394 protein-coding genes, 2 tRNA genes, 4 pseudogenes and 1 riboswitch (1 of these 401 only partly in view) are annotated in these 461373 nt (G+C 45.6%); of the genes and pseudogenes, 155 read left to right on the forward strand and 245 right to left on the reverse strand.

Annotated elements, in window-relative coordinates; all coding sequences use genetic code 11:
• The 10 genes from OCV37_RS17455 to guaD form a co-directional block, all read left to right on the forward strand.
• Positions 1 to 327 carry the 3' end of an ABC transporter ATP-binding protein gene (locus OCV37_RS17455; RefSeq protein ID WP_038185036.1) on the forward strand. 1206 nt of this gene lie to the left of the window's left edge, so the window shows 327 of its 1533 coding nt (coding positions 1207–1533); its start codon lies beyond the left edge, outside the window; its stop codon occupies positions 325 to 327.
• The gene (locus tag OCV37_RS17460) at positions 320 to 1453 is read left to right on the forward strand and encodes an ABC transporter permease (RefSeq protein ID WP_051680823.1); all 1134 of its coding nucleotides are present in this window, start codon (positions 320 to 322) and stop codon (positions 1451 to 1453) included. Before OCV37_RS17455 ends, OCV37_RS17460 begins: the two co-directional genes overlap by 8 nt.
• A complete protein-coding gene (locus tag OCV37_RS17465) occupies positions 1453 to 2385 on the forward strand; it encodes an ABC transporter permease (RefSeq protein WP_038185034.1) in 933 nt (310 codons plus the stop codon). Before OCV37_RS17460 ends, OCV37_RS17465 begins: the two co-directional genes overlap by 1 nt.
• 317 nt (positions 2386 to 2702) lie before the next feature.
• Complete coding sequence (locus tag OCV37_RS17470; RefSeq protein WP_038185032.1) at positions 2703 to 3779, forward strand: BMP family ABC transporter substrate-binding protein; 1077 nt, start codon at positions 2703 to 2705, stop codon at positions 3777 to 3779.
• 92 nt (positions 3780 to 3871) lie between these two features.
• A complete protein-coding gene (gene xdhA / locus OCV37_RS17475) occupies positions 3872 to 5326 on the forward strand; it encodes a xanthine dehydrogenase small subunit (RefSeq protein ID WP_084717528.1) in 1455 nt (484 codons plus the stop codon).
• Positions 5319 to 7868, forward strand: coding sequence for a xanthine dehydrogenase molybdopterin binding subunit (gene xdhB / locus OCV37_RS17480; RefSeq protein WP_051680821.1), 2550 nt, complete (start codon positions 5319 to 5321; stop codon positions 7866 to 7868). Before xdhA ends, xdhB begins: the two co-directional genes overlap by 8 nt.
• Positions 7865 to 8812: a xanthine dehydrogenase accessory protein XdhC gene (gene xdhC, locus OCV37_RS17485; protein ID WP_051680819.1), complete on the forward strand. Its 948-nt coding sequence runs from the start codon at positions 7865 to 7867 to the stop codon at positions 8810 to 8812. Before xdhB ends, xdhC begins: the two co-directional genes overlap by 4 nt.
• Positions 8813 to 8820: 8 nt before the next feature.
• Positions 8821 to 9312, forward strand: a complete 492-nt coding sequence (locus OCV37_RS17490) for a 2-oxo-4-hydroxy-4-carboxy-5-ureidoimidazoline decarboxylase (protein WP_038185030.1) — start codon at positions 8821 to 8823, stop codon at positions 9310 to 9312.
• Complete coding sequence (gene uraH, locus OCV37_RS17495; RefSeq protein WP_038185028.1) at positions 9309 to 9632, forward strand: hydroxyisourate hydrolase; 324 nt, start codon at positions 9309 to 9311, stop codon at positions 9630 to 9632. The genes OCV37_RS17490 and uraH overlap by 4 nt, the downstream gene beginning before the upstream one ends.
• 9 nt (positions 9633 to 9641) lie before the next feature.
• On the forward strand, positions 9642 to 10937 hold the full coding sequence (guaD, locus tag OCV37_RS17500; RefSeq protein ID WP_038185025.1) for a guanine deaminase: 1296 nt from the start codon (positions 9642 to 9644) through the stop codon (positions 10935 to 10937).
• 69 nt (positions 10938 to 11006) lie between these two features.
• Here the strand turns inward: guaD and OCV37_RS17505 are convergent, their stop codons facing one another.
• Positions 11007 to 11471, reverse strand: coding sequence for a hypothetical protein (locus OCV37_RS17505; protein ID WP_157635075.1), 465 nt, complete (start codon positions 11469 to 11471; stop codon positions 11007 to 11009).
• Positions 11472 to 11735: 264 nt separating this feature from the next.
• Here OCV37_RS17505 and OCV37_RS17510 point away from each other — a divergent pair, with 264 nt between their 5' ends.
• The 6 genes from OCV37_RS17510 (at position 11736) to OCV37_RS17535 (ending at position 20438) form a co-directional block, all read left to right on the forward strand.
• On the forward strand, positions 11736 to 12398 hold the full coding sequence (locus tag OCV37_RS17510) for a DUF2057 family protein (RefSeq protein ID WP_038185018.1): 663 nt from the start codon (positions 11736 to 11738) through the stop codon (positions 12396 to 12398).
• A gap of 318 nt (positions 12399 to 12716) precedes the next feature.
• Complete coding sequence (locus OCV37_RS17515; protein WP_038185015.1) at positions 12717 to 13988, forward strand: coiled-coil domain-containing protein; 1272 nt, start codon at positions 12717 to 12719, stop codon at positions 13986 to 13988.
• 411 nt (positions 13989 to 14399) lie between these two features.
• Complete coding sequence (locus OCV37_RS17520; protein ID WP_038185012.1) at positions 14400 to 15347, forward strand: transposase; 948 nt, start codon at positions 14400 to 14402, stop codon at positions 15345 to 15347.
• Between the two features lie 543 nt (positions 15348 to 15890).
• A complete protein-coding gene (locus tag OCV37_RS17525; RefSeq protein ID WP_038185009.1) occupies positions 15891 to 17072 on the forward strand; it encodes an efflux RND transporter periplasmic adaptor subunit in 1182 nt (393 codons plus the stop codon).
• Between the two features lie 3 nt (positions 17073 to 17075).
• On the forward strand, positions 17076 to 19016 hold the full coding sequence (locus OCV37_RS17530) for a MacB family efflux pump subunit (RefSeq protein ID WP_038185004.1): 1941 nt from the start codon (positions 17076 to 17078) through the stop codon (positions 19014 to 19016).
• 18 nt (positions 19017 to 19034) lie between these two features.
• Positions 19035 to 20438 carry an efflux transporter outer membrane subunit gene (locus OCV37_RS17535; protein WP_245609154.1) on the forward strand — a complete coding sequence of 468 codons (1404 nt, stop codon included), beginning with the start codon at positions 19035 to 19037 and terminating at the stop codon, positions 20436 to 20438.
• A 63-nt stretch (positions 20439 to 20501) separates the two neighbouring features.
• On the opposite strand, the gene OCV37_RS17540 is transcribed toward OCV37_RS17535, so the two are convergent.
• From OCV37_RS17540 to OCV37_RS17565, 6 genes are all read right to left on the reverse strand, one after another.
• Positions 20502 to 20855, reverse strand: coding sequence for an SH3 domain-containing protein (locus OCV37_RS17540; protein WP_157635074.1), 354 nt, complete (start codon positions 20853 to 20855; stop codon positions 20502 to 20504).
• Positions 20856 to 21015: 160 nt separating this feature from the next.
• Positions 21016 to 21489 (reverse strand): anaerobic ribonucleoside-triphosphate reductase-activating protein, encoded by a 474-nt coding sequence (nrdG, locus tag OCV37_RS17545; protein ID WP_038184998.1) that lies wholly within the window; start codon positions 21487 to 21489, stop codon positions 21016 to 21018.
• A 5-nt stretch (positions 21490 to 21494) separates the two neighbouring features.
• On the reverse strand, positions 21495 to 23615 hold the full coding sequence (gene nrdD, locus OCV37_RS17550) for an anaerobic ribonucleoside-triphosphate reductase (RefSeq protein ID WP_038184994.1): 2121 nt from the start codon (positions 23613 to 23615) through the stop codon (positions 21495 to 21497).
• Positions 23616 to 23853: 238 nt separating this feature from the next.
• A complete protein-coding gene (locus OCV37_RS17555) occupies positions 23854 to 27003 on the reverse strand; it encodes an efflux RND transporter permease subunit (RefSeq protein ID WP_038184991.1) in 3150 nt (1049 codons plus the stop codon).
• Between the two features lie 12 nt (positions 27004 to 27015).
• On the reverse strand, positions 27016 to 28056 hold the full coding sequence (locus OCV37_RS17560) for an efflux RND transporter periplasmic adaptor subunit (protein WP_084717526.1): 1041 nt from the start codon (positions 28054 to 28056) through the stop codon (positions 27016 to 27018).
• A 151-nt stretch (positions 28057 to 28207) separates the two neighbouring features.
• Positions 28208 to 28558 carry an ArsR/SmtB family transcription factor gene (locus OCV37_RS17565; RefSeq protein ID WP_038184988.1) on the reverse strand — a complete coding sequence of 117 codons (351 nt, stop codon included), beginning with the start codon at positions 28556 to 28558 and terminating at the stop codon, positions 28208 to 28210.
• A 184-nt stretch (positions 28559 to 28742) separates the two neighbouring features.
• On the opposite strand from OCV37_RS17565, the gene OCV37_RS17570 reads away from it, so the two are divergent.
• The 6 genes from OCV37_RS17570 (at position 28743) to OCV37_RS17595 (ending at position 36627) form a co-directional block, all read left to right on the forward strand.
• Positions 28743 to 28931: a YgaP family membrane protein gene (locus OCV37_RS17570; protein WP_038184985.1), complete on the forward strand. Its 189-nt coding sequence runs from the start codon at positions 28743 to 28745 to the stop codon at positions 28929 to 28931.
• 31 nt (positions 28932 to 28962) lie between these two features.
• Entirely contained in the window at positions 28963 to 30663 is a 1701-nt protein-coding gene (locus tag OCV37_RS17575; RefSeq protein WP_038184982.1) for an FAD-dependent oxidoreductase, read from the forward strand.
• 490 nt (positions 30664 to 31153) lie between these two features.
• Positions 31154 to 31711, forward strand: a complete 558-nt coding sequence (gene ahpC / locus OCV37_RS17580) for an alkyl hydroperoxide reductase subunit C (RefSeq protein ID WP_038184980.1) — start codon at positions 31154 to 31156, stop codon at positions 31709 to 31711.
• Between the two features lie 138 nt (positions 31712 to 31849).
• Complete coding sequence (gene ahpF / locus OCV37_RS17585; protein ID WP_038184977.1) at positions 31850 to 33418, forward strand: alkyl hydroperoxide reductase subunit F; 1569 nt, start codon at positions 31850 to 31852, stop codon at positions 33416 to 33418.
• A 350-nt stretch (positions 33419 to 33768) separates the two neighbouring features.
• Positions 33769 to 34299, forward strand: coding sequence for a DUF3750 domain-containing protein (locus tag OCV37_RS17590; protein ID WP_038184972.1), 531 nt, complete (start codon positions 33769 to 33771; stop codon positions 34297 to 34299).
• 441 nt (positions 34300 to 34740) lie between these two features.
• A complete protein-coding gene (locus OCV37_RS17595; RefSeq protein WP_038184967.1) occupies positions 34741 to 36627 on the forward strand; it encodes an FAD-dependent oxidoreductase in 1887 nt (628 codons plus the stop codon).
• A gap of 106 nt (positions 36628 to 36733) precedes the next feature.
• On the opposite strand, the gene OCV37_RS17600 is transcribed toward OCV37_RS17595, so the two are convergent.
• Positions 36734 to 39055, reverse strand: a complete 2322-nt coding sequence (locus tag OCV37_RS17600) for an FdhF/YdeP family oxidoreductase (protein ID WP_038184964.1) — start codon at positions 39053 to 39055, stop codon at positions 36734 to 36736.
• A gap of 660 nt (positions 39056 to 39715) precedes the next feature.
• Here OCV37_RS17600 and OCV37_RS17605 point away from each other — a divergent pair.
• The 4 genes from OCV37_RS17605 to dbpA all read left to right on the forward strand — a co-directional run bounded on the left by OCV37_RS17605 (position 39716) and on the right by dbpA (position 44396).
• Positions 39716 to 40102 (forward strand): YybH family protein, encoded by a 387-nt coding sequence (locus OCV37_RS17605; RefSeq protein ID WP_038184961.1) that lies wholly within the window; start codon positions 39716 to 39718, stop codon positions 40100 to 40102.
• Between the two features lie 809 nt (positions 40103 to 40911).
• The gene (locus OCV37_RS17610) at positions 40912 to 41583 is read left to right on the forward strand and encodes a hypothetical protein (RefSeq protein ID WP_038184958.1); all 672 of its coding nucleotides are present in this window, start codon (positions 40912 to 40914) and stop codon (positions 41581 to 41583) included.
• A gap of 147 nt (positions 41584 to 41730) precedes the next feature.
• Entirely contained in the window at positions 41731 to 42921 is a 1191-nt protein-coding gene (locus OCV37_RS17615; RefSeq protein ID WP_038184955.1) for a DEAD/DEAH box helicase, read from the forward strand.
• Positions 42922 to 43010: 89 nt separating this feature from the next.
• Complete coding sequence (gene dbpA / locus OCV37_RS17620) at positions 43011 to 44396, forward strand: ATP-dependent RNA helicase DbpA (protein WP_038184953.1); 1386 nt, start codon at positions 43011 to 43013, stop codon at positions 44394 to 44396.
• Positions 44397 to 44560: 164 nt separating this feature from the next.
• On the opposite strand, the gene OCV37_RS17625 is transcribed toward dbpA, so the two are convergent.
• Entirely contained in the window at positions 44561 to 44908 is a 348-nt protein-coding gene (locus OCV37_RS17625) for a hypothetical protein (RefSeq protein WP_245609153.1), read from the reverse strand.
• 440 nt (positions 44909 to 45348) lie between these two features.
• On the opposite strand from OCV37_RS17625, the gene OCV37_RS17630 reads away from it, so the two are divergent.
• Positions 45349 to 46887 (forward strand): bifunctional GNAT family N-acetyltransferase/carbon-nitrogen hydrolase family protein, encoded by a 1539-nt coding sequence (locus tag OCV37_RS17630; RefSeq protein WP_038184950.1) that lies wholly within the window; start codon positions 45349 to 45351, stop codon positions 46885 to 46887.
• 393 nt (positions 46888 to 47280) lie between these two features.
• Positions 47281 to 47721, forward strand: a complete 441-nt coding sequence (locus tag OCV37_RS17635) for a DUF3069 domain-containing protein (RefSeq protein WP_038184947.1) — start codon at positions 47281 to 47283, stop codon at positions 47719 to 47721.
• Positions 47722 to 47796: 75 nt separating this feature from the next.
• Here OCV37_RS17635 and OCV37_RS17640 read toward each other — a convergent pair whose 3' ends face one another.
• Positions 47797 to 48567 carry an EAL domain-containing protein gene (locus tag OCV37_RS17640; protein ID WP_038184944.1) on the reverse strand — a complete coding sequence of 257 codons (771 nt, stop codon included), beginning with the start codon at positions 48565 to 48567 and terminating at the stop codon, positions 47797 to 47799.
• 544 nt (positions 48568 to 49111) lie between these two features.
• Here OCV37_RS17640 and OCV37_RS19765 point away from each other — a divergent pair.
• Complete coding sequence (locus OCV37_RS19765) at positions 49112 to 50410, forward strand: methyl-accepting chemotaxis protein (protein WP_281172941.1); 1299 nt, start codon at positions 49112 to 49114, stop codon at positions 50408 to 50410.
• A 224-nt stretch (positions 50411 to 50634) separates the two neighbouring features.
• Positions 50635 to 51222, forward strand: a complete 588-nt coding sequence (locus OCV37_RS17655) for an FMN-dependent NADH-azoreductase (RefSeq protein ID WP_038184939.1) — start codon at positions 50635 to 50637, stop codon at positions 51220 to 51222.
• A gap of 206 nt (positions 51223 to 51428) precedes the next feature.
• On the opposite strand, the gene OCV37_RS17660 is transcribed toward OCV37_RS17655, so the two are convergent.
• The 3 genes from OCV37_RS17660 to OCV37_RS17670 form a co-directional block, all read right to left on the reverse strand.
• Positions 51429 to 52769, reverse strand: a complete 1341-nt coding sequence (locus OCV37_RS17660; RefSeq protein WP_245609152.1) for a diguanylate cyclase — start codon at positions 52767 to 52769, stop codon at positions 51429 to 51431.
• Positions 52770 to 53319: 550 nt separating this feature from the next.
• The gene (gene tdh / locus OCV37_RS17665) at positions 53320 to 54351 is read right to left on the reverse strand and encodes an L-threonine 3-dehydrogenase (RefSeq protein WP_038184934.1); all 1032 of its coding nucleotides are present in this window, start codon (positions 54349 to 54351) and stop codon (positions 53320 to 53322) included.
• A 110-nt stretch (positions 54352 to 54461) separates the two neighbouring features.
• Entirely contained in the window at positions 54462 to 55664 is a 1203-nt protein-coding gene (locus OCV37_RS17670) for a glycine C-acetyltransferase (RefSeq protein WP_038184931.1), read from the reverse strand.
• Between the two features lie 341 nt (positions 55665 to 56005).
• On the opposite strand from OCV37_RS17670, the gene OCV37_RS17675 reads away from it, so the two are divergent.
• Positions 56006 to 57448, forward strand: a complete 1443-nt coding sequence (locus OCV37_RS17675) for a 6-phospho-beta-glucosidase (RefSeq protein WP_038184929.1) — start codon at positions 56006 to 56008, stop codon at positions 57446 to 57448.
• A gap of 365 nt (positions 57449 to 57813) precedes the next feature.
• Positions 57814 to 59355, forward strand: coding sequence for a methyl-accepting chemotaxis protein (locus tag OCV37_RS17680; RefSeq protein ID WP_038184926.1), 1542 nt, complete (start codon positions 57814 to 57816; stop codon positions 59353 to 59355).
• A gap of 113 nt (positions 59356 to 59468) precedes the next feature.
• On the opposite strand, the gene OCV37_RS17685 is transcribed toward OCV37_RS17680, so the two are convergent.
• Positions 59469 to 61313: a DEAD/DEAH box helicase gene (locus tag OCV37_RS17685; RefSeq protein WP_038184922.1), complete on the reverse strand. Its 1845-nt coding sequence runs from the start codon at positions 61311 to 61313 to the stop codon at positions 59469 to 59471.
• Positions 61314 to 61949: 636 nt separating this feature from the next.
• Between OCV37_RS17685 and rnb the strand changes: the two genes are divergently transcribed.
• Positions 61950 to 63947 (forward strand): exoribonuclease II, encoded by a 1998-nt coding sequence (gene rnb, locus OCV37_RS17690; RefSeq protein WP_038184920.1) that lies wholly within the window; start codon positions 61950 to 61952, stop codon positions 63945 to 63947.
• A gap of 219 nt (positions 63948 to 64166) precedes the next feature.
• Here the strand turns inward: rnb and OCV37_RS17695 are convergent, their stop codons facing one another.
• The gene (locus OCV37_RS17695; RefSeq protein WP_038184918.1) at positions 64167 to 64511 is read right to left on the reverse strand and encodes a DUF3024 domain-containing protein; all 345 of its coding nucleotides are present in this window, start codon (positions 64509 to 64511) and stop codon (positions 64167 to 64169) included.
• Positions 64512 to 64872: 361 nt separating this feature from the next.
• Between OCV37_RS17695 and OCV37_RS17700 the strand changes: the two genes are divergently transcribed.
• Positions 64873 to 65691, forward strand: a complete 819-nt coding sequence (locus tag OCV37_RS17700) for a phosphate ABC transporter substrate-binding protein (protein WP_038184916.1) — start codon at positions 64873 to 64875, stop codon at positions 65689 to 65691.
• 81 nt (positions 65692 to 65772) lie between these two features.
• Here the strand turns inward: OCV37_RS17700 and clcA are convergent, their stop codons facing one another.
• Complete coding sequence (gene clcA, locus OCV37_RS17705) at positions 65773 to 67182, reverse strand: H(+)/Cl(-) exchange transporter ClcA (RefSeq protein WP_038184913.1); 1410 nt, start codon at positions 67180 to 67182, stop codon at positions 65773 to 65775.
• Positions 67183 to 67709: 527 nt separating this feature from the next.
• Here clcA and OCV37_RS17710 point away from each other — a divergent pair.
• Positions 67710 to 68702, forward strand: coding sequence for a CobW family GTP-binding protein (locus OCV37_RS17710; RefSeq protein ID WP_038184911.1), 993 nt, complete (start codon positions 67710 to 67712; stop codon positions 68700 to 68702).
• Between the two features lie 112 nt (positions 68703 to 68814).
• On the opposite strand, the gene ylqF is transcribed toward OCV37_RS17710, so the two are convergent.
• The 6 genes from ylqF to OCV37_RS17740 all read right to left on the reverse strand — a co-directional run bounded on the left by ylqF (position 68815) and on the right by OCV37_RS17740 (position 75431).
• Positions 68815 to 69759, reverse strand: a complete 945-nt coding sequence (ylqF, locus tag OCV37_RS17715) for a ribosome biogenesis GTPase YlqF (RefSeq protein ID WP_038184909.1) — start codon at positions 69757 to 69759, stop codon at positions 68815 to 68817.
• A 288-nt stretch (positions 69760 to 70047) separates the two neighbouring features.
• Positions 70048 to 71883 (reverse strand): class I poly(R)-hydroxyalkanoic acid synthase, encoded by a 1836-nt coding sequence (gene phaC, locus OCV37_RS17720; RefSeq protein WP_051680815.1) that lies wholly within the window; start codon positions 71881 to 71883, stop codon positions 70048 to 70050.
• 57 nt (positions 71884 to 71940) lie between these two features.
• Complete coding sequence (locus OCV37_RS17725) at positions 71941 to 72288, reverse strand: phasin family protein (RefSeq protein ID WP_038185226.1); 348 nt, start codon at positions 72286 to 72288, stop codon at positions 71941 to 71943.
• 40 nt (positions 72289 to 72328) lie between these two features.
• Positions 72329 to 73537 (reverse strand): acetyl-CoA C-acetyltransferase, encoded by a 1209-nt coding sequence (locus OCV37_RS17730; RefSeq protein WP_038184907.1) that lies wholly within the window; start codon positions 73535 to 73537, stop codon positions 72329 to 72331.
• Positions 73538 to 73552: 15 nt separating this feature from the next.
• Entirely contained in the window at positions 73553 to 74293 is a 741-nt protein-coding gene (locus tag OCV37_RS17735) for an SDR family oxidoreductase (RefSeq protein ID WP_038184905.1), read from the reverse strand.
• A gap of 469 nt (positions 74294 to 74762) precedes the next feature.
• Positions 74763 to 75431, reverse strand: coding sequence for an SH3 domain-containing protein (locus OCV37_RS17740; RefSeq protein WP_038184902.1), 669 nt, complete (start codon positions 75429 to 75431; stop codon positions 74763 to 74765).
• 291 nt (positions 75432 to 75722) lie between these two features.
• On the opposite strand from OCV37_RS17740, the gene glgC reads away from it, so the two are divergent.
• Positions 75723 to 76943, forward strand: coding sequence for a glucose-1-phosphate adenylyltransferase (glgC, locus tag OCV37_RS17745; protein WP_038184899.1), 1221 nt, complete (start codon positions 75723 to 75725; stop codon positions 76941 to 76943).
• Between the two features lie 364 nt (positions 76944 to 77307).
• The gene (locus OCV37_RS17750) at positions 77308 to 77769 is read left to right on the forward strand and encodes a methylglyoxal synthase (protein WP_038184896.1); all 462 of its coding nucleotides are present in this window, start codon (positions 77308 to 77310) and stop codon (positions 77767 to 77769) included.
• A gap of 13 nt (positions 77770 to 77782) precedes the next feature.
• Here the strand turns inward: OCV37_RS17750 and helD are convergent, their stop codons facing one another.
• The gene (gene helD, locus OCV37_RS17755; protein WP_038184893.1) at positions 77783 to 79849 is read right to left on the reverse strand and encodes a DNA helicase IV; all 2067 of its coding nucleotides are present in this window, start codon (positions 79847 to 79849) and stop codon (positions 77783 to 77785) included.
• Positions 79850 to 80274: 425 nt separating this feature from the next.
• Between helD and yccS the strand changes: the two genes are divergently transcribed.
• Positions 80275 to 82437, forward strand: coding sequence for a YccS family putative transporter (gene yccS / locus OCV37_RS17760; RefSeq protein ID WP_038184890.1), 2163 nt, complete (start codon positions 80275 to 80277; stop codon positions 82435 to 82437).
• Here yccS and OCV37_RS17765 read toward each other — a convergent pair.
• Positions 82418 to 82642: a hypothetical protein gene (locus tag OCV37_RS17765; protein WP_038184888.1), complete on the reverse strand. Its 225-nt coding sequence runs from the start codon at positions 82640 to 82642 to the stop codon at positions 82418 to 82420. The two genes, yccS and OCV37_RS17765, sit on opposite strands and share 20 nt — an antisense overlap.
• A gap of 99 nt (positions 82643 to 82741) precedes the next feature.
• On the opposite strand from OCV37_RS17765, the gene OCV37_RS17770 reads away from it, so the two are divergent.
• On the forward strand, positions 82742 to 82954 hold the full coding sequence (locus OCV37_RS17770; RefSeq protein ID WP_038184887.1) for a hypothetical protein: 213 nt from the start codon (positions 82742 to 82744) through the stop codon (positions 82952 to 82954).
• A 114-nt stretch (positions 82955 to 83068) separates the two neighbouring features.
• Positions 83069 to 83398, forward strand: coding sequence for a hypothetical protein (locus tag OCV37_RS17775; protein WP_038185224.1), 330 nt, complete (start codon positions 83069 to 83071; stop codon positions 83396 to 83398).
• A gap of 45 nt (positions 83399 to 83443) precedes the next feature.
• Here OCV37_RS17775 and OCV37_RS17780 read toward each other — a convergent pair whose 3' ends face one another.
• On the reverse strand, positions 83444 to 84922 hold the full coding sequence (locus tag OCV37_RS17780; protein WP_038185222.1) for a cobyric acid synthase: 1479 nt from the start codon (positions 84920 to 84922) through the stop codon (positions 83444 to 83446).
• A 180-nt stretch (positions 84923 to 85102) separates the two neighbouring features.
• Between OCV37_RS17780 and OCV37_RS17785 the strand changes: the two genes are divergently transcribed.
• Positions 85103 to 85630, forward strand: coding sequence for a hypothetical protein (locus OCV37_RS17785; RefSeq protein ID WP_038184885.1), 528 nt, complete (start codon positions 85103 to 85105; stop codon positions 85628 to 85630).
• A 96-nt stretch (positions 85631 to 85726) separates the two neighbouring features.
• On the opposite strand, the gene OCV37_RS17790 is transcribed toward OCV37_RS17785, so the two are convergent.
• The 5 genes from OCV37_RS17790 to OCV37_RS17810 all read right to left on the reverse strand — a co-directional run bounded on the left by OCV37_RS17790 (position 85727) and on the right by OCV37_RS17810 (position 91675).
• On the reverse strand, positions 85727 to 88309 hold the full coding sequence (locus tag OCV37_RS17790) for a LuxQ periplasmic sensor domain-containing protein (RefSeq protein ID WP_038184884.1): 2583 nt from the start codon (positions 88307 to 88309) through the stop codon (positions 85727 to 85729).
• A gap of 36 nt (positions 88310 to 88345) precedes the next feature.
• Positions 88346 to 89428, reverse strand: a complete 1083-nt coding sequence (locus OCV37_RS17795; RefSeq protein ID WP_038184883.1) for an autoinducer 2-binding periplasmic protein LuxP — start codon at positions 89426 to 89428, stop codon at positions 88346 to 88348.
• 77 nt (positions 89429 to 89505) lie between these two features.
• The gene (traF, locus tag OCV37_RS17800; protein ID WP_038184881.1) at positions 89506 to 90651 is read right to left on the reverse strand and encodes a conjugal transfer protein TraF; all 1146 of its coding nucleotides are present in this window, start codon (positions 90649 to 90651) and stop codon (positions 89506 to 89508) included.
• Between the two features lie 76 nt (positions 90652 to 90727).
• Positions 90728 to 91018 carry a GIY-YIG nuclease family protein gene (locus OCV37_RS17805; RefSeq protein ID WP_038184879.1) on the reverse strand — a complete coding sequence of 97 codons (291 nt, stop codon included), beginning with the start codon at positions 91016 to 91018 and terminating at the stop codon, positions 90728 to 90730.
• A 6-nt stretch (positions 91019 to 91024) separates the two neighbouring features.
• Entirely contained in the window at positions 91025 to 91675 is a 651-nt protein-coding gene (locus OCV37_RS17810) for a YceH family protein (protein WP_038185218.1), read from the reverse strand.
• Positions 91676 to 92154: 479 nt separating this feature from the next.
• On the opposite strand from OCV37_RS17810, the gene OCV37_RS17815 reads away from it, so the two are divergent.
• Positions 92155 to 92472, forward strand: a complete 318-nt coding sequence (locus OCV37_RS17815; RefSeq protein ID WP_021018699.1) for a DUF496 family protein — start codon at positions 92155 to 92157, stop codon at positions 92470 to 92472.
• A 239-nt stretch (positions 92473 to 92711) separates the two neighbouring features.
• The gene (locus tag OCV37_RS17820) at positions 92712 to 93185 is read left to right on the forward strand and encodes a peroxiredoxin (RefSeq protein WP_038184870.1); all 474 of its coding nucleotides are present in this window, start codon (positions 92712 to 92714) and stop codon (positions 93183 to 93185) included.
• A gap of 88 nt (positions 93186 to 93273) precedes the next feature.
• On the opposite strand, the gene OCV37_RS17825 is transcribed toward OCV37_RS17820, so the two are convergent.
• From OCV37_RS17825 to OCV37_RS17835, 3 genes are read right to left on the reverse strand one after another with little or no spacing between them, the layout of a single operon-like run.
• Entirely contained in the window at positions 93274 to 93687 is a 414-nt protein-coding gene (locus tag OCV37_RS17825; RefSeq protein WP_211252096.1) for an NUDIX hydrolase, read from the reverse strand.
• A 45-nt stretch (positions 93688 to 93732) separates the two neighbouring features.
• The gene (gene cbiB / locus OCV37_RS17830) at positions 93733 to 94695 is read right to left on the reverse strand and encodes an adenosylcobinamide-phosphate synthase CbiB (RefSeq protein WP_038184864.1); all 963 of its coding nucleotides are present in this window, start codon (positions 94693 to 94695) and stop codon (positions 93733 to 93735) included.
• Positions 94692 to 96062, reverse strand: coding sequence for a cobyrinate a,c-diamide synthase (locus OCV37_RS17835; RefSeq protein WP_038184860.1), 1371 nt, complete (start codon positions 96060 to 96062; stop codon positions 94692 to 94694). Before OCV37_RS17835 ends, cbiB begins: the two co-directional genes overlap by 4 nt.
• 341 nt (positions 96063 to 96403) lie before the next feature.
• Here OCV37_RS17835 and OCV37_RS17840 point away from each other — a divergent pair, with 341 nt between their 5' ends.
• Positions 96404 to 97192 carry a lipase family protein gene (locus tag OCV37_RS17840; protein WP_038184857.1) on the forward strand — a complete coding sequence of 263 codons (789 nt, stop codon included), beginning with the start codon at positions 96404 to 96406 and terminating at the stop codon, positions 97190 to 97192.
• A 113-nt stretch (positions 97193 to 97305) separates the two neighbouring features.
• Here OCV37_RS17840 and OCV37_RS17845 read toward each other — a convergent pair.
• A tRNA-Cys gene (locus tag OCV37_RS17845) sits at positions 97306 to 97379 on the reverse strand.
• 28 nt (positions 97380 to 97407) lie between these two features.
• Positions 97408 to 97494: transfer RNA gene (locus tag OCV37_RS17850), tRNA-Leu, on the reverse strand.
• Positions 97495 to 97893: 399 nt separating this feature from the next.
• Here OCV37_RS17850 and yghU point away from each other — a divergent pair.
• From yghU to OCV37_RS17865, 3 genes are all read left to right on the forward strand, one after another.
• Complete coding sequence (gene yghU / locus OCV37_RS17855; protein WP_038184851.1) at positions 97894 to 98754, forward strand: glutathione-dependent disulfide-bond oxidoreductase; 861 nt, start codon at positions 97894 to 97896, stop codon at positions 98752 to 98754.
• Positions 98755 to 98992: 238 nt separating this feature from the next.
• A complete protein-coding gene (locus tag OCV37_RS17860) occupies positions 98993 to 99580 on the forward strand; it encodes an acetate uptake transporter (RefSeq protein WP_038184849.1) in 588 nt (195 codons plus the stop codon).
• A gap of 406 nt (positions 99581 to 99986) precedes the next feature.
• The gene (locus tag OCV37_RS17865; RefSeq protein WP_038184847.1) at positions 99987 to 100754 is read left to right on the forward strand and encodes a MipA/OmpV family protein; all 768 of its coding nucleotides are present in this window, start codon (positions 99987 to 99989) and stop codon (positions 100752 to 100754) included.
• Between the two features lie 54 nt (positions 100755 to 100808).
• On the opposite strand, the gene viaA is transcribed toward OCV37_RS17865, so the two are convergent.
• Positions 100809 to 102266 (reverse strand): ATPase RavA stimulator ViaA, encoded by a 1458-nt coding sequence (gene viaA, locus OCV37_RS17870; RefSeq protein WP_038184845.1) that lies wholly within the window; start codon positions 102264 to 102266, stop codon positions 100809 to 100811.
• A gap of 9 nt (positions 102267 to 102275) precedes the next feature.
• On the reverse strand, positions 102276 to 103943 hold the full coding sequence (locus tag OCV37_RS17875; RefSeq protein ID WP_038184844.1) for an ATPase RavA domain-containing protein: 1668 nt from the start codon (positions 103941 to 103943) through the stop codon (positions 102276 to 102278).
• A gap of 326 nt (positions 103944 to 104269) precedes the next feature.
• Here OCV37_RS17875 and OCV37_RS17880 point away from each other — a divergent pair, with 326 nt between their 5' ends.
• Both OCV37_RS17880 and OCV37_RS17885 read left to right on the forward strand, forming a co-directional pair.
• Positions 104270 to 104785, forward strand: coding sequence for an NUDIX hydrolase (locus OCV37_RS17880; RefSeq protein ID WP_038184842.1), 516 nt, complete (start codon positions 104270 to 104272; stop codon positions 104783 to 104785).
• Between the two features lie 118 nt (positions 104786 to 104903).
• Positions 104904 to 105629 (forward strand): TetR/AcrR family transcriptional regulator, encoded by a 726-nt coding sequence (locus OCV37_RS17885; RefSeq protein WP_038184840.1) that lies wholly within the window; start codon positions 104904 to 104906, stop codon positions 105627 to 105629.
• 88 nt (positions 105630 to 105717) lie between these two features.
• Here OCV37_RS17885 and galE read toward each other — a convergent pair whose 3' ends face one another.
• The 5 genes from galE to OCV37_RS17910 form a co-directional block, all read right to left on the reverse strand.
• Positions 105718 to 106734 carry a UDP-glucose 4-epimerase GalE gene (galE, locus tag OCV37_RS17890; RefSeq protein ID WP_038184835.1) on the reverse strand — a complete coding sequence of 339 codons (1017 nt, stop codon included), beginning with the start codon at positions 106732 to 106734 and terminating at the stop codon, positions 105718 to 105720.
• A gap of 151 nt (positions 106735 to 106885) precedes the next feature.
• Positions 106886 to 108328 carry an FAD-dependent oxidoreductase gene (locus tag OCV37_RS17895; RefSeq protein WP_038184833.1) on the reverse strand — a complete coding sequence of 481 codons (1443 nt, stop codon included), beginning with the start codon at positions 108326 to 108328 and terminating at the stop codon, positions 106886 to 106888.
• Positions 108329 to 108672: 344 nt separating this feature from the next.
• A complete protein-coding gene (locus OCV37_RS17900; RefSeq protein WP_038184831.1) occupies positions 108673 to 109080 on the reverse strand; it encodes a hypothetical protein in 408 nt (135 codons plus the stop codon).
• Positions 109081 to 109105: 25 nt separating this feature from the next.
• A complete protein-coding gene (locus OCV37_RS17905; protein ID WP_038184829.1) occupies positions 109106 to 110110 on the reverse strand; it encodes a Gfo/Idh/MocA family protein in 1005 nt (334 codons plus the stop codon).
• Positions 110111 to 110316: 206 nt separating this feature from the next.
• Complete coding sequence (locus OCV37_RS17910) at positions 110317 to 111213, reverse strand: DMT family transporter (protein ID WP_038184826.1); 897 nt, start codon at positions 111211 to 111213, stop codon at positions 110317 to 110319.
• A gap of 108 nt (positions 111214 to 111321) precedes the next feature.
• On the opposite strand from OCV37_RS17910, the gene OCV37_RS17915 reads away from it, so the two are divergent.
• Positions 111322 to 112263, forward strand: a complete 942-nt coding sequence (locus OCV37_RS17915) for a LysR substrate-binding domain-containing protein (RefSeq protein ID WP_038184823.1) — start codon at positions 111322 to 111324, stop codon at positions 112261 to 112263.
• A gap of 242 nt (positions 112264 to 112505) precedes the next feature.
• Here OCV37_RS17915 and OCV37_RS17920 read toward each other — a convergent pair whose 3' ends face one another.
• The 3 genes from OCV37_RS17920 to OCV37_RS17930 all read right to left on the reverse strand — a co-directional run bounded on the left by OCV37_RS17920 (position 112506) and on the right by OCV37_RS17930 (position 114559).
• Positions 112506 to 113447 (reverse strand): hypothetical protein, encoded by a 942-nt coding sequence (locus OCV37_RS17920; protein WP_038184820.1) that lies wholly within the window; start codon positions 113445 to 113447, stop codon positions 112506 to 112508.
• 22 nt (positions 113448 to 113469) lie between these two features.
• Complete coding sequence (locus OCV37_RS17925; protein WP_157635073.1) at positions 113470 to 113691, reverse strand: hypothetical protein; 222 nt, start codon at positions 113689 to 113691, stop codon at positions 113470 to 113472.
• Between the two features lie 466 nt (positions 113692 to 114157).
• Complete coding sequence (locus tag OCV37_RS17930) at positions 114158 to 114559, reverse strand: hypothetical protein (RefSeq protein WP_038184813.1); 402 nt, start codon at positions 114557 to 114559, stop codon at positions 114158 to 114160.
• A gap of 277 nt (positions 114560 to 114836) precedes the next feature.
• Between OCV37_RS17930 and OCV37_RS17935 the strand changes: the two genes are divergently transcribed.
• Positions 114837 to 115928: an arrestin family protein gene (locus OCV37_RS17935; RefSeq protein WP_038184810.1), complete on the forward strand. Its 1092-nt coding sequence runs from the start codon at positions 114837 to 114839 to the stop codon at positions 115926 to 115928.
• 69 nt (positions 115929 to 115997) lie between these two features.
• Here OCV37_RS17935 and OCV37_RS17940 read toward each other — a convergent pair whose 3' ends face one another.
• Positions 115998 to 117566 carry an ATP-binding cassette domain-containing protein gene (locus OCV37_RS17940; RefSeq protein WP_038184807.1) on the reverse strand — a complete coding sequence of 523 codons (1569 nt, stop codon included), beginning with the start codon at positions 117564 to 117566 and terminating at the stop codon, positions 115998 to 116000.
• Between the two features lie 406 nt (positions 117567 to 117972).
• Positions 117973 to 120306, reverse strand: a complete 2334-nt coding sequence (locus OCV37_RS17945) for a glycoside hydrolase family 9 protein (RefSeq protein WP_211252092.1) — start codon at positions 120304 to 120306, stop codon at positions 117973 to 117975.
• A 544-nt stretch (positions 120307 to 120850) separates the two neighbouring features.
• Between OCV37_RS17945 and OCV37_RS17950 the strand changes: the two genes are divergently transcribed.
• Positions 120851 to 121249, forward strand: coding sequence for a hypothetical protein (locus OCV37_RS17950; protein WP_261888141.1), 399 nt, complete (start codon positions 120851 to 120853; stop codon positions 121247 to 121249).
• A gap of 1297 nt (positions 121250 to 122546) precedes the next feature.
• On the opposite strand, the gene OCV37_RS17955 is transcribed toward OCV37_RS17950, so the two are convergent.
• Both OCV37_RS17955 and OCV37_RS17960 read right to left on the reverse strand, forming a co-directional pair.
• Positions 122547 to 125000: an ABC transporter permease gene (locus OCV37_RS17955; protein ID WP_038184804.1), complete on the reverse strand. Its 2454-nt coding sequence runs from the start codon at positions 124998 to 125000 to the stop codon at positions 122547 to 122549.
• Positions 124997 to 125680: an ABC transporter ATP-binding protein gene (locus tag OCV37_RS17960; RefSeq protein ID WP_038184801.1), complete on the reverse strand. Its 684-nt coding sequence runs from the start codon at positions 125678 to 125680 to the stop codon at positions 124997 to 124999. The genes OCV37_RS17955 and OCV37_RS17960 overlap by 4 nt, the downstream gene beginning before the upstream one ends.
• Between OCV37_RS17960 and tesA the strand changes: the two genes are divergently transcribed.
• From tesA to OCV37_RS17975, 3 genes are all read left to right on the forward strand, one after another.
• Positions 125679 to 126323, forward strand: a complete 645-nt coding sequence (gene tesA, locus OCV37_RS17965) for a multifunctional acyl-CoA thioesterase I/protease I/lysophospholipase L1 (protein WP_051680812.1) — start codon at positions 125679 to 125681, stop codon at positions 126321 to 126323. The two genes, OCV37_RS17960 and tesA, sit on opposite strands and share 2 nt — an antisense overlap.
• Positions 126324 to 126460: 137 nt before the next feature.
• Positions 126461 to 127669 carry a trans-2-enoyl-CoA reductase family protein gene (locus OCV37_RS17970; protein ID WP_038184798.1) on the forward strand — a complete coding sequence of 403 codons (1209 nt, stop codon included), beginning with the start codon at positions 126461 to 126463 and terminating at the stop codon, positions 127667 to 127669.
• 123 nt (positions 127670 to 127792) lie between these two features.
• Positions 127793 to 129688 (forward strand): sensor domain-containing phosphodiesterase, encoded by a 1896-nt coding sequence (locus OCV37_RS17975; protein ID WP_038184796.1) that lies wholly within the window; start codon positions 127793 to 127795, stop codon positions 129686 to 129688.
• A gap of 176 nt (positions 129689 to 129864) precedes the next feature.
• On the opposite strand, the gene OCV37_RS17980 is transcribed toward OCV37_RS17975, so the two are convergent.
• The 5 genes from OCV37_RS17980 to OCV37_RS18000 form a co-directional block, all read right to left on the reverse strand.
• Positions 129865 to 130509, reverse strand: a complete 645-nt coding sequence (locus OCV37_RS17980) for a DNA-J related domain-containing protein (protein WP_038184793.1) — start codon at positions 130507 to 130509, stop codon at positions 129865 to 129867.
• 270 nt (positions 130510 to 130779) lie between these two features.
• Positions 130780 to 131118 (reverse strand): divalent-cation tolerance protein CutA, encoded by a 339-nt coding sequence (gene cutA, locus OCV37_RS17985; protein ID WP_038184790.1) that lies wholly within the window; start codon positions 131116 to 131118, stop codon positions 130780 to 130782.
• Positions 131119 to 131435: 317 nt separating this feature from the next.
• Positions 131436 to 132578 carry a carbohydrate porin gene (locus OCV37_RS17990; RefSeq protein WP_390902296.1) on the reverse strand — a complete coding sequence of 381 codons (1143 nt, stop codon included), beginning with the start codon at positions 132576 to 132578 and terminating at the stop codon, positions 131436 to 131438.
• A gap of 172 nt (positions 132579 to 132750) precedes the next feature.
• Positions 132751 to 133965 (reverse strand): putative glycoside hydrolase, encoded by a 1215-nt coding sequence (locus OCV37_RS17995; RefSeq protein WP_157635071.1) that lies wholly within the window; start codon positions 133963 to 133965, stop codon positions 132751 to 132753.
• A gap of 345 nt (positions 133966 to 134310) precedes the next feature.
• Positions 134311 to 134922: a family 16 glycosylhydrolase gene (locus OCV37_RS18000; protein WP_169739382.1), complete on the reverse strand. Its 612-nt coding sequence runs from the start codon at positions 134920 to 134922 to the stop codon at positions 134311 to 134313.
• A gap of 543 nt (positions 134923 to 135465) precedes the next feature.
• Here OCV37_RS18000 and OCV37_RS18005 point away from each other — a divergent pair.
• Positions 135466 to 137808: a glycoside hydrolase family 9 protein gene (locus OCV37_RS18005; protein WP_038184780.1), complete on the forward strand. Its 2343-nt coding sequence runs from the start codon at positions 135466 to 135468 to the stop codon at positions 137806 to 137808.
• A gap of 121 nt (positions 137809 to 137929) precedes the next feature.
• Here OCV37_RS18005 and OCV37_RS18010 read toward each other — a convergent pair whose 3' ends face one another.
• The 13 genes from OCV37_RS18010 to OCV37_RS18070 form a co-directional block, all read right to left on the reverse strand.
• Entirely contained in the window at positions 137930 to 138949 is a 1020-nt protein-coding gene (locus tag OCV37_RS18010) for a LacI family DNA-binding transcriptional regulator (RefSeq protein WP_038184776.1), read from the reverse strand.
• A 213-nt stretch (positions 138950 to 139162) separates the two neighbouring features.
• The gene (locus OCV37_RS18015) at positions 139163 to 142246 is read right to left on the reverse strand and encodes a glycoside hydrolase family 116 protein (protein ID WP_261888142.1); all 3084 of its coding nucleotides are present in this window, start codon (positions 142244 to 142246) and stop codon (positions 139163 to 139165) included.
• 106 nt (positions 142247 to 142352) lie between these two features.
• Positions 142353 to 144767: a GH36-type glycosyl hydrolase domain-containing protein gene (locus OCV37_RS18020; protein WP_051680808.1), complete on the reverse strand. Its 2415-nt coding sequence runs from the start codon at positions 144765 to 144767 to the stop codon at positions 142353 to 142355.
• 94 nt (positions 144768 to 144861) lie between these two features.
• Positions 144862 to 145953, reverse strand: a complete 1092-nt coding sequence (locus OCV37_RS18025) for an ABC transporter ATP-binding protein (RefSeq protein WP_038184767.1) — start codon at positions 145951 to 145953, stop codon at positions 144862 to 144864.
• Positions 145953 to 147302 (reverse strand): GH1 family beta-glucosidase, encoded by a 1350-nt coding sequence (locus tag OCV37_RS18030; RefSeq protein WP_038184764.1) that lies wholly within the window; start codon positions 147300 to 147302, stop codon positions 145953 to 145955. Before OCV37_RS18030 ends, OCV37_RS18025 begins: the two co-directional genes overlap by 1 nt.
• Positions 147303 to 147321: 19 nt before the next feature.
• The gene (locus OCV37_RS18035) at positions 147322 to 148143 is read right to left on the reverse strand and encodes a carbohydrate ABC transporter permease (RefSeq protein ID WP_390902305.1); all 822 of its coding nucleotides are present in this window, start codon (positions 148141 to 148143) and stop codon (positions 147322 to 147324) included.
• Between the two features lie 76 nt (positions 148144 to 148219).
• Positions 148220 to 149206 carry a carbohydrate ABC transporter permease gene (locus OCV37_RS18040; protein WP_038184758.1) on the reverse strand — a complete coding sequence of 329 codons (987 nt, stop codon included), beginning with the start codon at positions 149204 to 149206 and terminating at the stop codon, positions 148220 to 148222.
• A 60-nt stretch (positions 149207 to 149266) separates the two neighbouring features.
• Positions 149267 to 150520, reverse strand: a complete 1254-nt coding sequence (locus OCV37_RS18045) for an ABC transporter substrate-binding protein (protein ID WP_038184755.1) — start codon at positions 150518 to 150520, stop codon at positions 149267 to 149269.
• An 18-nt stretch (positions 150521 to 150538) separates the two neighbouring features.
• Complete coding sequence (locus OCV37_RS18050; RefSeq protein WP_038184752.1) at positions 150539 to 151546, reverse strand: LacI family DNA-binding transcriptional regulator; 1008 nt, start codon at positions 151544 to 151546, stop codon at positions 150539 to 150541.
• A 246-nt stretch (positions 151547 to 151792) separates the two neighbouring features.
• Positions 151793 to 153664, reverse strand: coding sequence for a methyl-accepting chemotaxis protein (locus tag OCV37_RS18055; RefSeq protein ID WP_169739381.1), 1872 nt, complete (start codon positions 153662 to 153664; stop codon positions 151793 to 151795).
• Between the two features lie 702 nt (positions 153665 to 154366).
• Entirely contained in the window at positions 154367 to 154828 is a 462-nt protein-coding gene (gene tnpA / locus OCV37_RS18060) for an IS200/IS605 family transposase (RefSeq protein ID WP_261855926.1), read from the reverse strand.
• Positions 154829 to 155018: 190 nt separating this feature from the next.
• Positions 155019 to 156215: an acetate/propionate family kinase gene (locus OCV37_RS18065; RefSeq protein WP_038181429.1), complete on the reverse strand. Its 1197-nt coding sequence runs from the start codon at positions 156213 to 156215 to the stop codon at positions 155019 to 155021.
• 196 nt (positions 156216 to 156411) lie between these two features.
• A complete protein-coding gene (locus OCV37_RS18070; protein WP_038181426.1) occupies positions 156412 to 156906 on the reverse strand; it encodes a hypothetical protein in 495 nt (164 codons plus the stop codon).
• 244 nt (positions 156907 to 157150) lie between these two features.
• Between OCV37_RS18070 and OCV37_RS18075 the strand changes: the two genes are divergently transcribed.
• Together OCV37_RS18075 and OCV37_RS18080 are read left to right on the forward strand one after the other, a co-directional pair.
• Positions 157151 to 157627: a CreA family protein gene (locus OCV37_RS18075; protein ID WP_038181423.1), complete on the forward strand. Its 477-nt coding sequence runs from the start codon at positions 157151 to 157153 to the stop codon at positions 157625 to 157627.
• Positions 157628 to 157696: 69 nt separating this feature from the next.
• A complete protein-coding gene (locus OCV37_RS18080; RefSeq protein WP_051680551.1) occupies positions 157697 to 159457 on the forward strand; it encodes an EAL domain-containing protein in 1761 nt (586 codons plus the stop codon).
• On the opposite strand, the gene OCV37_RS18085 is transcribed toward OCV37_RS18080, so the two are convergent.
• From OCV37_RS18085 to OCV37_RS18095, 3 genes are all read right to left on the reverse strand, one after another.
• On the reverse strand, positions 159416 to 160441 hold the full coding sequence (locus tag OCV37_RS18085) for a S1 family peptidase (protein ID WP_084717467.1): 1026 nt from the start codon (positions 160439 to 160441) through the stop codon (positions 159416 to 159418). The genes OCV37_RS18080 and OCV37_RS18085 overlap by 42 nt on opposite strands.
• A gap of 101 nt (positions 160442 to 160542) precedes the next feature.
• Positions 160543 to 161679 carry a glycine cleavage system aminomethyltransferase GcvT gene (gene gcvT / locus OCV37_RS18090; protein ID WP_038181419.1) on the reverse strand — a complete coding sequence of 379 codons (1137 nt, stop codon included), beginning with the start codon at positions 161677 to 161679 and terminating at the stop codon, positions 160543 to 160545.
• A 106-nt stretch (positions 161680 to 161785) separates the two neighbouring features.
• On the reverse strand, positions 161786 to 162409 hold the full coding sequence (locus tag OCV37_RS18095; protein ID WP_038181417.1) for a helix-turn-helix domain-containing protein: 624 nt from the start codon (positions 162407 to 162409) through the stop codon (positions 161786 to 161788).
• A 476-nt stretch (positions 162410 to 162885) separates the two neighbouring features.
• Here OCV37_RS18095 and gcvH point away from each other — a divergent pair, with 476 nt between their 5' ends.
• From gcvH to OCV37_RS18110, 3 genes and pseudogenes are all read left to right on the forward strand, one after another.
• Complete coding sequence (gene gcvH, locus OCV37_RS18100) at positions 162886 to 163263, forward strand: glycine cleavage system protein GcvH (protein ID WP_038181414.1); 378 nt, start codon at positions 162886 to 162888, stop codon at positions 163261 to 163263.
• Positions 163264 to 163363: 100 nt separating this feature from the next.
• Positions 163364 to 166228: an aminomethyl-transferring glycine dehydrogenase gene (gene gcvP, locus OCV37_RS18105; RefSeq protein WP_038181412.1), complete on the forward strand. Its 2865-nt coding sequence runs from the start codon at positions 163364 to 163366 to the stop codon at positions 166226 to 166228.
• A gap of 167 nt (positions 166229 to 166395) precedes the next feature.
• Positions 166396 to 166665 (forward strand): annotated as a pseudogene (locus tag OCV37_RS18110) (transposase); the annotation flags it as partial.
• Between the two features lie 31 nt (positions 166666 to 166696).
• Here the strand turns inward: OCV37_RS18110 and OCV37_RS18115 are convergent.
• From OCV37_RS18115 to OCV37_RS18155, 9 genes are all read right to left on the reverse strand, one after another.
• Positions 166697 to 167746 carry an SAVED domain-containing protein gene (locus OCV37_RS18115; RefSeq protein ID WP_038181411.1) on the reverse strand — a complete coding sequence of 350 codons (1050 nt, stop codon included), beginning with the start codon at positions 167744 to 167746 and terminating at the stop codon, positions 166697 to 166699.
• 2 nt (positions 167747 to 167748) lie between these two features.
• Positions 167749 to 169962, reverse strand: a complete 2214-nt coding sequence (locus tag OCV37_RS18120; protein WP_051680549.1) for a ThiF family adenylyltransferase — start codon at positions 169960 to 169962, stop codon at positions 167749 to 167751.
• A gap of 2 nt (positions 169963 to 169964) precedes the next feature.
• Entirely contained in the window at positions 169965 to 171071 is a 1107-nt protein-coding gene (locus tag OCV37_RS18125; RefSeq protein WP_038181408.1) for a nucleotidyltransferase domain-containing protein, read from the reverse strand.
• Positions 171072 to 171085: 14 nt separating this feature from the next.
• Positions 171086 to 171238: a hypothetical protein gene (locus OCV37_RS18130; protein ID WP_157634974.1), complete on the reverse strand. Its 153-nt coding sequence runs from the start codon at positions 171236 to 171238 to the stop codon at positions 171086 to 171088.
• Positions 171239 to 171906: 668 nt separating this feature from the next.
• On the reverse strand, positions 171907 to 172104 hold the full coding sequence (locus OCV37_RS18135; protein WP_038181404.1) for a hypothetical protein: 198 nt from the start codon (positions 172102 to 172104) through the stop codon (positions 171907 to 171909).
• A gap of 415 nt (positions 172105 to 172519) precedes the next feature.
• On the reverse strand, positions 172520 to 172954 hold the full coding sequence (locus tag OCV37_RS18140; RefSeq protein WP_038181401.1) for a GNAT family N-acetyltransferase: 435 nt from the start codon (positions 172952 to 172954) through the stop codon (positions 172520 to 172522).
• Between the two features lie 90 nt (positions 172955 to 173044).
• Positions 173045 to 174115 (reverse strand): NAD(P)H-dependent flavin oxidoreductase, encoded by a 1071-nt coding sequence (locus tag OCV37_RS18145; RefSeq protein ID WP_038181397.1) that lies wholly within the window; start codon positions 174113 to 174115, stop codon positions 173045 to 173047.
• A gap of 211 nt (positions 174116 to 174326) precedes the next feature.
• Positions 174327 to 175259 carry an FAD:protein FMN transferase gene (locus OCV37_RS18150; protein ID WP_038181394.1) on the reverse strand — a complete coding sequence of 311 codons (933 nt, stop codon included), beginning with the start codon at positions 175257 to 175259 and terminating at the stop codon, positions 174327 to 174329.
• A gap of 20 nt (positions 175260 to 175279) precedes the next feature.
• On the reverse strand, positions 175280 to 176242 hold the full coding sequence (locus OCV37_RS18155) for a LysR family transcriptional regulator (protein ID WP_261888144.1): 963 nt from the start codon (positions 176240 to 176242) through the stop codon (positions 175280 to 175282).
• A 117-nt stretch (positions 176243 to 176359) separates the two neighbouring features.
• On the opposite strand from OCV37_RS18155, the gene OCV37_RS18160 reads away from it, so the two are divergent.
• The 7 genes from OCV37_RS18160 (at position 176360) to OCV37_RS18190 (ending at position 184478) form a co-directional block, all read left to right on the forward strand.
• Entirely contained in the window at positions 176360 to 176968 is a 609-nt protein-coding gene (locus OCV37_RS18160) for an NADPH-dependent FMN reductase (protein WP_038181391.1), read from the forward strand.
• A 5-nt stretch (positions 176969 to 176973) separates the two neighbouring features.
• Positions 176974 to 179394 carry a flavocytochrome c gene (locus tag OCV37_RS18165; protein ID WP_038181389.1) on the forward strand — a complete coding sequence of 807 codons (2421 nt, stop codon included), beginning with the start codon at positions 176974 to 176976 and terminating at the stop codon, positions 179392 to 179394.
• A 379-nt stretch (positions 179395 to 179773) separates the two neighbouring features.
• Complete coding sequence (locus tag OCV37_RS18170) at positions 179774 to 180751, forward strand: ABC transporter substrate-binding protein (protein ID WP_211252053.1); 978 nt, start codon at positions 179774 to 179776, stop codon at positions 180749 to 180751.
• Between the two features lie 9 nt (positions 180752 to 180760).
• Entirely contained in the window at positions 180761 to 181774 is a 1014-nt protein-coding gene (locus OCV37_RS18175) for a FecCD family ABC transporter permease (protein WP_038181386.1), read from the forward strand.
• Positions 181767 to 182795 (forward strand): FecCD family ABC transporter permease, encoded by a 1029-nt coding sequence (locus OCV37_RS18180; RefSeq protein ID WP_038181383.1) that lies wholly within the window; start codon positions 181767 to 181769, stop codon positions 182793 to 182795. The genes OCV37_RS18175 and OCV37_RS18180 overlap by 8 nt, the downstream gene beginning before the upstream one ends.
• A gap of 32 nt (positions 182796 to 182827) precedes the next feature.
• Entirely contained in the window at positions 182828 to 183649 is an 822-nt protein-coding gene (locus OCV37_RS18185) for an ABC transporter ATP-binding protein (protein ID WP_038181433.1), read from the forward strand.
• Positions 183642 to 184478, forward strand: coding sequence for a ferric iron reductase (locus OCV37_RS18190; RefSeq protein ID WP_051680547.1), 837 nt, complete (start codon positions 183642 to 183644; stop codon positions 184476 to 184478). The genes OCV37_RS18185 and OCV37_RS18190 overlap by 8 nt, the downstream gene beginning before the upstream one ends.
• Positions 184479 to 184558: 80 nt before the next feature.
• Here the strand turns inward: OCV37_RS18190 and OCV37_RS18195 are convergent, their stop codons facing one another.
• From OCV37_RS18195 to OCV37_RS18245, 11 genes are all read right to left on the reverse strand, one after another.
• Positions 184559 to 186658 (reverse strand): TonB-dependent receptor, encoded by a 2100-nt coding sequence (locus OCV37_RS18195; RefSeq protein ID WP_038181381.1) that lies wholly within the window; start codon positions 186656 to 186658, stop codon positions 184559 to 184561.
• Positions 186659 to 186885: 227 nt separating this feature from the next.
• Positions 186886 to 187404, reverse strand: coding sequence for a GNAT family N-acetyltransferase (locus tag OCV37_RS18200; RefSeq protein WP_169739366.1), 519 nt, complete (start codon positions 187402 to 187404; stop codon positions 186886 to 186888).
• Between the two features lie 177 nt (positions 187405 to 187581).
• Positions 187582 to 187944, reverse strand: coding sequence for a hypothetical protein (locus tag OCV37_RS18205; RefSeq protein WP_261888145.1), 363 nt, complete (start codon positions 187942 to 187944; stop codon positions 187582 to 187584).
• Positions 187945 to 188186: 242 nt separating this feature from the next.
• A protein-coding gene (locus tag OCV37_RS18210; protein ID WP_261888146.1) for an IS3 family transposase occupies positions 188187 to 189364 on the reverse strand; the annotation gives its coding sequence in 2 pieces (ribosomal slippage) (positions 188187 to 189097 and positions 189097 to 189364; 1179 coding nt in all).
• A gap of 68 nt (positions 189365 to 189432) precedes the next feature.
• Positions 189433 to 189636 carry a hypothetical protein gene (locus OCV37_RS18215; RefSeq protein WP_261888147.1) on the reverse strand — a complete coding sequence of 68 codons (204 nt, stop codon included), beginning with the start codon at positions 189634 to 189636 and terminating at the stop codon, positions 189433 to 189435.
• A gap of 57 nt (positions 189637 to 189693) precedes the next feature.
• Positions 189694 to 190056: a hypothetical protein gene (locus OCV37_RS18220; protein ID WP_261888148.1), complete on the reverse strand. Its 363-nt coding sequence runs from the start codon at positions 190054 to 190056 to the stop codon at positions 189694 to 189696.
• 57 nt (positions 190057 to 190113) lie between these two features.
• A complete protein-coding gene (locus tag OCV37_RS18225) occupies positions 190114 to 190476 on the reverse strand; it encodes a hypothetical protein (protein WP_261888149.1) in 363 nt (120 codons plus the stop codon).
• Positions 190477 to 190593: 117 nt separating this feature from the next.
• On the reverse strand, positions 190594 to 190998 hold the full coding sequence (locus OCV37_RS18230; RefSeq protein WP_261888150.1) for a hypothetical protein: 405 nt from the start codon (positions 190996 to 190998) through the stop codon (positions 190594 to 190596).
• Positions 190999 to 191192: 194 nt separating this feature from the next.
• Complete coding sequence (locus OCV37_RS18235; RefSeq protein WP_261888151.1) at positions 191193 to 191555, reverse strand: hypothetical protein; 363 nt, start codon at positions 191553 to 191555, stop codon at positions 191193 to 191195.
• Between the two features lie 293 nt (positions 191556 to 191848).
• On the reverse strand, positions 191849 to 194692 hold the full coding sequence (locus OCV37_RS18240; RefSeq protein WP_038177962.1) for a DUF637 domain-containing protein: 2844 nt from the start codon (positions 194690 to 194692) through the stop codon (positions 191849 to 191851).
• A gap of 69 nt (positions 194693 to 194761) precedes the next feature.
• Positions 194762 to 197074 (reverse strand): two-partner secretion domain-containing protein, encoded by a 2313-nt coding sequence (locus tag OCV37_RS18245; protein ID WP_038177961.1) that lies wholly within the window; start codon positions 197072 to 197074, stop codon positions 194762 to 194764.
• 687 nt (positions 197075 to 197761) lie between these two features.
• On the opposite strand from OCV37_RS18245, the gene OCV37_RS18250 reads away from it, so the two are divergent.
• A complete protein-coding gene (locus tag OCV37_RS18250; protein ID WP_038178030.1) occupies positions 197762 to 198502 on the forward strand; it encodes a FadR/GntR family transcriptional regulator in 741 nt (246 codons plus the stop codon).
• A gap of 173 nt (positions 198503 to 198675) precedes the next feature.
• Positions 198676 to 200337 (forward strand): choline dehydrogenase, encoded by a 1662-nt coding sequence (betA, locus tag OCV37_RS18255; RefSeq protein ID WP_038177959.1) that lies wholly within the window; start codon positions 198676 to 198678, stop codon positions 200335 to 200337.
• Positions 200338 to 200675: 338 nt separating this feature from the next.
• Here the strand turns inward: betA and OCV37_RS18260 are convergent, their stop codons facing one another.
• Positions 200676 to 201668, reverse strand: a complete 993-nt coding sequence (locus tag OCV37_RS18260; RefSeq protein ID WP_281172929.1) for a 2-hydroxyacid dehydrogenase — start codon at positions 201666 to 201668, stop codon at positions 200676 to 200678.
• Positions 201669 to 201843: 175 nt separating this feature from the next.
• Between OCV37_RS18260 and OCV37_RS18265 the strand changes: the two genes are divergently transcribed.
• A complete protein-coding gene (locus OCV37_RS18265; protein ID WP_038178029.1) occupies positions 201844 to 203517 on the forward strand; it encodes a SulP family inorganic anion transporter in 1674 nt (557 codons plus the stop codon).
• A gap of 213 nt (positions 203518 to 203730) precedes the next feature.
• On the opposite strand, the gene OCV37_RS18270 is transcribed toward OCV37_RS18265, so the two are convergent.
• The 3 genes from OCV37_RS18270 to OCV37_RS18280 all read right to left on the reverse strand — a co-directional run bounded on the left by OCV37_RS18270 (position 203731) and on the right by OCV37_RS18280 (position 207204).
• The gene (locus OCV37_RS18270; protein ID WP_157634832.1) at positions 203731 to 203952 is read right to left on the reverse strand and encodes a hypothetical protein; all 222 of its coding nucleotides are present in this window, start codon (positions 203950 to 203952) and stop codon (positions 203731 to 203733) included.
• A 339-nt stretch (positions 203953 to 204291) separates the two neighbouring features.
• The gene (locus OCV37_RS18275; protein WP_169739337.1) at positions 204292 to 206247 is read right to left on the reverse strand and encodes a sensor domain-containing diguanylate cyclase; all 1956 of its coding nucleotides are present in this window, start codon (positions 206245 to 206247) and stop codon (positions 204292 to 204294) included.
• A gap of 183 nt (positions 206248 to 206430) precedes the next feature.
• On the reverse strand, positions 206431 to 207204 hold the full coding sequence (locus tag OCV37_RS18280; RefSeq protein WP_157634830.1) for a hypothetical protein: 774 nt from the start codon (positions 207202 to 207204) through the stop codon (positions 206431 to 206433).
• Between the two features lie 356 nt (positions 207205 to 207560).
• Between OCV37_RS18280 and OCV37_RS18285 the strand changes: the two genes are divergently transcribed.
• Positions 207561 to 208223, forward strand: a complete 663-nt coding sequence (locus OCV37_RS18285) for a phage repressor protein CI (protein WP_051680238.1) — start codon at positions 207561 to 207563, stop codon at positions 208221 to 208223.
• On the opposite strand, the gene OCV37_RS18290 is transcribed toward OCV37_RS18285, so the two are convergent.
• Complete coding sequence (locus OCV37_RS18290; protein WP_038177954.1) at positions 208220 to 208654, reverse strand: GNAT family N-acetyltransferase; 435 nt, start codon at positions 208652 to 208654, stop codon at positions 208220 to 208222. The two genes, OCV37_RS18285 and OCV37_RS18290, sit on opposite strands and share 4 nt — an antisense overlap.
• 370 nt (positions 208655 to 209024) lie before the next feature.
• On the opposite strand from OCV37_RS18290, the gene OCV37_RS18295 reads away from it, so the two are divergent.
• Positions 209025 to 209651, forward strand: a complete 627-nt coding sequence (locus OCV37_RS18295) for a helix-turn-helix domain-containing protein (RefSeq protein WP_038177953.1) — start codon at positions 209025 to 209027, stop codon at positions 209649 to 209651.
• Between the two features lie 223 nt (positions 209652 to 209874).
• Here OCV37_RS18295 and OCV37_RS18300 read toward each other — a convergent pair whose 3' ends face one another.
• Positions 209875 to 210288: a GFA family protein gene (locus OCV37_RS18300; RefSeq protein ID WP_038177952.1), complete on the reverse strand. Its 414-nt coding sequence runs from the start codon at positions 210286 to 210288 to the stop codon at positions 209875 to 209877.
• Between the two features lie 366 nt (positions 210289 to 210654).
• Here OCV37_RS18300 and OCV37_RS18305 point away from each other — a divergent pair, with 366 nt between their 5' ends.
• The gene (locus OCV37_RS18305) at positions 210655 to 211080 is read left to right on the forward strand and encodes a VOC family protein (RefSeq protein ID WP_038177950.1); all 426 of its coding nucleotides are present in this window, start codon (positions 210655 to 210657) and stop codon (positions 211078 to 211080) included.
• A 133-nt stretch (positions 211081 to 211213) separates the two neighbouring features.
• Here the strand turns inward: OCV37_RS18305 and OCV37_RS18310 are convergent, their stop codons facing one another.
• From OCV37_RS18310 to OCV37_RS18330, 5 genes are all read right to left on the reverse strand, one after another.
• A complete protein-coding gene (locus OCV37_RS18310) occupies positions 211214 to 211927 on the reverse strand; it encodes a substrate-binding periplasmic protein (protein WP_051680236.1) in 714 nt (237 codons plus the stop codon).
• Between the two features lie 329 nt (positions 211928 to 212256).
• A complete protein-coding gene (locus OCV37_RS18315; RefSeq protein WP_038177949.1) occupies positions 212257 to 212736 on the reverse strand; it encodes an AAA family ATPase in 480 nt (159 codons plus the stop codon).
• 259 nt (positions 212737 to 212995) lie between these two features.
• Complete coding sequence (galM, locus tag OCV37_RS18320) at positions 212996 to 214048, reverse strand: galactose-1-epimerase (protein ID WP_038177947.1); 1053 nt, start codon at positions 214046 to 214048, stop codon at positions 212996 to 212998.
• Positions 214049 to 214058: 10 nt separating this feature from the next.
• Positions 214059 to 215219 carry a galactokinase gene (gene galK, locus OCV37_RS18325; RefSeq protein ID WP_038177946.1) on the reverse strand — a complete coding sequence of 387 codons (1161 nt, stop codon included), beginning with the start codon at positions 215217 to 215219 and terminating at the stop codon, positions 214059 to 214061.
• An 11-nt stretch (positions 215220 to 215230) separates the two neighbouring features.
• Complete coding sequence (locus tag OCV37_RS18330) at positions 215231 to 216283, reverse strand: UDP-glucose--hexose-1-phosphate uridylyltransferase (protein ID WP_038177944.1); 1053 nt, start codon at positions 216281 to 216283, stop codon at positions 215231 to 215233.
• 542 nt (positions 216284 to 216825) lie between these two features.
• Here OCV37_RS18330 and OCV37_RS18335 point away from each other — a divergent pair.
• The 3 genes from OCV37_RS18335 to OCV37_RS18345 are packed head-to-tail and all read left to right on the forward strand — an operon-like array spanning position 216826 to position 219933.
• The gene (locus OCV37_RS18335; protein WP_038177943.1) at positions 216826 to 217026 is read left to right on the forward strand and encodes a DUF1656 domain-containing protein; all 201 of its coding nucleotides are present in this window, start codon (positions 216826 to 216828) and stop codon (positions 217024 to 217026) included.
• Positions 217027 to 217030: 4 nt separating this feature from the next.
• Entirely contained in the window at positions 217031 to 217885 is an 855-nt protein-coding gene (locus tag OCV37_RS18340) for an efflux RND transporter periplasmic adaptor subunit (RefSeq protein ID WP_038177942.1), read from the forward strand.
• Positions 217882 to 219933, forward strand: a complete 2052-nt coding sequence (locus OCV37_RS18345; protein ID WP_038177940.1) for an FUSC family protein — start codon at positions 217882 to 217884, stop codon at positions 219931 to 219933. The genes OCV37_RS18340 and OCV37_RS18345 overlap by 4 nt, the downstream gene beginning before the upstream one ends.
• Positions 219934 to 219945: 12 nt before the next feature.
• Here OCV37_RS18345 and OCV37_RS18350 read toward each other — a convergent pair whose 3' ends face one another.
• The 3 genes from OCV37_RS18350 to OCV37_RS18360 all read right to left on the reverse strand — a co-directional run bounded on the left by OCV37_RS18350 (position 219946) and on the right by OCV37_RS18360 (position 223822).
• Complete coding sequence (locus OCV37_RS18350) at positions 219946 to 220482, reverse strand: thioesterase family protein (RefSeq protein WP_038177939.1); 537 nt, start codon at positions 220480 to 220482, stop codon at positions 219946 to 219948.
• Positions 220483 to 220717: 235 nt separating this feature from the next.
• Positions 220718 to 223477: an immune inhibitor A domain-containing protein gene (locus tag OCV37_RS18355; protein WP_038177938.1), complete on the reverse strand. Its 2760-nt coding sequence runs from the start codon at positions 223475 to 223477 to the stop codon at positions 220718 to 220720.
• Between the two features lie 99 nt (positions 223478 to 223576).
• A complete protein-coding gene (locus tag OCV37_RS18360) occupies positions 223577 to 223822 on the reverse strand; it encodes a hypothetical protein (protein ID WP_038177936.1) in 246 nt (81 codons plus the stop codon).
• Between the two features lie 759 nt (positions 223823 to 224581).
• On the opposite strand from OCV37_RS18360, the gene OCV37_RS18365 reads away from it, so the two are divergent.
• Complete coding sequence (locus tag OCV37_RS18365; protein ID WP_051680234.1) at positions 224582 to 225991, forward strand: glycoside-pentoside-hexuronide (GPH):cation symporter; 1410 nt, start codon at positions 224582 to 224584, stop codon at positions 225989 to 225991.
• Between the two features lie 116 nt (positions 225992 to 226107).
• Here the strand turns inward: OCV37_RS18365 and OCV37_RS18370 are convergent, their stop codons facing one another.
• From OCV37_RS18370 to OCV37_RS18385, 4 genes are all read right to left on the reverse strand, one after another.
• Entirely contained in the window at positions 226108 to 226635 is a 528-nt protein-coding gene (locus OCV37_RS18370; RefSeq protein WP_038177935.1) for a hypothetical protein, read from the reverse strand.
• A 154-nt stretch (positions 226636 to 226789) separates the two neighbouring features.
• Positions 226790 to 227488: a gamma-glutamyl-gamma-aminobutyrate hydrolase family protein gene (locus tag OCV37_RS18375; RefSeq protein ID WP_038177934.1), complete on the reverse strand. Its 699-nt coding sequence runs from the start codon at positions 227486 to 227488 to the stop codon at positions 226790 to 226792.
• A complete protein-coding gene (locus OCV37_RS18380; protein WP_038177932.1) occupies positions 227461 to 228435 on the reverse strand; it encodes an amidoligase family protein in 975 nt (324 codons plus the stop codon). The genes OCV37_RS18375 and OCV37_RS18380 overlap by 28 nt, the downstream gene beginning before the upstream one ends.
• Positions 228436 to 228735: 300 nt before the next feature.
• Positions 228736 to 229353, reverse strand: a complete 618-nt coding sequence (locus OCV37_RS18385) for a YagU family protein (protein WP_038177931.1) — start codon at positions 229351 to 229353, stop codon at positions 228736 to 228738.
• A gap of 369 nt (positions 229354 to 229722) precedes the next feature.
• On the opposite strand from OCV37_RS18385, the gene OCV37_RS18390 reads away from it, so the two are divergent.
• Positions 229723 to 230199 carry a hypothetical protein gene (locus tag OCV37_RS18390; RefSeq protein ID WP_038177929.1) on the forward strand — a complete coding sequence of 159 codons (477 nt, stop codon included), beginning with the start codon at positions 229723 to 229725 and terminating at the stop codon, positions 230197 to 230199.
• A 193-nt stretch (positions 230200 to 230392) separates the two neighbouring features.
• Here the strand turns inward: OCV37_RS18390 and exaC are convergent, their stop codons facing one another.
• The gene (gene exaC, locus OCV37_RS18395; RefSeq protein WP_038177928.1) at positions 230393 to 231913 is read right to left on the reverse strand and encodes an acetaldehyde dehydrogenase ExaC; all 1521 of its coding nucleotides are present in this window, start codon (positions 231911 to 231913) and stop codon (positions 230393 to 230395) included.
• Between the two features lie 309 nt (positions 231914 to 232222).
• On the opposite strand from exaC, the gene OCV37_RS18400 reads away from it, so the two are divergent.
• The gene (locus OCV37_RS18400; protein ID WP_038178024.1) at positions 232223 to 234037 is read left to right on the forward strand and encodes a sigma-54-dependent Fis family transcriptional regulator; all 1815 of its coding nucleotides are present in this window, start codon (positions 232223 to 232225) and stop codon (positions 234035 to 234037) included.
• 13 nt (positions 234038 to 234050) lie between these two features.
• Here OCV37_RS18400 and OCV37_RS18405 read toward each other — a convergent pair whose 3' ends face one another.
• Positions 234051 to 234923, reverse strand: coding sequence for a prephenate dehydratase (locus OCV37_RS18405; protein WP_038178023.1), 873 nt, complete (start codon positions 234921 to 234923; stop codon positions 234051 to 234053).
• A gap of 148 nt (positions 234924 to 235071) precedes the next feature.
• Between OCV37_RS18405 and OCV37_RS18410 the strand changes: the two genes are divergently transcribed.
• Positions 235072 to 235998, forward strand: coding sequence for a LysR family transcriptional regulator (locus OCV37_RS18410; protein WP_038177926.1), 927 nt, complete (start codon positions 235072 to 235074; stop codon positions 235996 to 235998).
• A gap of 64 nt (positions 235999 to 236062) precedes the next feature.
• Here OCV37_RS18410 and OCV37_RS18415 read toward each other — a convergent pair whose 3' ends face one another.
• Both OCV37_RS18415 and OCV37_RS18420 read right to left on the reverse strand, forming a co-directional pair.
• Complete coding sequence (locus OCV37_RS18415; RefSeq protein ID WP_038177925.1) at positions 236063 to 236812, reverse strand: DeoR/GlpR family DNA-binding transcription regulator; 750 nt, start codon at positions 236810 to 236812, stop codon at positions 236063 to 236065.
• Between the two features lie 53 nt (positions 236813 to 236865).
• Entirely contained in the window at positions 236866 to 237636 is a 771-nt protein-coding gene (locus OCV37_RS18420; protein ID WP_038177923.1) for a glycerophosphoryl diester phosphodiesterase, read from the reverse strand.
• A gap of 220 nt (positions 237637 to 237856) precedes the next feature.
• On the opposite strand from OCV37_RS18420, the gene ugpB reads away from it, so the two are divergent.
• The 5 genes from ugpB to OCV37_RS18445 all read left to right on the forward strand — a co-directional run bounded on the left by ugpB (position 237857) and on the right by OCV37_RS18445 (position 242871).
• Entirely contained in the window at positions 237857 to 239164 is a 1308-nt protein-coding gene (ugpB, locus tag OCV37_RS18425; protein ID WP_038177922.1) for a sn-glycerol-3-phosphate ABC transporter substrate-binding protein UgpB, read from the forward strand.
• A 61-nt stretch (positions 239165 to 239225) separates the two neighbouring features.
• Positions 239226 to 240107, forward strand: coding sequence for a sn-glycerol-3-phosphate ABC transporter permease UgpA (ugpA, locus tag OCV37_RS18430; RefSeq protein ID WP_038177920.1), 882 nt, complete (start codon positions 239226 to 239228; stop codon positions 240105 to 240107).
• Positions 240107 to 240955 (forward strand): sn-glycerol-3-phosphate ABC transporter permease UgpE, encoded by an 849-nt coding sequence (gene ugpE / locus OCV37_RS18435; protein WP_038177919.1) that lies wholly within the window; start codon positions 240107 to 240109, stop codon positions 240953 to 240955. The genes ugpA and ugpE overlap by 1 nt, the downstream gene beginning before the upstream one ends.
• A gap of 7 nt (positions 240956 to 240962) precedes the next feature.
• Positions 240963 to 242069 carry a sn-glycerol-3-phosphate import ATP-binding protein UgpC gene (locus tag OCV37_RS18440; protein WP_038177917.1) on the forward strand — a complete coding sequence of 369 codons (1107 nt, stop codon included), beginning with the start codon at positions 240963 to 240965 and terminating at the stop codon, positions 242067 to 242069.
• On the forward strand, positions 242062 to 242871 hold the full coding sequence (locus tag OCV37_RS18445) for an HAD-IIB family hydrolase (RefSeq protein ID WP_038177916.1): 810 nt from the start codon (positions 242062 to 242064) through the stop codon (positions 242869 to 242871). Before OCV37_RS18440 ends, OCV37_RS18445 begins: the two co-directional genes overlap by 8 nt.
• Positions 242872 to 243032: 161 nt before the next feature.
• Here the strand turns inward: OCV37_RS18445 and OCV37_RS18450 are convergent, their stop codons facing one another.
• The 17 genes and pseudogenes from OCV37_RS18450 to OCV37_RS18525 form a co-directional block, all read right to left on the reverse strand.
• Positions 243033 to 243350 carry a hypothetical protein gene (locus OCV37_RS18450; protein ID WP_038177914.1) on the reverse strand — a complete coding sequence of 106 codons (318 nt, stop codon included), beginning with the start codon at positions 243348 to 243350 and terminating at the stop codon, positions 243033 to 243035.
• 279 nt (positions 243351 to 243629) lie between these two features.
• Positions 243630 to 244127 carry a hypothetical protein gene (locus OCV37_RS18455; protein ID WP_038177913.1) on the reverse strand — a complete coding sequence of 166 codons (498 nt, stop codon included), beginning with the start codon at positions 244125 to 244127 and terminating at the stop codon, positions 243630 to 243632.
• Positions 244128 to 244353: 226 nt separating this feature from the next.
• Complete coding sequence (locus OCV37_RS18460; protein WP_038177912.1) at positions 244354 to 245199, reverse strand: aminoglycoside phosphotransferase family protein; 846 nt, start codon at positions 245197 to 245199, stop codon at positions 244354 to 244356.
• Positions 245200 to 245279: 80 nt separating this feature from the next.
• Positions 245280 to 246170, reverse strand: coding sequence for a 2-hydroxyacid dehydrogenase (locus OCV37_RS18465; protein WP_038177910.1), 891 nt, complete (start codon positions 246168 to 246170; stop codon positions 245280 to 245282).
• 4 nt (positions 246171 to 246174) lie between these two features.
• Positions 246175 to 246906 carry a class II aldolase/adducin family protein gene (locus tag OCV37_RS18470; RefSeq protein WP_038177909.1) on the reverse strand — a complete coding sequence of 244 codons (732 nt, stop codon included), beginning with the start codon at positions 246904 to 246906 and terminating at the stop codon, positions 246175 to 246177.
• Complete coding sequence (locus OCV37_RS19845; RefSeq protein WP_390902306.1) at positions 246906 to 247709, reverse strand: amino acid ABC transporter ATP-binding protein; 804 nt, start codon at positions 247707 to 247709, stop codon at positions 246906 to 246908. The genes OCV37_RS18470 and OCV37_RS19845 overlap by 1 nt, the downstream gene beginning before the upstream one ends.
• A 78-nt stretch (positions 247710 to 247787) precedes the next feature.
• Positions 247788 to 248435 (reverse strand): annotated as a pseudogene (locus OCV37_RS19850) (amino acid ABC transporter permease); the annotation flags it as partial.
• A gap of 109 nt (positions 248436 to 248544) precedes the next feature.
• A complete protein-coding gene (locus tag OCV37_RS18480) occupies positions 248545 to 249339 on the reverse strand; it encodes a transporter substrate-binding domain-containing protein (protein WP_038177906.1) in 795 nt (264 codons plus the stop codon).
• A 105-nt stretch (positions 249340 to 249444) separates the two neighbouring features.
• Positions 249445 to 250515 carry an isopenicillin N synthase family dioxygenase gene (locus tag OCV37_RS18485; protein WP_038177905.1) on the reverse strand — a complete coding sequence of 357 codons (1071 nt, stop codon included), beginning with the start codon at positions 250513 to 250515 and terminating at the stop codon, positions 249445 to 249447.
• Positions 250516 to 250630: 115 nt separating this feature from the next.
• A complete protein-coding gene (locus OCV37_RS18490) occupies positions 250631 to 251557 on the reverse strand; it encodes a sugar phosphate isomerase/epimerase family protein (RefSeq protein WP_211252019.1) in 927 nt (308 codons plus the stop codon).
• Complete coding sequence (locus OCV37_RS18495) at positions 251547 to 252455, reverse strand: dimethylarginine dimethylaminohydrolase family protein (protein ID WP_038177902.1); 909 nt, start codon at positions 252453 to 252455, stop codon at positions 251547 to 251549. Before OCV37_RS18495 ends, OCV37_RS18490 begins: the two co-directional genes overlap by 11 nt.
• 15 nt (positions 252456 to 252470) lie before the next feature.
• On the reverse strand, positions 252471 to 253715 hold the full coding sequence (locus OCV37_RS18500) for a Zn-dependent hydrolase (RefSeq protein ID WP_038177901.1): 1245 nt from the start codon (positions 253713 to 253715) through the stop codon (positions 252471 to 252473).
• Between the two features lie 84 nt (positions 253716 to 253799).
• Positions 253800 to 254609: a helix-turn-helix transcriptional regulator gene (locus tag OCV37_RS18505; RefSeq protein ID WP_038177899.1), complete on the reverse strand. Its 810-nt coding sequence runs from the start codon at positions 254607 to 254609 to the stop codon at positions 253800 to 253802.
• A 117-nt stretch (positions 254610 to 254726) separates the two neighbouring features.
• Entirely contained in the window at positions 254727 to 255563 is an 837-nt protein-coding gene (lepB, locus tag OCV37_RS18510) for a signal peptidase I (RefSeq protein WP_051680232.1), read from the reverse strand.
• Positions 255564 to 255771: 208 nt separating this feature from the next.
• Entirely contained in the window at positions 255772 to 256410 is a 639-nt protein-coding gene (locus OCV37_RS18515) for a LysE family translocator (protein WP_038177898.1), read from the reverse strand.
• A gap of 174 nt (positions 256411 to 256584) precedes the next feature.
• On the reverse strand, positions 256585 to 256935 hold the full coding sequence (locus tag OCV37_RS18520) for a DMT family protein (RefSeq protein WP_038177896.1): 351 nt from the start codon (positions 256933 to 256935) through the stop codon (positions 256585 to 256587).
• Between the two features lie 320 nt (positions 256936 to 257255).
• On the reverse strand, positions 257256 to 257789 hold the full coding sequence (locus OCV37_RS18525; RefSeq protein WP_038177895.1) for a cysteine hydrolase family protein: 534 nt from the start codon (positions 257787 to 257789) through the stop codon (positions 257256 to 257258).
• Between the two features lie 697 nt (positions 257790 to 258486).
• Here OCV37_RS18525 and OCV37_RS18530 point away from each other — a divergent pair.
• Positions 258487 to 260109: a methyl-accepting chemotaxis protein gene (locus tag OCV37_RS18530; protein ID WP_038177894.1), complete on the forward strand. Its 1623-nt coding sequence runs from the start codon at positions 258487 to 258489 to the stop codon at positions 260107 to 260109.
• A 631-nt stretch (positions 260110 to 260740) separates the two neighbouring features.
• A complete protein-coding gene (locus tag OCV37_RS18535) occupies positions 260741 to 261337 on the forward strand; it encodes a Fic/DOC family protein (protein ID WP_038177893.1) in 597 nt (198 codons plus the stop codon).
• A gap of 308 nt (positions 261338 to 261645) precedes the next feature.
• Here OCV37_RS18535 and OCV37_RS18540 read toward each other — a convergent pair whose 3' ends face one another.
• Complete coding sequence (locus tag OCV37_RS18540; protein ID WP_038177891.1) at positions 261646 to 262704, reverse strand: bifunctional transcriptional activator/DNA repair enzyme AdaA; 1059 nt, start codon at positions 262702 to 262704, stop codon at positions 261646 to 261648.
• A 202-nt stretch (positions 262705 to 262906) separates the two neighbouring features.
• On the opposite strand from OCV37_RS18540, the gene OCV37_RS18545 reads away from it, so the two are divergent.
• Positions 262907 to 263380 (forward strand): DUF1203 domain-containing protein, encoded by a 474-nt coding sequence (locus OCV37_RS18545; RefSeq protein ID WP_038177890.1) that lies wholly within the window; start codon positions 262907 to 262909, stop codon positions 263378 to 263380.
• Positions 263381 to 263571: 191 nt separating this feature from the next.
• Here OCV37_RS18545 and OCV37_RS18550 read toward each other — a convergent pair whose 3' ends face one another.
• On the reverse strand, positions 263572 to 263970 hold the full coding sequence (locus OCV37_RS18550; protein WP_038177889.1) for a GFA family protein: 399 nt from the start codon (positions 263968 to 263970) through the stop codon (positions 263572 to 263574).
• A 171-nt stretch (positions 263971 to 264141) separates the two neighbouring features.
• On the reverse strand, positions 264142 to 264561 hold the full coding sequence (locus tag OCV37_RS18555; RefSeq protein ID WP_038177888.1) for a DUF2267 domain-containing protein: 420 nt from the start codon (positions 264559 to 264561) through the stop codon (positions 264142 to 264144).
• Between the two features lie 63 nt (positions 264562 to 264624).
• Between OCV37_RS18555 and OCV37_RS18560 the strand changes: the two genes are divergently transcribed.
• On the forward strand, positions 264625 to 264888 hold the full coding sequence (locus tag OCV37_RS18560) for a MerR family DNA-binding protein (RefSeq protein ID WP_084717383.1): 264 nt from the start codon (positions 264625 to 264627) through the stop codon (positions 264886 to 264888).
• 132 nt (positions 264889 to 265020) lie between these two features.
• Here the strand turns inward: OCV37_RS18560 and OCV37_RS18565 are convergent, their stop codons facing one another.
• The 6 genes from OCV37_RS18565 to OCV37_RS19770 form a co-directional block, all read right to left on the reverse strand.
• Complete coding sequence (locus OCV37_RS18565) at positions 265021 to 265977, reverse strand: HEPN domain-containing protein (protein ID WP_084717382.1); 957 nt, start codon at positions 265975 to 265977, stop codon at positions 265021 to 265023.
• A 299-nt stretch (positions 265978 to 266276) separates the two neighbouring features.
• Complete coding sequence (locus tag OCV37_RS18570) at positions 266277 to 266816, reverse strand: hypothetical protein (protein WP_038177886.1); 540 nt, start codon at positions 266814 to 266816, stop codon at positions 266277 to 266279.
• A gap of 79 nt (positions 266817 to 266895) precedes the next feature.
• Positions 266896 to 268023, reverse strand: a complete 1128-nt coding sequence (locus OCV37_RS18575; protein WP_261888152.1) for a topoisomerase II — start codon at positions 268021 to 268023, stop codon at positions 266896 to 266898.
• Positions 268024 to 268140: 117 nt separating this feature from the next.
• A complete protein-coding gene (locus tag OCV37_RS18580; protein WP_038177885.1) occupies positions 268141 to 268863 on the reverse strand; it encodes a hypothetical protein in 723 nt (240 codons plus the stop codon).
• Positions 268864 to 269706: 843 nt separating this feature from the next.
• Positions 269707 to 270018, reverse strand: a complete 312-nt coding sequence (locus tag OCV37_RS18585) for a hypothetical protein (RefSeq protein ID WP_038177884.1) — start codon at positions 270016 to 270018, stop codon at positions 269707 to 269709.
• 383 nt (positions 270019 to 270401) lie between these two features.
• On the reverse strand, positions 270402 to 272087 hold the full coding sequence (locus tag OCV37_RS19770; RefSeq protein ID WP_084717381.1) for a glycoside hydrolase family 11 protein: 1686 nt from the start codon (positions 272085 to 272087) through the stop codon (positions 270402 to 270404).
• A 1406-nt stretch (positions 272088 to 273493) separates the two neighbouring features.
• On the opposite strand from OCV37_RS19770, the gene OCV37_RS18600 reads away from it, so the two are divergent.
• Positions 273494 to 274417, forward strand: a complete 924-nt coding sequence (locus OCV37_RS18600; protein WP_038177882.1) for an ABC transporter substrate-binding protein — start codon at positions 273494 to 273496, stop codon at positions 274415 to 274417.
• Positions 274418 to 274800: 383 nt separating this feature from the next.
• Here the strand turns inward: OCV37_RS18600 and OCV37_RS18605 are convergent, their stop codons facing one another.
• From OCV37_RS18605 to OCV37_RS18620, 4 genes are read right to left on the reverse strand one after another with little or no spacing between them, the layout of a single operon-like run.
• Positions 274801 to 275946, reverse strand: a complete 1146-nt coding sequence (locus OCV37_RS18605) for an MFS transporter (protein WP_038177881.1) — start codon at positions 275944 to 275946, stop codon at positions 274801 to 274803.
• Complete coding sequence (locus tag OCV37_RS18610; RefSeq protein ID WP_051680230.1) at positions 275943 to 277391, reverse strand: PDC sensor domain-containing protein; 1449 nt, start codon at positions 277389 to 277391, stop codon at positions 275943 to 275945. The genes OCV37_RS18605 and OCV37_RS18610 overlap by 4 nt, the downstream gene beginning before the upstream one ends.
• Positions 277388 to 278392 carry a ligand-gated ion channel gene (locus OCV37_RS18615; RefSeq protein ID WP_084717379.1) on the reverse strand — a complete coding sequence of 335 codons (1005 nt, stop codon included), beginning with the start codon at positions 278390 to 278392 and terminating at the stop codon, positions 277388 to 277390. The genes OCV37_RS18610 and OCV37_RS18615 overlap by 4 nt, the downstream gene beginning before the upstream one ends.
• The gene (locus tag OCV37_RS18620) at positions 278389 to 279846 is read right to left on the reverse strand and encodes a pyridoxal-dependent decarboxylase (RefSeq protein WP_051680228.1); all 1458 of its coding nucleotides are present in this window, start codon (positions 279844 to 279846) and stop codon (positions 278389 to 278391) included. Before OCV37_RS18620 ends, OCV37_RS18615 begins: the two co-directional genes overlap by 4 nt.
• A gap of 249 nt (positions 279847 to 280095) precedes the next feature.
• Between OCV37_RS18620 and OCV37_RS18625 the strand changes: the two genes are divergently transcribed.
• Entirely contained in the window at positions 280096 to 280704 is a 609-nt protein-coding gene (locus OCV37_RS18625; RefSeq protein WP_038178014.1) for a Yip1 family protein, read from the forward strand.
• Between the two features lie 108 nt (positions 280705 to 280812).
• Here the strand turns inward: OCV37_RS18625 and OCV37_RS18630 are convergent, their stop codons facing one another.
• Together OCV37_RS18630 and OCV37_RS18635 are read right to left on the reverse strand one after the other, a co-directional pair.
• On the reverse strand, positions 280813 to 281859 hold the full coding sequence (locus tag OCV37_RS18630; RefSeq protein WP_051680226.1) for a helix-turn-helix domain-containing protein: 1047 nt from the start codon (positions 281857 to 281859) through the stop codon (positions 280813 to 280815).
• 272 nt (positions 281860 to 282131) lie between these two features.
• Positions 282132 to 284588, reverse strand: a complete 2457-nt coding sequence (locus OCV37_RS18635; RefSeq protein WP_084717388.1) for a beta-glucosidase — start codon at positions 284586 to 284588, stop codon at positions 282132 to 282134.
• A gap of 822 nt (positions 284589 to 285410) precedes the next feature.
• On the opposite strand from OCV37_RS18635, the gene OCV37_RS18640 reads away from it, so the two are divergent.
• The 9 genes from OCV37_RS18640 to OCV37_RS18680 all read left to right on the forward strand — a co-directional run bounded on the left by OCV37_RS18640 (position 285411) and on the right by OCV37_RS18680 (position 295709).
• Positions 285411 to 287195 carry an ABC transporter substrate-binding protein gene (locus tag OCV37_RS18640; protein ID WP_038177880.1) on the forward strand — a complete coding sequence of 595 codons (1785 nt, stop codon included), beginning with the start codon at positions 285411 to 285413 and terminating at the stop codon, positions 287193 to 287195.
• An 11-nt stretch (positions 287196 to 287206) separates the two neighbouring features.
• Positions 287207 to 288160: an ABC transporter permease gene (locus OCV37_RS18645; RefSeq protein WP_038177879.1), complete on the forward strand. Its 954-nt coding sequence runs from the start codon at positions 287207 to 287209 to the stop codon at positions 288158 to 288160.
• Between the two features lie 10 nt (positions 288161 to 288170).
• Positions 288171 to 289061 carry an ABC transporter permease gene (locus OCV37_RS18650; protein ID WP_051680221.1) on the forward strand — a complete coding sequence of 297 codons (891 nt, stop codon included), beginning with the start codon at positions 288171 to 288173 and terminating at the stop codon, positions 289059 to 289061.
• Entirely contained in the window at positions 289058 to 290062 is a 1005-nt protein-coding gene (locus OCV37_RS18655; RefSeq protein ID WP_038177877.1) for an ABC transporter ATP-binding protein, read from the forward strand. The genes OCV37_RS18650 and OCV37_RS18655 overlap by 4 nt, the downstream gene beginning before the upstream one ends.
• Positions 290059 to 291039 carry an ABC transporter ATP-binding protein gene (locus tag OCV37_RS18660; protein WP_038177876.1) on the forward strand — a complete coding sequence of 327 codons (981 nt, stop codon included), beginning with the start codon at positions 290059 to 290061 and terminating at the stop codon, positions 291037 to 291039. The genes OCV37_RS18655 and OCV37_RS18660 overlap by 4 nt, the downstream gene beginning before the upstream one ends.
• 665 nt (positions 291040 to 291704) lie before the next feature.
• Positions 291705 to 293531 carry a M4 family metallopeptidase gene (locus tag OCV37_RS18665; protein ID WP_038177875.1) on the forward strand — a complete coding sequence of 609 codons (1827 nt, stop codon included), beginning with the start codon at positions 291705 to 291707 and terminating at the stop codon, positions 293529 to 293531.
• A gap of 246 nt (positions 293532 to 293777) precedes the next feature.
• Positions 293778 to 294014 carry a hypothetical protein gene (locus OCV37_RS18670; RefSeq protein WP_038177874.1) on the forward strand — a complete coding sequence of 79 codons (237 nt, stop codon included), beginning with the start codon at positions 293778 to 293780 and terminating at the stop codon, positions 294012 to 294014.
• 74 nt (positions 294015 to 294088) lie between these two features.
• Positions 294089 to 294850: an alpha/beta fold hydrolase gene (locus OCV37_RS18675; RefSeq protein ID WP_038177873.1), complete on the forward strand. Its 762-nt coding sequence runs from the start codon at positions 294089 to 294091 to the stop codon at positions 294848 to 294850.
• A gap of 106 nt (positions 294851 to 294956) precedes the next feature.
• On the forward strand, positions 294957 to 295709 hold the full coding sequence (locus OCV37_RS18680; protein WP_038177871.1) for an SDR family oxidoreductase: 753 nt from the start codon (positions 294957 to 294959) through the stop codon (positions 295707 to 295709).
• A 115-nt stretch (positions 295710 to 295824) separates the two neighbouring features.
• Here OCV37_RS18680 and OCV37_RS18685 read toward each other — a convergent pair whose 3' ends face one another.
• Positions 295825 to 296028: a hypothetical protein gene (locus OCV37_RS18685; protein WP_038177870.1), complete on the reverse strand. Its 204-nt coding sequence runs from the start codon at positions 296026 to 296028 to the stop codon at positions 295825 to 295827.
• A 766-nt stretch (positions 296029 to 296794) separates the two neighbouring features.
• Between OCV37_RS18685 and OCV37_RS18690 the strand changes: the two genes are divergently transcribed.
• From OCV37_RS18690 to OCV37_RS18710, 5 genes are all read left to right on the forward strand, one after another.
• Positions 296795 to 297007 carry a cold-shock protein gene (locus OCV37_RS18690; protein ID WP_038177868.1) on the forward strand — a complete coding sequence of 71 codons (213 nt, stop codon included), beginning with the start codon at positions 296795 to 296797 and terminating at the stop codon, positions 297005 to 297007.
• 244 nt (positions 297008 to 297251) lie between these two features.
• A complete protein-coding gene (locus tag OCV37_RS18695) occupies positions 297252 to 297611 on the forward strand; it encodes a MerR family transcriptional regulator (protein ID WP_038178010.1) in 360 nt (119 codons plus the stop codon).
• Positions 297612 to 297659: 48 nt separating this feature from the next.
• On the forward strand, positions 297660 to 298235 hold the full coding sequence (locus tag OCV37_RS18700; RefSeq protein WP_038177867.1) for an NAD(P)H-dependent oxidoreductase: 576 nt from the start codon (positions 297660 to 297662) through the stop codon (positions 298233 to 298235).
• A gap of 381 nt (positions 298236 to 298616) precedes the next feature.
• On the forward strand, positions 298617 to 300248 hold the full coding sequence (locus tag OCV37_RS18705) for a phosphoethanolamine transferase (RefSeq protein WP_038177866.1): 1632 nt from the start codon (positions 298617 to 298619) through the stop codon (positions 300246 to 300248).
• Between the two features lie 348 nt (positions 300249 to 300596).
• A complete protein-coding gene (locus OCV37_RS18710; RefSeq protein ID WP_038177865.1) occupies positions 300597 to 301337 on the forward strand; it encodes a hypothetical protein in 741 nt (246 codons plus the stop codon).
• A 205-nt stretch (positions 301338 to 301542) separates the two neighbouring features.
• On the opposite strand, the gene OCV37_RS18715 is transcribed toward OCV37_RS18710, so the two are convergent.
• Genes OCV37_RS18715 through OCV37_RS18780 form a run of 14 tightly spaced genes read right to left on the reverse strand, consistent with a single transcriptional unit; the run spans position 301543 to position 312062 of the window.
• Positions 301543 to 302310 (reverse strand): ATP-binding cassette domain-containing protein, encoded by a 768-nt coding sequence (locus OCV37_RS18715; RefSeq protein ID WP_051680216.1) that lies wholly within the window; start codon positions 302308 to 302310, stop codon positions 301543 to 301545.
• Positions 302310 to 302984: a cobalt ECF transporter T component CbiQ gene (gene cbiQ, locus OCV37_RS18720; RefSeq protein WP_038177864.1), complete on the reverse strand. Its 675-nt coding sequence runs from the start codon at positions 302982 to 302984 to the stop codon at positions 302310 to 302312. Before cbiQ ends, OCV37_RS18715 begins: the two co-directional genes overlap by 1 nt.
• Complete coding sequence (locus OCV37_RS18725; protein ID WP_038177863.1) at positions 302968 to 303252, reverse strand: energy-coupling factor ABC transporter substrate-binding protein; 285 nt, start codon at positions 303250 to 303252, stop codon at positions 302968 to 302970. Before OCV37_RS18725 ends, cbiQ begins: the two co-directional genes overlap by 17 nt.
• Positions 303249 to 303989, reverse strand: a complete 741-nt coding sequence (locus OCV37_RS18730; protein WP_051680215.1) for an energy-coupling factor ABC transporter permease — start codon at positions 303987 to 303989, stop codon at positions 303249 to 303251. Before OCV37_RS18730 ends, OCV37_RS18725 begins: the two co-directional genes overlap by 4 nt.
• Positions 303990 to 304000: 11 nt before the next feature.
• Positions 304001 to 304798 carry a cobalt-factor II C(20)-methyltransferase gene (locus OCV37_RS18735; RefSeq protein WP_211252017.1) on the reverse strand — a complete coding sequence of 266 codons (798 nt, stop codon included), beginning with the start codon at positions 304796 to 304798 and terminating at the stop codon, positions 304001 to 304003.
• Entirely contained in the window at positions 304795 to 305667 is an 873-nt protein-coding gene (gene cbiK, locus OCV37_RS18740) for a sirohydrochlorin cobaltochelatase (RefSeq protein ID WP_084717377.1), read from the reverse strand. Before cbiK ends, OCV37_RS18735 begins: the two co-directional genes overlap by 4 nt.
• Before the next feature lie 4 nt (positions 305668 to 305671).
• Complete coding sequence (gene cobK, locus OCV37_RS18745; protein WP_038177861.1) at positions 305672 to 306463, reverse strand: precorrin-6A reductase; 792 nt, start codon at positions 306461 to 306463, stop codon at positions 305672 to 305674.
• Complete coding sequence (locus tag OCV37_RS18750; protein ID WP_038177860.1) at positions 306460 to 307185, reverse strand: precorrin-3B C(17)-methyltransferase; 726 nt, start codon at positions 307183 to 307185, stop codon at positions 306460 to 306462. The genes cobK and OCV37_RS18750 overlap by 4 nt, the downstream gene beginning before the upstream one ends.
• Positions 307170 to 308264, reverse strand: a complete 1095-nt coding sequence (locus OCV37_RS18755) for a cobalt-precorrin 5A hydrolase (RefSeq protein ID WP_038177859.1) — start codon at positions 308262 to 308264, stop codon at positions 307170 to 307172. Before OCV37_RS18755 ends, OCV37_RS18750 begins: the two co-directional genes overlap by 16 nt.
• A complete protein-coding gene (locus tag OCV37_RS18760) occupies positions 308251 to 309018 on the reverse strand; it encodes a cobalt-precorrin-4 methyltransferase (RefSeq protein WP_038177857.1) in 768 nt (255 codons plus the stop codon). The genes OCV37_RS18755 and OCV37_RS18760 overlap by 14 nt, the downstream gene beginning before the upstream one ends.
• The gene (locus tag OCV37_RS18765; protein ID WP_038177856.1) at positions 309015 to 309590 is read right to left on the reverse strand and encodes a decarboxylating cobalt-precorrin-6B (C(15))-methyltransferase; all 576 of its coding nucleotides are present in this window, start codon (positions 309588 to 309590) and stop codon (positions 309015 to 309017) included. The genes OCV37_RS18760 and OCV37_RS18765 overlap by 4 nt, the downstream gene beginning before the upstream one ends.
• A 44-nt stretch (positions 309591 to 309634) precedes the next feature.
• Positions 309635 to 310252 (reverse strand): cobalt-precorrin-7 (C(5))-methyltransferase, encoded by a 618-nt coding sequence (locus OCV37_RS18770; RefSeq protein ID WP_038177854.1) that lies wholly within the window; start codon positions 310250 to 310252, stop codon positions 309635 to 309637.
• Positions 310249 to 311385: a cobalt-precorrin-5B (C(1))-methyltransferase CbiD gene (gene cbiD / locus OCV37_RS18775; RefSeq protein ID WP_038177853.1), complete on the reverse strand. Its 1137-nt coding sequence runs from the start codon at positions 311383 to 311385 to the stop codon at positions 310249 to 310251. The genes OCV37_RS18770 and cbiD overlap by 4 nt, the downstream gene beginning before the upstream one ends.
• Positions 311385 to 312062 (reverse strand): cobalt-precorrin-8 methylmutase, encoded by a 678-nt coding sequence (locus OCV37_RS18780; RefSeq protein ID WP_051680213.1) that lies wholly within the window; start codon positions 312060 to 312062, stop codon positions 311385 to 311387. The genes cbiD and OCV37_RS18780 overlap by 1 nt, the downstream gene beginning before the upstream one ends.
• A 158-nt stretch (positions 312063 to 312220) precedes the next feature.
• Positions 312221 to 312391: riboswitch (cobalamin riboswitch) on the reverse strand.
• Positions 312392 to 312743: 352 nt separating this feature from the next.
• Between OCV37_RS18780 and cobA the strand changes: the two genes are divergently transcribed.
• Positions 312744 to 313520 carry a uroporphyrinogen-III C-methyltransferase gene (cobA, locus tag OCV37_RS18785; protein WP_038177850.1) on the forward strand — a complete coding sequence of 259 codons (777 nt, stop codon included), beginning with the start codon at positions 312744 to 312746 and terminating at the stop codon, positions 313518 to 313520.
• A gap of 16 nt (positions 313521 to 313536) precedes the next feature.
• Here the strand turns inward: cobA and OCV37_RS18790 are convergent, their stop codons facing one another.
• Positions 313537 to 314145: a histidine phosphatase family protein gene (locus tag OCV37_RS18790; protein WP_038177848.1), complete on the reverse strand. Its 609-nt coding sequence runs from the start codon at positions 314143 to 314145 to the stop codon at positions 313537 to 313539.
• Positions 314146 to 314543: 398 nt separating this feature from the next.
• Between OCV37_RS18790 and OCV37_RS18795 the strand changes: the two genes are divergently transcribed.
• Positions 314544 to 316583: a starch-binding protein gene (locus OCV37_RS18795; protein WP_051680211.1), complete on the forward strand. Its 2040-nt coding sequence runs from the start codon at positions 314544 to 314546 to the stop codon at positions 316581 to 316583.
• A 181-nt stretch (positions 316584 to 316764) separates the two neighbouring features.
• Here OCV37_RS18795 and OCV37_RS18800 read toward each other — a convergent pair whose 3' ends face one another.
• Positions 316765 to 317547 carry an NAD(P)H-dependent oxidoreductase gene (locus OCV37_RS18800; protein ID WP_038177847.1) on the reverse strand — a complete coding sequence of 261 codons (783 nt, stop codon included), beginning with the start codon at positions 317545 to 317547 and terminating at the stop codon, positions 316765 to 316767.
• 88 nt (positions 317548 to 317635) lie between these two features.
• Between OCV37_RS18800 and OCV37_RS18805 the strand changes: the two genes are divergently transcribed.
• The gene (locus OCV37_RS18805; RefSeq protein ID WP_038177845.1) at positions 317636 to 318541 is read left to right on the forward strand and encodes a LysR family transcriptional regulator; all 906 of its coding nucleotides are present in this window, start codon (positions 317636 to 317638) and stop codon (positions 318539 to 318541) included.
• Between the two features lie 87 nt (positions 318542 to 318628).
• On the opposite strand, the gene OCV37_RS18810 is transcribed toward OCV37_RS18805, so the two are convergent.
• The gene (locus OCV37_RS18810) at positions 318629 to 319516 is read right to left on the reverse strand and encodes a PhzF family phenazine biosynthesis protein (protein WP_315973428.1); all 888 of its coding nucleotides are present in this window, start codon (positions 319514 to 319516) and stop codon (positions 318629 to 318631) included.
• Positions 319517 to 320646: 1130 nt separating this feature from the next.
• Between OCV37_RS18810 and OCV37_RS18815 the strand changes: the two genes are divergently transcribed.
• Complete coding sequence (locus OCV37_RS18815; protein WP_084717376.1) at positions 320647 to 323886, forward strand: non-reducing end alpha-L-arabinofuranosidase family hydrolase; 3240 nt, start codon at positions 320647 to 320649, stop codon at positions 323884 to 323886.
• A 117-nt stretch (positions 323887 to 324003) separates the two neighbouring features.
• A complete protein-coding gene (locus tag OCV37_RS18820; RefSeq protein WP_051680209.1) occupies positions 324004 to 325152 on the forward strand; it encodes a sialate O-acetylesterase in 1149 nt (382 codons plus the stop codon).
• A gap of 454 nt (positions 325153 to 325606) precedes the next feature.
• On the opposite strand, the gene OCV37_RS18825 is transcribed toward OCV37_RS18820, so the two are convergent.
• Positions 325607 to 325867 (reverse strand): hypothetical protein, encoded by a 261-nt coding sequence (locus OCV37_RS18825; RefSeq protein WP_038177842.1) that lies wholly within the window; start codon positions 325865 to 325867, stop codon positions 325607 to 325609.
• Positions 325868 to 326436: 569 nt separating this feature from the next.
• Positions 326437 to 326799: a hypothetical protein gene (locus tag OCV37_RS18830; RefSeq protein WP_038177839.1), complete on the reverse strand. Its 363-nt coding sequence runs from the start codon at positions 326797 to 326799 to the stop codon at positions 326437 to 326439.
• A gap of 1052 nt (positions 326800 to 327851) precedes the next feature.
• Between OCV37_RS18830 and OCV37_RS18835 the strand changes: the two genes are divergently transcribed.
• The gene (locus OCV37_RS18835; RefSeq protein ID WP_038177838.1) at positions 327852 to 328049 is read left to right on the forward strand and encodes a hypothetical protein; all 198 of its coding nucleotides are present in this window, start codon (positions 327852 to 327854) and stop codon (positions 328047 to 328049) included.
• 75 nt (positions 328050 to 328124) lie between these two features.
• On the opposite strand, the gene OCV37_RS18840 is transcribed toward OCV37_RS18835, so the two are convergent.
• Positions 328125 to 328496, reverse strand: coding sequence for a hypothetical protein (locus OCV37_RS18840; RefSeq protein WP_038177837.1), 372 nt, complete (start codon positions 328494 to 328496; stop codon positions 328125 to 328127).
• Between the two features lie 549 nt (positions 328497 to 329045).
• Positions 329046 to 329231: a hypothetical protein gene (locus OCV37_RS18845; RefSeq protein ID WP_157634826.1), complete on the reverse strand. Its 186-nt coding sequence runs from the start codon at positions 329229 to 329231 to the stop codon at positions 329046 to 329048.
• A gap of 351 nt (positions 329232 to 329582) precedes the next feature.
• Between OCV37_RS18845 and OCV37_RS18850 the strand changes: the two genes are divergently transcribed.
• The gene (locus OCV37_RS18850) at positions 329583 to 329777 is read left to right on the forward strand and encodes a hypothetical protein (RefSeq protein ID WP_038177834.1); all 195 of its coding nucleotides are present in this window, start codon (positions 329583 to 329585) and stop codon (positions 329775 to 329777) included.
• Positions 329778 to 329994: 217 nt separating this feature from the next.
• On the opposite strand, the gene OCV37_RS18855 is transcribed toward OCV37_RS18850, so the two are convergent.
• The 3 genes from OCV37_RS18855 to OCV37_RS18865 are packed head-to-tail and all read right to left on the reverse strand — an operon-like array spanning position 329995 to position 333546.
• The gene (locus OCV37_RS18855) at positions 329995 to 330318 is read right to left on the reverse strand and encodes a hypothetical protein (RefSeq protein ID WP_245609084.1); all 324 of its coding nucleotides are present in this window, start codon (positions 330316 to 330318) and stop codon (positions 329995 to 329997) included.
• A 56-nt stretch (positions 330319 to 330374) separates the two neighbouring features.
• The gene (locus OCV37_RS18860) at positions 330375 to 331580 is read right to left on the reverse strand and encodes a pesticin C-terminus-like muramidase (protein WP_084717374.1); all 1206 of its coding nucleotides are present in this window, start codon (positions 331578 to 331580) and stop codon (positions 330375 to 330377) included.
• A complete protein-coding gene (locus OCV37_RS18865) occupies positions 331573 to 333546 on the reverse strand; it encodes a type VI secretion system Vgr family protein (RefSeq protein WP_051680206.1) in 1974 nt (657 codons plus the stop codon). Before OCV37_RS18865 ends, OCV37_RS18860 begins: the two co-directional genes overlap by 8 nt.
• Positions 333547 to 334008: 462 nt before the next feature.
• Between OCV37_RS18865 and acuI the strand changes: the two genes are divergently transcribed.
• Positions 334009 to 334989, forward strand: coding sequence for an acrylyl-CoA reductase (NADPH) (acuI, locus tag OCV37_RS18870; protein WP_038177832.1), 981 nt, complete (start codon positions 334009 to 334011; stop codon positions 334987 to 334989).
• Positions 334990 to 335008: 19 nt separating this feature from the next.
• Here the strand turns inward: acuI and OCV37_RS18875 are convergent, their stop codons facing one another.
• Complete coding sequence (locus OCV37_RS18875) at positions 335009 to 335965, reverse strand: LysR family transcriptional regulator (protein ID WP_038177831.1); 957 nt, start codon at positions 335963 to 335965, stop codon at positions 335009 to 335011.
• Between the two features lie 461 nt (positions 335966 to 336426).
• Positions 336427 to 337473: a GMP reductase gene (locus tag OCV37_RS18880; RefSeq protein ID WP_038177830.1), complete on the reverse strand. Its 1047-nt coding sequence runs from the start codon at positions 337471 to 337473 to the stop codon at positions 336427 to 336429.
• Between the two features lie 506 nt (positions 337474 to 337979).
• Between OCV37_RS18880 and OCV37_RS18885 the strand changes: the two genes are divergently transcribed.
• On the forward strand, positions 337980 to 338549 hold the full coding sequence (locus OCV37_RS18885) for an outer membrane beta-barrel protein (RefSeq protein ID WP_038177829.1): 570 nt from the start codon (positions 337980 to 337982) through the stop codon (positions 338547 to 338549).
• Positions 338550 to 338640: 91 nt separating this feature from the next.
• Here the strand turns inward: OCV37_RS18885 and OCV37_RS18890 are convergent, their stop codons facing one another.
• From OCV37_RS18890 to OCV37_RS18910, 5 genes are all read right to left on the reverse strand, one after another.
• Positions 338641 to 340116 (reverse strand): bifunctional ADP-dependent NAD(P)H-hydrate dehydratase/NAD(P)H-hydrate epimerase, encoded by a 1476-nt coding sequence (locus tag OCV37_RS18890; RefSeq protein WP_038177827.1) that lies wholly within the window; start codon positions 340114 to 340116, stop codon positions 338641 to 338643.
• A gap of 30 nt (positions 340117 to 340146) precedes the next feature.
• Positions 340147 to 340587 (reverse strand): PAS domain-containing protein, encoded by a 441-nt coding sequence (locus OCV37_RS18895; RefSeq protein ID WP_038177826.1) that lies wholly within the window; start codon positions 340585 to 340587, stop codon positions 340147 to 340149.
• A 2-nt stretch (positions 340588 to 340589) separates the two neighbouring features.
• Positions 340590 to 341597: a response regulator gene (locus tag OCV37_RS18900; protein WP_038177825.1), complete on the reverse strand. Its 1008-nt coding sequence runs from the start codon at positions 341595 to 341597 to the stop codon at positions 340590 to 340592.
• Positions 341598 to 341716: 119 nt separating this feature from the next.
• On the reverse strand, positions 341717 to 341956 hold the full coding sequence (locus OCV37_RS18905; RefSeq protein WP_038177824.1) for a hypothetical protein: 240 nt from the start codon (positions 341954 to 341956) through the stop codon (positions 341717 to 341719).
• Positions 341957 to 342142: 186 nt separating this feature from the next.
• Positions 342143 to 342346 (reverse strand): alternative ribosome-rescue factor A, encoded by a 204-nt coding sequence (locus OCV37_RS18910; protein ID WP_038177994.1) that lies wholly within the window; start codon positions 342344 to 342346, stop codon positions 342143 to 342145.
• 380 nt (positions 342347 to 342726) lie between these two features.
• On the opposite strand from OCV37_RS18910, the gene OCV37_RS18915 reads away from it, so the two are divergent.
• Both OCV37_RS18915 and norR read left to right on the forward strand, forming a co-directional pair.
• Positions 342727 to 342936 carry a cold-shock protein gene (locus OCV37_RS18915; protein WP_027694422.1) on the forward strand — a complete coding sequence of 70 codons (210 nt, stop codon included), beginning with the start codon at positions 342727 to 342729 and terminating at the stop codon, positions 342934 to 342936.
• Positions 342937 to 343173: 237 nt separating this feature from the next.
• Entirely contained in the window at positions 343174 to 344778 is a 1605-nt protein-coding gene (norR, locus tag OCV37_RS18920) for a nitric oxide reductase transcriptional regulator NorR (RefSeq protein ID WP_038177821.1), read from the forward strand.
• A 3-nt stretch (positions 344779 to 344781) separates the two neighbouring features.
• Here the strand turns inward: norR and OCV37_RS18925 are convergent, their stop codons facing one another.
• Both OCV37_RS18925 and pepT read right to left on the reverse strand, forming a co-directional pair.
• Entirely contained in the window at positions 344782 to 345663 is an 882-nt protein-coding gene (locus tag OCV37_RS18925; protein ID WP_051680204.1) for a mechanosensitive ion channel family protein, read from the reverse strand.
• Between the two features lie 281 nt (positions 345664 to 345944).
• Positions 345945 to 347177, reverse strand: coding sequence for a peptidase T (gene pepT / locus OCV37_RS18930; protein ID WP_038177992.1), 1233 nt, complete (start codon positions 347175 to 347177; stop codon positions 345945 to 345947).
• Positions 347178 to 347755: 578 nt separating this feature from the next.
• Here pepT and OCV37_RS18935 point away from each other — a divergent pair.
• Positions 347756 to 348418 (forward strand): DsbA family oxidoreductase, encoded by a 663-nt coding sequence (locus OCV37_RS18935; RefSeq protein WP_084717372.1) that lies wholly within the window; start codon positions 347756 to 347758, stop codon positions 348416 to 348418.
• Between the two features lie 30 nt (positions 348419 to 348448).
• Here the strand turns inward: OCV37_RS18935 and OCV37_RS18940 are convergent, their stop codons facing one another.
• The 3 genes from OCV37_RS18940 to OCV37_RS18950 all read right to left on the reverse strand — a co-directional run bounded on the left by OCV37_RS18940 (position 348449) and on the right by OCV37_RS18950 (position 352120).
• Entirely contained in the window at positions 348449 to 349660 is a 1212-nt protein-coding gene (locus OCV37_RS18940; RefSeq protein WP_038177820.1) for an amino acid aminotransferase, read from the reverse strand.
• A gap of 140 nt (positions 349661 to 349800) precedes the next feature.
• Positions 349801 to 350001, reverse strand: a complete 201-nt coding sequence (locus tag OCV37_RS18945) for a chromosome partitioning protein ParA (protein WP_038177819.1) — start codon at positions 349999 to 350001, stop codon at positions 349801 to 349803.
• A gap of 205 nt (positions 350002 to 350206) precedes the next feature.
• A complete protein-coding gene (locus OCV37_RS18950) occupies positions 350207 to 352120 on the reverse strand; it encodes a methyl-accepting chemotaxis protein (protein ID WP_038177817.1) in 1914 nt (637 codons plus the stop codon).
• Between the two features lie 450 nt (positions 352121 to 352570).
• Here OCV37_RS18950 and OCV37_RS18955 point away from each other — a divergent pair, with 450 nt between their 5' ends.
• From OCV37_RS18955 to OCV37_RS18985, 7 genes are all read left to right on the forward strand, one after another.
• The gene (locus OCV37_RS18955; protein ID WP_038177816.1) at positions 352571 to 353530 is read left to right on the forward strand and encodes an AAA family ATPase; all 960 of its coding nucleotides are present in this window, start codon (positions 352571 to 352573) and stop codon (positions 353528 to 353530) included.
• Positions 353531 to 353569: 39 nt separating this feature from the next.
• Positions 353570 to 354517 carry a DUF58 domain-containing protein gene (locus tag OCV37_RS18960; RefSeq protein WP_038177815.1) on the forward strand — a complete coding sequence of 316 codons (948 nt, stop codon included), beginning with the start codon at positions 353570 to 353572 and terminating at the stop codon, positions 354515 to 354517.
• On the forward strand, positions 354518 to 354994 hold the full coding sequence (locus tag OCV37_RS18965; RefSeq protein ID WP_038177814.1) for a DUF4381 domain-containing protein: 477 nt from the start codon (positions 354518 to 354520) through the stop codon (positions 354992 to 354994).
• A 3-nt stretch (positions 354995 to 354997) separates the two neighbouring features.
• Positions 354998 to 355966 (forward strand): vWA domain-containing protein, encoded by a 969-nt coding sequence (locus OCV37_RS18970; protein ID WP_038177812.1) that lies wholly within the window; start codon positions 354998 to 355000, stop codon positions 355964 to 355966.
• A complete protein-coding gene (locus OCV37_RS18975) occupies positions 355959 to 357803 on the forward strand; it encodes a vWA domain-containing protein (protein WP_038177811.1) in 1845 nt (614 codons plus the stop codon). The genes OCV37_RS18970 and OCV37_RS18975 overlap by 8 nt, the downstream gene beginning before the upstream one ends.
• The gene (locus tag OCV37_RS18980; RefSeq protein WP_038177810.1) at positions 357797 to 359449 is read left to right on the forward strand and encodes a BatD family protein; all 1653 of its coding nucleotides are present in this window, start codon (positions 357797 to 357799) and stop codon (positions 359447 to 359449) included. Before OCV37_RS18975 ends, OCV37_RS18980 begins: the two co-directional genes overlap by 7 nt.
• Positions 359450 to 359698: 249 nt before the next feature.
• On the forward strand, positions 359699 to 360190 hold the full coding sequence (locus OCV37_RS18985) for a L,D-transpeptidase family protein (protein ID WP_038177808.1): 492 nt from the start codon (positions 359699 to 359701) through the stop codon (positions 360188 to 360190).
• Between the two features lie 64 nt (positions 360191 to 360254).
• Here the strand turns inward: OCV37_RS18985 and OCV37_RS18990 are convergent, their stop codons facing one another.
• The 3 genes from OCV37_RS18990 to OCV37_RS19000 form a co-directional block, all read right to left on the reverse strand.
• The gene (locus OCV37_RS18990; RefSeq protein ID WP_038177807.1) at positions 360255 to 363332 is read right to left on the reverse strand and encodes a beta-galactosidase; all 3078 of its coding nucleotides are present in this window, start codon (positions 363330 to 363332) and stop codon (positions 360255 to 360257) included.
• Between the two features lie 90 nt (positions 363333 to 363422).
• Positions 363423 to 364808, reverse strand: a complete 1386-nt coding sequence (gene melB, locus OCV37_RS18995) for a melibiose:sodium transporter MelB (protein WP_051680202.1) — start codon at positions 364806 to 364808, stop codon at positions 363423 to 363425.
• A 361-nt stretch (positions 364809 to 365169) separates the two neighbouring features.
• Positions 365170 to 365643 (reverse strand): Lrp/AsnC family transcriptional regulator, encoded by a 474-nt coding sequence (locus OCV37_RS19000; protein WP_038177805.1) that lies wholly within the window; start codon positions 365641 to 365643, stop codon positions 365170 to 365172.
• A 189-nt stretch (positions 365644 to 365832) separates the two neighbouring features.
• Here OCV37_RS19000 and OCV37_RS19005 point away from each other — a divergent pair, with 189 nt between their 5' ends.
• From OCV37_RS19005 to OCV37_RS19040, 8 genes are all read left to right on the forward strand, one after another.
• A complete protein-coding gene (locus OCV37_RS19005) occupies positions 365833 to 366177 on the forward strand; it encodes a Dabb family protein (protein ID WP_038177804.1) in 345 nt (114 codons plus the stop codon).
• Between the two features lie 28 nt (positions 366178 to 366205).
• Positions 366206 to 366628 (forward strand): DUF2000 domain-containing protein, encoded by a 423-nt coding sequence (locus OCV37_RS19010; protein WP_038177802.1) that lies wholly within the window; start codon positions 366206 to 366208, stop codon positions 366626 to 366628.
• Positions 366629 to 366688: 60 nt separating this feature from the next.
• Positions 366689 to 368098: a phenylacetate--CoA ligase family protein gene (locus tag OCV37_RS19015; RefSeq protein ID WP_038177801.1), complete on the forward strand. Its 1410-nt coding sequence runs from the start codon at positions 366689 to 366691 to the stop codon at positions 368096 to 368098.
• The gene (locus OCV37_RS19020; protein ID WP_038177799.1) at positions 368098 to 369072 is read left to right on the forward strand and encodes a branched-chain amino acid transaminase; all 975 of its coding nucleotides are present in this window, start codon (positions 368098 to 368100) and stop codon (positions 369070 to 369072) included. Before OCV37_RS19015 ends, OCV37_RS19020 begins: the two co-directional genes overlap by 1 nt.
• 24 nt (positions 369073 to 369096) lie before the next feature.
• On the forward strand, positions 369097 to 369681 hold the full coding sequence (locus OCV37_RS19025) for a type 2 periplasmic-binding domain-containing protein (protein WP_038177798.1): 585 nt from the start codon (positions 369097 to 369099) through the stop codon (positions 369679 to 369681).
• A gap of 66 nt (positions 369682 to 369747) precedes the next feature.
• Complete coding sequence (locus OCV37_RS19030; protein WP_038177796.1) at positions 369748 to 370293, forward strand: carboxymuconolactone decarboxylase family protein; 546 nt, start codon at positions 369748 to 369750, stop codon at positions 370291 to 370293.
• Between the two features lie 9 nt (positions 370294 to 370302).
• Positions 370303 to 371250, forward strand: a complete 948-nt coding sequence (locus tag OCV37_RS19035; protein WP_038177795.1) for an ornithine cyclodeaminase family protein — start codon at positions 370303 to 370305, stop codon at positions 371248 to 371250.
• Between the two features lie 87 nt (positions 371251 to 371337).
• Positions 371338 to 371964 (forward strand): LysE family translocator, encoded by a 627-nt coding sequence (locus OCV37_RS19040; RefSeq protein WP_038177793.1) that lies wholly within the window; start codon positions 371338 to 371340, stop codon positions 371962 to 371964.
• Positions 371965 to 372050: 86 nt separating this feature from the next.
• On the opposite strand, the gene OCV37_RS19045 is transcribed toward OCV37_RS19040, so the two are convergent.
• From OCV37_RS19045 to OCV37_RS19085, 9 genes are all read right to left on the reverse strand, one after another.
• The gene (locus OCV37_RS19045) at positions 372051 to 373010 is read right to left on the reverse strand and encodes a GlxA family transcriptional regulator (protein ID WP_051680200.1); all 960 of its coding nucleotides are present in this window, start codon (positions 373008 to 373010) and stop codon (positions 372051 to 372053) included.
• Between the two features lie 64 nt (positions 373011 to 373074).
• The gene (hisP, locus tag OCV37_RS19050) at positions 373075 to 373848 is read right to left on the reverse strand and encodes a histidine ABC transporter ATP-binding protein HisP (protein WP_038177789.1); all 774 of its coding nucleotides are present in this window, start codon (positions 373846 to 373848) and stop codon (positions 373075 to 373077) included.
• A 119-nt stretch (positions 373849 to 373967) separates the two neighbouring features.
• A complete protein-coding gene (locus OCV37_RS19055; RefSeq protein ID WP_038177786.1) occupies positions 373968 to 374687 on the reverse strand; it encodes an ABC transporter permease in 720 nt (239 codons plus the stop codon).
• On the reverse strand, positions 374684 to 375370 hold the full coding sequence (locus OCV37_RS19060) for an ABC transporter permease (RefSeq protein ID WP_038177785.1): 687 nt from the start codon (positions 375368 to 375370) through the stop codon (positions 374684 to 374686). The genes OCV37_RS19055 and OCV37_RS19060 overlap by 4 nt, the downstream gene beginning before the upstream one ends.
• Positions 375371 to 375443: 73 nt before the next feature.
• Positions 375444 to 376223 (reverse strand): ABC transporter substrate-binding protein, encoded by a 780-nt coding sequence (locus OCV37_RS19065; RefSeq protein ID WP_038177784.1) that lies wholly within the window; start codon positions 376221 to 376223, stop codon positions 375444 to 375446.
• Between the two features lie 430 nt (positions 376224 to 376653).
• On the reverse strand, positions 376654 to 377313 hold the full coding sequence (locus OCV37_RS19070) for a glutathione S-transferase family protein (protein ID WP_038177782.1): 660 nt from the start codon (positions 377311 to 377313) through the stop codon (positions 376654 to 376656).
• Positions 377314 to 377414: 101 nt separating this feature from the next.
• On the reverse strand, positions 377415 to 379160 hold the full coding sequence (locus OCV37_RS19075; protein WP_038177781.1) for a methyl-accepting chemotaxis protein: 1746 nt from the start codon (positions 379158 to 379160) through the stop codon (positions 377415 to 377417).
• 484 nt (positions 379161 to 379644) lie between these two features.
• On the reverse strand, positions 379645 to 381276 hold the full coding sequence (locus tag OCV37_RS19080) for a methyl-accepting chemotaxis protein (RefSeq protein WP_084717371.1): 1632 nt from the start codon (positions 381274 to 381276) through the stop codon (positions 379645 to 379647).
• A 304-nt stretch (positions 381277 to 381580) separates the two neighbouring features.
• Entirely contained in the window at positions 381581 to 381961 is a 381-nt protein-coding gene (locus OCV37_RS19085) for a SpoIIAA family protein (RefSeq protein ID WP_038177778.1), read from the reverse strand.
• 503 nt (positions 381962 to 382464) lie between these two features.
• Here OCV37_RS19085 and trxC point away from each other — a divergent pair.
• A complete protein-coding gene (gene trxC / locus OCV37_RS19090; RefSeq protein WP_038177986.1) occupies positions 382465 to 382902 on the forward strand; it encodes a thioredoxin TrxC in 438 nt (145 codons plus the stop codon).
• Between the two features lie 71 nt (positions 382903 to 382973).
• Here the strand turns inward: trxC and OCV37_RS19095 are convergent, their stop codons facing one another.
• The 4 genes from OCV37_RS19095 to sbmA all read right to left on the reverse strand — a co-directional run bounded on the left by OCV37_RS19095 (position 382974) and on the right by sbmA (position 385925).
• Positions 382974 to 383396, reverse strand: coding sequence for an organic hydroperoxide resistance protein (locus OCV37_RS19095; protein ID WP_038177777.1), 423 nt, complete (start codon positions 383394 to 383396; stop codon positions 382974 to 382976).
• Between the two features lie 124 nt (positions 383397 to 383520).
• The gene (locus tag OCV37_RS19100; RefSeq protein WP_038177776.1) at positions 383521 to 383967 is read right to left on the reverse strand and encodes a MarR family winged helix-turn-helix transcriptional regulator; all 447 of its coding nucleotides are present in this window, start codon (positions 383965 to 383967) and stop codon (positions 383521 to 383523) included.
• Positions 383968 to 384181: 214 nt separating this feature from the next.
• Complete coding sequence (locus tag OCV37_RS19105; RefSeq protein WP_211252016.1) at positions 384182 to 384349, reverse strand: entericidin EcnAB; 168 nt, start codon at positions 384347 to 384349, stop codon at positions 384182 to 384184.
• Positions 384350 to 384650: 301 nt separating this feature from the next.
• On the reverse strand, positions 384651 to 385925 hold the full coding sequence (sbmA, locus tag OCV37_RS19110) for a peptide antibiotic transporter SbmA (RefSeq protein ID WP_038177774.1): 1275 nt from the start codon (positions 385923 to 385925) through the stop codon (positions 384651 to 384653).
• Between the two features lie 549 nt (positions 385926 to 386474).
• Between sbmA and OCV37_RS19115 the strand changes: the two genes are divergently transcribed.
• Positions 386475 to 387041 carry a porin family protein gene (locus OCV37_RS19115; RefSeq protein ID WP_038177773.1) on the forward strand — a complete coding sequence of 189 codons (567 nt, stop codon included), beginning with the start codon at positions 386475 to 386477 and terminating at the stop codon, positions 387039 to 387041.
• Positions 387042 to 387374: 333 nt separating this feature from the next.
• On the opposite strand, the gene OCV37_RS19120 is transcribed toward OCV37_RS19115, so the two are convergent.
• Both OCV37_RS19120 and OCV37_RS19125 read right to left on the reverse strand, forming a co-directional pair.
• On the reverse strand, positions 387375 to 387536 hold the full coding sequence (locus OCV37_RS19120; protein ID WP_157634824.1) for a hypothetical protein: 162 nt from the start codon (positions 387534 to 387536) through the stop codon (positions 387375 to 387377).
• Positions 387537 to 387826: 290 nt separating this feature from the next.
• Positions 387827 to 389041 carry a type III PLP-dependent enzyme gene (locus OCV37_RS19125; protein WP_038177772.1) on the reverse strand — a complete coding sequence of 405 codons (1215 nt, stop codon included), beginning with the start codon at positions 389039 to 389041 and terminating at the stop codon, positions 387827 to 387829.
• Positions 389042 to 389941: 900 nt separating this feature from the next.
• On the opposite strand from OCV37_RS19125, the gene OCV37_RS19130 reads away from it, so the two are divergent.
• Positions 389942 to 391018, forward strand: coding sequence for a M35 family metallo-endopeptidase (locus OCV37_RS19130; protein ID WP_038177771.1), 1077 nt, complete (start codon positions 389942 to 389944; stop codon positions 391016 to 391018).
• A gap of 131 nt (positions 391019 to 391149) precedes the next feature.
• Here OCV37_RS19130 and OCV37_RS19135 read toward each other — a convergent pair whose 3' ends face one another.
• Positions 391150 to 391371 (reverse strand): DUF3820 family protein, encoded by a 222-nt coding sequence (locus tag OCV37_RS19135; protein WP_038177985.1) that lies wholly within the window; start codon positions 391369 to 391371, stop codon positions 391150 to 391152.
• A 66-nt stretch (positions 391372 to 391437) separates the two neighbouring features.
• Positions 391438 to 392790, reverse strand: a complete 1353-nt coding sequence (locus OCV37_RS19140; RefSeq protein WP_051680198.1) for a 6-phospho-beta-glucosidase — start codon at positions 392788 to 392790, stop codon at positions 391438 to 391440.
• A 120-nt stretch (positions 392791 to 392910) separates the two neighbouring features.
• Between OCV37_RS19140 and OCV37_RS19145 the strand changes: the two genes are divergently transcribed.
• Complete coding sequence (locus OCV37_RS19145) at positions 392911 to 393831, forward strand: LysR substrate-binding domain-containing protein (RefSeq protein ID WP_038177769.1); 921 nt, start codon at positions 392911 to 392913, stop codon at positions 393829 to 393831.
• Positions 393832 to 394039: 208 nt separating this feature from the next.
• On the opposite strand, the gene OCV37_RS19150 is transcribed toward OCV37_RS19145, so the two are convergent.
• Positions 394040 to 396193, reverse strand: coding sequence for a TonB-dependent siderophore receptor (locus OCV37_RS19150; RefSeq protein ID WP_084717370.1), 2154 nt, complete (start codon positions 396191 to 396193; stop codon positions 394040 to 394042).
• A gap of 132 nt (positions 396194 to 396325) precedes the next feature.
• Between OCV37_RS19150 and OCV37_RS19155 the strand changes: the two genes are divergently transcribed.
• Positions 396326 to 397204, forward strand: coding sequence for a LysR family transcriptional regulator (locus tag OCV37_RS19155; protein WP_038177768.1), 879 nt, complete (start codon positions 396326 to 396328; stop codon positions 397202 to 397204).
• A 33-nt stretch (positions 397205 to 397237) separates the two neighbouring features.
• Here OCV37_RS19155 and OCV37_RS19160 read toward each other — a convergent pair whose 3' ends face one another.
• Genes OCV37_RS19160 through OCV37_RS19175 form a run of 4 tightly spaced genes read right to left on the reverse strand, consistent with a single transcriptional unit; the run spans position 397238 to position 401050 of the window.
• Positions 397238 to 398068 (reverse strand): ABC transporter ATP-binding protein, encoded by an 831-nt coding sequence (locus OCV37_RS19160; protein ID WP_038177767.1) that lies wholly within the window; start codon positions 398066 to 398068, stop codon positions 397238 to 397240.
• The gene (locus OCV37_RS19165) at positions 398065 to 399108 is read right to left on the reverse strand and encodes a FecCD family ABC transporter permease (protein ID WP_038177765.1); all 1044 of its coding nucleotides are present in this window, start codon (positions 399106 to 399108) and stop codon (positions 398065 to 398067) included. Before OCV37_RS19165 ends, OCV37_RS19160 begins: the two co-directional genes overlap by 4 nt.
• Positions 399105 to 400142, reverse strand: a complete 1038-nt coding sequence (locus tag OCV37_RS19170) for a FecCD family ABC transporter permease (RefSeq protein ID WP_038177764.1) — start codon at positions 400140 to 400142, stop codon at positions 399105 to 399107. Before OCV37_RS19170 ends, OCV37_RS19165 begins: the two co-directional genes overlap by 4 nt.
• Positions 400139 to 401050: an iron-siderophore ABC transporter substrate-binding protein gene (locus OCV37_RS19175; protein ID WP_245609082.1), complete on the reverse strand. Its 912-nt coding sequence runs from the start codon at positions 401048 to 401050 to the stop codon at positions 400139 to 400141. Before OCV37_RS19175 ends, OCV37_RS19170 begins: the two co-directional genes overlap by 4 nt.
• A 274-nt stretch (positions 401051 to 401324) precedes the next feature.
• On the opposite strand from OCV37_RS19175, the gene OCV37_RS19180 reads away from it, so the two are divergent.
• The 3 genes from OCV37_RS19180 to speG all read left to right on the forward strand — a co-directional run bounded on the left by OCV37_RS19180 (position 401325) and on the right by speG (position 403487).
• Entirely contained in the window at positions 401325 to 401900 is a 576-nt protein-coding gene (locus OCV37_RS19180) for an MSMEG_1061 family FMN-dependent PPOX-type flavoprotein (RefSeq protein WP_038177761.1), read from the forward strand.
• A gap of 152 nt (positions 401901 to 402052) precedes the next feature.
• Positions 402053 to 402538 carry an acyl-CoA thioesterase gene (locus tag OCV37_RS19185; RefSeq protein ID WP_038177981.1) on the forward strand — a complete coding sequence of 162 codons (486 nt, stop codon included), beginning with the start codon at positions 402053 to 402055 and terminating at the stop codon, positions 402536 to 402538.
• Between the two features lie 406 nt (positions 402539 to 402944).
• Complete coding sequence (gene speG / locus OCV37_RS19190) at positions 402945 to 403487, forward strand: spermidine N1-acetyltransferase (protein ID WP_038177979.1); 543 nt, start codon at positions 402945 to 402947, stop codon at positions 403485 to 403487.
• Between the two features lie 132 nt (positions 403488 to 403619).
• On the opposite strand, the gene ppiC is transcribed toward speG, so the two are convergent.
• Positions 403620 to 403898, reverse strand: a complete 279-nt coding sequence (gene ppiC, locus OCV37_RS19195) for a peptidylprolyl isomerase PpiC (protein ID WP_038177759.1) — start codon at positions 403896 to 403898, stop codon at positions 403620 to 403622.
• A 110-nt stretch (positions 403899 to 404008) separates the two neighbouring features.
• Positions 404009 to 405322: a methyl-accepting chemotaxis protein gene (locus OCV37_RS19200; RefSeq protein WP_038177757.1), complete on the reverse strand. Its 1314-nt coding sequence runs from the start codon at positions 405320 to 405322 to the stop codon at positions 404009 to 404011.
• Positions 405323 to 405715: 393 nt separating this feature from the next.
• On the opposite strand from OCV37_RS19200, the gene OCV37_RS19205 reads away from it, so the two are divergent.
• On the forward strand, positions 405716 to 406633 hold the full coding sequence (locus tag OCV37_RS19205; RefSeq protein WP_038177756.1) for a chemotaxis protein: 918 nt from the start codon (positions 405716 to 405718) through the stop codon (positions 406631 to 406633).
• A 225-nt stretch (positions 406634 to 406858) separates the two neighbouring features.
• On the opposite strand, the gene OCV37_RS19210 is transcribed toward OCV37_RS19205, so the two are convergent.
• Positions 406859 to 407482, reverse strand: coding sequence for an aldolase/citrate lyase/malate synthase family protein (locus OCV37_RS19210; RefSeq protein WP_084717387.1), 624 nt, complete (start codon positions 407480 to 407482; stop codon positions 406859 to 406861).
• A gap of 174 nt (positions 407483 to 407656) precedes the next feature.
• On the opposite strand from OCV37_RS19210, the gene OCV37_RS19215 reads away from it, so the two are divergent.
• Positions 407657 to 409204: a DUF3612 domain-containing protein gene (locus OCV37_RS19215; RefSeq protein ID WP_084717369.1), complete on the forward strand. Its 1548-nt coding sequence runs from the start codon at positions 407657 to 407659 to the stop codon at positions 409202 to 409204.
• Positions 409205 to 409245: 41 nt separating this feature from the next.
• Here the strand turns inward: OCV37_RS19215 and OCV37_RS19220 are convergent, their stop codons facing one another.
• Positions 409246 to 410607 (reverse strand): diguanylate cyclase, encoded by a 1362-nt coding sequence (locus OCV37_RS19220; RefSeq protein WP_038177755.1) that lies wholly within the window; start codon positions 410605 to 410607, stop codon positions 409246 to 409248.
• Positions 410608 to 410979: 372 nt separating this feature from the next.
• On the opposite strand from OCV37_RS19220, the gene OCV37_RS19225 reads away from it, so the two are divergent.
• Positions 410980 to 412110: a DUF3541 domain-containing protein gene (locus OCV37_RS19225; protein WP_084717368.1), complete on the forward strand. Its 1131-nt coding sequence runs from the start codon at positions 410980 to 410982 to the stop codon at positions 412108 to 412110.
• A 62-nt stretch (positions 412111 to 412172) separates the two neighbouring features.
• Here the strand turns inward: OCV37_RS19225 and OCV37_RS19230 are convergent, their stop codons facing one another.
• On the reverse strand, positions 412173 to 412895 hold the full coding sequence (locus tag OCV37_RS19230) for an NUDIX hydrolase (protein ID WP_038177753.1): 723 nt from the start codon (positions 412893 to 412895) through the stop codon (positions 412173 to 412175).
• 292 nt (positions 412896 to 413187) lie between these two features.
• On the opposite strand from OCV37_RS19230, the gene pncB reads away from it, so the two are divergent.
• A complete protein-coding gene (pncB, locus tag OCV37_RS19235; RefSeq protein ID WP_038177752.1) occupies positions 413188 to 414495 on the forward strand; it encodes a nicotinate phosphoribosyltransferase in 1308 nt (435 codons plus the stop codon).
• Between the two features lie 185 nt (positions 414496 to 414680).
• Here the strand turns inward: pncB and OCV37_RS19240 are convergent, their stop codons facing one another.
• From OCV37_RS19240 to ectA, 11 genes are all read right to left on the reverse strand, one after another.
• Positions 414681 to 414941 carry a transporter associated domain-containing protein gene (locus OCV37_RS19240; RefSeq protein WP_038177751.1) on the reverse strand — a complete coding sequence of 87 codons (261 nt, stop codon included), beginning with the start codon at positions 414939 to 414941 and terminating at the stop codon, positions 414681 to 414683.
• 273 nt (positions 414942 to 415214) lie between these two features.
• Entirely contained in the window at positions 415215 to 416315 is a 1101-nt protein-coding gene (locus OCV37_RS19245) for a mechanosensitive ion channel family protein (RefSeq protein WP_038177749.1), read from the reverse strand.
• A gap of 124 nt (positions 416316 to 416439) precedes the next feature.
• Entirely contained in the window at positions 416440 to 416868 is a 429-nt protein-coding gene (locus tag OCV37_RS19250; RefSeq protein ID WP_038177748.1) for a DUF2850 domain-containing protein, read from the reverse strand.
• 189 nt (positions 416869 to 417057) lie between these two features.
• Positions 417058 to 417909, reverse strand: a complete 852-nt coding sequence (locus tag OCV37_RS19255) for a pirin family protein (protein ID WP_038177747.1) — start codon at positions 417907 to 417909, stop codon at positions 417058 to 417060.
• Positions 417910 to 418022: 113 nt separating this feature from the next.
• Positions 418023 to 419669, reverse strand: coding sequence for a methyl-accepting chemotaxis protein (locus OCV37_RS19260; protein WP_038177745.1), 1647 nt, complete (start codon positions 419667 to 419669; stop codon positions 418023 to 418025).
• 139 nt (positions 419670 to 419808) lie between these two features.
• On the reverse strand, positions 419809 to 420387 hold the full coding sequence (locus OCV37_RS19265) for a PDC sensor domain-containing protein (protein ID WP_211252015.1): 579 nt from the start codon (positions 420385 to 420387) through the stop codon (positions 419809 to 419811).
• 348 nt (positions 420388 to 420735) lie between these two features.
• Positions 420736 to 421776, reverse strand: coding sequence for a type II asparaginase (locus OCV37_RS19270; RefSeq protein WP_038177744.1), 1041 nt, complete (start codon positions 421774 to 421776; stop codon positions 420736 to 420738).
• Between the two features lie 685 nt (positions 421777 to 422461).
• A complete protein-coding gene (locus tag OCV37_RS19275) occupies positions 422462 to 423889 on the reverse strand; it encodes an aspartate kinase (RefSeq protein ID WP_038177743.1) in 1428 nt (475 codons plus the stop codon).
• Positions 423890 to 423976: 87 nt separating this feature from the next.
• Complete coding sequence (locus tag OCV37_RS19280) at positions 423977 to 424360, reverse strand: ectoine synthase (protein ID WP_038177741.1); 384 nt, start codon at positions 424358 to 424360, stop codon at positions 423977 to 423979.
• Between the two features lie 15 nt (positions 424361 to 424375).
• A complete protein-coding gene (ectB, locus tag OCV37_RS19285; RefSeq protein WP_038177740.1) occupies positions 424376 to 425641 on the reverse strand; it encodes a diaminobutyrate--2-oxoglutarate transaminase in 1266 nt (421 codons plus the stop codon).
• A 120-nt stretch (positions 425642 to 425761) separates the two neighbouring features.
• Positions 425762 to 426313: a diaminobutyrate acetyltransferase gene (gene ectA, locus OCV37_RS19290; protein WP_038177739.1), complete on the reverse strand. Its 552-nt coding sequence runs from the start codon at positions 426311 to 426313 to the stop codon at positions 425762 to 425764.
• A gap of 702 nt (positions 426314 to 427015) precedes the next feature.
• Here ectA and OCV37_RS19295 point away from each other — a divergent pair.
• Positions 427016 to 428542 carry an AMP-binding protein gene (locus tag OCV37_RS19295; protein ID WP_051680192.1) on the forward strand — a complete coding sequence of 509 codons (1527 nt, stop codon included), beginning with the start codon at positions 427016 to 427018 and terminating at the stop codon, positions 428540 to 428542.
• A 299-nt stretch (positions 428543 to 428841) separates the two neighbouring features.
• On the opposite strand, the gene OCV37_RS19300 is transcribed toward OCV37_RS19295, so the two are convergent.
• From OCV37_RS19300 to OCV37_RS19340, 9 genes are all read right to left on the reverse strand, one after another.
• Positions 428842 to 429654 (reverse strand): SDR family oxidoreductase, encoded by an 813-nt coding sequence (locus OCV37_RS19300; protein ID WP_038177736.1) that lies wholly within the window; start codon positions 429652 to 429654, stop codon positions 428842 to 428844.
• A gap of 71 nt (positions 429655 to 429725) precedes the next feature.
• On the reverse strand, positions 429726 to 431150 hold the full coding sequence (locus OCV37_RS19305) for a sensor histidine kinase (RefSeq protein ID WP_038177735.1): 1425 nt from the start codon (positions 431148 to 431150) through the stop codon (positions 429726 to 429728).
• A complete protein-coding gene (locus OCV37_RS19310; RefSeq protein ID WP_038177733.1) occupies positions 431140 to 431796 on the reverse strand; it encodes a response regulator in 657 nt (218 codons plus the stop codon). The genes OCV37_RS19305 and OCV37_RS19310 overlap by 11 nt, the downstream gene beginning before the upstream one ends.
• Positions 431793 to 432440 (reverse strand): tetratricopeptide repeat protein, encoded by a 648-nt coding sequence (locus tag OCV37_RS19315; protein WP_084717367.1) that lies wholly within the window; start codon positions 432438 to 432440, stop codon positions 431793 to 431795. The genes OCV37_RS19310 and OCV37_RS19315 overlap by 4 nt, the downstream gene beginning before the upstream one ends.
• Before the next feature lie 36 nt (positions 432441 to 432476).
• Complete coding sequence (locus tag OCV37_RS19320) at positions 432477 to 433139, reverse strand: TenA family transcriptional regulator (RefSeq protein WP_038177730.1); 663 nt, start codon at positions 433137 to 433139, stop codon at positions 432477 to 432479.
• A 68-nt stretch (positions 433140 to 433207) separates the two neighbouring features.
• Entirely contained in the window at positions 433208 to 434719 is a 1512-nt protein-coding gene (locus OCV37_RS19325; protein WP_051680190.1) for an AMP-binding protein, read from the reverse strand.
• A gap of 10 nt (positions 434720 to 434729) precedes the next feature.
• Positions 434730 to 435335, reverse strand: coding sequence for a thermostable hemolysin (locus OCV37_RS19330; RefSeq protein WP_038177969.1), 606 nt, complete (start codon positions 435333 to 435335; stop codon positions 434730 to 434732).
• A 179-nt stretch (positions 435336 to 435514) separates the two neighbouring features.
• On the reverse strand, positions 435515 to 436096 hold the full coding sequence (locus tag OCV37_RS19335) for a class I SAM-dependent DNA methyltransferase (RefSeq protein WP_038177729.1): 582 nt from the start codon (positions 436094 to 436096) through the stop codon (positions 435515 to 435517).
• A gap of 237 nt (positions 436097 to 436333) precedes the next feature.
• Positions 436334 to 436855, reverse strand: coding sequence for a DUF3299 domain-containing protein (locus OCV37_RS19340; RefSeq protein ID WP_084717366.1), 522 nt, complete (start codon positions 436853 to 436855; stop codon positions 436334 to 436336).
• A gap of 195 nt (positions 436856 to 437050) precedes the next feature.
• Here OCV37_RS19340 and OCV37_RS19345 point away from each other — a divergent pair, with 195 nt between their 5' ends.
• Positions 437051 to 438532, forward strand: a complete 1482-nt coding sequence (locus tag OCV37_RS19345; RefSeq protein WP_038177728.1) for an alkaline phosphatase — start codon at positions 437051 to 437053, stop codon at positions 438530 to 438532.
• Positions 438533 to 438932: 400 nt separating this feature from the next.
• Here the strand turns inward: OCV37_RS19345 and OCV37_RS19350 are convergent, their stop codons facing one another.
• Together OCV37_RS19350 and OCV37_RS19355 are read right to left on the reverse strand one after the other, a co-directional pair.
• Positions 438933 to 439889: a transposase gene (locus OCV37_RS19350; protein ID WP_038177726.1), complete on the reverse strand. Its 957-nt coding sequence runs from the start codon at positions 439887 to 439889 to the stop codon at positions 438933 to 438935.
• A 329-nt stretch (positions 439890 to 440218) separates the two neighbouring features.
• Positions 440219 to 441190 carry a DMT family transporter gene (locus OCV37_RS19355; protein WP_211252014.1) on the reverse strand — a complete coding sequence of 324 codons (972 nt, stop codon included), beginning with the start codon at positions 441188 to 441190 and terminating at the stop codon, positions 440219 to 440221.
• Between the two features lie 143 nt (positions 441191 to 441333).
• Here OCV37_RS19355 and OCV37_RS19360 point away from each other — a divergent pair, with 143 nt between their 5' ends.
• Entirely contained in the window at positions 441334 to 442242 is a 909-nt protein-coding gene (locus tag OCV37_RS19360; RefSeq protein ID WP_211252013.1) for a LysR family transcriptional regulator, read from the forward strand.
• Positions 442243 to 442259: 17 nt separating this feature from the next.
• On the opposite strand, the gene OCV37_RS19365 is transcribed toward OCV37_RS19360, so the two are convergent.
• Complete coding sequence (locus OCV37_RS19365; protein WP_038177967.1) at positions 442260 to 442700, reverse strand: Lrp/AsnC family transcriptional regulator; 441 nt, start codon at positions 442698 to 442700, stop codon at positions 442260 to 442262.
• 594 nt (positions 442701 to 443294) lie between these two features.
• Between OCV37_RS19365 and OCV37_RS19370 the strand changes: the two genes are divergently transcribed.
• Both OCV37_RS19370 and OCV37_RS19375 read left to right on the forward strand, forming a co-directional pair.
• Complete coding sequence (locus OCV37_RS19370; protein ID WP_038177723.1) at positions 443295 to 444269, forward strand: DUF1852 domain-containing protein; 975 nt, start codon at positions 443295 to 443297, stop codon at positions 444267 to 444269.
• Positions 444270 to 444300: 31 nt separating this feature from the next.
• On the forward strand, positions 444301 to 445329 hold the full coding sequence (locus OCV37_RS19375) for a methionine synthase (RefSeq protein ID WP_038177965.1): 1029 nt from the start codon (positions 444301 to 444303) through the stop codon (positions 445327 to 445329).
• A gap of 236 nt (positions 445330 to 445565) precedes the next feature.
• Here the strand turns inward: OCV37_RS19375 and OCV37_RS19380 are convergent, their stop codons facing one another.
• The 3 genes from OCV37_RS19380 to OCV37_RS19390 form a co-directional block, all read right to left on the reverse strand.
• Complete coding sequence (locus OCV37_RS19380; protein WP_038177721.1) at positions 445566 to 446246, reverse strand: DUF1826 domain-containing protein; 681 nt, start codon at positions 446244 to 446246, stop codon at positions 445566 to 445568.
• The gene (gene zigA / locus OCV37_RS19385; RefSeq protein ID WP_038177720.1) at positions 446243 to 447448 is read right to left on the reverse strand and encodes a zinc metallochaperone GTPase ZigA; all 1206 of its coding nucleotides are present in this window, start codon (positions 447446 to 447448) and stop codon (positions 446243 to 446245) included. The genes OCV37_RS19380 and zigA overlap by 4 nt, the downstream gene beginning before the upstream one ends.
• 247 nt (positions 447449 to 447695) lie before the next feature.
• The gene (locus tag OCV37_RS19390) at positions 447696 to 448271 is read right to left on the reverse strand and encodes a DUF6630 family protein (protein WP_051680188.1); all 576 of its coding nucleotides are present in this window, start codon (positions 448269 to 448271) and stop codon (positions 447696 to 447698) included.
• Between the two features lie 296 nt (positions 448272 to 448567).
• On the opposite strand from OCV37_RS19390, the gene OCV37_RS19395 reads away from it, so the two are divergent.
• Positions 448568 to 450115 carry a hypothetical protein gene (locus tag OCV37_RS19395; RefSeq protein WP_038177718.1) on the forward strand — a complete coding sequence of 516 codons (1548 nt, stop codon included), beginning with the start codon at positions 448568 to 448570 and terminating at the stop codon, positions 450113 to 450115.
• A 98-nt stretch (positions 450116 to 450213) separates the two neighbouring features.
• Here the strand turns inward: OCV37_RS19395 and OCV37_RS19400 are convergent, their stop codons facing one another.
• Positions 450214 to 450645, reverse strand: coding sequence for a hypothetical protein (locus OCV37_RS19400; protein WP_038177717.1), 432 nt, complete (start codon positions 450643 to 450645; stop codon positions 450214 to 450216).
• Positions 450646 to 450894: 249 nt separating this feature from the next.
• Between OCV37_RS19400 and OCV37_RS19405 the strand changes: the two genes are divergently transcribed.
• The 3 genes and pseudogenes from OCV37_RS19405 to OCV37_RS19415 all read left to right on the forward strand — a co-directional run bounded on the left by OCV37_RS19405 (position 450895) and on the right by OCV37_RS19415 (position 451561).
• Positions 450895 to 451095: a hypothetical protein gene (locus OCV37_RS19405; protein ID WP_038177715.1), complete on the forward strand. Its 201-nt coding sequence runs from the start codon at positions 450895 to 450897 to the stop codon at positions 451093 to 451095.
• 76 nt (positions 451096 to 451171) lie between these two features.
• A pseudogene (locus tag OCV37_RS19410) lies at positions 451172 to 451297 on the forward strand (IS3 family transposase); the annotation flags it as partial.
• Between the two features lie 63 nt (positions 451298 to 451360).
• On the forward strand, positions 451361 to 451561 hold the full coding sequence (locus tag OCV37_RS19415; protein WP_157634820.1) for a hypothetical protein: 201 nt from the start codon (positions 451361 to 451363) through the stop codon (positions 451559 to 451561).
• A gap of 75 nt (positions 451562 to 451636) precedes the next feature.
• On the opposite strand, the gene OCV37_RS19420 is transcribed toward OCV37_RS19415, so the two are convergent.
• The 6 genes and pseudogenes from OCV37_RS19420 to OCV37_RS19440 form a co-directional block, all read right to left on the reverse strand.
• The gene (locus tag OCV37_RS19420) at positions 451637 to 451876 is read right to left on the reverse strand and encodes a hypothetical protein (RefSeq protein ID WP_038177713.1); all 240 of its coding nucleotides are present in this window, start codon (positions 451874 to 451876) and stop codon (positions 451637 to 451639) included.
• Positions 451877 to 451883: 7 nt separating this feature from the next.
• A pseudogene (locus OCV37_RS19855) lies at positions 451884 to 452177 on the reverse strand (RHS repeat-associated core domain-containing protein); the annotation flags it as partial.
• 40 nt (positions 452178 to 452217) lie between these two features.
• A complete protein-coding gene (locus tag OCV37_RS19425) occupies positions 452218 to 452649 on the reverse strand; it encodes a hypothetical protein (protein ID WP_038177710.1) in 432 nt (143 codons plus the stop codon).
• Between the two features lie 10 nt (positions 452650 to 452659).
• Complete coding sequence (locus OCV37_RS19430; RefSeq protein ID WP_261888153.1) at positions 452660 to 457474, reverse strand: RHS repeat-associated core domain-containing protein; 4815 nt, start codon at positions 457472 to 457474, stop codon at positions 452660 to 452662.
• Positions 457471 to 458223: a DUF4123 domain-containing protein gene (locus OCV37_RS19435; RefSeq protein ID WP_261888154.1), complete on the reverse strand. Its 753-nt coding sequence runs from the start codon at positions 458221 to 458223 to the stop codon at positions 457471 to 457473. Before OCV37_RS19435 ends, OCV37_RS19430 begins: the two co-directional genes overlap by 4 nt.
• The gene (locus OCV37_RS19440; protein ID WP_261888155.1) at positions 458211 to 460268 is read right to left on the reverse strand and encodes a type VI secretion system Vgr family protein; all 2058 of its coding nucleotides are present in this window, start codon (positions 460266 to 460268) and stop codon (positions 458211 to 458213) included. Before OCV37_RS19440 ends, OCV37_RS19435 begins: the two co-directional genes overlap by 13 nt.
• Positions 460269 to 460612: 344 nt before the next feature.
• On the opposite strand from OCV37_RS19440, the gene OCV37_RS19445 reads away from it, so the two are divergent.
• Positions 460613 to 460897, forward strand: a complete 285-nt coding sequence (locus OCV37_RS19445) for a DUF1289 domain-containing protein (RefSeq protein ID WP_390902297.1) — start codon at positions 460613 to 460615, stop codon at positions 460895 to 460897.
• An 11-nt stretch (positions 460898 to 460908) separates the two neighbouring features.
• Here the strand turns inward: OCV37_RS19445 and OCV37_RS19450 are convergent, their stop codons facing one another.
• Positions 460909 to 461268 carry a HopJ type III effector protein gene (locus OCV37_RS19450; protein ID WP_038184599.1) on the reverse strand — a complete coding sequence of 120 codons (360 nt, stop codon included), beginning with the start codon at positions 461266 to 461268 and terminating at the stop codon, positions 460909 to 460911.
• Positions 461269 to 461373 lie beyond the last annotated feature (105 nt).

Consider the following 461373-nt stretch of genomic DNA (forward strand, 5'->3'; position numbering starts at 1 on the left):
TCCGGCGGTAATCTGCAAAAATTTATTATAGGTCGTGAAGTGAATCAACAGCCGACTATTTTGATTTGCGCCCACCCGACTTGGGGGGTTGATATCGGTGCAGCCAGCGCGATTCATCGTCAGTTGATCGCTTTGAGGGATGCCGGTGCTGCAATTATCGTCATCTCGGAAGACATTGATGAACTGTTTGTTATTAGTGATCGCCTTGCGGCTATTTATGAAGGACACGTTTCTCCGATCGTCCAAACCAGTGAAACCAATATCGAGCAAATCGGCCAATGGATCGCGGGTGGTTTTTTGAAAGATGAGGAGATCGTTCATGCTTAAAGTCCAACCGCGTGTCGAAAGTTCACGCATGATGGCATGGTTTTCTCCGCTGATTGCCATTGCACTGACATTACTGATTTCCAGCCTGATGCTACTCTGGCTGCATGTCAGCCCAGTCAAATCTTTCAACGTATTCTTACTACAACCATTCAGCGATAGTTACAATCTTGGCGAATTAATGGTGAAAGCCACGCCTTTGCTGCTTTGTGCCATCGGTCTGGCAATCTGCTATCGGGCAAATATCTGGAACATTGGTGCGGAAGGACAACTGCTGATCGGAGCCGTGGCCAGCAGTGCTGTCGCCGTACATGTCAGTGAAGATGTCGGCGCTGCCATGCTAGTGCCCGTCCTGTTGGCCGGTGTTATCGCGGGTATGTGCTGGTCTGCCATTCCGACATTACTTAATCGTCTATTTCATACCAATATTATTCTGACCACGATCATGCTCAACTATATTGGGTTGTATGTTTTACTTTGGGCCGTTCACGGGCCACTGAGCGATCCGGATGGTTTTGGCTTCCCTGAATCGATTATGTTCCCTGATGGTGTGATGCTGCCGCTCTTGTCTGACAGCGGACGCGCATCAATCAGTATTGTTGCTGCAATTCTGATTGCTTTGATCACCGCAATCGTTCTGTTCAAAACATTGCCGGGATTTAAAATCCGTGTGTTCGGTGAAGATACGACCGCAGCACAGTATGCCGGATTTAACCAAAATAAAATTATCTGGGGCGTCATGCTATTTGCCGGTGCGTTAGCCGGATTCGCCGGCGCAGCTGAAGTCACAGGGCCAATTGGACAGTTGATCCCTTCCGTCTCTCCCGGATATGGCTATGCTGCAATTATTGTCGCTTATCTGGGCCGACTGCATCCGGTTGGTATTATTGTGTCATCCTTTTTCATGGGCGCTTTATACATGGGAAGCGATCTTGCTCAGATTGAGCTAGGCCTGCCGACTGCAGTGACCGGTCTCTTTCAAGGCATTCTGCTGTTTTCGCTGCTCGCGTGTGATTTCCTGATTCATTACCAAATTAAAGTTCGCAGAAAAAGACCAGCACCTACAGTGTCTGTCCCTGCAATGGCACCTCACATCAGCCACCAGAAAAATGACAACGGAGCGGCTTAATGGACATACTTTTCATTCAGCAAATCTTGATTGCTGCCTTAAAAACAGGGACCCCATTACTGCTCATTGCGTTGGGAGAACTGGTCTGTGAAAAATCAGGCGTCTTAAATCTCGGTCAGGAAGGCATGATGCTTATGGGTGCCATGGCGGGATTTGCCGGTGCCTACTTCAGTGGTAGTCTCGGCTTAGGATTGCTCATCGCAATGTTTGCCGGCACCATGATGGCCCTGCTGTTTGCCATACTGACTCAAACCCTGAGTACCAATCAGGTCGCAACCGGTTTAGCCCTGACAATATTCGGTACCGGGCTGAGTGCATTTCTCGGCAGTCAATTGGTAGGAAATACGATTGAAGGATTTCAGGACATCGCCATTCCCGGGCTCAGCCATATTCCCTTTATCGGGCCGATCTTGTTTCAACACGATATATTGGTCTACCTCAGCTTTATGATTGTCGGTCTGACTTGGTGGGTGATGCACCGTACTCGCTTAGGATTGACCATTCGTGCAGTGGGAGAAAATCCACATGCAGCAAATGCACTGGGGATTCATGTGATTCGGCTGCGTTATGGAACCATTGCATTTGGCGGGGCGATGGCCGGACTTGCCGGCGCTTACATGTCACTCGCCTACACCCCGATGTGGATGGAAAATATGACTGCTGGCCGGGGATGGATAGCGCTGGCACTGGTTGTCTTTGCATCCTGGCGCATTGGCTATCTCATGCTCGGCGCCTACTTGTTTGGGTGCAGTTCAATCATGCATTTGGTGATGCAAGGGTTAGGCATTGATATTTCACCCAATTTATTAGCAATGATTCCCTATCTGGCAACGGTGATTGTTATGGTGTTGATCAGCTCTGACGCGTTACGCCAAAAATTGGCAACCCCGATGAGTCTGGGAAAACCATTTGATCCCAAACGACATTCTTAGCCGATGACGCGGTCATCTCAGTAACCCATCATGGTGCGCATTTTGCACCATAATGGTTCACTTTATTACACGAACTTTGCATTCTCTGTTCGCTTATGAACGCATCGCTGAACAATTTTAAGTCGTTCAATCGATAGTTAAACTAAATTAAACCACGATGAGATTGGATTTTGTCAAAACACCATCATGTGGTCAGTTTTTTGCAAGCCTGCTTTTGATCAACGGTTTGGCAAAATCTGGTTTGATGAAAACAGCCCCTCACCGTTAATGTCTATACCCAATGAAGCATCATAATAAACAATGAAATGGAGTATTTCATGAAAATAAATCAGTGGTTGTCCGTCGCGGCCTTGTCGCTGTCAGCGTTGTTTTCCACTTCTACACTTGCTAAAGAACCACTTAAAGTTGGATTTGTGTATGTCGGTCCGGTTGGTGACCATGGCTGGAGTTATGAACACGATCAGGCTCGTCAGGAAATGGAAGCTCATTTCGGTGGTCAGGTCAAAACAACATTTGTTGAGAATGTATCTGAAGGCGCGGATGCGGAACGCGTCATTACTCAATTGGCAAAAGCGGGCAATGACATTATTTTCACAACCTCTTTTGGATTTATGAATCCGACGCTCAAAGTTGCCAAACGTTTTCCTAAAGTCGTGTTTGAACATGCAACTGGCTATAAACGCAGTAAAAATGTGGGCACTTATGCCCTGCGCACTTATGAAAGCCGCTATGTCTCTGGTGTTGCCGCCGGAATGACAACCAAATCGAATGTGATTGGCTATATTGCAACGTTCCCGATTCCAGAAGTGATTCGAGATATCAATGCGGTTTATCTCGGTGCTAAAAGTGTCAATCCGGACGTAAAAATTAAAATTGTCTGGGTCAATACTTGGTATGATCCCGGTAAAGAATCTGATGCAGCGAATGCCTTGATCGATCAAGGTGTTGATGTGCTGTTACAACATACAGATAGCCCAGCCCCACTGATTGCCGCAGAAAAACGGGGGGTGATGGGTATCGGACAATCATCAGACATGCAGCACTTTGCCCCCAAATCACATATGTTCTCTGTGAGAGATTATTGGGCACCTTATTATATTAAAACCGTTCAAGAAGTCATGGATGGAACGTGGAAGTCGACAGATTACTGGGGCGGTCTCAAAGATGATGTCATTCATATTACTTCCATCAATCCGGCTCTGCCGACCGATGTTAAAACGGCCATCCAGGACACGCAGGATAAGATCAAATCCGGTGTTATCGTCCCATTTGCCGGCCCGTTAAAAGATAATCAGGGTCATCTGAAAGTTGCAGCAGGAAGTACAGCATCAGATAAGGAACTGGTCGGGATGCATTGGTACGTCGAAGGAATTGACGCCAGTATTCCAAAATAATGTCTTCACTCACTTCGTGACCTTGTCGGTACGAAGTGAGTTTTTTTTCGACATAACTTGACCAAATGGACAGCTTTTCAGGGAAGAAAAATATGCTCGAAATGATGATCAATAACCAAACCGTCAGAATTTCATCGGTATCTGCCGATATGATGCTCCTGACTTATCTCCGGGAGCTGCGTGGATTAAAAGGCACAAAAGAAGGCTGTGCCAGCGGTGACTGTGGCGCATGTACCGTGGTGATGGTTGATCAAGATGAACACCATGCACTGCGTTACCGTCAAATCAACGCATGTATTACCCCGTTACATGCCGTACACGGCAAACAGATCATGACCGTGGAATTTCTTAAACAGGACGAACAACTCCACCCGGTGCAGCAAGCCATCATCAATCGGCATGGCAGTCAGTGTGGGTTCTGTACCCCCGGTTTTGTGATGTCGCTCTATGCGCTTTCAAAACAGATCATCCGGCCAAAGAACCCCGCCGATTTTCTGGCTGGCAACCTATGCCGCTGCACCGGATATGGGCCACTGATCGAGGCCGCCCATGATATCGTTCAAACCAATCCCCCGGATCCCCTTGATGCCCATCAACAAACAGTCCGACACTGGTTGACTCAAGTCCCGCCTCTCCAGTCTGAGCACTACTTTATGCCGGAGACTCGTCAGCAATTAGCCCAGTTACGCCAAACTTATCCAACAGCAAAATTAATTGCCGGTGGAACGGATCTCTCTTTGGAAGTGACACAACGTTATCAGCCTCTCCCTCGCCTGATCGATGTTTCCAAAGTCGACGATCTGCTCACCATCACTGAAAGCAGCGACGGGTGGCGATTAGGGGCGGCGATCCCCATGTATCGTATTCATCAGTTTATGCAACAACACTTCCCATCAACCGATGAAATTATTGAACGTCTGGGGAGTATTACCATCCGCCACCGAGCCACCTTAGGTGGCAGTTTGGGCCATGCCTCTCCCATCGGGGATATTGCCCCTTTACTGATCAGCTTAAATGGTCAGATTGAAGTGGATAACGGCAAACAGCGCATCCGATATGCACCCGAAGATTATATTACCGGTTATCGTCAAACCCGCTTGCAGGATGATGAATGGATCAGTGCAATCCATCTGCCCAAGATGACCGAACCGCAACGACATGCGATCTATAAAGTCAGCAAACGTTATGAAGATGATATTGCCACCGTGGTCCTCGCCTTAAATTTCACGTTTGATGATCAGCGGCATATCAGTCACTGCATTATCGCTGCGGGAGGGGTTGCGGAAAAATCTGTTCGCCTGACAGCACTGGAAGCGCTCTTTATCGGCCAGCCCTTAACCCAGTCGCTGATCCGCCACGTTCAGACACAGGTCCCTCAGGTTATTCATCCCCTGAGTGATATTCGGGGTTCAGCCCAATACCGGATTCATCTGGTGCAAAATCTACTGCAACGCTATTTCTTTGAGTATCAGAGCATTGCCGTCCAGCAGGAGCAGACCGAGACACAGTATTCACCGATTAAAACGAGGTTGACTTATCATGCGTAAACTTATCAGTCAGCCCTATACGGGACAGCCAACCGACTCACAACATTGTTCCGACGTCGTGGGTCAATCCTTACCACATGAAAGTGCAGCCAAGCAGGTCTCCGGTGAGGCACTGTTTGTTGATGATTATCCGGAACCGCACGGATGCTTACATGGGGCATTAATCACCAGTACCATCGCCAAAGGCACCATCAAGCACCTCGATCTTTCTGAAGTACAGCGTTCTCCGGGCGTCATTCGCGTCATCACTCATCACGACATTCCCGGTCATAATGACATTGGCACCATCCACAAAGGTGATCCGCTCCTGTGTCAGCAGGAAATCCGTTATTTTCGTCAACCCATCGCTTTTGTCATCGCACAAAACCACCGACTCGCCTGTCAGGCTGCACAGAAAGCATTGATTGAATATGAAGAAGCCAAAGAGCCCGTCATCTCATATCAACAAGCGTCACAGCAAGCACATTTACTCCCGTCCCACCGAATGGGAACCTACCAAGGACAGACGCCAGTACAGAACCTACCGCAGAATCTACAGAGGACAGACGTTCTTGGGAACCTACCAAGGACAGACGCCCGTAAAGCGTTCCGGGGACAGACACTTTTAGAAGCAAGCCCCATCAACCTCAGCGGCACGCTGGCGGTCGGCGGACAAGAACATTTTTATCTCGAGGGTCAAATCAGTCTTGCAGAAGTGACGGAAGACGGCGGTATTTTTATCCGGGCATCAACTCAGCATCCAACTGAGGTGCAAAATCTGATTGCAGAAGTGCTGAACATTCCATTCAATCGCGTCACGGTTGATATGCGCCGCATGGGTGGAGGGTTCGGCGGCAAAGAAACTCAAGCGGCCGCATGGGCTTGCCTTGCCAGTCTGGGGGCAAAACTCACCGGTAAAGCCGTAAAATTCAGACTCCCGCGGGCAATCGACATGTCTACGACCGGAAAACGCCATCCCTTTTTTAATCGTTATGAACTCACGACTACCGACGATGGGGAAATTTTAGCAGCAACCATCGAAGTTAACGGATTATGTGGCCATTCAGCCGACTTGTCTGATGCCATTGTCGATCGAGCCATGTTCCATGCCGACAACGCTTATTTTCTCGGTCAGGCCAGTATCATTGGCAATCGCCTCAAAACCGATACGGTTTCACATACGGCATTCCGAGGATTTGGTGGACCACAAGGGATGATCGTGATTGAAAAAGCAATTCAGGACTTAGCGATTCAATTGCAGCAGGATCCATATGATCTTCGCTTAAAAAATCTTTATCGTCCGGGAAAATCTGTCACACCCTATGGGATGGAAGTCGAACAAACCGCGGAACTTCATGATGTATTCACCCGGCTGGAAACTTCCTGTGATTACCGCCGGCGACGTCAGGAAATTCACGCATGGAATAAGCATCATCCGGTCCTCAAAAAAGGATTGTCCCTCACCCCCGTCAAGTTTGGAATTTCTTTCACAGCAACGCACCTCAATCAAGCCGGTGCACTTATCCATATTTACACCGATGGAACGGTACAGGTTTCACACGGCGGTACCGAAATGGGCCAGGGACTACATACCAAAATTCAACAAATTGTAGCTCAGACATTCGGTATCCCAACCGATTGGATCTTAGTCACATCGACGAGAACCGATAAAGTACCGAATACCTCGCCGACTGCAGCTTCTTCTGGCGCGGATCTCAATGGCATGGCAGCGCATAACGCAGCCGTGACGCTCAAGGAGCGACTGCTTGAATTTGCATTAAACCACCACGCGTGTCTGTCCCCGCAGTCACCTCAGCCACAGCAAGAAGTTTACGAACGTCTGTCCTCACAACTGGATCCACCTGAAATTAAAGATGGCATCCTCTATCTCGATGGTGCAAAAATCGAATGGGCGACCTTAATTCAGCAAGCTTATTTAAATCGTGTGTCCCTTTCTGCAACGGGTTATTACAGTACGCCTAAAATTGGTTATGACCGTTCGCAAGCCTGCGGGCGTCCCTTTTTCTATTTTGCCATCGGTGCATCTTGCTCAGAGGTGATGATCGATACACTGACCGGAGAAATGACGGTTGAGCGAGTAGATATCTTGCATGATGTTGGCCGTAGCTTGAATCCGGCCATTGATATCGGACAGATTGAGGGAGGTTACATGCAGGGATTAGGTTGGCTGACAACAGAAGAGCTGATCTGGAATGACCAAGGCCATCTTTTGAGCCATAGTCCGATGAATTATAAAATTCCAAGTATCTGTGACTACCCGAAACAGATGAATATTGAACTCTACGACGTTCCCAATCCAGAACATAGTATTTACCGTTCAAAAGCCGTCGGTGAGCCCCCTTTCATGCACGCTATCAGTACCTGGTGTGCAATTTATGATGCCATTACTGCAATTTCAGAACATCAATGTATTGCCGATCTGGATACGCCGGCCACTGGTGAAAGAATCCTCATGGCTTGCCAGCAACAGTATGAGTGGCTGGCACACCGAACACAGACCGCTACGTCCCATAACGAAGCAGACAGAGAGGCATCAAGATGACTGTCCTGACAACCGTTCATACATCCATCAACACAGCAATGCACTGGCTCGATGCTTGTCACATGTTACAGCAGCAAGGCAACGACTACTGTCTGGCGACCCTTGTTGCAACAGTCGGCTCAACACCCCGCGCTTGTGGGGCAAAAATGGTGATCACCAAGCTGGGACAATATGACTCTCTCGGAGGCGGAAATTTAGAGCAACAAGTGATAGAAACGGCCAGAATTGAACTGCAACGTCGTTGTCAGCAATCCAGTCAAGAAGCAACGATATCGATCGAGCGATATAGCCTGACTGCCGATCTGCAACAATGTTGTGGAGGGGCTGTTCAGGTTTTATTTGAATATTTCAACACGAACCAACCGCATGTGGCTATTTTGGGGGCGGGTCACATTGGTCAGGCGCTTGCTCCGATGATTAACAAGTTACAATGTCACCTAACTGTTTTTGATTCTCGCCCGCACTGGCTGGCGCCACTGGATGAACAGGGAATTTCAACGCAATGTTTTAACTCTGCTGAAACTGTGATTCAAGCGTTACTCCCTCAGACACATCTGGTGATCATGACGCACGACCACCACCTAGATTATGACTTAACCCGGCTGGCCCTTGAACGACAATGCTTTCCATATATTGGCCTCATCGGCTCTGAAGGTAAAAAACAGCGTTTCACTTATCGGCTCAAAGAACAGTTGAGCCAGTCCGAACTCGTCTCCCAGTTAACCTGTCCCATCGGACACCCCGACATCAAAGGCAAACGCCCCATGCAAGTTGCACTTTCCATTGCGGCTCAGCTGAATGTGCTATTTGAACAGCGACAAGCGCCAGTTCAGCCCTCAGTCAACATCGAACCAACGTTGGCTAATTCAGGTCAAGAACAGCCACAACGCCTCTGGCAACAAGCTAATATGTTGCATAAAAACGCATCCAAATCTCCCCAGTGAGGAAATTGATGAACGCTGCACCCCGAACGATTGATTTAACTCCGTCTCAATTGGCTCAAATCTGTACCAGTACGTCATGGCAGCAGTTTATGCTCGAGCATATGCCAATTTCCGACTATGCGGCATTTTGTCATCATGCTGATGTAGCATTTGCACAACTTTCAGAACCTGACTGGCTGGAAGCGTTTGCCGGTCATCCAATGATTGGCGATCTTGATACGTTGCAAAAGAAATACAGTCAGGGAAAACATCTCAGTGAACAGGAACAGGGTAAAGTCAAACTGGCATCGAAAGCTGTACTGCACGATCTTTTGTATTACAATCAGGCCTATCTGAAAAAATTCGGCTTTATTTTTATTCTTTGTGCAAGTCAACAATCGGCAGAACAGGTCTTAGAGCAGATAAAAGCCAGGATCAACAATAATCGCAGCGATGAATTGATGAATGCGGCCATAGAGCAACAAAAAATTAGTCGCCTGCGCATGGAGTCTTATCAATGAGTACATTAAGTTGTCATATTCTCGATACCAGCTCCGGTATGCCTGCAGCCGATGTCCCCGTGACACTTTATCGTTATCAGTCCGGAGAATCACTTGCATCAGCAACAACTGATGCCGATGGTCGTCTCCGCTTTACTGATCTCACTTTAACATCCAATAACTATACGCTCTCATTTGATGTGGCATCCTACTGTGAAAATGCCTTCGGTCAGGTATTTTTTCCCAAAATCGATGTACATTTTCATATGGCGGAACAAAAGCATTACCACATACCATTACTACTCTCGCCCTACGCCTATTCAACCTATCGTGGAAGTTAAGAGTCAAGTATGCAGAAAACATTTCACCGGGGCGAGATTTTACATTTCCCCACAAGGACAGACAGTCCTGAGCAAAACTACCAATATCTAAATGACGGTATCCTCGTTATCGAACAAGGAAAAATTATTGATTTACTCGATGCCGATGTTTTTTTTCGGCACCACCCTATTGCACCGGAACAGGTAGAAACACATTCGGGATTATTGATTCCGGGCATGATCGACAGTCATGTTCACTACCCGCAAATGGAAATGATTGCCAGCTACGGTCGCCAACTGTTGGAATGGCTCAATGACTATACATTCCCAGTTGAAACAAAATATGCAGACTCATCCTATGCCGCGTTGCAAGCAGACGCTTTTATCAAGCAATTGTTTGCACACGGCACAACAACAGCCAGTGTCTTCGCGACCGTTCACCCGCAATCCGTCGATGCTTTCTTTAATGCAGCAGCAACTTATCAGGCCCGAATGATCTGCGGCAAGGTCCTGATGGATCGACATAGTCCTGAGAATCTACGTGATACTGCAGATTCAGGCTATCGAGAGAGTAAAGATTTGCTGGAAAGATGGCATCATCAGGGACGAGCCTTGTACGCGATTACGCCGCGATTTGCACCGACAAGCACACCGGAACAACTGGCGCTGGCGGGACAGTTAGCCCAAGAGCACCCAGATGCTTTCATTCAGACACACTTAAGTGAAAATACTGACGAGATTGATTGGGTTAAAAGTCTATTCCCGGATGCCAAAGACTACTTAGACGTTTATGAACGCTATGGATTAGTGCGCGACAGAGCCTTATTCGGTCACGGAATTCACCTTGAGCCAAGAGAGTACCAAGCACTGGCCAGCAGCCATAGCAGTGTAATCTTCTGTCCGACTTCAAATCTCTTTATCGGTAGTGGTCTATTCCCCTATTTTTCTGTCAAAGAACATGGGATACCGGTGGCGATTGCCAGTGATGTCGGAGGCGGCACCAGTCTCAATCTACTGGTAAATCAGGCAGAAGCTTACAAAATCCTGCAATTACAGCACCAGAATCTCAACCCTTTTGAGTCGTTATATCTATGTACACAAGGGGCTGCGGTTGCAATGCAGTTGGAGCACCAAATTGGCAATTTAAATCCCGGTACAGAAGCTGATTTTATTGAGCTTGATATCAATGGCACACCGATGCTTAAACAGCGCATGGCGCAAGCAAAAACATTGGAAGAAAAACTATTTGCTTTAATTATGCTGGCTGATGAACGTGTGATCCGTCAGACCTATGTGAATGGACAACGGGTGTATTCCCGTCAATGAATGACACCATATTCGGGACATCATACTGATGTCCCGGAAGCTTTCCCAAAGGATCGATAAGCCAACTACTTAGCTTCGATGACACTGAATATTATCGGGTAAGTTTTTGGCTTTTAACGATAAATGTTGTTGATCCAAGCGAATAATATCGAGTGTCCCGCCCGCATGTTTAGGAATATATTGCTTAAGATTGAGTATTGCTTCCCATTCAGGATGAGTGAGATTTTCCACTTTCAGGTCATTGGCCTCAAGGATCAGCTTATCTCCTGCTACTTTCCAAGTACCATTCCCGGCAACAGAGTACGACACTTCAATCGGCTGTCCCGGTAAACGAGCAATCAATGTTCCTTTGGTCACATACTGATGAGATGCAAGGTAATGTTCCTGAGTGGTTAGATTCAACTGATACAAAGGCTGGCGAAGAGCAGCAGTGCAATCCCACTTTCCCTGCAATAAAGACATATTTTCAGCGGCCTGAGTTGCTACCGAAAATCCACTGCATAAACAGCAGCATAGCAAATAAAAATAACGCATCACAATCATCACTTCATCTGAACAAGTTATCGAATCATAACGAATTTTAAGCTGAAAGTGTCAGAGTTAGGTTGAAACTCTTACAGGGACAGACGCTTTTGTTACAAGGACAGACACTTTTAACTGTTATACATCTATAAGGACAGACACTAAATCGTTCATGAGAGACAAACGGGTTAAATTCTTCAAATTGTCACTTGTAATTCAGGCTAGAACCATGCATCTTTGGTCAGAATAAATATTTGATAAAAAAGGATAATATAAGTGAATATATCTAAGACACTATCATTCACCAGCATGATTTTATTAAGTGGTTCTGCAATGGCAGCGGTCACCATTGACCTCCCTGAATCCGTTGATATTCTGGTTGTCAATGGTGGTAAAGCAGATATATCAAGTGGTGGTTTTTTTAGTTCACAAAGAAAACTACAACTGGAAGATGGACTGCAGCAGATTGTCTTTCGTTATGAGCCTTTTTTTCAAGAAGGTAAAGACAATGTTGGCGTAGAAAGTGACGTGACAGTCGCTGTTTTTAATGCGGCAGATGCAGAGCTGACCCTTCAGGTGCCTGAATACAGAAATTCACGCGAAGCTCGGGAGCAGATCAGTCATATGCAATGGTCACTCACCAATCAGGATGGACAAAAAGTCCCAGTAACCCAAGATAAACTACTCAAAGACGGGATCCAATTCGGACGTAATTATTATACCGAAATGTCTGTTTACAATCAGTCTGATAAAGTCGCATCCGTTCCTGAGTATGCTCCTCAATCAGGGTTATCAGCCAAAACCATTCCGACCCGTTCTACAGCTGCTTCTCAAACTAAAGCTTCGGCATCTACTGCGGAAACGATGCTGCATTATTGGTATGAACAAGCGGATGAACAAACCCGGGCTCGCTTCAAACAATTTATCAATCAGCAATAATTTTTTATCACTTACCGTTAAGCTTTCAGGTCGGTATCGAACATATTAGATCTATCCGTGAATGCCACCGTCTCTGCTTCAGAACGGTGGCATTCACTTAGCTGACATTGGTTATGCAACAAACATTCACTTCTCGCAACTCAGCAACTCAAATCTGAAGCAACTGTAACTCTTATAGTCACGATTATCCGATGGTGATCACTAAACTGGTATAAAAGATAATGCTATGGCAAGGTACTTATCATAAAAACAAGCCATGCTATAAAAACAAACCATCAAAATTGCTAAGTAGATCGATTGAACATAAGGATAAGCAACATGAAACCGATAGCATCCGCAGTCGCTTTATGCCTACTGATTGGCATAGCGGGTTGTCAGAGTACACCGCATCAAACATCATCGGATAATCCAACCGACGAACAAACCCAGTCTTATGCACTGTTCACTCATATTCAAACCACTTATCAGCAATGGGAACAAACTCTGAAAAATGCTGAATCGTTCAAAATCTACTCCGAATCTCATTACAGAAAACTCCAAGAGTCATGGCAAGATGCTCAAGCGTTATACCAAGATATTCAGGCCGACCCGGCGAAAACAACCGAGAGCACATCGATTTTCTCCAGTCAAACATATGCAGACAAATTCAACCAATATATTGACATCATTGAGCAACAACTAAACCAACTTCAGGCTTTAAAGGAAAAAGCGGATCATTTTCTTGCCGATGCGATTGCTGAGATGGATTATCTGGCGCGGATCGATGCACAACACTATGATGTCAGAGGATATAAACAAGTAAATGGTATGTACCATGACCTGTTCGAATATGTTGCTGACGATAAACTAGAAAAAGCACAGACAAAGCAGGTTGAGTTTCTGAATATCGCCAGAGGTCTTGAAGTCAAAATAATGCACCTCAAATATGTCCAGCCATTACAGAAAAAACTCACGCTATTAAAACAGGAAGATTTTAACGAGGTAGCGCCTATCACCTTTGCTAAAGCCAATCACCAGATCCAATTAGTCGAGGCAACGGTTCAGTCCAATCCCAGAGATATTGAAGTCATCGAAAAAGCAGCGCAACTTGGTCAGTTTGAAATTGCTCATCTAGAACAAGTCACACATATGGTGAAACAATTGCATAGTATTGAGAATGGTCAATTTGAACCATTTGTTCTGGAAATCGAGAATAAACTACTGGCTATTTCACAAGCTATCAACAATTCAGACTACCGAGATCAAGTGCTGAGAGAACAGACGAACCGTATTCTAGAGAGTGTCGCCGCCCTTCAACAGCTGGCACAAACGCAACAAGAAAGTTGGCAGGCCAAAAGCACGGCCCAACAACAAAACAACCAGAAGCTACAAACCGCACTGACAGAAGCCAACCAACAACAGCAAAAACTACGAGAACAATTGCTTCAAGAACAAACCCATGTAAAAAATCTAGAGACTTTAGTGGCACTCCTGAAATCACAACAATCCACCTCAAAAATAACGCCTCAATCAGAGCAAAAAGAGTTGAAGAAAGCAGAGCAAAACCAATCCTCCCAACAAACAGAGTCGGAAGAAATAGAGGCACAATAAATCACATTTCAACCTAACCAATTGATTTTATTATAACAGGGATGACAATTTGTCATCCCTGTGTCTTCTGGGGACAGACATCCTTGCCTTCTGAGGACAGACATCCTAACGACATACCATGTTTACTTTATGTGCCTCTTCTTGCGTTCAGTGTTCGCAGCTATTCGCAGAGCTATTCGCAGGACAGACACTTTAAGAATTATCTTCATAGTTATGGCACGTTCTTAGTTTTCTGAGAGTTTTCTGAGGACAGGCATCGTAGGGTGAAGGACACATCCAGTATGTCATTCTTTATCAACATAATAATTACATTAAAAAAGCAGACATTACTCGTACCATGGGAATTCACCTCTTCTCCCTTCTTCTTGAATTCGACATACTTCCGGCATTACTCACTGACAATTTATCCTGATGACCATTGCAAGAGCACAGTTAGTTTCTCCTGAGATCACCGCCTACTATCATTGCGTCTCACGTTGTGTCCGACGTGCCTTCTTGTGCGGTGAAGACCAACTCACTGGTAAATCCTACGAACACCGACGTTATTGGGTTGAGCAACGTATTTTGACTTTAGCCCAAGTATTCTGTATCGATATCTGCGCCTATGCCGTAATGAGCAACCATTATCATTTGGTTGTTCATATTAATCAGAAAAAAGCAGAACATTTATCAGATCGCGAAGTCGTTGAGCGTTGGGGGAAAGAGCATCGATTACCACTTTTGCTCCTTAAATATCTAAAAAATCAGCTCACGACAGCTGAAATACATACCTGTCGAAAGATCATCCACGTCTGGCGACAACGACTTTACTCTCTCAGCTGGCTGATGAAAGAGCTCAACTTCAGTATTGCAAAACAAGCGAATCAGGAAGATCAGTGTCGTGGGCATTTCTGGGAAGGCCGATTCAAATCTCAGGCATTACTGGATGAGAAAGCACTGCTGGCAGCAATGGCCTATACAGATCTCAACCCAGTTCGAGCTGGTATCGCTCAAACACCTGAAAGTTCAGAATATACATCAATCAAAAGACGGCTTGATTTACGAAATACAGGTCAATCCTCATCATTAGGACTCTTTTCATTTGTTGGTGAATCAAAGCCTGATGGTATTCCATTCCGCCTGATTGATTATATTGAGTGGGTTGATTGGATTGGACGACAAGTCCGAGAAGGAAAACCCGGCCATATTGACAACAAACAGCCAACCATTCTTATCCGATTATCTGTCAGTAATACCAACGGCTTTGACTTATGTACCCGACTAGAGCGAAAACGATGTTTATGGGTTGGTTCATCGACGCAACTTCAAGCCGTTAAAAATCAATTAAAACGCCAACGGTTACATGGTGTATCAATATAAATATCGATTCAAAAAACTCTGCGCTGTATCCATCCCCTTCCCACAAATCGCTAAGTCAGTCGCCATAACATTAGCCCATAAAGGGCGCTTATCTATCAGTCAATTTTCTTAATTCATCTCAGAAGCGGCCTTATCTCATCCTGCTAGGGAATCAATATAATTTTCAGATATGATGTCTTTCACTGTATTCCGTTAAAGTGCTGTCCCTTGTATTGTTGGACTTAAAATGTGTGTCCTCGTAATTACTACGGAATTCCGGTGTCTGTCCTCATAATTCTGGAATCAATATAATTTTCAGATATGATGTCTTTCACTGTATTCCGTTAAAGTGCTGTCCCTTGTATTGGTCCCTTGTATTGTGATATGGACTTAAAATGTGTCCTTGTAATTAATTAATCATCTCCTCGTAATTAGAATTCCGGTGTCTGTCCTCATAATTCTTCCTCTTGTGACTTCCCAGCGGTTATGGCAGATTAGCTATTCAAATATGTCTGAGCTACATGTTGTTTATCCATTTCAACTTATTATGGTCTCCCATCCTTTATGAAAAAGCTTTCAAAACCATGGCTGTTATTCGCTATCATATTATTTCTCGCACTCTCCATCGGTATCGTCTATTGGTGGCAGCAGCCTGAGCCGCAACCGGTTTATGCGACACAAACAGTCAAAAGAGGACACATTGAAAATAATGTCCTTGCAAACGGGATGTTACAAGCATCTAAACTTGTCAATGTGGGGGCTCAGGTTTCCGGTCAGGTTGTCAATTTACCCGTCAAGCTGGGGGAACAAGTTAAACAAGGGCAGCTCATCGCACAAATCGATAGCTTGACACAACAGAATAGTCTCAAAGAGTCTCTCGCTTCTCTCGCGAGTTTGAGAGCACAATATCGTGCCAAACAAGCACAAATTCGTCAGGCTCAACTGGCCTATGCCCGTCAAAAGGCGATGCTGGCAGACAATGCCAGCTCTAAAGCCGATTATGAATTAGCCGAGTCGAATCTTGCTGTCTATCAAGCAGAATTAGATCAACTCAATGCGGGTATCGAACAAGCTGAGATCAATGTGGATTCGGCTAAAGTTGATCTGGGTTATACAACCATTTCAGCGCCGATGGATGGCACGGTTGTATATACCGCAGTCGAAGTAGGTCAAACCGTCAATGCTAACCAGACAACACCGACAATTGTTGAATTGGCAGACTTGAAACAAATGACCGTGAAAGCCGAAATATCCGAAGCCGATGTCATACACGTTCATCCGGGGCAACCTGTCTATTTCACGATCCTCGGCCAGCCTCATCATCGTTATCACGCGATATTACGGGCCATTGAACCCGGTCCGACGGTGATGGATGGTGATGATAGTGATATGAAATCGAACGATTCTGAAGCGATCTACTATAACGGTCTGTTTGATGTTGAGAATCCCGATGGTGTGCTACGTATCGGGATGACTGCACAAGTAACCATCGTCCTCAATCAATCGGATAATGTGTTGATAATTCCTGCTCAAATCTTACGCCCCAGCGATAAAGATCCCAATGGTTACCAAGTTCCGGTATTGGTGAATGGTGAAGTCGAATTTCGTGATGTCACGATTGGTATTAATAATAAAGTTCGTGCGGAAGTCCTCAGCGGCCTGAATGAAGGTGATAAAGTGATTCTCAGTTTACCAAGCGGTGAGTCATATACACCCCGTCGTTTCCGCCGCTCAATGGGGATGTAAGACATGAAGGCTCCATTACTTCATTTGTCCGGCGTATCACGGACGTTTCCCGCCGGGGAGCAAACGCTGACCGTCCTGAAAGATATTGATCTCACGATTGAACGCGGTGAAATGGTCGCGATTGTCGGTGCCTCCGGTTCGGGGAAATCAACACTGATGAACATTCTTGGTTGTCTTGATAAACCTTCACAAGGCAACTATCTGATCAACGGCCAAGATACCTCAATCATGCGAGGGGATGAATTGGCCCAACTGCGCCGGGAGTATTTTGGATTTATCTTCCAGCGTTATCATTTATTAGGTGACTTAACTGCGGTTGATAACGTGGAAGTCCCTGCGGTTTATGCAGGAAAAGCACGTAAAAGCCGACGGGAAAGAGCGCGTCAACTGTTGGCACGTCTTGGATTGGGCGAACGTCTCGATCACAAACCCAGCCAGCTCAGTGGAGGACAACAACAGCGGGTCAGCGTTGCCCGGGCGCTCATCAACGGAGGCGATGTCATCTTAGCCGATGAGCCCACTGGCGCATTGGACAGCCATAGCGGCGAAGAAATGCTCAAGCTGTTACAAGAGCTGCATCAAGATGGTCACACGATTATTATCGTGACACACGATATGCACGTTGCCCAATTTGCGGATCGGATCATTGAGATTAAAGACGGTGAAATCATTCGTGATCAACAGCATCATAAACAACGAGGCAACACACCCCGAGAAAATCCCGCACCGCAGGCACGACGCTGGTTCAACGGGGATCGCTATATTGAGGCATTCAAAATGGCCTTGCTCGCGATGTCGAGCCATCGTCTCCGAACTTTTTTGACTATGTTGGGCATTATTATCGGCATTGCGTCGGTCGTCTCCGTGGTGGCCTTAGGGACCGGATCACGACAAGCCATTCTGAAAAATATCAGTTCAATGGGGACCAATACCATTGATATCCGGCCGGGAAGCGGATTTGGAGACCGACGCGCCAACCGAATCAGAACGCTAAGTGCCAGTGATGGCAATGCGCTGAAAACACTACCTTTTGTCGACAGTGTCACCCCGTCGATCAGTAGTAGTGTCACCATTCGCTATACCAATCAGGCCGTGACAGCAAGTATTGAAGGCGTCGGTCCTGAATATTTCCGAGTCAGAGGCTATGAGATTGCGAATGGGCAATACTGGGATCGCAACAGTGTTCAGTCGCTCGCTCAGGAAGCAGTCATTGATCATAATACCAAACAGGAACTCTTCCCGAACAGCGACCCGATTGGTCAGGTTATTTTTCTCAATACATTGCCTGTGAGAATTATTGGTGTTACGCAGCCAAGAGAAAGTGCATTCGGCAATAATGATTCACTGAAAGTCTGGGTGCCCTATACCACGGTATCCGGCCGAATGTTGGGTCGCCCTCATCTGGACAGGCTCACGGTCAGGATCAATGATACAGCCCCCAGTCAGGCTGCTGAACAGGCAATCATTGCATTGCTGAAAATGCGCCACGGTACGCAAGATTTCTTCACGATTAATACGGACACCATCCGCCAGAATATTGAAAGAACAACGGCAACCATGACCCTGCTTATTTCCGCAATTGCCGTGATCTCACTGATTGTCGGTGGTATCGGTGTGATGAATATTATGCTGGTTTCCGTCACAGAAAGAACCCGGGAAATCGGCGTGCGCATGGCCGTCGGGGCACGGCAAAGTGATATCTTACGTCAGTTTCTGATCGAAGCGGTGCTGGTTTGTCTTAGTGGAGGTGTATTAGGAATTTTACTCGCCTTTTTGATCGGCGTGTTATTTTCGTATGGCGGTGGAAATTTCCAGATGATTTACTCCACCACATCCATTATTACCGCATTTCTCTGCTCGACACTCATCGGTGTCCTGTTCGGATTTTTGCCCGCACGTAATGCTGCACGTCTGGATCCAATCGAAGCGCTGGCAAGGGATTAATGACCAATGAATTCAACAATGCTTAAACCATTTTTGGGTATAACAATATCGACGCTCCTGCTTGCGGGATGTACCGCAACCCGCACTGAGTTCAAACCACCGCAAGTCGAAATCCCCGCGGCATGGCAAACTCAGCAGGTCAGCGATCAAGTTAGCCTCAATCCATGGTGGGAACGCTTTAACGACCCGGAACTCAACCAGCTCATTCAACAGATGTTACATATCAATAATGATCTGGCACTGGCCACCCTCACCCTGCAAAAAGCACGTCTGGAAGCCGGCTTGAGTGAAACCGAACAGTACCCTCAATTATCATCAACGCTGACAACTTCACACTCGAAACGGCTGGACTCTGGCAACAATAGTCAAAGTTACTCCGCCAATCTTGCTGTTCGCTATGAATTAGATCTCTGGGGGCGTGTCGCATCATCCGTCAATGCCACACAATGGACAGCGATTGCCAGTGAAGCCGACCGGGAAAGTACGGCACAAAGTCTTGTTGCAACAACAGCATCCCTCTATTGGCAAATGGGATATCTCAAAGATCGGATCGCCCTGAGCAACAAGAGCATCGCCTACGCCAAACAGATTCTGGCGCTGGCACAACGACAATATCGCAGTGGCGCGGTTTCCGAATTAGATGTGCTGGAAGCCAAACGCAGTTTAGCCGGACAACAAGCCGCCCATAGTGATTTGCTGCAATCTTTAACCGAAGCAGAGAACGCGATGGCGATTCTCTTCAATCAACCACCGAGGGAAAGTCGGTTACAAATTCAGTCACTTCCTCAAGGGCCGATTCCTGAGATCGCCGCTGGTGTTCCGGCGGATCTGTTAGTCAGACGGCCGGATGTCAAAGCGGCACTTTATGAACTGAAATCAGCGCTGGCAACCCAAGATGCTACCGTAGCAGGGTATTTACCAACCCTGACATTGACTGGCTCTGTTGGTGACTCTTCCTCGCAATTGCGCGATCTTCTGACCGATCCGCTCGGAACACTGGGGGCAGAACTGATCCTGCCTTTTTTACAATGGGATAAAATGTCACTGAACCGAAAAATCGCTCAGACCAATTACCAAACGGCCATCGTCAACTATCGTCAAACGCTCTATACCGCCATGAAGGATGTTGATAATGCCCTTTCAGCCAAAAAGCACTATCAATATCAGGGATTGAGACTTCAGGAGCAATATGATGCAGCGACAGCTGCAGAGCAGATTTATGCCAGTCAGTACCATCACGGTGCAGTCAGTATTCGAGACTGGCTGGATGCACAAGAGACTCAGCGCAATGCTCAGGAATCGTTACTGGAAAATCGCTACAACCAGTATCAAATTCAGGCCACGGTGTATCAGGCGCTGGGAGGGAGTGATATTGCGCCGCCACTCACGGCTCGCAAGCTTAACTTGCCAGTGGAGAAATAAAGATCATAAAAGGCCAGTGTACACTGGCCTTTTTATACTCGCATCACAGCTTCAGTACACGCCTCAAAAATTAGAGGGCTGATATTTCAGATATCGTCCACTTACCCAAGCCACTTCATTGCGGAACTGAATCATCGCCCAGCCTTGTGAAAACCGATAAACATAAATGTTTTCACCATACGCCAACTGACCAACCGGGCGCCCATCCAATAAGTTATCCCCTCGCACATTCAACCGTTTTGCGGTCACTACATAATGACCCGCTCCCCGGTAAAGCTTTTTCCGGCTCATTTTCTGCGCGGACGACTGATGAGCGTTTTTCTGAACTTGATAACATGCCTGTCCCTTCAAACAGCTATTGGCCTGAGCGGTCAATGTGAAAGACAATCCCAGACAGCACAACATTATTATTTTCATACGTTTTTTCATCATTCTTATACTTTTTTGATATACATCCAGCGATATCGACAAAATGAAACATGTCGCACTGACACATATTCTATACACAACTGTTCTCAATATACAGTTGCCTGACAACAATTACATTGCCTAATTCAGTATATGAATTATTCAACGCTCAACACGACACTTTAAAACGATGAATGATCTGGTTGGCACTACCGCGCCATAACAGTGCCGGGTCATATTGCGCCTGTTCAAATTTGCCATCGATCAATACATCGATCATCTCGACAATAGCACGCTGTTGCTCTGATAAGTCACCCAGTGTATATCCGGTCCACATCCAGATATCCTTACCGGGACACTCATCTCTAACCCTTTTCACGAGTTGATAAATAGCCGTTAAATTGGCGGGGTGAAGCGGATCGCCCCCCGATAACGACAACCCACGGCGCTTGATACGGGTGTCTTGTAAATCGGCGATAATCTGATCTTCCAGTGCTTGCGTAAATGGATGACCAGAATCGGGAGACCATGTACATTGGTTATAACAGCCCCGGCATTGATGCTCGCACCCTGATACAAACAGGGTGCAACGCGTGCCCTCACCGTTGACCACATCAACCTGATGATATTGATGATAATTCATAGCAATTACAGATGTTTGACCCGGCGTTTGACTTCTTCCTGCTTACCGAAATTGAACGGACGCGCATCCGGGCTGCCTAAATAACCGCACACCCGACGAATCACAGAGACTTTAGCCGGATCATGGTTACCACATTTCGGACACACAAATCCTTTACTGGTACAGGAAAACTCTCCGGTATAACCGCACGTATAACATTCATCGATTGGGGTATTGGTACCGTAGTAAGGCACCCGGCTGTAGCTGTAATCCCAGACATTCTCCAACGCTTCCACATTACGCTGCATATTCGGGAACTCGCCGTAACAGATAAAGCCACCGCTAGAAATCGCCGGATATGGCATCTCAAAGTCAATCTTGTCGTACGGATTCACTTTTTTCTCAACATCAAGATGGAAACTGTTGGTGTAGTAGCCCTTATCTGTCACGCCATCGATCACACCAAACTCTTTGGCATCAATCCGGCAGAAACGATTACACAGGTTTTCACTCGGTGTCCCGTACAAACTGAAACCATAACCGGTCTCTTCTGCCCAGCGGTTGGTGGCGGCTTTGAGATAACCGATAATCTTGATCGCTTCATCCCGGAGTTGTTGATGATCATAAACATGCTGTTGATCACCAAATAGTGCATTAATCGTTTCATGCACACCAATATATCCCAGTGAAATCGAAGCCCGACCGTTTTTAAAAATATGTGCAATCGGCTCGTCGGCTTTCAGTCTGACACCACAAGCACCTTCCATATATAGAATTGGTGCCACCCGTGCCCGGACTTTCTCTAACCGGCTGATTCGGGTTTCTAACGCCCGACGTGCCAGCAACAAACGTTCATCGAGAATTTGATAGAAACGGGTCAAATCCCCTTTGGCCTGCAATGCAATCCGCGGCAGATTGAGACTCACAACACCGAGATTATTTCGGCCATCATGAATGAGCTGGCCATCTTCTTCATAAGGACTGAGGAAACTCCGACACCCCATCGGGGTTTTAAAGGAACCGGTCACTTCAACCACGCGATCGTAGTTCAGAATATCCGGATACATCCGCTTAGTCGCACAATCGAGCGCCAGTTGCTTAATATCATAATTGGGATCACCCACTTGATAATTTAAGCCGTCTTTAATAGCAAAAACGAGCTTCGGAAAAACAGCTGTTTTATGATTTTTGCCTAAACCGGCAATCCGGTTTTTCAGAATAGAGATTTGAATCAACCGCGATGCCCAACTGGTTCCTAACCCAAAACCGAAAGTCACAAAAGGCGTCTGTCCATTTGCTGTGTGCAAGGTGTTGACCTCATACTCCAGCGACTGGAATGCGTCATAACACTCTTTTTCTGTCCGAGCCATCGCAAAGGATTCGGGATCGTGAATATCCCATTCGTGGGCAATCGCGAGATGTTTCTGATAACTGGCCTGAACGTAGGGTGCCAATATTTCATCAATGCGATTGATGGTTGTCCCCCCGTAAATATGACTGGCAACCTGAGCTATAATCTGGGCCGTCACAGCAGTGGCCGTCGAGATCGATTTCGGTGTGTCGATTTCTGCATTGCCCATTTTAAAGCCGTGCGTCAACATCCCTTTCAAATCAATCAACATGCAGTTGAACATCGGGAAGAAAGGCGCGTAATCCAAATCATGATAGTGAATATCACCGACTTCATGAGCTTGAACGATATCACGAGGCAGAATACGAGTCTTCGCGTAGTGTTTTGCAACAATTCCAGCCAGCAAGTCACGCTGAGTCGGAATGACTTTGCCATCTTTATTGGCGTTCTCATTCAGCAGATCGGCATTACTCTCATTGATTAAGCCTTCGATTTCTCGGGTCAGCGCACTCTGTTTTTCCCGGGCAATATCACGATCATGACGATATTCGATATAAGAACGAGCCAGCGATTTATACGGCCCCTGCATCAGCTCGTTTTCGACTAACGTTTGAATTTCTGCAATATGAACTTCTTTGTAATCCTTGAGCTTCAGCTCAACAGCCAGCGCAACATTTAAGGCATAGATGGCCAGTTCTTGATCAGCATGTTCGGCTGCGGCTTCGACCGCAGCCTGAATTCTGTCGCGATGAAACGCAGCTCTAGAACCATCACGTTTGATTACAATCGGTTTCACTTTATCTCCTTACCCCTTCATCGTTCACCTTGGGTGAAACACACGATATAGGGTTTCATATCGTTACATCAACACTACATATTGTAGTGCATTTAACGAAAAGCCCTCTGCACATGTATTGATCAGGATCAACAAAGCACAGTGAACGGATAAGATAAACACGATTATTATCAGCAGATCTCATTTATGAAAGAACATCGCTGAAAACAGAAATTTTTTCGCCACCCAGGTGGATTTTTCACTCAAAACGATTTTTCATCACCGCAAAATACAGCACCGGAATCACGATCAATGTTAGTAATGTGGAGACAAAAACCCCGAAAATCAGACTAATCGCGAGACCATTGAAAATCGGATCATCCAGAATAAACAGTGAACCAATCATCGCAGCCAATGCCGTCAACAGAATCGGTTTTGCCCGCACTCTGACAGAGTTGATCACAGCTTCGGAAAAAGCCATCCCCTGTGCATGCTCCTGACGGATAAAATCCACCAGCAAAATCGAGTTCCGAACAATGATCCCGGCCAGCGCTATCATGCCGATCATTGAAGTTGCCGTAAATTGAGCCTGTAAAAGTGCATGTCCCGGCATCACACCAATCATGGTCAGCGGAATCGGAGCCATGATAATCAGTGGCGTCAGATAGGATTTAAAATGCGCGACAACCAACAGATAGATCAAGATCATCCCCACGGCATAGGCAATCCCCATATCACGAAAGGTTTCGTAGGTGATTTTCCACTCACCATCCCATAACACGGCAATCTGGCTCAGACCGGAAGGCTGATGGATATAATTTTGCTCAACTGAAAACGGTAGTGTCTTCATCCGGTTGGCAATCTCAAACATCCCATAGAGCGGACTGTCAGTGTGACCGGACATGTCTCCGACCACCATCACCATCGGAACCAGATTCTTGTGCATAATATAATCATCTGCCGCGACTTGACGCACCCGCACTAAATCAGACAGCGGATACGCGATCCCATCCTGACTGGTGACGCGCATTTCCAGCAGTTGTGCCAGATTTGCCTTATCCCCTTCACTCGCCTGAATCTGAATCGGAACCGGATACTTACTATAATCGGTGTGCAAATAGCTGACCGGTTTACCGCCAATCGCCGTTGCCAACGTCTGCACAATCGCGGCATAAGGGACTTGAACAAGAGCCGCTTTATGGCGATCAATCATCACCTGCCACTGTTGGTGTGGTTCCGGCAGATAAATGTCCACATCGACAATATCGGCGCTGGTTTGAAATAAGTGCCGTATCTGACGCGCCGCTTCCGAGCGCACTTCAGCTGTCGGCCCATAAACCTCAGCCAGAATCGGAGACCAGACCGGTGGTCCCGGCGGTACTTCAACCACTTTTACTTTACCGCCAAATGCACTGGCGACAGCAACCAGCTTGGGCCGGAGTTCGCCGGCAATCTGATGGCTGTCTTTGTCCCGCTCCCCCTTCGGCAGTAAATTGACCTGAATATCCCCCTGATAAGAGCCAGAGCGGTTAAAGTAATGCCGGACCAGACCATTAAAGTTCATCGGTGCCGCCGTCCCGGCATAAATCTGATAGTCATGCACTTCCGGGGACTGATCCAGTACGGTCGCCATATCGAATAACACCCGCTGCGTACGTTCCAACGATGTATTATCCGGCATATCCAGTATCACCTGAAATTCAGATTTATTATCAAACGGCAACATCTTCAGAACCACAGCCTGATATACGGGGAGCAATAGAGAACCGATAATCAGCATCACGATGCCACCACCGAGTAACCACCGATTCCGCCGCTGATGAGGTGATAAAACAAACGGCGCCATGATTCGCTGCACCATCACCCGATTCGGTTCTTTGGGCTGAGCATGAGAGCGATGATGCAATAATTTCATCGCTAGCCAAGGTGTTAATACAAAGGCTACGGCCAGCGAGATAAACATCCCCATCGATGCATTGATCGGAATCGGGCTCATGTACGGCCCCATCAGCCCGGTGACAAACGCCATCGGCAATAGTGCGGCGATCACCGTAAACGTTGCCAGAATCGTCGGCCCCCCGACTTCATCGACGGCATGGGGCAACGAAAACTGCTGACCTTTTAATGCCATATGCCGATGAATATTTTCCACCACCACAATGGCATCATCCACCAAAATACCGATAGAAAAGATCAACGCAAACAGAGAGACCCGGTTGATGGTAAATCCCCATGCCCATGATGCAAACAGCGTCATCATCAGGGTAATCATAACCGCGATCCCAACCACAATGGCTTCCCGCCATCCCATCGTGATCAACACCAGAATCACCACCGCACAAGTTGCAAACATCAGTTTACCGATCAGGGTGTGACTCTTTTCCGCAGCCGTATTGCCATAGTTACGTGTGACATCGACTTTTACATCCGCAGGGATCAACTGATTCTCAAGAACCTGTAATCGCGCTTCAATATCCTCGGCAACCGCCACTGCATTTTCACCGGACTTTTTCGCAATGGCGATGGTCACCGCCGGGATCAGCGTCGATTTATCACTGGTCCAGACGTGCTGAGTCGGCGTATTGGCACCTAAATTAACGGTTGCAATGTCACTGAGGTAGACAGGAGCCTGATTATGCATCCCTACCAAAAGTTGTCTGACATCCGCCACGCGATGGAGAAACTGCCCGATTCGCACTGGGATCGCCTGATTCTGATCCGTGATGATCAACTGCGGGGAATGGACGTTGGCAGACTGAAAAACCTGATTCAGTTGATCAATGGTGATACCAAAACTGTTCATCCGTACCGGATCGAGCCGGACATCAACGATCATGTCATGTCCTCCGACGGTATAAATATCCCGCGTCCCGTCAATGGTTTTCAGCGCCGTTTCGAGACCATGTGCCACTTCCGTCAGTTGCTGTTGCGTCATCTGACCGTTGGGATTACTGAGGGTAAGGCTGACAATCGGCACATCTTCAATGCCTCGCGGTTTGATCACCGGCTCGCCGACACCCACACCGTTCGGCATCCAGTCCTTATTTGAATACAACTTGTTATAAGTGCGCACCACGGCATCATTGCGCGACACACCGACTTTAAAAATCGCGACGATCAAAGCACCGTCCGGCTGTGAAAAAGAATAAATATTATCAATCCCCTGAATCTCGGAGATGATTTGCTCGGCCGGGTTGGTGACCAAATGTTCGACTTCTGCCGGAGACGCTCCGGGGAAAGGAATGTAAATATCGGCAAACGTGACATCAATTTGTGGCTCTTCCTCCTTCGGTGTCACCAGCACCGCGAACACCCCCATGAGTAAACCCACCAATGCTAATAACGGCGTAATCGCTGAATGTTGGAACAGTGCGGCAATCCGCCCGGAAATGCCCAGTTTTTTTTCCATGACACGCCCCTCTTACTGTGCATCGATTGGAAAAACATGGGTCACAATCTGATCCCCGATTTCCAGTCCGGATAATATTTCAACCGAGTCCCCATAATCCTGCCCGATCCGGACCGGATTCAGTCGCTGTGTTTTGCCTTCCCCCTGCACGCGAAATACCGCACTCAGCTCGCCTCGTCTGATCACCGCCGTTTTCGGCACCAAGACAACTTGTCTGTCCCCGGTATGAAATGACGCTTTCACCCACATGCCCGGCGCAAGTTCAGCATCACTCGTTTCCGGTAATCTTAAGCGAATCGTAAAAGTATGAGATTGCGGATCAGCATAACGAAATAACGTATATTGAGTCGGTTGTACCTGTCGGCCATCCGGTAGTTCAATCAAAAACTGTTGCACCTGCGTCACCAAAGTACGATATCGTTGTGGCATTTGAAATTCGACCCGCAAGGGTGACATCCCATAACCGCTCAATAATGGCATACCGGGCGTCACCGTTTCTCCCAATTCGACGTGACGCTGAGTCACAATCCCTGCATAAGGCGCTTTAATACTGGTATAGCCTAATGCATCTTTCGCTTGTACCACTGCCGCCTTCGCTGCCTGAACCGCGGCAGATGTGGTTCGGGCACGCGCTTCTGCACTATCCAGTTGCCCTTGAGACACCGCACCTCGCGAAATTAACTGCCGAAAGCGCTTCACCTGTGTCTGAGCTTCATTATTCTGTGCAACAGCCTGATTCAGCTGTGCCATCGCAGCATCGTAAGATGCCGTTTGTTGGGTCGCACTGATTTCAAGTAATACGTCACCTTGCTGTACCACATCATTCACATCCACCGACATACCCACCACTCGCCCGGAGGTTTGCGCGGCTACCGTACCTTGATTAACAGGCTGAATAATCCCATCGAAAGTGACTTGTTCCGGTACCGTTTCACGCGTGACGGTTTGTGTCTGTCCCGCCAACAATTCTCCTGCCTGTGCCTCTAAAACCGTCTGTCCCGCTAAGACGGTCACCAGACCGAATAAGGACAGTTGCCGTATGTGCTGCTTCATCAGATTCCCCTCCTTTGGCGAACCTCTTGTCGTTTTATTAATGATATGCCGGATTGAAGTTCACCGTCTCAATCACTCACTGCATCCAATACAAAAATTATTGTTTTTCCATAAAAATTGCTTTTCATAACCTTGCTCGTCACTAACTCATTTACGTCTTGCCACTCCGAGATTCAGGCGCTTCACAAAACAACATCTGCAAATTGACAATAATCTGTGCAGCCCGACTATCAGCCAGTGAATAAAACACTTGCTGTGAAGACTTGCGGCACTCGACCAAGTGATGTTTACGCAGCACTGTCAAATGCTGAGAGAGTGCAGACTGGCTTAAAGTTGAGTTCTGCTGGAGCTGTCCGACGCCGACTTCTCCCTGTATCAATTGGCACAAGACCATCAATCGCTCAGGGTGTGCCATCATTTTCAGAAAATCAGCCGCTTCCTGTGCATGGGCTTTGATTCCCTCAATCTCAGTGACTTGGTTAATATCATGGTTGACTTGCATGAACACTCCACGAAAAAGGTCGCAATGATTTTAATATATTAGACAAATCTCATTTAGAAATACAAATATTAGATTATATTAAATTAGACTTCACTAATTTTTAGATCTATAGTCTTCTTTATCAAGATAGAGAGTTACTTTTATAGACTGACTGTCACAAGTCATCCCCAACAAGGAGCATGTCATGACCATTGAAAATGGCGTTCGAATCATGGCCGGAAGCATGGTATTGCTATCCGTCATATTGACTTATTTCGTCCATCCTTATTTTGTCTGGTTGACCGTCTTTGTCGGACTCAACCTGATTCAAAGCGCATTGACCGGTATTTGTCCGGCTGTGTTTATTCTCAAAAAACTTGGCTTAAAAGCGTAGAATCAACCGCAAACGTGAAAAGGCTTAATCTATGACAAAAATTGTAATTATCGGCGGTGTTGCCGGCGGCGCTTCGGCAGCCGCACGGGCCCGTCGTCTCAGCGAAACAGCACACATTCTCATGTTTGAACGAGGACCGTTTATCTCTTTTGCGAATTGTGGACTGCCCTATCATATCGGGGGAGAAATTACCGAGCGCAGTAAACTGCTGTTACAGACACCGGAAAGCTTTCTCGCCCGTTTTAATGTCGATGTCAGGGTAATGAGCGAAGTCATCCACATTGATCGTCAGGCAAAAACAGTTACGGTCAGAAACTTAGTCGATCAGCAAGAGTATCAAGAAGACTATGACTTCCTGTTGCTCAGCCCCGGCGCTTCTCCGGTCGTTCCGTCGATTCAAGGTATTGATAATCCGCTGACGCATACGCTGCGTAACATTCCCGATATGGATCGCATCATTCAAACCATCCAAATGAATAAACCTGAACATGCGACAGTTGTCGGTGGTGGGTTTATTGGCTTGGAAGTGATGGAAGCGTTCCACCGGTTAGGTATCAAAACCACGTTGATCGAGATGGCTGATCAGGTGATGACACCGATTGACCGTGAAATGGCAGGTTTTGCACATGCCGAAATCCGGGCAAAAGGGATCGATCTGAAATTGGGCGTTGCACTGGAGTCGGTTGAATATATCTCAACCGATCACATCGCAAATGTTGATTCAGGAGAGAGCGAAGATCATCAACATATTGCAGGTGAACTAAAACTATCTTTGAACAACGGAGCATCCCTGACAACCGATATCTTGATTATGGCGATTGGTGTACGCCCTGAAATCAAACTGGCTGCACAAGCGGGTCTACAGATTGGTGAGTCTGGCGGTATTTATACCAATGAATACATGCAAACCAGCGATCCCGCCATCTACGCGGTGGGTGATGCCGTTGAAGAGCAAGACTTTGTTACCGGCAAACAAACTTTGGTTCCTCTAGCCGGGCCGGCCAATCGTCAAGGTCGTATGGCTGCAGACAATATGCTGGGGCGCCATGAAACTTACCAAGGGACTCAAGGGACTGCGATTTGTAAGATATTCGACTTAGCAGTCGCTTCAACCGGTAAGAACGAGAAGCAGCTAAAACGTGAAGGTGTAGCGTATGAAAAAGTGTATGTCCACACAGCCAGCCACGCGAGCTATTACCCGGGCGCGGAAGTTGTTTCGTTCAAAATGCTGTTCGATCCTCAAACCGGTAAAATATTCGGTGCTCAGGCTGTCGGAAAAGAAGGAATCGACAAGCGTATCGACGTGATGGCTGTTGCTCAGCGTGCGGGTATGACAGTAGCGCAACTTCAACATCTCGAGCTCACCTACGCACCGCCTTATGGCAGTGCCAAAGATGTGATTAACCAAGCTGCATTTGTGGCAACCAATTTAATCAAAGGTGATGCCGTCGCGATTCATTATGATCAAATCGACCAACTAACTGCCGATCAAGTGCTGCTTGATGTCCGTAATCCCGGAGAGTTACAAAACGGTTATCTGGAAGGTGCTATCAATATTCCGGTGGATCAATTGCGTCAACGGCTGAATGAGTTACCAAAAGACAAAGAGATCATCATTTACTGTCAGGTCGGGTTACGCGGTAACGTCGCATATCGGCAACTGGTCAACAATGGCTTTAAAGCGCGCAACCTGATTGGGGGATATCGCACTTACCTGTTTGCGAAGGCTTGACGTATCAACCGAATGTTCCGGTGTAGAACGATATGCTGATGTGAGCGAATGATAAGCGCTCATCAAGTCATGTTTGACACGGGGAATAGCGGATAGTCATAAATAAATCGTCTTAAATCACGCGCAGCATGTTTCGACAGACTGCGCGTTTTCTTTTATTCATGGATGCGTATTCTCGACCGGGCTGATGGTATTTCAAGCCGAACCCATCGCATCGTCGTATTCATAAGCACACAATGTCCCGCGAAGCCCCAAAGGTGTGTGTCCCGCTAAGCCACATCCCGCTAAGCCAAAGAAGTCTAAAAGTGTCTGTCCTTTAAGAGTTATTCCAAAACAAAATAACAACGTCTGTCCCCGCAAGAATAGTTTTTCCCTATTGAATGAATAGCTACAAGTGATTTTCTTTTGAGTCGAGGCGATGCGAATATGTTTTCCGAAGGCAAGATATTGCAAATGCAAAGCTAACTAACTGAAAGGAAAGTAAAAGATTATGATCAACACAAAAATCAAACCATTTAGTGCAACCGCGTATAAAAACGGTGAATTTGTTGAAGTCACAGAAAAAAGTGTCGAAGGCAAATGGGCAGTATTTTTCTTCTATCCTGCAGACTTTACATTTGTTTGTCCGACAGAGTTAGGTGATCTTGCCGATCATTATGCTGAGCTTCAAGAGCGTGGTGTTGAAGTATTTTCTGTTTCAACAGACACACATTTCACGCACAAAGCATGGCATGACAGCTCTGATACCATCGGCAAAATTCAATATTACATGGTTGGCGACCAAACCGGTAACATCACCAATAACTTCGGCGTGATGCGTGAAGGTCAGGGTCTGGCAGACCGTGCAACATTCCTGATTGATCCTGAAGGTGTCATTCAGGCGATGGAAATCACTGCTGAAGGTATTGGCCGTGACGCTGAAGATCTGCTGAGAAAAGTGAAAGCAGCACAATACGTTGCAGCTCACCCAGGTGAAGTTTGCCCGGCAAAATGGAAAGAAGGTGAAGAAACACTGGCACCTTCACTGGATCTTGTCGGCAAAATCTAAGGATTTTCTGATTTGAGAGCGGGCTGGATGTCCATACGACCAACACATCCGGCTTGCTCTCCCCCATCTTCAATTATCTAGAGTGGTCACTCTCTTTATCTAAAGACGTTTTTATCTAAAGACAAGGTGTAATCAAAGATGCTAGACCAAGCGATCAAACAACAATTAAAACAATATCTCACAAACTTAAAAGAAGATGTCCGCTTAGTGGTCAGTCTAGATGAAAGTAAAGCATCCCAAGAAATTCTTTCACTGGCTGAAGAGATTGAAACACTAAGCGACCATGTCTCAGTGGTGCGTGATAATGCAGCCAGTGAACGTAAACCCGTTATGGCCGTCACCAATCCGGAAAAAGGCACACAACTGCGTTTCGCCGGGGTGCCGATGGGACACGAATTTACCTCATTGGTGTTAGCGCTGCTCCATTCGGGTGGTCACCCGATGAAACTCGAAGACGAAACCATCACACAGATTGCCAGCCTGCATAAAAAGCTGGATGTAGAGATCTTCATTTCACTCTCTTGCCAGAATTGTCCTGATGTAGTTCAGGCTTTCAACATGATGGCAGCAATCAACCCGGACATCCGTGTCACGATGATCGATGGTGCACTGTTTCAGGATGAAGTCAAACAACGTGATATTCTGGCCGTGCCAAGCGTGTTTGTGAATGGTGAATTATTCGGTCAAGGCCGGATGTCACTCGCAGAAATCCTGACCAAACTTGATGACGGTGCCGCCGAAAGAGCAGCCGCCAGTCTGAATGAAAAAGACCCATACGATGTATTAGTCGTCGGTGGTGGTCCGGCTGGTGGTGCAGCAGCTGTTTATGCAGCCCGTAAAGGCATCCGTACCGGGATTGTAGCGAAACGCCTCGGTGGACAGGTGATGGACACAATGGCGATTGAGAACTTTATCTCGGTCAAAAGAACCGAAGGGCCGAAACTGGCAGCCGATCTGGGTGAACATCTGAAAGAATATGATGTCGATGTCATCACTGATCAGCAGGCAGATCGGTTAATGGGAGCAGCTTATACCGAGGATGGCTATATTCACGTCAATCTTGAAAGCGGTGCGACACTTAAAAGTAAAAGTGTCATTCTCAGCCCGGGAGCTCGCTGGAGAGAAATGAATGTCCCCGGAGAACACGAATATCGTAATAAAGGGGTTGCTTACTGCCCACACTGTGACGGCCCACTGTTTAAAGGCAAGAAAACCGCGGTTATCGGTGGCGGCAACTCTGGGATTGAAGCTGCTATTGATTTGGCTGGCATTGTTGAACATGTCACAGTGCTTGAATTTGCCGATGTGCTGCGTGCAGACCAAGTACTGATTGATAAAGCTAACTCTCTGCCGAATATCGATATCATCACCATGGCACAGACAACCGAAGTCATCGGAGACGGTAAACGGGTGACCGGCCTGAAGTATAAAGATCGTCATACCGATGAAGTTCATACCATACTGTTGTCCGGCATTTTCGTACAGATTGGTTTAGTCCCGAACACCGAGTGGCTGAAAGATTCAGATGTGACCCTCTCACCAAGAGGCGAAATCGAAATCGGTAGCCGGGGAGATACCAGTATGTCGGGTGTATTTGCTGCCGGTGATGCGACGACAGTCCCGTATAAACAGATCATCATTGCTATGGGCGAAGGTGCTAAGGCCAGTCTCGGAGCATTCGATTACCTGATTCGTCATCAGGGCTGATCATCTGAACGAATACAGGGAATCGTCAACGAGTGAGCTGTGAATCATCCGGCGTTACTTATGACACGGATGCGCAAGACGCAAAGCGGGCACGGAATACCAGTGCCCGCTTTTTCATGGTTGCCTCAAACAGCACCTTCTGTTGTCTGTCCCCTCAATCTGGTGTCTGTCCCTTTAATTTCGTGAATTTAAAAACGGATGTCTGCCCTTTCAATTCCGGTTACTTTTCGGGTGTCTGTCCTTTCAATGATTCAATACAGACCGAAAAAGATGCCAGTTATGTCTTTTGCGCCTGAATTGTCTATAGTTGCGTAAGAATCCGTTATATCGTGTATTAAGGACGTTCAACCATGCTTAGATATCTCTTGATAGTATTTGTGATGCTCGGTGCTATCAGCTGCAGTGGTGGAGACTGGCGTACCGCGAGCCGTGAACCTGCTGGCATCGCGCCGGAACCGGAGCAAGAAAAAGAAGCCGTGATTGAAGTGTATGCCGCCGATGCATTCGGCTGGCGAGGCTGGTTTGCTGTACACACTTGGATTGCACTAAAGCCGGTCAATGCCCCCGAATATACGGTCTATGAGGTGATTGGCTGGCGACTCAAGCAAGGACGCCCGGTTCTGACCCAATATCAGACAAAACACCCGGATCGCTACTGGTATGGCTCTAAACCAACAAAAGTGTTGTCAGTCCAAGGTGAGAAAGCGAGTCAATTGATCCCTGAAATTAAGGCTGCCATTCAATACTATCCATGGGCAGATGAATACAGCCTGTTCCCGGGACCAAACAGTAATACATTTCCGGCATGGGTTGGTTTACAAGTCCCCGCTCTGGGATTAAAAATGCCTTTTCGTGCCATTGGTAGTGGTTATGCGAATTAGCTGAGTTCTGATCACCGGCAGATATTTTTCACCCGATTCTTTTTGCTGTGATCAATGTACTGAGCGCGCGGCTGGCAGTATATCCATATGCTCATCGGGCCTATTCATGCTTGTGCACACAATTGAAATGAAATAGCATACGTAAAAACAGACGAATAGTGTGGTTTTTGTCTATTTCATGAATATTTTCAGATAGATATTATTATTCTGATGAATAGTTTCAGTGAATCAATTGATTGAGTTTCGCTCATTTCAATTCAAAATCATCACCGATACTCATCTCAAAAATACACCAAAATACGAGCATATCTGGATTGATTCCGTCATACTGAATCTTGATAGTAATGAGAAGTGCATCAGGACGATCACACTGTTTATGAGCTGGATATCAGAAGCTCTGATGATCAGAAATTTGGTTATCAGAAACAATGGAGAGTCATCATGATGAATATTATGATCGATGGATCAGCTTACACAGTCGATCCGAATCAGACACTGCTCAGTGCGACAAGAACCTGTGGGATTGACCTGCCGTCACTCTGCGATACCGATGATGCTAACGCGATTCATCAACACTGTGAACTCTGTGAGGTTGACATTCTCGGCCGGGGAATCGTCTCCGCTTGTCAGGAAATGCCCGTCGAAGGCATGGTGATCACCACAACATCCAGTCACCTCTCAGAACGCAGAAAAAAACATCTTCAGGACATTCTTTCTCAACCCAATATCATCTGTAGTGAACCGCCTTGTCAAACCGCCTGCCCTGCCCATGTCGATATTCAACAATATTTGGCACTTATTGCACAGGGTCACTATCAGCAAGCGATTGCCGTCATCAAAAAGACACTCCCAATGCCCTTGTCCATTGGCCGGGTATGTCCGGCTTTTTGTGAGTCCGGATGTCAGCGCCAGCAATTAGATGAACCACTGGCCATCCGTCAGTTAAAACGCCATGCAGCCGATCATGATCTGGCCGCATCTCAGTCTTATCTGCCAGAAAAAAAAGCAGAAAAACAGAAGAAAATCGCCATTGTCGGCGCCGGACCGGGCGGGCTCAGCTGTGGCTATTTCCTGACCAATGAAGGTTATGATGTCACTCTATTCGAGGCCATGCCCCAAGCAGGTGGATGGCTCCGCTATGGCATCCCTGAATACCGGCTGCCGAAAGCAATTCTTGATCAGGAAATTGACTTGTTGTGTCGTCATGGCATGACCATCAAAACCAATCAGCGACTCGGTAAGGATTTTCGGCTTTCAACACTGAGCGACCATTATGATGCGGTCTGTCTCGCGATTGGTGCCTCGCAAGCCAGCGGTATGGTCTATCCCGGCAGTGATCTCGACGGCTGCTATCTGGGTGTGGATTTCCTGAAAGATCACATGCTCGATCAACAGTGTACCGTCGGTCAGAATGTTGCTGTTATCGGGGGCGGTAATACGGCCATTGACTGCGCCCGGACCGCGCTACGCCTCGGAGCACAAACCTCGATTATTTACCGTCGCTCCCGGGAAGAAATGCCGGCAGAGGAGTATGAAATCGAAGCAGCAGAAGATGAAGGTGTCCAATTTTATTTTCTGACCAACCCTGTCGAAAATATCGCTGATCAAAATGGCCGGGTCTGTCAGGTCAAACTGGAACGGATGGCTTTGGGAGAACCAGATGCATCCGGGCGCAGACGTCCTCAACCAACGGGAGAGTATATGACAGAATCCTTTGATACCGTCATTTCAGCGATTTCCCAACAAACCGATGTCAGTTTCCTCGATGGCGACAATATCACGCTACCGCTTAACCGTTATCAGACTATCGATGTGAATGAGGACAATATGTTCTCCGGTTCACACAATATTTTTGCTATCGGCGATTTTCGTCGGGGTCCGGCAACCGCGGTCGAAGCCATCGCCGATGGTCGCAAAGCTGCGTATGGTATTGATCGTTTTCTCGGAGGAGATATGGAAACGCTCTACACCGAATCTTTCCGGGAAAGAAATATCACCAGAAGTCATCTGATCCGGCCCGAGCATGTTCAAAAACTGAAAGACGAACTTCGCACAATCGTACATGGCGATACACCGGAACAACTTGATCAGGCACTGACACAGGCCATGCAACATATTCTGCGGGCAAAAATGCCGGAACTGACATTAGCAGAACGCCAGCACAACTTTAAAGAAGTCGAAACAGGTTTTACGGATCAGATTGCGATGAACGAAGCCCGTCGCTGTTTAAGTTGTGGTTGTCCGGATGGTAATGATTGTAAACTCCGCCATTACGCAACAGAGTATCATGTCGATAAGTCTTTGTTGCCTCATTCAGATTGTGCTTAAGTGAATCACGTGGTTCAGAAAAATCCATGATGAAACACACGATCCAAATACAACAAGGGGCAGATATCTGCCCCTTGTTTCGTTGCCATCAATCAACATCAGTGTTCTAGAGCGTTGCATGACGATCACTGATTAATACAGACGCGCTCTGCGTCGGAACCAGCACCACCGCCACCATCTTCGATGTTGGTGTATCGCTCCAGTCTCCTTTACTTTCCAAAGGGATCAACGCATTCGCTTCAGGAAAATACGCAGCCACATTGCCCTGTGGGATTTGATACGGTACAACCTTAAAGTTATAAATTTTCCGCTGGACGTCATCGGTCCAGATCGTCTCGATATCGACGCGCTCTTCCGGCTTTAGGCCCAGTAACTCAATATCCTTTGGATTGAGGAAAATCACCTGACGCTCTCCCTGAATTCCCCGATAGCGGTCATCATACCCATAAACCGTGGTATTGTACTGATCATGTGAACGCATGGTCTGGAGAATAAAGACTGGCTGATCAGTCATACGCTGCGGATCAAACGACAAGATATGTTCCGGTAGTGCATTGGCTGCCATCACCGCCTTTCCCGAAGCGGTTTTCCAATTCAGCTCTCTGGCACTATTCCCCAGGTAAAACCCACCGGGTATATCGAGGCGCTGATTGAAGTTGTCAAAACCGGGAATGGTCTGCTCAATCAAGTCACGGATGCGATCATAATTATCCGCCAGCGATTGCCAGTCGACCGGATTGTGCGCGCCCAGTGTGGCTTTGGCAATCCCGACCAAAATCGCCACTTCTGAACGAATCGATTCTTCACTCATATCTACTCGCCCGGACGAAGCATGCACCATAGAGAACGAATCCTCGACTGTCACTCGTTGTTCGCCACTGGCCTGCATATCAATATCGGTACGGCCCAGACATGGCAGAATCAACGATGCCTTACCGGGATTGACATGGCTCCGGTTCAGCTTGGTTGCAATATGAACCGTCAATTCACACTGACGCATCGCTTGTGTCACTCGCTCAGTATCCGGTGCCGCCGCAACCAGATTCCCGCCCAAACCGATAAAAACTTTACTGTCACCACGCGCCATCGCCTGTAATGCATGATGCACATTATGTCCATGGGCTTGCGGCGGACGGAATCCGAATACTTTTTCAATATTATTGAGCAGTGCCTGCGGCGGATGGTCGTTGATACCGACGGTCCGATCCCCCTGCACATTCGAGTGACCACGAACAGGACACAATCCCGCTCCCGGCTTGCCAATTTGTCCGAACAACAATTGTAAATTGACCAGCTCTTCGATAATGGCAACTGAGTGTTTGTGCTGCGTAATCCCCATTGCCCAAGTCACAATCCGTCTTTCTGCATGAAGATAAATATCAGCCACCTGCACGATTTCATCCTGAGTCAAACCGGATTGCTGAATGATCATCGACCACGGGGTCGCTTCAACCTGTTCAAGGTATTCGGACAATCCTTGTGTATGCTGCTCGATAAATGCTAAGTCAAACACGGATTCGCCACGTTGTATTGCAGCCTGATGATATCCCAGCAGGACTTTGACGATACCGCGGACAACCGCCATATCGCCCCCCAGTTTCGGCATGAAATAGTGACTGGTTGTCGGTGTCGAACTGTTACTGATCATTTCCAGTGAGTGTTGCGGGTTGGTAAAACGCTCTAAACCCCGTTCTTTCAGATTGTTGAAAGCAACAACTTTGGCACCACGTCGATAGGCATCGCTCAACGTTTCAAGCATTCGGGGATGGTTGGTCCCCGGATTTTGTCCGAATAAAAAAATTGCATCGGCTTTTTCAAAATCATCAATGGTGACCGTACCTTTACCGATCCCGATACTTTTCCCTAGCGCGTAACTGGTCGCTTCATGACACATATTGGAACAGTCAGGAAAATTATTGGTACCAAAGCGACGGACAAACAGTTGATAAACAAAAGCAGCCTCGTTGCTGGCCCGGCCTGAGGTATAAAATTCGGCCTGATTAGGATCATCAAGCAAATTCAGATAATTGGCGATCATGTCGTAGGCATCTTCCCAGCAGATCGGCTCATAGTGATCTGTATCCGGGTTATAACTCATCGGTTCGTTGAGACGCCCCTGATATTCGAGAAAATAGTCTGTCTGCTTATTCAGCCAGTCGACAGAGTATTGTGCAAAAAATTCCCGTCCGACCCGACGAGATGTTGCTTCCCAGTTCACGGCCTTCGCACCGTTTTCACAAAAACGAAAACGTCCCGGAACCCCTTTCTCACCCCAGGCACATCCCGGACAGTCAAAACCGTGATCCTGGTTCGTGCGCAAAAGGTTAGATATATTTTTTGCGACATTTTCACTTTTAAACAAATGTTGAGTTGTTGCTTTTAAAGCACCCCACCCACCGGCAGAACCTGAATATTTTTTATAACTCATTTGCTTCTCTTCTTATTCTTGATGTTCAGAAAACATCCGCCAATGCAATGCCATCATACGAATCATGTATCCGTATCCAGTCACTCAATCAGGCCTCTCTCCCGCCACATAAATCGTCAAAAGATGACATCTACATCCTCTTTTAACGCACCAATCAACACACTCAAAAACCTTCAAATGAATAAAAATGACAATGTCAGCTCAGTTTCACCGAAAACGATGCAGGAATTAGTTAGGAAGTCGAAAGCATGTTGAAAAGAAAGAAACCTGATTTGGATACCGCAAAAATACCTCTTAGCAATGATTGAGGTCAATAAACGGCAGTTCATTATCACCTCGATCCAAATACCACTTTTGCCATATTGAATGCCAACTGTTGAATATTAACCAATGTTTTATGTGATTTCGCCTCAATATTAATAATAAAAACAAAAATAAAATCATATTTTCCATAAATGATAGAATCACTTAACATTGAATCTCTGCCGTGTCTTTTAACTTTGAACAAGAAACCGCTCAAGCACGTATTCTGTGTTTATGAACAGAATTTTTGGATGACACAAACCATATAATGATGTCATCTTATTCATCTGTATGACGCCAATATTACCAAGACTATCTATGGAAAATTTCGGTTATCAAATAACTAACGGAGAAATCATGAACCATCCAGTCATTGAACAAATCAAAAAAGCGGATCAAGCCATTATTGCAGAGGATTTTGATACCTTACTTAATATCTATACTGATGATGCTGTTTTAGTGATAGAGCCCGGCAACAATGCTGTGGGGAAAATGGCCATTCGAAAGGCCTTTGAAGCCATCGCCGTTTATTTTAAAAACGGCTTACAAGTCAAACAGCAAGGGTTAGAAGTACTCGAATCGGGAAATACGGCACTAGTTCTGGCAAATACCGTTGTTTCTGCTCCCAATTATCCCGAAATAATCCGTAAAGCAACTTATGTTTTTACTAAAAATTCTCAAGGAGTTTGGTTGTGCTCAATCGATAATTCGTATGGTCATGAGATTATTGGTCATTCTATATAATTTGATGGTTCTTCATCTGAATGCATCAATTTTAATATCTATGGGTCGAGGTACCGAAGACATGGCGAACATATAACATAGCCACTTAATAATAATGAAGATTATTGGTTAAAATATATGACTGGACCGCTTTAATTCACGTTGATAGACTCAAATCGGATCATCCGGGTGAGATTATTTACCAATTGTCGCCCTGCCAGATGCTTATTCAGCCAAATCCTTGAAGCCGTCGCAAGAGACAAATACTCAGGCTCAGAGGACAACACAACACTCATTGTCTTAATACTTGGTATGGTCAGCTGAGATATACCGAGGATATAGTCAAGATTGACTACATACGGTCTATATCATCACTTTCGCCCCATATACATGCATATCATTATTATAGGGTATATCTAATGACCGACCACCTGTGCATGACATTCTCCGCATTTTTATCGATTACTAATGACGTTTAGTTGATAAATCATACGATTATCGTCATGTTATTCTATACCTGCGGCGTGAAGCATTGTGAACGTCGCTTATCGATAAATATCATTAGGTCATAGATGTTTGCTGAGATTATTTACAAGTTGTCGCCCTTCCAAATAATGATTCAACCGAACCATCGGCTGTCATTACCCCATTGGTCGCTGAGCACGAACACAACGAACAAAAGAGGAAGTTAATAAAAATAGCTCACGTGACGCACTTCCAGAAGAAAAGTCAGCACATGTTGCTGACATATTGCACGAAAAACGATACAAAACATTTTAGAAAATGTAGCACGCACTCTATGTTTCATAACATTCAGGCTAAGGGAAGTTATGTATAAAAAATTAAGCATTATTTTATTGTCTGCACTCATCACTGCATGTTCCAGTGGATCAATCGGTGGATTGCTACCTGCACCCAAAATCGTGCATGGAAAACTGGAAGGCTTGACCTATACCTCACCACAGGGTGACTTAACGATTACAGCACCCGCCACAGAAGCTCATGGCGAGTGGACCTACACGCAAGTGAAAGAACATTCTGAAAATACTCCCGATCAACAAGATACTTTCGTCGGATTCAAAACACCTTACGATAACCATTTTTACACTGCCGAAGTGGTGAACTATAAACATGACAAGGCACTCACTGAAAAGCAGTTTTTACAACTCAAAAAAGGCAACTTAGAGCGTATGATAAGCGCTACCGAAACACGTTGGGGAAGTAAAGTTGAAAAGCTCAATGAGACCCGTATTGATTGTCCTGACAATCAATCATTTACCTATACAATATTGAAACAAAAAATCACATCATACGAACTTAATTTTGTAAAATACTATTTAGTTTCTCAATCTTTTCAAGGAAATAGTCTCGCCATTGTTACCAGTGAATTGAATTTTGATTTAAGAAACACACGGATTCCCGAAATCGATATTAAGAACGCAAAATATACAAAACATCGCGCATTTACATGTTCTTTAGAATATGGTGCTTCTGCCACCTGACACGTCACAAAAAATTGCCGCTTGGGGCGTTCCCTAATGCGGCAACTTTCTTTCGCTTCCCATAGATAAAGCTCTCATCAAAACCGAGTTCGTGCTAGAATCGCGCGCTTTGTTCATTTAGCCGCGCCAAAATCACCAGAGGTCATTATGTCATTTGAGAAACTCGGACTCCGTACGCCCCTCCTTCAAGCAATGAGTGAGCTTGGGTATCATCAACCGACGACGATTCAGAGTCAGGCTATCCCGATCATTCTACAGGCACATGACCTCATTGCTGCGGCACAAACCGGCACAGGTAAAACCGCTGGATTTGTCCTCCCGATCCTGAACAGGCTCGCACAAGGACAAACTCAGCGTAAAAAACGCATTCGGGCTTTGATATTAGTCCCCACTCGAGAGCTGGCAATTCAGGTTGCGGAGAAAATCAGCCAATATGGCAAATATCTTCCCCTGACATCTCTCGCAATTTATGGTGGCGTTGATGACAAATCCCAGAAACAAACCCTGATTGATGGTATTGATATACTGGTCGCAACCCCGGGACGACTACTCGATCTTCACCATCAACGGGCCGTTTACTTTGAAGAAGTTGAGGTTCTCGTCCTTGATGAAGCAGACCGAATGCTGGATATGGGATTTATCGATGATCTGAATAAAATTCTTGATCGGCTGCCGGAAAATATTCAACACTTATTATTCTCTGCGACGTTATCCAACAAAGTACGTGATTTGGCCAAAACAGCCGTCCACAATCCACGTGAAATTACCATTGCAGCGAATCAGGCTTCCAAACCCAATATCGAACAATGGCTGATCCCTGTTGATAAGGATAAAAAATCTGCTCTGCTCGCTCATTTGATTCAAGAGAACCAATGGGATCAAGCACTCATCTTCATTGAAACCAAACATGGTGCGGCCAAGCTGGTTAGTCAGTTGGAGAAACGCGGTATTCAGGCCGAAGCCTTTCATAGTGGTCGTAGTCAGGTTGTCCGGGCTAAATTACTGGAAGATTTTAAACACGGTCACATCAAATATATGGTCGCAACCGGTGTAGCAGCCCGAGGTATCGATATTGATTCACTACCACGTGTGATCAACTACGATCTGCCTTTTCCTGCGGATGAATATGTGCACCGCATCGGCCGGACCGGAAGAGCCAATGCATCCGGTGAAGCTATCTCCTTTGTTTCTAAAGATAATTTTAAAAATTTGTGCATGATTGAAAGCCGCCTCGGCCATTTAATCGAACGCAGAAACGTTGCCGGATTCGAACCAAAAAAACCGGTCCCAATCTCTATTCTGAACTATGTCCCCAAACATAAACGAACGCATTCTTGAACCGTTCAATTGACATTCGGTTTGAAATATCAGCAGACCATGACATAACTATCAGCAACCCAATTTCAACTTATATAAGGAATGCCCTCGTGAGCCAGTTACCTTTTTCATCCCTGCCTTTATCTGCGGAACTGCTACAAAGCCTTGATGCTCTTGGCTATACATACATGACGCCAATTCAAGCACAAAGCCTGCCTTTTCTGCTTCAGGGAAAAGATATTATCGGGCAGGGAAAAACCGGTTCGGGCAAAACCGCAGCATTTGGCCTCGGCTTATTACATAATCTCAACGTAAAACGCTTTCGGGTCCAGTCACTGGTCCTGTGTCCAACCCGAGAACTGGCGGATCAGGTCGCCAATGAGATCCGTTCGCTGGCAAGAACCGTACACAATATAAAAGTGCTCACGCTCTGTGGTGGGATGCCAATGGGCCCGCAAATCGGCTCTTTGGCTCATGGTGCACATATTTTAGTTGGTACACCGGGACGTATTCTTGACCACTTACAGAAAGGTCGAATTGATTTATCCGAATTAAATACATTGGTCTTGGACGAAGCCGATCGCATGTTAGAGATGGGCTTTCAAGACGCACTGGATGCCATTATCGAACAGGTCCCTTCACAACGACAGACATTACTGTTCAGTGCCACGTTTCCGAATCAAATCCAGTCCATTGCACAGCGGATCATGCACCAACCTGAGTGGATTAAAGTCGAATCAACTCATGATAATGCCTCCATTCAACAAGCATTCTATCAAGTTGGCGGAGATGATGATCGCTTACTCGCATTGAAAAAACTACTGCTTGCTTACCAACCAGAATCAACCGTTATTTTCTGCAATACCAAACGTGAAGTTCAAAGTGTCGCCGATGCGCTCTACCATGATGGCTTCAGTGTGATCGATTTACACGGTGATCTGGAACAACGGGAGCGAAACCAAGCGCTGGTTCAGTTTGCCAATAAAAGTGTCTCCATTCTCATTGCAACCGACGTTGCTGCTCGTGGTCTGGATGTTGATCAACTCGATATGGTCATTAACTATCACCTCTCACGCGATCCAGAAGTACATGTGCACCGAATCGGTCGGACAGGCCGGGCTGGCAGTAAGGGCATGGCGTGCAGCCTGTTCAGTGCCAACGAAGGGATTCGGGTCGCTCAAATCGATGAATATATGAACACGCCGATTGATCCGGTTGCCCTACCGGCTGATGACGTACTCAATCGCTCACCATTTCAACCTCAGATGGTGACTATTGAAATCTCCGGCGGTAAAAAGCAAAAAGTCCGGGCCGGTGATATTCTTGGTGCCATCACAGGTGAACATGGTATCGAAGGAAAACAAGTCGGAAAGATTAATCTATTTGATATGCGAGCTTATGTCGCCGTCCACAAAAGTGTCGGGAAAAAAGCGGTGAAAAAGCTGGAAAATGGGAAAATAAAAGGCCGCTCTTTCAGAGCTCGACTTATCAAATAAAATATGAAGAGAATATAAATGACCTGATATTATTAACATATAGGTCATTTATCTATATAAGATATCTGTAAAGTCGTTAAACAAAAATATCCCAGTATTATTCGCGCTGGGATATTTGACCGCCCATCACCTGATGTTTTTATACCAGACAATCGTTATTCAGATCAGTCAGAAATTTGAAACTCAATAATATGACACATATGTCCGACTGGCGTATCAACCCCTTGTGTAACCACTTTTACAGTTTTCTTCGCAACATATGCAGCCATTAATGCGGACATCATCCCCTTACTGCCCGGATCATTTTCATTAATATATGACCAAGATGGATTTTTCGGTCCACCATGGCAATGCCAAGCTCCGGGATTATTCGAAATAACCCGAAAATGAAAATTTGTCGGACCCGACATAAAAATAGAACTAATCTTAAATGCTGCCGGATATTCTGCAGCCTGAAGAGAACCACTCAGCGCAATTCCCATAACAATTAAACTTCTAAAAAAGTTTTTCATTGCTGTTCCTATATAATGTCAAAAGAATGATCACTCCTGAACGGATAAATGAAATTTTTGGAGTCATCGAGAAGGTTCGAAATTGTATCAATCTCATGAAATGTTGCAATCTTTCTGTTATTGAAGCATTGGAAGTATAGATTTAATTTGAAATAGCAGCCGAAAGTACTAATCCTCAGAAAGAGCGAAAACCTATGCTGACGTATCTGTCCTCACAACGCTTATTGCTATTGCGATCATAAAAGTCTTTCAGGCGTCTGTCCTCATAACTTTGTTGGACAGAACAGCCGCTTTATGAGTAAAGTAATTGATAACAAAAGCCTAACCAATACCCGACTATTCTACTAGGTTAATTATGGTATACTCGTGAAAACTTCCCACCGTAAAACTACGTTAGGCAAGACCAGTACATAATCAAATCAAAGCATCCAGAGGTACTTATGAAAACGTCCAACCCGCGACTAACACTGCGTGTGATTGAAAAGAGTGATTACGATGAGCTCGCTGAGCTCATGGATCTCGTCTTTCCTGATGTAGGTGGGGCATGGCCAAGAATGACCATCATGGATCTGATTCGCCAATTTCCAGATGGGCAGATCTGTATCGAAGATAATGGAAAAATTGTTGCTGCGGCACTCACGATCAAAGTGGATTACAATCGTTACTCCCTACCCCATGTTTATACCGATATTGTTGATGAAAACAATGTCATTCAACATAACCCACATGGTGATGCGATGTATGGTCTTGATGTCTTCGTGCATCCTGACTATCGCGGAATGCGTTTAGGGCGGCGTTTATACCATGCGCGTAAAGAACTTTGTCAGAGTGAAAATTTAAAAGCCATTCTGGCTGGCGGCAGAATCACCGGTTATCACAAACTCTCTGATGAATTAAAAGTCGCTGAATACATTGAACAGGTAAAACGTAAAACCATTCACGACCCGATCCTCTCCTTCCAGCTTGCCAATGACTTCGATGTCAAACGGATTATGCGTCACTATCTGCCGGAAGATGATAAATCTCAGGGCTACGCGACACTGCTTGAGTGGGATAACTTCTTTTATGAAGAAGATCAATCGTCAATCCATGAACTCGATAAAACCCTCGTCCGTATTGGCATTGTACAATGGCAGATGCGTCAGGTGACCAGTCTGGAAGACTTACTTGAGCAATCTGAGTTCTTTATTCGCTCATTATCAAACTATAAGGCTGACTTTGCACTCTTCCCTGAGTTTTTCAATGCACCACTCATGGGGCTTCAGCAAGACCAAACCTCCGTCGAAGCGATTCGCTATCTTGCATCCTTTAGTGAAGCGATTAAACAGCGTTTTTCTGAACTAGCCATCACATACAACATCAATATTATCGCTGGTAGTATGCCCGAAGAACGGGATGATAAGCTGTACAATGTCTCTTACTTGCTTCATCGCGATGGTATGATTGATGAGCAGTTGAAGATTCACATCACCCCCCATGAACAACGTGACTGGGTTATCGATGGCGGAAACGAAATCGGCGTATTTGAAACCGATGCGGGACGTGTTGGTATCCTGATTTGTTACGATAGCGAGTTCCCGGAACTTGGACGGATGATGGCAGAAAAGGACGTGCAAATCATGTTTGTTCCGTTTTGGACCGACACCAAAAATGGCTATCAGCGCGTCCGCCTCTGCTCACAAGCCAGAGCCATTGAAAATGAATGCTATGTCGCGATCGGTGGTAGTGTTGGCAACTTACCCCGCGTGGATAATGTGGATATTCAATACGCGCAGTCCGCCGTATTTTCACCATCCGATATTTTCTTCCCGCACGATGCAACGATCGCAGAAGCCAGCCCGAACACTGAGATGATTATTTTTGCCGATGTTGATCTAGATAAATTGAAGCAGCTAAATACCGAAGGTTCTGTGACCAACTTACGTCACCGCCGTCTCGATGTTTACGGTGGATTTACGCAACCGAAATCAGGTAAATAGTCATCGTCAATACGAAAAGGAGGGCCCCCCTCCTTTTTTCTTATCGGTTTAAAGTGACTGTCCTTGTAACTATATTGCTTCTCCCACCACAACGCTGAGACTCACTTTTCCATATATCAATATGACTTAAAGTGCCTGTCCCCAGAACTGCACCTGTCCCCAGAACTGCAGAGGAGGAAACAACAAAACATCTTTGAGTGATTATTTTGCCGGTTGTGACAACCATTGTCGGGATCGGTTGATTAACTTATGACCCAATATCAACCTCAAATAAGACGACAATCTCTCCAATTTGCTCAGAATACTGACAACCGTCTCATTCTGCATACAGAATGAATTGACAAGGAAAAACTTCCTTTTAGCATGGGGGTTTTAACCCGATGAGTGCCTTTTATGTCCGATATGACACAATCTCAAGAACCGCAGGTTCAGCTTGACGAACTCTCTCCTGAACTGCGTCAGGTCATTTTATTTGATGATGTTCCCCAGGAAATGTTTACGATGATTGCTTCGATCCATGAAGTATCGGAAGAAGCGGTTAGAGAGGCATGGAATAGTCTGCCAGCGAGTGCACAGAACATTTTAGATAATTTTGAACAGTTTCATGCACTAATCTCTGTGAGTCAGGCATTTGCAGGCATTGACACGATGGAAGGAATTGCAGGCATGGACTTACCGGCCTCTATGGATGACCAAGCCAAAGAAGATTATCGAGCACAAATGTTGGATCAGGTGTTGTTCCAATGCGTGAAAGATATGGTTAAGCAACTGAAAAAAGCGCGTCGGGATCCAATTCTGAAACGTGAATTTATCGAAGTATTTCAATCGAAATAAATTGTCGATTGAATCGATGCCAGCAGAACGGCAGGTCAACACACAATGTTGCCCTGCCGTCAGTTTATCGAACTTTTATGTACAAGCAAAAACCTGAGAATCCACTAACGGTAGTCGATTGATTTCTGGTTCAGCAAAATAAAAGCCTTGCATAAATCGGATTCCCGCACGCTTTAACCAAAGCATTTCTTCTTTAGATTCAATACCTTCGGCTATCACATCGATATTGAGTTCATTCATCATACTCAACGAATGCTTCAAAATACACTGACGAACCGGATCTTGATGGATACGCCGGATCAAAGACATATCTAGCTTGACGATATCGGTTTGCAGGTCAGCAAGCAGTCCCAGCCCCGAGTAGCCGGAACCAAAATCATCAATTGCCGTTTTAAAACCTAGATTCTGGTACGTTCGGATAATTTCAAGCATCCCGGTAATATCTTCAATCGCCTCAACTTCGGTAAACTCAAAGATGATATTCTCGGTCGGAAATTTAAATCGTTCTGCAACTTCCAGCGTCGCTTGTAAACACTGTTCAGGATGTAAGATTGCATTCGGCAGAAAGTTAATACTCAAGAGTAGGTCTAAGCCAAGCCGTGATGCATTCTCAATTGCCCGAACCCGACACATTTGGTCAAATGCGTAACGACTGTCTTTTTTTACCGAAGCAATGACCGTATCGGCATCTTCATCATTCTGACCCCGTACCAATGCTTCATAGCCAACTATTACATTTTCCTGACAATCCACGATCGGTTGAAATGCCGTTAAAAAGTGTCCCATACGTTCTTCACGATGAGATGCACAGCAGTTCAGCAGATGTTCTGAGGACTTTGTTTTCATCAATTATCGCCTGCGTCAAAAAATATTCTCACTTTAACCCTAACCTGCTCTTACCACTTACACAAGTCCCTTTGTTAATACAAAATAATTAACTACATGATAAGTATAATAATGCATATATTTTATGATCAATCGTGTTCCCTGTTTCATAAGAGTGTGATTTGGATGTTACCGGAACGTCAATATATTGACTGGGTAGCATATTCATGGGCTATTGCGTGAAAAATAAATACCCGGCGACCAAATATAAAGGATGATCAAGTCAGATGCTAACAACTAATTTATATTTCTGATATTATTAAAAACGTAACAATTTCAAATATTTTTCTCTATTTTGCATCATCGCTCATATCATTCTTTTCAACCCATTTGACTGATACATAACGTTAAAATGCAATAAAGTGATAGCGAGCATATAATTTTTATTTATAACCGTACTTCCACCCATAAACTTCTATAATTATTCATGTCAGTAATTGATATGCATGACTGAACGATTTGCTAATTTTTTAATCCATGATTATTAAGGATTTTTCTCATGTTTATGAGCCGAAAGCTAAAATCTGATTTACAAAAAACACAACAACAATTACATACATTGCAAAGCACGACAACATCGATTGAAAAGCATGTTGCTGTGGTTGAATTTGATGTCGATGGCAAGATAATAAATATCAATGACATTTTTTTAAATACGCTAGGCTACAAACGAGAAGAAATCCTTGGTAAACACCATTCAATGCTTTGTTTCGATGATTACAGTCGCAGTCAAAAATATACCCAGTTTTGGAAAAGTCTGGCTGCCGGCCAGTCACAACAAGGAACATTCAGACGCAAGAGTAAAAGTGGTCAGAATATCTGGTTAGAGGCAACCTACTTTCCGATTGTCATTGATAATAAAGTGGTCCAGATCATGAAAATCGCCAATGACGTCACTGATAGATATGAGCAGAATCAGTCTCGAGAGAATATCCTGGAGGCATTGAACCGCTCTCTGGCAATCATTGAGTTTGAACCTGACGGGCATATTATCAGCGCAAATAAGAACTTTATGCAGACTATGGGCTATACCCAAGAGCAACTGAAAGGTAAACATCATCGGATGTTCTGTGATGAGGCTTTTATCTGCAATCATCCGAATTTTTGGCAAGAGCTGGGGAAAGGCCAATTTAAATCCGGCAAATTCCTCCGGATTTCAAGCCATGGAGAACATATCTGGTTAGAGGCAACCTACAACCCGATTATTGATGCCGATGGCAAAGTGACGAAAGTCATTAAGTTTGCATCTGATATTACCCAGCAAGAAAAACGAAATATTGCGATTGCCGAGTCCACCGATTTAGCTTTCAGTACTGCAGTGGAGACTTCTCAAATTGCAAGGCAAGGGGCTGATCAACTTGATGATGCTGTCGCAGTCTCTAAAAAAATCACCAACCAGGTGCAGGAAACCTCAGAAAAAATTCAATCTCTGAATGATAAATCTAAAAACATTGAAGAGATTGTTGACACCATCCGAGGCATTGCCGAACAAACCAACCTTCTGGCCCTCAATGCTGCAATTGAGGCGGCCCGAGCCGGTGAACAAGGGCGTGGGTTTGCGGTCGTTGCCGATGAAGTCCGTAAACTCGCGTCCCGGACAGCGCAGTCCACGGAAGAAATTGCCAAAGTTGTGAGTGAGACCCATCAACTGATGCTTTCGGCAACGACCGCCATGTCAGAAGTCAATCAGATTGCCGGCGAAGGGATGGATAAAATATCTCAGGTCGCAACCGTGATTGATGAAATCTATCAGGGTGCAGAGAATATTTCCCGCTCCGTCAGTGAGTTAAACGAGAAGCTTTAATCCAGTCACATTTTTGATTACACCAACGCTCCTGTTAACCGTCACCTCGTTCAACGAGGTGACTCTCATCCAAACAGTCATACATCGCTTCAACCTGAATCGTGTATCAATTCAATATTTTCGAATAGGTTAAGCGAATATTCCTACTTCTTTATTTTGATCTGCATCACTAGAATGTTTTCTGTTTACAATTCACATGTTTCCAACTAAACAAGGAATTTATTATGTCTCATGTTCTTGCTCTGAAATCTAGTATTCTTGGTGAATATTCTCAATCCAGTAAACTGCTTGATGCATATCTGGAAAAATTCAGCGACGCGCAGGTGACACTCCGTGACCTAGCGGCTAGCCCACTTCCCGTACTCGATTTCTCGGTTGCCACAGCATTACGTGCCACTGAAGACCTGAGTGATGAACAACAAGCCATTGTTAATCTTTCTGACCAACTGATTGCTGAAATTAAAGCAGCGGATACTATCGTCATTGCAGCGCCAATGTATAACTTCACCATCCCAACTCAGTTGAAAAACTGGTTCGATCTGATTGCACGTGCAGGCGTGACTTTCCAATACACAGAAACCGGTGTTCAAGGTTTACTTGAGAACAAAAAAGTCGTGGTGATCACCACACGTGGTGGTATTCATCAAGGTAGTGCAACCGACAATGTCACACCATACCTCAAAACAATTCTGGGCTTCCTCGGTCTGACTGATGTTGAGTTTGCTTATGCAGAAGCACTGAACATGGGTGAAGAGTCTGCAGCACAAGGTATTGCAGCGGCAAAAGATCAATTAAAAGCCATTGCGGTTTAATTTTCTGAGCTGTCATTTTGGCGTCGAAAAACAGCGCAATTCGCGCTGTTTTTTTATTTATATAACGAAACAAAGTCCAAGACTCTCATTTCAATGACAGAAGATGTCTATCTATCCCACTCAATCTATCAAATACAATCTATGATTGAATGGCTGAGCGACTCTCACAGGGACGATTCTTGCGAGAAAAGGAGCCAACGCTCTAGTCATTGACTCCGGTTCATTTTCTCATTCTGCTTATGAAATAATTTATCACGATACATACTTTTATCCGCCTCTGACAATATATCGTTGATCACCAGCTCTTTTGACTGACCTTGAAAACGATAGTATCCGATACTGAGAGAGAGCTGTATTTCATGATTTCGCCAACGGAACGGGTTAGATTCGAAGAACAAATGTATCTTGTGAATCATCTGTTCAATATCTTCCATTCTTGCGGTGCGCTGTAAAATAATCACGAATTCATCACCACCAATTCTAGAAATGAAATCGGATGATCTCAAACACTCGGTTAATGACGATGCGGTATACTTCAATACTTCATCACCGGCCTCATGCCCTAATGAATCATTGATTTTTTTAAACCGATTTAAATCAATATTCAATACCGTCAGCTCAAGTACGGTTTCATTTCTTAATTTTATTCTTTCAAATTCATTGAATAAATAGCGTCGATTAGGCAGTTTAGTCAGTTCATCATGCAGCGATAATTCATGAACACGCAAATAATTATTCATTAAAAATAATATGAGAAAATAACCGATAAAAAATGTTATAGCACCAAGCGTATAGAAAATATTTTTAAGACTTTTTACGCTTTCAATCTCATGCAAATTTTTATATTTCGCAAATAAAGTCCAATTAACATTGGGGAGGTATACCGGATAGCTAATATCAAAATTATTGATGACTGTTTCATCACCTTCGAGGAATTTACTGGTTATGTCATTGCTGTTATTGGCAACTAAAGCAACGTCCACATCTTTCAACTGATGGAAATTAGACAGTTCAATCAGCTTATCATAATTAATCACTACGCTGAGCCCACCCCAATAGTTGGTGTTATGCGGAGCGTCCGAAAATACAGGATACCGGGCAATCAGTGCCGTACCGCCTTGCACGAGTTCAAGTGGGCCCGCAATAAACACCTTTTGCGTCTCTCTGGCAATCTGAACCGTTTGATACTGTTTCGGTACTGTACGAAAATCTAACCCAACTGCTTTTTCATTCCCTTTTAAAGGATAGACATGAGATATGATATCATTGGGAGCCAGCCCGATGTTTCTCACCAGAGCTGCCTTCGATAAGAATTGCTCGGATACGTACTTCCAATTCTCCATTGCGAACTTAGGATTCAAAGCCACAACAGAAGCAAAACTATCAGCAAGATATGTATCACGAAAGATATTCGCTTCAATACTATATCGAACTAACGCCAGTTCATGCTGTATCACTTCTTTAACCGCTTGACTCTGTTTATCAACAAAACGCTCCGTTACCAACGTCACGGTCATGAAAGCAAATAAAATATACCCGATTGTCAATAAACAAAATATCCATGGATTAAATTGATATTTTTTGATAATTCATTCTCCGAATGTTAAATACCTATGAGAAACTATCTATATAATCATACACTAGATATATAAAATCGGTTGATATTTTAGCCAATATATAGCTTGGGCTTTCCAATTTCGGAATTGATATTCTAAAAATAATAACCACCAACTGCCTAATGAAGTCGGAGGTTTAAGACAGGAAATAAAAAGTCACTGAAAAAGTTGGCGATCAATCCGGCAAATACAAGTTATGTCATAATCTTAAATTTTCCTACTTGAGCAGTCAGATTCTCTGACATCTCATTTAAGTGCTGCGCTGACTTACCCCCTTAAATAGAAAGACTTGGCTAAGACCACTGATTGAAGATTGATACATAAACTGGACGAAACTCATTTTGGGACAAAAGAATGTTAGTGCTAACAAAGTTTCTTGGGGCTTTTTTTGGGGCTAAAAAGGGCTTTATTTTCCACTTTACTGTTTATACACCCAGTGGTATCAGAAATAAAAAGCGCCCCTTTCGGAGCGCTACCAATCTTACTGCCAATCGAGGATGACTTTCCCGGAAGCCCCGCTACGCATGGTGTCAAAGCCTTGCTGGAAATCATCAATCTTGTAATGATGCGTGATAATCGGGGTCAGATCGAGGCCGGATTGGATCAGGCTCGCCATCTTATACCAAGTCTCAAACATCTCCCTTCCGTAAATCCCTTTAATCACCAGACCTTTAAAAATCACCTGATTCCAGTCAATAGCCATATCCGATGGCGGAATACCCAATAATGCAATTCGTCCGCCGTGGTTCATGGTTTCCAACATGCTCTGAAATGCAGCCGGAACACCAGACATTTCTAAACCGACATCAAATCCTTCGGTCATCCTCAATTCTGTCATCACATCATTCAGGCGCTCTTCGGCAATATTCACTGCCCGTGTCACACCCATTTTTTCAGCCAACTGCAAACGATATGGATTCACATCAGTGATCACCACATGGCGTGCACCAACATGCTTTGCAACCGCCGCTGCCATAATGCCAATCGGCCCTGCACCAGTGATCAATACATCTTCACCGACCATATCAAACGACAACGCGGTATGAACGGCATTACCGAATGGATCAAAAATCGCAGCCAGATCATCTGAGATACCTTCCGGTATTTTGAACGCATTGTAAGCCGGGATGACCAAATACTCGGCAAATGCACCGGTTCGATTGACCCCGACACCAATCGTATTGCGACACAAATGTGTTCGGCCACCACGGCAGTTCCGGCAATGCCCGCAGGTAATATGCCCTTCTCCGGACACGCGGTCACCAATAGAGAAACCACGAACTTCCTGCCCGATACCCACGACTTCTCCCACATATTCATGGCCGACCACCATCGGAACCGGGATGGTTTTTTGTGACCATTCGTCCCAGTTATAAATGTGGACATCAGTACCACAAATTGCGGTCTTCTTAATTTTGATCAGCAGATCATTATGACCCATGACAGGCATGTCGACCGAGGTCATCCAGATGCCCTGCTCAGCTTTTAGCTTTGATAATGCTTTAATTTTCATATGACGGTCTCTGCCACAATTCTCTCAACCATCACCACGGTCTCTGCGACGGTCATGGTTCACTCTCTAAACATGTGAACGGAAATATTACCACGTCCGTTCACTGCAAATTATTCGCCGTGAATAACGCCCATCTCTCGGCCAACCTGAATGAATACATCAATCGCCCGGTCCAATTGCGCTTTTGAATGCGCCGCAGACATCTGAGTACGGATCCGCGCCTGTCCTTTCGGCACAACAGGATACGAAAATCCAACCACATAAATACCTTGAGCTAAAGCTCGTTCAGCAAACTCAGCCGCTACTTTGGCATCACCCAGCATGATAGGAATAATGGCATGATCAGCCCCTGCCAATGTAAATCCCGCATCACTCATACGCTGACGGAAATGCGCTGCGTTCTCCCACAGTCGCGTTCTCAGTTCGCTGCTTTCAGCCAATAAATCCAGGACTCGAATCGATGCGGCAACAATCGCTGGTGCAACGGAGTTAGAGAACAGATAAGGTCGGGAGCGCTGTCGCAACCAGTCAATCACTTCTTTTTTCCCGGCAGTATAACCACCGGAAGCCCCGCCCATTGCTTTACCGAGCGTACCGGTAATCAGATCAACCCGGTCAATTACTTGATGATATTCATGCGTGCCGCGGCCATTATCACCCATAAAACCGACCGCATGAGAGTCGTCCACCATCACCAAAGCATCATATTGGTCTGCCAGATCACAGATAGCCGGAAGATTTGCAACCACCCCATCCATAGAGAATACGCCATCAGTGACTATCATCTTATGTCGTGCGCCGGCTTGATCAGCAGCAATCAATTGCTGCTCCAGCTCCGCCATATTGTTATTGCTATAACGAAAACGCATCGCTTTACATAACCGGACACCATCAATAATCGATGCATGATTCAACGCATCGGAAATGATGGCATCTTCTTTATCTAGCAAGGTTTCAAACAATCCGGCATTGGCATCGAAACACGAGGTATACAGGATGGTGTCTTCTTTCCCCAGAAAGGCAGAAAGCTTCTGTTCTAATGTTTTATGGATATCTTGCGTACCACAAATAAACCGTACCGAAGCCATCCCGAACCCATGGCTGTCCATCCCATCTTTTGCCGCCTGAATCAGGGCCGGATGGTCAGCCAGACCCAAGTAGTTATTGGCACAAAAGTTCAGGACTTCATCACCGGTATTGATATGAACAGCGGCTTGCTGCGCAGAAGTAATGATGCGCTCTGACTTGTACAGACCTTCTTCTTTAGTGGATTCGATCTGATGTTGAATGTGTTCGTAGAATACAGAAGACATAATGATTCCCTTGATATTTTTAGTTCACTGTCGTTGATAATGCAGCAATATTTACAGTGTAAAGATCGGTGATAAGTTCAGTGTAATCGATGTAATGAAAAGCGATTATCCCTTATGAGGGAAAATCATTATTGAATTTAATTCACAAATAGAACGTATTCTTATTTGTCCGCATCAGCGAAGTGTTATGCCATGCGATAGCCTTATTTTTGTAATCAATATCACAGAATGGGATGAATGACACAGTTTCACAGTGATCTCATTGATCTTAATTTCACCGGGAACTTATCATTGGAACCGGTTCCAAAATTACAATTTAATCAAAATCCTGGAGGAATGAAATGAACCCGAAATTTCCGGAAAATTTTCTATGGGGAGGCGCTGTTGCAGCTCACCAACTTGAAGGAGGCTGGGACAAAGACGGCAAAGGGATGAGTATTATCGATGTGGTCACCGCGGGTGCCTATGGCAAACAACGTAAGATTACTGACGGTATTCAGCCCGGTGAGTTCTATCCGAACCATGAGGCTGTCGATTTTCACGGACGTTATCAAGAAGATATCAAACTCTTTGCCGAAATGGGTTTCAAATGCTTCAGAACCAGTATTGCCTGGACACGCATTTTTCCGACCGGCGAAGAGGATGCACCATGTGAAGCGGGATTGCAGTTCTACGACGATATGTTCGATGAACTACTGAAATACAATATTGAGCCGGTCATAACCCTCAGCCATTTCGAAATGCCCTACCATCTCGCTCAAAAGTATGATGGCTGGATGAGTCGGGAAGTCATTGATCTATTTGTTAAATATGCAATGACTGTCATTGAGCGTTATCAGCATAAAGTGAAATATTGGATGACATTCAATGAAATCAATAATCAGAAAAATGTTGCCCTCGATATTTTTGGCTGGACCTGTTCAGGCGTCAAATTCACGCAAAAAGAGAAGCCTGAAGAGGCGATGTATCAAGCCGCTCACCACCAATTCGTTGCCAGTGCCAAAGTCGTGGCTCAAGCGCATGCCCTGAATCCGGGATTGAAAATCGGGTGCATGGTCGCGATGGTGCCATTCTATCCATATTCTTCCCACCCAGACGATGTGATGCTGGCACAAGTCGCGATGCGGGATCGTTTTATTTTTGCAGATGTCATGGCGAAAGGTCACTATCCGACTTATGCCTACAAAGAATGGGAAAGTAAGGGATATCACATTCACATTGATGAAGGTGATGCGGCGATTCTGGAAGCCGGCGCGGTTGACTACATTGGGTTTAGTTATTACATGTCGAATACGGTCAATGCTCAGGCAACTGAAAGTAATCAGGAAGAACTGGTTGATGGTAGCCGTAAACACGCTGTCCGTAATCCGTTCTTGAAAGCCAGTGACTGGGGATGGCAGATTGATCCTGTAGGTCTGCGGTATAGTCTGACAGCCCTCTATGAACGTTACGAGAAACCGCTGTTCATTGTTGAAAATGGCTTGGGTGCCGTTGATAAAGTCGAAGCAAACGGTGAAATTAACGATGACTATCGTATCGACTATCTACGTGCCCATATTCAGGAAATAGCGAAAGCCATCCATATCGATGGTGTTGAATTGATGGGGTATACCCCTTGGGGATGTATTGATCTGGTCTCTTTTACGACCGGAGAAATGAAAAAACGCTATGGCTTTATCTATGTTGATAAGCATGACGACAATACCGGGACGTTGCAACGCTCACGGAAAAAATCATTTTATTGGTATAAGAATGTCATTGCGTCTAACGGCTCAGAGCTCTAATCAAGCCGAAAAATTCTTATCAAGATGCTAAACAAGACTCATCACGTCTTTGAGATGCAAAGGCGTGATTTTTCTTTAATCTGATAATATCCGTTCTATCATCGGCCCCGCCACCAGTGACTGAATTGTCAGCATAACACACAGAAAATATAGCTGAATTTTATCCGTACATTTCTCTCTCACCCAAAACACCGGTTGAACGTCACTCTCTCCTTAAGCAACGGTCGGATAAATACACCAAATTTATGAGATTCATTCAATAAAATATCATTACATTGAATCATTAGACCACTCTAATATACGTATTGACTACTATGTATAAACGTACGGATTCAGCATCTTGTTTTAAAGGAATAGCATACATAATGAGTCAATCTAAACATCACGAAAATGAGGTTACGTTTGAACCTGACCAACTGTTAGTTTCAGCAACCGATTTAGATAGCTATATCACTTATGTGAACGATGAGTTCTGTAAAGTTTCAGGCTATAGTGCAACAGAACTGATTGGTCAGCCACATAATATGGTACGTCACCCCGATATGCCTAAAGCTGCATTCAAAGATATGTGGACACAGCTAAAACAGGGGCGAAGCTGGCACGGGATGGTGAAAAATCGTTGCAAAGATGGTCGTTTTTACTGGGTTGATGCGTTTGTAACACCGCTATATGAAGGCGATAAAATCATCGGTTATCAGTCTGTCAGACGCTGTCCCCGACGTGAACATGTTCAAGCGGCTGAAATGCTCTACGCCCGGGTCAACCGGGGGAAACGCTCTTTTTCACTCCGGGAGAACCAAACCGTTAAGCAACTGTTCTCCATCATCTCCGCTTTAGGACTGATCACGGCAGCATTCACTTTCTCAGGTCTCTTGGCAGCAACGCTGTTATCGCTCTTCATCCTCGTATTTAGCTACTTATATTATGATGAGTTAGTCAGACTTCCCAAATATCTCAAACAGCGGCAGTCTGTGATGGATAGTCCGTCACGCATTGTTTTCGGCGGTTCGGGGCTGATTGGAAAACTTCGTTATGATATCCAATTTCAAGATGCAAAAATAAAAACAATCCTCGGCAGGAGTGCTGATAACGGAACTTATCTGATTACCTTGTCACAAAAGATGAAAGAACTCAGCCAGCACTCTCTGAATAGTATTGAAGCGGAGACGAATGAACTGACTCATCTGGCTAGCGCCGCGACGCAAGTCACACAGACGATTCATGACGTCAACTCTAATCTGAGTTCAACCCATGATTATGTTCAACAAGTGAAAAACGAATGTAGTCAGGCGGTGCAAACGCTTCACGCTAACGGACTCTCTTTAGGTAATCTGCATCAAGGTATCGGAGAAGCTGCAGAAACGCTGCGCAAGCTCACTGAAGATACCAACAATATTTCCAAAGTCATGGAAGAAATTCAGGGAGTCGCGGATCAAACCAATCTTCTGGCACTCAATGCAGCAATTGAAGCGGCAAGAGCGGGTGAGCAAGGCAGAGGATTTGCCGTCGTCGCCGGAGAAGTTCGTAACCTTGCCAGCAGAACGCAAAATGCAACGCTCAGTATTCAGCAATCGGTCACTGATTTACAAACATCGATGCATAACTGGCAGAAAACCATGTTAAACAATCAGGAAACCGCAGATCATTGCAATCAAGAATCACAAACCGTGCGGCACATGATGAATGCAGTCCAGGAACAGATATCAATACTTGAAGAGAAATCGGCTCAGATTGCAGTTGCAATGGAAGAACAAGGAACTGTAATTGCCGATATGACGCAGAATATGAATGATGCGCAGCAACACGCGGTTAAGAACTATAAACTCGTGACACAAGTCAGTGAATATGCGACACAAACCGACGAACAGGCAATTTCTATCGCCCAACTGAGCAGTACTTTTCGATAAATAGAGGCTTGCCACTAAATAAGGACTTTGCACAAAAAAGAACTGAACTACTCGCAAAAAAGAGGGAAGCGCCCAAGCGCTTCCCTCTTTTCATTTCATTCAGCATCACGGACTTATGCTTCAGTATGACGACGGCTATGCCCACGTTCACCACGATGAGCACCACGATGGTCCCCGCCACGGTTACGGTCAAAACGTCGTTCACCTTCACGACGACCGTTGTCACGGAAACCACGACCTTCGCCACGGCTGTCACGGTTTGGCCGGCCACCTTCACGGCGACCACGAGACTCACGGAAGTCATCAAAGTCACAGACCACAGCGCCGACATCTTTCTGACGAATCCGCAGTTTACGCAATTTACGAGTCACATCAGAGGACATGCTTTTCGGCAATTGAACAAATGTATGCCCCTGAGCCAGCTTAATTGCACCAATGGAGTTCTTACCCAAGCCAAGTTCGTTCGCCAGTGCACCAACGATGTCTTTAACCTGTACACCTTGTTCACGACCCACTTGTAGCTGGTAAGTATCCCAGTCCTGACTACCCTGACCATAACTCCGGCGACCATCATTCCCACCTTCACGACGCTCACGACGACGTGATTTCTCACGCTCAATCTCAGCAATCATCGGATCTTCACCGACGTAGAATAATGGACGTTTACCCTGCTGACGCTTCAGTAACATTGCTGCCAGAGTTGTCGTATCGATGTCCAGAGAGTCTCTGAGGCTTTCAATCAGCTCGGAAAATTTTTCCAATGCTTTGTGTTCTTTTTCAGTTTCCAGTTCTTGGCTCAACTGAACCAAACGAGCCTGGGCAACTTTATCACGATGCGGCAACTGAATTTCTTCCATAGAAGAACGGGTCACACGCTCAATCGTACGCAACATGCGAATTTGATTGGTACGAACCAACAAGATCGCTTTGCCTTTCCGTCCGGCACGGCCTGTACGACCAATACGGTGGATATAAGATTCCACATCAAATGGAATATCATAGTTAAATACGTGAGTGATCCGTGGCACATCGAGTCCACGCGCCACAACATCTGTAGCAACCAGAATGTCAGTCACACCTTTTTTGATATGCTCAACTGTTCTTTCCCGTAAAGACTGCGGGATATCGCCATGCAATGCTGTTGCTTTAAATCCACGAGAAGAAAGCCAGTCAGCCAGACGTTCGGTGTCCTGACGGGTACGAACGAAAACAATTGATGCGTCCGTTTCTTCGGTTTCAAGCAGACGAACCATTGCTTCGTCTTTCTCAACACCTTTAACGACCCAGAATTGTTGTTCAACTTTCTCCACGGTCTGGTTTGAGCCAGCCACGTCAACCCGAGCCGGATCACGTAAGAAACGATCCACGATATTTTTAACCATGGGCGGCATCGTTGCTGAGAACAAGACGCGCTGAGCACTTTCAGGAGCTTGTTCCATAATCCAGGTAACATCATCGACAAAGCCCATTTTCAGCATTTCATCAGCTTCATCGAGGATGAAAGTGTGGCACTCATCCAAATGGAGTCGATCACGGGAGATTAAATCTTTCACCCGTCCTGGCGTACCAACAACAATATGAGCACCAGCTCTTAGTGCGCGCATCTGATCAACAATTGATGCGCCACCATAAATTTCTAATACTTTCAGGCCAGCAATATTTTGACCTAACGTTTTGATTTCTGCTGCAACCTGAATCGCCAGCTCACGCGTCGGTGCCATTACGATCGCCTGAGGTTTGCGCTGATCCATGATCAGTTTGTTGAGCAGAGGTAGAGAGAATGCTGCAGTTTTACCAGTACCGGTCTGTGCTTTACCTAAAGCATCACGACCTTCTAGTAAAAATGGAATTGCAGCAGCCTGAATGGGTGTAGGAGAAACGAAGCCCATATTTTCCAGAGCAGAGAGGATTTCGTTTTTGAGTTCTAATTCTTTGAATTGAATTACATTATCTTGCATGGGGTTCCCACTAATTTAGATGAATAACAAGGCCCCATGCGCTTTACCATTTCTAATCCAGTCAAGGATAGATTCCTTTCCGTGCGGTATTAACTAAGGTCCGCTTTAAAGCGACGAGGGACATAACAAAGGAGGCGGATTATTCCTTAAATGCATAAAAAAATCTAGAAAAAATTGAAATTCATCACATATTTTTCTCAATCCGAACAAAAACCGCCTTTTTATTCCGCGACATAGCATATTTTCAACGACGCAGCCATATTGCCGTAATTTTTTTACCTCATCACTTCAGAGACCCGATGTCGTATCTCAACAGATGTCGTATCTCAACATAAGGTAAGCAGGCAATATAACCACTACTCTATCACGTTCTGAGATGATCTCTGAATGCCAGCAAGCAGGATAATGTCTACTGATACGCATTCTCTCAAAAATCGATATCAATACACAGTTTCAGTACGGTTTGCTCATGATGGAATCGTATACTTTCCCCCGATTACCGAGTACCATGTGGGGGTATTATAATATTTACGGATATTTCGCAGATATTCGACGCCATGTCCGGGAGAATACTTCGCGAAATGAAGGAGAGCCCACTCTCCTGAGCCAAAAGATGAAAGGTTAAAATAATCTCTGATGTTTCAAGATAATCCATTACTTGCCCAGTTAAAACAACAGATTCAGGAGAATCTGCCGAAGAAAGAAGGGACCATCAAAGCAACTGATAAAGGTTTCGGCTTTTTAGAAATCGACAGCAAAAACAGCGTCTTTATCCCGCCGCCTTACATGAAAAAATCGATGCATGGCGATAAAGTTGTTGCGATAATCCGCACAGAAAACGAACGTGAAGTGGCTGAACCACAAGAGTTAATCGAACCGTCCCTCTCTCGCTTTATCGGTCGCGTCAAACTACACAAAGGCAAACTGAATGTCGCACCAGATCACCCACAACTCAAAAAATACCCCCTCAAAGCGAAAGTTAAAAAAGGACTGGATCCCAATACGATTGCAGAAAATGACTGGGTAGTGGCACAACTCACCCGTCACCCGCTCAAAGGTGATAACGGATTTTTCGTTGAGATTACCCATAAAATTACTGATGCCGATGATAAGATTGCGCCTTGGTGGGTTACTTTGGCTGAAAATGATTTACCGAATCAAGAGCCGGCAGGGATTGATAACTGGGAACAAAAAGATGACCCGGCACTCGTGCGGGTCGATTTAACCAATGTGCCGTTTGTTACGATTGATGGCGCTTCAACTCAAGATATGGATGATGCGCTATTCGCTAAACGCACCGAGTCGGGTGATTTTGAATTAACCATCGCCATTGCGGATCCAACCGCTTACATCACACCAGATGATCCGATGGACAAGGTTGCCCGTGAACGTGGTTTTACGATCTACCTGCCGGGTCGCAATATCCCAATGCTCCCAAGAGAATTGGCTGACAACTTATGTTCACTCCGGGAAGGTGAAGTCCGCCCTGCCTTGTGTTGTACAGTCACGGTGGCTCAGGATGGGACGATTCAGGACGATATCCGCTTTTTCTCCGCACAGATTCAATCCCATGCACGTCTGGTTTATGATCATGTGTCAGACTGGCTGGAACTCGGCACGTCAAGTGACTGGAACCCTTCTGATGAAATTGCTCAGGTTGTTCACGATCTGTATGCCTTTTCGCAGGCGCGTATCTCATGGCGGGAAACACACGCCGTAGTCTTCCCTGATCGGCCGGATTATCGTTTTGAACTGAGCGAAGATAATGATGTGATCGCCATTCACGCCGATCTGCGCCGCAGTGCTAATCGTCTGGTTGAAGAAGCAATGGTGACGGCCAACGTATGTGCCGGTAAAGTGCTCCAGCAACAATTCGGCACAGGCGTATTTAATGTCCATGATGGTTTTAAAACGGAACGCATTGCTGATGTAATTGCACTGATTACTGAACACGGTATGAGTGAACACAACGATGAAACAGTCAAAACACTGGCAGGTTTTTCCTCCCTGCGGCGTTGGCTTGCCACTCAGGACACCAGCTATTTAGATAATCGGATTCGTAAGTTCCAAAGCTATAGTGAAATCAGTAACCAGCCAGCGCCACATTTTGCGATGGGGCTGGATGTCTATGCGACATGGACATCCCCGATTCGTAAATATGGCGATATGATCAATCACCGCTTACTGAAAGCTTATATTGTGGGTAAACCCCCGGTGCAATTACCAGATGAACAGGTTGGTGAAGAGCTCGCAATTCATCGGAAACATCATAAAATTGCAGAAAGAAATGTCAGTGACTGGCTTTATGCCCGAACCTTGGCTGAAGAACCACAGAAGCAAACACGCTATCAGGCAGAGATTTTTGATATTAACCGTGCCGGGATGCGGATCCGATTACTCGAAAATGGTGCGACAGCGTTTGTTCCTGCCCCACTGATTATGGATAACAAAGAGCGTATCGAATGCCATGCAGACCAAGGCTATATCTATATCGATAAAGCATTGGTGTATAAACTGGGAGATACACTTGAAGTGACACTCAATGAAGTGAATCAAGAAAACCGGAATATCATTGCCAAACCGACAGCAGTTTTTGCTGAGCCACCTCAAAGCGATATCTCAGAAACGGCTTGATTCAGGGCCCATACTGACGGCCATCATTGACGTCGCCGTCAGCCGGGTCTTATCGACAGAGCCAAGGTTCTCTGAGATCAAGATATTCTGCATCAAAAAAGGTATTCATATCTGAATACCTTTTTTATTTTTACGCGAAGCGGGCGTCCAAAAGATGGTGATACTCTCGGGAGCGCATTCACTTGGCTCAGTCTCAATAAACCCCAACATACACATCAATTAAGACCAGAATAAGGATTTAGGGTCTTTCTCAACTTCACGGATTAATGCCGTTAGATCTTCACTTCGTCCCAAAAAAGGATAAGGCATCCAAGCATTTTTATCATCCGGGACGTAGAGTCCCCAGGCTTGTGCTTGCTGATCCCACTGGATCTTTGCTACTGGCGTAGAATAATCGTAATGGCTGGAATCAAGCTTATAATGGTGTTTGACAAATTTGACACCATCCACAATCGGCTCAAAGCATGATTTACCAATACCAACCGGCAATCCCTGATTGCGATTTTGGCATAATAGTTCAGCTCGGTGTTCGATCTGACGTTGTAATAGGTTAACGACCGTCATTTATATCTCAATAAGCCTCTGAATCAACTAAGATAAGCAACCATGACATACTTTTTATTCCGATTGCATTGATCTCACGATGTACAGAGTATAAACCATTCCCCCCTTCAGGACGATACACAAAGCTGAATTCTGCGCCACCACATCAAGAGCGACTTTCAATACACAACTCTTTGGTCGGCACACCGATTCATGTTCTCACCGCCGCTACTTTCTGGTAAATATTGATATCGGGCTGAGTCAATGGGTTAAATCCCGGATCGAAACGTCGTATTTACCGCTGATTCAGTCACCGACAGTCACAAAAGTGTCATCAAAATCTCATAGTATCGTGCCTTTATCAGATAACGTGGAGTGGATTATGTTGCGGGTTGTTATCGGCCTATTTCTCAGTGTATGGGTCATGTCATCGCAGGCGGTTGCCAAAGAAATCAATGTGTCAGGGTCAACTTCGGTCGCGCGAATTATGGATGTTCTGGCTGAGGACTACAATAAAACGCATCCGGAGACCTTTGTTGCCGTTCAGGGGGTGGGCTCAACTGCGGGCATTACCTTGTTGAAAAAAGGTGTTGCTGATATTGCCATGAGCTCTCGCTATCTGACCGAAGGTGAGCTGGAAGAGAATTTAGAAATACGTCTCATCGCATATGACGGTCTAGCCATCGTGGTCAATCTCGCGAATCCGATCAAAAACCTGACCCGAGAGCAACTCTACCAAATCTATAAAGGTCAAATTACCAACTGGAAAGCGTTGGGTGGCAATGATCAAAGAATTGCCGTCGTCACACGAGAAGCGTCATCCGGCTCCAGATTCAGTTTTGAAAGTCTGTTGGGATTAACCCGGGTTGTCAACAATCGTCTGGTTTCCGATATCAATCCAAGTAACCTTGTCGTCAATAGTAACAGCATGGTCAAAACATTGGTCAATCACAATCCACGGGCCATTGGCTTTATTTCAACCGGCTCAGTTGATCAATCGATTAAAGCGGTTCCATTTGAAGGTGTAGTCGCTTCAACGAAAACGATCTCTGATGGCTCATATCAGCTTTCAAGACCATTTTTAGTCGTTGATTATTCAAATAAAGCCAGTCAGGAAACGCAAGATTTTATCAAATATCTTCAATCAGATCGTGCGCGGGAACTGATCGACAGTTATGGATATATTCCATCGATCAAATAAGTCTTTCGCAATCTCATCCAAAAAGGACTGGCACTGCCAGTCCTTTTTTAATGGCGCAGATCGCCTGATCATCATTTACGATCAGATAATGGGTTGCTCTTGCGGTGGTAAATCCTGCTGACGCAACTTTTCGTTTTTCAGCGTCCGATGGAGTAACTGACTGTATAGTGGTTCTCCGCCGAACAACTGAGCGAAAATAACCGCACCCAATACAGTAATGATAAGCGGTAAAATCAAGTAATAGTTATTGGTCATCTCAATCACCAATAGAATGCCGGTAATCGGTGCCCGAACCGTTGCCGCAAATAATGCGCCCATCCCTGCAATTGCAAACATCCCCGGCTCGAATGCCAGTTCAGGTAAAAAATTATGTGAGATTAAACCAAACGCATAACCAAACAAGGTCCCTAAAGCCAACATCGGAGCAAAAATACCACCGGGAGCCCCAGAACCAAAACAGAGCATTGTGGTTAAGATGCGCCCTAAAAATAGCAGCATCAATAAACTTGCTGTATACCCGCCATTGGTAATGACGGGGATAAGCGCGATACCGCCACCGGTTAAATCAGGAAGGTACAACAACAGGATGCCAAAACATCCACCAAGAAACGATCCAACCAATAAATAACGCTTGCGATCATTGCGGTGGAGTTTGACAAAGATATCCTGAAAAAATGTCACCAGACGATTAAAGAACACCCCGAAAATACCAAAGAGAATACCCAGCAGTAAAAAAAGCCATAATGAGCGAATTTCTGGTGCCTGATACTGAGGCATACTAATCACAGCGGCCTGACCATTAATCATCCGAAATACGATGTTGGCAAAAACAGACGAAATGATGACCGCTTTGATCGAAATTAGTGTGTAACGAAACTGAGGCCGCATCTCTTCGACCACAAACATAATCCCAGCCAATGGGGCATTAAACGCGGCAGATAAACCACCGGCGGCACCGGCGGCCAACAATGAGTGCCGGGCATCATCATTTTTAACCCGGAACAGACTTGAGATCATGCGTCCTATCGCCCCCCCCATCTGAACCGTTGGCCCTTCCCGGCCAAGTACCATCCCCGATCCCAGCGCACCGAGCCCACCAAAGAATTTTACCGGCAATACCCGCCACCAACGGACCTGTCGCATCCCGTCCATCGCGCCTTCAATTTCAGGAATCCCAGAGCCTGCCGCTTCGGGTGCAAAACGGTGCACCAGAAAGTAACCGATAAAAGCCAGACTCGCACTGATCAAAAAGGCGGCAAGCCAAAGGGGTAATAGATTACCAATCTCACTGATTAACCAACTAGTCCGGGTTTCTGAAACAAAGTGAATGCCTAACTCAAAATAGGTTCCGACCAAGCCAGATAAGATCCCGACCAGAATAGAAAGCAGTAAAACAGAGACCGGAGTCTTATCTTTTGAGAGAAACTGATTAATGGCATCTTTAGGAACTTTAGCAAGCAGGGAAGGTTTGAATCTCTCTTTAGATCTCATTGAGTTAAGGCCTCACAAATGAAAGTATCAGTATCAACGAGCGTGAATTATACGCATCCTTATCATCTTCTATAGTTGCAATAATGCAATGTTGTATTTCATATTTATACTCAGATCACTTTTCCAATGCTACTTCATACGCAAATTGAAAGAATCCCGATCTCTGATGATAACCACAGTTGCCAGTGAAAAACAAATCTGTGAACCACATAAAAAAACGGTACAAGAAATGGATATCACACTTGAAATACCAGCATATCAGACCATAATCAAAGTGTAAGGCAATTGAAATAATCTCAACCGGAGGAACGATTCAGTCTTACATACAATTTGGATCAAGGAATAAAAATCCTAAGACCATTCCCGCCATTAGCTGGTTCATTCACAACCAGATCGCAAGCTCACGATATGAGTCGCGGGAAATAAGGCGCGCTTTTACAAGTGCGCCTTTTACATTTTATCCACTCGTCGAATCTTTGTATACTAGCGCCCTGCATCCTGAACGATCTTCAATTTGGAGTTGAAGTATGACTCAACGAATTCCTGCCAATATCATCACCGGGTTTCTGGGGACAGGTAAAACTACAGCTATTCTGAATCTACTTAAAAATAAACCGGCTGACCAAAACTGGGCAGTTTTAGTGAATGAGTTTGGTGAAATCGGCATTGATGGCACCCTCTTGGCTCAACAAAGTGCTTTGGTCAAAGAAATTCCCGGTGGGTGTATGTGCTGTACTGCCGGTGTGCCGATGTCTGTTGGAATTACGGCACTACTTCGGCAAAAGCCGGATCGGCTGCTGATTGAACCGACGGGACTGGGACATCCCCGGCAAATCGTCTCAACACTGACCGCTGCGCAATATCAACCCTATCTGGATCTAAAAGCAACCATTGCGCTGGTGGATCCCCGCAACCTCAGCAACCGCAAATATACAACTCATCAAAACTTCAACGACCAACTGGCCAGCGCTGATGTCATTATCGGTAATAAAGTCGATCAGTGTCATGCCCGTGATATCGACACATTCAATAACTGGGTCACCGACCAGCAACCCGCCAAAATTTTTCATAAACTGACCCGGTTTGGTGATATTCCATTAGAAGTATTAGATCTCCCCCGTCGGGAAGTGCCACAACAAACATCACACCAATCTTCTCATGAACATCAGCATAATCATCCTGAGCCAGTCTTTCAGCTCCCCCCCGGGGAACAGTATCTGAGAAAAGAAAATCAGGGTGATGGCTACTACAGCTGTGGCTGGGTGTTCGGCGCTGAGATTCATTTTCCTTTCGATGCGTTGTTTGCACTATTCAGTGAGCTGACCGCAGAACGGATCAAAGCGGTAATCAATACTGACCGGGGCTGCTATGCATTCAACGTCAACCACCGCGTGGTCTCCGTACATGAGATATCACTGGATGGATTTGAGTCAAAAATAGAGGTCATCGATTCCCAACTGATGCCTTGGGATGAACTGGAACAGATTCTGCTTCAATTGGGGCAACTGACTGAAAAATGAATCGCCAGGCTGTAAAGCGGCTATTGATGCTATTTTTGCCCGGCCATATCCATCAAAAACAAAAATGACAGCGTCACGCTGTCATTTTTGTCTGATGAATCATGGAGAGGAATTAACGTTTATTACGTAGGTAGCGTTTACGCCGTTCCTCTTTATGCTTTGCTTTTTCCTCCGCTTTTCTGGTCGCTTCCAGTTCAGCGTCAACCAACTCCTGATCGATCATTTCCGGCCGCTCTAGCGTTATGGCTCCAATCGTCCCCGCACGTAACTCATGCAACAGAATCTCTGACGCTTTGTGCAGATCAATCCGGCCACCCGCACGTAAAGCACCGCGTTTACGGCCAATGGCTTCCATCCATTCCAGATCCGATTGTGGATCTTCATCAATCTGATAACGCGCTTTCAATAAATCCGGATAAGCCTGCGCCAGATATTCAACGGTATAAAATGCGACTTCATCATATTCCATAGCAGTATCTTTTACCGCTCCGGTGGCAGCAAGACGAAAACCAGAATGTGGATTCTCCACTTTTGGCCAGAGAATTCCCGGAGTATCGGATAAAACAATCCCATTTTGCAGATTAATCCGCTGCTGACGGCGTGTTACCGCAGGCTGGTTTCCGGTCTGGGCGATCGTCCGTCCGGCTAACGTATTAATGATGGTTGATTTCCCGACATTAGGAATCCCCATGATCATGGTCCGAATATTCTTCCCGATCTCTTCCCTGTGCGGCGCCAGCTTACGACATAGGTCCATGATCTGATTGACTTCCTGAGAATGCTGAGTCGTAATTGCCAATGCTTTTACCCCCTTCTCTTGCTCAAGGTGTTCAATCCAGAGTGCGGTTGTAACCGGATCAGCCAGATCGCGTTTATTCAACACTTTCACACAAGGCTTATCCCCTCTGAGCTCGGCAATCATCGGATTTTCGCTACTAAATGGAATACGCGCATCCAGTACTTCAATAATCACATCAATCTGGGGGATGACTTCTTCGATTTCCTTGCGTGCTTTATGCATGTGTCCCGGAAACCATTGGATTGTATTATTTACCATTTGAAACGAACCTTTCACCGATATCCGTTTATCCTGTTACACCGGCACACATCTGGTGTATAGATGCCTCTTCAGGACAGGCAAACGGACGGATTTAATCAAATGACGGCATTCTAACATGCTCTGTAAAAAATGGGGGATTGTTCTTTATCGTCGCTATTGTGGACAACACGGCAGCAGCGCGTCACAGCAAACGGTTTACCAGCCACCGTCTCCGTTCAGCCTAAATAAAAAAGTGCCGCCTAAAGGTAGGGACGGCACAAGAGGTATAGCTATCGTTGAGATAGACTATTTTTTTGCAGATTGGAGATCTTCTGCCACATTTACAGATGAATCATGCTCTGCTGGAGAAACCGGTGAGACAGGTAAAACCTGACGAACATACTCTCCCGGCGCCTCATCGAGTACCGGATAGTTATCACTACCGACTGCAAACGGTTCAATTTTCTCTTTTGCACAGAAACCACACAGCCATTCATTCCAGTGAGTCCACCACGAGCCTTCCTGACGTTGTGCATTTGCCAGCCACTCATCGGCGTTTTCTTCCTGTTCATCATTCAGCCAGAAGCCATATTTCTTCTTATCCGGATGATTAATAATACCGGCAATATGACCAGACTCGCCCAACACGAACGTTTTGTTCCCACCGGTTTTCATTGCACCATCATAAGTGCCTTGCCATAACGCAATATGATCGTCTTTGGTTGAAATGAAATAACTCGGTATCTTAATCTTATCCAAGTCAATCCAGACACCACCGACTTTCACACCTTTATCCTGAATCAGTTTGTTCTCCAGATAGAGTTCTCTGAGCAAGAAATTATGGCACGCAGCCGTTACATTGGTGCTGTCACTATTCCAGTACAACAAATCAAAATCGACCGGACTAGAACCTTTCAGATAATTATCGACATAGTAGTTCCAGTAGAGATTATTCTCCCGCAATAAGCTGAATGTCACACTCAGTGAACGACCATCCATATAGCCACGAGCTAAGTTTTGCATCTCAATCGCACTAATCACAGGATCATTAATATAAGCACCGACTTCACCCGGCTGAGAGAAATCCAGCAAAGTTGTAAAGAAGGATGCCGATTTAATCCGTTTTTTCATGCGTTTTGCAGCATAATAAGCAATGGTCGTTGCCAGTAAAGTCCCGCCAATACAATAGCCTGCCGCGTTAATCTGTTCCTGCCCGGTGATATCTTCCACGACAGAAACGGCCTTCACCACCCCATCGATCACATAGCTTTCATAACCCAATTCAGCCTGTTCTTGACCCGGATTCCGCCAAGACATCATAAAGACACTATGGCCTTGTTCCAGCAGCCAGCGAACCATTGAGTTCTTTTCGCGAAGATCGAGGATGTAGTACTTATTAATAAATGGCGGCACAATCAGTAACGGTGTGTTGTAGACTTGTTCAGTCATCGGTGTGTACTGAATCAGTTCAAACAATTCGTTTCTGAAGACCACTTTGCCCGGCGTTGTTGCAACATTCTGACCGACTCGGAACGCATTGTTATTGGTCATCCGAATTTTCAAAATATCGGCACTGGAGGCAACATCCTCTTTCAAGGCTTCCATCCCATCAACCAGATTCTTACCGTTGGACTCCAGTGTCAATTTCAATAATTCTGGGTTTGTCGCGATAAAGTTACTGGGTGACATGGCATTGATTGTCTGACGTGAAAAGAAGCGTAAACGTTCTTTCACTTTGTCATCCAAACCTTCAATGGCATCAATGGTGTCAAGGTATGTTTTGCCAAACAATAAATAGGATTGCATGATGAAGTTGTACATGGCGTCATCTTTCCATGACTCATCCGCAAAGCGCTTATCACCATGCTCAGCTTCGATCAGTAAATCTTTATTACCGGCAAGGGCAACATTTTGCCAAATTTCCAACTGCTTTTGCCACCACGCCATCTGAAGATCGAGTAATGCAGCCGGTTGGTTGGCAGCCCTTTCAAAAAGTTTTGCAGTATCCTCAAAATTCACTTCCTGCATCGCTTTATTCAAGGGCGAACGAAAGACTTCCTGCTGTGCTTCAAAATCAGTCCACCATTTTTGATTGGTTTCCTGAATTTTCATCAGGTAGTCTGAGAAGAAGTGTTGATTCATAACCTACTCCCTAGTTCAGAAAAAAGCCGCCCGCGAAGGCGGCCAAAAGACACGGAGTTACGCAGGAGTGACTGTTGAAATGTTGTCTGAAGTTAATTTCTCAACATCATCTTTAAACTCTTTGGCAATCGCCTGAAGCTTGTTGCTGTCATCAACCATTTGTTGTGACAGTTTAGCAAGCGTACTCATTTGCTGAGTGTTGAAAGCGGTGAATGACGCGACATCTTTCACATCACTCGCAGCTTTGATCTGAGCAAGACCGATATCACTATAGGTTTTCATTGAGTTCAACTGAAGCTGAGTCAATACTTCAACATTTTTAGTCAGTAACTTGTTGAATTTAAAATAAGGTTCTAATGTTTTTTCTGTTTGATCAGTAAATGATTTAAAGAAATCCGTATACATATTTTTCATCTCCAATTGTGGGTCAAATCTTCATTTTTATTTAGCCAACGGCTTTCACTATGACAGCGGTTCCCATTCCCCCGCCAATACATAATGATGCCACCCCATACTGGTCACCTCTCCGCTTCAGTTCATGGATAAGCGTCACCAATATACGGTTTCCTGATGCACCAAGTGGATGACCAAGCGCGATCGCTCCACCGTTTACATTCGCTTTTTGCAGAATCATATCTTCAGAAACTGCGTGCTCTCTTGATAAGCCTTTGACAACGCCTAATGCCTGCGCCGCAAATGCTTCGTTCAATTCCAACAAATCTATCTCATCGAGTGTTTTACCCGCTCGCTTGAGTGCTTTCGTGACGGCAGGAACCGGCCCGAGTCCCATCACTTTCGGGTCAACACCAGCCTGTGCATAACTGACAATCTCAACCAATGGTGTTAAGCCCAATTTCTGGACGGCACTTTCCGAGGCAACAATCACAGCACTGGCACCATCATTTAAACCAGATGCGTTCCCGGCGGTCACCGTACCATCTTTGATAAAGGCGGAACGCAAACGAGCCAAACGTTCGATTGACGTGTCCGACTTAGGGTGCTCATCGGTATCGAACATGACGCTATCACGCTTGATCTTCACCTCAACCGGCACAATTTCATCAACAAACTTACCAGCCTGAATGGCGGCAACTGCTTTTTGTTGACTATTCAGTGCAAACTGATCTTGTGCTTCCCGGGAAATATCATATTCTCTGGCAATATTTTCTGCGGTACATCCCATATGATATTGATTGAATACATCCGTTAATCCGTCCCGAATTAACAAATCAACCAAGGTCATATCACCCATTTTATGGCCGTCACGAATACTGCCTGATAAGGCGTAAGGGATTTGAGACATCACCTCGACACCGGCAGCAACCACAACTTGAGCATCGCCACTACGAATGTGACTGACACCGTCCATGACCGCTTTCATCCCGCTACCGCAAACCATATTGATGTTATAAGCCGGGGTAGTTTCAGGAATGCCAGCAAACAGTGATGCCTGCCGACCGACACTCATCCCCTGCCCCGCACCGATAACATTACCCATGATCACTTCATCAATCGCTTCGGGAGCAAGTGACGCAGCATTTAATGCACCTTGAATCGCAATCGCCCCCAGATGTCCGGCATCGACATCTTTCAGACTGCCGCCAAACGAGCCGACAGGCGTGCGCTTTGCCGCAACAATAAATACTTTTTCCATGATTTTGCTCCCCGATTAGCTCATGTACAGTCCACCGTTGACAGATAAGGTGGCCCCTGTCATATAGGCGGCACCATCGCTCACTAAGAAGCTCACTGTCTGGGCGATTTCTTCGGGTTTGGCAAGACGTTTCATTGGCACTTGTCCAACAATAGATTCGAGCACCTCAGGTTTCATTTCCTCTACCATCGGTGTGGCTGTATATCCGGGAGCGATGACATTGACGGTCACACCAAAGCGGGCGCCTTCAGCGGCTAAAGCTTTGCTAAAACCAATCATGCCGGCTTTCGCAGCAGAATAGTTTGTTTGACCGAACTGGCCTTTCAGGCCGTTCACTGACGAAATATTGATCACGCGACCGTAACCTTTATCGCACATCGCTCCGAATAAAGGTTGAGTCACATTGAACACACTGTTTAAATTTGTATCGATAACATCTTTCCAGTTTTGAGCGGTCATTTTTTTGAATACACCATCTCGTGTAATACCAGCATTGTTGATGACCACATCAACACTTCCTTCCTCCTCAAGGAGCAACGACAATCGTTCTGCACACTGCGCGGTGTCGGTAACATCCAACTCCAGCAGACGCACCTGATCTTCAGTAAATCCTTTTTCATTAAACCAATCGATAGCGCACTGATATGCCCCGGTATAATATGTTGCAACCACACGGAATCCTTCCGCGACAAGCTGACTAGAAATAGCAGAACCAATACCGCCCTTTGAACCGGTAATCAAAGCGATTCTTTTCATTCAAGACTCCATCCTAAAATAATCAATTCAATATGTTTGATAATGAAAGGTGTCAAATAGGAAATGGACACCAACCGACGAATGTTAAAATAATGTAACAACCTCAAAGACTTTGAAATCAAATAAAATTATTTTCTTCACTATTTAAGCTAATATAAGCTTCCGAGTTTTCAAATAAATGAGAGGATAAATTTACCAACAATGATGAACATCACAAAAATAGCCATTGTTATTTTATAAAAATAACAATTAAATTTAAGTGATTGATTTGTAGAGTAATTTTTAAAGTGATTTTTGTGAACTTGATGGGGGTTTTACAGTGCAATCAACAGGTTAAACATGACAAAAGTAATAATTAGCAAAATCAAATCATCATGAATATAAATTATTTTCCGTTTTTTATTTCAAAAACAATTATTCACATCGCTATAAATAAAATCCAATTTATTTTTATTTAATATTCTATTTACTAATAAAATATCTCTCCACTATCTGCATCAAAATAAATTTTATCGATTGATTTCAGACCACCACAATAAATAAAATAGACGTGACGTTCTTGGTAACGAACGGAACGAACCCAACCTTTTAGCTCATCAAAATCTTCCGGAGCACACATTTTTTCATCGATTAACTGGCCTGTGATTTGAAGAAATTTCTCTTTATAAATCAGTAAATCATCTGATTTGTTAATATAACTCATCAGAATCTCTTCTTTTTCCTCTTTGGAAATGATAGGAACCTGTTCACTCAATTGATCCATCGCGACCCATTCTGCGATTTCCGGCCCCCCTTGCTGATAAACAAAATATCTGGAAATTCTTCCCCAGCCTTGCTTTTGCTCCAGAACGGTAATGGGATCACCTTTGTACAAATATCGAACAGGAAAGGACTCCGGATCGGGGGCATTCCTGATCGCCAATTTGTGTTCATTCACATAGAAATGCGTATTCACGTTTACCGCAGCCGTTTCATCAGGTTGCGCTGTTGAAGTGTTCGCCAATACCGGTTTCTTTTTCTTTTTGGCGGAGTCTTGCTCTGTAGCATCTTGGTGAGGCTTCATATAAAACAGATAATACCCCGCACCGGCACCACCGACACCAAGCAATAAGATCAAAATCATCAGTATTTTTTTCATATAAATCAGAGCCTCTTTGTATCTACTTTGTTATCGGCAACGGGGTGGTTCACTTAACAAATAAACTGTATCGATTGTAGCGTATATAAACTGGCGTAAAAACCACATGCCTCTATGTTGTGAATTGCACCAAAATTGTTCATTCAGAACCATTCTATGCACCAGCGTACGCCATCTGGAACCTGTCATACATCTGAATCACTGAACATAGAAACACTTACTTGTTGGCTCAAAACTTGTACGGCTCACTACAATTGAAGTGAATTGCACATATATAGGGAGATAATAAAGATGCAAGAAACACTGACAGTTGTGCTTGCTGGTGGAATCGGCTCACGTCTTTCCCCGTTAACGGATCACCGGGCAAAACCGGCGGTTCCTTTTGGCGGTAAATATCGAATTATTGATTTTACCCTCACCAATTGCCTGCGTTCCGGTTTGAGACGGATTCTGGTATTAACTCAATATAAATCTCATTCGTTGCAGAAACATCTCCGGGATGGATGGTCAATCTTCAATCCGGAATTGGGGGAATATATTACGGCAGTCCCACCCCAGATGAGAAAAGGCGGCAAATGGTATGAGGGAACAGCTGATGCCATTTTTCATAATCTGTGGTTACTTTCGAGAAGCGATGCAAAGTATGTCGTTGTTCTATCCGGTGACCATATTTACAAGATGGATTATGCCGCAATGTTAGAAGAGCATATTGCCAATCAGGCAAAACTCACCATTGCCTGCATGGATGTTCCCCGCAATGAAGCAAGTGCATTCGGGGTAGTCTGTACCGACGACAATGCAAAAATTACCGGATTCATTGAAAAACCACTCGACCCGCCGGGTATGCTCACACAACCTGAACGTAGCCTTGTGTCGATGGGCGTCTATATTTTTAACATGGACGTCTTGCAAGAAGCATTAGTTGATGACTCAGAACGCGAACATTCGAGCCATGATTTCGGCAAAGATGTCATTCCGGAGCTGATCAAAACCAATGCTGTATTCGCTTATAACTTTTATGGTGATAAAGGACGAGTCGCCAAAGATTGCTACTGGCGCGATGTGGGGACGATTGACTCTTATTACGAAGCCAACATGGACCTGCTCGAGCCACTCCCACCAATGAACATTTATCAGAAAGACTGGGCCATCCGCACTTATGAGCCACAATTTCCACCAGCCCGAACCGTTTCATCAGCAACCGGTAATGAAGGGATCTTTATTAATTCCATGATCGCCAACGGCGTCGTCAATTCCGGCGGATCAGTACAGCACTCGATTATTTCTTCCAATGTGCGAATCGATGACAGTGCCACCATTGTAGATAGTATTATTTTCGATGATGTCGAAGTCGGAGAAGGATGCCAGTTGGTTAATTGTATTATCGATAAGCATGTTCGAATTCCGCCTTACACGCAAATCGGCGTTGATTCCGCACAGGATAAAAAACGCTTTCATATATCCGAAAAAGGTATCGTTGTGGTTCCGGAAAGTTATCATTTCACCAGTTAAGCCGGCTCAAAAAACCCAAACATAAAAAAAACCGTATTTCTCTTGAAATACGGTCAAACGTTCAGGCGCACAGGCTCTCAAAGGGAACATCAATCAGGGGGTAACCTTTAAGAGAGCACCGATCAATATGTACGAGTATGAAATATTTTTGCCGGGGGAAAAACAGTAAAAACTCCAGTGGTTCAATTCCCCTTTTACAATCCATTGGTTTCATTCCGTTTTCTTAAAAGAGAAATAATCACACCTCAATTATCAATAAAAATAATTGATTTATATAGAATATTTCGTATATAAAATGATCATCACGTTATGACTTCAAGACAGACCTTTGACGAGAGTCATCCATGAGCATGGAGCAAAATTAATGCAAACGATTCACCGAAAATTATCAGAAAACAAACACATTGCCCTTGTGGCGCACGATCACCGTAAGGCTGATCTGTTAGCATGGACCAAGCAAAACCAAGCACAGCTCGCCAATCATACGCTTTACGCGACCGGCACAACGGGCCATCTTCTGAATCAAGAGACCGGGCTGAACATCATTCAAATGATTAGTGGTCCAATGGGGGGCGATCAGCAGATCGGTGCTTTAATTTCTGAATGTAAAATCGATGTTTTAGTCTTTTTCTGGGATCCGCTCAATGCCGTCCCGCATGACCCGGATGTCAAAGCACTGCTACGTATTGCCAGTGTCTGGAACATTCCCATGGCACTCAATCGTGCCACGGCTGATTTCATTTTTTCATCCGAATTAATTGCACAAAGCAGCGATATTGAGATCCCTGACTATCAGTCCTATATCAATGCCCGGAAAATGCCCTGATCAGTCGAATTGATCATTTTGAAACTGCGTATGGCCCCTCAAGTAATTCTTTGACGAAAGTCGAACCGCCGGCATTGTAGGCAATCCAGACTTTTTCTCTTGCCCGGGTCATCGCAACATAGAATAAACGACGCTCTTCTGCATCCGGGAAAGTCTCATCGGATAAGGTCAATACATCATCCAAGTGTAAGGTCTTGGTTTTGGTCGGAAACTGCCCTTCATCGACATTGACAATCATGACAAAATCGGCTTCTTTCCCCTTACTGGCATGGCAGGTCATGAACTGGATGTCGAGCTGACGGTATTGTTTTTGCCATGCCGTCAGCAATTCAGGTTTGTGATAGTGATTTCGGCCAAGAATTAATAATGATTTGACTTCATTCTTGCCAGCACTTTTGCGATTCAGTTGTTCAATAATCTTTTCCATCCGTGCCTGAGGCAGCAATACCACAGCATTACTTTTCTGTATTTTCAGACTATTCAGCGACTTCGATATCTGCTGTGGATTCGCCTGCACAAAGGCATTTGCCACCTCTGCCAGCTTGTTGTTAAACCGATACGTGGTATCGAGATGTGTCACTGTTGATGCAGGAAAACGCTGTCTGAAACCCGTCGTTAAATCAACATCAGACCCGGCAAACTGATAAATCGATTGCCAGTCATCGCCAACAGCAAAGAGATTCCCATTTGACTGATGTTGTGCGCAGAGCGCCTCCAACAATGCGAGGCGCGGTGGCGAAATATCCTGATATTCATCAACCATGATAAACGCCCAACGGGACTGATACTTTTTCTTTCTGACATAAGCCGTTGCCCGGCTAATCATCAGATTAAAATCCAGTTGTCCTTGCGTTTTAAGCATGTCATTCCAAGCCTGATAACATGGCCAACATAATGCAAGTTCACTATTCAGACGCGGATAATCGTCCCGCTCGACCATTTTCTGCTGAATCTCTTTTTTACTGAAACCCAACAACGATAATTGTTCAACTTGCTGCGTCAGCCAAGAAATCAATTTCGGGTTCTCAACATGGCTTCCCAGCTCTTCATCCCCTTTGATATAAGCAATCGGCCACTGATTCAAATGTTTCTGCCAGCGTTTAAAGTTGGTCGGGGTCATCCAGTGTTTTTTGAGCCAGTCAGTCATCCAGGCTTCTTTCAGCTTGGGTTCACTCACGATCGGGGACAGTTGCACGTCTTGTCCTTCAACCTCATGAATAATCCGTAACCCGAGTTGATGGAAGGTATGTACGGTAACCTGTTCCGCTGCAGGCCCGACCCGATCTTTCAATCGTTGCTCCATTTCCAATGCCGCATCTTTACCAAATGAAAGCAACAGGATTTGCGACGCATCGGCCAGTCCGCTTTCAATCAGATAGGCAACCCGGGCAGAAAGCACGCTGGTTTTCCCCGACCCGGCACCGGCTAACACCAGATTGTAATCATCATTCAAAAGAACGGCAGACTGCTGCGATGGATTTAAAGGCGAGGATTCCAATGTGTTGAATAACGTTTCCCAGCGTGCACGCTCAGCCTCAATCCATGCTTCATTTCGTTGTGACAGCATCACCGAAGGTTGATGGTACCAGACGACCATGTCTGAAATCAGACCGGGAACCCGTTGTTCGATCTCTTCAATAGACATCCCCAACGTTGTCAAATCACGACTCACCTGACGATGCCATTCTTTAAGCTTGGAGTGAGCAAGAAAAGCGGGGGCATTCTGATGTTGATTCAGCGTCTGCTGCCAAGCCGGTAAGTAAGTGGATAGTTGAGCACACTGTAACTGATGCCATTGACGGTAAGCAGCAACAGCTTGATCGGCAAACTTCCGGCACTGGGGCCAAGGCAGCCCTCGGATCAACCAACTATAGCGCTGGCCGTCATGTTCGTGGGCAAAAAATTCAAGTTCCCCCCACAAGATTCCGCGCCGGACACGGACTGAACCATTCCAGACTGCAAATGGAATTCTTTCTTCTGCAACACTGGAACGCACGATGAGTTTCTCGCTATCGATGGCGACTTGGTAAAACTCATCATTCATAAAGTATTTTGCAGTATTACTGGCTTTCAGCTGCATCGGTTATGCTCATTGACTTGAAGTTCAACGTATAAAATCAGTTACACGCGTAAGAATATCTGAAGTATGCCGTCAGTGCAGTTTAAATCCTGCTCGAAGGCAACGCGGGTCTATTTATATATAAAATGGCTACTTATCTCAATGATTCTGAAGCATCATCGTCATATCAGGGACATCTCATTGTTTCACGGATATGCACAGACATCACAAATATCACAACCGGATAGGTCGATACGTCAACGGCTTGTGATTTCCTGACAGGCGATCTATGTCTTATTTTCTACTGCCCTTTCTATTTGCTATGTTATGCCTTGCTGTTGCTATGCCGATGACTGAAACGATGTATAAAAAGTTCAATACGTTACAGTACAGTTCTGATATCATTCACGATAGTGACACAACATGAATAGAATGGTTGAAATCCTGTGAAATCCCTCAGTCAGATTCGTGGTTATTGGGCGAATAAAACGTTCCATTATTCTGTCTTAATTTTAATCGCACTGTTAGGTGTGGTGGTGCCGACCTGGCATTATCAACTCTCAACCTGGATCACCCCGTTGATTCTGGGAATTATTGCGGCCGCCCTGACCGAACAGGATGACAGTATCATCGGAAGACTTAAGACCATCGGACTGGCACTGATCTGTTTTGCGATTGCGACATTTTCAATCGAAATCCTGTTTCATCATCCCGTTTTATTTGCTATCGGCTTATCAATCTCCACATTTGGTTTCATTATGCTCGGCGCGATTAGCTCTCGCTATGCCAGTATTGCATTCGGATCATTGTTGATCGCCGTATATACCATGATTGGTGAACATCAGAGCCCCGGATTCTGGTTTCAACCGACATTACTGCTTGCCGGTGCCTTATGGTATTTTCTCATTTCAATCGTATGGCTGATTCTATTTCCGAATCGTCCGGTACAACATAATCTCGCGGTCGTCTTTCTCAATCTGGCGGATTACTTTGCACTAAAAAGCGAACTGTTCCATCCGGTCTCACAAGTGCAGATCCAGTCCTATCGGATCCGTGAAGCCAACTTCAACGCACTGATTGTCACGGCGCTGAATCAATGTAAGGCGACCTTACTTTCCTATAGCAAGAAAGGCCAGATACATACCACCAGTCATCATTTTTTGAACACTTATTTTCTCGCACAAGATATTCATGAGCGGATAAGTTCAACGCACTCCCGATATCAAGAGCTGGCGGAACACTTCGGACGCAGTGATATTCTGTTCCGTTTCCGGCATTTGTTAGAAACGCAAGCCCGGGCATGCCGCGAAATCGCGGCCAGCATCAAAGAAAATCGAGATTATCATCACCCCAATGCATCCGCTCTGGCACTGGATGAACTGCATCTCTCGATGCAGTATTTACACACCCATGCCCGCCCCGAGTGGAAATCGTTATTCGCCCAGCTGAATTATCTGTTTAACAATCTATCCACCATCGAAAAACAGCTATGCAATATCGGACATCCGGAAAGTCTCCAGTTTGATGAAAACCAACTTTCAGATACCAACCCTTATGGGTTGAGAAGTATGTGGCAGCGAGTCTGGAATAATATGAACCGGGACTCTTTGTTGTTCCGTCATGCGATTCGAATGTCCGTAGCATTCACCACCGGCTATGTCATTTTACAAACACTCGGTCTGGAACTGGGGTACTGGATTCTATTGACAACGCTGTTCGTCTGTCAGCCCAATTTTTCCTCAACCCGGCAAAGAATTACGCTCCGAGTGATCGGCACCATCTCGGGGTTATTTATTGGTGTTTTACTGCTCACTCTGTTTCCTTCACAGGCAAGCCAAGTCACAATGATCGTCATTTCGGGAGTGATGTTTTTTGCATTCAGGAACAATAATTACGGCTACGCCACCGGATTTATCACCGTCTTGGTCCTGTTTTGCTTCAATCAGATGGGGGCCGGATATGCCGTCGTTCTGCCCCGGTTACTTGATACACTCATTGGATGTGGTCTTGCCGTGCTGGCCGTCTCTTTTATCCTACCGGACTGGCACGCGAAAAGGCTTCACCGGGTCATGGCTGAAGCTATCCGGAGTAACAAAAATTATCTGGATCAAATGATGGTGCAATACCGCATCGGTAAGAAAGATAGCTTAAGCTACCGCGTCGCCAGAAGAGAAGCACATGACCAAGATGCTGCGCTCACGACAGCCATCAATAATATGCTGTCTGAGCCGGGTAAATACAGAAAAGCCGAAGAAGATTGTTTCCGCTTTTTGACGTTAAATCATGCCCTGCTCAGCTATATTTCAACGATTGGTGCGCACCGGACCCAGTTGGGGGATGAATCGGTCCTCCATTTAGTTCTTAACGGACACCGAGTCATTCACCAGCATCTGCAACAACTCCATGAACAACTAGAACATCAAAACAGTCAGGATATTGACCCAATAGAAGAGACGGGATTAGAAAAGCAACTGGCAGAATGGCATGAGGAAGATAAAGGCTCGGTCCGTTTGGTACTACAACAACTACACCTGATTCACCGGATTCTTCCCGAATTGCACTCACTGGCGGACAAATTGTCTGCCCGGGTCAAACAGGAAGCACGCTAAGCGCAGCCTCCGGTACATTGCCTTCAACCAGCATACAACCACGCTGTCTGCCCCCACAACTACCGATAGAAAAATCGTCATTCAAACTCGGTTTACATAAATCATATTTATCAAACGCACTTAAACTGACGTTTCGTTGCAAAAATAAACGATTCTGTGCAGCATTCTTGCTTTTGTCTGACATTACACGGACAAAAGCATTCATCGAACCCCCTAGACTCTAAAACTGAGCCGTACGAGAAACATACAAAATCAGAACATCGTGGCCTTACTGAATCAAGTAATGGAGAAATGGAGTATAACGATGCAGGCACAACTCAATCACACTCATCATTCTTTTCCGGTATCCGAAGCTAGTTTGTCAAGCTACCAGTTTGAATCGCTAAAAGCACAACTCAAACAGTTGACACCAGCGCAACTACGTCATCTTCAGAGCGAAATCGACGCCAGCTTATCTTCGGAAAGTTCGTCACTCCTGACGCATGAAGAGCTGGACTTACTCTCCAGCCTGTTTTGAGAGCGACCTGACATGCGTCAGTTTACAAACCCAAATCACACCAATCGCATTCAAGAAAAAAATGTACCTGAGTCATATTTTGGCTATAATGTAACCACGACCAAGGGAGTTTTTATGTCTGTATCTGCACTTCAGTCCGGTTATCAAATGATCGATCATGCAACTCAAATGACCAATGAGGCAAGTCGTGATCTGAATCGTGCCCAACGTCGTTCCGATGAACAAATGCAGCAAGACCCAAACGTGGTCGATCCTTCACTCGCTCCTCAGCAAAATACCAATCCCCTGCGCCAACAAAAAGAAATGGCCGACAAACATCCGGATCAAACCCAAGTTGACGCCCTGATGAAACTCAATCAAGCAACACAATATAACCGTGTTGGCGCGAACGTGATTCAGCGTGAACAGGATATGATTGGCTCTTTACTCGATATTCAAGTCTGATCGTTACCGTTACACTGCATGGTCATATCAATAGAATGGCAATGCTTATTTAGCGAGTTCCGGCCACAGTAGCGACAAATTCAGATGTGTTTCAATCGCATCAGCAACCCGATTGAGGGCATCATCTTTGCGTTGTGTGTGATCAAGAATCTGAAGCTCACCGCTACCGGCCCACTGACACAAACATTGCATGACGTCTGTCTGATCAAAAATGCCATGCAGGTAAGTCCCCAACACCTGACCGGCGTGATCTACCAAACCATCCTCCCGGCCATCCTGTAATCGAATGACGGGTCGATCACGGTTGCCATCGCGCCGACGGGAGTGTCCGGCATGGATTTCATACCCTTTTACCGACACATGATGCCCTTCGGCAAAGCTGAGTGAGCCCCGAACATTCGTCAAATGTTTGTGTGCCATTAATTCAGTATCAATATCGAGCAACCCCAGCCCCTGACTCACCCCCGGTGTCCCTTCAATTCCCAGTGGATCACTGACAGTCTGACCAAGCATTTGGTATCCGCCACAAATGCCGATGACCTTACCGCCATAACGCAAATGCTGCATGATATCTTTATCCCACCCCTGTGATTTCAAAAACGCCAAATCTGCACGGGTTGATTTACTGCCGGGAAGAATAATCAAATCGGCATGACAGAGTCTTTCTCCTTTTCTGACATAACGAAATGAAATTTCGGGGTGATGGCGCAAGGCATCAAAATCGGTATGGTTACTGATACGAGAGAAGACTGGCACCACGACTTTCAGCTTCTCATCGCCCTCGCGAACTTCGGTCGCGACAATTGCATCTTCGGCTTCGATATCCAATCCATGTAAATAGGGCAACACTCCGATTACCGGCTTTCCGGTCTTCTGCTCCAGCCAGTCAAGTCCTGACTGAAGTAAACGAATATCCCCGCGAAACCGATTAATGACGAAACCAATCACTCGCGCCTGTTCAGACTCGGAAAGCAACGCCAACGTGCCATACAAATGCGCAAAAACACCGCCGCGATCAATATCTGCCACAATAATAACCGGTACATCGGCTGCCTCAGCGAATCCCATATTGGCAATATCATTGGCACGCAAATTAATTTCGGCCGGGCTGCCTGCCCCTTCAATCATAATACTGTCGTATGTATCGCTGAGATGCCGAAAGGAATCCATCACCACATGATGCGCCGTCTTTTTATAATCATGGTAACAATCGGCCTCCATATTGGTGACCGCTTTACCCTGCAAAATAATTTGCGCACCGGTATCAGAATTTGGTTTGAGCAACACCGGGTTCATATGAACAGTGGGTTCAATCCCGGCGGCAAAAGCCTGTACCGCCTGAGCACGACCGATTTCTCCTCCGTCTGGCGTCACGGCACTATTCAATGCCATATTCTGCGGCTTAAAAGGCGCAACCCTGACTCCGCGACGATAAAGCACCCGGCACAGCCCGGCGACAAGGACGCTTTTCCCCGCATCCGATGTGGTACCCTGTACCATCAGTGCATTTAACGCAGATTTCATCATCGAACGGCTCCATCAGAAAGAAATAAGCAACTGTTACTATCAGAATTTTGGAATGCACTCAAAGAATCATCACCAGCTGCCAGGTAACACTTGAATATCTGTCTTAATCGTTTAAATTAAAAATCAATATATTATACTTCTCTATATATAAAGGGAATCAAACCGATAGGACCATTTATGCTAAGACAGGCTTTCAGTCTCTCCATTACAGGCCTTGCTTTTATCTTTGCGCCGCTGGCAGCTCACGCTGCAAATTTTAATTATAACTATCTTGAAGTCCGAGTCGGTGGTGGGCCTGAATCTATCGGTTCTGAATTCAGTATGAGTCTTGTGGACAATTTTCATGTACTTGGCCATGCCGACACTCAGATGGATAACGATTGGGATCTCGCGGGAGGCATTGGTTTTAACGGGCCGATAACACAATTTGCTGATATATACGGTGCCGTCCTGCTACATCAAATCAAACGCCCCCGGGATGAAGGGGGTAAGTCAGACACTCTGGGAGAAATCAACATCGGTGCCCGGCTATGGATTGGTGAAAAACTCGAAGTCTATAGCAAACTTGGTAAGCTTGATAAACGTTCTGTCGTGAGCTTCGGTGCGCGCTTCCACTCGACCGATCAACTCTCTTTAAATATGGGATTTGATAATAACGGACTGTGGGGACCACGAACTATACTTGGAGTCCGCTACGAATATTAATCACCTGTGACTGGTTTTCGCCGGAAGCCAGTCACAATGCACATCATCGAATCCCCCTATATTCCCTCAAATAGTGAACAGACTGGCCAACCATCTCTAATGAGACTGAAGTACACTCGACGTCACTGGCGTCCAATAATGATCCCGGAAATGAAGCAGTGCCTTATATAGATTCTCTTCGCGAATCGGTTTGACCAGAATGTATTCTGCCCCGGCATGTAAGAAATCATTCTTGGTTTTTTCAGTATCATCGGCAGTACATGCATAAATGGGTGTATCCAGCCTGAGTTGATGTTTGACGAAGTCGGTGACTTCAACCCCATCCATGCCCGGCAACTGGTTATCCATCAGAATCAAATCAAAACCAATTTTTTTCAGTGTTTCCACGGCCGCTGTGCCGTCTTCAACCCATGTCACCCGCAAGCCAAAACGATCACAAAATGCCTTGGCGATATAAGCATTGGTCTTGTTATCTTCAACTAATAAAACGTGAGGAGATTGCTCAAATAGCTGGTCTGAGGAACTTTGTTCAACGGGTTCTTCTGCTTGTTTAACGTGATATTGTTCAACCTCAATCGGAATGGTGAACTCAAAGCAGCTGCCTTTGCCGACCTGAGAAGAGACCGACACCGATCCCCCCATCAGTTCTACCAAATTTTTCACAATCGATAGCCCTAAACCACTCCCACCGAACTCACGGTTCGATGTTGTTCCCCCTTGAATAAAGGGTTCAAAAATCAACAAAAGTTCATCATGTCCAATGCCAATACCGGTATCGGAGACGGAAACATGGAACATCGCGCCTTCTTCCGAATGGTTTAAATTAATCAGGACACAGATCTCACCCGCTCGGGTAAATTTAATCGCGTTGTTCAGCAAATTAAAGATGATTTGATTCAAACGGATTTGGTCAATAACAACGATGGTCTCTTCCTGAATATTGGTCATCACATCCAGCTCAAGTTCCTTTTCCTGACATAATGGCTGATAGATTCGTTCAATCACACGGACCGTCTCAATCAAGTGGAAATGAACCGGATTTAGTTTGAACTTATTCTGTTCAATCTTGGAGAAATCAAGAATATCATTCAAAACGGCAAGCAGATGCTCGCTACATAAACTGAGGACACCGACCTGTTCACGCTGCTTTTCATCCGTCACACTCTCCTTCAATAACTGTGAGACCCCCAAAATCCCATTTAAAGGCGTTCTGACCTCATGGCTCATCCGAGCCAGAAAATCAGCTCTGGCACCAGCCGCTCTTTCTGCTTCACTCCTCGCTAAATGGCTTTGTTTCTCAGCCTCAGCAATTGTCGTGACATCCTGCCCTTGCGTCAGAACAGACTCGATACGGCTTTCGGTCACAATCGGAGAAATCGTCCAGCGGAAGATTTGATTGTCAAATTCTGTCGCAACTTCTTTTAGCGTCTCACCATTGGACGCCTTTTTGATGCTGGGAATTAACCGCTCTTTCAATTCATAAAACGCTGAAACCTCACTTTCCTTGGAAAATTGCTTCACTGCAGCGGGATTCATCCGCAGTAGACGGCCATCAGCCCCCCATAAAATCGTTGGTGCAATTGAGAAGTTGAACAAATTCTCAAATTGCTTTTCTTGTTCGGATAAACGCTTAAAGGTGTGTTCAAGTGCTCGCCCGAACAGGTCAAATTCCTCGATCTTTGAACCATGGAAAACATGTTCCCCGCCACGGTCCACAATTGAGCGACTAAACTGCACTAACTTTTCAATCTCAGCCCGAATTCGCTTATGTAACCATCGCCATAAGATAAAAGAAAACAACGCGGTCGCAACAAGAATGAATACGACACCGTAATAAAAATTACGCTTCAGTTTGACCACATTCTGATTGTCCTGAACGGCATACATGATCAGTTGGGTCGGATTCTCATCGACATTCAGCTCCGTGGTATTGACCGTATAGGATTCAAGCCGATCAGAGTGTTGCGGGTGAGCCAGAACATCCTGTTCTGAGTATGACTCTTCGCCGTTGAGAGTCGTCGAAAGCACATTCGACCCGATAGCAAGAATCAGATTCTGCGAATGACTGCGAGCGCGAATCTGTTCGATAAGATTGTAATTATTATTAATCACAAACATCACATACAAGTAACCGATCAGTTCACCCGAATGGCTCACAAGTGGCGTTCTTCTGGCCAGTGCATAAACCGTCTCCAGCAAAGATGGTATTTTCACCAACATCCATGCATTGTTCACCGCCATCCGGTGTGAAACAGATTCCAATTCATTCGGTACAATGCCGTAGAACTGAGCATTTCCGTCATCCCACAGCATATGATTTAAACCCGCGATAAAACGGACATCCGGTGTATTATCGGGATCAAGCTGATCTACAGAACGAAAATATTGATCAATATACTGCGACTTGCCAGAGCTTACCGCATGTAATAAATCAGCATTGGTCGCACTGCTGTCTTGATGGATTTTGAGTAAAGAAAGACGGAAGTTGAGCATCCCCTGAACTAATCCTGAGGTCTGATTTGCCGTTCGCTGCACTTCCTGAGCGATTAACTGACTACTGATCTGATAGTTCTGAAACAGGACACTAAATGTCAGAATGACAATAATAATGGTAATTGCCCGAGTAAAATAGGTTGCTATTTTCTGTTTCTGACGAATAGGGCTCGGTCTGACGTTCATAAAGCATGATCTCTTTCTTTATCATTTCGGATCGGATCAGTGCCGATCCGAATAGCGGAATGCACGTTGTTTTAATGCCTCAAGTCTCTCGGGTTTATCCGTACTGGAAACCACCTCAAAGTCCCCGGAATAAACCGTTGGCACTTTTTTACCTTCCAGATCCCACTTGATGGCCTCCGCCATTGCGACACCGGTGTCATCATTCATCCGCATGACCGTGACATCCAAATCATGATGCTGCAAAGCTTCCAGTTCGGCAGAACCGCCGCCCCAGCCATTGATGAGGACATCCTCTCTGCCCAGCTCTTTCAACGCTTTGACTGCCCCGAGCGCAACATCGGTTGAACAGGCATACAATAATTTAATCTCCGGATTTTCCCTCATATTCTCAAGCGTAATTTTATAAGCACTTTCCTGATTGGCCTGCGTATAAAATGAGGATACGAGTGGGTAATCGGTCATCGCTTGAATAAACGTATCGCCTCGTGCTTCACTCACATAGCCTTGTGAGAAATACAAAACAGAATAAGGGGAATGGGGTGGCAATTTTTGCTTAAAATAGTCCACCAACAAACTGGTGCCTATTTCATGGTCGAAGCCGATATACATCCACGGTTGTCGGTGAGCCCAATCTTTCACCGGTGTGGTGACATTTTGCAGAATCAGTTTGGTTTCTCTGCCTCTTAACACATGTTCAATGAATTTTTTGTGTCGGGTGGTATCAAGGGTAAAAATCAAATAATCGGATTTATTCTTTAAGGCTTCCATCAGAGAAAGACTTTGTTGGCGGATATCCAGATTGGGACGGGTAAACACCTGATGAATTTCATACTTAATCCCCAACTCGTTTAAACGTAATTCAAACGCCCGGATATTACGGCTCCAATAATCCGACACTTGCTGGCCGGGATAAATAACGGATATTTTTACTGGATGTTTCTGAGCCGTCGTTAATGGCTTGGGGTCAAGCCGAACCGCATTTGCCAAAGAAAGTGTCAGTTGTTTTTGTTCGGGGTTTAAATCCAGAAATTCGTTGTAATGCCAATAGCCACTCAACGCATATGCCGCTGAATGATAAATAAGAAAGCAGGCACTTAAAATAACTCCAAAAAGTCTCATTGTCGTCTTCTCATTGATTGAGTATGTTCCACATAAACAAAAGAAAGAGCGCTGGTGTAATCGCGCTCTGTGATAAATCAAAACGTAAAGGCAAGATTTGCCGAACCGCCCAATTGATGCTCTCCGGCATAACTGCCAGCAATATCAAGGCTGACTGCATCGCCGGGGCTGATGCCTAAACCAACCGTCATTGCATTATCGACTGTATTTTCTATATCAATTTCATAACCGGCCCTTAATTGCCCCCAGCCCCAGGCGTTCCCTTCAATACCAAACCGGATAAACTGAGTATCATCATTTTTGCCGGTAAAACGTTCTTGTTTGGTCATATCAACATCCACGGCGGCACTCAAGAATTCGCCGACATAACCGACCGACATCGTGACTTGCGTGTCCAACTTATAATGGTTCTGCCCATCAAAAGTCGCAATTGAATGATTAAACAAATCTTTCACACTGATACCGACCCGATACGCATTTTTGAGCCATACAGCCCCCAAATCCAGATTGAAGGCACCATCTTTGACTTCACTTTTATCGTAATCATCCCAGTCAAAGTCCTTCACAGCTTCACTCTGTTTATAGGTTCTCATCCACTGATATTTAGGTGTAATACCCAACGAAAATTCCTGTTGTAATATTTCATATTTTTTCGCGAAAGCCACTCCGAATTCGGTATAGCCAAAAGCGAGTAAATCAATGCTGGATGTCTCATAACGGGCCTTCACAGCAGCAAATGAATTTCCTGTATTTGCTGCAATCTTCGGTTCAGTAAACAGTTCAACATATCCTCGGGCATACACATTCACAGCAAGTGTTTGGTGAGGAATTGCCACCGCGACCCCGACTCCGCCAGATGCCTTTAATGGCGCATTATCAGAAAGATCATCTAAATAACCATTCATTTTTGCGATGGTTTCAGCATCAATACTCCCGCCAGAAGATTCAAACCGACGTATATCATCTTGCAGATCATCGACGATTGAAATGGTGTCATCTTCGTCGCGAACATTCAGGTTGACAGATGGAAGCAATAATCCGAAATCATCATGATCACGGTATACTGCAGTGAGTGCAGGATTATAGAAAGGTGCTAACAGAAAATCCGCGGTCGTTACCCCGGTATTCCCCATACCATTCCCCCTCGCATCGGCAACCCATGATGCTGCCTCTACAGGAGTCACAAAAGAACATACCACTGCTAACAATCGATAATGATTCATTTGATACCCACCTTATCTCATAAGTGATCAATTTAAGATTAGTACAAAATGAACGTTCTACAGATAGTTATGTCCCTTAGTGATCAAAAATTTGCGACGGTAATAAATTTTCGAGTACTATTTTTTCTTTGCGGGTTTTGGAAAAACGTTTGACCTTCGCTTCCATCCGTAACGCTTCGCGATGGGTGCCGACCGGATGACTCCACACCAGCACCAGAGGAGACTTGCCCCGCAATGCTTTTGCTCCCTGACCACGCTGGTGTTGTTGAAAGCGTCGTGCAATGTTGGTTGTAATACCGCAATAAAGCGCATTTTGGGGCGTTCTGATCAAATAAATCCACCATTGCGCGGTTTGTTTGTCAGTCATTCGATGTTATTCACCGGAAGCAAGGAGCGTCTCCATTTGTGTGCGTAACCACTGAACTTCCTGCTTTAACGCATCCACTTCCTGTTCGAGAATCTCAAGTCGTGCTGGTTGTGCCGGGGTCTCCGTTACCGCCGCAGTAATCTCGTCACTGGCATCATAAGGTGTGAACGTTTGACGATAGCGAATTTCTCGTTTTCCCGGCTCTCGCGGCAACCGGGCGACTAATTCTCTTTCAATCAGTGTTTCCAGAACCAGTTCCGTCGTTTTCATATCCGGCAAAACACATAGACGATTGGTTCGGGTCCGTAACTCTCCCGGCGTTTGTGGGCCACGCAACAACAAACAACATATGATTCCCAGCTCTTGTTCTGTCAGTTGCAAATCACCAAACTCCGTATTGCAAAAACGATGTTGGTATTTACTGGTCCGACTGTTAAAACCACTTTCATCACTGACGAACCGGCGGGAGATTAAATCCTCTACGGTTTCAAGCACTTGAGATTCAGATAAGTTCATCACCGGTTCTCGGTTGCTTTTCTGATTGCAGGCGGTGACCAGACTATTGAGACTCAGCGGATAGTAATCCGGTGTGGTAATCGATTTTTCAATTAAACTGCCGATAATCCGCGCCTCATGCGCACTAAGCTCATACTTCATCACGATTTCCTTCATGCTCTATTCAATTGAATTCGGTATACACAGCATTCAATATCATTAATGTTCAACAACAAAAGTACATTTAACAAGATGACCCTGTTCATCCAGCACAAATATTTGTGAACGATGCAATTCAATATCTGTAAAACTATACGATTTTCTTGCGGCGACGTAGCCAGTTCGGAGTTTATCCTGACGTGGGTTCTCGAGGGGTTCCGCAAAAAGAGGAACAATAATCTCTGATGATAATGACATGACTTTTGATGAGTGATAATAGGAATGTCATTATCATATAGCGACTGACTGAGAAAATAAATCATGTTCAGACAAGGAATCATGTTTCCAGCCGCATCATATACTGATCGTCCGGTAATTCAGCAGATAAAGCCACTTTTGATTGATCTCAGGGCTGTTCCCCAAGCGATGGATATGATTTAATTCTGATAGACCCATTTAATAAGACAATAGGAAAGGAACCGATGAGCAGCGTATTTGAAATTGTCTCGCTAGCACGCCGTAAAAACAAACTAAAACGGGAGTTGATCGATAACGAGAAAAAAGTTCGGGATAATCGTAAACGTGTTGACCTGCTTGAGAACCTGCTGGATTACATCAAACCCGAAATGACACACGATGAGTTCATTGCCATCGTCAAAAATATGAAAGCAGACTATGAAGATCGGGTTGATGATCATATCATCAAAAGTGCTGAAATCTCCAAAGAGCGTCGGGAAATGAGCCGTCGCATTAAAGAGTTAACCGAACAAGACAAACTTCAGACTCAGGGTAAAAAATAATCCCCGCAGCACTATGATTGATACCGATAAACCCACAGCGATGTGGGTTTTTTTATATGACTATTTTTTACATGACCATTTTTACATGGTCATATCGTTCTCAACGATATGACGGCCCGCGCCGCACCACCAGAAAAGACTCTTTTTTCATCACAATCCCCTAATATTTTTATGTTTTTATTGAACTGATTTCAAGCTAGACTCAATGCAAGCCCTCATATCAATAAAAGGAAAACATCATGATCGAACAAGGTCAGAAACTCCCTGCAGCAACGTTAAATCAACTGACAGCAGATGGCATGGTCAACCATCAGGTTCAAGAACTCTTTGCCGGTAAAAAAGCGGTTTTATTTGCCGTCCCGGGTGCATTTACCCCAACCTGCTCTGAAGCGCATCTCCCCGGCTATGTTGTGCTGGCCGACCAGCTAAAAGCGAAAGGCATTGATATCATCGCGTGCGTTTCCGTCAATGATGCATTTGTAATGAAAGCCTGGGGTGAAGCACAGAATGCTTCAGAAATCATGATGCTGGCGGATGGCGATGCCAGTTTCACCAAAGCGCTCGGCCTGGAAATGGACACAGAACAGTTCGGTGGTATTCGCTCACAACGCTATGCCATGATCATTGAAGATGGTGTGGTCAAGCAGTTAAACGTAGAACCACCGAAATCATTTGAAGTCAGCAACGCTGAAACCATTCTTGCCAGTCTATAAATCACATCGGCAGAACTCAAAAAACGGAAACCTCGGTTTCCGTTTTTCATTGGCAGAAAAGAAAATCCTACACAACAAAACACTCTATTTATGTGGTTAAAGTCGGTAATACCGGGCTACCTTTTAAACGATGGTATTCAGACAAAGCCACTTTATCTGCCAGCGTGTCAACGTGTGCTTCAGATAAGTCACACCAAAAAACCTCCTCGGCTTCGAAAGACGACACACTGCCATCCCAGCAACTGACCACATAATAATGCAGCAATTGTAATTCTGTTGTCGGATGATAAAGCGAACAAAGGTAATGATAACTTTTCGGGAGAACCCCAAGCTCTTCCTGAATTTCACGGAGCAGTGCTTCTTTTTGTGACTCCCCCGCTTCCATATGACCACCGGGAATAGCAACAATATCAGGATCACACGTTTTATCTTTTGCACGCTTTTCCAGCAGGACCTGATCATCATCAACCAATAGAAAAGACACACATTCATGCACTTTCATCATCTTATCCTCCTCCGGGGCCATGCGACAAACATCGGCATCACATCATGACTGACCGATTCCTACTATCCAGCATACACCGATGTAAACCAACAGTGCTAATATAGAGACCAGATACATCAGCCGAATCGTGCGCTGGATATCATCTCGTTCAATCAGGCGGTGATGGTCGCCAATCCAAGGCTTTTCTACCCGCTGACCGAAATAATCATTTGCACCGCCGAGCTGTATCCCGAGTGCCCCGGCAACAGCCGCTTCCGACCACGCACAATTCGGGCTTTTATGCTGATAACGATCCCGCCAGCCGATCAGGAGTGCACCACGCGCATCGTAACGCAGTAACAAAGCCGCCAAAGCAAACAGTAACCAGCTCAACCGTGCAGGTAACCAGTTTGCCAAATCGTCCATTTTGGCAGAGACATAGCCTAACGCCCGGTATTTTTCGTTGCGATACCCCACCATCGAATCCAACGTATTGATCGCTTTATATGCCATCGCTAACGGAACTCCGCCGAGAAACAGATAGAACATCGGTGCAATCACACCGTCAACCGTATTTTCCGCAACGGTTTCGACCACTGCCCGGGAAATCTGAGTATCATCGAGGTTGCGGGTATCCCGTCCGACAATGTAAGACAATTGTCGGCGGCTCTCTTCAAGATCGCCCTGCTCCTGCGCCCGATAGACCACATTGGCACAATCCGCCAAACATCGTCCTGCCAATGTGGTGTAAGCCAGCCACACAGTCACGACAACACCCACCCAAGGGTGCACGGCCGACGCCACTTGCAACACCCCCCAAGTCACACCACCGCTCAACGCGACAATAACGATCCATAATATGCCTCCGCCGATATAAAGCCCCGATTCTCGATGACTCAAACGACGAATCAACTTCTCTGTGCGAGAAATCGCTGTTCCAATCCATCGAATCGGATGCGGCCAATGAGGCGGGTCACCGAGGATTAAGTCAAGGATAAAAGCACAACCATAAATCAACAGACTCATTGGCGCACGCGTCCCCGTCGGATCCAATTCAACAGTAAATCAGGATTCTGACCGAAGTGAACATGCAGATAACTCGCCAGAGTATTGTTGATTTGATAGCCGCCTTGCCACTGCTGTAAAACCTGTCCATCCCGTTCTTTGGTGCAGGTAAATACGGGGGTCAGCTCAGTGGTGAACTCAGAGTAATGAAATTCATGACCGCGAATGACCTGCCCTTGGGGAGCGATCAACACATCGTGGTTCGCAGAGACCTGACAATAGCCAAAGCGTTTCAGAGAGGTGGTCATCGTGCTATACCCGGGGAAAATGCCACACATCGGATACTTTTGCCCGGATTGATCGAACAAACTTTCACCTAAATACATCAGACCACCACACTCGGCATAGATCGCAACCCCTTGCTCATGAGCTCGCTTGAATGCTGCCAACATCGGTTGGTTAGCGGATAACCGTTCAGCATACAATTCAGGAAAACCACCGCCAATATAAATCAGATCGGCCTCAGGCAATACCTGATCCTGTAACGGGCTAAAACGGACAATCCGCACGCCGCTTGATGCCAACAGATCAAGGTTATCCTGATAGTAGAAGTTAAAAGCTTCGTCATAAGCCATTGCTAACGTCAACCCATCTCCTTGTCCCTTCAATGCCAGAGCCAATGTGTTATCAGCTACAGGCGCCGGGGGCAATACTGAGCATTGCAGCAGTAAATCGAGATCAAGATGCTGTTCAATCTCTACCGCCAGCTGATCCCAGACCTCATCATAGGCAGCTTGTTCCTGAGCTGTAACCAACCCGAGATGACGAGACGGCAATTCAATCTCTTTGAGATTGGGTAAACGCCCAATCACAGGGATACCGGTATAACGTTCTATGGCGGTTTTCAGTAAATCAAAGTGGTTGTCTGAGTTGACCTGATTGAGAATCACACCGGCAATATTTAACGTCGGATCAAATTGCTGAAATCCCAACACGGTTGCTGCTGCCGAGGTCGAGACGGCTTTGCCGTCAATCACCAGAATCACCGGACAAGCCAGTTGTTTTGCCATCCCGGCACTACTGCAATAATGAGGGTCGGTACCATAACCATCATACAATCCCATCACCCCTTCGATGATAGCAACATCAACCTGTGCCACACGTGGGTAAAACGTATTCAATAACACCGCTTGCGGTAACATGAATTCGTCCAGATTTCTGGATAAGGTCCCGGAAACTCGCGAATGCCATGCCGTATCAATGTAGTCCGGGCCGACTTTAAACGGCTGAACCGCCAATCCCCGTCGTCGAAACGCACGTAATAAACCTAAGGTGAGGGTTGTCTTGCCACAGCCACTACTGGTGCCGCCAATTAAAAATGCATGCATGTCGGTTTAGTTCTCATATCGGTTTAACATTTATCTCGGTTTAACGTTTATGTCGGTTTAAAACGGATTCTTAATCAAAAACAGCACCATAGCAGATGTGACCAATCCTATTCACCACAAAGTTATCAATTTATCTTACTTTGTCTACAAAAGGCGTTCCCATCACTGAACCGACTCGAATTTCTTAAGAATAATCGAAGCAAATCAATGAACCTCGTCGCATCATATATAAATGTTCAGCATGAGATGAATGGTCCGGAATGATCACAGCCAGCTTCATCAAATTTTCACATTGATGACAGATAATCCGAAGATCAGACGACCAGACATCCACCACCGGCTTGAAACCACTCAAACGATATCAGTACGAACATTATGCCGTACTCTGTAGACTTGCCTACCCTCGCATATTTCGGCATACCCGTTATGGCTTTGACCCTAACGGACAACGCATCATCCGGGATCGATACGGTAAGACAATGATTCGGGTGCTGTGGAGCCGCAAAAAAGATGAAGTGGTGGTTGTATTCAAAGGCTCTCATTCTGTCAGTGACTGGATATTGAATCTTGCTTTATGGATGAAAGACTGTCGGTCGATCGGACTGCCTTATCATATTCATGCCGGCTTATACTATCTGTTACTTCAGGAAAGCCAGCCGGCTCGTAATGAAGATAAACTCGGCATCAGTGTACTGGAAAGACTGGAAACCATTCTGTTACCGCTAATTGAGCAAGGAAAGCGCGTCGTATTGACCGGTCATTCGTCCGGCGGTTCAATGGCATGTGTCGTTGCAGACTATCTCGAACGCAGAGCCCCCAAAAGTATTAAACGTGTGGTCACTTTTGGCCAGCCCGCTGTCGGCAACTGGCACTTCTACAGGCGATATACCCTAAAGCATAAAACTTATCGTATCTGCTGCGACATCGATATTGTGACCTTTCTACCGCCACTCCCGTTCATCTACTGGCACGTCGGTAAATTGCTCTGGCTCTATAACGGGCGAATTTACGAAAATACACCGACCTTAATTCGACTCGGTCGTTCACTGCTCAGTTGGTTGATCCGTCCGTTTTCTTATCATTTGATGAGTAAGTATATCCGCAATAAAGATTTTTTTGACGAACGCTGAATATGTTCGCATGACATCACTGAAAGGACAGACGGATAAGGTTGTGCAGGGAGATATGAAATAGACTGGAGATATAAAAAAAGACGCCATAAGCGTCTTTTTTTATCAGGATATGGAGGCGCGTCCCGGAGTCGAACCGAGGTCCACGGATTTGCAATCCGCTGCATAGCCACTCTGCCAACGCGCCAAATGATTTCGTTCTCAATCAATGTAGATGGTGCCCCGGGCCGGACTTGAACCGGCACAGCGCGAACGCCGAGGGATTTTAAATCCCTTGTGTCTACCAATTCCACCACCAGGGCAACGCTATCAAGCGATGGTAACACCACCTCTCATCGGCATGAACCGTGAGAACGAGGCATACTTTATCGGATTAAAATTCGAGGTCAACAAAAATTTCTCTATTATCAATCAAATGGCTAATAAACATGCGCATCCGTACAGACAACATACAATCAGGATAAAAACCAGCCATGAACTGATTGACTCTAGGTGTATAGCTGGCAACAGCGCTTGGTTTGAATGGTCAGTGCTCAGATCACCGCCTTTTCATATTTTTATGTCATGTCACATGATTTTTGAATCTATCGGATTGTTCATAAACTGATTCCCCTTCGATATTCAACAGATTATCATGACCTATCGTGAACGTTCGGCCACTCGGCTTACCCAAAAAGCAAAATCAGAGAAGGGGAATTTAGATGAGCGACAAACAATATGTACCGCCAAAAGTCTGGAAGAATGAGCCAAGTTCAGGCAATCAATGGGCGAATATTAATCGTCCGGAAGCTGGCGCAAGATTTGACAGAGAGCTGCCTGTTGGGGAGCATCCGTTTCAACTTTATTCACTCGGGACACCCAACGGCCAAAAAGTGACAATCTTGTTTGAAGAACTTTTAGCATTGGGAATCAAAGACGCTGAATACGACGCTCATCTCATTAATATTGGAGATTCTGATCAATTTTCATCAGGATTTGTTGCGGTAAATCCCAACTCAAAAATTCCTGCTTTAGTTGATCAATCTGGAGATGCACCGATCAACGTGTTTGAATCGGCGTCAATTCTGGTTCATTTGGCTGAAAAGTTTGGCCATTTCTTACCGGCCAGTGGCCCGGCAAGAACCCAAACCTTTAACTGGTTGTTCTGGGCGCAGGGCTCAGCACCATTTTTAGGCGGTGGTTTTGGTCATTTCTACGCTTATGCCGATGAAAAGCAAGAATACCCGATTAACCGTTTCGCAATGGAAGTGAAACGTCAGCTAGATGTGTTAGATAAGCAACTCGCCAAGAACAGCTACGTGGCAGGTGAAGCATATACAATTGCGGATATGGCCATCTGGCCTTGGTATGGCAACCTTGTCCTTGGTCGGGCATACGACGCCGCTGAGTTTTTACAGGTTCATACCTACGAGCATGTTGTCCGTTGGGCAAAACAGATTGAAGCGCGTGAACCCGTACAACGAGGTCGCATCGTCAATCGTACGATGGGTGAAGCATGGGAACAGGTCGCAGAAAGACACAGCGCTGAAGATATCGACAAAGCACTTAAACTAAAACCATAAAAACGATGTTAACAAGCGCACCCTTACAAGTGCGCTTGTTAAAAAATCTGATGCAGAGTCTGAGCCTCTCCTCCCCCGTAAAACCGCCCTTCTGGTCAAACCATTCCTAGTTTCCACCGTTCTCTTGACAAATAGATTGCTTTTATCCAATGAGGCATTAGAATCCGCGTCGTTTTGATGCTGTCAGACAACCAACATCGACAGCTTATTCCTCATCTATTGTTAAAGGTAAGTATTCATGTCAATGAAATTAGCCAACCCTGCCCCTCTCGGTTTAATGGGGTTTGGGATGACCACTGTATTGCTCAATATCCACAATGCCGGTTTTTTTCCTCTCGATTCAATGATTCTCGCCATGGGGATATTTTACGGCGGTCTCAGTCAAGTGATTGTCGGCATCATGTGTTTTAAACGCGGCGATACATTCGGTACCACCGCTTTCACATCTTATGGCTTATTCTGGTTAACCTTGGTTGGCCTGATAGTGATGCCGAAGATGGGCCTGCCGGCCAGTCCTGCTCATTTTATGGGATGCTATCTCGCATTATGGGGAATCTTCACCGGATTTATGTTTATTGGCTCGTTATGCTATCCAGTCGCCAAGCAAGTGGTATTCGGCTCTCTGACCGTTCTGTTTGCACTGCTGGCAATCCGCGATTTCTCAGGGAATGAAACCATTGGGATCATCGCCGGTTTTGAAGGTATCTTCTGTGGTGCAAGCGCCATCTACTTTGCGATGGCACAAGTGCTGAACCATGAATATGGTCGCGTTATTTTACCCGTCGGTGATAAGCGCAAAGTCAGTGTTCAACCCGCCGTTGCTTAAGATGATGTAAACCTCTTTTCTGCAGAATAACGGTAAAAGACTCACCATCAATATCAGCCTGTTTCAACAGGCTGATCCTAATTATAATGCCCCTTCATCTTAATGTTCAGAACGACTGAGTGAGAAGAGTTAGTTGTGTGAAGAACGAATCGTTCATCTCAATACAAATAAACTGCAACACAATATTCAATGTCACAAAATGTCACATGTATGAAGAATTTATGAAGTAAAATATTATCAGAAACATGCTTTTGAACCCTCATACAGACTGTGATATTCTCGATGAGCGTTTTTTTTGTATGTGTTAATCCCTTTACTTAAATTATCTATAAAGCAATCAATTACACTTTATCTATATATCGGGTCAATAAATAAAAACAACTTTGTTAGGTGATCAGGAGCTTTCATGTCAAACTCATGTTTAAAAAAGGTTTTATGCATTATCCCAGCGTCATGCTTAATTGCTTTTCCGGGATATTCTGCCGCAGAAGATGGACTTTCACTCGGCCTTGGTGTCGCATATTCAAAATCAGTATATAAAGATTATGATGAAAACGTCGTTCCGCTACCGCTAGTCAACTACGATAACAATGTTTTCTTTGTTCATGGTCTGTCAGCCGGGGCTTATTTATATCAGGATGAATGGAATGTGGTACAAGCCTCTGTTTCTTACTATGCTCAGTCATTCGATCCTGATGATGCCAACAACAGTCAAATGAAGTTGTTGGATAAAAGAGACGGCACGGCGATGGGCTCAATTGCTTATACCTATCGTTCACCGTTCGGAAATATCACTTCCTCTCTTGCAATTGATATTCTTGATGAAACCGACGGCGGCATGCTTGCTTCTGCACAATATAATTATCCAATACCGTTCACCCAACAATTAGTCGTTATTCCTGAAGCGGGTATCACATATACTAATAGTGACTTAAATCAGCATTATTATGGCGTGAGTGCGAGCGAATCGGCACGGAGTGGATTAACAGCTTATAATCCCGGCAGTGCTATAACGCCTTATTTCGGGGTAACATTAAAATATAGTGTCTCTGATACGTTAGGCGCATTTATTTCCAGCCGCTATCAGATGCAACCAGACGAAGTTCAAGATAGTCCGATGGTCGCCTCTAGCCACTCGGTTCTAACGACAGCCGGTATTTCTTATCAGTTTTAATGACATCAAAAATAACAGAGAGCCAATCGGCTCTCTGTTTATTTTTAAATTGAATTATCGAACCGACGAACGACTTTTTATTAATCGCCCGAGGATACCGGGATAATAACGCCAGCTATAATCAAATATTTCCATTAATTGTGGGTTCCCGTAACGAGACAGGCTAATGGCATGAAAACGGTTATGCTGCGCTTTCAGTGTATTGATCGCTTCATTTAATTCTTGCGAAGGCTTGGGAGCCATAAAATCAGATATAACCACTAAATCCGCATTTTTATACCGATCAGTGTGCATCATTTGAATCGATTCCGATAATGCCAGTTCCAGATCTGTTCCGCCTTTAAAGGTATAACTTAGAAAATCACAGACTTCTCTTAACCCATCTTGCTTAGTTAATTGATAGGTAATGATCTGTGTTGAGAAAATAACAACGTAGCAGTCGCGGTTATCTGCCAGAGCAATCTGCATTAAAGCGTAGGCAACCGCTTTGGCACACTGCTCCGGAAACCCATTCATAGAACCGGATGCATCAATACAGACCACAAAAGGTCCTTTTTCAATATCCACCTGCGCATTGGCTGGTTTTGACGTGGTCACTTTAGATAAGGTCCGTGATTTACCCTGCATGCGATAGTTCAACAGCCGTTTATCAATTAAATGCTTATAAAAAATGACTTCGAGCTCAGGATGTGCCAGAAACAACATCTCATTTGGAAGAATTTTATTCAGGTCATCACTCTGGTGCACTCCGACAATATCATCTGTCGCCTGATCGGACTGCTCTTCAACCAACTGTGGTGTTTCAACACTGGCCTGTTGAAGGTCGGGATCATCCACCTCACTGGCCATACGACCGAGACTTTCAGCAATTTGTTGAATTTCCTTATGCTTTTTAAGAAATTCGGCATGTTTTTTCATCACCGTCAGGTCAACTTTACTGAGTTTGGCCGCAGCCATATTCCACAGACGGTGGATACTTTGCACATCGTCGGTATCCGCGACTTGATCCATTGAACGCAGAGTTTCAATCCGCTGATATAAGTCGTCCAATACCTTATCTTTATTGGCTTCCAGCTCCATCACTTGCGCTTGTTTGAGCGCATTGGATAAACTGTTATACCATTGATCGCAAAAGTAACGCGGGAACATTGGATTACTGAAATTTTTCTTTTGCTCACATAACTGACGGGCAGTTGTATAAAATGCAGAATGCCATTCTAGTCGTTGTAACACTTCCGGGATTTTCTGAAAAAATGTCTTTTCATCCCAATGAATCACTTCCTGATATAACGCCAGCTCCTGCTGAAATCGATCCGTTTCACAAACATTGGTCATTCTCTTCTTCACCTGACCACGCCACTTGAGCAAATGATTCTGGACCGAAGTGTTCACCCCCCGGTTTTCAACGGCGATCAGCAATTGAATGTTGTCCATCAGTTCATTCACCGCTGTATCAATTAACCCGGAATCGGCAATCATCATCGCGAGATTTAGTCCGTCAACACCTAACATAACAATTCCCTAAGTGAAATACTGACTGAAATGATTCATCTGCTGAGCGGCTTCTTCGCACGCAGTTATTGCATTCTCCAACTGTTGTTGTAATTGCTGTAATGAACTTTCCATCGCAACCGGAAGCTCAGGATCGATAAAATGATGTGGCAACGCATCGTGAAACTGTCGGGACGACTGACGTAAATGAGATGCAGCTTGCTCTAACTGATGATGGATCTGTTCAATTCGTGTCTGCCATGCCTGAAATAGTTGAAGCTGGTTCTGATGCTGTGTTGTCACAACAGAAACCAAGACTGAACGGTTGGCAATATCTTTGATAACGAATAAGCCCTCAGAATCGACACTAAACTGAAAAGAACAGAGGGTGGAATTCTGATTCACATAACCGAACAGCTCACCTCCCCCCTCACGAATCACCTTATCAAACTCGATTTTAGGCACATAAACCCAATGGCAATATTTATCCGTATTCTCTGCATCGGTGACAGTGGCATTGCCTTGCAGCAACACGACTTTCAGAAGGTCTTTCCGGTTACCGGATTGATATGTCTTCGCATGTGTCAAATCATAGCTATAGACCTGTTTTTTTATCAGCCCTGCGGTTTTCTCAACCGCCAACTGCATCGCATACTGTTGCTCCAGCTCTTGTTCAATATCGGTTAACGCTTCCTGACAGATCTCAATTTGATGTTCGACATCCTGCTGATCAAAAGCATACTTTAATGCAAACTCTCGGATCACATCTTTCACAATGGCAAGAGAGTCAGGGCTGTTCCACAAACAATCCTGTAACAGAAACAGATCCAGCGGATTAATCCGGTCACGACCATTAAAAAAAGCGCTGGCTTTAAGCAATTTGACTGCTTTTTTCCAGCGCCGGTCAGAAACGTACATTTCATCAGAGGTTGTCAATGTACTGTTTTCAGCAGCGGTATCCAGCATTGACTTGAGCTGATAAAGTTTTTCAAACACCTCATTACCCAGCGTTAATTGATCCAATGCCTGCTGCCATTCGTGGTACTCCTGATCGGTAATCGCCAACCCATCCGGAATATGCGCTTCTTGCGGTGTCCCGACCGTCAGCATTGATTTAAAGTTTTGCTTGTTCTGAATACGATTGACGAAAATACGCACTAAAATGCGATCAAACAGGGCTTCCAGACCACTGTCTTTATCCGGCAACTCATTCGATGCCGACACCAGCAGACGCATGGGAACCCGCTCAACATCGCTACCGTTATTAAAGGTTTTTTCATTCACGACCGTCAGCAGTGTGTTCAAGATCGCGGGGCCGGCTTTCCAAATTTCATCTAAGAATACGACTTGGGCCGTCGGTAGATAACCTTTCGTTAACCGCAGATAACGTCCGTTATCCTTCAATTCTTGAATACTCAACGGCCCGAACACTTCTTCAGGCGTTGAAAAGCGTGTCATAAGATATTCGAAATAGGAGCTATTTTCGAAGGCTTGAATCAGACGTTTTGCAATCAGACTCTTCGCAATACCGGGAGGCCCGAGCAGAAACACACTCTCACCGGCAAGGGCAGAAAGCAAACAGATTTTAATTGCGTGTTCCCGTTCATAGACACCATCAGCCAGTGCACCGGCTAATTTATTGATCCTTTCCGACAGCAACGCCTTCTGCGAATGACTCGCAGGAATTGAACTTACCATGAAAATGACTCACTAGATTCACAAAGAGACTGAACAATTGTTGTAATTATTTTTATACAACTTCAGTTTATTATAAGTTTATCGATCCGTTAACTAAATGTTACAAAAAATTTAATTTGTACTTCTGATTTTATATCAGATCCACAATTCGTGCGATTGGTTGAAACCTATGTTTCCAAATATGAGTTTTGTATCATTATCAACCGCACTGCTGAGATTGACTCAAACTAAAAACCTTTATTTTTGCGTGCCGTAACGGTATCGTCTGTCAAAATTACCCTATCACAATGTCGGGCAATCACAGGCCGGACAAGTCAAAGGACAGTATGCATAAAACAATACATCAGTGGAAAAAGATTGCTTTGGTTGAAGAAGAAATCATGCTGCCAACTCAACGTCCTATTCTGCATACGACGATTATTCATCCCGGAGCCGCCGTAATCCTGCCGGTCAATCAGTACGGAGAAATTGTCATGCTACGGCAATTTCGTCCCTCGATTCGAAAATGGCTCCTTGAATTACCAGCCGGAACCCGTGAAGATTCGGAGACACCGCTCGCATGTGCACAGCGAGAGCTCGCCGAAGAAACCGGCTATCTTGCCAGTGAATGGGCCGATTTGGGTCAACTGACGCCTCTTGCCGGTTTCTGTGATGAAATTCAGCACCTGTTTGTCGCGAAAGGCCTTTCTGTCACGCGTGATTACCAACGCGACGACGATGAAGTGATCGAGGTGTTCTGTCTGTCGGTTGCCGCACTGGAACAAAAGATCATTGATGGTGAAATTACCGATACTAAAACCATTGCCTGCCTGAGCAAGGCCAAACTGTGCGGGTATCTATGATATCAACTTATCAGTGTCCCGGCTGATAAATCGGAATACCATCAAAACAGCACGTTCAAAATTTGGATACAATCAGAGCATGCTCAACATTGGAATCCTGTAACAACAAAACATCGAAATGGCCATAAAAAGACAAGGGCGCAGAAGCGCCCAGGATGCAGAACAGACCCGTCAGCAAATTTTACAGATTGCGACTGAGCTGTTTTGTGAATTGGGTTATGCACAAGTCTCTCTTCGCACTATCAGCGAAAAAGTAGGGATTTCACATAGCCTGATTCGTCATCACTTCGGCAGTAAAGAGCAAATTTGGTATAACATCAGTGACAATATGCACCGGTACATTACTCATTATTGTCAAACCATACTCATGCATTTACCGAAAGACATGCCGGTCAACGAACTTCTTTACCAATTTATTGTTCGTATGTTGGCTTTCACTCTCATTAATAAACAACCGATTCAGTTGATGGCGGATGTGGTGCGTCAGAAAGGCAAACGCTTCGACTATTTTATTGATCAATCGGGTGAAGTAGAGAAACTGATTTTTCATCTGGCTGAAGATTACAACCAACGATTCCCGGAACACGCCATTAAAATTTGGGAAATCAAATGGCACATGATCATGTTTGCACATGGCGCGGCTTCACTCGAACCGTTCTTGCATGAAACTTGGTCACAGGAATGTGAGACGGAAAACGAATGTCTGCTGAAACATTGGCAGATGTGCAATGAAATCATGGCAAAAAAATTGATGATCCCCGCATCATCCCGTTTACAGCCACTGCGGCTTGAAGAGCTGGTGATTCAACTGGACGCCTCCTGTCTCACGGCCCAATCAATTTGATTGAACGGCAATCAGTCATCCTTTTTCAATTCATGTCCGTATTGGGACCTTCGTCGTGGTACAAGGATGACTGATTTTTCAGAAGGTGCTACATATCTGGATAGCCATCCGGATTATTGGACTGCCAACGCCAGCTATCCTGAACCATATCATCTAATGAGCGGGTGGCACGCCATCCCAGTTCCTGAATGGCTTTAGCGGGGTTAGCCCAACACGCCGCAATATCCCCCGGACGACGTTCAACCAATTGATAAGGAATCGGTTGGCCACATGCTTTTTCAAATGCATGCACCATATCCAGCACACTATAACCCACCCCTGTTCCGAGGTTGTAGACATGTAATCCGCCTTTAGTACCGACGTTTTGCAGCGCAGCAATATGTCCGTCGGCAAGATCCATCACATGAATATAGTCCCGAACTCCGGTCCCATCTTTCGTCGGATAGTCGTTTCCAAAGATAGAAAGGCACTCGCGGCGTCCTACCGCAACTTGTGCTACAAATGGCATCAGGTTGTTTGGAATTCCCTGCGGATCTTCCCCGATGTCACCCGAAGGGTGTGAACCGACCGGATTAAAATAACGCAGTAAAGTAATACTCCAGTCCGGATTCGCGTGTTGAAAGTCCGTGAGACATTCCTCAACGATTAATTTACTTCTGCCATACGGGTTAGTCGCCTGGGTCGGAAAGTCTTCGAGGATAGGCACGGAAGCCGGATCGCCATAAACCGTTGCCGATGAACTGAAAATTAACGTTTTGACATTCGCAATCCGCATCGCGTCAACCAGTACCAGAGTGCCACTCACATTATTTTCATAATATTCCAGAGGTTTCTGAACCGATTCGCCAACCGCTTTTAAACCCGCAAAGTGAATCACCGCATCAATCTGGTACTCATTCATCACTTCAATCAATAAACTGCGGTCTCGAACATCGCCACGGACAAAAACAGGTCGATAACCTGCAATTTTCTCAATACGTTCCAAAACGGCCGGTTTGCTATTGTAGAGATTGTCTAAAATCACAGGCGTCATGCCTGCCTCAATCATTTGAATACAAGTATGGCTGCCAATATAGCCCATACCGCCGGTAATCAATACATTCATTGCCTAGCCTCTCCCATATAAAACGGACATGGGCGTATGTTACTACACCCATGTCATCGTAAAGTCATTCTAGCCTGAAATTTCTGCGACATCTGTCCGGATTATAAGAATCATCTTGCAAATTCAGACAGATGTCACGAAGGGAATGGCACTAGCAACCAATAATCTTTGCAAGTTCAATGGGATAACCACGTGCCAGAGCCAAATCAATCGCAAACTGTTCGATTTTATCTGCTTCGAGCGAAAGACTCACGGGATGCTGTTGCTCAATCGAAACTGATGTGGTGTGATCGGCGAACTGCCAGTGCAACATCAACTTTCTCGCAGCTTCCAAAGCCGATGAACCTTTGACGATTTCAATCCGGGCATAATGGTAACCACTAAACGACACATCGGCAGCGCGCAACGTCTCATCTTCACCCGGAATCTGCTGAGCACCAAACAGCGGCTTGCCATCAGGATAAGCGCGACAATAGTCAGGTATAAACTTACCGATATGTGCAATCGCCTGACGCGTTCTCGCTTCCACCACCTCATCCGGCCAACCATCGGTCAGCTTGAGCTGCAACACCTCCGGCAAAACCGGTTGTGATGACTGCACGGAGCTCCGTGTTAGTCCGTCATCAAATAAGGTGATCGCTTTTGTCATACCATGCAACTGGAAAACCCCGTCAGCATACGGTGTAAGCTGAGCCATTCCCTGCGGCGTGCCACGCTGACCATGAAAGATCACCTCGGGCCAGAGACCCTGCTCATCCGGCCATTTGGCAATATAAGCCGCTTTGAATTCAGCCATTCGGTATTGAGGATTTTGAGTCAGATCATCCAACTTACCGGTCTCATATCCACAGGCATTGACCAAATAATCCACAACCATTGTATGGGATTGTAACGCTTGATCATGATAGGTCAAATGCCACTGCCCCTCGTGCAACTGCGCATCAACCAACGTACTATTGGTTAACAATTGACAATGAGGTAACTGCTGAAGCGTCAACATCGCGGTTGCAGCAAGACGGAAAACGCTCCAACCATATTCTTGGACCGCAATCACAGGGTACTGAATCAGATCCAAATCCACCCGTTGGGCAAAAGGAATCAGCCAGTCATCCATCCCGGCCGGCTCACTGGGCTGGGAACACAAACGGAGCCGTTCTAAATCCACCCGTTCATAAAGGCGATAATATTCCTCCGGCGGCCCCAACACCTCATTGTGGGGGTCCTGCCGAACCATAGCCTGATAAGCCTGCCTGACCGCTTCTAATCGGGGTATTAATGCTTGAGGATGTTCGGGATCCGAGGTTGGTGTCGCGATCACAGTCGGACGCTTATTGATGGTATGCCGATAGAGTCGAATGGTCTCAACAGACTGTCGTAACAATTCCAGACACTGTTGTTGAGAGATCTCTCGGTATAGATTTCCCCCGGCATGCAGATGACAGATTGGCGGGCCATTGACCAAACTCGGGCCACGTTCCATCAGAACGACGTCTAAGCCCTGTTCACCTAAATGAACCGCAGCCGTCGCTCCCGCAACGCCACCACCAATAATCGCAATCCGAGGTTTTTGGCGATTCGATGAATTATTCTGCATCATTACTCTATCTTGTCTGACGTGTCCACATTGTATATGCACAAAAACTTAATTTAAATCACATTTTTGCTAGGGTTTTCCTTGAATCATCCATTCACCTGCAAGAATAATTTTTTCAAAAAAAATACTTGACGAGAACTCTATATCCCTCGAATTTAGTGTTTCTAACCCGGCAAAACTCACGGTAACATATTGAATGTACACATGTGATGTCTTAAATCATCACTCGGGTTTGTCCACTTATCCCAAACTTTATCCACTGTTTTTGTGGATAACTGCTCTGACAACCCAACATTCAATCCCCAGTCCGGTGAGTCCAACAATCAGGCGGTGAACAGATATTTTTACCAAGGCATCCATGACGACTGACATGAGGCCTGATAATTACCTTGCGACGTACTTAAGTAGTAGTGATTGTCACGCAACACATACGCCACACCGATAACCCGATATTGATCTTCGGCCGTAGGGAATATCACATATTCAGCCGCGTCCTGCCCATAATACGGCGGTTGATATTGCACAAAGATATTGGTCTTGACTCCGTAAGGCTGATGCTCTCGCACGAGTGTGACTTTCCCCTCATGAATATCATTGGAATATTCCGTGATTTTTGCAGCCCGCGTTGTACTATCCCATGCGATGGTTTTTATCCCAAATTCACTCGCTTCTAACTGGCAAACCGTCGATTTGGCGACAACCACAGGGCTAAGAAAAATCAACAGACTGGTGAACATCGGTTTTTGCATCATTTGCCTCTGAAATCTAACATTCGGTTCATCCGACTGAATGCACTAAATGTGCAAAGCCGTTTGCTACTAAACTCGTTTCCATAATTGAAAGCACGTGTCGGCTCGTGTCCGCAGCGATCAGATCAGATTGCGTTTTCTGCCCGAGAATTAACGCAGACATATGTTCGATCTCATATTCAAATCCACCCCCGCTCGCAGGTGCAGTGATTTGATGGTTTTTGCCTTGATAATAAAGGTCAATCGTTTGTGGATTCCACCATTTGTCATGGATGATGATTTCCACCTCAGGCCCTTGAATGATAGCTTCGCGCTTGAGATCTCGCGTAATTGAAGCCCCGATGCGCCCATGAATCTCACCATCAAATATGAATTCAACACTTTCATCGACTTCAGACTGAACATTATCTTGTATATATTTCACTGTCGGTTGAAGCACCGTGCTTTGCGTAAGTTGGCATAAATCAACATAGAGCCATAACGCATATACGCCGACATCCAGCGTTGCGCCACCACATAAATCAGGATCGAATATTCTCAGTTGACGATCGAAATCATGGTGATTACCAAAAGCCGCTTCAACCGAATTGATTTTGATATGATTATCCTGAATAAACCGGCGCAGTCGCTGATAAGCCGGGAACACGACTGATTTCATCGCTTCAACTAACAATAACCCTTGCTCTTGCGCCAGCAAGAACATGGCATCCCAATCCGCAACATTGGTAAAGGCTGGCTTTTCAACCAATACGTGTTTGCCGTGTTTGAGGAACAGTTCCACCATACTGCGATGACAAGGATGAATGGTTGCGATATAAACGACCTCAACGTTCGGGTCTTGTGCAAGGGCGAGATAGGAGCCATAACTTCTCGGACACCTGTATTGATTGGCGAATGCGTCCGCCCGCGATTGTTCTTGTGCTGCGACTGCATATAACTCACCGTTCGCGACGTGCTGCGTCAGGTCTTTGACAAAACGATGGGCGATTTGACCTAATCCCGCAATTCCCCAACGAACCTTCCTATGAATCATGGACATCCCTCACCAAGCGACCATTCAAAATGAGCCACAATACTACCGTGACCATTCCGAGTATCAAGTATAACGACTTGAATTGGCGTGAAGGTTTGGCTGAAAACGTTCGGGACAGAGCAAAATGAGGGCGGTGTTACATCAGCCCTCGATTCGACTGGTCATCGACCGGGAAGGGATGGAAATCAGCATCAAGCCCGAGACATTTAGCCTGCATCCAGTTGAGACCGAACCACAGACAAACATTCCTCGGCTCTACGTTTACGCCGGTCACGATGACTCAAATATGCCAATGGCACAATAATGAACAAAGCACCAATCACTAAGAAGAAATCAATTGACTCATGGAAGACCACCCAGCCCAGAATAACCGCAAACAGTAAACCGGAGTATTCGGCACTACTCACTTGGCTGGACGCGACATAGCGATAACCTTGCAGACACGCCAAGCTATATATCATTGAGCATACCGCAGATGCCGCCGCGTAAAGTAAGCCACTAAAATGCCAGGGGTCGTTTTCCCAGAACGCCAGAGCCGCCGTCAGTGGCAAGGCTGACACATGCGTAATGAGTAGCCCAAAGAACAAATTTTGGTTTTTCGGCAGCTTGCGGATCAATAAACTGTTTGTCGCCAGCAGCACAGAAAATACCACCGCACTGATCATCCCCCAGCTCACTTCCGAAGGGCGTAGAATAATTAACACCCCGACAAAACCAGAGCAGGCCGCAATCACGATGCCTGTGGTAATTTTCTCCTTAAAGAAAATTCCGGCAAATAAAACAATCAGAATCGGGGCGATATAAAACACCGCATTGGCTGTTGCAAGGGGTAACTGGGACAAAGAAATGATCAACAAAATACTCGCCAATACCCAAAGATTGCCTCTTAATACGTGTAATTTCAGGCCGACCTCCGCCTTAAAATTGATATGCTTATAGGCCAATGGCAGCAGGATCAGACAAATCATCACCAGACGCATCAACGTAAACTGATACGCTGACATACTACTGCCCGCCATCTTGATAAACACATCACACAAAGTCGCGAACAAGTTTCCGATCACCAGAATCAAAATAGCGCTACTCACCGTTTTCCCAGACATTTCCCCTGCCCATATCGATAAAAGCCTCAAGAATGACAGTCTAATCTCGACTTCAGTGACGATAAAATGATATATCCTGACTTAGTATTCATTTTTTGGATAATAAAAATGCTGCCACCACTAAAAGCCTTACCCGTATTTGAAGCGGTTGCCCGATTAAACAGTTTTTCGCTTGCTGCGCAGGAGCTTAATCTCAGCCAAAGTGCGGTGTCTCATCAGATCCGCGTCTTGGAAAACCACTTGGGCGAAAGTCTCTTCCACCGTCAAGGCCGTTATCTCAGCCTGACACCAGAGGGAAAACATTATCTGGATGCGATCAGCAGCTCTTTATCACAAATTGCTCACGCAAGCAGCCTGATACGCGGGGAAAGTGAAACCAAAGTCAGAATTGCCGTCTATAGTTCTTTTGCCGTTTGCTGGTTAATGCCACGCCTGCCCGATCTGATGAGGTTGCATCCGAATTTGGATATCAGCATCACAATGTCACACAGCTTGCTCGAACTTTCTGACAAAACAGCGGATTGTTTCATCACTACAGACCACGAAAAACGCGGGTTTGACTTTAAGCACATCTACAGAGAGCGGCTCTTTCCTGTTTGCAGCCCCGCATTTTATGAGTCGATGAAAAATGCCCTCAACATCCGCTCAGACAAAGATATGGCCGACTTGCTGAAAAAACATCCCGAGACATTGGGCGAATTCCCTCTCGCGACCTCTTTTGGTATCTACAACGAATATACCGAAGACTGGCGCAGATGGTTTGCCGAAGCAGGCCACCCGCTCCCCGACGACCTGCAACTCCATAAATTCAGTCACTTACTGCTCGCCTATGAAGCAGCCAAATATTCGCTTGGTATCGGTTTAATCAATGACTATATGTTTAATGAGGATAGAACCAGAGACGATCTGATCCGCCTGCCGACCCACCATATTGAAACCGGCGACGAATTTTACTTTGCTTATAAGTATTCAAGGCGAAATGAACCGGGCATTGCGGAAGTCAAACGATGGTTAATCCATGAAGCCGCAGGGCTGCAGTCAGACGACTGAGGGAGGCACCCTCACGCCCTCAATGACTCCCCCGAATGAACAATGGATACCATTGTTACTGGTCTACGAATAATACTCATTATTCGTCAATTATCTTAAAGCACCACTCATTCTCCTTGCGCTGAATGAACTCTATTTTTTCATGCAGAAGAATTGTTTTCAAAATCTCGGAGAGACGTTGGTTGATCTCTTCATTCGATGTATATGTCTTATCGTCTTCAATAATCATAATATGCATTCTCCTATTGAGTCATGATTAGACTATTGTTTACATAATGAAGCATTTCTATCACTGACTCGTGGTTTGAAAGTTTTTCTCTACCGCTTGCCAATCTTGGGGAATAGTCAACTATTGCAGCTAACATGGCTTCTTTTTCCTCAGCTGTATCGATTAATTCTTCTGATAAAATAGCTTTACGGCAGACACGAATCGATTCATCTAATCGACTTAAATATGTCGTGATATTCTTAAATGATTTGTTTTCGCTAAATTTTTCAGCTTTATGGTTTACCTTTTTTTTCCCATTAACATCATCAATATAGTAATAAATAAATTTTTTCCTGTATTCTCCACGATCAAGTGCATCGACTTTCTGTTTAATTCTCATCGCTTCATGATCACCTGATTCAGCAGCCTTTTTTAAAATACTGTAAATATCAACCAAATAGGCATATCGTGATAAATCATGATCATGGAGACCCAAGTCGATGCCTGACCCGACAGGATATCCGGATAGCGCACTCGTCACACCCGGTAATTTTGCGAGAGATTCTGCAGCAAGACCAGTGGCAAACCATTGAGATGCAGCAGCTCCGGTCCCGCCACCCGTCGCGCCAAAATTCATCTTGGCCAATACAGAATGAGGAAGGGTCTCTGAGCCTTTCGGTACTGCAACCCCCGCAGGTGTTAATACGATATGTGTATTGCCATTTTGGGGTTTCGATAGCGTATTCGGAACTTCGGCTTTCGAATCACTGGAATAGAAGTAATAATTGGGTATCAAGGGATCGATGACTCCCTCCTGACGTTTATAACCCAGTACAAATTTTGCAGGTGTTCCAGAGGAAGGTTCAGAGCCAACCTCTAACCCGATGGTTGTATTGGTAAAAAAAACCAAATGCTGATTTGAAGCACAGGCAGTTAATATTCCAGAAAGAAGTAATACACAGAGTTCACCTTTCATAATAACCCCCTAATAATATGATTTATTTAAAGGTGACACTTCCTTCTGATCTCTTTTTATCGACTACAAAAATTTCACCTATTTTACTTTCACAATGACTTGACAGTTTTTCATCGATTTCCATTTTTTTGTTACTAAAATAACCCAAACCAAATGTGACTACGCCAATTTTTATGCCACTGCCTTCAAGCGATGAATAAATACAGCCAGGTGTCTGTTTATTTTCATAATTAAATGCTCCCAAATAGACATCACCATCATATATAACCAAATATTTATGGGAACATCCGCTCAGTAGCACGAATAACGCGAATAACAAAGATTTACCCACAAATACCATTATCTTTTACCTAAATAAATCAGCATAAAAATGCGAATGCATAATATAAAATTAGTTGCAATGGGTGGGTGTGAGCATATTTTTTTTACAAACTGACATTATTATCACAAAGCCGACACTGAATATGACATCCCTTTCAATCAAAACATTGTCTGTCTAACAAAAATATCGAATCTATCGCTCAATATCTCTGTCAGAGAACGAGCCCTATCATTGGATGGCAAACAAAAGCTTTTGGCCATTCACCGGCCAAAAGCTTTCGTGACGACATGACAAGGAATGTCTCGTGTGCGCAAGCTTCACGAACAAAATCATGATGATAACGAATCAGAATGAAGCCGCAGGTTGCAGTCATACGACGGAGGGAACGTTATTTTTTATATCGGTGATATAAAGCCTCGACCGAGTATTCAAACAGTTCTTTAATATGATGCTTTGCCTCTGCAATCGAAACCACTTCAAAATCAGCCGACACCGATTTGCGGCCAAATATCCGCATCACACCGCGTTGATAAACCACATCTAAATCTAAAAACCCGCGATCAGTTTCTACCGGGGTAAATTGATAACTGGCATATTGCCCCTCAGCATCGCCAAGAATAAAAAAGAAACCACCGCCTTCACCAAGCGTCTCAAATAGCGCCAATTCCTGAGCCCAAGGATAGTTATCAATGACTTCGCAAGCTTCACGATGAGATTTCAACGTTCTTTCATGATCCACCAGCTCGGTTCCGCCTTCACGATGTTGATAAAAAACTTTTACTATACTCACAGAATAAAACCTTCCCTATTCAGACTGATAAATGCCAGAAATGGCCTCAATGACAATTCCCGCTCAGTCATATCACAATATAAATTTGGGGAAAAGTAATCACTCTCATAGTTTGGCATGTCATTCCATTTCTCCCACAAATCACTTCTTAGAAACATCCGGACAGCGCCCCAACAAGTCAAAAGCAGACCGTACAGGCCCGATTTTATGACTTTTGAATATGTTGATATATCTGATACTCTGCTATAAATTTTTGATTACAATAAGTCAGTTATTTATGGAATTACATTTATCTCTTGAACAAAAAAACTATTCCCTCGGAGACATCTTGAGAGGAAAGGTTGAGATTACACTCAATTCGCCAAAAACATTTTACGAAATTTATGTTAACTGCTATTGCGAATTACGGAGTCGCTATACTCACGAAAAATTCGAGTCATATAAAATCGTCCTTCGCTCCGATGAGTCTCCCCTACCGGCAGGCAAACACAGCTTTTCTTTTGAGTTTGAGGTGAATACCTATCCGATCAGCTGGCAAGGCGAGAATTTATCGACCAACTGGTACGTCATGGCATATGCAGATATTCCCCTCGGGCGGGATAAAAAAGTCATCAGAGGCATCACGATTGATTATGCACCATCAGAAAAATCAATCCCCTTCAATCCGGTTTTCGTGGCGGATAACCTCTTGGGAGGCGTGCGTCAATATGATATTTTCCACAAAAAATCCAATCAGTTATTCCGCCGCATCTTACCCGAAGAAGTCAAAGTCTATCAAGGAGAAGGCAATCATGAGTCATTTAAGCCTCATATTCGCTTAACACTATTTTCAATTTTTTTAAGTTTGTTGGCTATCCCCAGTCTATGGGCGCACTCCACCTTAGGTTGGATATGTATTGCCTTGTGGTTATTTTTCGTCCCTAAAACCTATTTTTACTATCGAAAGGAATTAGAACGCACTCGCTGTGGCCCTCTATCCGTCATCGTGGAAAAGCAAGACTTTAAACGTGGGCAAACCATCAATATCCAATACAATTTATCGCCTAAAAAAGCGGTGAACATTAAAAAATTCACGGTTCAACTCGAAATAATGGAAGTGTTTTACAAACGATATAACGATTATGACGATCGGAACAAAATGAAAATTGTCACTCACACGATCCCCATTCAAGAGATCATGAGTCGGGAAGATTTCATCCTGAAGCCCGGCGAATATCATGAACAAACGCTGGCGATTCCTTTACCACCGGATCTGATGCACAAAGTGCATACAGAGTGCCATCAAATATTGCCTCAGATAGGCCTGCACCTAGAAACAAAGCACGGTAATACCATCAGTGCATCGTTACCACTCAACATCACACCTTAGGTTCTTTCATTTGATGACAAACAAAAGGCTTTTGGCCTCATTCACCGACCAAAGCCTTTTGTGATAACATTACAAAGAAATATCTCGCTGTACGCCTGATTCACGAGCAAAATCATGATCATGACTAATCAGAATGAAACCGCCACGATAGTTGCACAAAGCTTGTGCCAAGATGACTTTTGATTCGAGATCGAGGTGATTATCAGGCTCATCAAGTAATAACAAAGGTTGTTCAGGTTGATGGCTGACGATCAACATCGCTAACTTCATTTTCTCGCCGCCACTCAGCGTATAACCCAAACGAAAAACACTGTCACGACGAAAACCAATCCCGGCCAGCAATGTTCTGGCATCGCTTTCTTTGAGCCCACCACACTGTTGCATCAAATTATCCATTATCGATAACTTGGGTTGAACCGTCCCAAAATGCTGATCAAGATAATACAATGGCGTGTTCAAACGCAGTTCCCCTTGTTGAAGAGCAACCTCGCCGAATAACGTTTTCAACAACGTTGATTTCCCACTGCCATTGTTACCTGTCAGATGAATCTTTTCATTGGCACAGACTTGGAACGAGATGGGCTGAGTCCGGCCAAACGACAATACACCGTCAAGCATCGAAACCACCTTACCTGCGTGGCTTTGGCTATCTTCAAGATAGAGCTTTTGCCCTTTCAGTTGCTCTTTTCTCACCTTTAATAACTGCGTTTTATTTTGGAGGTGAGCCTGACGAAGTTGCTCGTTTTTACTGCGACTTGAACCACTTGCGGTGGCTTTATCTTTTTTCGCATCGAGCAAGCTTTTTCCGTGGCTACCTGTCTGACGTAATTTGTTCCCTTGCGCCGCTCTTTGCTCTGCCTTTTCTCGATTGCGCTGAGCTTGTACTGCCAGCTTTTTTCTCTGTTTATCCACGCTTGCGAGCTGCCGCTCTACTGCTTGCAACTCGGTACGTTTCTGTTCAGCGTAAACATCGTAGTTACCACCAAATACTTGTAATCCAAGCCCGGACAGCTCCCAAATTTCTTCCATGTCACGCAGCAGTACCCGGTCATGACTAATGAGTAAAATCGCACCGTTGAACGCTCGCATCGATGCCAACAACCATTGCTTGGCCTGAACATCAAGATGGTTAGACGGTTCATCGAGAATCAGCAGCTCAACGTCACTGACAAAAATCTGCCAAAGCTGTAGTCGCGCTAATTGTCCCCCACTCAAACGGGCGCAGGGAAAGTCGGCATCTGGTGGTAATCCCAGCACTTCAAGTTGCTGAATGAGTTGTATGGGTAAATCCCACTGATCCCCAATCACATCAAACCAATGTTCTGAACAATCGCCGGCTTCAACCTGCTTTAACGCTTCAAGTATATGGTGTTTGCCCAAGAACTGCGCAATAGAAAGCTCACCGGATAGTAAATCCGACGGTTGCTGACGATACACTAAAAATGACTTGGGTAACGTCACCGTTCCACTCGATGGCTGTTGTTCGCCACTTAAAATTGAAGCGAGTATCGATTTACCCACCCCATTGCGACCAACCAAGCCGACACGATTTTTAATCATGGAACATGATAATTGTTGAAACAGCTTTTCACCGTTATCAAATTGATGACTGATGTTGTAAGCCTGTAATACTGGCATAGTTGCCTCCTGTAATGACAGGGACATCAGCCGTAGCTAGACAGTGACAAAGGATGACATCAATACAAATACCCAGTAAATACACGCGATTATCCGAGCAATTAGAGATTCAAAATGTATTTGTAAAGAAATATCGGAAAGTGAGCTACGCCGACTAACCCTGTAGATCCAAAAATAAAATGAGTAATGGATGACAGGTTTAGTTGTTCATATTGGCGTAATCTCCTCAAGAAGTGATGGGGAAAAGATACTGGATTCATACTCGTTTCGTCAAGGAACAGCGGCCTGAAAAGGCAAACTCAGGTTGAAATTGCGAGCTGTCTTTAAACTTTACTCAACGTAAAATCATCGATTCGAACCGATAAAAGGCTACCCGCGGGTAGCCTTTGGTTTAGTTGTGCCTTTTCTACCAAGATGCATGTTCATCCAAGAAACTAGTCACCCAGAACAAAGGCGCGTTCCAGTTGACTGTCACTTCATTCATTGTCCATGCACCGATATCATCGATCCAGCAGGTTTGCCCGGTACAATTGCCTTTCAGCGTCGCCGCAACCGGATCACTGAAATCCATAGAGTTCGGACCGCCTGAGATCACGCCGGGTGGAACAATCGGGAGATCAGGATTTTCAGAATGCGCCCAGAACCGATGATGAGGATTTTGCAGCGGATAAGTGCCATAGCCTGAAATATAAGAATGATCCATCGGGTTACGTCCTAACATATAGTCCATTGCATCAGACATTGCCTGTAAATACTTCTGGGTTTTCGTCCAGTCAAAAGCAAGTCCGAGGAAGATACTGCGGTTCATCAGATTCGAGTTTGAACCCCAAGGATATTGATCGCTCTGATAAGGAATCAGGTACCCTTGAGTCTTCACACTGGCCTCGTAGATATCCGCTGTTTTGAGAAGATTTGCACGCGCCTTCTCAATCGTGCTTTTATCGAGGCTATTGGGGACGAGCGCTAACGAAACCGTACCGGCGCTGCCCATATTTGCCCATGACAGGTCATCGCTGGTCGTCGGTGTAGTCAGATAATAAGGAGACTGCTCAAGCGCGGTTTTGTATTCACCCTTACCTGTCGTGACAAACAACTCAGCAGCAGCCCAGTAGAATTCATCCGCCAGATGGGTATCGCCATAAGGGCCGGAGCCGTTAAAGTTATCGTAGGCATACACATTGTTGTGAACATTAGCCGCCTGCCATGCTCTTTCAGCAGCAGATAAACATTTGTCTGCATAAGCTGCATCCAGAGGACGCCAGATCCGGGCGCATTGTGCCGCTGTCGCAGCCAGATTTAAGGTTGCCGCGGTGCTTGGATAGCTCAGGAAGCGTGGTTGAGGATCTTCATAAGGCGGCAGAGGCACACCGGTCCATTCTGCATCGGCAATTTTATGGAAAACCATGCCACCGGCATCGATTTCTGTCAGTTTTAACGCAGACAGATGACCGGACTGATCGCCAACCGGCACTGAAACTTTTTTATGTTCCGGGACTTGCATGGCCAGCATGAAATCCATCATCCACTTGGCTTCATCCAGTAAATCATTGTAGTGGTTGGACTGCTCAGGGATCTGAACCATACCATCCGCAAATGCACTGGTATGATCGGTTTTATAGAGATTCTCACGCTCGTAATAATTCATCAGAGTCCAGACCGAGATCCCGCCATTCACGACATATTTGCCGTGATCGCCGGCATCGTACCATCCCCCGGTGACATCCAGAGAGAAATCACAGCCGGGCCACTGATTCCCTTTGGCATCGATTTGATTAAAGCAGGTCACGATTTCTTGCGGATGACCGGCTGGCCGGGCTAAATCAGCACGCTGAACGTAGGCATTTTCAATCGCAATACCGCTGCGTTGTTGGTAGAAGAAAGACAGCGCATCATATTTCATTGTCTTGTAAACATCATGGCTGATATCAAACGGATGACTTTTCTGGCCGTTCACATCAAGCGTGACCTGCGCTTCCGGTGTCTGTACCTGACTGAAATCAGCAATCTGCACCTGCTCTCCTGAAGCACTGTTAAGACCAAATGGAATCGTCTGACCTTCAGCAATCACCTCTCCCTGAGCATCCAGCAACTGCCACGGCAACGGTGTCTGAGTATCGGTCTGAATGGTCGCCCGTTTTTTCGCATTTAACAGATAACCCACCTGATTGAGACGGACAGCGGAGCGCCGGTCTTCTTCTTGGTATCTCGGACCATACAAAGATATATCACTCAGGCACACGGTATTCCCCGGCTGTGCCCCGACCTGAAAAGCCAACTGTGCTTTTTTATCTCTGGCAGACGGTTTAATCTCAAATTCAAATGATTGCACCGTGTTATTTAAAGAGAGCAACTTATTCATATAGTTGGTGTAAGGTTCACCATCGTGCTGCAGCACCGCGGTTAAATTGGCGGTATTTTGAGCCATCGCATTAAATCGGAGGGTATACACTTCATCTTTGAGTAATTTCAGATTCGACTGACCTAAAACGACATCCCAAGGATTCTCTCCGCCATCAGTGAAGGTAATACATCCCCGTTGATCCTGCGTGTTAAAGGTACCGCCCGATGCCCACCAACCGGTATCTCCCTGAAAATTACCATTGATCAGAATATCGACTATGGAACTTTGTTGATTTTGTACCTTGTCCTGATGCTGTGAACTTTGCGCTGCATAACTGCCATTCACACCAATCAGGCTGCAAACAATCGCAGCCAATACTGTTGATTGAATATTTTTCATCTAAGCCTCTTGTTGTGTATCAATGTCACTGTAAAAATAAATTCGCCAGCTTATTGATCGTTATTAGTGTTTGAACCAATGTTAAATCATAGTCAATGGATTGATTTTGCTCCGCTCGTTCAGGATGCATCTTTAATCTTTATGAACAAGGTTCAATATATTTACAGATTAGTTATCTGTAATAACAATAAGGAGTTAGGGTGGGGATTGGTGTCAATTTGGGGGCCGGAGGCTGGGAAGATAAGATTGTGGTGCCGGTGTTTGGGAGTGAGAAATGGTGATTCTGCGGTTTGGTGCGCAATCCCGTTCCTCTGTTTCATTAGTATTTTCGACTGCGCCCCAGGTACTTTTTCATGGCCGAAAAAGTACCCCAAAAGGCCTAGGTTTTGAGTTCAGCGCACCAAATCAGGGTCGGATTGATTCGCATCCTGCTCAAGCAATCCTGAAAAATCGTCCTGATTTTTCACCCTGAGCTCATCGAGCAAACGGGCTTTCGCTATGTTTCACTTCACTCAAATCAACTACCCAACCAAGAAAACCATTCATGGAAGAATGGTTAGGCTTTTCCGGGCAGGACGCCCGTAAAAGCTGGTTCTGGACAACGTGCGATTCAGCCAAACAAAAAAGATCTTCTGGTTACTCTTGCATCTTGGCAAGAGTGACTGGCGCACTGAGCACTGATGCCTCTGAAATCGGGAAAGCGGATTGTGCGTCAAATTTCGGTGCCGGAGGCTGGGAAAGTAAAAATGATAGGCTGCTGGTTTGGGACGCAATCACGTCCCCCGATTTCAATCACATCTCCGCCTGCGCCCCAGGTACTTTTTCACGGCAGAAAAAGTACCCCAAAATGCCTAGGTTTAAGTTCAGCGCGCGTCATCAGGGTCGGATTGATTCGCATCCTGCTCAAGCAATCCTGAAAAATCGTCCTGATTTTTCACCCTGAGAGCATCGATCAATTGAGCTTTGTTGATTCAATGTTTCACGCTATTCAAATCAACCACTCAACAAAGAAAACCATTCAAGGAAGAATGGTTAGGCTTTTCCGGGCAGGACGCCCGTAAAAGCTGGTTCTGGAACGCGTGTGACTCCGTCAAACAAAAAAGATTTTCTGGTTCGTCTTTCATCTCTGAAAGATGAACTGGCGCACTGAGCACCGATGCTTTTGAAATCGGAAAAGCGGATTGTGCGTCAAATTTCGGTGCCGGAGGCTGGGAAAGTAAAAATGATAGGCTGCTGGTTTGGGACGCAATCATGTTCCCCGATTTCAATCACATCTCCGCCTGCGCCCCAGGTACTTTTTCATGGCCGAAAAAGTACCCCAAAAGGCCTAGGTTTTGAGTTCAGCGCACCAAATCAGGGTCGGATTGATTCGCATCCTGCTCAAGCAATCCTGAAAAATCATCCGTGATTTTTCACCCTGAGAGCATCGATCAATTGAGCTTTGTTGATTCAATGTTTCACGCTATTCAAATCAACCACTCAACAAAGAAAACCATTCAAGGAAGAATGGTTAGGCTTTTCCGGGCAGGACGCCCGTAAAAGGCGGTTCTGGACAACGTGTGACCAAGCCCAACAAAAAAGATTTTCTGGTTCGTCTTTCATCTCTGAAAGATGAACTGGCGCACAGAGCATCAATGCCTCTGAAATTGATGAACACAATTGTGCGTCAAATTTCGGTGCCAAAGGCTGGGAAGGTAAAAATGATAGGCTGCTGGTTTGGGACGCAATCAAGTCCCTCGATTTCAATCACATCTCCGCCTGCGCCCCAGGTACTTTTTCAAGGCCGAAAAAGTACCCCAAAAGGCCTAAAGTTTAAGTTCAGCGCACTGAATCAGGGTCGGATTGATTCGCATCCTGCTCAGGCAATCCTGAAAAATCGTCCTGATTTTTCACCCTGAGAGCATCGATCAATTTAGCTTCGTTCTAAACAGGTTTCACTTCACTCAAATCAGCCACCCAACCAAGAAAACCATTCTGGGAGAATGGTTAGGCTTTTCCGGGCAGGACGCCCGTAAAAGCCGGTTCTGGACAACGTGCGACCAAGCCAAACAAAAAAAGATCTTCTGGTTACTCTTGCATCTCTGCAAGAGTGACTGGCGCACTGAGTACCGATGCCTCTGAAATCGGAGAACCGATTGTGCGTCAGATTTCGGTGCTAAAGGCTGGAAAAATAAAACTGTAATGCGGCGGTTCAGGACGCAAAACATCCATACCTCTGAAACCCCAAAAAACACCCCCGATTACTCAACATTCAAGCCACTCATCAAAGACCGACGCGAATGCGTCAATTGCCGGATTAAACGCCCGACCACAACCATCACCATGACCAGCGCAAACACAGGCTGAACACCCCACAACAGCGGATGGATCCGTGGCGTCAGTTCAAACCCGTAGTCAATCATGGCAGCAACCAAAGCGTCTGCGCCAAAACCAGAGACCGTACCGGCCACCACCGCAATCAGGCCGAATTCTGCAAGTACCGTCCATCTCAGCCTCCGTCGGCTCATGCCCAAAGTCCGGTATAATTTCATCTCTTCCTGACGCTGCATCAAGCTTAATTTCAGTAAGGTATAGATCAGCAGCAAACCGGCAACCACACCCACGACAGCGAGAATAGAAATCGCATTAACGATCTGGGATAACAACCCCTGAATTTTTTGGGTGATTTCACGCAGATCAAGCAAACTGACGGTCGGATAAGCATGCCCCAACTGTGATAACTGATGTGATGCATCGGCACCCAGACGGAAACTGACCATCCATGTTGCCGGCAACTGAGCTAACCGATCGGGCGTAAATATAAAATAAAAATTCGGTTTCATCTCACGCCATTCGACCTGCCGGATCGAGTTAACGGTTGCGGTGACAGACTGGCTGTTAATCGTAAAGGTTAATTGATCACCGACCTTCACACCTAACTCACGTGCGACACTTTCTTCGACCGACACTCCGTTATTGGGCTGCCACTGCCCTGCCACGATTTGATTGTAGTCGGGTAACTGTTCCGCCCATGTGAAGTTGACCTCCCGACGCAACACATTGCTGGCTTCCCGCCCGCCGGCGTATTCAATCGCATCAGTGCCATTAATGCGCGATAAGCGGCCGCGGACGATCGGAAAAATCGGTGAATGAACAATATTCAGTTGCTCAAGTTGATGCTGATAATCATCTTTCTCATGAGTCGCGATATTCAGCGCAAATACATCCGGTGCATTGTCAGGAAAAACACTGGACCAGTCTGACAGTAAATCGGTTCGTACTAACCATAACGCAGCAAACAGCATTAATGACAACGATAACGCCCCAAGCTGCATTCCGGTGGCCGGGCGGGTTCGATTGACACGTTTCAGCGCCAGTTTGAACGCTGCATTTAACGGTAACGCCTGTAACCCACGAAACAGTAATAGTCCAGTCGCGGCCAACACGGCAGACACCAAAACAATACCGCCTAAGGCCAGCCAGACCATCAACTGATTGCCCCAGTACAACGCAGCCCCGACACAAGGTACCAGCCACAGCCCCCATAAATAGAGAGATTGAGACTGACCAGCGGTATGACTTTGGAGACTCGTTACCGCGGCCGTGTCAACGAGCCGATAGAGAGGAATGCCTAACCCCGGAACCGCAACCAACAGGCAACTGAGCAGCGCCATCACAAATGGTGTCATCCCAAGTGCGGGTAAGGGGGAAGGCAACAGACCGATCAGCGGTAATCTTAATAATCGTTCGAGGCCGTACCCCAGCGGCAAACCGATCAGAAGTGAGATCCCTAACAGCATCAAGACTTGAATCACCAGCCAATGCCGAACCCAGCGTTTAGAAGCCCCGAGACTTTTCAGCATCGCGACGGTCTGACGGCGAGAAGCGACATAATGCTGGCAGGTCAGCAAGAGCGTCATGGTTGACATCAACACCACAATAATGACAACCAGCGACAGATACTGCTCTGATTTATTAAAAATATCCTGTGTTCTGGAACGCTGCCCGACATCGCGCCATTCATCGCTGGGGGTTAGTTTAACCTGTTGTTTTAACTGTTGAATGGCGGCAGGTGTGGCATTGATAAATAAGTGGTATTCCACCCGGCTGCCGACTTGCAGCGCACCGGTTTTGGCGACCTGTGAGCGATGAATAAACACGCTCGACATCTGACGAAAAGGGTTAAAGCTCAAACCCGGCTCAGCGCTAATCGTGCCGGAAACCACATGCTCCATATCACCGAGACTGACGCTGTCACCCACTTTGATCCCAAGGTCAGACAATAACTGAGGATCGAGCCAGACTTGGTCTGGTTTGACGTGTGTCTGGCTGGTCTGGCCATCGGATAACTGTAATGATCCCCGCAACGGAAACGCATCATCCACTGCTTTGACCATGACCAGCTTCATGCCCTGCCCGCCAAACATCATGGTGGAAAATTGCGTCATCTCTGATGTGGTCCCACCCAGTTGCCGGGCTTGGTTGATCAACGATTGAGGAATCGGATTGGCACTGATAAACACCGTATCGGCCATTAACGCATCTTTGCCCTGTTTGACAATCACCTGATCCATACGTTGAGCGATAGCGGATAACGCAAAAACACTGGCAATGATCAGTACAAATGCCATCACCACAAGCCACAGTTGCCCCTGACGCAGCTCTTGCCAACACCATCGCACCAGTGAGCGATTGACCAAGTACGATCTATTCATGACTCAATCTCCTCGAGCTGTCCGGCATTCATTTGTAATCGACGCTGACAGCGCTCGGCCAGATGATGGTCATGAGTGACGAGGACCAAGGTCGTCCCTGATTCTTCATTGAGCTGGAACAGTAACTCGATCACCATGGCTGCGGTTTGTTGATCGAGGTTACCGGTCGGTTCGTCCGCAAACAAAATCTTCGGATGAATCATAAACGCCCGAGCGATCGCAACCCGTTGTTGCTCACCGCCGGAAAGCTGAGCAGGAGTGTGATGAAGCCGCTCCCCCAGCCCGACCGCATTTAACAGCGATGTGGCACGCTCCCGGTCTTCGGGTTCACCGCGCAGCAGGCAAGGCAACGTCACATTATCTAATGCTGACAGGCTCGGAATCAGTAAGAAGTTCTGAAAAATAAACCCTACCGATTCACTGCGCATCGCGGCCCGCTGCTCATCGTCGAGTGCCTTCAATGACTGTCCGAACAGCTCAACATCCCCTGAAGAGGCGATATCCAAACCCGATAACAGGGCCATCAGTGTTGATTTCCCGGCCCCGGATGTGCCGACAATAGCGACACTTTCTGCGGGATAAATATCAAAGTGAGCCTCTTTAACAATTGTCAAATTCTGCTGATTCGTAGACACTGTTTTACTCAGATATTTTGCAGAAATCACAGGTGTGTTCGTCATGCGATGGTTATCCTTTCTTCTGGTTTTGACTTTTTCATTACAGGCTCATTCATTACAGGCTCATAATGTGCGGTTACTGATTGTCGGTGATAGTTTGAGTGCCGGATATCAAATGTCTGCCGATCAGGCATGGCCGAGTTTACTCCCGCAAGCTTTACAAAAGTACAATCGCTCGGTCACTGTCGTCAATGCCAGTATCTCCGGAGACACAACTGGTAACAGTTTGGCGCGTTTACCACAGCTATTGCAGCAACATACCCCCGATTACGTACTGCTTGAACTGGGGGCCAACGACGGGCTGCGCGGTTTTTCACCTCAGATTCCTGAGCAAAATCTGGCACAGATGATTGATCGTGTCACCCAGTCCGGTGCCAAGGCAATTCTGATGCAGATCCGCATCCCGCCTAATTATGGGAAGCGCTATAGCCAAGCTTTCTCGTCTATCTATCCGAAACTCTCCGAGGAAAAACAGATCCCGCTGCTGCCCTTCTTTCTGGAACAGGTCATTGTGCGCGATGAGTGGATGCAGTCCGACGGGCTTCACCCCAATGAAAAGGCACAACCGTGGATTGCTGAATGGATGGCACAACAGTTGAGCCCTATTCTGGCGTCAGCCGCGGATACCGGCCTGTCCTCATCCTGACTAGTTCGGCTTTTACTGCCCTAGCTCAATAAACCTCAGACAGTTTTGCGTTAATGTAACCGGCGTGTTAATTGAAAAATTCAACACGTTTACATTGTTTATCGTTCATCATGAGATTTCATCATAGGGTAACCGACATGCACATAACCCCAAAGATCAATGGCGTTGTTGCACAAAGCGCACATCCTTACGGTTGCGAGCAATCGATTAGACAACAAATTCAGTACGCAAAAACTGCAACACCCATTTTGAACGGCCCCAAACGCGTGCTCATCTTAGGCGCATCTTCCGGACTGGGGCTGGCGGCACGGATCGCCCTTACCTTTGGCGGCGCTGAAGCAGACACGATTGGTGTCTCTCTCGATACGCCACCGCAAGCGAATCACTCCGGCAGCGCCGGTTTCTACAATAACTACTATTTCAAACAGTATGCACAACGTGAAGGCCGGACCGCGATTCATATTCAGGGGGACGTGTTTGCTCGCCAAACAAAAGAAGCGGTCATTGAAGCGATTGAGACTTACTTTGAAGGCGAAGTCGATCTGATCATTTACAGTGTTGCCTCCGGTAAACGGAGAAAAGCAGAAGGCAGTGATCACTTCTGGCATTCCGCCATTAAACCCATTGGCCAGCCGCTGCAAAGTGTCTTGCTCGATTTAGGGCAGGATCAATGGCACGATGTGATACTGGAACCTGCTTTAGAAGAAGAGATCGACGCCACGCTGAAAGTCATGGGTGGCGAAGACTGGGAAGCGTGGATCGATGCATTGATTAACTCAGAATCGATTGCCGATGGCTGTCAGTCTGTGGCGTTCTCTTATATCGGCGCTGAGTTCACTCATCCGATTTATCTTGACGGGACGCTGGGCCGGGCAAAGGTCGATGTACATCAAACCAGTCATTCCCTCAACCTGAAGCTTGCACATTATGGCGGGCGAGCTTATGCGGCAGTCTGTCAGGCGTTAATCACCCGGGCCAGCATCTTTATTCCCGGCCTGAGTCCTTATTTGATTGCGTTGAATCAGGCCATGCACACATTGGGAATCCACGAAAACTGCAACAGTCAGATGCAGCGTCTGTTCACGGAAAAACTATATGGCCCGGAGACGGTTCCGGTCGATGGCGAACGTTTGATCCGGCTGGATGAACACGAGCTTACCCCTGAAGTTCAGCACCAAACACAGCAATTACTCGCGGAAATGAATGCCGAGAATTTTTCACGATCCGATGCTTATCAGGCGTTCAAAACAGCCTTCATGCAATTAAACGGGTTTCAATGGCCAACCATTGATGAGCGCGCCCCGATCGATCTCCGGCCTTTTATCAAATTCGCAACAAAAGGATAACGATGATATCGTGCTCTCCTTGATGTTTTTATAGCTTCGAGTATGTGCTCGAAGCTTTTTTTTGCTAGATTATAAAAAGAGTGCTGACCTTCATGAAACAGCTGAGCTCAGGAATATCACAACATGCCAAATAATCACCCGAACCATTTGATCATTCCGGAACACATTCTGGATAACTGGCAAAATATTGTGGATCTCGCGGCTGGGATTCTCTCTTCTCCAACGGTGATGCTGCTCCGCTGTCGTGAAGGCATGAACGAACAAATATGCCATAACCACCACACGACAGCCACGCTAAACCTTGATGAACTCAGTGCAAGTCAACTTCATCAGATTGTTCTCGAATCCGGACAGCCAATTTGGGTCTCTGATATCGAAGAAGAGCCGACCCTATCGACTTATTTACCGGATACGGTGATGTCCTATGCCGGGTTGCCCCTTTATTTCCCTAATCGAATCCCATTTGGGATGCTGGTGGTTATCGATAGCCAGATCCATCATTTTCATGAACTTGAATTTCAGTTACTGGAAAATTTTCAGTCCGCCATTGAGTCCCATTTGAAAATATTGACACAACAATCTGAAATTAACCGACTCAATCACTACATTGAAAATACGCTGTCTCACGACACAGTCGATTATGTCAATCTGACTCAGACACTCAACCAAGAAATAGATCGCCGTAAAGTGGTCGAACGCCAATTGCAATACAACAAGCGTCATGACCCCAGCACAGGGTTTCTCAACCGCTTCGCACTTGAAGATGAACTTAAAAATCGTCTGGAAAAATGCGCGGCCTGCGGAGAAAAATTTGCGGTGATCCATATCGGTTTCAGTAATGCCCGTCATCTGCAAACCCGTTTCGGTTATCAGGAATGGGAAAATGTCCTGAAACACTATCATGCACAATTCGAATCGCTGGAATTGGAAAATATTGAGCTGTTAACCGCCCGACCGAACTCCACCGATCTGGCCCTGATTGTGCAATCCAGTCAGCTAAAACGGGATGTCGACATTCTATGTGAGAAGTTAGTCCTGATGAGCAAAGCGGTCTTTCATATTCATCATCAGTCGATTCACTTACATGCTTATATTGGCATCGCAATTTCCGGTGAGGACACGACTGTCACCGGACTTCTGGAGCAAGCTTCCACCGCGATGATTTCCTGCAAAGACTCAGGTCATTTGTATTACTATCATTCAGAAGCGCTCGCCCAATCTCAACTCCGTCTTCACCAGCTGGAAAATTACCTGCTTCATGCCGTAAGAAATGGCGATCTAATGCTCTATTTTCAGCCAAAAGTCTGCCCGACCACCCGACTTTGGACAGGCGCAGAAGCGCTGTTACGCTGGCGTCATCCGGTTCTGGGAGAAATCTCCAGTGAAACCCTGATCCATCTGGCAGAAAAAAATGGGTTGATCTTTGAAGTGGGCAACTTTGTGCTGAAAACTGCAATTGAAAAAGCCAGCCAATGGACTCGCTATCTGAACGACTTTAAAATTGCGGTCAATGTTTCAGCCAAGCAGTTACGGGACATTCGCTTTGTCGAGCAAGTGAAACAGTTTTTACAAGCCTACCAACTACCGGCCCATCATCTGGAAATAGAAGTCACTGAAAGCGGTTTGATCACCGATGAAAAAGTGGCTGGCGATATTCTTCAGATTCTTCATGAACTCGGAATTACCCTGTCTCTTGACGATTTCGGAACTGGTTATGCATCCTTCAGCTACCTGAAAAAGTTTCCTTTCGATTGCATTAAGATCGACAAGAGTTTTGTGCATGCACTGGAAGAAAGTGACGAGGACAAAGAAATTGTGCGCTCGATTATTCAAGTCGCCAAAAAGCTCAAATTGCAAATCATCATTGAAGGGGTAGAAACGGAAGCACAAGAGCAATTTATCATTGCGGAAGGGTGTGATTATGGACAAGGCTTTTTGTATGGACGCCCGGTCCCTGCGGATGTGTTTGAAGACAGTCTGGCGCAGCAAATGCAATCTCAATTACGGCAGATCAATTAATACAACCAAACAGACGATGATTCTCACAAACACGCCCCGGCAACGATACGTGACTATTGAGGAGCACGACTGATTCGGAGCACAACTGACCGAACTCTCTTCAGTGGATAAATCGGACTTCAGGGATAAATCGGAGAAAATAGTTGGATTCTGTTTAAACAGAAAAGGTGACAACGTCACCCTATCATTTTGTCCGCTGCCGTCTGGCGCAAAATATGCCATGCTTCACACAAGGTTCGAAACCTTTCCGAATCGCCGTTATCTCGATCCGGATGCCAGCGCAATGCCAACTTACGCCATGTTTTGCGGATTTCTGTATCACTGGCATCAACCGGCAATTCAAATAGTCGCAACGCTCTGGCCCGATCCATATCAGTCACATTGTCATCCTGACCAATATACTGGCGATAGCGACTCCAGAACTCATTCAGCAGACGTTTGACTTCTCCTTCGCTCGCTTCGTAATTACTCCAGTCGGTGTAATACATGCGTAACGGATCAGCCTGATCAATAAAATACGCGACATGACTACTGACCAAACGTAGCTCAATATCCATTGCCTCCACCTGAAGCCAACGTTCGGGATAAAGCATCTCTTGCAATTGATAGAGTGCATTCATAATCAAAAAATTGCGTTTGAAGATATCCTTTCCCGGTGATGAATCTAACTCAGGGACATACCCTAATTCACTCAGTCGGGTTGAAAGCGTATGGACTTTCCAGCCCGAACATTCACGTTTCAACACTTCCAAAATAGGCCAAATCAGTGGATTTTCCATCTGTGTATGGAATACCGTTTGTAAGCTCTGATTTCCTGACATTACTGCACTCCTTGAGAGCATTCTCACTGCCGTCTATCTATTGAAGGATACTCGCTACAGACTATCCTGTTCTTCCCTATTTTCCTATACCCGTATCAGCATTGGGTCTGCTTTCTGTGACGCTATTGCCAATGCCACGCAACATCGATCACTTTTACATCCATCCGTAACGTTTTATATGCATCGTTCTTACCAATGGCTGATATACAGCCCCCATCCGCCTCTTTCACCGTCAGATTCAGTTCAAACGGCAAACGGGGACAAACTGACTTATCCCCGCTCTTCCGGATGTAGTGTGACCGTTTCAACCCAATGCAGGTAAGCCTGAAATCCATCCATTACCGGGATTTGAATAATTTGTGGTATTTCGTACGAATGAACTTCCCGAATCGCCGATTCAACGGCCTGATAATGGCGGCTCTGAGTTTTCATCAGCAACAAGATCTCTTGGTCGGTACAAATTTCTCCTTCCCAGCGATAGTGGCTATTGATCGGGAATGTCTGAATACAAGCAACCAACTGTGCAGACAATAGACGCGAAACTATCGCCTGACAACCAGCCTGACTATTCGTCGTTGTCAGCACCATACAGAACGGTGTTTCAGTCATCTGGCTTATTCCTTTGTCCTCTGAGCATGTCCTGATTATAGCCCAGCCGCCAAAAACATGACCAGTCATCCCACACGATGAGAGGTTGACCCCATAAAATCGTAGTATCTATCAAGTCAATCGTCACTGATGGAGAGTACCGATTGTATAAAAGGAGGGTAACACCACTGAGAATGATGGCATTCAGGATAATTGATGAGAGCAAAAGAGCAGATAATCGGTGGTATAGTTTGAGACTGCCGATACAAAAATATCAACCTTACTGAATGATCAATAAGGTTGATATCAATTAGTGTTCAATATACTGGTTGGTTAACTTACCACCAAGCTTCAAACATCGCACCAAATGTCAGGGTATCTAAACGATTTGACTGCATATTACCTGTTTTAGAATCGAAGCCAATAAACTCATTGTCTGCTTTACCGAGTGTGGTATAGAAACGCAACATCGGACGGGCAGCCATTTGAGAGCCAATCACAATATTTTGTGAGAATGTTACCTTCCACGAGCTGTTTTTGGCGTTAATGTCTTTATAATCGACAACGCTATAACCGGCTTCTAACCACGTTGAGTTAATGCTGTCCCAATTATAAGTGGGACGTACAATCACGTTATAGTTTGCCCGGTCTTGATTCCCTGCCACATCTAAGAACTGATATGCTGCCAGATACTCAACCGCGGCCTGATCAGAAATAGTGCTGGCGCCGTTGAAACTGACTAACCATGCGCGTTGATCTTTAGTCAACTCAAATACGCTATCTTTCGCATTGTCAGCATAGCGGAAAAGGAGATGATGACCAGACATCGAGAAGTCAGCCGCTAACTGATATGCCTTAGTACTATAATAGGGTTGATCTTGTACTTTTTTCGATGCGAAGCCATAGTTGGCATAAAACTCAACCGATGCATCGTCAAACAGATTGATGTTGTGAAGTTTCGACGTTATCGCATATCTGCCGTTGTCGTCGACCAGATCACTTTGGACTTGACCGACCGCACCAAAGTCGAGTTTGACACCGCCCAGATTCAGATTATAAAAACCGGCACCTTGTCCGTCGTGAGTCATCCAAAAATAGTCATTCAGACCCGTTTGCGGACGTTGATGAAAATCTCGTCCCGCCCAGACCTTTAATTCGGGTTGAGAATCAACAAAATTAGTCACACTCGCATATGCTTTTTTGACTTTAACCCCACCGGTACCACTTTTCGCCCAAGATTCCTGAGAATAGTGGTCAAACATCACCACAATATCCCACTGGTCACCAAGATCACTGGTATAACCTTTTGTTAAGCCGAATTCTCCGCCATTATCTTCGTTACCTAACCGACCGGTTGCGTTGCCATTTAATGCGCCTGCGGTCGTAACACGCTTTTCATCACTATCCTGAAAAGCCGCGCCGTAGCGTGCATATCCAAAGAATCTCAGATTATCATCAGCAAAAGCTGAATTAGAAATCATGGGTAAACCCACTGCTATACAAACAGAAATTAATTTCAATGTTCTCATGTTTATGTCCCTATTTATTGGAATTTAAAACAACATAAATTATTTTTTATAGATGTTTTTCTAATATCACCACTGAATAAAAATACGAATGAAGTAATTTAAAAATCCTCCTTAATTAAAATATCTACAGAGCAATACACGGTTCACTTGCTTTGTAATCTTTTCTCGGTTTTGTCACGGCCACATTAGCGAATGAAAACGCAAGGTTATTCATTTGATCCCAGACGCCGCCAACAACGAATGCTTTTTTCACAGAACTCAGACTTGAGGTATTAATCATTGAAGCCACTTCTATCTGGCACCGATACCACTTATTGTCCGCAGGTAACGAACTGTTATCTAGCGAGAAAAATGTACCACCATCAAGGACTTGACCATCGATTCGGGTTTGAATACTTCCTGAATCCCCATAACTTGTCACTTTCATATCGACAGTAACGACATCCGTTGAATGTGCAGAGAGATCACGGTTAGATTTATCATTACCTAAGAACGCCCCTCCATTCCCATTAAATGCTAAGGTGACGATATTATTCACATTCTTAATATCAACATCGAAGCTATTCAGTGGATAAGCACTCCTCAGATCCTGTGCCTGCGTTATATCGCCTGAATAAAATAATGCAGTGTCTCCTGAGACTAAATCCGGGGCATTATTGACTTGATTGGACGCTGCAATATCACCACATGTTACCGGGTCAACAACTGGTGTTTGATCGGTTGATTCCCGATAGAAAATATCGGAAATCTCATAATTAAATGCTTCTTTCACATCCAGATGAAAAGGATTTTTCACCTGACTCATATCAACAGCTTTCGCCCCGTCAAAAGGTTTCATACACGGAATTGGTACCGCGAGCGTTTGCCAGTTGCGGTCATCCGTCAACTTACCGGAGAGCACCAGGCTGCTTCTGACCGGCCACTCATTATCAATCGAGACTGTGATTGCAGATGGGGGGGTACTTTTCGGCCGAATTTTAAATTCGACATAACCAGATTTATATTGACTCAAATCTACGCCAGAAGCGGACTGCATCATCAATATACTACTGCCGGTCCCTGACACCTGAACATCCACAGTATTACCGTTTAATGCAGCCTCGATACTCGCCAGACTGGTTTGGCTTGCAGTGACAGCCGACAATTTCCAGCCATCTTTTTCAGACTGAATCCAAGGTGTGATATCACTGCTGGCATCAGCGCTTAATATTGCTAAACCACTACTGCCACTTTTCTTGCTCACATCGATATGATCGATATTTTTTTCAAAATTACACCCGGCAATAATCATCGGCGTGAGCGATATAATCAGGGATTTTACGGTTATTTGTTTCATCATTTTTCAAACGCTCTAAAATAAGTGTGAATTAGATATATTAAACTTGTTGCCCTTGCTTAATATAAAATAAGTTTCTCATAGCGTTAACGTTGCATATTCTGAATTGATTATTTTCGATATTATATTTGTTTCTTATTATTTTTATTTATTAATTAATTTTATTTAATATTTCTTATTTCAACTGGTAAATGACTTTTAATATTAATAGATAAATATGAGGTATTGATAAAGGTCCGCTGCGCGGGGGATGCGCTGCGGAAACCTGATATTAAAATTATATAGACTATTATTTGATCAATTATTCAACAGCCAGCAATAACATCATCTCTGGAAATAAAATAATGATCAATCATAACGATTTACTCTGACATATCCGTATTTAGCATAAGCTGGACGGCCATCATAACGGCTTGGTGGAAAATTAGGGTTGGCACTAATCCAGTTGTTCATAAATAGTTGCATATAACTAGAAACACGTTGATTCACACGTCTCACAGTGACCCACGAATTGTTATAGCGACTAAATACTTCCCATGTTACGCCATTCGCATCAATGGTAAATGCGTATTTACCCATACTCCAGACCGACATTCCATACTGACCTAAGTCAATATCTAACGGGAATTGTCGACCACCGATCCAGACATTGGTATGGAGTAAATTTGTCCCACCCATTAACTCAATATCAACTTCATAATGACTGGATGTCCCTGACTGACCGGTGTATGTGAAAAAGGAACTGATCGTGCCGGGTACTGCGCCTGCCTGCATTTCAACTTCATAGCGGCCACGACGGTAATACTCTGTTGTTCTTACTTCTCCACAACTTTTGTAACTGCCTTCATTCTTCGCATGCAAGATTAAAACACCGGATTCTTGCCATACGTTTTTAGCAGCCCATGTACAGTCAAACTCACTGCCGCCATTTTTCCAGCCGTCTGATACAGACCAATTCAAACCGCTCCAACCGAGCGCAAAACTGGAAGAAACAAATAAGATATTTAAAAAAACTACCTTAAGAATCAATCGGATCGTTGTCATCACGTTAAACCTCATATTTTTTGTTATGGCAGATGTATTTTGATGCTTAGACATAAAAATGCATAGACATCAAACCTCTTTGCTTCTCGGAACCGTGAATTGACTTTAATGACATTTATAAAAATTTGTCTATAACTAGATTTGAAAACTGAATTTCAAATAACCACAAAAAATAAAAATGAAGGCTTTAGTCACAATTTATTCATCATCCATGAAATGTTTCTTTTCATTAATTCTGATGAATTATTTGATATGAAAAAACAAAAAAACAATAAGCTTCACAATTTAAAAACTAACACTTGCATTATTATTTTAACTGTCGTTTTATCAATAAAATCGAATGTCTCGATTCTGAATACTATCTAACCCAAATTATCAAGGGAAGGCAACCGTACAGAAGAAATTTATTTATTTAACAATAAACATCTACCTGTATTCTTTAAAAATAAAGAGGTTAAAATGAATCAAAAGCGGTTAACTATCGCGACTATTATTAGTTGCGGTGTTATTGGATTGAGTGGTTGTTCGGTGAAGTCCGCTTCATCTGATAATCATCCGAGTGTCCATTCAGAAAACTTACTCACCAATGGCCATTTTTCTCAGGGAACCGATGGATGGTGGGCCGCTGGCGCAACGCTGAAATCAAGCGATCAAATGGGATGTATTACCTTTGATAAAAAAGGAGCCAACCCATGGGATGTCATTTTAGGTCAATCCGGTCTTGCTCTGAAAAAAGGAGAAGTCTACCAAATTCAATTTCAGGCGAAAGCTTACCAACCCATCAGTGTGAAAACACTGGTTCAACATGATGGTGCCCCCTACACCAGCTATTTCCTCAAAGATACAGCACTGAATCCAGAACTGCAGTCATTCCACTATACCTTTAAACCCTCAGCCAATGACGATAAAGTGCAACTTCAGTTTCAAATGGGAACGGCAAAACCAACCACGGTTTGTGTCAAAGATATCTCTCTGTCCGGTCCAAAATATGCCAAAAAGGTAAATCTCTCGAAGGTTCAGGTCAATCAAGTCGGCTACTTCGTCGATGGGCCGAAGCGTGCTGTGATTGTCACAAAGAAAACATCGCCTTTAGCGTGGAAACTGTTAGACGCGAACAATCATGAAGTTGCTCAGGGAAAAACGACCCCGTTTGGTCTCAATAAAGCCTCCGGTCAACCGGTTCAAATCATCGATTTCAGCGCAGTTCGCCAACCGGTCAGCAACGCAGTGCTCGAAGTCGACGGTCAACGTAGCCATCCTTTTACAATCGATAACTCGATTTACCGGAAAATGAAGTACGATGCGTTGTCCTTCTTCTACCAACAGCGAAGCGGCATTGATATTTTACCTGAGTACGTCCAGCGTAAAGATCTGGCCCGCCCGGCCGGACACCGTCCTGAGATCGTCACTTGTTTCAACCAAACGGATGCCAAAGGCAACGATTGGCCGGGATGTGACTTTTCTTTAGATGTGACTGGCGGATGGTATGACGCAGGCGATCAAGGTAAGTACGTCGTCAACGGTGGTATTTCGGTCTGGACATTGATGAACTACTACGAGCGAGAACAACTTGCCCATCCCAAACAGACCAGTGCATTTGCTGACGGTCAAGTGAAAATTCCTGAGAATCATAACAAATACAATGATTTGTTAGATGAATCCCGTTGGATGCTGAGCTTTATGATGGCCATGCAAGCACCTGATCATGCAAAAGTCTGGGTTCCGGTCGGCGACCAGTCCAAACAACTGAATCATCTGAAACTGACCCAGATTGATGCCGGAGGCATGGTCTTCCACAAAGTTGCGGATGATGCATGGACAGGTATGCCACTCCCACCACACAAAGATCCGAGAAAACGTTTCTTAAGCTATCCGACCACGGCTGCAACACTGAACCTTGCAGCAACAGCGGCACAGTGTGCCCGCGTCTGGAAAGATTCAGATCCGACTTTTGCCAAACAGTGTCTTGTTTCAGCAGAAAGAGCCTGGAAAGCCGCGAACTTGCATAAAAATGTATTTGCTTATGACAACTTTGTAGGATCCGGCCCATATGATGACACACAATTAGGTGATGAATTCTACTGGGCAGCCGCTGAGTTGTTTACCACCACAGGTAAAAAAGAGTATCGGGATGTTATCAAAGCTTCACCTTACTATCTGACCACACCCAAAGGTGATGACAATGCAACCGGAGACCTTTATTGGCAAGGGATGAGCGCTGCGGGAACATTAACGCTGGCGCTGGTTCCCAATCAATTACCCAAAGCAGACAAAGCAAAAGCACGGGCGAATGTGATTCATACTGCCGATATGTACCTGAGCGCCATTGCGAAAGAAGGTTATCACATCCCTTACAGTGCCACAGAGTACACATGGGGATCGAACTCTAATTTCATGAACCGGAGTATCTTCTTAGGCGTCGCGTATGACTTTACGCATGATCCGAAATACGCTGACGCGGTTATTGATGCAATGGACTATATTTTAGGCCGCAATCCACTTGATCAGTCTTATGTATCCGGTTATGGCAGTCGTCCTCTGATGAATCCGCACCATCGTTTCTGGGCACATTCGATCGACAATCAGTCACCTCTCGTCCCACCGGGTGTGATTTCTGGTGGTCCGAACTCGATCAACTTCAGTGATCCGGTGGCATCTGCCATGAAAGGAAAATGTACCGGACAAATGTGTTGGAAAGATGATATCGGAGCATGGACCATGAACGAAGTCACGGTCAACTGGAACGCACCATTCTTCTGGACCGTCAGCTTCCTTGATGATGTGCGCGCTGCCAATCAATAAGGAACAAGACAGATAAATCATTAGTCTGACAATATATAAAAGGCCGGAAATATGATCTATTTCCGGCCTTTTATTGTCTGCAAAGATAATGGGATTGGCAGATATCATGCCAACAGCAGTGTTACTGATAACGAGACTTGGTCGATTCGCGGCTAATTAAGCTAATCGGTGGCAGCCGGACGACTTCGGTCTCCCCACTTAACAATTTCAAAATCGAGCGGGCACTAATTGCACCGAGTTCATCTAAAGGCTGGCGTAAAGTCGTCAGCGAAGGCGTGAAGTATGGCGACGTCGGAAGATCATCGAAACCGATCACCGACACATCTTCAGGAACTTTAAACCCGTGATCATTCAATGCCTTAATCACACCATAAGCCGTTAAGTCGTTCGCAGCAAAGACCGCTGAAAAATAAGCTTTGGATTCAATCAGTTCTACCATCTTTTCATAACCGGTCTTAATGCTGAAATCACCCTCTAATACGAGTTTATCTTTGAATCCAATCCCTGCCTCATCGAGTGCCTTTTTGTATCCTGCAAACCGTGAAATGGCATCATCATGGTCTGCCAATCCTTTAATATGGGCTATATTCACATGGCCGAGCTGGATTAAATGTAAAGTCGCTAAATAACCGCCCAGCGTATTATCCAGCCGGATCGACTGAATGTTTTCTCCCTCAATGTTATATCCAACCGCGACGACCGGAATTTTTTCTGCACACTTCTGAATCAATTTTTTATCGACATTGCCGGAGATAATAATAATCGCATCGACATTACTCTTGAGCAGATAATCTAAAGAATGAGAAATCAGTGTCGCCTGCCAGCTATTCACAGAGATCAGAATCGAATAACCATGATCAGCTAAAACCTTTTCCATATCAATGAGTAGACTACTGGCATACGGGCTATCAGGGTTTTGCACTAACACCCCAATCGTCATCGAACGCGTCTTTTCGAGCCGATCGACATGAATATGAGGTTTATACCCGAGAGCCCGAATCGCTTCTTCTATTTTGGCAGTCTTATCGTTGGAAACATAAGATGTTCGGTTAAAGTACCGGGAAACAGTACTGGGGGATACATTCGCGAGCTTCGCCACTTCATAAGCGGTAGGTGCCATGTTCTTATTAGTCTTATCCATAATCAACCTGTTTAATATTATTCTATCTACTCACATCAAACATATTTAGCATAAGTCACATACTCAAGTCACCTTAAGCTGTGTCAGATTATGCGTATATTCAACTTGCTTCATTTAAGAAATATTCCGGACGGAATATTCCTGAATCACTTGAGGATATCAATCAGTGAGAATAAGGGCTGTGTTTGCGCAGCCCTTATAATGACGACAGGATTAACGATAAATATAAGAAAAAATCATTCCCGGCCTGAAATAACGACCCGCGGTATATTTCATACTTTGTCTGATGAGCCATGAATAAAGTGTTTCCACTTGTCTCTCATCTAAACCCTGACTGACAAATCCACGCATGAATTCCTCTTTCTCAGCGCGAAGGGTCGGACTCACACGTCCGTCTTCAAGCATTGCATGAACCGATTTTAAAGCCTGCAAACACCGGGCGGCTTCTGTCTCATTCAATCCCAGTAATTGCTGTAAATCACTGGTGGTCACGTGGGCCGAGCCATTGAAACCTTCCGGTGCGGCAAACGGAATTTTTGCTGAATGATACAACGTATTATAAACCGTATTCAGTAATGTTTCGGCTTGCTGGTATTTCCCGGCTAGTTTCAAGGCACTGGCAACACTAAACTGAACACCGCCCCAGACATCCTGAGCCTGAAAAGCCTCATGCGGTGCGCCATCCGCCAGCGTCATATTTGCAACACCCAAATGAGGGCTATTTTTCAAGTAATTGGTTTCATAGATAAAATCAAGTGTCCGCTTGACGCGTTCCGGACTGAATAACCCATCCATTCCGATGAGTTTCAGATAAGTATCTGCAACTAACGCATCCCCGAAACTATTATCAGAATCTATCGCCATGCGCTGATATTCTTGGCTAAACGCCAGCGGAGCAGCGGTTAACAGTTGCGTTTTCTTTTGCACCCGCTGTTCAAACCGAGACAGCTCACTGTGTCGATCAACTTGGTTAAGATAGTCATTCAAGATCCGCGCATCGGTAATACGGTCACCGGACAGCGTCAGTCCTAACTGTTGGAGTGGCTGGTAGTCGTGACCAGTCAAGTGTTTCACTTGAATCGGCGTTGCTGAGAAATGGTAATACCCTTGCTGTTCATCCCACAAACTCTGCTCTAATGTTTCCAGAGCCGCATCCGCACGCTGCTGATATTCGTTTGACAGTTGCTCTTTTCCCATCATTTGGGCCAGTTGACTCGCAACCTGCAACCCGGCAACCCATAAACTCGCACAGTAGATCGCCACACCATGGGAAGAAAGATTATCAAATGTATCATCGGTACCATGCACTAACGGTAAGGTGTCACCGGCTTCGATCATCGCAGATAAATAATTGATACTTTCTTGCACCGCAGGCCAGCAAGCCTCAACGACTGCAAGATTGCCCGTTTCCTGATAATGGCGATAAACCATTAGAATAAATTTAGGTGCAAGGTCTTTCCATTCTTTGACATTGTGCCAGCTATAAGCATCTGGCTGGATATCAAACGGACTGCCCAAATCATGAATTACGGCACCGTAAACAGCACGGACACCTACATATTTATCATCACTTACATCGGCAAAAGGCCGTTCGGCATATTCCCAATAACGCCGTGGTGTCTCATCCTCGGACAAGATAGCTTGCGCAAATGCTTCCATGACTTTGCCGTCTAAGCGAGGCAACAAATAAAGAATGGCAAACGACCCATAGAAATAAACGTCCAATGAATTGAAGAACGGATAATCCACACATTCTTTGACTAAAAACCGATCCTGACAATCCCACACCGTTGACTCAGCAAGAAACGACAAGGTATTCATGGCCATAGTGGAGAAATTGACAGCGGTTTCCCGCGCTTTCATTTGTTGAGCAACCGTGTCATAAAGTGCAATTTGCTGCCGGATAATACGCTCTTCAACGGACTCAAGTTGAGAAAGCATTTCTGTCACCATGCGTGTGGCTCTGTCCCGGGCCGGGAAAAAGCGACTGTAGGCTTTTTCAGAATGCCAGTCATCCAGCCAGATTTTACTGTGATCCATCACTTGTAAAAATCTTAAATCCAGCGACTCTCCGGGCTGTAATTCGACCTGAACAACCACCAGAGAAGACAACGGCTCACGCCCCGTATAAGTACCACAATCAAAATAAGTATTGGTGCGCCCGATATTCAAGGCCGCCAGCAATGCTTCATCCAACTGTGAATCATACAAAGTCGGCTTCACGGTAATCGTCACTTTCCCCGAATCGAGGTCCGCATGATTTGTCACGACCCCATATAGAACTTCGCCTTCAATATCAGCATGATATGGCGAGTCGCTGGTGAGACTGACCCCGATAAACTGCCGCTGTTGATCCCCTATCTTTGCAACACGGTGTCGCTGTTGAATCGCATTCCGCACCAGTGAACAGGATGAGTCCTGCACGCCTTGGCGACTTTTCCGATACGTTGAGCCAATCAGGTTGTCCAATGGCTGCGCCAACGTAATCAACTTGGTAACCCCGGAGCGGTTTTCTAAATGAAAGTGATTCCAGTGCAGCGGTAAAGCGCAAAGTTTTTCATCCTCTTTGACAATTGGAGAGACCACTTTCCGACTCACTTTCACATCATCAAAACCGCTATATTCATACTGAGCCATCGGATAAAGCGCCTGATAGTGAATCGCTTCAGGTGCCATCCCGTCAATTTCAGCCGTATGACTCGATGTCAGAGATGACACCACGGCTGACCCATTCACCAGTAACCCGTTAAAAAACTCCATCGCCACCCACAGTTGGGTTTCCAGCGCCTGTGGTGCCTGACGAATTAAATGCTGTGTTTTCTCGGTAAATTCAATCTGCCAGCGTTCAAACCGTGCCTGATTTTCCAGATAGAAATTTAAACCGCATAGCCCCTGTCGGATTCTTGATAAGGTGTTCTGTTCATCATCAACTTTGAGCTCAACACCGGAAAAAGTGACAGGATAAAAGGTCAGAAAGCGTGCTAAATCGTCGAGATGACGAATCCGAAGATTATCGATATGCAGGTCATCCATGACCGATATATAAAAATCATTAAAATTAATCTGTTCTTGTGAACAATCAATATAAATACCGGGAATAAAACTAAAATTAGGCGTTTCGCCTTTTGGGGTCAGCGTAAATGTTGAACCAATACCCCCGACTGCCATTCCCGTATTTTCTGGCGTGGTAGAGACCGGCGTATACCACGGCTGAAGAAATTCAACCGCCTCGCCTTGACTACAGAGTTCACTCGCAAGTCCATAATAACTTGTATACGGTATTTTGTTATTCATCATTCATATCCATCGTAATTTTATATTCCACGCGATTGAAAAATATTTATTATGTATTTTGAGATGGAAGGGCACATCGATGTGCCCTTTATTTATCATTCGCCTGATATCATTGGCCTAAAGTAATCTCAATGTGATGTACGCCATCGGTAAATATCGGTGCTTTATTGCCGTCAATCACAGTCCCATCGACACGCATCTCTGTGACACCGCGGCTGACTTGATGCGGATTGGCAACATGAATCTGGTAAATCGCCCCGCGGAATTTCCGCTGTACGGAAAATTCAGGCCAGTCTTTCGGGATACAGGGATCCACCACTAAACCATCGATTTCAGGCCGCACCCCTAAGATCCACTGTGTCCCTGCGACGTAGGTCCATGACGAAGTACCGGATAGCCATGCATTACGACCTAAGCCAAACTGTGGATGCTCGTCTCCCAATATATTTTGCGGATAACAGTAGGGCTCAGACTCAAACACCTCGATCTGATCATTCTTAGAGGCAGGATTGATTTGACGGTAATACTGATACGCACGATCCCCATGACCGACTTTGGTTTCCGCAATCATCATCCATGGATTCGCGTGCAAGAAGATACCGCCATTCTCTTTTGCGCCGGGTGGATAGGTAGAAACGCCACCCAATTCAGGTGAAAATCCGTTATACCCGGGCGTAGAAAGCTTAATGCCATTCGCGGTATTTAATTTGCGATGGACAGAATCCAGCGCTTGCGTCGCCCGCTCAGGGGTTGCAAATCCAGAAATCACCGACCAGCTTTGCCCATTGGTATAGATCTGCCCTTGAGCATTGGTATGCGATCCGATTGGTGTGCCCTTCTCATCAAAGTAACGGACGAACCACTCCCCGTCCCAACCATGCTGATTGACAATCTGTTGCATCTGTTCATATTGACGTTGATAACGCTGTGCGAGTGATGTCTCACCCCGCAGTTGACACAGGTCGAGCATGTCCAACAGCGCTTTACCGTACATATTGGCGACCATCAGTGACTCAGCGCCCGTCGGCAAATTCACCGTATCATTCCAGTCGGCAAACCCGAGTAGCGGTAAACCATGCTGACCGGTATGGGTTTCCGTAAACTGGATGGCCCGGCACAAATGATCCCATACGGTGCCTGACTCAATCGGCTTGCCCTGCTTATCTTTTTGATAGTAAGGAATCTCTTGATTGAGGAAATCCGCATTGCCTGTTTCTTTGATGTATTGAGTGACCGCATAGATGATCCACAGATGGTCATCGCCGTAGTAATCCGGGCGATCTTCTTCTTCACGTGAGTCACCGGCATTGGCTTCCATTGTCGAAGGAAAGAACTGATGCATCGCGGAACCATCGGTATTCTGCACCGAGAGTAGCCGCTCGATAAACTCCCGGGCTTCTTCCGGCATGTGGGCCATCACACCGAGAATATCCTGTGATGAATCGCGGAACCCGATTCCACGCGCACCATAGCCCAGTTGATACAACGATAAATAACGAGACCAGTTTTTGGTGGTATGACACTGACGTGGATTATGCACATTCAACATCGAGTTCATCGCCGCATCCGGTGTCGTTACTTGAATCGCCGATAGATAGTCATCCCAGAACTCGCCCAGTTCGGCAAAAGCCTGATCAACCACTTGATGATCGCGATATTTATCTAACATCGGTTGTGCAGCCTCAAGACTTGCCATTTGCGTTAGCTGCACCACCGTCCGCTCGCTTTGCTGAGGCTTCAGCCAGCCTAAACGTAAATTCAGCGCACCAATATTGTCGCCGCGTAAGCACTCGCTGTTGGTCAGTTCAGCACCATTGAGAGCTTCAGGAGCGGCCCAGCTCCCATATCCGTGATTCCCCAAGAACTTCTGGCGATCACCATCAAATGATGTTGCTGGTCGATCAGCGGTTAATAAATTCACCGCGTAGTCTCGCTTCATGAAAGCATACTGTTCCAGAACAGTATGTCCCTGCGCTTGCTGATGCGCTTTCAGAATCATTGTCTGAGGAACCCAATCGGCATTGACCAGTTGCTTTAATGCATCAAAGTGGGTGAATTCAACAACCGGAATCACATCGACATGTAAATCAGCACCGGAAATATTGGTGATTTTAATATCTTGCAGTAAGACCGGATCTTGTTTCGGTACAAAGAAAGTACACTCGCAGCGTACTCCATAAGCTTCTGCAGTAATGGTGGTGTAAGACAGACCGGTATGATTTTCAAATTGATCCAACGGCTTCAGTGTCGGGGTATAAAAAGGCGAGAAGATCGTGACCTCCCCGTCTTGATTACGAACTTTTAAATAGATCGTCGAGCCTTTAAAATCGGCATTGGGCATCTGGGCAATATATTTGGTGATTCGATTCAGTGCGGGATCACCTTTACAAAGTAAAATACCGCCATTGCTATCGACTAAACCACCGAAATTTAAAGTTCCTACATAATTACACCATTTAATGGGTGTACAAGGTGTTGTGGCCACATATTCTTTATTTTTATCGTCAAAATATCCGAATTTCATGATGACTATCCCTAGCTTCCTTTATTGATAAAGGAAGCAATTGATTTAAATATATTGTAATTTTTAAAGCTAATTAATATTTAAAATAGCGGCACTAACTGGCTAAAGAATTTTCACTCAATGCATCAAATAAATGAATTGAATCCAGATCCAAATATAGTTGTAATTCACTGGTACTCACTTCAGCAGCCTGTGTTTCTACCGTCAGTGGCTGACCCGCAATTTCAGTTTTTAGCAGAATGCTGGCACCCAATAATTCTTTGTCTTTAATCTTGACTGAGAATGGGAAAACACGTTCATGATCGATATGTTGTGCCCGTAAATGAATATCAGTCGGACGAACGCCTAAATGTAAGGCTAAGTTTCTCGACGCTAATGCTTTAAACCGTTCAGGCAGCGGGATTAAATTATCCCCCAATTGAATATAGAACTCGTTTTCCTGAAGAATCAACTTAGCATCCAACATATTCATCGACGGGCTGCCGATAAACTGGGCAACGAATTTATTCGCCGGCCGCTGGAAGACATCCGTTGGTGTCCCGACCTGCGCAACATAACCATCTTTCAGGATCACAATCCGATCCGCGAGTGTCATTGCTTCAATTTGGTCATGGGTGACGTAAATGGTCGTGGTTTTCAGCTCGCGGTGCAGTTGTTTAATCTCTTCACGCATCACCCCCCGTAATTTTGCATCAAGGTTAGAGAGCGGCTCATCGAATAAAAAGACTTTGGGTGTCCGAACCATCGCACGGCCCATGGCGACCCGCTGACGCTGGCCTCCCGATAACTCTTTCGGTTTACGATCCAGTAATGGCTCCAGTTCCAACATTTTTGCCGCTTTACGGACTTCGGTATCAATGTCTTTTTTAGCCATGCCTTTGAGTTTCAGAGCAAACGCAATATTTTCGTAAACCGTCATATGCGGATAAAGTGCGTAGCTTTGGAATACCATGGCTAAGTCGCGATCTTTGGCATCAACTTTATTGATCAGCTTATCGCCGACATAAATATCACCGGAGGTAATGTCTTCAAGCCCGGCCAACATCCGCAATGTCGTTGATTTACCACAACCTGACGGCCCAAGGAACACCACGAACTCACCATCATTCACCGTGAAATCAAAGTGTTTCACGACATCAACATCACCAAACGATTTCTTGATGTTTTTGAATTCAACTTTAGCCATTACTTGTTCTCCTCAGCTCGCTCTAACAACATATTTTTATAAGCAATAGCGCTTTGTTTCAGTGTTCTCTCTTGGGTCTGATAATCCACATAGACCAAACCGAACCGCTGACGATAACCAAATGCCCACTCGAAATTATCCATTAAACTCCAGGCAAAATAGCCATCAATCCGTACACCGGATTTAATCGCCTGATCGATGGCTTCAAGATGCATTTGAAAATAACGGACCCGTTGTTCATCATTGACATGACCATCAACACAAGTGTCATTGGTCGCTGCCCCATTTTCAGTCACATATACTGGCGGCAGATTGTCATAACGTTCATTTAAACGCACAAGCAAGTCCGTCAGTCCCTGAGGATAAATTTCCCAGCCGATAAAAGTATGTTCACTCTCGGGCTGCGGAACGGTTTTGATATCACCGTTCTCATCGTAACGAACCACATTCCGGGTGTAATAATTAATGCCGATATAATCGACCGGTGCAGAAATAATATCGAGGTCCCCTTCCAGAATCATCGGCATATTCGCAGCTTGTCGCTCGGTAATTAAAGTTGGGTATTCCCCTTTGAGAACCGGGTCGATAAACCATTGATAGTTTTCAGCATCGGAATAATTGGCCGCACCGATGTCTTGCTCATCCAACGGATATGCAGGTGATGCACTGAATACCACGCCATGTTTCGCATTCGGGGCATTTTTACGCAGGACCGGCATGGCTAAACCATGGCCGAGCATCAGGTGGTGCGAGGCCAATAAACCTTCCCGCTCACCCACAATACCAGGTGCATGTTTACCCCAACGATAGCCTAAGAAAGCAGCGACAAACGGTTCGTTTAATGTGGTGTACACTTCGATTTTATCGCCGAAATAACGGCTGACGACATCCGCATACTCAGCAAACTTGTAGGCGGTTTCACGATTAAGCCAGCCGCCTTTATCTTCAAGATATTGTGGCAGATCCCAGTGATACAGAGTGACGTATACCGCCATCCCCCGGGCATGACAGGCATCGATAATCTGCTCATAAAACGCCAGTCCTTGCGGATTTACCACGCCGTCTTCAGGCAGAATCCGCGGCCAGGCAATCGATAAGCGATAGGCATCAACACCCAAATCACTAATCATTTCAATATCTTGTTGCCAGAGATGGTAGTGGTCACACGCCACATCACCATTATCACCATTGTCCACTTTACCCGGCTTGTTACAGAACGTATCCCATATCGACGGAGTCCGTCCGCCTTCGTTTACGCCCCCTTCAATCTGATAGGAAGAGGTAGCCACACCAAAAACAAAGTCTTTATGACGTAATTGAGAATTTTGAGGAAGTTCGTATTTATTCATGTTCATAACCTTTAAAACCTTAACCTTTGACTGCACCGGATGTGAGCCCGCTGATCATCTGTTTAGACGCAAATAAGTAAGTCACGACAAGGGGCAGAATCGAAATTGTTGTGCCTAGCATCACCGCGCCCCAAGGGGTATTCGGGATCCCCTGAACACTACGCAGCGCTTGTGTAATGACATAATGATCGGGCGTTGTCAGGACCACCAGCGGCTGCATAAACATATTCCAGAAGAAGACAAACTGGACGATAGCTAATGTCGCTAAAGCAGGCTTCATCAGCGGTAAAACAACGCTCCAGTACGTTCTGAGCTGACCGGAACCATCGAGCTTCGCGGCTTCTAATAGTTCTTTCGGCACAGAAGCAACAATATGCTGACGCATCAGGAAAATCCCGAACGGGGTGGTCGTAAACGGCAGCCAGACTGCGATATGGTTATCTAACAAACCAAGAAACTTAATAATCATGAAGTAAGGAATCAGACTCAGAGCCGGTGGAATCATCATCGAACCGACTAACATGCCGAACAGGAGTTTTTTACCTTTAAACTGAAACACGCCGAACGCATACCCACCCATGCTACAAAATAGCAGTGAGATTGCGGTCCCCAGAAAGGCGACATAGATCGAGTTAAACATCGCCTGCCAAAATGGCATGATTTCTTGGAGCTTGGCATAGTTGAACGCCAAACTATCCCCAATCGCAAAACTAATTCCCGAGCCAAAAATTTCAGTCCGGTCACGGGTTGATAACAGCGCCGACCAAACAAACGGAAACACCGTCACAATGGCAGAGATAATTAAAATAACCGCTAAGATGACAATGACGAATTTCGTCATGATCGCAATGGTTCTGTCACTCGGTTTTAAAGCACTCAGGCCCGAAGGTTTCGTCTCTAATGAGTTCATCAACATTTTATTGTTCCCCCAGTCCTTTCTTGCCGAAGAAGAAAAATTGAATCAAAGTACATGTCGCAATCAGGGCAAACAGCAGCCATGAGATTGCTGAGGCGGTGCCCATTTGTAACCATTCCCAGCCCACTTTGTAGAGATACATTGAAATCGTTAAACCTGACTGTCCGGTTCCGCCGGTACCACGGGTTAACACAAACGGTTCTTCAAATAGCTGTAAGTTACCGATAATCGTCATGGTGACAGCAAAGAAGATAAAAGGGCGAATCATGGGTAGTGAAATACTCCAGAAACGACGTATAGCATTGGCGCCATCCATGCGTGCCGCTTCTAAAATATCTTTCGGAATGGTCATCAGACCCGTGGTATATAAAACAATATTGAAACCGGTATATTTCCAGAACACCATAATGGCAATCGACGGTTTCACCATCGTGGCATCGTCAAGCCAGCGAATTGGCTGGAATTGTTTCACCCACTCAAAAGCCCAACCGAATAAAGAACTATCAGCAAGTGACATCAGCGTCTGGTTAATTATCCCCGAATTGGGTGAATACATATTAAAGAAGATCAGTGATGCAGCAACGGTGGACGTAATATAAGGCAGAAAATAAGCAGACGTTAACCAATGGCGTAATCGATCAGCCATTGAGACTAAAATATAAGCCACAGGAATTGCGACTAAGTGCTGCGCAACACCGGAAGTAATTGCGAGCCAGAATGTGTTTTTAAGTGAACGCCAAAGCCATGGGTCGGTTAAAGCCACTGAATAGTTTTCAAACCCGGCATATTTCATCGCGTCCAAACCTTCAACGGGGTTCCATGTGTGAAATGAAAGATAGACAGAGAAAACGAGTGGAAAGATACCAAACACTGAGAAAATACATAAAAATGGGAATAAAAAACCATAGGGTGTAAGCGCTTTCAAACATTTATTTAAAAAACGCTCATCCGATGGGCATTTACTTTCATCTCTTGACGAATGCTTCATAATTACAACCTCTTTACAAGGAAGTCATCAGACTTCCTTGTATACCTACAGATACATAAATTAAAGATTACGAGTACGACGCTTAATTAGGCGCTCCGCCTCTTGAAGAGCAGTTTTGATATCTTTATTTTCATCAAGGACTTCCATCAATGCATTTTCAAAAATGATCGAGCGAGCAATGTGGTCGCCTTTTGATGGTTGAACCGGTTTGATATTGCGTGCCACTTCAGCAAATAACAGACGTGCCTGTTGACCACCAAGAAAAGCAATGTGCTCTTTGAACATGTCGTCATCATAGGTGGTGATATTGGCAGGGAATGCCGCAATCGTGGCAAAGTGCTTCAACTGGATATCACGATTCGTGGTCATGTATTTGATCAGTTCCCACGCTTCATCCTGATGTTTAGATTGCTTAGGAATCGATAAGAACGATCCGCCCCAGCTACCGTAAATCCCATCCGGTAAATGGGAAACGGCCCACTTTCCTGAAGTTTCCGGAGCGATCCAGTTCTGCAAATGACCCAGCAACCAAGCACCTGACAATTGCGTCGCAAAAGTCCCTTTACGGAAACCTTCATACCACTCGTTTGACCATGCCAGAATGTGGCCGTCTAAACCCTTATCACGAATTTCTTTGGCTACCTGAAACGCATGAACAAAGCGTTCGGATGTCACAACCGATTTACCGTTTTTATCGAAATAGATGCCTTCGCCTTCTGGTACCGTGGTAAAAATAATGGTTTGCGCAACATCAGCCGCAGAAGGAATTAACTGGATACCCATTTTTTTCAGTTTTTCACCGGCAGCAATGTATGAGTCCCAACTTTTAATGACATCATCCACTTTCAGGCCGGCTTTTTTGAAGATATCGGTACGGTAATACATCACACCCGGGCCTAAATCGACGGGCATCCCGTAGATATCCCCATCACTCCCTTTACCTTGAGACCAGGCATAAGGCGCGAAACGGTCTGCGTATTGATCGGCACCATATTGTTTAGACAGATCAACCAGCCCGCCGGACGCCACGAAGGGGCCAATTTTCTCAACATCAACCACAATGACATCACCAGCCCCCGAGCCTGTCGCCAGGTTGGTGGTGAGTTTGGTATGATGGTCACCGTGGTTATTCATCAGGGTATCGACATGAATCCCTGTCTTTTTTTCAAAATCGGGTAATATCACTTTCAGGCTGCTATCAAAATCCGGAAATCCATCAAAACGAATATTCTTATCCGCATCAGCAGAAAAAGAGGGCGCAGACACGATTCCCATCAGTACAGCCGAGGTGAGTGCTAAGGCTTTTATTTTCATCATTTATCCTTAAATAACTTATAGGGTATTTATTACGTTCTTGACTGAATCTCTAATCACTAGAGAAGGTACAAGTTTAAGATTCACATCTGATTTATTTTTATTGAGTTTATGAATCGCGAGTTTTACTGCTTCTTTGCTCATTTTCTCAATCGGGAAATCAATCGTCGTTAACCCCGGAGTAAGATAACGAGCAAAAAGAATATTATCAAAACCAACTAACGAAATATCATCCGGTACAGAAAGACCAATCGATGTCAGCACTTCACGCGCCCCGAATGCCATGTGATCATTGGCGGCAAATACAGCGGAAAACGGGCAGCCTCGGTTGAGCAACTTTTTCATGGCACTCATCCCTGTTTCTTCAGTAAATCCGGCTTCAGAAACAAGCATTTCGTTATATTCCAACCCTGCATTTTCCAACGCTTTTCTATAACCTTGTAAGCGACCTCTGGCATCCGATTTATTCAGTGGACCGGTAATACAGGCAATATTTTTATGCCCCATTTTGATTAAATATTGTGTAGCTAATAAACCACCGGCTTCATTATCGATATCAATGCAACTGGTCAACATTTCAGGCACAACCCGATTAATCAAAATAATCGGAAGCCCTCGTTCTTCTAACATGATTAAATAATCGTCATCGAGTTGTTGTGTGTGAAGAATTAAAGCATCAACCCGGCGGCCCAAGAGAAATTCAACCGCTTCTTTTTGACTCTGCTCGGTATTAGAACCGGCAGTAATCACCGCATGATAACCAAGTTGACGTAGCTGCCCTTCAATACTCTGCAATATGCCTGAATAAAATGGACCACCCAATTCCGGGACGACAATACCAACACTTTCCGTGCGGCTGGAAGCCAATGCTTGCGCAATAGAATTAGGACGATATCCTAATTCTTTAATTGCATTTTCAACTTTCAACTGTTTTTCCCGACTGACACGGGTCGATCCATTGATAACACGGGAAACAGTTGCTTGTGAGACACCTGCACGTTCAGATACATGTTTAATCGTGACCAAATGAACCTCTGCTTGAAATCGCTTACAACCTGAGTATTCAAGATTATTGGCCGCGTAAGCGTGACGCTAATCACGGTAAACCCGATATTTATTTGGCGATTAAGAAAAAATTGAAAGGCTTTACAGTTTTCCAATCTGTCATGAAACCATTTCACATCTGAACGATGACCATTATCTGTGCCATAAAAAGTCTTACAGATTGATTCCTTTTATTTTATTCACCACCAATACCAACGGAATTGCTTATCATAATTTAAATGAGGATGTGAGTTTCGATTGATGTTCCGCCATCTGTTCCAATGTTTTACTTTGTTCGGCTAAGTTTTCGGAGCGAACCATATTTTGATGAGACAAGGTCTGAATCTTATTAATATTTTCCTTTACTTGCATTGCAGCAAACTGATGTTGCTCAGTCGAAGCCGATATTTTATGGCTTCTTTCTTCAATTTTATTCAGATTGACATGGACCTGAGTTAAAGAGGCATCCACATCTTGAGTCTGCGTGATGCAATTTTCCATATCATCAACACATTCTGATATTTGTTTCACCGCTAAAACCGAGCTTTGTTGCAACTGTTCAATTTTGGTCTGTATTTCTTGGGTACTTGCCGTTGTTTTTTCCGCCAGCCCTCTCACTTCATCCGCGACGACAGAAAAACCGCGACCTTGCTCCCCTGCTCTTGCCGCTTCAATAGCCGCATTGAGTGCTAACAAATTCGTTTGTGAAGAAATATTAGAAATAATATCCAGAATTGACTCGATACCGGCACAATAACTTTCTAACTGATAAATGGTTTGGGTCGAATCTCTCAGGCGTTGAGACAAATGATTTAATAGCTCCACATTCTTTTTCATCAACACCTGTCCGGAATTGGAATCGTTCACAGCAACCGTTGCAATCGATAATGTCTCGCTGACCGACTCTGAAATATCTCTCACGGTATACTCAATTTCTTCCATTGCCTTCGCTGTCAATGCGGTTTGTGAATTTTGTTCGACAATGGCAAGACTGAGCGCTTCACTAGTCTGTTGATTATCGAGAGATGCATGATTCAGTTGCTTCGCGGTCGAGCGGATTTGATGAATAATATGGGATAAATCATCAATGACCATATTGACGGTTTTAGACAACATGCCGAACTCATTATTGGTTTGGTCATCGACTCGTGAGCTCAGGTCTTTTTCCGCAACCTGACCCAGCACGCGTTGCAGACGTCGACTCGGTCTGCGAATCATTGTCGCGATCACAATGCCGATCGACAGTGCTATCACGATGGATACAATCGACAATATCACCAGCGTGATCACCGACTCTTTGGCCTGAGCCGTTGAGTCAGCATAGCGCTGCCCGGCAATTTGAGTGGCATATGCAGAAAAGGCATCAATATTTTTCAACTGGGTATCAATATCGACTTTCACAGCTTCTTTTTGTGCTGTCAGTTGATCATAAATTTCAACCATCGCAATATGCTTTGACACAGCACCTTCCGCGGAGAAAGCTTGTTGACCAAGCAGCTTCAGTGATGTTTCGCTTTGACGAAAGAACGCTGACGATGCCGACTGGAAGGTTGTCATCGCACTGTCCAAACGAGTTTTGCGGATTTTAAAGCGTCGCTCTAATGCGCGTGTTTCAATCACATCTTGTAAAGAAAATGCTTCATTGACTTCACCAACCAATAACCCAATTTGGGTCAACAGCGCTTCAATTGACTGACGTGCATCAGACTGATTTGCCGCGGCAAGATTTTCTAACAAATTATTATTAATTTGCATAATCAGCGATTGAAGTAATGCCCGCTGCTTTATATTCTTATCTTTCGTTTCTAAATAGGTTTTATACCCATTCAATATCATATTAATATCTTTAAATGTCTTCATGGCAGTCGATTCTATTTGTTCGACAAACTGACCAATATGATGATCGGGATCGGGGAGTTTTTTAAACCATGCGAGTTTGGTTTGAAAATCTTGCATCGACTGATGGATGGACTGGCTTAAAGGCTCCAGATCTTCTGGGTATAGTGTTGATAAATATGACATCATGCTACGATCAATATCCAAATAGTTGATCGTCAGCTCCCCCGAACGTAATATAAATGGCGTTGATTGTTTCAACATAAATTCCATGTTGCCAGAAACCTTATGATTACTATTTAATAATGCTCCTGCTGAAATCAACATCATTAAAATAATAGTAAAAAACCCCAGATAAACTCTAGAAACAATCAAATTAAGGTTCATATTATGCTCTTCAATATCTGTAAACAAAAAGACTGTGAACAAAAAAGACTGTAAGTAAAAAATCCATGAGTAAAAAAAAGGCACAAGCGTGCCTTAAAATAATTAGAATAAACAGTCTTGAAAAAAACTCGCCAAGATAATATTCAAATCACTTGACTGTTCAAAATATTAAACAATGAAACACCTGAAAACATCGTTAGAATTCACATTAATTTATAAAATTCAACATTCATCAGACAAGTTAATGTAATTCAAACAGTTATCAAAACAGGCTTGATGATATTGGATGAAGAAAGTTGAAAACAATCACAGAATCTGAGGTTTGTGGTAAGGTTAAATATCTATTATTTGAAAATGTTTTCATGTTTCTGAAAACGTTTCATAAACCTGAGCACCGTTATCCAGATGTCTTGAGGCCGGGTTAGGCAGGGGCGAAAGGTGGTGGATATAAGAAGTGATGAGTATAAAAATAAAAAAAAGTATCCACCGGCATAGCCGGTGGTTTTTCATATGCGCCTATAAGGCTCTCCTACTAGCAGCGCCCTAGCAGGCGCGTAGTGATCTGACATTTGCATATGACTACTTCCTGCGGCCCGTAAACGGGCTACCTGAATACGGGATCGACAATTGCTCTCCCATTTTATCCTGCTCTAGTTGCTGCTTGATGTAATTTTGTATCTTGCTCGTATTTTTACCTACCGTATCTACATAATAACCTCGGCACCAAAATTCTCGATTTCTATATTTAAACTTCAAATCACCGAATCGTTCATAAAGCATTAGGCTACTTTTACCTTTCAAATACCCCATAAACCCTGAAACACTCATTTTGGGCGGTATTTCTAAAAGCATGTGGATATGATCCGCGCAACATTCCGCTTCAAGAATGTTCACATTTTTCCATTCACATAGTTTCCTCAATATTTCACCTATTGCTCTACGTTTTTCTCCGTAGAACACTTGTCTTCTATATTTCGGTGCAAACACTATGTGGTATTTACAGTTCCAGCGCGTGTGCGCTAAGCTCTTTTCGTCCCCCATTGGGACCCCCTTTCAATTCTTAATTAACTCTTGTAGTTGCCAGACCACAAGACGTTTTTATCAAATTGAAAGGGGTTATATAACTGACTTATAGCTGTAAGCTTTACGGAACCCCCAGCCTAGCTGGGGGTTTTCTCTATACAAAAAGGCCAACCGGATTCACAGTTGGCCTTCCCGACTTGAAGATCAATTAATCTAACAATGCGACGGACTGCTGTACAATCACCAACTCTTCATTGGTTGGAATGACCATCGCAACCGCATCATGTATTTCAGAATGCGCAATCACGCCGGAATGACCAAACCGGGCGGCTTCATTCGCAGCTTCATCTTCTACGAAGCCGAATACACGTAGATAATTCAGAATCTCGCGACGAATCGGCAGTGAGTTTTCACCGATCCCACCGGTGAATATAATCGCGTCAACCCGCTGTAGCGGAATCATGTACGAAGCAATATATTTTGCAACGCGATAGGTAAACACTTCAAATGCGAGTCTGGCATCTTCATGACCTTGTTCCATGGCTTCTAATACCCCACGGGCATCGGAAGTCAGACCGGACAGCCCCAGAAAACCCGACTTTTTATACAAAGTGTCGAACACCTGTTCTTGTGTCCAGCCTTTATTTAGTAAAAACTCAATGATGCCCGGATCAATGTCACCGCACCGCGTTCCCATCATCAAGCCGGCTTGTGGGGTGAATCCCATCGAGGTATCGACACTCTGACCATCCCGAATGGCACAGACCGATGCGCCATTCCCCAAATGGACAGAAATCACATTGGTGTCATTGATATCTTTATCCAGCATTTTTGCCGCTTCACGACTGACATAAAAATGGCTGGTGCCATGGAAACCATAGCGGCGAATCGCATATTGGTCGTAAAGCTCAGTCGGAATGGCATCTCTGTAGGCTTTTTTCGGCATGGTTTGGTGAAATGCGGTATCAAACACCACAAACTGCGGTAGCGAAGGAAATGCTTTAATCGCAGCACGAATTCCTTTGACATGGGCCAGATTGTGTAGAGGTGCAAGTTCTGCCAGTTGCTCAATTTCAGTAATGACCTGTTCATTGATTCGCACTGTTGACGTGAATTTTTCACCCCCATGAACGACCCGGTGGCCGACGGCGATGATTTTGTCATTGAATCCAAGCGCATCAATCAGTTTGACAATCCGATCCACCGCATGTTGGTGATGATTATCAGGATAATCGATCGTCTCCTCTGTTTTTTCCCCCTGATATTTCCAGCTGATAACCGCCTCGGACAATCCGAAACACTCACCCAAACCACTGACAATAGCGTCACCGCTTTGAGAGTCGATCACCGCGAATTTAAGGGATGAACTACCTGAATTAACGACCAACACATACGAGTTCGACATAAGGCTTTATCCTGTATTCAAATCAATATTGAAGCAAATGCTTCTCCTAACAATCAACGCATCCATTATTCAATATTTTTTGAATGTTTCAACTTTATTTTAATCCACATAATTCTTAAGCCATTTTTTTATGATCAAGAACAAGGAATAATTTATTTTCGGACTCAAAAAATATGAATAAACTCAATCCGTCAGTCTATGCCTTGAACGCCACATAAACATCAGCGGCCTCGTCCACTTGAGCATGCTTTAAGATCTGGCAGGCAAAATCGAGCGGCGCATCGTAAGCCGAACAGGCCTCCGCAATCACTAAATCAGAGACTAAAACCGTCGCTTCCGCCTGAGTTAAAATCCCCGCTGCCACAGGCTCACCGCCTTCAAAGCCAAGAAACAACTCACAAGGCGGAGAATAGATAATTTGTGTAAAGAACTCGATGATCGCTTCTTTTTCTGCCGCTGCACGGTATTGTTCCGCCTGGAGCTGAGCAAACATGACGGTCAAACGATGAAAGTCAACGTGATAGACCTCCTGAGTTTTCAATTCAGCAACACGCTTGAATTCGATAGGTTGATAGGTGCACTGCCGGACTGATGCCAGATAAAGATCGCGACCGACCAAACTGAGGGGAGTTGGATATGCAACATCAACTTGCGCCGATAACCACTGGTTTTTTATTTGTGCAATATTCATAAAACCCTATGATTTGAGTATTAGGGAGAGAGATGGCCATCTTACTCGAATCTGTCCCGAAAAGGGGATAAAAGTCGTCTTTATGTTGATGACATGGTAGAAACGTCCCCGATAAGTCAACATTATTTAGCCATAGAGTTGATCAACAAGGCGACGGTAATGCCTTATTCTAGCTCGCTTTATTTGGGAATCCTTAAATATCTTGATATGATGGACACACTCATTTGACGGCTGGAAACCAAACATGAGACTCAAGAATATATTCATTGCATCACTACTTTCTCTGGGGCTCACCGCCTGTGATAACAGCGAGGTAGGTGATGTCAGTTTAGGCCTGTTCACAACTCAAGATATCAAAATCAATCAGCTTATTGACCCTATCGTCACCGGAGTAACCTGTCATATTGCCAGTATTGAAGCTGATCTCAGTCTATCCGATCCCTCAGATTCATCGATCGCCTGTCGACAGACAGGGGAAATCACCCCTGAAATGATCGCAAAAATTGACAAGTCCGATTCGGGTGAAGTGATTTTTAAAAAATCCAAAAGTATTTTCTTTAAGTCAATGAAAATGCGAAGAATATATGATCCGAAGACACAAACGCTGATCTATATTTCTTACTCAACCAAAGAGACTTCCGGCAGCTTCAAACACAGTATCTCCACGGTTCCGCTGTGGGGCACAAAAGCATATCAAATACCTTCAGAGCCGAATCATTAATGCAATACACGAATATGGGCGAATAATATTGATGAGCATATAGACTGGCTGCAGGGAGCCTTCAATTTCATGCAAAAAGACTTGAGGGAAGCGGTATCACAAGTTCAGCCGCCCGACAATGAATATAAAACACGCCTCATCCATATTTTTGATGTATTCAGTGAGGGGATATTTCATATGGATGCGGAAGGTCTTCTGACATTCTATAATCCTAATTTCTATGTCCAGTTTGGTATTCAGTCCCCGACAATTCATCTCTCTGAGTGGTATGCACTGGTTCATCCTGACGAGCAGGCATTATTAATCAGCCGGGTCAATGAGCATGTCGGCACGACTGCACAACGCATGCTGACGCAGTACCGGGTCAAAAAAACAGACGGTGAGTATTTGTGGATCGAGGGCAGTGCTGTCAGTTTAACCGAGAATGGTGAAACCTACATCGTCGGCAGTCACCGGGATATCTCGGACAAAAAAATGATGGAGAACTATCTCAAAGAAGCCGCTTTCTATGATGACAGTTCTGCCCTGTTCAATCTGAGAAAACTCCTGTTGGATCTGGATTTACTCGTTCAATCAGCACCGAGCAGTTTCTCGGTCATTTATATTCAGATTCATGAATTACAATCCTATCTGATCGAATATGGGTCCGACCTGCTTAAAAATGTGATTACCAATGTCAAACTAGCCGCCAAAATTTTCCCGCAGGACAATGCAACGCTTTACCGGGTCAGTTTAGATACATACGCAGTACTGTTTAGAGATTCTGTACCACACCATTCTCTCAGGATGATGTGTACCCGATTCATTCTCGGGTATCAGGATTGTATGGCACAACAAAATACCCTGTTTGCCAATGGGATGAGTATCGGGATCTACCCCGATTGTGACCCTCAATTACAGGGGGAAGAAATCCTGAGTATTGCCTTCCGCACATGTGCATTCGCCAATGAACAAAGTCAGTCTCAGATCGAAGTTTATGAAGGGAATACCCAGAAGAAAGTTGACCGTTATTTTTATATCGAAAGCGGTTTAAAAAATGCGTTAAGAAACCGTAGCCTCTCGGTGAAATACCAACCGATCATTGATACCAAGACTGGAAAAGTCTCCAGCTTCGAAGCTTTAGTCAGATGGAATTCCAAAGATTACGGCCATATTTATCCCGATGAATTCATCCCTGTGGCTGAAAATAAAGGGCTCATCGTTGAGCTGGGTTATCAGGTGTTTGAAAAGGCGTGCCAGTTCATCAGTCACTATAATGTCAAAAATCACGCAAGCGCCCGGGTAAACGTCAATGTGTCGGTATTACAGTTATTGAACAGTAATTTTCCCGATGAAATGTTACGAATCACATTAGAATCAGGCCTGACCCCTGATTCGATCATTCTTGAATTGACTGAAACCGTCATTCTGGATGAGCATAAATATGCGCTGCAACAGATCAACCGGCTCAATGATCTGGGCTTTTTGCTGTCTCTGGATGATTTCGGGGCAGGTTTCAGCTCTATCCACAGCTTTTTTGATCTGCCATTTGCTCAAATCAAAATAGACCGATATTTCTCCATGAAGACCATGGAAAATCATAACTCTTGCCAGTTTTTGGAATTCTTAATCGAACTGTGCAGGAAAGAACATATCAGTGTCGTCATTGAAGGCATTGAAAACAGTGATATGTTACGTCAATTCCATGCAATGGGCGCTTCTCACCTGCAAGGTTACTGGTTTGCAAAACCATTATCGATTGCAGCCGCCATCAATTACAACCCATCGAACATGATGGGTCTGCCTGCCTCATCGAATGGCAGACGCCAACCCCTTCCATCGATATCCTAAAATAGCAAGAAGTAACCCCAACACAGACCATCCGATCGAACCACCGCCGCCACCGGAGCCACGACTCGCTGTGACACTATCAGGCTGAGATAAAATCCGCGTCTGATAATACGCCAGACGTTTTGCATCTGTTGCAATATAATTGGGAGCGGTACTGCCATTCAAAACACTGGTGATCCAACCGTTATAATCGGCAACCTCAGTAAAAACACCGGTCACCGAGCCAGCACCACAGATCGTCGGCCCGAAGCTGGTAATCCCGATTTGACGCAGTGTCCCACTGTCATCCCAGTAGATCGGGCCGCCGGAGTCGCCGGAACAAACGCCATTATTCATCGTGGGTGATGTCCCGCCGGAAAAACAAATTTGAGAATCATGTAACCCGGAATTTTTTGCAGCGCAGGTTGTTTGATCCACATAACTCATGGATGTTTTTAACAATTTATAGGTGGTGGTATTGGTGGTGGTATTACCATGCCCAATGGCGGTAAAACTCTCGGTATTGCTACGATAAGATTCATTCGTTGGAAGATTGACCGTGCCGCTCGTATTGAGCGGTGATGTCAGTTTAATGATCGCAATATCGTTTTTCCATAGGTCACTTTCCGAATCGCTGAATGAACTGAAATAGTAAAACTCAGCCGGTCTGACTGGGGTAATGTTGTAAATCCAGTCCGTTTCATCACTAGTCTGCCCGACGGTCATAAACAGCATGAACTCTTCATTGATACTGCCGCCGCTGAAAATACAGTGTGCGGCCGTCAATACATACTGATTAGTCAGCAGGGTGCCACCACAGAAACTATGCCCGCCATACATCCCATCATACGCAGTCCGGTCATAAAACAGACTGACAAAGTCAGGGTAAGAGGCCACCGATGTTTCCGTGCCGTTGACAATATAAGGAGAGATATCACTCGAAAAGACAGGTGAAGAGATTAAACTACAACAGCATAGAACTGTGCGCATCCACTTTGAAAACATTATAATATTTCACCATTAACAAAAGTATGATTTATCATAACGACATCAAAAAAAAAGGAAAATACTTTCTGTATTTTCCTTTCCAATCTGATGTACTGATATCATTTGCCACGATAATAACGCTGCGGAACAAACGGCATTTTAGTCACCGTCATCGGCAGCATCTTACCGCGCACATCAGCGAAAACCGCCGTGCCGAGAGCCGCATACTCACTGGCGATATATCCCATCGAAACCGGCTGCCCCGCGGTTGGCCCGGACGTCCCACTGGTCACAATACCAATTTGCCGCTCGTGCTGATCAAATAACACGGTGCCTTCCCGAACCGGTGCTTTAGTCTGGCCGACCAGCCCGACGCGCTTACGCTGTGCGGATTGTTGTTCAATCTGTGCCAGAATCACTGCCGCCCCGGGAAATCCTCCGGCTCTGGCACCACCGGTCCGGCGCACCGGACTGATCGCCCACAGCAAACTAGCTTCTACCGGTGTTGTGGTTTCATCCAGATCATGGCCATACAAGCACAACCCACATTCCAATCGCAGCGAATCCCGCGCACCGAGGCCAATCAAAGCGACCTCATCGAATGTTAAAAGATGATGCGCCAGTCGCTCCGCCTGATCGGCCGGAACAGAAATTTCATAGCCATCTTCCCCGGTATAACCACTGCGACTGACAATACATTCAACGTCCAACAACGGCACACGGCGGATATCCATAAAATGCATCTCTGCCACTTCAGGTGCCAATTGCGATAATACACTGGCAGCCTTCGGACCTTGTAATGCCAGCAAAGCCCGATCCGCCATCTCTTCCAGCATCAGATGGGAAGGCAGATGCTGCTGCAAATGTGCGATATCTTGCTGTTTACAGGCAGCATTGATCACCACGAACAGACAATCGCCAAGATTAGCGATCATTAAATCATCAAGGATCCCGCCATTTTCGTTCGTCAAAAAGCCATAACGCTGTTTCCCAACCGGCAGATCAACCACATCGACAGGAACCAGTGATTCCAGCGCCAGTGCCGCGCCCTCACCCTTCAGGCAGATCTGCCCCATATGCGACACATCAAACAGACCGGCCGCATCACGGGTATGTAAATGCTCTTTCTTGACCCCTAAAGAATACTGAACCGGCATCTCATACCCGGCAAACGGTACCATCTTTGCGCCAAACGCTTGGTGTAAAGCATATAACGGCGTTCTCAAAAGCAACTGGTTTTCTTGTTCAGATGACATGTGGTTCTCCCTTTTCATACGTCCGATCGTCCGGCAAAGCAGACCTTATTTCTGATTTTATAAATGTGTTTCCTATAATAAACACCCTGAAACACACATCGATTGATTATTTCGCCGTCACCCATAAAATCAGTGCATCATCATCACTGACAGAAACGAGTGCATGTCCCATGCTGGCATCATAATAGACACTGTCACCGACACTCAGTGTGATCGGCTCATAAAACTCGGTATACAACATTACCGATCCTTCCAGCACCAGCAAAAACTCTTCTCCGTCATGGCGGACCCAATCACCGAATTCTTCAAACTGTCTGGCACGAACCCGGGTCTTAAACGGTGTCATTTTTTTACCGGACAACTGCGTCGCCAGCAGTTCATGTTCATAAGTTGATGTCGGATGCGGCTTGCCTCGTCCGGCTAACGTAATATCTCTTCGCCCTGTCGCAAGCACTCTCTTCGGCGGCTCAAATATCTGGGGCATCCCGATTTCCAAGCCATGCGCCAGTTTTTGCATCGCCTGAAATGTCGGAGAAATTTGCTCATTCTCAATTTTACTCAGCGTCGATCTTGCCAAACCGGTCTTCTGACTCGCTTCTTCTAAGGTCAGGCCGAGCTCAAGACGAATATCCTTAATACGCTGTCCTAATCGAAGTGGATCGATATTGCTTTCCTGAGATTCCTGCGTGATAACCGAAGCAGGATTATCATCCAGCGTACTTTTTTCCATGATGTTCCCCTTCAATAAAACCCAATGACACCCCACCAAAATCGGGGCATTGGGATCAATATGGCCGCCTTTGAATCCGGTGTCATTTTTCTCACCGTCATCGATTCAATCAGACACACAATCGCATCATTGTGCCCGATGAATCGACGCCAAATAAACAATAACCGACATACTAGCAAGAAAATAAGTTTCCTATAAGAAATTTTTATTGCCTACCGCTGCTTCAGCGGTTAAGTTAGGCATATCATCGTTCGAATTTTGCTAAAGATGTCTTAGTAACATCATTGAAATTGGCTACGCTATGGAAAGAGTCGGACAACCCATGATTCAGAATGAATGCCCCAACAGAACTAATGTTCCTTTTTGATAATGTTTTGTTGCCATTCACTGATTTTTTAACGCCCCGCTGCAATGAAATCATGAATCTGGTGACGCTCTGAGCACGAGTTACAATCGATTTTTTTGGAGATAAATGCATGGATAACACGCTGAAGTTTACCGACAGTCACGAATGGGTTCTTAATCACGGCGACGGGACGGTTACCGTTGGCATTTCAGAACACGCACAACAAATGTTAGGTGATGTCGTATATGTGGAGCTCCCTGATGTTGACAGTGACGTGGATGCCGGTGATAACTTTTCATTGGTTGAATCCGTAAAAGCAGCATCGGACATCTATTCACCGGTGAGCGGCATTATTATTGAAGTCAATGAAGATCTCAGTGATCGTCCTGAACTGATTAATGAAGAACCGTATGAAGGGGGATGGATTGCCAAAATCCGCATGACCGATCCGACTGAACTGGATGATCTGAAAGACGAAGCAGAATATCTCAACACACTGGAAGACTGAATCAATTAAAGCTGTTTACATCGCTTGGTGTGCAGCTTTTTTTACGTCTTGAATTCAGCTTATATCAACGGACACCTTGTGTGGTCACGGTAAGGAAATTATGACTCAACTACTGCGCAATCTCTCTTCTCAAACAGAATTCGCCACGCGTCACAACGGTCCGCGTCAGCGGGAGCAAGCCATGATGCTTGAAACCATTGGTGCTGAAAGTCTGGCAACCCTGATCAACGAAACCGTGCCGGCCGGCATCCGTCTGGAATCTCCCCTCTCACTCCCTGAAGCGATGAGTGAATCCGAGATGCTCGCGGCATTGAAACGCATCGCAGGCAAAAACCAAATTGCCCGCAGTTTTATCGGTCAGGGTTACTACGACACGTTCACACCCAGTGTCATTCAACGCAATGTGTTGGAAAACCCCGGCTGGTATACGGCATACACCCCTTACCAACCTGAGATTTCGCAAGGTCGTTTAGAGTCACTGCTGAATTTCCAGCAGATGGTGATTGACTTAACCGGTATGGACATCGCCAATGCTTCGCTTTTGGATGAAGCAACCGCCGCAGCGGAAGCAATGGCCTTATGTAAAAGAGCCGGTAAAAGTAAAAGCCAACGCTTTTTCATCGCGGATCATGTCCATCCACAAACTATCGCAGTGGTCAAAAATCGCGCTGAATTCATGAATTTTGAAGTGGTGGTGTTGCCGGTCAGCGAGCTGCCGCAGCAAGATGTCTTCGGCGCTTTACTGCAATATCCGACCACCACCGGTGAAGTCACTGATTTAACCCCGGTGATCGAGGCGGCCCATCAGAATAAAACTTTGGTTGCGGTTGCTACCGATTTGCTTGCCAGCACATTAGTTAAACCGGCCGGAGAAATGGGTGCCGATATTGTGATTGGTTCTTCCCAACGCTTTGGCGTACCGATGGGATATGGCGGCCCCCACGCAGCCTTTATGGCAACCCGCGATCAATACAAACGCACCATGCCGGGCAGAATCATCGGTGTCTCGGTGGATGCCAAAGGCCAGCCCGCGCTGCGTATGGCGATGCAAACCCGGGAGCAACATATCCGGCGCGAGAAGGCGACTTCGAATATCTGTACCGCACAGGCACTACTGGCCAACATGGCTGTTTTCTATGCCATCTATCATGGTCCGGAAGGGCTCAAAACCATTGCCCGGCGAACCCACCATCTGACCGCAATCATGGCGGCCGGACTCACGTTACAGGGTTACAAACTGCGTCATCAGACATTCTTTGACACCCTGACCATTGAGACCGGCGACCAGACCGATGCGCTGTATCAAAAAGCACAGCAAGCCGGGCTCAATCTGCGTCGCTATGAGCAAGCCCTTGGCATCAGTTTCGATGAAACCAAAACGCCGGATGATCTGCAGACTCTGTTTACGGTCTTCGCCATCCAAGCCGATCCGGAAAAAATTGCCGCTGAAATTGAACATGATGAATATGCGGCGATTCCTGAATCCTGCCGCAGAGCATCCGCTTATCTGACTCACCCGGTTTTCCATCGTTATCACAGTGAAACGCTGATGATGCGTTATCTGAAAACGCTGGAGAATAAAGACTTCTCGCTGACCCATGGCATGATTCCGCTGGGCAGTTGCACCATGAAACTCAATGCTGCCTCTGAGATGATTCCGGTGACATGGCCTGAATTCGGCCAAATCCATCCGTTTGCCCCAAAAAGTCAGGCTGCCGGATATACTGAGCTGGCCGAAGATTTAAAAACCAAACTATGCACGATTACCGGTTATGATGCGTTCTCGTTGCAACCGAACTCCGGTGCATCCGGTGAATATGCCGGGCTGATTGCGATTCAGCGCTATCATCAGAGCCGCGGTGAAGGCAACCGCCATATTTGTTTGATTCCAAGCTCAGCACACGGCACCAACCCAGCGTCAGCCGCAATGGTGTCACTGGATGTTGTCGTCGTCGCCTGTGATTCAAACGGGAATATTGATCTTGCCGACCTCAAAGCCAAGATCGAAAAGTATCAGCAAGAAATCTCCTGCATCATGATTACTTACCCGTCCACCCACGGCGTGTACGAAACGCATGTCCGGCAGGTATGTGAACTGATCCACGCGATTGGCGCACAGGTTTATCTGGACGGCGCGAATATGAACGCACAGGTCGGACTGACCAGCCCCGGCTTTATCGGCTCGGATGTCTCCCACCTGAATCTGCATAAAACGTTCTGTATCCCGCACGGCGGCGGTGGCCCGGGCGTCGGCCCTATCGGAGTGAAATCTCATCTGGCGCCATTTTTACCCGGCCACATTGAGTCCGGCGTCGAAGGCAACGACCATGCAGTTGCGGCCGCAGATTTAGGCAGTGCCTCGATTCTGCCGATATCCTGGGCTTATATTACGATGATGGGCACCGCCGGATTAACCGAAGCGACTCAACTGGCGATTCTGAATGCCAACTACGTGATGGAGCGGCTCCGCGCCCATTATCCGATTCTCTACCGAGGCGATAACGGCCGTGTTGCGCACGAATGTATTATCGATATTCGGCCCATTAAAGAGGCGTCCGGCATTTCCGAAGAAGATATCGCCAAGCGGCTGATGGACTATGGCTTCCACGCGCCGACGATGTCCTTCCCGGTGGCCGGTACATTGATGATCGAACCGACCGAATCGGAAGATCTGGCCGAGTTAGATCGCTTCTGCGACGCGATGATCGCCATTCGTGAAGAGATCGACCAAGTCGTTGCCGGTGTGTGGCCGCTTACGGATAATCCGCTGGTGAATGCCCCGCACACACAGGCTGATCTGGCCGCCGACGACTGGCAACATCCATACAGCCGTGCACTCGCCTGCTTCCCGACCCCACATACTCAGTCAGCAAAATACTGGCCAACCGTCAATCGGGTCGATAATGTTTATGGCGACAGAAACCTGATCTGTAGCTGCCCGCCGGTCAGTGATTATGAGGGTTAGGTGATTACGGATAACTGAGTTGATAACTCACTTGAATGGCAAAAGGCGAACGGTTTGGTTCGCCTTTTTGTTATGCTGTAAAACGTTTTTGGACAAAAGCGTTTTAGGTTTGTTGAACTCATATTCTGACTTCAAATTACTAGAAGTCATTTAGTTCTCATTGACCTGCAGATAAAGGTTATGACAGCGAAGCCTTGAGAGCATACGTGAAGTTAAAAGGTGGTGAAACCGTCATACCCAAACGAAACTATGGGCAAGATATCGACAAGGAAAGCGTTGATTGGTGCCTGTATAAGTATCGACATTTGGTTGAGAATGCTTTCGCAAGGATTAAACATTTTCGTTCAATATCAACGAGATATGATAAGTTAGCAAGAAATTACGCAAGTATGGTATCACTGGCGTTTACTATAATGTGGCTGCCGATATATTGCTGAATAAATTATGTACAGCAAAGATCAACAGCCCCTAGGAGTAAACAGAAATCCCCGAACGTGATAATTCCACTGCCCATGTATAGGACTGTGATGATGGGTCAAAGTTATGTATCACCCAATTCTGCTGTGTCCCTTCCTGATAACGACGCCCGATTTCAATTGCTAAGGCTGACTGGACAGACAAGAATAAGTGTATTTTTTTGCAACCTGGTATTGCAGATAACCTATCAATAATTTCACCGATCTTAGCTGACATCTCTTGTAAGTTACGCTGATTCTTTATCAGGTTCCTCGAAGCATCTTGTTCGGAATCCAACATAGTAATTGAGTTTTGGAACTCTTCAGGAATTTGACAGAAGTTTATAGGGGTACTAAGACCTATAGCTATTGCGGCATCACCTGAATCGCTGACCCTATCCACAAGGGGTGATTCCTTTAATTTGATCCCAGTGTACTCATCACACAATAGCGCATAACCTCCATTACTATGAAACTTATCAAAATATAAGATCTCCGCAGAAAGGTTTCTTAACATCGCACCATAAGCAACTAAAAATGGAATCCGGGCTAGCCCTCCTATATAAAGTTTTTGGCCTTTATCTTGAAGTATATGGCGCTTAAAAATATCAACTTCTAATTCGGCATTATATCGCCGGATTTGCTGCTCTATATTTTCAGACATAGTCTGGGGTACGCCTAGATGCACTGGCTCCCTGCAAAATGCTTTCTCGGATGGTTCCAGCACCTCATCAGGGAAGTCCGTAGAGACGCCAGGCATTGCTGAAATAATAACCCTAGCGGTATGGCGAAGTTTTTGGTTCCACTCAGAGAAAATTAGCATTGCACCCAAAATGAACAAAGCAACACTAAGGTACATCGCATATAAAGAAGGTTCTGTACCAGCCAGACTCAGAGTGTCGACAATATAGCCACTTTCAAGTTTCATGTTAAGTACACCAACCGAGAATAGGCCGGTTCCCAAAGAGGCGATGCAGGCTCTAACTCCCCATTTTGTTCGCGGATAAGATGTGCGTTTGAATTTTAATGCTGTAACAAACAACCATTTGAAGCGTTCCCACATAGTCAGCAATCTTCCTCAGAATTGATAGATAATTCGATTGTCTTTCCCTTATCGATGGTGTAAACGGATGTTTTCTTTCTGCCTACAACAATAAAAAACAATGGGCGGTCGGGATTGTCGCACTCATGGGTTCGCCAGTCAGTTTTATCCGGGATTGAGGGAATCGGAAAATCCTGAGGATGTGTATGCCAAGTTCCAACATAGCCTAACAGCTGATCTGAAGCGATATAGGCTTCGTCAATTTCTGTCTGGTGAGCCTGCGCATCTAGCTTGAACGTCGTTCTGGTTCTTTGATCAGATCCTTTTGGGGTGGTAAAAGTATCTATTAGTACTTCACCGCTCTGTCCATAATAACCAATGAGGAGTCCGGCAGACTCAACAGATGTAGATTTTTCCTGTCGATAGGAACACAGTTTTTCATTCAGAGTCAGTGGAAGGTGGAGAACTTTTCCACACTTGCTTTTATAGGTGAGAAATTTTTTAGGTCGACAAACGTCACATAAAGGATGTCGTAAAGACAGCTTTTTTAAAGAAGATGTAAAATTTCGATATCTTGTACTAAGATTGATCCCTTCACGCTCAGCGTCTGCGCTATCGCCTTTCCAGCTAACTTTTTTTGACTCACTGAGCTTTCCTTCTAGATATCCCACAGCTAGATCTGCAGCCAGAAGAGCTGTTTGTGTGGAGCTAATTGCACCATATGGAATAAACATCTCACCGCAACCAGCATAGTTTTTTACTATATTCTGTCCTGGTTCTATAAAGTTAAGGTTGGATGCTAAACCACGAACTCCACTGCTCGGTTCAACATACGCACAACGCAAGCATCCAAGTTGATGCGGAATATCTAAGACTGCATGTCCACCAATTCCATACCCTTCAAGCCAGCTGTATATTACAGGAGCTTTAACATCCGATTTCACCACATAATCATGAAACAAGCGTTCATGAGTAGGCCCCCCAATAGCTATGATAACGAGATCATACGCGTTTAAAATCTCTCGTTTTCTACAATTGAGCAAAGAGTTGCCATAACCGTAAGATTTTAGCCACGGAAACTTATGTTTCAGTTGAAAGGCCACAGCTAAAGCCTTAGGCCAGTTTATACTACCACCATCTAAAGTGTGACGGTAAAGATTAGACGTACTAAAATGATCAGGATCGACAATATCAATACGGCCAATTCCGGCAGATCCCAGCTTATGCGCTATTTCACTTCCCACGGAACCACTGCCAAATAAAATCACTTTCTTGCTATCAAGAGATGGGTTAGCACCGCTACGTGGTAGCATTAGTTCCTTGTTAAAGGCTTCAACAAAAATAGGTTCAACCTTCCACTGTTTGATCTTATCAAAGGTCAGAGGAAATGCCCGCTTTTTGTCTAAAGAAAGTTTTACCCCAACCCATGCTTTACCTGATGGCGTTACCACGTTTAGCACTAACCAGTACTCTTTAGCTCGAATAGGAAACAACTCCTTTTCTGCTCTAACTTTGATTTCAGGAGCTAAATTCTGAATAGCTTCCAACAACCACGCTTTCAATCCATCACCATCACGAGGAATATTCAGAACTACAGGTTGCAGAGAAAGAATACACCCTACAGCATCTTTTCGTCGTTGACGGGATTCAATTTTTAAAAATCGAGCTACATCTTGATCACTGCATTCATGTGGCAAGGCAGTGAAAGATGCAGGAATACTCATAACACTATTGGTTTGAATGGGTTGATAAATATCAAGTTGTGTAAAATGAGTAACTCGTGATGTGCAGTAAAGCGTCTTAGGCGATGAACTTAGTAAACTTTTGGTGTTCGCATACCAATTTGTACTAAACTCCCTAAGCAACTCACTCTGATTAAATTCAGAATCAGTTATAAGCATACTTAGCAGTTTGATATGACGCCTTATGGACTCTTCGAAAGCCAATTCTGGCCTTTCAAAATTGACGGATACAGAGTCCAGTTGGTTAACACAAATGTTCCCAAGCCCTTCAAAATTCGATGAAGGGAGAACATGAGCTAAAACACCAAAAGATGCATAGTCTTCCAAATAAAATTGTGGCAATTGCTGGAGTTCATTGATGCAAAAATGCACCAAAGTCATTAAGCGGCCTTTAATTTCAAAGTTTACAGAAATTGTCTCCAGCTCTGAATAACTCGAAGGCTGGACCTCAAATTCACTATCGAGGAAATACTCTAGAACAGTTTCGTAGTTCACATTTATGCACCTTGCGATGTACCGGACGCCCCTGCCGTGCTGAGGGGAGCGGCCCCAGCAGTCAGAAGTATTGATGTGGCCTTAGAAGATGATTGCTTTTCTTCTTTGGGTACTTCAAAATCGTCGCCAAACACTTTATTTAAGATCTCGCACTGTTTTCTTTCGTCCGTCTCATCCAAGGCTTTCTTAAGCTCTTCTTGAAGCTTAAGTAGCTTATTTCTAAGTTGGCCACCAACAGCTAGATCACTGCCATCAGCATTCCCTCCTCCTACCTTGTGTTGAAAAATATCGCGCTTAGGCGCCATGGGTAACCTAACAGAGACACGGTAATCGCTTGTGCCCCATGGAGCTGAAATATAATCAGCATCAAGAATCGCATCAACAGTGTTTTTCAAAGCCTGTAGATCGTTATCCACCTCTGCAGAAAATGGATTAGGATGGTATTGCTCTTTGACCATGATGGTTAGGCCAATCGAAAAAACCTTTTTCCTTACTCCTTCAGAATTAAAGTTCACATCTCGCCAGCGTTTAATATAGCGGATCAAACGCTTGAGTTGTTTGCGTTTTGCAGTAGCTCCAAAAACAAAATTATCAACACTATCAATCCATTCGATAAGGCCTTTTTGATCGGCTTCTGACCACTCTTTGTGTTCATTACTAGCCCCATTTTTACCGACAGCTAGATAATAAGTATCATTACTAAATAGAGATGTCTCTTTTTTGTATACCGTATAGTCAATATGCAGATTGATAGATTTGTAGTCAGCTGTCACGCACGGTTTCTTGATTCTAGGTTCTTTAAAATTTCGCTTATCCAGAATTTCTTTGATGGTTTTCTTTGGAGTAATCGGATCTTCAGGTGCATTTTCTGCATCAATAACGATTGCACGATCTATATCAAAATCACCGTCCAGACTATTAATAGCTGTGTTGACAGCAAATGATCCTTGCATAAAAGTATCGACCACGGGATAGCCTGCATCTTTAAAAGCGCTTTTGATTTCCTCGAGAATGCTTTTATCCTTTTCCTTTGCCTTTTTAAATCCTTCTGAATGGCTAGTTAGGTAGATTTTCTTATTAAACTTGTCGAAATAAGCTTGAATAGGCATTGAACACGATCTCCTTAACAATGGAATGAGCCAATATATTTACATGGGTATACGGACTGCGAAAGTACCGACCCAGTAAGAGACTTTTCTGTTTTAAATGCAGATGAATCCTGCAACGTTGCTACCACTAAAGAGGCAACCTGATTCGAAGTTTTCTTAGTGTTCATGAGTATTCCTCTCTTTAGTATCAGGTCAAAATCTAAACTCGCCATGCAATTAAAGCTCAAGGCGAATAATACGTTTTGATTTATATCAATCAATTTTACCCAGTGATAAGAATTGAACCATTCATAGATCTAGAACTCAAAAAATCAGCAAAAAAACACAATATATGGTAGTTAAATTTAAAACTCAATACAACATAATGCTATGTACAATGGATTTCAAGTTGCAATTTAGGGGGAAGTTTATGAATAACTTAAGAAATGAAAAAAATCGTTAGTAGCTACTTACGAGCTAATAGATAAAGGAACTGAGCTGAAAAAACGTACAATATAAAATTGGTATATTTATAAACCAGTCAAAAAATAAATTCCTTGACATTTTAGTAAAAACCAGAATCAGATTCATATATTTCAATATGAAACAATTTCCACAAAATTTATGCATAACTTGTTTATAAACAACCTTTTATTTTGCGCACTAAAAATATTAGAAAGTGACATATCAGTCTTCGTTAAGGCATGACCATAATTTAGTCAAAATTGTGGATATCATTCGAGGTCAAGGTGCTAGTATGGGACACAATCTAACTGACTCAATTCTGAACCAGAACCGGGCTGACACCCTTCTAAAACGAGCCGCAATTGCGGCTCGAAATCTAAATCACCAATAACTACACCATATGTTCCCCGTCAATCTCTTGATGGTAGCGCACGTAATGGGTGGTAATCAGGTTATTCAGATACAACAGCACATTGCGCAGCTCTTGACTATTGTGCCGCTGTTCGGCTTCAAAGATTTCTTCTAACTGACGCAGATATTCACGGGATTTCTGGGCAAATTCGTGGTTGTAAGGAATGGTTTCGTACATAGGTTGTCACCTCTTCTTGTGATGGATGATATCTCACCACACAAAGGTCTCAAACTTTGGGTGGCGAACTGGACAGGTTTGAGACAGCCGCTCACAAGAAACGGTGCGCCAAAGCGCCCCTATCCAGCCCACCATAATTCAGGTGTGCTGAAGTTACATGAAAACCTCAGCAAAGCTGGAGTTTTACATGTCTTGTGAAGAAAATACAGGGGTCTCAATCCCGGCACTGAATTTTGCCAGTGCATTCACAGGCTATCAGGTTTTATTTCGATAAAAGTATGAAAAAAGTATGAGATTTTGCGAGCTGGGAAGCATTGACTAGCTGACGTAGACGGAAGCGTGCCAGTACTTAGAACGCTTCCGTCAGATGAGGAAAAGGATGTCGATGCCTTGATCGGTTGTGATACCCAGTGCACTAGACGTTGCTATTACTCGAACTGTTGAATGAGTACATTCGAACTTCATCTCTGGCGAACCAACCTAGCCTCTCATAAAACTGTTGGGCATTGATATTGTCGTTATACACAAATAAATGAGTCTTCGGGATATCAATCTTAGCGAGAGAATTGATGGCTTGGTTTACTAATTCACGACCTAACTTTTTCCCCCGAAAATGCGGTGATACCGCCAGATGTTGTAGATAGCCTCTACGTCCATCTGTACCAACCAATACAGCACCAACAATTTCATGATTAATTTCTGCAACAAAGCTTAAATCAGGATTGCGCTCTAAATAGCGTGCAATATTTTCTCTTGAGTCCACATCCCGAATGCTCATGCCTTCCGTTTGCTCCCAAAGAGCGATTACTTCGTCATAGTCCGCGATTTTCATTTCACGAATTTTTACCACTTTATTTTCCTTACGTATCACGCCAGAACCGTTATCAAACAAACAACGTCTGGCAACCCTTGTCCATCTAAAATACCTTGGGTAACCCTTTCAGCCGTTCATTTCTAAAATAAGAACTTCTACGAGTTGTTTGGCGGTGAGTTCCCGAATCAAAGGGGCGCCCTGCCCGGCCCAATAGGCGGTATATTCATCTGTTCCTTGGTTGAGTGCGGCAAGCGATAGCTTTTTGGCGACATCGTATGCCAATGGGTAGTCCGGCACACTAGGCGCATGAGCAGATTCCAGAAATGAAGTAAACTTGTTGCACAGGCCTCTGGCCGCTCTGCCTGATATCCCCTCAATTAAAATAGTTTCTTGATTCCGCTCACTGAGTAGCATATCGCGATTCTTTTGGCTTGCAGCGGATTCCGGGCAGGTGATAAATGCTGTACCGAGCTGTGCAGCAGAAGCGCCCAGCGTCATAAAATGGTTGATATGTTTGCCGTTCATGATGCCACCGGCAGCAATGATCGGTACAGAAACATTGGCGACTAAAAGACTGACCAAATCAGCCGTGCTCAGTTTGTCGTCTTCGATGTCGGTATCCAATAGGGTGGAATCAAACGTTCCCCGGTGCCCTCCGGCTTCAATGCCTTGCGCGACTATCGCGTTTACACCGAGTGTTTCAATGTGTTTTGCTTCTTGCAGGTTGGTGGCCGTCGCTATCAGAAAGATACCTTCTTCCTTCAATCTCTTAATCCACTCTGCTGGCGGCAGCCCAAAGTGAAAACTAACCACCCGGGGTTTATGTTTGAGTAGTAGCAAAAACATCTCTGTATCGAGTATGAAGCTTTGATATATCTCATTTAAAGCGCTGGGTGGTTCAGCGCCTAACGCTTTGAAAAGAGGACTGATAAAATCTAACCATCGTGCTTCTTTGTGCTGATCCCGCTCCGGCTGTTTGTGACAGAATAGATTGACATTGAATGGTTGAGTCGTCAGTTTTTTCGTCTCTTTGAGCAGGATATCGGCTTGGTGAACATCGCTTGCACCCAGCGCAATAGAGCCCAAAGCACCGGCATTTGAGACAGCGGCGGCTAATGAAGGCGTAGAGATTCCCGCCATCGGTGCCTGAATGATTGGATGTATATTGAAACGGGAGGTCAGAGGGTTCTGTTTCATGGCGATTCACCTCAGGGTAAGTTGATCACTTGGCGCTGTAATTTGCTTTGAATATATCAGAATTGCTTGTGTGATTGCTGCCCCATGCTGTGCCGTTTTCCTTTCACGCCTGCGGCAATAGGCTCGATAGTAACATAGCCGCATATTTTAACTATCCCATTTGTAACGATGTCATTTGTAACGATGTCATGTTTAACTATGTCATTTGTAACTACGCCATAGTAACCTTGTCTCTCAGATTCGGCGTCGTGGCAAATTGCCCGTCTCCGGTGATCACGATTGCTTCCATGCCGTCAATCTGGTTAACGGTGGTTAAAATACGTCTGGCATCTAAGCCAAAAAGTTTGGTGGTATAGATGTCACAGTCCAACGAGTGATCCGAAATAATGCTTAAAGAAGCCACATTGTTATCGACCGGATAACCACTGTGACTGTCAAAAATATGGTGGTAACGATTGCCATGATATTGAAAGGTTCTCTCGTAGATCCCGGAAGTGACGACGGACTGATTTCTGATCTTCACCGTGGCGACACAGTGACCCCGGGGTAAAAAGGGATTCTGGATACCCACATCCCAATCGAGATGATGCTTCGGGGATTCACCATACACCAGCAGATTGCCACCAATATCAATCATGGCGGAGACGGGCTGCTTTTCTTTGAAGAAAGCCATGATTTGATCGCTGAAATATCCCTTCGCAATCGCACCCAGATCGATTTCCAGACCGGGCTTGGTAAAACAGACCGATCGTTGTGCATCGTTCAGCACAATATCCGCAGGATTTAAGCGCTCCAATACCTGCTGTATTTCGGTTGGGTCAGGCACCCTTGCCCCGGCAAAACCAATCCGCCACAGCTTAATCAACGGGCCAATCGCAATGTTTAAAAAGCTATCGGCATCAAGGCTGTGCTGCTTACCGATCTTGATTAATTCATACAAATCATGGTCAACGACGACGGGTTGATTCACGGCGGCGTTTTTCAACGCAAACAGTTGAGACTGCTCGCTGTTAGCGCTAAACACCGACTCATAGCGCCTCAACATGGAAACCGCCTGATTTAACCACTGTTCCGCCTGATGACCTTTAAAGTAAAGGCGAATGGTGGTGCCCATCAGCTTGATTTCTTGTGAGCCTTCAGTCATGTCTTTTCCTTTTCATCCCGTCAGTATGTCGCGGTGTCTTTGTAACGTAAAAATGAATCCACCAGCCCTTGCTCCATCACAGAAAGCGCCCTGCTGCTGTGATGTGCGATGAAATAATCTAAGTTCAATTGGTCAATCGGCAACGGATAAATATTGTACTGCTCAGGGCAAGGCGCGATGGTCAGGCTTTCAGGCACGAACGTGATCCCGCAGCCGGCCATGGCAAGATGTTTGACGGTGGCAATTTCTCTGCTTTCTAACACAATATCGGGCTTGATTTTGTAAATACTGAATAGATGATCCACCTGCGCTCTGATGGCTGACCCTTTCGCGGTTAAGACAAACTTTTGCCGCAATAAATCGTCCATCTCAATACTGCCCGGAGCAATCGTGGCCATACCGGCCTGATAGAGATCGCAGGATTTGGGAATCACGGCAAAATAACCATGCTTGCCCCATGACACAGCAAGCAGATTGGGCGCAATACTGCTTGCGTTCTGCCCGATCCAAAAGTCCACTTCACCTTTTTGCAGTCGCTTCTCATTGTTTTCCGGGATATCTTCCACCAGCTCGATTTGACAATCAGGATAGCGTTCCAGAAATTTGGGTAAAAACAGCGGGATCAGGTAGGTCCCAATACTGGTTAAGATCCCGATTTTGATGGTTTGCTTATCCTTGTCAGTGATGGCGGCAATTTGCCTGCGCATATTGGCGTGCACCGTATCGAGCGAGCCAAGATAGTCATAGTAAATCTTTCCCTGCTCGGTTAAACGGTAAGGCAGCTCACTGCGATTGATGATCTGACAATTCAATTCACTTTCGATCCGTTTAATCACTTGCGTCAGATAGGGTTGAGAGATGTAAAGGGACTCTGCTGCCTTGCTGTAATTGCTAAATTTAAGCAAGGCATCAATATAATATAAGGTGTGTTGATTGTGATATTTTGACATCTCATCCCCGGTTCTGCGCAACAACCCAGCCATGATAACAAATTACTTATTAAGGATGAATATATAGCTATTAGATAGATTTTTCATACTGTGTTAAAACAATATCCAGATATTAAATATGGTTTTTAACAGTATAGGAATCCACCGGATATGAACTACTTAGCTATCGTTGGCACGAATTCAGAAGTGTCAACAAACCGTATGCTACTGCAATTCATGCAACGGCACTTTCAAGCACAAGCACAACTGGAACTCTATGAGATCAGAGATTTGCCTGCTTTTTATGAAGCGGACGATGACCAAGTGCCTCAAGAAGTCACCAGCTTATCTGACAAGATTCGTCAGGCAGATGGCGTGATTATTGCGACCCCGGAGTATGATCACGCCATTCCGGCGGTGTTAAAAAGTGCATTGGAATGGATCAGTTATACCAGTCAGGCACTCACCGACAAGCCGGTTTTAATCGTCGGCGCGTCTCACGGCGCACTCGGCTCTTCACGCGCTCAAGCCCACCTTCGCCAGATTCTTGACTCCCCGGAACTCGCCGCACGCCTGATGCCCAGCAGCGAATTTCTGCTCGGAAAATCACAAGCCGCCTTTAATGACAGCGGCCAATTAATCGATGAACATAAGCTGGCTGAACTGGATGAGATTTTCAGAGAGTTTGTGCTGTTTACCGAGATGATAACCAAACTCTTATCAGAGAGAACCCTCATCAAAAAAGATAAAAAATACGCTTGGCAAACCCGGGAGGCATGAGAGCAATGAAATTTACAGCAATCGTCGGCACGACATCGCCAAAGTCCTACAACCGGACACTGCTGCAGTTTATGCAAGCGCATTTCAAGGACAAAGCAGACATTGAACTGTTGGAAATCGACCAAGTCCCCATGTTCAACCAAGACCAGCCGTCGACCAACCCACAACTCTTGGAAATCAATCAAAAAATTATCGCCAGTGACGGTGTAATTATTGCGACCCCCGAATATAACCACTCGATTCCTTCAAGCCTGAAAAGCGTGCTTGAATGGCTCAGCTACGAACTTCACCCGCTGGATGGCAAGCCAGTCATGATTCTCGGCGCGTCAATTGATGCTCAGGGCTCCTCCCGGGCGCAGTTGCACCTGCGTCAGATATTGGATGCCCCGGGCGTCAACGCTAATGTGATGCCGGGTTACGAATTCTTACTGGGCAATGCTCATCAAGCCTTTGATGACAAGGGGCAGTTGAACAACGAAGCAACCATCGACTTCTTAGAAATCTGTTTTTTACGATTTATGCGCTTTGCCAAGATCTCAAACCAACTGAATGTAGAAGAAGACTTCTCTTTCGCGCCGGGGACTTATGAAGTCCATGCCCTCGGTCACGGTGGTGCGCTGCCGATGCAGGTTTCCTTTAGCGAGAAGAAAATCGAAAGTATTCATATCGACACTGCCGGTGAGACAGAAGGATTGGCCGATGTAGTATTTGTCCGCATCCCGGACAAGATCATCGAGGGGCAAACGCTGAACGTGGATGCCCTGTCAGGCGCATCTGAAACCAGTCATGCCGTGATTGATGGGGTTGCCAAAGCCGTGAAACTGGCGGGCGTGAACCCGGATATCCTGAAAAAACGGCCCAAACCGGCCAGCAGCCTGAACCGTGACGATGAAGAATACAGCTGTGATGTGGTGGTGATTGGCGGCGGCGGTGCTGGTTTGAGTGCCGCAGCAACGGTTTTACAGGCCGGTAAAAATGCGATTGTGCTGGAAAAATTCCCGGCCGTTGGTGGCAACACCATTCGTACCGGTGGGCCGATTAATGCTGCCGACCCGGAATGGCAGCGTACTTTCGACGAGAACCCGGGGGAAAGACATACCATTGAAGCGCTGTTAAGCACCGATGAAAGCGAGATTCACCCGGAATATCTGGCTGATTTCAGAGCGCTGAAAGAAGAATTCGCGGCCTATCAGCAGCAGTTCGGTGATCAAAAAGGCTATCTGTTTGATTCACCACTACTGCACAGAATGCAGACTTATTTCGGCGGGAAGCGGACTGACCTTGAAGGCAACAGCATCTATGGACAATACGATCTGGTGAAAATCTTAACCGACCATGCGCTGGAAAGTGTGCAGTGGCTGGAAGAGATCGGAGTTGAGTATGACAAAGAGGTGGTGTTTGCACCGGTCGGAGCCCTGTGGCGACGCGGACACAAGCCCGTCAAGCGATACGGAACGGCCTTTATTCTTGCCTTAAGCCGCTATATTGAATCGATGTCAGGCACCATCCTGACCGATAGTCCGGCCAAAGAATTTCTCATCGAAGACGGTGAAATCAAAGGGGTGATTGCGACCGGTGTCAACGGCCAGAAGATCACAATTCATGCTAAAGCGGTTGTGCTGGCCAGTGGCGGTTTTGGTGCCAATACCAAGATGCTTCAACAATACAACACATACTGGAGCCACATTGCTGACGATATCAAGACCACCAACTCCTATGCGATGACCGGAGACGGCATTGTGCTGGGTCAGTCCGTCGGTGCAGGTTTAACCGGTATGGGCTTCACGCAGATGATGCCCGTCGCAGATCCGAATACCGGTGAACTCTTCAGCGGCCTTCAGGTGCCACCGGAGAACTTCGTCATTGTCAATCAACAAGGGAAACGGTTCGTTAATGAATTTGCCGGACGAGATGTATTAACCAAAGCAGCATTGGCAGAAGGCGGGCTCTTCTACCTGATTGCAGATGATGAGATTAAGAAAACCGCGGCGAACACCAGTCAGGAGAAAATTGACCGTCAAGTCGAAGCGGGAACGCTGTTCAGAGCCGATACCCTTGAAGAACTGGCCGTTCAGGTGGGCATGGAGCCCGATGTATTAGTCGAGACCATCAACAAATACAATCGCTATGTCGAGGCAGGACACGATCCTGAATTCCACAAGGATACCTTTAGCCTGAAAGTGGAAAAAGCGCCGTTCTATGCCACACCCAGACAACCGGCCGTTCACCATACAATGGGCGGGCTTAAGATTGATACCGCCACGCGAGTTCTGGATGAAAACAACCGACCAATCAAGCACCTGTATGCTGCGGGTGAAGTCGCCGGTGGGATTCATGCGGGCAACCGTCTTGGTGGTAATGCACTGGCAGATATCTTTACTTTCGGCCGCATTGCCGGAAAGACAGCCATGAGTGAAATGGACTAAGCAGTAAATTGAACTCAGCCGCGCGGCGTTCAAACAACGCGCTCAGGCAACCCAGAGAGAGCGAGTATTCCTCGCTCTCTTATTTCATCACTCTCAGGCACCCCTGCCTCAGACAAACCCCTGCCTCAGACAATGCACCGCCCTCCTTTCCGCCTTTAGAATGCCTCCCCGTCGCGCCTGCCCCATATTTGTTGAGTGCCTGTCCTGCATTTCGTTGGCATTATCCATCAGTTGGCAATTCCTCTCTCGGATCATGACAACGAGTCGTGATAAACAAGTCATGATAAACAAGTCGTGACAAATTTGACTCCGGGACAGAAAAACTGTAAATAAGAATACTTATCACTATCATAACCATAACGTTAACCAAGGCCTCTGAATGTGTATTCGCAGTGTTGCTGTCGTGAATAAAATTATTTTGAATTGTGCGCGCCTGCTTCCCCTCTGTCTGTTTGCCAGTTTTTTTTCCTATTCAGGAGAGATGACACCTCAATCAACACCTCGCTCTGTCACTCATGCGATGGGCGTCACGGAAGTGCCTCAGCGTGCGATGCGTGTCATCACTTTATTTCAGGGTGCAACAGACTCTGCTGTTGCATTGGGAATTCATCCGATCGGTGTTGTGGACGCTTGGGCCGAAAAGCCAACTTACCGCTATTTACGGGAGCCGTTAAAAGAGGCCGTACATGTGGGGCTGGAAACACAACCGAATCTGGAAACCATCGCGGCGCTGCATCCTGACTTGATTATCGGGTCGACATTTCGTCATGAGAAAATTTATGCGCAACTGTCACAAATTGCACCGACTGTTTTTACGGATAATGTTTCCGATTTTCAACAGACGCTGGCCCTGACCGCTCAGGCAACCGGACGTGAATCAGAAGGGAAAAAACGGTTAGAACAGTGGCAACACCGGGTCACCCGGATTCGAGCCGAGCTACAAAAGAGTGTTCCAGACTGGCCAATTACAGCGTCGATCATCAATGTCCGATCCGACCATTTACGTTTATATCTCCAAGAGAGTTTTCCGGGCATGGTTCTCAGTGCGATTGGCTTTCAATTACCCAAGATAAAGAATGCCGCTGGCTGGGGCATCAAACTGAAATCTAAAGAAGCATTACCTGCTATCAATGCCGATGTGTTTTTCATCATACCCCATGCCGACAATGCAGCGGTGAAACAGAACTTCGAAAGCTGGCGTCACCATCCGCTATGGCGGATTCTCAATGCCCCTAAAAATAATGCGGTGTACACCGTAGAAAGGACCAGTTGGTTATTGTCGGGCGGTATTTTGGGCGCGAATCAGATCCTCGATCAAATCGCGAATCGTTATCACCTGCAATCTGCCGTGAGATAGCGTGATTCTATGAGATTCAATCCATCGCATTATGGCTATTGCGCAGGTCTCGTTACCTTATCGCTCCTGCTACTTTTCATTGCATTCACCGCCAGTATGGCCGTGGGACAATATCCTATCCCACTCACCAACGTCTGGGGAGCACTCTGGTCAACCGATCCCAACGATATTGATCACATCATTCTCACCACCACCCGGTTATCCCGCAGCGTTATTGCCTGTTCAGTCGGGGCCGGGCTTGCGGTATCCGGCGTGTTGATGCAGTCATTGACCCGCAATCCATTAGCTTCTCCCGCTATTTTTGGTGTGAATGGTGGAGCGGTGTTCTTTATTGTTTTATTTACAGTGTATTTTGGCGTGGGGTCACTGGATGATTATATCTGGATCGCTTTTGCCGGTGCGGCATTCGCCGGATTACTCGTGTATGGATTAGGGTGTATGGGCCGTGATGGTTTGTCGCCAGTGAGGGTGGTGATTGCCGGTGCTGCCATTTCAGCCCTGTTTATGGCCTTTACTCAAGGGATTCTGATCATCGGGCAAGAAGGTTTGGACAGTGTGTTGTTTTGGGTTGCCGGCTCGGTTTCCGGGCGTGAATTATCCACGGTATCCCCCTTTTTACCTTATATTGCTGTCGCGATAATTTGCGCCATCTTACTGTCACCGCATATCAATATTTTGCTGTCCGGAGACGATATCGCAACAGGGCTGGGGCAAAATACCTTATTGCTGAAAATCGCCCTGAGTCTGTTGATCGTCAGTCTTGCCGGGATGTGTGTCTCCATCGCAGGAAACATTGGCTTTATTGGTTTGATTGTCCCGCATATGGTACGCGCACTGGTGGGAAATCATCATCAATGGTTACTGACGCTGAGCGCGATTTGGGGGGCGGTTTTATTGCTGCTGGCCGACGTCGTTGGTCGGTTCATTCTGGCACCGCAAGAGATCCCTATTGGCGTAATGACAGCATTACTTGGCGCACCTTTCTTTATTGTTCTCGCCCGGAAAGGTTATCGACATGAATAAAACATTCACGCTACGTCATCGTTGGCTGTCTTTTTCTGTGGCGTATTCAGATCTCATTGTCCTGTGTCTTTCGCTGCTACTCACTTTATTGGTGATGGGGTGCTCTTTATCCATCGGAACGTTAAATATCAACGTCAGTCATGCCTTGTTGAAATTGCTGCATCCTGACTCTGCTGAGCCATTTGTGATCGAAACCTTGCGATTACCTCGCATGCTGATGGCCGCATTGGTTGGCGCGGCACTCGGATGTTCCGGGCTGGTGCTTCAATCGATGATCCGAAACCCGCTTGCTTCCCCGGATATTATCGGCATTACCAGTGGCGCATCTGCCGCAGCAGTATGCTTTTTATCTTTTTTCCAAACGGTACTGAGCATCGAATGGTTACCCGTCTTTGCTATTTGTGGCGCGTTCTCTGCCAGCTTGCTGATCTATGTTTTGTCGTGGCGTCATGGGGTTACACCCATGCGCCTGATTTTAGTCGGTATCGGTGTATCGGCTGCGATGGGTGCGATTGTGACCTTACTGATTGCGGTCAGCTCAGAGTCAACCAGTCTCACGGCCTATGTCTGGCTGACCGGCAGTGTTTATGGTGCCAGTTGGCATGAGGTAAAAGCACTCTTGGTATGGGTATTGGTCAGTCTGAGTCTGTCTCTGTTTTTCGCTCGCCGAATCAATGCACAGGAGCTGGGGGATCAAACCGCGGTCGGCTTGGGGATTCCGTTGCAATCAACCCGGCTCAGCTTGTTATTTTTAAGTGTTTTAATGGCTGCGCCGGCTATCGCTTATGCGGGTGCGGTTAGCTTTGTGGGTTTAATCGCACCACATATTGCCCGTCGTTTTATCACCCGCAGTTTTGCGTTATTGATGCCAACGACGGCCTTCACCGGGGCATGTCTGGTGATGCTGGCTGATTTATGTGGCCGGACTTTATTTCAACCGTTAGACATACCTGCTGGTGTATTTGTCTCGGCTATCGGTGCGCCATTCTTTATTTATTTACTCTTCCGTCAACGTTTTTAAAACGAGATATCCAACAGAAATAGGTGGCTTCTTTGCAAACAACATCGCCATTAACCACAAAAAGCCTGTTACTTGGCTATGGAAAAAAACCAATTATCAACGGGCTTGATTTCGCGGTTCAACCTCATCAGATCACCGTTCTGGTCGGGGGAAATGGTTGTGGTAAATCGACCCTACTCAAGTCACTGGCACGTCTGCTCAAACCACAAGCAGGCGACATCTTTCTCTATGATAAGCACCTGAACAAACAGTCCGGTAAAGAGGTGGCTCGACGACTGGCGATTCTGCCACAAGGTCCCGTAGCGCCGGAAGGGCTATCTGTCGAACAATTAGTCAGACAAGGACGCTACCCCCATCAAAACTGGTTACAAAACTGGCGTGAAGCAGATGAACGGCTGGTACATCAGGCCTTGGTCGATACCCATATGCTGTCATTCGCCCAACGCCCCGTCGCTTCTCTGTCCGGCGGTCAGCGTCAACGAGCGTGGATAGCCATGGCTTTGGCACAAGATACCGATATCTTGTTACTTGATGAGCCGACAACTTATTTAGATCTCACCCATCAAATCGAAATTTTGGATCTGTTGTATGAACTGAACCAGAAACAACAGACAACCATTGTGATGGTCCTGCATGATCTCAACTTAGCCTGCCGTTATGCCCACCAAATGATTGCGATAAAGGATGGGGCAATTTTTCGTCAGGGCGCTCCCGAAGAGATTCTCGATGTCCATCTGGTTGAAACGGTGTTTGGTATGAAATGCCATATCATGCAGGATCCTCTGTTTGGTACCCCGATGTGTATCCCATATGGTAAAGGACGCTGTATTTCAAATGACATCAATCATGCATAGCAACAACCCGGCCTTCAGCCGTGATGAATGGGATAAATTGGGCGGACTCGGTCTAAGAGACAGTCACAGTGCGGCTTTACCATCGATTGATACCTGCGCGCTCTTGAACGATGACACATGCCTTGACGTGCTCAAACAAATCCAGCCTGAAATTGGTGCACCAGACTTAAAGGTGACCGCTTCTCTGGTTATCAAACGCATCGCTTTTCTCACCTTAGCGCCCATGCTTTATGCAATGTCTTGTTACAACAAGGGATTAGATGTCTCGATTGAGAATTGCATTTTTGAATACCCGTTAGAAAACCGATTGTGGCGTTCCAACATGCCACTTAAACATATCCAGGTCAGCTTGCCGTCTGACTTCCCATCGCCTATTCAATCGCCAGAGCGAGACACTTGGCGTCAAAGATTGTTAACGCAAGCCTTGCAAGGCAATTTGTCCTTATTAGTCAGTCAATTCCACCGCTTAACCCGTGTGCCGCAAGCCGTCTTGTGGGAGAACGTTGCCGTGCGTATTTTCGGCATTTATGAAAGACGCATCATGCCCAGCCTTTGCCACAACCAACAAATGACGCTCGCACAAGCTGATTTGTCCTATTTACTCAATCAGAGCACCACGGAAATATACAATACGCCGACCAATCCGATCGCCCGCTATTACGCGGATAAATCCATTCCCGACCACCAATCAGAACCAGTCAGGATTCGGCGGACGTGTTGCTATTACTATAAGGCAACCGAGCCCAAGATATTCTGTGGTAATTGCCCGCTGCTGTGTAAAGGAAAGGCAAAAGAAAGGTCAAAGAAAACCGGTCAAGAAAAGCAGTGATCAAAAGCAGTGATCAGCGATAAAACGTAACAACACGCCATCTCCGTTGAGTGAAGATAGCGTGTCAGACGATGCAATGCTTAGAAGTTTAGACCATATCCAATCGTGAGCGTCCGACCCCGACCTTTAAAATAAAAATCATCATTCTTATAAGCACTTTGTGAATAGTAAGTATAATAATCTTCGTTGAGCAGGTTAGCCACAGACACTTTTAACGTCCCGACTGGTAGCGTGTATCCCATTGAGGCATCCACTAGTGTGTAACCATCAAAATTGAGCGCCTCGTCATCAAAGGTTCTGTCAAAATTATGATTCGCCTGTAGCATGGTTGAAAGATCGTCGGTCCACTGTGCCGTCCAGGCCACTCGTAAACGATTCGGTGGGATGTCAGCCCCCGTCAGTCTGGTATCAACGCTGCCATCACCATCCGTGTCTGATTTTCCTTCAATATAAGAATAACCTGTCACAAATTTATGCTGCGCGTTGAACTGATAGCCCAATGTTGCTTCAACACCTTTGATTTCTTTCCTTTCTCGGCTGACCGTGTATAAACCGTCATTTTCAACAATACGGCTCCCTAGTTTTGATATTGACTCATAGTAACTGATTTCAAAATCAACCCGGTTGTGATGGAGACGCAAACCACCTTCATAGTTATCAGTGATGATCGGAGAGAGGTCTATCAAATGATCGACATCTTGCCCGGTTTTATTGACACCACGAAGTACTCGCCCGACATCCGGCATACCAAACCCTTGAGAGTAGTTGGCAAAGACACTGACACTTGGCGTCAACTTCAACACAGCGCCGGCGTTATATACCGTCTTGTCAAAGCTCGGTGAGCCACCGTTAACGGTTACGCCATTTTGAGCAGCAACTGTCTGATAAGTCGGAACTTTCAGTTTTGCATGCTCATATCGCGCACCGGCCTGAAGCACCAAACGCTCGAACGGTTTATATTCTAGCTGTAGGAAAGGCGCATAATTGTAATATGTAGTCTCTGGCACATACGTCCGTCCCGTCAAAATGAGATTCTGACTCGTGGTGTCTCTTAAAAGGTCGATTCCCCCGGTCAGATTCACGGTTTGATCAAATAACCCTTCCCTTGACAGACTGAACTTGGCACCCACCTTATCCGATTCATTTTGGGACTGGTCGTAAATCTTTTCCGTTGTGCTTGGATCTTGGAAACTGGATGATTTTGTTGCCCCGTAACGTCCTTCAAAGCTTTGATAAAATGTTTGGGCGGTTAAAGACATACCAGAAAAGTCAGTGTCGGTATAAACCAAACTGTAGGTTTGTACGTCGTTAAAGGGCGCTTCGCCAACCGGGGTCTTTTTCACAGAAGACGTCGCAATTCCTTTTTCCCGATCTCCAGACACACCGGTATAGTTCATTTGTCCTTTGATTTGATACCGGTTCACAGCCAATTGCAGGTTTTGACTGTCGCTAAACCAATAGCCTAATTTGACAAATCCGTCATAGCTACGAGAGTCCATCATGTCCCCGCGAACTGTCGCCGAGCCGACATCCCGACCATTAGCGTCTTCGTAAATCCCCTGAATATCGCCAGTGAGTCCGACTAAGTAGTCCCAATTATCTTGAGCGCCTTTCGCGTTATAACTTGCACGATAAGCGAGTGAATCCGTATCTGAGTGGTTCGTTGGCGTTGTTAATTGCACATCAAAATGCTGTTTCAGGGGTTCACTGACATTATTAGATTTAGTGATAAAGTTAATAATGGCCCCTGTCGCCCCCAGTCCGTGAATCGCAGTCGCACCATGAATGACTTCAATTCTTTCGACCATCGACAAATCAATCGTATGCGCTGAACGACTCCCCTCCCGTAATGGGTTCGACTGAGGCACACCATCAATCATATACAGAACTGACCGTCCTCTGAATGTCTGACTACTATTGTTGAGTTTCTGGGTATTTGGTGAATAGGCTGGCAATAGGCTGGATAATACCTGAGAACTATCACTGGTAATGGCGAGTTGCTGTTCAATTTGTTCTGACGTGATAATCGTGACAACTTGTGAAAAGTCTTCCTGAGCCAAGTGAGTCCGGCTCGACGTCACGACCATCGTTTCCGCCTGTTGCTCTTGAGCGACTGCATCAATGGGGATAAAGGCGGCAACCGATATCGGTAACCAAAGCTTTGTATTCAATGTGTTCATTTCAGACTGCCTTGTTCTTTTTTATTTACAATGCGCATTATAATGATAATTATTATCATTTCTATAAATAATATTAAAAAAGAACATCCCCTTCCCCGCTTTTGTCTTTTCTGACCTCGTGCTTGATCTTGAATGAAATGTGCTAATTACACAGCAAATGGTGTCCGTCAGGAGCGCGGCTGCCTACCAAGTCGCCCCTTCTGAATTGACCCGGACCCGCGGCATAATCAGCCACTACTCACTTTTCTATAAATCAGGTCGTCATACAGCGCGCCACCGATTTCGACATCTTTCTCGACGACTTCGTCACAGTGAAAACCGCATTTTAACAATACCCGTTCAGAGGCATGATTCCCCGCGGTGACATTGGCTTGAAAACGGTAAATCCCACAGTAGTCGGCAAATTCCAGCAAACCATTTAAAGACTCGGTTGCATACCCCTTCCCCGTATCGTGCGGCGCAATCATATAACCCAACTCAGCTACACCATCATTCAAATAAAATCCGGTGAGTCCGACAAGCCGATCGGTGGCGATTTCTTGCAACATCAGGCATAGCCAAAACTCAGATGTCGGTGTCCACAGCGGTAAACGAGATTCGAATCGCTGCCGAATGTGCGCCTCTGTACGGCGGTTAAAGCTGTATTGAATTGTTGCCGGGTCGGTTTGCAGGAAGTAAAAAAAATCCCAATCGGTGGCATTGATTTGTCTCATGTTCAACCGTTGGGTTTGCCATTCAATCGTCACGTTGATAATGCCTTGATTTTAAATGTGAACAATATTTCTACTGGGAACGAGGGTCGGATGTCAATAGGGTTTGTGATGATTGCAGTCGGAAGGTTTACAAAACCTTCAGTGACAGGTGTAAAAAAAGCCAACCACAAAATTGGGTAGTGCTCAAAATTGTGATTGGCTTTTTGCACATTACTGCAACGATGCCCGGCCTTCTTTAATCATCTGCTTCGTCAGCCATTGCTCATACTCTTCACGCGTCATTGGTGAAAAGCTTTCTCTGTCTTTGTACCAACTATAATGAGATTCAGCGAAATCTTGATATGTCCAGTCTTCACATTCTAAGGCATATTTGATACAGCAGTCTAAAGGAACAATGTCGATAATAATCAGGTATAAAACTTCCATATTCTCCGGCTCTGATGCCAGCTTCTGTACAAAGAAATCCACATAAGAAGGATGCTCTTGTAGAAAGTTCTCGATAACCCTATAGGAAGCTTCATCAAAATACTCACTCCGGTATAGCTTCTCAAGCCTCAATTCGAAATGATCCATTGGTTCTCCTTATTGATCCCAAGTCGGATGGATCAAGATAAAACGCGCTTTGCCCATCAATGTAACGATGCCCGACCTTCTTTAATCATCTGCTTTGTCAGCCATTGCTCATACGCTTCACGCGTCATTGGTGAAAAGCTTTCTCTGTCTTTGTACCAACTAAATTTACATTCAACAAAGTCTTCATATGTCCAGTCTTCACACTCTAAGGCATGTTTGATACAGCAGTCTAAATGTAGTGGTCAACTAAAATTGGCCACGGTTTTAGAGTTTTTCCAATACAGTCGCTCAGACTCATTGGGTGTCAGCCCACCATTATATTGATGGGGCCTAAGTTGGCTGTAATAACCTGTGATGTAACGAGTTATATGCTGTCTTGCTTCGCTAAAACTCCTATAACCCGACACCGGTATCCATTCTGTCTTTAGACTTCTGAAGAACCGCTCCATCGGGCTATTGTCCCAACAATTACCTCGCCTAGATAAGCTTTGCTTAATTTGATAACGCCACAACAGTTGCCGATAAGAACGACTGGTGTAATGACTTCCTTGGTCGCTGTGGAACATCACGCCTTTGGGCTTACCTCGTGATTCAAACGCCATAGAGAGTGCTTTCCCTGTCAACTTACTATCAGGCGATACTGACATCGCCCAACCAATTGGCTTTCTCGCGAACAGGTCGATGACAACAGCAAGATACATCCAGCGTTGTCCCGTCCAGACATACGTCACATCACCGACCCAGACTTGGTTGGGAGTGGTAACGGCAAATTGTCGAGACAGATGGTTTGGGATCTCTACGTGCTCTTGTGATGCCTTTCGATATCGGTGCTTCGGTGTTTGGCAGCTGAACAACCCTAATAATTTCATTATCTTAGAAGCTCGATAACGTGTCAGTTTTACACCTTGGGCCGTCACCATGTCGGCAATGCTTCTCGCACCAGCAGAGCCGTTGCTTGCCGTATGAACTTCTTTAATGAGACTCTTTAGTTTCACCAACTCTGGAGAAACCCTCTTAGGGCGACAACGCCAGTATTTGTAACTGCTGCGGTGGACACTGAACACATGACACAGGGTTGTTACGCTAAAGCTCTGCTTGAGTTTCTCGATTATCGAGAGTTGTTCAGTGAGTCCGACATCAAGAGAGCGGTAGCCTTTTTTAATATTTCATTGTGCTCTTCAAGACGTGCAAGTTTCTTCTTTAGCTCTCGTATCTCAATTTGCTCTGGTGTCATTGGTGAGGCTTGAGGAGTCATTCCCTTTTTTTCTTGCTTGAGCTGCCTTACCCACTTATCCATTGTCGATTTACCAACACCCATGGCTTTTGCAGCTTCAACAACGGTGTAGTTTTGATCGAGAACAAGTTGCGCTGCTTCGAGTTTGAATTCCGCACTGAAAGTGCGTCTGGTACGCTTGGTCATAGTTTCACCTGTCATGCTATGAGGTGTATTTTAACACCTCTAATCAGGTGGCCAAATTCACCGTACCACTACAGTACCACTACAAAAGGAACGATTTGGATAATAATCAGGTATAAAACCTCCATATTCTCCGGCTCTGATGCCAGCTTCTGTACAAATAAATCCACATAAGAAGGATGCTCTTGTAGAAAGTCATCGATAACCATATAGGAGGCTTCATCAAAATATTCACTCCTGTATAGCTGCTCAAGATCCCATTCGAAATGATCCATTGGTTCCCCCTTATTGATCCCAAGTCGGATGGATCAAGATAAAACGCGCTTTGCCCATCAATGCAACGATGCCCGGCCTTCTTTAATCATCTGCTTCGTCAGCCATTGCTCATATTCTTCACGCGTCATTGGTGAAAAGCTTTCTCTGTCTTTGTACCAACTAAATTTACATTCAACAAAGTCTTCATATGTCCAGTCTTCACACTCTAAGGCATGTTTGATACAGCAGTCTAAAGGAACGATTTGGATAATAATCAGGTATAAAACCTCCATATTCTCCGGCTCTGATGCCAGCTTCTGTACAAATAAATCCACATAGGAAGGATGCTCTTGTAGAAAGTCATCGATATTAACATAGGAGGCTTCATCAAAATATTCATTCCTGTATATCTTCTCAAGCTTCCATTCGAAATGATCCATTGGTTCCCCCTTATTGATCCCAAGTCGGATGGATCAAGATAAAACGCGCTTTGCCCATCAATGCAACGATGCCCGGCCTTCTTTAATCATCTGCTTCGTCAGCCATTGCTCATACGCTTCACGCGTCATTGGTGAAAAGCTTTCTCTGTCTTTGTACCAACTATAATGAGATTCAGCGAACTCTTCATATGTCCAGCCTACACATTCTAAGGCATATTTGATACAGCAGTCTAAAGGAACAATGTCGATAATAATCAGGTATAAAACTTCCATATTCTCCGGCTCTGATGCCAGCTTCTGTACAAAGAAATCCACATAAGAAGGTCGCTCCTGTAGCAAATCCTCAATAAGCGCATAGGAACCCTCATCAAAATATTCACTACGGTATAGATTCTCAAGCCTCAATTCGAAATGATCCATTGGTTCTCCTTATTGATCCCAAGTCGGATGGATCAAGATAAAACGCGCTTTGCCCATCAATGTAACGATGCCCGACCTTCTTTAATCATCTGCTTTGTCAGCCATTGCTCATACGCTTCACGCGTCATTGGGCAAAAATCCCCCCATCAGCCTTAATCCATTTTGATCTCTCACTGCATATAGAGACTCAAAATGCAAAGATAAAGCAAACAAAATAGGTGTCATATTTGACAAGTTAATTATAAATTTTTTTACATCATCCAAAGCATGATGATGGCCTAGGTCAATATAAAAAAAGATTCTCATAGCAACTTGCCAATTAAGATCCTCCGTGTCCTCTGCCATTATATTTTTTCTAGTCGGTTCCATCTCAATAAAAATATTTGTATTGGTGTGAGTAAAATATAGACTAGAGGATTTTTCATTTTTACCCCATTCAACACCATCAATTGTTTCAAAAACTTGAAAAACATCTTTGGCATGGAAACCTTCGGCTATTTCTAAGTTCAATGATACTGACATTTTTAATACCTTATTAAAGTAACTTTATTACCTTTTATTAAATAAATGTGTTCTAAGCCATGAACAGGATAACGCTGTAGATATTTTATCATATCAGCGGGTGTAAGAACCGAATCATTTAAGTTCAGTACAATCCATTGATTCTCCTTATTGATTCCAAGTCGGATGGATCAAGATAAAACGCGCTTTGCCCATCAATGCAACGATGCCCGGCCTTCTTTAATCATCTGCTTCGTCAGCCATTGCTCATACGCTTCACGCGTCATTGGTGAAAAGCTTTCTCTGTCTTTGTACCAACTATAATGAGATTCAGCGAACTCTTCATATGTCCAGCCTACACATTCTAAGGCATATTTGATACAGCAGTCTAAAGGAACAATGTCGATAATAATCAGGTATAAAACTTCCATATTCTCCGGCTCTGATGCCAGCTTCTGTACAAAGAAATCCACATAAGAAGGATGCTCTTGTAGAAAGTTCTCGATATTAATATAGGAGGCTTCATCAAAATATTCATTCCTGTATATCTTCTCAAGCTCCCATTCGAAATGATCCATTGGTCCCCCCTTATTGATCCCAAGTCGGATGGATTGTCCTAATCTCTCCTGTATTCACATCTTGCACTAAGCGAATATCAATACCTTTATAGACGCCATACAGATCCTTCCCTGTCACCTTAATTTCTGACTTACTACACATCTTCATGTATATCCTATGCCTTCACTGAATATCACAGAAACGAAAAATCTCAAGTTAGGATACAAAATAAGATAATGCCTATGTAAAAAGAGAGGGATCAATGAATATTCATGACCCCTCTCTCTCATTATTAGCGTATGCACGCTGTCAACTAGAACTCTATTATGCAAGAATCATCGTCATCACCGCTTGTCTCAATCTTACCAGCATCTCCATCAGATGCGAGTGCAAGAAGGTACAATGCATTTTTTTGAATGGCATTATTTGCGGTTTGCTCTGCAATACTGCTATCAATATTAAAAGCCCAAAAAGCCGCAGCTGCACTATATTTTGGAAGATCAATTGCTTGCTCGTGCATTAAATCAACTAGTTTCTCAATATTTTTAGGACAGAAAGTCATAAAACCAAATACACTTCTCGTCCATTTTTTTAACATTTGATCCGTTTTAACAATAGCACCAGTATAGTGATCAGCAATATATTCGCTAATAACCCCACCAGCCATGCCTGTAGCACATCCTTCCGCATATTCAGAGTGATCAAAAGCGCCATTAATCCCTTTAGACATTAATCCTATCCCACAACCCAAACCAGCATGAGCAACATACTCCACAGCAGCATCTATTTGTGGTTTACCTGTTGGGTTAGTAGGAGTAATACCTTTATGGCCAGCCGCATCACTTATTTTATCTGCTAAGGAAGCACCGACAATTGACACCATTGAAGAGTTAGTATTAGTAATGAATGTATCCGCAAAATCATCCAAATTTCCTCCCTCAATAACAGTCTTAACACTAGCATTGACTACCGAGTGAACAATAGCCTGAATAGCCTGAGCTTCAATACTATTACTGGCAATATTTACCGTAGTAGCATCCTGAAAGACTTTTGCAGCATTTGTCCCCTCAGTAAACAGATGCGCGTCAACTTCTTTGATTACACCTGCAGAAACCATTGTTATCGCTAGCGAAACAATTGTCTTTCTTGATGACAGATCCTTCAATGTTGCGGTGAAATCAAAACCATTATCCACAAGACTAGTCATCGCCTGATTTGCCAGTGCATGGATTCCGGCATTTATCGCTGTATAAAGGGGCCCTTCCCCAGCAATCACAGGAGAACTAGCCCCTCCCGTTGCTATTGCCATTGCAATAGCAATAACTGCCATTCCTGCCGGAGTCAGCCCAGATTGGTCATAATCCCATTCTTCCATGACCAACTGCACTTCTTGCCAGTTCACATTCAAAGAAGGATCATTACGGATATCTTGCATCCACGCTAGCTCTGGTGACTGGGCCAGTGTTGCTAATGTCGAATCTAAATTATGTTTATCTCCAGCATATTGAATCCGGACACCATTATAAGCATCAAGCATAATGCCGCCGGAATTAATAAACTCGGAATAGTAAGCAACTTCACGTTGATGACCGTGTGCCCGATGACGGAACGCTAATGCCCCATCGTAGGAGTGCTCATAACTATAAGTATCAAGCAGCTTCGCCAGTTCGAAGTCAATTTCGCCATTATCAGCAATAATTTTGGAAATACCTAGACTATCAACCGTAACAGCTTCAAGCAAAACATTACCCTGTAAGGTCCGTAACACCAGACTCTGCCCGGCTTTCAATAAAGTTCTGACGATCTCAGCTTCATTGCGACTCTCGGACTCACTTTCTTTGGTTCCGAACATACCACCGCTTTCAGCTTGAAAACGGCTGTCAAAAGAATGCATATCCGCCGCACTTTTTAGAGTAATACCGTGTGCTGCGAGAATTTCTAATAACCCCTGACTTTCTAGTACGGCACCTTCAATGTAAACTTCTCCACCGGAGATCAACGACAATGTATCAATAGCAGAAAGGTGGGTTTGCAGGTTAACCAGTGACGATTCGCTTTCTGACCAATGCTGGCCAGATTCTTTACGATCACTTTTCGTCACTTGAGGTACAAGAATAATGTTGCCTTCAGAGCGGATCTTTAAATCACCCTGCGCAGAGAATTGACCGCCGTGACTGAGCACATCAGAAGAAGTCCGAATATTCAGATCACCCAGTGAAACAATCGAACCAATCTGGTCAAAACTTTCTGCATAACCATGACCATAATCGAGGCGAGTGACTAAAGTGTCATTGACCAGTCGGTTAGCAATCAGAGAAACATCATCCCCGGTAATAGTGCCAGAAAGATTTTGTAAATCACGTCCCGTACGAATGGTCAGTTGTCCACCCGAAATTGTTCCTTTGGTATTAATAAAATCATGGGTGATATCCAGAAGTGCCTTATGTTTAATATCAACATGTGCACCATTAACTACGAATGAGTTGGTATGAATATCCGCCGATCCGGCTGTCAATGTAGACTCAGTCAACCGCTGCTGTTCAATGGTTTTGGGTACCAGATACACAAACGGAACGAGATATTCATGCCCGTTCACAACTCGGATTTCAGGCCAGATCATATCCGCAGGAAGCTGGGAAATTTGTTCTTCGCTCAGTAGTTCACCGAGTTTCTTGCCTGCAGATTTTGCGTAACTGACAGCATTCTCATACAGTTTTTTGGTCTGTTCGTTATAGCTTGAATAGCCGGGCGCTGAAATCCAGCTCTTATTCAACAGTTGAATTAGCTGATCCCGGATGATTCCCCGTTCAACATAAGGTGTACCAAAACGGGTCGGAATATCATCTAAAGTAGTATTTGCACCTTGGTAGGCAGACAACATCTCGGGATAAGAAGCTTTAATTTGAGTAAAGAAGAATTCAAATCCGTCAAAAATTGCCAGCTCATCTTTTTCTATCGCCCCTGCATACAGGTAATCCCGTACTTGTTCTTGTAGTCGATAGCGTGCTGACGCGGCAACAGAATTGGTGATCGATTCCAGAGCAACATGCTGCTGCGCTGCCGCATAAACCGGAAAAGCCATGTGTGTCAGAAGTACCGGCAATAGAACACTAGAGGTCAGGCTTTGCCATAATGGTATTTTTTTATTTTTCATCATTTTACTTACCAAATTCTAAACCATTGAATATATGAATCATGCTTGTAAAAACAGGATGACAACTGGCCATCATTGGCCCTCCTGATAGGAAGGATTAGGAATGAAAATGGTGGTCTCTCCATTAAATATCGGCACATATTTACTTGGCTTAGGTGTTGGTGAAGGTGGTGGCATATAAGCTGTTGCGTAAGGACCGAATGTCACATCCTGTAATGAATACGAATCACGGCCAAAACCTTCATGGATATGCCCATCGACATAAAAAATAAATGGAAATTCAGCTGTAACTTCATTTTTAGTTAATTTAGTGCTTGAAGTTTTCCAATATTCCGTATTGTGTCTGATACAATGCCTGAAAAAACGTTTAGTACAATATCTTCTTGAGTGATACTGAGCTGTTGTTTGTTCAAAAATATCCCGAAGCTTCAATCCTTCCATCCATACATTAAAAACCGATCCAGAAATATCTTTCCTGACTTCAACACTACTATGTTCATTGCTAAACATATTACTTTTTAATACAAGGTTGCCGCCGACATTCAATCGAGCCGGTGGAGATAATACTTTAATATACTGAATAAATTGGTCTGTGTGGGTACCATTTGGATCACCGATAACCTTTTTATAGGTATCAGCCCAGATATGGTATCGTTCATTGTCAATCAGCGGTGCATCTAAAATGACATTTCCTGTCCAAGATTCTGCAATCGCTGACATATTCCAAAGCCGCTCCTTAAGATGAAACTCCAGAATGGACTCCGCTGAAATAACAACCTGAGAACTTTTGATAAAATCTAATTTCAGTTCGGGATCTGTATAACCATTTCTTGAGACTTCATAAGGATTGGCATTGGTGAAATTTTGAGCTTCGATCTTAATGTTCTGCCCCAATATATAAGCACTAAGAGAATCAACATCAACTTTGCCACATCCTTTAAATGGTGGAACAGATATTTTGCCACCTGTTTCTAGTGAATGATCCGATATAATGAGTCTTCGGCTATAGGCACAAAAATTTGAGGCTTTGAACGGATAAAGCTGACCGTTCATTACATCCTTTTCAGATGTCAGCTCAATGTTTTCACCAAGAATCACACCACCATACTGGTTTACCACTCCAGATTTACCATTGAGATATAAATCCCGTGTCGACTCAATATCGCCTTCATTGGTTATTTCTTGTGCTGAAACATAGACTGATTCTGCAACAATCGCCCCTGCATTTTTCATCGCGCCAACAGCTGCAATATTCACCTCAGCGGCAGAAATGCTATCCAATAAATAGTTATTTCCCGCTGATAAAGCTTTAACCTCAATAGGTCCTGTTGACTCAATATCAACCCGGTTGGCAGCAATAATTTGATCGGAAAGATAAATACTACCGTTCGATCTGACTTTTACCGATTCCAGCGGAACAATACTTTGATCATTATATCGCCCGACATAAGCCCAAGCGCCCTGAGCCTTGATCTGACCACCGACGAAAAGCGAACCGTTATCATAAGTTGATTCAAGATGAAGGTTACCAACAGCAAATTTTCCTTTATTGGTAATTTCTAATGGATATATCGAACCATACTCTTTAACAGAGAAATTCTTATAATACGCATCCGATTGCCTGTCTGAATAACGGAAGTGATTCTGCCCGACGATAATTTGTACATCACCGTTCGAAACTTCTAATTCTCCGGCCACGTCAATTTCTTTGACCTGCTGATGATTCCGGGTCGAGACGATACCTTTCATATTGGTTCTGAATGGCGCATCCACCAGTACACGGCCCGCTGCAATATCGAGTAAAGATAAATCGGTAGCTGTCAATCCACTCCCGGTAATTTCCATACTGCCATTGGTGATCTTAATTGTTTCCAGTTCACCGTAATCTGACTTAATTGTGCCGGTCGCGAGTGTTACGCGCTCAGCATTAGCGATTGAACAACCGTCACAACGAATTCCTTTCGGAGCAGCAAGCACAATATCAGCGGCATGACCTTCCACCCGAATATTTTTGATACTGGCAAGCTGACTATCATTAACAATCAATACAATTGTTTGTGCTGGTGCCTGAGCCACCTTAACATTCATGACAGGAGAATTAAGTAGAACAATATCTTTTCCCTGAGTATCAAAGCTATCGAAATAGTTCAATGACACACCATAGTCGTTTGCTTTTGCAATTTGGATATAATATTGATTGGAACGTTGACTCACCGATACTTGTTCGGCACCACTCTTCTCGTTTCCTGCGACAACCTGACCAAAAGCTGGTCTAAAAATAGATAGCAACAGTACACAGATAAATAATTGAACACTTTGCAAGGAACACATATAACCAGCACTGACCCCGGAATTGAATAAACCCAGAAAAATCGAAACGACCAATACATTATCAATTGTGAATATATTGAGTTATATCAACTTTCCATAACGATTAAAAAACAGACAAATGTCATGAAAATGACAAATATAGGTCGGGAATGATATCATTGATATAAATGTAAACAAATATTTATTATTATTTTTGAGTAGAACGGTCATATTTTTTATATATTTGATACAAGACTCACAAATGACGAATGTTTATATTCACCTTTTAATAATCCCCAAGTTATCGAATCAACAACAATGACAGACATTGAGGACTGAATGTTACTCCTGCATCGATTCGGGATACCACAGACTATTTTGATAGCGTCTTCATCAGCTCAGCTTCAAGGTCTTGTGCAATATCCACAATGTTTAATACTCGAACACTCAGCTCAACAGCACTTCAATTGAATAAATGTTTAATCATACCGACAAACACATCAAAAATATTTTCAATTCATTGATTTTAAAAATAAATACCAAAATTTTTAACAGCATCGACTCTTCAGCCACAACGCATAAGAGAAAGGAATGGCTTGAGATATTAACCATGAAAATCAGATGGTTATATGCATAACTCTTATGGTAGTACCAAACGAGCATTTTTTTACTTAAATTGAGCTAGTTTGCAAAGTAACCCTTAAAATTGCTAGCATATTGGTCGTACCAATAAAAACACAACAACATCATATGGGTGGAAATTTGGCAGCAGATAGATCGACAACAGACAATTTATTCACGCCAGCTCAGGTCGGGCGGGCAAGTGAAGATATCGCGCTTCAGATCGAATCAGCCATTCTGAATGAGGCTTTACTTCCCGGTGATTCTCTTCCCAGTGAGCGGGAATTACAGATCCAGTTTGGTACCGGACGCGGTGTGATCAGAGAAGCGATCAGAGCGCTGAAACAAAAAGGGTTGATTGAAATACGCAAAGGCCCTAAAGGTGGCGCATTTATTAAACAGGTCGATGTTTCGAACATCAGCGAGTCCTTGGCTTTGTTTCTCAAACAAAAACATATCGATGCTTATGAGATAGCCGAGTTCCGGGAAAGTGTCGATCAGAGCATTGCCCTGTTCGCGGTATCGCGAGCGACAGAAAAGCAGAAGTCGCAGATGCTAGCATGCGTCGAGCATCTGGAAAATATCGCGGCCCGGCCTTGTCTGGATTTTGGCGAACTGGCAGAAGCCGATCGCAGACTGAATGTACTGATGGCTGAAATGGCCAATAACGCCATTTTTGAATGGGTCATGCATGCGATGCAACAAGGGTTTGGTTCTTATGATAACAACCTCTACAACGATCCTGATTTTCTGCGTAAGACGGTAGAGAACTGGCGTCATACCGTCGAGCATATTATCAACCGGGAACCGCTCAAGCTTCAGGCATCGATTAGCCGCCACTACTTATTGTTGCAGGAATGTCTGGATCGACATTCAAGCTAAGAAATGAATAGGATCCCAAGTCGATAACGTTGGGTAATGATTGCTCTGAGTGAATCATGCTCTGAATCAGTAATATTCTGACTCAAGAGCGTCCGAATCAATCAGACTCCGGGCAAATATGACCCTGACAAATCACGCTTGGAGAACACAAATAAAGCGATGGAGGATACTTAATGGCACAGACTTACGATTATATTATCGTGGGCGGTGGCTCAGCAGGTTGTGTATTGGCAAACAGGTTGAGTGCAAATCCTAAGCACAAGGTTTTGGTCTTAGAAGCAGGTCGTCCGGATCACCGATTCGATTTTCGCATTCATATGCCGGCAGCCCTGACTTACTTACTGACCGATGGGACATATAACTGGTTATATGAATCAGCGCCTGAACCATACATGCATAACCGTAAGATTGCTCAGCCGAGAGGGAAAGTCCTGGGTGGCAGCAGCTGTATTAACGGTATGATCTACATCCGCGGTAATGCCATGGATTACGAAAAATGGGCCACCGCTGAAGGTATGGAAAACTGGAGCTATAAACACTGTTTACCTTATTTTCGGAAATGTGAAACCCGTCTGCAAGGTGCTGACGAGTATCATGGCTCAAACGGGCCGCTAAAAGTCACCACGGCAAATTGTGACAACCCGCTGTTTAACGCTTTTTTTGAAGCAACGCAACAGGCCGGATACCCACTGACTGATGATGTAAACGGCTATCAGCAGGAAGGTTTTGGGATCTTCGATCAGAATATTTATCGGGGACGTCGTTATAGTGCGGCACGCGCTTACCTGCATCCGGTCATGCACCGGGAAAACTTAACGGTGGTGACGGGAGCAGCTGCCAACCGCATCCTGTTTGACGGAAAAACGGCGATTGGTGTCGAATATACCAAGCGGGGCTCGACCAAAACGGTGTATGGCGGTGAGATCATTTCTTGTGGCGGCGCGATTAATTCGCCTCAGTTACTACAACTGTCCGGTATTGGTCATGAAGAAGAGCTAAAAACGCTGGGCATTTCACCGGTACACCATTTGCCCGGCGTCGGTGAAAATCTTCAGGATCACCTAGAGTTATATGTTCAGTACGCCTGTAAAAAGCCAGTGAGTCTGTATCCGGCGCTGAAATGGTATAACCAGCCGAAAATTGGGTTTGACTGGTTGTTCCAACGCAAAGGGGCTGCGGCAACCAACCATTTTGAAGCCGGTGGTTTTGTCCGTGGCAATGAAGAAGTTGCCTATCCCAACTTACAGTTCCACTTCCTCCCGCTGGCGATTCGTTACGATGGTAGCGCGCCACGTTCCGGACACGGGTTCCAACTGCATGTCGGCCCGATGAACACTGACGTACGCGGTCATGTGAAAATTAAGTCGAAGGATCCGAAGCAAAAACCGGAAATTTGTTTCAACTATCTGTCGACTGAGCAGGAAAGAAAAGAGTGGGTTGAGGCGATTCGGGTCTCCCGCCATATCATCGCCCAGCCGGCGTTTGATGATCTGCGCGGTGAAGAGCTGGCCCCCGGCGCCAGTGCGCAGACAGATGAAGAGATTCTGGATTTCGTTGCCCGCGAAGGTGAAAGTGCTTATCACCCAAGTTGTACCTGTAAAATGGGGTACGACGACATGGCAGTCGTCGATGCGACACTCAAGGTACATGGTGTGCATAATCTTCGTGTTGTTGATGCGTCTGTCTTCCCGGCGATAACAAACGGTAACCTGTATGCGCCAACCATTATGGTTGCAGAAAAAGCCGCAGATATCATTCTCGGGAATGCGCTGGAGCCCGCGACAGACGCTGACTTTTACCGACATCAGAGACAGGAAGAAGAACATGCCGCCTAGCATTGCAATGCGATAGCGAATTGGTGTTATCAATACAGCCAGTCACAAAAGTTGTGACTGGCTGTATTCATTTGCTCTTCATCCCATAAAAAAAGCCAACCACAAAGATTGTGATTGGCTATCAATATGAACAAATTAGGTTCACTAACAACGTCAGTTGGCTAGGTGACCCTCGGCTTAATAAGGGTCATTACAACTAATGCAGTATGTGTGCCAATTTTTCAAGTTTAAATTAACTATTTGATTTTAAAAAATTCGTATAATTATCAACCTATTCGCAATACAGTAAAACTCATATGCCATTCTTAAAATGCAAATCTGTTTTTATTTTGCAAAAACTACTCAACCTCATTGCCACTAAGCACACCTTGCTCAAAGCAATGCACATTATCAAATGTGGTGTTGGCAATGGAGAGTAGCGCTTCCTTGGTCAGAAATGCCTGATGGCCGGTGAACAGCACATTATGGCACGCCGATAATCGGCGAAACACATCATCCGTAATCACAATGTTGGATTTGTCTTCAAAGAACAGCTCTTGCTCTTCTTCGTACACATCCAGCCCCAGAGAGCCAATAACGCCTTGTTTGAGGGCTTCAATCGCATCCAGTGCATTGAGTAACGCGCCCCGGCTGGTGTTGATGATCATCACGCCCTTTTTCATTTTGGCAAAGGCCTGAGCATCCAGCATATGGTGGTTCTCTTTGAACAGCGGGCAGTGCAGACTAATCACATCAGATGCTTGCAGTAAGGTGTCTAAATCGACGTATTCAGCACCAAGCTCAAGAGCCGCGGGGTTTTCATAAGGATCATGCACCAATAACCGCATGCCGAATCCTTTCAGAATTCTCAGTGTCGCCACACCGATCTTCCCCGTCCCGATAATTCCGGCGGTTTTACCATGCATATTGAACCCGACTAATCCATCGAGTGAAAAATTGGCATCACGGGTGCGCTGATATGCTTTATGAATCCGTCGATTGAGGGTCATCATTAAACCAACAGTATGCTCTGCCACTGCTTCAGGAGAATATGCCGGTACACGTACCACGGTGATGTTATATTTTTTGGCGGCTTCCAGATCGACATTGTTATAACCGGCACAACGCATCGCCAATAATCGGGTGCCATTGGCAGCTAAAGTCTGTAACACAGGCTCAGACAGATCATCATTGACAAATGCACAGACGACCGGGCTGTTGTGCGCGAGCCGGGCGGTCTTTTTATCTAACCGGACTTCGTAAAACTCAAGCTCGAATCCATGCGCCTGATTGGCTTGGGTAAAATAGGCTTGGTCATAAGCTTTTGAGCTAAAAACGGATATTTTCATCACTTCATTCCTCAGACTGAACAATCAACGGCAGCAGTTGTTATTGTGTTTATGTTGAGACTCGTTTACTGCCCGCTCTGGTTTTATACCGAAATCATAAAATTATTACTAGTTACTCTTTACAGTGTAAAACATCGTTGTAAGATCAGTTCTCCTTTCTTTTTTAATGGTTATTGTCATGATTGCCTGCTATGAGTCCTATAAAGCCGGACTCTTTCATCCTTCTCAATGGTTACGAAATATCAGTGCCGGTGTGATTGTCGGCGTGGTCGCTTTACCCTTAGCAATGGCGTTTGCCATTGCATCCGGCGTCAAACCGGAACAAGGCCTGTATACAGCTATCATTGCCGGTATTCTTGTCTCGCTGTTCGGCGGATCCCGGATTCAAATTGCAGGGCCGACCGGGGCTTTTATCGTGCTGTTATCCGGCATTGTTCACAACTATGGGGTCAATGGCTTACAAATCGCAACCATGATGGCAGGCGTTTTCCTGTTGCTGTTGGGGATCACCAAACTCGGCAGCATCATTCGGTTTATCCCCGATCCGGTCATTATTGGCTTTACCAGCGGCATTGGCGTCATCATCTGGGTCGGACAATGGCAGGAGTTTTTCGGCTTACCGCAAATTCATGGTGAACACTTTCATCAGAAACTACTGTCGATCTATCACGCTTTCCCTCAGTTGAACTGGCAAACAACCGGACTTGCCCTGTTATCTCTGGTGATTGTTATTTACGGGCCGAAGATTCCTAAACTGACCAAAGTTCCCGGTCCGCTCTTGGCGTTGGTGATCGTGACACTGTTACAAAATACCCTGCATCTGGATGGGATCCGCACCATCGGGACGGCGTTTGGTGGTATTCCTCAGGGATTACCGTCAGTGACACTGCCACAGGCAAGCCTTGCCGACTTGATCCCGTTAATCGGCCCTGCCTTTGCGATTGCGATGCTGGGGGCGATCGAATCGCTGTTGTCCGCCGTAGTCGCTGACGGGATGACGGGGACACGGCACAATTCAAATCAGGAGCTGATTGGTCAGGGGATTGCGAATATGGTGTCACCACTATTTGGTGGGATTGCCGCAACAGGGGCTATCGCCCGGACCGCCACCAATATTCGTAACGGTGGCAACAGCCCGCTGGCCGGGTTAGTCCATACCGCGACCCTGATTATTATCCTGCTGCTGCTCGCACCGCTGGCGGTGAACATTCCACTGGCAACATTGAGTGCGATTCTGTTCGTAGTGGCATGGAATATGAGTGAAGCCCGACATTTTATTAAACTGCTCAAACGCGCCCCGAGAGCGGATGTTATGATCCTGCTGATCACCTTCTTCCTGACGGTTTTTGCCGATCTGGTTGTCGCGGTCAATATCGGGGTAATTATTGCAGTGCTGCACTTTGTCAAACGCATGGCGACAAGTGTCGAAGTCAAAGCCAGTACCAATGTTGAACTGGCTGACGAGCTGGGTCGTCAGGGGATCACTCAATTACCACCGGAACTGGCGGTTTACGCGCTGGAAGGTCCATTTTTCTTTGCCGCTGCCGATGCCTTTGAACGAGTCATGCACAGCATTCCGGAAAAGCCGCAAATACTGATTTTACGCCTGAAATGGGTGCCGTTTATGGACATGACCGGCCTACAGACACTGGAAGAAATGATTCAGGATTTCAGTCGCCGCAATATTCGCGTGATGATCTCCGGTGCCAACGCCCGTGTCACCTATAAACTGCAAAAAGTCGGCATCATCCAACAGATTGGCGAAGATTACTATTTCGCTGAATTTCAGGCAGCACTAAAAGCCGCATTACAACAGATTGAATCGACATCACGCCCGGCAACACCAGCATAGTTTTATGCAAGCATTTTGTTGGCAGACATTGTTCGGTTCAACATTGTTCGTGTCAACATTGTTTGAATAAACATTGTTTGGATGAACATAGTCAGGGTGAATCTTGTTTAGGTAGATATTGCTTGGCCGAACATGGTGTTCGGTCAACATCGGACAAGCAAGATTCAGTGGTTCAGAAAGACTTCAGGATATGCCATCCTGAAGTCTTGACACTCAACCGGTACACTCAGAAGATTCTTGTTCCTTAAGCGCAACAAGCTGGGGTTTATAGACGCCTTCAAAAGAGAGCAAGCGGATTTCGATAGTTCCGCCGAAGAACTCCAGCTCAACACGGGGATCCTGACTCTTCTTCAGTTGTGAATCAAACGTTTCGAACAGATCAGCCATAAAGTTCCTGACTGCCTGTTCGGAATATTCCGAATAATTTTTTTTCATGTTTATACCTGCCAACATTTTTGTGAACTGTTTTTTGTGAACTGATCGTATCGCCAGTTTCATCATCAATGATAGATGTGAATGCATGACTCATCACGCAGACAAGATAAGCCAAGGGACAAAACTCTGGTGGTTTCGTTTTTCAAATGAAATCATTTTTATATTTTAAAGTCACGATGGTCAACCGATCACACGGTGTTTTTTATCCTCTTCATGTTCATTCTGACGCGATCACTCACAAATATGTAACCTTTAAATGACAATAAAATTGATATATGCCGCAAGAGTCTCATCAACATTCAGCAACGACAAACCAGGACACCGCATCCTGTATATCACCTACCGTAGTCGCTTATTATCCCGATGCGTCTGAATCGCGAGATCATTGCCTGATTCGACGCGGTTTTTCCCTCGGGCTTTAGCGGTATACAGCGCAATATCAGCACGTTCGATCATTTGTTCGATCGTTTCATCATTCATGCGACTCACCACACCGAAACTACAGGTACAGCGCCCCACGACATTAAAATCATGGTTCATAAACGCTTGGCGAAGTTTCTCGGCCAGAATATGCACACCATGAAGATCGGTTTCCGGGCAAACAATCAGAAACTCCTCCCCGCCCCACCGTCCGGGAATATCAGTTTTTCTCACATGCTGTTTTAAGAGCCCGGCAATTTTACATAACACTTCATCACCGGCCTGATGACCAAAGGTATCATTCACCACTTTAAAATCATCAATGTCCAGCATAATAATCGATAAAGGATGTTGATGACGGTCTGCCCGAGAGACTTCTTTCTCCAGCGTTTCATCCAGTTTCAGACGATTATGCAGACAAGTCAGTCGATCCGTAATGGACAGCACTTCCAGATGCTTACGATCGGTAATATTTTGCTCGACCGCCGTATATCCAACCAAATGTGCATTCAGGTCATGGGTTGGTTCAATATAAGCAAGTACCCAGTAAACTTCACCCGTTTTACTGCGTTTTTTAATCTCTCCACGCCAGGGCTGTTCTGCCAGAATACAATCTTTTATGTCAGCCGGAAGATTCTCAGATATATCCGGGTGACAGAGTCGATAATATGACTGCCCTTGTAACTCTTCAGCACGATATCCGGAGACTTGGCAGAAAGCTTCTGATACAGACTCAAGATGATCATCCAAATCTGCGGTCGCATAAATAACATAATTATCGATAATTTTATTGGCGACCAATAACTTATTAATCATCTTCTGTGATTTGAAATACATTGAGAAAATATAATAGCCAAAGAAAATGAAGAAAATAAAGAAGCCTCCAATCATCACAATATGATAATGATGGATCGATCGCTTGAGGTAGTTTAATTTATCCTTATCAATGTAATAGATGATTTTCCATGGATAATGTGGTGACAAACGTTCTGAATTGCTGACATAAAATCTCGTCCCTTGGAGCTTGCCACTCTCTTCCACTGTCAATAACGTATCAAAAACCCCAAATTCATCATCATCAACAAATATTCCTGATGTATTTTTATTGATCTCTTTCCAGACTTGAGCATGATCGATTGGCATTTTAACTTGGTATTTCAGCTGATATTTTTTCTCAAGTGAATCGTTCGAAGCAATTTTAAACCATTGACCTATATGGTTTGAAATCCAGAGATCCTCATTAATATTGTATAAACGACTTAACAGATCATCAATTTTATAACTAATAATCAAAACGCCTTGTAAAGCCTTATTTTTCTCTATCTGTGCAACTTTTTCTCCGAAGATCAAAACCGGAACATCATCAATCGCATTAACACTATCTTTCATATCAATACTGAGTGATGAGATAAATATTTTCTTATGGGGAAATGCCATGATATCTTTAAAGTAAGGTGTTCGATGAATATTCGTCAGATTTGCATCTTGGGCAACTGAAACTTTGCCATGTTTATAATTGATTTTAATTTTTTCTTGCCCGGAAAAATCAACCCATTTGACTTCAGTATAGACGCGGCGGGATTGAATAAATGTTCGCCACAATGCGGTCAATTTTGCAGTATTCAGCTGCCCGGATGAATCGAACTCTGCACGCGTCAGTGTTCTTTCAAAAAAATTCAAATCACTTACCCGCCATCTCAGGGCATTTTTCAGCGCTTTTTCAGCGCTAGAGACCTGACTGGTAGCATTGCTTACCAGACTCGTATCCACTTCATGTAACTCAACCCGATAAAGCGTTAGTAGCAACGACAGGAACAACCCGACCAATAAACTATAAATCAAAAATAGTTTGGGAAATTTTTTACTTTGTATCACTTCAGAGCTTCCCATCCGAATAAATGGCTATGAATCACGATTCACAAATTTCCTAGCACTGAAATCTCATCTTGATTGTTTTTAGTATGACTTTAAAGTTTAAGTATGGTGCATCATTGCAATAACACAATATCTGATTCATTTTTGAAGCAGATAGTCCCGGTCAGGTATCTCTGATTGCGATTACTCGGCTTCACTCATCACAAGCTCTGACATTTTATCTATCATTGCCTGTGAAAAAATCGTTTTACGATCGGTTTCCCATATAGATGAAGCGATACTGACCAACACCAGCCCCAAACCAACGCAGAGTGACACTGGGAAAGATGCTTCCAGAGAAAGTGAAGCCCCGGCAGTAATAATCGACTGAGTCAGCAGTGAGACGTGCTCAAGCCCTAACTGACTTAGCAGTTGCTCATCGTTAATCAGGTATTGCAAGATATGGAGCGACTCCCCGATTAATATTTCTACGGATGAGATGACATGGGTTGCCAGAGAAATATCGGCTTCAATACTCAGCGCCCCCAAACCTAATGTCAAAATCTGTGGATGCCGATAACGAAAATCATCACCAGAGAGTAAAGTTGTGAGATATTGCCGATATCCCGGTAACACCAAATAAGTTTCATGATTATAGGTTCTGACGTAAGCGGTAATATCTAATTCCGCACATAGCGCAAGCGGATCGCTGGTTGGTATTTGAGGCGGTTCAGACAGCTCTCGTTGCTGATGCTTTCGCTGATACAACCGGGCTAAAAATTCTCCCCATTCGTCCGGTGATAAGATGGTGATATCAACCTTATCGGCGACGTACTTCAGCGGAATCTCTCGTGCTGCCTGTTGTGAAGACAGTGCCGGCCAGTATATGGGAGAGTGTTTCCAGTAAACCGGACGCTTTCGAGACTTCTCAGTGACGCACGCAGAGATCGCTGTCTCCAAATCGAATTCATTGCTCATCTTTATTTCCAATTCAAAAATATGCTTCAACCATTGAACACTGAAACCGAACTGAAGAAAAAAGCCCTCAAATGAGGGCAAAGCAACGACCGGGATAGACGAAAGAGCTCCGCCATCGCCCGATTCAGCATAGTTTCGCGTAAAATGGGTTGTGAGTTTCCCCATCAAGGGAAATCGCAATTGAACATTCTATTGATTCAAATACGTAGATTATGGAGTGACTTCATAAAAAGTGTATTTAAGGCTATTTGCAGCAAACTCATCATGTTATCCTGTTAAGTCATTGTTTATTCAGCATGTAATGCAGGCTTGCCTTTCTACATAACATGCTCATTTGAGGATATTATTGATCGCATATGAGTAAAAAACAAGTTTCATTGCCGCCTTTTGACTATCTTGCTGGGAAGCAGGTCACAGAAAAACTATGCAACATATTAAACGTCAAAAGTACGCGAGCGTTATCCGAGCAACTCAACGTCCCGACATCGACTTTCGCCACATGGCATAAACGGAATGTCTGCCCTTATGAGCTAGCCATAAGGCTACATCTGCATAAGGGGATCTCTTTAAAGTGGTTACTACTCAATGAAGGCGATCCTTACCCGAATGCGGCAGCTCATAAATATCATGTCAATGATGAGCCCAAACGTCTGGTACATATTGATTTGTTTGCGTTGAAGAATGGACAACTGAATCATCGTGGGACCATGACGTTGGATCAGTTCTTTTTAGACGAATTGGAGATTTCCAATGTGATTGCGGTTCGTGAGGGGGATATGACTTATCTGGTCGATCAGGAATCGACCCGAGCAGTCAGTGGGACTTACCTGCTTAACGTTGATGGCCTGTTGTCGATCAATACACTCCAACGTCTGCCGGGTAAACAACTGGCGCTGAATTTTGATGGCTCGGCTTTGACCGTGAACGAATCCGACGTCAAAATCGCCGGACAAGTTGTTTTATTTATGTCCCGCAGACCATCACAGACTGACATACACCACGAGACGAGTGACGCTTAATGTCCGCAAGTTGAGTATATGTTGGGGTGCCAGATGTGCATCAGCCTTTCAGGGTGTTCAACTGGCACAAAACCATATTGTGCATAAAGGCCATGCGCGTCTTTTGTTGCAAGCAGCATGCGCCGCAACCCCTGTAAGTTAGGGTCCTCAAGGAGTGTGGCCATCAACCATTTACTCAACCCTTTGCCGCGATGCGCTTCCAGAATAAAGACATCCGCCAGATAAGCGAAAGTGGCGTGATCTGTAATCACTCTGGCAAAACCGACCTGCTCTCCTGAATCTAAATACCCCCCAAAACACAAAGCATGCTCAATCGCTTTATGAAGTACCGATTCCGGAATCCCTTCAGCCCAATAACTGGTTGATAGATAGGCATAGATCATCTCAAAGTTGAGATCTTTCTTATCTGAGCTGATGTAATATCCCTGCATGATTTTCTCCTTGCAAAACATCAGATAACGGCGCACTGACATTGCTGCCGCGAAGCAGTAATGAGTAAAAAGACATCAACGCATCATCCCATTTTCTGACGAAAGATCAAGGCCGGAAAACCAAGCAAATCTCATCACTTTCACATCACTTTCACATCACTTTCACATCACTTTCACATCACTTTCACATCACTTTGAGTGAAGAAATTTTGTCACTGATCGCAGAACATATTTGCATATGAAATAAATTAAGCCCGATACTACGTCCCTCCTACAAACGATGGTATTCTGATTCGCACTGTTTGTTCAGCATGGATAACAGGCTTGCCCTTCTGCATTCATGCTCAATTGAGTTCATTATTGATCGCATATGAATAAAAAACAAGTTTTATTACCACCAATCGACTATCAGGTCGGTAAAAAAGTCACCGATAGAATCCGGGAAGTCTTAGATATCAAGAGCGTACGGGCTCTGGCAGACCATGCGGAGATGTCTTATTCAACCATTACAACTTGGCATCAGCGCAAAAGTTGCCCTTTTGATTTGGCGATCCGGTCTCATTTGCATAAAGGTATTTCTTTAAAATGGCTGTTACTGGGAGAAGGTACCCCCTATCCCAATGCGGCAACCCACGCCTATCAGGGAGAAAACAGCGAGGTTAAAAAGCTGATTGATATGGATCTCTTTTGGCTGAGAAATGGCAAACTGGCTCAGAATGGAACGCTGACACTGGAGCAGTTTTTGTTAGACGAATTATCAATTACCAATGTGATTGCGGTTCGCGACGAAGGCCATACTTATATTATCGATCAGGAGGCACAACAAGCGGTTTCCGGAAGTTATCTCATCGATTTCGACGGTCTGTATTCGGTCAATGATATTCAGCGACTCCCTGAAAAGCAGTTGGCCATTGATTTTAAAGGCTCCCCATTGATTGTGGGAGAACATGAGTTGAAAGTGTCCGGAAAAGTCGTCCTTCGGATGTCTCGCGATTGATTCGCAGCCGGAGCGATGGGCAAGGCCAAGTCAGATCCGACAGCTACCCGTGAATCAACATGGACTGAACCGGACTGATTTCAGCAACCTTTTTATTTTGAGGCACTGTCTTATTCAATCACAAAGGCAGCCAAAACAGGCTGCCTTTCATGGGTGCTCTTCGATAGAAATCAGGATCATCTTTCGCGGTACAATCTCGGTTCGCTCAAGATTATTGTCTCTATCAAGATTGCTTTTCGGCGGTTGACATACCTTCCGGAATTGTATCCCAGCTCAGCTTTTCACTGACCCACAGATGGTGTGACGGTGCAAACAAACTGTCATCGGCTAATCCTGTAGGCTTCAGCTTCAATTTAATCGCATCCGGTTGTGCCGGATTGACATGATAAATTCGAACCCCACAATCGGGACAAAATTTCGCAATATTGGTATTGCCACTTTCAGCAATCCGCGACCATTGTTTCATTTCCCCAGAGAAACGAATATTTTCAGCAGAGACCATCACGGTCACACTAAAAGGCGCACCGGACAGTTTTTGACACTCTTGACAATGACAAGCAACCACTCGTTGTGGTGCGGCAAGTAATTCATAAGTGACCTGACCACACTGGCAGGCACCATGGATAGGAAATTCCATATAAATTGCTCCTCGATTCGCTTATATTTTCTGGTACAGACGGATATAACGCCGCTATTGAAGCAGGGACTGATCGAAACCAGACTGGGAATCATCATCGCAGAACCGTGCATTGGGCTCAATCACATTATATTCGCCTGCTCAAAATAGGCTGAGCCCGGGCACGCTCTCAAAAGCAGCAGTTCTTTCAATCTTTCAATCTTTCAATCTTTCAATCAAAAGATTTAAAAAAACACTTTACCTCAAGCTAACTTGAGGTTTTATATTCCCATACGGATTAGCAATAATGGAAAATGGGACAGACTGATGCCAAGCTGCCAACCCGGATTTGGCAATCATTTCTCAAAATAACATAAGGAGTTCATGATGATTCATTTAGAGCACGTTAATCTGGTGGTCCGAAAAGACGATATTCCTGCCATGCTCAAGTTCTATCAGGCAGTTTTCCCTCACTGGCATATCAGAGATCAGGGCGTGTCGGACTGGTACGGTAAAACCCGGACATGGCTCCACTTTGGCGACGACTATCAGTATCTGGCGATCAGTGATAATGGCGAAGGAGAAAACCGTGATTTGACCGGTCATCAGGTTGGGTTAGCACATTTTGCTTATGTTACGAATAATCTTGATGCTGTCATCACCCGGCTGACTGATGCCGGCTTTGAAATCGCAAAAGATGGGATGCCCCACCCGCACCGGAAAAATATCTACTTTATTGATCCGGCAGGATTCGAAGTTGAATTTGTTGAGTACATGAGTGACATTGTCAGCGAAAGAAACAGTACCATTTAACGGATTTAACTGATTGTGTGATAGGTAATATACCGAACACCGCCGTTCGGTATATTGCCAGAAAAATCAAATCGGTAGTATAAGCCGTATGCCGAAAATGATTACTCAGGAAAGATGACTTCTATTTTTTATGTTAATACTCATCGGTTGGTCTATATTTCCTGACAAAATAATTAAATTTTTCCAGAAAATCAGGATTTTCAGTTAAATATTGATTTGACCAATAAACACCAAGTGGTTTATCCATATTTGGATAGATTTCAAATATATCTGAAGATAAACCATGTTCCTCTAAATAATTATTAATTGCTAATTCATTGGCAAGTATGGCATCACAACGCTTCGCTAACAGGGCCTTAACTAATGCATCGGTATTTTTAAAACTCCCGACCGCTTTATAATGATTTGCCTGAAGCCAATACTGCATATTTGAACCAAACCTGACTAATATACAGGCCTTATCTTTAAATGATTCATCCGTCGGGTTAAGCGGATTTCCCCGTAATAGATACCAATTCCATTTCTGTGGAAAGATCACTTCTGAAAATGTTGCATAAGCATCCCGTTTATTATTTTTTGAGGCGAGGAAAAATCCCTGCGCAGCCCCAACCTTTACCATAAACTGGGCTCTTTCCCAAGGATAGACATTGATTTCATAAGGGACTTCCATTTTTTCAAGTATATTTTTAACGACCGTCACCGCCGGACCATCTAAAATATTATCGTGATACACTTGATAAGGTGGCCAGATTTGTGTGGTCAACAATATTTTTTCTGCTGCATACAGTTTTGCACAAAATATCAATGATAATATGCAAACAACAGCATTCGAGATACACTTTCTCATCAATATAGTCCAAATAATTATATTAACAACATCAACCGCTTGGATTCTTTATACCGATCCATTAATGTTTGCGGTCTAATATAATATTTAGCATAGTACATCCTCATCAATATTATCCAGATCACCGATAAAAATAGAATGTAACTTTACATGACAAGATTTAACCATATTAAATATATTGCTTAATCACATTTAAAATAAATTGTTCAAAAACATACCCATATATTGGCATCCGATTCACCGCGCACTGGCTCAGTGAGACATGCTATCCAGAGATACTCATACTGACTTCACGACCCAGCAGTCTCAACGCTCTTTGCTGTGTCGTACTAGATCTCATTCCTAATCCGGGTCATTTCTTCGTCTGGATCTGGTCTTTCAAACTTGGACCAGAATAATGCCAGCATTTCAGGGGTCATTTCGTATGCGTGCTCACCACGCACTGCGTTACGTTGAAGCGCTCTTCTTTGACATTCTTCATAACTGACATCAAGGTAAATAAATTCAAAGTCCAAATCGTGCTCTTTTGCCCACTTGGTCAACGCCAGACGTTCCGATTTTGTCCAGAAACCAAAATCAAATATGACTGAAACATTCAGGTTTATCATTTGAATCGCCGAGGATTGGAACAGCGATTTCAGGGTCAATAAACGAGCATCAAACACTTCACGCGCCATATGTTCACCAAAAAGCGGGATCATCCATTCATCAGCGTTAAACCGAAATGCCTTTCGCTCTTGTTCCAGCTTTTTAGCGTAAGTGGTTTTACCTGAGCCAATAAAGCCACATATAAAGTAAATTTTTGCCATCTTTACCTCAGCATCATTATCTTGATTGCAGCAACCGATTGATGTCCGACAGCAGGTTAGGAGGGGGTCATATTGGTGATCCTTCACCCCGGAGACTTTGAGACATCTTTCGATAAAAAAAGAGAACCACCGCGCCTGATGATAAACCGGTGATTCTCTCATGCTTATGTTTTACCAGACTCTCAGAAAAACAGCGGATCAATCGCTCTTTATGGCTGGTTCGTCGGTGTTATCCGTTTTAATAATTACCGGGATATCCTTAAAAATCAAACTGATAACAAGTCGTATGATGGTAGGTCTCACCTGGCTGAAGAATACAGTTTGGTTGCTGCCATTCAGGATGGTTGGGTGAATCCGGCAAGAACTGAGTTTCTAAAGCAATACCGGCATATTGAGAATAGACATGATCACCACGTCCCGGAGTGCCTGCCAGCCAATTCCCGGTATAAAGCTGAATCGCAGGCATCGTCGTGATGACATGCATTTGCACCCGCTCATCCGCACTGGTTAATGATGCCACGGGACGGGACGCATCACGGGCAGCCGAGAATAGATAGGCATGATCGTAACCTTGTACGGTCATTTGCTGTTGATCCTGCATTAAATCAGCGCGTACCGGTTTTTTCCGGCGGAAATCAAATCCGGATCCGGTCACATCTTGCAAGGCCCCGAGCGGAATCCCGACATCGTTAATCGGCAAAAACGCATCGGCATCGAGCCAGAGTGCATGATCGAGACAAGAATGACCGCGGTCTGCACCGTGCAGATTAAAATAAGCGTGATTGGTCAGACTAACCGGTGTCGGTTGATCCGTCGTGGCATGATATTCAATCAAGACTTGGTTGGCTTCTGTCACGGTATAGGTTACCGACACATCCAAATCACCGGGAAATCCCATCTCACCATCCGGAGACGTCGTAGTAAAGCGGACTTGGTTATCGGTCCGTTCAGCAACATCCCAGCGACGATTGTGGAATGCCTGTTTACCGCTATGCAGACAATTGCCATTTTCATTGGCATCCAGCGTATATTGCTTACCATCAAGGGTAAAACTGGCATTGGCAATCCGGTTGGCATAAGGCCCGATGGTCATCCCCAGATAGCTTGCCTGAGTCAATAACACCTGTTCAGAATCAACGCCCAGCAAAACCTCCCGCATCTCACCCTGTGCGAGCGGTAGCTGACAACTGACCCATGTCGCTCCCATCGGGGTAAATGCAGCACGCATTCCTCGCGAGTTCTGTAAAATAATCAACTCTTTCCATTGTGTTTGATTCTCTGCCGACGTTTGTTCGGCAAATGATTTTTGCATTATTATTCCCTCATGATTCAGAAATCAGGCCTGCCCCTTGTGTTGCCTGGCAGACATAGATAGATGCTTGTAAACCCGTCGCGGCCTGATACTGCCTCTCAACGGCTGCCCGGACTCTTTCCACGAGTGCTGGCGGCACCAGTGCGACCACACATCCACCGAATCCACCGCCGGTCATGCGTACACCACCTTGTGCGCCGATCTCCGTTTTTATCAAATCAACCAGTATATCGATTTCTGGTACTGTTATTTCAAAATCATCCCGCATCGAAATATGGGATTGCGCCATCAATTGCGCGACGGTGTGGATATCGCCGGCAGCCAGCGCCTGAGCTGCTTTACAAGTCCGGTCATTTTCAGTAATCACATGCCGTGCTCTGCGGGCAACGACCGCATCGAGCTCACTGAACCGGGCGTTAAGCTGTGCCAGTGTCACATCCCGCAGTGCTTGAACACCAAACTGACGTGCAGCGGCCTCGCACTGTTCACGACGCGTGTTATATTCGCTGTCAACCAAACCACGCTGTTTATTCGAATTGACGATCATGACAACCATCTCAGCAGGAATCGATACCGCCTGAGTCGTTAAGTCCCGGCAGTCGATTAACAGTGCGTGATTTTCATAGCCTTGCGATGAGATTAACTGGTCCATAATGCCACAGTTACAGCCGACAAACTCATTCTCTGCCTGTTGTGCATTCAGTGCAATCTCTTGCTGGCTAATATCAAGGTTCAGTAACACTTTAAATGTTTGTCCGATCACGACTTCCAGTGCAGCAGAGGAACTTAACCCGGCCCCTTGCGGCACATTGCCGCTGACCGTCATATCCACCCCGCACAATGAGTAACCGCGGGCAATTAAGCACTTCACTACCCCGCGAATATAATTGGCCCACATTTTATCGGGCTGAAATTCGATGGGTGCATTCAAATCAAACTCATCAACGGCGTTCTGGTAATCACAAGCGATGACCCGAATCCGGCTATCCTGACGTTTGGCCGCAGCCACCACAGTCTGATAATTAATCGCACAAGGCAAGACAAACCCATCATTGTAATCGGTATGTTCACCAATCAGATTGACGCGCCCGGGAGCCTGAATCAGGTGGCTCGGCTGATATCCGAAAATTTCGGAGAATGATGTTGTTACATTTTCAACTGGATTAGACATCTGACTTCTCTTTATTGTTCTTTGTAATGAATTTCACTGACCTCACGCAAATACTGCGCCGCCTGCTCTGCCGTCAGGTCGCGCTGCGTTTCAGCCAACATTTCATAGCCCACCATAAACTTGCGTATTGAAGCACTACGCAATAACGGCGGATAAAACAAAGCATGCAGTTGCCAGTGGTCAATCTCCGTTCCTGATTCAAAAAATGGCGCATAATGCCACCCCATCGAATAAGGGAAGGAACACTGGAACAAATTGTCATACCGACAGGTGAGTTTTTTGATCGCCAGCGCCAAATCATCCCGCTGTTCATCGGTGAGCTCGTTCATGCGACGCACATGCGTTTTCGGCAGCAAGAGGGTTTCATAGGGCCATACCGCCCAAAAAGGAACCACCGCCAGCCAGTGTTGCGTTTCGACCACCGTTCGCGCGCCATCATTCAGTTCGGTCTGAACATAATCAACCAACAGATTGGATCCGTGTTGCTCAAAATAGGCTTTCAGCTGTTGATCTTTGCGCTCAATCTCATTCGGCAGAAAGCTGTTGGCCCAAATCTGACCATGCGGGTGCGGTTGCGAGCACCCCATCAGCTCACCTTTGTTTTCAAACGCCTGAACCCAGACATATGACTGTCCCAGCGCTTCAATCTGTTCGTTCCATGTGTCAATCACATGACGAATCTGCTGGCACGTCAGCTCAGGTAACGTTTTGCTGTGATCGGGAGAAAAACAGATCACCCGGCTTAATCCCTGCACGCCTTGTACTTGCAACAGCGGATTGTCAGATTCAGGCGCGGCGGGAGAATCCGGCATCAACGCGGCGAAATCATTACCAAACACATAAGTGTCTGTATAATCAGGATTTATCTCTCCCGAGACCCGAGTGTTACCCGGACACAAAAAACAAGACTCGTCATAACAAGGTATCTCTTGATGATGAGGCGGTTCATTGAGTCCGCTCCACGGACGTTTTGCCCGATGGGGCGAAACCAACACCCATTGTCCGGTCAGCGGATTGTAACGGCGATGGGGATGGGCACTTGGATCAAACAATTGCTTTATCATCTTCACTTACTCTTCATACGTGAATACATCTCATACGTGAATACATCATGGCATACACCGGTAACCATTCGGGCGACGACCAAGTATCTTGCTGTATGTTCAGCACCCGCTCGGTGTCTGACGGTCTTCTGCCCCGAATAAAATGGGAGTCTAACAGCTCCGCTATCTCTGTTTCTGTGATTAAAACCACACAGTGGAAACGTTTACACTAAGACGAATGTCACCGCGATAAGCTGGTTATTTTCTCCGCTATTCAGCGAATTCTGAGAGTGAAACCAACCGGTTGTAATGCTTTTCTTGTTAATACTTTTCTTGTTAATAGGAATGCGCTAGCATAAATCAATACAGCCCAAACCGCTCAGCACAGCTTCAGTGCGAGCCGCTGGTCAGGATGTCATCACCATCCATGCTGTTCTTTTCTACGAAAGATAAATGCCATACCATGGCCGGGTCCTCCCTCCGGGGGCTCAAAACAATAACCTGACCTCATCGATCAAATGACTGTCATGAAGCACATGATTGCTTAAATTAAGGAAGCACAGGTGTTACACGAAATTCCGTTTTTAGGGCTGCTCTTTAGCCCACTGGTTGTTTATATACCCCTTGCAATTGGGATCACTTACCTTATTCGGATCGTGCTATTCCACACGGGACTCTATGGCAAACTCTGGAAACCGGCCTGGATGCTGGTCAGTCTTTTTGTCTGTATCTTATCTCTCACTGTTAAATTCTACGGAGCATAACCCGATGAAAAAATTTTCGACGATCATCATGATTCTAATCGCAGTCTGCTCCGGTTACTGGCTCTGGAACCATTACATGCTGACACCGTGGACCCGAGATGCCAGAGTCAATGCACATGTCATCACTATCTCACCGGATGTTTCCGGTTTTGTCACCCAGGTTGCGGTTCGTGATAACCAATCCGTTCGTCAGGGAGAAACCCTGTTCCAAATCGACCCCAAACGTTACGAGATAGCCGTCGCTCAGGCCAATGCAACCCTGAACAACCGCCTTGCTGCCTGGGAGTTATCGAAACACAAATATGAACGCCGTAAAAATCTTCCCAGTCAGGATTCCATCAGTAGTGAAGATCTGGAAACTGCCCGCATTAACATGGATATCGCCAAAGCCAATTACCAACTGGCACAGGCTCAGTTAGATGAAGCCCAACTCAATTTGGCGCGAACCAAGATAACGGCACCGTTTGACGGTACGGTGATCAATTTAAGTCTGCGTTCCGGCAATTATGTCCGTCAGGGAACATCGGTGCTGGCGTTGGTCGAAAAGCACTCTTTTTACATCACCGGCTATTTTGAAGAAACGAAAATTGCCAGTATTCAGCTCGGCCAGCCAGTCACCATCCAACTGATGAACCACCAACCGCCGCTGACCGGTAAAGTACTGAGCATCGGCCGTGCGATAGCCAACAGCAACACCAATACCAACAGTCAGTTACTGCCACAAATTCAACAAACCTTTAACTGGGTAAGACTCGCCCAGCGCATTCCGGTCAATGTTCAGCTCGATGAGCAAGTGGATCAGCAGCAACTCAGTGCCGGGATGACCGCCTCAATCACCATACAGGAGCCAACGGAGTGAGTGCATCGGTCCTCGCCAAGGCGATCTTTTTTCCGCAGCGGTCGGCCGTCATTTTTGCCACCAAAGGAATTATCGCCATGGCACTGTCGCTGTACGTGGCGATGTACTGTCAGTTAGATCGCCCGTATTGGGCGCTGGTTTCTGCGGTATTTCTGCAAATCAGACCTGAAAGCGGACTCGTCATTGAAAAAGGTATCAGTCAAATTGGCGGTACTTTGGTCGGAGGCATCATCGGCATTGCCATTCTCAATGGGTTGATGCCCTTTCCTGAACTGGCACTGACATCACTGGGACTATGGTTAGGCGTGATGGCTTATTTTTCAGCGATGGTCCGCAATCCGAATGCCATTTATGCCTATACCATGGCGGGAGTGACCCCGATTCTGATCGTAGTACTGACCATGGCGCAGCCCTCGGCGACGATTTCAAGTCATACGGTATTTGATGTTGCTCAGGCACGGATGAGTGAGCTGATCGTCGGTTCAGTCTGTGCCACGCTGATCAGCCTGTTTTTCTGGCCAACCCATGTCAAAGATGGTCTGCACGCCCTGTCTCGTATCGTCGTTAATCAAACGCTGGATTATCTGGTTCATGAGCTGGATGAAGGCAAAACCCATCAGGAACGACATCAGGCACTGGATAAGATTTTAGAAACACTGGCACAGCTCAATGAAAGTACCAGTGCGGTTCAGTATGAAGGACCACAAGGCCCCAGTATTTACCGGGCAATCTCGCTGCTGAATAACAAAATCATGTCGTTGTTGGCTGTGATTCAAATCTTTGGCCGGGTCAAACGTTATCACCCGGAGCTGGATAGTCCGTTCCTCAATACGATGGTGCAGTATATCCGCGAATCCGTCGGTCAAATGCAAACAGAAACCGACCGGCAAGTGTGTAATCGAATTGCCAAAAATCTGCGCCAGAAACTGCTCATGCTCAAGCAGTCCACGGAACACCCTGCACCGATAGAGTTACGGCTGGTCAAAGTTGCCATGGAAATGTCCGCAGATCTGATCGTGGTCTTAACCACCTATCAGGCGATTTTTCACCGTGAAGGGACACGACTGCATGCCCCGAAGTTTCGGCCACACCGCGATCCGTGGATCGGTTTTTCCGTCGCACTGAGAACGGTGAGTATTTTCGCTATTTCTTCTGCATTATGGATGTCTACCGGCGCATCAGCAGTCATCATGATGATGATTCTGCCCGTCATTTTCTCGATGATGATGGCCCGTTTACCACTCAATATCGTGACCATTGTCCTGAAACGACTGACGATCAGTGCGATCGGTGCGGTCTGCGTTGCGATTTTTTATGCGCTCAATTTGCTGTCACAAAGCTCACCGGATTATATTTTGTTATTGATCATCCTGGCCGGGCCTTATTTTCTTGGCTTGCTGGCGCTGGCAAATCGTCCGACCCTGCCTTACGGCCTCGGCTTTTGTATTCCCTTCACCATTTTAACTCGCCCCGGACCGGATATGAGTCTGTCATTTTCGATCGACTTTGCGATTAGCAGCGGACTTGGCATCATCAGTGGCAGTTATCTGTTGTACTGGCTCTTTCAACTGATCACCGGCCCGAGTCTGAAACTGATCCAAAAAGGCGTTTTGAAAGCAACGATCAACGACCTGAAATCTCTTTCGATCGAACAGGACAATGGCGAAACACGTTTTAACGCCCGAATGACCGATCGCCTGCTCCGTTCAATCACCGGAGAACCGACGCCAGACCGCCAGCGCATGACGGATATTGTGTTGACCGGCCTGAACCTCGGCCACATTATTCTGCGTTTTGGCCGGATGTTGAATACGCTCGGCTTAGACCGGCAAGCCTCATCTTATCAACATTGGCAGGCCATGCTCGCGGAAGCTTACGGACTGGCGGCTCAGGGCCAGTTGAGTGAACCATTTCAAAGCGCTTGTGAACAGTTACTGGCCGATCTGCATGCCACCGGGGTCAGTGAAGCTCAGGTACTGATGATCGAAGGGATGATTCAGCGTATCGGATTAACGTTTGAAAGAACCGCGAAGAGCATCAACGACTGATTCCGATTCGGTTCAAATTGCATTCAGCTCCTTCTTCAACTGAAGTAACGACTTCCAGTTCTCAATATCTTGTGGCAACGCCGGCGTATGATGAAGTTCGAAATCTGCCGCCTGTAATAACTCAGCGGTTTCCACTTTATGACCTTTACAGACAAACAGGGCACGAATATTGGCGATCGCATGTAACCCGGATTCACTGGTAAACCGTTGTTCCAGATAAAAATATTTTTCATCCCAGCCGAGAATCCGGCTTTCAATCGCGAATTTTTGCCACGGTTTAATGGCGCGGATAAAGGTAAATTCAGACGCATTGACGACAGGCAACCAGTTGCGTTTCAGGAAAGGTTTCAACAATCCCATTTCTGCCAGCATATAGGTCCGGCCTAAATCCATCAGTGCCGGGTAACGGGCATTGGTCAGGTGCAAATTGATATCACAATCCGTCGGCCAGGCGCGAAATGTTAATCGGGAGAGATCCAATAAACCGAGCCGCCGACAAAAACGCATCCGCCAGATCAAAAGCCAGATAAAACGAAAATAAAGATCCATGAGCAGCTCCCTGTATGTTGCATCCAATCCTTCCGTCGATTCCTTCTGTCGATAAAGATCAGCGTAATCCAAAACTGGTCATACCACAATAAACATATGGGGGACAACCGGACTGCATCGGTTTCGCGTGGATGTAAAAAGTGCAACCTTTCGGTTGCACTTGATCTGCGTGACAATGGCTATCCGGCGATATCAACCATCAAACGATCCGCTGATATCAACCATCAGCTGACCGTTATAGATTAACATGAATTGTTTTGGTTGTGACTTTTCCACCATCATCCGTCACCGTCAATAACACTGCATACTGACCGCGTTTGGGGAAAGTATAGATGAGCGACACCCCATGTTTCTCTTCTCCGTTGGGAAGCGTCCACTTCGTATCAACAATGCGTCCGTCCTCATCCCGGCTTGTTGACCACATCACCACCGTCCGCAGGAAGTTAAAATGCCAGACGCTTGCAATCGGTGCCTGATTCGGTTCAAGCACGGTGACCGATTTACTGATACTACCGGTTGCCCCTTGATCGTCAGTCACGGTCAGGGAAACACGATAAGTGCCTTGTTTTTGATACGTCCACGACGGAGCAGCTGCGGTACTTGTCTGACCGTTACCAAAATCCCAGAAATAACTGACAATATTGCCGTCGGTATCCTGACTATGGTTGATGGCTGAAACGGTCAGGTCATTCACTGTGACATCAAAATCAGCCTGCGGCGCGGTATTGGGTGTCGATGCTTTGGCGATCTTAATCAAACCATATTGATTATTTTCACCATGCTCTAACACATCAATTTGTAACCCCAGTTCAGTCAATAACCGTCCGGCATCCGGTTGGCCGGGATTGCTATAATCCTGATCATCGCTAAAGTTCGCATTGGCAATCAGGCTACTGTCTTCCAGGACGTCACCGTCATTGTTGACCAGACGCAGCGGGGCCTGATCTTGCAATGAAAACGCTGCATCACGAACCTGAAAGCGGGTTTGTGCTGCCGAGCCTGTGTTGGCCCAGACTAACGTATTCTGGTCGGCATCCACCACACCGAGCCAGCCCTGACCGGGATGATTGCCCACCCAGTTATCAGTTAAGGATTCATCGACATACCAAACCAACAGACCCGGTTCAAACGACATCAGGGCATTGAAACGCCGCAAATGTCCTAAACCGGCATCAACTCCTTCATGACTACGCCACTGGAGCAGGTAGTAGTGATCGGCGGTATGGAAACCGTTATTGAGCCGGAATCCGGCAAAGGTAAATGTCGGTGTGCCTTCGGCATCATCGATCAGTGTGGTAACACCATCGGCTTCAAGTTGTAGGTTATCCAGATAGAGGCCAGCCATTGCGAGACCGCCGTCTGTAATATACTCAAACCCTAGATCAATGTCCTGACCGGCCCATTTCGACAGGTCAAATTCAGCATCAACCCACCCTTGTGACTCACCGGAAATTGCCGGCACTAAACCAGTATTCTGCGGATCATCCATGGTGGTGATATTCCCGGCAATCGACTCACCATTGACCGTCACCCGGGCAAAATCATAGTCCTTCTCGATTTGATACCAAGCTTTAAATTTCAGCACGACATTCGATGCATCCGGCACCGTCAAAGTGCGGTGCATGTTGTGCTTCAGATTGTCGCCTTTATCGGAATAAAAATCATAACGGCCTTCATACGGCGCCAGATCTTCAACTTGTTTCGGGGGTAAAGGAATTTTGACCAGATTCTGCTGCACGGTGTCGGTTGTCTCGCGCAGCTTAATCACCTTGGCTTGTTGTGCCAGCTCATCCAGTGTGACTTCGGTGGCATTCACCCACTTGCCACCGATCGCGTCTTGCAGGAACTGCTTCGACCAGGCTGAAAACGCGGTCGGTTCGGTGCCCGGTACCTTGCCGGCCCAACTGCCTGAAGACATAATCGACCAGTAAGAAACCGGCTCACCTTTCCCGGTATACTGCGTATCATATTCATCCGGTAGCCCCAAATCATGCCCGTATTCATGCGCACAAACTCCGGCAGCGGCATCAATGGGCTGCATGGTATAATCATAAGCGGCATACTGGCCGTTGAACCGGCCCGGGACGTTACTTTGCGTGCCCTTCAAAACATAAAACTGTCCCAGATTATGTCGGTGTGACCAAATCGCATCATCCCCCAACACACCACCACCAGCCTCTTCACCGACCGATGAGTGGAAAACCATCAGATGATCGATAACACCATCCGGTTCACGGTAGTCCCCGTCATTGTCATAGTCATAGCGATCTTCAATATCAAAATCGGCAAGGTTGATATTAGGGTCTTTGGCCAGTTGATCCAGCGCTTCGCGAACCAGCTGCTGTGGGTTGATATCATTGCCGCCGGATGCCGAATGACCGCCATAATAAGCAGCTTTATGCTCAGCACGATACCAGCCCATAACCTGACCGGAAACGCCGTAACTATCGCCGGATTCCTGATGATAATATTGGCGCATTGAAATCAGATTTTGCCCGCCCGGGCCGTCATAGCCGGTATCAGAGAACAGTAACGACTGATAATGTTCAGGCGGATAATTGTCATAAAACATATCCGTCAGTTCGGGGGTAAGCCGGTTGTCATTCCATGGCAAATCAGGGAAATCAATCAACAGAACCAGAATTTTATCATTCCGCTTCTGGCTGACATCCAACGCAAAAACATTGTGTTGCTGACTTCCGCCGGTTTTCATCGCTTTCAGCACTTTTGCCCGGTTGAGCAGTGCTTTCTTACCAAGCTGATCATCACCGCTAAAACCATGATCGATTTTTTTGGCTAAATAGGCTTTGAGCGCACGCTGTTTCACGGCTTCCGATGCGTCGCGCTCAACCACGCCTTTACGAATCAACATTTCGATCAGCTTTTCTTCATTGACCACCCCCATATCAACCGGGGCATGTGCATACGTCTGACTGCTGATCCCAATACAGCTCATCACTGCCGTTACAAGCAAGGTTTTCCTTATTTTTATCATTGGATCATCCTTTTTATTTTTGATGTTACAAATAGCCAACTATTCCTGAAATTTGATGAAGGATAACCATCAAAATGAACAGGTTTGTTGTGAGTGAAATTATTGTTTAGGTGGTGCAATGCACGACTGTGAAGCCGTTGTTTCAGGTGATTTATCTGGATGTTTTTTTGCCTTTTTATTCAGATAAATACGAAGTGCTTCTTGCTGTTCTTCGTAGGTTAAATCCTGACAGATAACACCACGTTGAATCAGCGACTGAAGTAATTTTTCGTCTTGAGGCGGAGAGCCGGAATAAGCTTGGGCTGAGCAGCCCAACATCAATAAAAATGCGATCCTTGCTTTCATATTGAGTCTGTTTTCTGTAATTGATTTTTACAAAATATATTTATATTTACATTATTTCAACAAATAATTTCGCAATGTATTTTATTCGTCTGAATCGTTTAAAAATATAATGAATAGTCATCATGGACAATCATGATTAATTGATAAAAAAGAAGATATGACCAGCATGAACATCATCTTTGAATAACATTTACCGATTAAAAATCCATATTATGGATATGAAAAATTATGACAATTAAATAACTTATATCTGGATATATTGGAGTAAATATCACAGATAAAATTCAATCATGATGAAGGAGATAAATTGATTTCAATCATACCAGACCCTATCTATTTTATCCTGAGAATGAATGAACGCATGAACAATAGAGACTGAATGGGGAGGCGAACATAGGGCTATTTATTTTCCCTGTCTGTTTTCAAATATGATTCATCTGTAATTGATTAAATTATATATCCACAATGATACAACTAAAATTGTCATTGATAACTTTTCCACAGTTACGTTTTTTTGTTCTTGCTCCTTGCTATTGTTTAATTGTGCTTTATGTCTCAAATATCATAAAAAAACTGGTCAGACAACAAATATAACCCATTGATTAATAATGATTAATATATTTGATAATTTGCTCTTTTTGTAATATTTGTCACATTAATAAAATATCATAAATCCATTGTTAATTTAGACAAATTGATTATATTCCATGACCACACACAATAAATATTGGTAAAACTGTACCCTGGAGAATAAATAAAATGACAACGACGACTACCAATAAATTGTCGGTCAAGGAGAAAATCGCGTATGGCTTAGGCGATACCGGTTGTAACTTTGTCTGGCAGACCGTCATGCTTTTTTTGGCTTACTTTTATACGGACATTTATGGGCTCTCTCCCGCACACATGGGAACCATGTTTTTACTTGTCCGTTTCATTGATGCCGTAACCGATCCGATAATGGGATCAATTGTCGATAGAACACATTCAAAACATGGTCGCTACAGACCTTACCTACTGTGGATTGCGATCCCTTTTGGGGTCGCCTGTATGCTCGCTTTCTTCACCCCGAATTTTGGCGAAACCGGCAAACTGATCTATGCCTACGCCTCTTATATTTTCTTAACACTCATGTATACAGCCATTAATGTACCTTACTGTGCGATGGCCAATGCACTGACCAATGATTCGAGTGAACGGACATCACTACAATCGTATCGCTTCGCATTAAGTACCGCTGGCGGGCTGATTGTTGCGATGGTTGCACTCCCGCTGGTGGATGTGATCGGTCAGGGAAATACGCAAAAAGGTTATTTGGGCGCAATGGCCGTGATGGGACTCGGTGCTATCGCGTTATTCTTTTTCAGTTTTGCGAACACCAAAGAGCGCCATGTTCCGACCGAAGAGAGACAATCTGCACTACAAGACTTAAAACGACTGATGAAAAACAGCCAATGGCGAATCTTGTTTACTGTCAACGTGGTGCTGCTCACAGGGGTGGTCTTTAAAGGGGCATCCACGATGTACTATGTCAAAGTCGTGATGGGCCGTGCAGATCTTGCCACCATTTTTATGGTTTCCGGGATGTTGGCCAATATCGTCGGGGCAATGTTGTCCTCACCTTTATTCGGCAAATATAACAAACCCACCATGTACCGGATTCTGACCGTGATTTCCGGGATTCTCGCCGCCTTGCTCTATCTGGTCGATCCTGCAAACGTCCCGGCAGTCTTTGCATTAGTCGTCCTGCTGGGTATCGTGCAAATGAGTACCACTCCGATTTTATGGAGTATGATGTCCGATGTCGTTGACTACGAAAAAACCCGCAGTAACCGTTCACTCAGCGGCATGGTCTTTTCCACCAATCTGTTTGCCATCAAACTGGGGATTGCCATCGGTGGTGCCGGTGTCGGTTGGATTCTGGCATGGGCTGGATATGAAGGTGGCGCAGCGGTACAAACACCGGAAGCAATCAACGCGATCAACTTACTGTTTACCGTGATTCCCGGATTGTTTTTTGCCTCACTTGCGATATTCATGCTGTTCTACAGACTGGATAATGACAAGCTGGCTCAAATCAAATCCGATCTGGCAGAGCTGGAACTACCGCATGATCCCCGCTCAGCAGAGCCCGTTCCGGCTCAGAAAGATCGCGAAGCGTTAATATAAAATATGTGGATTGAACAGAAGATATTCGGGAAACCGGAAAGATGTTTCATGAGAGGTTGATATTCACTGTTGGTTGCCTGAGGCAACCAACAGTATCCAATCTCTGTGAGATTGGCTTAGAAAGAATACGATGTCTTAACATATCCTTCGCCAACTTCAGACGAGCTTTGGTTGGCAACAAACAAATGATAAATCCCAACCGGCAACCTAACAGAAATCCTGCTACTGAATCCTTCAACAACATATCCATCTGTATCAACCAGATATAAGCTTAATGAACCATGAGAACTATTGGTTAGGTCCGCTGTGATGTATTTATCATCACAGGTTTGCTCAAAGGTTTTGATTAACTTGGTACTCTGCGGTGAAAGATTTCTGAAATTATATGTCTGAGTCGAGCTCCCTTTACATCTGAAATCAATTCCAAAAGCAGCATTCGCAAAACCTTGCTGTTCAATTTGCTCACTTTCTTCTTTGGTTAAATCAAACGACATTGTTCGCTTGACGACCGTCGCAGGTTCCTCTGCATTCACGGTATAAGAAACGCCATCAATCACCATTTCTGATGGCAATTGAGCAGCCTGCGTCACAAACGACAGCGCGCTGAGGGAGAGGATCACAACTGACTTGATGAGATTCATCATAATAAGACTTCCTTTTACTGTTATTCACACTTTATATAAAACCAAGTGAATATAAATAACATGCATAAAATTCAGTCTCAACCCACTGTATATAGCACATTCAATCCATGCCACAGAATTGATAATCCCTTTATTTTTCAGTCAAAAATGCGAGTCAAATCCTTGAATTTGCTTTATCCGTCTGATGGGAAGCCCCCTGGACACATAGCCAGCGGAAAATGGCGAGTTGAGCCGGTAGGTAAAAGAGGTATTCGGGATGCCACTGCACTCCGAGTATTGGCATGTGATTAGTGCTTTCCACCGCCTGCGTAAACTGGTCTAAATCCGTACCGACCACTTGTAAATCCTGACCAACATCCTGAACCGCCTGATGGTGCAAACTATTCACCCGTAAGTGTGTCTTTTGACACACTCTCGCCAGTTGCGATTTCGGGCTCAGTTGCACCTGTTTGGTCGGCAGTAATCCTGAACGGTTATATGTCTGTCGGCGCAGCTCACTGATATCGGCATATAAAGAGCCGCCTTTGACCACATTAATTAATTGTAAGCCGCGGCATATACCGAGCAACGGCTTCCGATGTTCAAGTGCCCATTCGATCCAATCAATTTCCAACTGGTCACGGTCCGGATCAATGCGTACCTGTTGATTCACATCACCGCCATAATGCTCGGGGCTGATATCATCTCCGCCTCCGATGATCAAAGCATCCAACGGTTCCCCCGACCATGAATGGCGGACACTTAAACGGATTGCCCGTGCCCCGGCCAGCCATAATGCAATTCGCGTACACCACCACGAAGGCGACCAGCGTTTGCCATTGCCCGTTACGCCCACCCTCGGTCGTTGAGCCATTGTGAAATCTCCTTTATCCAAACTTTGCGATCAACACCAATCAACGGGCGATCTAATTGAAGAAAACGCATACTCAGCGTCTCAATAGCTTGCGGATCAGACGCCAGTTTTTCGACAACACACCATAAATCCCAGCTCTTGGTCAGATCCCAGTTGGCATCTTCAATACGACAATCCGGCAGACGGTAGTGGAATGTCGGCCGGGCTTTGATTTTTGGATCATCGACTACCTGACGCACCCGGTCTGCATCGATTTCCGCCAACAAAGGCAATAAATCCAGCGCACGATTACGGGTAGCATTGTGTTTGAGATAACAATCAAACAGCTGATCCAAATCAGTCGCTTGCGCCTTGAGCAAGACTTTCACATAAGCGTCAGGATAAAGTGCGATATAGGGACTGAGCCGACGGGTCGGATCGACATCATGGGCTTCGACCAGCCACCATTGAAGTAAAGCAAATGCTTTGAGGTAGTGATGAATCGTAGTCGCCGTCAAATCCGGTAATTCAGGGTTAATATGCACACCAAAGGCTGCGATGACAGAATCTTCGGTGCCTTTTGCCCCGGCTTTACGGAGTGCAGGAATCAACTGATTCAAGGGGTCGAGTTGGTCCAGCGGGATCGGCGGACTGACAATCTCCAGTGGCACAACCGGCAAAGCGGCTTGGTGTAACAGATCGACCAACTGATGACCATCATCTTTCTGCCACGCTGTTTTGGCTTTACGTTTGAGGAAATCCCAGTCTAATTCAATGTTGAACGTTCCTAAGTCATCGGTACGCACACGAAACTCAACTGCGGAGCGCTGTTCGACTTGGCCCCCCAAGCTCGAACACAAAGGTTCAATCGCTTGTTCAAGCGTGAGACCGGTAAATTCTAGTTCGAATCCTACCTTTCTGACATCGCCATTGGCGGTCTCAGTGATAGGCGGCATCTTAAATGACATTGATAAATCACCGTTTTTATAGATTATTTTATCAGTCTAGCATATTGACCTTGGGATTTTGCAAGATGGCCAGATGTCTGAGGCGGGGTTCTGACATTGACTTGATAATGAGGCGGAGCCAAACAGAGACCCATTCAGCTCAACCACCACACCCATCAAGAAGGTGCCGTGGTATGGGGCAACATCGCCGCGACAGTGGCATTGTTTAACCCGTCAATCCCAGTGATCCAATGGGTTCACCGTCGGGGCTGGCGATGCAGCATGAACGCAACCGAGTTGCGTTCAGCTACTCAGGTTAAATTAAGATGCACGCGTTGCGAGTGGCATCTCGGGATCCGGTTCATGAGTGATCCGATTGCGTAAATCACGACGAATAATTTCAATCGACCAGAACCAGATCAGATGACCGACGATTTCAGACACATGTTCATACCAAGGCAAATCAAAAAGCGGTGGCGTCAATCCCATCAGTGGGAAAGAAATCATATGAACAAACAGTTGTGCTAAGGCACCGGCCAACAGCCCCTGCCAGAGTTTAAAAACAGGGAAGCGTTCTGTGACCACGCAATAACCAACCGCAAACACAATGGAGAAAATAATGTGTGTGACACCAACCCAGTTAAACGCATGTCCCGCAAAGGTATACACGGCGCTGTTCGGATCCGCGATTCCGAGCCAGTCACGCAGAAACACATAAGGCGGATTTAAGAAATTACGTGAACAGTCAACCTGTCCGGCAATCCGATGAAGTAACTCGGGCGAACAGGCAGCACTGAAAATATCATCGGGGCTACGAGGCGGTAACGGATGTTCAGCACCCCACTTAACGAATGCAGAGACAATGCCTGCGATAAGGCCAATGAATGCAGCCAGACCATAGCGGCGGCGGGCAGGATCAGATTGTTGAAAAATATTCATAACACCATCTCAAATTTGACTGAAAATTATTTACAAAACAAAAAGTTAAAAAACAACAATGCGGGAAGGGTTATAACACCAATGCATAGAGATGTACATCACAATTCTGTGCTAAAGCACTGGACAGATGAGATGAAAAGACGGACATAAAAAAGCGCCTCTGAAACCAGAGGCGCTGCGTAAGCGTGCCAAACCTTCCCTCAAATTACAGGGACAAAATTACAGGGACAGGCACTATCACCATGATTAATATTTTCTTCTTGAGATCACTTGGTCTATATACAATAAGTGATATATTAATTAAAGTTAGAGTCTGATTTTAAATATAAAAAAATCAACGTTCTGATTTAATTCTACGAATAAAACCAGATGACTTGGATCACCAATACAACAATCAAAATAGAGAAAAGCAATATGAAAAAATTTATTATTTCAAGTATCTTATCTTGTATCGCACTTCCGGCTTTCGCAGGTACAGCCAATATTACAGGGTGGTATGCCGATGCAAGCCCTTCTGGGGGTCATTCTTGTTTTACAGTTTCAAATACTTCCGGTGTACCTGCTGATGTGACAGTTCATTTATATAATCAAAACGGTGAAGAATATACAGAAAAACTATCATCAACGATTTACATCACTGCAGTTGGAGAGACATATACCTTACCTGCACTGGCAACAAGTCGGTTTTGTACACCACCGACGTCTCAAGGCGGTCTGGGATTCGGAACAATAGAAGCACATGCTGCGAGTGGCTATCAGGGGCAAGTCAAAGTCGTTGCGAATGGTTGGTACCATAACAACGCTGTTGGTTTCTCAATTCCGGTCAACAATGGTCAGCCTTTCTAATCATTTTCTTCAATAAAATCCGCAAGCATATGAGACCCACCTCATTCACTGCTAGCCTCTGGTAGACAAACAAGTCTAACACCATAAAAAAGCGCCTCTGAAACCAGAGGCGCTGCGTAAGCGTGCCAAACCTTCCCTAGATCAGCACAATAGGCTTCACAACATCATGTCGGTGAAGCGGGGAGACAAAACCCTAGAAGAATCCCAGCGGGTTAGTGCTGTAACTCACCAAGATATTCTTCGTATTCTGATAGTGACCGAGCATCATTTTGTGCGTTTCCCGGCCAATGCCCGATTTTTTATAGCCACCGAAAGCAGCATGTGCCGGATACGCGTGGTAACAGTTGACCCAAACCCGGCCGGCTTCAATATTTCTTGCCATGCGATATGCCAGATTGGTATCGCGCGTCCAGACCCCGGCACCCAGTCCGTACTCAGTGTCATTGGCTATCGCCAGCGCTTCCGCTTCATCTTTAAACGTCGTAACAGCAATTACCGGGCCGAAAATCTCTTCCTGAAATACCCGCATTTTGTTATGGCCGAATAGCATCGTGGGCTGAATGTAGTAACCATTTTCGATGCCATCACTCTGCTGCGACACATCTCCGCCAAATAACACTTTCGCCCCTTCGTTACGACCAATTTCAAGATAGCTGAGAATCTTGTCGAACTGTTCCTGTGACACCTGCGAACCGACCTGCGTTTCGGTATCGAGCGGATTCCCCTGTTTGATGGTTTTCGCCCGTTCGATCACTTTCTCAATAAACCGCTCGTAGACCGATTCATGCACCAACACCCGAGACGGACACGTACAGACTTCCCCTTGGTTGAAGAATCCCAGTAAAATCCCTTCGATACACTTATCCAGATATTCATCTTCGTAATCAAATATGTCAGAGAAATAGATATTCGGTGATTTCCCGCCCAGCTCCACGGTCGATGGAATCAGGTTATCTGCGGCACATTTCAGGATATGGTTCCCCACTTGGGTTGAACCGGTAAAGGCCAGTTTGGCAATCCGGTTACTGACGGCTAATGCCTGCCCGGCTTCAGCACCATATCCGTTGACAACATTGACAACTCCCGGCGGCAACAGGTCACCAATTTTTTCCATTAATACCAGTATAGACGTTGGTGTCTGTTCTGCTGGTTTTAATACCACACAACAACCAGCCGCCAGTGCCGGTGCCAGTTTCCATGCCGCCATCAGCATCGGGAAGTTCCACGGGATGATCTGCCCGACCACGCCGATCGGTTCAGGGAAATGGTAACTTGCGGTGGTACTATCCAGCTCCGCCGCCGAACCTTCCTGCGCACGAATACAACCGGCAAAATAACGGAAGTGATCGACCACCAACGGCAGATCCGCTGCCAGTGTTTCGCGGACCGGCTTACCGTTTTCCCATGCTTCAGCAACTGCCAGCTCTTCCAGATGCGCTTCAATACGGTCGGCAACTTTGAGCAGAATGTTGGCACGCTCAGCCACTGACGTCGCCGCCCATTTGGCACGGATCGCGTGGGCTGCATCCAAAGCAAGGTTGATATCCGCTTCCCCGGAGCGGGCAACCTGGCAATAAGGCTGGCCGTTCACCGGAGAAATATTGTCAAAGTAGGTTCCACCGACCGGTTTGACCCACTCGCCACCGATATAATTGTCGTAATGGGATTTAAAGTTGATGATCGCATCTGCTGTTCCGGGTTGCGCATAAATCATATGTCGTTCCTTCTGGCCTATTTTACTTTCACACATTCGTTTTCACGTATTGGTTTTCACGTATGGGTTTTCACGTTCATGTCATTGTTTGTTTTGACATTGTTCAGGCGTTATTTTTTGCCTGTATTTTTCTGTGTAACGCAAATCACAGGCCAGTATCGAAATCCTTGTTGTTACCTTTGTGTAACACTATGATTAACAAAAAATAACAACCATAACCTGTTAGCATCGGGATAACCTGATGATTCTCTCCAAATTGTTCCAGTGTTACAAAATGGAACACGGTTGATGTGAAAGAGTGAAACAATGATGCAACATGTTCAATTTTCTGCCGGAGACTGGCTGACATCATCTTGGGATCGATGTCATCAGGCTGGTTTAAAACAACGTCGACAGCCTGAAAACATCATCCTGTCCAATGCCGAGCTCAAAGCGCGAAAATGGTCGGTCAATGCTTTACTACAAGCGGTTGAAACTTATGCGGTGCCACTGTTTAATCAGATGTTTGCCCATAGTGACAGTCGCCTGATCCTCACTGACCGGGATGGGGTCATTCTGGCCAGTTGGGGACAACCGCGATTTAAAGAACGACTCACTCAGATTGCTCTGGATAATGGTGTCTGCTGGCAGGAAAACCTCAAAGGCACCAATGCCATCGGCACCGCCATTGTTGAAGCCCGGCCATTAACCATCATCGGCAAGCAACACTATGTTCATCAACACCAGTTTATCAGTTGCTCCGCCAGCCCGGTCTTTAACCATCAGGGGCAACTCATCGGGGTTTTGGATATTACCAGCGAACAAACACAGCACGATCTGTCGACCCAGATGCTGGTGCAGAATATGGTACAACAGGTAGAGAATCACCTGCTGTGCGCCATGCCCGACAGTGCCGTTCAAATCAACCTCGCCTGTGAAGAAAAGCTGCTCAATAGCGGCTGGCAAGGCGTGCTGGTTACCGATGAGTCGGGGCAAGTGCTCGCCCATAACCATATCGCGTCTCAGTTACTCGAGTGTCCCCATATGATTGGCCTCCCGGTCGAGCACTTATTACATCAGCAAAACCGCTCACTGGTTTTTGAAAAACACCCGCTGCAACCCGCCGCCAAAAAATCCAGTGCCTTTCGCTCGGCCAGTCCATTGACGACTTCCTGTGATCTCCATTTCGGTGATGCCCGCATTGAACAAGCATGGCAACAGGCGCATAAACTGATTGATAAAGAAATACCGCTGCTGATTCTGGGTGAAACCGGCGTCGGTAAAAATGAATTCGTCAAAGCACTGCATCAACACAGTTCACGGCAACATCGTCCGTTAGTGATCGTCAACTGCGGGGCGATTCCCAAAGATCTGATTGAATCCGAACTGTTCGGTTACGTTGCCGGCGCCTTCACCGGTGCGAGTCCCAAAGGTTATCGGGGGAAAATCCGTCAGGCGCATCAGGGGATGCTGTTTCTGGATGAAATTGCAGATATGCCGCTGGACGCTCAGTGCCGCCTGCTACATGTATTACAAGAGAAAGAAGTGATTCCGGTGGGGTCGGGTCAGAGTGAATCCGTCGATATTCAAGTCATTGCGGCCACCCATAAAGATTTAACCGCAGAAGTCGAAGCCGGACGGTTTCGTCAGGATCTCTATTATCGTCTCAACGGTCTGGTCCTTGAGCTTCCCCCATTGCGGGAGCGGCAAGATCAAGCCCAACTGATTGCGCATATTCACCGCCAATATCGCCTGAATCAGCAACACATCTGTCCGCAACTGCTGCAAATTCTGCAAGCTTATCGCTGGCCGGGTAATATCCGTGAGCTGGATAACATGCTGAAAGTCACTTGCCTGCTCACCAGCGACGAACCACTGCTGACGCTGGCGCATATCCCCGGTCATATTCTGAAATCATTGACGGCAACGGCACCATCTCAATCACCGTCATCATCGGGGACTGAACTGCCGCCATCGCTGCGCGTCAGTGAAGCGCAGCCGGATTTGAAAACGACGGTGGAGACTCGCTTACTGCAAACCTATCAGGCAACACAAGGGAATATCAGTCAAACCTCGCGGTTACTGGGGGTCAGCCGGAATACCATTTACCGCAAACTCAAAATGCTCGGTATTTTGAGTTGCTAACCGGTTCAGACATTCAAAAACTCGACCGATCCAGAACCCGGGCTTTCAAATAAGAACCAAGGCACTTCACTTTACTGATCGCCTCAATTTCGGCCAAAGCCGCTGCGATGACCGGGTCTTGATAGTGCCCGTCTAAATCGATAAAAAAGTGATATTTACCGAATTGCGTGCAGGTCGGGCGGGAAATAATCGACGTCAAATTGATTTTACGGCGGGAAAAAGAGGTCAGAATCTCGCCGAGAAAACCGGGATGATCATGCTCATCAACGACAATCAGGCTGGTTTTATAGTCGGCTTCAGCATAATAAGTCTCCGAATAATGCTGGGCAGCAAATACCCAGAACCGAGTCTGATTATTCTCGTAGTCATTGACGTTCTCAATCACCGTATGAAAGGTCTCTTGGTTCGCGCTGTCAGCCGGAACAATGGCAGCACAGGGCTGTGAGGATTGACGGGCCAATGCCAGTGATTCGGTGTTACTCTCGGTCAGGATAATCTGACATGTCCCCAGAGATTCAATGAAACGACTACACTGCCCTTTTGCGACAAACTGAACAAATAATTGCTGAATATCTTGCAACGCCACCGCGCTCACACAAGCAAAACGAATCGGCAGAATCACTTCCCCGATCACTTTGAGATCCGCGTGAATCAATTGATCAAGCACCGAAGGAATAAATCCCTCAGAGAAGTTTTCAATCGGTAACACCCCGACCTCGCAAACCGCGCCAATCGCATCCAGTGCGCGTTCGATTGAAGAAAAATACGCCAACTCATACGGGAACATGGGAGCATCAGCGGGCAGTGCTGACTGCTCCGTGATGTAGCGAAGTGTCGCTGTTTCTGAAAATGTTCCCCGCGGCCCTAATGTTGCAATTTTTTTCATGTCTGTCCCTAACTCATAACCAGCCGGAAAAAGCAGCCGGTAGTCTAACATAAAAATAAAATCAACAGATGCGTCTCATCAGGCTATCTGCACCGACGCGCTCTCCGGTATGATAGGCGGCAACCTTTTGACGAGATGATCGCTCCCGATGCTTCAGACCCAATTAATCAGCTTACTACCGGATTTAGCAACCTTTATTCTGATTGTGAACGAAGGCAGTTTCACCGCCGCAGCGGCAAAACTCGGTGTCACGCCTTCGGCGCTGAGTAAACTGGTCACCCGGTTAGAGCAGTCGCTGCACGTCAAATTACTGGAAAGAACCACCCGAAAACTGATGATTACTCAATCCGGCCAACAGATTTATGATCAGTGTCTGGTGATGATGAAAGCCGCCCAACAAGCGGTTGATTTGTCAACTTCAGAGCATACTCATCCGTCGGGAACACTGACGGTTGCCGCGCCGGAAGCCTTTCTTAATTCGGTTTTGCAGCCGTTGGTCGTGCCCTTTCTCAAACAGTATCCGGATATTCAGTTACGTTTACGCTCGGTAGACGGACACATTGATCTGTTTAAAAGCAATATTGATGTTGCGATTCGTTTAACCGATAAACCGGATGAGAATCTGGTGATGAAAGAAATTGGTAAAACCAACCTCGTTCTGTGTGCCAGCCCCGACTATCTGGCTGAGCGAGGCCAGCCCGGCCACCCGTTCGACCTAAAACACCACGACTGTCTCTACCTTGCCGAACATAATAAAGACAATATCTGGACGTTTATGAATACTCAGGAAACCCACACGGTCACCGTCACCGGACGCTATGCGGTCAATCACTCGCAGATGCGACTCAATGGGGTCAAACACGGGTTAGGGATCGGCATTTTTCACGACTTTGTCGTGCGGGACGCATTGGCCACTGGTGAGATTGTCCGGTTATTACCCGACTGGACGATCAAAAGCAGCTATCACGGGGCGATTGTGATGCAATACGCCCAAACCCAATATATGCCTGCCCGCGTGCGGGTGTTTATTGATGAAATCACCCAGCAACTCACCGCAACACTTCGATTTGACTGACGATTGATGCATCCCGGCGGGATTTGCATTCGCCAGCCCATTCACCATGTCTCAACCAAACGGTTCAATCGTGCGATGATTCGGCGGTAAAAATACGATCAAACTGATTTAACTCAATCACTTTGGCATTGGCTTTTCGTTGCCATTTTGCCTGACTCGCGACCAGCCAGCGTTGCTGTGAATGTTGAATTATCGCCTGACTGACGCTTGCCTCCCGGAGTTCATATTCCATCGCAAACTCTACCGGCTCTGCCTCGGCCAATCTGCAAGACTGATTCAAACGACTGACGGCAGCACAGCCGACAATGCCAATATCGGCTGAAAAACGACTAAAAAACTGGCTGACATTTTCACCGACAATATCGCCGTCATGACTGCGCAGCCGTCCCTCCGGAAGCCAGATTTCGACCTGCTCATTTTGTGAAAGAATATGCGCCGCTTCAAAGTTATTCGTCACCACTCGTAGTTCCTGATGATGCACTAAACGCTCGGCAATCAGCGCGATCGTGGTCCCAATGCCCAGAAAAACAGTACTACCGTCAGGGATCAGCGGTGCCACCTGTTCGGCAATCAAACGCTTTTCGTCCTGATCGGTTGCCTGCCGTGATAAATAGCTCCGATTCGACAAAGTTGCCGGTAAACCGACGCCGCCATGATGTCGCCTTGCCAGCCCCATCGCACAGAGTGCATTAATATCCCGGCGAATCGTCTGTGTGGTCACAGCAAAATGCTGCGACAACACATCGATAGCACAATATTCATCACGATGGACCAACGCCAGAATCTGCTCCTGACGGACGGTTAACTCTTCCATCAATCACCTGTCATTTGTTGTCAATTGAGTCTTCATTTCTTATATCTTCGTTATTACGATTCGTTACGACTGATCGCGTCTTTACTGATCGCGTCTTGACTGACGGTTTCCTCAATGACATAGCAATGCGGTTTATCGGTAATCATCATATCCACGCCCCAGCGCCAGTGCGCTTCAACCTCGAGCGGCTGGTTGGGCGTATAACAATAGAGCGCATAGCCACGCTGTTTGATGGCCGCGGCCTGCTGCTCATCGAGATACCGGTAATGACAATGCACACTAAAAGCATCTAAATTTTCCAATATCTCAAAAGCATCTACGGGCATGGTTTCCCATAAAAGGCCGCGCCGGATCTCTGGCATTATATGCTGCATCACAGCCAGTGCCGTAACGCTGAAACTAGAGAATAACAGTTGATCTTTGGCTATTCCGGCCGCATCGATCACCGCCGCAACCCGCTGACAGAGTAATGTTTCGTCATCTCCGGGATAAATCTTCAACTCAATATTGAGATTGACAGAGTGCTGTTTGGCCAGTTGTAAAGTCGCGGCCAGACTGGGGACGGTTTCATCACGGAATTCAGGGCCGAACCAATTGCCGGCAGAATACCGGGTCAATTCACTGAAAGTCAGCTCCGTCAGTTGGCCCGCCCCATCCGTACAGCGTTCTAAAGTCTTGTCATGCATCACCACCGGTACTTGATCTGCGGTTAACTGAACATCCAGTTCGATCCATTGGCAGCCAAAATCAATCGCTTGTTTAAATGCGGCTAAAGTATTTTCCGGGGCTTGGCTTGAATAGCCACGGTGCGCCATCAATTGCATAAACATGTTCCTCACTCGGGGTCGTGAAGGAAGAATTCCAAACCAATATGACGGTAAGATTGCATTCAGATGACAGTCCTGTCGTTCAAATAAATTCACTTATCTGTCATTTAAGCGTCATTTTGCTTGCGTAGCGTTCATATGAACATCAACAGCGTGATTTTCACCCCCAGTGAATGTTCGCTTGAATCTTAAAATGAGAATGATAGGGAAAATTAGCATGACGCTTAAAAAACTCATTGGTTTAACGCTCGCTACGACACTTGTCAGCGCTCCTGTGTTTGCCAAAACCGAAATTCAATGGTGGCACGCCATGGGCGGTGCTTTAGGAAAAAAAGTGGACCAGATTGCGGCTGATTTTAATGCGAGTCAGGATCAATACGAAATCAAGCCGGTTTACAAAGGGACATATGCCGAAACCATGACCAGTGCGATCGCCGCCTTCCGCGCCAAAGAACAGCCTGCGATTGTTCAGGTCTTCGAAGTCGGCACGGCAACCATGATGGGCGCAAAAAAAGCGATTTACCCCGTTTACCAACTGATGAAAGATACCCAAGAACCGTTTAACCCCAATGATTATCTTTCTGCAGTGACCGGTTACTACACCACCAATGATGGCAAGATGTTGTCTATGCCGTTCAACAGCTCAACGCCGGTGCTTTACTACAACAAAGACATGTTTAAAAAAGCCGGGATTACTGCGCCACCGAAAACATGGGATGACATGGGTGAAGTCTCGAAAAAACTGATGCAATCCGGCGCAACCTGTGGGTTCACGACAACGTGGCAATCCTGGACGCAAATCGAAAACTTCGCGGCCCGCAATAACATTCCGATGGCCACGGAAAACAACGGCTTTGGCGGCCTGAAAACCAAATTTGAATTTAATACCAAACCGTTTGTCAATCATATCAATCAGATGGCTCAGTGGTCGAAAAGCGGCGTCTTTAAATATGGCGGTCGCCAGTCTGATGCCATGCCACTGTTCTATACCCAAGAGTGTGCGATGAGCATGGGCTCTTCCGCCGGTCTCGCCGGGATTCAAGAAAACATGAAAGGCATCGATGTCGGAGTCGCTCAGCTCCCTTACGACTCACATGTGATCAAATCACCGCAAAATACCATTATCGGCGGAGCATCGCTCTGGGTTCTCCGGGGTCACTCAAAAGCCGAATACAAAGGGGTTGCCAAGTTCTTTAAATATCTGTCCAGCGCCAAAGTTCAGGCTGACTGGCACCAGTTTACCGGCTACCTGCCGATCACCCGGCAAGCCTATGCGCTAACCAAACAACAAGGGTTCTACGCGAAAAATCCGGGGGCAGAAGTGGCAGTCATTCAAATGACATCGAAGAAACCGACTGCAAACTCAAAAGGGATTCGCTTCGGTAACTTCCTGCAAACGCGTGACATCATCAACGAAGAGCTTGAGGCGGTGTGGGCTGGCAAAGAATCGGCCCAAGTTGCACTCAACAATGCCGTCAAACGCGGTAATGCTCAACTGCGCCGCTTTGAGCGGACCCAGAAATAACATGTTCCACCAAAGCGGATCGACGCGATCCGCTTTCACCTGAATAAGTTTACGGATTATGATGTCATCTCAAGTGGTGTTTAAGCATCGGTGGTTACCGCTGCTGCTGATCGCCCCCCAACTGTTTATTACCTTCGTATTTTTTCTCTGGCCGGCCGGGCAAGCCATTGTCCAGTCCACCCAGCTGGAAGATGCCTTTGGCATGTCTACCGAATTTGTCGGTGCTGAAAATTTCCTGCGGTTATTTACCGATAGTCATTACCTTGAGTCACTCGGAACCACTTTCATCTTTAGCAGTGCGGTCGCCTGTCTGGCATTAATCAGTGCGCTGGTGTTGGCCGGTGTGGCAGAAAATGTCGTCCGCGGCGCGCTGGCCTACCGAACCATGCTGATCTGGCCGTATGCGGTCGCCCCGGTGGTTGCAGGCTCCCTGTGGTTGTTTCTGTTCGATCCGACCATCGGGATTATCAGTGACTGGCTGGGCCAGCTCGGTATTGACTGGAACCCCAAATTAAACGGCACTCAAGCCCTGATCATGGTGGTGATTGCCGCAACCTGGAAACAGGTCAGCTATAACTTTCTGTTCTTTCTTGCGGCCTTACAGTCCGTGCCGAAATCACTGCATGAAGCAGCGGCTATCGATGGCAGCGGCCCCATTAAACGCTTTGTGACTATCAGCTTCCCGTTGATTACCCCGACCAGTTTCTTTCTCTTGGTGGTGAACTTCGTATATGCCTTCTTTGATACCTTCGCCATCATTCACGCCATGACCCAAGGCGGCCCGAGCAACAGCACCTCAACGCTGGTGTACAAAGTGTATAACGATGGTTTCATCGGGCTGGATATGGGCTCGTCGGCGGCCCAGTCGGTAATTCTGATGATCATTGTCGCCCTGCTCACGGTGGTTCAGTTTAAATATGTCGAGAAAAAGGTGACGTACTGATGGTTGAAAAAAGACCCTTATTCAAATTGTTCTGCCACCTGACGCTGATTCTCGGCATTGCTTCGGTGGCATTTCCGGTCTGGCTGGCGATTGTCGCCACCACACACAGTAACGGCGAGTTTGCCACCGGTACTCCGTTATGGTTCGGCGATCTGGGGCTGGATGTCTTCAAAGCGCTGTTTGCCTCGCACGACAAAGTCAATGGCTCCGAATTTCCGCTCGGCCTGATGCTGACCAATTCGTTAATCATGGCGCTCTGTATCACCGGCGGCAAACTGGTGATCTCGATTTTATCAGCTTATGCAGTGGTATTTTTCCGCTTTCCGGGAAGAATGCTGGCTTTCTGGGTGATTTTTTTCACGCTCATGTTGCCGGTTGAAGTGCGGATCATGCCCACTTTCGAAGTGATTACTGACTTACACATGCTGAATTCGTTTTACGGCCTGACGATTCCGCTGATTGCCAGTGCCACGGCGACTTTCCTGTTCCGCCAGTTTTTCATGACCGTACCGCACGAGCTGGTTGAAGCGGCACGAATTGACGGCGCGGGACCGTGGCGATTTTTCTTTGACATTTTGCTGCCCTTGTCACGCACCAATATTGCAGCGTTGTTTGTCATTACCTTTATCTATGGCTGGAACCAATATCTCTGGCCATTACTGATTACCACAGATATCAAATACTACACCATCGTGATGGGCATCAAGCAGCTCCTCAACGTCAATGATGGCCTTGTGGAATGGAACAAAATTATGGCGATTACCCTCATTGCAATGCTGCCACCGGTTCTGGTGGTCATCGGCATGCAGAAAGCTTTCGTGAAGGGTTTGGTCGATTCGGAGAAATAAATTCATTATGGCAACGCTAACATTAACAGATATTCAAAAATCTTATCCAAACGGATTTCAGGCAATCCACGGCGTGGATCTGGCAATTGATGACGGGGAAATGGTGGTTTTAGTCGGGCCAAGCGGCTGTGGCAAATCGACCCTGCTCCGGATGATCGCCGGCCTTGAAGAAATCAGCGCCGGACAATTAATGATCGATGAGCAACCGGTCAACGATCTCGAACCGGGACAACGCGATATCGCGATGGTATTCCAAAACTACGCGCTTTATCCTCATATGTCGGTATTTGACAACATGGCTTACGGCCTGAAAAACCGTAAAGTCCCCAAAGAGCAGATTCGTGAGATGGTGACAGAAACCGCCACCCTGTTAGAACTGGATCATCTGCTGGAACGTAAACCGAAACAACTGTCAGGCGGTCAGCGTCAGCGCGTCGCGATGGGACGCGCTATCGTACGCTCACCCAAAGTGTTCTTATTTGATGAGCCGCTGTCGAACCTTGACGCCAAGCTCCGGGTACAAATGCGTCTGGAGATCAAAAAGCTCCAGCGCCGTTTGCAAACCACCGCCGTTTATGTCACCCATGATCAAGTCGAAGCCATGACATTAGGCGATAAGCTGGTGGTGCTCAACAAAGGCAATATTGAACAGGTCGGTACCCCGATGGAGATATACCAGCAACCGGCCTCATTATTTGTCGCGACATTTATCGGCGCTCCCGCGATGAATATTCTCAATGGGCTGGTCACAACCAACGGGCTTGAACTGGGATCGTATGAACTGAAGACCGACACCACATGCTGGGAACTGGGGCAAATAAAGCTGGGAATGCGCCCGGAGCATATTCAGATCGTCGAAAACAATCCGATGTTTGAGGCAACCATCGAGATGATCGAAGTCTTAGGTGCAGATCTGCTGTTGTATTGCCATATCTGCGGTCATGCCGAGCAAAAATTGATCATTCGGATCCATGAAGAACAGCAATACCGTATCGGTGATACGCTGGGACTGACCATCGCGCTGGAGAATCTTCACTTGTTCGATGCGACCAGTGAACAGCGCCTGCCCTCGCCTTTACCCGCCACCGAACAGAGCGAGCTGATGCATGGTTAGTCTGATGAAACAATTGACGGCGGAACACGCCAAAAAAATAGAATGGTTGCTCACTGATGTCGATGACACCTTAACGTGGCGGGGCCGGCTGCCGCCAGAAACACTGGCTTCACTTGAACGGCTGCATCGTTCAGGGGTCAAAGTGGTTGCCGTGACCGGCGCTTGTGCCGGCTGGTGTGATCATATCGCGAAGTTGTGGCCGCTGTACGGGGTGATTGGCGAAAATGGTGCCTTCTGGATGACCAAGAACCGCCATGGTTTTCAAACCCACTACACGCAACCGCTGGAAACCATGCGCTTACGTCAGGCGCAGCTCCGGGATGAAGTCAGCGCCATTCTGGCAGATTATCCGGGCGTCGATTTTGCCGCAGACCAAGGCTACCGAATCTGCGATGTTGCGGTCAATTTAAGTCAGGATCGCATCCCGGTAGAGAAGTCCATTGCTCAGGATATTGCCCGGCGAATTCGCGAAGTCAATATCGATGGCGAGCCGGTGAATGTGATGCTGAGTTCCATCCATATCAACGCATGGGTGGGAAAACATACCAAGCAAAGCAGTGGTCAATCGTTTCTCCACAGCATGACCGCACAAGATGAGATTGATTTGGCAACCGTGACCTACGTCGGGGATTCACACAATGACGAAGGCATGTTTGCATGGCTGCCTCTGACTTTTGGCGTCAATAATATTCTCGCCATCATGGACGATTTAACCCACCAGCCCAGCTTTATCACCGAACGTAATGGTGGCTATGGGTTCTCGGAACTGGCTGATAACTTATTGCAACTGCGGCAGATGTGACGAGGCCGCTCGCCGTATAAAAACAAAGCTAACCCCGCTTTCAGGACGTTAGCTTTGTTATTGGCTCCTCATCCGGCCACGGAGATAGGGTGACTGAAAAGAACAGCACAACCCGATTCAGGCACTGTTTGAGATAAAATGGTGCCATTCGCTGGGTAAATTTAGTTGGCCGGATCAAACTGGTTAATCAAACAGTAACCTTGATTTCCTTCTCGCCCGGACGTATAAACTGTGCCTGTTTTTCTACCCGATGTCCAAGCGGCAAGTACCATAGACGTCAACGCGGTATTCTCTTGTTTAATCAACATCCAGCCATACGGTGTCCCCTTGCAATTTCCGGGCAATCCTTTATCCATCATGATCATAATTCCATTGGTCGTGGCTGTAATATTGCTGATACTACCACTTTGATAGCCTTCGGCACTCCAGACACTGACTGACGTTAACGATAACAGTAAACCTACGATTAATTTTTTCATTTTCTTTTCTCATCATATTCACAATACTATCTCTATCACTGCTCAACCCAAGCTCACTTACGTCACCTGAGATGCCAACAGCTGTGGCCGATTATGCTCGGTTTGCCAAATTCTAGCTACTATTTCTCTGCATCGGATTAATGGGATTACCTGAATCAAATCAATGATGCGGGGCGGTATAAATGTTGATGCAATTCATCACTCGCCCGAAGCGACACTGCGTTCGTGAAGATTCGTATACGTTGTGAAGATTGAGCGCATGCGGCATCACGAATGGTTTTAATATGTAAACTTAACAATATAATGTGTAATCGTAGCGCCACCTCGATAGGTATGGACAAGCTTGCCATCTAAATAAAGCTCGGCGATACAGCCGGTTACTTTTTCGTCACCGCGTTGACGTTCTAAGATGAATCTCAATTTAAGATCTGCATTTTCTGGTGGATTCATCTCAAGGTGTAAAGCACAGACACTGTCAAAACCACCACCGCCCTGTAACAGGCTAAGCGAGTCGTTCAATGTTTTCTCAGCAGGAATCATAAATGTATGGACCGGCTCATCCGATTTAATGACTTGCTGACCACCCCAGCTTTCATCGGGTGTGGCGATGTTAAACCAGACGCTTTCATTCATTAAAATACTCTGCTTTTCTGCAAAGTTCGGCACTTCAACGGTGAGCTTTGCCGTCGAACCGGAAGTCGGGGCTGTAATCTTTGACACACAGCCAAATACACTAAAGGCAAGTGCAAAAACGATAAGCAAATTGGTGAATTTCATTGATACTCCTTTGTCGGACGGTGATCACGCTGCGCTCATGAGTGACCGACGCTACCACAGTTGTGAGTTTTGATATGCCTGGTTCCACGAAAAGCGACAACAAGACACAATCTGTCACATTTAAATATCTTGTCTGAGATTGGTCACTGGCGACGCGAGATATTTCCTGTCCATTCAGGCATGAATATCCTCAGGAATGAATATCTGCTGGATTGAATAACGACATCTATTTTTCATTGATGGGCAGAACATCGCACAATGCGCGCTGAATGTTGTGCTGATGAGCATCAATATATTCGATATCATTTAAGTAGGCCTGAAGATGCCCTTGCTCGATATTTTCAGCAAAGGATGGATGACCATCCCTTGCCGCCTGACGCATGAAATCAACCAAAGCTGCCAGCCGCTTCACCATCATCTCAGCAAGCTGCTCTCTTTCGGGGCCTGTTGCACCATAGCTATCACAAAAAAGTTTTGCTCTGGCAATTTGTTCTGTGATGGTCCCTAACCGATCAGCCCGGTTGGTTTTAAACGGTGCCCAGCAATACACTGAGTATGCTAAATCCCAGACTCTTGGCGCAGGATGTGCTGTATCGAAGTCGAAAACACCAACCACAGTGCAATTTTCAAGCGTGACATTATAGGGCGTAAAGTCGCCATGACAGATCACCTCAAATGGCTCTCTAGGCGCAAGCATCCATGGCTGTTTGACGATGTTCGTTGTAGAGATAATGTGAGTTGCAGAGGTGATGTCAGTGATAGACGGGTCAGTTGCAAACAATAAGGAAACCGTCGCATCATGGATTTTTCGGAGTAATGTCGCGGCGGACATGAGCGCTTCCGCTGAAGCAATCGGGCCGACTAAAGGGTAATTGTAAGTGTCGCCGGCAACAAAACTTAAAAGCTCTTGATCGTCGGTAACACCAAGCACTCTGGGACACTCATGAACATTCAAGCGCTCCAGATGTGTCAATAATTGATGCACCGTCGCGCTCCAGGGCTGAAGCGGCCGGTAAACAACGTCGCCGTCCCGATAGATCGATGATGCCCTGCCGCCGGTTAATTCTTCCATGATTCTCCTTCTTCTGTCACCAACATCTGGCTCGGCAGCGGTACACATGCCCATGCCATCGTCTCAGACAACCGATCAAATCAACCTGCAGAATACCGCTTGGCGACAGCAGAAATCTGCCTCACCATCGCCTCAAAACTGACGCTCGATGCAATATGTGGCGTAACCACAACCTGTGTCATCTGCCAAAGCCGGCTATCCTCCGGCAGTGGTTCGGTAGCAAACACATCAAGCAGAGCACCACGCAGGTGCTGATTCTCAAGTGCGGCAATGAAATCTGCTTCCACCAGATGCGCACCGCGGCCACAGTGAATCAGCGCAGCATGATCCGGCAGTTTAGCGAATACTTGTGCATTGAGCAGTCCTTCAGTTTCAGCATTGAGCGGCAACAGGTTAACCAAAATATCCAGCCCGTCAAGCACCGGTGTCAGTGCGTCAGCGCCCGCGAAACAGGTCACGCCCGCCAGTGACTTCTCTGAGCGCGACCACCCGCGCACAGCATACCCCATCTGCGCCAGATGAGTCGCGACATACGCGCCAATTTCACCAAGACCCAGAACACCGACGGTGATCTCTCTGGCAGCGCGTTGCGGTAATTCTTGCCAGAGACTCTGCCGCTGAAAGCTTTGGTAGCGATCCATATCACGCTGGTAATAAAGCACGCCCCACAGCACGTATTCAAACATACCGTGTTTTTGCTCGGCATCGACCATGCGTTCAACCGTCAGTCCCGAGCTCAGCAATGCCCCCAAATTATCGGCACCGGCCCCCAGAGAATGCAGGCATTTCAGCGCAGGAAAATCATGGGGCAAAGCCGGGCTGGGATACCAACACGCCGCGACCTGCGCCGTTGCAGCGCGAGGATCGTCGTTTAGCACCCAGTCCACATCGCTTTGAGACTTCGCGGCACATGCCAGCAAAACCTTGCTGAAGCGGGGGTTGTTGGTTGCTACGAGTACCACAGGTTTCACACACTTACTCCTTATACGAGGGGTCTGAACGTTCAAGTTTACGCAGCCAGGCCTGCCATACCAGATGCCGCTCATGGGCAACGTTCTTAAACTGACCGCAAACGTGCTCAGCCAGCTTGTCAGGGATCACGTCGATGTCGGACAGCCCCGCCATCTGACCCGCAGCCAGCTGAATTTCACATGCTTTGTTGAGATAAAACATCACCTGAAACGCATCGGCAACGGTTTCCCCGACACTCAGCAAACCATGATTACGCAGAATCAGCGCCATATTGTCACCCAGCGACGTTTGAATGCGGCTGCGCTCTTCCAAGTTAAACGCCACACCTTCATAATCATGATAACCGACTTGATTGTGAAATTCGGCACTGATCTGGTTGAGATTCAACAAACCGTGATGACACGCGGCAACGGCCATACCCGCCAGTGTATGTGTATGCATGACACAATGCGCATCGTCACGCGCCATATGTACCGCACTGTGGATCGTAAAGCCTGCCGGATTATATTTGGCATCGCCGCTGATAATTTCACCGTTGGCATCGACTACGATTAAATCACTGGCGGTCACTTCCTCAAACATCAAACCAAATGGATTGATCAAAAAGCGTGGCTCCCCGGCTCCGGGTAAACGCACCGAGAAATGGGTATAAAGGGTATCTTCCCAGCCCAGCATCGCCGCCAACCGATAAGCGGCGGCTAAATCTTGACGCAACTGTTTTTCATGGCTATCCATCAAGCGACTCTCCCCATAAACGCTTTGACACGTTCAAAGCTTTGACTATCGTTGGCTTGATTGAGAATCTCACCCGGCGGTGCATCAATCGCGACCACACCGTTCTCCATCATAATCACGCGATCGGAGACCGACAACGCAAAGTCCATTTCGTGCGTGACGATGATCATCGTCATGCCCTCTTTGGCTAAGTCTTGAATCACTTTCAGGACCTCACCGACCATTTCAGGGTCAAGCGCCGAAGTGGGTTCATCAAACAGCATAATTTCAGGTGACATCGCCAGCGAACGAGCAATTGCCACCCGCTGTTGCTGCCCACCCGATAACTGATGCGGATATTTATTCGCATGGGCCAGCAAGCCGACCCGGTCGAGCAAAAACAGCGCTTGTTTTCTGGCATCATCATACGATGCGGCTTTACCGTGATAACGCGGTGCCATCATCACATTTTGCAACGCGGTTTTATGCGGAAACAGGTTAAACGACTGGAATACCATCCCAATGCGTTTGATCCCTTCACGAATACGGCGTTTGTTGTTGACGACTCCGCCTTTGATGTAGTCCTCACCATACAACACGATCTCGCCGCCATCGATCTTTTCGAGATCGTTAATGGTGCGAATCAAGGTGGTTTTACCCGACCCCGACGGGCCGATAATGCTCAACACTTCACCGGGTCTGACCTTGAGGTTAATCGATTTCAACACCTGATGACGACCATAAGATTTGGTAATCCCTTGCAGCTCCAGCGCATTCGGCTGACCTTTCCCGATGGTTGGTAACACCGAACGGCTGACCGTCATGGTTTGACTGCGCAATTCATCACACTGCGGGGCTGAGAGGGTTTCCGGTGAGCGTGAGGGAATATCCATTTTCTTTTCAGCCCAGTGCAGCACCGCGCCAAAAATCGTCACAATCGCCACGTAATACACCGCCACCGCAAGCAAGGTTTCCATCACCAGAAAATTTTGAGAATAGAGGCGCTGGCCGGTTTGCAATAGTTCAGGCAATGAGATAGCCGACACCAGCGAGCTCAGTTTGATGATGGTGACAAACTCATTGATCATCGCCGGCATCGAGACACGAATCGCCTGCGGAATGACGACCATTCGCTGTACACCTAAAAATCCGATGCTGAGTGCATGACCTGCTTCACGCTGCCCTTTAGCGACTGACAACAAACCGCTCCGGTGAATTTCTGCCATGTAAGCGGCTTCGGTCACCACCAGACTCACCAGCCCGGCGATAAACGGCACCCCAAGATAGGCCCCTGTGGATGGAAATAACTGCGGCATATTGTAGACAAACACTAATACGACCAACAGCGGCACACTGCGGAAGAACCAGACAAACAGCGAGGTTGGCAAAGATAACCATTTTTTATCTGACAATTTGCCGCATGCAACCACAAATCCCAACACGGCGCCCAACGCCCACGACAGTGTACTTAACACGATGACGGTCACGCACGCGTGATAAAACGCGGACATGGTGAATAACGAAAAGAAATATTCCCAATCTAAACTCATGATAACTCCGACAACTTTCTGGCTTCTCAGCTTGAATATGAATCAATCATGCTTACGCCCCGGGGCCTGCGGTCATCTCGACCATGCAAGCCAGCCAAGGCGCACCGAATTAATTCTCCACAGGAGAGAGATCGTATTTCTTGAGCAAATTGTCATACGACCCGTCGGCCTTAATCCCGGCCATTGCGGTCTCAAGCTGCGCTTTCAGCGCGGCATTGTCTTGTTTGACATAGATCCCCAGCGTTTGTGGAAACACTAAGTCATCTGAGCTGATTTGTATCCGGCCTTTGGTGCGCTCAACAAACATTTGTGCCGCACCGGCAATCTCAAGTTGCGCCTGAACATTGCGTGACATCAGCGCTTGGGTCACTTCTGGCGCGGTGGGAAATTCCTGAATGTGAATCGGTGCCAGTCCTTTGGGCTCACAGTAAGATTTAGATAACTCATCGAGCGCTTTGACCCAAGTTGTCCCTTGCTGCAAACCGACGTTCACGCCGCACAAATCATTTTTGGTTTTAGGTGAGACATCACTGCCTTTCACGACCATGATCGATGCCCCCGTACGCGCATAAGGAATCGCATCGGCTTTTTTCAGACGGTCAGGAATGATGTACATCCCGGAAATGACCGCATCAAATTTGTTTGAGTTCAGGCCTAAAATGAGCCCGGTAAACTTATTATCGCTAAAACTGTAATCAAGACCCATTTTGCCCGCCAACAGCGCGGTTAGTTCCGGGTCAAACCCAACAACTTGACCGTTATCGTACGACTCAAACGGGGGATAGGAAATTTCCATTCCGACGACAAATTTGCCCGCGTTGAGGGTATTGGCGGCCGTCGCCGTCGCTGAACTCAACGTCGTCGCTAACATCGCGCCAACCAACAGTGATTTGATTCTTTCCATGATTTATCTTCCTTGTGACTGTAATGTAAAACTGGCTTTTTGTATGACTGAATAACCGTATCCTGACGGGTCAAATCATCCTTTCTCAGGCCTGTCGAACAGGTGTCAGACCTGTTGGGTTTCAACCGGTGAGCTTTTATGCTTTTTGAGATGACCAAAGGTCGCAACGCCAGTGGCACGCGGCGGTAAACTCAATTCACCTTTGGCCACTTTCTCCCGCAAATAGCGATACGTTTGCAGCGCCTGACTATACATATGCTCACCGATACTCAATTCCTTATACTCGCTTTGACCATCATCAAACTGAGGCAATGGCCTGACTAACGTATCGTAATCGCAGGCAAAAAACAGAGGAAACGAGTAACGCTCATGTGCCACTTTCCGCACACGGTGCGACGTCGCAACAAACTGGCCCGATGTGAATACTTCTAACATATCGCCAATGTTGATCACCAGCGCTTCTTCATCACCCACCTGAATAGGTGGCGCATCAATCCAGTCGCCGTCATCATTCATCACTTCCAGACCGGGCTGATCGGGAAGCAACATCGTAAAACACTCGTAATCAGTGTGCGCACCGATCCCCGGGCGATCCTCAGCATCACCATTGTAGGGATAATGAATCAGACGCAGCTTGGCAGGCGGGCACGTCACCATCGCGTCGAAGTAATCTTCACGAAGACCAAGCGCTAACGCAAACCCTGAAAACAGCTTGCGTCCCAGCGCAAATACCGTGGTGTAATAATCAAGAACCGGTTCGCGAAATTCGCTCAGTGCCGGCCACTCATTTTCACCAATCAATGGCGTCTGATTCAGGACATACGGGTTGTCTTTCGGGGCGGGAAAACCGACATCATAAGCTTCTTTGTGATCCGGTTTGCCACTGCCGTAGATCTCCTCACCTTCCGGTACAAAACCCTTATGAGTTTTCGAATGACCAATGTAGTAACGCATTTTTTCTTCAAACGACTGCGCAAAAAAGCGTTTTGCCGCCTGACGCAACCCGGCAATGGTTTCCGCAGGAATACCGTGGCCGGTAACATATAAAAAACCCACTTCACGGGCAGCTTTGCCCATCTCAGCGGCGACGCGCTGACGCTCACTCAGGACATCGCTCAATAATCCCCGCACATTAACGACCGGTATTTCGGTAAACGATTTAGTTGTCTCTGTCATGATTCAATCCTTTGTTCATCCGCTTGACACTGTTGTGGTACAAGACTTGTTCTGGTCCAAAATTTGTCGTGGTGCAACATATGACGGTGGTAAAAAATATGATTGCAGTGCCTCATTATGTGTGTGCTGCAAAGCGCTGAAAATGCGCACGTTCTTCCTTGGCAATCCAGTCATTGAGCGACCACAAATCCGCAACCGGTACATCGGTAAACGGCAAATGGTGAAGATAGCCATCCGGGCCAAACTCCGCAGTCATGGTGGTTGCAGAGCGTCCGCTGTCTAAATGATGTTGCCATACTTGCTGCCACAAGCTTTGGTGGAACGCCAGAGCCGCTTGATACTCAGGTGCAGCAGGGTGAGGTACTTGGGCCCCCTGGTCATAGCCAACCCGTGCTTGAATGTGAAACACGCGTGGTAAGAACTCGCTTAAGTCATCTTCCGGGCGGTCCAGCAAACGTTCGCAGACTAAAAACCAGTGACTGATATCCATGGTAAAAACCAGCTCCGGTACACGCGCCATCAGCTCAAGCGTGACCCAAGGGCTATACAGAGAGGAACCGCGATGAGTCTCAAAGCTACATGTCATCCCGGCCTGACTTGCAATCTCGACGGCACGACGAAAAAAGCGCACTTGCGTCTCCATCGGCCAACGGTCATTACCGGCCAACACATTGACGAATCTGGCATTGAGCGCTTTAGCATACTCAAGCTGGGTTTCGAGTGTGTTTAAATGATCATCCGGTGTTTGACTCTGATCCGGAATTACATCGCCGCCGGTAAAGATAATCGCAATGTAGCTCAGGCCGGTTTGTGCTAGCTGATGTTTAAACGCAGCGCGCTTGTGGTCATCGAGAATGACCCGTCCTTCGACGCCATCAAACCCCGCTTGTTTGAGCTGAGGTGCAATGGCATTTAATGGCTCGCTGACGCCCCACAATGTTCGGTACAACTCAAGTTCCATCCCGATTTCCCCTGTTGCTGACAATGGCTTACTGCCCGGTAGTTCCCTTTCCAGAAGTGACTGAAATACGCTATTTTTCACTGCGTTTGAGCGCCTGACACATACAGTGCACGCCGCCGCCACCTTTGGTGATCATCGCAATATCCGGGTCAAACACGGTCAGACCGCGGGCATGGCACTGCTGTTTGAGGGTCAGGCTTTCTTCAGGAATCAACACCCGCTCATCCCCCAACGAAACAATGTTGCAGCCAAGCTCCATCGCCTGTTTATACGGAATATCAATGATGTCGATCTGTTTGCTTTTCAGCCATGCAAGCAGTTCATCGGGCACCACTGCCGTACAGACCGCCGCCAGTTTTTCAGCGACCATCACGCACTGCACATCCATGTGTAAGAAATGTGAGTCAAATGGGACAGCGAAGAACTCCCAGCCTTCTTTTTCAAACCAACTTTTCACCTGAGCCAGCCCGGCTTCGCTGGTACGCTCCCCGGAGTAACCACACAGCACCACACCGGGTTCAATCAGCATAAAATCGCCACCTTCAAAACAACCGGCAGTCACGATATCGTAAATCGGAATTCCGGCTTGCTGGTAAAACGTCAGCGCAGTCACCCATTCGCTGCGCCGCCACGGACTGAACATCTGGCTGATGATCGGCCCCCACGGCGTCATCACCGAGGAGTCACGGGCAAAAAGACTATACGGCTGCTCCGCTTTGGCACTCAGAAAATGGACATTCACATCCGCCTGACGATAAACATCGAGCATCTCATTGTATTGGGCTTTCGCAACCGCTAAGTCATAGCGTGCCCCCGCATTCACGTGGCGACGCGACGTTGAGTTACCGGTCCGCCACTCATAAAAATCAATCGGCCCCACCAATACTTCTTGTAAACGACCGGTTTCAGAATAAATGCCCCAATCCGATAACGGCTCAGTGCCCCCTTCAGGCTGGCGTCGACGCAATGGAAAAGTCATATTCAATAAATCCTTTTAGGCTGAAAGTTGAATTAAGCTATGAAGCAGAACATTGGCACCGGCGACCAGTTGTGCAGGCTCGGTGTGCTCTTTTTCATTATGAGAAATGCCGTCTTTGCACGGCACGAAAATCATGGCGGTCGGCCCGACGCCTGACAAATACACAGAGTCGTGCCCGGCACCGGAAACAATCGGCATCGAATCGAGTGCCAATTGATCCGCCGCAGTCTGAATGGCGGCAATACACGGAGAGTCAAATGCCACCGCCGGCGATTGCCATAACACCTCAATGTCACAGCTCAGACGATGGGGTTCTGCCGCACGCTGGCACAGCGTTAACAGCGCCTGAGAGAGTGCATCCAAGCAGGCTTGATCCGGGTGACGGACATCCAGAGTAAACGTGACACGTTCCGGCACCGTGTTGGGCGACGACGGATGCGTGGCGATTTTGCCCACGGTTAACCGCGCTGCTTCGCCATATTCAGCCGTTTTGCTGAATAATTGACTCAGGACATTCACCATCCCTTGTACGGGATCCTGACGCATCTGCATCGGGGTCGGCCCGGCATGAACCGATGCACCGCTGAGCGTAATCTGATACCAGTTCATGCCCTGCACGCCAGACACCACGCCAATCGTTTTTCGTTGTGCTTCAAGAATGGGGCCCTGCTCAATATGCAGTTCAAGCGCGGCTTTAAATGGAAATGCCTGACAAGGGATCGTGCCAAGCTGCTGACTTCGGGTGAGCGCATCTAAATAACTCACACCATCGTCATCTGACGAGCGATAGATATCGGCTTGCTTGAGTTTGCCGGCAAACACACCAGATCCAGACATGGCCGGGCTGAATCGTGCTCCCTCTTCATTGCTCCAGACCACAATCTCAACCGGACGCGGTAAGGTGATGTTGCTGTCCGCCAGCGTGGTCATCACTTCCAGCGCAGCGAGTACGCCATACACGCCGTCATATTTACCGCCGGTGGGTTGTGTGTCTAAATGCGATCCCATCAAAATCGGGTCAAGCGCATCATTGTCACCGCGAAAACGCACAAACAGGTTACCCATGCTATCAAGGCGCGGCTGCCCGCCGATGGCCTCACACCAATCGAGAAATAGCGCACGCCCCTGGCGATCTAAGTCGGTCAGCGCCTGACGGTTACAACCGCCATTTGGGGTTGCGCCGATTTGCGCCATATCACGGATGAACTGGCAGAGTCGGGATGAGTTAATACGCAGTGAATTGAGATATATGGTATTCATACACGTGTCGCTGTTGTGGTCGGTTCACCACAGATTAGCGACAAGTGACTTGGCAATGCTATTACCCGATTGAGGTATAGACGCTTAACGAGAGAAGTGCGAAGCTGGTTCGAGGTTGACTAAGTCATCAAAGATCTTGGCCAGCAATTCATGTTGAGAGCTGACTTCGAGTTTGCTGTAGATGTTTTTGCGGTGCACCCGCTCAGTTTCGTATGAAATTTCCAACAGCCGGGCGGCTTCTTTGCTGGAATAACCGCGAATCAACAGTTGCATCACTTGATTTTCACGCGGTGTCAGCACCCCGGCGCCAAAATTATAGATGTACTCCTTGACCTGCATGTTCGAGTCACGTTCCGGCGGCATTTTCTGATTATCATGCATTTTTACCGTCGAACTTAAAATCGGATACAGCGCCCGCAGCCGGGTCAGTACACGCGGATTAAACTTGGCTAACGTCTCGGTACGGCCAAGCGAGAGCAAATAGACGTTGTTGTTTCGCCCCTGCACGCAAAAACAGGTTTCATCAATCAGCTGTGACGGGCGAAAATACTCTTCATAGTAGGCACTGTGATAAAAATCATCCGGCGCGATTTCATCTAAAGTCACTAACCCTTCATTGCCCTGATTGGCACAATAATCGTAAAACGGGCTCAGCAGATACGCCCCTTGCAGGTATTTATCCCACACCGCAATTTCATCGACTGCAAATGAAGAGCACAACACGGTCGGCGCTTTGGACGGGTGATAGATCAGCATGACATAATCATCAAAGCTTGCCGCAGTACGCAATAAATAGGTGAGTTTGTCGAAAAACTCCGGCTCACCAATTGCAAGGATCAGATCGGCAATTCCATGAATCGTCGCGTTATTGGCATCAGAGTGGTGATAGAACATGAATCAGTTGGCTGTTGTGTTGCTGGTTTGATGCGGTTCAAGGTATCAGAAATCATACACGCTGTCTTAGGATTTATAAGACAGGCGTATGATTTACCCAGTTAAACGCCTGTCAGATCACGGCTTAAAAATATAGCTCACTTCACCGACGATGTTATCACTGGTGATATACCCCAAATGTCGGCTATCCACTGAGTTGTCACGGTTATCGCCCATGAAGAAATAACTCTTTGCCGGCACGACGACTGTTTGCATATCTCCAGATGCTCTCATCCGGAGGTGTCGGATCGTGTATGTCACCCCATCTAACACTTGTTGATAGACTGTATACCCCTCTTGCTGAGAGAGCTTTTCAGTTGTTAATACCGAGCCGTTGAGTATGACTTGGTTACCGGTAATCGCCAGAGTATCCCCCGGCAGTGCAATTAATCGTTTCACATAAATGATATCTTTCCCCGGTAGATAAAAGGCATATAACTTCCCTCGTTGCATTAAATCAGCAGACGAAACGTCATCATTGCTGAGTTTGATGCCATAGGTTCCGTATGTGCCATAGCCAAACTTTTTGACCAGCACAAAATCTCCCGCATTGATTGTCGGTGCCATTGAAACAGAGGGAACGACAAACGGCTCATACAAGAAAGCGCGAACGAGGAAAACGCTTGTGAGAAATACACCATAAATGGTCGGGATCCCCCACCATTTTGAATACCACGCCCGTTCACAAGAGAGATGAAAATGTCTGACCACCAGATAAGCATGAATCGGGCAGATCAGGGAAAACATGGCGACATATGATGTTTGATATCGCCAATCCAATATAGACACAAGTACAGAGAGCAGAAAATAAACCCAAAAGAGTTTAGGCCGGTTTAAATATAGAAATGTAAACGCCTGTAAAAATACACCGAAAAGAATTGCCACCCATGTTTTAGGCTTCCAATCAATATCCAAAGTGTTCTCCTCGATAAGAAGATGAATCGCTCTCGCAGTGATATATCCATCGAATGGATCTCAACCATGACTCTGTAAATACAAAATAGCAAATCACACTGACACAATTTATACCGCGACACAACGTTGCATGATATGTTGCGGACCAGCGGGACCACCGAGAGACAACTCGCCGGCTCTGAACAGAAGGGCCTCACCTACTATCGCTTTATTTGGTACTCGCCGCCAGACGCACGCCCAAGGCAACGAATAAAGCGCCAAGGCTTCTATCCATCCATAAACCGACTCGCTTATTTGCTCGCAGAAAAGAGCCCAGTTTTGAGGCCACAATAATAAGCGGAGGTTCGATAAAAGCCGCAACCACAATAATCAAACTGCCGTGCAATAATAGCTGAGCACTTGTGGAACCTGCACCTTCAACAACAAACTGCGGCAAGAAAGCAAGGAAAAACAGGGCAACTTTCGGATTCAGTGCTGAAACAAGGATCCCCTGCCAATAAACTGACCGGATCCGTAAACTGTCGCTTTGGTTGTCATCAGAGATAAAAGCGTCACCTTGCGAAAAGAGCATTTTGATACCCAACCAGACCAAATACACCGCCCCAATCCACTTGACCACTGAAAATGCTAAAGCAGATGTTGCCAGAACAGCCGACAACCCCACCCCGGCCATCACAACATGCAATAACGCGCCAGACCATATGCCAAGCATCGCGGCAACACCATATCGACGACCACGACGCAAGGTCTGCCCGAGAATGAAGGCCATGTCCGGGCCAGGAGAAAGGTTGAGCAACACCGCCGCAGATAAAAATGTCATCCAATGGATAATAGAGTAGTCAAACATACAGAACCTTCATCATCTTGAATTGATCGCTCAGAAAGCTGAGACCCATATAATATTGCCCCCCGATGATTGAGGGGCAAGCATTTCATTAAAAAAAACAGAGCGGCACAAAATAAACCATTCAATACGTCATTTTATGCTCCCGCCGGGCGGCAAAACGATAGGATGCATTGATTATGCAAACCGACTCCTAAACATAAAATAGACCGCGCCGACAAGACACAGCCCCGCCCATAAATAATCAAGTTTGAGCGGCTCTTTGAGGTACATCACTGAAAACGGCACAAACACCGATAACGTAATCACCTCTTGAATAATTTTCAGCTGACCGACGGTTAACACCGTGTAGCCGATACGGTTAGCCGGAACCTGAAATAAATACTCTAACAGCGCAATGCCCCAGCTGATTAATGCTGCGATAATCCAAGGCTTATTACTCAGCTCTTTCAGATGCGCGTACCAAGCAAAAGTCATAAAGACATTGCTACAAACCAGTAAACCGATTGAAATAAATATTGGATGCATAATTTCTCTTATTTTCCATAACGCTGACATGAGTGCGTTTTTATGTAAACAATGAACAAACCATTTGTGGAAACAAATTTGTGTACCAAAGTAAATATCAATGACATTTAATTGTTATCCGATCATACATCCTCTCTATTCAGCATCTGATATACTCAATAAAAAATGAATTACCTTCTGAGTTGACTGACTCTGTTGTGCAATAAAATCTATATAGGCCCCGCTTTTATTCCCACAAACCGGGCGGCCAACTGTATACACCTTTGTCTGATGGTCAATCCATGATACAGATGGCTGATTTTCTTATTGATACGTCATGTCTATGACACCAGAATTTCAGCGGTTATGGCCTCTAACTTGACACCGAAGCTCGATATATTCGGCAATGTCGCATTATGATGAGCCCGAATTTGTTCACCGGTCGCGTGCGCTTTGTCATGAGTGGTATGTGCGTTTGCCACCAGAGTGACTGGATAACCCAGACCTGCGGCCCGCCGGGTCGTTGTATCGACACAGAATTCTGTGGCATAGCCGCAGATATAAAGATGCGCAACACCGAGCTCTTGTAACAACGCCGTCAGGCTTGTACGTAAAAATGAATCCGGCGTGGTTTTGCGTACCAAATGATCGCGGTCTTCCACATGTAATGATGACTGCAACTGCCAGCCTTCACAGCCATACTCCATAGGCGTTCCCGCTTGTTCGTGTTGAATGAAAATGACCGGAATATGCTGATGGCGCGCCCAATTTGTGATTTGATTAATTCGGGTTAAAACTTCATTTTTTTCAAACGGTTGAGGCGTTGATTCAAATAAAAAATTCTGAACATCAATCACAAGTACTGCCGATTTCATAAAATTTCCTTTGTAAGCCGGTAAACGCCTTTCCGCACCCGAAAGGTCCCTATCAACACCAATAAAACTGGCATTTATTTATAGCAAACTGCGACCGTAATTCCCACGCTCAATTGTGTATCCACCATAAAAAAATACAGCCAATCCAACCGATAAATGACAGGCATAAAAAAAGCCAATCACAAAGTAGTGATTGGCTATCAATATGAACAAATTAGGTTCACTAACAACGTCAGTTGGCTAGGTGACCCTCGGCTTAATAAGGGTCAATGCATATAAAGCACAATACGTGCCAATTTTTCATAACCTATTAAGATAATGATTTTATTATACTTTTATTTAAACAACTTAGTTTTATTGCATACACAGACATAACTAAAATGCAAAATAAAAATCAATTCCCATTTTGCAAAAAAACAGACTGAACGGTCCACACCACTTCGGTACACCAACTCGCCCCCACAAATGCACTCAATTGCAAAACAACTATACTCATTGAATGGCACGCAATCATTTTATCGATATGCTTTTTGACTTTTTTGATTGGTTATTCTGATGTAATGCTTTTATCTGGCAGAGAGATTCTCGTAATATACTGACTCAAAAAGAAATATGCCGAGTCATTCCAAATTTCGGCATGATAAAAAACACTTATCCGGACCGTGGTCAATATGGCCACTCATTACATGGAGCTTGTATGAATATTCAGAGTTTACGCTCACAACTACTGATATTAGCTGTACTCATCAATTTACTCATTAGCTGTTTTTTTACTTACTTCTCTTACAGTAATGAGAAAGAGCTTTTACTGAAAAGCATTGACGCACAACTCACCATCAGCGCAACCGCATTACCGACCATTCTCGGGGCCGACTACCAAGACCGAACCAGCGTCAGTGATGATGAATACCTGCAACGTGTGAAAGAGATTTCTGCGTTTGCCAAACGAGCCCACATGACTTATGTGTACACCATGGTCGAAAAGAACGGCAAAATATTTCAGAGTTTTACCAGCGCACCGGATACCACGATTGCCGATGGCACATACGAGCGTTATATGAGCGAATATGAAGATGCGAGCGATCTGCTGCAAAGCGTCTTTCAAAACCCACGCGTGACCTACGAAGACTATGCCGATGACCAAGGCAATTTTCGGTCGGTGTTTATTCCTTTTCACTCCCCGAATGGCAAATTATATATCGCGGGTGCTGATGTACCGATTGACCACATTAACAAAACCCTCAATGGGTATTTGATGACCAACGCTGAAATTGCCTTATTGGGCTTTGTATTATCTACCATGGCTTTCTGGTTTTTCTGTACTCCCTTACTACGCCATCTACAAAGAATTCGCGCCCAGCTTGCTGCCGCTGCGGAGCATCTCGATTTAACACACCAATTTGATAGCAAAATCAAAAATGAACTCGGTGCGATCAGTGAGGATATGAACCGGCTGTTCACTCGTTTTGCTGCCGGTATCAATCAGGTCAGTGAGGCCGCGAACCATAACGTGCAGCTCTCTGACCAAGTGTCTGAAAACGCACACAGCATCCAGCGCAATCTGACCCATAGTCAGGAACAAGTCGGCAGTACCAACCATCGTAGTCATGCCATGTATGATCAACTGGCAGCCAATGCCGATCAGAGCACTCAGCTTTCAACAGAGCTGAGCAACGCTGTCGCGGAACTCCATAATATTGAAGCAACCTTCTCCAATCTCGATCAAGCTGTGAATCGTAATCTCAAAAATGAACTGACCCTGTCAGAGCAGTTAACCGCACTCAGTAAAGACACCAAAGAGATTAATTCAATTCTCGATATGATCCATTCTCTGGCCGATCAAACTAATCTGCTGGCGCTGAATGCAGCCATTGAAGCTGCCCGGGCCGGAGAAGCGGGACGCGGGTTCGCGGTAGTTGCAGATGAGGTACGTTCACTCTCTGTACATACCGAAAAAAATCTGGGACTGATTCAAGAAACGCTTTCCCGGATCACCACCAGCATCAGCGATGCATGTCATCAGATGGACAATTCAGTCAATGAAATGACGGCACTGACAGAAGCGTCGCAGTCAGGCTATGAGCAATTAAAACATTGCGCCAGAACGATTCTTAATCAACAGGAAAAAATCACCCTTTGGGTGGAAGACAGCCAGCAGACACAGCAGCAAGCGAATGAGATTCAGAAAGACATGGATCTCACCGTCACTCAAATCACGCAGGCCTATGCCGATACCGAACGAGTCTCCGGGGCGGCGGCTGAGCTGGAAAGCAGTGCGAGACAGCTCCTGAATCTGAGCCATCAGTTTAAAACCAACTGATTGAAACGGATGTGATGATTCTTCCAGCCTATCGCGCAAGACAGCCGAAATCATCAATTCGTGCTGTCTACGTTCGGGCAGGTGGTCGAGTGAAGTCTTCATATCTGAATGATTTGCATCGGTTAGTGAACAATGCCCCCAGTGTGGTGAGCTGCCGTGCAAAAGTCTATGGGTTTTCATCGGTTTAAATCTATATCACTGCCTTTTCCCGAGTCACTTCACATCACTTTATTTTTTATGCTGCAATGTTGAGGTGCCGGTGCGAGTGAGGCGTCAGAATGGAAAAGGTCTCAATCTCTACTCAAGCTTATTTTTGGACAATTTCGCGTTAGCAGTGAAATTAAATCACCTTATGTTGGATGAAACAATGTATGGAAAGCTTCTGAATTTATGGGTGATTTATGTCAACCACTGTACAAATCTTGGATCAAAGCTAATGAATACGTTAAAATGTAATCAAGTAAAGGCAAGAGGCTAATCAACATGAAAAAAACAGAAGCGCCAAAGAAAACACAAGTAGCTTCCCGTAATTTCTCTCCGCAATTGAGAAACTTGGAGATTAGTATGTCTTATGAAGGGTTAAGTTTGAAGAGAAAGCAGCCACAGTCTCTGGAAGCACTGAAACGCCAATATGCGAGATAAATACGGAGTAAACCAAGACCCTTACTGCTACCCCGATTCAGATGTACTGATAAACCTGCTAAATCTTCGTGATGCAGATGCTCTTGCTGAAGCTGAATCTCAGTTTGTGCGCTTCAGATATATGGAATATGTTTGTAAAATAAATGTTTTAGAAGATTTCACTCTAGAGCATTTTTTGCAGTCACATCATGTGCTTTTTCAAGATATATACGCCTGGGCTGGACAATTCCGTAATATTGATATTTCCAAAGGCGAAACTCACTTTTGTAATTGTCAGTTTATAGGTCGTGAACTTGCTAAACAGCTTAAACGGCTTCCTACATTGCGCGAGTGTGAAGATAGAGAAGCGGTTGTGGCACTCACTACGGATATTTTCTGCGAGATAAATGTCATTCATCCTTTTCGTGAAGGCAATGGCCGCTCCACTCGCTTCTTCTTTGAAGAGTTATTGTTTGTAGCTGGTTACGAGATAGCGTGGCCCGCAATCTCGAAGGAAACATGGATAAAAGCAAACATTGATGGCTTCTATGGCGATCTTAAAGGGCTTAATGTTATCTTTGATCAAGCTATTCAACACCGCATGTAAGGCTTAAGATTCTAGCCCATATACCAAGCCACTCACCACTCAAAATACCCATACCAATTGCTTCAGGCAATTCACGTCCACTATAGGCACTGAGAACTACAGATACTGTATTAGGAAAAGTAGGTCAATCTATCGACAAGACTTTGCTGACGGTCTTAGCTCAAAATCATTTTGGCATTTCTGAGCTAGAAGTGCCTACCTTGAAGGTTCTGGACAGAAACGATTCTCCATCAACACGATTAGATTTATTCTATGCAGGGTTTATCAGTGAGTATTCAATCTTTCATTTATCCTGCTGGTCAGGTGAATTAGCGCCTTGCTCTCTCCATACCCAACAATGTTTTTTTGCGCTCGAGCCCCCAGCGGTAACCGCCTAAAGAACCGTCATTACGCAATACCCGGTGGCAGGGGATAAGAATCCCAACCGGATTTTTGCCACAAGCGGTTCCTACAGCGCGAACCGCCTTCGGATTATCAATATGCTCTGCAACCTCACCATAGCTCATCACGTCCCCTTCTTTGATACTTAATAAAAACTGCCACACCTTAATTTGGAACGCCGTTCCTCTGATATCAAGAGGGACATCGGGTCTGGGAGCGCCCTGACTAATATGCTGATCTAAAGCCAATATCCAGCTATCCAGCTCTGGTTTGTCTTGTGCCGCAGAAAGTACCAGCCGAGCCTCAGGAAACTCATCCCTTAATAGCGTTAGCAAAGAATTTTTGTCATCACCAAACTGTACTGAGCATACCCCCTTATCTGTCGCAGCCATTATCATGTCCCCAAGCACCGTCTCTCGACACGCATAATGGATAATTTCACCTTTACCGCCAGCTCTGTATGCTTTTGGCGTCATGCCTATATTTCTGGTTGCTTCACCATATACCCGACTGATTGAGCCATAACCTGACGAATAAATCGCACCAGTGATACTCTCTCCCTCTTTTAACGAACGCTTAAATTTTCGCATTCGTACTGCATCCTGATAATGCTTGGGAGATACACCAAACATGTCTTTAAATGAGCGTTGTAATCTGGAAGGTGAAAGCCTTGCAATATTGCCTAACTGAGTTAGTGTTATTTTGTCTTCGGCATGCATTTCTATATAGCGAGCCACATCGATTAGCTGATGAGTACGCTCGCCCTGTCCTGTTGGATTGCAACGCTTACAAGGACGAAAACCTGCTCGCATTGCAGATTCAATATCTAAGAAAAATCTCAGATTTTCTGGATTTGCCGCTTTGGTTGAACAGGAAGGCAAACAGAATACACCGGTGGTGATGACGCCATAGTAAAAATGTCCGTCAAAAGATCCATCTCTCTGCGCGACCGCATTTTTCATTTCATTATCAGATAACTTTGGCATAGCTACGCTCACTGTTTCGCGTGATTCATCAGTATCTCATCACACAAAGTTTGATGATACCATCCGATTCTTGCTGGTTAATTCGAGTATGTTGATTAATCCCTTAATTTGAATATGGCGCAATTTTCGGATGTTTAAGAGCGGTTCACATCGCTAACATGAGTATTCATTAAAACCCAAACGACCAATCAGGTATCACCTAATGAATACAAACTTTATTATAAAACCAATTGAAAAGAGCATGTTTAGTGAATACTTGAACCTCAATGATCAACAACTTGAAAAATTCAGCGCAAAATGGTTGATTGCAGACTCAAAGCCGGGTTTCCCATGTCGGGTATCTTTAAAAGAAGCCGAGATTGGTGAGAGGATTTTACTCATCCCGTACAAATATCATGACGTAAACTCACCGTATAAAGCTTCTGGCCCTATTTTCATTCGTGAAGATGCCGTAGAGGCAAAATTGAACATCAATGAAATTCCCGAAATATTAACTCAACGACTACTGTCTGTAAGAGCATATAGTGAAGATAGTCTGATGATTCATGCTGAAACGACTTTGGGCTCTGGTTTGGAAAAGATTATTTGCAATATGTTGACCGACGCCAATGTTAAATACCTACAGGTTCATAATGCGAATCCTGGTTGTTTCAACTGTACTGTTTACAGAGCCTAGATAGATCAAATCCGGTATGAGACACGCAGACTGGAAAATCGTCCAAACGAATTATTATTATGCAAATATAAAATCGAGAGTAACGATGTTAAATCGTAATGGTTTGGGGGAGATTTTGATCATCGCCCCTCAAGCGTTTTTTACAGATTAGGGAAAATAATTAAGGCGGGATGCCATTTTCTTGTTTTGTCTTAACTCATGTGTTGCTCAAAATTTGGTATCTCACCCAAGTTGTCCAGCCAATTGAGCTTTGACTCGCAGAAAACATTTACCTGTGGCTCGGGTAAATGATCAGAATCAAGGCTGTACAAGTAAACTAACGCTAAACCCGGCAGACGAGGGTTTTTGTTGTAAATAGCGGTTCCACAATGACCGCAGAAATGCTTCACTGCGTTTTCTTTTAACGTAAAGGCGCTTAATTCACCCGTGGTTAATGCAAATTCATTTTCTAATACAACGCCGTATGTGGACACTGGCATACTATTCATTTTCCGGCACTGATTGCAATGGCAGTTGACAACTTTTTTAATATCACCAGTCAACTGAAATTGAATCTCCCCACACTTACAACTTCCACTATAGTGGTTCATATTTTTCTCCTAAAGCAAAGCATAGCACTTATTAGTCGGCCAAAAACCGTTTTTGGCGCCCCTTGTAGTGGCACAGTAAAAATTAGTGGCACAGTAAAAATTAGTGGCACAGTAAAAATGCCACGCGTTGCGAATCACTCTTAAAAAGTTTGTATGGCTCTGGTGAAAAAATTAAGGTTTCCAGAATTCCAACGCACCGTCTGGCAGTTGTGAGAGTAACCGATCAAAAGCTTCTTCATTCACATGGCGCCTCAACGCTTGCGCTATATCGCGAATCGCATTTTCTGTTGAAAAATTATGTTCTGCTCGTAATAGTTTCACTTCCTCTGTCATTTTCTCACGAGATTCAAAAGCTTCTCTTTTCTCATCAACATCCCAGTCGGTAACGAATAAGGCTTTGAGACATGTTGGAAGGACATTAGCAAAAGCAATTGCTTCTTGTATGGATATTCTTCGGCGAAAAACTTGAAATACACTTTGCGTCATCGTGTATGTGACATGAGTACTCCATAGTCCTGATGTATCTCTTGCATCAACAAGGTATTCATAAAATTTTGCTGAAGCTTGTTCATATTCAAGTGGCACTGTCATGATTAATTCTCCCGTAGTCAAAGATGCTAGCCTAACGCCGCGTTAAGGGGCGCGTCAAATGTATTGAATAAATTGAATATTATCTCTTTAGGGCGTTTGGCTGGATTATCACTCAGTGAAATCTCAACGATGTTTAATGAAAACGATGAATTGGCTATTGACCGAGCTTTGCTTACTCAAAAAACGATAGAGATTGATGCGCAAATTAAACGGCTAAAAGCGGTACGAGATAGCCTAAATCATGTAGCAACTTGCCCTCAACCATCTCACTTAGAGTGCCCGTCATTCCAAAAAATGATGAAATCAGTTAAGCACTATATGTCTTAGGAGCCGCATAGAAAGCCCTTATTCTCCAGTCGTTAAGGCCATCAATCAACACGCCGATCAGCTTCTGTAACACCCAAGCTTCCAGCGTAGCTTTCTAGATACGATTTAAACTCGTTATCGGTGGAAAAACCACTACGCTTCCAGCTTCCGCAGACAAACTGCTTCCACCAGCGTTTTTAGTTTTTCCACTTCACCTTGCAGATACGCCAACTCTTCTTCAGTGATTTCATAATGCATTGAGTAACGCGCGTCGATATAAGCGCGTTGCAGGCGGCGAAAGCTGCGGCGGTGGAATTTGTCATCCATCGGGAAAATATCGGCAAAGGCACGGTCTTGCTCTGCGCAGTATTTTTTCAGCTTTTCGATATTATGGGTTTTCGGCAGGTAGTTGGTCAGAACCAGCAAGGTGCAGGCGAAAAACCGCTCTGCGGCTTGGTGTAATTCAAAAGCCGCTTTATTCACATAACCTTTGTCTATCGCAATCTGTGAAAATTCTAAAAACTCTCCTGCACTTTGAAACCACTGCTCAAAATGCCCTTGTGCAATGTCACGGCGTTCTTCATCGGTCAGATCGCCCGGCTCGGCCAGTTCCTTCGGGGTAGCGGCAAAGATTTCGATGCCCTCTTCGCGGATATCCTTAAAAAAATAATGACCTTGTCTGAGCTGTTCATTCACTTCTGCCAAGGTATGCACAATCAAGCCCAGCGGTGCACTTGTGACTTTGCGGTCGATCTGCTCTTCCGCTCGACGCCAGACCAGATCGTCTTCCACCAGTGAGGATTGGTTAACGATCACCAGAATGTCGTAGTCACTGACATAGCCGTTGGGAATATCCCTCACCCAACCGCCTTTGGCATGGCTGCCGAACAGAATGATTTTCAGGATCCGAAACTCGGCTTTACTCCCCTGCTTACCGACGATGTATTCTTCCAGCGTATCGCGCAAAATAGTGGAAATCAGCGCCAACTCATGCTGTTTACGTTCGGGCAGATGATCGAGTGAAGTCTTCATATCTGAATGATTTGCATCGGTTAATGAACAATGCCCCCAGTGTGGCGAGCTGCCGCACAAAAGTCTATGGGTTTTCATCGGTTTAAATCCATATCGCTGCCTTTTCCCGAGTCACTTCACATCACTTTATTTTTTATGCTGCAATGTTGAGGGGCTGGTGCGAGTGAGGCGTCAGAATAATGGAAAAGGTCTCAATCTCTACTCAAACTTATTTTTTGGGCAGAAACGTGTTAGATTTTCAACTCTATTCGGTGAGTTTCGGATTAAATTTTCTATGGCTTAACGTTAAGCTAAATGGTACCTCCACAATAGTTACCACAAACTCATAATTTCAAAATACAAGTGGCAATTTTAAATGCATTCATTGGAGCATGTTGTTAGCATAATTTCTTAAAGCGAGTATGAAAGTGACTTAAATGCGCTCTTGCGGTAGTGATGTCATTTATAATGCTCTGTAATTTTTCAACATCAAACTGCTCATGGGTTTTAGAAAGACCTTTGTTATTTGACTTCAGTGATACTGGAGTACCCTTGCTTGGACTGGAGAATAACCAACCACCATGAGTAACACTATTTCTCTGTGTCGCGGTATCTTTTAGTTTTTTATCCAAGTCTTTGAGGACATCTTGGAAGTCTAAACCTCTGCTACGACATTCGATGTGATAAAGCTGTAGAAGCTTCATTGCTTTTTTCTTAAACATCATTTCACCGATAAACGCATATATTTTTTCAGCGTCATCAGCAGAAAATAAGTCACAAATATAGTATGAGATCTCGTCTTCTAGTGCATTGAACTCTATGATTACACGTGACAAGTTCATACCTACGCTATCTAAATATTTAATAAGCTCATCGCTAGAACTGTAAGGCTCAGGAGCCCCAAAAATTAGGCTTTGTTTTATTCTGTAATCGCTCATTTTTGCTCCATCATGCGAACGCCTGCGTACTGGGCCGATTGTGGTGCCCCGGAACAAATCGGTCCCGTTGACGAATTTGTTAGACTGACACAGAGGCATAAGCAGCTTGTAGCTCGCGTTCAGCACCTTCTACCGTTAATGGGCCAGCAGACCTTTCCTCAAGGATGCCTTTTATATGCTCCCAACACTGATCTACGTCAGTTAAATCCCTGTCAGTAAAAGTGACAGTTGTTATGCCATATTTTTCAAAATAAGCGTTACGTTTGTCTGCTTCTTTACTCCACTTCACCGAAAGCTCTTCGTTAAGTGTCTTTTGAGTTTTTTTAGTACTCCCTGCAATAGACATATGCGAAGATGCGGGGCTTATTTCAAAACCAACCATTCTCATGGCGTATGGGTTAAGTACTGAAAAATCCAAACGATAAAGGTGTTTGACCTCTTTACCTGCATACCGAAGCTCTGGGATTAACAAAGGCACAGACTCTGGGGCGTCGCTTTCCCTGATGTAGTCCAAATATCGCGTTGAAATCGCTTGCTCATACTCAGAATTAGAGACACGAGCCAATACCGTTTGATAAAAGGTCAGGAACGCCTGAATATCTGGAAATATCACAGGATCTTCACTTTCTGGCGCTATCAAGCCAGTCTCCAAAACATGTTCGACGGTCCAGTATGCATAATTTTCACGTCGCATCTGGCTCTTATCATTTGTCCATTCGCCAAAACGATGTGTCGGTGAGATCAAAAGCCCCCAGACCAGCTTCCCGGAACCAAACCAGACTTGCCAAAGGTTTTGGTCGGGTTTTGCTCTCACTCGAGCTTCAAAATTACGGTAGAAATTCCTCTCTAAAAATCGATGAATGTAGTCATGGAGAAGCTCGTCCTGAAGCATCTCTGGAATTATTTCTTCTGTTCGCTTTCGATCCCCGAAATGGCGACGACGGGCGATATGCGCTTTTTTCTCAATCACTTGTTGTGTAAGCCCATTAAGCCACCGCGCGATAAAGTCTTCTGGAGAGTGAAATTGCATCCGAACACTATCTACAAAGGTGTTGTTATTTCTACCAATGTGAGCGTGCATTTGATGAACATTCGATTTGCGACCAAGGATCCGGGAAAAGCGAACCAACGCTTCCTCGCGCATATGCTCAAGTCGTGAAGAAAGCTCTTCTTCTTTCCTTTGAATGTCTTTAGTTAGTGTCATCATATTCTCATTGATTAAACTTCGTCTAACGCCTGCAATAATGTGCCCCACACTGAGCCATCGAACTTCATACCAAAACCGCAGAGTGTAACGGGTCACCTTGATTGCTTGTTAGCCCTTTTACTCAGGTAAGCTAAATGTCATCGTATCGCAGTCAGGCTCTGATGTAATTGATGGAACTACCGAACCAAACAAGTCTAAAAATGATGTCGCCTCTACAGATTGTGGCGTTACATGTGCTTCAATATAACTGTGTAGTTTGATACCAGCATTCATAGCCAATGGAACGAAGTTAATAAAAATATCGTTCTCACCAACCCCTGCTTCCTTGGCAGAAAACTCAATTAAATCAGCGTTAACATAATTGCGAATGATATCTGAAGCTGACGCGCGAAGCCTTGACTCCGCTCTTGGGAGTTCTAAAAGCTCTTTTATATCTCCCCATGAGATCGGAATGTCAAAGAAGCGGCCCCCTTTTTCCTCTGGGTTAGCAAGAAAGTTAGCATAATAATACGTATGTTCTGTGTTAGGTGTCGCTGCAGTTTGAACATGATAATTGTATATGCTTCTTATTCTGTTTGCTTTGTTGAGATGGCGAGCATTTCTGATTGCTAATACCACACAAAGCTCCGGTGTGTCATACCAATCAACTGGAGCATCAAGCTCTTGTTGCATTAAATCGTACAAATTGTGAAACGCATTTAGCATTGCATTTACTGCTGTTTCCACGTTCCCAATAGCTTCTGGACGATCAATTGAAATAAGCTTCTTGTAACGAAAATTAGCTTCAACTAATACTCTAAATGTTTGAGCAAGATCTTCAAAAGAATGACTTAAAGGCATGTTTATTCTCCAGTGAATAAATTTGTCCCAATATAACAAACTATTTGCTTATTGGATTTGTACTCCATCAACTTATGGTGAATTGAGTGCTAACGCCGCCTAATGAGCAAGATTCTGGACATAAACGTGTTACGGTTGACCAGCGCAAAGCGTCGTTGAGCAAAGCTAGATACGAAATTACAGTCTAGAATTGACTAAAAGGTATCTGTCAAGTCGGTAAATATTTTATTATGACACTTACTACATAATATATTGGATTGTCATTATGGGGCCATAAATGCAGAAAAAAATAGGTATATTTATCATTATCGCTAGTGTACTTGGTTCTTTAGCCCTTTTCTTCAACATACACTGGTGGGATGGTTATAGCTTCTTTTACAATATAACCCGAGGATATGTATATGCGTTGTGCGAAGATTCAGTGTCAATATGTAGTTCAGGACCAATAGTCACTCCATATGGAGTCACTTTAATTTATTTTAAACATGTAATTATTTTTCCAATTATTACATTTCTATTAGGGCTAGCTATGTATTTAGAAATTCTTCCAAAATTCATATATAAATCATAGACTAACGATAAATATTTACATTAACTATGCGAGAAAAACGATCTTACCTAGCTTGTTAGATCGATGTTTTTTGCAAAACCCTAATTGCCGCCAACATTACATTTTTTGCGTTATTTTCGAAGTCTATAGATTTAGGATTTGGTGCAAAAATATTTTTAACATTTAATTCATCATTTGATGGATTTTGAAAATGCATAACGTAATTTCTTATATTTTTTAATCTCTTAAGGAGAGATACACTCTTCTTCAGTTATCCAGCCCCTACAAGCAGCCTATTCTAACAATTTATCACTTCTTTCCTTTGACATTTTTCGTTCACCCAGAAACCATAGTCTCCCAGCAATAGTTCGTTCTATAAATGAGAAACCAAGTGCTATGGCTGAAATAAACTGCCCATTGATATATATTTCTACCGCCTCTTGAAAAACTACCTTTGAACGTTTCCCATCCTGAAGGAAATAGAGATCTCCCTTTTTCATTTTTGATAAAAGAATTAATAAACGATCCAATTTCCCAGAACCTACCAGCAACTCTTCCAAATTAATAGTATGCGTAAGGTCGAAATCCAACTCATCATGGCTCATATCTAACTCGTAATCTCTAACAGTATATTTTTGGCTACTAGCTCGCTCCTGCGTATTCTACCCAAGAGGATTTACAGCCCCGCTTGTCTCTTTATTTTGTTTACCTACCCAATTTTTAAATCTTTCTTGATATGTGAAACAATGATCACATCATCATAGCCTGAATCAAATCCATATCGCTGCTTTTTCCGAGTCACTTCACATCACTTTATTTTTATGCTGCAACGTTGAGGTGCTGGTACGAGTGAGGCGTCAGAATAGCAAAGGCCGCAGACGAATATCTGCGGCCTTGAATAGCGCGAGAAGTATCAGATTGAAATGCCTCCTCGCGAATGTGTTGCTTCATTGTGGGCAAAAAATATTTCGCCCACGCTGATGAAGGCCTATGGCGCGACGGCTTTACCACTGTATGGGTCGATCCGGCCGGGGCATAACCCTTTCGCTTTCAAATTACGGGCAATTTGTGCAATGGCGTTGTTGGTGTTTCTGTAGCCATCGTGCATTAAAATCACCTGTCCGTTTTGTAGTCGGTTGGCGGCATTGACAATGGCGCTGGTGCTGGCGTTGTTCCAGTCTTGGGAATCCACATCCCAGGTAATCACGCGCATTCCAAGATTTTGTGCTGCCTGCTGGATGGTTGAGTTCACCTCACCATATGGCGGACGGTACAAAGTCGGTGCCGGTGCGCCAGCATTTTGGATGGCCTGATTGGTCCGGCTAAGCTCGTTGATAACTTGCTGATAACTGTAACGAGTCATGTGGGGATGGGTATAGCTGTGGTTTTGTGGCTGACCCACCTCTTTCATGCGAGAGATCAGCGACGGATTATTACTGGCGCGCTGCCCCCAGACAAACCATGTGACCGGTTTAAGATTGTTTTGCTTCAGCAGGTTGACCAGTGTACTGGTATTGCTGGTCGGGCCGTCATCAAAGGTGATACCGACATAACCGTTACACTGGCTATTATTACCACCGTTGTTGCTTCCGCCGTTGGCAGAGCAGTTGCCGCTAAAACAAGCATCGGTATTCCCAAAGCCAATCACACCGTTACAGTCCATATTGCCAGAGTAGGAGCCGCCACCGCACTTACCATTGTCATAAGTAGAGGTGTTGTATTCCATATCTGTGGCTTTGCGGGTTTCACCGTTAACATAGACCGAGTCTAATACGACATCACGACCAGTCGCATCGTTGTCATATTGAACCTGAATATCGCCGGCGGCTCTGCCGCGGTAGGTATACTCTTGGAAACTGTTGCTGAGGTTCCAGTCGGCGACTACAGTTCCGTTAATCAATAGGTTGATGTGTTCTTGACCGCTGATACCCATTGCGCGAACCACAATGTCGGTACTGCTCGGGCCGACGCTGCCACCACCGTTGTCACCGTTATTACTGCCACTACCCAGAACGATGTTCGAGCTACCACTGCTTTGATAGCCTTCAGTCGCCATAATCATGTAGTTGAATTTGCCGAGGTTCAGGCCCTTGCTCGCCCATGCATCAAAGTGATTGCCGGTGGTAATGGTTCCGCCGGTGCGTTTTTGCTGGCGCACACTCCAGTATTGATAGAATGTAGATTTATTCCCCTCAATCGAAGGTTTGTCGACCCGCAGGGTGCGATAAATATCATAGGTGCCGCCGTCGGTATTCACGGTGCCGTAATAGGTTCCGCCAGTGCCGGGACGATAGCTGCCCCAGTTATCGACAATGTAATACTCAATCAGCGGATTAGTTGTCCAGCCGTACAGTGCCAGATAGCCGTTGCCGGATGGGTTAAAGGTTCCTGAATAGTTCACGGAGCGGCGTCCGCCGGGGTTCCAGCCTTTACCGCCAACCCAGTTGCCAGTGTTGCGCCATTGCGAACTGTAATTACCGCCGTTTCCTAACGTCATCGAGACGGTGCCCGGGGCGTCAGTCCAGAAAGAATAGTAGTAACCGTTATGGGTCCCCGTTTCGTTCGAGGTGAGTGTTTTTGCTTCACTGACAGTTGCTGACAAAGCGGCCGCAGTGACGGTCAGAATCGTCAAAAGTTTTTTTGTGCGACTGGCAGTGGTTTTCATTATGGCCATTCTAATTCTCCAGTTTGGCCTCTCAACCAATACCACTTACAGAGGTGGGGCCGTTAAGTTCAATTTGTTTTTAAGAACAATTTGTTTTTAAGCACAATTTGTTGGTTTTAAGTACAAGTTGGTTTTTAAGTACAAGTTGTTTTTTAAGCGCAGTCCGTTTTTTAAGGACAATTTGCTTTCTTACAAACAAACTTTTTTGACTTAACACACTACTTTATGATGAAAAGAGTTAAGTGGTAAATATTGTAGAAGCCACAACCAGAATGAACAATATAATTATTGCCGAAGGTGAACATACTTAAAATAAAAATTAATTTGATAATCCTACTATGAAAAATAATAAAAATTTCACTTTATAAGAACCAACCGTGATAACAATCCAATATTTAACACCATTTAATGTTAGATTTAAAAACAGCTTTTATTTCATTATGTTAAATAATACATCAATACCAAATCCAATATATAAATGTTAAACACCACACCCAAAATATATCATCAAACTCCAAAAAATCACTATTTACAACCATTTAAAAAACCTTACATGATGGAACCCATTTCAATTTTATTTATCGGTAATTATATATTTCAACCAATTCATATTGAGTTTGCCATTTCCTTTATTCAAACTTCACCAAATTTCAGACAGATATATTCTCAACGCTTGCTCTTCGACAATATAGCCGCACCCGCAGTTAGCCGGATGAGCGTACTGAGTATCCAGAGATCCCCTCCCCTTACCGATATAACAATGACCACGGGATGCCTGCAAAAAATGGGAAGCTGATGATGACCACGACCATCAGGCGCATCACACAGAGCAGATAAACAGACCGGCATAAAAAAAGCCAATCACAAAGTGGTGATTGGCTATCAATATGAACAAATTAGGTTCACTAACAACGTCAGTTGGCTAGGTGACCCTCGGCTTAATAAGGGTCAATATAAATAAAGCACAATGTGTGCCAACTTTTTAAAATAAAGTTAACTAATTGATTTTATTTACTTTGTGATTGACACTCTTTCAATTGCGCGAGGTTTTATTGCATACACCGACATAGTTAAAATGCAAAATGAAAACCGAGTCTCATTTTGCAAAAAATCCATGTCACCCAGCTACATTGCTATGAGATACATCGCGATAAGGCACATGTCCTCAGAGCAATTCATATCCTCAGGACCATTCATATGCTCAGAACCATTCACCGCACATGACCTCGAAAACTGGCCCCAAAGTGAACGAAGACCGCCTTCCGGCGCATACGAATAAAACCAATTGACGTGACATTGGCGGCAAGTTTGCGTTTCTTTCCTCTCAGTTATGAAATCACACTTATACTGATCAGGATGATGTCACGAGCAGAAGAAGAGGGAAAATGATGAATTTTAAGATGATATCACTTTTCATGACTGGTTTTATTCTCACGCTGATGATTCCCCTGAGCGCCCAATCAGCCCCCGAAGAAAGACAAAATTGTGTCACCGTGATTACCTCCGGTAGTACCAACCGACCGTTTTGGTCAAAGGTGATTGAAGGCGCGACTCAGGCAGGTAAAGAATTGGGAATGAAAGTTTACGCCAGAGGAACCGTTGAAGATTCCGATTCTGCCGGACAAAAATTTGTCTTAGAAAATACGATGAAGCTGTTTCACTGCCGTGGTCTGGTCATTGCCCCTTCAGATGTCAGTCGCAATCAGGATATGACCCGCTTCAAAGCAGAGGGCATTCCGGTCATTTATATTGATCGGGATACCGGCGGTGACCGACTGGCTTCCGTGACAACAGATAACTATGCAGCGGGACAACTGGCCGCTCAAAAAATGGGGGAAGCATTAGGGAATCAGGGAAAAGTCCTGCTTTTTCGTCTGAAAAAAGGGGTGGCTTCAACCGATGCCCGAGAACGCGGTTTTGCTGATGAGGCCCGAAAAATTGGGCTGACAATTATCGCCGATACTTATCTGGGCACTCAAGTCGGTGATGCGCGGTCAAAGGCTGCGAAACTCCTGAATCAATTCTCGCATGTCGATGGCATTTTCACCCCCAATGACACCACGACAATCGGAGTGCTGATAGCACGAGAAAATCATCCCACCCAATCGGACATCATTCACATCGGCTTTGATGAACAAGAAATGATGGTTGAAAGCCTCAAAGATGGCACACTGTACGGCTATATCATTCAGCTTCCGTTTAAGATGGGCTATCAGGGGGTGTGGTTAATTCATGAAGCCCTGCAGGGAAAAACCGTTGAAGGTCAGTTACACACACCGATTAAGTTTATTTCCCGGCCTCAACCCAACCCGACACCATCAAAGGCAGCCTTAAAATAGTCAGGCATACAAGCGGATATGTATCAATCATATCGAAGGCTCTGATAAACGCGGCTCACCGATCCCCCATAGGCAATCACCCATAAAAAAAGCCAATCACAAAATGGTGATTGGCTATCAATATGAACAAATAAGGTTCACTAACAACGTCAGTTGGCTAGGTGATCCTTCGGCTTAAAAAGGATCACTTAGATTAATGCAGTATACATGCCAACTTTATTTATCATTTTAACTAATTGTTTTTATTGAAAATTATTTATTAATAAATCCATTCATAGCATATTGACACATAGTATTCTCTCAAAATGAAAATATTTTCTCATTTTGCAACACGCTATGTTGAAAGCGTTTTCTTCCCGGTCATGCGTATCCGCCCGCCCGATTTACTCGTACGTTCGCCGCGGGGCTAACATTTCATACACTGCGAACATCAGCAGCAAACAGCCAAAGACAATCAATACGGTCGTCATCCCTTCAGAGCCAAATGTATCGAGCATCGCGCCAATGAGCAGTAAACCGATAATCCCGCCGGAAGAATCCATCAAGGTGTAGCTCATATTGGCTGACATCTGATCCTGTTGGCAAAAACGCTCTCCCATCACCGTGAGACCGATGCCGTAAATGCCGCCCATGCATCCCCCCCAGACAAATAGTAATACCAGCGCCACCCAATATTTTGCATAGACCGCCATAGATAAAAAAACCGCACAGACCACGGAGCCAAAAATACAACACAGCACCACCGTCCGCCGGTTCAGAATCGAGGCAAAAGCACTCATGAGAATCCCCAGACTGACACTGCCAATCATAAACATCGTGAGCAAGAGCTGAGCCTGTGGTTCAGACAGACCATTATGCAACCCGTACAGGGTCAAAAATCCCGGCAGTCCAAAAAAGCTAATGCCGCCGACAAAGGCAGCCACCAGAATAATTTTGGCGTGTCGGAATGCAAAGCTGAACCGGACAACACCCAAACGATGCATCGCCTGCCCCCGCGCTTTCAGACCGAGACAGAGCAGTAACGGCAATAATGTAATCAATGCGCCGGTCTCAAACCGCCAGTTTATGGTGAGATGAACCAGTTGGACGATAATCGGCCCCAAAGCGATCCCGCAAGAGAGCGCCGAAGAGTACAGCCCCATCGTTAAGCCTTTCGCTTTGCCTTGCACGCTGATATTCAACCACGTTTGCAGTAATACCAGCAGCATCCCGGTTGATAAGCCGTAGCTAAAAATGCCGATCAACCATAAACCATAGTAGCCGGCGTGGGCCATCAGCAACAGACTCAGGGCTCTGGATAACGTTAATATCAGTAGCGATACCAAAATACCAAAATGGCCGAGATACCGGCTCAACGGGCGGTAAAAGAGTAAAACACCGATAATCTCAAATGCCATGGCGATGCCGATAGCCGTGTTGCCAATCCCTTGTGCATCCATCACCACCGGTATCGTGACATAGTTGATCCCCGAAGAGAGCTGAACCAGTAGCGTGGCCATAATCAGTAAGATCGGTGCATACGTTTTCATTCGCTTCTCTCCTTGCTGACTTGCCAAGAGATACTCAGCACACCGTCATCGGTCAGGGTCAGTTCGCTGCTTAACTGTTGCAGCAAATAAATGACTTTTAAGAGATGTAACTCCATTGCTGACAACGCAGCCAGACGATGGGTCATATTTTGTGCGGCTGAAATCTTGAACAGCCGTCGGCATCGGGTCCACTGCCTTTCATCCTGGATGGAAATCACGGTGAGTAATTGCCAGTGATCAAGGCATTCCCGCTCAATCTGAGTTTGTGCGCTGACAGGCTGATGTAGAATCTGACTGAGGCTGCTGTAAAATTCACAAAACGTATCCAATAAAATTTGGCAGTCCCCTTGCACCGGATGCTCGATCTCACCGAGCCATTGATGCGACCCATACGCTTCCTGTCGGATGTATGTATTCAGCTTGTCGAACCAATCCGTCAGGTAGAACGACTCAATCACTGTCGTCATATCACCAAAGCTCAGCGCATAGCCATACACGGCCTGATGATGGGGTTCTGCGGTATGAAGCTGAGGCACAGTTTCGACCCGATCCGTTGCATCGGTCTGTCCGGCGGCTCCGGTGCTGATGTTGTCAGAGTCAGATTGTCGCTCACGGTCAGTCGGTTGCTCCCGGTACGATTCGGGTAACAAATGAAAGCAATATCGCACGACTTCCAGCAAGACATCCCGGCGATAACGCATTTGGGCCAGCGTCTGATCTGCGTGCATCCTTGTGGTTTCGAGCGCGTTCAGGTTGTTGACATGTGCACGACGCATCCACCAGACCACCATGCCTGTAATCAGCCCGATAAACAAAATAATGATCTTGGCTTTGCTGAACACCTGCTGAATATGACTCAGTCGCTTATAAAAACCGCTTAATTCCAAGTCCATTGCCAGCACGCCGACAAATTCTCCCTGCGCATCATAAAACGGTGCATAGGCACTGATAAATGTGCCCCACTGATCCTGATAAGGCACGCTGGAAACACTGACCTGCTGATGCTGCAATGCCGTGACCAGTTCCTGCGGGGCGTCATCATACAGCGTCATTAATGCCGGTGGCGGGTCGGGTAATCCGTCTCCGTCCCCATCATTCTGCGGGCTGGGGTTGACGACAAAATAGACGCCATCCGGCTGGAGAATACAGGTGTAGATATACCGCACATCGGTCGCGGCCTGCCGGATTCGCTCCATATGCATCGCCATAGTGTGATATTGGGGGTCATCCGGTGAGGTATCGGCCTGAAAATGGCGATGGATGTCCCCGTCTAAAGTGGTTGCCGAGGCACTGACGGTGGATATCAGCCCGGCTTTAATCTGATCTTCCAGAGCGCTGACCGATTTGGCATATAACAGATAAGTGGTCATGCCTAACAGCCCGATAAAAACCGTCGCGGCAAGGGTGGCATCAAACCATGTCCGTGTTGATTGAGAGAATTTCATAAGTCGCTGTTCACCCCGATTAAGACACTCATAGCAATGAGAAATAAAGCTGGGAAAATGATCCGGCAGCGCGGGATCACCGACTCGACAGGCCGTCCTTTTTCAGCCCGGATTTTGACAAAGACGATCACGACAATCGCCGCAAAAATACTGACATATCCCATGATGACCATCCGCTCGATCAACGTGGTATACGGCAGTCTCGGCAATAAGCTGCTGGTATAGAAGGTGTAGGCCACCACCGTCAGCATCATGGTAAACGAGGTCATCAGACGTTCAGAAAAACCTTCAATCCAAAAGACCGCCCATGACGCCACTAAAATGAGAGACAGCGGCAAAATGAAGCGCCAGAGATAGTAGTCCGGTTTGCGTAATGCCGGAATGCTAATCGTTAAGCGAGAAAAATGACTCAAGGTGCCGCTGTGTAAGTGGGCATAATCGGAGCGACTCACACGGGCCTGAGGCGCACCTTCCATTTGCCACTCACTGAGCGCTTGATTCTCCAGCGCTTCCACATTAATCCGGGCGGAGCCAAAGATGAGTTGTTTCTGTTCATAAGAGAAGGGTTCCATCATCAGCACAAAGATCTGATGGTCAAAAGGAAATTGGCGAAAGTCCATCGTGGTCGTGAATAACCCCTGAAAGCGCTCATTGTAAGTCACGCGCCCATCCGCCGTAATCACCACCCGTCGGTTCGCCGTCTGACGCTGGCCGATAATGTTGATAAACTCAAATGCCGGAACCCACAGCCCGTCATTCATCAGTTGCTCGGCATGGCGATTCTCATACACCCGCTCACCGCTGGCGGGCCGGTAAGTCGGGTCGGGTTCATCCCAAGACGTCACCAGATAGCCGTCAACTTTATACGTCTGATCGACCGTATTCACCCCATAGATTTTGTTGATCGAAACTGAGGTATCCACCACATATTGCGCGTATAGCGCAGGGGAACAGAGCCAGATGAAGCTGGCAACGATTGCTCGTATGCTTTGATACCTCATCTCTGATACTCCGTACAAAAACCATCACGATGACGCATCGAGCACAGATCGGTCAGCGGATTTTTGGATCGGGACGGCGTAAAAAAAGCACCGGGCTGAGCAAGGGCATCCAGTAATCGTTCAATCATGGCTTGGGTCACATGGCTTAAAATGACGACATGACACATGCGTTGTGGTCGCCCGCCGATCACCACATCATTCTGTGCTAAAGAAAATTGTTCGATCACCGTAGGATTGGGCGTAGTAAAACGGACAATATTGCTGTGATGCGGCCGCGGCATCACCCGTAACCGTTTGCTGCCCGGATCCAAGTGTTGAAATAACTGCTCAAGACGACGCTGGGTCTCATTTGCCAGAGATTCATTGGCTCTGGCCAACTGTTGTAAGCCAGTCTGCCCCAACTGGGTGAGAATATCCCAGAGGTTGAGAGCAAAGATGCCCTGACGGGAACCCGAGACGGTAGAATCGCGGCTGCCGATATACACCGGCCGCGCCGATGAGCCGACTTTGTAGCGCTCCTGCATCAGATAAACCCCGCAAGCCCACGGCATTCCCAGCCATTTGTAAGGGCTGGTACACAAGGACATCACTTCCGGATGGCGAAATTCATGGGGCTCATCGGTAAGAGACGAAGGGGCGGTACCGGTACGCAAATAGGGAGAAAAGTTAGCAGCTAACGCGCCGTCAACATGAATCCAATAACGCCGCTGCTGCGGGGTATTCTGGCCCAAAAGCGGCTTGAGACGCGTCAGAATGGTATAAATCGCATCACTGCCACCACTGAAGGTGGTGCCATGATTCAACACTAAAATAATCGGATGCTGCATCGCGACGAAAAATTCAACCAACGCATATAAATCGTCCACGATCACCGCATCATATTCATCAACCGCCAGCGGTTGCTGCCAGTCCCCCTGATTAATCGGGCATGTGCCCAGTTGCGGCCCGATCTCATGGAATAAGCTGACGCCGACCATCTGACTGACTTTATGCATCGAATAATGCGTCGCGCCCGAGCAAATTAATACGGGGGGATGCTCAGTCGTGACGGCCTCCGCATAACCTTCAACCGGATAGCCCCGCAAGAAATCCCGCGCATTCCAGAGTGCATACAGATTCCCTTCGGTTGACCCCATTGCAGTGAGGTATCCCCAGTACCGGCGCTGGGTGTGTGCTCCGGCAAAACCAAAGAGCTGTGCATAATAGTCCAGTACCGCCCGCTCAAATTGTTTGGCGTTGATCCGGTAACTGCCCTCTTCAAATCCGTCACCGAGATTAAGCAAATTCAAGGAAAGAAAAGGCAATAGCCTTGCGGGGAAATCAACCCGTTGATTGGTCTGATATCCCAAAAAAGATGCCTTCTGCTGATTGAGTGTGATGAAATAGTCTGACAGGATCGCTTCTTTTTCAGTCCCGCTCAGACAACTTTCCCCGATCGCTAATTTCTGCTGCATTGCTCTCATTCATTACCTCATTCTGATGCTGACCGATCACATCAATTACACATGATGCATATAGCGATAGATTAGAGAGGTAGCCACGTAATTTCGCGGTGAAACAGCAAGGTTAAACGGGGAGAAAAATGTAAATGATTCTTATGGTGTATCCTGAGAAGGTTCGATCTATAATAAACAAATGATTAACATTTAATCATAATGTTTAACAAAATGGCCGTACTGACAACCGCAAATAAGGGGCTAACGATGAGTAATCATGTCTGGGGATTATTACACCATCCGGAACGCGAATGGCGTAACATTAATGCTGAACACGAAACGATCAGTCACCTCTATTTACATCATGTATTGTGGATGGCGGCGATCCCGGTGGTCTGTTCCTTGATCGGAACCACACAAGTGGGCTGGACATTTGGAGGAGAAGAGACCTACAAAGTGTCGCTGATGAACGGACTTGCGCTTGGCGTGGCATTTTATGCTTTAATTTTGCTCGCTGTCAGCCTTGTCGGAAGCCTGATCTACTGGCTCGCCCGTAAGATCCCGAATCGCCCGACCCAGCGAGACTGTATTATCTTTGCCGGATATGTCGCCACTCCCATGTTCCTGAGTGGTATTTTTGCCATTTATCCGGTGTTCTGGCTGTGTCTGCTTGCCCTGATCGGCGGCGTGATTTATACCGCTTATCTGCTCTATAAAGGGACCCCCAGCTTTCTGGGTATCAGCCATAAACGCGGCTTCATTCTCTCGGGGGCCACGCTCGGAGCGGGTGTGTTGATTTTGGAAGCCTTACTGGCCGTGGTGGTACTTCTCTGGAGTATGGGCTCTGAGCATAGTGTCGTTTGGCAGTTCTTTTAGCCAATCTTTTCGCCACACACGACACACTGAAGACTCGGCCGACAGACCGCACGAACTGATGACGAACAACCCGATCAGCTCGTGTGGTCATGTCTCCTGCATCTCGTGTTAAAACGCTTCCATCGCTGAAGGTGAGCGGTTTGCCAACTTTTTCCGGTATTGGATCGGTGACATGTTGGCATGCAGCCGAAAAAATCTTGAAAACACCGCCTGTGAAGAGAAGTAAACTAAGTCGCTAATTTCTTTGATACTTTTTTGAGTTTCAACCAGCAATTCACACGCTTTCTTCAGCCGCACCCGGTTCAACACATCGGTAAAAGACTGCTGCTCTTCCCGGAGCTTATTGTTCAGTGTCCAACGGCTCATTTTTAACTGACCGCATACACACTGGAGCAAGGAATTTTCATTATGAATGTGTTGTTGCAACAGCAGTGACTCAATCAGTTCTTCCACCACCACCACAAATGTTTGCTGTTCATCGATCTGACGGCATAGTCCCGCTAAGTGCACTTGTTGTAGCTGATTAAGTTGTGGGTTGAAATGGTGATGGGTCTTGTGCAGATCAGGGCTTTCGATCATCAAGTAATTTTCGCGCTGATGTAATAAACACTGTGTTTCCAGACAATCATTGACGACTTGTCGGGAGAGCGATCCGACATGTGTCAGGCTGGCCTGTACAGACATCACCGGTAAATAAACTTTCAGCAGTTCCCGGCAGATAATGAAATTTCCGAGTGCACTGGTCGACAACTCTTCGGGGCCGTCATCAATATAGGTTAACTTAATCCGGTTACCTTCAATTTTCAGATCACAGCGATCACAATTGCCAATCAGCATCCGGTAGCGGATAAAATTCGCGATCGCCTCAACCGCTGAAGATTGATTCATGCATAAGCCAATCAATTCCGGAAACCGGTTAAATAATGACTGAATCGACGATGACTCATAGATATAGCGGTTATATTTCATCGTTTCGAGCATAAACCGATAATGGGTTCGCTCAGCCAGCCTGCCATTGGGTCGGTTGAGTTCATACTCGCTGATGCCACTGCGTCTTAAAATCGGGTGAATATCAATATCGTGTTGCGATAACTGTTGAATCATATTGCGAGCTAATAGATTCGAGACACTTTTTTCATATCTGCCATTGATCATGATGCTTGCTCTGAAACGTGAAAAAATCTGGTGTCAATTTAACAAACATCATGACCAGCCAAGAAATCGAGTGGTGATAAAGTGATGCAACACAACCACAAAATATAAATGTGCCATATGAATCATAATCTCCATCACTATTAATAACTTCATTGTTATTAGCGATGACTTTCTGCCTCAGACAACCGGGCTTCTTCCATCCGTAACTGAGCCAGTACCATATTCAACGCATAAAAAAGGCGGGCTGGGCCCGCCAAAGGATGAAAAAAACATTATTCCGCAACAGTCACGAATGAAGCTGCCGTCACGCCTTCTTCTAAAGCCAGTGCGCCCGGCGTGGTGTTCTCAACCACAATTTCTTTGTGCACGACAAACGAAACCGGTGTGACCGAACTGATATCGGATGACTGGCTGACATAGACCTGATAAGTGCCGGGTTCAACAATCCATTGATTTTTATCCGGATCGAAACTCGCCAACGTTTCCGGTGATATTTCCAGAAGTACCCGTTGTGATCTTCCGGGGGCCAGTTTGCGCGTTTTCGCAAATGCTTTCAGTTCAATGTCAGGCTTTTTCAGTTTGACTTCCGGTGCAGTAACATAAACCTGAACCACTTCTTTACCGGCCATATCTCCCGTATTCGTCACAACCGTTTTGAGCAACAACCCTTTTCTCGGATGACGGTGATTCAAATCATTCATGAGCACTTTTGTGCGCGATAAGTTGAATGATGTGTATGACAATCCGTAACCGAACGGATAAGCGACTTCTTTGTGAAACGTCTGGTAATAACGATATCCGACGTAAATGTCTTCGTTGTAATATTGATGGTCCAGTTCACCGTCATTATTTTCATCGACACCGGGGAACGTTGCCGCAGACGGAACATCGGCATAAGACAATGGAATAGTTTGTGCCAGTTTACCGCTTGGATTCGCCTGACCGGAGAGGATATCGGCAATGGCGTCACCGGATTCTTGCCCCGGCATATAAGCCAGTACGATACCGTCGACCTGATCCTGCCATTCACTCATATCAATCACACCGGCAATATTCAGCACCACGACGACTTTTTTATTCTGCGCATGGAACGCTTTGGATACTGAGGAGATCAGCCCCAGTTCAGTGTCAGACAGCAAATAGTCACCCCGTTCAGCCTTACGATCAGCGGCTTCACCGGCAACCCGTCCGAGGGTGATCACGGCGACATTGCTGTTTTGCGCTGCATCGCTGATTTGAGCGCCCAGATCAGCAGCCGAAGGTTCGGTACAACTGACGATTTTCGACACACCAAGGCCGCCAGTGGTGATCACTTTGTTGGCTTCAAAATAGTCGCTGTAGAATGACGCCAGTGTCTGATTGACCGGAAACTGCTTCGCCAGCCCGTCAATCATAGTCGTCACATGATCCGGGTGGACATCACCGCTGCCCGTCCCCCCTTTCAGGGTATTAATCTGGGTAATCCCAAAAGAAGCGATCGATTGTGATGTTGCAAGCGGTAAAGCCGAGTCCTGATTTTTCAGCAGAATAATCCCTTCATCGGCCACTTGTTTCGCCAACGTCGCATGGGCTTGCAGATCCGGCTGATTCGAGATGGGATAATGTCTGGCAGATGGTGTTTTTAAAGCCTGAGCGACAATATGCTGGACATTACGATCAAGGGTTGCTTTGGTTAACTCACCGTTTTTATAGCCTGCAACCACATACTCACTCCAATCGCCTAAATCGGGAACAAACGGGTTTTTACCCCCCGGTTGAATCACATCCACCCCAGCGTTCAGGAGCGTGATCGGGTTATAACCGGCGAACCAGTCACTCATCGCTAATCCATCGAATCCCCACTCATGACGTAGGATATCCGTCATCAGATCAGCGCGTTCACCGCTGTTGACACCATTGATCTGATTATATGATGACATAATGCCCCACGGGTGAGATTCTTTGACCGCATACTCGAACCCGCGCAGATAAATTTCCCGAAGTGCACGCGGGGTAACCACGGCATTGATAAATAAGCGATTGGTTTCGGAGTTATTGGCGACAAAATGTTTAATCGTGGTTGCCAGACCTTTACTCTGTACCCCTTGAACCATCGCAGCAGCAATCATACCGCTCACCAACGGATCTTCTGAATAATACTCAAAATTACGACCATTGAGCGGGTTGCGTTGAATATTCATCCCCGGGGCCAACCAGAAATCGACGCCATATTCTTTGCCTTCATTGGCAACCGCTTCACCGACGTCATGAATTAAATCGGGGTTCCAGGTTGATGCCATCAAGGCTCCATTGGGAAAGGCGGTGGCATAATAGGTCTGATTGTCACCATCACGGGTCGGATCAATCCGAATCCCCGCCGGGCCATCCGCAAGTTTCAATGCCGGCACATCTAACAGCCGTTTGGGGTCATAAACGCCGTGGATATATCCGGCCACACCATTGACGGATGCTTTTAAATTAACCACGTCGTCTTTATCAGGGTCCATCCCTGCACCGACTAACATTTTTAGCTTTTCTTCATCGGTCATTCTGGCAACGATAGCCTTAGCCAAAATATCGTACAAATTAATATGCTGATGCCAATTTGCCTGAATCTGTTCTGATTTTAGTCGTTCACTACTGGCTGATGTTTGCACAGGTTCAGTTTTTGCCAAAGCGCTAGCCGAATATAATCCATAACTGACGAACAGCGTTGATGAAATAATTGTCGCAATTATTTTTTTCTTCATTTGAAATTCCATCCTAAAGTTATCCCTATCAGATACCTATATTTCCCGATAACCTCAGATACAGATTAGGGGGCAGGTTTATGGTGACTTTAAGCCTCACCATACAAGGAAAATCAGGATAAAGACTGAATTTCCCATAGGTCATATCATGTTCGATAATATGTTAATTGATTTTAATAAATAATGTTTTTGCCTATCGGGGATTTTTTTTGCATAGGAGAGAATTAGTGAAAAATGTGATTATAATCAGAGTTACAAAATGTGTAATCCATACATGATAACGGCTAAAAATCACTCAACACATATTATCATCAGCCATTTCATTGATTAGAAATTAACAACCATAATAACGATACGATTATAATTAAAATAAAGTGATTTCATCTTTAACTGAAATATAAAAACCGCACGACCATAAATAGATTCGTATCAATAAAACAGATCTGAAATGATGGTTATTTTTACTTGTTTGTTTCAAATCGGTGATTACTCCGCTCACCTGATAAACCACATATGAATATAATGGCATAATAATGCAATCTTTAAACTTTCACTTCGTCATTCACATTATTTCTGTGATGAGATAAAGCACATTTTTACCCGATCCTATTTGAGTACAACTTTTTAATATCGCCATTTTTTGTGATCAAACACAATTTTTAATCCGGTCTAATTCATATTTTGCATACAATTATTGACATAGTGCAGATTAGTTGTGTTTTATAGTCGTTTAGCAACCGCTTACTCACATAGCGTTGCGCAGTGAAATTTATCCATGACTGGTTTCTCCCGACACAACCATAAAATACAAAAGGAATTTGTATGTCACGATTGAGATTACGCCCTCTGGCCGTAGTGCTTGCGGCTTCGCTTGTTTATATTGGCACCCCGGCATTGGCAGAGACCGCCTCTGCGGCCACCAAAGTGTTACGCTTTTCTGAAGACGGTACTCCGACAAACTTTGATTCAGTCCAATCCGGAACGACCTATAGCAACACCATTGTCACTGCGGTATATGACACCTTATACGAATATAAATATCTGAAGAGCCCGTATGAATTAAAACCGAATCTCGCGACCGCGATGCCGGAAGTCTCCGGTGATGGGCTGACATATACCATTCATATCAAGCAGGGCGTGCATTTTGTCGATGATCCAGCATTTCCCGATGGCAAAGGCAGAGAAGTCACGGCTGACGATTTTATCTATTCAATGAAACGTCACTTTGATCCGGCCAACCGTTCACAAGGCGCTTGGTTGTGGACGAATAAAATTGTGGGTATCGAAGCATGGAAAGAAGCCGGTGCGGATTATAGTAAACCGCTTGAAGGTCTGAGTGCCCCGGATAAGTACACGATTCAAATCAAGCTGGAACAGCCCTATCCGCAACTGGTTTATACGTTGGCAATGGGTTATTCCGCGCTCGTCCCGCATGAAGCCGTCGAAAAGTATGGCCGTGAATTTGCCACCCATCCGGTCGGCAGCGGCCCGTTCAAACTGATTTCACACGATTCAACTAAAACCGTACTGGAGAGAAATCCAAACTATCGCCATGAAGTTTTCCATCTTGCTGAAGCAGGTTACGATCCGAAAGTTCACGGCGAAACGGGCGTTGCGGCGCTGGACGGGAAAACTCTCCCACGCGTTGATCGTGTCGAAGTCAACTGGGTCAAACAACTGTCTGCACGGTGGAATTCATTCAGCAAAGGCAATGAAATCGTTAATACCACTTTGCAAAATGAACAGCTCGATACCGTGTTGGCATCTAAACATCCGGTCACACTCAAACCGGAATATGCCGCAAAATATAACTTCCGTGCTCAGCGTGAAGCCGGCATGGTGTATAACGTCTTCAACTTTGATGATGAATATTTGGGTCACTCGGATGATCCGAAAACCAATGCACAGAATAAAGCGCTGCGGTGTGCCATCATCAAGTCGTTTGACTGGCCGCAGCGTGTTTCACGCTTTTATTTAGGACTCGGTGAAGCTTATCCGGGATTCATTGTTCCCGGAACCGATGCGTTTGATCCGAATCTGGACAAAAGTTCGATTGCGCAGGATATAGCTGGGGCGAAGAAACTGCTGAAAGAAAATGGCTGGAACGCGCGTAATTTACCGGTGCTTTACTATCCGGCAACCTCCACCGTTCGCTATAAACAGTTCTTCGAACAGTTCCGGGGCAATTTGATGAAAATCGGCTATCCGAAGAATAAGATCAAATTTAAACCCTATGCGACCTTCGGCGACTTCAACCGGGATATCAAGAACAGCCGCACTCAGATGGTTCCGATGGGTTGGGGGCTGGACTATCCCGATGCAGAAAACACCCTGCAACTCTTCTACGGGCCAAACCGCTCTCCCGGTTCGAACAGTGCCAACTACAATAACCCGCAATACAACGCGTTATTTGAGAAAGCGGCGGTCATGCAACCGGGGCCAGAACGGACGGCTATCTATCATCAGCTCAACCAAATCTTAATCGATGACTGTGTGGGCATCGGCAGCTTCTCCCGTACCCGGGTTCGTCTATGGCACAAAGATGTCACGATGTGGCCACAACGAGAGATTCTCGGTAACTACCTCAAATATATTGACGTTCAGTAAAGGTGTGACACATGGATACGCTCCGTTATTGTCTGCGGAAACTGATCTATAGTCTGCCGCTGCTCTTTGGCGTCACCTTGATTAGTTTTGTGCTGATGGTCTATTTCGGCCCGGATAAGACTTATGATCTGTTGGGCCGGAATCCAACGGTTGAAGAGATCAACGCGATTCGCCATCAACTCGGCTATGACCAGCCGTTTTGGACCCGCTATCTGCACTATATCTATCAAGTGGTCACGTTTGATTTTGGTTATTCCGACTCCAGTGGTGAGTCGGTAACGACCATCCTTGAACGGACGATCCCGATCTCATTAGTGCTGGCGCTGCCGGGATTTATTTTAGGCCATTTGATCAGTATCGCGATGGGGCTGTTTGCGGCACATCACCGCGGACGCTGGGCCGATAAATTAGTGATGTCTTCTTCGGTGATCGGGATGAGCATTTCTTACCTCATTATCATCATCGTGATGCAGTTGATTTTCTGCTCCAGTTACGGGCTCAATTTGTTTCCGGTGTATGGATGGGAAGTCAACTCCCTGAGTAGCTATTTGTACTATGTCACAGTGCCGACTCTGTGCTCGATTTTGGTCTCGGTGGGATACAGCACCCGGTTTTACCGCGCTCTTTTTGTCGAAGAGATGACCCGGGATCATATCCGTACTGTCCGGGCATTCGGCCATTCTCATCTGCAAGTCTTATTCAAACACGTCTTGAAGAACGCCCTGATTCCGATCCTGACCCGTATCGTATTTTCAATCCCCTTCGTGATGATCGGCGGTTCGCTATTACTGGAGAGTTACTTTGGCATTCCGGGGGTCGGACTGATTACCTACAACGCCATCACCACCGGCGATCTGCCCGTCCTCAAAGCGGTGATCGTGCTCCTGACGCTGGTGTTTATCGTCATCGTCAGTACGGTGGATATTCTTTACAAACTCGTCGATCCGCGGATCTCACTCAGATAGGGCGCTTCCGATGACTGAAACAATTGATACATTGACTCAAGATACATCGCAAAAGCGAGAGTCGCTCTGGTCCAAAGCTATTCAGAAATTCCGCAAAGATCGCATCGGGATGATCAGCCTGTCAGTGGTGCTGGTTTACTTTGTCATTGCGGTGTTGGTCTGGTTCGGCCTGATTGCCCAGCAATGGGATGTTCTCCAGACAGCCGGGCAAAGTGGCCCCAGTGCCGAACACTGGTTTGGAACGACCATCAACGGCCAGGATATTTTTCAGCGGGCGATCTACAGTACCAAAACGGCCTTTGAGGTCGGGCTGGTGGTGGCGCTCTTAGCGACCACGATTGGCGCGCTGACCGGCTCGCTGATGGGCTACTATGCCGGCTCGCTCCTCGATGAATTCATTCTGTGGGTGATGAACTGTATCGACTGTATTCCCTATTTTCTGCTGGTGGCTGCGATTGCCGTCGCGATGGCGGGCAATCCTTATGCGATGCATACCGCCATGACACTGGCATTCTGGACCGGTACTGCCCGAGTGGTTCGGGGAGAAGTGATCAAACTGAAAAATATGGAATTTACCGAAGCCGCTCATGCACTGGGCGTGCCGACCTACCGCATTATCTTCCGCCATTTAATGCCCAATACCAGCCATATTCTGTTGGTTGAAATGACATTACTGTTTATCACGGCCATCAAAAGTGAAGTGATTCTGAGCTTTCTCGGATTAGGCGTCAAAGAAAGTATCAGCTGGGGGCTGATGATCGCGGAAGCCAGTACCGAAGTGACATCAGGCCATTTCTGTAACTTTTTCGCCGCATCAGGCATGTTATTTGTGCTGGTACTGGCGTTCAATTTATTTTCAGATTCGCTTCAGGATGCGTTAGATCCAAGGAAGGTGTCATGAACGCAACAGACAATATCGTTCCCACGGAACCCTTACTCAAAGTCGACGGTCTGACCGTTGATTTTCAGACCGATAAAGGCATCGCCCGGGCCATCAATGGCATTAGCTTTGAAGTCATGCCCGGTGAAAGTGTCGCGATTGTCGGAGAATCCGGCTGCGGCAAATCTGTCAGTTCGCTGGCGATTATGGGACTGATCCCCAACCCGCCGGGAAAAATTGTCTCCGGCAGTATTCGTTTTCAGGGGCAAGAGCTGGTTGGCATGGATGAAAAAGCCTATCGACGCTTGCGCGGCAATGATATCTCAATGATTTTTCAAGAGCCGATGACCGCCCTGAACCCGGTGCTGAGAATCGCAACCCAGATGGTGGATGTGATCCGTAACCATCAGAAAATATCGCGTAAACAGGCCGCCGTTCAGGCGACTGAAATGCTGCGCATGGTTGGGATTCCCTCTCCCGAAAAACGTATCCGGGAGTATCCGCATCAGCTTTCCGGCGGGATGCGCCAACGGGTCATGATTGCGATGGCGCTCTCCTGCCGTCCGGCCTTACTTTTGGCCGATGAGCCGACCACCGCGCTGGATGTAACCATTCAGGCGCAGGTGATGTATGAAATTAAACAGTTAAAACAATCCCTCAATATGGCCGTCGTACTGGTGACGCATGACTTAGGCGTCGTCGCCGAATCCTGTCAGCGCGTGGTGGTGATGTACTGCGGAGAAGTGGTGGAACAAGGGCCGGTTGAAGCGATTTTTAGTGACCCGAAACATCCGTATACCCAAGGATTGCTTCAGTCGATTCCCGTTGTACGACAGCAAAAAATTGCTCGTCTGCCGACCATCGAAGGTATGGTGCCAGATTTATTCCACTTACCGACCGGCTGTCGATTTGCTGACCGCTGTGACCGGGTGACTCAGACCTGCCGGCAAAATAAGCCGATCCTGACCGGGCCGCCAGACCATCAGGCGGCATGTTTTCACATAGCAGAGGCATCCCGATGAGCGATATATTGTTAGAAGTCAAAGGATTAGAAAAGCATTTCTATGCCGGGAAATCGTTGTTCAAAAGAACCCGCCCGGTCTGTAAAGCGGTCGATCAAGTCAGTTTTAAAATTCATCGGGGAAAAACGCTCGGACTGGTTGGCGAGTCCGGATGCGGAAAATCCACCTTAGGACGTTGTATTCTCCGTCTGATCGAACCTTCCGCCGGAGAAATTACGCTATCCGGCCAAGATATTACCCGGATGAATCCCCGGGAACTCAAAGCCATGCGTAGAGAAATGCAGATGATTTTTCAGGACCCATTTGCCTCTCTGAGTCCGCGGATGACAATCCATGACATTCTTCGCGAGCCGCTGGATATTCATCAAATCGGAACCGTCGCGCAACGTGAAGCAAAAATTGCCGAGGTGATGCATACCGTCGGGCTGCGTCCTCAGGCACTCAATCGCTATCCACATGAATTTTCCGGCGGCCAACGGCAGCGTGTCGGTATCGCCCGGGCTCTGGTATTAGAACCAAAGCTGATTATCGCCGATGAACCGGTCTCCGCACTGGATGTTTCAGTTCAGGCACAGGTTCTCAACTTGATTGCGGAACTTCAGGAAACCAAGGGGATCTCGTTTCTGTTCATTGCCCATGATCTGGCCGTTGTACAACATACCTGCGATGAAGTCGGCGTGATGTATCTGGGCAGAATCGTAGAAAGAGCACCTGCGGAAGTGCTCTATCGTCAGCCGAAACATCCCTACACACAAGCGTTGTTATCGGCAATCCCGGTGCCGGATCCGACCCACAACAGCGAGCATATACCGCTTACCGGTGATATCCCCTCACCATTGAATCCGCCCGGCGGTTGTACCTTCCATACGCGCTGTCCACATGCCACTGCACGCTGTTCCCGCGAGGCGCCGACACTGACACAAATGCAAGATGAGCACTGGGTTTCGTGCCATCTTTATCCGGCAAGTGGATCATAAGCCCCCCCCCTTTCCACCCCCCGCTTAAACACACCACCATACTCACATATTGCCAATTGTGGGTATGGTTTCTGCTCTGATACGCCCACATCGCCGGTCGATCCGATCCAGAGACCCGGCCACATTCACAGCAAAACAACACCACTACATTTCACACAAAAAATATACAATCGCTCTCAAAATTTAACATTTCCTAATAATTACAAGGTGTTAAGAGAAATTTTCTTTCATTGATGAAAAATACGTCTATAGTATATTTTGAAGTGTGCCAAATATTACATCACAAATTTTTCTTTGTGATAAAAATATAAATAATACATCTATAAGTAAAAGTATGAATAAACATCCCTTCATCATTACTGATATATTTATGTTCTGATTAATTGTCACAAAACTATTAATTAACCCAAATACAATGTGCGGACTAACCTCAAGAAAACCCTCAATTTTATTTACTCAAATATTTAATCGATTACATCTGCTAATATGTAAATTTTAATAAACATAGATAAAAATTTTTTGCTTTTTTTTTGCTTTAAAGACTAGACGAATTTAAAAATGTTCAGCATTGTTATTATGCGTTTTATCGCATGAGCGATCGCATAGGGTTAATTGCTGACATTTCAGAAATTAATGAATAAAGAACAAATCTCTAGGATTGAGAAATGAATAAATTACAACGTCACATTCATTGGGTATTCGCTGCAGGCCTGACTGCTGCATTACCAGTCTCCGCTGCAGAAATGGTCACGATGAACGACAGTTCACAGCTTGATCAAGTTCTGAACACGCAAGCTCACAGTGTTGCACCTCTCGAAACCGGCTTCAAAGAAGTTAAACAAGTCACATTGCCAAATGGTAAAGTGAAAGTGCGTTATCAACAGACTTATATGGGTATTCCGGTCTATGATACCTCAGTCGCTGCGACGGTAACGAAAGGTGTGGTCTCAGATACAACCGATGTTTATGGTGTGGTCGCTCAAGGGATTGCAGACGATCTTTCCAACGCATCACCAGCAATTGAACTCAAAGAAGCCATTTCACTGGCAAAATCTTACTATCAACAGCAAACTGTCGTTGCCAGTGCTGCTGAATTTGAAAATGAAAAAGCAGAACTGTTGGTACGGTTAGATGAAAATAATCATGCCCAGCTCGTTTATCAGGTTGATTTCTTCGTCGCCGACGATCACCCAGCTCGTCCATTTTTCTTTATCGATGCTCTCACCGGTGATGTCATTAAAACTTGGGATGGTCTGAACCATGCTGAAGCGGTCGGCACCGGCCCTGGCGGAAATACTAAGACCGGTAAATATAACTACGGGTCAGATTTTCCGGGCTTCATCGTCAATAAGTCAGGCTCAACCTGTACCATGAATAACAGCAAAGTGAAGACGGTCAACCTCAATGGGGCCAAGTCAGGTAGCACCGCTTATAGCTACCGCTGTGCCACTTCATCGAACTACAACGATTACAAAGCGATTAACGGTGCCTATTCACCCCTGAACGATGCGCACTATTTCGGTAAAGTTGTGTTCGATATGTATCAAAGCTGGCTGAACACCGCTCCGCTATCTTTCCAGCTCACCATGCGCGTTCACTATGGTTCGAACTATGAAAATGCATTCTGGAACGGCTCAAGTATGACTTATGGTGACGGTGCCTCAAGATTCTACCCGCTGGTGGATCTGAACGTCAGTGCCCACGAAGTCAGCCACGGCTTTACAGAGCAAAACTCCGGTCTGGTCTATGAAGGCATGTCTGGCGGGATTAACGAAGCGTTCTCTGATATTGCTGGTGAAGCTGCTGAATACTTCATGAAAGGCAGTGTGGACTGGAAAATCGGTGCGGACATTACCAAAGGTTCTGGTGCACTGCGTTATTTTGACAAACCCTCTCGCGATGGCCAGTCAATTGACAACGCATCTCAATACTACAATGGTCTGAACGTCCACTATTCCAGTGGTGTTTTTAACCGTGCATATTACCTGTTGGCTAACAAATCAGGCTGGAACGCTCGTAAAGGTTTCGAAGTCTTCGCGGTCGCAAACCAACTGTACTGGACACCGACTGTCACATTTGACCAAGCCGCTTGTGGTGTTTCCAAAGCAGCGAAAGATCTCGGTTACAGTACTGCAGATGTTACCAGTGCATTTAAGACCGTTGGTGTGAATGCTTCATGTAGCTCAGCTTCAACAGGCACCGTCCTGAAGAAAGGTGACTCAATCTCCGTCTCTGGTACCAGTGGCTCACAAAAATTCTATACCTTTGCGGGTAACGGTTCGAACATGACCGTTCAAATCTCTGGTGGCACTGGTGATGCAGACCTTTATGTCAGAGCAGGCAGCCGTCCACAGTCCAATGCATATGACTGTCGTCCGTACAAAACAGGCAACAACGAGTCATGCACCATCAATACTCGGAGCGGGACAACCTACCATGTCATGCTGAATGCTTACAAAGCTTATTCTGGTGTGACTCTGAGTCTGAGATAATGTCCGATTAAAAGTTGATTGAATATCACTGTTAATCATCAAAGCGCATGGGGAACACTCTATGCGCTTTTTTATTCTCCGGACGCATTCACGAATCTGACAGTTACCGACATGGGTAATCCAATGCTAAGCTTTGTTACCCGTTATTTGTCATCCGCTATTTGTTATCAATGAAACGTAACGCCCCGGAGAACTGCTAGACCAATTCAGATCCCCTGAGATCCACTGACCGATTGGAGGTAATTTATGGCATTTTCTGAACCAGAGAGGGCCGCACTTTTAGCAGTTAAAGGTGTCGGCCCGATAGTCATACAGCGGTTTGAGGAAGTGGGAATCGATACCCTGTCTGCGCTGGCAACTGATCAAGTCGATGAAATCGCAGAGAGCATTGCCGCAATTTGTCACACAACGTGTTGGAAAAACAGCCCACAGGCAAAGTCAGCGATTCACGCGGCTATCCAACGGGCAAAAGCCGGGTTGTGATTCAGGCTTCACAGCCCTCACAAAAGACTGTATATTTAAACAGTTCATACATCAGTAAATCACAAGGAGATGGCATGGGTAGTCAACCGGGTTATATCGAAATCAATGGCACTTCTCTCTATTACGAATGTTCAGGAAACCCGAATGGTGAGCCATTAGTGATGTTACATGGTGGTCTGGGTTCCCAACACGATCTGTTACCCCTCCACCCATATCTTGCGCCGGACTATCACTTGATCAGCATTGATTTCCGGGGACATGGCAAATCTCTTCTCGGTGATCAGCCGCTCAGTTACTTACAATATCAGCGGGATATCCAAGGCGTCCTCGACGCTCTCGGGATCGAACGCTATTCAATTTTTGGTTTTAGTGACGGTGGTATTGTCGGTTATCGCATCGCAGCACAAGCGCCGGACAACGTCTCGAGTCTGATCACTCTGGGGGCTCATTGGCGGTTAGAAGCAGACGACCCATCGATTGATCTCTTTAACGGCCTGACAGCAGATTTTTGGACAGAACGATTTGCTGACGATGTGGCAGATTACCATGCATCGAATCCGGAGCCGGATTTCCCGAAACTCGTGAATGCCGTAAAAAACGTGTGGCTTGATACCACCCCATCCGGCTATCCGTTTGATCTGGTGAAACAAATTCGTTGCCCAACCTTAATCATGCGTGGTGACAATGACTTCTTATTTTCACTGGATGAAGCCGTTGCATTAAAATCGCAAATGACAGAAGCGGCATTTGCGAATATTCCCATGACGGCTCATGCCGCCCATCAGGAAAGCCCCGAGTTGGTTGGCAACATTTTGTTCCGCTTTTTATCGCAATAGCATCAATTTATTGTAATAGAATCAATCGTTTCATTAGTGGTCGTATCATAGCCACGAACGCTTCCATGTGCTCAACTTATTCTTCAGCTTGAAAGGAATCAACAATATGAACCATCCGAATGTTGCCATTATTACCGGCGGTGGCCGGGGGATTGGCGCTGCGACGGCAAAACTTTTTGCCCGGCATGGCTACGCTGTCTGTATCAACTATAAATCGAATACCAAGGCAGCCAGTCATGTGGTACAAGAGATTACGGCTCAGGGCGGACAATGTATCGCCGTACAAGCTGATGTGTCTCTCGAAGCGGATGTCCTGCGTTTATTTGCAACGGTTGACCAACAGCTTGGTACGGTCTCAGCACTGGTCAATAATGCCGGTATATTGCAAACCCAAATGCGTTTAGAAGAGATGAACGCAGACAGAATCAATACCATCCTGACCAATAATGTCACCAGTTACTTTTTATGCTGCCGGGAAGCCGTGAAACGCATGTCCACCCGACACGGCGGACAAGGTGGCGTCATTATCAATGTTTCTTCAGGTGCCGCACGTTCAGGCTCACCGCATGAGTATATCGATTATGCCGCATCAAAAGGCGCCATTGACACCTTAACCAAAGGGTTGTCGTTAGAGGTTGCTGCCGAAGGGATCCGGGTCAATTGTGTGCGTCCCGGTGTTATCGACACCGACATGCATGCTGACGGTGGAGAACCCGGACGCATTGAAAGGCTGAAAAATGTGATTCCGTTACAAAGAGGCGGTCTGCCTGAAGAAGTGGCCGAAGCCATTTATTGGTTAGCCTCTGAAAAATCATCATTCTCTACGGGTAACTATTTGGATTTAACCGGAGGCTTATAACGCCCTCTCTCTTCTCACATCACTGACAGCATTCGCCATGCTATTGTGTTTTGCCCACCGTACAAGGCGATTGCTGTCAATCAGGTTCAGTCAGTTTATGAGGAGAAGTTGGAGATTATTGATTTTGCTTGAAGAAGCGCTCTGCGCTGGCAAAGAGAGATTCACAGTGTTTTTTCTGCTTTTCGTAGTCAGCAGAATCCTTGGGCATACCATCCAGAATTTCTTGGGCATTGTGGTATTCTTTGACCATTAGTTCGAATTTAGCTTCATAGCCACTTTTCTTATGCTTTTTGGGTGATTTATCGCGTTTCTTTCTCATGCTCGTTCCTTTCTAAAAATCTTGCAAAGGTAATGGGTAAAAATTAAATTTAGAGCCATTTTATTTTTATTAAAATCACCGACACTCAGTGCAATTGAATACGTAATTCATCCCCTCTGAGTATCAACATCCATTTTTATTTAAACACTAAATTTATATACATATACTGTCATTTTTGGTGACAGCCACATCCCAAACATTCATCTTTTCAGGATGAATCATTCACCTAAACAGATAAAAATGAGACTATTTAATGGAAGATAAAGAAGAAGTTGCTACAGGCGTTGTATAACGAAATGACTCGAAAGAAAACTAAGAAGATACTCGAACTATATGTTTCATTAATAGCCCACGTTTAGGAGCTGGAAGCACTATACACTCATTACAGCAAATAGATAGTGATTTTCTGCTTTTTCTAATGGCAGCCAATTTTTTTCTGAAGCGAGAGAATAACGCCGAACACAAGTAATAATAAAAGCCCATGTATATCAACTCATTAGGCTTCACGGTGTTGTAAATCTGAGCATATTGAAAGGCAATAAAAAATAAAACGAGAAAAAGATAGCCTTTGGTCATTTTATCTGTATACTGCTTATCAGCTCTTAAGAAAAGAGCTATTTATTTACTTTAAGATCAAATTTCTCTCGGTTCTACATCGATTTTTTCGTTTGCGTACCTACGATAAAATATATATCTCTAAAATAGATAATAGCGCTTATTAGCTAACAACATTTAACATTAAAAATTATCAAATATAGAGGTATCTATGTCTAATAAAACAACTGGTTCAGTCAAATGGTTCAACGAAACGAAAGGCTTTGGTTTTATTTCTCCAGATAACGGTGGTGATGACGTATTTGTTCATTTCCAATCAATCGTATCGACTGGTTTCAAAACACTGAACGAAGGCCAAAAAGTATCGTTCGTTGTTGAACAAGGTCAAAAAGGATTACAAGCAGCACAAGTGACTGTAATGTAATACTTGATGTGGCATCAGCGTTTGTTGATGCCACAAAATTTAAACCTAGTTTTTCTCTTAACTCCTTCTTCACTTCCTTTAGCAAAATAATTCATTTCACAGATCGATTCTCTCACAAGTAAAAAACTATCGTATAAAACACTCGCGCTCCAGCGCATTTTTGCAATGATTTGACTTGCCTTTCCATTATGATATGCAACAATTCTTATCAGTCATTAAATGTTTAGAGAACAAGGAGATAGATGTGTTCATCAATGAAGCATCAAAACAATCTGGCGCAACTCAGCGAGCAATAAGATTGTATGAATCTCTCGGACTATTGAATGTTTCCAGATCAGGGAAATATCGTGTTTACAACCAACAGCACATTAGCCTGATCAAAATCATTAAAGAGGCACAAACTCTTGGGATTCAGCTCTCCGACCTAGTCGCCTTAAAAAGTGAGCAAGAAGACTTAGATTGGTCATTAGTGAGCGACTTTCTCGTTCAGCAGCAAGAAATCGTTGAAGAAAAAATAAAAGCGTTAGAGATACAGAAACAGCGAATTGCAGATTATCGTATTTCGATTAATCAATGTATACGAGGGGTTGACTCTGACCTTTAGGTCAGAGTTTAAACTACCGCCCTTGACCCAACAAGGAGCAATCAGATTATGAAAAAAGTTCTAGTCATCAATGCGAACCCCAAATCTAGCAGTTTTTGTAAGTCTTTAGCTGAAAAATATACATCCATTGCGGCAGATAAACATGACGTTGAACAAGTCCACATTGGTGATTTGAATTTCGAAACCAGTTTAAACGAAGGATATGATCAAATAGCGACATTAGAGCCTGATTTGTTAGATTTTCAGAAAAAAGTTCAATGGGCAGAACATATTGTCATTATTAGCCCGGTTTGGTGGGGAACAATACCGGCAAAATTCAAAGGTGCAATTGATCGAACCTTTTTACCCAGTTTCGCATTCAAATATTCAGAGGGAAAATCAATTCCTCAAAAGTTATTAAAAGGGCGCACATCTGAATTGATCATTACTCTCGATACCCCATCTTTTTGGTACAAATTTATCTATGGCAACCCGATATATAAGCAGTTAAAGCATGCTATTTTGGACTTTTGCGGAATTAAAAATACGACTTCAACGTATTTTGGTCCGATGATGAGCTCGAGTCACAAGCACCGGGAAGCTTGGCTGAATAAAACAGCACAGTTAGCAAGCAAAATTAAGTGACTGTCCTCGTGCACTAACCTTTAACAACACCATGCCATGATTGCGAATCGAGTCTTCATGGCGCGGTGGTTATTTTATATCCATACCGTCGAATACACCACATCACCTCACCCAGCCATTCGGAACCCCTTACTATTTCTCCCTAAAAATCAATATGATTGTGACACCTTTAGTCTCATCAAAATGGCGATAACCGAGTCATACCAATACGACTCCAAGTGAATATCATTCTCAGTTATGTGTAATTTTTGCGTGACATATCACACTTTTAGATATACCGTTACGCAACTTTTCATCTGGAATCGACTCATAGGTAACTGAGCCGTGCCAATGAGTGCTGCAGAAATTTCTCAGTGATCCTGACTAACAAGCCATGACAAAATGAAAATAATAAATAATATTAAACAATTTAAGTTCTCTTATCATGCAATCACAATCATCATTGCTATTTATTTCGCTGTTATTTTAAATTTACCAGTTTATAAAGCACTGCATGAGATATTTAATCAACTGGATGCAGTCGATACTGGATTCATTATTTCGATTCCATTCTTTTTCACCTTCGCTTTAACCATTATTTTTAGTCTGTTTTCATGGCCCAAAATAACAAAGTTGTTCTTTTCCATTCTGCTTTTGACCTCAAGTCTTGTCAGTTATGCCACCTATAATTATGGCACGATATTCAGCGCAGAAATGATAGAAAACTTTATTGAAACTAACGTCGGTGAGGCCTCTTCTTACCTTAGTTTCAGGTCGGTGTTCTGGTTTATCGGTCTGGGCGTACTGCCAACCGTATTGTTAATTTTAACGCCCATCAAACACGAAAAAATACTGCCTTTGATTGCGAAAAAATTAGGGGTTATGTTTATATCCGGGCTGGGTATTATCCTGATTGCCTCCGCATATTATCAAGATTATGCATCGATCGGCCGCAATAATGGATATATCAAACGGATGATTATTCCGACGTATTACATTAATGGTATTGTCGAATATATTCATCAAAACTATTTTTATAAACCATTACCTTATGTCCATATTGGACTGGATGCCAAACAAACAGTAGTCCCCGGACAAAAGCCGTCACTGGTTGTATTTATTTTGGGTGAAACCGCCAGAACATACAATTATCATGCAAATGGCTACCCAAGGCCAACCACCCCATTCACCGATGCACTGAACGTTATCTCCTACCAACACGTCGCTTCTTGCGGTACGGCAACTGCGGTTTCGGTTCCCTGCATGTTTTCCCGGCTCGACAGGAAAAATTATAATGAGCAACGAGCCTACCATCAGGACAATCTGCTCGACGTATTGAAAAGAGCGGGTATCGATATTTTCTGGAAAGAGAATGATGGTGCCAGCAAAGGGATCCCGAAACATGTGAAATATCAGGAACTGAAACGGAATTCTCACGATCCGCTATGCAGTCTCGCCGGGTGTAAAGATATGGCTTTGCTCAATGATTTCGAGCAGGATGTCAATGCATTGCATGGCAACCGCTTAGTGGTGCTCCACTTAATCGGCAGTCACGGGCCCGCCTATTTTCAACGTTACCCAAAAACGTTTGCTTACTTTAAGCCGGATTGTCAGCGGGATGATATCGAAAACTGTACGCCTGATCAGCTCATGAATACTTACGATAACACCATTCGCTACACGGACTACGTTGTTGCTCAAACGATCACCCGGTTAAAGCAGCTCTCTGATCGATATAATACCGCCCTGATTTATCTCTCCGATCATGGCGAATCACTCGGGGAAAATGGTATCTACCTGCATGGTTTACCCTACTCAATCGCACCGAAGGAACAAAAACACGTCCCGTTGATGGTGTGGCTGTCAGAGGGATATCGGACCGCGCAGCATCTTGATGAATCCTGCCTGAAAAAACAGGCTCAGACTGCTCAGGTATCACAAGATAATCTGTTTGATTCACTGCTTGGTGCACTCAATGTATCCACGCAACTTTATCGCCCCGGAAAAGATATTTTTACCGCTTGTCGCGGATAAGCCCGGGCCATTCAAGTTCAGTCACCCCCAAATCAGAGCAGGTTACAACCCTGCTCTGAACATTCATGGTCGCCTGAACCTCATCTGTCATCATTTTCCAGTGGCTGTCAATGAGGTCATGTCTCTCGGCTCACAGACAGAAATCTCGCTGACCACTACATATACAATAAAAGCATCATCGAATGTGTCTCACTGCATCGTCCGGACTCACACCCGGACTCACGAATGTTGTTAATGCATTGTTATTTTAATTATTGTTAGAAATGATTAGATTAAAATTTATATGGTATAGTGTGTCGGCACTAACATATTTCAAGTTTTCAATCATGAGCAGGTAGAAGAACTGTTATGTCTAAAGATACATTTAAAACCAGTCATAAGTTTACATTCAAAACCAAAACGATTGAGGGTGATAACTCTTCATATTCATCGTTTAATTCTCAGAACGGTGAGCCTTCTGCTCTTCAGGATTCATATCAGTTTCAATGGCAGGGTGATAAACCTTCAACAAAAGAAGAAGCAATCGCGCTTGTCAAAGAACAATTCAGAGCGCAGGGGGTGCATGATGCCCCGCCAGAACTGGTTGAGGTCATGGCTTCCAGCATACTTGGTGACCAGGTTTCTCAAAATATTATGGGTGACTTTTATAACCAATTAATGAATGAAGCCGAAGAAGGGAAAGTCAGAATTATCTCTGATCCCAATAAACAATATTCAGAAGAGGAAGCCCGACAATTAGTCGAACAACAGTTGGCTCAGCAAGAGATTTCAATATCGGATGGAGACTTCAATCGGCTGATCTATGCCCTTGTGAATAAGCCAGCTGATGCGGACTTTTCGTCAGATATGCACACGACTCATGATGCCAATGACAGAAGCAGATTCCGTTATGATGGTCATAGCGACAACAGCAGTGCATGGTTTGAACCCAGCCCAAGAAAAAGTCAGACTAAAGCACCCAAAACCGCTTCACATTCAATGAGGAAAAAAAGGAAAGCCGGGACAAACCGACTCTCCGATAAAATCCTGAAAATTATCGTGGTGATTTTTGTTATAGTAGGTGCACTCAAGCTCATTTCTATCATGTAACAGGTTGATTTTAAATTTTATCTTCCCCCTTACAAATAGCACGAAATGGCAAAACACCTGCTCTGTTTTACGGTCTGCTAAACGCCGTGCCAGATCCGTCGGCTTCACCGCTATATCGTGAGCTTCACCGCTATACCGTGAAAAGCCTGATTCGAAAAATGTCGATTCAGGCTTTTTGATTTTAGTGGCGATGTTCAGGGGAAACTCACTCTTCTAAAGGAATTCCCCACTCCTGATACATTTTGATCCGCCACGGCTGCGTCAGGCCGATCCTCTCCATCTCGGCCTGATCAAGGAAAACGGTGGCAGGTTTTCCTGCGTTCACCACCTTGCCCTCAGCCATCACATACACGTAATCACACAGCTCATATATCAGATTGATATCATGACTGGACATCACCACATGTTTACCGAGTGCCGCAAATGTCTCAATCAGAGATTTCATCTGACGCATCCCGGCGGGATCCAATCCGGCGGTGGGTTCATCCAGCAACAGATACTGACTGTCCAGCACCAGTGCTCCGGCAATCGCGACCCGTTTTTTTTGTCCGTAGCTGAGAGACTGAACCGGCTGATGGATCAGACGCTGTCCATCCACCAGTGACAGGGCTTGGTGAACACGTCGCTGAATCTCCGTTTCATCCACTCCCAGATTTCTTAAGCTAAATGCAATATCATCAAACACATCGGTATAAAAGATTTGCTGATCCGGCTCCTGAAACACCAAAGTGACACGCTGACGATGTTCAAACAGCGCTTTTTTAGTGTATGTCAAAGGCTGCCCCTGCCATAAAACCTGACCGTGAGCGGGCTGATATAAGCCAAGTAACAGTTTAAATAACGTTGATTTGCCACAGCCATTGGCCCCGACCACCCCGACGACAGCATGTGCCGCGAAATCCATCGTCACCTGCTTGAGCACCGGCGAATCATCTTCATAAGCAAAACCCATCGCCTGAACCGATAACGTCATCAGAAAAACTCTCCTTGATATAGCTTCACCGCAAGGGATACTTTCATTTGCTGATGGCGCAGCAACACGCGTTGCAAAAGCATCCCCGCCAACAGCGCCAGAGATTTCAGCCAATGACGATAGCGGATATAACCAAAACGCAGCGTCTGGGCGGTAAAAATAGCGTGCGCTTCTTCAATCAGGATAAAAATGAACCGGTAAGTCAGCAGTACCTGTTCAATCACCACCAAGGGCAAGCGAGTGGCTTTCAGCAGCCGGATACACTGATTGAATGGCGTCGAGACCACAAAACAGCAAGTGGCCGCCATTGAACATAAACAGCGCATCAAAGTCTGTTCAGCCATCCCCCACAGTTCACGGCTGACCCCGACAAACCCGTCAGCCACTGGCAGACTGATGATCAACCCGTCCGGGCTTGGATGATAGGTCAGCACCATTGCCATGATGCTGAGCAGCACAAAACCAACCGGCAACCGCAGCCAGCGCAGGTACTGCCTGAGCGGGATCCGGCCACCGATACAGGTTAAGCCTGTCAGCAACGACCATAGCCCCCATTGATAGACGACCGGCAGTGTCAGGGCCAACAACAACGAGAGAAGGTAAAGCCCGCCTTTGTAGATTGGTGACACACCAACCCACCGACTCCGATAGGCATATTTATCGATCAGTAGCATGACGACGCCGACGCCCTTGATAAAAGCCAAGAATGTAAAAAATCACCGCCGAGCCAAGCGAGCCTTGTAATGTAAACAGCAAGCTTTCAATCTCACCACTGGCCGGTTCAAATATCGGTTCAATCCACGGCTGATAATCCGGCGCAATCTCACTAATCACCGAGGCCGCCTGACCATCTGAGCCACCAAAGTCACCCGTAACGCCAAACACGAACGGCATGATAACCAGCAAGCCGACCAACAACAGTATCAATCCATTCTTTTTCATCTCAGCGCACCTTGTGTTGCTCCGAGCAATCCTCGTTGATTGAGTTGCTCATAAATCAATACCGTCAGTAACCCTTCGGCAATCGCAATGGGCAGTTGTGTCAGCAGAAAAACTCCCATGAATTTACTCACCGAGGCCATCAGCCCGAGCTGCGGATCCGGGAATGCCAGTCCGAGCTGAACAGAAGTCACCCCATATGTGGCAAGATCCGCTCCGGCAGCACACAGAAACACCGCAATCTCTTTTCGGCAGTGAAGTCGGTTCGCCGCCACCCACACCCCATAACCAACCAAAGGCCCGATGACAGCCATCGACATACCATTGGCCCCCAGCGTAGACAGCCCACCATGCGCCAGTAACAAAGCCTGAAACAGCAGTACAATGCCACCGAGCAGCGGCACCACCATCAAGCCGAACAGAATCACCGCCAGACCGACACCGGTCGGGTGAGAGCAACTGCCCGTCACCGAAGGCAGCTTTAACGCTGACAGGACAAAAATGAATGCGCCGCACAACGCCAGCAGTACCTTTTTATCGCTGTCATTGGCGACCAGATGCTTGACTTTTCTGATACTCAACATCAAACAGGGTAAAAAGAATACCCACCAGCTCAACGCCCATACCGGTGGCAGAAAGCCTTCCATGATATGCATGGCATTGGCATTGTTCGGAAACATCAACAACGTCATCGCCCCGAGCAATATCCCGGCAGGAATGCGGAAAAATGAAGAAAACATACCTTTGTTCCTTATGTGTCGTTTGATACCAGAGTGAACGAGCGTCGCCGATTGACGAGAATGGTTGAAAAATAAGGGAGTCGGCTCCCCGTCCCGTCCCCCGGTTCAATCGCGCTCAGGTCAGGGTAATAGCTCTCGTTGTCCATTGACGCATTGGCCATCAGAATCGCGCATGACAGCAATCCCAACTCAGCCAATAAGGTGCGGATGGTTTCAAATCGCCCGTAGACTTTCATCAACACCACACATTCATGCTCATTCAGAGCACGACGCAACACGTCTTCATCAGCGGTACAAGACACAACCGCCATCGATTGTTGTTCCATACACAGCGGGAACTGCGCCCGGGCAGCAATTGCAGCAAACGATGTAATCCCCGGCACCACTTCAATCTCAACATGCGGGGCAAGGCGCTCCAGTAAAAACACCCAAGTACTGAACAGCATGCTGTCACCCAGCGTGATAAAACCAACCTGCTTGCCTGCGGTAACATCTTCGGCCATCTCTGCGGCAATGTGATCCCAGACCTGACGCTTCGCCGCGTCATCACGAGTCATCGGGAAATGACGCGCTTTGATGACCACTTGCTCCCCCAGATACTCACGCACAATGGACAGCGCAAGGCTATCCCCCTCCCGACGGCCAGCCGGGGCGTACAACACATCAAGATGCCCCAGAATCCGGGCCGCACGGACAGTGATTAAGTCACTTGCGCCCGGGCCGGTGCCCATTGCAAATAGCTTTCCACGATTGTTTAACATCCCGCCATTGTTTAACGTCCCACCATTGTTTAACTTTCCATCACTCATGCGACTGACTCCTTAACAGGTCGTGACGTCATGACGGATGGTTGAACCGTTTGCGGCGTCTGGCTTGCTGCTCCCGATGCCTGTGCAGTCATCTCTGAAGATGAAACCGCCGCTAAATGGTCAATAAATAACTGACGAATCAGCGGATTTTCACCCAAACCCTGCACAATCGGCTCGGCGACAATGCCGGCTTGCTGGATCTGAACTTTCCATGAATCCGGGTCATCGGATGCCATATCATGAATGGCGTGATCTCCGGCAACCAGCATCAGCGGCATCAGATACACTTTGCGCACCTGCGCCTGCTGTAGCCGGGCAATCAGGGTATCGATGCCCGGATAACTTTCCACCGCGCCGACCATAAAAGGTCGCTGACGTGCCTGCAGCATATGATCGAGGCAGGCATAGGCCGCAAAGGCATGGTGAGTGGTGCCATGCCCCATCAACACCAAGCGTTCATCCGCGGCAAGTGGTGGCGACTGATGTTCAAGCGCATCAATCAAGCGCTGATAGTCATCTTCATGGCTGAGCAGCGGCACACCAACTTCGAGACGCGCAAACTGATCTTTGCAATCTGCCACTTCCCGGACGATTTTTTCATATTCGTCTCCGTTGATAATATGCAGTGACTGAATCAATACATCCTGATATCCGGCCCGTTGCAGCGCCGCCAATGCCTGACGCGGCTGATCAATGACCAGACCGTCCCGCTGCGATAACTTCTTGATGATCATCGATGAAGTAAAAGCCCGGAAGAAATCCCGGTCGGGAAATGCATTGGCCAAAGCTTGTTCACACGCCTCAATATTTTTTTGCCGTGCTTGCGGATAACTGGTTCCGAAACTAATCACTAGCAGTGCTTTTTTCATCACATCATTCCTTCTGTTGCCACGAGCAAAACAGCGCTTCGCACGCATCAAGATCGTGTAACGTTTCAATATAGTGGGAGACAAAACGCTGGGGCGGTCGTCGAATCACAATACAAGGGATACCGAGCGCAAGACACGGTTGCACTTTTTCGGCAAAACCACCGGCCTGACCGGACTCTTTGGTGATGACCACATCAGGCTGAATCATCTCGTACAGCGCGTGATTCATCGCCGCAGGGAAAGGGCCTTTCATCGCGATAATTTGTGCATAATTCAACCCGAGGGATTCACATTCCGCCACCACGGCTGCGGTCGGCAAAACGCGGGCATACACCGTTTTATCACTGAGTTGCTGACAAAACCGGGCGAGGTCTTTACTGCCGGTGGTCAGCAAAACTTTCTGCTGTGTCGGGGTGATCTGGTCACAGGCGTCCGCAATACTGTTGACCTTGATAAGTAACGGATGCGTGCCAAACTCAACCGGCATCGGTCGCTCATAACGAATCACCGGACACCCGGTTTTCAGACTGGCCGCAACGATGGTTTCCCGCAGTTGCTGCGCATAAGGATGGGCGGCATCAATCACACAATCGACCTGATGTTCGCATATCCAGCGACGCATTGTGTCGGCATCCAGCCGGCCCTGAATCACCGGTGCTGTCAACGACTGCACCGCAGCCAGACCGGTCGGAGTTGCCACCGATAAGGTATAGCGGATCCGGGCTTGTTCCAGCATCCGGCACAGTGTCACTGCATCGGACGTACCACCGAACACCAGCACATGCGCAGGGCTCATAATGTATACCCTCGCGGGGTAATCATCAGGCCTTGTTCAATGTAGGTTGACTGATTGCCGACAATCACCATGGTACGCATATCAACCCGTTCAAAATCCATTTCGGCAAAGGTGGTCAGCCATTGGGTTTGTTTGCGTCGCCCGGCTTCTTTGACGACACCGACCGGCGTATCCGCTGTTTTGTGGGGCGACATTAATTCAAACGCATGACGCAAGTGCCCTTCCCGTCCGCGGCTCCGCGGGTTATAAAAACAGATCACGAAGTCTGCTTCAGCGGCAGCACGGATGCGCTTCTCAATCACCGGCCACGGTGTCAGCAAGTCACTCAGACTGATATGACAGAAATCATGCATCAGCGGTGCGCCCAGTGCTGCACCGGCGGCGATACTTGCGGTCATACCCGGGACAATTTTCACTTCAACATGCCACGTCTGTTTGGTCACCATTTCCAGAATCAAACCCGCCATGCCATAAATCCCGGCATCACCACTGCTGATCAAAGCGACGATTTTGCCCGATTGGGCGATTTCAAGAGCCACCTGACACCGCTCAATCTCTTTACACATCCCGGTTTTAATCACCGGTTTGTCACCGACCAAGGCTTTAACAAGATGGGTATAGGTTTTATATCCGACAATCACGTCTGCCGCTTCAATGGCAGCGCGGGCTTCTGCGGTCATCATTTCCTGACCACCGGGGCCAATTCCTACGACATATAACATGTTTTTATGACTCCATAGGTCAGCGTAATACCTTGTTGTTTAAAGGGGTCGCCCAATAGACAGCCGTCACTGAGCAGCCAGGCGACCGGTTGAGACACACAGCCGACACCCACCGTCTGCCGGACAAATTCCGATTGGGTAAAGCGCCCCGCACAGGTGCTTAAATCGGCGGCACTGAACACTTTAAATGGCACCTGATATTGCTGCGTCAGCTGTACAATCGCCGGTTCATCGGCTTTATGGTCAATACTGCCAATCGCGGCCAGCGCAAGCGGATGCATGTTGAGATGTTGCAGTTGTTGCTGAAAGCACGCGGATAGTCGTTCAGAAGCGATGTTTTTTCGACAACCAATACCGGCCACCAGCCGTTTCGGGATCAACTGAAAACTGGGGATCGGCCAGTCAGGCCGCGTGTGTTGCATCGATACATCGATCAAGGCGGACAATTGACCCCGGCCAACCTCTTGCTCAGTCACCACGGTTAAGCCGCGAATATCAAACTGCTGAATCTCAAAGCCGAGGGTAGCTTCAAGCCACGGGTCAATATAAATTCCGACATCATGACCGCTAACCAGCAGTTGGTTGATGGTTTTGCTTGCCACCCGAAACTGCGCACAGGCCGCATTGAGCTGCTGCGCCAACACATCAAAAGCACAGGTTTGATTGACATCGGTTGCCGTCGAGATCACCGGCTGTGCGCCAATGCTTCCGGCCACCGTCCGGGCCAGTTCATTCGCGCCCCCGATATGCCCCGACAAGACACTGATGACATGTTGCCCTTGTTCATCGATCACCAACACAGCCGGGTCGGTAAATTTGTCTTTCAGGAGCGGCGCGATCATACGCACCGCGATGCCACAGGCACCGACAAAAATCAGGGCGCTGTCACAGTCAAACCGCTGTGCCACGGTCTGCTTTAGTGTGCCGTCAAAGGGCAGAAAATCGCTCTGAAGATACTTTTCAGCGCAGTAACAAGTTATCGACAGTGTCGGCAGAGCCTGACGCAGACGCCGGGCAATACGCTGTCCGCCCGGGGTCAGGCTAAACAGTGAGACGACGTGACCATTAACGGTATTCATGACTAAACGCCGCATCATAAAGTTTGGAGTAGTGGTATTCTTCTCCCAAGAAGCGGCCGACCAGAATCAGCGCTGTTTTTTGAATCCCGGCATCGTTCACCGTTTGCGCAATATCGGCCAGTGTACCTTTGAGAATCTGACAGTCAGGCCAAGTGGCTTTATATACCACCGAGACCGGTGTCTGTACCGGATACCCGCCCAGCACCAGTTGCTCAACCACCGCATCAATGCCTTTAACTGACAAGAAAATTGCCATAGATGTCTGATGACCGGCAAAGCGTATCAGCGATTCCAGTTCAGGGGTCGGCGTCCGCCCAGCCATGCGGGTTATAATAAGGCTCTGCGACACTTCCGGCACCGTGTATTCGACGCCAAGTTCCGCCGCCGCACCGAGAAAAGAAGACACCCCGGCAATACAGCAAAAACCAATCTGCTGTTTTGCAAGTTCTTCGCCCTGTTCGCGAACCGAGCCATACAAAGATAAATCACCGGTTTGCAGTCTCACCACCAGCTGATTGTGGCGAATGCCATCCACCATCAGTTGAATAATCTGTTGCAAATGTAAGGACGCACTATCATGGCATGCGGCTTCCGGTTTACAGTAGTCGAGCAACGCCGGATTAATCAGTGAACCGGCATAAATCACCACATCCGCCTGCTGCAACAAACGATAACCTTTGAGGGTCATCAGTTCAGGGTCACCGGGACCGGCCCCCACAAAGTAGACTTTACTTTTGTCCGGTATCTCGGTCATTGTTGACTCCCTTTGGTAGACTTAGTACACGAAATCACAAACGTGGGATTATTGGGTTTGAAGTAGTAACTGCTCCCCAGCGGGGTCAGCGGGGACACCATGATCTGCGTACAGTCCAGCTCCCGGATCGGGCAGTGATTGAGGTGTTCTAACGCCTGATGCAGATTGCCTTGCAGAATAAATGTCATCACCAACCGGCCTTGCTCCGTCAAATGAGCCAGTGCCCAGTCAATAATCGCCGTGAGATTCCCCCCACTGCCCCCGATAAACATCGCATCGGCCACTATCGGGAGTTCACAAGGCGCCGTAGCCTGCACCAGCGCAACCCGCCCGACATCGTGGTGCCTGAGATTTTGCTGCATAACTGCAATGGCATGGCTATGCTTTTCAATCGCGGTCACCATCAATTGAGGAAAACGCAGCGCCGCTTCAATAGCAACACTTCCGGTTCCGGCACCGACATCGACAAACCGCTGCGCCTGACCGAGTGCTAAACGATCCAACACCACAGCACGGACTTCCTGCTTGGTCATCGGTACTTTATCGGCCCTTAGAAATTGACTATCTTTCATCGTTTCCTCTTACATTCAGTCACTTTGATTCAACCTGTTTTTGTTCAGAACATGCGTTCAGGGGATTCATTGAGAACAACGAGCACATTCATGTCATAGTTCCGCTGCACCTGCGCTGCCTGCAACATCGAAATCCGCTGGTCGGCATAACCCAGATTTTCACCAATAATGAATGTCCGTTTCAGCTGGCGGACCAGCGCTTGCTGCGCGATGCGATACGGCCCGAGATATTGGTCGGTCACTAACGCAACTTTGTCGTGTGCGAACAGAAAGTCAAAATCCGGTGACTGACCATGACTGCTGGTGATGTAGAGATCGTTCATATCCATGCCGATTTCAGCAAACAGCATCTGAATCGAACTGATCCCGGGGACGACTTGCCTTTCATCGGGCGAAAAATGCTGGCAGATCCGTTTGCCGATCCCAAATAACATCGGATCCCCAGAAGCGAGCACCACGACCTGACGCGAAGCAAGTGCCGCCAGAGATTGCATCATGGCGTCGATACTGCCCGACATCGCTATCCGCTCCCCCTGAAAATCAGGGAATAGGCGCAATAATCTCGGCCAGCCGACCAACACCTCAGCCCGTGTAATCAACTGACGTGCCGCAAGCGTTAACATGTCCTCCCGCCCGGGGCCGGTGCCGACGACATAAATCATTGGTAATCCTCCAGAATGGCATCAATCGGTCGCTGCGAGCCTAAGATCTGATGGTCATAAGAAAACAGCACCACATCACACTTCAACGGATGACTGGCATAGCGCAGCATGTCTGCGATCCGCGTGCAGATCCGCTGCGCCAGCGCGGTATACACCGCCTGATAGCCATCCTGTTCAATCAATGCCAGCGCTTCTTCGGTGGTCGGACAGGCATAAACCTGTTGCAACAAAGCATTCGGTGCCCCCAGCAACGCCAGATGAGTGACCAGCGTTTCCATCCGGGCATCGGCAATATGCGAATGGGTATGAAAAACACCGGCGGCAATCTTAATCAGTTTGCCGATATGCCCGACCAGCAAAACTTGTTCAAATTCGAGACGATTGGCCTCTTGCAGCATGTAGCCGACAAAATTACTCATGGTCACGACCATTTCATGATTCAGATGCAGTTGCTGACGCACGAACCGCTCGCCATGATTGCCCGGGACCAAAATGACCCGGCGGTGTCCCTGTGCTTTTTTCTGCTCCAGCGCAATGGCTAACGAACGTTTCCAGCTCTCTTCAGACATCGGCGTCACAATCCCGGTAGTGCCGATGATCGAAATCCCGTTTTCAATCCCCAGCTTGGCATTGTAGGTTTGCCGGGCTCGCTCAATCCCTTCCGGGGCGAAAATCTCGACCGTTACGCCTTGATTCGGCCCGATGACCTCACGAACCGCCTGTTCAATGGTATGCCGCGGGGTTTTATTGATTGCCGCACTGCCGACCGGTAAACCAACCCCTTGCCGTGTCACGGTGCCGATACCTGCCCCGCCGATAATCTCAATCGCGGTTCCGGGATGGCGGCTCACCCGGGCGAAGATCAACATCCCGTGGGTGGCATCGACATCATCCCCGCCATCTTTGCGAATCGCGGCAACCGCTTCGGACTCGGCAACAGAGGCTTGTTCCACGCTCAGATGCAGAGACACACCGGAAGGTGTCACAATAGAGACTTGATGAATCAGTTGCTGACGCAGCAACATCAGCGCTGCCACTTTCGCTGCCGCGGTCGCACACGAGCCGGTGGTATAGCCCTTGCGATAAGCTTTCCCACGGTGCCAGATAAGATCCTGAAGTGCAGGTTCGGTCATCACGCCTCCTGCATGTGATACAACACCGCATTGACAATCGCGGCAGCGACATTGCTGCCGCCTTTGCGTCCGAGGGCTGTAATGAAAGGAAAATCGCTGTCGTACAGGGCTTGTTTCGATTCAGCCGCGCCGACAAAGCCTACCGGGACACCGATGGTCACAGGCCGGTTTGCACCGGCACTCTGCAGCAGCTGAAACAGTGCGGTCGGGGCATTACCGAACACAAACACCGCGTTTTCAGTTTCCGCCAATGCCTTGTCAACTGCGACCATCGAACGGGTTTTACCTTGTGCCTTGGCCGTCGCTGCCACATCCGGGTCGGCAATATAGCAACGCACCTCACAGCCAAACTGACGTAACAGGGATTTATTCATCCCGGCCAGCACCATGGTCGTGTCGGTATAAAACACACATCCGGCGGCAATCTGACCCGGTAAATCCGTCAACACCGTAGGGGAAAATTTCAGTATCTCCAGCCAGTCAAAATCGGCGGTCGTGTGAATCGCCCGGGTCATGATTTTTTTCTCAAGCGGATGATGAAAACGATAGGCCGGAAAATCGGTTTCAATGATCTGATCAATGATCTCGAAACTGGTCGCTTCAATTTGCTGCGGCTGTTGAATAAAAGGTTGCGGGGGCTGACTTGTTGTCTGACCTGAGTTGGCGTTCGCTTTCATAAACCATCAATCACTCTTAACTAAGAACCGTTGAACCCAGTCTTATTGCACCAAGACGGGTTGAACCAAGTTCGTTTTACGGGTGAATTGCGGGTATGAAGCAACTGTCTTCAAATCGACGATTTGAAGACTGCACCTTACTCGCTTCCCACCGAAGGAGTTACGGCATTGCTTCGACTCGTCTTCTGACTTAGCGTCAACCTTCCTGATCCCTTCCCGTTTACACAGTGGTTTGATCAGGTCGTCAGCATTACAGCAGCGGGGGCTGTGGAGGAATTGCACCTCACTTCCGATTTGATATCCCAATCACCGCCACATCGCATGAACCATGCGAGTCGAACACAGGCGGCAAGCCCTGACAGCCAGCACTTTCGCGCTGTATTTTCCAGGGGCTGAATATCAAATCATCATCAAAGCAATGATATTTATTCGTATGAACACACTGACAGAACAGGCTCAGATTGCATTGATAATCATCAATGTATCGTCACATAATCGCAGTAGTGCCGATTGTTCACAGATCGATTTCCCTTCGCCCAAAAATATTCATCTGTAGCCGATAAACCCCTGTCTGGATCAACGATCTTTTCTGACGGGCAGTGTTCAATAAACGAAAAGTTCAATAAACGAACGTTTAATAAGCGTAACGGTCACTCCGACCAATGAATATGAGGTAAAACGATGAAAGGCAAAGTATGGTTGGTGGGCGCCGGGCCGGGCGATCCGACATTGCTGACCGTGAAAGCACTTTACTGCATTCGTCAGGCCGAAGTGATCGTCTATGACCGTCTGGTCAGTGATGAGATTTTGCAGGAAGCGCCATCCCACTGCAAAATGGTTAATGTCGGCAAATTGCCTCATTATCATCCCATTCCTCAGGATGATATCAACGACTGCCTGATCCAGTTTGCGTTGCAGGGCCACAATGTGGTGCGTTTGAAAGGCGGCGATCCTTATGTGTTCGGTCGCGGCGGCGAAGAAGCCGAAGCACTGGCAGCATTCGATATTGCGTTTGAAGTCATTCCCGGCATCAGTTCAGCGATTGGCGGACTCGCCTATGCCGGGATTCCGGTCACGCATCGTGATTGTGCGTCGTCTTTTCATGTGGTCACCGGCCATTTGCAACAGGGCAAAGATCCGCTCGACTGGACACAGTTTTCCAGACTGGACGGGACGCTGGTGATTCTGATGGGCATGAGCCAAATCAAACACATCTGTCAACGGCTGATGGATGGCGGTAAACCGCTCAGTACCCCGGCGGCTGTGGTTCGTTATGCCAGCCGGGACAATCAGCAAGTGGTCACCGGCACTGTTGCCAATATTGCCCAGCGTGTAGAAGAAGCTCAGATCAAATCTCCCGCATTGATTGTGATTGGCGGTGTTGCGGCAAAACATGCCACGCTTTCGTTTCAGGCGACTTGTCGCCACATCAGCGAGCTGGCTGAGTTGATAGAATAAGGGGAAGCCGCCCTCTTCATACCGTTAGCGGACATGCGATGCTGTTCACGGTCAGATAGGCCTGTCCCTGATAGCGGTTGAGGGTGAGATGCGTCACACTCTGGTTCGGAATCGCCAGCCCGGTGTACCACTGCGGGTTGCGCCAGTCCAGCCCGAGTACATGCGCCAGTATGTAGCGAATCGGCCCGCCATGGGCAATGATCAAAGTATCATGCTGGCACTGTTCAAGCAGGGCTTCCCACGCTTCAGTCACTCGAGCCACGCCGTGGGCCAATGGTTCAGCCTCCGGCAAAGGGGCATGCGCCGGATCCGCCCAGAACTGTTCTAAGGTCTCCCATTCGTCTTGCAACGCATCAAACGGCACCCCGTCAAACCGACCGAAATGCTGCTCTTTGAACCGTTCATCTACCGTTAAATTCAGGGCCGGATTCAATGCCGTTAATTGTTCTGCCAAATCGCGGCAACGTGATAACGGCGAGCTATAGATGGTCTGAAACGGATACTGGCTCAGTAAAGCCCGTGCCATCGTTTGTTGGGTCACTTCATCGACACGGGCATCCGTATGTCCGTTCAGCGCCGGTTTGCCTTCGGTTTTCCCGTGTCGCAGCAAATATAAGTGAATCATCTGGTTTCCTTGAATCTCCGAGGATCCCAGCATAGCAATTTCTGCAAAAAGTACACTCGATTTTCAGAATGGAACAGCGCAGCTATTGTTGCAACAACCAACCTTCCTGAAATGAATTTGTGATCAGTTCAATAGTTCGGATGAATATTTCATCCGGTTGCATGATTCTCATCCCTAATTCGGTGACGATTCGCACAGAACAGACGGATCATACCATTCTACGCCTGCCGCATTCCTCCCGGTCATTTGAACAGGTGGAGGAGCACTCCGCCATGATTTGTTTCTATGCTAATGCGTGTTGATGTGTCGCCCCGTGAATTTTCAAACGATTGCGAGGCATGTTGACGAAACATGTTCACGAAACAATAAATACAAACTGAAATGGTTAGGATGAGAATATGAACAACAAATTATCGACCGGAATCATGCTATGCGGCTGCCTGTGGGGGCTCTCTCCCGCCTATGCACAAGATGCACCTAAAACCGCTTTTGTTCATTTATTTGAATGGCATTGGTCTGACATTGCGACCGAGTGCGAAGACTTTCTGGGGCCGAAAGGGTTTGCGGCCGTCCAGATTTCGCCGCCTCAGAAAAGCATCGATAAAGCGGCATGGTGGTCTCGCTATCAGCCCGTGAGTTACCAGTTTGATAACCGCAGTGGTAACCGCGAGCAGTTCAAAGATATGGTCAGTCGCTGTAAAGCGGCAGGCGTTGATATTTATCTCGATGCCGTGATCAATCATATGGCCGCGTTAAACCGTAGCTTCCCCGATGTGCCTTATGGCCCCAACGATTTCCACACCTGTACCGACAATATTAATTACGGGAATCGCTGGCAAGTGCAAAACTGCGATTTGGTCGGCCTGAATGACTTAAAAACCGAATCAGACGATGTGCGGCAAAAAATTGCGGACTATATGAATGATGCCATCAGTATGGGGGTTGCCGGTTTCCGAATTGATGCTGCCAAACATATTCCGGCAGGCGATATTGCTGCGATAAAAAGTAAACTCAACGGCAATCCATATATCTTTCAGGAGGTGATTGGCGCAGGCGGTGAGCCGATCCAGCCCTCAGAATATATTGGCAATGGGGATGTCACAGAGTTTAACTTTGCCCGTACCCTTGGCAGCAAATTTAAAAACGGCCACATCAATGAGCTGAAAGCGTTGAATCATTGGAGCGGCTGGCTCCCCAGCGAAGATGCCGTTGTATTTGTCACCAATCATGATGATGAACGCACCAATGCCAGCAACGAGCTGACCTATAAAGACCAAGGCAATTTATACATGCTCGGCAATGTGTTCATGTTGGCCTACCCTTATGGCTATCCGAAAATTATGTCCGGCTATCAGTTTAATCACAGTGATGATGCACCGCCGGCGACTGGTGTCCACTCAGGAAATGCCTGCCGCTTGAATGGCGGTGACTGGATCTGTACCCATCAATGGCGCGGTGTTGCCAATATGGTTGCCTTTCGCAACGTTACCGCCACGCAGCAACAAGTTACTCACTGGTGGGACAACGGTAGCAATCAGATCGCGTTCGGCCGTGGCGGACTTGGGTTTGTGGTCATTAATCGCAGTGATACCGCGGCACTGGACAAAACGCTGAATACCGGCATGCCTGAAGGGGACTACTGCGATATTATCTCCGGTAATTTTGACCCGAATCATGGTGCGTGCAGCGGCAATATCATTCACGTCGATAGTCAGGGTAACGCCACATTCCATGTCCCTTTGCAAAATGCAGCAGCGATTCACATGGGGACGAAAATCGATGGCGGAACACCACCACCGCAACCGAATGAACCCGTTCCTGCAACAGCAGTGAGTGCTCAGGCGATCTGCTACTACGACCACAATACCGCGTTGAATAGCCCCACCCTTTATTATTGGAACGTCGAGCCGATCGGCGCATTACAAGCCACCACTTGGCCCGGGGTCGCGATGACGAAAAATGGTGACTTTGCTTGCTTTGAACCCGGAGTCAGGCTCACAGCCGTGAATGTCATTTTCTCGGATCAGGGTGCCTCTAAAACTGTTGATCTCACCACACAGTCCGGTACTTGTTACTTCAACGGCAACTGGCAATCGCTGAGTGAATGTGGCTTCACCATTCAATCCGGAGATAACGGCAATCCTACGGTGCAGAATAACAAAATTTGTTATGACAACCGGCAGCACTTTAATCAGCCTTATCTCTATTTCTGGAATGTCAAAGCAGCCTCTCCTGTCAATGCGGTATCGTGGCCGGGTGTCGCCATGACGAAGGAAAACAACAGCTATTGCTATGATTTTCATCAGGAACTCACTTCCCTGAATGTAATTTTCAGTGACAATGGCAGCCGCCAGACCAGCGATTTATCGGCAACACCACCGAAGCTCTGTTATCAAGCCAGTCAGTGGCAGGATATGACGGTATGTAGTACCAATTAAGCCACACGCACTATCGGTCCGGGAGAAAATGAAGCCGCTGTCAGGGCTGTTTGCAAATGATGATCCGTATGGGTGATCCGCGAGCCGCGTTTGCGGCTCGTTTTGGGTTGGGGAATTTAAACTTAAATGACAACCTGCGAGCCGGGTGACACAAGGAGCGTAACCGGCACGCATCCCCCAGTTAACGCTGATCGATATGAGCAGAAAAACCGCTTAATTGTGGATTCATCTCTGATTTCAACGTTAAGGACGGAATATCATAAGCCCCGCCATTTTGAGTAAGGTAAGCAATCGGATCGGCTGTTGCTAAGCTATCCAAACGCGCCTCTAACTCCGCACAGGTTTGTTGAAACCGAGCCTCATTCATGGCTCCGACCCGGTACATCACATAAGGGGGTAAGACTTGAAAGCCGGGATAAAATAATATCCCGTGATGGATCGGAAACAAAATGTCATCAATCGGTCCGTTGACGCCCCGTGCGCTGTAGTGGGATTCCCAACCACCGGCTGTCACAACTAACATCGCGCGCTTGCCAGATAAGCGCCCTTCTCCGTAGCGATCGCCCCAATGGGTGTCAGAGTGCTCGCCATATCCATAAGCAAAACCATAGGCATAGACTCGTTCAAACCAGCCCTTCATGATCGCCGGCATGGAAAACCACCACAACGGAAACTGGAAGATGACATGGTCAGCCCATAATAATTTTTCTTGTTCATTAGCAATATCAAGCGATTGAGTGCCACTTTCATAAGCATGTTTCGAATCGAGTGACGGGTGAAATGGTTCCGATGGGTCTTTGGATAACACATCGTGCCGGTCCAGAACTGCTTTCCAGTTCATCTCATATAAGTCTGATACTTGTACCGAATGGCCGGTGGCTCGTAAGTGATCAACCATGTGAACTTTTAACGCATGATTCAGGGACTGGGACTCCGGGTGTGCATAAACAATCAAGATGTTCATCGAATAACTTCCTCAGATAAGTAGGTGATTCATCTTAGGAATACATCTGCTATAGTTGAAATTAATTTCTACAATAGCTGTTATTAATATGGTTAATGTCAATACTCTCGATCTGAACTTACTCCGAACATTAGATGTGCTGTTAGCAGAGCATAATGTGACTCGTGCGGCTGAACGACTCAATTTATCACAGCCATCTGTCAGCGTTCATTTGAATAAATTGAGAACGCTATTTCACGATCAATTGCTGATCCCAAGCTCAAGAGGTATGCGGCCAACCGCCTTTGCAGAAGAGATACGGCTCCCGCTTCGAGAGGCGTTATCTGCGATAGAAACAGCATTACATCACTCGTTAACCTTTCATCCTGAACAATTCGACAAAACATGGAAACTCGCCGCTGCTGACTACGCAGAACAGGTTGCGATTCAGCCGATGATGAACCGGATTTTAGGGATGTCATCACATTGCCGTTTATCGATCAGTCATATGATCCCCGAACGCCTGCCGCAACAGTTAGAACGGGGGGAAATCGACCTTGCTTTTCACTTACGGGAGGATTCATTGAGCACCCTGAAAAGTCGGACTGTGCTGAAAGAAACATATGTTTTAACCGGAAGACGCAATCACCCGATGTTGCAAGACACCATTGATTTACCTTGCTTTTGCCAACTCTCTCACGCGATTGTTTCACCGAATGGCGGGGGTTTTGTAGGAGTAACCGATGAGATTCTCAGGCAACAGGGACAGCACCGGAATGTGGTTCTTTCGGTGCCGAATTTTCAGTCGCTTATCACGGCGTTAAAACAATCAGATTTAGTCGCTTTAGTTCCTGCAAGGTTAGCCGTGAATGATCCCGAACTGACAACCATTGCAGCCCCGATTGATTTACCGGCATTTGAACTCGTCATGCTGTGGCATGCGCGTTCGCACCATGACCCGGCACATCAATGGCTAAGAAATCAATTTTTATCCAGTCACATTCCCTCTGACTGATGAGCGAATATTTAACAGCGGGGATGTTCATTCTGGGTGAAGCTGGTTCACAATGAATGATGACATCTTCACGACAGACAAAACAGGTTATACAGAGATTGTTTGTACCCCAAATGCTTGCGCAAACCCACCGACCAGCACCTGAGTAATCCCTGACTCGTCTGACTCAACAAGCGCTGTAATTCTTGAGCAACTGCCCATTGCCCGGCCTTGTTCGAAAGTAAAAGCGCAAGAATGTCCCGCATATACGTGTTTGGTTAAATAACATGCCAGTGCACCACTGGCACTCCCCGTCGCTGACTCTTCTGGGATCCCGACAGCAGGCGCAAAATTTCTGCACTTTGCGGTAAATTCACTATTTGCCTCACATAACTCAAACACATGTATCCCGGTAACCTGATGCTGCTGTGAGAAATCGCAGAGTAAAGCGTGATTGACTTGGATGTGATTGAGGTAACCGTGCGGGAGCGGCACAATAATATCCGGCAACCCGGTCGAGAGAATTTCAATGGGTAATCCGGTTGATGCTAACCGTGCCGCATCAATACCGATTAACGGAGAGATGTCCTCGTAATCAAGCAATTTGATATATTCAGGTAAATTCTGCTGCATCACAACGTGACCATCCGGTTCGATCATCACACCGAGCAATCCCGCTTTTGTTTTTTGCGTGTATTGCCCTGCGCTCAGTAATCCTCTTTGATACATCGTTGAAAACGTGGCTAACGTGGCATGCCCGCAAAAGTCGACTTCTTCGGTTGGAGTAAAGAACGATACTTCAAAATCGGCTTCACGCGCTTGTGAATGACCTTGTGAAGATACAACTTGCGAAACAAATGCCGTCTCGGAATAGCCGACAGCTTGTGCGATGGTTAACTTTGCTTGATCCGACAGGCCATCAGCATCCAAGACCACACCCGCAGGGTTCCCACCGCTGCCATTTTCAATAAAAGCGTTCACCAAAATCACTTCCACGTTATTCAAAACATCTCTCCTTACACTGGCTGATCGAAGTACCCACCCTCTCGCTCAACACAAACTAGCCGAATTGCATCTCAAAGCCAACTCCAAAAAGTGAACTGACTCGAAGAAGTTCATAGTTTTTCAATAGTTATGGCTATTATTCCAGCGGGGGATGTTCATGCCCCCGACCCAGAACCGGAAATATTCGGGGAGCAGGATGATCCCCTGTCCGTGACGCAACATCCTTATCGATTTGACTCGGAGTAAAAGTCACTCATATAAAAAATATGATGGGTGTTTATAAGATCGTTTTGAGTAATACTGAGTCATAAAAAGATATCATTTACTTATTTTGGAATAACCGACACGTTTAATAAAAAATGGTAAACAGATAATAAAAAATAGTAAACCAACAACCATCACAATATTATCCAAAAACCGAAATTAGAAATAAAAATCACAGTAGTGATATAACCATTAACAAAAACAAATATTTATAATGCTCATATCACATATATACGCCTCACTTGTTAATAATAATTTCAACTCATTGGGATGTATTTATATTCAGACTAAAACAATCAACAAACACATTTAATTTGTCTGTCATACAGCTATTTACCATCGTTTACGACAAATACACAGAGCAGCTCTTTCACTGCGGTACCAGAACAGCCAATATCAATTTAACCGTTTGAAATAAATAACAAAAAATTCATTTCCATGATGAACCCTGCTTTGAGAGATGGTGACAAAAAACTCAAGCTCAGGCACTACATACTCACTGAGTCTAAATTTTATTTAAGCTGAAAACAATTTTGTTAATTGTATTAATAGTGCACCTCAAAGTAGTGGTAAAGATCAAAAAATAATCAGGAAAATAATCTATACACAATTTCTTAACTTTGCACTTTCAAAGTTAAAGACTATGTTTTAGGTGAACATGAATACCTAAATTATATTTGACAACACAGTCAAAATAACCACTCTAAAATTATTCAATTACGTGACATATTTAACTGATGTTTATTATTTTTTCAATGATGATAACGAAGTGATTATCCTTATTTTAATTAGGTCTCTGAATTGAGAATCATCACAACATCTAACCAGACATTATTAATTTGTAAAAGGAATACACAATGAATATAAAATGTCTCTCTAAGAACATGTATGCCAAGGCGTCGGCAGCTATAGTTCTTGGAGTACTGGCAGGCAGTGTGACTGTACCTGAAGCTGCGCTTGCTGCGAACCCTATCGTATCACATGTATATACTGCTGATCCTGCTGCCCGTGTTTTTAATGGGCGGGTCTATGTCGTAACCACGCACGATCAGGATACCCAAACCGATTATAGCCAATTGCAAGATTACTATCTGTTTTCTTCCGACGACATGGTGAACTGGCAAGATCACGGCATTATTTGGAATTCTAAAACGAATACTAGCTGGGCCAATTTGGCTTACGCACCTGATTTTATCGAGCGTAATGGCAAATATTATTTATATTTCCCTGATGGTGGCGGTTCAATCGGTGTAGCCGTGGCTGATAAGCCAGAAGGTCCTTATGTTGACCCACTCGGTCACCCACTGGTGGATAGCAGTACACCAAATGGTAGTGTGCAGTGGATCTTTGATCCCGGCGTGTTTATTGATGACGATGGTCAAGCTTATTTGTATTTTGGTGGCGGCGGTCCGGGCAATGCCCGTGTGATCAAATTAAATGATGACATGATTAGCACCAGTGGTAGTGCCATCTCCATCGACGTTCCAAACTTCTTTGAAGCGCTTTACATGCATAAGCATAACGGCACTTATTACTTATCATATTCTTCCGACACCAGTTCGGGCATGAAAATTAATTATATGACCAGTAATAATCCGACCACAGGATTTACCTACCGGGGTACGATTTTACCCAATCCATGGGAAAATAACTCCAATAACAATCATGCTTCAATTGTTGACTATAAAGGTAAAAGTTACATCTTTTATCATAATCGGGCTGTGGCTAATGCACGTGGCGCGAGTACTTTTCAGCGTTCAGTCAATGTTGACCTTTTAGAGTACAACGCTGACGGTAGCATAAAACAAGTGAATGCCGGGCGCGCTGGCGCACCACAGCTTAAAACGGTTAATGCATTTAATATCAATCAGGCCGAAATGTTTGATGAAGAAAATGGCATCGAAACGGAGAACACGGCTGATGGTACCCTAAATATCATGATGGGAACCGGCGATTGGATAAAAGTATCTGGTGTTAATTTTGGCAATGGTGCTCAGGCGCTAAAACTACGTGCAGCAACAGAGACCGGCTCTAGTTTAGACATTATTCTGGACAATCTGAATAACGCGCCGGTGGCTACGATTGATATTGAAGACACAGGTGGCTGGCAAACGTGGCAAACTCAATCAACTGCATTAAACACCACGATAAGCGGTGTGCATGATGTGTATTTGCGCGCCAATGGATGGCATAACCTGAACTGGTATCAGTTTATCGGCAGTGGCGGAGATGCAGGCAGTAGTACCTTGTCCGTGGAATTAGAGTCTTTATCCGGACAAAACAACTTTAGCCCGTTGACGGTGAAATCAGATAGTGGCGCTTCTAACGGCAAATATATTGAATGGCCGAACAACGGCAGTCATCAAGTCTTAAGTAGTCCTTCCAATTCTGCCAGCGGGCAGGTGGCCATAAACTTCCATGTTTCTCAAACCACGAATGTCAGCTTTGAAATCAGAGCGTTATTGGCTAACGGCAACGATGATTCATTTTATTATCAGTTAGATTCGGCGGGTTGGGTCACGCAAAACAACACCCCGACAAATGGCTGGGGTAACCTGACGCTTCAGACGTTCAATAACGTTGCTGCCGGCGACCATACGCTGAGGATTTTACGACGCGAAGATGGCGCTAAGTTAGATAAAGTTACACTCAATGCTGCACAAGGTAACATTCGTTTAATTGCTGATAACAGTGGCGGTGATAGCGGTGATGACGGTGATTACCAAGTTCCCGGTGATAACTTTGCTGACAACGGCGGTGCAGAAGGCAGCTTAATGAATTGGTCGACAACGGCCGGCTCGATCAGTTTAAGCAATACCCAAAGTCACAGTGGTTCATCAAGTGTATTGATTACTGGGCGCACTGCAAAATGGCACGGTATTACCTTTAATGTCGGCTCTTTAGTGGATGGGAATCAATATGACGTGGCAGTTTGGGTTAAACTAGCCGCAGGCTCAGCTGATGTACCCATTACGTTAACAGCCAAACGCCAGGAAGACGGTGATAGCTCAACGTTCAATGAGTATGAACAGATTGCAACTGCTGTTGCATCGGCAAATCACTGGACGCTATTACACGGCTTTTATACACAAAGCGGTACACCGTTTGAGCACTTCATTATCGAATCTGACAATGAAACCGTAAGTTTTTATGCGGATGATTTTTCAATTGGAGGTGAAGCCGGCGGTGGCAATCAAACCTGTGGGCTGAAATCAAACTACAGCTGGACATCAACTGGTCCGTTAATTGCGCCTCAAAGATCGAATTGGGCATCAATTAAAGATCCAACGATTGTTAGATACAACAATAAGTATCACGTATTTGCGACGGTATTTGATACGGCCAGAAACACTTGGGGTGGCGTTTACTTAAACTTCAGTGACTGGAGACAAGCCGGTTCTGCAAATCAAGTAGATATGAGCACCACAAGAGCAGGCAATACAGTTGCACCGCAAGTATTCTATTTTGAACCAGAAAAAAGATGGTACATGATTTACCAATGGGGTGCTAAATATTCGACTAACACCGATATTAGTAATCCAGCAGGTTGGACATCGCCTAAACCGTTATTAAGAAATGGGTTAAGCAATGGTATCGATTATTGGGTGATCTGTGACAGTAACTATTGTCATTTATTCTTCTCTGGTGACGACGGTAAGTTGTATCGTTCAAAAGTCTCGATTGGTAACTTCCCGAACTTTTCCGGTTATGAAGTTGTGATGCAGGATAGCGTTGCGAAACTGTTTGAAGCCTCGAACGTTTATAAAGTGGAAGGCACTAATAAATATTTATTATTAGTAGAAGCATATTCGCCACGTTATTTCCGCTCTTGGACTTCGACAAGTTTAGATGGTCCTTGGACACCTTTAGCGGATACCAAATCAAATCCTTTCGCAGGCGCGGCAAATGTTTCTTTCCCAGGCGGAAAATGGACAGATGATATTAGCCACGGTGAGATGATACGTTCAGGATATGATCAAACCCTTACGATTAATGCATGTAATATGCAGTATTTGTATCAAGGGCAAAATCCAAATTCAGGTGTATCAGACTACAATCGCTTACCTTATCGACTTGGTTTAATCAGCGAAAAATAGTCATGCAGTCAGCTATCGCCACCCGATAACGGGTGGCGATATGAATAAAATCATAATGTGGAAGTGCATGTTTGACTGCCACATTAAACCTTACAACACCAAATTAAGGTGATGATCATGAAATATATAATAACGGCACTGGTTGCTTTGATGTCGATGTCAGCGATGGCAGATCCTGATCCAAACTTTCATATTTACTTAATGGTCGGGCAATCAAATATGGAAGGCGCTTCACCGGTTGAATCGCAAGACCGTATCACGAATCCCAGAGTCATGGTTTTACAAGACGAATCATGTGGGGGTATCGGATATTACGGTCAATGGCGTGTCGCATCACCGCCTTTAGTTCGTTGTTCCGGTGCTTTAGGCCCCGGCGATAATTTTGGCAAAGTCATGGCAAACAATTCTGATCCGAAGGTAACGATTGGTTTAGTCGGTGCTGCACATGGCGGTCAAAAAATAGAATATTTTCTAAAAAATTGTCGTGATTTTAACGCATGTACACCAACCTTTGGTTCAACACCCAATAATTTTAAGGGTGGCTATCAATGGCTAATCGATCTTGCACGCAGAGCGCAGCAGAGAGGTGTCATAAAAGGTATTATTTTCCATCAAGGTGAAAGTAATACGGGTGATCCGGCTTGGCCAGGACGTGTAAAACAATTAGTGACCGATATGCGTAACGACTTGGGTCTTGGTAATATTCCTTTCATTGCAGGTGAACTGCCTTATCCGGCCTGTTGTTCTAGCCATAATCGTTTAATCGCACAATTGCCATCACTGATTACCAACGCACATGTTGTCAGTGCAGCGGGTTTGAATATTCACGATCAATATCATTTTGATTCTGCAGGCGCACGTGAAATGGGTCGGCGCTATGCAACCAAAATGTTGCAATTGGTAGATACCGGTGCTGATGATGGCACGGGAAGTAACACCATCGTTGTTCGGTTAAGTGGCGTTGTTGGCGATGAGAGCGTTAACCTGCAAATAGGAGGAAACACTATCAAGCAGTGGACAGCGACAAATTATATGGCTGACTATACTGTCAATACGAATGCGACCGGTGAAATTCGTGTTGGCTTTACAAATGATGGCGGGAATCGTGATGTTCAGGTGGATTACATCATCGTCAATGGTGTGATCCGCCAAGCTGAAGATCAAGACGATAATACAGGCGCATGGGGCGATGGTAAGTGTGGCGGTGGTACATTCTCAGAATGGCTGCATTGCAATGGCTCGATAGGATTTGGGCCATTAAGATAAGCCCCCAGACAACGCAAACTCGCAATGTTCGGGCTCTATCGCCGCTACATAATTCTCCATCGAAAAACCTAGCTACAGGCGGGAATCGACACCGTGATTAACAACGGAGAACGCTGGGAGTTGGATTCAATCCTGTAATGGTTCACGGTGGTATAAGTGGGAGTGGTCACATGAGTGTGGACGATAACGGTCATGACTCAGCTTACACGGCCACATCCTAAACACCTCGGCTGTTCGTCAAAAGTTACCATGACGAACAGCCGCCTTATTGATGATCATCTATTTCGGGAGTTAGTCAGTACTTTTCTCAATCCCTCATCAGTTAACCTCTTCTGGATACTTTCTTTTTTACCTATATATTTTTTCTTCTTCAGAAAGGGAGGCTTCGAAAATGAATTGAATTTATCCCCCTCCACTTCACAACAATATTAAATATAGAAAATGGCATAAAAAATTAATCTGTATCACGCTTTTCTATATTCCTAATTTTTGTTACATGTTCATATTCTTCATCAGTAAAAAATCCGTGAGCCTCTATGCCACTCAATGTCTTTAATATTTTATCTAATAATTCATTAAACTCATCTGTACTTTTTATTTCTCCAATTTTGTCTAAAGTATATTCATAAACTTTTACACCTTGTGGCGAGTTTCTTGATACTGTTAACTCATTTAATTTTCTGAGATTATATTCTAATTCTTTAATTTTGAGCATAGAAAAACCTTATAGTAATCGAGTTGTTGTTTCTTCAACCGAATCAGTCATATCAATAAAACCTTGGAATCATATATTCTTGCTCACTTCATATGGATAGTCCTGTGATGTACGGCTAAACATTCGTATATCCAAGCTCTTTTATTATGATGACAGCATAAATATTGCATGAAAAATGTTCTCTAATAATTTAATAAATGAGCCCTTCTACGGCTCAGATTGAGTGCTAATGAGTCACAAAAAGGATATCATTTACTATTTTTTGAGTGACCTGTATATTTAATAAAAAATATGAAACAAGTGACCATAAACAACATCACCCAAAAAAACCGATTCCAGATATTCTATGTAGTATATAGTGTAAGTTTCACCAACATACTTCTGCCCGTCCAGTACAAACCGTTCATACAACGGATATAATTCTTTAGCAATTGTCATCAGATATAACAGGAATAACATTGATGATATGGCCATTGACAGTAATAAATTCTTTAGAATATTCATTTTAATTTTCACATAGTCACATTGAAAAATCAGGTAATATCCCATTGTAAAAAAACAATAAATGATTAATCACATTTTACATTGCAATATTCTAAATATTCATTGTTTTTAAGGTGGATATACTTACCATCAAATCCTATTATATCTGGTAAATGTAATTCATTCATCTTATGACCCTTATATAAAAACTCGCCACTAGCCAACACCATTTTTTCTCTATTAAATATCACCATCTTATACATAGGATGTTCAGATGATAATATTTTGAAACCATTGCTATCATCTGGTGCATGAATCCACAGGATACCACTCACAATTTCCTTTTCAAAAGAATTAGTATTATCAACTTTCACAACTGATAAGAAAAGCAATGAAAGACAGCCTATAAATGCTAATGAATATAATATTATATTCTTTAATAACCTCATCGAATTACCTCAAAAACACCTAACTTACCTTTACATATCGATTCTTTTCATTAACCACGTAAATAAATAAGGATGAGACAGTTATACAAAAAATAATAAGCAGTGTTCTATATGGATTGCTACCTCCCCAACTATAAATGAAATAAAATGATATGGAAGAATAAATAAACCATCGGCATGAGTTTTTAATAAAAGGAAACAATAGGAGATATGGAATAACTATATATAAGAAAGAAAATGTAACAAAAGACAATCCAACACCTCTAGACACAGAACTAAAGTAATACATATATACTTGAGAAATCATTTCATGAAACATGAAATAAATAACACAAGCTATCATTGATATAAATATTTTTTTAATTATTCTCATGGAAGTTTTTTCTTTCTGAACATATATACAAAGATTATCTTATCCGAAGATGTCTTCGAAGCAAACAAAACACCAGTCAACTACCCCTGCTATTTTTTATCATTAGCCTAATTATTTAAAGAAAAACGACACGTCCAGTTACAAAAGATCCGCCTGTTATGGCGCAGCGACAGACTTTCCATTGATGGCACCAAGGTGAGTAAAAGGTATGATGGTGAGCCTGAACCCTAACGTTGCCATAATAAATTGGGTTGTATTGTACGCTGAATAACCTTCATCCAATTCTCATCTGGCTGATTGTATACCCGTCTTAATCATCAATAGCGCTTCTCTTTTAGATTCCATCAGAAAAGTGAACTGACTCGAAGAACCTCATACTTTTTCCATACTTGCGTCTATTGTACCAGTGTCCGACGTTCATTAATCTAACCCTGTACCGGAAACATTCCGGGACGGGATTGGTCCCCCGTTTTAACCAGTCTAGGCGCATATTGGCGGTTCTCAGTGAACTGTTTTTATGCGACTATCAGTGCCGCCTGCAAATTATGGTGGACTGATTGGGCAGCCTCTGGGCTGGCCGTTTTCCTAGACACGGTAGGACCAAACCCGACTCAGTCCACCACCCAAAGATTGGTCCCTTTAGATGATGGAAAAATTTAACTCAGTCTAGGAGACAACTATGTTCGAAACCATCCACTATGATCCACAACTATCACAAAAAGCCCGTGAATATTTACGCCAACTGGAAGAAATTTTTCTGGCGGAACAGTGGGAAAGACGGCAGGAAATGTGTGAAGTTTTACTCTATCTCAATAACTTAATCACCACCCACTATTGTCAGTATCATGAAGACGGGGATGAACGTTATAAAACATGATTGATGTTTGTGATCAGCGAGCCGCTTTTACGGCTCGCATATATTGTAACTCTTAGATATAGAGAACTAGAAAATTTAGTCATTTGAATTTATCAACGTATTTATGACTTTTAAATGATCATTATTTTTCAAAAAGAATGCATTCCCATCAAAAGCTATGATACTAGTAACATCTAGCTTCTTAAAATTTTTACCTATATATTTAGATTTTGTATCAACATACACATCATCTAAATTATAATAAACTCGTATATTATATATTGGTGGTTCTGAACTAATAATTTTAAACCCAGTTCGTCCATCTAAACCATTATGCCAAAAAATCTCATCGATAATTTCTGCACGAGGCGTATCTTGTTCTACATCAATCACACTCACTGCATAAATAACAGTCCCTAACACGATGAATATAAAAACAAAAAATATATACTTAAATATCTTAATCATTCAAACACTTCCATGACTTTTATCATAAAAAATATTTTTAATTTGAAGTTCAGTCGATATAACAGCAAGAGTTCTTCAAAATGTGTCAATATATTACAGAATATTATTTTCTTAGCAAAATTAACATTACTAATAATAGTAACCCAGTAATCCATAAATTGATCAAAAAATTAAGTATTTTGTAAAATTTATAGTCATCACCATAAATTTTTTTGATACTACAATGCCAATTATGAATTTCTGATGCGGGTATTTTCCATGTAAATCGGAGCATTAAGTACGAAAACCATGTATGACCCGCAGAACTCGCAAAGATCCAAGATATGTTACTATTCATGAGTAACCTTGCTCTTTCCTTAAATTTATCTGGTGCACTATTTGATATCCTATCGATAAAATCATACTTTTCCTTTCTTAATTTTACAGATAAATAAGCATTCATAATTAACCAAGAAAACATTCCAATAAGAAATATTATAAGTGTAAACTTTGCAAGGTAATCAATCAAAAAATAATTCCTCCACTGAATGTCCAATATAATCTGAAGCCTCATTTTTTACTGACATTCAGATAGCTGTTAATTCGCTCAGCTTGTACATTTTTAATATAACCGGGTTTACCAATCTCAGAGAGAACGCCTTTCATTTGTTGTTGGAAACGTCGAGCCTCTTTCCGCCACTCTTTATAAGCAGGGTGAGAATATAGAGCCTGACCAGATAATCCTATAGATAGCACGTCTCTTTTAGATTCCATCAGAAAAGTGAACTGACTCGAAGAACTTCATACTTTTTCCATACTTGCGTCTATTGTACCAGTGCCCGACCTTCATTAATCTAACCCTGTACCGGAAACACACCGGGACGGGATTGGTCCCCCGTTGTTAAATACTTGGATAGATAAATACGGTTCTAACCGAGCTGTTTTTATGCGATTATCAGTGCGCCTAAATCACGGTGGGCTGAATCGGGCAGCTTCGGCTGGCCGTCATCCAAGTAGCGGTAGGACCAAACCCGGCTCAGTCCACCACCCAAAGATTGGTCCCTTTCCGTGGTGGAATAACATCATCTATTTTTACTTGGAGTTTATATGTTCGAAACCATCCACTATGATCCACAACTATCACAAAAATCCCGTGAATATTTACGCCAGCTGGAAGAAATTTTTCTGGCGGAACAGTGGGAAAGACGACAGGAAATGTGTGAAGTTTTACTCTATCTCAATAACTTAATCACCACCCACTATTGTCAGTATCATGAAGACGGGGATGAAAGTCTTTTATAAAAACTGATCGTATAAAAAACATGATTGGTGTTTGTGATCAGCGAGCCGCATTTGCGGCTCGATTTGAACATGATTTATTGGCTCTTGAGCAATTTGCATTAACAATAAAACATGAGTAATTTCATATTTCATTACCGTTTATCGGATTACATGTAACCACTGGCGTTTACACAGAATCTTTACAGTCTCAATAAAATCCAGAAGAACACTTTATCATCTATTTAGCAAAGTTTTCACAGACATCAGTTCTCATAGCTATTGCAACATAATCATTCCCATACTTCCTCAAAATTAAAGGAAATTGAGTGTTGTAACTACCTTGCTTTGCTTTATCAACAAAACAAGCATAAAATCCCATTTTATTTTTCTTCAATACAGTAATTGAGTATGTCCAACTATCATCATCTATTGTTATATTATTATCATTTACTTTTGCTTTTGATAGTTCAAAATCAGAAAAATGTTTCTCATTACCAACTCTCATAGGCATTAATGAACTATTGAAAGAAGTGACATCTAAATGATTATAAATATCTTTCATAGGATAAGACCAACAAGAATAACTAACCATAAATAGTAAAAATGATATGATACATTTCATATTAACCCCTTAATTTTATTTGCTTCTTTGTGTCGTCTTGTTTTATAACTATCTTTGAAATCCATAAGATTATCATACATGGATTTCCAATCTTGAGTTATAGCTTGATTCCAAAAACCTTTTGCTCTTGTTGACAAATTACCATATTGATAAGAAACAGATGCAATAACAGTTTGAGCTTCTTTTGGTAAACAACCAAATTTTATTTTACTTACTGAATTATTATATGCCTTTACAACTTTATCTGTTTCTGTTTTTTTAACTTTTTCTTCCAAAGAAGACAACTCATCATCAGTTATAGATAATGGATGTTTTTTTAAGTAATCTTGAGCTGTTTTCTTTTTCTTTCCTAAATATGGAGTAAACTTCGTAACTAAATTATCTGAAAGGCCAAGAGATTTTAGATCTGCTAATGAACGAGCCCCAAGATCAAATCCAGAACCAATAGTAACGCCACTCTTACTATTTTCTGGATCCGGAACATAACCATTTTTCTTACTACCTTCAAGTTGTTTGATGAAATCAAAATCAATATTTACTTCACACTTATCTGGATTATGAGTCCACGATTCTTTCAATGACTCATCTAATGCCAGTATTGTATTCTGATCCACAATTCCATTAGCTGATTCTAGTTTGTATGATAAATGTACTTTATGACTAGGAACATAAACGTGCTGAAAGTGCTCCAATGAACCTTTTGTTTTCTTTCCAAAATCACCATCAGCACCGGCAGCACCTAAATCAAACCCAATCTGAATCAAAGCCTTCTGAATTAATTTAACTTCCTCATTTTTTTTAATCCCTTTCTTATATCCTTTGCTTCTTTTAACTGCGAGCTTATTCAATACCTTAGAATCTTTAAACAGATCAGACTTTAGGATCATTGGGATAACTTCAACTGTTGTCCTTTCGTTTTTTTGAAAAACTTTGTCATTATCTACATCAATTGAAGCCATTAGCTTATAAATATCTTTAACAGAAACTTTATTCTGTTTAGCTAAATCTTCCACTTTTACTTTAGTAGAGACTTTCTTGTCCTTAATTTTTAAATTTTTCGGGATTTCTTTTCCTAAAAGCTTTCCATTTTTATCTTGTAACTGAAAGCTTGCCATAACCGATGTATTGTTGTCTAAGTTGATATTTTCTTTAAAAGTATATTCTTTATTCGTCAATATTTCTTTTAGTGCAATACTACTCATCGTAAAACCCCTGATTTGTTCTGTGACCTTCAGCCAAAGGCAATTCTGCCATCTCCCCCGCAAACCCACTGCCACTCCCGGCACTACCACCGGAGTTCAGGTTCACCCCGGCACCGCTGAGGGAGACGCCTGACGGGTCAACTTTGACGAAGCTGCCACCGGCTTTGAGGGTGATTTCATTCCCGGCTTCGATGATGACTTGCTCACCGGCTTTGATGTGGATTTCTGTACCCGCTTCATTGACCCACACTTTGCCTGCTTTGACATGCAACTCGCCTTCAATCATCAGCGTCTGGCTTTTGGCGATTTTGGTGCGCGCTTCACCGCTGACCGTGTGATGGTCATTGACCTTGATATGGCTGTAGCGGTCATTATCGATGGTGGTACTTTGGTTATGTTTGATATGCGTGGTTGCATCGTTTTCAACCAGCATGTCGGTATCTTTTTGCGCGTGCAGATAGATTTTCTCACTGCCCGACTGGTCTTCAAAACTCAGCTCGTTGTAACCGTCACCTTGGTGAGTCTCGGTGCGGATCACCGTCTTGGTTTTGTGCTCCGGCAGCGTATATGGCGTGACGTTATTGGCATTGTATGTTCGCCCGGTGATAATCGGTTGATCCGGGTCGCCATTAAGGAAATGCACCACCACTTCATGCCCGATGCGCGGAATAGCCATCATGCCGTACTGCGCACCAGCCCAACCTTGTGTGACACGCAACCAGCAAGAGCTTTGCTCATTTGAGCTGCCGTATCTGTCCCAAGGGAACTGTACTTTCACCCGGCCATGCTCATCACAGTAGATCTCTTCCCCTTCGGGGCCGACCACCGTCCCCATCGTCGGGAACTTGAGGATCGGTTTACTGCGCGGTGTCATCTGCCACACTTGATCACCGAGAATGGCAGCAAACTGGTTGGCGTATGTAGTGGCACCGCTGCCTCCGGATTCTTCCAGTGCCTGCGGCTGGCTGCCCTGATGGGCGACCTGAATCAGCAGATAATTGCGATTCATCTCACTGTCGAAGTGCTCCATCAAATCAAACCGCTGACCGGCCTGAAGCTGTGCGTCGTTACTTTTACCGCTGAAAGTATGTGCTTGTCGGCGCAGCGCTTCAAGACGGATCTGCGTAAATGCCTGACCCGTGGTGTCGTCTTTAAACCGCCCCGGGTGGTCAAAATGTTCATAGTCACCGCGCTGGTAACTCATATCCGAAGCGGTGGCCGAGTGCGTAATATTGTAAGACGGCTTTTTAAAACTGTAATCGCTCAGCTGCACATCACTGACTTGTGTCTGTTTGTGCTCGGTCAAAGTTGAGACGTAGGGTTGCTCAAACACGCCACCGGACAAGGCATTGTACGGCACTGGCATGGCAAGACGGCCGAACCCTTCGGGATTGTCGGTGATGACTAAAACATGCTTGTCTTGCAGATGCTCAAAGCGGTACATCAGCCCTTCTTCAGCCGCCAGACGGTGGAAGAATTCTAAATCGGTTTCACGGTACTGAACGCAATATTCACGTTTGGCGCACTCACGCCATACCGAAAATGCATAATCATTGATATTCATTTCCTGAAACAGCACCGAGAGAATTTCCGGCACGTCCAGTTGCTGGAAGATCCGGCTGTTATGGCGCAGCGACAGTCTTTCCAGTGACGGCACCAAGGTAAGTGAGTAAAAGGTATGATGGTGACCGGTATCGCCCCGGCTGAAGTTACGGACAATGCCGTGCACTTTTTGCACGACCTCATGATCGCGCAGCACTTCAAGCAGTGCGGTGCTATCGACCATTTGCTCGAAACTCAGGTCGCTGTTGCGACTGGCGATATCGATGGTATAGCGATAGCCATTAACCGGCTCGCCTTGATCATCGACTGAATCTGAGATGGACTCGATCCCCTGATAGTCACGGACCACCAATGTTTCGTCATTGACACCATCGATGGTGAGCCTGAACCCTAACGTTGCCATGTAAACATCCTTTATATTGCTTTCTTTATGATTGTTGGAACATGGTGACTGGTATTATCAATTCAGCCTTTCCTGATTCACCACGCTACCGCAGTCAGATGATTTATATGAAATAAAAATGGATCTGCAAGTCGGACCATTATATGCAACTTGCAGGGCAGGATTCACGCATTATCAAGTCAGTTTGATTTTGGGAAGGCTGTTTTTTGAATGAAGATAACATTTTTGCGTTCAATTTGATGGCATGAGAACCGATACGTTTATCGAACAACAGCAGTATATAGATGATAGCAAGCACAATTGATATCTGATTATCATCAAATAAAGAACAGGAATGAGGCCAATCCCGACAAGGGCTATGACAGTTACACATAGATACAATGCTAAAGTTTCATTTAAATCATACCGGGATAAGCACTAGACTGTCGTTAGTTTGCAATCACCCAATTCGTGGAGAACTTTATGTTTAATGCTTTAATCCTTAATCAGGAAGATAAAAAAACATTCGCAACGATAGAACAGATTGATGAATCACAACTTCCCGAAGGGGACGTATTAGTCGCTGTCGATTACTCATCGTTGAACTATAAAGATGGTCTGGCGATCACAGGAAAAGGAAAAATCATCCGTAATTTCCCGATGGTGCCCGGCATCGATTTAGCAGGGCAAGTTCTCCATTCAGATGACCCTCGCTATCAGGCAGGTGATTCTGTTGTATTAACCGGTTGGGGCGTCGGAGAAAACCACTGGGGCGGCATGGCGCAAAAAGCAAGTCTAAAAGCCGATTGGCTTGTCCCTCTGCCACAAGGTCTCACACCCAAACAAGCAATGATCGTCGGTACCGCTGGCTTTACCGCAATGCTTTGTGTTCAGGCATTGCTCGACGCAGACATAAAACCCGAAGACGGCAGTATTTTGGTAACCGGCGCAAGTGGCGGTGTGGGTTCTGTTGCGGTGACGCTGTTGTCGCAACTGGGCTACAAAGTGGCAGCAGTCACTGGCCGGGTTGAACAAAATGGGCCCTTACTGGAAAAGTTAGGCGCAAGCCAAATCATTGATCGTTGTGAATTTGAAGAACCGTCCCGCCCGTTAGAAAAACAAATCTGGGCCGGTGCGGTTGATACCGTCGGTAGTAAAGTGCTCGCCAAAGTTCTCTCACAAATGGATTATGATAGTGCTGTCGCGGCTTGTGGCCTTGCGGGTGGATTTGACCTGCCAACCACGGTGATGCCGTTTATTTTGCGCAATGTCCGTTTGCAGGGAATTGACTCCGTTAACTGTCCACAAGACAGACGGATTGCCGCATGGAAAAAAATTGCTGAATTATTACCGGCCAGTTATTTTGAGCAAGCCTGTACTGAAATTACGTTAGATGAAGCGCCTCAATATGCTGAGGATATCACCAATGGTCAGACGACTGGCCGTGTCGTGATCAAGCTTTAATATGCCAATGGCGTAAGGCTCATTCAGGCTTTACGTCATCTAACCCCATATCTTCGACCCGCTTGGCGATTAGCTTGCCACATTCTTCTTTCACGATACTTCTCAACCACTCTTGTGCGGGTGAATGTTCGCAGCGAGGATGCCAGATCATTGAATAATCAAACGGCGTAAAATGAAATGGTAACGGCTTTACGGTCAGCTCATAACGGTCAGAGACTAAGTAGGCTAAATCGGCAGGTACAGTAATAATTAACGGCATCATATCGACGATGGCTAATGCCGCTTCTAAATGATACGCCCGCAAAACCATCCGCCGTTTAGGTTTATCTGCCAAAGCTTGTTCAATCAGAGATTTAACGCCATCGCTAATCGCAATCATGGCATGCGGGAAGCACAAATAATCGTCCAGACACATGGGTTGATTGGCTAAAGGATGCTGCTTCGACAATAAACACAGCACCCCGACTCGCCCTAATGTTTGATGCTGTAGCGGCTCAAGAGAGTGAGTCGGACGACAAATTGCTAAATCTGCTCTGCCATATGTGAGCTGCTCTTTCAAATGCTCATGTTGTAATGGCAAAAACTCAAACGCAACGTTAGGCGCTTCCTGATAAATACGAGGCAAAGCAAAGGGTAAAATGGTTTGCATGGCATAATCAGTCGTTGCAATGGTGAATGTCTGATCACAGGACTTGGGGTCAAAATCGATTGGCGATAAGAGCTGACGGAGAGACTCAAGCGGTTCACCCAAAGCCCGATTGACTGACAATGCTTTTTCAGTCGGGATAAGATGCTGCCCTTGGCGAGTAAATAGCGGATCCGCTAATAAACTGCGTAGACGTCCCAACACCCGGCTCATTGCTGATTGGCTCAGGTTTAAACGCTCAGCGGCTCTGCTGACACTGCGCTCTTCAACTAAAATTCGCAGCGCCACTAACAGATTTAAATCCCGACGGTAAATCTCTTCTACTTCCATATCCAGTCTTAAGTGATCGAACAAGATTGACAGTGTAACCAATAAATGACGAAAAATATTTTTTAGAACCGAAGAAAGCCTTCATTTATAACTGCTACGGGTTTGGATGGGAGGCCAACAGGCTGAAAACTCTGATTATGAGTGCATTGCTCAAGGATTGTTTAGTCGAGCGGTAATAAACGTGGCAAATCGGCTTTAAGCCATTGATTTACGGCATGACTGGTGCTGAGTTGTAATTGCATAAAAATAAGCCTTAACCTGTGAGCGAAACGAAGACCTCTGCAAAAGCCTCTGAGATTTAAATGAGCTTTGAAATCAATATCGGCAGTGATTTCAAACTCAAAAGACTGATTCCGTCATTTAGACGGAATCAGTCTTTCAGTTAATCAGTCGTACAATGGACGCTGTCTTGAAGTCATTTCAACACAATATTGATTGACTACTCAATCAACAAGCCGGTTTCACGACTCCTTGCCAAACACGTTATTCTCTTGTTCCCGAACGCGGATAAATGTGGTGCGCTTGGTGAGTTCTTTCAGATTGGCGGCACCGACGTAGGTACAGGTGGAGCGCACGCCACCGAGAATATCCTGAATGGTATCTTCAACACTGCCCCGGTAAGGGAGTAACACGGTTTTGCCTTCTGCGGCGCGATACTGTGCAACGCCTCCGGCATATTTGTCCATCGCACTTTTCGAGGACATGCCGTAAAATTTTACATAACTTTCCCCGTCTTTGACGACAAGGTCGCCACCGGATTCTTTGTGTCCGGCCAGCATGCCGCCGAGCATCACGAAATCAGCACCGCCACCGAATGCTTTTGACACATCTCCCGGGCAGGTACAGCCACCATCACCGATAATCTGACCACCTAAACCATGAGCAGCATCCGCACATTCAATAATGGCCGATAATTGCGGATAACCGACACCGGTTTTGACCCGGGTGGTACAGACTGAACCGGGGCCGATACCGACTTTGACAATATCTGCACCGGCCAGAATCAGTTCTTCGGTCATATCACCGGTCACGACATTTCCGGCGACAATGACTTTGTCCGGTAAGGCACTGCGAACCCGTTCCACAAACTCGACCAAATGCTCCGAATAGCCGTTGGCAATATCGATACAAACAAACATCAAGTCGTCACTTAAAGCGAGCGTCGCCTGCATTTTGGTGAAATCGGCATCCGATGTCCCGGTGGAAACCATGACATGTTTGAGTGTCTCGGCATCTGCGGCCTGCACGAACGTTTGCCACTCCTGTAGCGAGTAGTGTTTGTGAATCGCAGTAAGCACATCATATTTCGCCAACGCTTCGGCCATGCCGAAACTGCCGACAGAGTCCATATTAGCAGCAATGACAGGGACACCGGCCCATTGACGCCCACTATGCTTGAAGGTAAACTCACGGGTTAAATTAACTTGGGAACGACTTTTCAGGGTAGAACGTTTCGGCCGAAACAATACATCTTTAAAGCCCAATTTTAATTCTTGTTCGATACGCATTTATCTTTTCCTTAATTGATTCAACTTGTGTCTCAATTTCGCAGTGCGATGATTCTGACGTTGGCAGACATCAGTCTCTTTCATGATCGGACACAAAAAAACCGGAGCGTTGGCAGACGCTCCGGTTTTCAACATTATAGGTATCACTTTATTTCCTGCAAGACTGATATTGTGCTTTTTTTTATGCTACCATCCGGTAGATTGCATACCTGAAAAACAGTCGGTATCATTTCAAATTTACATTGATAATCAATTGTTTAATTCTGTTTTAACAGAGATCCTTCACCGACGATTCCTATTGCTATCAAGCCATTACATCATTGACATTGACTTTTGTGCGCCCAGTGTAAAAAACATACGAAATCCCGCCATCAACGCAGCATATCGCATTCGAATTTGCTATAGTTAGAAAACGCTGGCAGGTTTTCCCCTCTTTGACTTTCTCATAACCGCCTCACAAAAATAAATACCAATAAAATCACCTCAGAGATCGCATGGAGTGCAGGATGGAATCGACCATTTCTCTGACCATTGCAGTGTTGCTTCTACTCAGTATGATACCGGTTCAGGCTGTTGCGGGACCGGATGTGAACTATTTTTATCAAAGTGCCGGCATCACAAAAGCCAAGCACTCAGGTGCGGAAGATGCATGGGTCACTCAATACGGCTATAACTATAATCTGACGCCAACCATCGGCTTTGATTTAGGTTATGCCAAAAATTCAGATCATCTGGATCAAATGGCCTCGCTGTCGTCACAGTTTCCTCATCAACCGACCTTGTACTATCAGGAAGTTTTTGGCGGTGCCGTCATTCAACACACCGTATTCAATGTTGCTTGGGTATACGCGAAAGGCGGGTTGAGTTATACAAGGGCAGGCAATGATCCGGCCATTCAGACATCACTCCCTGATCTGGAATCTAAAAACATTGCCCCTTATTTTACGCTCGGAGCGACGATTCCCTCAGGGATCACCTCAGGGTTAGAACTGAATTTTGAGATTTCTTATCAGGAACAGGAACAAGATGCTGTCACAAGCCCGGTTTTCCTGCTGGGAACTCACTACCGCTTCTGACGTGATCGTCATTGAGGTGAACAGATATAACCAGATGACGATGGTTTTCGATAAGATAAAGTTGATATTTTAGTGCGCCGGATATGATTATTCAGTGGTTCACTAACTGACGTAAATGAGGGAGTAAATCACTGGCCAATAACCCCCGTTCACCGTACGACTCTGAGTTTTGATCCGCAGCCATACTGTGAATAAGAACGCCCAATTGCGTCGCTTCGACCAACGGCAACCCCTGTGCGATGAGTGACGTGATCACCCCCGTCAGAACATCACCCATTCCGGCACTCGCCATTCCCGGATTTCCTGCCATGCAGACCGAGATCTGCTCACCGTCATACACCAAAGTACCGGCACCTTTCAGAACGACGACACCACCATACTGGCGATGGAGTGCCTGCACACTGGCATATCGATCGGCTTCAATCTCTTCAACCGAAACCTGCAACAATTGTGCAGCTTCTGCCGGATGTGGCGTAATCACCCGTAGTGGATCTTGATTCGGTTGCTGCATCAAAAAGTACAGACCATCGGCGTCAACAACTTTCGGTTTTGCAATGCTCTGAACCGCCTGATAAATGGCAAAAGCGGTTTCATCTCGCCCCAGCCCCGGCCCGACAGCCAATACATCACACCAGTGTAGTCGCCGTTCAATTGCCTGAGATTTATCCCAACACGCACTCATGACCTCCGGAGCGCTCACCAATAACGGCGTCACATTATGCGGATGACATAACACGGCTGTCATCCCCGTTCCACATCTGGCTGCCGCCATTGCAGACAGAATAATCGCACCGCCCATACCATCATTACCCCCGATGAGTAATGCTTTACCATGTGTACCTTTATGCGATGTGGCGAAGCGTTTGGGCAACATTTGTCCCGGCATTTTGGTGTGGATCGCCATAACGGTCGGGTGATTTTGTTGATCGAAAGCGTCTTCCACGCCTAAACCGGCAAAATGAAGTTCTCCGACATACTCACGCGCCTTTCCGGTGACCAACCCTTGTTTCAAACCTATGAAACTGACCGTGTGTTGCGCAATGATCGCACCACCAAGGACACTACCGGTATCCCCACACAGACCGGAGGGAATATCTACGGCAATCACCGGTTTCATACTTTGATTGAGCGTTTCAATTAATGAGAGCATTCCCGGCCGGACCGGACCGCTCAGCCCGGTGCCGAGTAAAGCATCAATCACTACATCGACACTATCTGGCACTCGCTCTTGAGGTTCTGAGACATTTCCCCCATGATTTTGCCAATGCTCGTAGGCCATGCGGGCATCGCCGGTCAGCGTCTCGGGATCACCGACTTGCCAGACCGTCACATACAATCCAATCGACTTTGCCAAACTCGCGACAATATAACCGTCACCACCATTGTTGCCGCCACCACAACAAATCAACCAGTGCTCAGAGCTGGGATATTGTGCCATCCCAATCGCAAAAACTGCCTGTCCGGCACGTTCCATCAGGCTGTACATCTCCAGTCCTTTGGCACTGGCTGCTTTCTGTTCACCAATACGGACCTGTTGGGTCGAATAAAAAACATTCGTCATCGTCATGGGAGAATCTTTCTCTTTTGAGTGGAGAATCTAACACTCACATCGCCGGGCTATCAGTGCTTCTGCAGTTGCATCCTGAATGGATAGAAAAACCGAATTCACTGCACCAGTTGGCGTTCTCATTGGATTAAGCGTCACATTCTGATACATAAACTCGCACTGTTGCGTCACAGGACGAACATTGCGGCATTTAAATAAATAAGGCCGTTGTTGCCAAGTAATAAAACTACGACAACCAAGATGGTAAACTGGTTTCGTTTTTAGTTTGAACCAATCCGGCGGAATTTCAGGAAATACCTCAAACAACGAATGACCAATCACTTCGTGCGGCTGTTTGCCACTATGATGGGTCATAAAACCATTCCAAACCTGAATCTGATAATCTTTATCAATGACGATCAGTCCGAGATCAACGTTTTGAACCATATCCACCATCCAGTGGAACTGTTCAAATTCAGCAGGCAGACTCATGACTAAAACTCCTCCTCCATCAGGTAGGCTAGTTTGTTGTCCAGAAGCGGTAGAGACTCATCGACAAACATAAAGAGCAGATCACAACGAATGGCCGTGCCTTCAATGTTATAACTCACCTCAAAGGTCATCGTTTTCTGGAACGACCCCGCCGTCGAGCGGATCACGGATTCAATCGGAATATGTTGCCCGAGTAATACGGGGGAACTTTGGAAAAAACGGATTTCTGCCTGTTCACCAAGCCCGTTCAGGAAAGAGCCGACCAGAATGTTGGACACATCCATCAGGAGCTCGAGCTCTTCCAGATCATCACTTTCAGCCGGAATATTCATCAATCGTTTTAGTTCAGAAACACTGGAATCACTTAAAAGCACCAATGCTTCACCGGCAATCCCTTCTCCGCTGAATCCCTGACAAACCCCGGAAACCTGATCATTATCGACCAAATCCCGTAATGCCATATGCAGTTCACTGACTTCAAAAATATTGACATTCGGCAGGGGCAATTCGACAAACACATCAAAATAACGCGCCAGCGCATCAGCGGCTCGTCCGATTGACACATTCGCGACTTCCATATAGATATCGCGCCGTTTCAGGATCGGATATTCAATTCGACTCGGTGTCACAACCGTCGGTTGCGTTGGCGGTTTCACTAACTCACTCAGCACTTTTTTCAGCACATTCGCTGCAATCGGCTTTTGGATAAAGGCTTTCGCGCCCAAACCCATCACACGTTCTTGTGCTTTAGGCTGAATGTCACCGGAAACAACAATAACCGGTGTTGGGTCAGCCGTCTTTTGCATCGCCTCTAAAGTACCAAAACCATCCAGTTCCGGCATCGTCAGATCTAAAAACATCAACTGAAACGATTGCTGTTTGAGCTGCTCCAACGCATCTAAGCCGTGAACCGCAAAATGCACATCGGCATTCAGGAAGGCTGGTAATGCTCTCGCAATCTGCTTTCTTGCTAATGCAGAGTCATCACATATTAATACTGAAAACGCCATAATCGGCCTTACCTTTTTTCTTTCATCATTCAAGTGTATACGGGAATTCAACATCTACCGACGCAAAGCAATAAAGAATGAACCAATCTTCATGCGTTTTGTGACATGACGGGCACGACTTACATGGACGGCCATAATGTCAGCGTAACAATCCGGAGGAGTACTGCTAGCACAACCAATACCACGCCAAAACGATAACGACGGTATTCTTCAATCGTCATTGGAATCCGTTTAAAGAACATTGTAGCAACGCCACGCCAATCCTGACTTCTTTTACCGTAACGAATCATACTCATCACAATCAGAATGATTCCCAGTGTCAGCAGTGATTTTTCCAGCCAAAAGAGTGTAACGACCATGGTGACCCCTTGTCGGATATGGAAGGTAGCGAATACGAAGTACGACAGAAACACGGGCAACATTTGATGTTCTTCACACGACTGCCCTTTTCTCAACTATAGCCTATTGAAATATAGTCTATTGAAAGAATTCACCATACAAACTGTGTATCAACAGCGATGAAGAAACCCTATTCGAAAGCAACCTTACGCAGCTTTTGAATAGGGCTCCCGCACCTGATGTTTTGCTTTACGCTGAAAGCTTCCCTTCCCTTTTTTCGGTTTTTCGACTCGCATCTTAAACATCGGGCTGGTCACCAGTGCTTTCAGTGCATTATCGGTAATCGTGCCGCGCTGAATCTCAACATCATCAGACGGGTCGACATGCTTATTTCTCTTTTCTCTTTTCATTTGAAACATATCTCTTATAGTGGTGAATAAAAAAGCAACGTATTGTGAGTCATTGTATTGACATGTCAATTTGTTAAAAGTAAAAAAATGTTTTTTATGACGTCATTAAAAATAATGATGTAACAATGAAAATAAAATCTCAGTAAAATCTAAAACGATCAAAAATATCAGGCACATTGACGTTTAACTGTAATATTTGATTGACAACCCCCACGATTACTCTACACTCACATAAGGCTAGGAAGCAGTTCTTTGTTTACCATAACGTCTTGTTGGATTTTGTAACTCCCCGGTCGTTCTGTACGCAATAGCAATCTACTTTTCCACGCTAGAATGGCCGGTATCGGCTTAGTTTTACTTTGATTTACCAGGAATATATTATGTCTAACACAGTGACTGGCACTGTAAAGTGGTTCAACGAAACTAAAGGTTTTGGTTTCATCCAACAAGAAAATGGTCCCGATGTTTTTGCTCACTTCAGCGCTATCCAAGGTGACGGTTTCCGTACCCTAGCTGAAGGTCAAACTGTTGAGTTTGTGATTTCGCAAGGACAGAAAGGCCCTCAAGCTGAAAACATCAAAGTCCTATAATTAAATATATAGGCAAGAATCTTTAAAAATAGCCAGCGTTGTATGCTGGCTAATTTTTTGTCTCCAGCTTTTAGTTTCAACAACAGTCCGACTCTATCTCGCGATGAGATTTTCATGCAGTGCCGTCTCTGTTAATGTCTTCGCTGTTCATATCCCATTCACTCACAGTTCACAGGGCTCGCACTTCTCATCGACTTGTTTCGTGATTAGAATGGACAACAAAACAGCCTTCATCTTATGCAAAATTTTTCGATCACAACCCTGTCAACGCTCGCTGAAATGACCATAGATCTTGCCAGTGGTCTCAATGATGAAAATCGGTTTAACCGTCTGTTGGAAACCATTCGCAAAATCATTCCCTGTGATTGTGTTGCCCTGATGTCCCGCCAAGGAGATACTCTGATTCCCTTGGCCATGCAAGGCTTAACCAAAGATACTTTCGGACGGCGCTTTATTATCGAAGAACACCCGCGTTTTCAGAAAATCTGTAGTGCCCGCAAGGCGGTCCGGTTTGATGCCGATTGTACACTTCCCGATCCGTTTGATGGATTACTACTCCACCACGACGGGGATGTCCCGATTCACTCTTGCATGGGATTACCGCTGATTTTTGATGAGAAGTTACTTGGGGTACTCACTTTAGACAGTTTGAAAACCGGGGTATTTACTCATATCCCGGCACGCCATTTGGAAGTGCTTTCAGCGATTGCCGCGTCAACTCTGAAAATGGCGCTGACCTTTTCCCAATTAGAAACGCAAGCCCGCCAGACTCAACAACGGTTGCAAGAACTAAATGAAGAAGGCTGGGAAAGAGACCGCAGTGATATCATCGGCACCAGTCGTGTAATGCAGTCAATGCATGATGAAATAGACGTTGTTGCTTCATCCGATTTTAATATCCTGATTTTTGGTGAAACCGGTGTCGGTAAAGAGCTGGTTGCCAGACGAATCCACCATCTATCCCCCAGAAAACGGCAGCCGCTGGTCTATGTTAACTGTGCCGCAATCCCAGAAAATCTCATTGAAAGTGAATTGTTCGGTCACATCAAAGGCGCTTTTACCGGTGCAGACAGAAACAGGCTCGGTAAGTTTGCACTGGCCCATGAAGGCACGCTCTTTCTTGATGAAATCGGAGAACTTCCGCTGGCAGCTCAAAGCAAGCTACTCAGAGCACTACAAAATAATGAGATTCAGCCCGTTGGTCAGGATCGTGTTCAGCATATTGATGTCCGGGTACTTGCAGCAACAAACCGCGATTTAAAACAAGAAGTTGAAGCCGGTCGTTTTCGGGCAGATTTATATCATCGCCTGAGTGTTTACCCGATACACGTTCCGCCACTACGAGACCGAACAGGTGATGTCAGTCTACTGGCAGGATACTTTCTTGAACAGGCCAGAAGAAAACTCGGTATGACTCATCTGAAACTGGCGCAAGATGTTCTCGATTATTTGATTCAGTACAACTGGCCGGGAAATGTCCGCGAAATGGAGCATGTAATCAATCGGGCCGCTCTCAAAGCCAAAGCCAGTCAACCGCAACAAGCACTGATCACCATTACATTAACAGATGTGGGCGTTTTAGAAAGCTTACCCATCCATACCTGTACGCCGGAGACACAAGACAATACCGAAGCAACACCAGCCTCACCTATCTCGATCAATGTCGGACTCAGACAAGCAACCGATGATTTTCAGCGACAACTGGTGAAAGATGCATTAATTCAGTCCGATTATAACTGGTCTCAGGCAGGAAGATTACTCCAGACTGACCGGGCCAATCTGACCCGGTTAGCAAAGCGCTTAGGCATTCAGGTGAAGAAAACGCATAAACTGGAAATGTAGATTCTAGCTAATATCCACCGCATGATGTGGTGGCTGAGGTCGTTCAGCGCGATTGGAGAAGTATTCATCATAGACGGCCATAAAGTCAGCCCGGATCAACTGCTCAAGTTCATGAGCACGCTCTGTCGGACAGAAAATCATCACATGGACTTTCTGTTCGCCAGTCCCGGTACTGCTAATGTGAATCACCGGATCAGCCCCCGGCAAATCCACCCCGGCATGTTTCTCAATCATCAGATTGTAACGGCGTGCAACTTCAATAAAATGCTCAAAATGGACTTCGATTCGCTTCCGGAATAGAGGCAGTACCGTATATAAGTTCACAAAGTCACGCACCACGATTTCAAAATTATGAAAGACATAGCGCTTCATAAAGTTCAGGTTTTTTACCGGATAGGTAAAAAACATGCTATTTGGTAGTGTTGCCGTTTTCCCGGTGTAATGGTAGAGGCCACCGCCTAAGTCAATCTCTTGAATCACGGTTGCCATCATATTGTGTTCAATGACTTCACCACATAACGAACCGACTTCAATCCAGTCACCAATACGAAAAGAGCGAGAACTTGCCCGTTGGATCGAACCAGTAAAACACAGAATGATCTCTTTTGATGCCACAACAATCGCAACCGCAATTGCAGTCACTGACAAGGCAAACTCATTGATTTCTTCTTTCCATAAGAAAAAACCGATAATCAACAGCGTGGCAAACGTACCGTTTTTGGTCTGAGACATCCACTTACGCTGTTTTTCGGTAATAAATGCACCATCGCCCCGAATCAAGGCAAGCGCACTGCGGCGAATCAGTAAAATAAAACTGATAATAATAATACTAAACAGTAGCTTATGGGATAACAGATAATCCAGCACGTTGTTTACATAGTCCATGCATCTCTCTCACAACCAAATATCACAAAAACAGAATTGATTCTCTGTTTGCGTATCCCCAATCATCAGTCAGCTTTCAACTGAGTTGAATTTGAAGCAATCCACGTAACCTGTGCAGATTGCTCACTCTTCACGATGATTCGGATAGATATAATGACTGCAAGTTTATCCGAGTTTTTTCATAATGTAGAGCAATAAACCCCAAACAACTGACACACTTCAAAAGCCGAAGGCATGCCAAAGAGTCAGTAAATCATTATGATATCGTACGTTAAGGCCCATCATCCACGATAAGCCAGTGCCGTTTTCTCCGCGATTTTCACAATAACTTTTACCGCTTGTTCCATCCCCTCAATGGTGACAAATTCATGGATTCCGTGAAAATTATAACCGCCGGTAAACAGATTCGGACAAGGTAACCCTTTGAAAGAAAGCTGCGCACCATCCGTCCCACCCCGAATCGGCTTGATTTGCGGCTCAATCCCCAAATCGATCATCGCACCTTTGGCGATCTCAATAATGTGAGGATTGGATGCGATCACTTGCTTCATATTGGCATAACCATCTGTAATCTCGAGCTCGACTCGCCCCCGGTGTAATTGATGGTTAAGGGTCTCCACCCGGTCTTTCACCTGTGCTTTTCTGCGTGCGAGCCCCTGTTGGTCAAAATCGCGCAACAGATAAGTCAACTCACTACGGGCAATGCCCATATTCGCTGAAGATAAATGATAAAAACCTTCATACCCTTCGGTATTCTCCGGTGTCTCATCCCCGGGCATCATCATCTGAAATTGCGCTGCAATATTCATGGCATTGACCAGTTTGCCTTTTGCAGTTCCGGTATGAACGGAGACACCATAACAAGTGACATGCGCCGTTGCTGCATTAAAATTCTCATATTCCAGATCGCCAACGGGTCCGCCATCAACGGTATATGCCCACTGAGCGCCGAACTTTTCGACATCAAACAGATCCGCTCCCCGGCCAATTTCTTCATCGGGCGTAAAGGCAATACAAATCTCGCCGTGAGGAATATCCGGATGCTCCAACAACACCTTCATAGCGGTGACGATCTCAGCGACACCAGCCTTATCATCAGCACCCAGCAGCGTGTTTCCATCGGTGGTGATTAAATTGTATCCATGCAGTTGGTGTAATTCTTGATACTGAATCGGAGACAGAACTTCATCGCCTCGCCCCAACGCAATATCGCCCCCCTGATAGTTTTCAACAATCTGAGGCACCACTTTTTTACCTGAAGCATCCGGCGACGTGTCCAGATGCGCAATAAATCCGATTGATGGGATTTCACCGTCAATATTTGCCGGCAGTTTGGCCATCACATAGCCATGAGAATCCAGTGTCACCTCACTGAGACCCAGAGCTTGCAATTCCTCATATATTGCCTGCGCCAATTTTTTCTGCCCGGACGTACTGGGACAGCGATTCCGGTATGGGTTGGATTGTGTATCAAATGATACATAATGCAGAAAGCGATCTATCAGACTTTCCATAACATAACTCTCACTGGTTAAAGAACGAACACCCCACAGTGTTGTCATCAAATACGGCGACTTTCATACTAGGGCGCTCCGTCAAGCAAGATGTTGTTGTAAATCAGTTTTTACGCATTCAATCTCATCAATATCATTAATACCCGACCTGACTCAAACTCTCGGTTCAATTGGCATGGTGGCTGGCGTCAAAATATGATTAAAAATTATTCATGAATAACAGTATGTTAGATAAAAAACACAAATATTCGGCCCGTAAATTTGCCGAATTCACAATCGTCAACTAAAGTTAAAGGTACTCAAAGTTCCCTTCACTTAACACATATAAACGCGCCATTTATGCCTCTTGTTGCTTATCGCCCGAGAGGCATTTTTCTTTAGTCTTTTTGTGATCTCTTCTGCCGGGAACAAACCGATTACTCATGCTCAATCATTTAAAAAATTACATTATGATCACTTTTTTGCATCATTTTCATATCATCTTGTTAAGTCGATGACTCGATTTGAATGCAGAACCATCGGTATACTAATGCTTATCCCGGCAAGAAAAGCCATCGGTAGGATTGTGGAGAGTCTCAATGAAGAAGCTGCGTATCGATATTTTATCGGATCTTGTCTGTCCTTGGTGCTTCATTGGTTATACACGATTGGAGAAGGTTCTCGGACAACTCAGTGTGGATAAACAGCTGCAGCCTGAAATCCACTGGCATCCTTTCGAACTCAACCCAACCTTGCCTGCGGGTGGTGAAGTGCTCAATCAGTATCTACAGACAAAGTACCAGATGACCGCAAAACAGCGGCAGTTGAACCAGCAAAAAATCACTGCGCTTGGCAATGAGGTGGGGATTGATTTTCAATTTACCGCAGACATGCGCATCTACAATACACGCAAAGCTCACCAGTTACTGATGTGGGCTGCACGTAGTCAGCAACAGACACCGTTACAGAAAGCACTCTTCTTGGCATATTTTCAGGAAGGGAAAGTGATGGATGATACCGACACCTTACTCGATATTGCAGTTGCTCAAGGGTTAGATCGCAGAGATTGTCGGCAGGTACTCACGGATCCGGGATGGTCATCCGCAGTGGTTCAGACTGAAAAACAGTGGTTAGAAGCCGGTATTCAGGCTGTCCCGGCCATGATTATCGAGCAGCATATCTTGCTGTGTGGTGCCCGGCCGATGACCGAGCTCCACGACACTCTCGACGGATTATTAGATACGCTTCCGTCACTTCACTGAGCGTTAATGCATTGAGGGTAAAGCGCCATCTTACCTGTCATGATTCACGGGAACAGCAGCAAATGCCTGTGCGACCTGCTCCAGGTTATGTTCATTCAATCCAGCCACACACATCCGCCCACTATCAATCAGATAGATGCCATGTTGCTGCCGTAATGTGTGCACACTCTCGACCGAGAAACCGGTATAACTGAACATCCCTTTTTGCTGAATCAGAAAATCAAAATCCCGCGCCGGACACAATGTCTGTAAACGCTGATGTAATTGCTGACGCATCGCTGAGATTCGTTCACGCATTGCACTTACTTCAGCGAGCCATTGAGAGTTTAACTCCGGATTATTGAGTACCCGCGACACCAAGACCGCACCGTGTTTTGCCGGGCTTGAATAGTTACGCCGAACCGTAGCTTTTAGTTGTCCCAGAACATTGACCGCTTCGTGCTCGTCGTGACAAACAACCGATAAACCACCCACTCGCTCGCCATACAGAGAAAATATCTTTGAAAACGAGTTACTGACAAAAAATGAAACCGATGTCCGCTCAGCCAATGCTCTGATGACATAAGCATCCTGATCGGTATCTTCACCAAACCCCTGATAGGCCATGTCAAAAAATGGAATCAACTGACGCGCTTCAAGAATGTCGATCACCTGATCCCATTGTTCCGGCGTTAAGTCAACACCGGTCGGGTTATGGCAGCAGGGATGTAACAGGACAATATCTTTTGCTGGCAACTGTGATAACGCCTGAATCATCCCGTTAAAATCCAACATCCGCGTTGCAGGATCAAAATACGGGTAACTGCCGACGGCAAAACCTGCGCCTTCAAAAATGGCATTATGATTTTCCCATGTCGGTGCGCTCACCCACACTTTTGACTCAGGAAAATAATGATGTAAGAAGTCTGCGCCAATCATCAGTGCGCCGGATCCACCCAATGTCTGAATAGTGGCCACTCTCTTTTGATGAATGACCGGATGTTGTGCACCAAACACCAAGGTTTGGACAGCCTGACGATAATCGGCAAGCCCTTCCATCGGTAAATAGATACAAGGTTCTTTCTCGGCGGCAAACCACGCTTGTTCTGCCAGACGAACGCTCGGTAGCGTCGGGATCAGACCGGCTTCATCATAATAAAGACCAATACTCAAGTTCACTTTGTCAGGACGGCTGTCCGCCATAAACGCTTCCATAAGGGACAAAATTGGATCCCCTGCATACGGGGTAATATGATGAAACACGTAACTTCTCCTGTATTGGCAATCAAACGGACAGCCAGACTTGATGTTCTGTACTGTCCGTATTTTTTAATGATGTTGATTCTCTTTGATTGATGATGAAACCGATTGAACCATCTGTTTCATCAACGGGTTGCGCTCATCTAATGAACCGGCACACCCGCATCCGCGGCATACTGACCGAAATAGGCTTCTAATACTTCCGGGGTCAGCTCCCCTCTGGCTTCTAATTCTTTCAGCTTTGCCACAATGGCTTTCTGTTCATCCAGAGAAGGAAGTTTGGTTTCTTCCTGACCTCCCTCCTGTTCCGCCAATGCAGCGAGTTCTTGTTCAAAATCGTTCATACATCACCTCTGTTGATTGTCTTAACAGGCTAACTTTTGCGAGTGTACACTGCTCTCGATAAATGCTCCAGCGACAGACCGATAGGATTCACACCGCACGATCCGACACACTGAATAATCGCACCATGCTCGCGTTGGCGGTTGCACTGACTGAACCGTTTCAACCGCCCTTGCCTGTCCTGTTAATATTGAATTCCGGCAACCATTAGAGTCTGAAACCACCGACTAAATGATCCAAACGTTCAGAAAGAGTTTTCAGCTCGCGACTGGCTCCTGCCAGCTCCTCTGCGGTCGTCGTTGTCAGTTCGTTGATCGCATTAATTTCTTCAATATTCTGGTTGATACTCTGAACCGCGACTGATTGCTCTTCCGTAGCGGTAGCTACCTGAGTATTCCTGTCGGAGATTTCGTAAATGCGTTCTGAGATTTGACGTAATTGGTCGACCGTATTTTCAGCAGCGGTGACCCCTTCCTGAGAGCGCGTTTGTCCGGCCGTCATTGCCTGCACAGCATGGCTCGAATCGTTTCTCAACTGAGTCATCATGGTTTGAATCTGTTCCGTTGAAGCCGCTGTCCGACCGGCCAGATTACGCACCTCTTCAGCGACAACCGCGAATCCTCGTCCCTGCTCTCCGGCACGTGCAGCCTCAATCGCAGCATTCAACGCCAGTAAGTTAGTCTGATCAGAAATCTCATGAATAACCGTCAGAATCGAGCCAATCTCCTCCGTTGTTGCCGCCAGTTTCTCAACGACCTGAGCTGAATTCTGCATATCTTCAGCCAAACGATGGATGGCATCTTTGGCCTGATTCACAACGGCCAGACCGGCATTACTGCTGACCGAAGCATCATTCGCAGTTGAAGCCGCGACAGCAGCATTGGATGCGATTTCACTGATCGTCGCTCCCATTTCATTCATCGCCGTCACCACTTGAATGGTCTGATCCCGCTGGCTCTGACTGTTATCGTGAGTCAGATGGGCTTTCTCTGCGACCACCTGAGATTCATGTGACAAACTCCGGCTGGTTGATGCCACTTCCTGCATGGACTGATGGATTTTCTCGATAAAATCATTAAAGCCGACGGACAGTTGAGTAATTTCATCATTGCCGACAATCTCAATACGCTGAGAGAGATCGCCATCGCCTTTCCCTAGCGCTGTAAAGCGTGCAGCGATCTGGCGAATAGGCCGGGTAATGCTATTTGCCAGCAAAACACTCATGAAAATAAAGAGTGCCGCAATCACGGCAGTGCTAATCATCATATTTCTGGCTGCATGATTCATTTCTGCATACACTTCGCTGACCGGCACAGAAGCCACAACATACCAGTCCATTGATGCAATATATTCACTGGCCACGAACACCTTTTTGCCTTGATACTGTGCGGTGATGAGATGAAAACCGGTTTTATCCAGTAACGAAGCAGCCTCAGAACCATATAAATCCATAAGTGATTTCGCAGATTGCGCTTTGTCAGGATGAATTTTTACGGCACCTTTGGCATCGGTTAAAAACACAAAACCCGAGTCTTCGATCCGAAACCCATTCAACCGGCGAACCATTTCATCCATTGACTTTGACATCCCGGATAACGTCCCGCTCTCCACCGACTGATAATTGGCAAACATTTTCACATCACCATTCGGCTCTTGAAAAATACTGACCATCGTTGGTTTTCCGGAGGCTACAAACTGATAAAACCATTGATCTTGTTGACGGTTGAGCTGACGTAAGAAACCATTCTGGTTCCAGTAATACGCTGTTTTGCGATTCGCAACAGAGGCATCATTGAGATGATATTGTTGTTTAAGATTGTTCAATTGCTGGATCAATACTTTTTCTGACTGTGGGTCAATATTAGTCGTATCAATCGCAGCTTTAATAAATTCATTGTTTGCTAACTGTTCAGCAGCTAACAATAACTCCGAAACATCCCGGTCAATTTGATGGCGGATCCCATCTAAAAACGCGGGTAATTCAATATCCACTAAACGATGTTCCAAAACGTCTCTGGACTGATACTGAGCTATTCCGCCGACGATCATCGTAGATGCGAGCACAGCAAATGCCATACTCCATATCACTTTTTTCTTAATACTCACTGCATTGAAAAACATAACTTACTGCCTTCATTATTCTCACGGCTGCCCGCTGCCACTTAGAATGGGTGTACAAACACCCGCCACTAGGTTGATACAATGATTGCCAAACATTGCCAGCACATTGCAAGGGCCGAGGGTCTATTCATCATTCAGACTTTGAGGTTGAAATTATCAGCAACATACGGTGCAATACGACCTCAGAGCACATCGATTCTGGCTGAGATTGTGTGGTGCGGCGTTCGCCCCGACAAATATCAGCCAAGTAGTATACTTCATCGCCGAAGCAATAGTGAATGGCAACGTAATACTTTTATCATTTGCTTTCAGTCACGATTCAGAAATAACGAAACTGAGGCCATCCATCGGTAAAAGTGAACTTTTCTGAATTTTGTTAAACTAATCGAAAAGTCGTTGAACCATCACAATAAATTTTTATCAATCCCAAGAATTGGAGCAATACGGGTCATGCAATCAGCAACCGCTTTTCAACAGTTACAACACTACTTAAACAGTCAGGTTATTGGTCAGGAAGCACTGGTGAGGCAGGTGTTGGTCGCTTTGCTGGCCGATGGACATATTTTGGTCGAAGGCCCACCGGGACTGGCGAAAACAAGAGCGATCAAATCACTGGCGGATAGTATCGAAGGCTCTTTTCACCGTGTTCAGTTCACTCCGGATCTGCTGCCGGCCGACTTAACCGGGACCGATATCTTTCGCCCGGAAACGGGAGAGTTTCAGTTTCAGCCCGGTCCCGTGTTTCACTCACTGCTGTTAGCCGATGAAATTAACCGGGCGCCGGCCAAGGTACAAGCAGCGATGCTTGAAGCGATGGCAGAGCGTCAGGTAACTGCGGGCCGGAAAACCTACGCGCTCCCCAAACTGTTTTTGGTGATGGCGACCCAAAACCCGATAGAACAAGAAGGCACCTACCCGCTACCCGAAGCGCAGCTAGACCGCTTTTTACTGCATCTCCATGTCGATTATCCCGATGCTGAAAGTGAACTGTCGATTCTGCGTCTCAACCGCGGTGAAGCACAAGGCGTCAAACCCCAGCAACCGAATAAACTGTCTCAGGAAGCAATTTTCAGTGCCCGACAAGCGGTGCTGGACATTCATATGGCAGAAAGTATCGAGCAATATATCGTCCGTCTGGTCATGGCAACACGACAGCCTGAAAAGTATGACGATAAACTCAAACAGTGGCTTGAAATGGGTGTCAGTCCCCGGGCAACTATCGCGCTGGATCGCTGTGCCCGCGCAAGTGCCTGGCTTGCCGGACGTGATTTCGTCAGCCCTGAAGATGTCCAAAGCATGGCTTTCCCGGTACTACGACACCGTCTGCTGCTGAGCTATCAGGCGCAAGCGGAAGGTATTCATCCGAATCAGATTATCAACCATATTCTGTCTCTGGTTGGCAGTGCCTGATGGCACCAAGACATCATGATTCAGCAGAAACGATGAGGGATGGGGATGGAACTGCCAGCTTATAGTAATGGCGTCACATTATGCTTAGAAGAGTTACTGGTTTATAAACAGCACTGTGCCGCTTGGCTGCCACCCGCCAGAAGCCTGTGGTCAACCATGTCAGGACAATATCAAAGCCGTCAGTTGGGCCGCGGCATGGATTTTTCTGAAGTGCGCCGCTACCAGCCCGGTGATGATATCCGCACCATTGACTGGCGGGTGACCGCACGAACCGGAAAGACGCACACCAAGCTTTTCAGTGAAGAACGAGAAAAGCCGGTGATTCTCTACATTGATTTGAGCGCAACCATGCACATGGGATCACGTTTACTGCTGAAGTCTGTTCAAGCAGGTCATATGGCAGCGCTTCTGGCATGGATGTCTCTCGCCCAGAAAGATCGGTGTGGTGCCTTGATTGATTTGGGACATCGCTTGATCGATATTAAACCCAAGAGTCATCAACCCAGTGTACTGGCACTGCTGCAGAAAATTATCGACAGTCACGAAGAACAATTACAGTTCCGTCAAACTCAGATCTCAAGCAACAATGCCGGAGAAACCGTTGCTTCGATGTCAGATAGCCTGACCGCCTTGAACCGCTTATCGCCTAAAGGCAGTGAAGTCATCATGATCAGTGATTACACCCGTTATCACGATGACCTCAAACCGCAATTTAATCAGCTTCGTCGACATAATCAGGTGCGATTGATCCATATTTATGATCCGCTCGAACAAGGTGATACTGAGTTTCGTGGTATTGAATTCGTCGCTGATCAACAACAAAGCCGGTGGCTTAATTTTTCAGCAAAGCAGACCCGGGCAGGAATCAGAAAAGCCTTTGAATCTCAGAAAGATAGGCTAGAATTACTCAGTCGGTCTTTAGGAATTCCCTATACCCGGCTTTCAAGTGATTCACCTTTGCTGAAACAACTATCCGGAAGTAATTAAATGGCACAATCGATCTCAGATTTACTTGACCTTCAGCCCCTGCACCTACCGGACGCCCCTTCATGGTGGCCGCTTGCCTGGGGCTGGCTGAGCCTCATCGGATGCGTGAGTGTGATGATCCTGCTGATCACTTGGCTCATTCTTTGGAAACGGAAACGAATTGCTCCGAAAAAAGTCGCGCTACGCTTACTGCAACCTTCACATGGTTCTGTGACACCATCCGACGCGATGGAATTGGTCAGACAAGCGTGTCTGAGTTACTTCCCTCGTCAGGAAATCGCCCATTTAACCGGACATGACTGGTATGCCTTTTTAGATGAGCAAATCAGTAAGCCCTTGTTTATTCCCAATGAATCCCTGTGGCAAAAGGTGCTGTATCAAAAATTAAAATCAGAACCATCCCAACAACATCTGATTGATGATTGTCTGACTTGGGTACAGGAAGCCTTGCCGCCAAAGAGAAGAAGAAGGAGATAATCTTTGGCACATATTGAATTCATCTGGTGGTGGATGTTCTTGCTCTTACCACTACCCTTGCTGGTCATCAAATTACTGCCACCGCATCGACAACCGGCTGCGATTCAGCTCACTTATCTCCCGACAGACGGCAGCCTGACCAAACCCAGCCACTGGTTGAGCCAATTGATAGCCGCTGTGATTTGGGTAGCGTTAATCGTTGCCTGTGCGCGTCCGGCTTGGTTTGGTGACCCGATTACCGTTCAGCCCAAGCACCGGGATCTGATGCTGGTCGTCGATTTGTCCTATTCGATGAGCCAGAAAGATATGCAAAACGGGGACGAGTTTATCGATCGTCTTACCGCAGTGAAACAAGTACTCGATCAGTTTATTGAAAAGCGTCAGGGAGATCGGCTGGGGCTGGTTCTCTTTGCCGATCATGCCTATCTGCAAACCCCGCTGACTTTTGACCGGGAAACCGTCCGCAGACAGTTGAATCAGACCGTGTTGAAACTCATCGGTACGGAAACCGCGATTGGAGAAGGTATCGGGCTGGCAACCAAAACCTTTATTGACGGACAGGCACCGCAAAGAGTGATGATTCTGCTCAGTGACGGTACCAATACCGCCGGGGTTCTCGATCCGATCGAAGCGGCACAGATCGCGAAAAAATATCATGCGGTTATCTACACCGTCGGGATTGGCGCCGGTGAAATGGTTGTCAAAGATTTTGTGTTTACACGTAAGGTCAATACCGCTCGTGATTTGGATGAGAAAACCCTCAAACAGATAGCACAAATCACCGGAGGAAAGTATTTCCGAGCCCGCAACAGTCAGGATCTGGAAAATATCTACACAACCATTAATCAGCTCGAACCGGTTCAACAAGCCAGTCAGACCTGGCGTCCCCAGAGTGAATGGTTCATTTATCCGCTGGTATTGGCCTTAGTCCTTTCATTTGTTTTGGTGATCGTCAGGAGAAATCATGTCTGATTTTGTATTTCTCAATCCGGTCTGGTTGATCGGACTCCTTCCTGTCGCCCTGCTGCTTGCATGGCTGGCCCTGCGCAAAAAACAGCAATCCCTGATTGCGCCACACATTGCGCAGGCTCTCGGGATGTATCATGAAGCAACCGCCACATATAAACTGATACTCTTGGCGCTGTGTTGGACGATAGCGATCGTGGCTCTTTCCGGCCCGAGCTTTGATCGTCAGCTCCGCCCGACCTATAGTCCTACCGCCGCCCGGGTACTCGTGATGGATATGTCCCGCTCGATGTACGCCACCGATAATCAGCCCAGCCGCCTGATCCAAGCCCGCTATAAAGCGGTTGATCTGCTCAACCACTGGAAAGAAGGCGTTACCGGGCTGGTGGCTTATGCAGGCGATGCCTACACCATCAGTCCGATGACGACCGACACCGCGACCATTCGTAATCTGCTTCCCAATCTGACGCCGGAGATCATGCCGTATCAAGGTGCCGATGCGGCTCGCGGTGTCAAACAAGCGATTCAGATGATGAAGGATGCCGGACTCGCTCAGGGGGCGATCATTTTAATCACTGACGAATTAGATACCCATGAGCGTCAAGAGATAACCGACTTGCTGTCCGGTACGCGCTGGCAGTTGGCAATATTAGGGATGGGCTCACGAGCCGGTGCACCGATTCCAACCGAAAATGGCGCGTTGCTCAAAACCACACAAGGTCAAACCGTCATTGCCAAAGCCAATTTCGACGACATGAAATCATTAGCGCAATCGCTACACGGTACCTTTATTTCGGTGCAGCTTAATAATCAGGATGTTGATACCTTGGTCAGTGCGACGCAAATCAATACAGCCAAACATCAGATCTCCGGTAAACAACAAGTCTCCAATCGAATTAACCAAGGGTATTGGCTGATTCCGTTGTTGCTGATTCCGGCCTTGATACTGTTCCGTAAAGGGTTAATTTTTGGTTGTGTCCTCTGCGTGCTCTCAACCGGGATGATGCCCCGGGTACAGGCGTCACCGTGGCTCAATCACAATCAAGAAGCCAAACGTCTTTTCGATGCCAAAGATTATCAGCAATCAGCCAAACAGTTTTCTGATCCGGACTGGAAGGCAGCGGCCTATTATCGCTCCGGAGATTATCAGCAGGCAATTGAGGCCCTCTCATCGATCAAGTCTCCGACACCCCGACAGCAATATAATCTGGCCAATGCATACGCCAAGCATGGCGATCTGCAGCAGGCGATTGACCTTTATCAGCAGGTGCTGGCACAAGACCCGGACAATCAGGATGCCCGGCATAACCTCGATGTAGTGAAAAAAGCGCAACAGCAACAGCAACAGCAACAGCAACAGCAACAAAAAAATAGCAATGATGCGGCGCAAAACCAATCGCCATCTTCGCGCCAACAGCAGAAACAGCAGCGGCAGTCTCAACAGGGACAGTCGCCCAAAGGACAGTCACAGACAAACAAGTCACAACAAGCGCCACGTAATTCGTCGCAGCAAAACAGCCAAAGCCAAAGCCAAAGCCAAAGCCAAAGCCAAAGCCAGCAATCAGAACAAACTCAGGCCCGGCGTCAACCCAAAGATACGCAGTCTCAGGATGATAAAGCACCAAAAAATGAGTCCGTGAAACGATCTCAGCTACACAACAGCTCAGAGAATCAACCGGGTCAGACATCTTCTGCTCAAGCACAGAAACGGCCCGCAGATCCTGAATTCCGTAAATTGGAACAGGTTGAAAATGCCAGAGATCCCAGCCGTCTGCTACGGGCAGAACTGATGCTGCAGGCTGAACAGAAAGAACCACCAGAGGACAATCACAAATCATGGTAAACAGACCCCGGCACTCGCTTCAAAGTATATTCTGGATCCTGTTGATCGGTCTGATGGTCAGCCTGAATACTCAGGCAGCTACCTATGCGACGGTCAGCAAGAATAAGGTCACCCGGAATGAATTATTTCAACTCCAGATCATCACGGATCAAAAAGCGTCCGGCGACGATGTCAACTTCGACAAACTCACCCCCGATTTTTTTGTCAACCGGCCAAGTTTTGGGACATCCACCAACATTATCAACGGTGAACGTAGCGTCCGGAGTGAGTGGGATGTCTCGATTGCTGCGACGCGTACCGGGATCGTCACAATCCCCAGTTTTGAAGTCAACGGTGAGAAGACTCAGCCGATAGCGATTCAGGTTGTCCAAGACTCGACGTTACCGAATGATGATGATTTGATAGAAATTCATTCCACCCTCGATAAAAAAACCCTCTACCCGGATGAAAGTACCTTACTGCATGTCAAAATGATGGTGAAAGTCAATCCCCGTCGCCTTCAGGACACCAAAATCACCCCACCGTCGGTGGAAGGGATGGATTTAGCTGCCGCCAGTGACTCAGAACAACACCGTGAGATTATCAATGGTTTGTCAGTCACCGTCGTCCAGCAGACATTCCGGGTCACCGCCCAAAAGCCCGGGCGCTTTATCGTAACTGAACCTCAGTTTCGCAGTACCTTGCTCTACAGTGGCATGAATGGTGAAACCAAAGTGCTGACGCTCAGCACGACTGCCAAACAATTCCCAATTCAGGTCATGGCAAAGCCGAAAGATTATCAGGGCGTCTGGCTCCCGACCGCCAGCTTATCCCTCACACAACGCTGGACCGATAGCCAAGGGAAACCGATCTCCGGTAGCAGCGCCACCCTCAAAGTGGGAGATTCAATTACCCGGACGCTTGAACTGAAGATCAAAGGCGTCAGTCAGGAAAAAATCCCCGATCTGTCAATCAATTACCCGGATAGTGTGCGCGTTTATCAGGAGAAGCCGCAATACAAAATGCTGGATAATGATGAGATTGTCATGACACTCAAACAAGTGCTGATCCCCAATCAATCCGGCCAGATTCAATTACCGGGTCTCTCTCTCAACTGGTGGGACACCTTAAAACACCGACAACGTCGGGCAATGCTCACGGGCTTGACACTCAATGTTGCTAAAGGCGCACCGGTCGATACCGTGGTGTCTCTGCCACAGACACCGACAAAAGCACCGGAACCGCCTCAGGAGATTCAGGTCAGAGATCCGGGAATCTGGCCCTATCTCACCGCTCTGTTTGCCTTGCTCTGGATTGTGACTACCGGTTGCTGGCTCTATTATATTTGGCAGACCAAACGCGCGGCACCTGCTGTTGACACACCGGATTCCCCCACGGAAACCAAGCCGTTGTCCTTGCAAGAAGCATTAAAACAGCAAGATGGGATTCGCATTCAGCACTTGGTACAAGAACAAATCGCTGCACTGGGATTGTCTGCGGAAGAAAGAGCGCCGATCGAAAATGAAGTAAGCAAACTACAGGCATCGATCTACTCGTCCCGACAAGAAGCCTACGATCCGAAACCCCTGCTGCGTTTGTTAGCTGCAGCGGAAAAACAGCAGAAGAAAGACCGTAAAAAACAACCGAAAACCCTACCGGATCTGTAAATCGACCGGTTGAATCATTCAGGGCGATCGCCGCATGATGCGGCAATCGCCCTGCCACTCTCACCCACACTGATTACGTGCTGCCATCAACCTGTGACCGGCAGCGGTCAATGACATGGTGTGACTTCCGCCAGCTCACTTTCCGGTGTATAACTTGCTTCTGTATAGCGATGATGAGCATCATTTGCCTGATTACCGGGCTCGCCGATAACTTTTCACCTCACGATCAATAAGGGATTCAGGCTATCTATGCGGACAACATTCCTCCCCCTTGTACTACTGATGTTTATTGCCGCTCTGAGTTTTTCCGTGGCTGCGCAAGTTGACCAAGTGCTCGTTGATAAATCTAAACGCCGTATCTATTTACTCGATCAAGGACAGGCGATCAAAACGTATCGCATTGCCCTCGGCAAGTTTCCCCAAGGGCCAAAACATCAGGAAGGTGATCAGCGAACGCCGGAAGGTGACTATATTCTCGATGCGATTAATCTTCATTCCAACTTTTACAAAGCGTTTCACATTAGTTATCCGTCAGCCAAAGACATTGCCTATGCGCAGCAACACGGCTTAAACCCCGGTGGTGATATTCATATTCATGGGTTGAAAAATGGCTATCAACGTCATCCGGAGTTTATTCAGAGTTTTGACTGGACCAATGGTTGTATTGCTTTAACCAATGAAGAGATGGATGAATTTATCCGTCTGGTGCCGGTTGGCACCCCGATTCATATAACTTGGTAATAAATGAATCAGCTTACTGAACCTCGCCCTGAGCGTGAGTCAGCAAGCCGATGTATCAACCCAATCATTCACGAGTTGGTGTCAACACCACATGATAACGATAATGCGGCGCATCTAACAGGAACTCAGGGTGAACACTTGGTGTCCACGAATCATCCCCCCCGATCCCCATATGAAAACCATCCACCTGCAAATAAACCACATCATCAGCAACCAGTTCATGGGTATGTTTCGCAGTTTCAAGCATCGTTTGTGTATAGCGACTGACACTGAAATGAAATGCCCCTTGCACCGTGATATCCCCTAACATGAGTTTACGGGTATCGCAACGCAAACCGTTATCCGTCGGGAAAATATAAGGCGTATGCATTTCACTCACTGTCGCATCGTACAGTCCGAACCGTGCAGACAGACACCGGTCAGGATAGTTTTCGTGCGGTCCGCGACCAAACCATGTCACGCGATCCGTTAACGGTAGCGCACAAGAGAACCCGACCCGTGGCAGAGACGGTAATGTTGCACATCGGTGTACATCGATATCAATCCGCATTTCGCCTTGTCGATTCACCGTATAACACCAGTGTGTCCGCAACACCTGTTCAGTGGCCGACGTATAATCAAACTGCGTCCTGATCGTGACCGCCTCAGCCCCGGATTCAACGGTCATACTGACGCACCGCCCTACCAGACGATCCAGACCGGCTTGTTTCCAGCGCGCCATCCAGCTGTTCGGGTCAGGCCGGTCGACTTCACTGGTACCGATATCATTATCAAGTGGCGCGCGATAGAAGTTATCTCTCAGCGGTGCCGCTAAACACTGATGTCCCTGTTGCTCCCAATGTGTGAGATAACCGCTGCCCCGATGAAACGTCCATTGCTGGTCTGCCACAGAGACCATCACCTGCGCTTCGGACTCCGACACACAAATCTCTGCCGGAGTCGGCAGATTTTCCGGGGACAACACTGGATAAGCATCCTTCAACTCAAACTGTGCCTGTGCAACCGTATGACAGGCCGGCGCCCAGAGTGTCTGTCCGGCTAACAGTAAGTCAACATTCAAATGATACGTTTTCTCCGGCTGATACAGACGCTGGTCAAGAGGCAACTCGATGGTGTGCTGTGATTCAGGTGCCATCACAACGGTGTGCTCCCCTGCCGAGATGGCGATGCCATCTTCCAGCACTGTCCAGCAACAAATCAGCGTTTCTTCGGCAAATAAATGCTCACTGGCCAGAGTCAACTGATGCTGACCATCAAATTCAATACCGTAGAACTGCTGAGCCCGTTTCGCTTCCAGTAAGGTCGGATGAACCGTGCGATCCGGCCAGATTAAGCCATTAATGCAAAACTGACGGTCATTGATTTCATCGCCGAAATCCCCGCCATAGGCCCAGTAATGCTGGCCGTGCTCGTCCCATTTTGAGATGCCCTGATCCACCCAGTCCCAGATGAATCCGCCCTGTAACCTTGGGTACTGACGAAATGCCTGCCAATACTTGGCAAAACTCCCGAGACTGTTCCCCATTGCATGGGCATATTCACACAGAATCAACGGCCGCTGTTCTCTGGGGCGACCAATCCAGTCTTTAATCGCATATTTCGGATTGGTACCATCCTGATGCTGATCAACCCGGGCATACATCGGACAGATAATATCTGTCGCTGCACTATCCGCACCACCCCCTTCATACTGAACCGGACGCGACGGATCACGCTGTTTGGTCCATTGGTACATCGCATGATGGTTCAGACCGATCCCGGATTCATTCCCCAGCGACCAGATAATCACCGACGGATGATTTTTATCCCGTTCAACCAGGCCAATCATGCGCTGCATGTAAGCCTGATTCCACTGCGGGTCCTCGGACAAACGACACATCGGAAACTGACCGTGCGTCTCGATATTCGCTTCATCCACCACATACAAACCATACTGATCACAGAGTTCATACCAGCGTGGATGGTTGGGGTAATGCGAGGTGCGCACCGCATTAAAGTTGTGCTGTTTCATCAGCAGAATATCTTTGACCATGGTCGCTTCATCGACATAATGGCCGGTTTCAGGATGATGTTCATGCCGATTCACACCACGAATCAACAGCGCTTTGCCATTGACTTTGAGTAAGCCATCCTCAATGGCAACCGTGCGGAACCCGATGGAGAAGGCCTCACATTCAATGAGCTGTCCCTGTCCATCGAAAAGACTCACCACGCAGCGATATAAATACGGGGTTTGCTCATTCCAGTGATGGGGGCGAGAGACCGTCAGATGATGTTCCACCTGATCGGCCCAGCCGCCTTTCTCATCGACAGCATGTTGATTAGTCGTACAACAGGTTTCTCCCTGCATCGCAACAGGCTGACCGATGGCATCAAACAGCATCACCTGAACACGGTGAGCCGTTGTTTGCTGACTTAACTTGGTTGTGACACGAAGTGTTCCGTCCTGATAAAGCGCATCCAGCTCCGGACGGATAAACACGTCGTTGATCGCAATGGTCGGTTTGTGGTAGAGATAGACATCGCGAAAAATACCGCTCAGCCACCACATATCCTGATCTTCTAAATAAGAGCCGTCAGACCAGCGCATCACCATCACAACAAGCCGATTGTTTCCCGCTTGAATATGCTTGGTTAAATCAAACTCTGCCGGTAACCGACTGTCTTGCGCATAACCCACCCATTGTCCGTTACACCAGACATGAAACGCGGAATTCACCCCTTCAAATAAAATGCGGGTTTGCTCTCCGATGAGCGGTTCCACTGAAAAATCACAGGCATAACACCCGGTCGGATTCTGTTCAGGAACCGCTGGGGCATGATCGGGAAACGGATATTTCACATTGGTATAGATTGGGTGATCAAATCCCTGCATCTGCCAGTTACCGGGAACTTCAATCGGTTGCCATGCCGATAAGTCCGTTCCCGGATCAATAACCGCTACGTCGACCATCTCAGGGGCAGAATAGAATTTGAATGCCCATGCGCCATTCAGAGAATGACGGCGGCTCGCTATCCCCTGACGGGCCTCTTCAATGTGACGATAGCTGTGTAGCGGGACGTGGGCTGGCAAAGTATGCATCCGGACAACGCCCGGATTCTGCCAGTCACGACTGGCGATAATATCTTGAAAAGTGCGCATGAATACCTCGTTATCAGGCAGGCGGGTCACCCCGTCCTGCCTGTCTTTTTTCTCATCAATGCAGTTGTTTTTTGATCTGGCTGAACCTGATTATGCGGTTGTTTCTTTGGCCGGATTTAAACAATAGGTCTCGAAATCCTCAGGCTGGAACCCTTCATGCAGTCGATACGAACGTCGATAAATCAACGCACTTACAAACATCAGGATAATTGGAATGCCAATCATTAATGCCTGAAGGCCCAGAATTGTCTCTTCGGATTGCTGGATATTCGGTACATAACCAATCACTGACAGTCCAATCCCGACGATAAAAGCACCGGCAGCACTGGCAAATTTTACCAACATCGTCTGGACAGAAAAAATGACACTCTCGCTGCGTCGGCCCGTAATATATTCACCATAATCGACCACGTCGGCTAGCATCACGGTTTGCAAACCATTGGTGATCCCCACACCGAATTTAATCGCCGCACCAGACAAACCAATTAAATACACATTGCCCGGGTCGACAACCCCCATTACCACTAATAACAGGCACGACAAGATCGGGAACATACAAGCGATAACCCACAGATGTTTACGAGGTAATAATGCCGCCAGCCGCGGGAAGAGGAAGATCCCAGCGACTTCCGCAGCACCGGCAACCATCATATACACCGGAAACAGTTCTTTATCGCCGATGGCATAGGTAAAGTAGTAGATAGCGAAACCACCCACCAACATATTACCAATCTGAAACGCCAGCACGGTTGCGATTAATACTTTCAACTGATCATTACCGCCAATGATGCGGATGGCATCTTTCAGGCCGAACTTTTCGACGGTCTGCCCGGTGGCGACTACTTTTTCTTTGACATTCTTAAATGTAATCAACGCGCTGATGATAAATAAAACCGCAATGATGAGCGACAGTTCAAAAAAGCCCTGCCCCTGATCGTCTCCGCCCAGCTTTGTCACCATCCACAAGCCATAACTACCAACCACAAACCACGCAAAACTGGCAAAAAGTCGCGGCCAGACGACCAGCTTTTCCCGCTCCCGGCGAGAGCCGGAAATCGCAGGAATCATCGACCAGAACGGGATATCCATAATGGTGTAGGTCAGGCCCCATAAAATATATATCACCGCGGCATAAACATAAGCCGCAGTCCCTGCAAACATATGTGAACAAAATAATGCAACCAGTACGAATGCATTGACTGCCGAACCAATCAAAATCCACGGCCGAAATTTGCCATAACGAGAGCGCGTGTTGTCGACCACAATTCCCATCATCGGGTCGGTAATTGCATCAATCACCCGGGCAGCGAGAAAAACCATCCCGACATATGCGGCAGAGAGTTCCACAACGTCCGTAAAATAGAACATCAGAAATATATAGATAGGTGCACAGGCAAAATCTTTCCCTAATGCGCCCAGACCGTAGGATAATTTGGTTTTCAGCTCAATATGAGTCTCGTTATATTTGGTATTCATAGGGACGCTTTATCATTATTTTGTTGAACATGTTGCGTACTATATGAAGCGAATTGTCATAAAACTGTGATCATCACAAGATTTAGTGAAAACGTTTCCACAGATATAAAACTATCAGGAAGAGATCACATTATCCTTCGAAAATGCCCAAGGACAGTTGATAATATGGTCTCAGTGATGCGTTGCAGCAGACTGACGGAGGCAGATAATAGTCGATAATTGAAGCAGGAAAGAGAGATAAAAAGCAGCCGCTTACATATCTCTCATATTTTGATCATGATACCTCCGGACCATCATAAAATAGCAGTAATAAAACCATTAAAATGTAAACGATTTCATGAATAGTAAGGGGGAATTGACGTTATCCGCCGGATGCTCCGACAGGTAAAGAGACAAAGGGCTTGATTTCCTTTAAAACAAACATACTTTGCATCTCTTTAATTCCCGGTAAGCGCCGAATGACGGACATCGCAAATTCCGCATAAGAATCGAGGTCATGAGAGACCACCTGAATCAAGAAATCAGCATCGCCCCCAATACTGTAGCAAGCCACGACATTCTCAAGTGCTGTCACTTCTTGTTCAAATTTACGCGCTTCGGCTTCGCTATGGCTATCAATACTCACTCGGACGAATACCATGACCCCTAGACCGATCTTTTTTCGATCCAGAACAGCACGATATCCCTGAATAATTTCATCTTCTTCTAGCTTACGAACTTTGCGCCAGCAAGGAGATGATGACATGCCGATTTGATCGGCCAGCTCCTGATTCGTCATTCGTGCATCTTGCTGTAATAAGGTCAAAATATGAGTATCTGTCTTTGTCAGTGCCACTAAGGTTAAATCCTTTCGTTTTATTGCCATTTATAGGGCAATTCTGCCCTAAAAGCTTTTCCCCTAACGTGATATAGGTAACAAATTTCTATCGTTCTGATGCATAATGCTCAGCAACAACAACGTCAAAACATCATGGCTATTCACCATAATTAACGAAAGACAATCATTCACCAAGGATGGAATTTAATGATTCTACATGTTGTGCTATTTAATTTTAAAAAGAATTGGAGTTGGTCTTCGACAAATGCAATCGAGGCAGAACAAGCAACACGGAATCACCCTCGCTATATTGAGGAAATAAAAGGATGGATATGCGGAAGAAATATATCTCGCAGGGAAATTGCTGCCGACTTTATTGTTATTGGGATATTTAATAATACCGATGATTTAGAGAAATATATTGTTCATCCAAATCACAGGGAAGGTGTTGAAAAATGGAAAGCAATTGCCGAATGGAATATTGTCGATATTGATTTATCTACCGACTTCTCTCTAGCGACTGGCTATTTGAATTTATTACCTACCCTGTAAATACGATTTTAAAATAAGTGAGGAATTCATGGAATTTGATGCAAGCAAGCACAAATGTACCATTATTGTGGATCGGGATTTACATCCGGGTTTAGCAATTAATGCAGCAAGTGTAATTGGAATCAGTTTTGGTAAAACAGTCAATCATCTCGTTGGCCCGGATATGCAAAGTATGGATAGCGTCAATTATCCGGGGGTTATCTACGCGCCACTCCCGGTATTGCTCTCGACAGGAGAGCATATCCAAAACTTACTTGCCACGGCAGAACAAGACGATCAAATTTATACCATGCCTTTTAGTGCGTTGGCTCAGTCATGTAAAACATATGATGAATATGGTGAAAGAATATCATCAGTCACCAGTCAACATATTGAACTCGTAGCTATTGGTATGATTGGTCCGAAAAAAATCATTAATAAACTCACGGGTAATCTACCGCTATTTAAATAAGTAACCAGAAGCACAATAGTTTCCAATCACACATATAGAGAATTTATTAAGGATGATCTCATGTATGCGATTTTTAAAGATGAATTGGTAAAACAAGCAAAAGATATTTTCCAACAGCATAAGAAATTTGAAAATGGTGAATATTCTCAACAACAGCTGATTGATCATCAAGAAAAAAATCTTAAAGAAGTTCTGAAATATGTCATCAAAGGTTCTGGTTTTTATCAAGAACACTTATCAGGAATAACATTATCAGATATCGATAAATTTTCTCTTGCTGCGTTGAGCACCTTACCATTTACCACGAAGAATGATCTCCGTGAAAATAGAAGTTTTCTGGCTTCTGCGCCACTCGATAAAAGCTGGATATACTACGAAACAACCGGAACGACCGGCGCACCCACACCATGTCCCCGAAGTGAAATAGACTCGATTTATAATAATACGCCCCTGATTCTCCGCTACGGGCAAATTTTTCAACAGCATGGCGATAAACATATTGTTGGCGTTATGGGGCCAACCGAGTTGCACTCGACAGGTGATACATTTGAAGATGTCTTCCGCAGTTTAGGTCATAGTGTGGTCAAAATGTGGCCGCGCTCTCCGGTTGTCGGCATGAATCGCGCCATGGCTCTCATCAATGAGTTACAGATTACGGCACTCGTGTGTACGCCTGCCGTGGCTATCAATCTCGCCCGATACCTCAAGAAACATCATGTGTCGCCGACAGAAACTAGCGTGCGCGTCATTCTGACATTAGGCGAATTAACCACACCAGCTTTACTACGTAATATCGGCGAGACATGGGGAGCACAGGTATACAACTGTATGTACGCATCTCAGGAATCTTCTATTTTGGCTGTCTGTGACCGCGACCAATCCCTCTACACCGTCCCAATGAATAACTACTATGAATTAGTCGAACCGAACAGTGGTGAAGTGATTCCGGCTTCTGAAGCCGAAACCAGAGGTGAGTTGGTAATTACTCACTTATATCAGGGACAAAAACCTCTGATTCGCTATCGTACCGGTGATATGGTCAGAGCAACCCTGATGTCTGATGGTCGGCTGAAAATTGTTCCGATTGGTCGAGTTAGGGATACCCTAGTGTTAGGTGGCCGCAATTATTGTGCATGGGATATCGAGGCTGCTCTGTTAGAAAAGCTGACCGGTTGTTTAGACTACGCCATTCAGATTGATGAAAAAAACGGTGTCGATCACTTAAATATCATTGTTGAGTTAATCGAAGACGTCCCGCAACAAGCTGTGATGCTCGCACAAACTAAAGCGTATATGTCGGAAAAAATCAGACATGTTGAGATCGATATTCAGGTTGGTGAAACCACCAATATTACCAGTACATCTGCCATGGTCAGTTGGAAAGCAGCCAGACTACATGATTTAAGAGCGCAAGGTGATAACGCTGACCGTGACGCAGCTATTGCACTATTAGGGAGGGGATTTCAATAATGACCAATATCGTAACTGAAGTTGCCCCCCGTCAGCATCAATCAGCTATCCACCACCCATACATCTATCTGGATGGTGAATATCGACCTGCGGCAGAGGCTTCAATTCCAATTACAACCCAGGCATTCAATTATGGCACCGGCGTTTTTGAAGGAATTCGGGCTTATCTCTCCGAAGACAAGCGTGCTTTAAATGTATTTCAGTTAGATGCGCATATTGAACGGTTCATCAATTCTTCAAAACTCCTGTTAATTGATCAGTTGCCGTCTCATCAGGAGATGAAAGCCGTTATTCTCGAGCTACTGAGAAAAAATCAGGCCAATACAGATTGCTATATCCGCCCAATCGCTTTTAAAAAGAATCTCCTTCCTGGGCAAGGGTTCGGCGTCAAACTCTCCGGTGTCAGTTCAGGGCTTGCGATTAATAGTTTAAACATGCCATCGGTATCAGCACAAAAAAGCTTGCGCTGTACCATTTCAAACTGGAGAAGGGTTTCCGATAATTCGATTCCGGCACGCGCAAAAATTACGGGTAGCTATATCAATTCAGCACTCGCAATGGAGTCGGCGCACCGCGCTGGATATGATGATGCGATCATGCTCAATATTCACGGCAATATTGCAGAAGCCACCACGTCGAATGTCTTCTTAGTTAAGAAAAATAAACTCATTACTCCTGCGATTAATTCCCACATTCTTGAAGGAATTACCCGAAGCACGGTGATAGATTTAGCGACAGCAGAATTAGGTATTGAAGTTGAAGAGAGAGATATTTCACCCTCAGAACTCTTTGCCGCAAATGAGTGTTTCCTGACCGGAACCGGGATGGAAGTTTCCCCCGTACAGCAGATTGATCACTGTGACTTCAATAGTGCAGAACCACACAGTATTACCTCAGAAATTCAACGTTTGTATATCAAATCGGTTCGAGGACAACTGAGTCATTGTCAACACTGGTTAACGAGTGTGAATTGATGATTATCATCGGGAGATAGACAAATGAACACGCATTTTATGGACATGGGGCTTGTTCATGCAACATGTCACCCTGTTTATACGTTAGGCCCATCAGGGACAAGTAGTGAATCTGCTTCAAAATATTTTTGTATGCGGATGAAGGAATTCTATTCTGACAGTTTGAATCCCATCAATCTGAATGAAACTTATGAGCAGGCACGCGATAATACTAAACAAGACAACGGATTACTGGTTGTTGCCAATGCCTATCAAAAAATTAATGATTTCTACATGGACTCTCATTTGAATCTGTTAGCAACATTTGTTTTTGATACACCTTTATATGGGATAGCAACCAATCGTTCACTACCGCGTCGGCCACTGAGAATTGCCTCTCATCCTGCACCCATACCGTTAATTCATGAACTGCTTCCTCCAGGTTTGCAGATAGAAACAATTATTGAGAAGAATTCCACCAGCGAAGCTGCCAATGCCGTTACTCAACAAGAAGCCGATGTTGCCTTAACAACAGAAATTGCAGCAAATCTGCACAATTTATCGTTTATATCCAAGGTTCGTCCCATCCATATGTTGTGGTCGGTATTTGGCTGTCATCCGTCGAAATAAAGTGCGGTTCATTCATATGTTTCGCCATCAATAGATTAATAAAAAAACAAAAAAGGAAGAGAGAAAATGATAGACATGAAACTACATACGATTGACAGTGCACCGGATGGCAGTCGTCCGCTACTGCAAAGTTCAATTGATAATTTCGGCTGGATCCCCAACCAAAGTGCATACATGGCTGAATCCCCCGATCTGCTGGCTTCTTATCAGTTTGCACATGACCGCTTTTCACAATGCTCTCTCAATGAAGCAGAGAAAGCAGTTGTCTGGCTGACAACCGGGGTGATTAACCAGTGCCCTTATACGATTAAAGCGCATCGCTGGATTGCAATTCACAACGGTGTCGCAAGTGATATTGTTGATAAGATCATCCGTCATCCGGCACAACTCCCGACACGACTAGCCGAACTTCATCAATTTACGCAAGCAGTCATTCTCTCGCAAGGTACCATTCCGAAAGACAAAGCCAGCCATTTTCTGGCCGCTGGCTTCACGCGACAAAATATGCTTGATGTTATTTTAGGTATCTCCCAGAAAACCATGTCCACCTTACTCAATAGTCTGGCAGATACTCCTGTTGAAACACAATTTATGGATACGGCCGAGGCATAAGGCGGTTATATGCATTATTTTAATCGAGAGCATGTTGAACAAACGATTGCTATCCCACTTGCCATTGAGTTGAGTCAAATTGCATTTGCTTTACAAAGTCAGGGGAAAGTAACGCAGTCGGTCAGGAGTATTATTCCGGCACCCGACGGACGATTGATGGGGACAATGCCAGCTTATATATCCGAGAGCAAATATGCAGGTTTTGGTCTGAAATCGGTCTTAGTCGATTTTAATCCACATCATGGCTCATCTTCTCATGAGGGATGCATCCTGCTATTTGATGAACAGGCCAATGGACATATGGTGGCAGTTGATGCCGGCGCAATCACCGAACTCAGAACAGCCGCAGCTTCAGCTTGGGCAACACATTTACTTGCACCACAGCACGCAACCAAGCTTGCTATTCTGGGCTCTGGCCTGCAAGCTCGTCAACACTTACTCACCATGCTTGCCGTACGCCCAATTCAGCAAGTGACAATCTGGGGCAGAAATCAAACCAGTGTCGATCAGTTTACCACATGGTGTGCTGGGCATCCCACCCTCAACAACGTTGAGATAAAAATCGCAGAAACACCAGCCAAAGCAGTCTCAGACGCAGATATCATTTGTACGGTAACGGCTGCCCGAGCCCCATTGCTGCAGCTTTGTGACTTACCACAAAACTGCCATATCAATGCGATCGGAGCATCAGCAATTGGATTTCAAGAACTGGATCCGGCGATCTATGGGGCAGTTGAACACTATGTCGATTCACGAGAATCATGCTGGAATGCCTCTCAGTGTCTTCAGCAAGCCAAAGAGAAAGGATACATATCTGCCAATCATGTCAGTCAAGAAATTGGTGAATTAGGAGCGCATCGCCTAGAGAAGCGCCCTGAGCGCACGTTGTTTAAATCAGTGGGACTGGCGGTCCAAGATCTTGTTTTTGCCAGAGAAGTACTCTACCAGAATCAATAACACCGCCCCCAAGAGAGTCTGTTGTACCGTGCTGATATTCCGCACGGCTCAGATAAATTTCGTTCAATATAAGTAGGATCAATAACCATGTTAGAATCAACACAAATATTTGCCTATATTGCCGCCCTAGGCATCGCGGCAGCAATTCCGGGGCCGGGAATGACCGCCTTGGTCGCCCGCAGTGTGAGCGGTGGGGCAATCACTGGGTTTACGATGTTGGCCGGGTTGATTCTGGGAGATTTGATCTATCTTTCATTTGCGGTATTCGGACTTGCCGTGATCGCCCATCACTTCAGCACTTTATTCACACTGATCAGTTGGGCGTCCTCTCTCTATCTGGCTTGGCTGGCATGGCAGTTTATTACCTGTAAACCGGAAAGTATTCAGATTGATCAAAAAGTTTCCAGACGGGCACTGACTTCCGCGTGGCTTTCCGGTTTCACCATTACTTTAGGTAACCCTAAGACGATCGCATTCTATCTGGCAATCTTACCGCTGGTCATTACCTTGGATACGGTGTCGATACAAACATGGGGACTGTTACTGGTACCACTGACCATTGCGGTATTAATCGCCGTCGGTTCCATCTTTATTTTGGGGGCACTGAAGGTCAGACGATTCCTTGCCAGCCAAAACGCGCAGATGCTGCTTTTTCGCAGCGCAGGCATCATGATGCTCGCTGCGGCAGGGAGTATGATCGCCAAGACACTCTAATTAGATGCAATCACGAGATTGCAAACCGACAACGTCAGTCGTCATATCCCCCGGTTCCATCATAAAAAACACCGGCATCATAAGGTCTATTTCGTCTGTAACATTTTCGAACGTTCATCGCGTGGTGTGATGTGATAATAGGCTTTATAGGCACTGGAAAAATGCGGGCCACTGGAAAAACCACACAATAACCCAATTTGAACAATTGAAGTATGGGTCGTCAGCAACAGTTGACGTGCCCGCTTCAGGCGCAGTTGAAGGTAATAGCGTGCTGGCATGGTATCGAGATAACGCTTGAACAAACGTTCAAGCTGGCGGCGAGAAATATGAACGAATTCGGCAATTTCATCGGTGGACAGCGGTTCTTCAAGATTGTTTTCCATCAGTTCAACCGCCATCGTCAAACGAGGTTGAATATCCCCGCCAAACTGCTTGAATGGTAATCGCTGTCGCTCTTGTGCCGGACGAATGCGATCCATACACAGCTGATCAGAAACAGCGTAGGCCAGTTCTTTACCTTCGGTTTCTTCAAGAAAATCGACGAGACAATCAAGTGTTGCAGCGAATCCAGCCGTAGTGATCAAGCGGTTATGACGCTCATACAGATGGTCAGACAACTCAACCGACTCATAACGTTCGCTAAAAGTATCCATTAAAGACCAATGAACTGCGGCACGCTGATGATTCAGTAATCCGCTGTCAGCAAGCCAAAAAACACCGGCGTAGCTTGCCAGAATGGTGGTTCCCTGCTGATAAAAATGTTGCAGTTTTTTCTTTTCCAGCGGTGATATCGTCTCATTCGGTACCGACTCACAAACCACTGCCAGCAAGTCACATACAACAGCATCAGACCATAGAATCGAGTGGGGTAAGCGAGCAGATTCAGAGCAGTCATCCGGTATGACATAAACACATCGGAACTTCTCTTCACCGAGAATCTCATTGGCCACGCGAAAAGGGGCTTCTAACGATCCAATGGCATACCAGGAGTAACCACCGGGCAAATAGATCGCGACTTGGTAAATCGATGAGGCAGCATTTATCATTCAGATGCACTTATCGTGTCGATACAGAGATAAAAATGCAGCATCAGGATGCTGCATTTTCGCGTTATTTTAAGGCACCGGAAAGAAACTGCTGCAAACGCTCACTTTTCGGCTGACCAAACACCTCTTCCGGATCACCTTCTTCTTCAATTTTCCCCTGATGCAGAAAAATGACATGATTTGAAACATGTCGGGCAAATCCCATCTCATGTGTCACCACGATCATGGTTTTCCCTTCTTCAGCGAGTTGCTGCATAATCTTCAGTACCTCACCGACCAGCTCAGGATCCAGTGCAGAAGTCGGTTCATCGAACAACAACACTTCCGGTTCCATTGCCAAAGCCCGGGCAATTGACACGCGCTGTTGCTGCCCGCCGGATAAATGGGTCGGATAGCTTTGTTGCGCCCGTTCATCGATCCCAACTTTATTGAGATAAGCGATTGCTCTTTCCCGTGCTTCCTGTTTGCTGACACCCAAAACCTGAACCGGCGCAATCATGACATTTTCCAGCACCGTCATATGGCTCCACAAGTTAAAATGCTGGAATACCATCGTTAACTTGGTACGCAAGAGTTGCAACTGTTTGTGGTCACAGACTTTGAGCTGCCCGTCTGAATCGCGCTTGGTCTGGATCTCTTGGCCATTGATATATATTGCACCGGCCGAAGGTTTCTCAAGAAAATTCAAACAGCGTAAGAGGGTACTTTTGCCCGATCCGGATGATCCGATGATACTGATGACGTCACCGGCATTCGCCTGTAAAGACACGCCTTTAATGACCTCATGCTGACCGTACTTTTTATGAAGCTCACTGACGGCCAGTTTTGTGTTTTGCATAATGCTTGTTCCTTAACAATCGGTTTCCTGAAAAATCGCTTTCCTGAAAAAAATCAGTTTTCCCGAATCTTCAGGCTCGGCAAATGCGAGCCATCACCGGAAACCTAAAAATCGATGTTCTAATGTTTGACTGGTATCGGATGCAAGTGACGCAACCATTTCTTTTCTGCCCGCCGGAACAACGCCACCAGCAAAAATGAAATTACTAAATAAAGTATGGCAGCAATCCCAAAGGCATGAAATGATTTGTATGTTGCCGCATTCACATCCCGGGCGATTTTCAAAATATCAGGCACCGTTGCTGTAAATGCTAAAGATGTCGAATGAAGCATGATGATGACTTCATTACTATATGCAGGAATCGCGCGACGCAATGCTGAAGGAAGCACAATGCATCGGTAGCGCTTCCAACGAGAGAAACCGTATGCTTTCGCTGCTTCAATTTCGCCCTGACTGGTTTCACGGATTGCACCCGCAAAAATCTCAAGCGTGTAGGCACAGGTATTGAGAAACAACGCAAAAATCGTGCAGTTGTAACCACTACGGAAAAACCAGTTGAGAAACTCCGTCGAGCGGACGAATCCCAATGTGTATACCCCCGTGTAAAAAATCAGCAACTGCACATACAGCGGTGTACCACGGAAAAGATATGAAAATAGCCAGACCGGTAATGACAGCCAACGGTTTTTAGACACCCGGGCCAGTGACAATGGGATCGAGACAATGAATCCCAGTGACACAGAAATAACCAATAACCACAGTGTCACGGCAACACCGGTAAAGTGGTACCCATCCGACCATAAAAATGCTTTTCCGTAGCGTTCAAGTATTTCAATCATGACAAACGACCTCTATGACTGTATGCGTAGCGACGCTCCAGCCAATAAAATGCCAGATTTGATAAAGTAGTAAAAATCAGATAAACCACCGCAGCAACAATCGTAAAGTAGAACAACTGATAGGTGCCTTTCCCGGCCATCTGCGTTGCCTTCACCACATCGGCAAGGCCGATAATCGAAACCAGCGCAGTTGATTTGAGGATCACCAGCCAGTTATTGGATAACCCCGGCAGAGCATGGCGCATCATCTGCGGGAAAAGAATCACCCGGAACACTTGCCATGGGGTAAAACCATAAGCCGTGCCAGCTTCAATCTGGCCTTTGGGAACCGCCAGAAAAGCGCCGCGAAACGTTTCCGTCAGATAGGCACCGTAAATGAAACCAATGGTCAAAACGCCGGCTGTGAAGGGGTCAATGTTAATTTGTTGCCATCCCAGAGATTCGGTGATTTGATTGAGCCCCAACTGTAAGCCGTAAAAAATCAGCATCATCAGTACCAAATCAGGAATGCCACGAATCAATGTGGTATAAACATGAGCAAGCGCGATCACCGGACGGCTACCAAACAGCTTGGCACAAGCCCCGATCAATCCCAGAATAATTGAGAAAATTACCGAAAGAACAGCCAGTTCAATCGTCATGATTGCACCATCAAAGATGATGCCACCATATCCATAAAGCATAATGCCTTCCTAAATAATGCCTTCCTAAATAAATAACGCTCCCTCGAACGAAGGAGCGGAAAGGAGTGACGGCTTATTTACCGTAGATATCAAAATCAAAGTATTGTTTAGCAATGGCATCATAAGTGCCATCTTTCAGCATGTCGCTTAAAGCCGCGTTGATTTTATTTTTGAGTGCCTGATCAGTTTTACGCACCCCGATCCCTGCACCGACACCAAAGTATTTTTCATCATTGACTTCCGGGCCACTGAATGCAAAACCTTTGCCGACTGGACGGTTCAAGAAGCCATCGCTCGCAGCAACGGCATCCTGAAATGCAGCATCAAGACGCCCGTTGACTAAATCGGCATAGACTTGATCCTGATTCTGGTAAGTCACAACATCGACCCCTTTCGGTGCCCATTGCTCTTTGGCATAAGTTTCAGCCGTGGTTCCCTGAAAAACACCGACCCGTTTGCCACCCAATGACGCGGCTGTCGGTTGCAGAGTCACCCCTTTCGGCGCAATTAAACGAGCAGGCGTACCATACAGTTTGTCGGTAAAGTCAATTTCCTGCTGACGCTGCGGCGTGATCGACATAGAAGAGAGAATTGCATCAATTTTTTTCGCTTTCAGTGAAGGAATCAAGCCATCGAAGTCACTTTCAACCCAGACACAGTGCGCATCAATTCGCTTACAGATTTCTTTGCCTAAATCGATATCAAATCCGGTCAGAGTGCCGTCTGGCTTCTTCATCTCAAAAGGTGCATATCCAGGCTCAACACCCAATCGAACCAGCGGCTGATCCGCGGCCTGGACAAAAGGAGCAGCGAGAGTCAGTAGCAACAGACTCAAATTCGTTATTCTTTTCATAGTGATATCTCATATATGATAAACATTGGAAACAGCACAATTCATGCCATCGGCGACGACTCTTTCCACCTCGGGAGAAGGGAATATATTTAAACACCAAAAATGCATGAATACTTAAATAGATGCCTCAAATCGGGGATTCTACTGCATATAAATATAAAGTGCTTCTGAAATTTTCAATTTTATCGATATTTTATATATGCACAATTGAGACACATTTATTGCACTATACTAATGCATAACAACAATTTTTTCACTATTAGTGAACATTTCGACAACAAACACAGAATAAAAATAAAGAATGCCGCACCTGTTTCATTCATACAAAATATGATGAATACAAACAGATATGCGGCATATTTACTCAATGGTAGTTAAATCTATTGTTCGCTTTCAATTGATACCGAAGCCGTCATGGCTGGTCAATCACTCATTCCTTGACAGGCTCTCCGGCTTCATCTATTTCAACAATTTCAGTTTCGTCAAGCGCCGCATCAATCCATTGCTGCAACACCGGACACGATAATACATGATTCACATATTTCTGTGCCACTTCTCCGAAACTCAGCCGATACGTTTTTAAACGCATCACAACCGGTGCAAACATCGCATCAGCAATAGAGTACTGGCCGAAAAGCCATCCGCCCTGATCGGCAAAACGCGCCATCTGTCCGGCAAAAATGTCTTCAATCCGCTTGAGATCCTGTTGTGCAGCATCAGACAAAGTCAGTGAACGAGTTGCACGAATATTCATTGGTGCTTCACGACGCAGGGCCGGAAAACCTGAATGCATTTCTGCTGCCAGTGAACGGGCATTGGCCTTATCTTTAGGGTCGGCTGGCCAAGCTTTTCCTGCAAGATAGGTATCATTGATATATTCACAGATCGCGAGCGAATCCCATACGGTAATGTCACCATCGATCAGACAAGGGACTTTTAGCGTTGGTGTCACGGATGACAGCGCAGCATAAAACTGTGGTGTATCAAGCGGTAACTGAACTTCGTCGAATGGAATATCTGATTGTGCTAATAAAATCCACGGTCTGAGTGACCAGGTCGAATAATTTTTATTACCGATGTATAGCTCCATTAAGGGACTCCAGATTGACGAGGTGAGGGAAATTGAAGACAGAAAGGTAAATATCAGCCTGAGCGCAGAACCCTCAGGCTGAATCGTCGTCATACAACAAATTATTCAATTTTGAACTGATTTACAATCGCTAATAGTTGCTGATTAATGGTAATCAGACGGCGTGTTGTTTCTGCGGTATTGTCACTATTGTCGTTAATAGTATGCATCACTTCACGAATAGCAACCATACTGCGGTTAATATCTTCCGTCACACTACTTTGTTCTTCGGCTGACGTTGCAATCTGAATTGATAAATCATTAATTTCATTGACCGCCGACGTCACTTTATCCAAAGAGGACACCACAACGGTTGTTGATTCTTCGGTGGTCCGGCAACTGTTACGCGTGGATTCCATGCTGGAAACCACAGTTGCTGTCCCGGCTTTCAAGCGATCTAACATCTGCACAATATCTTCGGTACTCCGGTGAGTTCGTGACGCTAACGCCCGGACCTCATCTGCAACAACTGCAAAACCTCGGCCTTGGTCTCCAGCCCGCGCAGCTTCAATAGCAGCGTTCAGAGCCAGGAGGTTGGTTTGTTCTGCAATACCACCGATTTCACCCAGTAATTTACCAATTTCTTCGGTATGCATGTTCATATCGGCAATGAACCGGGCCGTCTCTTCAACCTCTTCCGCCAGTGCCCCCACTTGTGATACTGCCAGCTGTACAACTTCTTTAGAGTGCGCGGCTTCACTATTGGTCGCTTCTGTCTGACTTGCTGTGTTAGCTGCATTCTCTGCAACGACAGAGGCAGTCGAACTCATTTCATTCACAGCGGTCACCGTCAGTTCAATTTCCTGACTATGTGACTGAAGTAACTTACTATTCGAATCGGTTTGCTGTTCAAGCTGAGAGATTTCACGGCTGATCGTATCCGTCGATTCCCTCACTTGTCGCATCATCTCCTGTAAGTTTGCGATAAACTGATTAATCCCCTCGGCAATCATGCCCAGTTCATCTTTTGAATCGACCTTCAGGCGATGGGTCAGATCACCGTTGCCATCCGCCAGATCAGCAATCAGATTTTTCAACAAAAGAATTGGCTTAAACACCCAGTTAATCAGGAGAATAGCAATCGGAATCAAAATAATCGCAGCAATGATCAACGCAATGGTAATGCTGCCATTCAGTGTATCGGTATCATGCTGAATATAATCGTTATCGATATACCCAGTGAGTGTCCATTCTTTTCCGGCAACCTTGATCTTCGCGGTCAGCGGCGTCAGATCATGTCCTTCTACTTTATTGGAAAAAATCTGAGTTTGCTGGTCGTCCACCAGTTCAAGATAACTGCCATCTGTCGTCATTGAACTGAGCAGATCCCCGAGAAAAGAGAGGTCGATGTAGAAAATATTTCCGGAATCCTTATTTTCAGGCACAGTAATCGTGATCGTTGGCTTGCCATTATCGATGAAAACATTACTTACAGTTAGCTTCCCATCGGACTGTTTAAAAATATCCATATATGGCTGAGCTTCCTTCGGATCTTTAATCGCACCATCTCGATTGATGGTCATCCCGAAGGCAACTTTAATCGCATCCTTAAAGCCCGTTTTTTCTATCGCCTGTTTGACCTCGTAAAAACTGAACTTCGTTGACTGAGCCAAAACAATATTGTCTTTGAGCTTTCCTTCCACCACAGAACGGATCGTATCAATCTGTGTCCGGATCACTTGGCTATCACTTTGATGTATATAGCGACTGATATAAAAATTAGCGCTTACGTAGGCTGTAAATATTGTCACACAGATAATTGCAACAACAATGGCAAGCAATTTAGTCTTAAATGATACCTTTTTCATACTATATCCATGACCCTTTCTCTATTTGTAGCCAGCGATGAACACTACATTCCATAATGTGGTACAAAAATAAAAATAATTCCATTTGATTATAACCGATAGATATATCAAAAAAATGCCATATCCGACATTTTTAGACATCACATAACGTATATCGACAGTTGGAACATATTCTGTAATTTCTGATGCCAGTCCGCAAAAACTGAAAATCGTCCCATTGGAGAAGATGACAAGCCCTTGCTAGCTTTTAGCTCAAAACACTATTTTAAAAATTTTGATCACATTTTTGGTAATTTCCGGCGAAAAGTGAATATAAATCAATTTCAATCCACTTTATTTGGGATCTTCCTCATTATTTTTAGATCATTGTTGCGATATAGAAAGATGCTGATATGCAATTAAGCATCAAAAAATAAGGGGAGAGTCATAGACTCTCCCCTTAACAAGATCTCTTATATTCGATGTGTCGTATTACGGTTTAAAGTTACACTTTAAACTTACTCACCAAGTCAGAAAGTTGCATTGAAATATCGGCAACCACATTCCCGGTATCAGCCACACGCTGATGTACGTTTGTCGCTTCATCAGACAATTCTTTCAGTTCAAGAATTCCCTGATTCACATCGACAATCACCGAACTCTGCTCTTCTGTCGCTGCAGCAATTTGAATATTCATTTCTTGCACGGTAGAAATCAGATCACGGATATCTTGGAATGCATGTCTCATTTCATCAGCCATCCCCACCGATTCTGCCACCGCGTCTTCTCCACCTTGAATCGCAGTCTGAGTTTCATTTACACCTTTAATCAGGTTGGAAATCATATCCTGAATATCTTCTGTCGAAGACTGTGTCCGTTGTGCTAATGTTCTGACCTCATCTGCCACAACAGCAAACCCCCGACCTTGTTCACCGGCCCGGGCAGCCTCGATAGCAGCATTTAATGCCAGCAAATTGGTTTGATCGGCAATACCACGGATCACATCCAGAACTGAAGTAATATTGTCAGAATCTGCGGCAAGAGATGACATCTTCTGGCTGGCTTCTTGGAAGCTCACCGAGAGTTTGTCGTTCAGCGCGACGTTTCGGTCAACCAGCGTCATACCACTACTCGCAGCACGGTTTGCCTCGTCGCTTTTGGAAGAGGTATGCTGTGCATTCGTGGTAATCTCTTGAATAGCAATATTGATTTGTTCAAATGCTTGAAACAGGAGCTCTAGCCGTTGCTGTTGATTGTGACCAATCACTTCCGTCTTATTTACGACATCCTGTAGATGGCTTGTATCTGCGCCCAGTTTCTGAACACCGCCAATCACGCTTTTAACGAGTTGTTGGAGCTGTTCCAGCAGATTGTTCACACTTGAAGATAAATCGCCCAGTTCGGTTTTTTTCTTCACCGTCAGACGGCTAACCAAATCGCCGTCACCTTGCGTCAAATCATCGATTTTATCTTTCACGGAGTAAATAGCGGATGTAATGGCTTTCGGAATGAAAAATACCAATATCAGCCCAATAACCACTGAAACGAGGGAAATCATCATGTTCCAGAAAACTCGCTGGCCGACAACTTCACGCGATTGTGCATGAAGTTCATTGCCGAGTTTATCGACCAGTTCCCCGGCTTTGTCATATTCGTCACGAAGTATGCCAAAGTATTTTTCGGACTTAGTAAATTGTGTATAGGCTTGTTCTCTGTCACCGTTTTCTACCAGTGAAAAAACCAGATCGGCCTGATCCTTCCATGTTTTGAAAACACTATCGAAATGATTGAACTGTGCGATGATCTGGGGATAATCAGCCATATAATTCAGATAGTTTTGCATCCGATCATAGGCTTGCTGAACATTTTCCTGATAGTCATCTTTAGAAGCCTTAAACATTTTCTCTTCATGGGTCAGGAGCCCGTCTTGCTGTCCCTTGAGCGCCTGATACAAATCTCGATCGGCATTGAGGATATCTCGTTGAGCTTTTCTTAAAGGTTCAGCAAAGAGTTGGATATTATGATCCAGCAGGTTAAGGGAGCTCCGGTTTTGTAATCCGGAGAAAACAATGATCGCAGTTAAAAAGGCCAAAGACAGGCCGAGCTGCATACGGATGGTAAAATTACTAAACATCATGGCATCCTAAACAATATGCATTAGCTTCTGTGAAACTTCTTATTATATAAATATCAAAACAGACCTAATGCAGTTAAATGAATATGACCAACATGACGTTTAATTTTTCATTTAATCTTGATTGCCCTCTCAGTCTAGCAACAGAACTTTCAAATTGAGAACATCACACCCCACATTAATGTAAAAAAATATAACCAAATGTATCTTTGGTGTTACCGAAATCAATAAAGTGCATGTAATAAAAATATCGGCCGCACAATAATGTCAACCTATATCACAAATAGCAGGTTTATCCTCAAACCAGCTACGCCTGTAGCCAACGAATTGCTGCATCATAATCATCAAAATAACGAATATCACCCGAGATAAACCAACTGCCAACTTTCGCAGCGAGAGCCTGCCATTCCTGATAACCATAGAGTGCCACTTTATTAAAATCCGCCCCATGTTGCAGGCCCAGTTTAAAGTCATCCCATGCAGCCCGAAGTTCCCACCCCTCCAATTCCGAGGCATCAAACAGTACATCGACTTTTGGGGTGTTCACCTTGACCAGTGCAGCATCCAGCAATGGTGTGATCATCTCGTAATCCTGATGCGTTAATGTACCAACCGCTTTAATCGAGACAAAGAATTCGTGATCAACTCGTTCCAGTCCAATCGTGAGGCCGTGTTTTTGATACGCCATCCTAACCTCCCTCAAGTATCTTGCGACGTAACGATAGAGTAACCATTTCACTATATTCTCATTTAAGCATATGCCATCCGGTAAGAGGACGCTTGGATCCACCCCACAAATTAGTGATACATGGACAGACGAAATGATAAACGGACAGACGATTGCAGGACCGATAACAGTGCCGGACCGGTAAAAGGACAGACAGCGAAAAGACGATACAAGGACAGACACAATAAAAAGACGGTCAACCGATAAGAGGACAGACACCACACACATCCCTCGGAAGACTTATTTCGGATCGGTAAAAGAATACCTAACAAGGACACACACCCGAGTTCCAACAACAGACATCATCAACGGTCAGCAACATCAATAAACTTTACCAAACAGGAAACATCCAAGACCGAACCGGAATCGATCCGCTTTTCCGTGCTTGATTCATGGTTGTTATCTCGTTTTATTTGGTGATAATTGATGGTCTATCATTCACCCAGTTATCAAGTCAGCGCCCTATGACCAGTATCAAAACCCGTTGCCCGTCATGCCATGTCATGAATCGTGTTCCCACGGAACGCCTTTCTGAGTCATCGGTCTGCGGCAAGTGCAAACAATTCCTTCTTGACGGCTTACCTGTTGAAGGGACAGTCGATAATTTTCAGTCCATTTTGAATAGCGATATCCCCGTGGTCGTTGACTTTTGGGCACCGTGGTGTAACCCGTGTGTCGGGTTTGCACCGATTTTTGAGCAAACGGCACAAGAGCGCGTGCAACGCGTACGATTTATCAAGGTTGATACTGAGGCTCAACAGGCTTTAGCCGCGCAATACCAGATTCGCAGTATTCCGACGGTGATGGTTTTTCATCGCGGGCAACGGCTCAATATGATTAACGGAGCCTTGCCTTATTCACAGTTTAATGCATGGCTGGATGAGTCGCTGAAGGATCTGTGATGGGTTATCTTCGGACAAAATCAGACAGGCACGCTTCGCGTGCCTGTCTGCGTTCTATATCATTCAATATGTTATACCAGCACTAACTCGACTCGAATGTTACCACGGGTTGCATTTGAGTATGGGCAGACTTGGTGAGCTTTTTCAATCAACGTCTGTGCCACGCTGCGATCAAGTTCCGGCAGAGAAATATGCAATTCAACATCAATGGCAAACCCAGCACCTGCGGTGTTTTGACCAATCCCGACCTTCGCCGTAACGCTCAGATCCTGAGATAATTTGATCTTATCCTGCATTGCGACAAACTTCATCGCACCGATAAAACATGCTGAATAACCGGCAGCAAAAAGCTGCTCTGGGTTGGTCCCTTCACCGCCTGCACCACCCAATGATTTGGGAGTACTTAGGTTAACTTGTAATTTATTATCGTCAGAAGCGGCTTTTCCGTCACGTCCACCCGTTGTTGTTACTTGTGCTGTATATAAAAGATCCATGAACAACCTCCAATTAGTTATTGCGATAATTATTTTACTAAAAAAATTCAATCAATTACTTTCTTTAACACGAATATGTTATTGCAATAATCATTATCGCGCAACATATTTTTAAGCATCTCGCTTAACTCGGCTGATTTTTAAGTAAGCTATCTCTCAATGCCATGATTTGATTTTTCATCTCAATCAGGTCTTGACTGGGGATACCACAAGAGTCAATCAAACACTGATTGATTTTCACGGCTTCTGCTTTGAGCTGCTGCCCCTTCGGAGTCAGCCGGACATTCAGTGAGCGCTCATCATGTAGCTGTCGGGTGCGATTTACTAACCCCTCTTGCTCCATCCGTTTAATCACCGGCGTTAAAGCACCGGATTTCTGTCCTAATCGTTCCCCAATATCTTTCAGACCAATACCATCTTGTTCCCACAGAATCAGTAACACGAGATATTGCGGATACGTGAGCCCCAAAGGTTCAAGTAGCGGTTTATACATCTGTGTCATCGCCAAAGAGGTTGAATAAAGGGCAAAACATAGCTGGTTATCCAGCAATAAAGCTTTATTATCGGACATTCTTTCTACTTCTTTTTTCTCAAGTCTACTTTGATCAGACGTTAACGGCTTGATGATCCGTTTAAGCGACTGAGGTTGTATGGTCAGTGGTCTCTAAATGGCGACACTTACCATGATTGATAATCTTGTTACGCATCAATATTGATTACTTGTAAAATGACATCGTGACAACCACATCAGGCCAATCAAAATCAAGTCATAGTCAGATGAATGACTATTCAGCGGTTGCCTCATGGATCGCTTCTTTCGTTGAATGATACACTTCACTCGATTTCTCTTTGGTTGCGTCCCATATTTCAGAAGAATCTTCCTTCACACCATTCCAAGTTGAAGAACAAGCAGTTAAAAACAAAGCCAATATAGCAATCAGTCCATATTTCATTGATACGCTCCTCTCTACTGAACGACTCTGCAAAAGCATAGCACGACATCGTGCCCGTCTTCTGCCCATTTTCCTATCTGTAATTAGGCTGTGACTCAAAGACATCGTGACAAGAAAAAATATGATGTAATAACATAATGTCGTTTGTGTAATGCAAATGTCAAAATCATCATCAACTGCGGAAGGAATCTCTCATAATCAAGAATGACACAGGCATCATCCGATGATTTCAGAACTCATCATTCCGTAAAAAAACAGCAGATAAAATGAGGGCTTCCATTAGAGGAAGCCCGTGATGAGATTAATTTTCAGCGGGGTTTTCGATAAGTGGTATGTTTTCCATACCATCCGCTTCATCTTCAAATGCTTTGAGACGTTTATAAATCGACAATAACTCGACAATCGTCGTCCATGAGTTGACCAGATATTGAAAAGAGCTTTCAACCTGCCCGAATGCATTAATAATCCGTTGCATGATCCCCAGAGTGAAAGCCCCTGCAACAATGGAAGGTGCCAGTGCAATGATGGGAATGAATGTACCAACCTGTAAATAGCCGTAGCGAACAATATTAAAGTACACATAATGCTTATAAAGACGAAAGTAGTTCTGCCGGACATCACTGAATAACGCTTTTAAGGTTTGTGGCGCTGCACGACTTTCATGGTCTTCACCATAAACCAACTCTTTCCTGTATGCGGCTTCAACACGTTGATTCTTAAACTCTAATCCCGGCAATTTAATCCCGGCCATTGCCAGTAATACCGTACCGATGATTGACCAAATGATCGCAACAAAAACCAATCCCTGAGAAACTTCACCAACCAATGGCAAGGTTTTCACATAACCGGAAAGCCCCCATAGAATGGGTAAAAATGCGATCAGTGTCATCACTGCATTCAGCAGACTAACCCCTAAACTTTCCACGATCGAAGCAAAACGCATCGTATCTTCCTGAATCCGCTGCGATGCCCCCTCGATATGACGAACTTGCTGCCAACGGGCGGTATAATAATCAGTCATTGCAGTCCGCCATCGAAATACATAATGGCTGACGAAAAAGTGGTTACAGACGGCGACCATAATCGCAACAAGCAAAATCACAGCAACCGTGGTCAGTTCACCGTAAAACTCACTCAGGGTAATGCTGTTAGGATTTGTTAATGCTTTCTGGATCAAGTTATAAAAGTTACCATACCACTCGTTGATCATCACACTGACTTCAACCTGAAACCAAGTGATAAAGACAATCACCCCAGACCCAATCACCGACCAGCGAGCCCATTTTTGTCGGCCAAATTTCATCCATGCGCCGATAAACAAAGCGTAACAGACAAACATATACTGATATAACCAAGCACTGGTCGCACTCTCCTGAGCCTGCTGAAAAGCAGCCTGAGCCGCAGGCGCGGCCTCCACCAGCAGCGGCTGAGGGAACCCCATTCCAACCAGATATCCGAGACTCAGGTCTGAACCTAGCTCGCGAACACCGGTATACCAGCAAACCACACAAAGCAGTGCCCAAAGCACAAAACTGAGGAAAAATAATTTTGGTTTCGGAAAGAAAGAATCAAACACTATATCAATCTCTTATTAATTTTACTGACAGTTATCGTACCGCTGTACAACAGCACGAAGCACGGTACAAATGAATCACAGCGTTAATATTCATGATTCCGCGGTGACATGCAATCCTTTGGTTCAGCGCGACACGCCAAATGAAGCCTCTCAGGCAACAGTAAGTTAAGACCAACAGAACGCCTGAAAATTCCCTGTGTATGACGATTGAGTGAAATGGTGACGACTGGAAATAATGGTGCTGTTTTTAAGTCCCCCTGATAATCATTCAATATCGATGGTTCAATAACCAATACCAGCATATATTCTGATATTTGAATCCAACTCTAACCTAATTATGACAAATCAATAACATAAAATATTGGGGGGCAGTTAAATTAAAAGTATGTTTTAGCAGAAGTCAGCAAGAATATAATTCATGATAAACACAATATATTCAGAGGTTTTATTATGTTGACAGGATTAAATTTCTTGAAATAAATGACTGACGCAGCATATGTATCGCACATCAATCATGATGGCTTATTCAAAATCACTAGGAGTAAAAAGATGAAAAAGATCCTTCCAATTCTAGCGAGTACCATGGCTTTAACAACGTTCAGCACCATTTCAAACGCAGCAGTTTTGGACGATGAAAGCGGCATTTATGTTGGTGGTAACTACGGTTATGTAAAGATTGATGGTCAAGACGATTTTGATGATGACAATGACGTGGTGCAAGGATTAATTGGTTTTAAATTAAACCGTTACATTGGCGTCGAAGGAAGCTATATCGACTTCGGTTCGTATGGTGGTAATGTCGCAAACGCGAAGACCGACGGCTATACAGCCGCGTTGAAATTGACCGCACCGATTGGTGATCGCGTCGAACTTTATGCCAAAGGCGGCCAACTTTGGTACACCACGGATTATGACATCTTAGGTGTGAGTGGCAACGAAGATGATGAAGCTGTATTTGCCGGAGCCGGTGTCGGATTTAAAGTTACCGATAACTTCTTAGTCAATGCAGAATATACTTGGTATGACGTCGACTTGAATGCCAACGATATTAATAATGGCGCAGACACCAACACTGATTTAAAACAAGCAACCATTGGTGCTGAGTATCGTTTCTAAATAACTTACTGTCTGACCAGAAATAATATTATCCTTAAACATTAATCTATAAAGAAATACATCGATAAAGAAGCACTCATCATGAGTGCTTCTTTATCGATTATAGGGTGTAATTCATTCAGCTATTTTATTTGGGTTTTCATCCGTTCACGGCTTGTTGAACGCGAATATTCGTCCTGTTTACGGTATGGAAGGTAATAGAAGACATGCGAGGGAGAGATGGAATGAAAGGTAACATTCATTCGGTGGAAGTATCCGACATCATCGGAAAAACCACCGAATACACCAATAATCGTTGCGATTGGGATCGATTTTATCGCAATGCTTAAATGCTTAGACGTTAACCCAAGTTAAGGCCAGCATAAATGTAATCACGGCTGTCACACCAAACATTGCGAAAACACCCGCAAGTTCTTTAACTGTATTGACAACAGACGTGCTCAATTTTGTTTTAGGAATAGTGACATTAATTTGTGAAGAAAGCGTTGAACTCATGACTCGGCTCCTACGGTTATTTTATTTCACAACCAAGTGTTGTTTAGTTCAAATTATCATCAATTTTGTGACTCAAGTCAACATTTATAGTAATAAAATTACAAAAAATTTGTAATTATCACGACAATTACATGAAAAGTTGATGAATTTCAAACAAATAAGTCACCCCGCTTGCAGCACAGCAGTATTGCAACAGATAAACTATCAGGAAGAGGACAGAAGAAAATAAGCCACAGACATAAACTGTGGCTTTGCACATGACATAATAGAACTCAGTGACAGAGGCAGTCTTAACCGATGAGACGTTCTCGACTCACAGCATGTTCATCAAACACGGCTTCATTTAACACGATCGTTTGAGCACGCTTGAAGAAATTAAAATCCGTCGCGGTGGCACTGGTGTAAGCCCCCATCATACAACCGATAACGAGGTCACCATTGTCTAACCGGGGTAACATGATATCTTCAGCTATGACATCAATGCTGTCACAAGTCGGGCCGGCCAAAACACTTGGGAGCAATTCACCGCCTTGCTTCAATGTGACCAGCGGGTATTGTGCATCATCGAACATTAACCCACTGAAAGAGCCATAAATACCATCATCAAGGTAGTACCACATTTGCCCTTCCCTTTCCGCCTGCCCCATAACCGAAGCAACACTCATAACCGCCTGTGCGACGATAAAGCGTCCGGGTTCAGCCAAAACCTGTACGGTCTCTGGTAACTCGAGCAACGCTTCATTAATTGGCATACAGAATTGCTCAATTGGCATCACCTGTTGTGTATAACTAACCGGGAAACCACCACCAATGTCCAGCGTACTCAGAGCCGGTAATCCACGCGCAACGACTTCTTCCATCACGGTATGGCAAGTGCGGATCGCATCAACATACTTCTGTGGGTTAATCGTCTGAGATCCGACATGAAAAGAAAGTCCCTTGATACGAATATTCCATGACTGAGCCGTTTCAATGATTGTCAGCGCCTGCTCGGGAGAACAGCCAAATTTCTTCGATAGATCTGCAAATACGTCTGCGTTCCGAAAACTCAACCGTACCAGTAACTCAACTTCATCCTTGTAAGGTTTGAACTTAGCGAGTTCGTTGAGGTTATCCACAACGAAAACAGAACAGCCGTAGGCTAATGCATCACGAATGTCTGCATCGCGTTTGATCGGATGGGTATGAATAGTACGCTCCGCCGGTACACCTTCTTGCGCGACCAGTTCAACTTCACCACTGGTTGCCAGATCAAAGCTTGCGCCTTCGGCAAGCAGAGTTCTGACTACAACCGGATGCGGCAGTGGTTTCAGCGCAAAATGAAGCGTCACATTCGGTAGTGCATGATTCAGTGCACGATATTGCTGACGAATTGTCTCGCAATCTAGCATCAGTAATGGTGCACCGAACTGTGACACGGATGATTCAACTAAACGAACATCATCAGCAGAAAGAGTTCGAGCAGCAAAAGATTGAAAATTTAATACAGCATGGGCGTGAGCCATCGCAAACCTCCGGGGGACAAACACTTTTCATCGGACTGTTTTTATGAAAAGTGGAGCGTCAATAAAAGCGTTAATACGCTGTCAAAGTCACTCTTGGATAGTTGCTCTATCGCCTTGCCACATAGGTGTGATGTACTCGGATTGGCTATCATCAAGAAGCAGGCAGATAGTAAGTTCATGCGGGGACAGACGCAATAAAAAATAGCCCAGGAAAAGTCAAAAATTTTTTATGGTCAAGATAGTATTTATTAATAGTTATCCCTTCCTTATGAGGCCAACCCGCGTCAGGATTCAATATCGGCTTGAATCATTGAACTGAATCGCTGAACAGACACATGATTATTTCAGCGGACATTGGCGGGCATATTGCAACGCCATGCGAACAGTCGACAATATAAAAACATGCCAAAAAATCAATTTCATGCCTTTTCAATCAGTTAATATTCACCATCAGTTAAATTAATAAGATTATTAATTTAAATCACGCCATCATTGTCTTAATAGCAAAACTATAAACAAAAATTAACTCAATCCAATAATTATTAAAAATAACAATTAAAACACAATCAAAAAAAACCAAACCACAAAATAAAAAATACTTTAAAATCAATATAATAAAAACAAAAATCAAATATAAAAACTTGATTTTTTATTAATAATTAAATAAATATCAACGCATGATTTTATTATTCACCACAAAGAAAAACATTCTGACTTTATTTCAAACTTTACACGTTTACATAAATGAAACATAATTCAAAAAATAGCAACAGGAAGAGTTTCAAATAATGTTTAAAGTAATAAAAATCGACTTTGAACATTCTGAAACGAATGATTGATATCCACTTAGCCGTAATAATATCGATGATTCATCAACCATGAAAAAATGGAGTTTATCAAATGAATAAGGCAACAAATTTATTGTTGAGTGCAATCGTAGGCAGTATGTCCTCTCTGGCTTATGCTAACTCTCTGGATGTCACCATCACTCCTTTAAGTCAATCGTATGGTGAAAGCAGTGATGTGAAAGTCGAACTGAGCATTACAAACAATAGTCAAGATGATGTCGATGTACTCGATTGGTATCTCGTCAACCACAGCAAACTTCAAAAGAATGCTTTCACCGTTACAGTTGACGGAGAAACGGTCGCGTATACAGGACCGATTGTCAAACGCCCAGCCCCGACAGCGAAAGACTATGTAACCTTGTCTGCCGGCCAAACCATGACCCAAACGATCGATCTGTCTTCCTTCTATGATATGACCCGGGAAGGCACATATAACGTTCAGTTTAATGTCACGGCAATGGATTTAATCAAATCTCAAGCAAGATCAAAACTTCAGGCTGAAGATAAAGTCCAGTCACTCAGCTCAAATGGTGTGAGTTTCTGGGTTGAGGGCGTTCACCCAAAGGTCGCGACCATCAATGAATCGGTACTCGATCTTGCTGAACTGGCTGGTGGAATCAGCTATGTAGGTAACTGCTCAAATAGTCAGAAAAGCCAAATCAGCAGTGCTGTCAGCGCAGCACGGAGTATGTCAGGTTCAGCTTATAACTACTACCGAGCTGGCTCTGTGACATCTCGCTATACCACTTGGTTCGGCTCTTATTCAAGCGGTCGTTACAACACCGTCAAAGGACATTTCCAGAAAATATCCGATGCATTACAGAACAAGACAGTCACCGCAGACTGTTATTGTGAGGGCAGCCTTTCCAATGCCTATGCTTACGTTTATCCGAATCAACCCTACCGAATCCATTTATGTAACGCCTTCTGGTCAGCTCCTACCACAGGAACGGACTCAAAAGCCGGAACACTGATTCATGAAATGAGCCATTTCACCGTCAACGGTGGTACCGATGATATTGCTTACGGGCAGTATAATGCTCGTCGTCTGGCACAGTCATCACCGAATCAGGCAGTCAACAACGCCGATTCTCACGAATACTTCGCAGAGAATACCCCGCGTTTATAAGCGGTTACTGTCCCAACCGAAAGCACCACGAGCCGGTGCTTTCGGTTCATTTCCCATGCTGAAACAATCGCTTACCCTCTGGTTCCATGCTTTAGCTATGATTGTGGCAAATCACAGATCCTGCATGAAGTTCAGGATGACTGCTTCAATGGTTTTACGAGACTATCCAACCCTTCGACTTTCAGCGTCAAACAAAGCTGCATCAACTCCCCAAGCTCACCTTGAGGAAATTCGCCCTTATTTTGAAACCACAATAAGTACTCTTCCGGTAAATCAATTAATACACGTCCGGCATAACGGCCAAACGGCATTGTCATCGTTGCCAGTTTCAGCAAACTCTCTTTTTGCAGCATAACGGTTGTCTTCATCTGTTCCGGGGATGAACATTCTAATCGATCTCATATCTCCTTTGCTCTTGATTATTTATATGAGCGTCCGACACCTGAGTTTTGTGCAAACATCCAGCGAAACTGAGGCATATAATCTAAGTTCTCTCTGACCGTTTCTTTCAGCGCGTCGTCTAAGACAGTGCCGGTCATCACGATAGGATTTAATATTAATCCCCGCTTCGCTGCGACTAAATCACCTTCCACTGCGGCTTCAACCGTGAGCGTTTCATATTCTTTCATCAGTTGAATCAGGCGCAAGGTATCATCCGGAAATGGTTCCACATTCAGAGGGAGCGGACCACTTTTGGTAATGAGTGAACTAACTTCGACCACGCAATCATCCGGTAAACCACTAATCGCACCATGATTACGTGTATTAACATGCATCACCGTACGCTTGTCATTATAAATTGAGGCCATCAGCTCACAGGCGGCTTCTGAATAATATTGACCGCCACGTTTTTCTAATTCTTTTGGTTTTTCTGCCAGATCAGGATTTTTATAAATATCAAACAAACGCTGTTCCATTGCTTTGACCACTTCACCGCGAGTCCCCTCACCATCAGCCTCTGCCTGCTCTTGCTTCATGATGTCATCACTGGTGTAGTAATAGCGTAAATAGGCACAAGGTATCATCCCCATCTCTCGTAGCAGATCTTTAGGCCAGTCAAACGGAGGGATATTGGCAGGAACTAATGGATCATGCCCGTTTAAGATTTCATTCATGACCAGATTTAACTTGTCTGTCCCTTCATGCAATATTTTGCGGGCCCAAATCATATGATTGAGACCGGCAACTTGCATAATGAACTCACCTTCATCAGCACCAATAATTTGGGCGATACCTTTTTCCATAATCACCGGGACGTTACATAAGCCAATGGCTTTAATTTGGGTATATTTCAATACCGCTTCGGTGACCATGCCGGATGGATTCGTAAAATTCAGTAACCAGGCATCGGGGCAAAGTTCTTCCATGTCTTGGCAGATGTCTAAAGTCATGGGAATGGTTCGGCAGGCATTGGCAAAACCACCCAGTCCATTGGTTTCTTGGCCAATCATGCCATATTTCAACGCAATTCGTTCATCCCGAATTCGGCCCTCAAGACAACCGGCTCGGAACTGCGAACACACAAAATCGGCATGTTCTAATGCCAAACGACGATCAAGCGTAACGTGCACATCGATGTTCAGTCCTTTATTTTTGATCATGCGTTGAGCGAGCCCGGAAATAATATTCACTTTGTCTTTTCCTGCTTCGATGTCAACGAGCCAAAGTTCAGTCACTGGCAATTCATGGTATCGGTTAATCAGGCCTTCAATTAATTCCGGGGTATAGCTGGAGCCTCCCCCAATCACGACAACTTTTAATTTTTGATTCATTTTGCAATACTCTCTCGTGTGTCCTGCTTGCGCCCATTGCACCTGACAACCCCGACCGCGACAAACGAAATCGTGATACTTATGAATTAATATTTCTAATGCATAGGATGATTTATACACATGGCAGATAAGCAGAATATCTTAGCAAACCTTTACACGTTCAGTGTTGTCGCAAAGTTCTTAAGTTTTACACTCGCGGCTGAAGAATTGTGCCTGACTCAGGGAGCCGTCAGCCAAAGAATTAAAAAGCTTGAAGCAGATCTCGGTTTCAAGCTTTTTATCCGTCTGACAAGAAAACTTGAACTGACTGAAGATGGTCACAGAATGCTCAGAACACTCAGCCAATCCCTGTCAAATATCTTCACTGAAGTGGACGATATTCGCTTCAATGAATTAAGAGGAGAATTGTATATCGGGATCGCACCGACCTTTGCCCACTTGTGGTTAGTCCCTAAAATGGCCGAATTTCAACGTTTGTATCCCTACTTGGATGTCAAAATGCGGGTCAAAGCAAGCAAACTGGATTTTCATAATCAACCGGTTGATATCGCGATTTACTACGGCAATGAAACCCATCCCGATTTTTATCATATTCGCCTGTTTGATGAATACTTAATGCCTGTATGTACACCTGAATATGCACAACGCTTCAATTTATACCAAAGTGAATCGCGTCTAAAAGAAGCCACTTTTTTGCATTGTACCGAGTCGCTGGAATTTTTATCGCCGTTGAGTGAATGGCAGCATTGGTTAAATGCGACGGGGAGAAGTACCGATATTTTAAAACATAAATATGTATTTAATCATGAAGAACTTACGATGGTTGCCGCACAAAATTCAATGGGAATCGCCTTAGGTCGCTATCACACCATTCAATCGTATCTTGAAAGTGGTGCACTGGTTTCTCTCTTTGAACGGATTCCATCCGGATACGGCTATGATTTAATTTGTCCGAAAGGACATGAAACACGCCCTAAATTACAGGCATTCTTAAACTGGATTGAAAAATATATTGAAAGTTACCGCACTGATAACCATTGATATTTTTAACGATAACAATATGATTCGTCTGATTTTGTCACCGATCACAACGCCCTTACGCTTATCCGCTTGCCGGTGATCACGATTGAATCGCTCATAGCATCACATCCAAGTGCGCGTGCAAAGAATGGTTGCATCCACATAAATATGCATACAACCATAAATTGATATGTTTATATCTAGGTGACTGTTACCAAGAGTATTTCAATTACCAGGAATAATTGAAAGCGGCATTCAACGAACGGCCGGGGTTGTAGTAATTCGCAGTACCGGAACCCACCACATACTGCTTATCCGTTAAGTTATGTACATGAAATGACAATTGCGCAGATTTTGAAACACGATAAGCAAATGCAGCATCAAACAACATTGCAGCTTCGCTTTTAGCCGTATTCGCCGCATCAAAATAATAAGTGCCCACGTAACGTGTCCCTAAACCAACATCCATCGATTCAACTGGCAGCGTGTAAAAGCCCCATAAAGAAGCGCTGTGGTTGGGTACAGTCGCAAATTCATTGCCGTCCAGCACATCTCCGTTGCGGGTGCTGCCACGCTCAACTTTAGACTTCATATAAGAATATCCACCCGTCACATTAAAATGATCGGTTATTTCGGCTTTCATTTCTAAATCAAGCCCGCGGACCCGCGTTTCACCGATGGTTTCTTTTTGAATCGAGCCATTATCCTGAACAATCGACATGGTGACGTCATTCTTTTTAAGATCGTAAATCGCAGCAGAGAACAACGCATTCATACTCAAAGGTGAAAATTTCACCCCGACTTCTAGCTGTTCTCCTCGTTCTGGTTTGACCCCAATACTGGGCGGCGCGACAGACTCAACCTGACTGATATAAGTTGACCACGCGTCACTGACTTTAAATGTAAAGGCAGCTCGCAGAGATGTTTCTGAGAAATCGTCGCTAGCATCAACCCGGGTTTTCATGTTTCGACTGGCAAGCGCCATCGAGTCATGCCGAATGCCCAACGCAAGTATGTAACGGTCATCAAGCGCTAAATTTTGCTGTAAAAATATCGACTTGGTCGTGTGGTCTTGATCGGTTTGACTATCAACTTCACCGGTCATTGACAGGCCTGTATACACAGGGCGATTGAGATCGATAGGACTGACCGAGACCTTATCCGTGCCATAGAGCGATGCATCTTGTGTCGAAGCATCACGGTATTCCAACCCCATTAATGTACTGCTATCGATGTGTTCAAAACTCATATCGTACTGCACAATCGTATTGCCAATGATTTGTTTCGACTGAGTATCGGTTCCGAAATAATAACGGGAAATATCACTGCCCGTTCTTCCCTGATAATCATACAAATACACATAACCAAAATCGTCTTCGAGTTTGCTATAGCGCAAGTTACCGCTGAGCGAGATACCATTGTCAAAGTGATGTGTCACTTGAGCGGTAATATTGGTACGTTCAACATCGTGTTTATTGAAGTCAGGCTCCCCATAGAATGCGCTGCGGTCATACTTCCGGTCCAATGGGTAGCCTCCGCTGTTCGGAGTGCCGTCTCTGCCCAAATAGTCGACGATCAGCGTTGCGGTGGTGCGCACCGATGGCTGCCAGCTCATCCCGCCCATGACGAACTGAGAATTATCTTTTGAATAATCGTATTCAAGATCGCTGTCTTTGATTTTAGTAGTAAACCGGTAAGCAAGCGTTTCTGACGCATTGATCGTGTCACCAAAGTCCAACCCAATCTCTTTACTATCAAATGAACCATACGATACATAAGAACGACCAAAGCGTTCAAACTTAGGTCTTTTACTGACGAAATTAACCGAGCCACCCGGATCCGCGGGCCCAAACAGCGTTGAATTCGCACCGCGAATCAATTCAACCCGCTCATACGCATAGGGATCTTCACGAACACTACGCATCGAGCCGAGTGTCATGCCATCCCGATACGTTGTTGCCTGATAGCCTCGAATCATAAAGTAGTCATTCCGATCATCCGAACCGTAATAATCCGTCACCAAACCGGGTGAATACTGCAAAATCTCTTCGGTTGTCGTTGCGTTACGCTGATTGATCTCTTTTTCTGTAATCACCGAAACCAGAGCCGGCGTATCGAGCACACGGGTCGCCACTTTGCCACCGACCCATAGTTCTTCAGCGACCGTGGTATCGGCATCCCCTGCGATGGGCTGCCCGTAAACCGTAATGGTGTTGACACGATGCGCCTGGTCTTGTTGAACCTGATCTTGAGCTTCTGAGCCTGTTACTTCTGAACTTGTTACTTTTGAACAAACAGCGCCTGAATAAGAAAGCGCCGGTACAAAACAGAGAAGTAAGTGCATCGCACGATAACGCGCCTTACCACTACTAATATTTTCCATTTTTAATCATCCCATACGACTAGTTTTTATTGTTATTTCTTACTATTGATAATGCAAACGATAATGCTTATTATTTGTAACAAATAAAATTGATATATAGTTATCAACTGATGCCGAGAGAGAAACCCCCGAATGGAGCTACGTCACCTCAAATACTTTTTAGCGGTCGCTGAGACACAAAACATTCGTCTGGCTGCGCAAAAAGTCCACGTCACTCAACCGGCGATATCAAGAAAAATCAAAGAATTAGAAGCGGAATTAGGGGTGCTTCTATTCGACCGTCTGCCGAAAGGTTTGCGACTAAACCGGGCAGGAAAGATCTATCAGAAACAACTGGGATCCATCATCCGGCAAATCGACGATGCTAACGAACGTGTTCGTCAATTTACACATACCGAATATGGCTCTCTTGGTTTAGGTGCACCAGACTTCGTGCTCTGGGAAGGACAAATTAATCAGAGTATCAATCAGTTTCGCCACGATAATCATGACGTTGAGCTGGAAGTGTATTCAGATACCCCCGCGGTACTGCTGAAACGATTAGAACTCGATCAAATTGACGGTGCCTTTATTTATCATTTCTCTGAGTTGTCTTCGGAATACGCTGTCCAACCCATCGCCCAAGACAAGTTGGTACTGGCTTACCCTGCCAGTTGGAAGCAAACTCTATCACCATCGACCTCAATTGAAGCACTGAACCGATTGCCTTCTGTCCGCTTGCCAAGAAGCGTTGATCCTGAATACTACGACTGGCAAGAAATACTGTTCAACGAAATCGGCTGGGGACCAGAAGTAACCCAATGGGCGCATGGCGAAAGCACCATGCTTGGTTTAGTGGCCGCGGGCAATGGCGTTGCGATTGTCAATGAGCGCCACTTTACCCGGCCATCCAATATGCTGCGTTATACACCACTGGATGTTCTCCCTCACACATCCCCGTTAAGTTTTGTGTATAAAACCACCACGGATAATCCTGCACTGATGGCGTTTTTACAGCTGTTAGCGAAATGAGTATTGTTAGCGAACTGAGTATGAGACGACTTCTTACTGGTGAGCATCGCTCTGATTCAATGACGATTTCAGCTTGTGTCGTCCTACCGGAATCATCATCGGAATGTTCGAAACCGGATCGATGATGATATGATTGTTCAAACCAAATACCGCTTGAATCGTGTCATGAGTCAGTACTTTTTCCGGCTCGCCGTGGGCGTAAATCTGACCGTTGATCATCGCGAGTAATTGGTCTGAATAGCGGGCAGCTAAGTTGAGGTCATGTAAAACCATGACGATCGTAATACCGCGCTGAAGATTCAGGTCCACCAGCAGATCCAAGACTTCAATTTGATGTGTTACATCTAGAAACGTCGTCGGTTCATCCAGCAACAGAATATCCGTTTCCTGTGCCAGCGCCATGGCGATCCAGACGCGCTGACGCTGCCCGCCAGACAGCGCATCCACTTCCCGGTAAATCAGATCAGTGAGTTTTGTCACGGCCAACGCATTGGCAATAGCGGCTTCATCTTTGTGATTCCAGCGAGACATAAAGCCATGATGCGGATGACGCCCCCGGCTGACCAGGTCCCCAACCGTAATACCTTCCGGAGCAATCGGCGACTGAGGCAGCAAACCCAGCGTCCGTGCCAAAGTCCGCGTCGGGCTGTGATGGACCGACTTGCCATCAAGCAACACGTGTCCGTGAGCCGGTGCCAGTAAACGAGACATCGTTCTTAGCAGCGTTGATTTACCACAGGCGTTCGCACCGACAATCGACGTGATTTTTCCCGGCGTCACCTTGAGCGAGAGATCTCTGATGATCGTTTTTTCGCCATAACCGGCAGACAACTGCTCGACCACAAGTTCATGCGCTTTGGTCACAAAGATCCCCCTTTACGATTCACGCGAATAATTAAATAAATCAGGTAAGGCGCACCCAACGCTCCCGTGACCACACCGACAGGGTAACGGCTGGGAAGCAGAAATTGTCCGATGTAATCCCCCGTCAACACCAATACGGCCCCCACTAACGCAGCAGGTATGAGCAATGAGCCGTTCGCACCGACCATGCGAGCCGCGATCGGGCCGGAAAGAAATGCCACAAAAGCGATCGGGCCGGTGACAGCGGTGGCAACGGCAATCAAACCGACCGCACACACCATCACGATGAGACGAGTCAATGTGACATTGACACCCAGAGCCGCTGCGGTATCGTCCCCCATTCGTAATGCTTCTAATGACTGGGTTTGACTCAATAGCAAACCGCCGAAGCAAACCAATGCAATCAACAGTGGCACACTTTGATCAATCTGTACCGAATTCACACTGCCCGTTAACCAACGCATCGCTTCTTGCAAGTCCCATGATGAGGCCTGTGACAACATATAGGCGATATAGCTTTCAATCATTGCGGACATGCCAATACCGACCAAAATCAACCGGGTGCCAGCGACACCATTTTTATAAGCGAGACCATAAACTGCCAGCGCAACGGCCAAGCCAGTCAGAATAGAGAAAAGAGCAACAGCAGAGCCATCCATATGAAGCACAATAATCGCAAACACAGCCGCGGCGCTGGCTCCCGAACTGACTCCCACAATGTCAGGGCTGGCTAAAGGGTTACGCAACATCGTTTGAAATGCGACGCCGGCTAAGCCAAAACTCATGCCGACAAGCAATGAAATTATCGCCCGGGGTAATCGCAAATATCCGACGGTAAAACTGGCTCCGGGAATATGGTCTCCCCGGAGCACCTGCCAGACAATGGCCGGAGATGTATATGACTGTCCCAATACCAGCGTGATGCACCAGACAGATACGACTAAAATCACTAAAACCATGACGATCAACGACCAGCATCGCATACGTTGTCGACGAGCCATTCTCACGCGTTGTAACAACAGTAATTCATCAGACATCATAATTCTCTCACGCGCTGACACCGGACTATCCAGATAAAAAACGGTGCGCCAATCAATGCCGTAACCACACCGACAGATAATTCACTTGGACGAGCCAGAATTCGTCCCACAATATCTGCCAGCAAAAGCAAGCTTGCACCGCCCACGGCGGAAAATGGCAGTAACCAGCGATGATCAACTCCGACGAACAGGCGGCAGAAATGCGGTACAACCAAACCGACAAAACCAATCGGCCCGCAAATTGCGGTTGTCGCGCCACATAATAAAATCGCCCCGAGTCCTGCGGCACCGCGAGCCAGCGCCACATTCTCGCCCAGTCCTGCGGCGAGATCGTCCCCCAAAGCTAAACTGTTTAATTTTCTTGCGGTTACAACCGTAATGGCTAATCCCGCGAGTAAGAAAGGACTCACAAGAAGGATGGTCTCGAACGTGGCACCACCGACACCGCCGATTTGCCAGGACCGGGCACCACCGGCAATATCATTACGAGGTAGCACAACCGCAATGGTGAAACAGGATAAAGCCGCCGAAGTTGCAGCGCCCGCTAATGCAAGCTTTAGTGGCGTTGCGCCGCCCCGCCCGATAGAGCCGATGGTATAAACAAATGCCGCAGTCAGTGCAGCGCCTAAAATCGCCATCCAGACGTAGGTCTGGATTTGATCCATACCAAACCAAGCCAATCCGACAACCACAAAAAATGACGCACCAATATTGACGCCGAGAATCCCGGGGTCAGCGAGCGGATTGCGTGTCACCCCCTGCATCACCGTCCCTGCCAATCCTAAAGCACCGCCGGCAATCACGGCTAATACAGTGCGCGGAATACGCATAGCCACGGCGGCTTCGCCCACCGTCTTTAGGTTACCTTGCATTGCGCTGAAAATTTCACGCCATGACACTTCTCTTGTCCCTAACGCGACAGAACCCAGGCATAAAACAGACAAGATCACCAGTAAACCAATGAGGGTCACCGAGCGAGAAACGACAAAACCTCGCCCTGAAAACGGATCTGGTTTAGCAACAAAGGGGCTCATCGGGCTTTGCGCGCAGCGGCAGCCAACGCCTCAAGATAATCGTCCAGCACCCATGAAATCGATAGCGGGGTCGGATTCGCTGCGGTGGCTAGCACCCCACGCCCCAGCATCACAACTGAGCCATGTTTAACCGCATTCATTTTGGACATCAGCGGGTTACTTGCAAGCGGTTTTAACAAGGCTTCACCACCATAAGTGACGAAGATATCGACATCATTAAATGCGTCAATTTGTTCAATACTGGCTTCACCGGAAAACTGTCCCGAACGACTGAATTGACGAATACTTTGAGGCGAAACAAGATTCAAATCGTTAAAGAATTTCACTCGTGTATCATGTGTGGTGTAAAAGTGCACCACACTCAAATCAGTCGGATCTAAATGGGTGAGAAACATGGCAGATTTCCCTTTGAGTTCCGGATATTTTGCAGTTCGCGATGCGATATCCTGTTCAATCGTCGCAATCAGCTCCTCACCTTGCTTCGCCATCCCCATACCGGTGCTGTTGATGCGAATCATGCTTCTCCAGTCAGTCGACCAAGGTGCATGAGGATATGCCACCACGGGGGCAATCATACTGAGTGTTTCGTAATCGGAACGGCTCAAACCAGAATACGCCGCCAGAATGACGTCCGGCTGCACCGCAGCAACAGCTTCAAAATCAATCCCATCCCCTTCATCAAACAAGGGCGGTGTTTGTGCACCCAATGCGTCCAATCGCGCTTTGACCCAAGGCAAAACACCATCTCCGTCATCGTCACCAAATTTCGCAGCCGCAAAACCAACGGGGACAATCCCAAGCGCCAGCGGCACTTCATGGTTTGCCCAAGCAACCGTCGCAATTCGCACCGGTTTCTGCTGAATGATAGTGGTACCAAAGGCATGCTCAATTTTGATGGGATAGGTCACGCGTTCCTCCGTGATACGATCATCTGCCCAACTAAACGCAGTCATGGAAGAAAACAGGAAAACGCTAAAAACGACTTTGAGATTCAACATACGATTGGCTTCAATTGATGGTTTTAAATTGATAAGAACGGCATCTCGCTGAGATGCCGTTTGACTCTGTCCTATGAGTTAGAACATGATAATGCAAACCAATTTCAAATAATACTAGTTATCATTTACAAATAGTTTATGACTGATAGCCAAACGTAAAGTATCAAAACAGAGAAAGTATCAAATGACACAAATCACGACACTGGAACAATTAAGAGCATGCTATAGCACACCGCACCCGTTAGCGGTGGCTAAAGATGTCAGACACATTGATCAGCACACTCAAACTTTCCTAGAAAGCAGCAGGCTGTTTTTTCTTGCTTCAACCAATCAAGATGGCTTTTTAGACGTCTCTCCTCGCGGTGGCGAAGCTGGATTTATCAAAGTATTGGACGATAAAACGCTGGCTTTTCCGGATAGCCCGGGCAATAACCGCTTGGATACCTTAACCAACCTCATCACCAACCCCAAAGTCGGCTTACTATTTATCGTTCCCGGTATTGAAGATGTCGTGCGCATCAAAGGAACGGCTTCTATCCATATTGATGACGATATTCGTGACCGTTGCCTTGATGGTAAAACGAAACCGAAATTGGTCGTCAAGGTCGCGGTTGATTCTCTGCTCTTTCATTGCCCTAAAGCGCTCATGAAGTCCAAAATATGGCACAACGAAGCGTTTGTAGACCGAGCATTTCTGCCTTCCCTGCTAAAGATTATTCAGGATCAACAAGTCGAGAAAGAACAGCGTGGCGACACATGAAAATGGCCGCCATAGGCGGCGCTCACACGACTATCATATTGACAGGACATCAAAATTCCCGTTTGATGAACTTATCGTAATTTTGCATAAGTTCAGACCATGAATCGCAATATCAATTTATGGTTGTCTCCACAGTTGATGAGGACGTCGATATGACAAATAAAAAAAGAGAGCTCACACTGCGTTTTCTGGCTGAGCCCAGTGATGTAAATTTCGGCGGCAAAGTTCACGGTGGAGCCGTGATGAAGTGGATCGACTTAGCCGCTTATGCCTGCTCTGCAGCCTGGAGCGGAAAATACTGCATTACCGCCTATGCCGGCGGCATTCGGTTTGTCGCCCCGATTTTGGTCGGTCATCTCGTTGAAGTGACCGCTAAAATCGTCTACACAGGGCGTACCTCGATGCATGTCGCGATCGACGTTCAGGCGAGTGATCCTAAATTGCAGGAAAACCGACTGACCACACACTGTATTGTGATCATGGTTGCTGTCGATGAACATGGAAAACCAAGTGAGGTACCAGAGTGGATTCCCTCCGCACCGGAAGATATTGCCCTCAGAGAATCAGCCATCCGTTTAATGAATATGCGTCAGGAAATCGGTGAAGAAATGGAAGCCCATGTTCAATACCTGAAATAACGCACAACCATCACAGGCCAAAGATATTTGGCCTGTCCCCCCTGTCATCGCCAAAGCTGATTCTCTTCCCCCGCGCCACCTTTTGGTCGGTGATCTTCAGGTGTCTGTCCCCGTAAGGTTTCTTCTGCCCATGTTCTGGTCGTCGCTTTCTGATGTCTGTCCTCATTTTCTGATGTCGTCCTTATAAGGTTTCCTGACGTCTGTCCTTACAAGGTTTCTCAACATACTCGAGCGCTCAAGTGCCTGTCCTTACACCACCCTTTCCCCAAGCCACTACCCTTTCCCGGTGACACAAGCTATCTGGTGCCTGTCCTTGCAACGTGCTATGTTATACGGGACATCTGATTCACACCGGCAGATTGATGCCATGAAAAACCTTAATGCAAGATTAACTTCGGATCATCCCATGAAAAGTGAACTTTACCTGCGGGCATTAGAACGTCAGGATCTACGTTTTATTCACAATCTTAATAATAATAGAAATATCATGTCGTACTGGTTTGAAGAACCATATGAATCTTTTGATGAGCTTGAGGAGTTGTATAACAAACATATTCACGACAATGCAGAAAGACGCTTCGTCGTAGAAAATGAGAACAAACAGCTGATTGGTCTCGTTGAGTTAATTGAGATTAACTACATTCACAGAAGTGCTGAGTTTCAGATCATTATCACCCCTGAATATCAGGGAAGAGGTTATGCCTTGGATCTGATCAATAAAGCATTGGATTACTCCTTTACCATTCTCAATCTGCACAAGATTTATCTGCATGTGGCTATCGACAATGAAGTGGCGCTCTATTTGTATCGTAAAGCGGGTTTTGTTGAAGAAGGGCATCTGATTGAAGAGTTCTTTATTAACGGGCGCTATCAGGATGTCAAACGCATGTATATCTTACAACATGATTATTTGAAGAAGACCAAATCACTCTCAGATAAATTAAAATAAGTCATCAGCAGTGAAGTAGAGACGCCATATGTTTAGAGTCGTGTATGCATGGTATGTGCGGAGCGAAAAATGGACAAATATCAAAATGTATGGCGTTCGACCACCAAAAATCAAGAGAGCAAAAATGCCCGCTCACGTCCGATACAACACTTTGATGACGTGCCACCCAAATTTAGTTTTGACGATCTGAGGTTTGAGAACTTCCCCCCGGAAACAAGCTTTGTCAAACGCGGGAACCATCTGTCCCTGACGAAACTCCCCCAAATCACCGCCTTTCTTACCGGAAGGGCATAAAGAATATTTTCGAGCAAGCGTTTGAAATTTAGCGCCTTTTTTCAGTTGCTGTAGGATATCTTCAGCCTGATTCTGATGTTTTACCAGAATATGTAACGCTGCTGCTGTTCTTGCCATAAAAATCGCCTCCCCCGTTTAAAGGACGCGAAGTTTAACGAACTTCATCAATGAAGTCATCATCAATCCTTAGCGACTGTCCTTCCTGCTTATTCTTCCTGTTGATTGCCTTATAATTTCTGATGGAACTCTTCTATCGCACTCACGACTTTTTTCGCACCTTCCTGAATATCAGCCATGACCACACCGGCATCATTCGACAGATGCAAACCGTCTTTCGCTCTCTGCTGCCCATTTTCAATCAGCCCGACAGCACGTTCCGTCAGCTTTTGGTTTTTTGACACCACATCCACGATTTCAGCAGTCGTTTTACTGGTCCGTAAGGCCAGTTCCCTGACTTCATCGGCGACGACAGCAAAACCACGCCCCTGATCACCAGCTCTGGCTGCCTCGATCGCAGCATTCAGGGCAAGCAAATTCGTTTGATCCGCGATACCGCTGATGTTACCGACCAAATCACTGACCTTTTTGGAAAGCTCATCCAGATCCTTAATCCCTTGGCTGGCATGGATCATCTGTTGTTCGAGTTCTTCCATCGTCCGAATCGTATCCTGAACGACACCCTGACCATTCGCAGCTTGCGTATCCGTCAACCGTGAGGTTTCATAAGCAATACTGGCAGCTTCGGAAATCGCCTGTTCCCGCAACATCTGTTCGGTAATCACAGAAGCAAATTTCACCACTTTATATAACTCGCCATGGTTGTTGTGAATCGGGTTATAAGAGGCTTCCAACCACACAGTATTGCCATGTTTATCAATCCGTTTGAATCGATCCGAGATAAAATTTCCCCGCTTCAACTCACGCCAAAAGTCTTCATATTCAGGAGAGTTATAGAGCTCTGGTTCACAAAAAATACGGTGATGTTTACCGATGATTTGTTCTTTTTTATACCCCATCGTGCGCAGAAAATTATCATTTGCCGTCAACACATGCCCGTTAAGATCAAATTCAATGACAGCGGTTGAACGCAGCAATGCGGCAATCATATCTTCATGCTCCCTTGAAGCACGAATCGTTTGTGTCAGTTCCGAAGCATAAAGTAAAAAGTATTGTAGCTGCTTAGCTGTATCGTAGATTGGCTGTAAAATGGCCCGTAACCAAGATTCTTCACCATTGCCTTTTTGCAGTTGTAGCGCGCCATTCCAGTGCTTGCCTTCCTTCAGGGCACTATTCAAACGCTGATAATGTCCGGTCGAACGCTCTTTCGGTGGCACCATATCGGTGAGTTTACATCCTTCAATATTGTGTGACTCGTACTTCATCTCTTTACAAAAAAGCGAATTGACCGAACTCACCATGCCAGATGGAGTCAGTTTTATGGTTAACATCTCTTTGCCAAGGCTGTCATGCATCTGTTTGATCATATGAAGCTCTTTCTTCAAAGCTTCATTCTCTTTGATAAGGGAACGGTTAAAAAACATGAAGGATACCTCTTTCTCAACACCAATAGACAAGACTCCTTTTATCATAGTAGACATTTTTCATATCGACACAGTTATACAAATGTTACAGCGTGTTAAAAGTTATCAAATCATAAAGATAGCAAGCCTACAAAATGCTGAGGACACATCACGATAGGTTGATACAACCACTGCTCTCCTATCACGAAATCGCGGCTAAAACGGCCGGAACAATCGATAAACTGCCATTTTGCAGTATGCTTATGAGTAAGTGTATGATATTTGCAATTACACTTGGATGTGATGTGGGTTCCGGGACGAAACCCGAGAGGTAACTCAACTTACCAGTGAAACTCGCATCTTAGCGCCATTTAAGTATATTATTGGCGTAAGTATTTTTTAAGGTAACTCGTCATGGCGAAAACCGTTAGTAAAGCCAATCAATCGCAAGGGATGTTGATGTTTACACTCAATCTGAAACGTCAGCTGTTTGCAATTGGCACCTTAAAGATTCGAGAAATTGTGTCCTATCAGCCAATGACACAGATCCCGTATTCTCATCGTAATGTTGTCGGCACGGTCACAATTCGTAATATGACCATTCCCGTGATTGATATGGCTGCGGCAATTGGTTTCCGACCCATTCCGCCGGAGGAATATCAGAATTGTTATTTGATCGTCACTGATTGCTTGCGTACCGTTGTTGCATTTATGGTTCGGACGATTGAAAAAATCATTGAATGTGACTGGCGTTCAATTGAGTCGGCTCCGTCAACAGCCGGACATCATATCTTTGTTACCGGCATCACCCGTTACCAAGACAATATCGTCCAAATGCTGGATGTTGAATTGCTTCTGTCAAAAATATATCCGCATTATGAATCGACCAAAATCCCGATCCTGACTGACGTGGAACGAGAAAAACTCAAATCCTTTAATATATTACTCGTCGATGATTCCAGTCTGGCCCGCAAACAGCTGGCTGATGCACTGGATGGCATCAATATTCCATATGAAATTTGCAGAAACGGTGCAGAAGGTCTGCAATTGATGCGTAAACGGGCGGAACAAGGCTCCCCGATCGATATTCTGGTCAGCGATATTGAAATGCCGGGGCTTGACGGCTATGAGTTAGCATTCGAAATCCAAAATGATGATACGCTAAACCACGCTTATATTATCCTCCATACTTCTCTTTCCAGTGAAATCTGTGTTGATCGTGCCCGTCAAGTCGGTGCCCATCAAGCCCTGGAAAAGTTTCACGCAACGGAGTTAGTCGAAGCCATGCTGCGCGGAGCAACGAAATTGCAAGAGCGTGCTTTTAGTAGCTAATCATTTTAGTCGCGGATCATTTTAGCCACGAATCAATAGCAGTTAATGGTTGCGTTTATTGGTGGATAAATTGAGTGAGTAGGTATTGATTGATTCATTCATAAAAACGGCCGGTCCACACGTCAATCGCGTATGAATTGGAATTGCTCAGCAATCCATACGCGATTCTTTATATCAACTCAATAATATGAATAAACGGATGTGAAAGCACGGGGCAAAATCGCATCAGGCACTGAATGAGTCAAGATTAAAACTGATACCCAGTTGATAATCTGCTTCATCTTTAGACTGATATTCTTTATTTTCGCTACAGACCTGAGGATGTCCTTGTCCGTCAGCTTTCACCAAACTCACCCAATGGCGCAAGCCTAACGTTGCATGACTTTCTGAAGCGACGGAGTTTAAGTGGGTGTAAGTTTCCAACTGAATATCGTCAACTAAAACCAGCTCCGGCATTCCTGTTCCTTTACTATTGCCCAATGTCACTTCAACATGACATCCATCACCATTACGGAACAAAATGGCTTCTGGGCCATTGCGGTCACCGAGATAGGCAACGAAATGTTGCGGATAACGCAGCCCGGTATGACGCCCGTCGTGAAAATAAGCCGTCAGATGACGGTAATCAATCACATACCCGGTCACATCACTATGTGATCCTTCATGCAACGGGAAAAGCTGGTCCAGTAACTGCTTCGCCTGAAGCTGCTTCTCTTGTGTCTGTTCTGCTCCTAACGATTCCACGGACATGACCATTTCAGTAATAAATTGACCCGATTGTTGCTCATATGACGAGTCATTTGATTTTAACGCACGATCCGTCTCTAACGAATTTTGTAACATTGGCATATTCATGTATGCATCCCCTTTGCAGCAAACTCTCTCCGTTTCACATTTTCCGTTTCACAAAGTCACACCATCGAATATTCTTTATTGGCTGTATCGTGATTTTGCTTACTTTTTAGACTAATCTATTTTTATACATAATTTCACAACAAAAATTTTACAGTGTGAATTTTACAAATGACCGCATCTAAAAGCTTAATCCGACAGTCTCACTTTCTTGGTACCAAGGTCAGGAATTTGAGGAAACGTAATCATCTGACAATGGAAGATTTGTCATCTCGCTGCATTCGCCTCAATCCGGAATATGCACCTTCGGTGTCTTATCTCTCGATGATTGAACGGGGAAAACGGGTCCCAAGCTTTGAGATGCTGGCAGTGATCGCTGAAGTCTTTCAAAAAAGTCCCCAGTGGTTTCTCGACGATCAACCGGAACAGATCGACATCACGCCGGATAAAGGCAGTCGGGGCGGCATCAGCGGGATGGCATTAGAACCCAGCTTTTTGTTTTCACAAGATATTCTTCAGATTGCGATCCCGGAGATGTTGTCGCAAACAGGCATTACCGGCCGTCAGTTTGCTCAACTCCTCATTCGGGCGCATCAGGAAAGTCTGCAAAATCATTTTCCGGATTTGGAGCGCGCAGCAGAAAATATCGGGCTCAAAAAGTTGAATCTGACGGTTGAAGATCTAACGGATATTGCCAGACATTTAGGCCTCGGAATTCATTGGTTTTCGCAAGCCTCGCAAGAGGTTCAGGATGAATTGGGTCTCTCCGCCAGACAATTAATCACGTCTTACTTTGAACCACCGAACAAAATTTATCTCAATGACGTGATGAAGCATCACCCGACTCGCCTCAAGTATGATCTGGCGGTCTACATCGGCCACAATATTCTGCACAGCAAAGATGGCTGTAAAACCGTTCTCTCAATCGGCCATACCAGCAGTTGGGAAGATGTAGCAAATCCACAGACCAGCTATGAACTCAACTCAAAAGATATTTTACAAGCTTGGCGGGACTTCGAATCAAGCTTTTTTGCCGGCGCGCTACTCTGCCCGAAAGTTCCTTTCCGGCAACTGCTGGATCGCAATGGCTATGAAATCAGCGTCCATCAAAAAGTCGGGGTTTCTCCATCCGTCGCAATGCGTAGAATGACGGTGGTCTCTCCCTATCCATACTGGCATTACTTTGATGCCTATGGAGAAGGAAAGCTGAAAGCCGTCTACCGTGGCAACGGTATCCCGCTCCCTTGGGGCAATATGAGGACAGTCAACGACCCTTGCCAGCACTGGGCCGTATTTCGCCAATTGAAACATCCGCAGTCATCCAGCTCTGCTCAGATTTCCTTGCTCAATGTCGGAGATGAGCCTCGAATCTACTGTTGTGAGTCACTGAATCTTGTGGATCCTGCGGGTAACAATCGCGTGCTATGCGCCGGCATTGATCTGAATCCGGCGATCAATGCTCAAGGAGGCGATGCACAACAAATGGCGATGGAACTCAAAGAGTCTTGTGTCAGAAATGGCGGGATGTCCGCCATACCGTCAGTAATTCAGAATGAGCTGACGACGCTTGCCAAAATACTCAATATCAAGTGGATAGAACGCGGTATCGTCAACGATGCCCGGCTCATTTGCCCCAGAGGCAGTGTCTGTCCCCGTAAGCCAAGCTGTTACGACTCAGCAAACACGGCCCCCGGGGACATTATCGTCACGGATCGATAATCCGCTCGGGGGACAGTCGATTGTTCTGAGTGTCAAAGGAATTAGGATGCGTATTTTTCGTCATACATTTCATTATCAGCATGATGAATCATTTCGTTAACGCTCTGCATTTCTGGCCGGTAGCAGGTATAACCGACACTGATGCCCACCTGTATTGCGAGCTCACCACAGATCACCGGAGTCACGCTAACCGCGTGACGTACCCGATCCATAATTTTCCGCAAGTCTTCCCCCTTTTCTCCCCCTTTGAGCAAGACTAAGAATTCGTCACCGCCAATCCGTGCAGCACAATCGTTGTCCCGAATCGCATTTTCAATCCGCCGGGCACACTCCACCAACACCAGATCCCCCACATTATGCCCATAGGTATCATTAATCGTTTTGAATTTATTGACATCAATACACAAAAGGGCAAAACCGATCGGCTGTTTGGCTCGTTTTTCCCGTTCGAAATACCGGTTCAGTTCATTCATAAAATAACGACGATTTGGCAGATGAGTGAGCTCATCATACAAAGAGAGGCGGCTCGATTTATCGTAAAGACGATAAATCACCAGAAAAGAAGCAATGAGGCATATCAAGAGCAGATAGCCAATCACCCGCACAATATTGGTCTGAAACCAAGGGACTTGATCAAGGATATTCACATTGTCCTGTTCCGCAATTGCGATACTCCAGGAACCATGCGGAAAATAGATCATTTCCTGGGCAAAAGCATGCTTGAAAACATCAGGTTGTCCCCAGAACACCGGGCCCTGCTCTCCCGAACTGTCTTTCCCGCGGATCGCAATGTCATAACCGGGCAGAACCTTATCGACCTCAAGGGACTGAAGCAAACTATCGATATCAATGTCGACACTAATCACGCCCCAATAAAATTGATTGTATGGCGGGTCAAGAAAAACCGGACAACGTGCAATAATGACCTGTTCGCCTTCTCCTCGTGTTATCGGACCGGCAATAAAAATTTCTTTCAGTTCATGGGCTTGTTTTACGGTTGCCCACTGTTCAGGTATCGTCCGAAAGTCCAGCCCAGCAACATTGTTATCTTCTTCCAGCGGGTAGACATATTCAATAATATCATTGGGTGCAAGACTGAGTGATCGAATGTATTTTCCTTGTTCCATGATGCGCTGAGAGACTTTTTCCCAACTCTCTGCCACCGTACTGGCATTCACAGTCGTCAACGTTGACAGGCTTTTCGCTACATAGATATCGGCCAGAATTGTTGCTTCCAGCTTAAATCGAATAATCGAAAGTTCCTCCGTTGTCCGGCTTTGAATTTCTTGACGCATCACCTCTTGATGACGCTGGAAAATAAACTCAACCAACACAATCAAAATACAGGCAAGTAAAACCAGAAAACCAATCACTGTCCATTTTTTGAACAGAACGTCGCGCATATGCTCCTCTCCCGTGAGGGACTGGTATGAATATGTTACATTCCTCCAGCCATGAAATGATCACTGACGTGATCAGTCGACAAAAAGAGCACTCTGACATTAAAAATTTATTAAAATCAAACTGTTCATATCAGAATAACTACTTCTAGTCAGTAAGAACGCCCCACTAGTGATTTTGTTGTAAATAAATGCAATATAAAACAAGCGCAAACCTGATTTATTTTTTATTTAAAATATCAAGAATCACGATGCAGAAGTACCGCAACAGCCGTCCAATACGATAATTTCACAGACTTATTGCACTGCGCTAACATAGCTGATTCTACGATTGCATAAGTTTTATAAATCATCCTCTGTAGACTGGGTCGACGTATGTTAAATAAATGTGGCATCGCTTCAATTTTATTCATCATATTTACCTTTCAGTGCATTGCGACACCCAATACGCAGTTGGCAACACCAGCGGCAAACGAAGCGACAACATTTCCCCCCAGTTTTCAGGATTCAGCGGATCAAATCGCGGCGTATTATGAACAGCGCCTCTATACACTCCCGGCTTTCAAAGCGGGCCATTATGCACTCCGGATGTACCGACAAACATTAGATAACAAGTACGCCGCCGGCATTTGGCAGGACATGGCCCGAGTGGCTAGTTCCCTGAACCACTTTGCTCATGATGTCGCGACACCAGAAGCCATTTATCTCTATTCACAACAGCGTCTGTCCTCGTATCAGGGGAGCCAAGGCGAACGCTCTCGGCTACGGTATGCCGTCACCAAACATCATCCGGAATATCTTTATTTAGGCGTCGATTTACTCGGTGCAATGGCTCGGGCCGATGAGTATGGGCTGAAGCACAAAAATGATAAGCAACTCCGTCAGATTCTACGTCGCTATGATTTCAGTCTATACGCCACCGATCCACAAATGATCAAGGCATGGGCAGCCCAATTAGCCAATCAAGTATTCTGGCTCAAACAATTGGGGGAACAGGATGTTGTGCAAGCGTTTATACAAACATTTCGCAAAACATATCCGGATGATCAGGACACAGCCCTGTCCAAGCAGCAGTATGAGAATAAGATTTATGGCATGACACACATCATCATTGCGGCTTCAGGTTATTATCAACATAAAGTGTCAGCGGCAGATTATCAGTGGATTTACCACTATTTTCGCACCAATATCGAAACAATTATTGCGCGGTCAAAACCGGATGTCATCGCAGAAGTCGGGCTGAGTTTTTTGCTTGCGGGACTTGATCAGGATCCGGTTGTCACCCAGACCAGACAAGCAATTCAGGAAGCGATTCCGCCATTAAAGCAGATGATTCCTTCGGAGGAGGAGAATTTTAATCTGGCGGAAGGAGAGCATCGTAACCTGCTCGCGATCATGCTGCTGGGATGGCAAAAGCCTCATGCAGCACCTAAGTATCCTCAGCATCTGGAAATATTCAGCAATATACCGTACGGGCTTGAGCCAAGACAAAGTGCAGCGAATTAATTCAATCCGGTTACCGTTATGACCATACCAATCAACCGGACAGGCGGTGTCTGTCGCTCGGTCTAACCGCGCAGGCAGGTCTGAAAATAGCTGACTTCATTGTTGGCAAGCCGATAGACCGTCGCCGGCTTTCCGCCACGCCCGCGACCTTTACTCGGGTCAGCAATTTTATTTGTGCTCACAATGACTTCCGAGTTAATCAATCGTCGTTTAATCGTCATCCGGTTCACTTCAACCCCGAACTTCGCATAAGCATCGATAATTTCTGCAACCAAAAACTCTTTTTCCAGAAAAAACAGCACAACAGACGTATATTCGACGGCCGCCCGTAATTTGGTCCAGGCATGCTGGATCTGAGCTGCATGATCAAAAGCCAGTGTCATCTGTCCTTGTATAATAAGATTTAAATCAAACCAGTCGAGACGATTGCGATCCATTCCGGCCGCTTCAATTTGCCGGATATTCGACGCATTCAGCAAAGCATAGTGGGAAATACTGACACTCCAGCCATTCGGGTTACGTTTCGGATTGCCGTCAACCAACGGATCACTGATAAAATTAGGATAAGTATGTACTTTTTGCCGACAAATCCGGCGACGTGCTGCTTCGAAATCTTCATCGGCCGGCTCTCCACCGCGATCGGTGAAATCTTCGTCGTACACCCAACCTCCAGGAATCGCCCACATGCCAAAATCCGGACGCTCTGGATTATTCCGTTTCACCAGTAAAACTTGAATGCCGTCATCAGATAAACGAAGACAGATCATATCGATAGTTACAATCATAAAAGCAGTTTTCCCAATACAACACTTCGCCCATTCTATGGAATGACAACATCATTGGTCAAACTTAATCACAGAATGTTACGAACTTAATTGCTAATTTCAATCCGAAAATAATCTGAGAATAAATAGTATTTTATAGCCCAAGAATAAGATTCATCAGATATTCGCATTCATGTACTATAGACTAATGATTGACAAATGCACGCGTCTCATTTAATGTCCGCCTTAGGTTAGGCACACAATGTTACTAACATAGATGATGTTACTAACATAGGATCGTGAGGATGGCTCCATGAACAATCATCTTTTTTCTAAACATATCATCCAAAGTCTGTTGGATTTAGATGCATATAAAATCAATATGATGCAGGCCATCCATACCTTTTATCCTAACATCGAGGTCCGTTACGAGCTGACCGTCCGTTCAGAAGAAGATATCAGTGGATTACTCCCGGAAATTCGGAAAGAGGTAGAACAGCTGTCGGCGTTGCGCTTTTCTCAAGCGGAAATCAACTATCTGAAAAAAAGTTCTCCCCATCTTAAACCTGCATTTCTGCACGCACTCCGTTACTTTCAGTTCCAACCTGAGCAACAGGTCGAGTTCGGTGTTATCCACCAAGGGTCAAAGCGTCAACTGCGAGTGGGGATTCAAGGAACATGGCGCGATACCATTTTGTATGAAACCATGATTATGGCCATCATTTCAGAAGTCAGAAGTCGGTATAGCTGGCAAGACGTTCCCGCTGATTTACCCCGTCAGATTCTGCATCATAAACTGACCACACTCAAACGTGAGCTGGCCGAACGCGGCATTCATAACTTTAAACTCACAGAGATGGGCACGCGACGTCGTTTCTCTGCACAGATACAAGAACAAGTGATGGCCGAGTTAAAGCAAGAGATCCCTGAGCTGTTGCTCGGTACGAGCAACTATCACTTTGCGCGAAAATTTGACCTGAAACCGATTGGGACCATCGCACATGAATGGTTTATGGGTCATCAGGCTTTGGTCAATCCGGGAGATTCACAGCGTGTTGCACTGGAACAGTGGCTGACAGCATTCGATGGTCAACTGTCGATTGCCCCCACTGATACACTCAATATCGATGCTTTTCTGAATGATTTTAATATGCATTTAGCAAAAGCGTATGATGGTGTCCGTCACGATTCCGGCTGCCCTTTCACGTGGGGTGAAAAGATGATTGCGCATTATGAAAAACTGGGCATCGATCCACGGACAAAACTCTTTATTTTCTCCGATAGCCTCGACTTTGATCAAGCAATGGAACTGTGTGAGTATTTTGCCGGACGCGCTCAGATTTCTTTCGGTATCGGTACATTTCTGACTAACGATCTCGACGGCTGGCAAAACAAATACGGTCAGCACTATAAACCGCTATCCATTGTCATCAAACTGGCTGAGTGTCATGGCCGCCCCGTAGCGAAGATCAGTGACGAGCCGGAAAAAGCCATGTGTGAAGATGCAGTCTTTCTTGCCAACTTGAAGCAACAGTTCAATATCGATTTCGATATTGATCAGCTCATCGCAACACTGAAAGCAATGAAACACAGCCAACGCAAATATATTGCAGCTGCCTGAACCACAGTATCTGGTTCAGGTCACTCAGTTTAATCATCAACAAGTGGTTCTATAAACCAGCGCCAGTGTATCCATCACCATGACGAAGTTTAGTCAATTGCCTATTTGGCGATATCAAGTAAAGAATCACAAAACGTTGACCCGGTATTAATCTGGGTATGTCGACTCCAATTGACGACAACCCTTTAGTTCATCGGTAACTTTAATCCGACGAGTTGAACCTGCCAGTCTCGAACCCGGGCAACAACCCAAGTTAATCCCTGCCAGTGAAAAAAATCGCCCTGTTCAGGCATATCTCCGAGTTGCTGATAAACTAGCATTTCTAGTGTCATATCTTCTGGATAGCCACTGACATCCAATCCGTAATATAAACCGATATCAGCTATCGCCACTTTCGCCTCAAGAAAAAAATCGCCCAAAAGCCGACCAACGATATCAACACGCATCTATCCTCCTTGATTTATATTATGGTATGTGGACTTGATCTGATGATTCGGTTCAAAGCACCTCACTTTGTCAGGGATTTTTCATCACTGACAAGATTTAATATTATGAAATCAATTGCATTTCGGCAAATTTGAACAGATCATCTCCCCGATCAATGACAAAAATTGCCACAGCGATACAAGAACGGGGGCTTCATATCAATAAACAAGGTAATATGCCCAAGCAAGAATCTGCTCGGGCAATTGACTGACGTTACCAGTAGCGTATAGCAATCAGCCTTGGTTTAGACGCGCTTCAAGTGATTCTGTACCGGCACTTTCAGGCTCTAATTTGAGGGTTTGAGTCGGGTAAGCAATATCAGCACCGTGATGGTGGATGATGTCCATGACTTTTAACAGCACATCCTGTTTCACTTCATGATAACGCATCCAGTTAACGGTTTTCGTGAAGGTGTAGATGAAGAAGTCTAACGATGAAGCACCAAAAGAATCAAAGTTCACAATCAGTGTCTGGGTCGCATCAATATCTGTATGTCCCTCTAACATCTCTCGTACATCTGCGACAATCGCAGCGACCTTCTCAGAATCGCCATATCGTAGACCAATCACTTCATAGATACGTCGGTTAAGCATTCGGGACGGGTTTTCAACCACAATGCTACTAAACACCGAATTCGGCACATAAAGCGGACGTTTGTCAAACGTGCGAATCACCGTCATCCGCCAACCAATCCGTTCAACCGTTCCCTCAATGGCACGATCCGGTGAACGAATCCAGTCGCCCACTTTGAAAGGACGATCAAAATAAATCATCATCCCGCCGAAAAAATTTGACAGCAGATCTTTCGCAGCAAAACCGACCACTAAACCACCGACACCACCAAATGTCAGTAATCCGGACAAACTGAGTCCAAATGTCTGCATGACCGACAACAGGCCGACCACGAATACCAGCAACTTGACGACTTTGGAGATTGCCTGAACGGTTGTTTTATCTTTGTCTTTCGTCTGCAATATATAATTTTCTATATTGTCGACCAACCGGATTAACGTCCAGACAAAACAACAGACCAGCAGAACTAATTTGAGTGTTTCCAGCCAATCCAATCGACTTTTGCTCAGATCTTCAAGCAACAACCCAAGGGAAATCATCGCTGGCCAGAGCCAGATCAATACACTAATCGGTGAGCGCAATGCATGCAGTAAGAGATCATCCCAACGGACTTTCGTTTTTTCGGTAATTTGATTTAAGTGGCGGTAGAGGAAACGCCATAGCATCCAGGCAACAAAACTGGCTAACGTAATAAAAAGCACATTCGTGTCTTCTCTTTGCCAGATAGGGGATGAAAGAATATCGGTAATCCATGAATTCATAGTTGGCAGTCAGTTTTCAAGATCAATGCGTTGAACGCTAGCAAAAAATATCGCATATCACCAGCCCCAAACCACATCATCGACACGATTCTGACCAAGCCTGATCACATTGCTTAAAAACAGACTAATCGCCGCTGGTAAATCCTTCGGCGAAAGAGCTTCTGGTGTTTACCCGACGCCAGGCGTTGTCGGGCTTTTCCAGTGTGTGTTCATAACCTTTTTTGATCAAAACCTGAACCGGTTGACTCGGTTCAACTCGTTTTAACTGAGGAGAAGCGGTCGTCCCACTGATCTGATAGATATTTTCCCGGCCACCACTGTTAAACTGAACTTGTTTGCCATCAAAATCAAACTTGGTGGTAATCAGGTGATTATTTCGATAAACCCCACGCTCACTGAATGTAATCACTTCTCGCCGATCATTCATGACTTGCGTTTCCAACCAAGCACCATAGATCTTCTTGGGACTGGTATAATCTTGATAACTCATATAAATCAACACTGCGCTACAGCCAATCAGCAATAGTCCCAGCACTGCCAACAACGATTTCATGGTGTGCTCCTTATAGCAAATTCAGGGACGATTGATCTTCAAGGATAATCATCGTCAGGCCCTCGTCCATTGGAACAAATTCTGAGCATGGACACAATCCAGAACGATGACATATCCTCTAAAAATTGACCTCTACCAAACGAATAGCGCAGTCTTCATTCCCCGGTCAGACACGCAGTGTCATTTCAATTAATAAGTCTCAAATTGGCCGCTGTTGTAATCATTGATCGCTTGTTCAATTTCAGCATATGAATTCATCACAAACGGACCATAATGTACCACAGGTTCATGAATCGGTTCCCCCGCAAGAATCAACATCCCACTGTCAGGCGTATTGGATTGAGCCATGATACAGTCACCCTGAGTCAGTAAAGCAAACTCCCCGGCTTTGACAGCACGAGAGCTCAGTTGAACTTCACCCCGATAAACGTAGATCATCGCCTGATGCTGTTGCGGGATATTGAGATTCAGCGATTGTTCTAAGTTCGCCCGCCAGTCTGCAACAAGCAACGGAACACCCGTTTGCATTAAAGGACCACGCAACATCTGGCCTGCCACTTCAGCCTGACCCGCAAGCACTCTTAACAGCCCTGTGTCGTCATGCGTATATTCGGTAATGACTTCTGGCTGAAAGTCATGATATTGAGCCGGTTGCATCTTATTTTTCGCTGGCTGGTTGATCCAAATCTGAAAGCCATGCAGGGAACCATCTTCCATCATGGGCATTTCACTATGAATGACACCCCGCCCGGCGGCCATCCATTGTGCACCACCGGAACGAAGCTCTCCGACATTCCCCATATGGTCTCGATGTTGAAAATGGCCTTGCATCATGTAAGTCAGCGTCTCGATTCCCCGATGCGGATGGGGCGGAAAACCACCGACATAATCAGCCCGTTCATCGGATTTGAGCTCATCAAGCATCAGAAATGGTGAAAACTGTTTGTGGTTGAAACCGGCGACACGACGAATTTTAACACCATCGCCGTCAGAAGTCGGTTGAGCCGGGATAATTTGGTGAATCTGTCGTACGTTTGACATAGCTACTCTCCGGTTATTGTTCAAATGACAAACAGATTCTAAAAAACTCAACCGCCAATGATGAGAAGGTGCATTCGAGCCTCTTCATCAAAAAATTTGAAGCAGGTCTAAGTTTATACGGTAAATTTCCCCAGAACTTGAGAGAGATGCTGATGGAGCTCATCTAGCTTACGGCAAGCCTGATCAACTTCTGACGATTCTTCAACACTCTCCTGAGACTGTGCTTCAATGACGCTAATTTCTTCCTGAATATGTTGTGCCATCTTACTCTGTTCTACGATGACAGCAGCGATTTGCGTGGTCCTTTCCGTAACATGATCCATTGACATCATCATGTCATCAATTGCTCGCTGAGTTTCCTCACTCGCCTGTTTCGTCACGGATGCTCTCTCTGTCGCCTGTTTCATAATCTGGACAGCATCACGGACACTCTTTTCTAGGTTGGAGATCATTTCATTGACATCTTCAGTACAGCTTTGCGTTTTATTTGCCAATCCTCGGACTTCATCGGCAACGACAGCAAATCCACGTCCGGAATCTCCGGCTCTGGCAGCTTCAATCGCAGCATTCAGCGCTAACAAATTCGTCTGCTCAGCAATACCACTGATGATCGTTAAAATTGAACTGATCTTGTTGGTGAATTCATCAATACGAGAGATGGCCGTCACGGCCTGATCAACACTTTCATCCAATAACCCGATACTCTGCTGCGTGGTCCCGACCTGATGACGTCCCTCACTGGCAGACTGACCCGCCTTTTCTGTGGAACCGGCCACCTCAGAAGTCCGCAGGGAAACATCCTGAATCGCAGCACTCATTTCCTGACTGGAAATCGACACATCTCGCATAGATACCACTTGCTTTTCAGCAGTCAGACAAGCTTTACGTGACATTTCCCCTAACGATGATACATGGATATTGTTCTGTTCAGCATTGCTGATAATCTGTTTCACCAGTTCGTGAAGCTCACTCATAAACTGGTCAAGATAAGCAGCCAGTTCACCCAGTTCGTCACGACGATCTAATTTCAACCGTTGTGTGAGATCGCCGCCTCCTTTTGCCAAAGCTTGGATTTGCCGGGTAATATTTTTCAAATCACCGGTAATCAATAGTGGGAAAAACCAGATAATCCCCAGACAGATCAGTAAAGAAAAACCAACTAACCATAACTGGCCCGTCCGATAATTTTGATGCATTTCTTCCAGTTGCTCAGTCCGCTCATCAGCGTTGAAGACAACAATATCGGTAATCAATTCTAGGTAATGTTGAGTCTTTTGAAATAAATCAAACCCTTCATTAAATGATAAACCCATGGCTGTACTGCGTCCGGCCCGGGTATTTGAACTCCTCTCCTGCTCAATTCTTTTTGTCACTTTGACCCATTCAGGATAAGTCGCCCAGAATTGCTCAATCAGTTGTTTCATCTCTGCATTCAATTGAAATGATTTGAGTTTCTCCATGCTCTGACTGGCACTTGTAATACTATCTTGATGCATTTTCTGCATCAGCTGATACTGATCACTTTTAACCGGCAGGGTCAACATACTTCGCTCGGCGACCCAAGCTTGATACAGATCTCGATTCGCTAACTGCACCATGCTAAGCGCCGGAATTTCATGGCGGGTCACAATAGTAATCGCTTCAGACTGCAATCCTTCCGAGTACAAACTTCTACCCGACAACGTTAGGACCAGTAACATGACAAAAATCAACGGAATACATAACTTCCAACGAATTCCCAAATTTTTAAAATAATTCATCAATTTCTCCTAAACAGTCCACCTCACCTGCCCTGATAATGGACAAGAGAGGTGCTACTGACTGTTGCTTGTCTGATGATTATGATTATTATTGGTAAGAGCAGATGACCTGCTTGATGACGAAATATAAGATGATCATTTACTGATCTTCATACTCATCAAGATTAATCCCGATGGTAAGCGCTCCTATCGTTTTCCCCTGAGCATCAATGACGGGGACAGAAACCTGAACCAGATAACTCAGAACGCTGTCATCATATTCCACTTCGCCAATATAGGTTTTACCTTGACCACCATTGAATGACTGAATGAACTTCGCTTCATCTCCCTGCCAATAGTCAGAGGTCTTGTTGCTCATAGCAACATTAGCACCTTGATTATCCATCAGGAAAAGCTCAACAAGGAAAGGCATACTCTTTTCAAGTTCCAGCAACCTTTGCGCCGCTTTATTACTCATGATAGACGACATAAAATCATCAACATCTGATGTGTTTCTCCATGTCTCATCCCTTTTTTTGATGTCATCCAAAGAGACGTCCTGAGCATTTTGTGCTGTTACTGCCTCAACCAGAACCGGATCTTTCCCCCAACTTTCCAACTGAGGAATCAATTCTTTCAAACTCTCAGGCGCACCTTCAGCGTGGACAGACGTTAGTGGTAGTAGTGAAATCAATGACAGCAGTACGGTAAAAAATATCGATGACAAATGACGAATCATATTCGGAGTCCTTATCACAATTATTGCCTAGATATTGGACAATATAGCCAACGATAAAGAAATCAGACAAATTCCCTGAGGAAAAAAAACCGATCCGTGAGATCCATTACTGAATGGTTAAGATGACTGTCCTGTCAAGGTGGATGAAGAAGTCGTTCGGTTAGGATTCAAATGATAGTTCCGGTGACTGTCCTTTCAGGACAATACAGCGGCTAACATGTCTGTCCCGTCAATCTGTCCCGTTAAATAGGTAAGCTTAGACAACAGGCTAAAAGTGTCTGTCCCGGTAAAGAAAGGACAGACACTAAAAAGGGGCCGTAGCCCCTTATCGATCGGTATCGGCAAAAATTAGTTTTCGAAGTAATTTCGGATAGTTTGCAAATTGTCACCATGAGCTAACGCCAGAGACAGAAGAACTTTTGCCTTCTGAGGATTATAAACCCCAGAGCCAATGCCCTCTTGTTTTGGCGTCACGAATCCATTACCAGTACGAGTTGAGCGCACCACCGGAATCCCTTTATCCATCGTTTCTTGTACCGCTTCAAGCATCACATCTGACAGCGATCCGTTGCCGGTTCCGGCAATCACAATCCCTTTCGCACCGTCTTTGATTGCAGCATGGAGCAACGCCGGATCTTGATCCTGATAGCTATACAGGATTTTCACTTTTGGCAATTGTTTGACATGACTAATATCGAAATAAGGCTTATCAACTGGCTTGGTTGGTTCATAGTAGAAATGCGGTTCACCACTTAAGAATGCACCCAGATACCCTTGTTCTGTTGCTTTGAATGTATCCAGCATCGTTGAATTGGTTTTGGTCGTATAAAATGCAGAGCCGATCCGGTCATTCAGCACAACCATTGCACCACGATGTTTCGCATCATCGTCTGACGCCAATCGGACAGCTTCTAACAAGTTCATACCCCCGTCAGCACTAATCGCAGTCGCCGGACGCATTGCACCAACGATGACAACCGGTTTGTCGCTTTTCACCGTCAAATCAAGGAAAAACGCGGTTTCCTCGAGGGTATCCGTCCCATGAGTCACCACAACACCACTGGTTTTAGCATCAGCCAGTTGCAGATTAATGGCTCTACTCAGTTTCAATAAAATATTCTGATTAATATTATTACTGTCTGTGTTTGCGATTTGCTCACCCACTACATGAGCAAAATCTTTTAATTCAGGTACAGCAGAAATTAACAGGTCGACACCAATCTTTCCGGCCTGATAGTCTGTTGTATCCATATTTGATTCAGAACTTCCCGCAATCGTTCCTCCAGTTGCGTAAATTTTGACGGTCGGTTTATCCGCGTTTGCAAAAGCAACAAAAGAGGTACAGAGCATCAACGCAGCCATCGTTTTGGATAGATATTTTTTATTCATTTCATTTACCTTTTAATTCATTTCTATAATCTTTATCGCAATTAGTTTCGTTCTGAAACGAAAAATATGTAGAATATAGATAAAGGTAATGTCCTTATTCATCATTGTCCGTAAATATATGCCAAACATATGCATCAGCCGATATATTCAATACATCAGGCTTATCATGATGTTCCAAGACCAATTGCACCTAAATTGTGCAACATTTTTTCCCCGAAAAACCAGACAAACTTCAAAATTAAAATATTTTCATTCGGTTGGCGAAATCAGCACCCTGTTTTAGATTTGATCTTTTATATACACCACTTTATTAAAATTTATCCATTTTCATACCGATCACTTGATTGACATCATTCGATGAAAACCATCAAATAAAGAATAAATCTTATCACTCTCTGAAAAAATATTTTCCGGTTATCACACCCTCACTATAAATTCAATTTAAATAATTGTAATAAATTCTTTCAGATTATATTTTATCCAAACCCGAATTACTGGAAAGCGCTTATCTGTTCAGAGTGATATAATGAATCTTATATTCACAATTCATAAGATAATAATTAATTATTCATTCACATTTATTTTTATATTTATCTACAAAACCGATTTCCCCCACACATAAAAAAACCGGATGACAGTTTCGATCATCCGGTTTCAGTATGTTTAAGATCTAATGAAATCTTAATTAAGCAGCATAGCTACTCGAATTCTTTTTCGGGCAGTTCCCTTCAATCAACATTTCATGCAGTAAACAAATCGCCTGATGATAATGTTTATCTTCGATACAGAACTGAACGTTCACATTTCGGAGTGATGAAAGCACAGCCATCGGTTGAATATTGCCCTGATTCAATGCAAGCATCCCATTTGCCAGCACTTCACAGGTATCCATTGAAGCACCGATCGCTGAAATTAACGCCACCATTTTGCCAGAAACAGATGCCGCCGGATAACGCTGTTCGACGCTTGCCAGCAGACGATTCAAACTATCACTTTGTCCGTGTAAATAGTAAGTCATCGAGTTGGCGTTCATCTCTTTGCCGATCAGATCGACTTTCGCTTCTGCAATCATTTCGGCCATTTCATAACTGACGGTATCCACCAATCCAACCATCGACTGATCAAATAAATGCAGCGCAAACACTTTATCGCGTCCGGCAATAATTTCCACCCGATGGTTATCCGGATCATGATCACCTGAAATCCGTGTTCCGGTATGTTCCGGTTCAAAGGTGTTTTTCACGATCAATGGAATATCTTTCTGACGCAGTCCCGTCGCAGCATTGGGGTGAATCGCTTCCATACCAAGGTTGGCAAGCTGATCAGCAACATCAAAGTTCGTCTCTCCCATCGGACGTACAGCATCTGCGCCCACAATACCCGGATCAGCCGTACTCAGATGATACTCTTTATGGATAATAGCCTGATCAGCGCCCGTAATCGCAGCAATTCGACTGAACGTCATCTCACTGTAGCCTCGATCATACGTTTTCATCAGGCCTTCATCGCAATATGCGTAGCCAGTCACAATTGGTAATTCACATGTCACATCAACGTCTTTAAATGCCTGACGAATGACGTCATCCAAACTACCGTGGTGATCTTCATTCCAGCCAGATAAATCGATAAACCGGGAGTTGATACCGGAATGCTTCAGTTTCAAGACGGTATTGTAAGCACTGTGTGCTTCTCCCAACGAAGACAGAAATTCTCGAATCTGCGGCAGGTAACGGCTCAGGGAAAACTGGCCATGCTGACATGTATCCATGATATTACGGATACAGTTCTTCGCTTCAGACAAACGGGAGCGAATAAACTTATCGGCACGGAGACGAGACATCGGATCAGCAAAAATATTCTGATTGATGAGCATCATCCGTTGCTCTAACGCTTCCATCTTTTCCTGCCACGTTTCACTACGTTGGGCAATTAACTGATAAATACCGGGCTGACCGGTTTTTTTACATTCCAATAACGCATCCGTGATGCCTGAATAAGCAGAAACAACAAAAATACGTTGGTAAGGGTTTTCCGGCCGTAGCAGGATATTTTCCATCACTGCATCAAATGCAGTCATTGATGTACCGCCGATTTTCTCTACGGTGAATGACATGTTTTCTCCTTGTTATGACCGGACAGTCTTCGGACTGTCCGGATAGATACATTCCTCCAACATCACAATAAGCTTTGAAGCGACGACTTAACTCAGTGGATAAACACCGGAGGCATCGTGGACTTCTTGCCCATTCAAAGGCGGGTTGAAGACACAAGCCATCACCATGTTCTGTCCGGGATAAGCCCGTAGATAATGCTCGTCATGCTGGTCTAAGATGTACAGTGTTCCCGGCTCAATCGGGTATGTTTTGCCACCGACAACTTCGATCTCGCCACTGCCGGAGACGCAGTAGACGGATTCAAGGTGATTTTTATAGTGAATATGAGTCTCAGTATCCTGATAAATCGTCGTAATATGAAATGAGAAGCCCATATTGTCATCTTTCAATAACATGCGGACGCTTTCCCAGTTTTCCGATACCACACGACGTTCACTTTGAATACACTCTTTTAATGTTCTGACAATCATAATAATCCCTTATCCTTAAGATGCTTTTTTAATGTATTGAGGAGCGATGGTCTCTGTTGCACACTGGAAGATATCCAGTCCTTCTTTCAGTTCGTCAGAGCTGATCGTCAATGGACAGAAGAATTTCAATACTTCACCATCAGGACCGGCGGTTTCAATGATCATGCCGCGGTTGAAACACTCACGTGCAATTTTCTCGGCAACTTCACCAGAAATACACTCGACCCCCTGCATCAGACCACGACCTTTCAGGCGTGAAAATAGCTCAGGATAACGACGGCGCATTTTCTCGATAACGTTTGTCACCTCCTGGGCACACTCACCAATGTGATGCTCAAGGTCATGGTTGGTCCAGTAGGTTTCAATGGCTTTTGTTGCCGTCACAAACGCATGGTTATTACCACGGAATGTCCCGTTATGTTCACCAGATTCCCAAACATCCAGCTCAGGTTTCATCAGTACCAGTGACATCGGCAGACCGTAACCACCGATCGATTTCGATAGCGTCACAATATCGGGTGTAATACCCGCAGGTTCAAAACTAAAGAAAGTCCCGGTACGACCACAACCCGCCTGAATATCATCGACAATCAACAAAATTTTGTGTCGTTTACAGAGAGTGTTCAATCGTTGTAACCAACTTTCAGAAGCAGCATTTAATCCGCCTTCCCCCTGTACGGTTTCCACCAATACAGCTGCCGGTTTATCCATGCCTGAAGAACCATCGGTCAACATGGTTTCAAACAATTTCAGGCCGTCTTGTCCTGCATATCCGTCATAAGGCAGACGTTGAATGCCATGTAACTGTAGTCCTGCCGCACCGCGGTGATGCTGGTTACCCGTCGCAGCAAGTGCTCCGTATGAACAACCGTGGAAACCATTGGTAAATGCAATGACATTACTCCGGCCGGTAACTTTCCGGGCCAGTTTTAATGCGGCCTCCACTGCGTTGGTACCCGTTGGTCCGGTGAACTGGACTTTATAATCCAGCATACGAGGCCGGAAAATATGGTGCTCAAGCGCTTGTAAAAATTCAGCTTTCGCCTCGGAATACATATCCAAGCCATGCGTCACACCATCTTTGTCGATATAATCCAACAGTGCCTGTTTCAGAATGGCATTGTTATGGCCGTAATTTAATGCACCGGCACCGGATAAAAAATCAAGATAGCGGTCACCACGTTCGGAATACAGGCAGCTCCCTTTTGCCGTCGCAAATACGACTGGGAAGTGATTGGCATACGATTGTACGTTTGACTCTTTCTCGTTGAAAATATTCATAATTGAATAAATTTCCTTTGTTTGAATTTCTATGTATGGATTGGGTAAATTGGGCAAACAGACGACAGCAGTCGCTGGAGTGTACTTGTCACTTCAGTGAATACTTACGTTTAATCGTCACTACGTTTGTGGTGTTGACTTCAGCGGAATATGATAAAGATATTCCGTTTCATGCTGTCCATCGAAATGTCGTGTCTCATCAAGAAACGTTGAAACCTGCCCTTGTAGACCATTTGCACGGTCGAATTTCTTAAATAGGTTCCAAGAACCCTGATTATCTCTGGTAATCGTGGTCTCGATGGCTGTGATATCTTGTAGATTCTCCTGAGAAATCAGCTGCTCTAACATATCGAATGCTAAACCTTTTCCTCGTGCATCAGGATGGACGGCAACCTGCCAGATAAACAGCTCCGAAGGCTTGTCCGGTTTACGATAAGCAGAAATGAATCCCAAAATATCATCTTGCTGCTCAGCAAGAATACACGTCTTTTGGAAATGAATTGACTGTAAAAAATTACAATATGCAGAGTTTTCATCCAATGGTGGGCATAAACTCACTAATTCGTGAATCCGCTGACCATCTGAACGAACGGGGGTTCTAAAAATCCACTGCGAATGATTTCGCTCTAGTGTAGCTCTAGCCATTTCTGACCATGGTGTGTTGGTGATCATGACAATGCCTAATATTTTGAACTCTAATTAATTTCCTAAAACACTAACACATTAATTCCGCACATTTCAAGCTAAAATTTAAACCAAAATTATAACATTTACACTAAATTATTGATTTTTTAAGATAAAATTTAAGGCTTTTTAACATACTATAAGACCTCGAATATTTAGATGTATAATAAAATATCTTTTCCTTTTTATGACGCTTATTTAACAGTGATATGACAATGGTATCACTAGCATTTTGTCTTATCTTTGCATTTTGCATTTTCAATATGCAAAAAACAAAGCTCATATGACTCATTTTGCCTAAAAAACGCACAAAAAAATGGTTTTTTGTAGTTGGCACACTTCATGCTTTATTTACATTGACCCTTCTTAAGCCGAGGGTCACCTAGCCAACTGACGTTGTTAGTGAATGAATATTTGTTCACAATAAATTACAGCCAGCCACGTAAATTGTGACTGGCTATTTTTTTAGCTAAATTTTGTCAGATATCTCACTTTATTCGCGATTTTTCTCATCCAATAACATTTTCTCATTTGACGTTTTCACCAAATCTTACAAGACTTTAGATATGTATCTTCAGATGATGTTTCTGGGTATGGACGTGCTCATCAGAAAGATTCTATTGATCCAGCAGTGCCGCCGATTCACTGATCTGTACACGGCAACGCTGAATACGACAACGAGATATAGCTATGGCAAACGATGCTCAATTATGGACACCAAGTCCAGAATCTGTTCGTTCATCAAACCTTTACCAATTTATTCAGCACATCAATATGCAGGGCGAAGCGCTGGAAGGTTTTGACCAACTCCAGCAGTGGTCAGTCACCAACAGTAAACAATTCTGGCTGGAAATCTGGCAATACTGTGACGTCATTGGATTTCGCGGAGACTGCGTCTTCGGTGAAGCCGTTGCCAAATGGGATCAGTTTATTGCGGCTCGGGATACGATCTGGTTTCCTCAGGCACAACTCAATTATGCGGAAAATTTACTCTCCTACGCATTTCAGGAGCCAGATGCAATTGCACTCTGGTTTAAAAATGAAAACGGTCAGACAAAAACACTCACTTGGCAACAACTGTGTGATCAAGTGTCGCTTGTCCAGCAATGGCTGACTCAAAATGGTGTCGAGCGGGGTGACGTTGTGGTTGCTTACCTCCCCCACATACCTGAAACCATTGTCGCTCTGCTGGCCGTTACTAGTCTGGGGGCAATCTGGTCGTCCCTTGCCCCTGAAGATACGGATATTCAAACGGCTATGGCGTGTTTTCAACCACTACAGCCCAAAGTATTATTCTGTAGCAATGGATATAACCGGGCCGGAGCGACAATCAATACCGAGGAGAGTAATCGGAAACTGGTTGATCATCTGACGACTTTGAACAATACATGTCAGATCGAATACCTACAAACACCGCAGTTTTCATCCAACTATGTTGATACGTTTTCAGACTGGCAGGCAATTCTGGCCAGCTATATCTCCAGAGGGATCAATTATGAACGGATCGGATTTAACGATCCGCTCTTCATTCATCACCACCGGCTGCCTTCAGGTCAGAACGAACGGATCGTCCATCGTATCGGCGGGACAATTCTCAATCATTTAAAAGAACATCAACTTCATTGTAATATTCAGCCCGGCACCCGCCTGCTCAGTCATTGTTCATGCAGTAGCACCGCCTTGCTCTGGCATACATCAGCACTTGCCAGCGGCGCAACCCTCGTATTTTACGATGGAGCCCCGCTATTCCCCAATATGAATGCACTATGGTCTCTGGCGGAAGAATCAAAAAGTAACAGCATGCATGTCTCTTCCGTCTATCTGGATTCTTTAAGGGAAGCCGTATTTTCTCCGGGGCATTTCTATCCGATGCAGTCTTTACAGACACTAATTGTCAGCGGCCCGATCAACTACCCACACCTGTTCGAATATATCTATTCCTATATTCAAACCGATATATCGGTAATCCCAGCGTCTCAGGAAGAAGATATCGCCGGTTCTTTTTTAATCGGCCACCCTATGGCTTATGTGGACAGACACTACATGATGACTCCGGCCCTGGGATGTCATGTTTTGATTGAGGGCCAAAATCTACGATGTACCAATAGTTTTCCCAACCAGCCGCTCGGTTTTTGGCAAGATTCAGGCGAGAACTATCACCGTACCTACTGGCAAGAGAATCAGGGAATATGGTCTCAGCCGGAACATAGCAAGTAATCCGCTAAATCAGATGCGATAAAATAAATAAGGGCCTGTCTCATCAGACAGGCCCTTATTTATGCTTTATTATATTTTTTTGTTTCAGCCAGCGTTGCTAGTCACCGCGCTTGTTACTGGTACTTGCAACTGACGTTATCAGCTTTAATCTTGCTCAAGCAGTTGTGTTATTAAACGTGACTTCTTACAAAAAATATGTGAATTAAATCAAAAAAATGTCACCAAACAAAAAACAATTGTGACATTGTGTGCAATTCATATCAATTCATTCATTTAAGACTTCTTGTGTATTTTTTTCATTACTTTTCTGAATGAATCAAACCAATAAAATGATGGATCTTCGCTTGCTGGCGACGAATAGACTGAGCAACAACCGCTGGGAAAATCTGGTTCACCCGTACGAACAACTTTTCCGGCCAGCCAATCCAACAAGATGCAGTTTCATGTGTTAAAGACTCAATCACCTGTCTGGCAACCACTTGTGGTGGATCACTGCGGTTTCCGAGTTCCTGATTCATCTGTTTTACCAACGGCGAATTCAGATCCGTATCTGTTGCCCGAGGCGCAACATACAGTACCCGAATTCCAGAACCATCCAATTCCCGGTCCAGCGCTTCACTAAAACGGTACATTCCCGCTTTAGCACCGCAATAAACCGTATACCCCGGATAACCGATGCCCCCGAATGCCGAGCCGATATTCAAAATAATTCCCGGGCGATTCAACCAATTCAGTGCCATCTGGCTGACTAGCATCGGTGCTAAGAAATTGACATGCAGTTCTTGTTGTACGGATGCGGCCGTACGATTGGTGAGAAGGTTAAATTCATTGACACCGGCGTTATTAATCACAATATCAATACCCTCACCAGACTCGTTCAACTGATTGCACTGTTGATTGACGCGTTCCAGATCGGCTTCGCAAGTGAGATCAGCAGAAAATACAACATGTTTTTCCGGCTCAGGAAGACTGGCTCTGACGGCTTCTAATTTGTCGTGATTTCGTCCGATCAAGAACAGGTACGCACCCGCAGATGCCAGCTCAGTCGCTATCGCCTGACCAATACCGCCTGAGGCTCCCGTCAACAAAACACGTTTATGCTTCAAGTCCATACCCAATATTCCTTATGTTATTCCGTCTCTACTTCTTTTGCTTTCAACAAATTTTCTTTCAACAAAGAAGACTAAAGCTCGTGCTGGTTTTTCATTAATGACACCAAAAATGTATTGGCCTGATGCTCTCGGGGAAGGAGCTCAACCGTTCCATAATGGAGTTTGACGATGTCTCTGGTGATCGAAAGCCCCAATCCGGCACCGTCCCCTCTTTCCCGGTTCGAACGGTAAAAACTTTCAAACAATTTTTCACGTGCTTCAGCGGTCAGATCTTCACCGGTATCGGAAACATACACCTGCACCCTATCCGGCAAATCTTTCAGCATGACGGTAATCTGTTGTCCTTCGCCAGCATAACGAATGGCATTATCAATCAAGTTACTCAGGAGAATGCCCAGTAATGATTCATCTCCGGGGATTTGGCAATCATCGCCAATCAATGACATCTCCTGTTTATTGCGTAATGCCAACGGTGCAAGCTCTCCCATGACATATTGAACCAAGCGTTTTAAATCGATCTCCACCCGTTCCATGCTGTGAATGTTTTCAACCCGGGCTAAAGTGAGCAACTGTTGGATTAGACGATCTGACCGTTCAATCCCGCGCAAAATATTGTGCAAATCAGTATGTAAATCTTCTTCCCGCTCACTGTTTAATGCGTTTTCCGCATTCAGCCGCAATACGGCTAACGGGGTTTTTAACTCATGAGCAGCCATACCGGTAAAACGTTTTTCACGCTTCCACGCGCTATCCAGTTCAGCCAGCAATCGATTTAGGGTTGTCACCAGTGATGATAATTCGGTGGTATCAAGCCCGACCGTCACAGAATCGAGCTTACTGACACTCCGCCGGGAAATAGCCTGCTGTAATTCCGTAATCGGTGCAAAGTGGCGATCAATCAAAAAGTACAGCACCAACGCTAAACAGGGGATCAGGACCAACTGCGGCACCAATGTAGAAAATGCCAGCTCGGTAATCATTTCATTACGAACGGCCTGCTGCTCGGCAACAATAATGTACTCCGAGTGCTGAGAATGATCGCGTTTTAAAGGCAGTTGGAAATACCGCCACTGCTTACCTGCGATCTCAACATAACCAAACCCGGAATAAGTTGGGTCATGGACAATCACATGATGACGTAAATGCGATCCCCAGACGACTTTGCCGTCCCGATACAACTGGATCAGTAATTTCTGTTCATAAGGATGGCCATAAGCCGTTGCTTTATCATCACTATGCGCATCCCGGATATCTTGCATCCAGCTATCTAACTGCCTGACACTTTCAGAATTCATCCGGAGCGTGCCGGAGTCCGGCAGACTTAATAAGAAAATTTTAGCCGTCTGTCCTAACCTTGCATCATAGACTTCCAGAATTTCATGGTGGGATGAGCTATAACTGAAAAACAAAGAAATAAGAATAAACACCGAAGAAAGCGCAATCATCGACAACGTAATGCGCTTTTTTATAGAATACATTTTTTTATTATTTTTCAATGATATATCCTACACCACGAATATTTTTGATCACATTCCCCGGGACTTTTTTCCGCAAATTATGGATATGAACTTCAATCGCGTTATCACTACTGCCTTCATCCCACCCGTGTAACGACTGTTGCAACTGCTCTTTACTCATGACTCGACCAGCATGATTCATCAACGATGCCAGCAGTTTAAACTCATTGTTCGTCAACTTCAGTGCCTGTCCTTGGTACAACACCACCTGTCGATCCAGAGATAAAACTAAATCGCCGACTTCCACCTGACTATCAGTTGCCCCGGAAAGTCGCCGAATCATTACACGTAAACGAGCCAATAGCTCTTCTAACGCAAATGGCTTCACCAGATAATCATCAGCCCCTCCATCTAACCCTTTCACCCGATCTTGAATTTCATCGCGCGCGGTTAAAATCATAATCGGAAGTGAATACCCGGCACGCCGCACCGCTTTCAAAACCTCAAATCCACCAATATCGGGCAGCATAAGATCAAGAATAATCGCGGTAAACTGCTCTGTTTTCAGAGCAGTCACTACACCAGAACCTCGTTCAAGCCAGTCAACCGTATAACCCTGACGACTCAATGCCGTCACCATCGACTGTCCTAATAACACATCATCTTCGACCAACAATAGTCTCATTGAGCACCTAACTCTTTCAAACGTCGCTGAATTTCTGCCATTCGTCCCTGATCAGCGAGCGGTCTTGTTTCTCTTGGTGGTGCTGCAGCCGCACGTTTCAGGTAGTCTATCGCTTCAGCTTTTCGTCCGTCTTCAGCGAGAAAATCACCATAAAAATAGTTGGCGTCAATCCCATTCGGATTATATTTCAAAGCTTTTTTGAGCATCTCTTCGGCCTTGTCATCATCGCCAAATCCGACCGGCCATCCCGGCACTTTATAGTACAGCGTTCCTAAAGTGACATAGGCGGAACCATCGAGTGTTTCAGGTGCAGTTTTTACCACATCTTCCAGCAAGGCTTTGGCTTGTTTTGCCAAAGAAAGCCCGCCTAATCCACCGTCGGCCCCTGCCAGTGAGCTCTTACTGATTGCCAGCCAGATCTTTAAATCATTGCGATCCGGGGCATTCTGAAGCGAGCTTTCACTCAATTTAACCAGATTTTCCAGACAGTAGATTTGCTGATCCTCATCCTTCGATTGGTACTGACATTCAGCCCACTTCTTCTGAATCGTGGCCAGCGGATCAACACCACTTGCCCACACCGATGATGAGCCAATCAAAAGACAGCACGCTGTCATTATCCGGTTTCTTATACTCGCTCTCATAACCTGTTGCTCCTTGACGACAAATAGAGTTGTCATTTATTGGGTTAACGTCTGTAGCATTTGTCCGTACAGCTGAAATACCATGTTGGCAGAACGGATAATCACTTGCTGTTCATCCAGATCGGAGATCCGATTCATCAGGCGAGCAAAAAACTGAATATGCTCCTGATCAAGTTCACTATGAGAAGTCAGATAAGTCAATGCATCATCCTGTAAATTGAGTGTCCGCTTAACCTGTTGAGCAACCTGCCCGCCGATACCAACACTCGTCCCCTCCAATACCCAAACCATGCCGAATAAAGCCAAGGGATTACCGCGATCAATCTGGTGATATAAATAGGCAACCATCAATTCAATCGCGGGGCAAACTGCACCATCATTCTGATTATGGCGCACGTCATCAGCAGAACCACCGCAAGCGCGAATATCATTCAAAATCCACTCATGGTGCCCGATTTCTTCTTCAATATATTCTGCAATCGCAACCCGTAACCACTCTTTCTCTTCTCCGAGGCGAGCACCACATGCCATGAGCAACGGCACTGTATGTTTCACATGATGGTATGCCTGTGTCAAAAATGCCTGATACTGAACCAGATTAATATTACCCTGAGCACATGCAGCAATAATCGGTGCAGAGAGCATCGCCTCACGTGCAGGCAAGGTTGCTTCTTGCAGTTGATTAAAAAAATCACTCATCGGTTCTACTCCACAATCAATGTTAAGATTAAATACCCAAACTTAAGATTAAACACCCAAGGTTAAGATTAAATATCAATTCGCTTTATCGTCTTTTGAAAAGATTCAATATTGTCGCACCACACATTCACTTGCTCTTCAATCTGGTGTCGTTTGGGACGCCCATTTGCCGTAAGCAAAGCTCGGTACGCTTGTGGTGATAAGACTAATATCACCTGACAAATCTGGGCATAATCAGGAAGCTGATGATTTAACGCGGTAATCGCAGCCGTCACACTGTCCACATCCTGAGACAGAATCACGCCCATCAAGCGGTTTTTGGCTTCACCGACAACAATTAGACTACGCAGGGCATCCCATTGCTGTCCCTCAGACTCAATCCACTCAGGAGAAATATTGCGGCCAAATCCTGTAATAATCTGATTTTTTTTTCTGCCCTGAACTGAGAGAAAACCCTGTCCATCAACATCCCCTAAATCACCGGTCGCCACCCATTCGCAGGCCAAGGGTTGATTGATATACCCTAATGCAACAGCGCCTCTGACCAAGATCTCACCATCATCGGCGATACGGACTTCAGCATGAGGTAATATTTTCCCCGCAGTGCCGGGACAGTTGGCGTCCGGCGTATTGAGACTCACGACCGAGCCACATTCGGATAATCCATATCCTTCATATACCGGCAACCCTAAACCGTGGGCTTCGACCAAAGTCTGCGGTGTGACTCTGGCACCACCGACCGCGACAAACAACAGCGATGCAGCAAGCTGGGGGAGATGTCGCGTTACGGCAATCAACGCGTGTAGCAGAGCCGGTGTCAGTACCAGAGAGTTGGGCTGATATTGCATCAAAGCGCCGGCAAATTGTTCCGGAACAAACTGACTCGACCCCTGCAGCCCGACAGATGCACCATTCAACACCACGGATGTCAACCCAAGCATTAGGGGGACATACACACCAGTGACATTTTCCAGTAATGTGGACAGGGGCAACATCACCAGATGCTTCTTCAGATCACTTTGTTTTGCCATCGCCTGCGCCAAACTCGATGTCACCTGATCGAGGTTATGCTGACTCAAACACACCCCCTTAGGTTGTCCGGTCGAGCCCGACGTAAACGTAATTTTGACTGTCCCCGGTAAAATTCCGGCTGCAACCCGCTCCGCCGATTCAGTCATAGAGTCGAATCCAGACCGCCGCCCAATGGCACAGGCTTTCAGTTCACCGCAAGGCTCAAATTCTGGCAAAGGCTGATCATAGATAAGCGTGTCTGTCCCCGTATGAGAAAGGACGTGTTCAATCTGAGCAGCACTAAAAAATTTCGGCAGTGGTACACAAGGAATCTGTGCATACATCGCAGCTAAATCAGCAATCAGCCAAGACAAACTGTTCTCAGCATAGATAGCAATACAATGTGACTGCAATTTGCTGAACACCTCAGCATAATGGCAAACTTGTTCGGAGAGTTGTTGAAATGTCAGTGTTTCCGTTTCACCGAGGGCATTCTGGCCGATAAATGCAATGGCATCCGGACGTTGACTCGCATGGGAAAATAACGCAGATAATATGGTTTTACTCATTGACAATATCTCACTCTATACAGATCCCTTTGATTAGCCAGTAACGCTTCAAATGGGCCAAGCTTTGTTGAAGATCGCCGGCAACAATTCGGGGACGAAGCTGGTAATAACGTCCCCACTGTTCAGCGTTATTGACCCGTTGAGCATCAGCTTGAGCAACGACGACTGGGTTTAGCCCTAAGCGTTTCATCAGCGCATAAAGCGGATCGGTAACGGTGCAGATACACCATTGATACCCCATCTCAACCAAGCGTTGGGCAATCAGGTAAAAATGAAATGGTGATACCCCTTTGGAAAACGAAGCCAGTTGCCCGAACTCAATCAGCGTAGATCGCTCGATAGTCTGTGCAAAAGCTTCGGAGACGGCCTTTTCAGCCGTACAATCCAAATATTGCTCCAAAAATAACGGGGCCTCAGAAGCAGACCGATAACCACAAATTGACTGAATTTCCTCTCCGTGCAGCAAAGCTAAAAACAGTGGCATGAATTGCTCAATATTGGCATCAAATGCATATGAATATCTCTCGGCTACATACCTCTCAATCTGATAACGCATGGGATGCGTCTCACCAATCATTTCTAATGTCATTGAAGAATCGCGCAGAGCTGCTTGCATCATTCAACCCTCTTGAAGACCTGAAATCAGCATAAGAGATGAAACTTAAGAAAAACTTAAGAGAGAAACCTTAAGAAAAAGAAGGTATAAAAAAACAGCGCCATGAATCATGCGCTGTTTTCTAAAACTAGAATTAAAATTGAGATGACAATTGAAATGCGTCAAGTTTTAACGATAAGTTATTTAATTGCAATCCCCATCATGACAGACATCATCCCTTGCTTGGTTTTAATCTTAAAGACCTGAGCCACATTCACCTGCGCAAAACCAGCTTGAATCAACTCATCTTGCATCTCGATCATGCCAAGCCCAGATGTTCTGTCTTCATCATCAATGATCCAGTCCCAGTGAATAAAAGTACTTCCCTGATTGAGTAGCGAATAAATAATCTCTAAAGACTCCGCTAAATGCGGTAAAAATTCACATACAGAGACAGCAACCACTAAATCAAACTGTTTACGAAACGCTGGATGCTGAGCAACGAGCCCTCTCGTCAAAGCATCAACAACCGGCTCAACATTAACAAGTTCTTTTTTATCGAGCTCTTCGATCATGGCCTCAGATGAGTCCAATGCAACAATTGAGCGAGCTTGTGGCGACATCATTTCACTTAACAAGCCAGTGCCACATCCGAAATCCAGAATGTGTTTGCCTTCCAAATGAATACGCTTTGTTAATTCAGCAAATACTTTTTCTGTCAGATCTCTATTCACCTGATCAGATTCCCAAGCCGTAGCGAGTTCATCCCAATCCTTCGCCATCGTGACCTCCATCCAACTCCGATTCAGGGCTTAGGATAACCAAAACCATCTTCGCTTCATAGCGTTACCGCTTTATCACCATACAGATTTGTCACCTACGTCCCAACTCGCTATCACGAAAATAGAAAATTGGTCATTAGACCAGCAGTTTTCAGTAAAAAAACCGCTGCCGCGTCTGTCCTCTAAAACACGAAAACCGATCGCAGCAATGTCTGTCCCTCTTACTTTCCCTCTTACTTATCCACGATTGTCGGACTCATAATCGTCAAGATCCTGCCCATACAATACATATCCGGTTTCCCCTAAATCCAGATTCATCGTTTCAGTTTTAAGCCGGCCGACCACATACACAATATCCCATAGTTGTCGGATCGGAGCACCATGCTCAAATTTGACATAAATAATCTGATTCGGAGGTGGGGGCGGAACATGAATACATGCGCCAAGAAATGGCACCAACAGAAATTCTGTCACGGTTTTATCATCCCCCTCCAATGGAATCACAAATCCGGGGATTCTCACCATTTTTCCATCCAGATCATGTCGAACACCACCAATTTTCAACTGTGGCGGCGTATCATCGTCATGATCAATGGGGGTCGTGCGAACCGGAGGCTCTTGATGGCGCTCTCCCTCAGGAATTAAATCTTCCCATGACAACGTCATCACTGACTGTTGCTGAGTCTGTGCACTGACATGTCCTGACAGTAAAAAACCGATGTAAAAAAATACCAGCCAAACCGCTTTTCTTTCAATCATAGGTGCATCCAAGGCTTTATTTTGAGGATTGATTTGTCTTGAACCTCAATATACTGAATCAATCGATAAAAAATACAGCCATATGAAAATTTAATGATTTATTCATAAATGATTCATGTTTTTCAGTGTTAATAGGCAGATGAACTTAATGTGGTATCAGTGGATATTATAAGAAAGAAAACACGGAGAATTTTTGTGAAAAACACTCATATTTTATTAGCCAGTGGACTGATGGCGTCACTTGTCGGTTGTGCATCAACGAGTGATACATCTCAAGTCAATACACCGCAAAAAAACGATGCTTGGTTTGTTCAGGCTCAACAACAGATTGCGAAAGCAAAAGCGAATCAACCGATTAATAAACCTGCTAAAAATGTCATTCTGTTTGTCGGTGACGGCATGAGTGTTGGGACTATCACTGCTGCTCGAATTTATGAAGGACAGCGTCGAGGAATGCTGGGTGAAGAGTATCAACTCGCTATGGAGCAGCTTCCTTATGTCGCCCTTTCTAAGACTTATAATACCGATGCCCAAACGCCAGATTCAGCGGGTACAGCAAGCGCGATGGTTACTGGCGTGAAAACCAAACAAGGCGTGATCAGCATCGATGATCACGTTCAAAGGGGTTTCTGTAATACCCAAATCGGTCACGAAGCTAAGACAGCCTGGGAAATGGCTGCCGAGAAAGGTTTGTCCGTCGGTGTCGTTTCAACGGCGCGTATTACACACGCAACGCCAGCAACGACGTATGCTCATTCAGCTGATCGTAACTGGGAAAACGATACGAAACTCCCAAACATCGCTAAAAACCAAGGTTGTATTGACATTGCGCAACAATTGATCAATTTCAACGGTGGTAAAGGGATGGATGTTGTTTTCGGTGGTGGACGTCGTGAGTTCTTACCCGTAACAACCGTTGATCCAGAGGGTAAAAAAGGCAAACGTAAAGATGGTCGTAACCTGATTTCTGAATGGCAGGCAAAACACCCGAATGCACAGTACGTTTACGATAAAACCGGATTTGATGCGCTGAATGGCAATACCAAACAAGCATTTGGTCTGTTTGAAAGTAGCCATATGAAATATGAAGCGGATCGCAGAGACGGTGAACCATCTGTGGCAGAAATGACAGCCAAAGCGATTGATATTCTGTCCAAAAATAAAGACGGCTATCTGCTGATGGTTGAAGCCGGACGTATCGACCACGCTCATCATGACGGCAACGCAGCCCGTGCATTGATTGATACCGTTGCATATGATGATGCGATCAAAGCTGCATTAGACAAGACCAATCCAGAAGACACGCTCATCATTGTCACTGCAGACCACGCGCACACCTTGATTTCGAACGGTTATGCCGACCGTGGTAACCCGATTCTCGGTCTGTCAAAGAAAAATGGCCAGTACAACGTAGATGATTATGGTAAACGCTATACCACACTGTCATATGGGAATGGCCCTGGTGCGGTTAAAGGTGCACGCTCTAACCCAACAGAAAAAGAAGTGATGGATCTAGATTACAGACAGCAATCACTAGTGAAACTGTCCTCTGAAACACACTCAGGTGAAGATGTTGCTATTTTTGCCCGCGGGCCTGAAGCCTATCTTTTCCAAGGTGCCGTAGAGCAAAATTATATCTTCCATGTAATGAATGAAGCTCTGGGTTTAACCAAGTAACTAGGTTGTGACGGCCATAGTGTATACGTCTGTATGTATAATGAATGTGGCACGAAAGTAAAAAAGGCAACCATAAAAAACCATGCTTAGGCATGGTTTTTTTGTTATTTGGACAGATACTTTAAGAAATGCACTTTTATCCGGACACTCGCAATATGCGTATGGTTTATTTGGACACACACTTTAAAGAATGCTTTTATCTGGACACATACAATATGGATGTACAAAACATGCATACCAAAAACGGATCTTATTGGAGAGACGGCTGTCCAAATAGAAAGAACAAGCCAAAGCTGTAATACTGCGTGGGTATATCAGAGTATTTTCAAAAAAAAATCAATATGTCACATATATCTCTGAGTATATCTGTTAGATGATTTGAAGTTTATCCGGTAGGAGATTAAATCGATAATCCATGAATTCGTTGTTTGTTTAATTTGATTTTTACTGAATGTAATTGCTCCGATGTGCCAATCCAAAGACAACGTTTTTGTTTCAGTCGAGAACACAACTCAAGACTTTCCTTCTGCCCCAAAGATAAACGAATCAAAATTGCAGGCTGATGACGATCAATATAACCCGTTTTTCCCTCCCGCATCTGCCGTCCAACCCAATCCACCCATTCAAGGTAATCAAGTAAACGAAACGGAATCGTATCTGATTTGTCCAGATTTATGTCCCTGGCAAACGGTAGAAGTCCTTGTGGCTTAGATTGACAATGTGCGAGCGAATCAAAACGTCTTTTGATCGAAGTATATTGTGAAGTTTCTGGTGTCGGTGAGATACCAGCCCGAACCGGATTTAAATCCGTATACGCCATGGCAGCTAACAGTGCCTTTTCATCCAGTAAAGCCTGTGATTTAAATCGCCCCTCCCAAAAATGGCCACCACACTGATCCTCTTTGTTTGCTTGCCTGGCAATACTAAAATTGAGCTCTTTCATAAACCAGCTCAGAGAGTACAGGCGCTCCCGCCAGAGATGAATTATTTTTCTACATATCGATATATCAGCCGTTGATGCCTGCCCTTGCAAGTAACGCAAAATCTGTGGCGGTAATAGATGTTCCTTCGCCCAACGTTCAATAACAGCTTGATCTGAAAGCTGCTCAGCTTTTTCTTGATTAATATGAACAACCAAATGATAGTGATTATTCATCACTGCGTAGGCGCAGATGCCAATACAGTAGACTTTAGCCAAGGCCAGAATACGTTGTTCTACCCAATGACGACGGTGCTCGTAAGACTGTCCGGTGAGTGGGTCTTGCCCACACAGAAAAGCACGTCTGACACAGCGGGATACACAGTGGTAGTAAGCAGTAGTATTGAGAGAAACAAGTTGCGCTCTGGCGATTGTCATCAGAAAAATCCATGTGGACAAGTGAGTTCACAAAAGTATTTCAAATCATAAAGTTAAGATAAATAGGGAATATTGTATGATACGTATCATGTAGTAATTTCTATGTAACTGTTATGTCGCTCAAGAATGACATACGCCGCTTATTTTAAGGCGTCTGCCCCTGTTCCACATCCAAGTCCGTCGCTGCGCCTAAAGTGTCTGTCCTCAGAACCACAGAACCACAGAACAAAAAAACCATGCCGGATATAAAATCTGCAGCATGGTTTTTATTTTATATAGCGTCTGTCCTCGGTACACCGGGCTAAAACATCTGTCCCTGGTAAACCAAATCAGGCCGTAGATGGCTCCGTCACCTCACTGGTCGTCACTTTCTCACGACGCTTAACATTAACAAGCTGGACACTAATCGCGGCAAATACGACTAATCCCATACCACACAAACTCAACCAATCCGCTTGTGCTGCCTTTATCACGTCTGTCCACCATCCCATGGCAACACATAATTCAGTTAGCAAAAAGGCCATCACGGGAGTGACAGCAATAACAGAACTCACTTGTACCGTTTTCCAATAGGTCAGCGATTTAGCAAAAGCCCCATAAGCCACGACAGTATTCAGGCAACAAAACAGAGCGATTAACCACTCTTCCAGTGACATTTTCAGTAAATCAGCCGGAGATGTCAGGGGTAACATGACAACCATCGCCATAAGATAAATCCCCAACAATATGTTGGAAGAATCGAGGTATTTAAAGAGGGATTTCTGTACCAGTGCGTAAAAACTCCATGTCAGTGCAGACACGAATATAATGCTCAGGCCTGTCAGCAAAGCGACCGTTTCAGTTTCACTCCCACTACGCAGCACCGGATGGAAAAAGGTCAACAGCCCAGCGAACAATAATGCAAAACATCCCCATTGCTGCCATGAAATGTATTCTTTAAAAAAGACCGCTCCTCCAATTGCCAAAAACAAAGGCGCCATTTGCATACTTAATTGGGAGGCTCCCGGAGTCAGATAAACCAAACTCCATGCATAGCAGGTGTAATTAATCATTAATAACACGCCTGCCAGCCCCAAACGCAGCCATTCTGAACGTCTTAACTGCCGATACTGAACCAAGCGATTGTTTCGCTTTTGCCATAACCAAACGATGACACCGGCAACCGTAAAGCGTAACCATGTAAGCGTCACCGGATCAGCAAAATCATTTGATAATTTCAATGCTATCGCAATCATCCCCCACGAGATCATGGTGGTACAACTCAATAACAGCCCATATATAAAGTTACGTGATATATTCACCACTCATCCCCTTGAGAGAAAAAATACGCATCCTCCCTATATGATGCGGTTCTCTTTGCAAACAATCCAATGCATAATGTTTCTAACAATTATGCAAGAAACGGGATAAATGGATGCTATCGTCAGAGCTACAGCATGTAGATATGAAATCATTAATGGGATTACTCTATCTGCTGGAAGAACGCAACGTCAGTAAAGCCGCCAACCGGCTATTTTTAAGTCAGTCTGCGATGAGTCGACTGTTACAACGCTTGCGTGACGCCTTTGACGATCCACTGTTTATTAGAACCTCAAAAGGTATGGTTCCGACCGCAAAAGCCGCAGTTCTTGAATATCCCATTCGACAGATGGTTGAGCAAATGGCAGGGCTCAACTCGACCCGAAGTTTTTCTCCGGCCCAAAGTGAACGCTCATTTCGCTTGCAGACAACTCACTATCAGGCTCAAGCTTATGTCCCTTACATCGCTTCTCGGTTTTATCAAGATGCACCACATGCTTCACTCGAAACCAGCACCATCACAGAAAGCAGTTTGATCCATTCAACCCAGCATCATATTGATGTCGTGCTCGTGAGCAATTACATTCAGGTACCAAACTCATTTGAACGATGCCTGCTTGGACGGGAGAAGTTCGGTTGTATTATGTCCAAAAATCATCCGCTGGCGAAGAAAGACCAAATCACATTGGATGACTATATTCGACATAACCATATTCTGGTGAGTATGGGAGGTACATCCCGGAATTTTATTAATGATGCACTGAAAGAACAGGTCAGAGAGCGGCGATTTTCTTTCCGAACGCCTTATTTTCTTGCTGCCTTAGCAACTGTAGGACAGACCGATTTACTGCTGAGCTCCAGCCGTTTGCTGGCCGAACGATTCCAGAAACAGTTCGGCCTGACCATCCGGGATCTCCCCTTCCCTTTCCCTGATCCGGAATATTATCTCTGCTGGCCTAAAGCGCTGACAGAGGATCCCGGGAGTCAATGGTTTCGCTCACTTTGCCGTAAAATGATTCTCGAGATGATTCCTTATCCAGAGCATAATCACTAATATCTGAATCGGACCACTTAACGCTCGTCTTTCGGTGAATCCATTACCACCATAGTCGTGATGGAATTCACATGTGCACATTCCCCTAAAACTTCAGAGTGAAAGCGCTTATAAGACAGTAAATCCTTGGTCTCAACCCGAAGTAAGTACTCATTGTCACCTGTAATGTTATGACACTCAGTCACCTCTGGAGCAAACTGTACATCCGCTTCAAATGCCAGTTGAGCGCTTTTACTATGATCCGATAACCCAATAGAAACATAAGCAACAAAACCAATCTCTAATTTATGCTTATCTATGACCGCTCGGTAACCTTTAATCGTGCCATTGCGTTCCAGCTCCTGAACTCTTCGTAATGTTGCCGAAGGCGATAAACCAACTCGCTCAGCAAGTTCAACATTCGAGATTCGTCCAAAACGAGCCAACTCTTGCAATATTTTTTCGTCAAATCGATCCATCATTTCACGCTTTGTGTTTAAGAGCAGTCCTCAAGGTATAGTAACGACGGCGGTTATAATGTAAACCCGTTTCTTTATCGCTTCTGCCCCTACTGCCGCTAACAGGACATTCACCTTAACAGGTCGCTCGGTTCTGTGATTCCCCGGCAAGGACAGGCATCTAATAAGGACAGTCAGTTTTAGTCCGTCAACTTTATTGCCTTCAAAGTGACTGTCCTTATTATAAAATCAGATTGGTACTTGTATGATCACAAAGGATCACAAAGCGACTGTCCTTGCACCAAAACTCAGTAGCTGCCCTGCAAATCAAAAACCGACTGTCCCCATAGTCTGTCCCCATCATCTGTCCCCGGCTATTCATGAATTTTTCTCATGTTGCATGTGAATTAAAATGAATTTTAATCAACTAACAAACCAAGTATAAAAATAAACAGCGCTTCACGTTAAATAAATGACTGTCGGATTGGATCCAGACGATTCTGAAAAATAGCAAAATACAGTGGAGTCACGAATGGGAAACTAAAAACATAACTATCCCCATCAAAAGAGTCGCAAATAAGTTCAGCTTTTTAAGGAAATAGGATAACGCTCACCATGAACGACAATTTTACATTTGCAATTAAAAGCATTTGTTTTGATGAAAATTATCAACCATCAGACAATACGCGTATCACGACTAACTTTGCCAATTTAGCTCGGGGGGAGAGTCGCCAAGAGAATCTGCGTAATACCCTGAGAATGATTGATAATCGTTTCAACGCATTAGCACATTGGGATAACCCAAAAGGTGAGCGCTACTCTGTCGAGCTTGAAATCATCTCGATTGACATGGATATTCAAGGCAATGGCCAGGTATTTCCATCGATTGAAGTTCTGAAAACCAACATTGTTGATCACAAAACCAACCAACGTATTGACGGTATTGTCGGGAATAATTTCTCTTCTTATGTGCGAGATTACGATTTTAGTGTGCTCTTGTTAGAGCATAACAAGAATCAGCCTCAATTCAGTATTCCCAAAAACTTTGGAGATCTGCATGGCAAACTGTTTCAGTCTTTCGTCAATTCAGACATATACAAACAACATTTCAAAAAGCGTCCTGTCATCTGTCTGAGTGTCTCAGATAATAAGGTCTACCATCGCACAGGCAATCAGCATCCTATTTTAGGATTTGAATATCAGCCGAATGAGTCATCTTTGACGGAGCAATACTTCAAAAAAATGGGGTTGCAGGTTCGCTACTTTATGCCACCCAATAGTGCAGCACCACTGGCATTCTATTTCTTTGGTGACTTGTTAAATGATTACTCAAATCTTGAGCTCATCAGTACCATTAGCACCATGGAGACGTTCCAAAAGATTTACCGGCCAGAAATCTATAATGCCAACGCGATTGCAGGTGTCTCTTATCAGCCGAATCTGAAGAACCGTGATCATTCATTCACTCGAATTGTTTATGACCGTGAAGAACGCAGTCAACTCGCGATTGAACAGGGGAAATTTGCTGAAGAGCACTTCATCAAGCCCTATCAGGCGATACTTGAACAATGGACAGCAGCTTACGCTTAATCAATCACGAGCACGAATGGCAGAATTAACGATGAAAAAATTATTACCGACTTCAACAGCAGGCAGCCTACCGAAACCTTCTTGGCTGGCACAACCGGAAACGCTTTGGTCACCTTGGAAACTAGAAGGGGCAGAACTCACTGACGGCAAACAGGATGCATTACGTCTGTCCTTACACGAACAACAACTGGCTGGGGTCGATATTGTCAGTGATGGTGAACAAACACGCCAACACTTTGTGACCACCTTCATTGAACACCTTGATGGGGTTGATTTCGAAAATCGTAAGACAGTGAAGATTCGTAATCGCTACGAAGCAAATGTTCCAACGGTGGTCGGCCCGGTAAGCCGCACAAAACCTGTCTTTGTCGAAGATGCGAAGTTTCTGCGTCAGCAAACAAAACAGCCGATTAAATGGGCGCTACCCGGGCCGATGACGATGATCGATACCCTTTATGATGACCACTATAAAAGCCGTGAAAAACTGGCTTGGGAATTTGCCAAGATACTGAATCAAGAAGCAAAAGAACTAGAAGCAGCCGGCGTCGATATTATCCAGTTTGATGAGCCTGCTTTTAATGTGTTCTTCGATGAAGTGAACGACTGGGGAATTGCCTGTTTAGAAAAAGCTATCGAAGGGCTCAAGTGTGAGACGGCGGTCCATATTTGCTATGGTTACGGCATCAAAGCGAATACCGATTGGAAAAAAACATTAGGCTCTGAGTGGCGACAGTACGAGGAGATATTCCCTAAACTACAGCAATCGAATATCGATATTATCTCACTTGAGTGCCACAACTCCCACGTCCCGATTGAATTACTTGAACTGATTCGAGGCAAAAAAGTGATGGTCGGTGCGATTGATGTCGCAACCAATACAATTGAGACACCCGAAGAAGTCGCCAATACTCTGCGCGAAGCACTGAAATATGTCGATGCAGATAAACTCTACCCTTGCACCAACTGTGGTATGGCACCGTTGCCCCGTGAAGTTTCCACGGCAAAATTGAATGCTCTCAGTGCAGGTGCGGCAATCATCCGGAAAGAACTTTCGGCTTAAAGCGGCTACGAGTACATCAAGAAATCACATACAAACAAAATGAAGCCAAACGCTGCTCATAACGTACGACCACACTGTTCCGCGTGCACAAAACAACGGTTGCGCTCTTGCAACCGTTGATATTCTCTTCCTTACCCGAATTTGTATGGACACACACTTTTGCTCGTAGCAGATATTGAAGTGTCTGTCCCTGTTAGCTTCCCTGTTAGCTGGTCTCAAGATCGCTGTAAACGCTCTTATTGGCGCGGCACCATATCTAGTGTCAGCAGTAAACGCCTTTCATTGGGGGCAACCTCCGGCGAACGATGGATCACACCGCGGTGCTCATTTCCTTCCCAGCCACCACCTTTGAGTAAAGCAACGTCTCCAACCCCTAGCTGTTGAATCTCTGAAGAGCTCTGAAACAGACCGGATAAATGATCCGGCTGACCAAGACTGCCAGCACCCAACTTACTGCGATCAACCGAATCATTTTTAAGCCACTCGGTCGCTTCACCCACATAGGTTGTAACCAGCCGACACGGTATTTGATCAACATGAAATTTCGGACACATCGGTCTATCGAGAATAGTCAGCCTTAATCCTGCTGCCTCCATATCAAATAAACAGCAGAACATATCGACAATCAGCGCGATATCTTGACTGAGTGCATCGGCACAGCAGAATGGTTCCAATTGACTGCGAAGCAATACCGCAGCGTTATCAGGGGTAACAGTTTTCACCACTGTGAGTGAATCTCGCGCTCGAAGCATTTCTTGAATACCGAGCTTTAACTCAGCCGATAGCGTCCGTTGCCAAACGGCAATGTTATTTTCCGGCTGATAGATATCAGTCAAGATACTGGGTTCGGTCCCAACGGATGCGAGTATACGACCAACAGAACAGGAATGAGGCGTTACCGCTAAGCTGGCATTCATGCATCAACCTCCCAGTCAACAAAAGGATCCGGTAATGTTTGCCAGAAATCGTTCCCGGCTAATAGCTCTTCCTCACTTAATAAACACGCATCAAGCGCTTTGAGCATGGCCACCTGATCCAGTCCCTGACCAATAAATACCAACTCCTGACGCATATCACCAAAAGGCTCGACCCACTGCTCTTCAATCGCCGCTAAATAGTCGGGATCCGTTGGCCACTGCGTTTTGGGTATCGCTTTCCAAAACATTCCGGCAAAACCATAGTGAGCAATCCCCCCGGCTTGATTCCACTGTCCGGCAAATTCCGGGCGTGACGCCAACCAGAAATACCCTTTTGAACGAATCAATTTGCCGAAAGTCGTCGTGTTATGGACAAAGTGATAAAACTTCTCAGGATGAAAAGGACGACGAGCCTGATAACTAAAACTGCTGATACCATATTCTTCCGTTTCCGGAATATGTTCTCCGCGTAGCTCTTTTAGCCAGCCGGGTGCTTGTTGCGCCCGCTCAAAATTAAACAATCCCGTATCCAACACATCAGAGATATCAATCTGTCCATTTTGGATCGGAATAATGCGGGCATGGGTATTCAATGTTTTCAAGATGGCAGTCAAACGCGCCACCTCTTCAGAATCGGCGAGATCTGTTTTACTTAATAAAATCACATCTGCAAACTCGACCTGATCAATCAACAAATCAGAAACACTGCGTTCATCCTCTTCCCCGAGATGTTCACCGGTCTCTTGCAACGACTGAGCGGCTTCGTAATCCCGTAAAAAATTCATAGCATCAACGACCGTCACCATGGTATCCAACCGAGCAACATCAGACAGAGAAATCCCTTCATCATCAGCAAACGTAAATGTCTCAGCAACCGGTAGTGGCTCAGAAATGCCGGTAGATTCAATCACCAGATAGTCAAAACGATTCTCTTTTGCTAGCTTACTCACTTCAACCAGCAAATCTTCCCGCAAGGTGCAGCAAATACAACCGTTGCTCATTTCCACCAGTTTCTCTTCTTGATGATTCAACGACACTTCATTTTTCACGGTGGCAGAGTCGATATTGATTTCACTCATATCATTGACGATAACAGCAACACGTCTCCCCTGACGGTTATTGAGAATATGGCTCAGCACTGTCGTTTTTCCTGCCCCGAGAAAACCCGATAGTACAGTGACCGCAATTTTTTTCTGATTCATCTATCGCACTCCAAAACCGGACCTATGTCTCGATTGATTTCTTGTTATGGTCTGTCCTGCCAATCCTCAGCAATTGAAGCTGATGATTAGGCATAATGGATATGTTATAACATAACAATACAAAATGCGATATACTGTCTGTCCACCTATTGGATGGACACACACTTTTGTTCTTGGCTCTCTTCTGTCTTTTACTTATAGCGATGTAGGGGTGTCTGTCCCCATTAGGAGACAAACCGAGGGAGCACTACTGCTCGTTGACGTGATCCAATTCTATTAACTTCAAACCAAAACGATTCCCAAGTTTCATAAACTTCTCACAAGACGGAGAATCACACACAAAACCTTCATATTGATCTGAGCCCTGATCCCATAAAACAAACTGATATCCTCTCGCTTGCAACCAGATATCAAAAGTGACCAGCGCCTGCCACACACTCTCATCATCCGACTGCGTGCTCAGTGTAAATGTATCCTGTATACATGTATATTTTATGACTTCATTTGCTTGAGGCTCCACTTCATCAATGTCTCTCCAATCAATACTCAAATTTACCCAATACCCTTCCTCTTTCAGTTCGTATAAAGCAGTTTCAATTAATTCACTATGATTCTTACCGTATACATCATCCATGATTTTATTGATTTGAGGGGATTGAACTTCATCTGGCAACCCTGAGAACAGCATTGAAAGAAAATTTATCAGGCGATACCTTTGAAAATAGTAGTTAGCCAAAAACAGGGGTGAACCCAGCACCACAATAGAATAAATGATAATTTTTAAAAAAAACCTGAATAGATTAATCACGTGTATATAAATCATATTTTAGAACATAGTAACTCTCACTATAACGGCCAACATATGTAGCGGTCAATTAGGATAAAAGCTGCCCCCAGAGGCGTATCCCTCTTCACCTTTGCTCTTCCATGAATTGCGATACGAGTTAATTGAACTATGAAATATAAAAGTCTTGATGTTTACCCAATCAAATGATATTTTTTCTTGTTACATAAAATACTAGCTAACATTTATATAGTTTGTAAGGATAAAAATCCAAAAACACAGTAAAATCCATATATATCACTTTTATCAAAACATAAATACAGTAGGAATCAAGAGTGCATTCTCAAAATAGCCATGAAGTAGATATTCTAAAAGAAGCACAGAAAGAAATAAAAAACCACGAAACTGATGACTTCGAGAAAGATACACTATCCGCCCTATATGCATTGGTGTCTATATATGTCCCATCTTTTTTTCTCTGGTTGTTTCTTTTAGAGGACTACCAAGAGTTTAAGAAAGATATCGGTATATTAGTAATTATCTATATTTTTTCTCTTTTTCTTTCTATACTATTTCTATACTTACTAAAACCAAGGTCCAAAAAAGTAACTGATGTTATGTCTGTTACAGGAAAAATAAAAATGATCGATCCTTCTAAGGGTTATCATGAAGAAATAGGTGCAGAGCCGCCACCTTATTATTACTTGGAAATCACGAATAGTAACAAGCCGATAAAATCAACCGTAATAAACCCATATCAAAACAGATGTATATCTGCAATATTAAAGAACAAAAATATCGATACTCACATAAAATGTAATGTCGCTTTCATAGAGCCTCATCAACCAATTCATAAACTCACCGAAATGGCCGAAGGTTCTATTAGTCTGCTCCCCTTTGAGCACTATTGTACATATAGTGATAATAACCTTATCAAAATTTCAGAAAATAGCTGGGTTGCTCCACAACACAGAGGGAATCAACCTGAATTTTCAACACCAAGAGAATATCTGCAACTCAATCATAAGAAAAAATTTATCTGTGAAGCCAACCTCAGTTATAAAATGGACAGAATCAAATTCTTATATATTGACATAGATACTTTAAAAGAAGACTCTGAAAAAACCATAAGTAAACCGAATATAAAGAATGTTATCGATCACACCCATGAAAATTATCAATTTATGGATGTCCGAACTGCTGTCAACACTACAAAGGACCGAAAAGGACCCGGATTCATTACATGTTGTTTCATTGCTTATTTAATTAATTATTTTTTCACCGACTACATTGAAGCAATACCTAACCTAAGCTTTTACATCAATATTTTAATTTCAACCTTACTTGCAATAAAATTGATTTCCATGGTATTTATCCCCCTGAAGGTATCACCACCTATCCGGTTAAATAGGATAAATAAAGAAATTTATGTATTTCACAAAGAAAGCTTATATAGAATTCCATGGGAAAGAAGCGACTTTTCAATCGTAGCAAATCAGAAAAATGATAAAGTCACGTATAACCTCAATCTATGGTTAGATCCAAAGTTTGATATATATAGAAAAAGCAACACCGTTAAGCCGCTCACTATTTATAGTGCAGATAATTTACATGCGAGAGTATTCTTCTTCTGGGACTATATGAATCGGTACATGAAATTTGATGTGTACTTTGAAAAGCTTAAGAAAACAACAGAAGAAACAGAGAAAGTAAGTCTTTATACAAAAGTCATTAGATTTGCTATGGCGTTATTATTCTTACCAATCATATTAATTTTTCTTTCTTCATCTAAATTATCATTAAGATCAAAAATAAATCCATTTAAAATAAAATGGCCTAAAGAGGTTCATAATTGGAGCAAATACACATCAAACTGGTATTAGCCATATAAATTTTGACACTTTCCAAGAATACAAAAATATAGCTTAAGTGAAGCGTTTTTCTTAAGCTATATATATTTAATATGTTATTCTTTAGATCTTTATTTATCGGTTTTAACTTTAAAAACAGCAACTACGATTTTTGTAGCCGGCACAACAGATATGCAGAAGCCAATCAAATATAATAATGCTACTGCACCTGGTTGCGCTATAAATAAGACCAAAAAAATACAGGGAATCGAAATTACAAGTAAAACTGGAGCAGGTATAAAAAAGAATGTCAAAAGTAAAATAGGTATACCTAGGTATACAGTATAATCATTTGCTCCACCTAGCACGGCAATCAGAACAAGAGAAATTAATAAAAACAAACCAATTGCTGTAGAAGATTTTTCGCTAATATAATCATTTAGGTATAAATAAAGTTTGAATTGAATCCCACCAAAAATCGCAAAAAAAACACATGGCACACCTAGGATTATAGAACCGATAGTCACCGTAGCTGAACTAACATCTAAGCCCAAAATAGTCATAAATAAGTGACATCCTTATAAATTTCACAAACTATTCACTATATCCTGTTATCATCATCGTGTACAGATAAGTGACAGTTTCATCAAGCTATCGATGATTCACTTCCCCATATCATCAACTCAATTCAAGCCTGTTGATGTAATAAAAGCTGAGCAAGCAATACAGGAACCAATTACATCTACACCTTGGTCTAGTCCATCTAGGAACTCCCGTGGTGAAATTATTTTGCTCACTATACAGAAATATAAATGATGTCCGAAACCATCCCTTACAATCACGAGTTTGCCCAAAAAGCCCGCGAATATTTGCGTCAGTTAGAAGAAATATTCGAAGCCGAACAGCGGCACAACAGTCAAGAGCTACGCAACGTACTGCTGTATCTGAATAATCTGATTACTACTCATTATGTGCGCTACCATCAAGAGATTGACAGGGAGAATTTGGTGTAGTTATTTGGATTTCGAGCCGCAATTGCGGCTCGTTTTGAAATATAAGATGTAACTAGTCGGCTATGTCCCTGACCATATAACTCGTTACATCACAGGTTATTACAGCCAACTTAGGCCCCATCAATATAATGGTGGGCTGACACCCAATGAGTCTGAGCGACTGTATTGGAAAAACGCTAAAACCGTGCCCAATTTTAGTTGACCACTACACCCGAGCGTAGGAACTCCCGTGGTGAAATTATTTTGATCACTATCCAGGAGTCAAATGATGTACGAAACCATTCCTTATAATCCCGAGTTCGCCCAAAAAGCCCGCGAATACCTGCGTCAGTTAGAAGAAATGTTTGAAGCCGAACAGCGGCACAACAGTCAAGAGCTACGCAATGTGCTGCTGTATCTGAATAATCTGATTACCACTCATTATGTGCGCTACCATCAAGAGATTGACGGGGAGGATTTGGTGTAGTTATTTGGTTTATTTGGATTTCGAGCCGCGGTTGCGGCTCGTTTTAAGCATCTAAAATCTTAAAAATAAACACAATTACAGAAGGTCTTCTTCCCAACCTTTAGCTTCCTCTAACAAAATCTCTTTCGCCAGATCAAAAGTATCTGCTTTACCATCTAAATGATCATTTGGTCCAGATGTTCTTGATTCTGCACTAGACCATACTTCATAAGCATCTCCGTTTTTAGCAATACTTATAATAACATCTGTACCATCAGAAAATGTTCGTTGAAGGGAGTAGCCTTTCTCATTTTCTATTTCATTCCAGTCGTTCATTGCTGCCTCATTGTTTTAATTTTCGCGCGGACTTAATTTCGTTGATATCATCTTTAGTTAATGTCGTTGGGGCATCACGATTGAAATGCTCCTGATTGATGATCTCATCAAACTTTTCCTGCGTCATCGGGATATGTTCCGGCTTTTTGAAGTTCGCCGTATTCCCCGAATATGTATCACTAGGAGGACAACTCCCCACACACTGCGTCAACCCCAGCGGATCCAACCACCCCGTCGGATTTTTCACATACTGGTAGTTGTTTAAACCACCTGCCAAACCAATCGGGTCGGGGGTGATAAAGCGACCGAATTGTAAGGTTCACTAAATATAATATTCACACCTAAATTGTAAATTTTTCAGGTTTAATAACTTCAAATCCATTAGTAATCAGCTCACTCCCCCAATGCTTATACATTTTTAAATATATAATTTCAAAAAAAAGTCGAGGATTATTGATTACCCATGAATATGGCAGACAAAAATAATCATCTCTCTCATAAATCACAGAATTAAAGTCATAATGTGAGTCACTCAGAGCTTGTGCTAACATTCTAAGAAGTTCATATTTATGCTCTAATGAAAATTTAGACAGCCTTCCTCCATTAAAGAATTTTTCATCAAGTAAATAGCTAAGCTGGTCAAAATCATTAGGATCAAATTGACTCAAGTATTCACCTAATGTTTCTTCACGATCATAAACATCAAAATCGCCAAGAAAATAAGCAGGAGTAACAACAAATTCAATATCACTATCGGGAAATTTTAAACTCATATTTAAATACTCATGGTGTTGGATATCCGGTAAAAGGTTGTCCCGTTCCTGCATCAAACCGGATAGTCCATTTTGTATAATTTGGATTAAAATGAGGCTGGCTTAGATTTTGACGGTTTTTAGTAAATCCCCGACCTACAGTCTCATGATATGTCCCTGTTACAACCGGATTACCCTGACTATCAAATCCATTATATTTGGGTAGCCCTCTAGCCTCTCGCGTTATCGCCTCATTAATGATATTTCGTTGAGTCTGCCAATCTTTAAATTGTGAGCTAGGTTGAGGGAATCGTCCCGGAGCTCCTGTCCTAGGATGAGATCCATCAATTGCTCTACTAGCTAAATTGGGTCTTAATGGAATATCAGGTCCATGCTTATCTACAAAGTGAGGATTTAACCCAGGATAACTTTGCCCCAGGTTTACTTCATACTCTCTAACCCAACGTTCTGCATTTAATTCCACTTTCTGTGCAATAAGCTGCTGCCTTTGTTCTCGAGTTAATTCTTTGAATTCAGAATTTGAAATATCAGGCCCACAACATGGCTTTTGACTTAACCCCAACGGATCCACCCACCCCGTCGGGTTTTTCACATACTGGTAGTTGTTTAAACCACCTGCTAAACCAATCGGGTCGGGAGTGATAAAGCGTCCGGTGCCCGGGCTATAGTAACGGTGACGGTTGTAATGTAAACCCGTTTCTGCATCATAATACTGCCCCTGAAAACGCAGCGGGCTGACGATTTCTGCCTTGCGCTGATAAGCCACATTGCCGTAACTGTGGTAATCCACCGACCAGGTAACACGGCCTTCTGCATCGGTAATTTCCAGTGGTGTGCCAATCTGGTCAAGGTGATAGAAATAAGGTGTGGCGTTGTCTGCCCCTTCACCGGTCACCAGTGCCAGCGGTTTAAAGCTGCCGTACTCGTACAGATAAGTCTGGTAGTGATGCTCTCCCGACTCTGCCAGCAGTTTATCTCCCTGCCACAGAAATTCAGTTTGCCGGGTCTGCCCGGTTTTGTCGGTAACCGCTTTATGAATCCGTCTGCCGAACGCGTCATATCGATATTCAGCGCTGCTGCCGTCAGGCTTTTCAACTTTGATAAGCCGGTGCTGACAGTCATATGCATAGGTTGTGACCAGAGACTGCTGGGTGCCCCGCGCTTCCTGTATCAGGTTACCGAACTCATCATACTGATAATGACAGTCCCCCTGAAACAGCAGTTGGTTGCCGGACACATTGCTCAGTCGGTCTTGTATCAGGTTACCGGCCGGGTCATGAGCAAAGCTCTCGCTGATATTGCCGCGCACCTGTGTCAGGCGGTCTAACGGGTCGTAGTGATATTGCGTCACCCCGCGCAGGTTATCTTCCACCTGCGTCAGGTTACCCGAGCGGTTGTACTGGTAACGGCGGAATAACGTCTGTTGCTGCGCCTGACTCACCCGGTGCTCACTCAACCGGCCCAGCTCGTCATACTGAAAATGACTGGTTAACGCGCCCTGTGTCCGGCGGGTTTCCAGACCGCTCACCTGATATTGGTGTTGCGTCAGGCAATGCCCGTTCAGGCTGACCTGCTGCAACCGCCCGTGCTGAAATTGATAATCAATCTGCTGACCGTCCGGTAACAGATGGGCGGTTAAGTGGCCCATCGCATCATAACGGTAACCGGCACTCGCCCAGCCCTGATGCTCAACCGTCAGCCGACCCATCACGTCATAGGCATACGCCAGCGGCCACTGACCGTCATCCACCCCGGTCAGATTGCCCGACAAGTCATAGTGATAGCTGATAGTGGATTCATCCGGCAGGGTTTTCTCAATCAATTTGCCCTGCGCATCATAGGCATAACGGGTGGTCAGCTCCCCGCCTTCCCGGCCGATTTCGGTTTTCGCCGTCAGTTGGGTGTGACTGTCATATTCATAGACGAACTGACGCCCGTCAAAAGTCACTTCCCGCTGCACATGGCCGGTCGGCGTATAGTCTATCTGGTAGCGCTCACCGCGCTCGTTGATAATGGCGCTGACAAAGTGGAACGGGTTGTCATAACGGTACTGCACCGTACTGCCGTCCGGGTTGGTTTTCTGCGTCACCAGATGCAGCGGGAATTCATAGTCATAGGTGGTGACCCGCCCCTGCTCATCGGTGAATCGGGTCACCTTGTTGTAAGCGTTGTATTCATAGCACCGGGTCTGTCCGCCGGGCAACACCTGTTTGGTCAGACGCCCGCTGCGGTCATAAGCAAGCTCCGTCACCCCCTGACTGTCATGGCGCAGCCGCAGCCGCCCCAAAATATCGTAGCGATAACGAATCACCTCCCCTTGTGGTGTGGTCTCATCGACCAGATAACCATTGCGGTTCCATGTCAGCTGGTGCAGGCCGCCATCCGGGTAGATGATGCGCTCAATCAGGCCGTGGTCATTGTAGTCATATCGGGTGGTGTGACCGAGCGGGTCGGTCTGCTCGATAATATGTCCCCACGCATCATGACGGTAACGCCAGATGGCCTTGTCCTGCTGCACCTGACTCAGCAGGCCGTTTTTATAGCTGAAATGGGTGGTTAAACCATTGGGCGCGATTTTTGCGACCAGCTCACCGGCATCGTTATACACCGATTCGGTGACATTGCCGAGCGCATCGGTCTCCTGAATCAGCCGCCCTTTGTCATCGTAGGCCTTGAGGTATTCACCGCCACTGCCGTCAACTTCTTTAATCAGCCGGGCATTGCCGTCATGCTGGTACACCTGCTGTGAGCCGTCACTGTTGGTCAGCGTCACCGTGCCGGCATCTTCATCCCATTCATAGCGGGTATCCACCTGCGTCAGGTTACTGAACTGACGGGTCGCCCGGGCCTGCTTTCCTTCGCCCTGCCATTCCCAGCGGAATATCGCCCCGCCGGCCAGCTCGCGCGACTGAATCACATGCTGCGCATCGTAGGTGTAGCGCTCCGTCTCACCACTGGCATTGGTGGCCGTGATAAGCTGCGACTGCGCGTTATAGCCATAACTGACCTGCGTCTGGACAAACTGCCATTCATCCTGCTCGGCCAGATAGGCATACAAATCCACCCGGGCAATCAGGTCATGCTCGTAAACCAGCTCAAATCTGAGATTGGTCTCGGTTGAAATCCGCACCGGACGGTGCTGACGGTCATAACTGAGACTCAGTGTATGGTCATATGGGTCTTTTATCGAGGTCAGCCTGCCACTGTCACCGCGCATCTGAAAGGTATAAAACCGCTCACCACTGGCAATGATGATGTGTTGCTTATCCCGGCCTAAAAAGGCGGCGGCTCCGGCCATGCGGTTGGTAATCGCCGGCAGTTGTGCTGTCGGTTTGGGGAAGCGGGTCAGTTTGCCTTCGCCGTCACGCCAGACCAGCGCATCGCCGTCCACCGTCAGCTGGTGTGACAGTGAATGTGACCAGCCATAACCGAGCCCGACATTGGTTTCCACCGCCCCGGTCCGGTACAATCGTTGCCACTCAAACGGCAACAGGCCAATCAGGTGGCCGTCCGTCAGTGACAGCAGCTCTTCACCGGTTGCCATCGATATCGGGTCTTTGTCGCACACCGTGGCTTCACTGTTTTGTGTCGAGCGCCCTGATTCATTCGTCGCTGCACGGCTGTCATCCGGCAGTGTATCATGATCGCCATGGAGCTTGGTATTCGGTCGGTTATTGGCTTCAAATTCAAGCGTGCCGTTGTGATAAGCCCCCTTTCCGCCGCGGTTCATCGCGATCCGCTTGAATTTATCACTGGCTTTCAAAATCAGTTTCTTGGCAAAAGCAAAGATTTCTCCAATCACATCCAGCAGCGGTTGAATCACTTTTTTAATCGCCACCCCGGCGGTTTTTACAGCCCGGTAAGTCGCATAAGCAACCCCTGTCGCCGGTGTCGCAATAAAGGTCACGATGACACCACCCAATAGCCCGAGCAGGACACCGGCCAGCGCATTACCACCCATTTCAGCCAGTTTATTCAGCATCCCGGTCAGCGGCACCATCGAGATATACGCCATCATCGCCCGGACAAACAAATATAATGCCGCTTCATCAGAGGCAAACAACAAGGCTTTTTCCAGCATATCCGGGGTATTGCTGGCTGCATTTTTAATTGCATCAATCAGGTCAGCAGCACCATCAACCATATCCTTCAGCGCTTTTTGGGGATCTTTGAGCATGTCATAAATTTCACCAATCCCATCCCACAACTCTTTTAAGGCTTGCCAGATCCCATCGGCAAAATGGCGGATCACCGATAAAACCGACTGCGCTGCGCTATTGGTAAAATAGCTGTCCCATTCGGGCTTGAATGCCTGCCACTTGCCGTCCAGCCAGCTCACTAAATCACCGCTCAGCTCATCGTAATGCGCAAACAGGCTGTCCATCTCTGCCGGGGTCGGTTTGTTATTGATCACTACTTCATAGTATTTGCCCGGCGTCAGGCCGGTGACTGTTGCTTTCCCCTCGGCATCAAGGGTTACCGTCCGGGTTTCACTGCCGTCTTCGGCTTTGATAATCGCATCAATGCCGCCTAACGGCACGTGGTAGATCGACTGAAAAACACTTTGGATTTCGAGATTGCCGCTGAGCGGACAACTCACCTTGGTCGCATAGTTCGCATCATCTTTCCCCACTGTGGTACTGGCACCATTGACTTTGAGCTGTTTATCCATCGAAAACAGGGAAGGTAAATCTTGCCACTCACTGAAGGTATCCGCACTCTGGAAATACCACTTTTTAGTCATTTGCCGATATTCGGTCAGCAAATCAGGAAAGCTGTTCAACTGCTGATTGATATAATGATAAAATGCCTGTTGTTCACTCATGAGAGCATCCCTAACCGTTGTTGTTCTTGTTCTATCAATTGAATGAAAGCCGCGAGATAACCGTCTTGCTCTCCCTGATAACGCGCGACAAAACGCTCGGTTTTCTGACGTAAAACCGGCTCAGGATAGGCGTCATACCAAGCCTGCTGATACTCACTTAATCCCTGAAGGAGATTATTGACCAATACACCCGGGTCTTCGCTCAACCCTGCCAGCACCGCCTCGGGCACTTGCCACCAAGGGAAAGGCCGCTCCTGAAAATCGGCTGGCGCAGTGGGGGCCGGGTTCTCCACCCGGGTCAGCGTTTGTTGAGCCGATAAGCGCAGCCAGCATTGGGTCGGCCCCATCAGAGCGATGCGCTGCTCGTCATCGCACAGTGTCGCCACATCCAGCCCGAAACGCGGGTCGTAGAAGCGGAAAAACACATGCTCGCCGGATGGCAGCCACACATGGGTCAGGCTGCGAAAATGCGCCTGAACGGTGGCAAAATCGGCATGACTGCCGACTAGGATCCCCCAGTCCTCGCATGACGCCTGTTCAATCCAGTCAAGAAACGGGTGCTCAGGGGTGATCTGCGCGAGATTCGGCATCACTTCGCGCCACCCGGCATACGGCGTGCTCAGCCAGATACCCTGCGCATCACTGCCGCCATTGAGGTAAAACCAGCGCTGCGGCTGGCCGTCACTGGTTTCATTGAGAATGACGTACCAGTTTAAATCCGGGGTCAGTTGCTGATTTAAATCGCACATGCGCCATCCTTACATTTTTCACACTCTTCACAGAACGGTGCCGCAGCTTTCATCGTGGCAATCTGCGCCGGAGTCAGGATAGGCGCCGGGTTATCCGGCTTGGTGGTGATTTCATCGGGTAATTGCGCGGCTTGCCCGCCATACGCCACCGCACTGCCGGCACTGCCGCCGGCGTTGAGGTTAATCGCCGGGCCGGAGAGGTTGACACTGCCGCTGTCGATACTGATAAAACTGCCCCCGGCGGATAAGGTCAGACCGGAGCCCGCCTCGGCAACGATTTTAGCCCCGCTTTTCAGGGTAATGGCACTGCCGGTCTCGACCGCCGTCAGGCTGCCGATTTGCTGCGCCAGCGAGCCGCCGATATCGTGGGTCTGGTCTTGGGTAATTTTCAGGCGCTGCTCACCATCAATGGTGAGATGGTCATTCATCTTGATGTGTTCATAACGGTCGTTTTCCACCGTGAAATGGCTGTCGTGACGAATCAGCGTGGTGGCGTCGTTTTCAATCAGCGCTTCGGTGTCTTTCTGGGCATGAATATAGACTTTTTCATGCTCGGACTGGTCTTCAAAACTCAGCTCGTTAAAGCCTTCGCCCTGATGGGTTTCGGTGCGCAGCACGGTTTTGGTTTTGTGCTCGGGCAACGGGTAAGGCGGCACCTGAGTGGCATTGTAAGCACGGCCGGTCACCAGGGGCTGGTCCGGGTCGCCGTCGAGGAAATCCACAATCACTTCGTGGCCGATGCGCGGCACGGCAACCATGCCGTACTGACTGCCCGCCCACTGTTGTGACACCCGCACCCAGCAAGAGCTCAGCTCATCGCCGTTGCTTTCGCGGTCCCACGGAAAATGCAGTTTCACCCGGCCATGCTCGTCACAGTAAATTTCTTCACCGGACGGGCCGACCACGGTCGCCACCATCGGGCCGTCCACCCGGGGTTTATTCTCTACCGGTGACAGCCATAAACTCTCACCGGGAATGGCGGTAAACTGGTTGGCATAGGTGGTGGCCCCGCTGCCGCCGGACTCTTCCAGTGCCTGCGGCTGACTGCCCTGATGGGCAATTTGTACCACCAGCCAGCTCTGATTCATCGCCGCATCAAGGTGCTCGCTGAGTTCAAACCGCACCCCGGCCTGTAACATCGCCTGATTACTTTGACCGCGGGCGGTATGCGCTTCGCGCCGCAGCGCATCAAGGCGGATTTGGCTGAATGCTTTGCCGGTCGCGTCATCTTTATAGCGCCCCGGCGCATCGAAGTGCTCGTACGTGGTGAGCTGGTAATCGAGATTGCTGCCTTCAACGCTCTGTTTAAAACTGTAGGTCGGCTTTTTAAAACTGTAGTCCTGCAACCACACCGCGCTGACCTCTGACTGCTTGCGCGCCGTCATTGCAGAAACATACGGCGTCTCAGAGACGCCGCCGGACAGCACGTTATACGGCACCGTCCCGCCGAGCCGGGTAAAACCTTCCGAATTATCGGTCACCACCAGCGTATGTTTGTCGGTGTCATGGGTGAAGGTGTACATCAGCCCTTCTTCAGCCGCCAGACGGTGGAAGAAATCTAAATCGGTTTCGCGGTATTGCACGCAGAATTCATGCGGCTGACTTTCCCGTTTGGTGGAAAAGGCATAATCGGTGATGTTCATTTCCTGTAGCAGGACGGAGAGGATTTGCGGCACGCTTTTTTGCTGGAAAATACGGCTGTTGTGACGCAGCGAGAGCCGCTCAAGCGACGGCACCAGCGTCAGAGAATAAAAGGTGTGATGGTGGCCGGTATCGCCGCGGCTGAAATTACGGATGATGCCGTGCACCTTTTGCACCACTTGACCGTTGCGCAGCACTTCGAGCAGCGCCGTGGTATCGACCATTTGCTCAAAAGTTAAATCACTGTTGCGACTGGCGAGTTCAATCTGATAACGATAGCCGTAAACCGGATGCCCGCCGGCGTCCACCGATGCTGAAACGGATTCAAATCCCTGATAGTCACGCACCACCAATGACGTATCATTGACCCCATTGATCGTGAGCCTGAAACCTAACGTTGCCATGCAGAAACCTTTGATGTTTTATTTGAGAATATTGATGTTTTATTTTAATGCGCTCAGAAACTGCCTTCTCACTCAGGAAAGAGCCAGTCCATTGAAAGTCCGAGCTTTACTCAACAACTTGCCATTGTATGCAATTTATTTTATGGAATTCAGCCTTTATTAGTTCATTTTCATTACCGGGCGCATTTTATTGAATGCGCCTCTCAATTTTTCACATTACTTGTCAACCCTGACCCGATTACAAAATATTGCAACATGACAAGACAATCTCTTATAGTGTCTGCCATTACAACCAATGAGTCAGTTAAATCGAAGTGTCGGGAAAAGCAATTAAATCGCCGTGTGTGGCAAACTGTAAAAATGAAGATGGCCTGTGTTCGGGGTGCTACCGAACCATGGAAGAAATTCGGCAGTGGCGTCATTATACCGATCAGCAAAGAGAACAAATTATACAGCGGTTAAGCGGCACGGAGACCTCTCATGCTTGCCCGCAATGTGGTGAGCCGACCTATTGCGGTATCAGTGCCGGCGAATCGGACTGTTGGTGTTTTCATATCTCAACCCGCGAGAAAACGGGGGCAACCCACTGTCTGTGTCGTCGTTGCCTGTGCCAACAGCCGCTGCGATAACCGGCTCCGTATCAGTGGCAACGTGATGATTTTGCCGCTAATGCCTTCCCCTCAAACCGAACCCCTTCCCAACCGGTACGGATAAAGTTGCGGATATTCTGATGGTCCTGATTTTCCGGGTGTTGCAGTACGTCCTGCCGATAAAAATCACCAAAACAAGCCAGTGTTTCTTCAGCACTCAACTGATGTAGTTTTGCAAAAGAAAAGATTTTACAGGAGCCTTGATTTTCATAGGCCTCATTCACAACGTCTCCGTTGCTAAATCGGGTTGGTGTGAAATCATAGTGTTCATCAATCACACGCATTACTTCAGAAAAATCAACTTGCTCTGGAGACGTGCGGATCATGTCTAGTAATTCATTGAATGTCATATTAATTTTCTCTACTGCTGCCGAGGTGGTTCGTACCATGCTGAGTCTAACAAAGATAGTGTTGTTTAGTCATACAAATAAAGGCATCGACTGCTTTCCGGCATA

This window comes from Vibrio rhizosphaerae (assembly GCF_024347095.1).
GTDB classification, from domain to species: Bacteria; Pseudomonadota; Gammaproteobacteria; order Enterobacterales; family Vibrionaceae; genus Vibrio; species Vibrio rhizosphaerae.

Bases quoted from the DNA above. Each gene is read 5' to 3' on its own strand.
- pncB (WP_038177752.1), top strand. From the start codon at position 413,188: ATGAACAATCATCTTTTTTCTAAACATATCATCCAAAGTCTGTTGGAT.
- OCV37_RS17670 (WP_038184931.1), bottom strand. From the start codon at position 55,664: ATGTCTTCTGTATTCTACGAACACATTCAACATCAGATCGAATCCACT.
- OCV37_RS19020 (WP_038177799.1), top strand. From the start codon at position 368,098: ATGACCAATATCGTAACTGAAGTTGCCCCCCGTCAGCATCAATCAGCT.
- cutA (WP_038184790.1), bottom strand. From the start codon at position 131,118: ATGACTGAAACACCGTTCTGTATGGTGCTGACAACGACGAATAGTCAG.
- OCV37_RS18795 (WP_051680211.1), top strand. From the start codon at position 314,544: ATGAACAACAAATTATCGACCGGAATCATGCTATGCGGCTGCCTGTGG.
- OCV37_RS17700 (WP_038184916.1), top strand. From the start codon at position 64,873: ATGTTGCGGGTTGTTATCGGCCTATTTCTCAGTGTATGGGTCATGTCA.
- OCV37_RS19055 (WP_038177786.1), bottom strand. From the start codon at position 374,687: ATGATTGAAATACTTGAACGCTACGGAAAAGCATTTTTATGGTCGGAT.
- OCV37_RS18650 (WP_051680221.1), top strand. From the start codon at position 288,171: ATGACTGAAACAATTGATACATTGACTCAAGATACATCGCAAAAGCGA.
- OCV37_RS17750 (WP_038184896.1), top strand. From the start codon at position 77,308: ATGCAAACGATTCACCGAAAATTATCAGAAAACAAACACATTGCCCTT.
- OCV37_RS17790 (WP_038184884.1), bottom strand. From the start codon at position 88,309: ATGAACGTCAGACCGAGCCCTATTCGTCAGAAACAGAAAATAGCAACC.
- OCV37_RS17995 (WP_157635071.1), bottom strand. From the start codon at position 133,965: ATGATGAAACAAATAACCGTAAAATCCCTGATTATATCGCTCACGCCG.
- OCV37_RS18730 (WP_051680215.1), bottom strand. From the start codon at position 303,989: ATGTTTTCTTCATTTTTCCGCATTCCTGCCGGGATATTGCTCGGGGCG.
- OCV37_RS18585 (WP_038177884.1), bottom strand. From the start codon at position 270,018: ATGAGCCATGATGAGTTGGATTTCGACCTTACGCATACTATTAATTTG.
- OCV37_RS18735 (WP_211252017.1), bottom strand. From the start codon at position 304,798: ATGAGTGATGGAAAGTTAAACAATGGTGGGACGTTAAACAATGGCGGG.
- cbiD (WP_038177853.1), bottom strand. From the start codon at position 311,385: ATGACCGAACCTGCACTTCAGGATCTTATCTGGCACCGTGGGAAAGCT.
- OCV37_RS18615 (WP_084717379.1), bottom strand. From the start codon at position 278,392: ATGAGGTATCAAAGCATACGAGCAATCGTTGCCAGCTTCATCTGGCTC.
- OCV37_RS18230 (WP_261888150.1), bottom strand. From the start codon at position 190,998: ATGTCAGTATCATTGAACTTAGAAATAGCCGAAGGTTTCCATGCCAAA.
- OCV37_RS17950 (WP_261888141.1), top strand. From the start codon at position 120,851: ATGGAAGAATGGTTAGGCTTTTCCGGGCAGGACGCCCGTAAAAGCTGG.
- OCV37_RS18900 (WP_038177825.1), bottom strand. From the start codon at position 341,597: ATGGCGTTTTCAGTATTAATATGTGATGACTCTGCATTAGCAAGAAAG.
- OCV37_RS19770 (WP_084717381.1), bottom strand. From the start codon at position 272,087: ATGGCCATAATGAAAACCACTGCCAGTCGCACAAAAAAACTTTTGACG.
- OCV37_RS18960 (WP_038177815.1), top strand. From the start codon at position 353,570: ATGGGGATGGAACTGCCAGCTTATAGTAATGGCGTCACATTATGCTTA.
- OCV37_RS17740 (WP_038184902.1), bottom strand. From the start codon at position 75,431: ATGAAAAAAATACTGATGATTTTGATCTTATTGCTTGGTGTCGGTGGT.
- OCV37_RS19365 (WP_038177967.1), bottom strand. From the start codon at position 442,700: ATGGATCGATTTGACGAAAAAATATTGCAAGAGTTGGCTCGTTTTGGA.
- OCV37_RS17600 (WP_038184964.1), bottom strand. From the start codon at position 39,055: ATGAGTTATAAAAAATATTCAGGTTCTGCCGGTGGGTGGGGTGCTTTA.
- OCV37_RS18770 (WP_038177854.1), bottom strand. From the start codon at position 310,252: ATGATTTATGTCGTCGGCACCGGCCCCGGGCGGGAGGACATGTTAACG.
- OCV37_RS18225 (WP_261888149.1), bottom strand. From the start codon at position 190,476: ATGGATCATTTCGAATTGAGGCTTGAGAATCTATACCGTAGTGAATAT.
- OCV37_RS17815 (WP_021018699.1), top strand. From the start codon at position 92,155: ATGAGCAGCGTATTTGAAATTGTCTCGCTAGCACGCCGTAAAAACAAA.
- OCV37_RS18360 (WP_038177936.1), bottom strand. From the start codon at position 223,822: ATGAAAGCAAGGATCGCATTTTTATTGATGTTGGGCTGCTCAGCCCAA.
- ahpF (WP_038184977.1), top strand. From the start codon at position 31,850: ATGCTAGACCAAGCGATCAAACAACAATTAAAACAATATCTCACAAAC.
- gcvP (WP_038181412.1), top strand. From the start codon at position 163,364: ATGACTCAACTACTGCGCAATCTCTCTTCTCAAACAGAATTCGCCACG.
- OCV37_RS17885 (WP_038184840.1), top strand. From the start codon at position 104,904: ATGGCCATAAAAAGACAAGGGCGCAGAAGCGCCCAGGATGCAGAACAG.
- OCV37_RS19280 (WP_038177741.1), bottom strand. From the start codon at position 424,360: ATGATTGTCAGAACATTAAAAGAGTGTATTCAAAGTGAACGTCGTGTG.
- OCV37_RS18625 (WP_038178014.1), top strand. From the start codon at position 280,096: ATGAGTAATCATGTCTGGGGATTATTACACCATCCGGAACGCGAATGG.
- OCV37_RS19240 (WP_038177751.1), bottom strand. From the start codon at position 414,941: ATGCGTGTTGATATCGTTGGTCGGCTTTTGGGCGATTTTTTTCTTGAG.
- OCV37_RS17465 (WP_038185034.1), top strand. From the start codon at position 1,453: ATGGACATACTTTTCATTCAGCAAATCTTGATTGCTGCCTTAAAAACA.
- OCV37_RS19415 (WP_157634820.1), top strand. From the start codon at position 451,361: ATGATGTACGAAACCATTCCTTATAATCCCGAGTTCGCCCAAAAAGCC.
- OCV37_RS19300 (WP_038177736.1), bottom strand. From the start codon at position 429,654: ATGGACTTGAAGCATAAACGTGTTTTGTTGACGGGAGCCTCAGGCGGT.
- OCV37_RS19130 (WP_038177771.1), top strand. From the start codon at position 389,942: ATGAATAAGGCAACAAATTTATTGTTGAGTGCAATCGTAGGCAGTATG.
- OCV37_RS18935 (WP_084717372.1), top strand. From the start codon at position 347,756: ATGAAGAAGCTGCGTATCGATATTTTATCGGATCTTGTCTGTCCTTGG.
- OCV37_RS17935 (WP_038184810.1), top strand. From the start codon at position 114,837: ATGGAATTACATTTATCTCTTGAACAAAAAAACTATTCCCTCGGAGAC.
- OCV37_RS18240 (WP_038177962.1), bottom strand. From the start codon at position 194,692: ATGATGAAAAATAAAAAAATACCATTATGGCAAAGCCTGACCTCTAGT.
- OCV37_RS19085 (WP_038177778.1), bottom strand. From the start codon at position 381,961: ATGGCGTATCAAAAACACGGCCTCACGATTGGACTGGAACGAGTTGAT.
- OCV37_RS19435 (WP_261888154.1), bottom strand. From the start codon at position 458,223: ATGTGCGATTTAAATCAGCAACTGACCCCGGATTTAAACTGGTACGTC.
- OCV37_RS18645 (WP_038177879.1), top strand. From the start codon at position 287,207: ATGGATACGCTCCGTTATTGTCTGCGGAAACTGATCTATAGTCTGCCG.
- OCV37_RS17920 (WP_038184820.1), bottom strand. From the start codon at position 113,447: ATGAAAGGTGAACTCTGTGTATTACTTCTTTCTGGAATATTAACTGCC.
- OCV37_RS19205 (WP_038177756.1), top strand. From the start codon at position 405,716: ATGGCGAAAACCGTTAGTAAAGCCAATCAATCGCAAGGGATGTTGATG.
- acuI (WP_038177832.1), top strand. From the start codon at position 334,009: ATGTTTAATGCTTTAATCCTTAATCAGGAAGATAAAAAAACATTCGCA.
- yghU (WP_038184851.1), top strand. From the start codon at position 97,894: ATGAGCGACAAACAATATGTACCGCCAAAAGTCTGGAAGAATGAGCCA.
- OCV37_RS19245 (WP_038177749.1), bottom strand. From the start codon at position 416,315: ATGAATTCATGGATTACCGATATTCTTTCATCCCCTATCTGGCAAAGA.
- OCV37_RS17655 (WP_038184939.1), top strand. From the start codon at position 50,635: ATGTCTCATGTTCTTGCTCTGAAATCTAGTATTCTTGGTGAATATTCT.
- OCV37_RS17635 (WP_038184947.1), top strand. From the start codon at position 47,281: ATGTCCGATATGACACAATCTCAAGAACCGCAGGTTCAGCTTGACGAA.
- OCV37_RS18555 (WP_038177888.1), bottom strand. From the start codon at position 264,561: ATGACAGTGCCACTTGAATATGAACAAGCTTCAGCAAAATTTTATGAA.
- OCV37_RS18655 (WP_038177877.1), top strand. From the start codon at position 289,058: ATGAACGCAACAGACAATATCGTTCCCACGGAACCCTTACTCAAAGTC.
- OCV37_RS18005 (WP_038184780.1), top strand. From the start codon at position 135,466: ATGAATCAAAAGCGGTTAACTATCGCGACTATTATTAGTTGCGGTGTT.
- OCV37_RS18070 (WP_038181426.1), bottom strand. From the start codon at position 156,906: ATGAATATTGCACAAATAAAAAACCAGTGGTTATCGGCGCAAGTTGAT.
- OCV37_RS18855 (WP_245609084.1), bottom strand. From the start codon at position 330,318: ATGAAAGATATTTATAATCATTTAGATGTCACTTCTTTCAATAGTTCA.
- OCV37_RS19320 (WP_038177730.1), bottom strand. From the start codon at position 433,139: ATGAGTGATTTTTTTAATCAACTGCAAGAAGCAACCTTGCCTGCACGT.
- OCV37_RS19335 (WP_038177729.1), bottom strand. From the start codon at position 436,096: ATGGCGAAGGATTGGGATGAACTCGCTACGGCTTGGGAATCTGATCAG.
- OCV37_RS18450 (WP_038177914.1), bottom strand. From the start codon at position 243,350: ATGAAAAAATTAATCGTAGGTTTACTGTTATCGTTAACGTCAGTCAGT.
- OCV37_RS18340 (WP_038177942.1), top strand. From the start codon at position 217,031: ATGAAAAAATTTTCGACGATCATCATGATTCTAATCGCAGTCTGCTCC.
- OCV37_RS17570 (WP_038184985.1), top strand. From the start codon at position 28,743: ATGACCATTGAAAATGGCGTTCGAATCATGGCCGGAAGCATGGTATTG.
- OCV37_RS19005 (WP_038177804.1), top strand. From the start codon at position 365,833: ATGATTCTACATGTTGTGCTATTTAATTTTAAAAAGAATTGGAGTTGG.
- OCV37_RS19140 (WP_051680198.1), bottom strand. From the start codon at position 392,790: ATGAATCAAAAATTAAAAGTTGTCGTGATTGGGGGAGGCTCCAGCTAT.
- OCV37_RS17560 (WP_084717526.1), bottom strand. From the start codon at position 28,056: ATGAAGCAGCACATACGGCAACTGTCCTTATTCGGTCTGGTGACCGTC.
- OCV37_RS18135 (WP_038181404.1), bottom strand. From the start codon at position 172,104: ATGTACGAAACCATTCCTTACAACCACGAATTTGCCCAGAAATCCCGT.
- OCV37_RS19765 (WP_281172941.1), top strand. From the start codon at position 49,112: ATGAGCCGAAAGCTAAAATCTGATTTACAAAAAACACAACAACAATTA.
- OCV37_RS19125 (WP_038177772.1), bottom strand. From the start codon at position 389,041: ATGGCTCACGCCCATGCTGTATTAAATTTTCAATCTTTTGCTGCTCGA.
- OCV37_RS19250 (WP_038177748.1), bottom strand. From the start codon at position 416,868: ATGAAATCGTTGTTGGCAGTGCTGGGACTATTGCTGATTGGCTGTAGC.
- OCV37_RS18485 (WP_038177905.1), bottom strand. From the start codon at position 250,515: ATGACAGAGACAACTAAATCGTTTACCGAAATACCGGTCGTTAATGTG.
- xdhA (WP_084717528.1), top strand. From the start codon at position 3,872: ATGCTCGAAATGATGATCAATAACCAAACCGTCAGAATTTCATCGGTA.
- OCV37_RS17835 (WP_038184860.1), bottom strand. From the start codon at position 96,062: ATGCATGCATTTTTAATTGGCGGCACCAGTAGTGGCTGTGGCAAGACA.
- OCV37_RS18400 (WP_038178024.1), top strand. From the start codon at position 232,223: ATGCAACATGTTCAATTTTCTGCCGGAGACTGGCTGACATCATCTTGG.
- OCV37_RS19040 (WP_038177793.1), top strand. From the start codon at position 371,338: ATGTTAGAATCAACACAAATATTTGCCTATATTGCCGCCCTAGGCATC.
- OCV37_RS19150 (WP_084717370.1), bottom strand. From the start codon at position 396,193: ATGGAAAATATTAGTAGTGGTAAGGCGCGTTATCGTGCGATGCACTTA.
- OCV37_RS18065 (WP_038181429.1), bottom strand. From the start codon at position 156,215: ATGTCGAACTCGTATGTGTTGGTCGTTAATTCAGGTAGTTCATCCCTT.
- OCV37_RS19165 (WP_038177765.1), bottom strand. From the start codon at position 399,108: ATGATGTCTGATGAATTACTGTTGTTACAACGCGTGAGAATGGCTCGT.
- OCV37_RS17765 (WP_038184888.1), bottom strand. From the start codon at position 82,642: ATGAATGCTTTTGTCCGTGTAATGTCAGACAAAAGCAAGAATGCTGCA.
- OCV37_RS17915 (WP_038184823.1), top strand. From the start codon at position 111,322: ATGCTGCCACCACTAAAAGCCTTACCCGTATTTGAAGCGGTTGCCCGA.
- OCV37_RS18055 (WP_169739381.1), bottom strand. From the start codon at position 153,664: ATGTTGAAACAATCAACGCCATTTATATTACGTTCGGGGGAGCTGACG.
- OCV37_RS18370 (WP_038177935.1), bottom strand. From the start codon at position 226,635: ATGATGAATCTCATCAAGTCAGTTGTGATCCTCTCCCTCAGCGCGCTG.
- OCV37_RS17940 (WP_038184807.1), bottom strand. From the start codon at position 117,566: ATGCCAGTATTACAGGCTTACAACATCAGTCATCAATTTGATAACGGT.
- OCV37_RS19440 (WP_261888155.1), bottom strand. From the start codon at position 460,268: ATGGCAACGTTAGGTTTCAGGCTCACGATCAATGGGGTCAATGATACG.
- norR (WP_038177821.1), top strand. From the start codon at position 343,174: ATGCAAAATTTTTCGATCACAACCCTGTCAACGCTCGCTGAAATGACC.
- OCV37_RS18885 (WP_038177829.1), top strand. From the start codon at position 337,980: ATGGAATCGACCATTTCTCTGACCATTGCAGTGTTGCTTCTACTCAGT.
- gcvH (WP_038181414.1), top strand. From the start codon at position 162,886: ATGGATAACACGCTGAAGTTTACCGACAGTCACGAATGGGTTCTTAAT.
- galM (WP_038177947.1), bottom strand. From the start codon at position 214,048: ATGCAAAAATCATTTGCCGAACAAACGTCGGCAGAGAATCAAACACAA.
- OCV37_RS19220 (WP_038177755.1), bottom strand. From the start codon at position 410,607: ATGCGCGACGTTCTGTTCAAAAAATGGACAGTGATTGGTTTTCTGGTT.
- melB (WP_051680202.1), bottom strand. From the start codon at position 364,808: ATGAATACCAAATATAACGAGACTCATATTGAGCTGAAAACCAAATTA.
- OCV37_RS18020 (WP_051680808.1), bottom strand. From the start codon at position 144,767: ATGAAATTCGGATATTTTGACGATAAAAATAAAGAATATGTGGCCACA.
- OCV37_RS19350 (WP_038177726.1), bottom strand. From the start codon at position 439,889: ATGACAATCGCCAGAGCGCAACTTGTTTCTCTCAATACTACTGCTTAC.
- exaC (WP_038177928.1), bottom strand. From the start codon at position 231,913: ATGATTTATGCGCAACCCGGAACAGCAGATGCGATCATCAACTTTAAA.
- OCV37_RS18130 (WP_157634974.1), bottom strand. From the start codon at position 171,238: ATGAACACTAAGAAAACTTCGAATCAGGTTGCCTCTTTAGTGGTAGCA.
- OCV37_RS18520 (WP_038177896.1), bottom strand. From the start codon at position 256,935: ATGCATCCAATATTTATTTCAATCGGTTTACTGGTTTGTAGCAATGTC.
- OCV37_RS19275 (WP_038177743.1), bottom strand. From the start codon at position 423,889: ATGTCATTCACCGTAGAGAAAATCGGCGGTACATCAATGACTGCATTT.
- OCV37_RS17955 (WP_038184804.1), bottom strand. From the start codon at position 125,000: ATGAATAGATCGTACTTGGTCAATCGCTCACTGGTGCGATGGTGTTGG.
- OCV37_RS18195 (WP_038181381.1), bottom strand. From the start codon at position 186,658: ATGAACACATTGAATACAAAGCTTTGGTTACCGATATCGGTTGCCGCC.
- OCV37_RS19370 (WP_038177723.1), top strand. From the start codon at position 443,295: ATGAACGACAATTTTACATTTGCAATTAAAAGCATTTGTTTTGATGAA.
- viaA (WP_038184845.1), bottom strand. From the start codon at position 102,266: ATGTTAGGTGTTGACGGACTAAATCTCGCGATGATGATTGCCGATTCC.
- OCV37_RS19045 (WP_051680200.1), bottom strand. From the start codon at position 373,010: ATGATAAATGCTGCCTCATCGATTTACCAAGTCGCGATCTATTTGCCC.
- cbiK (WP_084717377.1), bottom strand. From the start codon at position 305,667: ATGAAAAAAGCACTGCTAGTGATTAGTTTCGGAACCAGTTATCCGCAA.
- OCV37_RS19450 (WP_038184599.1), bottom strand. From the start codon at position 461,268: ATGACATTCAATGAATTACTAGACATGATCCGCACGTCTCCAGAGCAA.
- uraH (WP_038185028.1), top strand. From the start codon at position 9,309: ATGAGTACATTAAGTTGTCATATTCTCGATACCAGCTCCGGTATGCCT.
- OCV37_RS17535 (WP_245609154.1), top strand. From the start codon at position 19,035: ATGCTTAAACCATTTTTGGGTATAACAATATCGACGCTCCTGCTTGCG.
- OCV37_RS18295 (WP_038177953.1), top strand. From the start codon at position 209,025: ATGAATAAAAAACAAGTTTTATTACCACCAATCGACTATCAGGTCGGT.
- OCV37_RS18470 (WP_038177909.1), bottom strand. From the start codon at position 246,906: ATGGATAGCCATGAAAAACAGTTGCGTCAAGATTTAGCCGCCGCTTAT.
- OCV37_RS17505 (WP_157635075.1), bottom strand. From the start codon at position 11,471: ATGCGTTATTTTTATTTGCTATGCTGCTGTTTATGCAGTGGATTTTCG.
- OCV37_RS18620 (WP_051680228.1), bottom strand. From the start codon at position 279,846: ATGCAGCAGAAATTAGCGATCGGGGAAAGTTGTCTGAGCGGGACTGAA.
- OCV37_RS18180 (WP_038181383.1), top strand. From the start codon at position 181,767: ATGAATAAAACATTCACGCTACGTCATCGTTGGCTGTCTTTTTCTGTG.
- OCV37_RS18610 (WP_051680230.1), bottom strand. From the start codon at position 277,391: ATGAAATTCTCTCAATCAACACGGACATGGTTTGATGCCACCCTTGCC.
- ylqF (WP_038184909.1), bottom strand. From the start codon at position 69,759: ATGGTAAATAATACAATCCAATGGTTTCCGGGACACATGCATAAAGCA.
- OCV37_RS17555 (WP_038184991.1), bottom strand. From the start codon at position 27,003: ATGGAAAAAAAACTGGGCATTTCCGGGCGGATTGCCGCACTGTTCCAA.
- OCV37_RS18605 (WP_038177881.1), bottom strand. From the start codon at position 275,946: ATGAAAACGTATGCACCGATCTTACTGATTATGGCCACGCTACTGGTT.
- OCV37_RS19185 (WP_038177981.1), top strand. From the start codon at position 402,053: ATGACAAATAAAAAAAGAGAGCTCACACTGCGTTTTCTGGCTGAGCCC.
- OCV37_RS18890 (WP_038177827.1), bottom strand. From the start codon at position 340,116: ATGACGATGACGAATGTTTTTTATTCGACCCAACAGGTCCGTATTGGT.
- OCV37_RS17525 (WP_038185009.1), top strand. From the start codon at position 15,891: ATGAAAAAGCTTTCAAAACCATGGCTGTTATTCGCTATCATATTATTT.
- OCV37_RS19215 (WP_084717369.1), top strand. From the start codon at position 407,657: ATGACCGCATCTAAAAGCTTAATCCGACAGTCTCACTTTCTTGGTACC.
- OCV37_RS18700 (WP_038177867.1), top strand. From the start codon at position 297,660: ATGAAAAAAGTTCTAGTCATCAATGCGAACCCCAAATCTAGCAGTTTT.
- OCV37_RS18670 (WP_038177874.1), top strand. From the start codon at position 293,778: ATGGCATTTTCTGAACCAGAGAGGGCCGCACTTTTAGCAGTTAAAGGT.
- OCV37_RS18755 (WP_038177859.1), bottom strand. From the start codon at position 308,264: ATGAATACCGTTAATGGTCACGTCGTCTCACTGTTTAGCCTGACCCCG.
- OCV37_RS17960 (WP_038184801.1), bottom strand. From the start codon at position 125,680: ATGACGAACACACCTGTGATTTCTGCAAAATATCTGAGTAAAACAGTG.
- OCV37_RS19015 (WP_038177801.1), top strand. From the start codon at position 366,689: ATGTATGCGATTTTTAAAGATGAATTGGTAAAACAAGCAAAAGATATT.
- OCV37_RS17590 (WP_038184972.1), top strand. From the start codon at position 33,769: ATGCTTAGATATCTCTTGATAGTATTTGTGATGCTCGGTGCTATCAGC.
- OCV37_RS17725 (WP_038185226.1), bottom strand. From the start codon at position 72,288: ATGTATACGGATTTCTTTAAATCATTTACTGATCAAACAGAAAAAACA.
- OCV37_RS18750 (WP_038177860.1), bottom strand. From the start codon at position 307,185: ATGTTATATGTCGTAGGAATTGGCCCCGGTGGTCAGGAAATGATGACC.
- OCV37_RS17945 (WP_211252092.1), bottom strand. From the start codon at position 120,306: ATGAAAAATATTCAATCAACAGTATTGGCTGCGATTGTTTGCAGCCTG.
- ahpC (WP_038184980.1), top strand. From the start codon at position 31,154: ATGATCAACACAAAAATCAAACCATTTAGTGCAACCGCGTATAAAAAC.
- OCV37_RS18535 (WP_038177893.1), top strand. From the start codon at position 260,741: ATGCGAGATAAATACGGAGTAAACCAAGACCCTTACTGCTACCCCGAT.
- OCV37_RS18030 (WP_038184764.1), bottom strand. From the start codon at position 147,302: ATGAATAAATACGAACTTCCTCAAAATTCTCAATTACGTCATAAAGAC.
- OCV37_RS18665 (WP_038177875.1), top strand. From the start codon at position 291,705: ATGAATAAATTACAACGTCACATTCATTGGGTATTCGCTGCAGGCCTG.
- OCV37_RS19295 (WP_051680192.1), top strand. From the start codon at position 427,016: ATGGCAAACGATGCTCAATTATGGACACCAAGTCCAGAATCTGTTCGT.
- tnpA (WP_261855926.1), bottom strand. From the start codon at position 154,828: ATGGGGGACGAAAAGAGCTTAGCGCACACGCGCTGGAACTGTAAATAC.
- OCV37_RS18145 (WP_038181397.1), bottom strand. From the start codon at position 174,115: ATGAAACAGAACCCTCTGACCTCCCGTTTCAATATACATCCAATCATT.
- OCV37_RS18550 (WP_038177889.1), bottom strand. From the start codon at position 263,970: ATGAACCACTATAGTGGAAGTTGTAAGTGTGGGGAGATTCAATTTCAG.
- cbiQ (WP_038177864.1), bottom strand. From the start codon at position 302,984: ATGCTACTGATCGATAAATATGCCTATCGGAGTCGGTGGGTTGGTGTG.
- OCV37_RS17810 (WP_038185218.1), bottom strand. From the start codon at position 91,675: ATGAAGTATGAGCTTAGTGCGCATGAGGCGCGGATTATCGGCAGTTTA.
- OCV37_RS18875 (WP_038177831.1), bottom strand. From the start codon at position 335,965: ATGGAAGTAGAAGAGATTTACCGTCGGGATTTAAATCTGTTAGTGGCG.
- OCV37_RS17895 (WP_038184833.1), bottom strand. From the start codon at position 108,328: ATGCAGAATAATTCATCGAATCGCCAAAAACCTCGGATTGCGATTATT.
- OCV37_RS19170 (WP_038177764.1), bottom strand. From the start codon at position 400,142: ATGAGCCCCTTTGTTGCTAAACCAGATCCGTTTTCAGGGCGAGGTTTT.
- OCV37_RS18800 (WP_038177847.1), bottom strand. From the start codon at position 317,547: ATGAACATCTTGATTGTTTATGCACACCCGGAGTCCCAGTCCCTGAAT.
- OCV37_RS19390 (WP_051680188.1), bottom strand. From the start codon at position 448,271: ATGATTTATATACACGTGATTAATCTATTCAGGTTTTTTTTAAAAATT.
- OCV37_RS18220 (WP_261888148.1), bottom strand. From the start codon at position 190,056: ATGGATCATTTCGAATGGAAGCTTGAGAAGATATACAGGAATGAATAT.
- OCV37_RS18115 (WP_038181411.1), bottom strand. From the start codon at position 167,746: ATGTGGGAACGCTTCAAATGGTTGTTTGTTACAGCATTAAAATTCAAA.
- OCV37_RS18635 (WP_084717388.1), bottom strand. From the start codon at position 284,588: ATGAAGAAAAAAATAATTGCGACAATTATTTCATCAACGCTGTTCGTC.
- OCV37_RS18765 (WP_038177856.1), bottom strand. From the start codon at position 309,590: ATGAAAGATAGTCAATTTCTAAGGGCCGATAAAGTACCGATGACCAAG.
- OCV37_RS18480 (WP_038177906.1), bottom strand. From the start codon at position 249,339: ATGGAAAGAATCAAATCACTGTTGGTTGGCGCGATGTTAGCGACGACG.
- OCV37_RS18215 (WP_261888147.1), bottom strand. From the start codon at position 189,636: ATGGATCATTTCGAATGGGATCTTGAGCAGCTATACAGGAGTGAATAT.
- OCV37_RS18990 (WP_038177807.1), bottom strand. From the start codon at position 363,332: ATGCGCACTTTTCAAGATATTATCGCCAGTCGTGACTGGCAGAATCCG.
- OCV37_RS18580 (WP_038177885.1), bottom strand. From the start codon at position 268,863: ATGCCTTTAAGTCATTCTTTTGAAGATCTTGCTCAAACATTTAGAGTA.
- OCV37_RS18235 (WP_261888151.1), bottom strand. From the start codon at position 191,555: ATGGATCATTTCGAATGGGAGCTTGAGAAGATATACAGGAATGAATAT.
- OCV37_RS18165 (WP_038181389.1), top strand. From the start codon at position 176,974: ATGAAATTTACAGCAATCGTCGGCACGACATCGCCAAAGTCCTACAAC.
- OCV37_RS18515 (WP_038177898.1), bottom strand. From the start codon at position 256,410: ATGTTTGACTACTCTATTATCCATTGGATGACATTTTTATCTGCGGCG.
- OCV37_RS18415 (WP_038177925.1), bottom strand. From the start codon at position 236,812: ATGGAAGAGTTAACCGTCCGTCAGGAGCAGATTCTGGCGTTGGTCCAT.
- OCV37_RS18085 (WP_084717467.1), bottom strand. From the start codon at position 160,441: ATGTTTTCAAAGTGGATGCGCACAGTTCTATGCTGTTGTAGTTTAATC.
- ectB (WP_038177740.1), bottom strand. From the start codon at position 425,641: ATGAATATTTTCAACGAGAAAGAGTCAAACGTACAATCGTATGCCAAT.
- OCV37_RS18710 (WP_038177865.1), top strand. From the start codon at position 300,597: ATGTCTAAAGATACATTTAAAACCAGTCATAAGTTTACATTCAAAACC.
- OCV37_RS17795 (WP_038184883.1), bottom strand. From the start codon at position 89,428: ATGAGACTTTTTGGAGTTATTTTAAGTGCCTGCTTTCTTATTTATCAT.
- OCV37_RS17875 (WP_038184844.1), bottom strand. From the start codon at position 103,943: ATGGTAAGTTCAATTCCTGCGAGTCATTCGCAGAAGGCGTTGCTGTCG.
- OCV37_RS19200 (WP_038177757.1), bottom strand. From the start codon at position 405,322: ATGTTTTTTAACCGTTCCCTTATCAAAGAGAATGAAGCTTTGAAGAAA.
- OCV37_RS18455 (WP_038177913.1), bottom strand. From the start codon at position 244,127: ATGAAATTCACCAATTTGCTTATCGTTTTTGCACTTGCCTTTAGTGTA.
- cbiB (WP_038184864.1), bottom strand. From the start codon at position 94,695: ATGAGTCTGTTGATTTATGGTTGTGCTTTTATCCTTGACTTAATCCTC.
- OCV37_RS17910 (WP_038184826.1), bottom strand. From the start codon at position 111,213: ATGTCTGGGAAAACGGTGAGTAGCGCTATTTTGATTCTGGTGATCGGA.
- OCV37_RS17780 (WP_038185222.1), bottom strand. From the start codon at position 84,922: ATGAAATCTGCGTTAAATGCACTGATGGTACAGGGTACCACATCGGAT.
- OCV37_RS19065 (WP_038177784.1), bottom strand. From the start codon at position 376,223: ATGAAAAGAATAACGAATTTGAGTCTGTTGCTACTGACTCTCGCTGCT.
- ppiC (WP_038177759.1), bottom strand. From the start codon at position 403,898: ATGGCAAGAACAGCAGCAGCGTTACATATTCTGGTAAAACATCAGAAT.
- OCV37_RS18965 (WP_038177814.1), top strand. From the start codon at position 354,518: ATGGCACAATCGATCTCAGATTTACTTGACCTTCAGCCCCTGCACCTA.
- OCV37_RS18865 (WP_051680206.1), bottom strand. From the start codon at position 333,546: ATGGCAACGTTAGGGTTCAGGCTCACCATCGATGGTGTCAATGACGAA.
- ugpA (WP_038177920.1), top strand. From the start codon at position 239,226: ATGTCATCTCAAGTGGTGTTTAAGCATCGGTGGTTACCGCTGCTGCTG.
- OCV37_RS17520 (WP_038185012.1), top strand. From the start codon at position 14,400: ATGACCATTGCAAGAGCACAGTTAGTTTCTCCTGAGATCACCGCCTAC.
- tdh (WP_038184934.1), bottom strand. From the start codon at position 54,351: ATGAAAATTAAAGCATTATCAAAGCTAAAAGCTGAGCAGGGCATCTGG.
- OCV37_RS17470 (WP_038185032.1), top strand. From the start codon at position 2,703: ATGAAAATAAATCAGTGGTTGTCCGTCGCGGCCTTGTCGCTGTCAGCG.
- OCV37_RS18815 (WP_084717376.1), top strand. From the start codon at position 320,647: ATGAATATAAAATGTCTCTCTAAGAACATGTATGCCAAGGCGTCGGCA.
- OCV37_RS18895 (WP_038177826.1), bottom strand. From the start codon at position 340,587: ATGAGTCTGCCTGCTGAATTTGAACAGTTCCACTGGATGGTGGATATG.
- OCV37_RS18760 (WP_038177857.1), bottom strand. From the start codon at position 309,018: ATGACCGAGATACCGGACAAAAGTAAAGTCTACTTTGTGGGGGCCGGT.
- OCV37_RS18330 (WP_038177944.1), bottom strand. From the start codon at position 216,283: ATGATAAAGCAATTGTTTGATCCAAGTGCCCATCCCCATCGCCGTTAC.
- OCV37_RS18835 (WP_038177838.1), top strand. From the start codon at position 327,852: ATGTTCGAAACCATCCACTATGATCCACAACTATCACAAAAAGCCCGT.
- OCV37_RS18075 (WP_038181423.1), top strand. From the start codon at position 157,151: ATGAGACTCAAGAATATATTCATTGCATCACTACTTTCTCTGGGGCTC.
- OCV37_RS18040 (WP_038184758.1), bottom strand. From the start codon at position 149,206: ATGAAGCATTCGTCAAGAGATGAAAGTAAATGCCCATCGGATGAGCGT.
- OCV37_RS19270 (WP_038177744.1), bottom strand. From the start codon at position 421,776: ATGAATAAAAAATATCTATCCAAAACGATGGCTGCGTTGATGCTCTGT.
- OCV37_RS18310 (WP_051680236.1), bottom strand. From the start codon at position 211,927: ATGAGAAAGTGTATCTCGAATGCTGTTGTTTGCATATTATCATTGATA.
- OCV37_RS19025 (WP_038177798.1), top strand. From the start codon at position 369,097: ATGAACACGCATTTTATGGACATGGGGCTTGTTCATGCAACATGTCAC.
- OCV37_RS18925 (WP_051680204.1), bottom strand. From the start codon at position 345,663: ATGGACTATGTAAACAACGTGCTGGATTATCTGTTATCCCATAAGCTA.
- OCV37_RS18385 (WP_038177931.1), bottom strand. From the start codon at position 229,353: ATGAATATTTTTCAACAATCTGATCCTGCCCGCCGCCGCTATGGTCTG.
- OCV37_RS18150 (WP_038181394.1), bottom strand. From the start codon at position 175,259: ATGACTGAAGGCTCACAAGAAATCAAGCTGATGGGCACCACCATTCGC.
- OCV37_RS18170 (WP_211252053.1), top strand. From the start codon at position 179,774: ATGTGTATTCGCAGTGTTGCTGTCGTGAATAAAATTATTTTGAATTGT.
- OCV37_RS17970 (WP_038184798.1), top strand. From the start codon at position 126,461: ATGCACATAACCCCAAAGATCAATGGCGTTGTTGCACAAAGCGCACAT.
- OCV37_RS18270 (WP_157634832.1), bottom strand. From the start codon at position 203,952: ATGAAAAAAAATTATTCGGAATATTCCGAACAGGCAGTCAGGAACTTT.
- OCV37_RS18945 (WP_038177819.1), bottom strand. From the start codon at position 350,001: ATGAACGATTTTGAACAAGAACTCGCTGCATTGGCGGAACAGGAGGGA.
- zigA (WP_038177720.1), bottom strand. From the start codon at position 447,448: ATGAATCAGAAAAAAATTGCGGTCACTGTACTATCGGGTTTTCTCGGG.
- OCV37_RS17640 (WP_038184944.1), bottom strand. From the start codon at position 48,567: ATGAAAACAAAGTCCTCAGAACATCTGCTGAACTGCTGTGCATCTCAT.
- cobK (WP_038177861.1), bottom strand. From the start codon at position 306,463: ATGAGCCCTGCGCATGTGCTGGTGTTCGGTGGTACGTCCGATGCAGTG.
- OCV37_RS19105 (WP_211252016.1), bottom strand. From the start codon at position 384,349: ATGAAATATGGACTGATTGCTATATTGGCTTTGTTTTTAACTGCTTGT.
- OCV37_RS18840 (WP_038177837.1), bottom strand. From the start codon at position 328,496: ATGATTAAGATATTTAAGTATATATTTTTTGTTTTTATATTCATCGTG.
- OCV37_RS18675 (WP_038177873.1), top strand. From the start codon at position 294,089: ATGGGTAGTCAACCGGGTTATATCGAAATCAATGGCACTTCTCTCTAT.
- OCV37_RS18660 (WP_038177876.1), top strand. From the start codon at position 290,059: ATGAGCGATATATTGTTAGAAGTCAAAGGATTAGAAAAGCATTTCTAT.
- OCV37_RS18630 (WP_051680226.1), bottom strand. From the start codon at position 281,859: ATGATCAATGGCAGATATGAAAAAAGTGTCTCGAATCTATTAGCTCGC.
- ugpB (WP_038177922.1), top strand. From the start codon at position 237,857: ATGACGCTTAAAAAACTCATTGGTTTAACGCTCGCTACGACACTTGTC.
- OCV37_RS18640 (WP_038177880.1), top strand. From the start codon at position 285,411: ATGTCACGATTGAGATTACGCCCTCTGGCCGTAGTGCTTGCGGCTTCG.
- OCV37_RS19375 (WP_038177965.1), top strand. From the start codon at position 444,301: ATGAAAAAATTATTACCGACTTCAACAGCAGGCAGCCTACCGAAACCT.
- OCV37_RS18705 (WP_038177866.1), top strand. From the start codon at position 298,617: ATGAAAATAATAAATAATATTAAACAATTTAAGTTCTCTTATCATGCA.
- OCV37_RS18285 (WP_051680238.1), top strand. From the start codon at position 207,561: ATGAGTAAAAAACAAGTTTCATTGCCGCCTTTTGACTATCTTGCTGGG.
- OCV37_RS17805 (WP_038184879.1), bottom strand. From the start codon at position 91,018: ATGACTGACAAACAAACCGCGCAATGGTGGATTTATTTGATCAGAACG.
- guaD (WP_038185025.1), top strand. From the start codon at position 9,642: ATGCAGAAAACATTTCACCGGGGCGAGATTTTACATTTCCCCACAAGG.
- OCV37_RS19405 (WP_038177715.1), top strand. From the start codon at position 450,895: ATGATGTCCGAAACCATCCCTTACAATCACGAGTTTGCCCAAAAAGCC.
- OCV37_RS18545 (WP_038177890.1), top strand. From the start codon at position 262,907: ATGAATACAAACTTTATTATAAAACCAATTGAAAAGAGCATGTTTAGT.
- OCV37_RS18290 (WP_038177954.1), bottom strand. From the start codon at position 208,654: ATGCAGGGATATTACATCAGCTCAGATAAGAAAGATCTCAACTTTGAG.
- OCV37_RS19075 (WP_038177781.1), bottom strand. From the start codon at position 379,160: ATGAAAAAGGTATCATTTAAGACTAAATTGCTTGCCATTGTTGTTGCA.
- OCV37_RS18680 (WP_038177871.1), top strand. From the start codon at position 294,957: ATGAACCATCCGAATGTTGCCATTATTACCGGCGGTGGCCGGGGGATT.
- OCV37_RS18915 (WP_027694422.1), top strand. From the start codon at position 342,727: ATGTCTAACACAGTGACTGGCACTGTAAAGTGGTTCAACGAAACTAAA.
- OCV37_RS19845 (WP_390902306.1), bottom strand. From the start codon at position 247,709: ATGACGGTCAGCCGTTCGGTGTTACCAACCATCGGGAAAGGTCAGCCG.
- OCV37_RS18380 (WP_038177932.1), bottom strand. From the start codon at position 228,435: ATGTCATTTAAGATGCCGCCTATCACTGAGACCGCCAATGGCGATGTC.
- OCV37_RS17675 (WP_038184929.1), top strand. From the start codon at position 56,006: ATGAACCCGAAATTTCCGGAAAATTTTCTATGGGGAGGCGCTGTTGCA.
- OCV37_RS18160 (WP_038181391.1), top strand. From the start codon at position 176,360: ATGAACTACTTAGCTATCGTTGGCACGAATTCAGAAGTGTCAACAAAC.
- OCV37_RS18045 (WP_038184755.1), bottom strand. From the start codon at position 150,520: ATGAAAATAAAAGCCTTAGCACTCACCTCGGCTGTACTGATGGGAATC.
- phaC (WP_051680815.1), bottom strand. From the start codon at position 71,883: ATGAATCAACACTTCTTCTCAGACTACCTGATGAAAATTCAGGAAACC.
- OCV37_RS18540 (WP_038177891.1), bottom strand. From the start codon at position 262,704: ATGCCAAAGTTATCTGATAATGAAATGAAAAATGCGGTCGCGCAGAGA.
- OCV37_RS18445 (WP_038177916.1), top strand. From the start codon at position 242,062: ATGGTTAGTCTGATGAAACAATTGACGGCGGAACACGCCAAAAAAATA.
- OCV37_RS18350 (WP_038177939.1), bottom strand. From the start codon at position 220,482: ATGGATCTTTATTTTCGTTTTATCTGGCTTTTGATCTGGCGGATGCGT.
- OCV37_RS19180 (WP_038177761.1), top strand. From the start codon at position 401,325: ATGACACAAATCACGACACTGGAACAATTAAGAGCATGCTATAGCACA.
- OCV37_RS17860 (WP_038184849.1), top strand. From the start codon at position 98,993: ATGTCAATGAAATTAGCCAACCCTGCCCCTCTCGGTTTAATGGGGTTT.
- OCV37_RS19315 (WP_084717367.1), bottom strand. From the start codon at position 432,440: ATGAGAGCGAGTATAAGAAACCGGATAATGACAGCGTGCTGTCTTTTG.
- OCV37_RS17825 (WP_211252096.1), bottom strand. From the start codon at position 93,687: ATGAAAGTGCATGAATGTGTGTCTTTTCTATTGGTTGATGATGATCAG.
- OCV37_RS18410 (WP_038177926.1), top strand. From the start codon at position 235,072: ATGCTTCAGACCCAATTAATCAGCTTACTACCGGATTTAGCAACCTTT.
- OCV37_RS17980 (WP_038184793.1), bottom strand. From the start codon at position 130,509: ATGTCAGGAAATCAGAGCTTACAAACGGTATTCCATACACAGATGGAA.
- OCV37_RS18780 (WP_051680213.1), bottom strand. From the start codon at position 312,062: ATGAAAGCGAACGCCAACTCAGGTCAGACAACAAGTCAGCCCCCGCAA.
- speG (WP_038177979.1), top strand. From the start codon at position 402,945: ATGAAAAGTGAACTTTACCTGCGGGCATTAGAACGTCAGGATCTACGT.
- trxC (WP_038177986.1), top strand. From the start codon at position 382,465: ATGACCAGTATCAAAACCCGTTGCCCGTCATGCCATGTCATGAATCGT.
- OCV37_RS18095 (WP_038181417.1), bottom strand. From the start codon at position 162,409: ATGGAAAAAAGTACGCTGGATGATAATCCTGCTTCGGTTATCACGCAG.
- OCV37_RS18575 (WP_261888152.1), bottom strand. From the start codon at position 268,023: ATGATGACACTAACTAAAGACATTCAAAGGAAAGAAGAAGAGCTTTCT.
- OCV37_RS18950 (WP_038177817.1), bottom strand. From the start codon at position 352,120: ATGTTTTTCAATGCAGTGAGTATTAAGAAAAAAGTGATATGGAGTATG.
- OCV37_RS18820 (WP_051680209.1), top strand. From the start codon at position 324,004: ATGAAATATATAATAACGGCACTGGTTGCTTTGATGTCGATGTCAGCG.
- OCV37_RS19100 (WP_038177776.1), bottom strand. From the start codon at position 383,967: ATGTCCGATAATAAAGCTTTATTGCTGGATAACCAGCTATGTTTTGCC.
- OCV37_RS18355 (WP_038177938.1), bottom strand. From the start codon at position 223,477: ATGATAAAAATAAGGAAAACCTTGCTTGTAACGGCAGTGATGAGCTGT.
- OCV37_RS17595 (WP_038184967.1), top strand. From the start codon at position 34,741: ATGATGAATATTATGATCGATGGATCAGCTTACACAGTCGATCCGAAT.
- OCV37_RS18880 (WP_038177830.1), bottom strand. From the start codon at position 337,473: ATGCGTATCGAACAAGAATTAAAATTGGGCTTTAAAGATGTATTGTTT.
- OCV37_RS18910 (WP_038177994.1), bottom strand. From the start codon at position 342,346: ATGAAAAGAGAAAAGAGAAATAAGCATGTCGACCCGTCTGATGATGTT.
- OCV37_RS17900 (WP_038184831.1), bottom strand. From the start codon at position 109,080: ATGATGCAAAAACCGATGTTCACCAGTCTGTTGATTTTTCTTAGCCCT.
- ugpE (WP_038177919.1), top strand. From the start codon at position 240,107: ATGGTTGAAAAAAGACCCTTATTCAAATTGTTCTGCCACCTGACGCTG.
- OCV37_RS18405 (WP_038178023.1), bottom strand. From the start codon at position 234,923: ATGAAAAAAATTGCAACATTAGGGCCGCGGGGAACATTTTCAGAAACA.
- OCV37_RS19155 (WP_038177768.1), top strand. From the start codon at position 396,326: ATGGAGCTACGTCACCTCAAATACTTTTTAGCGGTCGCTGAGACACAA.
- OCV37_RS19230 (WP_038177753.1), bottom strand. From the start codon at position 412,895: ATGATTGTAACTATCGATATGATCTGTCTTCGTTTATCTGATGACGGC.
- xdhB (WP_051680821.1), top strand. From the start codon at position 5,319: ATGCGTAAACTTATCAGTCAGCCCTATACGGGACAGCCAACCGACTCA.
- OCV37_RS17565 (WP_038184988.1), bottom strand. From the start codon at position 28,558: ATGCAAGTCAACCATGATATTAACCAAGTCACTGAGATTGAGGGAATC.
- OCV37_RS18715 (WP_051680216.1), bottom strand. From the start codon at position 302,310: ATGACGTTATCGGTTCAGGCGATGGGTTTTGCTTATGAAGATGATTCG.
- OCV37_RS18265 (WP_038178029.1), top strand. From the start codon at position 201,844: ATGATTGCCTGCTATGAGTCCTATAAAGCCGGACTCTTTCATCCTTCT.
- OCV37_RS17460 (WP_051680823.1), top strand. From the start codon at position 320: ATGCTTAAAGTCCAACCGCGTGTCGAAAGTTCACGCATGATGGCATGG.
- OCV37_RS18830 (WP_038177839.1), bottom strand. From the start codon at position 326,799: ATGAGGTTATTAAAGAATATAATATTATATTCATTAGCATTTATAGGC.
- OCV37_RS19420 (WP_038177713.1), bottom strand. From the start codon at position 451,876: ATGAACGACTGGAATGAAATAGAAAATGAGAAAGGCTACTCCCTTCAA.
- OCV37_RS18505 (WP_038177899.1), bottom strand. From the start codon at position 254,609: ATGTTCTATCACCACTCTGATGCCAATAACGCGACGATTCATGGAATT.
- OCV37_RS19120 (WP_157634824.1), bottom strand. From the start codon at position 387,536: ATGAGTTCAACGCTTTCTTCACAAATTAATGTCACTATTCCTAAAACA.
- OCV37_RS18530 (WP_038177894.1), top strand. From the start codon at position 258,487: ATGAATATTCAGAGTTTACGCTCACAACTACTGATATTAGCTGTACTC.
- OCV37_RS18790 (WP_038177848.1), bottom strand. From the start codon at position 314,145: ATGATTCACTTATATTTGCTGCGACACGGGAAAACCGAAGGCAAACCG.
- OCV37_RS18460 (WP_038177912.1), bottom strand. From the start codon at position 245,199: ATGGAAGAATTAACCGGCGGCAGGGCATCATCGATCTATCGGGACGGC.
- OCV37_RS17710 (WP_038184911.1), top strand. From the start codon at position 67,710: ATGACTCAACGAATTCCTGCCAATATCATCACCGGGTTTCTGGGGACA.
- OCV37_RS19340 (WP_084717366.1), bottom strand. From the start codon at position 436,855: ATGATTGAAAGAAAAGCGGTTTGGCTGGTATTTTTTTACATCGGTTTT.
- OCV37_RS19030 (WP_038177796.1), top strand. From the start codon at position 369,748: ATGATAGACATGAAACTACATACGATTGACAGTGCACCGGATGGCAGT.
- OCV37_RS18205 (WP_261888145.1), bottom strand. From the start codon at position 187,944: ATGGATCATTTCGAATTGAGGCTTGAGAAGCTATACCGGAGTGAGTAT.
- OCV37_RS18975 (WP_038177811.1), top strand. From the start codon at position 355,959: ATGTCTGATTTTGTATTTCTCAATCCGGTCTGGTTGATCGGACTCCTT.
- OCV37_RS18685 (WP_038177870.1), bottom strand. From the start codon at position 296,028: ATGAGAAAGAAACGCGATAAATCACCCAAAAAGCATAAGAAAAGTGGC.
- traF (WP_038184881.1), bottom strand. From the start codon at position 90,651: ATGAATCATTATCGATTGTTAGCAGTGGTATGTTCTTTTGTGACTCCT.
- gcvT (WP_038181419.1), bottom strand. From the start codon at position 161,679: ATGTCATCTGAACAAGAAAACCAGTTGCTTTTGAGAACGCCGTTATAT.
- OCV37_RS17730 (WP_038184907.1), bottom strand. From the start codon at position 73,537: ATGGAAAAAGTATTTATTGTTGCGGCAAAGCGCACGCCTGTCGGCTCG.
- OCV37_RS18565 (WP_084717382.1), bottom strand. From the start codon at position 265,977: ATGAAAACCCATAGACTTTTGTGCGGCAGCTCGCCACACTGGGGGCAT.
- OCV37_RS17490 (WP_038185030.1), top strand. From the start codon at position 8,821: ATGAACGCTGCACCCCGAACGATTGATTTAACTCCGTCTCAATTGGCT.
- OCV37_RS19080 (WP_084717371.1), bottom strand. From the start codon at position 381,276: ATGATGTTTAGTAATTTTACCATCCGTATGCAGCTCGGCCTGTCTTTG.
- OCV37_RS18495 (WP_038177902.1), bottom strand. From the start codon at position 252,455: ATGACTTTTCCATTGCGTCGACGCCAGCCTGAAGGGGGCACTGAGCCG.
- OCV37_RS18375 (WP_038177934.1), bottom strand. From the start codon at position 227,488: ATGGCTCAACGACCGAGGGTGGGCGTAACGGGCAATGGCAAACGCTGG.
- OCV37_RS18080 (WP_051680551.1), top strand. From the start codon at position 157,697: ATGCAAAAAGACTTGAGGGAAGCGGTATCACAAGTTCAGCCGCCCGAC.
- OCV37_RS18850 (WP_038177834.1), top strand. From the start codon at position 329,583: ATGTTCGAAACCATCCACTATGATCCACAACTATCACAAAAATCCCGT.
- xdhC (WP_051680819.1), top strand. From the start codon at position 7,865: ATGACTGTCCTGACAACCGTTCATACATCCATCAACACAGCAATGCAC.
- OCV37_RS18420 (WP_038177923.1), bottom strand. From the start codon at position 237,636: ATGCAATTGATGGCGCACCGTGGCTATTCAAGCCAAGCCCCGGAAAAT.
- OCV37_RS17880 (WP_038184842.1), top strand. From the start codon at position 104,270: ATGCATAAAACAATACATCAGTGGAAAAAGATTGCTTTGGTTGAAGAA.
- OCV37_RS18690 (WP_038177868.1), top strand. From the start codon at position 296,795: ATGTCTAATAAAACAACTGGTTCAGTCAAATGGTTCAACGAAACGAAA.
- OCV37_RS18125 (WP_038181408.1), bottom strand. From the start codon at position 171,071: ATGCCTATTCAAGCTTATTTCGACAAGTTTAATAAGAAAATCTACCTA.
- pepT (WP_038177992.1), bottom strand. From the start codon at position 347,177: ATGGAAAGTCTGATAGATCGCTTTCTGCATTATGTATCATTTGATACA.
- OCV37_RS18905 (WP_038177824.1), bottom strand. From the start codon at position 341,956: ATGGTCGTTACACTCTTTTGGCTGGAAAAATCACTGCTGACACTGGGA.
- OCV37_RS18570 (WP_038177886.1), bottom strand. From the start codon at position 266,816: ATGAGCGATTACAGAATAAAACAAAGCCTAATTTTTGGGGCTCCTGAG.
- OCV37_RS19225 (WP_084717368.1), top strand. From the start codon at position 410,980: ATGTTAAATAAATGTGGCATCGCTTCAATTTTATTCATCATATTTACC.
- OCV37_RS19035 (WP_038177795.1), top strand. From the start codon at position 370,303: ATGCATTATTTTAATCGAGAGCATGTTGAACAAACGATTGCTATCCCA.
- hisP (WP_038177789.1), bottom strand. From the start codon at position 373,848: ATGCAAAACACAAAACTGGCCGTCAGTGAGCTTCATAAAAAGTACGGT.
- OCV37_RS18525 (WP_038177895.1), bottom strand. From the start codon at position 257,789: ATGAAATCGGCAGTACTTGTGATTGATGTTCAGAATTTTTTATTTGAA.
- OCV37_RS17685 (WP_038184922.1), bottom strand. From the start codon at position 61,313: ATGCAAGATAATGTAATTCAATTCAAAGAATTAGAACTCAAAAACGAA.
- OCV37_RS17820 (WP_038184870.1), top strand. From the start codon at position 92,712: ATGATCGAACAAGGTCAGAAACTCCCTGCAGCAACGTTAAATCAACTG.
- OCV37_RS17680 (WP_038184926.1), top strand. From the start codon at position 57,814: ATGAGTCAATCTAAACATCACGAAAATGAGGTTACGTTTGAACCTGAC.
- OCV37_RS18010 (WP_038184776.1), bottom strand. From the start codon at position 138,949: ATGGATAAGACTAATAAGAACATGGCACCTACCGCTTATGAAGTGGCG.
- OCV37_RS18365 (WP_051680234.1), top strand. From the start codon at position 224,582: ATGACAACGACGACTACCAATAAATTGTCGGTCAAGGAGAAAATCGCG.
- OCV37_RS17610 (WP_038184958.1), top strand. From the start codon at position 40,912: ATGTATAAAAAATTAAGCATTATTTTATTGTCTGCACTCATCACTGCA.
- OCV37_RS19325 (WP_051680190.1), bottom strand. From the start codon at position 434,719: ATGAGTAAAACCATATTATCTGCGTTATTTTCCCATGCGAGTCAACGT.
- rnb (WP_038184920.1), top strand. From the start codon at position 61,950: ATGTTTCAAGATAATCCATTACTTGCCCAGTTAAAACAACAGATTCAG.
- OCV37_RS17990 (WP_390902296.1), bottom strand. From the start codon at position 132,578: ATGATTTCTAATTCAGCTTTTGCTGATGATAATCTGAGATTCTTTGGA.
- galK (WP_038177946.1), bottom strand. From the start codon at position 215,219: ATGTCTAATCCAGTTGAAAATGTAACAACATCATTCTCCGAAATTTTC.
- OCV37_RS18035 (WP_390902305.1), bottom strand. From the start codon at position 148,143: ATGACGAAATTCGTCATTGTCATCTTAGCGGTTATTTTAATTATCTCT.
- OCV37_RS18315 (WP_038177949.1), bottom strand. From the start codon at position 212,736: ATGGCAAAAATTTACTTTATATGTGGCTTTATTGGCTCAGGTAAAACC.
- OCV37_RS18015 (WP_261888142.1), bottom strand. From the start codon at position 142,246: ATGATGAATAACAAAATACCGTATACAAGTTATTATGGACTTGCGAGT.
- OCV37_RS19330 (WP_038177969.1), bottom strand. From the start codon at position 435,335: ATGCAAGCAGCTCTGCGCGATTCTTCAATGACATTAGAAATGATTGGT.
- OCV37_RS18440 (WP_038177917.1), top strand. From the start codon at position 240,963: ATGGCAACGCTAACATTAACAGATATTCAAAAATCTTATCCAAACGGA.
- OCV37_RS18860 (WP_084717374.1), bottom strand. From the start codon at position 331,580: ATGAGTAGTATTGCACTAAAAGAAATATTGACGAATAAAGAATATACT.
- galE (WP_038184835.1), bottom strand. From the start codon at position 106,734: ATGAATGTATTGATTACCGGCGGTATGGGCTATATTGGCAGCCATACT.
- nrdG (WP_038184998.1), bottom strand. From the start codon at position 21,489: ATGAATTATCATCAATATCATCAGGTTGATGTGGTCAACGGTGAGGGC.
- OCV37_RS18985 (WP_038177808.1), top strand. From the start codon at position 359,699: ATGCGGACAACATTCCTCCCCCTTGTACTACTGATGTTTATTGCCGCT.
- OCV37_RS19135 (WP_038177985.1), bottom strand. From the start codon at position 391,371: ATGCTGCAAAAAGAGAGTTTGCTGAAACTGGCAACGATGACAATGCCG.
- OCV37_RS17575 (WP_038184982.1), top strand. From the start codon at position 28,963: ATGACAAAAATTGTAATTATCGGCGGTGTTGCCGGCGGCGCTTCGGCA.
- OCV37_RS17605 (WP_038184961.1), top strand. From the start codon at position 39,716: ATGAACCATCCAGTCATTGAACAAATCAAAAAAGCGGATCAAGCCATT.
- OCV37_RS18955 (WP_038177816.1), top strand. From the start codon at position 352,571: ATGCAATCAGCAACCGCTTTTCAACAGTTACAACACTACTTAAACAGT.
- OCV37_RS18025 (WP_038184767.1), bottom strand. From the start codon at position 145,953: ATGGCTAAAGTTGAATTCAAAAACATCAAGAAATCGTTTGGTGATGTT.
- OCV37_RS19360 (WP_211252013.1), top strand. From the start codon at position 441,334: ATGAAATCATTAATGGGATTACTCTATCTGCTGGAAGAACGCAACGTC.
- OCV37_RS18825 (WP_038177842.1), bottom strand. From the start codon at position 325,867: ATGCTCAAAATTAAAGAATTAGAATATAATCTCAGAAAATTAAATGAG.
- OCV37_RS18500 (WP_038177901.1), bottom strand. From the start codon at position 253,715: ATGAATACCATATATCTCAATTCACTGCGTATTAACTCATCCCGACTC.
- OCV37_RS17865 (WP_038184847.1), top strand. From the start codon at position 99,987: ATGTCAAACTCATGTTTAAAAAAGGTTTTATGCATTATCCCAGCGTCA.
- OCV37_RS17905 (WP_038184829.1), bottom strand. From the start codon at position 110,110: ATGATTCATAGGAAGGTTCGTTGGGGAATTGCGGGATTAGGTCAAATC.
- OCV37_RS18300 (WP_038177952.1), bottom strand. From the start codon at position 210,288: ATGGAATTTCCTATCCATGGTGCCTGCCAGTGTGGTCAGGTCACTTAT.
- OCV37_RS19265 (WP_211252015.1), bottom strand. From the start codon at position 420,387: ATGATTCGTCATTTGTCATCGATATTTTTTACCGTACTGCTGTCATTG.
- tesA (WP_051680812.1), top strand. From the start codon at position 125,679: ATGCGATGGTTATCCTTTCTTCTGGTTTTGACTTTTTCATTACAGGCT.
- OCV37_RS18190 (WP_051680547.1), top strand. From the start codon at position 183,642: ATGCATAGCAACAACCCGGCCTTCAGCCGTGATGAATGGGATAAATTG.
- OCV37_RS19430 (WP_261888153.1), bottom strand. From the start codon at position 457,474: ATGAGTGAACAACAGGCATTTTATCATTATATCAATCAGCAGTTGAAC.
- OCV37_RS17625 (WP_245609153.1), bottom strand. From the start codon at position 44,908: ATGAAAAACTTTTTTAGAAGTTTAATTGTTATGGGAATTGCGCTGAGT.
- OCV37_RS19145 (WP_038177769.1), top strand. From the start codon at position 392,911: ATGGCAGATAAGCAGAATATCTTAGCAAACCTTTACACGTTCAGTGTT.
- betA (WP_038177959.1), top strand. From the start codon at position 198,676: ATGGCACAGACTTACGATTATATTATCGTGGGCGGTGGCTCAGCAGGT.
- OCV37_RS18155 (WP_261888144.1), bottom strand. From the start codon at position 176,242: ATGGCTGGGTTGTTGCGCAGAACCGGGGATGAGATGTCAAAATATCAC.
- OCV37_RS19310 (WP_038177733.1), bottom strand. From the start codon at position 431,796: ATGAGACTATTGTTGGTCGAAGATGATGTGTTATTAGGACAGTCGATG.
- OCV37_RS17775 (WP_038185224.1), top strand. From the start codon at position 83,069: ATGTCTGTATCTGCACTTCAGTCCGGTTATCAAATGATCGATCATGCA.
- OCV37_RS17785 (WP_038184885.1), top strand. From the start codon at position 85,103: ATGCTAAGACAGGCTTTCAGTCTCTCCATTACAGGCCTTGCTTTTATC.
- OCV37_RS19010 (WP_038177802.1), top strand. From the start codon at position 366,206: ATGGAATTTGATGCAAGCAAGCACAAATGTACCATTATTGTGGATCGG.
- OCV37_RS18175 (WP_038181386.1), top strand. From the start codon at position 180,761: ATGAGATTCAATCCATCGCATTATGGCTATTGCGCAGGTCTCGTTACC.
- OCV37_RS17735 (WP_038184905.1), bottom strand. From the start codon at position 74,293: ATGAAAAGAATCGCTTTGATTACCGGTTCAAAGGGCGGTATTGGTTCT.
- OCV37_RS19210 (WP_084717387.1), bottom strand. From the start codon at position 407,482: ATGCCAATGTTACAAAATTCGTTAGAGACGGATCGTGCGTTAAAATCA.
- OCV37_RS19095 (WP_038177777.1), bottom strand. From the start codon at position 383,396: ATGGATCTTTTATATACAGCACAAGTAACAACAACGGGTGGACGTGAC.
- OCV37_RS19255 (WP_038177747.1), bottom strand. From the start codon at position 417,909: ATGTCAAACGTACGACAGATTCACCAAATTATCCCGGCTCAACCGACT.
- OCV37_RS18305 (WP_038177950.1), top strand. From the start codon at position 210,655: ATGATTCATTTAGAGCACGTTAATCTGGTGGTCCGAAAAGACGATATT.
- OCV37_RS18725 (WP_038177863.1), bottom strand. From the start codon at position 303,252: ATGAAAAAGAATGGATTGATACTGTTGTTGGTCGGCTTGCTGGTTATC.
- OCV37_RS19260 (WP_038177745.1), bottom strand. From the start codon at position 419,669: ATGAATTATTTTAAAAATTTGGGAATTCGTTGGAAGTTATGTATTCCG.
- OCV37_RS17615 (WP_038184955.1), top strand. From the start codon at position 41,731: ATGTCATTTGAGAAACTCGGACTCCGTACGCCCCTCCTTCAAGCAATG.
- OCV37_RS19380 (WP_038177721.1), bottom strand. From the start codon at position 446,246: ATGAATGCCAGCTTAGCGGTAACGCCTCATTCCTGTTCTGTTGGTCGT.
- OCV37_RS17515 (WP_038185015.1), top strand. From the start codon at position 12,717: ATGAAACCGATAGCATCCGCAGTCGCTTTATGCCTACTGATTGGCATA.
- OCV37_RS18390 (WP_038177929.1), top strand. From the start codon at position 229,723: ATGACTTGGATCACCAATACAACAATCAAAATAGAGAAAAGCAATATG.
- OCV37_RS17540 (WP_157635074.1), bottom strand. From the start codon at position 20,855: ATGAAAATAATAATGTTGTGCTGTCTGGGATTGTCTTTCACATTGACC.
- OCV37_RS19070 (WP_038177782.1), bottom strand. From the start codon at position 377,313: ATGGAGCTATACATCGGTAATAAAAATTATTCGACCTGGTCACTCAGA.
- OCV37_RS17530 (WP_038185004.1), top strand. From the start codon at position 17,076: ATGAAGGCTCCATTACTTCATTTGTCCGGCGTATCACGGACGTTTCCC.
- OCV37_RS17630 (WP_038184950.1), top strand. From the start codon at position 45,349: ATGAAAACGTCCAACCCGCGACTAACACTGCGTGTGATTGAAAAGAGT.
- OCV37_RS18280 (WP_157634830.1), bottom strand. From the start codon at position 207,204: ATGAGCAATGAATTCGATTTGGAGACAGCGATCTCTGCGTGCGTCACT.
- cobA (WP_038177850.1), top strand. From the start codon at position 312,744: ATGAAAGGCAAAGTATGGTTGGTGGGCGCCGGGCCGGGCGATCCGACA.
- OCV37_RS19400 (WP_038177717.1), bottom strand. From the start codon at position 450,645: ATGACTATTTTGGGCTTAGATGTTAGTTCAGCTACGGTGACTATCGGT.
- glgC (WP_038184899.1), top strand. From the start codon at position 75,723: ATGCAAGAAACACTGACAGTTGTGCTTGCTGGTGGAATCGGCTCACGT.
- OCV37_RS18980 (WP_038177810.1), top strand. From the start codon at position 357,797: ATGGTAAACAGACCCCGGCACTCGCTTCAAAGTATATTCTGGATCCTG.
- clcA (WP_038184913.1), bottom strand. From the start codon at position 67,182: ATGAGATCTAAAGAGAGATTCAAACCTTCCCTGCTTGCTAAAGTTCCT.
- OCV37_RS19425 (WP_038177710.1), bottom strand. From the start codon at position 452,649: ATGAGTTTAAAATTTCCCGATAGTGATATTGAATTTGTTGTTACTCCT.
- OCV37_RS18805 (WP_038177845.1), top strand. From the start codon at position 317,636: ATGGTTAATGTCAATACTCTCGATCTGAACTTACTCCGAACATTAGAT.
- OCV37_RS17770 (WP_038184887.1), top strand. From the start codon at position 82,742: ATGCAGGCACAACTCAATCACACTCATCATTCTTTTCCGGTATCCGAA.
- helD (WP_038184893.1), bottom strand. From the start codon at position 79,849: ATGCAGCTGAAAGCCAGTAATACTGCAAAATACTTTATGAATGATGAG.
- OCV37_RS19115 (WP_038177773.1), top strand. From the start codon at position 386,475: ATGAAAAAGATCCTTCCAATTCTAGCGAGTACCATGGCTTTAACAACG.
- OCV37_RS17975 (WP_038184796.1), top strand. From the start codon at position 127,793: ATGCCAAATAATCACCCGAACCATTTGATCATTCCGGAACACATTCTG.
- OCV37_RS17695 (WP_038184918.1), bottom strand. From the start codon at position 64,511: ATGACGGTCGTTAACCTATTACAACGTCAGATCGAACACCGAGCTGAA.
- OCV37_RS19060 (WP_038177785.1), bottom strand. From the start codon at position 375,370: ATGCTTTATGGATATGGTGGCATCATCTTTGATGGTGCAATCATGACG.
- ectA (WP_038177739.1), bottom strand. From the start codon at position 426,313: ATGATCACCAACACACCATGGTCAGAAATGGCTAGAGCTACACTAGAG.
- OCV37_RS18600 (WP_038177882.1), top strand. From the start codon at position 273,494: ATGACTGGTTTTATTCTCACGCTGATGATTCCCCTGAGCGCCCAATCA.